Source organism: Candidatus Saccharibacteria bacterium oral taxon 488 (assembly GCA_010202845.1).
Lineage (GTDB): Bacteria > Patescibacteriota > Saccharimonadia > Saccharimonadales > Saccharimonadaceae > Nanosynbacter.
In genome coordinates, this window is record CP047921.1 from 344509 (window position 1) to 801920 (window position 457412).

473 protein-coding genes, 27 tRNA genes, 4 pseudogenes and 1 other annotated feature (2 of these 505 only partly in view) are annotated in these 457412 nt (G+C 50.9%); of the genes and pseudogenes, 128 read left to right on the forward strand and 376 right to left on the reverse strand.

Going from position 1 to position 457412, the window contains the following annotated elements; translation table 11 throughout:
• Positions 1 to 874, forward strand: the 3' portion of a protein-coding gene (locus tag GWK78_01740; GenBank protein QHU93750.1) for a glycosyltransferase. It extends 449 nt beyond the left edge of the window; the window shows 874 of its 1323 coding nt (coding positions 450–1323); its start codon lies off the left edge, out of view; the stop codon is at positions 872 to 874.
• On the opposite strand, the gene smpB is transcribed toward GWK78_01740, so the two are convergent.
• The 5 genes from smpB to GWK78_01765 form a co-directional block, all read right to left on the reverse strand.
• Entirely contained in the window at positions 822 to 1301 is a 480-nt protein-coding gene (gene smpB, locus GWK78_01745; GenBank protein ID QHU93751.1) for an SsrA-binding protein SmpB, read from the reverse strand. The two genes, GWK78_01740 and smpB, sit on opposite strands and share 53 nt — an antisense overlap.
• A 30-nt stretch (positions 1302 to 1331) precedes the next feature.
• Positions 1332 to 1763: a hypothetical protein gene (locus GWK78_01750; protein ID QHU93752.1), complete on the reverse strand. Its 432-nt coding sequence runs from the start codon at positions 1761 to 1763 to the stop codon at positions 1332 to 1334.
• A gap of 7 nt (positions 1764 to 1770) precedes the next feature.
• Entirely contained in the window at positions 1771 to 1962 is a 192-nt protein-coding gene (locus GWK78_01755; GenBank protein QHU93753.1) for a hypothetical protein, read from the reverse strand.
• A gap of 37 nt (positions 1963 to 1999) precedes the next feature.
• Complete coding sequence (locus GWK78_01760; protein QHU93754.1) at positions 2000 to 2569, reverse strand: hypothetical protein; 570 nt, start codon at positions 2567 to 2569, stop codon at positions 2000 to 2002.
• Between the two features lie 131 nt (positions 2570 to 2700).
• Entirely contained in the window at positions 2701 to 3180 is a 480-nt protein-coding gene (locus tag GWK78_01765) for a hypothetical protein (GenBank protein QHU93755.1), read from the reverse strand.
• A 104-nt stretch (positions 3181 to 3284) separates the two neighbouring features.
• Here GWK78_01765 and GWK78_01770 point away from each other — a divergent pair, with 104 nt between their 5' ends.
• Positions 3285 to 5279, forward strand: a complete 1995-nt coding sequence (locus GWK78_01770) for an ATP-binding cassette domain-containing protein (GenBank protein ID QHU93756.1) — start codon at positions 3285 to 3287, stop codon at positions 5277 to 5279.
• 72 nt (positions 5280 to 5351) lie between these two features.
• Here GWK78_01770 and GWK78_01775 read toward each other — a convergent pair whose 3' ends face one another.
• A complete protein-coding gene (locus GWK78_01775; protein ID QHU93757.1) occupies positions 5352 to 5639 on the reverse strand; it encodes an NrdH-redoxin in 288 nt (95 codons plus the stop codon).
• A 63-nt stretch (positions 5640 to 5702) separates the two neighbouring features.
• Complete coding sequence (locus tag GWK78_01780) at positions 5703 to 5939, reverse strand: hypothetical protein (GenBank protein ID QHU93758.1); 237 nt, start codon at positions 5937 to 5939, stop codon at positions 5703 to 5705.
• A 39-nt stretch (positions 5940 to 5978) separates the two neighbouring features.
• On the opposite strand from GWK78_01780, the gene GWK78_01785 reads away from it, so the two are divergent.
• The 10 genes from GWK78_01785 to atpC all read left to right on the forward strand — a co-directional run bounded on the left by GWK78_01785 (position 5979) and on the right by atpC (position 13196).
• A complete protein-coding gene (locus GWK78_01785; GenBank protein ID QHU93759.1) occupies positions 5979 to 6251 on the forward strand; it encodes a hypothetical protein in 273 nt (90 codons plus the stop codon).
• Positions 6252 to 6313: 62 nt separating this feature from the next.
• Positions 6314 to 7081, forward strand: coding sequence for a F0F1 ATP synthase subunit A (locus GWK78_01790; GenBank protein QHU94261.1), 768 nt, complete (start codon positions 6314 to 6316; stop codon positions 7079 to 7081).
• A gap of 32 nt (positions 7082 to 7113) precedes the next feature.
• Positions 7114 to 7326 carry a H(+)-transporting ATPase gene (locus tag GWK78_01795; GenBank protein QHU93760.1) on the forward strand — a complete coding sequence of 71 codons (213 nt, stop codon included), beginning with the start codon at positions 7114 to 7116 and terminating at the stop codon, positions 7324 to 7326.
• A 15-nt stretch (positions 7327 to 7341) separates the two neighbouring features.
• On the forward strand, positions 7342 to 7890 hold the full coding sequence (gene atpF / locus GWK78_01800) for a F0F1 ATP synthase subunit B (protein QHU93761.1): 549 nt from the start codon (positions 7342 to 7344) through the stop codon (positions 7888 to 7890).
• A 2-nt stretch (positions 7891 to 7892) separates the two neighbouring features.
• The gene (locus GWK78_01805; protein ID QHU93762.1) at positions 7893 to 8429 is read left to right on the forward strand and encodes a hypothetical protein; all 537 of its coding nucleotides are present in this window, start codon (positions 7893 to 7895) and stop codon (positions 8427 to 8429) included.
• 8 nt (positions 8430 to 8437) lie between these two features.
• On the forward strand, positions 8438 to 9964 hold the full coding sequence (locus GWK78_01810; protein ID QHU93763.1) for a F0F1 ATP synthase subunit alpha: 1527 nt from the start codon (positions 8438 to 8440) through the stop codon (positions 9962 to 9964).
• A 3-nt stretch (positions 9965 to 9967) separates the two neighbouring features.
• Positions 9968 to 10849, forward strand: coding sequence for an ATP synthase F1 subunit gamma (gene atpG, locus GWK78_01815; protein QHU93764.1), 882 nt, complete (start codon positions 9968 to 9970; stop codon positions 10847 to 10849).
• Complete coding sequence (locus GWK78_01820) at positions 10846 to 11355, forward strand: hypothetical protein (GenBank protein QHU93765.1); 510 nt, start codon at positions 10846 to 10848, stop codon at positions 11353 to 11355. The genes atpG and GWK78_01820 overlap by 4 nt, the downstream gene beginning before the upstream one ends.
• A complete protein-coding gene (gene atpD, locus GWK78_01825) occupies positions 11348 to 12766 on the forward strand; it encodes a F0F1 ATP synthase subunit beta (GenBank protein QHU93766.1) in 1419 nt (472 codons plus the stop codon). The genes GWK78_01820 and atpD overlap by 8 nt, the downstream gene beginning before the upstream one ends.
• Positions 12767 to 12770: 4 nt before the next feature.
• Entirely contained in the window at positions 12771 to 13196 is a 426-nt protein-coding gene (gene atpC / locus GWK78_01830) for an ATP synthase F1 subunit epsilon (GenBank protein ID QHU93767.1), read from the forward strand.
• A gap of 93 nt (positions 13197 to 13289) precedes the next feature.
• Here atpC and GWK78_01835 read toward each other — a convergent pair whose 3' ends face one another.
• From GWK78_01835 to GWK78_01845, 3 genes and pseudogenes are all read right to left on the reverse strand, one after another.
• Positions 13290 to 13700, reverse strand: coding sequence for a hypothetical protein (locus GWK78_01835; GenBank protein ID QHU93768.1), 411 nt, complete (start codon positions 13698 to 13700; stop codon positions 13290 to 13292).
• A gap of 923 nt (positions 13701 to 14623) precedes the next feature.
• Positions 14624 to 15343, reverse strand: a pseudogene (locus GWK78_01840) (tRNA-dihydrouridine synthase).
• A 712-nt stretch (positions 15344 to 16055) separates the two neighbouring features.
• Positions 16056 to 19529 (reverse strand): UvrD-helicase domain-containing protein, encoded by a 3474-nt coding sequence (locus GWK78_01845; protein ID QHU93769.1) that lies wholly within the window; start codon positions 19527 to 19529, stop codon positions 16056 to 16058.
• Positions 19530 to 19584: 55 nt separating this feature from the next.
• Here GWK78_01845 and GWK78_01850 point away from each other — a divergent pair, with 55 nt between their 5' ends.
• Positions 19585 to 20061 carry a hypothetical protein gene (locus GWK78_01850; protein ID QHU93770.1) on the forward strand — a complete coding sequence of 159 codons (477 nt, stop codon included), beginning with the start codon at positions 19585 to 19587 and terminating at the stop codon, positions 20059 to 20061.
• Positions 20061 to 22508, forward strand: a complete 2448-nt coding sequence (locus GWK78_01855) for an HAD-IC family P-type ATPase (GenBank protein ID QHU93771.1) — start codon at positions 20061 to 20063, stop codon at positions 22506 to 22508. The genes GWK78_01850 and GWK78_01855 overlap by 1 nt, the downstream gene beginning before the upstream one ends.
• A gap of 174 nt (positions 22509 to 22682) precedes the next feature.
• Here the strand turns inward: GWK78_01855 and GWK78_01860 are convergent, their stop codons facing one another.
• The 18 genes from GWK78_01860 to GWK78_01945 form a co-directional block, all read right to left on the reverse strand.
• Positions 22683 to 22961, reverse strand: coding sequence for a hypothetical protein (locus tag GWK78_01860; protein QHU93772.1), 279 nt, complete (start codon positions 22959 to 22961; stop codon positions 22683 to 22685).
• Between the two features lie 247 nt (positions 22962 to 23208).
• Positions 23209 to 24120 (reverse strand): hypothetical protein, encoded by a 912-nt coding sequence (locus GWK78_01865; GenBank protein ID QHU93773.1) that lies wholly within the window; start codon positions 24118 to 24120, stop codon positions 23209 to 23211.
• A gap of 69 nt (positions 24121 to 24189) precedes the next feature.
• Positions 24190 to 24429, reverse strand: coding sequence for a hypothetical protein (locus GWK78_01870; protein QHU93774.1), 240 nt, complete (start codon positions 24427 to 24429; stop codon positions 24190 to 24192).
• 225 nt (positions 24430 to 24654) lie between these two features.
• Entirely contained in the window at positions 24655 to 25635 is a 981-nt protein-coding gene (locus GWK78_01875) for a hypothetical protein (GenBank protein ID QHU93775.1), read from the reverse strand.
• A 42-nt stretch (positions 25636 to 25677) separates the two neighbouring features.
• Entirely contained in the window at positions 25678 to 27651 is a 1974-nt protein-coding gene (locus tag GWK78_01880) for an FtsX-like permease family protein (protein QHU93776.1), read from the reverse strand.
• Complete coding sequence (locus tag GWK78_01885) at positions 27644 to 28525, reverse strand: ATP-binding cassette domain-containing protein (GenBank protein ID QHU93777.1); 882 nt, start codon at positions 28523 to 28525, stop codon at positions 27644 to 27646. The genes GWK78_01880 and GWK78_01885 overlap by 8 nt, the downstream gene beginning before the upstream one ends.
• A 37-nt stretch (positions 28526 to 28562) precedes the next feature.
• A complete protein-coding gene (gene recR, locus GWK78_01890; GenBank protein ID QHU93778.1) occupies positions 28563 to 29180 on the reverse strand; it encodes a recombination protein RecR in 618 nt (205 codons plus the stop codon).
• Positions 29180 to 29470 (reverse strand): YbaB/EbfC family nucleoid-associated protein, encoded by a 291-nt coding sequence (locus tag GWK78_01895; protein QHU93779.1) that lies wholly within the window; start codon positions 29468 to 29470, stop codon positions 29180 to 29182. The genes recR and GWK78_01895 overlap by 1 nt, the downstream gene beginning before the upstream one ends.
• A 40-nt stretch (positions 29471 to 29510) precedes the next feature.
• A complete protein-coding gene (locus GWK78_01900; GenBank protein QHU93780.1) occupies positions 29511 to 30971 on the reverse strand; it encodes a hypothetical protein in 1461 nt (486 codons plus the stop codon).
• 22 nt (positions 30972 to 30993) lie between these two features.
• Positions 30994 to 32325, reverse strand: coding sequence for a replicative DNA helicase (gene dnaB / locus GWK78_01905; GenBank protein ID QHU94262.1), 1332 nt, complete (start codon positions 32323 to 32325; stop codon positions 30994 to 30996).
• Positions 32326 to 32348: 23 nt separating this feature from the next.
• On the reverse strand, positions 32349 to 33872 hold the full coding sequence (gene dnaX, locus GWK78_01910; GenBank protein ID QHU93781.1) for a DNA polymerase III subunit gamma/tau: 1524 nt from the start codon (positions 33870 to 33872) through the stop codon (positions 32349 to 32351).
• A 93-nt stretch (positions 33873 to 33965) separates the two neighbouring features.
• Positions 33966 to 34838, reverse strand: a complete 873-nt coding sequence (locus tag GWK78_01915; GenBank protein QHU93782.1) for a DUF2797 domain-containing protein — start codon at positions 34836 to 34838, stop codon at positions 33966 to 33968.
• Between the two features lie 63 nt (positions 34839 to 34901).
• On the reverse strand, positions 34902 to 35417 hold the full coding sequence (locus GWK78_01920) for a hypothetical protein (protein ID QHU93783.1): 516 nt from the start codon (positions 35415 to 35417) through the stop codon (positions 34902 to 34904).
• 237 nt (positions 35418 to 35654) lie between these two features.
• Positions 35655 to 36032 (reverse strand): 50S ribosomal protein L7/L12, encoded by a 378-nt coding sequence (gene rplL / locus GWK78_01925; protein ID QHU93784.1) that lies wholly within the window; start codon positions 36030 to 36032, stop codon positions 35655 to 35657.
• 156 nt (positions 36033 to 36188) lie between these two features.
• The gene (gene rplJ, locus GWK78_01930; GenBank protein ID QHU93785.1) at positions 36189 to 36713 is read right to left on the reverse strand and encodes a 50S ribosomal protein L10; all 525 of its coding nucleotides are present in this window, start codon (positions 36711 to 36713) and stop codon (positions 36189 to 36191) included.
• A 93-nt stretch (positions 36714 to 36806) separates the two neighbouring features.
• Positions 36807 to 36943 (reverse strand) — a sequence feature (ribosomal protein L10 leader region).
• Between the two features lie 42 nt (positions 36944 to 36985).
• A complete protein-coding gene (locus GWK78_01935) occupies positions 36986 to 37291 on the reverse strand; it encodes a WhiB family transcriptional regulator (GenBank protein QHU93786.1) in 306 nt (101 codons plus the stop codon).
• Between the two features lie 85 nt (positions 37292 to 37376).
• Positions 37377 to 38063: a 50S ribosomal protein L1 gene (gene rplA, locus GWK78_01940; protein QHU94263.1), complete on the reverse strand. Its 687-nt coding sequence runs from the start codon at positions 38061 to 38063 to the stop codon at positions 37377 to 37379.
• A 451-nt stretch (positions 38064 to 38514) separates the two neighbouring features.
• Entirely contained in the window at positions 38515 to 39363 is an 849-nt protein-coding gene (locus GWK78_01945; GenBank protein ID QHU93787.1) for a hypothetical protein, read from the reverse strand.
• Between the two features lie 307 nt (positions 39364 to 39670).
• Between GWK78_01945 and GWK78_01950 the strand changes: the two genes are divergently transcribed.
• Positions 39671 to 40960: a phosphopyruvate hydratase gene (locus GWK78_01950; GenBank protein ID QHU93788.1), complete on the forward strand. Its 1290-nt coding sequence runs from the start codon at positions 39671 to 39673 to the stop codon at positions 40958 to 40960.
• Positions 40961 to 41011: 51 nt separating this feature from the next.
• Here the strand turns inward: GWK78_01950 and GWK78_01955 are convergent, their stop codons facing one another.
• Positions 41012 to 41572 (reverse strand): threonylcarbamoyl-AMP synthase, encoded by a 561-nt coding sequence (locus GWK78_01955; protein QHU93789.1) that lies wholly within the window; start codon positions 41570 to 41572, stop codon positions 41012 to 41014.
• 66 nt (positions 41573 to 41638) lie between these two features.
• On the reverse strand, positions 41639 to 42064 hold the full coding sequence (rplK, locus tag GWK78_01960) for a 50S ribosomal protein L11 (GenBank protein ID QHU93790.1): 426 nt from the start codon (positions 42062 to 42064) through the stop codon (positions 41639 to 41641).
• Between the two features lie 65 nt (positions 42065 to 42129).
• Here rplK and GWK78_01965 point away from each other — a divergent pair, with 65 nt between their 5' ends.
• The gene (locus GWK78_01965; GenBank protein QHU93791.1) at positions 42130 to 42699 is read left to right on the forward strand and encodes a hypothetical protein; all 570 of its coding nucleotides are present in this window, start codon (positions 42130 to 42132) and stop codon (positions 42697 to 42699) included.
• 48 nt (positions 42700 to 42747) lie between these two features.
• Here GWK78_01965 and nusG read toward each other — a convergent pair whose 3' ends face one another.
• From nusG to GWK78_01995, 6 genes are all read right to left on the reverse strand, one after another.
• Positions 42748 to 43293, reverse strand: a complete 546-nt coding sequence (gene nusG, locus GWK78_01970; protein QHU93792.1) for a transcription termination/antitermination protein NusG — start codon at positions 43291 to 43293, stop codon at positions 42748 to 42750.
• Between the two features lie 12 nt (positions 43294 to 43305).
• Positions 43306 to 43692, reverse strand: a complete 387-nt coding sequence (gene secE / locus GWK78_01975) for a preprotein translocase subunit SecE (protein ID QHU93793.1) — start codon at positions 43690 to 43692, stop codon at positions 43306 to 43308.
• Between the two features lie 84 nt (positions 43693 to 43776).
• Complete coding sequence (locus GWK78_01980; GenBank protein ID QHU93794.1) at positions 43777 to 44907, reverse strand: hypothetical protein; 1131 nt, start codon at positions 44905 to 44907, stop codon at positions 43777 to 43779.
• Positions 44908 to 44927: 20 nt separating this feature from the next.
• Positions 44928 to 45626: a DUF45 domain-containing protein gene (locus GWK78_01985; GenBank protein ID QHU93795.1), complete on the reverse strand. Its 699-nt coding sequence runs from the start codon at positions 45624 to 45626 to the stop codon at positions 44928 to 44930.
• Positions 45627 to 45635: 9 nt separating this feature from the next.
• Positions 45636 to 46229 (reverse strand): AAA family ATPase, encoded by a 594-nt coding sequence (locus GWK78_01990; GenBank protein ID QHU93796.1) that lies wholly within the window; start codon positions 46227 to 46229, stop codon positions 45636 to 45638.
• Between the two features lie 95 nt (positions 46230 to 46324).
• Positions 46325 to 47860: a DUF11 domain-containing protein gene (locus GWK78_01995; protein ID QHU93797.1), complete on the reverse strand. Its 1536-nt coding sequence runs from the start codon at positions 47858 to 47860 to the stop codon at positions 46325 to 46327.
• A 156-nt stretch (positions 47861 to 48016) separates the two neighbouring features.
• On the opposite strand from GWK78_01995, the gene GWK78_02000 reads away from it, so the two are divergent.
• The 4 genes from GWK78_02000 (at position 48017) to GWK78_02015 (ending at position 52396) form a co-directional block, all read left to right on the forward strand.
• A tRNA-Trp gene (locus GWK78_02000) sits at positions 48017 to 48091 on the forward strand.
• A gap of 164 nt (positions 48092 to 48255) precedes the next feature.
• Complete coding sequence (locus GWK78_02005; GenBank protein ID QHU93798.1) at positions 48256 to 49467, forward strand: glycosyltransferase; 1212 nt, start codon at positions 48256 to 48258, stop codon at positions 49465 to 49467.
• Positions 49458 to 50675 carry an alpha-amylase gene (locus GWK78_02010; GenBank protein ID QHU94264.1) on the forward strand — a complete coding sequence of 406 codons (1218 nt, stop codon included), beginning with the start codon at positions 49458 to 49460 and terminating at the stop codon, positions 50673 to 50675. The genes GWK78_02005 and GWK78_02010 overlap by 10 nt, the downstream gene beginning before the upstream one ends.
• Entirely contained in the window at positions 50675 to 52396 is a 1722-nt protein-coding gene (locus GWK78_02015; GenBank protein ID QHU93799.1) for a hypothetical protein, read from the forward strand. Before GWK78_02010 ends, GWK78_02015 begins: the two co-directional genes overlap by 1 nt.
• Before the next feature lie 98 nt (positions 52397 to 52494).
• Here the strand turns inward: GWK78_02015 and rpmG are convergent, their stop codons facing one another.
• The 3 genes from rpmG to GWK78_02030 all read right to left on the reverse strand — a co-directional run bounded on the left by rpmG (position 52495) and on the right by GWK78_02030 (position 54181).
• Positions 52495 to 52713 (reverse strand): 50S ribosomal protein L33, encoded by a 219-nt coding sequence (gene rpmG, locus GWK78_02020; protein ID QHU93800.1) that lies wholly within the window; start codon positions 52711 to 52713, stop codon positions 52495 to 52497.
• 101 nt (positions 52714 to 52814) lie between these two features.
• Entirely contained in the window at positions 52815 to 53486 is a 672-nt protein-coding gene (locus GWK78_02025; protein QHU93801.1) for an NAD(P)H-dependent oxidoreductase, read from the reverse strand.
• A complete protein-coding gene (locus tag GWK78_02030; GenBank protein ID QHU93802.1) occupies positions 53483 to 54181 on the reverse strand; it encodes a hypothetical protein in 699 nt (232 codons plus the stop codon). Before GWK78_02030 ends, GWK78_02025 begins: the two co-directional genes overlap by 4 nt.
• 389 nt (positions 54182 to 54570) lie before the next feature.
• On the opposite strand from GWK78_02030, the gene GWK78_02035 reads away from it, so the two are divergent.
• The 3 genes from GWK78_02035 to GWK78_02045 are packed head-to-tail and all read left to right on the forward strand — an operon-like array spanning position 54571 to position 57392.
• The gene (locus GWK78_02035) at positions 54571 to 55371 is read left to right on the forward strand and encodes a site-specific DNA-methyltransferase (protein QHU94265.1); all 801 of its coding nucleotides are present in this window, start codon (positions 54571 to 54573) and stop codon (positions 55369 to 55371) included.
• Positions 55358 to 56140 (forward strand): site-specific DNA-methyltransferase, encoded by a 783-nt coding sequence (locus GWK78_02040; protein ID QHU93803.1) that lies wholly within the window; start codon positions 55358 to 55360, stop codon positions 56138 to 56140. Before GWK78_02035 ends, GWK78_02040 begins: the two co-directional genes overlap by 14 nt.
• Complete coding sequence (locus GWK78_02045) at positions 56133 to 57392, forward strand: hypothetical protein (protein ID QHU93804.1); 1260 nt, start codon at positions 56133 to 56135, stop codon at positions 57390 to 57392. The genes GWK78_02040 and GWK78_02045 overlap by 8 nt, the downstream gene beginning before the upstream one ends.
• A gap of 98 nt (positions 57393 to 57490) precedes the next feature.
• Here GWK78_02045 and GWK78_02050 read toward each other — a convergent pair.
• From GWK78_02050 to secY, 24 genes are all read right to left on the reverse strand, one after another.
• Positions 57491 to 57566, reverse strand: a tRNA-Thr gene (locus GWK78_02050).
• Between the two features lie 152 nt (positions 57567 to 57718).
• Complete coding sequence (locus tag GWK78_02055; protein QHU93805.1) at positions 57719 to 58315, reverse strand: hypothetical protein; 597 nt, start codon at positions 58313 to 58315, stop codon at positions 57719 to 57721.
• Between the two features lie 36 nt (positions 58316 to 58351).
• On the reverse strand, positions 58352 to 58651 hold the full coding sequence (locus tag GWK78_02060) for a hypothetical protein (GenBank protein ID QHU93806.1): 300 nt from the start codon (positions 58649 to 58651) through the stop codon (positions 58352 to 58354).
• Between the two features lie 62 nt (positions 58652 to 58713).
• Positions 58714 to 61734, reverse strand: coding sequence for a UvrD-helicase domain-containing protein (locus GWK78_02065; GenBank protein QHU93807.1), 3021 nt, complete (start codon positions 61732 to 61734; stop codon positions 58714 to 58716).
• Positions 61735 to 61855: 121 nt separating this feature from the next.
• Positions 61856 to 61940 (reverse strand) — tRNA-Tyr (locus tag GWK78_02070).
• A 7-nt stretch (positions 61941 to 61947) separates the two neighbouring features.
• Positions 61948 to 62024: transfer RNA gene (locus tag GWK78_02075), tRNA-Thr, on the reverse strand.
• A gap of 41 nt (positions 62025 to 62065) precedes the next feature.
• Positions 62066 to 62764 carry a tetratricopeptide repeat protein gene (locus GWK78_02080; GenBank protein QHU93808.1) on the reverse strand — a complete coding sequence of 233 codons (699 nt, stop codon included), beginning with the start codon at positions 62762 to 62764 and terminating at the stop codon, positions 62066 to 62068.
• Between the two features lie 9 nt (positions 62765 to 62773).
• Positions 62774 to 63604 carry a hypothetical protein gene (locus GWK78_02085; protein QHU93809.1) on the reverse strand — a complete coding sequence of 277 codons (831 nt, stop codon included), beginning with the start codon at positions 63602 to 63604 and terminating at the stop codon, positions 62774 to 62776.
• Positions 63597 to 64778 (reverse strand): RluA family pseudouridine synthase, encoded by a 1182-nt coding sequence (locus tag GWK78_02090; protein QHU93810.1) that lies wholly within the window; start codon positions 64776 to 64778, stop codon positions 63597 to 63599. Before GWK78_02090 ends, GWK78_02085 begins: the two co-directional genes overlap by 8 nt.
• Positions 64779 to 64871: 93 nt before the next feature.
• The gene (gene trpS, locus GWK78_02095) at positions 64872 to 66053 is read right to left on the reverse strand and encodes a tryptophan--tRNA ligase (GenBank protein QHU93811.1); all 1182 of its coding nucleotides are present in this window, start codon (positions 66051 to 66053) and stop codon (positions 64872 to 64874) included.
• Positions 66053 to 66739 (reverse strand): amino acid racemase, encoded by a 687-nt coding sequence (locus tag GWK78_02100; GenBank protein ID QHU93812.1) that lies wholly within the window; start codon positions 66737 to 66739, stop codon positions 66053 to 66055. Before GWK78_02100 ends, trpS begins: the two co-directional genes overlap by 1 nt.
• A gap of 189 nt (positions 66740 to 66928) precedes the next feature.
• Positions 66929 to 67399, reverse strand: a complete 471-nt coding sequence (locus GWK78_02105) for a hypothetical protein (GenBank protein ID QHU93813.1) — start codon at positions 67397 to 67399, stop codon at positions 66929 to 66931.
• A gap of 49 nt (positions 67400 to 67448) precedes the next feature.
• Positions 67449 to 68105 (reverse strand): hypothetical protein, encoded by a 657-nt coding sequence (locus tag GWK78_02110; GenBank protein QHU93814.1) that lies wholly within the window; start codon positions 68103 to 68105, stop codon positions 67449 to 67451.
• Positions 68106 to 68220: 115 nt separating this feature from the next.
• Positions 68221 to 69075 (reverse strand): alpha/beta fold hydrolase, encoded by an 855-nt coding sequence (locus GWK78_02115; GenBank protein QHU93815.1) that lies wholly within the window; start codon positions 69073 to 69075, stop codon positions 68221 to 68223.
• Between the two features lie 75 nt (positions 69076 to 69150).
• The gene (gene rpsI / locus GWK78_02120) at positions 69151 to 69549 is read right to left on the reverse strand and encodes a 30S ribosomal protein S9 (protein ID QHU93816.1); all 399 of its coding nucleotides are present in this window, start codon (positions 69547 to 69549) and stop codon (positions 69151 to 69153) included.
• 1 nt (position 69550) lies between these two features.
• Positions 69551 to 69982, reverse strand: coding sequence for a 50S ribosomal protein L13 (rplM, locus tag GWK78_02125; protein ID QHU93817.1), 432 nt, complete (start codon positions 69980 to 69982; stop codon positions 69551 to 69553).
• A gap of 1 nt (position 69983) precedes the next feature.
• Positions 69984 to 70370, reverse strand: a complete 387-nt coding sequence (gene rplQ / locus GWK78_02130; protein ID QHU93818.1) for a 50S ribosomal protein L17 — start codon at positions 70368 to 70370, stop codon at positions 69984 to 69986.
• Positions 70371 to 70372: 2 nt separating this feature from the next.
• Positions 70373 to 71290, reverse strand: a complete 918-nt coding sequence (locus GWK78_02135; protein ID QHU93819.1) for a DNA-directed RNA polymerase subunit alpha — start codon at positions 71288 to 71290, stop codon at positions 70373 to 70375.
• Positions 71291 to 71311: 21 nt separating this feature from the next.
• Positions 71312 to 71932, reverse strand: coding sequence for a 30S ribosomal protein S4 (gene rpsD, locus GWK78_02140; GenBank protein QHU93820.1), 621 nt, complete (start codon positions 71930 to 71932; stop codon positions 71312 to 71314).
• A 2-nt stretch (positions 71933 to 71934) separates the two neighbouring features.
• Entirely contained in the window at positions 71935 to 72324 is a 390-nt protein-coding gene (rpsK, locus tag GWK78_02145) for a 30S ribosomal protein S11 (GenBank protein QHU93821.1), read from the reverse strand.
• 15 nt (positions 72325 to 72339) lie between these two features.
• Positions 72340 to 72726 carry a 30S ribosomal protein S13 gene (gene rpsM, locus GWK78_02150; GenBank protein QHU93822.1) on the reverse strand — a complete coding sequence of 129 codons (387 nt, stop codon included), beginning with the start codon at positions 72724 to 72726 and terminating at the stop codon, positions 72340 to 72342.
• Positions 72727 to 72728: 2 nt separating this feature from the next.
• Entirely contained in the window at positions 72729 to 72857 is a 129-nt protein-coding gene (gene rpmJ / locus GWK78_02155; GenBank protein QHU93823.1) for a 50S ribosomal protein L36, read from the reverse strand.
• Positions 72858 to 72908: 51 nt separating this feature from the next.
• On the reverse strand, positions 72909 to 73175 hold the full coding sequence (infA, locus tag GWK78_02160; GenBank protein ID QHU93824.1) for a translation initiation factor IF-1: 267 nt from the start codon (positions 73173 to 73175) through the stop codon (positions 72909 to 72911).
• Positions 73176 to 73213: 38 nt separating this feature from the next.
• On the reverse strand, positions 73214 to 74677 hold the full coding sequence (gene secY / locus GWK78_02165; protein ID QHU93825.1) for a preprotein translocase subunit SecY: 1464 nt from the start codon (positions 74675 to 74677) through the stop codon (positions 73214 to 73216).
• 138 nt (positions 74678 to 74815) lie between these two features.
• Between secY and GWK78_02170 the strand changes: the two genes are divergently transcribed.
• Positions 74816 to 75520: a hypothetical protein gene (locus GWK78_02170; GenBank protein QHU93826.1), complete on the forward strand. Its 705-nt coding sequence runs from the start codon at positions 74816 to 74818 to the stop codon at positions 75518 to 75520.
• 69 nt (positions 75521 to 75589) lie between these two features.
• On the opposite strand, the gene rplO is transcribed toward GWK78_02170, so the two are convergent.
• From rplO to GWK78_02200, 6 genes are all read right to left on the reverse strand, one after another.
• Entirely contained in the window at positions 75590 to 76063 is a 474-nt protein-coding gene (rplO, locus tag GWK78_02175) for a 50S ribosomal protein L15 (GenBank protein ID QHU93827.1), read from the reverse strand.
• Positions 76063 to 76653 (reverse strand): 30S ribosomal protein S5, encoded by a 591-nt coding sequence (rpsE, locus tag GWK78_02180; protein QHU93828.1) that lies wholly within the window; start codon positions 76651 to 76653, stop codon positions 76063 to 76065. The genes rplO and rpsE overlap by 1 nt, the downstream gene beginning before the upstream one ends.
• Position 76654: 1 nt before the next feature.
• A complete protein-coding gene (locus GWK78_02185; GenBank protein ID QHU93829.1) occupies positions 76655 to 76873 on the reverse strand; it encodes a hypothetical protein in 219 nt (72 codons plus the stop codon).
• Between the two features lies 1 nt (position 76874).
• Positions 76875 to 77225: a 50S ribosomal protein L18 gene (locus GWK78_02190; protein ID QHU93830.1), complete on the reverse strand. Its 351-nt coding sequence runs from the start codon at positions 77223 to 77225 to the stop codon at positions 76875 to 76877.
• A 2-nt stretch (positions 77226 to 77227) separates the two neighbouring features.
• Positions 77228 to 77761, reverse strand: a complete 534-nt coding sequence (gene rplF / locus GWK78_02195) for a 50S ribosomal protein L6 (GenBank protein ID QHU94266.1) — start codon at positions 77759 to 77761, stop codon at positions 77228 to 77230.
• A gap of 117 nt (positions 77762 to 77878) precedes the next feature.
• Positions 77879 to 78844: a hypothetical protein gene (locus GWK78_02200; protein ID QHU93831.1), complete on the reverse strand. Its 966-nt coding sequence runs from the start codon at positions 78842 to 78844 to the stop codon at positions 77879 to 77881.
• A 197-nt stretch (positions 78845 to 79041) separates the two neighbouring features.
• Here GWK78_02200 and GWK78_02205 point away from each other — a divergent pair, with 197 nt between their 5' ends.
• Positions 79042 to 79587, forward strand: a complete 546-nt coding sequence (locus GWK78_02205; protein ID QHU93832.1) for a hypothetical protein — start codon at positions 79042 to 79044, stop codon at positions 79585 to 79587.
• Here the strand turns inward: GWK78_02205 and GWK78_02210 are convergent.
• The 3 genes from GWK78_02210 to GWK78_02220 form a co-directional block, all read right to left on the reverse strand.
• Positions 79559 to 80107, reverse strand: a complete 549-nt coding sequence (locus tag GWK78_02210; GenBank protein QHU93833.1) for a hypothetical protein — start codon at positions 80105 to 80107, stop codon at positions 79559 to 79561. The two genes, GWK78_02205 and GWK78_02210, sit on opposite strands and share 29 nt — an antisense overlap.
• Before the next feature lie 106 nt (positions 80108 to 80213).
• Positions 80214 to 80819, reverse strand: coding sequence for a hypothetical protein (locus GWK78_02215; GenBank protein ID QHU93834.1), 606 nt, complete (start codon positions 80817 to 80819; stop codon positions 80214 to 80216).
• Between the two features lie 244 nt (positions 80820 to 81063).
• Positions 81064 to 81309, reverse strand: coding sequence for a hypothetical protein (locus GWK78_02220; protein QHU93835.1), 246 nt, complete (start codon positions 81307 to 81309; stop codon positions 81064 to 81066).
• Between the two features lie 138 nt (positions 81310 to 81447).
• Here GWK78_02220 and GWK78_02225 point away from each other — a divergent pair, with 138 nt between their 5' ends.
• Positions 81448 to 81906, forward strand: a complete 459-nt coding sequence (locus GWK78_02225) for a hypothetical protein (GenBank protein ID QHU93836.1) — start codon at positions 81448 to 81450, stop codon at positions 81904 to 81906.
• Positions 81907 to 81993: 87 nt separating this feature from the next.
• Here GWK78_02225 and rpsH read toward each other — a convergent pair whose 3' ends face one another.
• The 16 genes from rpsH to rplC are packed head-to-tail and all read right to left on the reverse strand — an operon-like array spanning position 81994 to position 88799.
• Complete coding sequence (rpsH, locus tag GWK78_02230; GenBank protein QHU93837.1) at positions 81994 to 82395, reverse strand: 30S ribosomal protein S8; 402 nt, start codon at positions 82393 to 82395, stop codon at positions 81994 to 81996.
• Positions 82396 to 82415: 20 nt separating this feature from the next.
• Positions 82416 to 82685 (reverse strand): 30S ribosomal protein S14, encoded by a 270-nt coding sequence (rpsN, locus tag GWK78_02235; GenBank protein ID QHU93838.1) that lies wholly within the window; start codon positions 82683 to 82685, stop codon positions 82416 to 82418.
• Entirely contained in the window at positions 82685 to 82849 is a 165-nt protein-coding gene (locus GWK78_02240; GenBank protein ID QHU93839.1) for a hypothetical protein, read from the reverse strand. Before GWK78_02240 ends, rpsN begins: the two co-directional genes overlap by 1 nt.
• A complete protein-coding gene (rplE, locus tag GWK78_02245) occupies positions 82849 to 83433 on the reverse strand; it encodes a 50S ribosomal protein L5 (protein ID QHU93840.1) in 585 nt (194 codons plus the stop codon). The genes GWK78_02240 and rplE overlap by 1 nt, the downstream gene beginning before the upstream one ends.
• Complete coding sequence (gene rplX / locus GWK78_02250) at positions 83433 to 83753, reverse strand: 50S ribosomal protein L24 (GenBank protein QHU93841.1); 321 nt, start codon at positions 83751 to 83753, stop codon at positions 83433 to 83435. Before rplX ends, rplE begins: the two co-directional genes overlap by 1 nt.
• Complete coding sequence (rplN, locus tag GWK78_02255) at positions 83753 to 84121, reverse strand: 50S ribosomal protein L14 (protein ID QHU93842.1); 369 nt, start codon at positions 84119 to 84121, stop codon at positions 83753 to 83755. Before rplN ends, rplX begins: the two co-directional genes overlap by 1 nt.
• Positions 84118 to 84429 (reverse strand): 30S ribosomal protein S17, encoded by a 312-nt coding sequence (gene rpsQ, locus GWK78_02260; protein ID QHU93843.1) that lies wholly within the window; start codon positions 84427 to 84429, stop codon positions 84118 to 84120. The genes rplN and rpsQ overlap by 4 nt, the downstream gene beginning before the upstream one ends.
• On the reverse strand, positions 84429 to 84635 hold the full coding sequence (gene rpmC, locus GWK78_02265; protein ID QHU93844.1) for a 50S ribosomal protein L29: 207 nt from the start codon (positions 84633 to 84635) through the stop codon (positions 84429 to 84431). Before rpmC ends, rpsQ begins: the two co-directional genes overlap by 1 nt.
• Positions 84635 to 85048, reverse strand: coding sequence for a 50S ribosomal protein L16 (gene rplP, locus GWK78_02270; GenBank protein ID QHU93845.1), 414 nt, complete (start codon positions 85046 to 85048; stop codon positions 84635 to 84637). The genes rpmC and rplP overlap by 1 nt, the downstream gene beginning before the upstream one ends.
• Positions 85049 to 85684 carry a 30S ribosomal protein S3 gene (gene rpsC / locus GWK78_02275; protein ID QHU93846.1) on the reverse strand — a complete coding sequence of 212 codons (636 nt, stop codon included), beginning with the start codon at positions 85682 to 85684 and terminating at the stop codon, positions 85049 to 85051.
• Entirely contained in the window at positions 85685 to 86149 is a 465-nt protein-coding gene (gene rplV, locus GWK78_02280; protein ID QHU93847.1) for a 50S ribosomal protein L22, read from the reverse strand.
• A gap of 2 nt (positions 86150 to 86151) precedes the next feature.
• Positions 86152 to 86418: a 30S ribosomal protein S19 gene (gene rpsS / locus GWK78_02285; GenBank protein QHU93848.1), complete on the reverse strand. Its 267-nt coding sequence runs from the start codon at positions 86416 to 86418 to the stop codon at positions 86152 to 86154.
• A 6-nt stretch (positions 86419 to 86424) separates the two neighbouring features.
• Positions 86425 to 87264 carry a 50S ribosomal protein L2 gene (rplB, locus tag GWK78_02290; GenBank protein QHU93849.1) on the reverse strand — a complete coding sequence of 280 codons (840 nt, stop codon included), beginning with the start codon at positions 87262 to 87264 and terminating at the stop codon, positions 86425 to 86427.
• A complete protein-coding gene (gene rplW / locus GWK78_02295; GenBank protein QHU93850.1) occupies positions 87264 to 87584 on the reverse strand; it encodes a 50S ribosomal protein L23 in 321 nt (106 codons plus the stop codon). The genes rplB and rplW overlap by 1 nt, the downstream gene beginning before the upstream one ends.
• Position 87585: 1 nt before the next feature.
• Positions 87586 to 88185 (reverse strand): 50S ribosomal protein L4, encoded by a 600-nt coding sequence (gene rplD / locus GWK78_02300; protein QHU93851.1) that lies wholly within the window; start codon positions 88183 to 88185, stop codon positions 87586 to 87588.
• Positions 88185 to 88799: a 50S ribosomal protein L3 gene (gene rplC, locus GWK78_02305; protein QHU93852.1), complete on the reverse strand. Its 615-nt coding sequence runs from the start codon at positions 88797 to 88799 to the stop codon at positions 88185 to 88187. Before rplC ends, rplD begins: the two co-directional genes overlap by 1 nt.
• Positions 88800 to 89065: 266 nt before the next feature.
• On the opposite strand from rplC, the gene GWK78_02310 reads away from it, so the two are divergent.
• Positions 89066 to 89791: a hypothetical protein gene (locus tag GWK78_02310; GenBank protein ID QHU93853.1), complete on the forward strand. Its 726-nt coding sequence runs from the start codon at positions 89066 to 89068 to the stop codon at positions 89789 to 89791.
• 107 nt (positions 89792 to 89898) lie between these two features.
• On the opposite strand, the gene fusA is transcribed toward GWK78_02310, so the two are convergent.
• From fusA to dcd, 11 genes are all read right to left on the reverse strand, one after another.
• Entirely contained in the window at positions 89899 to 91986 is a 2088-nt protein-coding gene (gene fusA / locus GWK78_02315; protein QHU93854.1) for an elongation factor G, read from the reverse strand.
• A 129-nt stretch (positions 91987 to 92115) separates the two neighbouring features.
• The gene (locus GWK78_02320) at positions 92116 to 93027 is read right to left on the reverse strand and encodes a hypothetical protein (GenBank protein ID QHU93855.1); all 912 of its coding nucleotides are present in this window, start codon (positions 93025 to 93027) and stop codon (positions 92116 to 92118) included.
• A gap of 53 nt (positions 93028 to 93080) precedes the next feature.
• Positions 93081 to 93575, reverse strand: a complete 495-nt coding sequence (locus tag GWK78_02325; GenBank protein QHU93856.1) for a YajQ family cyclic di-GMP-binding protein — start codon at positions 93573 to 93575, stop codon at positions 93081 to 93083.
• Positions 93576 to 93655: 80 nt separating this feature from the next.
• Positions 93656 to 94135: a 30S ribosomal protein S7 gene (rpsG, locus tag GWK78_02330; GenBank protein QHU93857.1), complete on the reverse strand. Its 480-nt coding sequence runs from the start codon at positions 94133 to 94135 to the stop codon at positions 93656 to 93658.
• 2 nt (positions 94136 to 94137) lie between these two features.
• The gene (rpsL, locus tag GWK78_02335) at positions 94138 to 94551 is read right to left on the reverse strand and encodes a 30S ribosomal protein S12 (GenBank protein ID QHU93858.1); all 414 of its coding nucleotides are present in this window, start codon (positions 94549 to 94551) and stop codon (positions 94138 to 94140) included.
• A gap of 308 nt (positions 94552 to 94859) precedes the next feature.
• Positions 94860 to 96308, reverse strand: coding sequence for a hypothetical protein (locus GWK78_02340; protein QHU93859.1), 1449 nt, complete (start codon positions 96306 to 96308; stop codon positions 94860 to 94862).
• A gap of 176 nt (positions 96309 to 96484) precedes the next feature.
• Positions 96485 to 100333 (reverse strand): DNA-directed RNA polymerase subunit beta', encoded by a 3849-nt coding sequence (rpoC, locus tag GWK78_02345; GenBank protein ID QHU93860.1) that lies wholly within the window; start codon positions 100331 to 100333, stop codon positions 96485 to 96487.
• A 1-nt stretch (position 100334) separates the two neighbouring features.
• Positions 100335 to 103706: a DNA-directed RNA polymerase subunit beta gene (locus GWK78_02350; protein ID QHU93861.1), complete on the reverse strand. Its 3372-nt coding sequence runs from the start codon at positions 103704 to 103706 to the stop codon at positions 100335 to 100337.
• 170 nt (positions 103707 to 103876) lie between these two features.
• The gene (locus tag GWK78_02355) at positions 103877 to 104539 is read right to left on the reverse strand and encodes a hypothetical protein (GenBank protein ID QHU93862.1); all 663 of its coding nucleotides are present in this window, start codon (positions 104537 to 104539) and stop codon (positions 103877 to 103879) included.
• A 25-nt stretch (positions 104540 to 104564) separates the two neighbouring features.
• Positions 104565 to 105212 (reverse strand): dTMP kinase, encoded by a 648-nt coding sequence (gene tmk, locus GWK78_02360; GenBank protein QHU93863.1) that lies wholly within the window; start codon positions 105210 to 105212, stop codon positions 104565 to 104567.
• Positions 105209 to 105928 (reverse strand): dCTP deaminase, encoded by a 720-nt coding sequence (gene dcd / locus GWK78_02365; GenBank protein ID QHU93864.1) that lies wholly within the window; start codon positions 105926 to 105928, stop codon positions 105209 to 105211. The genes tmk and dcd overlap by 4 nt, the downstream gene beginning before the upstream one ends.
• A gap of 113 nt (positions 105929 to 106041) precedes the next feature.
• Between dcd and GWK78_02370 the strand changes: the two genes are divergently transcribed.
• On the forward strand, positions 106042 to 106539 hold the full coding sequence (locus tag GWK78_02370; protein ID QHU93865.1) for a dihydrofolate reductase: 498 nt from the start codon (positions 106042 to 106044) through the stop codon (positions 106537 to 106539).
• Between the two features lie 60 nt (positions 106540 to 106599).
• On the opposite strand, the gene GWK78_02375 is transcribed toward GWK78_02370, so the two are convergent.
• The 6 genes from GWK78_02375 to GWK78_02400 all read right to left on the reverse strand — a co-directional run bounded on the left by GWK78_02375 (position 106600) and on the right by GWK78_02400 (position 113036).
• On the reverse strand, positions 106600 to 107538 hold the full coding sequence (locus tag GWK78_02375; protein ID QHU93866.1) for a thymidylate synthase: 939 nt from the start codon (positions 107536 to 107538) through the stop codon (positions 106600 to 106602).
• Between the two features lie 121 nt (positions 107539 to 107659).
• Positions 107660 to 108259 (reverse strand): ATP-dependent Clp protease proteolytic subunit, encoded by a 600-nt coding sequence (locus GWK78_02380; protein ID QHU93867.1) that lies wholly within the window; start codon positions 108257 to 108259, stop codon positions 107660 to 107662.
• A 51-nt stretch (positions 108260 to 108310) separates the two neighbouring features.
• Positions 108311 to 109690, reverse strand: coding sequence for a twin-arginine translocation signal domain-containing protein (locus GWK78_02385; protein QHU93868.1), 1380 nt, complete (start codon positions 109688 to 109690; stop codon positions 108311 to 108313).
• Positions 109691 to 109788: 98 nt separating this feature from the next.
• On the reverse strand, positions 109789 to 111075 hold the full coding sequence (gene tig, locus GWK78_02390) for a trigger factor (GenBank protein ID QHU93869.1): 1287 nt from the start codon (positions 111073 to 111075) through the stop codon (positions 109789 to 109791).
• 26 nt (positions 111076 to 111101) lie between these two features.
• Positions 111102 to 112439: a histidine--tRNA ligase gene (locus GWK78_02395; protein QHU93870.1), complete on the reverse strand. Its 1338-nt coding sequence runs from the start codon at positions 112437 to 112439 to the stop codon at positions 111102 to 111104.
• Between the two features lie 69 nt (positions 112440 to 112508).
• Positions 112509 to 113036: a TrmH family RNA methyltransferase gene (locus tag GWK78_02400; GenBank protein QHU93871.1), complete on the reverse strand. Its 528-nt coding sequence runs from the start codon at positions 113034 to 113036 to the stop codon at positions 112509 to 112511.
• A gap of 277 nt (positions 113037 to 113313) precedes the next feature.
• On the opposite strand from GWK78_02400, the gene GWK78_02405 reads away from it, so the two are divergent.
• Positions 113314 to 113631: a hypothetical protein gene (locus GWK78_02405; GenBank protein ID QHU93872.1), complete on the forward strand. Its 318-nt coding sequence runs from the start codon at positions 113314 to 113316 to the stop codon at positions 113629 to 113631.
• 175 nt (positions 113632 to 113806) lie between these two features.
• On the opposite strand, the gene GWK78_02410 is transcribed toward GWK78_02405, so the two are convergent.
• Both GWK78_02410 and GWK78_02415 read right to left on the reverse strand, forming a co-directional pair.
• Positions 113807 to 113893 (reverse strand) — tRNA-Leu (locus GWK78_02410).
• Between the two features lie 60 nt (positions 113894 to 113953).
• Entirely contained in the window at positions 113954 to 115558 is a 1605-nt protein-coding gene (locus GWK78_02415) for an FAD-binding protein (protein ID QHU93873.1), read from the reverse strand.
• Between the two features lie 139 nt (positions 115559 to 115697).
• On the opposite strand from GWK78_02415, the gene GWK78_02420 reads away from it, so the two are divergent.
• The 5 genes from GWK78_02420 to treF all read left to right on the forward strand — a co-directional run bounded on the left by GWK78_02420 (position 115698) and on the right by treF (position 119949).
• Positions 115698 to 115782 (forward strand) — tRNA-Leu (locus GWK78_02420).
• Positions 115783 to 115796: 14 nt separating this feature from the next.
• A tRNA-Val gene (locus tag GWK78_02425) sits at positions 115797 to 115873 on the forward strand.
• Positions 115874 to 115941: 68 nt separating this feature from the next.
• On the forward strand, positions 115942 to 116376 hold the full coding sequence (locus GWK78_02430) for a hypothetical protein (protein QHU93874.1): 435 nt from the start codon (positions 115942 to 115944) through the stop codon (positions 116374 to 116376).
• Between the two features lie 58 nt (positions 116377 to 116434).
• A complete protein-coding gene (typA, locus tag GWK78_02435; protein QHU93875.1) occupies positions 116435 to 118258 on the forward strand; it encodes a translational GTPase TypA in 1824 nt (607 codons plus the stop codon).
• Between the two features lie 92 nt (positions 118259 to 118350).
• Positions 118351 to 119949: an alpha,alpha-trehalase TreF gene (gene treF / locus GWK78_02440; GenBank protein ID QHU93876.1), complete on the forward strand. Its 1599-nt coding sequence runs from the start codon at positions 118351 to 118353 to the stop codon at positions 119947 to 119949.
• A gap of 1 nt (position 119950) precedes the next feature.
• Here treF and GWK78_02445 read toward each other — a convergent pair whose 3' ends face one another.
• Together GWK78_02445 and GWK78_02450 are read right to left on the reverse strand one after the other, a co-directional pair.
• Positions 119951 to 121126, reverse strand: coding sequence for an AAA family ATPase (locus GWK78_02445; GenBank protein ID QHU93877.1), 1176 nt, complete (start codon positions 121124 to 121126; stop codon positions 119951 to 119953).
• The gene (locus GWK78_02450) at positions 121126 to 121896 is read right to left on the reverse strand and encodes a hypothetical protein (protein QHU93878.1); all 771 of its coding nucleotides are present in this window, start codon (positions 121894 to 121896) and stop codon (positions 121126 to 121128) included. The genes GWK78_02445 and GWK78_02450 overlap by 1 nt, the downstream gene beginning before the upstream one ends.
• A gap of 134 nt (positions 121897 to 122030) precedes the next feature.
• On the opposite strand from GWK78_02450, the gene GWK78_02455 reads away from it, so the two are divergent.
• From GWK78_02455 to GWK78_02470, 4 genes are all read left to right on the forward strand, one after another.
• Positions 122031 to 123065, forward strand: a complete 1035-nt coding sequence (locus GWK78_02455; protein QHU93879.1) for a D-alanine--D-alanine ligase — start codon at positions 122031 to 122033, stop codon at positions 123063 to 123065.
• A 24-nt stretch (positions 123066 to 123089) separates the two neighbouring features.
• The gene (locus tag GWK78_02460) at positions 123090 to 123833 is read left to right on the forward strand and encodes a slipin family protein (protein QHU93880.1); all 744 of its coding nucleotides are present in this window, start codon (positions 123090 to 123092) and stop codon (positions 123831 to 123833) included.
• A 78-nt stretch (positions 123834 to 123911) separates the two neighbouring features.
• Positions 123912 to 124778 carry a hypothetical protein gene (locus tag GWK78_02465; protein ID QHU93881.1) on the forward strand — a complete coding sequence of 289 codons (867 nt, stop codon included), beginning with the start codon at positions 123912 to 123914 and terminating at the stop codon, positions 124776 to 124778.
• 49 nt (positions 124779 to 124827) lie between these two features.
• Positions 124828 to 125076 carry a DUF4342 domain-containing protein gene (locus GWK78_02470; protein QHU93882.1) on the forward strand — a complete coding sequence of 83 codons (249 nt, stop codon included), beginning with the start codon at positions 124828 to 124830 and terminating at the stop codon, positions 125074 to 125076.
• A gap of 18 nt (positions 125077 to 125094) precedes the next feature.
• Here GWK78_02470 and GWK78_02475 read toward each other — a convergent pair.
• A tRNA-Gly gene (locus tag GWK78_02475) sits at positions 125095 to 125169 on the reverse strand.
• 398 nt (positions 125170 to 125567) lie between these two features.
• On the opposite strand from GWK78_02475, the gene GWK78_02480 reads away from it, so the two are divergent.
• The 6 genes from GWK78_02480 (at position 125568) to GWK78_02505 (ending at position 130421) form a co-directional block, all read left to right on the forward strand.
• The gene (locus tag GWK78_02480) at positions 125568 to 126455 is read left to right on the forward strand and encodes a family 16 glycosylhydrolase (GenBank protein QHU94267.1); all 888 of its coding nucleotides are present in this window, start codon (positions 125568 to 125570) and stop codon (positions 126453 to 126455) included.
• Positions 126456 to 126504: 49 nt separating this feature from the next.
• Positions 126505 to 126580: transfer RNA gene (locus GWK78_02485), tRNA-Phe, on the forward strand.
• Between the two features lie 49 nt (positions 126581 to 126629).
• Positions 126630 to 126705: transfer RNA gene (locus GWK78_02490), tRNA-Gly, on the forward strand.
• 158 nt (positions 126706 to 126863) lie between these two features.
• The gene (locus tag GWK78_02495; protein ID QHU93883.1) at positions 126864 to 128009 is read left to right on the forward strand and encodes a hypothetical protein; all 1146 of its coding nucleotides are present in this window, start codon (positions 126864 to 126866) and stop codon (positions 128007 to 128009) included.
• An 86-nt stretch (positions 128010 to 128095) separates the two neighbouring features.
• Positions 128096 to 129688 (forward strand): alpha-amylase, encoded by a 1593-nt coding sequence (locus GWK78_02500; protein ID QHU93884.1) that lies wholly within the window; start codon positions 128096 to 128098, stop codon positions 129686 to 129688.
• Positions 129689 to 129764: 76 nt separating this feature from the next.
• Positions 129765 to 130421, forward strand: coding sequence for a hypothetical protein (locus tag GWK78_02505; GenBank protein QHU93885.1), 657 nt, complete (start codon positions 129765 to 129767; stop codon positions 130419 to 130421).
• Between the two features lie 51 nt (positions 130422 to 130472).
• On the opposite strand, the gene GWK78_02510 is transcribed toward GWK78_02505, so the two are convergent.
• From GWK78_02510 to GWK78_02540, 7 genes are read right to left on the reverse strand one after another with little or no spacing between them, the layout of a single operon-like run.
• Positions 130473 to 131018, reverse strand: coding sequence for a hypothetical protein (locus tag GWK78_02510; GenBank protein QHU93886.1), 546 nt, complete (start codon positions 131016 to 131018; stop codon positions 130473 to 130475).
• 13 nt (positions 131019 to 131031) lie between these two features.
• Positions 131032 to 131592: a hypothetical protein gene (locus GWK78_02515; protein QHU93887.1), complete on the reverse strand. Its 561-nt coding sequence runs from the start codon at positions 131590 to 131592 to the stop codon at positions 131032 to 131034.
• Complete coding sequence (gene rsmD / locus GWK78_02520; protein QHU93888.1) at positions 131585 to 132136, reverse strand: 16S rRNA (guanine(966)-N(2))-methyltransferase RsmD; 552 nt, start codon at positions 132134 to 132136, stop codon at positions 131585 to 131587. The genes GWK78_02515 and rsmD overlap by 8 nt, the downstream gene beginning before the upstream one ends.
• Positions 132126 to 132944 (reverse strand): hypothetical protein, encoded by an 819-nt coding sequence (locus GWK78_02525; protein QHU93889.1) that lies wholly within the window; start codon positions 132942 to 132944, stop codon positions 132126 to 132128. Before GWK78_02525 ends, rsmD begins: the two co-directional genes overlap by 11 nt.
• Positions 132945 to 132954: 10 nt before the next feature.
• Complete coding sequence (recG, locus tag GWK78_02530) at positions 132955 to 134997, reverse strand: ATP-dependent DNA helicase RecG (protein ID QHU93890.1); 2043 nt, start codon at positions 134995 to 134997, stop codon at positions 132955 to 132957.
• Positions 134998 to 135753: an HAD-IIB family hydrolase gene (locus tag GWK78_02535; protein ID QHU93891.1), complete on the reverse strand. Its 756-nt coding sequence runs from the start codon at positions 135751 to 135753 to the stop codon at positions 134998 to 135000.
• Positions 135753 to 136982, reverse strand: a complete 1230-nt coding sequence (locus GWK78_02540) for a tyrosine--tRNA ligase (protein QHU93892.1) — start codon at positions 136980 to 136982, stop codon at positions 135753 to 135755. The genes GWK78_02535 and GWK78_02540 overlap by 1 nt, the downstream gene beginning before the upstream one ends.
• A 73-nt stretch (positions 136983 to 137055) precedes the next feature.
• Here GWK78_02540 and GWK78_02545 point away from each other — a divergent pair, with 73 nt between their 5' ends.
• Complete coding sequence (locus tag GWK78_02545; GenBank protein ID QHU93893.1) at positions 137056 to 139764, forward strand: hypothetical protein; 2709 nt, start codon at positions 137056 to 137058, stop codon at positions 139762 to 139764.
• 78 nt (positions 139765 to 139842) lie between these two features.
• Here GWK78_02545 and GWK78_02550 read toward each other — a convergent pair whose 3' ends face one another.
• Genes GWK78_02550 through nusA form a run of 5 tightly spaced genes read right to left on the reverse strand, consistent with a single transcriptional unit; the run spans position 139843 to position 146714 of the window.
• Entirely contained in the window at positions 139843 to 140748 is a 906-nt protein-coding gene (locus tag GWK78_02550; protein QHU93894.1) for a hypothetical protein, read from the reverse strand.
• Positions 140749 to 140773: 25 nt separating this feature from the next.
• Positions 140774 to 142123, reverse strand: a complete 1350-nt coding sequence (gene radA, locus GWK78_02555) for a DNA repair protein RadA (protein QHU93895.1) — start codon at positions 142121 to 142123, stop codon at positions 140774 to 140776.
• Positions 142123 to 143100, reverse strand: coding sequence for a hypothetical protein (locus GWK78_02560; GenBank protein ID QHU93896.1), 978 nt, complete (start codon positions 143098 to 143100; stop codon positions 142123 to 142125). The genes radA and GWK78_02560 overlap by 1 nt, the downstream gene beginning before the upstream one ends.
• Positions 143084 to 145552 carry an AAA domain-containing protein gene (locus GWK78_02565; protein QHU93897.1) on the reverse strand — a complete coding sequence of 823 codons (2469 nt, stop codon included), beginning with the start codon at positions 145550 to 145552 and terminating at the stop codon, positions 143084 to 143086. The genes GWK78_02560 and GWK78_02565 overlap by 17 nt, the downstream gene beginning before the upstream one ends.
• A 40-nt stretch (positions 145553 to 145592) precedes the next feature.
• Complete coding sequence (gene nusA, locus GWK78_02570; protein QHU93898.1) at positions 145593 to 146714, reverse strand: transcription termination/antitermination protein NusA; 1122 nt, start codon at positions 146712 to 146714, stop codon at positions 145593 to 145595.
• A gap of 368 nt (positions 146715 to 147082) precedes the next feature.
• Here nusA and GWK78_02575 point away from each other — a divergent pair, with 368 nt between their 5' ends.
• Entirely contained in the window at positions 147083 to 147409 is a 327-nt protein-coding gene (locus GWK78_02575; protein ID QHU93899.1) for a hypothetical protein, read from the forward strand.
• 81 nt (positions 147410 to 147490) lie between these two features.
• Here GWK78_02575 and gap read toward each other — a convergent pair whose 3' ends face one another.
• The gene (gap, locus tag GWK78_02580) at positions 147491 to 148516 is read right to left on the reverse strand and encodes a type I glyceraldehyde-3-phosphate dehydrogenase (protein ID QHU93900.1); all 1026 of its coding nucleotides are present in this window, start codon (positions 148514 to 148516) and stop codon (positions 147491 to 147493) included.
• 66 nt (positions 148517 to 148582) lie between these two features.
• Between gap and GWK78_02585 the strand changes: the two genes are divergently transcribed.
• Positions 148583 to 150106 (forward strand): RelA/SpoT family protein, encoded by a 1524-nt coding sequence (locus GWK78_02585; protein QHU93901.1) that lies wholly within the window; start codon positions 148583 to 148585, stop codon positions 150104 to 150106.
• A 331-nt stretch (positions 150107 to 150437) separates the two neighbouring features.
• Here the strand turns inward: GWK78_02585 and GWK78_02590 are convergent, their stop codons facing one another.
• From GWK78_02590 to GWK78_02620, 7 genes are read right to left on the reverse strand one after another with little or no spacing between them, the layout of a single operon-like run.
• Positions 150438 to 150971 (reverse strand): inorganic pyrophosphatase, encoded by a 534-nt coding sequence (locus GWK78_02590; protein ID QHU93902.1) that lies wholly within the window; start codon positions 150969 to 150971, stop codon positions 150438 to 150440.
• 3 nt (positions 150972 to 150974) lie between these two features.
• On the reverse strand, positions 150975 to 151907 hold the full coding sequence (locus GWK78_02595) for an FAD-dependent oxidoreductase (protein QHU93903.1): 933 nt from the start codon (positions 151905 to 151907) through the stop codon (positions 150975 to 150977).
• A complete protein-coding gene (locus GWK78_02600) occupies positions 151900 to 152574 on the reverse strand; it encodes a hypothetical protein (protein QHU93904.1) in 675 nt (224 codons plus the stop codon). The genes GWK78_02595 and GWK78_02600 overlap by 8 nt, the downstream gene beginning before the upstream one ends.
• 30 nt (positions 152575 to 152604) lie before the next feature.
• On the reverse strand, positions 152605 to 154404 hold the full coding sequence (locus tag GWK78_02605; GenBank protein ID QHU93905.1) for an ATP-binding cassette domain-containing protein: 1800 nt from the start codon (positions 154402 to 154404) through the stop codon (positions 152605 to 152607).
• Positions 154404 to 156902 (reverse strand): phenylalanine--tRNA ligase subunit beta, encoded by a 2499-nt coding sequence (gene pheT / locus GWK78_02610; GenBank protein ID QHU93906.1) that lies wholly within the window; start codon positions 156900 to 156902, stop codon positions 154404 to 154406. The genes GWK78_02605 and pheT overlap by 1 nt, the downstream gene beginning before the upstream one ends.
• Before the next feature lie 18 nt (positions 156903 to 156920).
• On the reverse strand, positions 156921 to 157427 hold the full coding sequence (locus GWK78_02615) for a hypothetical protein (GenBank protein QHU93907.1): 507 nt from the start codon (positions 157425 to 157427) through the stop codon (positions 156921 to 156923).
• 29 nt (positions 157428 to 157456) lie between these two features.
• Positions 157457 to 157912: an HIT domain-containing protein gene (locus GWK78_02620; protein QHU93908.1), complete on the reverse strand. Its 456-nt coding sequence runs from the start codon at positions 157910 to 157912 to the stop codon at positions 157457 to 157459.
• A 310-nt stretch (positions 157913 to 158222) separates the two neighbouring features.
• Between GWK78_02620 and GWK78_02625 the strand changes: the two genes are divergently transcribed.
• From GWK78_02625 to cyaB, 3 genes are all read left to right on the forward strand, one after another.
• Positions 158223 to 158438, forward strand: a complete 216-nt coding sequence (locus GWK78_02625) for a hypothetical protein (protein QHU93909.1) — start codon at positions 158223 to 158225, stop codon at positions 158436 to 158438.
• Between the two features lie 83 nt (positions 158439 to 158521).
• Positions 158522 to 158956 carry a hypothetical protein gene (locus tag GWK78_02630; protein ID QHU93910.1) on the forward strand — a complete coding sequence of 145 codons (435 nt, stop codon included), beginning with the start codon at positions 158522 to 158524 and terminating at the stop codon, positions 158954 to 158956.
• 30 nt (positions 158957 to 158986) lie between these two features.
• Complete coding sequence (gene cyaB, locus GWK78_02635; protein ID QHU93911.1) at positions 158987 to 159565, forward strand: class IV adenylate cyclase; 579 nt, start codon at positions 158987 to 158989, stop codon at positions 159563 to 159565.
• On the opposite strand, the gene GWK78_02640 is transcribed toward cyaB, so the two are convergent.
• Genes GWK78_02640 through GWK78_02655 form a run of 4 tightly spaced genes read right to left on the reverse strand, consistent with a single transcriptional unit; the run spans position 159566 to position 162264 of the window.
• Positions 159566 to 160036 (reverse strand): hypothetical protein, encoded by a 471-nt coding sequence (locus GWK78_02640; GenBank protein QHU93912.1) that lies wholly within the window; start codon positions 160034 to 160036, stop codon positions 159566 to 159568.
• Positions 160026 to 160952: a hypothetical protein gene (locus tag GWK78_02645; protein QHU93913.1), complete on the reverse strand. Its 927-nt coding sequence runs from the start codon at positions 160950 to 160952 to the stop codon at positions 160026 to 160028. Before GWK78_02645 ends, GWK78_02640 begins: the two co-directional genes overlap by 11 nt.
• Positions 160953 to 160982: 30 nt before the next feature.
• Entirely contained in the window at positions 160983 to 162026 is a 1044-nt protein-coding gene (pheS, locus tag GWK78_02650) for a phenylalanine--tRNA ligase subunit alpha (GenBank protein ID QHU93914.1), read from the reverse strand.
• 1 nt (position 162027) lies between these two features.
• On the reverse strand, positions 162028 to 162264 hold the full coding sequence (locus GWK78_02655) for a hypothetical protein (GenBank protein ID QHU93915.1): 237 nt from the start codon (positions 162262 to 162264) through the stop codon (positions 162028 to 162030).
• A 56-nt stretch (positions 162265 to 162320) separates the two neighbouring features.
• On the opposite strand from GWK78_02655, the gene GWK78_02660 reads away from it, so the two are divergent.
• Positions 162321 to 163316 carry a hypothetical protein gene (locus GWK78_02660; protein QHU93916.1) on the forward strand — a complete coding sequence of 332 codons (996 nt, stop codon included), beginning with the start codon at positions 162321 to 162323 and terminating at the stop codon, positions 163314 to 163316.
• 57 nt (positions 163317 to 163373) lie between these two features.
• Here GWK78_02660 and rmuC read toward each other — a convergent pair whose 3' ends face one another.
• Genes rmuC through GWK78_02675 form a run of 3 tightly spaced genes read right to left on the reverse strand, consistent with a single transcriptional unit; the run spans position 163374 to position 165481 of the window.
• The gene (gene rmuC, locus GWK78_02665; protein ID QHU93917.1) at positions 163374 to 164444 is read right to left on the reverse strand and encodes a DNA recombination protein RmuC; all 1071 of its coding nucleotides are present in this window, start codon (positions 164442 to 164444) and stop codon (positions 163374 to 163376) included.
• An 18-nt stretch (positions 164445 to 164462) separates the two neighbouring features.
• A complete protein-coding gene (locus GWK78_02670) occupies positions 164463 to 164957 on the reverse strand; it encodes a hypothetical protein (protein ID QHU93918.1) in 495 nt (164 codons plus the stop codon).
• Between the two features lie 41 nt (positions 164958 to 164998).
• The gene (locus GWK78_02675; GenBank protein QHU93919.1) at positions 164999 to 165481 is read right to left on the reverse strand and encodes a phosphatase PAP2 family protein; all 483 of its coding nucleotides are present in this window, start codon (positions 165479 to 165481) and stop codon (positions 164999 to 165001) included.
• 98 nt (positions 165482 to 165579) lie between these two features.
• Here GWK78_02675 and GWK78_02680 point away from each other — a divergent pair.
• Positions 165580 to 165654, forward strand: a tRNA-Gln gene (locus GWK78_02680).
• 21 nt (positions 165655 to 165675) lie between these two features.
• Here GWK78_02680 and GWK78_02685 read toward each other — a convergent pair.
• Positions 165676 to 166179: a hypothetical protein gene (locus tag GWK78_02685; protein ID QHU93920.1), complete on the reverse strand. Its 504-nt coding sequence runs from the start codon at positions 166177 to 166179 to the stop codon at positions 165676 to 165678.
• A 247-nt stretch (positions 166180 to 166426) separates the two neighbouring features.
• On the opposite strand from GWK78_02685, the gene GWK78_02690 reads away from it, so the two are divergent.
• Positions 166427 to 167551, forward strand: a complete 1125-nt coding sequence (locus GWK78_02690; protein ID QHU93921.1) for a hypothetical protein — start codon at positions 166427 to 166429, stop codon at positions 167549 to 167551.
• On the opposite strand, the gene trmD is transcribed toward GWK78_02690, so the two are convergent.
• From trmD to rpsP, 9 genes are all read right to left on the reverse strand, one after another.
• Positions 167548 to 168219 carry a tRNA (guanosine(37)-N1)-methyltransferase TrmD gene (gene trmD, locus GWK78_02695; protein ID QHU94268.1) on the reverse strand — a complete coding sequence of 224 codons (672 nt, stop codon included), beginning with the start codon at positions 168217 to 168219 and terminating at the stop codon, positions 167548 to 167550. The genes GWK78_02690 and trmD overlap by 4 nt on opposite strands.
• Before the next feature lie 136 nt (positions 168220 to 168355).
• Entirely contained in the window at positions 168356 to 168748 is a 393-nt protein-coding gene (locus GWK78_02700) for a KH domain-containing protein (protein ID QHU93922.1), read from the reverse strand.
• Positions 168749 to 168809: 61 nt separating this feature from the next.
• Complete coding sequence (mltG, locus tag GWK78_02705; GenBank protein ID QHU93923.1) at positions 168810 to 169898, reverse strand: endolytic transglycosylase MltG; 1089 nt, start codon at positions 169896 to 169898, stop codon at positions 168810 to 168812.
• A complete protein-coding gene (ruvX, locus tag GWK78_02710; GenBank protein QHU93924.1) occupies positions 169895 to 170299 on the reverse strand; it encodes a Holliday junction resolvase RuvX in 405 nt (134 codons plus the stop codon). Before ruvX ends, mltG begins: the two co-directional genes overlap by 4 nt.
• Positions 170289 to 171902, reverse strand: a complete 1614-nt coding sequence (locus tag GWK78_02715; protein ID QHU93925.1) for a hypothetical protein — start codon at positions 171900 to 171902, stop codon at positions 170289 to 170291. Before GWK78_02715 ends, ruvX begins: the two co-directional genes overlap by 11 nt.
• On the reverse strand, positions 171903 to 173165 hold the full coding sequence (locus GWK78_02720; GenBank protein ID QHU93926.1) for a hypothetical protein: 1263 nt from the start codon (positions 173163 to 173165) through the stop codon (positions 171903 to 171905). It lies immediately after the preceding gene.
• A gap of 67 nt (positions 173166 to 173232) precedes the next feature.
• On the reverse strand, positions 173233 to 175116 hold the full coding sequence (locus tag GWK78_02725) for an alanine--tRNA ligase (GenBank protein ID QHU93927.1): 1884 nt from the start codon (positions 175114 to 175116) through the stop codon (positions 173233 to 173235).
• 42 nt (positions 175117 to 175158) lie between these two features.
• Positions 175159 to 176688 carry a BspA family leucine-rich repeat surface protein gene (locus GWK78_02730; protein QHU93928.1) on the reverse strand — a complete coding sequence of 510 codons (1530 nt, stop codon included), beginning with the start codon at positions 176686 to 176688 and terminating at the stop codon, positions 175159 to 175161.
• Between the two features lie 128 nt (positions 176689 to 176816).
• The gene (gene rpsP, locus GWK78_02735) at positions 176817 to 177179 is read right to left on the reverse strand and encodes a 30S ribosomal protein S16 (GenBank protein QHU93929.1); all 363 of its coding nucleotides are present in this window, start codon (positions 177177 to 177179) and stop codon (positions 176817 to 176819) included.
• A 137-nt stretch (positions 177180 to 177316) separates the two neighbouring features.
• On the opposite strand from rpsP, the gene GWK78_02740 reads away from it, so the two are divergent.
• A complete protein-coding gene (locus tag GWK78_02740) occupies positions 177317 to 178006 on the forward strand; it encodes a hypothetical protein (protein ID QHU93930.1) in 690 nt (229 codons plus the stop codon).
• A gap of 313 nt (positions 178007 to 178319) precedes the next feature.
• Here the strand turns inward: GWK78_02740 and mnmA are convergent, their stop codons facing one another.
• From mnmA to GWK78_02840, 20 genes are read right to left on the reverse strand one after another with little or no spacing between them, the layout of a single operon-like run.
• Positions 178320 to 179543: a tRNA 2-thiouridine(34) synthase MnmA gene (mnmA, locus tag GWK78_02745; GenBank protein QHU93931.1), complete on the reverse strand. Its 1224-nt coding sequence runs from the start codon at positions 179541 to 179543 to the stop codon at positions 178320 to 178322.
• Positions 179543 to 180139: a YdcF family protein gene (locus GWK78_02750; protein QHU93932.1), complete on the reverse strand. Its 597-nt coding sequence runs from the start codon at positions 180137 to 180139 to the stop codon at positions 179543 to 179545. The genes mnmA and GWK78_02750 overlap by 1 nt, the downstream gene beginning before the upstream one ends.
• Positions 180136 to 181278, reverse strand: a complete 1143-nt coding sequence (locus GWK78_02755; protein QHU94269.1) for an aminotransferase class V-fold PLP-dependent enzyme — start codon at positions 181276 to 181278, stop codon at positions 180136 to 180138. The genes GWK78_02750 and GWK78_02755 overlap by 4 nt, the downstream gene beginning before the upstream one ends.
• Before the next feature lie 45 nt (positions 181279 to 181323).
• Positions 181324 to 181827, reverse strand: a complete 504-nt coding sequence (locus GWK78_02760) for a hypothetical protein (GenBank protein ID QHU93933.1) — start codon at positions 181825 to 181827, stop codon at positions 181324 to 181326.
• A 13-nt stretch (positions 181828 to 181840) separates the two neighbouring features.
• Positions 181841 to 182203, reverse strand: a complete 363-nt coding sequence (locus GWK78_02765; protein QHU93934.1) for a hypothetical protein — start codon at positions 182201 to 182203, stop codon at positions 181841 to 181843.
• 13 nt (positions 182204 to 182216) lie between these two features.
• Positions 182217 to 183011 carry a preprotein translocase gene (locus tag GWK78_02770; protein QHU94270.1) on the reverse strand — a complete coding sequence of 265 codons (795 nt, stop codon included), beginning with the start codon at positions 183009 to 183011 and terminating at the stop codon, positions 182217 to 182219.
• A gap of 26 nt (positions 183012 to 183037) precedes the next feature.
• Positions 183038 to 184549 (reverse strand): methionine--tRNA ligase, encoded by a 1512-nt coding sequence (locus GWK78_02775; protein ID QHU93935.1) that lies wholly within the window; start codon positions 184547 to 184549, stop codon positions 183038 to 183040.
• A 57-nt stretch (positions 184550 to 184606) separates the two neighbouring features.
• The gene (locus GWK78_02780; GenBank protein ID QHU93936.1) at positions 184607 to 185356 is read right to left on the reverse strand and encodes a hypothetical protein; all 750 of its coding nucleotides are present in this window, start codon (positions 185354 to 185356) and stop codon (positions 184607 to 184609) included.
• Positions 185341 to 186129 carry a ribosomal RNA small subunit methyltransferase A gene (gene rsmA / locus GWK78_02785; protein QHU93937.1) on the reverse strand — a complete coding sequence of 263 codons (789 nt, stop codon included), beginning with the start codon at positions 186127 to 186129 and terminating at the stop codon, positions 185341 to 185343. Before rsmA ends, GWK78_02780 begins: the two co-directional genes overlap by 16 nt.
• Positions 186130 to 187188 (reverse strand): DUF348 domain-containing protein, encoded by a 1059-nt coding sequence (locus tag GWK78_02790; protein ID QHU93938.1) that lies wholly within the window; start codon positions 187186 to 187188, stop codon positions 186130 to 186132.
• Positions 187189 to 187245: 57 nt separating this feature from the next.
• Positions 187246 to 188445 (reverse strand): DUF348 domain-containing protein, encoded by a 1200-nt coding sequence (locus tag GWK78_02795; protein ID QHU93939.1) that lies wholly within the window; start codon positions 188443 to 188445, stop codon positions 187246 to 187248.
• Between the two features lie 42 nt (positions 188446 to 188487).
• On the reverse strand, positions 188488 to 190581 hold the full coding sequence (locus tag GWK78_02800) for a UvrD-helicase domain-containing protein (GenBank protein QHU94271.1): 2094 nt from the start codon (positions 190579 to 190581) through the stop codon (positions 188488 to 188490).
• 5 nt (positions 190582 to 190586) lie between these two features.
• Positions 190587 to 192719, reverse strand: a complete 2133-nt coding sequence (locus tag GWK78_02805) for a hypothetical protein (GenBank protein ID QHU93940.1) — start codon at positions 192717 to 192719, stop codon at positions 190587 to 190589.
• Positions 192720 to 192728: 9 nt separating this feature from the next.
• A complete protein-coding gene (locus GWK78_02810) occupies positions 192729 to 193490 on the reverse strand; it encodes a triose-phosphate isomerase (GenBank protein ID QHU93941.1) in 762 nt (253 codons plus the stop codon).
• Between the two features lie 19 nt (positions 193491 to 193509).
• Positions 193510 to 194745 carry a phosphoglycerate kinase gene (gene pgk, locus GWK78_02815; protein QHU93942.1) on the reverse strand — a complete coding sequence of 412 codons (1236 nt, stop codon included), beginning with the start codon at positions 194743 to 194745 and terminating at the stop codon, positions 193510 to 193512.
• Between the two features lie 12 nt (positions 194746 to 194757).
• On the reverse strand, positions 194758 to 196182 hold the full coding sequence (pyk, locus tag GWK78_02820) for a pyruvate kinase (protein QHU93943.1): 1425 nt from the start codon (positions 196180 to 196182) through the stop codon (positions 194758 to 194760).
• 46 nt (positions 196183 to 196228) lie between these two features.
• Positions 196229 to 196945, reverse strand: a complete 717-nt coding sequence (gene rnc, locus GWK78_02825; GenBank protein QHU93944.1) for a ribonuclease III — start codon at positions 196943 to 196945, stop codon at positions 196229 to 196231.
• Entirely contained in the window at positions 196946 to 197449 is a 504-nt protein-coding gene (locus GWK78_02830; GenBank protein ID QHU93945.1) for an NUDIX domain-containing protein, read from the reverse strand.
• Positions 197424 to 197879 carry a transcription antitermination factor NusB gene (gene nusB, locus GWK78_02835; protein QHU93946.1) on the reverse strand — a complete coding sequence of 152 codons (456 nt, stop codon included), beginning with the start codon at positions 197877 to 197879 and terminating at the stop codon, positions 197424 to 197426. The genes GWK78_02830 and nusB overlap by 26 nt, the downstream gene beginning before the upstream one ends.
• Before the next feature lie 27 nt (positions 197880 to 197906).
• Positions 197907 to 198056, reverse strand: a complete 150-nt coding sequence (locus GWK78_02840) for a hypothetical protein (GenBank protein ID QHU93947.1) — start codon at positions 198054 to 198056, stop codon at positions 197907 to 197909.
• 184 nt (positions 198057 to 198240) lie between these two features.
• Between GWK78_02840 and GWK78_02845 the strand changes: the two genes are divergently transcribed.
• A complete protein-coding gene (locus GWK78_02845; protein ID QHU93948.1) occupies positions 198241 to 198636 on the forward strand; it encodes a hypothetical protein in 396 nt (131 codons plus the stop codon).
• A gap of 1 nt (position 198637) precedes the next feature.
• Here GWK78_02845 and GWK78_02850 read toward each other — a convergent pair whose 3' ends face one another.
• The 4 genes from GWK78_02850 to GWK78_02865 all read right to left on the reverse strand — a co-directional run bounded on the left by GWK78_02850 (position 198638) and on the right by GWK78_02865 (position 204533).
• The gene (locus tag GWK78_02850) at positions 198638 to 201232 is read right to left on the reverse strand and encodes a leucine--tRNA ligase (protein ID QHU93949.1); all 2595 of its coding nucleotides are present in this window, start codon (positions 201230 to 201232) and stop codon (positions 198638 to 198640) included.
• A gap of 13 nt (positions 201233 to 201245) precedes the next feature.
• A complete protein-coding gene (locus GWK78_02855) occupies positions 201246 to 202571 on the reverse strand; it encodes a hypothetical protein (GenBank protein ID QHU93950.1) in 1326 nt (441 codons plus the stop codon).
• A 30-nt stretch (positions 202572 to 202601) separates the two neighbouring features.
• Positions 202602 to 203903 (reverse strand): hypothetical protein, encoded by a 1302-nt coding sequence (locus GWK78_02860; GenBank protein QHU93951.1) that lies wholly within the window; start codon positions 203901 to 203903, stop codon positions 202602 to 202604.
• 192 nt (positions 203904 to 204095) lie between these two features.
• Positions 204096 to 204533 (reverse strand): GNAT family N-acetyltransferase, encoded by a 438-nt coding sequence (locus GWK78_02865; GenBank protein QHU93952.1) that lies wholly within the window; start codon positions 204531 to 204533, stop codon positions 204096 to 204098.
• A gap of 20 nt (positions 204534 to 204553) precedes the next feature.
• Here GWK78_02865 and GWK78_02870 point away from each other — a divergent pair, with 20 nt between their 5' ends.
• Positions 204554 to 205393 carry a phosphate acetyltransferase gene (locus GWK78_02870; protein ID QHU93953.1) on the forward strand — a complete coding sequence of 280 codons (840 nt, stop codon included), beginning with the start codon at positions 204554 to 204556 and terminating at the stop codon, positions 205391 to 205393.
• A gap of 7 nt (positions 205394 to 205400) precedes the next feature.
• Here the strand turns inward: GWK78_02870 and GWK78_02875 are convergent, their stop codons facing one another.
• The 9 genes from GWK78_02875 to GWK78_02915 form a co-directional block, all read right to left on the reverse strand.
• Positions 205401 to 205970 (reverse strand): hypothetical protein, encoded by a 570-nt coding sequence (locus tag GWK78_02875; protein ID QHU93954.1) that lies wholly within the window; start codon positions 205968 to 205970, stop codon positions 205401 to 205403.
• A gap of 68 nt (positions 205971 to 206038) precedes the next feature.
• Positions 206039 to 206389: a hypothetical protein gene (locus GWK78_02880; GenBank protein ID QHU93955.1), complete on the reverse strand. Its 351-nt coding sequence runs from the start codon at positions 206387 to 206389 to the stop codon at positions 206039 to 206041.
• A 20-nt stretch (positions 206390 to 206409) separates the two neighbouring features.
• The gene (locus GWK78_02885) at positions 206410 to 206967 is read right to left on the reverse strand and encodes a non-canonical purine NTP pyrophosphatase (protein QHU93956.1); all 558 of its coding nucleotides are present in this window, start codon (positions 206965 to 206967) and stop codon (positions 206410 to 206412) included.
• 2 nt (positions 206968 to 206969) lie between these two features.
• Positions 206970 to 207194: a DUF1653 domain-containing protein gene (locus GWK78_02890; GenBank protein ID QHU94272.1), complete on the reverse strand. Its 225-nt coding sequence runs from the start codon at positions 207192 to 207194 to the stop codon at positions 206970 to 206972.
• A 436-nt stretch (positions 207195 to 207630) separates the two neighbouring features.
• Complete coding sequence (locus tag GWK78_02895; protein ID QHU93957.1) at positions 207631 to 208035, reverse strand: hypothetical protein; 405 nt, start codon at positions 208033 to 208035, stop codon at positions 207631 to 207633.
• A gap of 14 nt (positions 208036 to 208049) precedes the next feature.
• Complete coding sequence (gene ligA / locus GWK78_02900; protein ID QHU93958.1) at positions 208050 to 210080, reverse strand: NAD-dependent DNA ligase LigA; 2031 nt, start codon at positions 210078 to 210080, stop codon at positions 208050 to 208052.
• Positions 210061 to 211176: a hypothetical protein gene (locus GWK78_02905; GenBank protein QHU93959.1), complete on the reverse strand. Its 1116-nt coding sequence runs from the start codon at positions 211174 to 211176 to the stop codon at positions 210061 to 210063. The genes ligA and GWK78_02905 overlap by 20 nt, the downstream gene beginning before the upstream one ends.
• 2 nt (positions 211177 to 211178) lie before the next feature.
• Positions 211179 to 212054, reverse strand: coding sequence for a M48 family metalloprotease (locus GWK78_02910; GenBank protein ID QHU93960.1), 876 nt, complete (start codon positions 212052 to 212054; stop codon positions 211179 to 211181).
• A gap of 71 nt (positions 212055 to 212125) precedes the next feature.
• Positions 212126 to 212695, reverse strand: coding sequence for a LemA family protein (locus GWK78_02915; GenBank protein QHU93961.1), 570 nt, complete (start codon positions 212693 to 212695; stop codon positions 212126 to 212128).
• Positions 212696 to 212853: 158 nt separating this feature from the next.
• Here GWK78_02915 and GWK78_02920 point away from each other — a divergent pair, with 158 nt between their 5' ends.
• From GWK78_02920 to GWK78_02930, 3 genes are read left to right on the forward strand one after another with little or no spacing between them, the layout of a single operon-like run.
• On the forward strand, positions 212854 to 213069 hold the full coding sequence (locus GWK78_02920) for an AbrB/MazE/SpoVT family DNA-binding domain-containing protein (GenBank protein ID QHU94273.1): 216 nt from the start codon (positions 212854 to 212856) through the stop codon (positions 213067 to 213069).
• Positions 213066 to 213791, forward strand: a complete 726-nt coding sequence (locus tag GWK78_02925; GenBank protein QHU93962.1) for an ATP-binding cassette domain-containing protein — start codon at positions 213066 to 213068, stop codon at positions 213789 to 213791. Before GWK78_02920 ends, GWK78_02925 begins: the two co-directional genes overlap by 4 nt.
• Positions 213788 to 214537 carry an ABC transporter permease gene (locus GWK78_02930; protein QHU93963.1) on the forward strand — a complete coding sequence of 250 codons (750 nt, stop codon included), beginning with the start codon at positions 213788 to 213790 and terminating at the stop codon, positions 214535 to 214537. Before GWK78_02925 ends, GWK78_02930 begins: the two co-directional genes overlap by 4 nt.
• A gap of 78 nt (positions 214538 to 214615) precedes the next feature.
• Here the strand turns inward: GWK78_02930 and GWK78_02935 are convergent.
• The 12 genes from GWK78_02935 to GWK78_02990 all read right to left on the reverse strand — a co-directional run bounded on the left by GWK78_02935 (position 214616) and on the right by GWK78_02990 (position 222346).
• A tRNA-Leu gene (locus GWK78_02935) sits at positions 214616 to 214701 on the reverse strand.
• Between the two features lie 81 nt (positions 214702 to 214782).
• The gene (locus GWK78_02940) at positions 214783 to 215409 is read right to left on the reverse strand and encodes an HD domain-containing protein (protein ID QHU93964.1); all 627 of its coding nucleotides are present in this window, start codon (positions 215407 to 215409) and stop codon (positions 214783 to 214785) included.
• 262 nt (positions 215410 to 215671) lie between these two features.
• Positions 215672 to 216040 carry a hypothetical protein gene (locus GWK78_02945; protein QHU93965.1) on the reverse strand — a complete coding sequence of 123 codons (369 nt, stop codon included), beginning with the start codon at positions 216038 to 216040 and terminating at the stop codon, positions 215672 to 215674.
• Between the two features lie 114 nt (positions 216041 to 216154).
• Positions 216155 to 216228, reverse strand: a tRNA-Cys gene (locus tag GWK78_02950).
• Between the two features lie 13 nt (positions 216229 to 216241).
• Positions 216242 to 216328: transfer RNA gene (locus tag GWK78_02955), tRNA-Leu, on the reverse strand.
• A gap of 24 nt (positions 216329 to 216352) precedes the next feature.
• On the reverse strand, positions 216353 to 218146 hold the full coding sequence (locus tag GWK78_02960; protein ID QHU93966.1) for a hypothetical protein: 1794 nt from the start codon (positions 218144 to 218146) through the stop codon (positions 216353 to 216355).
• A 9-nt stretch (positions 218147 to 218155) separates the two neighbouring features.
• Entirely contained in the window at positions 218156 to 218392 is a 237-nt protein-coding gene (gene secG, locus GWK78_02965; GenBank protein ID QHU93967.1) for a preprotein translocase subunit SecG, read from the reverse strand.
• A 9-nt stretch (positions 218393 to 218401) separates the two neighbouring features.
• On the reverse strand, positions 218402 to 218773 hold the full coding sequence (locus tag GWK78_02970) for a phage holin family protein (protein ID QHU93968.1): 372 nt from the start codon (positions 218771 to 218773) through the stop codon (positions 218402 to 218404).
• Between the two features lie 25 nt (positions 218774 to 218798).
• On the reverse strand, positions 218799 to 219167 hold the full coding sequence (locus GWK78_02975; protein ID QHU93969.1) for a prepilin-type N-terminal cleavage/methylation domain-containing protein: 369 nt from the start codon (positions 219165 to 219167) through the stop codon (positions 218799 to 218801).
• A gap of 2 nt (positions 219168 to 219169) precedes the next feature.
• Positions 219170 to 220753: a GIY-YIG nuclease family protein gene (locus GWK78_02980; GenBank protein ID QHU93970.1), complete on the reverse strand. Its 1584-nt coding sequence runs from the start codon at positions 220751 to 220753 to the stop codon at positions 219170 to 219172.
• Between the two features lie 21 nt (positions 220754 to 220774).
• A complete protein-coding gene (locus GWK78_02985; GenBank protein QHU93971.1) occupies positions 220775 to 221590 on the reverse strand; it encodes a hypothetical protein in 816 nt (271 codons plus the stop codon).
• Between the two features lie 18 nt (positions 221591 to 221608).
• Positions 221609 to 222346: a phosphohydrolase gene (locus tag GWK78_02990; GenBank protein ID QHU93972.1), complete on the reverse strand. Its 738-nt coding sequence runs from the start codon at positions 222344 to 222346 to the stop codon at positions 221609 to 221611.
• A 78-nt stretch (positions 222347 to 222424) separates the two neighbouring features.
• Between GWK78_02990 and GWK78_02995 the strand changes: the two genes are divergently transcribed.
• Positions 222425 to 223843 carry a threonine/serine exporter family protein gene (locus GWK78_02995; protein ID QHU93973.1) on the forward strand — a complete coding sequence of 473 codons (1419 nt, stop codon included), beginning with the start codon at positions 222425 to 222427 and terminating at the stop codon, positions 223841 to 223843.
• 15 nt (positions 223844 to 223858) lie between these two features.
• On the opposite strand, the gene GWK78_03000 is transcribed toward GWK78_02995, so the two are convergent.
• The 11 genes from GWK78_03000 to uvrB are packed head-to-tail and all read right to left on the reverse strand — an operon-like array spanning position 223859 to position 237788.
• Complete coding sequence (locus tag GWK78_03000) at positions 223859 to 227626, reverse strand: DNA polymerase III subunit alpha (protein ID QHU93974.1); 3768 nt, start codon at positions 227624 to 227626, stop codon at positions 223859 to 223861.
• Between the two features lie 58 nt (positions 227627 to 227684).
• Positions 227685 to 228029 (reverse strand): hypothetical protein, encoded by a 345-nt coding sequence (locus GWK78_03005; GenBank protein QHU93975.1) that lies wholly within the window; start codon positions 228027 to 228029, stop codon positions 227685 to 227687.
• Entirely contained in the window at positions 228016 to 228924 is a 909-nt protein-coding gene (locus GWK78_03010; GenBank protein QHU93976.1) for an NTP transferase domain-containing protein, read from the reverse strand. Before GWK78_03010 ends, GWK78_03005 begins: the two co-directional genes overlap by 14 nt.
• Positions 228921 to 229493, reverse strand: a complete 573-nt coding sequence (locus GWK78_03015; protein ID QHU93977.1) for an NUDIX domain-containing protein — start codon at positions 229491 to 229493, stop codon at positions 228921 to 228923. Before GWK78_03015 ends, GWK78_03010 begins: the two co-directional genes overlap by 4 nt.
• Complete coding sequence (gatB, locus tag GWK78_03020) at positions 229493 to 230995, reverse strand: Asp-tRNA(Asn)/Glu-tRNA(Gln) amidotransferase subunit GatB (GenBank protein ID QHU93978.1); 1503 nt, start codon at positions 230993 to 230995, stop codon at positions 229493 to 229495. Before gatB ends, GWK78_03015 begins: the two co-directional genes overlap by 1 nt.
• A complete protein-coding gene (locus tag GWK78_03025; GenBank protein ID QHU93979.1) occupies positions 230992 to 231411 on the reverse strand; it encodes a hypothetical protein in 420 nt (139 codons plus the stop codon). The genes gatB and GWK78_03025 overlap by 4 nt, the downstream gene beginning before the upstream one ends.
• A complete protein-coding gene (gatA, locus tag GWK78_03030) occupies positions 231411 to 232781 on the reverse strand; it encodes an Asp-tRNA(Asn)/Glu-tRNA(Gln) amidotransferase subunit GatA (GenBank protein QHU93980.1) in 1371 nt (456 codons plus the stop codon). The genes GWK78_03025 and gatA overlap by 1 nt, the downstream gene beginning before the upstream one ends.
• Positions 232781 to 233068: an Asp-tRNA(Asn)/Glu-tRNA(Gln) amidotransferase subunit GatC gene (gene gatC / locus GWK78_03035; GenBank protein QHU93981.1), complete on the reverse strand. Its 288-nt coding sequence runs from the start codon at positions 233066 to 233068 to the stop codon at positions 232781 to 232783. Before gatC ends, gatA begins: the two co-directional genes overlap by 1 nt.
• 32 nt (positions 233069 to 233100) lie before the next feature.
• On the reverse strand, positions 233101 to 234948 hold the full coding sequence (locus GWK78_03040; GenBank protein ID QHU93982.1) for a hypothetical protein: 1848 nt from the start codon (positions 234946 to 234948) through the stop codon (positions 233101 to 233103).
• Positions 234941 to 235786, reverse strand: a complete 846-nt coding sequence (locus GWK78_03045) for a hypothetical protein (protein QHU93983.1) — start codon at positions 235784 to 235786, stop codon at positions 234941 to 234943. The genes GWK78_03040 and GWK78_03045 overlap by 8 nt, the downstream gene beginning before the upstream one ends.
• Positions 235787 to 235817: 31 nt before the next feature.
• Positions 235818 to 237788, reverse strand: a complete 1971-nt coding sequence (gene uvrB, locus GWK78_03050) for an excinuclease ABC subunit UvrB (protein ID QHU93984.1) — start codon at positions 237786 to 237788, stop codon at positions 235818 to 235820.
• 87 nt (positions 237789 to 237875) lie between these two features.
• Between uvrB and GWK78_03055 the strand changes: the two genes are divergently transcribed.
• The gene (locus GWK78_03055; protein QHU93985.1) at positions 237876 to 238562 is read left to right on the forward strand and encodes a TIGR00730 family Rossman fold protein; all 687 of its coding nucleotides are present in this window, start codon (positions 237876 to 237878) and stop codon (positions 238560 to 238562) included.
• A gap of 17 nt (positions 238563 to 238579) precedes the next feature.
• Here GWK78_03055 and GWK78_03060 read toward each other — a convergent pair whose 3' ends face one another.
• From GWK78_03060 to GWK78_03095, 8 genes are all read right to left on the reverse strand, one after another.
• A complete protein-coding gene (locus GWK78_03060) occupies positions 238580 to 239221 on the reverse strand; it encodes a hypothetical protein (GenBank protein QHU93986.1) in 642 nt (213 codons plus the stop codon).
• Positions 239221 to 240183 carry a hypothetical protein gene (locus tag GWK78_03065; GenBank protein ID QHU93987.1) on the reverse strand — a complete coding sequence of 321 codons (963 nt, stop codon included), beginning with the start codon at positions 240181 to 240183 and terminating at the stop codon, positions 239221 to 239223. The genes GWK78_03060 and GWK78_03065 overlap by 1 nt, the downstream gene beginning before the upstream one ends.
• Positions 240183 to 241094, reverse strand: a complete 912-nt coding sequence (locus GWK78_03070; protein ID QHU93988.1) for a class II fructose-bisphosphate aldolase — start codon at positions 241092 to 241094, stop codon at positions 240183 to 240185. Before GWK78_03070 ends, GWK78_03065 begins: the two co-directional genes overlap by 1 nt.
• Positions 241095 to 241354: 260 nt before the next feature.
• Entirely contained in the window at positions 241355 to 242317 is a 963-nt protein-coding gene (locus tag GWK78_03075) for a transketolase family protein (GenBank protein QHU93989.1), read from the reverse strand.
• Positions 242314 to 243174: a transketolase gene (locus GWK78_03080; GenBank protein ID QHU93990.1), complete on the reverse strand. Its 861-nt coding sequence runs from the start codon at positions 243172 to 243174 to the stop codon at positions 242314 to 242316. The genes GWK78_03075 and GWK78_03080 overlap by 4 nt, the downstream gene beginning before the upstream one ends.
• Positions 243175 to 243180: 6 nt before the next feature.
• Complete coding sequence (locus GWK78_03085) at positions 243181 to 243831, reverse strand: hypothetical protein (protein QHU93991.1); 651 nt, start codon at positions 243829 to 243831, stop codon at positions 243181 to 243183.
• Entirely contained in the window at positions 243828 to 244280 is a 453-nt protein-coding gene (locus tag GWK78_03090; protein ID QHU93992.1) for an RpiB/LacA/LacB family sugar-phosphate isomerase, read from the reverse strand. The genes GWK78_03085 and GWK78_03090 overlap by 4 nt, the downstream gene beginning before the upstream one ends.
• Positions 244281 to 244343: 63 nt before the next feature.
• Entirely contained in the window at positions 244344 to 245033 is a 690-nt protein-coding gene (locus GWK78_03095) for a DUF1524 domain-containing protein (protein QHU93993.1), read from the reverse strand.
• Positions 245034 to 245053: 20 nt separating this feature from the next.
• Between GWK78_03095 and GWK78_03100 the strand changes: the two genes are divergently transcribed.
• A complete protein-coding gene (locus GWK78_03100) occupies positions 245054 to 247570 on the forward strand; it encodes an aminopeptidase (protein ID QHU93994.1) in 2517 nt (838 codons plus the stop codon).
• 36 nt (positions 247571 to 247606) lie between these two features.
• Here the strand turns inward: GWK78_03100 and GWK78_03105 are convergent, their stop codons facing one another.
• The 3 genes from GWK78_03105 to rplS form a co-directional block, all read right to left on the reverse strand.
• Positions 247607 to 248680 carry a ribonuclease HII gene (locus GWK78_03105; GenBank protein ID QHU93995.1) on the reverse strand — a complete coding sequence of 358 codons (1074 nt, stop codon included), beginning with the start codon at positions 248678 to 248680 and terminating at the stop codon, positions 247607 to 247609.
• On the reverse strand, positions 248664 to 249173 hold the full coding sequence (locus GWK78_03110; GenBank protein QHU93996.1) for a hypothetical protein: 510 nt from the start codon (positions 249171 to 249173) through the stop codon (positions 248664 to 248666). The genes GWK78_03105 and GWK78_03110 overlap by 17 nt, the downstream gene beginning before the upstream one ends.
• Before the next feature lie 62 nt (positions 249174 to 249235).
• The gene (gene rplS, locus GWK78_03115) at positions 249236 to 249757 is read right to left on the reverse strand and encodes a 50S ribosomal protein L19 (protein QHU93997.1); all 522 of its coding nucleotides are present in this window, start codon (positions 249755 to 249757) and stop codon (positions 249236 to 249238) included.
• Positions 249758 to 249933: 176 nt separating this feature from the next.
• Between rplS and GWK78_03120 the strand changes: the two genes are divergently transcribed.
• Positions 249934 to 251067, forward strand: a complete 1134-nt coding sequence (locus GWK78_03120; protein QHU93998.1) for an NAD-dependent malic enzyme — start codon at positions 249934 to 249936, stop codon at positions 251065 to 251067.
• A gap of 75 nt (positions 251068 to 251142) precedes the next feature.
• Here the strand turns inward: GWK78_03120 and GWK78_03125 are convergent, their stop codons facing one another.
• Positions 251143 to 252765, reverse strand: a complete 1623-nt coding sequence (locus GWK78_03125) for a hypothetical protein (GenBank protein ID QHU93999.1) — start codon at positions 252763 to 252765, stop codon at positions 251143 to 251145.
• A 52-nt stretch (positions 252766 to 252817) separates the two neighbouring features.
• On the opposite strand from GWK78_03125, the gene GWK78_03130 reads away from it, so the two are divergent.
• Entirely contained in the window at positions 252818 to 253333 is a 516-nt protein-coding gene (locus GWK78_03130; GenBank protein QHU94000.1) for a TrmH family RNA methyltransferase, read from the forward strand.
• A 13-nt stretch (positions 253334 to 253346) separates the two neighbouring features.
• Here GWK78_03130 and GWK78_03135 read toward each other — a convergent pair whose 3' ends face one another.
• The 6 genes from GWK78_03135 to tuf all read right to left on the reverse strand — a co-directional run bounded on the left by GWK78_03135 (position 253347) and on the right by tuf (position 258153).
• Positions 253347 to 253679, reverse strand: coding sequence for a hypothetical protein (locus GWK78_03135; GenBank protein QHU94001.1), 333 nt, complete (start codon positions 253677 to 253679; stop codon positions 253347 to 253349).
• Positions 253680 to 253771: 92 nt separating this feature from the next.
• Positions 253772 to 254668 (reverse strand): hypothetical protein, encoded by an 897-nt coding sequence (locus tag GWK78_03140; GenBank protein QHU94002.1) that lies wholly within the window; start codon positions 254666 to 254668, stop codon positions 253772 to 253774.
• 132 nt (positions 254669 to 254800) lie between these two features.
• On the reverse strand, positions 254801 to 255118 hold the full coding sequence (gene rpsJ / locus GWK78_03145; protein QHU94003.1) for a 30S ribosomal protein S10: 318 nt from the start codon (positions 255116 to 255118) through the stop codon (positions 254801 to 254803).
• Between the two features lie 118 nt (positions 255119 to 255236).
• The gene (locus GWK78_03150) at positions 255237 to 255851 is read right to left on the reverse strand and encodes a hypothetical protein (GenBank protein QHU94004.1); all 615 of its coding nucleotides are present in this window, start codon (positions 255849 to 255851) and stop codon (positions 255237 to 255239) included.
• A gap of 41 nt (positions 255852 to 255892) precedes the next feature.
• The gene (locus tag GWK78_03155) at positions 255893 to 256819 is read right to left on the reverse strand and encodes an L-lactate dehydrogenase (GenBank protein ID QHU94005.1); all 927 of its coding nucleotides are present in this window, start codon (positions 256817 to 256819) and stop codon (positions 255893 to 255895) included.
• Between the two features lie 149 nt (positions 256820 to 256968).
• The gene (gene tuf, locus GWK78_03160) at positions 256969 to 258153 is read right to left on the reverse strand and encodes an elongation factor Tu (protein ID QHU94006.1); all 1185 of its coding nucleotides are present in this window, start codon (positions 258151 to 258153) and stop codon (positions 256969 to 256971) included.
• A gap of 127 nt (positions 258154 to 258280) precedes the next feature.
• Here tuf and GWK78_03165 point away from each other — a divergent pair, with 127 nt between their 5' ends.
• Both GWK78_03165 and glmS read left to right on the forward strand, forming a co-directional pair.
• The gene (locus GWK78_03165) at positions 258281 to 258799 is read left to right on the forward strand and encodes a hypothetical protein (protein ID QHU94007.1); all 519 of its coding nucleotides are present in this window, start codon (positions 258281 to 258283) and stop codon (positions 258797 to 258799) included.
• Positions 258800 to 258934: 135 nt separating this feature from the next.
• The gene (gene glmS / locus GWK78_03170) at positions 258935 to 260761 is read left to right on the forward strand and encodes a glutamine--fructose-6-phosphate transaminase (isomerizing) (protein QHU94008.1); all 1827 of its coding nucleotides are present in this window, start codon (positions 258935 to 258937) and stop codon (positions 260759 to 260761) included.
• Positions 260762 to 260771: 10 nt separating this feature from the next.
• On the opposite strand, the gene tgt is transcribed toward glmS, so the two are convergent.
• A complete protein-coding gene (tgt, locus tag GWK78_03175) occupies positions 260772 to 262061 on the reverse strand; it encodes a tRNA guanosine(34) transglycosylase Tgt (GenBank protein ID QHU94009.1) in 1290 nt (429 codons plus the stop codon).
• Between tgt and GWK78_03180 the strand changes: the two genes are divergently transcribed.
• Positions 262014 to 263978, forward strand: coding sequence for a 1,4-alpha-glucan-branching enzyme (locus GWK78_03180; GenBank protein QHU94010.1), 1965 nt, complete (start codon positions 262014 to 262016; stop codon positions 263976 to 263978). The genes tgt and GWK78_03180 overlap by 48 nt on opposite strands.
• Positions 263979 to 264020: 42 nt before the next feature.
• Here GWK78_03180 and GWK78_03185 read toward each other — a convergent pair whose 3' ends face one another.
• The gene (locus GWK78_03185; GenBank protein QHU94011.1) at positions 264021 to 264599 is read right to left on the reverse strand and encodes a uracil-DNA glycosylase family protein; all 579 of its coding nucleotides are present in this window, start codon (positions 264597 to 264599) and stop codon (positions 264021 to 264023) included.
• An 80-nt stretch (positions 264600 to 264679) separates the two neighbouring features.
• Between GWK78_03185 and GWK78_03190 the strand changes: the two genes are divergently transcribed.
• A complete protein-coding gene (locus GWK78_03190) occupies positions 264680 to 265132 on the forward strand; it encodes a hypothetical protein (protein ID QHU94012.1) in 453 nt (150 codons plus the stop codon).
• On the opposite strand, the gene GWK78_03195 is transcribed toward GWK78_03190, so the two are convergent.
• The 4 genes from GWK78_03195 to def form a co-directional block, all read right to left on the reverse strand.
• Positions 265113 to 265826 (reverse strand): hypothetical protein, encoded by a 714-nt coding sequence (locus GWK78_03195; protein QHU94013.1) that lies wholly within the window; start codon positions 265824 to 265826, stop codon positions 265113 to 265115. The two genes, GWK78_03190 and GWK78_03195, sit on opposite strands and share 20 nt — an antisense overlap.
• Before the next feature lie 48 nt (positions 265827 to 265874).
• Positions 265875 to 266297 carry a hypothetical protein gene (locus tag GWK78_03200; protein ID QHU94014.1) on the reverse strand — a complete coding sequence of 141 codons (423 nt, stop codon included), beginning with the start codon at positions 266295 to 266297 and terminating at the stop codon, positions 265875 to 265877.
• Positions 266278 to 266988 carry an NUDIX domain-containing protein gene (locus tag GWK78_03205; GenBank protein ID QHU94015.1) on the reverse strand — a complete coding sequence of 237 codons (711 nt, stop codon included), beginning with the start codon at positions 266986 to 266988 and terminating at the stop codon, positions 266278 to 266280. The genes GWK78_03200 and GWK78_03205 overlap by 20 nt, the downstream gene beginning before the upstream one ends.
• 133 nt (positions 266989 to 267121) lie before the next feature.
• Entirely contained in the window at positions 267122 to 267724 is a 603-nt protein-coding gene (def, locus tag GWK78_03210; GenBank protein QHU94016.1) for a peptide deformylase, read from the reverse strand.
• 202 nt (positions 267725 to 267926) lie between these two features.
• Here def and GWK78_03215 point away from each other — a divergent pair, with 202 nt between their 5' ends.
• Together GWK78_03215 and GWK78_03220 are read left to right on the forward strand one after the other, a co-directional pair.
• Positions 267927 to 269687 carry an ATP-binding cassette domain-containing protein gene (locus GWK78_03215; GenBank protein QHU94017.1) on the forward strand — a complete coding sequence of 587 codons (1761 nt, stop codon included), beginning with the start codon at positions 267927 to 267929 and terminating at the stop codon, positions 269685 to 269687.
• A gap of 44 nt (positions 269688 to 269731) precedes the next feature.
• Positions 269732 to 270385: a DedA family protein gene (locus GWK78_03220; GenBank protein ID QHU94274.1), complete on the forward strand. Its 654-nt coding sequence runs from the start codon at positions 269732 to 269734 to the stop codon at positions 270383 to 270385.
• A gap of 42 nt (positions 270386 to 270427) precedes the next feature.
• Here GWK78_03220 and uvrA read toward each other — a convergent pair whose 3' ends face one another.
• The gene (gene uvrA, locus GWK78_03225) at positions 270428 to 273262 is read right to left on the reverse strand and encodes an excinuclease ABC subunit UvrA (GenBank protein ID QHU94018.1); all 2835 of its coding nucleotides are present in this window, start codon (positions 273260 to 273262) and stop codon (positions 270428 to 270430) included.
• 147 nt (positions 273263 to 273409) lie between these two features.
• On the opposite strand from uvrA, the gene GWK78_03230 reads away from it, so the two are divergent.
• Entirely contained in the window at positions 273410 to 273829 is a 420-nt protein-coding gene (locus GWK78_03230) for a hypothetical protein (GenBank protein ID QHU94019.1), read from the forward strand.
• A gap of 52 nt (positions 273830 to 273881) precedes the next feature.
• On the opposite strand, the gene sbcB is transcribed toward GWK78_03230, so the two are convergent.
• The 4 genes from sbcB to GWK78_03250 all read right to left on the reverse strand — a co-directional run bounded on the left by sbcB (position 273882) and on the right by GWK78_03250 (position 278879).
• Positions 273882 to 275297: an exodeoxyribonuclease I gene (gene sbcB / locus GWK78_03235; protein ID QHU94020.1), complete on the reverse strand. Its 1416-nt coding sequence runs from the start codon at positions 275295 to 275297 to the stop codon at positions 273882 to 273884.
• A 38-nt stretch (positions 275298 to 275335) separates the two neighbouring features.
• Positions 275336 to 276655 (reverse strand): GTPase ObgE, encoded by a 1320-nt coding sequence (gene obgE, locus GWK78_03240; protein ID QHU94021.1) that lies wholly within the window; start codon positions 276653 to 276655, stop codon positions 275336 to 275338.
• Between the two features lie 64 nt (positions 276656 to 276719).
• On the reverse strand, positions 276720 to 277760 hold the full coding sequence (locus tag GWK78_03245) for a LysM peptidoglycan-binding domain-containing protein (GenBank protein QHU94022.1): 1041 nt from the start codon (positions 277758 to 277760) through the stop codon (positions 276720 to 276722).
• 324 nt (positions 277761 to 278084) lie between these two features.
• Positions 278085 to 278879 carry a hypothetical protein gene (locus GWK78_03250; GenBank protein QHU94023.1) on the reverse strand — a complete coding sequence of 265 codons (795 nt, stop codon included), beginning with the start codon at positions 278877 to 278879 and terminating at the stop codon, positions 278085 to 278087.
• 159 nt (positions 278880 to 279038) lie between these two features.
• Here GWK78_03250 and GWK78_03255 point away from each other — a divergent pair, with 159 nt between their 5' ends.
• Together GWK78_03255 and GWK78_03260 are read left to right on the forward strand one after the other, a co-directional pair.
• Positions 279039 to 279500, forward strand: a complete 462-nt coding sequence (locus GWK78_03255; GenBank protein ID QHU94024.1) for a hypothetical protein — start codon at positions 279039 to 279041, stop codon at positions 279498 to 279500.
• Between the two features lie 2 nt (positions 279501 to 279502).
• Positions 279503 to 279730, forward strand: coding sequence for a hypothetical protein (locus GWK78_03260; protein QHU94025.1), 228 nt, complete (start codon positions 279503 to 279505; stop codon positions 279728 to 279730).
• A gap of 20 nt (positions 279731 to 279750) precedes the next feature.
• On the opposite strand, the gene GWK78_03265 is transcribed toward GWK78_03260, so the two are convergent.
• The 10 genes from GWK78_03265 to GWK78_03310 are packed head-to-tail and all read right to left on the reverse strand — an operon-like array spanning position 279751 to position 290368.
• On the reverse strand, positions 279751 to 281457 hold the full coding sequence (locus tag GWK78_03265; protein ID QHU94026.1) for a DUF2326 domain-containing protein: 1707 nt from the start codon (positions 281455 to 281457) through the stop codon (positions 279751 to 279753).
• A complete protein-coding gene (locus GWK78_03270; GenBank protein QHU94275.1) occupies positions 281444 to 281683 on the reverse strand; it encodes a hypothetical protein in 240 nt (79 codons plus the stop codon). The genes GWK78_03265 and GWK78_03270 overlap by 14 nt, the downstream gene beginning before the upstream one ends.
• Positions 281683 to 282417 carry a hypothetical protein gene (locus GWK78_03275; GenBank protein ID QHU94027.1) on the reverse strand — a complete coding sequence of 245 codons (735 nt, stop codon included), beginning with the start codon at positions 282415 to 282417 and terminating at the stop codon, positions 281683 to 281685. The genes GWK78_03270 and GWK78_03275 overlap by 1 nt, the downstream gene beginning before the upstream one ends.
• Before the next feature lie 47 nt (positions 282418 to 282464).
• Positions 282465 to 285068, reverse strand: a complete 2604-nt coding sequence (locus GWK78_03280) for a type IV secretion system DNA-binding domain-containing protein (protein ID QHU94028.1) — start codon at positions 285066 to 285068, stop codon at positions 282465 to 282467.
• The gene (locus tag GWK78_03285) at positions 285017 to 285619 is read right to left on the reverse strand and encodes a CHAP domain-containing protein (protein QHU94029.1); all 603 of its coding nucleotides are present in this window, start codon (positions 285617 to 285619) and stop codon (positions 285017 to 285019) included. Before GWK78_03285 ends, GWK78_03280 begins: the two co-directional genes overlap by 52 nt.
• Positions 285616 to 287394 carry a DUF87 domain-containing protein gene (locus tag GWK78_03290; GenBank protein ID QHU94030.1) on the reverse strand — a complete coding sequence of 593 codons (1779 nt, stop codon included), beginning with the start codon at positions 287392 to 287394 and terminating at the stop codon, positions 285616 to 285618. The genes GWK78_03285 and GWK78_03290 overlap by 4 nt, the downstream gene beginning before the upstream one ends.
• Positions 287387 to 288028, reverse strand: a complete 642-nt coding sequence (locus GWK78_03295; GenBank protein ID QHU94031.1) for a hypothetical protein — start codon at positions 288026 to 288028, stop codon at positions 287387 to 287389. The genes GWK78_03290 and GWK78_03295 overlap by 8 nt, the downstream gene beginning before the upstream one ends.
• A complete protein-coding gene (locus tag GWK78_03300) occupies positions 288000 to 288506 on the reverse strand; it encodes a hypothetical protein (protein ID QHU94032.1) in 507 nt (168 codons plus the stop codon). Before GWK78_03300 ends, GWK78_03295 begins: the two co-directional genes overlap by 29 nt.
• Positions 288503 to 290020, reverse strand: a complete 1518-nt coding sequence (locus GWK78_03305) for a hypothetical protein (protein QHU94033.1) — start codon at positions 290018 to 290020, stop codon at positions 288503 to 288505. The genes GWK78_03300 and GWK78_03305 overlap by 4 nt, the downstream gene beginning before the upstream one ends.
• A 6-nt stretch (positions 290021 to 290026) precedes the next feature.
• Entirely contained in the window at positions 290027 to 290368 is a 342-nt protein-coding gene (locus GWK78_03310; GenBank protein ID QHU94034.1) for a hypothetical protein, read from the reverse strand.
• Positions 290369 to 290625: 257 nt separating this feature from the next.
• Between GWK78_03310 and GWK78_03315 the strand changes: the two genes are divergently transcribed.
• Positions 290626 to 290934: a hypothetical protein gene (locus GWK78_03315; protein ID QHU94035.1), complete on the forward strand. Its 309-nt coding sequence runs from the start codon at positions 290626 to 290628 to the stop codon at positions 290932 to 290934.
• Here GWK78_03315 and GWK78_03320 read toward each other — a convergent pair.
• A complete protein-coding gene (locus GWK78_03320) occupies positions 290929 to 291315 on the reverse strand; it encodes a transcriptional regulator (GenBank protein QHU94036.1) in 387 nt (128 codons plus the stop codon). The genes GWK78_03315 and GWK78_03320 overlap by 6 nt on opposite strands.
• A gap of 227 nt (positions 291316 to 291542) precedes the next feature.
• Between GWK78_03320 and GWK78_03325 the strand changes: the two genes are divergently transcribed.
• Positions 291543 to 292766, forward strand: a complete 1224-nt coding sequence (locus GWK78_03325) for a tyrosine--tRNA ligase (GenBank protein ID QHU94037.1) — start codon at positions 291543 to 291545, stop codon at positions 292764 to 292766.
• A 10-nt stretch (positions 292767 to 292776) separates the two neighbouring features.
• Positions 292777 to 293334: a hypothetical protein gene (locus GWK78_03330; protein QHU94038.1), complete on the forward strand. Its 558-nt coding sequence runs from the start codon at positions 292777 to 292779 to the stop codon at positions 293332 to 293334.
• On the opposite strand, the gene GWK78_03335 is transcribed toward GWK78_03330, so the two are convergent.
• Positions 293327 to 295027 carry a hypothetical protein gene (locus tag GWK78_03335; protein ID QHU94039.1) on the reverse strand — a complete coding sequence of 567 codons (1701 nt, stop codon included), beginning with the start codon at positions 295025 to 295027 and terminating at the stop codon, positions 293327 to 293329. The genes GWK78_03330 and GWK78_03335 overlap by 8 nt on opposite strands.
• A gap of 58 nt (positions 295028 to 295085) precedes the next feature.
• Between GWK78_03335 and GWK78_03340 the strand changes: the two genes are divergently transcribed.
• The 3 genes from GWK78_03340 to GWK78_03350 are packed head-to-tail and all read left to right on the forward strand — an operon-like array spanning position 295086 to position 297993.
• A complete protein-coding gene (locus GWK78_03340; GenBank protein QHU94040.1) occupies positions 295086 to 295826 on the forward strand; it encodes a hypothetical protein in 741 nt (246 codons plus the stop codon).
• Between the two features lie 31 nt (positions 295827 to 295857).
• The gene (gene tyrS / locus GWK78_03345; GenBank protein ID QHU94041.1) at positions 295858 to 297108 is read left to right on the forward strand and encodes a tyrosine--tRNA ligase; all 1251 of its coding nucleotides are present in this window, start codon (positions 295858 to 295860) and stop codon (positions 297106 to 297108) included.
• Positions 297109 to 297111: 3 nt separating this feature from the next.
• The gene (locus GWK78_03350; protein QHU94042.1) at positions 297112 to 297993 is read left to right on the forward strand and encodes a radical SAM protein; all 882 of its coding nucleotides are present in this window, start codon (positions 297112 to 297114) and stop codon (positions 297991 to 297993) included.
• On the opposite strand, the gene GWK78_03355 is transcribed toward GWK78_03350, so the two are convergent.
• The 3 genes from GWK78_03355 to GWK78_03365 all read right to left on the reverse strand — a co-directional run bounded on the left by GWK78_03355 (position 297975) and on the right by GWK78_03365 (position 301507).
• On the reverse strand, positions 297975 to 298961 hold the full coding sequence (locus tag GWK78_03355) for an HIT domain-containing protein (protein ID QHU94043.1): 987 nt from the start codon (positions 298959 to 298961) through the stop codon (positions 297975 to 297977). The two genes, GWK78_03350 and GWK78_03355, sit on opposite strands and share 19 nt — an antisense overlap.
• A 61-nt stretch (positions 298962 to 299022) precedes the next feature.
• Entirely contained in the window at positions 299023 to 300291 is a 1269-nt protein-coding gene (locus GWK78_03360; protein ID QHU94044.1) for a hypothetical protein, read from the reverse strand.
• 409 nt (positions 300292 to 300700) lie between these two features.
• Positions 300701 to 301507: a hypothetical protein gene (locus tag GWK78_03365; protein QHU94045.1), complete on the reverse strand. Its 807-nt coding sequence runs from the start codon at positions 301505 to 301507 to the stop codon at positions 300701 to 300703.
• A gap of 275 nt (positions 301508 to 301782) precedes the next feature.
• On the opposite strand from GWK78_03365, the gene GWK78_03370 reads away from it, so the two are divergent.
• The 3 genes and pseudogenes from GWK78_03370 to GWK78_03380 all read left to right on the forward strand — a co-directional run bounded on the left by GWK78_03370 (position 301783) and on the right by GWK78_03380 (position 302526).
• A complete protein-coding gene (locus GWK78_03370; GenBank protein ID QHU94046.1) occupies positions 301783 to 301995 on the forward strand; it encodes a hypothetical protein in 213 nt (70 codons plus the stop codon).
• A 29-nt stretch (positions 301996 to 302024) separates the two neighbouring features.
• A complete protein-coding gene (locus tag GWK78_03375; protein ID QHU94047.1) occupies positions 302025 to 302207 on the forward strand; it encodes a hypothetical protein in 183 nt (60 codons plus the stop codon).
• Positions 302185 to 302526: pseudogene (locus GWK78_03380) on the forward strand (recombinase family protein). Before GWK78_03375 ends, GWK78_03380 begins: the two are co-directional and overlap by 23 nt.
• Before the next feature lie 351 nt (positions 302527 to 302877).
• Here GWK78_03380 and GWK78_03385 read toward each other — a convergent pair.
• Together GWK78_03385 and GWK78_03390 are read right to left on the reverse strand one after the other, a co-directional pair.
• Positions 302878 to 303450: a hypothetical protein gene (locus GWK78_03385; GenBank protein QHU94048.1), complete on the reverse strand. Its 573-nt coding sequence runs from the start codon at positions 303448 to 303450 to the stop codon at positions 302878 to 302880.
• A 416-nt stretch (positions 303451 to 303866) separates the two neighbouring features.
• Positions 303867 to 303941: transfer RNA gene (locus GWK78_03390), tRNA-Glu, on the reverse strand.
• A gap of 136 nt (positions 303942 to 304077) precedes the next feature.
• On the opposite strand from GWK78_03390, the gene GWK78_03395 reads away from it, so the two are divergent.
• Positions 304078 to 305310, forward strand: coding sequence for a DUF11 domain-containing protein (locus GWK78_03395; GenBank protein ID QHU94049.1), 1233 nt, complete (start codon positions 304078 to 304080; stop codon positions 305308 to 305310).
• Positions 305311 to 305375: 65 nt separating this feature from the next.
• Positions 305376 to 305591, forward strand: coding sequence for a hypothetical protein (locus GWK78_03400; GenBank protein ID QHU94050.1), 216 nt, complete (start codon positions 305376 to 305378; stop codon positions 305589 to 305591).
• A 10-nt stretch (positions 305592 to 305601) separates the two neighbouring features.
• On the opposite strand, the gene GWK78_03405 is transcribed toward GWK78_03400, so the two are convergent.
• Both GWK78_03405 and GWK78_03410 read right to left on the reverse strand, forming a co-directional pair.
• Positions 305602 to 307773: a hypothetical protein gene (locus tag GWK78_03405; protein QHU94051.1), complete on the reverse strand. Its 2172-nt coding sequence runs from the start codon at positions 307771 to 307773 to the stop codon at positions 305602 to 305604.
• 13 nt (positions 307774 to 307786) lie between these two features.
• Positions 307787 to 308941: a hypothetical protein gene (locus GWK78_03410; protein ID QHU94052.1), complete on the reverse strand. Its 1155-nt coding sequence runs from the start codon at positions 308939 to 308941 to the stop codon at positions 307787 to 307789.
• A gap of 57 nt (positions 308942 to 308998) precedes the next feature.
• Here GWK78_03410 and GWK78_03415 point away from each other — a divergent pair, with 57 nt between their 5' ends.
• Entirely contained in the window at positions 308999 to 309370 is a 372-nt protein-coding gene (locus GWK78_03415; GenBank protein QHU94053.1) for a response regulator, read from the forward strand.
• A gap of 4 nt (positions 309371 to 309374) precedes the next feature.
• Here the strand turns inward: GWK78_03415 and GWK78_03420 are convergent, their stop codons facing one another.
• Positions 309375 to 310184, reverse strand: a complete 810-nt coding sequence (locus GWK78_03420) for a hypothetical protein (GenBank protein ID QHU94054.1) — start codon at positions 310182 to 310184, stop codon at positions 309375 to 309377.
• Positions 310185 to 310264: 80 nt separating this feature from the next.
• Between GWK78_03420 and GWK78_03425 the strand changes: the two genes are divergently transcribed.
• Together GWK78_03425 and GWK78_03430 are read left to right on the forward strand one after the other, a co-directional pair.
• Positions 310265 to 310341, forward strand: a tRNA-His gene (locus GWK78_03425).
• A 73-nt stretch (positions 310342 to 310414) separates the two neighbouring features.
• Positions 310415 to 310491: transfer RNA gene (locus GWK78_03430), tRNA-Lys, on the forward strand.
• Between the two features lie 59 nt (positions 310492 to 310550).
• On the opposite strand, the gene GWK78_03435 is transcribed toward GWK78_03430, so the two are convergent.
• Both GWK78_03435 and GWK78_03440 read right to left on the reverse strand, forming a co-directional pair.
• Positions 310551 to 310961, reverse strand: coding sequence for a hypothetical protein (locus GWK78_03435; GenBank protein ID QHU94055.1), 411 nt, complete (start codon positions 310959 to 310961; stop codon positions 310551 to 310553).
• A 22-nt stretch (positions 310962 to 310983) separates the two neighbouring features.
• A tRNA-Arg gene (locus tag GWK78_03440) sits at positions 310984 to 311060 on the reverse strand.
• A gap of 43 nt (positions 311061 to 311103) precedes the next feature.
• On the opposite strand from GWK78_03440, the gene GWK78_03445 reads away from it, so the two are divergent.
• Both GWK78_03445 and glgP read left to right on the forward strand, forming a co-directional pair.
• Positions 311104 to 311178 (forward strand) — tRNA-Gly (locus GWK78_03445).
• 35 nt (positions 311179 to 311213) lie between these two features.
• On the forward strand, positions 311214 to 312983 hold the full coding sequence (glgP, locus tag GWK78_03450) for an alpha-glucan family phosphorylase (protein QHU94056.1): 1770 nt from the start codon (positions 311214 to 311216) through the stop codon (positions 312981 to 312983).
• Positions 312984 to 313007: 24 nt separating this feature from the next.
• On the opposite strand, the gene GWK78_03455 is transcribed toward glgP, so the two are convergent.
• The gene (locus tag GWK78_03455; GenBank protein ID QHU94276.1) at positions 313008 to 314531 is read right to left on the reverse strand and encodes a UDP-N-acetylglucosamine 1-carboxyvinyltransferase; all 1524 of its coding nucleotides are present in this window, start codon (positions 314529 to 314531) and stop codon (positions 313008 to 313010) included.
• Positions 314532 to 314598: 67 nt separating this feature from the next.
• On the opposite strand from GWK78_03455, the gene GWK78_03460 reads away from it, so the two are divergent.
• A complete protein-coding gene (locus GWK78_03460) occupies positions 314599 to 315870 on the forward strand; it encodes an aminotransferase class I/II-fold pyridoxal phosphate-dependent enzyme (GenBank protein QHU94057.1) in 1272 nt (423 codons plus the stop codon).
• A 29-nt stretch (positions 315871 to 315899) separates the two neighbouring features.
• Positions 315900 to 316322 (forward strand): prepilin-type N-terminal cleavage/methylation domain-containing protein, encoded by a 423-nt coding sequence (locus GWK78_03465; protein ID QHU94058.1) that lies wholly within the window; start codon positions 315900 to 315902, stop codon positions 316320 to 316322.
• A gap of 79 nt (positions 316323 to 316401) precedes the next feature.
• Here the strand turns inward: GWK78_03465 and GWK78_03470 are convergent, their stop codons facing one another.
• The 5 genes from GWK78_03470 to murB all read right to left on the reverse strand — a co-directional run bounded on the left by GWK78_03470 (position 316402) and on the right by murB (position 319719).
• The gene (locus GWK78_03470) at positions 316402 to 316842 is read right to left on the reverse strand and encodes a prepilin-type N-terminal cleavage/methylation domain-containing protein (protein QHU94059.1); all 441 of its coding nucleotides are present in this window, start codon (positions 316840 to 316842) and stop codon (positions 316402 to 316404) included.
• A 187-nt stretch (positions 316843 to 317029) separates the two neighbouring features.
• Complete coding sequence (locus GWK78_03475) at positions 317030 to 317695, reverse strand: hypothetical protein (protein QHU94060.1); 666 nt, start codon at positions 317693 to 317695, stop codon at positions 317030 to 317032.
• Complete coding sequence (locus GWK78_03480) at positions 317673 to 318086, reverse strand: prepilin-type N-terminal cleavage/methylation domain-containing protein (protein ID QHU94061.1); 414 nt, start codon at positions 318084 to 318086, stop codon at positions 317673 to 317675. Before GWK78_03480 ends, GWK78_03475 begins: the two co-directional genes overlap by 23 nt.
• Entirely contained in the window at positions 318056 to 318643 is a 588-nt protein-coding gene (locus GWK78_03485; protein ID QHU94062.1) for a prepilin-type N-terminal cleavage/methylation domain-containing protein, read from the reverse strand. The genes GWK78_03480 and GWK78_03485 overlap by 31 nt, the downstream gene beginning before the upstream one ends.
• A gap of 47 nt (positions 318644 to 318690) precedes the next feature.
• Positions 318691 to 319719 (reverse strand): UDP-N-acetylmuramate dehydrogenase, encoded by a 1029-nt coding sequence (gene murB, locus GWK78_03490; protein QHU94063.1) that lies wholly within the window; start codon positions 319717 to 319719, stop codon positions 318691 to 318693.
• Between the two features lie 47 nt (positions 319720 to 319766).
• Here murB and GWK78_03495 point away from each other — a divergent pair.
• Both GWK78_03495 and GWK78_03500 read left to right on the forward strand, forming a co-directional pair.
• Positions 319767 to 319843, forward strand: a tRNA-Arg gene (locus tag GWK78_03495).
• A 49-nt stretch (positions 319844 to 319892) separates the two neighbouring features.
• Positions 319893 to 319969, forward strand: a tRNA-Arg gene (locus GWK78_03500).
• Positions 319970 to 319974: 5 nt separating this feature from the next.
• On the opposite strand, the gene GWK78_03505 is transcribed toward GWK78_03500, so the two are convergent.
• Genes GWK78_03505 through GWK78_03515 form a run of 3 tightly spaced genes read right to left on the reverse strand, consistent with a single transcriptional unit; the run spans position 319975 to position 324245 of the window.
• Positions 319975 to 321363: a hypothetical protein gene (locus GWK78_03505; GenBank protein ID QHU94064.1), complete on the reverse strand. Its 1389-nt coding sequence runs from the start codon at positions 321361 to 321363 to the stop codon at positions 319975 to 319977.
• 36 nt (positions 321364 to 321399) lie between these two features.
• On the reverse strand, positions 321400 to 323889 hold the full coding sequence (locus tag GWK78_03510) for an AAA domain-containing protein (GenBank protein QHU94065.1): 2490 nt from the start codon (positions 323887 to 323889) through the stop codon (positions 321400 to 321402).
• Positions 323865 to 324245, reverse strand: coding sequence for a hypothetical protein (locus GWK78_03515; protein ID QHU94066.1), 381 nt, complete (start codon positions 324243 to 324245; stop codon positions 323865 to 323867). The genes GWK78_03510 and GWK78_03515 overlap by 25 nt, the downstream gene beginning before the upstream one ends.
• Positions 324246 to 324289: 44 nt before the next feature.
• Here GWK78_03515 and GWK78_03520 point away from each other — a divergent pair, with 44 nt between their 5' ends.
• On the forward strand, positions 324290 to 325555 hold the full coding sequence (locus GWK78_03520) for a DUF1727 domain-containing protein (GenBank protein QHU94067.1): 1266 nt from the start codon (positions 324290 to 324292) through the stop codon (positions 325553 to 325555).
• Positions 325552 to 326271 carry a glutamine amidotransferase gene (locus GWK78_03525; GenBank protein QHU94068.1) on the forward strand — a complete coding sequence of 240 codons (720 nt, stop codon included), beginning with the start codon at positions 325552 to 325554 and terminating at the stop codon, positions 326269 to 326271. The genes GWK78_03520 and GWK78_03525 overlap by 4 nt, the downstream gene beginning before the upstream one ends.
• Before the next feature lie 90 nt (positions 326272 to 326361).
• Here GWK78_03525 and GWK78_03530 read toward each other — a convergent pair.
• Positions 326362 to 326438 (reverse strand) — tRNA-Pro (locus tag GWK78_03530).
• 108 nt (positions 326439 to 326546) lie between these two features.
• Here GWK78_03530 and GWK78_03535 point away from each other — a divergent pair.
• Both GWK78_03535 and GWK78_03540 read left to right on the forward strand, forming a co-directional pair.
• Positions 326547 to 327173, forward strand: a complete 627-nt coding sequence (locus tag GWK78_03535; protein QHU94069.1) for a CPBP family intramembrane metalloprotease — start codon at positions 326547 to 326549, stop codon at positions 327171 to 327173.
• Between the two features lie 154 nt (positions 327174 to 327327).
• The gene (locus tag GWK78_03540; protein QHU94070.1) at positions 327328 to 327600 is read left to right on the forward strand and encodes a hypothetical protein; all 273 of its coding nucleotides are present in this window, start codon (positions 327328 to 327330) and stop codon (positions 327598 to 327600) included.
• On the opposite strand, the gene GWK78_03545 is transcribed toward GWK78_03540, so the two are convergent.
• A complete protein-coding gene (locus GWK78_03545; protein QHU94071.1) occupies positions 327570 to 327758 on the reverse strand; it encodes a hypothetical protein in 189 nt (62 codons plus the stop codon). The genes GWK78_03540 and GWK78_03545 overlap by 31 nt on opposite strands.
• A 390-nt stretch (positions 327759 to 328148) precedes the next feature.
• Here GWK78_03545 and GWK78_03550 point away from each other — a divergent pair, with 390 nt between their 5' ends.
• The 4 genes from GWK78_03550 to GWK78_03565 all read left to right on the forward strand — a co-directional run bounded on the left by GWK78_03550 (position 328149) and on the right by GWK78_03565 (position 332047).
• Positions 328149 to 328826: an NUDIX domain-containing protein gene (locus tag GWK78_03550; GenBank protein QHU94072.1), complete on the forward strand. Its 678-nt coding sequence runs from the start codon at positions 328149 to 328151 to the stop codon at positions 328824 to 328826.
• 127 nt (positions 328827 to 328953) lie between these two features.
• On the forward strand, positions 328954 to 329478 hold the full coding sequence (locus GWK78_03555; protein ID QHU94073.1) for an isochorismatase family protein: 525 nt from the start codon (positions 328954 to 328956) through the stop codon (positions 329476 to 329478).
• Positions 329475 to 330713, forward strand: a complete 1239-nt coding sequence (gene pncB, locus GWK78_03560) for a nicotinate phosphoribosyltransferase (protein QHU94074.1) — start codon at positions 329475 to 329477, stop codon at positions 330711 to 330713. Before GWK78_03555 ends, pncB begins: the two co-directional genes overlap by 4 nt.
• Positions 330710 to 332047: an NUDIX domain-containing protein gene (locus GWK78_03565; GenBank protein ID QHU94075.1), complete on the forward strand. Its 1338-nt coding sequence runs from the start codon at positions 330710 to 330712 to the stop codon at positions 332045 to 332047. Before pncB ends, GWK78_03565 begins: the two co-directional genes overlap by 4 nt.
• On the opposite strand, the gene GWK78_03570 is transcribed toward GWK78_03565, so the two are convergent.
• From GWK78_03570 to GWK78_03625, 12 genes are all read right to left on the reverse strand, one after another.
• Positions 332048 to 332686, reverse strand: coding sequence for a 2,3-bisphosphoglycerate-dependent phosphoglycerate mutase (locus GWK78_03570; protein QHU94076.1), 639 nt, complete (start codon positions 332684 to 332686; stop codon positions 332048 to 332050). It abuts the gene before it with no gap.
• A gap of 20 nt (positions 332687 to 332706) precedes the next feature.
• Positions 332707 to 333234, reverse strand: a complete 528-nt coding sequence (locus GWK78_03575) for an NUDIX domain-containing protein (GenBank protein QHU94077.1) — start codon at positions 333232 to 333234, stop codon at positions 332707 to 332709.
• Entirely contained in the window at positions 333231 to 334721 is a 1491-nt protein-coding gene (gene rny / locus GWK78_03580) for a ribonuclease Y (GenBank protein ID QHU94078.1), read from the reverse strand. The genes GWK78_03575 and rny overlap by 4 nt, the downstream gene beginning before the upstream one ends.
• Before the next feature lie 155 nt (positions 334722 to 334876).
• On the reverse strand, positions 334877 to 335251 hold the full coding sequence (locus GWK78_03585) for a hypothetical protein (GenBank protein ID QHU94079.1): 375 nt from the start codon (positions 335249 to 335251) through the stop codon (positions 334877 to 334879).
• Positions 335248 to 335724: a tRNA (adenosine(37)-N6)-threonylcarbamoyltransferase complex ATPase subunit type 1 TsaE gene (tsaE, locus tag GWK78_03590; GenBank protein QHU94080.1), complete on the reverse strand. Its 477-nt coding sequence runs from the start codon at positions 335722 to 335724 to the stop codon at positions 335248 to 335250. The genes GWK78_03585 and tsaE overlap by 4 nt, the downstream gene beginning before the upstream one ends.
• Positions 335721 to 336305 carry a hypothetical protein gene (locus GWK78_03595; protein QHU94081.1) on the reverse strand — a complete coding sequence of 195 codons (585 nt, stop codon included), beginning with the start codon at positions 336303 to 336305 and terminating at the stop codon, positions 335721 to 335723. Before GWK78_03595 ends, tsaE begins: the two co-directional genes overlap by 4 nt.
• Positions 336306 to 336332: 27 nt before the next feature.
• Positions 336333 to 336620, reverse strand: a complete 288-nt coding sequence (locus GWK78_03600; protein ID QHU94082.1) for a hypothetical protein — start codon at positions 336618 to 336620, stop codon at positions 336333 to 336335.
• A complete protein-coding gene (locus GWK78_03605) occupies positions 336617 to 337246 on the reverse strand; it encodes a hypothetical protein (protein ID QHU94083.1) in 630 nt (209 codons plus the stop codon). The genes GWK78_03600 and GWK78_03605 overlap by 4 nt, the downstream gene beginning before the upstream one ends.
• The gene (locus tag GWK78_03610) at positions 337243 to 337803 is read right to left on the reverse strand and encodes a hypothetical protein (protein ID QHU94084.1); all 561 of its coding nucleotides are present in this window, start codon (positions 337801 to 337803) and stop codon (positions 337243 to 337245) included. The genes GWK78_03605 and GWK78_03610 overlap by 4 nt, the downstream gene beginning before the upstream one ends.
• Positions 337796 to 338845 carry a pilus assembly protein PilM gene (locus GWK78_03615; protein ID QHU94085.1) on the reverse strand — a complete coding sequence of 350 codons (1050 nt, stop codon included), beginning with the start codon at positions 338843 to 338845 and terminating at the stop codon, positions 337796 to 337798. Before GWK78_03615 ends, GWK78_03610 begins: the two co-directional genes overlap by 8 nt.
• A 60-nt stretch (positions 338846 to 338905) precedes the next feature.
• Positions 338906 to 340132 carry a type II secretion system F family protein gene (locus GWK78_03620; GenBank protein QHU94086.1) on the reverse strand — a complete coding sequence of 409 codons (1227 nt, stop codon included), beginning with the start codon at positions 340130 to 340132 and terminating at the stop codon, positions 338906 to 338908.
• Positions 340133 to 341914: a type II/IV secretion system protein gene (locus GWK78_03625; protein ID QHU94087.1), complete on the reverse strand. Its 1782-nt coding sequence runs from the start codon at positions 341912 to 341914 to the stop codon at positions 340133 to 340135.
• 84 nt (positions 341915 to 341998) lie between these two features.
• Here GWK78_03625 and GWK78_03630 point away from each other — a divergent pair, with 84 nt between their 5' ends.
• Positions 341999 to 342637, forward strand: coding sequence for an HAD-IA family hydrolase (locus tag GWK78_03630; GenBank protein ID QHU94088.1), 639 nt, complete (start codon positions 341999 to 342001; stop codon positions 342635 to 342637).
• On the opposite strand, the gene GWK78_03635 is transcribed toward GWK78_03630, so the two are convergent.
• Both GWK78_03635 and GWK78_03640 read right to left on the reverse strand, forming a co-directional pair.
• The gene (locus tag GWK78_03635) at positions 342638 to 342979 is read right to left on the reverse strand and encodes a hypothetical protein (GenBank protein QHU94089.1); all 342 of its coding nucleotides are present in this window, start codon (positions 342977 to 342979) and stop codon (positions 342638 to 342640) included. It abuts the gene before it with no gap.
• On the reverse strand, positions 342969 to 343673 hold the full coding sequence (locus GWK78_03640) for an NUDIX domain-containing protein (protein ID QHU94090.1): 705 nt from the start codon (positions 343671 to 343673) through the stop codon (positions 342969 to 342971). The genes GWK78_03635 and GWK78_03640 overlap by 11 nt, the downstream gene beginning before the upstream one ends.
• Before the next feature lie 88 nt (positions 343674 to 343761).
• On the opposite strand from GWK78_03640, the gene GWK78_03645 reads away from it, so the two are divergent.
• Positions 343762 to 344913 (forward strand): hypothetical protein, encoded by a 1152-nt coding sequence (locus GWK78_03645; protein ID QHU94091.1) that lies wholly within the window; start codon positions 343762 to 343764, stop codon positions 344911 to 344913.
• Here GWK78_03645 and trmB read toward each other — a convergent pair.
• Positions 344889 to 345599: a tRNA (guanosine(46)-N7)-methyltransferase TrmB gene (trmB, locus tag GWK78_03650; protein ID QHU94092.1), complete on the reverse strand. Its 711-nt coding sequence runs from the start codon at positions 345597 to 345599 to the stop codon at positions 344889 to 344891. The genes GWK78_03645 and trmB overlap by 25 nt on opposite strands.
• 21 nt (positions 345600 to 345620) lie before the next feature.
• Between trmB and GWK78_03655 the strand changes: the two genes are divergently transcribed.
• Complete coding sequence (locus GWK78_03655; GenBank protein ID QHU94093.1) at positions 345621 to 346523, forward strand: mechanosensitive ion channel; 903 nt, start codon at positions 345621 to 345623, stop codon at positions 346521 to 346523.
• Between the two features lie 7 nt (positions 346524 to 346530).
• Here GWK78_03655 and GWK78_03660 read toward each other — a convergent pair whose 3' ends face one another.
• The 5 genes from GWK78_03660 to GWK78_03680 all read right to left on the reverse strand — a co-directional run bounded on the left by GWK78_03660 (position 346531) and on the right by GWK78_03680 (position 348930).
• Positions 346531 to 346947: a hypothetical protein gene (locus GWK78_03660; GenBank protein ID QHU94094.1), complete on the reverse strand. Its 417-nt coding sequence runs from the start codon at positions 346945 to 346947 to the stop codon at positions 346531 to 346533.
• Positions 346940 to 347482: a hypothetical protein gene (locus GWK78_03665; protein ID QHU94095.1), complete on the reverse strand. Its 543-nt coding sequence runs from the start codon at positions 347480 to 347482 to the stop codon at positions 346940 to 346942. The genes GWK78_03660 and GWK78_03665 overlap by 8 nt, the downstream gene beginning before the upstream one ends.
• A 43-nt stretch (positions 347483 to 347525) precedes the next feature.
• On the reverse strand, positions 347526 to 347801 hold the full coding sequence (locus GWK78_03670; protein QHU94096.1) for a hypothetical protein: 276 nt from the start codon (positions 347799 to 347801) through the stop codon (positions 347526 to 347528).
• A gap of 48 nt (positions 347802 to 347849) precedes the next feature.
• Positions 347850 to 348071 (reverse strand): hypothetical protein, encoded by a 222-nt coding sequence (locus GWK78_03675; protein QHU94097.1) that lies wholly within the window; start codon positions 348069 to 348071, stop codon positions 347850 to 347852.
• Between the two features lie 94 nt (positions 348072 to 348165).
• Positions 348166 to 348930: an A/G-specific adenine glycosylase gene (locus tag GWK78_03680; protein ID QHU94098.1), complete on the reverse strand. Its 765-nt coding sequence runs from the start codon at positions 348928 to 348930 to the stop codon at positions 348166 to 348168.
• Positions 348931 to 348988: 58 nt separating this feature from the next.
• On the opposite strand from GWK78_03680, the gene GWK78_03685 reads away from it, so the two are divergent.
• Complete coding sequence (locus GWK78_03685; GenBank protein ID QHU94099.1) at positions 348989 to 349522, forward strand: hypothetical protein; 534 nt, start codon at positions 348989 to 348991, stop codon at positions 349520 to 349522.
• A gap of 11 nt (positions 349523 to 349533) precedes the next feature.
• Here GWK78_03685 and GWK78_03690 read toward each other — a convergent pair whose 3' ends face one another.
• The 3 genes from GWK78_03690 to GWK78_03700 are packed head-to-tail and all read right to left on the reverse strand — an operon-like array spanning position 349534 to position 351401.
• Entirely contained in the window at positions 349534 to 350055 is a 522-nt protein-coding gene (locus GWK78_03690) for a hypothetical protein (protein QHU94100.1), read from the reverse strand.
• Between the two features lie 54 nt (positions 350056 to 350109).
• The gene (locus GWK78_03695) at positions 350110 to 350523 is read right to left on the reverse strand and encodes an NUDIX domain-containing protein (GenBank protein ID QHU94101.1); all 414 of its coding nucleotides are present in this window, start codon (positions 350521 to 350523) and stop codon (positions 350110 to 350112) included.
• A gap of 47 nt (positions 350524 to 350570) precedes the next feature.
• Entirely contained in the window at positions 350571 to 351401 is an 831-nt protein-coding gene (locus GWK78_03700; protein ID QHU94102.1) for an SDR family NAD(P)-dependent oxidoreductase, read from the reverse strand.
• A gap of 64 nt (positions 351402 to 351465) precedes the next feature.
• On the opposite strand from GWK78_03700, the gene GWK78_03705 reads away from it, so the two are divergent.
• Positions 351466 to 351816: a MerR family transcriptional regulator gene (locus tag GWK78_03705; GenBank protein QHU94103.1), complete on the forward strand. Its 351-nt coding sequence runs from the start codon at positions 351466 to 351468 to the stop codon at positions 351814 to 351816.
• Between the two features lie 45 nt (positions 351817 to 351861).
• On the opposite strand, the gene aspS is transcribed toward GWK78_03705, so the two are convergent.
• Genes aspS through GWK78_03720 form a run of 3 tightly spaced genes read right to left on the reverse strand, consistent with a single transcriptional unit; the run spans position 351862 to position 355227 of the window.
• Positions 351862 to 353703, reverse strand: coding sequence for an aspartate--tRNA ligase (gene aspS / locus GWK78_03710; protein QHU94104.1), 1842 nt, complete (start codon positions 353701 to 353703; stop codon positions 351862 to 351864).
• A gap of 8 nt (positions 353704 to 353711) precedes the next feature.
• Positions 353712 to 354710, reverse strand: a complete 999-nt coding sequence (gene ruvB / locus GWK78_03715) for a Holliday junction branch migration DNA helicase RuvB (GenBank protein ID QHU94105.1) — start codon at positions 354708 to 354710, stop codon at positions 353712 to 353714.
• A gap of 31 nt (positions 354711 to 354741) precedes the next feature.
• Positions 354742 to 355227, reverse strand: coding sequence for an HIT domain-containing protein (locus tag GWK78_03720; GenBank protein QHU94106.1), 486 nt, complete (start codon positions 355225 to 355227; stop codon positions 354742 to 354744).
• A gap of 104 nt (positions 355228 to 355331) precedes the next feature.
• Between GWK78_03720 and GWK78_03725 the strand changes: the two genes are divergently transcribed.
• Complete coding sequence (locus GWK78_03725) at positions 355332 to 356669, forward strand: hypothetical protein (GenBank protein ID QHU94107.1); 1338 nt, start codon at positions 355332 to 355334, stop codon at positions 356667 to 356669.
• A gap of 5 nt (positions 356670 to 356674) precedes the next feature.
• Here the strand turns inward: GWK78_03725 and ruvA are convergent, their stop codons facing one another.
• The 16 genes from ruvA to dnaJ all read right to left on the reverse strand — a co-directional run bounded on the left by ruvA (position 356675) and on the right by dnaJ (position 374987).
• The gene (ruvA, locus tag GWK78_03730) at positions 356675 to 357253 is read right to left on the reverse strand and encodes a Holliday junction branch migration protein RuvA (GenBank protein ID QHU94108.1); all 579 of its coding nucleotides are present in this window, start codon (positions 357251 to 357253) and stop codon (positions 356675 to 356677) included.
• On the reverse strand, positions 357250 to 359676 hold the full coding sequence (locus GWK78_03735; GenBank protein QHU94109.1) for a PBP1A family penicillin-binding protein: 2427 nt from the start codon (positions 359674 to 359676) through the stop codon (positions 357250 to 357252). The genes ruvA and GWK78_03735 overlap by 4 nt, the downstream gene beginning before the upstream one ends.
• A 7-nt stretch (positions 359677 to 359683) precedes the next feature.
• Positions 359684 to 360166: a crossover junction endodeoxyribonuclease RuvC gene (gene ruvC, locus GWK78_03740; GenBank protein ID QHU94110.1), complete on the reverse strand. Its 483-nt coding sequence runs from the start codon at positions 360164 to 360166 to the stop codon at positions 359684 to 359686.
• A 70-nt stretch (positions 360167 to 360236) separates the two neighbouring features.
• Positions 360237 to 362066 carry a hypothetical protein gene (locus GWK78_03745; protein ID QHU94111.1) on the reverse strand — a complete coding sequence of 610 codons (1830 nt, stop codon included), beginning with the start codon at positions 362064 to 362066 and terminating at the stop codon, positions 360237 to 360239.
• 119 nt (positions 362067 to 362185) lie between these two features.
• Positions 362186 to 362902 carry a YebC/PmpR family DNA-binding transcriptional regulator gene (locus GWK78_03750; GenBank protein QHU94112.1) on the reverse strand — a complete coding sequence of 239 codons (717 nt, stop codon included), beginning with the start codon at positions 362900 to 362902 and terminating at the stop codon, positions 362186 to 362188.
• Between the two features lie 57 nt (positions 362903 to 362959).
• Positions 362960 to 363958, reverse strand: a complete 999-nt coding sequence (locus tag GWK78_03755) for a hypothetical protein (GenBank protein ID QHU94113.1) — start codon at positions 363956 to 363958, stop codon at positions 362960 to 362962.
• A 176-nt stretch (positions 363959 to 364134) separates the two neighbouring features.
• A complete protein-coding gene (locus GWK78_03760) occupies positions 364135 to 365589 on the reverse strand; it encodes a hypothetical protein (protein QHU94114.1) in 1455 nt (484 codons plus the stop codon).
• 102 nt (positions 365590 to 365691) lie between these two features.
• Positions 365692 to 365768, reverse strand: a tRNA-Lys gene (locus GWK78_03765).
• Positions 365769 to 365837: 69 nt separating this feature from the next.
• Positions 365838 to 366329: a hypothetical protein gene (locus GWK78_03770; protein ID QHU94115.1), complete on the reverse strand. Its 492-nt coding sequence runs from the start codon at positions 366327 to 366329 to the stop codon at positions 365838 to 365840.
• A complete protein-coding gene (locus tag GWK78_03775; GenBank protein QHU94116.1) occupies positions 366326 to 366814 on the reverse strand; it encodes a DUF192 domain-containing protein in 489 nt (162 codons plus the stop codon). Before GWK78_03775 ends, GWK78_03770 begins: the two co-directional genes overlap by 4 nt.
• Positions 366815 to 366838: 24 nt before the next feature.
• Entirely contained in the window at positions 366839 to 367756 is a 918-nt protein-coding gene (locus tag GWK78_03780) for a RimK family alpha-L-glutamate ligase (GenBank protein ID QHU94117.1), read from the reverse strand.
• A gap of 2 nt (positions 367757 to 367758) precedes the next feature.
• Positions 367759 to 368268 (reverse strand): clan AA aspartic protease, encoded by a 510-nt coding sequence (locus GWK78_03785; protein QHU94118.1) that lies wholly within the window; start codon positions 368266 to 368268, stop codon positions 367759 to 367761.
• On the reverse strand, positions 368258 to 369175 hold the full coding sequence (locus GWK78_03790) for a hypothetical protein (GenBank protein ID QHU94119.1): 918 nt from the start codon (positions 369173 to 369175) through the stop codon (positions 368258 to 368260). The genes GWK78_03785 and GWK78_03790 overlap by 11 nt, the downstream gene beginning before the upstream one ends.
• Positions 369176 to 369217: 42 nt before the next feature.
• On the reverse strand, positions 369218 to 370534 hold the full coding sequence (locus GWK78_03795) for a hypothetical protein (GenBank protein QHU94120.1): 1317 nt from the start codon (positions 370532 to 370534) through the stop codon (positions 369218 to 369220).
• Between the two features lie 162 nt (positions 370535 to 370696).
• A complete protein-coding gene (locus GWK78_03800) occupies positions 370697 to 373810 on the reverse strand; it encodes a hypothetical protein (GenBank protein QHU94121.1) in 3114 nt (1037 codons plus the stop codon).
• 61 nt (positions 373811 to 373871) lie between these two features.
• Positions 373872 to 374987, reverse strand: a complete 1116-nt coding sequence (gene dnaJ / locus GWK78_03805) for a molecular chaperone DnaJ (GenBank protein QHU94122.1) — start codon at positions 374985 to 374987, stop codon at positions 373872 to 373874.
• An 82-nt stretch (positions 374988 to 375069) separates the two neighbouring features.
• On the opposite strand from dnaJ, the gene GWK78_03810 reads away from it, so the two are divergent.
• Entirely contained in the window at positions 375070 to 375621 is a 552-nt protein-coding gene (locus GWK78_03810) for a CYTH domain-containing protein (protein QHU94123.1), read from the forward strand.
• 89 nt (positions 375622 to 375710) lie between these two features.
• Here the strand turns inward: GWK78_03810 and dnaK are convergent, their stop codons facing one another.
• The 7 genes from dnaK to GWK78_03845 all read right to left on the reverse strand — a co-directional run bounded on the left by dnaK (position 375711) and on the right by GWK78_03845 (position 381934).
• On the reverse strand, positions 375711 to 377603 hold the full coding sequence (gene dnaK, locus GWK78_03815) for a molecular chaperone DnaK (protein ID QHU94124.1): 1893 nt from the start codon (positions 377601 to 377603) through the stop codon (positions 375711 to 375713).
• 143 nt (positions 377604 to 377746) lie between these two features.
• Positions 377747 to 378271: a nucleotide exchange factor GrpE gene (grpE, locus tag GWK78_03820; protein ID QHU94125.1), complete on the reverse strand. Its 525-nt coding sequence runs from the start codon at positions 378269 to 378271 to the stop codon at positions 377747 to 377749.
• On the reverse strand, positions 378268 to 378417 hold the full coding sequence (locus tag GWK78_03825) for a hypothetical protein (GenBank protein ID QHU94126.1): 150 nt from the start codon (positions 378415 to 378417) through the stop codon (positions 378268 to 378270). The genes grpE and GWK78_03825 overlap by 4 nt, the downstream gene beginning before the upstream one ends.
• Positions 378417 to 379127 carry a transcriptional regulator gene (locus GWK78_03830; protein QHU94127.1) on the reverse strand — a complete coding sequence of 237 codons (711 nt, stop codon included), beginning with the start codon at positions 379125 to 379127 and terminating at the stop codon, positions 378417 to 378419. The genes GWK78_03825 and GWK78_03830 overlap by 1 nt, the downstream gene beginning before the upstream one ends.
• A gap of 43 nt (positions 379128 to 379170) precedes the next feature.
• On the reverse strand, positions 379171 to 380571 hold the full coding sequence (locus GWK78_03835) for a hypothetical protein (protein ID QHU94128.1): 1401 nt from the start codon (positions 380569 to 380571) through the stop codon (positions 379171 to 379173).
• Entirely contained in the window at positions 380572 to 381291 is a 720-nt protein-coding gene (locus GWK78_03840; GenBank protein ID QHU94129.1) for a hypothetical protein, read from the reverse strand.
• Positions 381292 to 381343: 52 nt separating this feature from the next.
• Complete coding sequence (locus GWK78_03845) at positions 381344 to 381934, reverse strand: hypothetical protein (GenBank protein QHU94130.1); 591 nt, start codon at positions 381932 to 381934, stop codon at positions 381344 to 381346.
• A gap of 110 nt (positions 381935 to 382044) precedes the next feature.
• Between GWK78_03845 and GWK78_03850 the strand changes: the two genes are divergently transcribed.
• Positions 382045 to 382272 carry a hypothetical protein gene (locus tag GWK78_03850; protein QHU94131.1) on the forward strand — a complete coding sequence of 76 codons (228 nt, stop codon included), beginning with the start codon at positions 382045 to 382047 and terminating at the stop codon, positions 382270 to 382272.
• A 162-nt stretch (positions 382273 to 382434) separates the two neighbouring features.
• Here the strand turns inward: GWK78_03850 and GWK78_03855 are convergent, their stop codons facing one another.
• From GWK78_03855 to tilS, 16 genes and pseudogenes are all read right to left on the reverse strand, one after another.
• Positions 382435 to 382893 carry a hypothetical protein gene (locus GWK78_03855; protein QHU94132.1) on the reverse strand — a complete coding sequence of 153 codons (459 nt, stop codon included), beginning with the start codon at positions 382891 to 382893 and terminating at the stop codon, positions 382435 to 382437.
• Positions 382894 to 382895: 2 nt separating this feature from the next.
• On the reverse strand, positions 382896 to 383858 hold the full coding sequence (locus GWK78_03860; protein ID QHU94133.1) for a GTP-binding protein LepA: 963 nt from the start codon (positions 383856 to 383858) through the stop codon (positions 382896 to 382898).
• A gap of 50 nt (positions 383859 to 383908) precedes the next feature.
• Complete coding sequence (locus GWK78_03865; GenBank protein QHU94134.1) at positions 383909 to 386320, reverse strand: hypothetical protein; 2412 nt, start codon at positions 386318 to 386320, stop codon at positions 383909 to 383911.
• Positions 386321 to 386366: 46 nt separating this feature from the next.
• On the reverse strand, positions 386367 to 388070 hold the full coding sequence (locus GWK78_03870) for a hypothetical protein (protein QHU94135.1): 1704 nt from the start codon (positions 388068 to 388070) through the stop codon (positions 386367 to 386369).
• 197 nt (positions 388071 to 388267) lie between these two features.
• Positions 388268 to 389227 carry a nitroreductase gene (locus tag GWK78_03875; GenBank protein QHU94277.1) on the reverse strand — a complete coding sequence of 320 codons (960 nt, stop codon included), beginning with the start codon at positions 389225 to 389227 and terminating at the stop codon, positions 388268 to 388270.
• A 296-nt stretch (positions 389228 to 389523) separates the two neighbouring features.
• The gene (locus GWK78_03880) at positions 389524 to 392139 is read right to left on the reverse strand and encodes a hypothetical protein (GenBank protein ID QHU94136.1); all 2616 of its coding nucleotides are present in this window, start codon (positions 392137 to 392139) and stop codon (positions 389524 to 389526) included.
• 234 nt (positions 392140 to 392373) lie between these two features.
• The gene (locus tag GWK78_03885; protein ID QHU94137.1) at positions 392374 to 392688 is read right to left on the reverse strand and encodes an RS21-C6 protein; all 315 of its coding nucleotides are present in this window, start codon (positions 392686 to 392688) and stop codon (positions 392374 to 392376) included.
• Positions 392689 to 392732: 44 nt separating this feature from the next.
• Entirely contained in the window at positions 392733 to 393341 is a 609-nt protein-coding gene (locus GWK78_03890) for a hypothetical protein (GenBank protein QHU94138.1), read from the reverse strand.
• Positions 393342 to 393684: 343 nt separating this feature from the next.
• On the reverse strand, positions 393685 to 394362 hold the full coding sequence (locus tag GWK78_03895) for a hypothetical protein (GenBank protein QHU94139.1): 678 nt from the start codon (positions 394360 to 394362) through the stop codon (positions 393685 to 393687).
• Positions 394352 to 394588 carry a hypothetical protein gene (locus GWK78_03900; protein QHU94140.1) on the reverse strand — a complete coding sequence of 79 codons (237 nt, stop codon included), beginning with the start codon at positions 394586 to 394588 and terminating at the stop codon, positions 394352 to 394354. The genes GWK78_03895 and GWK78_03900 overlap by 11 nt, the downstream gene beginning before the upstream one ends.
• A gap of 49 nt (positions 394589 to 394637) precedes the next feature.
• Positions 394638 to 395273: a hypothetical protein gene (locus tag GWK78_03905; protein QHU94141.1), complete on the reverse strand. Its 636-nt coding sequence runs from the start codon at positions 395271 to 395273 to the stop codon at positions 394638 to 394640.
• Between the two features lie 7 nt (positions 395274 to 395280).
• Positions 395281 to 395916: pseudogene (locus GWK78_03910) on the reverse strand (GTP-binding protein).
• 240 nt (positions 395917 to 396156) lie between these two features.
• Positions 396157 to 396357 (reverse strand): annotated as a pseudogene (locus GWK78_03915) (GTP-binding protein LepA).
• Positions 396357 to 397988: a murein biosynthesis integral membrane protein MurJ gene (murJ, locus tag GWK78_03920; GenBank protein ID QHU94278.1), complete on the reverse strand. Its 1632-nt coding sequence runs from the start codon at positions 397986 to 397988 to the stop codon at positions 396357 to 396359. The pseudogene GWK78_03915 and the gene murJ overlap by 1 nt, the downstream one beginning before the upstream one ends.
• Before the next feature lie 36 nt (positions 397989 to 398024).
• Complete coding sequence (hflB, locus tag GWK78_03925) at positions 398025 to 399893, reverse strand: ATP-dependent zinc metalloprotease FtsH (GenBank protein QHU94142.1); 1869 nt, start codon at positions 399891 to 399893, stop codon at positions 398025 to 398027.
• Positions 399894 to 399920: 27 nt separating this feature from the next.
• The gene (gene tilS / locus GWK78_03930) at positions 399921 to 400766 is read right to left on the reverse strand and encodes a tRNA lysidine(34) synthetase TilS (protein ID QHU94143.1); all 846 of its coding nucleotides are present in this window, start codon (positions 400764 to 400766) and stop codon (positions 399921 to 399923) included.
• A 48-nt stretch (positions 400767 to 400814) separates the two neighbouring features.
• Here tilS and GWK78_03935 point away from each other — a divergent pair, with 48 nt between their 5' ends.
• A complete protein-coding gene (locus GWK78_03935; GenBank protein ID QHU94144.1) occupies positions 400815 to 401459 on the forward strand; it encodes a hypothetical protein in 645 nt (214 codons plus the stop codon).
• 5 nt (positions 401460 to 401464) lie between these two features.
• On the opposite strand, the gene GWK78_03940 is transcribed toward GWK78_03935, so the two are convergent.
• From GWK78_03940 to GWK78_03950, 3 genes are all read right to left on the reverse strand, one after another.
• Positions 401465 to 401782 (reverse strand): hypothetical protein, encoded by a 318-nt coding sequence (locus tag GWK78_03940; GenBank protein ID QHU94145.1) that lies wholly within the window; start codon positions 401780 to 401782, stop codon positions 401465 to 401467.
• Between the two features lie 135 nt (positions 401783 to 401917).
• Positions 401918 to 401994, reverse strand: a tRNA-Met gene (locus GWK78_03945).
• A gap of 117 nt (positions 401995 to 402111) precedes the next feature.
• Entirely contained in the window at positions 402112 to 402270 is a 159-nt protein-coding gene (locus GWK78_03950) for a hypothetical protein (GenBank protein ID QHU94146.1), read from the reverse strand.
• A 163-nt stretch (positions 402271 to 402433) separates the two neighbouring features.
• On the opposite strand from GWK78_03950, the gene GWK78_03955 reads away from it, so the two are divergent.
• From GWK78_03955 to GWK78_03970, 4 genes are read left to right on the forward strand one after another with little or no spacing between them, the layout of a single operon-like run.
• On the forward strand, positions 402434 to 403165 hold the full coding sequence (locus GWK78_03955) for a hypothetical protein (GenBank protein ID QHU94147.1): 732 nt from the start codon (positions 402434 to 402436) through the stop codon (positions 403163 to 403165).
• Complete coding sequence (locus GWK78_03960; protein QHU94148.1) at positions 403165 to 403464, forward strand: hypothetical protein; 300 nt, start codon at positions 403165 to 403167, stop codon at positions 403462 to 403464. The genes GWK78_03955 and GWK78_03960 overlap by 1 nt, the downstream gene beginning before the upstream one ends.
• 7 nt (positions 403465 to 403471) lie before the next feature.
• Positions 403472 to 404848: an FAD-dependent oxidoreductase gene (locus tag GWK78_03965; GenBank protein ID QHU94149.1), complete on the forward strand. Its 1377-nt coding sequence runs from the start codon at positions 403472 to 403474 to the stop codon at positions 404846 to 404848.
• Positions 404848 to 405168: a divalent cation tolerance protein CutA gene (locus GWK78_03970; GenBank protein QHU94150.1), complete on the forward strand. Its 321-nt coding sequence runs from the start codon at positions 404848 to 404850 to the stop codon at positions 405166 to 405168. Before GWK78_03965 ends, GWK78_03970 begins: the two co-directional genes overlap by 1 nt.
• A 3-nt stretch (positions 405169 to 405171) precedes the next feature.
• On the opposite strand, the gene GWK78_03975 is transcribed toward GWK78_03970, so the two are convergent.
• The 10 genes from GWK78_03975 to GWK78_04020 all read right to left on the reverse strand — a co-directional run bounded on the left by GWK78_03975 (position 405172) and on the right by GWK78_04020 (position 410150).
• Entirely contained in the window at positions 405172 to 405726 is a 555-nt protein-coding gene (locus GWK78_03975) for a hypothetical protein (protein ID QHU94151.1), read from the reverse strand.
• 129 nt (positions 405727 to 405855) lie between these two features.
• Positions 405856 to 405932, reverse strand: a tRNA-Met gene (locus GWK78_03980).
• Between the two features lie 28 nt (positions 405933 to 405960).
• Positions 405961 to 406401, reverse strand: a complete 441-nt coding sequence (locus GWK78_03985) for a hypothetical protein (GenBank protein ID QHU94152.1) — start codon at positions 406399 to 406401, stop codon at positions 405961 to 405963.
• 189 nt (positions 406402 to 406590) lie between these two features.
• Positions 406591 to 407364, reverse strand: a complete 774-nt coding sequence (locus GWK78_03990; GenBank protein QHU94153.1) for a hypothetical protein — start codon at positions 407362 to 407364, stop codon at positions 406591 to 406593.
• 168 nt (positions 407365 to 407532) lie between these two features.
• Positions 407533 to 408183 (reverse strand): hypothetical protein, encoded by a 651-nt coding sequence (locus GWK78_03995; protein ID QHU94154.1) that lies wholly within the window; start codon positions 408181 to 408183, stop codon positions 407533 to 407535.
• A 59-nt stretch (positions 408184 to 408242) separates the two neighbouring features.
• Positions 408243 to 408530, reverse strand: coding sequence for a hypothetical protein (locus GWK78_04000; GenBank protein ID QHU94155.1), 288 nt, complete (start codon positions 408528 to 408530; stop codon positions 408243 to 408245).
• Between the two features lie 36 nt (positions 408531 to 408566).
• Positions 408567 to 408642: transfer RNA gene (locus GWK78_04005), tRNA-Ile, on the reverse strand.
• Between the two features lie 48 nt (positions 408643 to 408690).
• The gene (locus GWK78_04010; GenBank protein ID QHU94156.1) at positions 408691 to 409065 is read right to left on the reverse strand and encodes a hypothetical protein; all 375 of its coding nucleotides are present in this window, start codon (positions 409063 to 409065) and stop codon (positions 408691 to 408693) included.
• 152 nt (positions 409066 to 409217) lie between these two features.
• Positions 409218 to 409424: a hypothetical protein gene (locus GWK78_04015; protein QHU94157.1), complete on the reverse strand. Its 207-nt coding sequence runs from the start codon at positions 409422 to 409424 to the stop codon at positions 409218 to 409220.
• 63 nt (positions 409425 to 409487) lie between these two features.
• Positions 409488 to 410150, reverse strand: a complete 663-nt coding sequence (locus GWK78_04020; protein QHU94158.1) for a hypothetical protein — start codon at positions 410148 to 410150, stop codon at positions 409488 to 409490.
• 81 nt (positions 410151 to 410231) lie between these two features.
• Between GWK78_04020 and GWK78_04025 the strand changes: the two genes are divergently transcribed.
• Positions 410232 to 411497: a hypothetical protein gene (locus tag GWK78_04025; protein QHU94159.1), complete on the forward strand. Its 1266-nt coding sequence runs from the start codon at positions 410232 to 410234 to the stop codon at positions 411495 to 411497.
• An 11-nt stretch (positions 411498 to 411508) separates the two neighbouring features.
• Here GWK78_04025 and GWK78_04030 read toward each other — a convergent pair whose 3' ends face one another.
• The 3 genes from GWK78_04030 to recA are packed head-to-tail and all read right to left on the reverse strand — an operon-like array spanning position 411509 to position 413808.
• A complete protein-coding gene (locus GWK78_04030) occupies positions 411509 to 412168 on the reverse strand; it encodes a hypothetical protein (GenBank protein QHU94160.1) in 660 nt (219 codons plus the stop codon).
• Between the two features lie 45 nt (positions 412169 to 412213).
• Complete coding sequence (locus GWK78_04035) at positions 412214 to 412738, reverse strand: hypothetical protein (protein ID QHU94161.1); 525 nt, start codon at positions 412736 to 412738, stop codon at positions 412214 to 412216.
• Positions 412738 to 413808, reverse strand: coding sequence for a recombinase RecA (recA, locus tag GWK78_04040; GenBank protein ID QHU94162.1), 1071 nt, complete (start codon positions 413806 to 413808; stop codon positions 412738 to 412740). Before recA ends, GWK78_04035 begins: the two co-directional genes overlap by 1 nt.
• An 86-nt stretch (positions 413809 to 413894) precedes the next feature.
• On the opposite strand from recA, the gene GWK78_04045 reads away from it, so the two are divergent.
• Positions 413895 to 414287 carry a hypothetical protein gene (locus GWK78_04045; GenBank protein ID QHU94163.1) on the forward strand — a complete coding sequence of 131 codons (393 nt, stop codon included), beginning with the start codon at positions 413895 to 413897 and terminating at the stop codon, positions 414285 to 414287.
• Positions 414288 to 414303: 16 nt separating this feature from the next.
• Here the strand turns inward: GWK78_04045 and GWK78_04050 are convergent, their stop codons facing one another.
• Both GWK78_04050 and GWK78_04055 read right to left on the reverse strand, forming a co-directional pair.
• Positions 414304 to 415161, reverse strand: a complete 858-nt coding sequence (locus GWK78_04050; protein ID QHU94164.1) for a hypothetical protein — start codon at positions 415159 to 415161, stop codon at positions 414304 to 414306.
• Between the two features lie 27 nt (positions 415162 to 415188).
• Positions 415189 to 416214: a CBS domain-containing protein gene (locus GWK78_04055; GenBank protein QHU94165.1), complete on the reverse strand. Its 1026-nt coding sequence runs from the start codon at positions 416212 to 416214 to the stop codon at positions 415189 to 415191.
• 55 nt (positions 416215 to 416269) lie between these two features.
• On the opposite strand from GWK78_04055, the gene GWK78_04060 reads away from it, so the two are divergent.
• Positions 416270 to 416971, forward strand: a complete 702-nt coding sequence (locus GWK78_04060) for a thioredoxin domain-containing protein (GenBank protein ID QHU94166.1) — start codon at positions 416270 to 416272, stop codon at positions 416969 to 416971.
• A gap of 363 nt (positions 416972 to 417334) precedes the next feature.
• Here the strand turns inward: GWK78_04060 and GWK78_04065 are convergent, their stop codons facing one another.
• From GWK78_04065 to lysS, 4 genes are all read right to left on the reverse strand, one after another.
• A complete protein-coding gene (locus tag GWK78_04065) occupies positions 417335 to 418255 on the reverse strand; it encodes a hypothetical protein (GenBank protein ID QHU94167.1) in 921 nt (306 codons plus the stop codon).
• A 36-nt stretch (positions 418256 to 418291) separates the two neighbouring features.
• Positions 418292 to 419944, reverse strand: a complete 1653-nt coding sequence (locus GWK78_04070) for a DHA2 family efflux MFS transporter permease subunit (protein QHU94168.1) — start codon at positions 419942 to 419944, stop codon at positions 418292 to 418294.
• A gap of 235 nt (positions 419945 to 420179) precedes the next feature.
• Positions 420180 to 420551 carry a nucleotide pyrophosphohydrolase gene (locus GWK78_04075; protein QHU94169.1) on the reverse strand — a complete coding sequence of 124 codons (372 nt, stop codon included), beginning with the start codon at positions 420549 to 420551 and terminating at the stop codon, positions 420180 to 420182.
• A 75-nt stretch (positions 420552 to 420626) separates the two neighbouring features.
• Positions 420627 to 422153 carry a lysine--tRNA ligase gene (lysS, locus tag GWK78_04080; GenBank protein QHU94170.1) on the reverse strand — a complete coding sequence of 509 codons (1527 nt, stop codon included), beginning with the start codon at positions 422151 to 422153 and terminating at the stop codon, positions 420627 to 420629.
• A gap of 351 nt (positions 422154 to 422504) precedes the next feature.
• On the opposite strand from lysS, the gene GWK78_04085 reads away from it, so the two are divergent.
• Positions 422505 to 423404, forward strand: a complete 900-nt coding sequence (locus GWK78_04085) for a phosphotransferase (GenBank protein ID QHU94171.1) — start codon at positions 422505 to 422507, stop codon at positions 423402 to 423404.
• Between the two features lie 3 nt (positions 423405 to 423407).
• Positions 423408 to 424181 (forward strand): hypothetical protein, encoded by a 774-nt coding sequence (locus tag GWK78_04090; GenBank protein QHU94172.1) that lies wholly within the window; start codon positions 423408 to 423410, stop codon positions 424179 to 424181.
• Between the two features lie 518 nt (positions 424182 to 424699).
• Here the strand turns inward: GWK78_04090 and GWK78_04095 are convergent.
• From GWK78_04095 to GWK78_04105, 3 genes are read right to left on the reverse strand one after another with little or no spacing between them, the layout of a single operon-like run.
• Positions 424700 to 425392 (reverse strand): hypothetical protein, encoded by a 693-nt coding sequence (locus tag GWK78_04095; GenBank protein QHU94173.1) that lies wholly within the window; start codon positions 425390 to 425392, stop codon positions 424700 to 424702.
• A gap of 46 nt (positions 425393 to 425438) precedes the next feature.
• Positions 425439 to 426557 (reverse strand): ABC transporter permease, encoded by a 1119-nt coding sequence (locus tag GWK78_04100; GenBank protein ID QHU94174.1) that lies wholly within the window; start codon positions 426555 to 426557, stop codon positions 425439 to 425441.
• Between the two features lies 1 nt (position 426558).
• On the reverse strand, positions 426559 to 427323 hold the full coding sequence (locus GWK78_04105) for an ATP-binding cassette domain-containing protein (protein ID QHU94175.1): 765 nt from the start codon (positions 427321 to 427323) through the stop codon (positions 426559 to 426561).
• A 156-nt stretch (positions 427324 to 427479) separates the two neighbouring features.
• On the opposite strand from GWK78_04105, the gene GWK78_04110 reads away from it, so the two are divergent.
• Positions 427480 to 428136: a CHAP domain-containing protein gene (locus GWK78_04110; protein QHU94176.1), complete on the forward strand. Its 657-nt coding sequence runs from the start codon at positions 427480 to 427482 to the stop codon at positions 428134 to 428136.
• Between the two features lie 49 nt (positions 428137 to 428185).
• Here the strand turns inward: GWK78_04110 and GWK78_04115 are convergent, their stop codons facing one another.
• From GWK78_04115 to GWK78_04145, 7 genes are all read right to left on the reverse strand, one after another.
• The gene (locus GWK78_04115; protein QHU94177.1) at positions 428186 to 428758 is read right to left on the reverse strand and encodes a hypothetical protein; all 573 of its coding nucleotides are present in this window, start codon (positions 428756 to 428758) and stop codon (positions 428186 to 428188) included.
• Between the two features lie 57 nt (positions 428759 to 428815).
• Positions 428816 to 429724, reverse strand: coding sequence for a hypothetical protein (locus GWK78_04120; GenBank protein ID QHU94178.1), 909 nt, complete (start codon positions 429722 to 429724; stop codon positions 428816 to 428818).
• 128 nt (positions 429725 to 429852) lie between these two features.
• The gene (arcC, locus tag GWK78_04125; GenBank protein ID QHU94179.1) at positions 429853 to 430806 is read right to left on the reverse strand and encodes a carbamate kinase; all 954 of its coding nucleotides are present in this window, start codon (positions 430804 to 430806) and stop codon (positions 429853 to 429855) included.
• A complete protein-coding gene (locus tag GWK78_04130) occupies positions 430806 to 432359 on the reverse strand; it encodes a YfcC family protein (protein QHU94180.1) in 1554 nt (517 codons plus the stop codon). Before GWK78_04130 ends, arcC begins: the two co-directional genes overlap by 1 nt.
• Before the next feature lie 33 nt (positions 432360 to 432392).
• Complete coding sequence (gene argF, locus GWK78_04135) at positions 432393 to 433382, reverse strand: ornithine carbamoyltransferase (protein QHU94181.1); 990 nt, start codon at positions 433380 to 433382, stop codon at positions 432393 to 432395.
• Positions 433383 to 434618, reverse strand: coding sequence for an arginine deiminase (gene arcA, locus GWK78_04140; GenBank protein QHU94182.1), 1236 nt, complete (start codon positions 434616 to 434618; stop codon positions 433383 to 433385).
• Positions 434619 to 434700: 82 nt separating this feature from the next.
• Complete coding sequence (locus tag GWK78_04145) at positions 434701 to 435315, reverse strand: hypothetical protein (GenBank protein ID QHU94183.1); 615 nt, start codon at positions 435313 to 435315, stop codon at positions 434701 to 434703.
• 45 nt (positions 435316 to 435360) lie between these two features.
• Between GWK78_04145 and GWK78_04150 the strand changes: the two genes are divergently transcribed.
• From GWK78_04150 to GWK78_04160, 3 genes are all read left to right on the forward strand, one after another.
• Complete coding sequence (locus GWK78_04150; protein QHU94184.1) at positions 435361 to 435822, forward strand: YbhB/YbcL family Raf kinase inhibitor-like protein; 462 nt, start codon at positions 435361 to 435363, stop codon at positions 435820 to 435822.
• A gap of 93 nt (positions 435823 to 435915) precedes the next feature.
• Positions 435916 to 435992, forward strand: a tRNA-Pro gene (locus GWK78_04155).
• A 67-nt stretch (positions 435993 to 436059) separates the two neighbouring features.
• A complete protein-coding gene (locus GWK78_04160; protein QHU94185.1) occupies positions 436060 to 436527 on the forward strand; it encodes an NUDIX domain-containing protein in 468 nt (155 codons plus the stop codon).
• Between the two features lie 101 nt (positions 436528 to 436628).
• Here GWK78_04160 and GWK78_04165 read toward each other — a convergent pair whose 3' ends face one another.
• From GWK78_04165 to GWK78_04190, 6 genes are all read right to left on the reverse strand, one after another.
• Complete coding sequence (locus tag GWK78_04165) at positions 436629 to 436985, reverse strand: hypothetical protein (GenBank protein QHU94186.1); 357 nt, start codon at positions 436983 to 436985, stop codon at positions 436629 to 436631.
• Positions 436986 to 437074: 89 nt separating this feature from the next.
• Positions 437075 to 437548, reverse strand: coding sequence for a hypothetical protein (locus tag GWK78_04170; GenBank protein ID QHU94187.1), 474 nt, complete (start codon positions 437546 to 437548; stop codon positions 437075 to 437077).
• Between the two features lie 48 nt (positions 437549 to 437596).
• A complete protein-coding gene (locus tag GWK78_04175; GenBank protein QHU94188.1) occupies positions 437597 to 438208 on the reverse strand; it encodes a hypothetical protein in 612 nt (203 codons plus the stop codon).
• A 12-nt stretch (positions 438209 to 438220) separates the two neighbouring features.
• Complete coding sequence (locus GWK78_04180; protein QHU94279.1) at positions 438221 to 438946, reverse strand: ATP-binding cassette domain-containing protein; 726 nt, start codon at positions 438944 to 438946, stop codon at positions 438221 to 438223.
• Positions 438947 to 438986: 40 nt separating this feature from the next.
• A complete protein-coding gene (locus GWK78_04185; protein ID QHU94280.1) occupies positions 438987 to 439706 on the reverse strand; it encodes an ABC transporter permease subunit in 720 nt (239 codons plus the stop codon).
• Positions 439700 to 440524 (reverse strand): transporter substrate-binding domain-containing protein, encoded by an 825-nt coding sequence (locus GWK78_04190; protein QHU94189.1) that lies wholly within the window; start codon positions 440522 to 440524, stop codon positions 439700 to 439702. The genes GWK78_04185 and GWK78_04190 overlap by 7 nt, the downstream gene beginning before the upstream one ends.
• An 84-nt stretch (positions 440525 to 440608) precedes the next feature.
• On the opposite strand from GWK78_04190, the gene GWK78_04195 reads away from it, so the two are divergent.
• Positions 440609 to 442129, forward strand: a complete 1521-nt coding sequence (locus tag GWK78_04195) for a sulfatase-like hydrolase/transferase (protein QHU94190.1) — start codon at positions 440609 to 440611, stop codon at positions 442127 to 442129.
• A 69-nt stretch (positions 442130 to 442198) separates the two neighbouring features.
• Here GWK78_04195 and galE read toward each other — a convergent pair whose 3' ends face one another.
• Positions 442199 to 443212 (reverse strand): UDP-glucose 4-epimerase GalE, encoded by a 1014-nt coding sequence (galE, locus tag GWK78_04200; protein QHU94191.1) that lies wholly within the window; start codon positions 443210 to 443212, stop codon positions 442199 to 442201.
• Between the two features lie 133 nt (positions 443213 to 443345).
• On the opposite strand from galE, the gene GWK78_04205 reads away from it, so the two are divergent.
• Positions 443346 to 445580 carry an AAA domain-containing protein gene (locus GWK78_04205; protein QHU94192.1) on the forward strand — a complete coding sequence of 745 codons (2235 nt, stop codon included), beginning with the start codon at positions 443346 to 443348 and terminating at the stop codon, positions 445578 to 445580.
• 170 nt (positions 445581 to 445750) lie between these two features.
• Here the strand turns inward: GWK78_04205 and GWK78_04210 are convergent, their stop codons facing one another.
• From GWK78_04210 to GWK78_04220, 3 genes are read right to left on the reverse strand one after another with little or no spacing between them, the layout of a single operon-like run.
• Positions 445751 to 447976 (reverse strand): FtsX-like permease family protein, encoded by a 2226-nt coding sequence (locus tag GWK78_04210; GenBank protein ID QHU94193.1) that lies wholly within the window; start codon positions 447974 to 447976, stop codon positions 445751 to 445753.
• Positions 447976 to 448701, reverse strand: coding sequence for an ATP-binding cassette domain-containing protein (locus GWK78_04215; protein QHU94194.1), 726 nt, complete (start codon positions 448699 to 448701; stop codon positions 447976 to 447978). The genes GWK78_04210 and GWK78_04215 overlap by 1 nt, the downstream gene beginning before the upstream one ends.
• Positions 448682 to 449224, reverse strand: coding sequence for a PadR family transcriptional regulator (locus GWK78_04220; protein ID QHU94195.1), 543 nt, complete (start codon positions 449222 to 449224; stop codon positions 448682 to 448684). Before GWK78_04220 ends, GWK78_04215 begins: the two co-directional genes overlap by 20 nt.
• A gap of 198 nt (positions 449225 to 449422) precedes the next feature.
• Between GWK78_04220 and GWK78_04225 the strand changes: the two genes are divergently transcribed.
• The 3 genes from GWK78_04225 to GWK78_04235 all read left to right on the forward strand — a co-directional run bounded on the left by GWK78_04225 (position 449423) and on the right by GWK78_04235 (position 452237).
• Positions 449423 to 450031 (forward strand): hypothetical protein, encoded by a 609-nt coding sequence (locus GWK78_04225; protein ID QHU94196.1) that lies wholly within the window; start codon positions 449423 to 449425, stop codon positions 450029 to 450031.
• Positions 450028 to 450744 carry a thioredoxin domain-containing protein gene (locus GWK78_04230; GenBank protein ID QHU94197.1) on the forward strand — a complete coding sequence of 239 codons (717 nt, stop codon included), beginning with the start codon at positions 450028 to 450030 and terminating at the stop codon, positions 450742 to 450744. The genes GWK78_04225 and GWK78_04230 overlap by 4 nt, the downstream gene beginning before the upstream one ends.
• A gap of 146 nt (positions 450745 to 450890) precedes the next feature.
• A complete protein-coding gene (locus GWK78_04235) occupies positions 450891 to 452237 on the forward strand; it encodes a polysaccharide deacetylase family protein (protein ID QHU94198.1) in 1347 nt (448 codons plus the stop codon).
• Here the strand turns inward: GWK78_04235 and GWK78_04240 are convergent.
• The 4 genes from GWK78_04240 to GWK78_04255 form a co-directional block, all read right to left on the reverse strand.
• Complete coding sequence (locus GWK78_04240) at positions 452234 to 452464, reverse strand: DUF167 domain-containing protein (protein ID QHU94199.1); 231 nt, start codon at positions 452462 to 452464, stop codon at positions 452234 to 452236. The two genes, GWK78_04235 and GWK78_04240, sit on opposite strands and share 4 nt — an antisense overlap.
• 2 nt (positions 452465 to 452466) lie before the next feature.
• Entirely contained in the window at positions 452467 to 455598 is a 3132-nt protein-coding gene (locus tag GWK78_04245; GenBank protein ID QHU94200.1) for an HsdR family type I site-specific deoxyribonuclease, read from the reverse strand.
• A 189-nt stretch (positions 455599 to 455787) separates the two neighbouring features.
• Complete coding sequence (locus tag GWK78_04250) at positions 455788 to 456654, reverse strand: DUF3800 domain-containing protein (protein ID QHU94201.1); 867 nt, start codon at positions 456652 to 456654, stop codon at positions 455788 to 455790.
• 43 nt (positions 456655 to 456697) lie between these two features.
• Positions 456698 to 457412, reverse strand: partial view of a hypothetical protein gene (locus tag GWK78_04255; GenBank protein QHU94202.1) — the 3' portion only. Its footprint extends 110 nt past the window's final position; the window shows 715 of its 825 coding nt (coding positions 111–825); its start codon lies off the right edge, out of view; it ends in the stop codon at positions 456698 to 456700.

A 457412-nucleotide genomic window follows, 5' to 3' on the forward strand; every position in this document is an offset into this window, starting at 1 on the left:
ACCACTGTCGATTAAACTGAGGGGCCGTGATTTATTTGAACTGGTCAAGCTATATCGGCCGCGTGGTATCACCAAATGGAACCGGGCCATCATCGAGCGCGTCATCACTATTCTCTACAGTAAAGCCGACGCCGTCATCGCCCTCAGCCGTAAAAGCGTGGCTCAGCTCAGCGGTTGGCAGGATGACGAGCATCTGTATGATTTGACATTGCTGCCAAATGGTGTCAATGCTCTGCCGCGGCCGTCAGCGGCTCAGCTCAAGGCCTTTCGGGCGCAGTGGGGTCTCAGGGCATCTGATGAAGTATTTGGTTTCATCGGGCGGCTGGGCGAAGAGAAAAACTTGCCGATTTTGATCCAGGCCTTTGACAAGTACGTCGCCAAGGCTCGCCCCAAATCCAAGCTGCTGTTCGTTGGCGATTTCGAGTACCGCAAAAAGCTTGAGGCGATGGCGGCCGAGAGTAAGTACGCTGATCGGATCATCTTTACCGGCGCTCTGCCGCGCGAGGAATTAGGCGTAGCCTATCAGGCGCTGGATGTGTTTTGCTTCCCGTCACTCAAGGATACGCAGGGCTGGGTACTACACGAAGCGGCGCACGCCCGCAAGCCGATTGTCATCATTGACACGCAAGTATCAGAGGTGGTGCGTGACGGCGTGAATGGTATATTCGTGAAAAATCGGCCCAAGAACATGGCGGATGCTATCATTACACTGCTGCGTTCGCCAGCGCGCCGAGCAAAGTTTGGCGCCGAGAGCAAAAAATTAGCGGCCACATTCACCGAGCGCCGCCAAGTTCGCAAATTAGAGAAATTATACCGTCGGGTTATCGCCCAGAAAGCTGCCGCCGCGTCTCGCGCTCTTGATCGCGGCGCTTGATGGTTTCGCGCTTGTCGTAGGTTTTTTTGCCTCTGGCGAGGGCGATGACTACCTTGATAAATTTGCCGCTGGTCAGTAATTTGGTCGGCACGATGGTCATGCCTTGCTGTTTGGCCTCAGAAAAGCGCGTTAATTGGCGCTTGCTGACTAATAATTTCCGCGCTGAGGTATCAATGCTACGGGCGTTGGCTTGACCGCGAACATTAAGTCGCAGCGAAAAACTAGCATTGTTCAGCCACAACTCACCGCCGCGCAGGCTAACGAATGCACCTTTGAGCTGGACATGCCCTTCCCTGGCCGCGCGCACCTCCATGCCCGTCAGTACCAGCCCGGCCACAATCTCCTCGCCCAACTCATAGTCAAATCGCGCTCGGCGATTCACGACGGCTTGAGTGGACGGTTTTTTGGTCTTGGTGGGCTTGGTCACGTGAATTATTGTAGCATGTAGGATGGAGCCTTAGCTAGAAGAGGATTGGTCTGTCTGGGCTGCGTCCCGTTGCATCTGATCTAGAAGCGAGAGAAGTCTTTCATTGGGATCTTCCGGTGTGGTAATTTCCTCTTTTGCTAGAATCATCATACTAACCTGTAGCTTATTCATGACATCTGCGATTTCTCCCAGGGCTGCTTGCTTTTGCGACACATCTAATTCATCATCATGATATATGCTATCAACACGATCCAGAGACTCGTAATATAATTGGCGAAGTAACCCTGACTTGTCTGATGTAAAAATAAGCGGAAGGGGGCCTGGAAGTCCTGCTTCATTTAACAACACTTGACGCGCTAAGCGATTCTTTCCTTCTGTATTGTCTAGTAGTCCAGCTAGCTCACTTTCGAGGATGTTTTGGATAGCTTCAATAACAATCTCTGCGTAAACGAGGCATAGCATTGCCTGCTCAGGGTTTGGAGGGCTTAGAATTTTGCTGTCCGATCACATCAAGTTTGTCTGGGGCGTCGACTATGTAAATTTCGTTTGGATTAACTATATCAAGTTCGTGCTCAGACGGTGCACCAACGCTAGTGCCGCTGGCTGGGTATCTTTTATCTGTTGGCTCTTGTGATGCTCGTGGTGCCGTCTCTATATTCATACTTTTATACCAATAAATTTCGATTTGATTATTAGCGCTAGCCTGCTAGTTTAGTTAATTCGTCCTCAACGTCGTTTACTTTTGCTAACAGCTTAGTCCTTTCTGTGAGTAACCTCGTTAGCTTACTACGGCGTTTTTCCATTTCTGCTTCTACCGCAGAAAATTCTTTAAATTGTTTTATAACGCTGTCATTATATTCGAGTTTCTTGGAGTAGTCATCCAGTGTTGTTAGTAGATACTCAAGGTTGCTGTCCAGTTTCTCTTTGGGGAGTCGTTCTCTAACTACAGCAATATAGGCAAATACAGATGTGGCCGTATCTTGGATATCATTGTACAACTCTTCGCTGTATTTACCGGTAGCTACATTGAACTCTATAAGAGCGTTTTGTGCCGCCTCACGGTCGCCAGTTGCTGCCACTTTGGCAACGTAGCCAATAACATTGAGACTATCGGCAAAACTCAAGACGTAATTAGGGTCGTCTCTCTTGTCGACCTCTTTACACTTATCTCGTATGGCGTTAATTGTTGGGTGTGTTTGCCCCATGTCGTCAGTGAGACGAGGGATCTCCTGCATGCGTGCTGGGCGGTTTTTACTCATGGTTTCCATAGTTTTTAACTATAACATAAAATAATTTAAAAAGCAATAACAACGTATGTATCGAAGCATGCCGTATGCTGCACTTTGTAGCTGAAAGCATCGGGTATTATGTAATTGGCGTACACGTGTCTACCGAATATTTAGTGATCATCAACCGTCAAAGGTGGTTCATCCGTCAGAGCGCTGACTCGCACGGCGGCTACTATTCCTAGTTGTTTGATACCACTTGACCACTGATCTTTCCAAGCACGATTCTTTCTATTGGTCCTGTCTTTGGCCTTATGTATATCAACAATCAGCTGCAGCATCGTGTTGTTGAGCGTACCTTCAATTAGCTCGCCGTCAGCATCACGATCACAAACGAAGCCCTCAATCGCCTCGTTCATATTCTTGGTAATTTCATCCGTTGGGATACGGTGTCTGGCGTACAGGATGAGGGCTGTCATGCGCTTTAGGTTGTTTATCGTAATTTTTCGGGATTCATGTATTTCTGGATCACCTAACGCGTCTTTGGCTTGAGCAAAGATATCATCGAGGCGCGACTCATATCCTTTCATGATGGTCTCTATCGCTTCCGGCGTTTTTGCCGTGTTTGTTGGCGGTTTGTCGTGTATACCCATAACAGTATCATATCATATTTGCGTTTGTACCAGATGCGACTCTATCAATTCAAGAACGGTCCATCACCTCGGTCATAGGGGTAATATGCTACAATATCCCAAGCATGATAGCCGACATTCACATCACCGAGAAGAGTTTTGGCGACAAGACGTTGATGCGTGACGTCAAGTTTAGCGTGGACGACGGCGAGAAAATTGGCGTGGTCGGTCGCAATGGCGTTGGTAAGTCGACGCTGTTTGGGGTTTTGGCGGGCACGGATACCGACTACACCGGTGAGGTGATTTTCCGGCGCGGCATCACCGTGGCCAGTACGGCGCAGGAGCATCATGGTCTGGGCGATCAGACGGTGCTGAGCTACATTTTGGCGGGGCTACCGGAATATGCGAGCTTAAAGAAAATTATTGATGAATATCCCGAGACCATGGGCGATAATATGCGCAAAATCGAGGAGTATACTCAGGCGCTGGAGCGATTTGACCAGAAAGGGTTTTATCAGATTGAGGAGAAGATTGGGCGGGAGCTTGATAATTTTCAGCTGAGCGGGTGTGGCGAGCGGCCGCTTGGTTCCCTGTCGGGTGGTCAGAAGCGGCTGGTGGAGATCGTGAAGATTATGCATGCGGAGGCGCATTTGGCGCTGATTGACGAGCCGACCAATCACATGGATTATGTGGCCAAGCAGCAGTTCATCGACTGGATGAGTTCGCAGCCGCGCCAGGCCATGCTGATCATCACCCACGACCGCGATGTGCTGGGTCGGGTGGATCGAATTGTCGAACTCAAAGACGGCCGAGCGGTCAGCTACCGCGGTAATTATGACGCTTACCTCAAGCAAAACGCTCAGGCGACGGCGGCGGGCATGAATAATTTTGAGCAGGTCGAGAAGCGGATAACCAACCTCAAACAAAAGGTGCTGGATTATCAGCGGCTGAAGGAAAAGTCGCGCAACCCCGGTACCATCCAGAAGTTTAAGCGGCTGGAAAATGAAGCACGGGCGGAGCTGGCGGAATTATCAGAGATGGACAAGCCGACATTTTGGATCGATAAGGAGTCGGCTGGCCAGCTTGATTATAAATCGGCTGAGCGCTACGGCAAGTTCAAGGCGCGTAATATTCGCCTATCGATGAAAGACGCGGCCAGTCGCAGCCAGCATGTGTTGGTGCGGGTTGAGGATGCGGCAGTTGGCGTTGGCGAGCGGATATTGTTTGAAGGGGTAAATATTGATCTGCGTGAGGGCGAAGCGGTGGAGCTGCGCGGCCGCAATGGCGCTGGCAAGACGACGCTGATTCGGATGTTGCTGGGGCAGCGGCGAGGTTCGTACTCCAGCCTCTCTGATTCGCGGCAGAATTCGGCTCGCCCGTCTCGCAAACATCTTTCTCTTCAGGCCGGCGCGCCGCCAACTGATTCAGCTGGCGCTCTTGGCACGCCTTTGCCGGAAAGGCAAAGCCTTCAGAAAAAGAGTTTGACGAGCCAGCTCGAATGCACTCAGAAGAAATCTGAGATGCCACTCGCATCCAACGCGTCGACTGCGGCACCTCCTGCGCTGGAGGCTGTGGAGCATTCGCGAATAGCGAGTGCTCCAGCCGAACGCTCGCGTAGTATCTCCAGTGGAGATGCAAGCGAAAAGAGTACTCCAGCGCAGGAGCGTGGCGCTGGCGTCACCCCTATCCTCTACTCCGGCAACCTCTTCCTCGACCCGCAGGTGCGGGTGGGCGTGTACGAGCAAGAAATTGATGAGCGGTATTTGGCGGATCCATTGGAGGCAGCGATCGAGAAATTGTACCTCAGCCGCGACCTGCCGATTTCTGATACCAAAATTCGCCAATTACTAGCTGATTATCTGTTCACCGAAGCGGATCGGATGACGCCACTGGCGCGCCTGTCGGGTGGTCAGAAGGCACGCTTTCAGATCATTGCCATGCTGGCGAATGACCCGCAGCTATTGATTTTGGACGAGCCGACCAACCACCTTGACTTACCGAGCATCGAGGAGTTAGAGACGGCACTGGCGAAATATTCTGGCGCCATTTTGTATGTCAGCCACGATAACTATTTCCGCCAAGCAATCGGTGGCGAAGTCGTACAAATCGGTGCAGTATAAGGAGTGTGCTAATGAAAAACCTGCTGCCAGTAAGGTTACAAGCAGCAGGCATTGATACGTAAATAGCGATATCTACTCGCTTATCAAACCATTCTTCTTCAGCGCATCCTGAAGCTTCGGCCGGTCGAATCCCAGGATAATCTCGCCGCAGATATCGGTTACCGGCACGCCTTGAAAATTGCCGCCGTTCTTGCTGAGCAATTCTTCTTTGGCGCTTGGATCAGCCTCAATGTCCTTGGCGACAAAATCAATGCCGAGTTTTTTCAACCACTCCATCTCGGTGTGGCAGAATGCGCACCAGCTGGTGCTGTAGACAGTGACTTTAGCGTCTTGATGATTGGCCGTGTTATCTTCGCTCATAACTTCCCTCCTTATGGCTTTTCTCTATTGTAGCATAAGTACCGACATTCCGGCAATGCTAACCTAGTCTCGGGACGCGCGACTCGTTAAGTGCCAGCCGTCACACCCCCGGCAATAATACACGTCTAATTCTAGCTTTGGTGACACTAGCTCCTGCGTATCAGCCGCTCGCCTGGCGATCTGCTCGGTGGCAAAGCGGCGCTTGCGCCGGCAGGTGTCGTGATCGGTAGTTGTCAGCGTCGGCTTGACGAGCGTTCGGGCCGATTTTGGTTGGTTTTTCGGGTAATTTCGGCGTGGCATCTTGTCAAGAGTATAGCATGTTGCTATAGTGACAGAGTAATGGCTGAGAGACCAAGTGTTGAGAATGGTGTAACGACAGCGACGGAAGTGGCGGCGGCTCGGGTTATTCTCGGGACGATTGGCGACACAACGTGGCGGATGTTTGTACCGAGCATCGGCTGTACGCTACTAGGTGTATGGCTGGATAGCGTATTTGGCTTGAAGCCGTGGCTGATGTTTGCTGGCGTGGTACTTGGCTTTTTGGGCGCGTACCTGCTGGTGAATAAGCAGTTGGGACGCGTGAAACGAAAAAAGGAGCGTAAAAATATATGATGCAATTATTTGCCAGTGCCGGTCCGCACATTTCAGTCAAGGCTGATGAAGTAGCGAATGTTATGGGCGTGTCGATTACTAATTCGCACATGCTTGGCGCGCTGGGGCTGATCGTTTTAGTGTGGCTGATGTTTCGGACACGGGCGGCAGTGCTGGGCAAGAAAAAGCATAATTTTGCGACGCGGCTGGTACACTGGACATTTGATGGGCTGTACAATACGGTTTGCCAAGTCATCCCGGACCAGACATGGGCGCGTCGAGTGGCGCCGCTGTGCATCACTATATTCTTTTTCGTGGTGGCGCAGTATTGGCTGGGGCTGCTACCGATTGTCGGGCCGATTACTGTGGGTAGTCATGGTACGCCGCTGTTTCGCGGTGGTGTGGCCGACCTGAATATGACGTTTGGCCTGGCTATCGTGACCATTGTCGCTGCACAAGTGTACGCCTTCAAATACCTTGGCTTTAAGGGTAATATGGGCCGTTACTTTGTCAATCCGCTGCGCGATCCGATCATGGCGTTTGTCGGCATTTTGGAGTTGGTGGCGGAGTTTTCGCGCCTGCTGGGGCTGAGCTTCCGTTTGTTTGGTAATGTGTTGGCCGGCGAAGTGCTGCTGATCATGATCGCCTTTTTGACGCAGTTTATTTCCCCGGCGGCGCTCCAGCCGTTCTATCTATTTGAGTTGTTTATCGGCGGTATTCAAGCGTATATTTTCTTTATGCTGTCAACGGTATTTATTTCGCTGGGGCTGGCTCACCACGACACGCACGAGCCGACTGATCATGCTCATTCACCTGCTGATACGACGAAACTCGCGGCGGCGAATGATTAGAAAAGTAAAGTATTAAATAAAGGAGAAATTATATGAAAGAATTAGCATTTGCACTCACCTACGCCATTCCGGCTGCGCTGGCAGCGATCGGCGCTGGTATCGTCGGCGCGGCAGCGATGAACGCGGCTGGCCGCAATCCAGAGAAAATTAACGATTTACGCACCATGATGATCCTCGGTATTTCGTTCATCGACGCCCTGGCGATTATCGGTTTCGTGGCGGCTATCGTCGGCAAAGTTATGTAATTTGAGGGGTAAATTGTGGAGAGAATTTTGACACAATTTGCGAGTGCCGAAGCGCACGCGGCCGAAAAGGCTGACCTGTTCAGTTCACTGGGCATTGACTGGAAGCTGCTGATTTTACAAACGGTAGCGTTTCTGATCTTGCTGGTGATTCTACGCAAGTGGGTGTATCCGCCACTGGCAGCGATGCTCGACAAGCGCGAAAAAGACATGCGCACAGCCGAAAAGGCGGCGCAGTCGGCGCGTGATAACGCTGATAAGGCTGAAAAAATGACCAATGAGCTGATGCGAAAAGCCCGGGCGGAGGCCAGCGATATTGTGGCGGCAGCGCGCGAGGAGGCAGTCTCGGTCGTTGAGCAAGCCGCAGCCAAGGCGACTGCCAAGTCCGAGACCATCGTCAGTGCGGCACAGGCGGAAATTGCTAAGGAAGTTGAGCAGGCCAAGAAAGCGCTGCACAATGAAACGCTGGAATTGGTGGCTGAGGCAACGGGCAAGGTTTTGCACGAGAAAGTTGATGCTAAGACAGACGCCAAGCTGATCGCGACTGCGGTCAAGGAGGTCGCCTAGTCATGGCGCGGACGCTTCGGCGAAAGTTGGCACGACACGCGGCCGAGCGGCTGCTGGCGGGTGACGCAGCAGTGATTGATGAATTAGCGGCGCTGATCGTCCACGAGCGGCGCGAGCGAGAGGTTGATCTGTTGGTGCAGGATATTGAGGCGAAATTGGCCGAGCACGGGACGGTTGTGGCGACGGTGGAAAGCGCAACACCGCTGGACGAGGCGACGAAGGATGCAATTAAACGGCTACTATCATCTAACTCGGGTATGGAGTCGCTGACATCTGTGGAGGGTCGCTCTGCAGCCCGAGCATCCAGAAAGGACGCCCGGAGCGAAGCCCGCGTACCCGAAACAGATGGTAGCGACCGTGCCACTCAGCATGTCGAACTTCCTGATACGGAAGTCCCGAGCGATCGCATCGCTCAGGTGCGCCTGCGCGAAATCATCCGCTCCGAGTTGATTGGTGGGGTGAAAATTACCACGCCGACTCAAGTGATAGACGCGACGATTGCCAAGAAATTAAACGACTTGCGGGCGAAGAAAATCTAGGAGGAAAAATGAGCAAGATTGATGTGACAGAACTAGCCAAAAGCCTGCGGGAAAAAATCGCGCAGCTGGAGGCGACGGAAGGACTAGAGGACGCTGGTGTCGTCATCCGCGTTGGTGACGGCGTGGCGTGGGTGCACGGCCTCAGTAAAGCTGGCTACAGCGAAGTGCTAGAAATTGAGACTGATGGCGGCACAGTAGAAGCCTTTGCACTGAACTTGATGGAAGATGAAATCGGTGCGGTGATCCTCGGCGGCGAAGAAAAAGTCAAGGCTGGTGCCAGCGTCCGCCGCAAGGGTGCGGTGCTGGATGTGCCAGTTGGCGAGGAGTTGCTCGGCCGCGTGGTTGACCCACTGGGTCGGCCGCTTGATGGCGGACCAGCTATCAAGACCAAGCAGCGTGGGCTGATTGAACGCCCAGCCATCGGCGTGATGGGTCGCAAGTCGGTGCATGAACCATTGATGACCGGTATTATGTCGATTGACGCCATGTTCCCGATTGGTCGCGGCCAGCGCGAGCTGATCATCGGCGATCGCCAGACCGGCAAGACCGCCATTGCTATCGACACCATGATCAACCAGGCGCGGCAAAAGACCGGCGTGGTCAACGTCTACGTAGCGATTGGCCAGAAATTATCAAAGATTGCCCGGCTAGTTGACCGCCTGAAAGAAGAAGGCGTGATGGAGCAAACCATCGTGGTGGCGACCAGCCCGTCGGACGCGGCTTCCCTGCTGTACCTGGCGCCATATGCTGGTACGGCCATGGGTGAATATTTCCGCGACAACGGCGGCCATGCGCTGATGATTTATGACGATTTGACCAAGCACGCCGTGGCCTACCGTCAGATGTCGCTGCTGCTCCGTCGTCCACCGGGACGCGAGGCGTATCCTGGTGATGTGTTTTACCTGCACTCTCGCCTGCTGGAGCGTTCAGCCAAGTTGTCAGACGAATTGGGCGCTGGTTCACTGACTGCCCTGCCGATCATCGAGACTCAGGCTGGCGACATCTCGGCCTACATTCCAACCAACGTGATTTCCATTACCGACGGTCAGATTTTCCTCGAGACCGATCTGTTCTACCAAGGTATTCGCCCAGCCATCTCCGCTGGTCTATCAGTCTCCCGCGTTGGTGGCGCCGCTCAGACTAAGGCGGTTAAGTCGGTCGGCGGTAACTTGAAGCTCGGTCTTTCGCAGTTCCGTGAATTGGCTAGTTTCGCGCAATTTGGCTCGGATCTGGATGATGCGACCAAGGCGCAGATTGACCGCGGTCAGCGCCTGACTGAGCTACTGAAGCAGCCACAGTACCAGCCGATGAGCGTCTGGGAACAATTTGTCAGCATCCATGCAGTGACCAGCGGTGCCTTTGATAGTGTGCCGGTCGCTAAAATTAAGGAAGCGCAGGCTGGTCTGCTAACGTACCTCTGGAACAATGCCAAGGACGCTATGCGCGAGCTAAACAAGGGCGCCAAGCCAACTGACGAACAGCTCCGGGTCATCGACGAGGCAACCCAAGTGGCAGCGAAAGGCTTTGAGGAGTAATCCATGCCGAGTACTCGTGCGCTGAAAAATCGCATTCGCTCGGTGGATTCGACCAAGCAAATCACCAAGGCGATGCAGCTCGTAGCCGCTAGCAAGATGCGTCGTTCGCAAGAAGCGGACAAGGCCTCGGCTCCCTACACTATGGCAGCCGAGGAGCTGCTGAGCTACTTGGCCAGCCAGGGTGCAACTGATAATCACCCACTGTTTAAGCGCCGCAAAATTACCAAGCGTCTAATTATCGTCATTGCCAGCGACAAAGGCCTAGCCGGCGCATATAACACCAATGTCCTGAAGAAATATCTGGAGTTACTGAAGCGTGATGATGAGCGCGGCATCGAGAACTTGACCTTGACCATCGGCCGTCGGGCTTCGCAATTTGCCTCGCGTCTGAAGGATACGAAGATTATCGGTACGTACGAAGATTTGCCAGATCAGCCGTCGGGACTGACCTTTCATACGATTTTGAACACCGCCATCAGTATGTTTGAAAATGGCGAGGTTGATGCGGTGACGCTGGTGTACACGCGGTTTGTCAATAGCATGGTGCAGACAGCGGAGCTGTCGCGCTTGCTGCCGGCGGGCACCAAGGCACTGATTGATCCGAGCGAGGTCTCGAACACGGTTTCTGATGCCAAGTACGAGCCGAGCATCCCGGAAGTGCTGGACGCCGTGGCGAATCGTTTGACGGGCGCGCGATTGCTGCAGGCGTTGCTGGACGCTCGCGCCAGTGAGCACTCTATGCGGATGATGGCTATGAAGAATGCGACGGACAATGCGTCTGATCTGGTGGATGACTTGACGCTAGCGATGAACAAAGCCCGCCAAGGTGCGATCACCCAGGAATTGGCAGAAATTTCTGGCGGCGTGGAGGCGATGGAACAATGAGTGTGTATTTTGCTTGCTACGATGAAGATCAGCTCTCAGGAAAAGTATCCTTGCGCACTGAAGCTATCCAGCGAACTAAACGGGGTATTTTGGATAAAAATTTAACAATTGATAGAATCATTACTTCACCGCTTCTTGTTGCAAGGGCTGCCGCTAAGGAAATAGCTCAAACGGCTGGATCCGATGATGTACAAATTAGTTTTGATGAGCGATGGCTGGATTTTGATATCGACGCACTAATGTACTGGTTGAGAAATGGGTGGCACGGTAAATCCCCGAGACCAGAGCGTGAGCTCAGGCCGCTAGATAAGATATTAACAACTATCACATCTGCCTATGAGGATGTAGTTCGTTTTCCCGGAGTTACTCTCATCATTAGCAATAGCGAGGTGTATAAATTTTTGCAAGCATATATACAGAGATTATCTATTGATGAAGTGGCATCGCTAAAAGGTATTAAGAATGGCGAGATAATCGAGATAGTAAAAGGAGGAATTGATGAGTAAAATACTAGGAAAAATTATTCAAATCGTTGGCGTGGTGGTCGATGTGGAGTTTCCGCGCGACGTTAAATTACCGGCAATTTATGACGCGTTGCATGTCAAGAATGGTAAAGAGACGTTGGTTTTGGAGGTAGCGCAGCACCTTGATGAGCACACGGTGCGAACGATTGCCTTGTCGTCGACTGACGGCTTGGCTCGCGGTGCGGAAGTGGTGGCGACCGGTGCGCCGATTTCTGTGCCGGTGGGCGCCGAGACTCAGGGGCGCATGTTCAACGTGGTTGGTGAAGCGATTGACGAAAAGCCACAACCAAAGGGCAAAACCGCGCCGATTCACCGCCCTGCTCCGGATCTGAGCGAGCAATCGAACAAGACGGAGATTTTGGAAACTGGTATCAAGGTTGTTGACCTGATCGCGCCGCTGGCCAAAGGTGGTAAAGCCGGCCTGTTCGCCGGTGCTGGTGTCGGTAAAACCGTCCTGATCACCGAGTTGATCAACAACATTGCCAAGTTCCATTCTGGTAACTCGGTATTTGCTGGTGTTGGTGAGCGTACCCGCGAAGGAAATGACCTCTACTATGAGATGGAAGAAGCTGGCGTGCTGGACAAAACGTCGCTGGTGTTTGGTCAGATGAATGAGCCGCCTGGAGCACGTCTACGCGTGGCATTGTCGGGTTTGGCGATGGCTGAAGCCTTCCGTGACGAAGGTAAGGACGTGCTGCTGTTTATCGATAATATTTACCGCTACACCCAGGCTGGTGCTGAGGTGTCGGCACTGCTTGGTCGTCTGCCAAGCGCCGTGGGATATCAGCCAAACTTGCAGCAGGAAATGGGTGCTCTCCAGGAGCGCATCACCTCGACGAAAAAGGGTTCGATTACCTCTGTTCAGGCGGTGTATGTGCCAGCCGATGACTTGACCGACCCAGCGCCGGCCACGACCTTCGCCCACCTGGACGCGACCATCGTGATGAACCGTGCCTTGACGGAAATTGGTATCTATCCGGCTGTGGATGTGCTAGATTCGAGCTCTAATTCACTGGATCCAGAAATCGTTGGTGAGGAGCACTACCGCGTGGCGCGCGAAGTGCAGCGAGTATTGCAGCAGTACAAGGAACTACAGGATATCATCGCCATCCTCGGTATGGAAGAATTGTCAGACGACCAGAAGCAAATCGTCGCTCGGGCTCGCCGTATCCAGCGCTTCCTGGCGCAGCCGTTCCACGTGGCCGAGAAATTTACCGGCAACCCTGGCGTGTACGTCAAGTTGGAAGACACCATTCGCGACGCGGCCGACATCTTGGCTGGTAAATACGATGACAAGCCAGAAAGCTGGTTCTACATGGTGCAAGGCACGTTGAGCGACCAAGTAGCTCGCGACGCCGAAAGTGCAAAGCAACCAGAGGTGAAGAAGGACTAGCCTGATGAATTTGAAGCTGGTAACGCTCGGTGGTGTCAAACTGGAAGAAGCGATCTATTCGGTGACCATTCCGACGATTGATGGCGAAATTTCGGTGCTGCCGAGTCACGAGCCGCTGGTGACGGTGGCCAAGGACGGCGTGATTACCGTGCGCCGGCGCCAAGAAGACCCCGACAATCAGTTGGAGTATTTCGCGATCTCCGGCGGCGTGGTGAAAATTGATTATTCATCGGTGCAGATCCTGGTGGACGAGGCTGACCATGGCGACGACATCATCGAGGCGGAAACTCAGGCGGCCCTAGAGCGCGCCATCAAAGCCCGCGACGAAGCCGGTGACCAAGTCGAGCGCGAGAAAGCCAAACAGCTCATCGACCGGCACATGGTGCGGCTCAAGGTTGCAGATTTGCATCGGCGTAAGCGACGACGCTAGGTTTGAAATGTAAGAAAATAAGATCTCCCGATGATAGGAGATCTTATTCTTATATCGAGCCAGGTGAGGATCGGAAGGTATTATTCTAATCGTTTACAGACCTGCCAACAAATCATTGGTGATATGGTATATATTATTTTGTTGCTTTTTTGATAATGCGCCAGCAACTAGCGATAAGTATGGGTCAAAAAAATATGTCTTAATACACTCACTACTTGGCATTGAAGTAATATAATCAGGTAATGTTCCCATATACCAATCCATATCATCAATAATGCCGCGACAGCTTTTGTCGAAATAAGAGGAAGTAAGGTCTATTGCTCGCACGTCCCCTGTCTTTGTATGAAATGCGGTATTTTTAATTTGTGCGTCACCGTGGGCAACTCCTGATTTATGTAGTTTCGCGAGTGTTGTTGCTCCTATGAGTAGGACGCGTTGTATTTTTTCAGGATCATCTGTACGATCCGTAATTGTGTCACAACTTACGACATCACCCTCAAACATTGATATTGTATGTATAGAATTCCTGTCTGGTAGAAATCCCAGCGGCTGATATGGCCTAATGTACCCTTCACTAGTAAGCCGCTGTGTAATACAGAATTCCGAGAGCGCAGAGGCGGCATTGCAGTGAGGCTTAAGAGCTACAGGTATGTCCGTATTACCTGTTGATATCTTTCCGAATCTGACACCACTCGTGGTGTCATGTCGTCCTATAGAATACTCTTCAATGGGAGTAAATGTCAATTTTTGACCACAGCTGACATTACTTAGCGGTGTATCATATGCTACAAGGAGTTGTCCGTTAGGCGTATTCTCTATCGCTGTACGCAGTTTTCGCTTTGGTTGACTTTGAGGGAGTGTGTCGTATACGCGTATCTCTGAAGGTAACATTATCACATTATATCATAATATTTGTATTTTTCAAGTATCTGGCGGACGTCGTCGGTGCTGGTGGTGTGCATCAACTGTTCGCGCAGTTCCTTGGCGCCATCAAAGTCGCGGATGTAGATTTTGAAGAAGCGTTTGAGGGTTTCGAAGGGGCGGCCGAGAGTTGGTTGATAGCGGTCAAAGAGATCGAGGTGGTAGTGTAATAAGGCGATTAGTTCAGTTTTACGGGTGGTAATGGATAGTTCTGCTCCCTCGGAGTGTTCTTTACGGATGGCTTCGCTCGCCTCTCGGACATCGTCAGAAAAGCCGGGGTCACCAGCGCCACGCTCCTGCGCTGGAGTACTCTTTTCGCTTGCATCTCCACTGGAGATACTACGCGAGCGTTCGGCTGAAACGTCCGCTCCTCGCGAACGTTTCACAGCCTCCAGCGCAGAAGGTGTCGCTGGCGCTGGTGTATCTGACGTGAGTGGCGTCTCAGAAAAAATCTGGGATTGTCTCGGGTCCCGGATTGTTTTATGAGATACCGCTCGAGATGCTCGAAAACAAAACGGATCGCTGAAAATGCCCCGCCCGATCATGACGCCGTTGATGCCGGGATGTTGACGGACTAGCTCTAGACCATGGGTTCGGTTGCGGATATCGCCGTTGATAGTTAGTAAAGTTTGTGGGGCGATTTCATCGCGTAGTTTGATGATGTCGTTGATGAGCTCGTAATGCGCTGGGACTTTACTCATTTCTTTTTTGGTGCGTAGGTGGATGGTTAGGTTGGCGAGGTTTTGCGTGAGTAAGGTGCTAAGCCATTCGCGCCATTCGTCGATATAAGTATAGCCCAGCCTGGTTTTAACGCTGACTGGCAATCCAGCAGTTTTAGCAGCGGCAATGGCGGCGACCGCTACGTCGGGCTGGCGGATCAGTGCCGCTCCCCCGCTTTTGATGGCGGATTTGGCGGGACAACCCATGTTGATGTCAATGCCGTCAAAGCCGAGCTCCATGCAGTGAGCGGCAAATTGTTCCATGTCGCCCGGCTCACCGCCCCAGATTTGGGCGACCAGCGGATGCTCATCGTCGGTCTTGACGAGCCGCCCAGCGATGGCCTTGTCGCCAGCGTGCACCCAGCCAGTTGCATTGGCAAACTCGGTGAAAAACACGTCGGGCGCGCCCGCCTGTTTCACGACATGGCGAAACACCACGTCCGTGACGGCTTCCATGGGTGCCAAGATGAAAAATGGCTGCGGTAGATTGTCCCAAAATGATGTCATCTCTGTTATTTTACCACAAAAAGGAAAATCCCCTCACTCTCGCCATTGAGAATGAGGGGTGTTGGCGGGTTCAAGCGGTTCTGCTCGGAGTTAATCTCAACGTTGAGAAAAGCTACCACGAGTGAATCTCGCGAGCCCGGGAGGGAGAGATGACACGCCATTGTGCCATCTCAGTGGATGTGACGGGACTTGAACCCGCAAGGCGCATCGGTTTTTAAGACCTTGCCTTCTTACCTAGCACACCCTGTGATTCTTTTCCGGATTACCGGTCGGCGAATCAAGCCGGGGGCGGACGGACGCCCTTTTGCTGACGCGGGGTCAGCGGGTTTCGGGGTCGCACAAACCCCGACCGTCACAATATAATAGCTAGTTCATCTTACCACACGCGTGGCAAGCCCACGAGTTTCCCCGTGGGACCGAGCTAATGTTATTTTTCTGGGAGCAGTGCTTACACCGCACCCAGATTGGGTTCGTCCAGCCTGACGCACTAGACGAGCCTTCGTAGTTGCCGAACAAGGGTTTTCACCCCCTCCCCGCCGCGGTTGCGGCGATAGAAAAGAGCTAATCCTCTTATCAGACCATGCCTTTGTGCGAAGCATAGTCAGGGCTTGGTATTATTCGCAATACCTCGCCAGTATTAGCTCCGTGAACAAAAGCAAGTATATATATATCAATAATAGCAAGCCATGTCAATAGTTTTTGTCAAGATTACCTACGCTACCTCTGTTAATAAATCCTCCTCAAACTGCAGCATCCCCTTATAATCCGCTGAATACCCAGAGATATCCGGTAGTTCCAGCATGGTGATTTTCCGCCAGACGACATTGATTAGCCGGGCAAATTCAGCCAATTCCTCCTTAGAGAACGTGTCCTCCAGGCTGAGGATGCCGCCAGTTTTCATGTCCGGCTCGACGAATTGCAGGCGGGCGCCGGTGAAGGTGAAATTGCCATAATCGCGTGATGACGTGACTAAGAGTTGATAAAACATCAGCTGCTGGCGGTATTTGTGGAGCTTGATTCTTTCGTAATCAGACGCGCCCTTCCAGGAGTGCGATGGCTTGCCGGTCTTGTAATCGGTCACGAATATGGTTTTATTATTCTTATCAATATCAGCGACGTCCAGCTTGCCGGTCAGGCGCGCGCCGCTAACGACGACGCCTTGATGAGCGAAATCGAGTTCCGCGAGCTCCGTGTCACGAAAATCAGACGATTTGGCGTCCAGAAACGCCGTCAGCGCCGCCGTGCCTTTGTCTAGATATAGCTCGAAATCGTCGGGCAGCAGGTGCTGGGTCTCGAGCGATGTGCGGAAATGTTGGAGGATGCGCTCGGCAGGCGGCAGGCGGTGGTCAGCGCCTAGCAGATTGTGCAGCTGCTGGAGACTGGCGTGAATGGCGGTGCCGTAGCTGGCGGCGGGATTTTTGGCGGACGGAAAGCGCAGCAGATTATTCAACAAAAAGTTCTGCGGGCCGCCGCGCGAGACGTCGAGGAAGTTATTCAGATGCGTAATGGAAAGTTTGTAGGTTTCTAAGGTCGGCGCTAGTACATCCTTGAGCTCCGCGGTAATCGGCGCGCTCAGCCGCGTGCTCCAGTCGGTTTGCGCCATAGTGATTTGCGCCGCGGGCGTGTCGGCGGCGGGGATAATCGTCGGTGTGTGGGCGGTCAGGAAGCTGGCGATCATGGTGTCGCTACCGGCGTCGTTGGTCTGGGAATAGGTCATGGTCAGGGTGGTCTTGGCGCGGGTCATCGCTACGAAAAATAGCCGCAGCCGCTCGTCGTAGCTGGCGCCGGCGGGCTGGAGCTGGAGGTTGGCGGGATAGCGAATCAGCCGCGAGCGCGAGCGGACTTTCTCGCCCCACGCGCTGTCGATTGCCCCAATGACGAAAACGTGCGGGAACTCCAGGCCTTTGGATTTGTGGGCGGTCATCAGGTTGATGGCGCCACCGAGGGTGCTGGCCTGGGGACGGATGTATGTCAGGCGGGTTTTGGTCGAGCGGTGCAGGTCGATGAACTCTAAAAAGTCCGCCAGCGTCGGTATTGCGTCGGTGACGCGGTCGCGTAATTTTTGGCGCAGTGTGCGCAGGCTCTCGAGCGTGGTTAGATAGGCGTCGGGGTTTTGGGCGAGGTTATCGGGCGAGAAGTAGTGGGCGGCGAGAGAGGCGGGCGAGGAGCTTTCCTCAAAGCTCCGTACAGCGATTGCAGCCCGAGCGTCCCTGGACGCCCGGCGCGTAAAGAGGAGCTTTGAGGAAAGTTCCTCGCCGGTTGATTGCAATCGCTGTACGGAGTCGATTGGAGTAATTCCGGCGTCTATCTCCAATCCCAACAACTTGTCCAACTGCTCCTCCAGCGGCAGATTTGGTACGTCCTTTGCCCGCTCCAGCAGCCACTCGCCAAACGGCCGAAAGGTGCTGTTCGCCAGCATACTCTCCAGCCACAGCTGCCGATTTTTATAGGCATGGAGGCTGAGCTGCCAGATATCCAGCGCCGAAAAGCCGAACGCCGGATGAGCGATGAACTCTGGCAGCAGGCTGTTAGCGACATCGAGATTATTCTGATGAATCGCCACGACGACCCGCGCCAGCTTGTCCAGCGCCTGAATGATATCTTGCTCTAAAATATCGTCGTGCCGCTCGTAATTGACAGCCAGATTCTGGCGGTACAGATATGGCAGCAGCTCGATCAGCTCCTTGTGATGGCGGGCGATGACGGTGATGTGCGCTGGGTCTTCGCCGCGTTTGATCAGTTCGGCAATTTGCCGGGCCACCCCTGCCCGTTCCTCGCTTACCGAGGCAAATTCCTGGATTTCAACCCGCGCGCCGCTACCAGACGCGTGCGCGGTCAATTGCTTTGACAAGCCGTCAATGGTGTTTTCTAAGCGATCCATCCCTTGGGTGATCACTCCGCGCGCCGCCGTCAAGATGTCAGCCGCCGAGCGGTAATTATCCGCCAGCACGATGATTTTCGGATCGTGGTACTGCTGGCGGAAGCGCTGGATATTGCCAACATCGGCGCCTTGAAAACTGAAAATCGCCTGATCATCGTCGCCGACAGCCATGATGTTGGGATTGTCCTCATCGCCAGTCAGGTCAAATAACAGACGCAGCTGCGCCAGGTTGGTGTCCTGAAATTCGTCGACCATGATGAATTGATATTGCTCCTGGAGGTTGGCGCGCAGTTCGGGGTGGGACTCGCAGGCTTGAATGACGGACAAAATCATGTCGTCGTAATCAAACAGCGAGCGCTCGGCCAGCACGTCACCATATGCTTCGTAGACGTCAATGGCGGCGGATAGTTTCTCGCTGGCGGCAAAATCTTTCAGGATGAACTCGCCGGCGGCGTTCTTTTCGCACCACTTGTTTTTCCAAGCGGTCAGCGGCTTGGTGGAGTTGGCGTCGATGGCCTCTTGGGCCGCGTGAGCGATGCTGAGCGCCAGAACTTGGGCGTACGGGGTGATGGAGGACGGCAAATTGGCAGAGGTTTGGGCGGTGATCGCAGTGTTATTTGGCGCTGAGCTGGCGGTATCTCCAGAGGGTTCTGTGATGCCTCCCTCGCCGATTCTCTCGGCAATCTTCTCTGCCAGCGGCGCAAATAACTCAACGGTTTTTTTAGAAATCTTGGCCGCAAATACCTGCTGAATGTCGGAGGCAATGCCAGCGATGACACGCTGATTATCCGCCGTAATCGCCCGCAGTTCCGCCGGCGTGAGGCCGCTCTGCTTGAACTCAGAAATAACTCGGATTAGCTCGCTAGTGTAGACGAACTCGCCGTTGTTTTTAACGCTCAGCGGATTACGCCAATCAAGTCCCTCGAGAATTTCCGTCACAATTTGGTGCTGCGTCAGCTCATCCGCCGGCTGAGCGTCAGCGCCGTGAAAAAAATACTGCCGGTGCTGATTGATAATCTCCGTGCCGAAGCTGTGAAAGGTGTGAATGGCGATTTTATAAGCGTCCTCGCCGATGATCTGGCGCAGGCGCAGGCGCATGTTGGCGGCGCCGCTCTCGGTAAATGTCAGGCACAAAATACTGTCCGGCAGCGTGTCAGTCTGGCGCAAAATCTGGGCGGTGCGCATGCTCAGCAGCTCGGTCTTGCCCGTACCCGGCCCGGCGATCACCAGGAGCGAGCCGTGAATATAGTCAACTGCCTGGCGCTGATTGGCGTTCAGCTTGGCGTAGCGAGTTTGAAAATCCATGAGTCAATTGTAGCACGCTGGCACAGGCGCTGGTAACAATGGTAAAATAGTAGGTATGCACGATGAACGGGCACTCGCGGCGCTGATTGATGATCAGTTTGGACTGACGGTCGAGATCCAGTCGGTTGTGCTGCCGATGAGCGATGTCAGCCGTACGGCGCAGGCGACGGTGGTGCTTGATAGGACGGGTGAATTGTTGGCTTACATCACAGCGCGGGCCATCATGACGCTGGGCGATGTCAAGCGGTTGGTACGGCGAATGGGCTTGCGGCCAGAGCGATTCGTACCGCCAAAGCACCAGCCGAATTACTTTGACGATGTGGCGACCGAGAAGTTTCAGGCGGTTTTTCCGGGGATGAATGTGACTTCGCCGGATGACTTGATATATTATCGGACGCTGGTGTCGTATAATCCAGCCCTGGTCGTCATATCAGAGGTCAAGCGCGGCGAAATATATCAATTTGACCCGGACGCTCGCGGCGGCTATCGTGTCGGCGCGCGATTACATTACAAAAGGAGCGAGGCAATATAATGCGAGATTATCTGGATATTATCAAGAGAAATTTACTGTCGCCGATTGTGCTGGCGATTTTCTTGCTGGCCGGGGCGCTGATTTATGTGCGTGAGTACCGGGACGCTTGGTTTATCTCGGTGGTGATCGTGGTCAATTCGCTGATCGGCATCGTTCAGGAAATTCGTGCCAAGCGGGTGCTGCATCGGCTGGAGCTGATGAGCGCGCCTCGGGCGCGGGTGCTGCGTGATAGCCAGGCGGTGGAGGTGCCGTATGATTCGCTGGCGGTTGGCGATGAGATTATCCTACAGGCTGGCGATGAGCTGCCGGCGGACGCGGCAGTGACGGTGTCGAAGGGCTTGGAACTGAATGAAAGCATGCTAACTGGCGAGTCGGCGGCGGTTGAGAAAGCGGTTGGCGATACGGTGCTGGCGGCGACCACGGTACTGGCGGGCGAAGGTACGGCGCGGGTCACGGCGGTCGGCGACCAGACGAAGGCCGGCGCCATCAGCCAAGTCCTCAAGCGCTACAAACCGGAATTGACACCGCTGCAGGTGGCGATTTGGCGAGCAATCACCTTCTTGACATACGGCGCAATTGTGTTAGCGATATTGATTTTTACCGTGTATTATTTCTCGGGCGATGACGTGGTGATTATCCTCAAGACGATTACTTCGGCGGCGGTAACGGTGGTGCCAGAGGGGCTGCTGCTGGCTAGTTCCCTGCTGCTGGCGTTCGGCTCGCTGCGGCTGGCGCAGGCCAAGGTGCTGCCGCAGAAATTGGCTGCGATTGAGGCAATGGCGCTGCTGAATTTGCTAGCGGTGGACAAGACCGGCACGCTGACCAGCGACGAGGTGACGCTGGAGCGGGTGGTGGCGTTTGATGAGATGATGCCGGCAAATTCGATCACGGATACCTCAGAAAAATCCGCATCCCAAGCGACCGCAGACAGCCCAGCGTGTAGATTTTCGGAGATAAAACTATCTGAAGCTGCTTCGGACGTTGCCGAGCTAGCTGCCCTCGTTGCCCATGAAACCAGCGGCGGCAATATCACCGGGCAAGCGATCCTCGCAGAAATCACGCCGCCCAAGCACGCGGAAATCATCAAGGTAATGGCTTTTTCTTCGGCGCGCAAGATGGCGGGCGTTCGGGCCAAGGTCGACGGCACGGTGCGGACACTGATGATGGGGGCGCCGGAGTTTGTAGCTAAATTAGCGCCGGTTGACGCTATGACGCAGCGCCAGCTGGACGAGTGGGCGGACAGCGGACTCAGGGTGCTGATGCTGGCGGAATTTGATGATGAAACGACGAAATTAAAGGATTTGCCAGATAGTTCTGGGCGGGCGATTGGCGCGGTGATTTTGCGTAATTCCCTGCGCGACGGCGTGATTGATACGGTCAAGTTCCTCCAGGAGCAAGGCGTGGTCATTCGCGTGATTTCCGGCGATAATCCGCGCACTGTTCGGCACATCGCGCGCCAGGTGGGTATCGCCAACCCAGATAAGGCCATCCTCGGCTCGGCGCTGGCGGGTCTCAGCGACAAGGCTTTTAACAAGGCGGCTGATGAACACACAATTTTTGCCCGCGTGCTGCCAGAGCAAAAGGAGCGGCTGATCGCTCATTTCAAGCAGTCCGGCAAGTTCACCGGCATGGTCGGCGACGGCGTCAACGATGCGCTGGCGCTGAAAAAATCCGACCTCGGCGTGGCGATGTATGCGGGTGCTCCGGCGTCGCGGCGGGTGGCGGACATAATTTTACTCAACAATTCGTTCACGTCCCTGCCGATCGGTATGAAGCTGGGTAATCGGATTATGCAAGCGATTGAAGTGATTGCTACCCTGTTCTTTCACAAGATTATTTACGGCGTGGTGTTGCTACTCAGTACCATGCTGGTCGGGCTGAATTATCCGTACGCGCCGCGACACATCACCTTTCTCAATATTTTCCTGGTGACCATGCCGACGATTATGTGGACGCTGTTTCCGCCGCGTCCGCGCCATCGGGTCAATCCGGCGTATTTCTGGCGAGACACCCTGCAGGCGGTGGCGCCAATCGCGCTACTAACGGGCCTGACGGTGGCCTTTACCTATTGGTCGGGTGTGACGCTGCATCCACATCAAGCGGCCGAGGCAGCGACGATGACGGTTCTGACAGCCACGTTCTTTGGGATTTATCTGGTGTTTTTGGTCGGGCCGATGCTCGGCGTAGTCCTCGACAAGCGGGCGCACCTGGCGCGGACGCTGTATATGGCGGGGGTGCTGTTCGTGACCTTGGTGAGCTTTGGTATCGAGCCACTCAGGCAGTTCTTTGACTTTACTATGCCAAATATCACCCTGCTCTGGCCGGGCATCGCCGTAGTCGTTCCCGTCGCCCTGGCCCAGTGGTGGCTGGCTCGCCGTGCTGGTCGGAAGTTCGCTGATATGGTAGAGGCGGCCGACGAGCGGACGAAGACGAACCGCCCAGAATGAGCGGGCGAATAGGTCTCTAATTAGTAACACAACTATCTCCAATGAAAATAGCCCACCGAATGAGCTCAAGCTGTATGCGGGTTTATTCAACCCGAGAGATAGAAATCCTACCTCAATCAGATTGAGCGCATACGGCGGGCTATTTTCGGTGGGCGTTTAGCCCATTGGTTTAGTTTAAGAGATCTTCCTCCTCCCATATTCAATTCTCCCAAAGAGAGACCACACGAGCAGGACCACGACGGCCACCTCCCCCGCTACGAGGAATGCCAGGGTCTCTTGGCCCCATCGATACTTGCCCTCGACACCGATCACCCATCCCGTAACATGGGTGACGATGGTGGCCACGTACAGCAGCGCCCCGGCCCAGAATGGGCCGGCCTGCATCACCACCGCGGCGACGACGGGAAGAATGATGACAAAAGAGATGAGAGCGATGATCTGCCAGCTGTTCACGGTAGATCCTTTCCGAGAAAAAGCTCAAAGCTAAAGGGCGACTTCCGCCCTTAAGACTATAGCCTTGAGCTAGAAGCTGATATATATATCACTAATAGAATAAAATGTCAATGGGTTTTGTCAAAAATGTGATATAATATCTTCTCTCACCCCTGTTATGATCATGGACAACTTTTTATAGAAAATAGTAACCGGTGTTTTCTGTGAGTGGCCGCCCCGCTCTCCCCGCGCTATGCTGGGTCGCTAATTATGATTCGCCTAGATCTTTCGCAGCGGAGATAGTCACCGTTATCGCTCTCAAAATCGTCCGCAAATTTGCAGCGGTGATGGCCTTCGTTAGCTCATGCTTTGTCAGCGGCGCGGCGGTTTTCTGGTAAAAATAAATTGGCGCGGGGTTGTAGAACGGGTCAGTTTTAAAGGCTTTGGCGAGGTTGTTCAGGCGGCTGGCATGCGGCGTAATGTCAAATGTTCGTAAATAGCTTTGTGCTGCTTTGCCCGCGCTTTGCCAATCGAAAGATTTTTTCACGGTGTAGGTTTGGCTGACCGAATTGCCGTCATGGTAGGCGGTGAATTCGCTATGGCTGGACGGATAGACTGGCGCTCTGTCAAAGCACACGCTGCGCACCAAGTCGAGTAGTATCGGGTACATGCAGAAAAGGGCGGCGGTTGCTTGCTCGCTGGCATCAGGGATTTCAATCGTCAGTGTAATATCTATAAAATCCTCCGGCTGGTAATCAATTTCTAGCGGTGGGTTTTTGGTTGATTTGATAGCTTTTTTAGGCTTGATGGAGCGGCGATCTGCGAAATCTTTTTGACAACGAGCCAGCTGTCTAAACAATTCCGCTTCATCCCAGATGACGACGCTTGCTTTCATCTCCGCCTCGATATGGGCGACGGATTCGCGAATCATGGATAGATCAAACGGCTTTACGTCAGCGATGACTTTTTCAAATAGCGTAATTGATTCGCCAGTAAAGAACGCGACGTCAAAAAACACGCTTGATTCAGACGTCGTGCCGTGCAATTCGCCAACAAAGGCGCGTTCGCCGTCGGACTTTTCTACCATCCGTAAGAACCGCCGAATAACCAAGTGCTCAAACAAATGACAGACATCATGGTCGACTGGCAGGTTGTAAGCGGAATATAGTTTGTGGATCATGGGTTTATTGTAGCAGATGAGTACCCCACCTCGGCAGTTTGGCACTACCGGGGCGGGTTTTTCTCGAACTCAGAAGCTCTTGAACGGAGCCTTGCTGTTCGAGGTTCCCGAGTCGCTACGGTTGGTCAGCGACCTGGGAGCGTCGGCCTTCGGGGTCGACGACTTGGAGGTGAGCATGCTGCTGATAGTGGTCTTCGGCAACGTGCTGGGAGAACCACCGAAGCCGAACCGCTGGCTACCGCTCTGGCTCAGGCTGTCGTGATGGTTCTTGTTGCTGTTCAATCCCTTTTGGGGACGTCCAGTTGCCATAGTAAACTCCTTTTGGAGTCGGGCGAGAATGGACCTTCTCGCAAACGGCACATTTGACACATGGCACGAGTCAAATGCGAACCCAGTGCGAAATTGCACGAAAGGCTGATATATATCAATACGAGAACAAAACGTCAAGGGTTTTTGTCAACAATGTGGTGTAATATTTCTATCACCCCCATTACGATCGCGGCGTGTTATATAGTAACCGTATAAGTTTTAGTCCTACTCTACTTCTCGCAAAGCTTTATCCGTCGCCGCCACCAATTCCCGCACGACTTCGTCATAATCCTCATACACGCGGAATCCTGCCGCGTACGGATGGCCGCCGCCGCCGAAGTAGCCAGCCACGATGTTGGCGATCGGTAGGTTACCGCGCAGGCGGGCGGTTAGTTTGCCGTCGGGGTAGGTTTTGATGACGCAGCTGAGCGCCACGCCCTCGACCAACCGCAGCTCGTCGCCGATCAGCGCGCCGGGGTTGTAGGCGTCGCTGTAGGCTTGAATTTCCTCGAACGGTACGTGCACCAGCGCCAATTGTCCGTCCAGTAAATATTCGATTCGCTCAATTAACTTACCTTTGTATGCCAGAATTTCCGGCGACTTTTTCATAAATTCGCGCCGCCGTTCTTCGATTTCGGCATTGGATGCGCCCAGCTCGGTCAATTCACCCGCCACGTGGAAGGTCGCCGCGGTGGTGTTTGGCGTGGTGAGGCCCAGGCTGTCAGACATGATGGCGATCAACAAATTCTCCGCCGCTTGCTGGTTGATAGCCCAGCCAGCGTGGGTGAATAATTGGTAGAGCAATTCCCCGGTCGCTACCACGGTTTCTGATAGCATGGTGTGTTCAAAACTCAGCGTCGGCTCGGCGGTGTGATGGTCGATAACTAGCACCGGATGCGTTTCCAAAAAATGCCGCACCCCCGGCGTCTCTAAGACCTTACTGAGCAAAATATCAGCGCTGGTATCCACGATAATAGCCAGGTCGGCGCGGGCTGGAAAATCACCAACTACCCGGTCCCAGCCGCGGATGTAGCGTAGGTATTTGGGGATATCGACCGGACAATACAGCGTCACGGTCTTGCCCAAATCACTCAGCACTTCCTCCAGTGCCAAGCTAGAACCCAGGCTGTCGCCATCGGGGTTTTCGGCCTGGATGATGACAAGGCTGTTGGCGGATTGGATGAGTTGCTGGGCGGTATTAAACATAGTCTTATTATAGCAGATGGGATTTTTGGTGGGGTGGCGGGGCTATTCGTCACGCATATCTTTAATCGGGTTGCGGCGGGTGTTGCGGATGAGCGGTATCAGGCACGCCAGCACAGCAGCAGCGATGATACTGAGGGCGACCGCGCCGATGATCATCCAGTCAATCGTCCAGAAATGGAAGGTTGTCGCCAAATCTTTCGGCGTCATGGCGATGCGCAGCGTCGCGGTGATTTGACTAGCCAGCAAATTGTCGGCGATATATACGACGATTAGTCCGGCGGCGATACTGAACAGCGCGGTGAGCAGCGCCACGATCATGGTGTAGACGAAATAAATTTGGCTAATATCAAGTCGCGTTGCTCCAAGCGCTCGAAAAACTGCGGATTCTTTGCGGCTGTCGGCGATGGTGCGGGAAATGATAATCAGCAAGATAAAGGCGGCGATGATCGTCACGCCGATGAATGTCCACATGATGATTGGCTTGAGGCGCTCCATGGCGTCGTAATTGACGAGCGAGTTGCTGCCGGTGGGCGATGCGAATACTACATAGTGCGGCAGGCAGATTGACTTATTAGACCTTTGGGTTTTGGAAGCTTCAACAGGTTCGGGCTGGGCGAATAAATCGGTGCCTCCTGTGCCGCCAGAAGCTCCTTCGCCGCAAGAAGCGGCTGCCAGGTAGCTGCGAGCTTTATTGGGGTCGCTGAATTCATAGATAGCCAGCGTCTCTTCCCTGTTGGCATTACCTTGATCATTGTTGGCGGTTTGAATAGTTGATTCAAGAGCTGTTTGCGCCGCGGTGGTCATTGAGCCGCGCGGCATGATCCAGGTGTATGACAGGCGGGCGCTTAAAAATTGCTGTAAGAAGCTGCCGATGTCGCTTTGGGCGGCTTCAATACCGTCCGGCATCAGGCCGACGACGCGGAAAGTAAATTTAGCCTGGGCAGGTTCGGGCTGGGCTGAGCCGAAAGTCTGATCAAAATAGCGCTGGTTGGCCTCGGTACGCTTGGCTTCGGCTGAACGATTATCCTTAACGACGGCCGGCGCAGCACAGGAATCGGCGGACGGCATGGCGTATTCGCGGTCTGGCTTGACATAATCGGCGGATGGTTTCTTAGCTTGATCGGCGGCAGCTTGGATTTGCCGTTTGGCGGTTTGTAGTAATTCTTGCGAAGCTGGGTTGCGATAACAGGCGCTGAATGTCAGCTGCCCGGCTTTTTGGCGCAATTCTTTGAGTCGTGCTAGTTGCGTATCATTGCTGGCATTTTTATCTAGCGGCTTGAGGCCAAGCAGCACTTCGGCGTCCTGGTAACGGATGATCAGCGGGATCTCATTGGGTTTGGCGCTGGCGCCAGCCAGCAAATATCCGCCTAGCAACGATTGGTCGATGGCGGTTATACTGCCGAATTGCTGTTTAAATTCTTCCAGCGGTGTCGGCTGGTTGTTCTGCTGGCGCTTGTCGTCAAACGACTCAATTCCCCGCTCCATATAATTTAGCATGCCATTGGCGGCGATTGACTGAATACTAAACTGCCGCACGGCGCCGCGGGTGCGGGCAAATTGCCACTGCGCGTCCGCTGTGAGGCGCGGTAATTTGGCGGTCTCCTGGCGAATAAGCCGCTGGACAATGACGCTCTGGTTGTTCGGGTACGGCGGGCTATCAGGAAACGATTGCATGATCGGCGGTTCGGATTTGGGGTCGTATGGCAGGCCGAGGCGGGCAGCCAGCGCTTGCTTGTCCTTGATCATTTGCGTGCGTTCGGCTTCGGCGCGGGCAGTTAGATTTGAGGTAAATTCAATATTATTTGGCCGAATGGCGGTTTGCGCTACTAAATAGCGGCTATTCAGGCTGCCTCGATCGAATTCCTCAATGCTCCGCTGAGCGCCCATTAGCATAGTCAGCCCCGCCAGCAGCGCTGCGAAAAGCAGCCCGGACACGACCACGGTGATGGACAAGCGAATACGCCGCACTCGGAGTTTGGTGCCAGCCAGCCGTAGCGAATCGGTGATTCTAAGCATCGGCTATCCTTCCGTCTTTCAGGCGGATTTCACGATCGGCTGCTGCGGCGATGTCTGGATTATGCGTAACGATAACGACCGTGGTGCCGAGTTCACGGCGGATTTGGTGAAATAGGTCGATGATGCGGTCGGAATTGGCGCTGTCCAGATTGCCTGTCGGTTCATCGGCGAGTAAAATATTCGGGCGATTGAATAAAGCGCGGGCGATGGCAGCGCGCTGAATTTGACCGCCGGAAAGTTCGCGCGGTAAATGGTGCATTCGGTCTGCTAGTCCGACCAATTTGGCGAGTTCCTGGGCGCGGGCGCGGCGCTGCTTGGGCTTGATGCGGGCAAACATGGCGGGGATTTCCAGATTGGCGGACAGAGTTAGGAATGGCTGCAGATAAAATGATTGGAAGACAAAGCCGATTTCACGCGATCGGAACCGCGACAGTTGCCGGTCGGACAAGTGGCTGAGCGGCTGGTCGTTAATGAGGATTTGACCAGCGGACGGCTTGTCGAGCCCGCCGATGAGCTGCAGTAAAGTACTTTTGCCCGAGCCGCTAGCGCCAGTGATGGCCACGAATTCGCCAGCGAAAATATCAAGGCTAACGCCGTCGAGCGCTGGAATGGTTTGGTGGCCGACGCGGTAAGATTTGGCGAGGTCGGTTACGGCGATATGGCAACGGTTGGAGCGTTTTGGCGCGGCAGCGGGCGGTGTCATAACCTTAGCGGCTGGGCTAGATTTGGCGGCTGGAGGTAAGTCAACTAAACCAGCTGACACCGCTGGCTGGGCAAAGTTACGGATCGCGTCAATCGCTTCCTCGACATCATCAAACTTTGCTATAAATGCCGCGATATCCTCGTCGCGCACCTTCCCCACCTCTGGTTTCATGGTTGTATTGTAGCAAAAGCAGGATGGCCTTAGCAAGCTATAATGTCCGCCGTCCCTCCAGCGCATGCGTCAGCGTGATTTGATCGGCGTATTCGAGGTCGACGCCGACGGGGATGCCGCGGGCAAGGCGCGAGATGGTGATGGTGAGGCCGGCCTCCTGGAGGTAGCGCTGCAAAAAGAGCGCGGTTGACTCGCCTTCGACCGACGCGTTGGTGGCGATGATTAATTCCTCGGCGTTATCATGCTTGATGCGCTCAATGAGCTCAGGGATGTGCAGCTGCTCCGGGCCGATGCCATCAATTGGCGAAATCGCGCCACCTAGTACGTGATAGGTGCCACTATACTGCCCCGTCCGCTCCAGCGCCACGATGTCCAGCGGCTCTTCAACCACGCAAATCAAGCGGCGATTGCGCGACTCGTCTTGATATAGCGGCGACACCTCTTGATCATGATCAATCAAGGCGAACGTGACCGGACAGGTTTTGACGCGTGTGTGCAGCCGGTTCAGTGCCCGCGCTAGCTGCTCAGCCCGTCTGGCGTCACGTCGGAGCACGGCATAGGCATAGCGTTCGGCGGTTCGCGGCCCGACACCGGGCAGCCCGCCAAACTCATCAATCAGCGTCGTCAGCGCCGCCGGCAAAATCGTCGGTTTCATTAGAACGGCAAGTTGCCCAGCCCGCCCATCAGCGGTTTCATCGTCTCGGCAGCAACTTCCTGCGCTTTGGCTAGACCGTCGCGAATTGCGATTTGGATCCAGTGCTCCAGCTGCTCGATATTATCGAGGTCAACCATCTTTGGATTAATCTTGATCGACTTAATTTTTAGCTCGCCGGTGATCTGAACGACCACCGCACCGTCGCCGGCCTCTACTTCAATGATTTCCTTGCCGAGTTGTTTCTGGGCCTTGCGCAGTTGCTGCAACATCTTGACTTGGTCAAACGCCATAATTATTGATTCCTCCTTGAATTTACTTTTTCATTATACGCTATTTTTTCGCCAATTTGTAGAGGTAAAAGCGGTCAGCCCGCTCGGCGTGGCTATTGGTGACGATGCGCTCCAGTGTCCAGCCGTCAGTGTTGGGGTGAGCCATTTGTTCAGCGCGGGTGATGACGAGTGTAGCGCCCCCCGTGGTTGGTTGATTGACGGCGAGTTTGTGCTTGCTATAGCGAGCGACGGTTTCGTAGAGCGGCGCCTCGTGCGGGTTAGCGACGAGAACGACGTTTTGCCTGCCGGCGATGGCTTTTTGTAGCAGTGGCAAGTCGGTGCTAAATTCATGTACGGCGCCCGAGAAATGGCGATACCCATTGGTAAAGCGGTCGAGACCCGAGAGTACCATCACACCGATGAGCGCCATCAGCATCAATAAGCCAGTGATGCGGGCATAAGGATTGCGTGGGAACAGCGAATACCATTGATTGAGCAGCGCCTCGACGCCAACCGCCAGCAGGATAAATAGCGGCAAGATGATAATGCTGGTCATCGATGGCTGCAGCACCAGTAGCGGCAAACTCAACAGCAGCCAGACGCCGATCATGTACGAACGCGCGGTGTGGTGGTGCTGGATGGTTTTGAACAGACCAAGCGTGATCAGAAATAGTGCCGAGAAGTCGAGTACCGGTGCGATCTGACCGCCAACAACGGTCGGCTTGACCCAGAAATAATGATACAGCAGCAACCGCAAATTATCGACCAGCGCCCAGCTGAGGCTGTGAATACCGACCAGTGATTTGAGTAGATCGTGATGCGTCGCGGCGAGGAAAATTGCCGGCGCGCTAGTGAGCGCGAGAACGACGATCGCTGGCAGCCACTTGAAGCGATTGCGTTTGGCGAGTAGTGCGTAGCGTGTGTGCGGGTGGATCAGCGCTACCAACAGCAGTGTCAGATGAATATACCAAAAATATGGTGTAAACAGGCTTAGGCCGACCGTCGCCGCCAGTAGCAGCCGCCACAGGGCCGAGCCCTTGGCGCGCTGAACGATCAGGCTGGCAAAGAGGAGGATGAGCGCAGCATAGGTGATGTAGAGAATGTGCGGCGTGAAGCTTTGAGCAAAGAAGATTAGCTGGCCAGTGACCGTCATGATGACCAGCGACAGAATGGTGACATTAGGTTTGAACCAGCGCCGCAGCAGGAAAAACACGGCGACGGCGGCGATGAACGACAGGATGAGCGACGGCAGCTTGATGGTATAGATGGTGACGCCAAATACACTGAACAACCCACGCTGCAAGAGGTGAAATGGCAAGTTAGTTTGAGCGAGCGATCCGAGGTGACTCGGCGAAATGGCATTGGTAGTATTAAGCGCCTCAATTTCCGCCTCGGTCACGCCGCCTGGAGCATACAAACTAGCGGCGGTGATGGCCGCACAAAATAGCACAACCAGCGCCATATAGCCTAGCCAATAGCGCCAGCGATAGACAGCCGAGTCGGCGAGTTTGTGCTTTTTCATTGGTATTGATTATATCACAATTCTAGTCATGCTTGCGATCCAGGCTCATAAAACGCAGGCGCTCTGGGTGGAAGTAGAGTTGAATCTTGCCGACCGGGCCGTTACGGTGCTTGGCGATGATGAGGTCGGTGATGTTTTGCACCTCTGGGTTATCCGGTTCGTAGTAGCCGGGGCGGTAAATAAAGCTGACGATGTCGGCGTCCTGCTCAATGGATCCAGATTCGCGCAGGTCGGCCAGCTGCGGAATCGGCGGCGTGCGGGATTCAACCGAACGGCTCAACTGGCTCAGGGCGATCAGCGGCACGTTGAGTTCGCGAGCGATTAGCTTCAGGCCACGGGAAATTTCCGACACTTCCTGAACGCGGTTGCCGTTGTGATTATTAGTGGCCTGCATCAGCTGCAGGTAGTCGACGATGATCAGGCCAATTTCGCCTTCGTGTGCTAGGCGGCGAGCCTTGGTACGCATCTCCAGAATGCTGAGGCCCGGCGTGTCATCAATGTAAATTGGCGCTTCTGCCATCTCGCCCATGGCTTCGGATAATTTCTCAAAATCATCGCCGCTCAGATTACCGGTACGAATATTCCAGCTATCAACGCCGGCCGCATCCGCCAGCATGCGGTCGGTCAGCTGTTCCTTACTCATCTCCAGGCTGAAGAACAGCACCGGCTTTTTCTCGATCGTCGCTACGTTGTACGCCAGGTTAGTCACCAGCGTGGTCTTACCCATGGCCGGTCGCGCCGCCAGGATGATCAAATCCGACTTCTGCAGCCCCGCTGTCATGGTATCCAGATCGCGGTAGCCAGTCCGCATGCCACGCAGGCTGCCCTTGTTGCGGTGAAGCTCCTCGATGCGGTCAAAACTATCGGTCAAAATGCTTTCCAGGCTGACCAAATCTTGTTTCAATGACTGGTCGGAGACGCTGAATAATTCGGCCTCAGCTTTTTCTAACAATTCCTGGGTCGTCGTCGATTCATCGTAGCCAAGCTCGGTGATGCCGCTACTGGCCTTGATCAGGCGCCGCCGCACCGCTGTTTGCGCCACCATTTCGGCGTACGCTGCCGCGTGCGCTGCCGTCGGCACGTAGTTGGTGAGTTCCGTCAAATATGCCGAGCCGCCGATGAGTTCCAGCTCGTCCTTGCGCTTGAGTTCATCGGTCAAGGTCAAGAGGTCAACCGGCTTGTGCTTTTCAAATAGCCGCATCATACCAGCGAAAATCAGACCGTGATTTTTATCGTAAAAGTCGTTAGGTTTGACAATTTCTGAGGCGTCCGCCAGGACTTCCTCGTCGATGAGAATTGCGCCGAGCAGGCTTTTTTCGGCGTCCAGGTTTTGGGGCGGCAGTTTGCCCGCCATAGTCTCGGTTTGGGTTTTTTCGCTCATGATAATTCCTCCAGGTTAACTTCTTCGCCGCCGCCCATTAGCTCGGCAATTTTCGCAAGCTCAGCGTCTTTTGGCGGGGCTTTTTGTCCGATTGTCACAATATCCAGTTCAGTGCCGGTGACTTGTTGCACAATTGTCGCAATAAGCGGGCGATTCTTCGCGTTATCCAGCTTCTTTTTATTAAAGGCATTGCCAACGTACAGAGTCAAGGTGTTGCCGTCTCGTTGCCAACTGCACTTTTGCAACAATGTCGCAATAGCGAACGACTGCTCTTTGGCCAGGGCGATGATTTTATCCCAGTCGATGTCTGCGGCGGTGGAGTCTGGTGGGCTGTCTGGTGCTGGTTGATTGCCTGCCGGGGTGGCGTCTGCTGCCGTTTTATCCGCAGAGTCGTTAGTTTGCTCCTGTTTCGGGAGGGTTTTTGGTGAATTTTCTGCTGGCTGAGCGGCTGGTGCTGGTGCTTCTGAAGTAGCTGCCGGTGACTCTGGCGCCTCTACTGGCGTTTTGGAAATGGTGAGCGGTGGTTTGGCTGTGGCTTTGGGGTTGGCGATCAACGGCGATGTATCAGCCGCCTGTTCCCCGTTGTCCATAAATATTGTCAACAATTTCAAATCTGGATGCGGATGGCGGTCGACCTCGATCAGCTGCTTGACTAATGTAATTAACTCCGGCCGCTGATGCAATCGCGCGCGCAGCAATGATAGTAATTGACGGGACAGGACGACCGGATCGGTGCCGGCTTTTTCCAGCTCGCCAAGCAAGCTCAGTGCTCCAGAAACATCGCGCTGCCGATATAACTCCAGCAGGCTTTCCAGTGTCTCTGTGGCGCTCAGTCCTAGGTACTGGGCTACGTCGGCTGAACTCAATGGTTTGTTAGCGTCCGCCAATGCTGACAATTGATCAAGCATGCTGATGCCGTCGCGAAACCCGCCGCGCGAGCGCTCAGCGATCAGCCGAGCAGCGTCCGCCTCGATGGTAAAGCCCTCCTTCTCGGCGATAGTCATCAGCTGGCGCGCCATGATGTCCGTCGGAATGGGGCGGAAGAAAAATTGCTGGACGCGGCTGAGAATGGTGGCGGGCAGCTTGTCGGCGTCGGTGGTCGCCAGGATAAAAACTACGTGCGCTGGCGGCTCCTCCAACGTCTTTAATAGTGCGTTGAACGCAGGTTTGGACAGCATGTGGACTTCGTCGATGATGTAGATTTTCTTTGGCGCGGAAACGGGCGCGACTTGCGCTTTTTCACGTAATGCCCGAATGTCGTCGACACCGTTGTTGCTGGCGGCATCAATTTCGATGATATCCAGATGTGAGGCTTCCTCGTCGTATGGCAACTGATTGATCTCATGCGCCAAAATGCGCGCCACACTGGTTTTTCCCACGCCGCGCGGACCCGTCAGCAAATACGCATGGGCGATTTTCCCCTGCTCCAGCGCTCGGCGCAAAATGTTGGTCACGTGATCTTGCCCCAACACCTCGTCCAAGCTGCGACTGCGATATTTGCGGTACAGTGCTTGACTCATACTTATGTATTATAGCGCAAAGTGCGGGATTAGTAAGCTGTTTGGCAGTTCAGGCTTTTATGATTTAGGTATAATCCTGCCCGCGGGCATGTATTAAAACAGCGCCAGCTGCGTGTTGGGTATTTCGATGTTAATGGCGCCGTCAACTGCCTGCGCCTGGTAGCCGATGAACTTTTTCACGTTGTATACCAGTAGCTGCCCGTCATAGTCGGTGATGAGGATCGGGCCGATGACGCTGACGACGACGCCAGCCATGGTTTTATGCCCCGTCATATCAATCACACTACTAAGGTCGCGGCCGTTCGTATGAAAATAATCTTCACATGTGATGAGTTCTCGGTTTGGAAAATCCAGCCCCAGTTTTTGCTGAATGCGCATCAGCGTGTCAGCTAGGGCCTGCTCCGCCGCCACAGCATCAAGCGTCCGCCTGATCAGCCCCAGTTTTTTGCTGGCGGCCACTGTTTCCATGATACCACTCAGACTGGCAACTTTTGCCTCATACTGCCGAGCAATCAAGGCCGAAGAAAACGTCTCCAGTTTCAACGCCAGCCGTGCCCCCTGTTCCAACAGTCGTCGAATACCGCGCTTTTCCTGCGAGATACCGACTTTGATAACTCCCGGCGCGAAATATGCCAGATAGACGAAGTGCGGCTGCTGATTGATTTTTTCTTGTTGTACCGACACCGAATCGGCATTATAAAATGCTGGATTAAAGCCAGTTCTGTTACGGCATTTCAAGCAGTTTCCATATTTGCCATCAACCGTGGCGCTGTCAGGACAAACCTGGCTGCAGTGATTGTCGAAATCCACCCAGCCCGTGCAGTATTTAGCAGAAAAATCAAACGCCAGTGACAACTCCTGCCCCACAATATCACTACGCTCAGTCTTGCCGTCAACCTGCCACTCCAGAAATGGCCGGTTTTCGGTATCAAAGCTGGCGTAGCTTAGCAAAAACTCCCCAGACATAGCACCATTATATCAAAAGCCGCCCGGTAACCACCCGGGACGGCCTCAAATGTCAAAAACGGTCTATAGCGGCGCTTCGACAGCTGCCCAGGTGGCGTCCGGATTGTCATCAGGGATGATGATGGTGACTTGGTCGCCGACTTCGATGCGGAAGAAGGTGACGCTGGCGAGCAGGATGCGATATTCGCGGCCGTTGGCTTCGACGTAGTAAACGCCGTCGTGCTGGACGAGCGTGCCGATGACTTGTTTGCGCGAGACCGGGCCAATTTGCTTGTAGATAAAGCTGCCGTCCTCGGCGATGGTTAATTTCAAGATGTCGCCCTCGACGAGCTTGGACTTCGAGGCGTAGTTCGCCGGGATTGGATAATTCTTGCCATCAGGCCCCATCATCATTTGGCCATCAAACACGCCCTCGATTACCTTGCCGGCAACATCGTCCGATGAGGTTTTTGGCGTGACGACTTGCCCATCATCACCAACGATGCTGATCAGCAGCTCCTTGGCCGCCGCTAAGTTGGTTTCTGCTTCTTGGATGAGCGTCCTGAGGCGCTTCACTTGCTTTTCCGGTAAATCAGACATATGGCTCGCATTCCTTGTCTATTTTTGATAGTACGTGAGAGTAATATAGCACTAATTATGTGAGTGTGCAAGTACCGCCGGCCTATTCGCATCGGCTAACGGCTCGTCTTTCCACAAGGATAACAGATAGTCGGGCAAAACTGTGGTAATTTTTACCCTTGCCAATAAAATACCGCCCGTGGTATAAGTCCCGGGCGGCATTTCTCTACGAAAACAATCGGTCGTTTCACGCAAAAATTAGCTTAACTCAACGCTAGCGCCTGCATCCTCGAGCGTCTTCTTGGCAGCTTCAGCTTCGTCCTTTGACACCTTTTCCTTGACTGGTGCTGGTGCGCCGTCAACGATAGCCTTTGACTCGCCGAGGCCTAAGCCGGTGATTTCCTTCACAGCCTTGATGACAGCGACTTTTTGAGCACCCGCGTCCTTTAGGGTGACGGTGAACTCAGTTTTTTCATCTTCTGCGGCAGTATCGCCGCCAGCAGCTGGACCAGCCACCGCAACTGCGGCTGCAGCCGGCTCGATGCCGTATTCTTCTTTCAGGTGATTTTTCAATTCGTTAACTTCTAGAACTGTCAACTTGGTCAGTTCTTCAGCCAATTTCTTAATATCAGCCATGGTATTCTCCTTAGATTATTGATTATTTATCATCTCGAGTCATCCAATCTTCAACGCCTCCTCTTTTCGCGCCGTGCGCCTTGAATGGCGCTCGGGCTGCAACGCTATACCGGAGCTTATGAAGACCGAATAACTCGAGATGATTGATTGCTAAACTTAAGCTGCAGCTTTGGCTTCGATGCCGTCCAGTAAGCCGTGCAAATTGCCGCCCAATGCGCCCACGGTATCGTGAACTGGTGAGAGTAGTTGTGCGACCACTTCGGCGATGAGCTGGTCTTTGCTTGGCAAGCCTGCCAGCGCTTTGATGTCAGCTTCGTTGATGCCGAGGCCTTCGCCTGAGAAACCACCGGCCAACTGTAGTGCTGGATGTGTCTTTGCAAACGTGTCCAAAACTTTGGCTGGCATGACCTCGTCTTCCGCGCTGATGGCGTAGACCAACTGGCCAACCAGGAGGTCAGTGTCGGTTTCTTTGTAGGTGTTGACGCCCTGCAATGCTACGCGTACCAAGCGGTTTTTGACAACCTTGATGACAACGTTTGCTTCGCGGGCAGCCTTGCGCAGCTCTTGCAATTCAGCCACGCTCAGACCCTGGTACCGCGCAAATGCCGTACCTTTGGCGTCTTTCAGAAGCTCGGTTAGTTCAGCAACCAAAGTTTGTTTTTTATCGCGTGAAATTGCCATAAAAATCCTTTCTTTGATTGGTTCTTGTGTGATTCGACCGATTTGTTAACGTGCGGTAATGGAGAATCTGGTTCTTGTTTACCCAAGTTTTAATCGAGCAAATAAAAACGTCTTTGATTCTCGCACTACCAAAGACGTGATTAAAACAGTTTTGTTTCATCCCTCGGCGGCATTTTTACATCTGTTTTTATACAAATCGCCGCTGTCTTTGGTAATGTTCCTTAGAATTGTAGCAGAAATGACAACGGGATGCAAGACGATTATGGGTTAATTTATGAATTTTTATGTATACGATGGCGGGTTTGTGTATTTCTGCTGCGTCGAGATAGCTTCTTCCTTGCCTCTGGTGTCATGCCGCCCCAGATGCCATATTTTTCATCGTTCTCAATCGCGTGATCAAGACAGTCATCCTTGACCTCGCATTTACGGCAAACTGCGAGAGCGTCTTTGGCGTATCGTTTATCTTTAGATTCTGGAAAGAACGTGTCTGGGTCACTTCCGAGACAGTTTGCCTCATTACGCCAGTTAGCGGTGGCAGCTTCGGACTGGTTCTTAGTATTTGGCAATAATTCACTCATTGGGTTATTATATCATACTACACGGTTATTGCAATATAAAACGCGCCTCAGGTGTGAAGCGCGTTTTATATTAAACAGGCCAACTTTACAGTGAAGTTTCAACCTTTACGCTCGGCCCCATGGCGGTGACGACAGCGATAGATTTGATATAAATGCCCTTGAGGCTGGATGGCTTTTGGGCGTTCAGGCTGGCGAGGAAAGCGCGGGTGTTTTCTGCCAGTTTGCCGGCGCCAAATGACACTTTACCGATCGCCAAGTGGACGATGGCCTGCTTGTCGACGCGGTACTCGACCTTGCCGGCCTTGGCTTCAGACACGGCTTTGGCGACGTCGGTAGCGACGGTGCCGGACTTTGGATTTGGCATCAAACCGCGCGGGCCGAGTAGCCGGGCGTACTTGCCAAGCTTTGGCATATATTGCGGCGTGGCGACCAAAATATCAAAGTTCAGCTCTTCCTTGTCCAGCTGCTTCAGGAATTCCTCGTCGCCGATGATGTCTGCGCCAGCTTTCTTAGCAGCGGCATGTTCGGTTTCCGGTGCGAAAACCGCCACGCGAACGTCTTTACCGGTGCCGTGCGGTAGTGCTACGGTCGAGCGGACGTTCTGGTCGGCTTGGCGCGGATCGACACCCAAGCGAACGTGGATTTCAACGCTGGCGTCGAACTTGACCGGGCTGGTCTCAGTCGCCAGTTTCAGTGCTTCGTCGAGGCTGTATAATTTACTTTTCTCAATCTTCTTCGCAGCTTCCTGATATTTCTTGCCGCGGCGCTCCAGGCGCGGGCGCGTAATTGGCTTCGGGCCTTTCTTAATATGTGCTTCGGTGTCGTCGGATTGCGGCGTGGTGTCGCCGGCTTCTTTGCGAGCTTCCTTTTCGGCCTTAGCTTCGGCTTCGTCGAGGGCTTTTTGGCTGCGTTTGCCGGCCTTGGCAACGACAGCCTCGCGCTCGGCGATGACGTCTTTGTCTTTAGTTTCGTGCGGCTTGCTGCTCTCAGGTGTGCCTGATTCAGCTTCGGCAATTGCTGCCTCAATCTCGGCGATGGTATTCTTGTCGCTGACTGCTAATTGTAGTTCTGCTGCTTTTTCCAGCAGCTCGGCTTTCTTGGCCATACTAATCCTTTCTGTGGTACAAGCGGCGACTCGCCACCCCGGGCGAATCTGCCTCCCAGCATTGATTTGATTGATAGTGGAATTATACCTGAAATAATGCAGTAAAGCAACTAGGGGTTTATGCTGCGAAAGTATCTGTGTCGCCGCTGTCATGGCGCATTAACTTCGAGAGGAAACGACGGTCTGGGATAACATGAATAGTGCTATCGCCATCGTCCAGCGAAAGGGCAACCCGCGGAGCTGGCTCATCATTGGCGTGGTCGGTAATTACACTAAAGCCGGTGGATCTCATGTCGTTAAATTTACTATACGGAAGTCTAACCCCCTCACTTGTAAATGTAGACCCTTCACCGGAAAACGACCCACTCTTACAGAAATCTTCGCCCAATTGCTGAGTCAATGTTTGAACACCCCAGGCGATTATCGCAGCACGGTCAGCGGGTGAGCCGGCATATTTGGCGGTATTTTCTATGTCGAGTATTGTCTCGTGTATCTCGGGATTTGTGGCTTGAGCCGAAAAATAATTTGCTAGCAAATCAGCTGGTAGATGAACATCAAATTGGAGAATATTGCCGATTGTCGCTTGGGAGAGTGGAAAATGATGCGTACCTCCACAGGAACGAATGGCCAATGCTGCCAGCGTTCGCGAGTGATCATTGACTGTAAATGTTTTAGCCTCTGGTAACAGGAGCTCTCCTTTTAGTTGGCGGACAGCTAGCTCATCGCTCTCAGTAACATTTGTGATAGTCACTGGCGAGCCGATGTAGTCGTCCGGAAAGTGTGGGGTGATGTGCCGCTTGATTATGTTTTCGGGATCCCTATCCGGCGAGAGGTGCTCTCCTCTCTTCGTTACTTCTGTTTTGGCAGCAAGTGCGTCATTAGCCTCATCAACTCCTCGCTGAAAGCTTGGACTGCTCAGGATAGACAGTCCATCGGCTATTGGTGAATGATGACGTCTTTCTCCCATAATTAACTACAAGTGTAGATGGGAACACGTTATTCTGCAAGTAGTTTGATATATTTGCAATGTAGCGGGCCGTTTTGATGAGATCGATGAGTCTGGAAATTATGTACTGCAGTTGGCCGAGAAGTGTCCCGGTCCAACGACAGCTCGATTTCGGGCAAAGACGGGTCGCTTAGTAGAGGTGACGGTGTGTGATAGCGCTGCACTGCCTTGGCAAAGTAGCGGAGAGGGAAACATAGAGCCTGTACGAGTGAGGCGAAGGTCGTAACCCGCTTGCCCCTGCTCTTTTATCTCTGCTACAATAGCGAGTATGAACAATATCACAATCACAGACATTCACGCACGACAAATTTTAGATTCTCGGGGCAATCCGACGGTGGAGGCCGATGTTCGGCTGAGCGATGGCTCGTTCGGGCGGGCGGCGGTGCCGTCGGGCGCCAGCACTGGTTCGCACGAGGCGGTCGAGCTGCGTGACGGCGACTTGGCGTATGGTGGCAAGGGCGTGCTCAAGGCGGTCGAGCATGTCAACACCGAGATCGCACGGGCGCTGCGCGGTATGGATCCATTTGCGCAACATCGGGTTGATGAGCGGATGCGGCAGCTGGACGGTACGCTGAATAAAGGGCGGCTTGGAGCGAACGCGATCCTAGCGGTCAGCCTAGCAGTTGCCAAAGCGGCGGCTGAGTCTAAGGGTATTGAGCTTTTCGTCTATGTCAATCAGCTGGCCAATGCCGGCACGATGAGCCTGCCGATGCCGATGATCAATGTGATGAACGGCGGGCAGCACGCGCTTGGCGCGACTGATATTCAGGAATACATGATCATCCCAGTTGGTGCGTCGACGTTCGAGGACGCGATGCGGATGAGCGCCGAGGTGTTTCATGCGCTGGCGAAGGTGCTCAAGGCCGAGGGCTACCCGACGACTGTTGGTGACGAAGGCGGCTACGCGCCACATGTGCGCGGCGGCAATATGGAGCCGGTCAAGCTGCTAGCACGGGCGATTCAGCAAGCCGGCTATAAGTTGGAGCAGGACTTTGCCTTTGCTCTTGACGTGGCCTCGAGCGAATTCCATGAGGGCAGTGGCCAGTATCGGCTGGAGACGGAGCATCGCACGCTGGATGTGAATGGCATGATCAAGATGTACAAACAGCTGCGGGCTGAGTATCCGGTGGTGTCAATCGAGGATGGGCTGGATGAGGAAGCCTGGCACGACTGGCAGACGCTGACGACGGAGCTTGGTTCGACGACGCAGCTGGTTGGTGATGATCTGTTGGTGACGAATGTAATGCGACTGGACCGGGCGATCGCTGAAAAGGCTGGCAATGCGATTTTGATCAAGCCAAATCAAATTGGCACACTGAGTGAGACCATTCAGGCGGTGATGATGGCGAAAAAGGCTGGCTGGAATACGGTGATGAGCCACCGCTCGGGTGAGACCGAGGACGTGACAATTGCTCATCTGGCGGTCGGACTCGGTACGGGCCAGATCAAGACCGGCTCGATGTCGCGCTCAGAGCGTATCGCCAAGTACAACGAGCTGATGCGTATCGCCGAGATGCGACCAGAGCTAGAGCTGGTGCGGCCGTTCAAGCAGTCGTAGTTCATAGGTTACGAGACAAGACGTCGGGCGCCTGGTTGGCTGTAGTGGAAATTATTGCCGCAAGGCAACCAGCTGCCCGTCGTCAGTAAATGTGATGATCCGTGAAGGCATTACCCCCTTAATTTCCCCGCTGTCGACATAGACAGCCACCTGATCGCCAAAATACGCGATCGCCTCGTTGATTGTGGCGGCTGGTGGCTGCCCTGCGAGGTTGGCGCTTGGTGCGAGTAGTGGGCCAACCAGTCGAATCAGCTCGGATAATGCTGTCTCTGGCGGCACGACCCGAAAGGCTAAGGTTGCATCAGTACGCACCAGGTGCGGCATAAAGTCGGGGCTGACCCTGGCGGCAATAGTGGTCGGCCGTTCGCAGTACAGCTGGTCATAGATATGTCGCTGCTTGGTGGTGAGTTCGGGAATGTTGTTGGCGCTACTAAGCAGGATGATGCAGGATTTAGTATGATCACGCTGGCGTACGCGGTACAGCTCATCAACTGCCCTCGGGCTATCAGCTCGAGCGAGCAGGCCATAAATGGTGTCAGTCGGTGCCACGACGAGTTTGTCAGCTCGTAGCGCCTCGATAACGGTGGTATCAAGTAAACTTTTGGTAATCACCAAATGATTATACCACAATAAAATTGCTCCCACGGCAGGGAGCAATTTTGGATGAACAGGTGTAAATTAGGCTGCGACCTCTACGCCCATCGAGCGAGCGGAACCAGCAACGACTTTCATCGCGCCTTCGATGTCGATGGCGTTTAGCTGATCCATTTTTGCTTCAGCAATTTCCTGAAGCTGAGCGCGAGTGATTGTGCCGACCTTCTCGGCGTGCGGCTTGCCTGAACCCTTTTGAATGCCGGCTTTTTCGCGGATCATGTCATCGACTGGCTGACCAAGCGACTTCCACGTAAAGGTGCGATCTTCAAACACCTGAATGTGGACGATAACGTCCTTGCCCATCATATCTTTGGTAGCGTCGTTGAATGGATTGATGAAATCCATCATGTTCAGCCCCCACTGACCGAGGGTTGAACCGACTGGTGGTCCGGCGGTTGCTCGTCCGGCAGGGATGCGTAATTTTAGATTACCGATAACTTTCTTTGCCATAGTTTCCTCTTATTTTTCCGTGCGTAACCACTGTATTATAACGAAAATTGTGCTAGAATACAAGCATGAACGCTCGCAGCATCAAGCCAGTTCGTCGCCTTATCAATATGTTTGGGGCGCTCGCTTACAGCCTGTTGATTTTCACGTATGCGGTTATCGTCGGTGCCGGGTTGTTGTGGCTGACGCGTAGTGGCCTACTCATGCAGCTCGGTGTATCGCCAGAGACAGTCCAGCCGGCGCCCGCCCCGCCCACTACGCCGAGCGATACGACGCCTCGTGCGGTACCGTTTCTCCTTCAGGTGGTGCAGCTGGTGTTGATGTCGGTAATGACGGTGGCGGTTTTGGGTGTGGTGGTGATGCTACCGTATTGGCTGGGGCGCTGCGGCTCGTATCTGTTGAAGCGCAGCATTCGATTATGTCACAGCCAAGTGACGCTGGCGACCCTGTTGTTCGGCAAGATATTGGCGTGCGGCATCGGGACGGTGCCAGTGCTGATCATGGCGATGTATGATGCTAGGCAGTGGCCGATCGCGGCGGTGCTACTCGGGATGATTACGGTGGCGCTAGTCCTCTTTGCTACGCAACACTACCTCGCCAAAAGTAGCGAGGTAATTGAAGCCAAAGATGTCTGGTAGCTCGACCGGTGTATCGCTGCGCGGCCAGATGATCAGGTGATCAGGCGGCTAGACTTTCTTGACCTGTAATGCGTCCAGCTCGACCGGCGTATCGCGGCCAAACATGCTGACCATGACCTTGATCTTGCCCTTGACGGCATCAATTTCTGCAATTGACCCATCAAAGCCCTTGAACGGCCCGTCAATGATGGAGACCACTTCGCCGACCGAGAAATCAATCTGATGCTTTGGCTCTTCGACGCCCATACGCTTTTTGATCTTGGTAATTTCTTTGTCGGACACCGGTGTTGGCGTGGTGTCGGCACCAACGAAGCCAGTCACGCCCGGTGTGTTGCGGACAATGTACCACGTCTCGTCGGTCAGCTTCATCTCGACCAGCACATATCCCTGAAAGATCTTGGCATCGACAACCTTGCGTTTGCCGTTTTTGATCTGAATTTGCTTTTCTTTCGGCACCATGACGTCAAAGATTTTGTCGGCCATGTCGACGCCGTTGATGCGCTGGCGGATGGATTCAGCAACCTTTTCCTCGTAGCCCGAGTAGGTGTGAATGGCGTACCACGAGCGAGTTGAATCGTAGCGATTTGATGACATAAATTCCCTTTCCTATTTCAAAATTTGATTAAAGCCCCAGTTAAAGCCGGCGTCAAGCAGCAATATCAGCACCACGAATATCAACGTAAACACCAGCACTGCCGCCGTCATGCTCCAGGTTGCTGAGCGAGTCGGCCAGCGCACCAGCTTGAGTTCCTGCCACGCGCCCTTGAAATAGCCAACGTCACCTGATTTTTTGGTGGATTTTTTGGCCGTGGTTTTTGGCTGTTTGGGTGACGTGCCGGTCGCTGTCACCGTTTTTTTGGTGGTCTTACTGGTGGTTTTTTTGGTGGTTGTGGTTGCTTTTGATGTATGTGGTGACGGCTGCTTCGTCTCGTCATCTTTCGCGGTGATGCGGCGAACCTTCGTCTCTGATCCTGCTGCGTTTTTTTGTGCCATAGTTTCTCCCAATTTAAAAGTCTGCTTCTTAGCAGACTGTCAAGTCTATTGTAGCGTGTTCGGGTCGTGATTGCAAGGGCGGTCTCACGCGGACGTGGGCGGATCAGCCAGCTCAAAGCTAAACGTCGAGCCATGATTGAGTCGGCTTTTAACAGAGATAGTGCAGCCGAGCTTGTGCGCCAATTTGCCCGCAACGTACAGTCCCAGTCCGGTGCCGCTGGTCTCGCGGGTGCGATAATCCTCGGCCCGGTAAAATCGCTGGAAAATCTTTTTTTGGTCAGTCTTGCCGATGCCTATCCCAGTATCAATTACCGCAAATTGTACGACGCCGTTACGCCGGTGCATCCGCAGCGTCACCCCGCCACGAGGCGTGTATTTGATAGCGTTGATGATGAAGTTTTGCAGTAGCTCAGTCAAGTACAGCCGCGAAACCTTGATCACGCCAATCTGCGCACTCACGTCGAGATCAAACCGCAACCCCTTATCGGCCGCTCGCGGCGCAAACTCACTGTGTAACGTGCTGGCCAGCTCCATCAGATTAATCGTCTCCGTCTCATCCGCCGCTCCACGTTCAGCGCGCGATAAGGTGCCAAGGTCATTGATCATTTTAGCGAGGAACATCACTTGATCGTGCGCCGCCACCAGCGCCTCATGCACCTTTTGGGTGTAGCCTTTTTCGGCGAGCAGTCGAGCATTGTCAAGCGCTCCCTCGGCAATGGCCACCGGTGTGCGCAGTTCGTGACTAACAACGCTGATGAACTCATCACGCTCCTCTTCGAGGCTTTTTATCTTGGTGACGTCACGCAGAATTAACACATAGCCGTCGGTACTCGAGCTGCCGCCCAAAATCGGCGCAAAGGTCGCCTCCAGTCGCAAATGATCGCCATCGCTGAGCGGCATGATCAGGTCGTCACGGGTGCGGATTGAGGGTGACTTACTGAGCTCCTCAAACACGTCGATCGGTGTACCGCTAAGCGTCTGCAATTGAAATGTCTCGCTGATGTGATGACCGTGCAGCGTGGCGTTGGTGTCCAGCAGGCCGATCATCGCCGCGTTATAAATCGTAATGATGCCGTGAGCATCAGTGCTTAGTACCGCGTCAGTCAAGCTGTTTACCAACGTCATCATCTGGCTATGCTCTGGCGCGGCTTTCGTCTCATCGCGTCCGCATTGCTGACTGCGCCCCGTGCGCCACCTGCCCATCCCTTGTCTCATATGATTTAGTATAGCACATGCTACACGTGCGGTGTATGGTTTTTCAGTGCCGCTCGGTGCGTTTTGTAGGCTGGGTCGATGGCTGCGACCTCTCGCCAAAAGGCGTCGGAGTGATTCATCTGGCGGGTGTGAGCCAGCTCGTGAATCAGCACATAATCAAGCAGCTCAAACGGCAGGTTCATCAGCGCGATGTTCAGGCTAATCGTGCCGCGCGACGAGCAGCTGCCCCAACGGCTCGAGGCGTGCGTCAGTTTGACGGTTTGATAGGAAAAGCCGTGTTCCTCGGCCAGGAATTTCAGTCGCCGTGGCAGGTAGCTTTTGGCTTCTTTACGTAGCGCCGTGATGACGACTTCACGAATGCGCTGCTGGATGGCTGGAGTAGTAATGTCGGTGTCGGGCGGTAGCTTGACGAGGATGCGGGTGCCAGAGCGCTTGATAATGGGTTCGGTGAGCGCGGGCTGGGTCTCGATGATCAGGTGATGACTTTTACCAATTGATTGGTCGTGCGTGTAGTAGTGACCTTGTTGATGCTCGCCCAGGAGTTCGCGAATACGCGGCCGGGATGACTTGATAAGCATTTTTGCGGCGAGCAGCGGTGCGTACGTCGGTAAGCTAATCCGCAGCTGCCCGTTTGGCGCGACTTTCAGTGACACCTGACGCGCCAAGTGCGAGCGCCTCACCGTGATTTCGCCAAACTCAGCATCAGTAATGGTTGGCATGTATAGCTCCTAGCTGATGCGAACACGGCTGAGTACTGGACGTTGCGGACGGCGTTTGGGAGTATCAGCCTGGGCAGCTTGCGGTTGGGTCGGAGCGGCTGTAGTATTCGGGCGCACGTCGGCTAGCCGCTTGAGCAAGGTGCGCGCTTGGGTGTTATAGGTGTGACGACCACTGATGACGACGCATGGCTCGCTGGGGTGCGGCGATGAGAATTGTTTGATCTTGGCATCAAATGTTGCTTCGTCATTGTCGTTGGCCTTGAGCCAGCGCATCTTGGCAGTCGCCAGGTCAGTCTGTACCCAGACAAAGAGAATCTTATAGCCAGCCGCGCGGGCTGCCTTGGCAAGCTCAACCCGCCAGGCTCGCTTCTCCGTTGCTCCTTCAAATACGATGGTTTGATGGGTCTTCATCAATTCCTTGAGCAGAGTGCCGCTCGCATAATTAACGGCCGCCTCATCATCGGATAATGCCGCTAAGATACCAGAGTCCAAATGCGGCGCATGAAACATCTCAGAAAACTCAGCCGCGAATTGCGACTTGCCCGCCCCCGGCACGCCCACCATGGCAATGATGTGAGGAGAAGAAAGTTGCAAAGGTTTCATATATGTTAGTATACACAAAAAATCCCCCTTATCCAAGGGGGATTCTCGCCTGAAACCTCGCGCTTCAGAATAAGCTTCTCGGAGCGGTCAGTCTCTTACAGTTGGCGTCGGCTGGCGACGTATGCTAGGGCTGAGGTAACCAGTGCGCCGAGGCCCAGACCACCGAGTACCATGTCGGTCATACCAGTTCGTGGTAGTGCGGTTGGTGTTGGTGGGGTCGGTGTGGTTGGCTTTGGATTACACTCTTCGCTGTCAATACCGACGAACCGCTTAGTATCTTCAGCTTCTTTCTTGGTAACTTCGCGGATTGTCTTGGTAGTGACGTCACAGACCTTGATCTTTTCACACTTACTCAGATCAGTGGTGTATGGTGGCGTGTTCTCTTTGCCCTTTTCGACTTTCTCGATGACGCCAGTTTGGACGTTGCAGGCCTCGACTTTTTCTGGTACATCGACCGTTGCGTTGTCGCAGCCGTCTTTGTCGCCAGGGATCTCTGGAGTATCAACGCAGGCGGTGTTGACGACTTTACCGGTAACTTGTTCTTTGATGGTTGCCGTGATAGTAAAGGTCTTTGATGCACCCTGCTTGAGTTCAGCAATCGTTGTCTTCCAGGTGTTATTCTGGAGTGTGCCCTCAGATGCCCTTAGGAAGGTAACGCCCTGTGGAGCATCGTCGGTGACAACAGCGTTCTTTAGATCAACGTTGCCGGTGTTGGTGACGGTTACCTGGTATGGGAATTCGTTGCCAACTTGGACAGTCTTGTGCTTGACGCCATCAACCTTTTTCTCGATTTTAATGCCAGGGTTAGCCTTTGGCGTCTCTGGCTGGATGGTGAACTGCTTGACACAGTCGTTGCTGGTGCGATCACCAAGGCTGGTCGTGACTGTGACGCGAGCGGTGTAAGTGCCCGCTTCCTTGATGGTGGCGCTGGTCTCGCTGGTCAGCGCTGAAGTAGTGTTGTTGCGTGAGAAGACTTCCTTGCCTGAAGCATCGGTGATGCTAAAGGTGTATGACTTGACAGTTGCGCCGTTCTCGACTGTTGCGTGAGCCTTCAGGGCGACCGTGTTAGTCTGGCGATTAATGACTGGCTGGTCAAGTGCTTTACAAGTAGCCACTGGCTGTGGTTTCGGTTTTGGTGGTACAACAACGTTGGTGGCGACAACTGGGTTACCACATGGCGTCATGATGGCGAACTTAAAGCGACCCTGTTCATCAAGCCGAATGAAAGCTTGCTGTGCACTGCTCATGCGGCTGGCTGGAACGACCTTAGCATTGGTGCCTGAGATCGGTGTACCACCGCTAATATTACGGATGGCTGTCCGTGCGTTGGTGGCGACAACGGTGCCGTTATCGAGGCGAACCTCGCCGTTACGGTAGACTGCACCATTAACGTAGTTGCCGCTCAGCATCTCGTAGGAAATACCGAACGCACCGTAAATTGTTGATACGCCTTTGTTGAAATATCGTTCGCGCATCTCTTGTACCGACATGGTACCACAATACACCACGGCGTACTTGTCACAGTCGCGGGTATTGTCAATTGTTTCTGCGTTGGCGTAGTAGACCAGTCCTGCTCCGAAAGCAGCGACCAGCGACAGCGCCACGATCTTAAGCTTTGTACTTAATTTCATAACATCCTCCTCACTGGTTGTTTCCCCAATATTATCACACAAGCATTATTTTGTCAATAACTTATATCATATTTTTTCAAAATGGTTAGTTTGGGTTGGTTTGCAGAATATCTTTTTCTGGTATAATAGATGAGCTAACCCGTTAGCGCGGGGTGTAGGGGCATAGTTCATCGGCTAGAATGGCGGTCTCCAAAACCGCAGAGGTAGGTTCGATTCCTACTGCCCCTGCCACGGTTTATGGTGTGACGACTTGATGAAAGTCGTTTTTTAATGGCTTGCTGTAGAATTGACGGTGCATATCAATTCGCCGCTTGTGAAAATAATGCCTTGATCTCGTGAAAAAATTGCCAGATGCGCTTGAAAAAGCATAAGCGGCGGTCTATACTGGGAATAAGATGAGAATTTTGATGCTAGGGTGGGAGCTTCCTCCGCACAATTGTGGCGGCCTTGGTGTGGCGTGTTACCAGATGTCAAAGGCATTGGCGGCGCACGGTGTTGCTATTGATTTTGTCGTGCCCTACTCGGCCGAGCATCCGAATATTACCCATATGAACATTCACGCGGCCTCGCCGCTACCGCCGGGTTATCATGATCTCGGGGCGTATGATCACGGGGTCGCACCAGAAGTCGAGGATACGGATGGGCACGAACTTGAACCGATGCGTCGGTTGCAGCGTCGCTACGGCAAGTTTGTCAGGCAGTTCGCTCGGATGTATCCACCGGACGCCATTCATGCTCACGACTGGCTGACGATGGAGGCTGGTGTGATCGCCAAGGAGGTGTCGGGCGCACCGCTGATCGTTCATGTGCATGCTACTGAGTTTGATCGCTCGGGTGAACATTCGGGTAACCCGTTAGTGCATGAGATTGAACAGCAGGGGCTGATGATGGCAGATCGAATTATCGCGGTTAGCCGTATCACCAAGGATATGATTGTCAAGAATTATCACATCCCGCCAGATAAAGTTGAGGTAGTATATAATGCGATTGACCTGGCTGATCTGCCGCCGCATGAGTACGACACGGCGACATATAAATACCTCGAGGATCTCAAGACTGATGGCTATACCATTGTTGGTGCGTTGACGCGGCTGACGGTGCAGAAAGGGCTGACCTATTTTGTGCGGGCGGCAGCTAGAGCGCTAGAGCGCTACGACAAGATCGCATTTTTGCTATCGGGCGATGGCGAGCAGCGGGATGAATTGGTAGCCTTAGCCGCGCGGCTGGGTGTGAGCGACCGGGTGATTTTCACTGGTTTTGTTCGTGGCAAGCAGTGGCGCGATGCCTACTACCTGATTGATATATTCATCATGAGTTCGGTGTCAGAACCGTTTGGGCTGACGGCACTGGAGGCAGCGCATCACGATACGGCCCTGCTCATCAGCAAGCAGTCGGGTGTTGGCGAGGTACTCCATAACATCATGCGGTTTGATTACTGGGATGTTGATAAGCTGGCGGACGAGATCGTCAATATTGCGCGCTCGCCAGGCTTGCAGTCGGCCTTAAAGCGCAATGTCAAGGATGAATACGCTCGGCTGTCGTGGCAGGATGCTGCCGAGCGGTGCGTTGCGCTATATCAAGCATCAGCCCAAAGGAGGTGGGCATGAGCCGAGGCATCACCCTCTATCTCCACGTACATCAGCCGTGGCGGGTGCGACGATACAGTATTTTTGACGTGGCGGCGCGGCATGATTATTTCGAGACGAATGATCCAGCGCAAAACAACGAGCTGATTTTTCACAAAGTCGCCGAGAAGTCGTATCTACGGATGAATGCCCTGTTGGAGGAGCTGCTCAGGCGGCATCATGATTTCAAGTTGTCGCTAGGCATCAGCGGTGTGTTCCTCGAGCAAGCAGAGCGCTTTAACCCAGCGGTGATCGAGAGCTTTAAGCGGCTGGTTGCCACTGGCAAGGTCGAGTTGTTATCAAGCCCGTATTATCACAGCCTAGCGTTCTTTTATTCACGACCCGAGTTTGAGGAGCAAATTCGCCGTCACCAGCAGAAACTGCGCCAGCTGTTTGGCGTCGAGACCACGGTGCTCGCAAATACCGAGCTAGCGTACAATGACGACCTCGCCAAGTGGGCGGAGACGGCTGGTTTTAGCGGTGTGCTGGCCGAGGGCTGGGATGACGTGCTGGAGTGGCGCAGTCCGAATTATGTGTATCGGCCGGTCGGTACGGACAGGATTGGACTGCTGCTCAAGAATTATCGACTGAGTGACGATATCGCCTTTCGGTTCAGTAATCGATCATGGGCGGGTTGGCCGCTGACGGCAGAAAAATATCGGACGTGGCTGATGGAGGCGACGGCCGAGGCGCCGCTGGTTAATTTGTTCATGGATTATGAAACCTTTGGTGAGCACCAGTGGTCGGATAGCGGTATTTTTAGCTTTTTTGATCAGTTTGTTGCCTCGTGGCTCGAGGTTAGTGATAATACGTTTTATATGGTGTCTGAAGCGTTGGCGGCGCATCGGCCGGTCGGTGATATCAGTATGCCAGAGACGGTGACTTGGGCAGATAGCGAGCGCGATTTGACAGCGTGGAATGGCAATGATTTACAGAAAGAGGCGCTGCGGTATCTGTACGAGCTGGAGGCCGATGTACTGAGGAGTAGTGACGAGCAGCTGATCGCCGATTGGCGGCGATTGCAGTCGTCTGATCATTTCTATTATATGTGTACCAAGTGGTTTACTGACGGCGATGTCCACGCCTATTTCAGTCCGTATGATTCGCCGTACGAGGCCTTCCTCTATTATGTTAACGCAATTCGCGATGTGCGCTGGCGGCTGAGCGCGCATCGGTACGAGAGGTTTTGATGGTGCTTCTCGCAAATGGCACGTTGGCGATTAGGCTCGATCAGTTTGGTCGAGTGAGTTTACTGTCGTTCCCGCACGTTGGCCGCGAAGTTCAGAATCGACAATCCGTGCATCGGATCGGCGTGTGGGTGGACGGCGAGTTTTCGTGGATTGATGATGGCTCGTGGCGGCTGGCGATGCGGCTGCCGCAGGGGGCGCTGGTGGCGCACACGGTGTTCAAGCATGAGCGGCTGGGGTTGGTGCTGGAGTGCGATGATTTTGTTGATAGCAAGGTCAATGTGTTCGGCCGCAATATTCATGTGGTCAATCTGCGAACTGAGACGCGCCAGGTGAGGTTGTTTTTGCATCAGGCGTTCCGGCTGCACGATGATGGTCAAGCGATTGATACGGCGCAGCATGTCGAGGCTTCGCGGGCGCTGCTACATTATCGTGGGCGGCGGGCGTTTGCTGTTGGCCTACGGACGTTTGATGGGCGTGATTTCGATCGGTGGACGGTCGGGCGATTTGGCGCTGGGCTGGATGGAGCGTGGCGTGATGCGGAGGACGGTGAGCTGGCGGGCTGTCCGCATGAATATGGCATGACTGACTCGGTGCTGGGCTGCTCGCTGCGGCTGGCGGCGCTGGCGTCGGATCGCTGTACCTACTGGTTGGCGGCCGGGACGTCGATCAAGGAGGCGCTGGGGCTGCACGAAAAGACGCGTAGTGTCGGCTTGGTGCGGAGCTTGGCGCGGACAACGGATTTTTGGCACAAGTGGCTGAGCCCCGGTTTTCGCGCAGCCCAGAAATTGCCGCTACCACACCGTAAGGCCTTTATTAATTCCTTGTTGACACTGCGAGCCCACGTGGATGAGCACGGGCTGATACTGACTGATGGTTCAGCCGGCAATTGTCGTCTGCACGACGCAGCGTTCGCGCTGTGGCCGCTGATTCGGCTGGGGTATGGCGATGAGGCGGCGATGTTTTTCGAAGCTTGCCGGCGGATATTTGAGACCGATGGTTACTTTGCACCGGCGTATTATACGGATGGTGAGCCGGTGGCGACTGATACTGCGTGGCGTCAAGACCGGCCGCCAATGCGCTTGAGGGACGCGGCGGCGGTACTATTTATCTTCTGTCAATTTGCAACGTCGCGAGTTGGCGCGGAACGCTCGCGGCAGCTATATCAATCGGTGGCCGCCAAGGTAGCGACATTTTTGACGGATAATTGGGACAATCCAGCGGCAGACGACGACGCGGCGTTCGTTTGGCAGCTGTCGCGTGCGGCACTGGAGCAAGCGAGCGAACTCGCGCAGCAGCATGACGACCCAGCCAATGCGGTACAGTGGCGAACCTGCGCTGACGATATTAGCACGCAGCTGGCGGGACGTGGTGCTGACGAGGTGACGATGGATGCGGTATATGCTGCCTATATGTTCGGTGTTGAGAGTGAGGCCTATCAGACCAAGCAATTGGTTAGTGAGGCGACACGGACATTAGCGGCAGTTGATGGTCTGTTCAAGCGACGGGCGGATGACCCCGACAGCAGTGTGGTTGCTAGCCTGTGGCTGGCGCAATATTATATCGAGACGGGAGAGCTGGCGCGAGCAGAGCGAATTGTTGACTTGATCCGCGAGCGGCGCATTGCCAAAACTGGCGTGGTGAATGAGTATAGCGCGTCGTCGGTGGTAGCTTCGGCTGAATATGTCAATACCTTGCTTGATATGATCGTGGCGCAGCGCTGAGGTCGGCGCATGAAAATTAAACTGGCCTGCTGATTTGGTCGTTTGTCGGAAATAAAAAACCACCCCCGTCTGAGGGAGGTGATTCTCGCTTGATGTCATTAGCCCTTACGCGGCTTGACTTCGTTGCGGCCGAGGTTTTTCTTGGTCTCGGTGTAGGTTGCGTGCTGGCGGGCTACTGGATCGTACTTTCGGAGCGTCAGCTTGCCCTGCCCTTTTGTGGTACGGTTTTGGGTGTTGACCGTGGTGTAGTACGTGCGGTGGCCGCTCAAATTACTGACCAAACCAATCAACTTCCGCTTCGTGTTCTTCTTTGCCATCTCTTTACTCGTTACGTTTATTTACAATCTTGACCGATTATAGCACAGATAATTAGGAAACGCTAGGGGTGCTGACAAGGAAAATTACTCCTGCCCCTAAGCTAATACCAGCGTACCATCTTATCAAGTGGCCGGCGGCTGCGCGGGTGTGGCTGGTCGCTACGACTGGCGTAGCCGAGCGCTAGCATGAGAACCGGCAGATCTTTGGCTGGGTCAATGAGCTGGTGGGCTGTCAGTACCTCTGTCGCTTGATCAATGGCAAATCCCTCAATCGGACACGAGTCAATCCCCCGCTCCGCCGCCACCAGCATCGCAAAACCAAGGGTGATATACGCTTGGTGCGCCGCCCATTGGTGTAGTCCATCGGGCGTGTCCATCAGCTTGAAATCTTTCTTGGCCCACTGCTTCCAGAATGTTTTATAGGCGGTGCGCTCGACCAGATTCATGCGCTTTACATCACGGAGTATGTGATCGATGTGGTCGCTAAGCGCGTCGGCCGTCTTGGCGGTAAAAATGAGGAAATGACTGGCATCAAAGCGCGGCTTGTTAATCGGCGCGCATTTTTTCAGATCCTGGCGCAGCTGTTGATCTTGGGCAACGATGACGTCGAATTGCTCAAAGCCGTACGAGGTTGGCGCGAGGTGAATTGCCTGAAGGATCAGCGCCATATCATCGTCGGTGATCTTTTTATCGGCGTCAAATTCCTTGCAGGCGTGGCGAAAGTCTAGCGCTTTGGTAATTTCTGCCGTCGAAATGGTTGGTTTGCTGGTCATTGGCGTCCTCCTTTTTGTTGCCTAATGATACGTTGCTCTTCGGGTGTGAATCGCCGTGATTCGCGCATTTTTTGGTAAGCTTTGTTGCGCGTCCAGGCGTCGATATGCTCGTTTTCTAATTCAGCCAGCGTCAGCTCAAGGAAGTGCACCGCCGTCGTCGCATACAGCCAAGCTAGCCCCATTTTGACGTAATAGCCATCGTGTTTAACGTTTCGCAGCGCCGCGAAAACTTGATCAATATGTGCTTTGTCCAGGAAATTAGTCATCAAAGAAATTACGCCGTAGCGCACTGTAAATTCAGCTTCGCTTTGTAGGCATTCTAGTGCAAAATACCACCACAGTTCGCCGGCAAAGCGCCGCTTTTTTTCGATGAACACATCAATGTGCGCCCACGAATCAACGCATGGCAAATATTGCTTGGCTAGATTAATCGCCGTTTGATCATCAAGCTGAGCGTGCGTGATCAGCAGCCCGCACAGCAACACGTATTCAAATGATTCGTTCTTGGCCGTTAGTAATTTGCTAATACCCGCTGCGCTCATATTAGGCGCCAATTTCCTCGCCAACCGCCGCAAATCCGGCACGCGTACGCCGACGACTAGCATATTGGTATTGACGATACGCTTATTAAAAGCGGCGTAGGCTTCGTTGCCTTGAGTAAGCGTTTTGAGCTGGCGCGTGAGGTCTTGAAGCATATGTTTATTATAAACTATAAATCAAAACCACACCTAAAATACAAGAATAAGCGCATTTTTCACTTTCAGAAGCAAATAATAGCTCCTTCTTTCTGTAAACTTTTTATTCCTAGCCACCTCCATCCCGACTAAGAATAAGTGGCTTTAGTAGAGCCTAGCAACTAATATGATATAATTATAGGGCTACAACTTTTACAACAAATCAAGTAAAGATACTTGGATTTCAGTGATAAATTGCGATCACATGCGCGGTTTGGATTACTGAAATCCAAGTTGTAAAAAGTTGTAGCGACTCGTATGTGGTCGCTTTTTTATTTGGCGATTACAAAAGAATCGCTATGACAAAACCATACTACTATAATCAAATATATTTTAAGGACGCTCGCAAAATGCGCGAGCTTCCTGATAATTCTGTTCAGCTTATTGTTACCAGTCCGCCGTATTTTAACATCAAAGACTACTCAAAAGATGGATATCAAGATCAGTTGCGCGGCGAACGACAAGCTGGACAAATTGGCGACATTGCAGATTATGAAAAATACATCAGTGAAATGCTAAAAGTCTGGCGAGAATGCGAAAGAGTGTTGAAGCCAAACGGAAAATTGATAATAAATACGCCACTAATGCCAATGCTGAAAAAACATTTCAACACGCATTATAATAGACATATTTTTAACATAGATAGTGATATTCAGCACTCTATCAGAACCAAAACTAATCTATACTTACTAGATTTGTATATTTGGGAACGTGCTACTTCGTCTAAAAAAATAATGTTTGGCAGCTATCCGTATCCAAGAAATTTTTATGCCCAGAATACTTCTGAATTTATCACTGTTTATGTTAAGGACGGTACTCCAGAAAAAGTCAGCAAAGAAATCAAGGAAGCTAGTAGGCTAACCCAGAAAGAATGGGTTAAATATACAAAACAAATATGGCGCATACCAATACCAAATAAAAATGATTTAGCGTTTGGTGAACACTCAGCAATCATGCCCGAAGAAATTGTAAATAGAGCAATCAGGCTATACAGTATGGTCGACGATCTTGTTTTAGATCCATTTGCTGGCTCTGGAACTACCCTAAGGGTAGCAAAACAGCTAAGACGCAATTATGTCGGTTATGAAATATCGACCACTTATAAAGATATTATTAACAAGAAGCTTGGTGTTGAAAATGAAAATAAATAGAATTTATACATCCGATTGTCTTGATTTTTTAAATACAGTAGACCGAAAGAGTATTGACCTGGCTATCATAGACCCTCCGTATAATATGTCGAAAGCGAGTTGGGATATCTTTAGCGATCATCAAAGCTTCCTTAATTTTACCTATAGCTGGATCGATGCATTACTGCCAACATTAAAAGACACTGCAAGCCTTTATATTTTCAACACACCATTTAACTCAGCCTATATAATGCGGTACTTAGTAGACAGAGATATGATTTTCCAAAATTGGATAACCTGGGACAAGAGAGACGGTTTTAACGCTTCCAAATATCGTTATACTCACGGGCAAGAAACTATATTATTCTTCACTAAATCAAAGGAATACGCCTTTAATGCAGATGATATACGTATACCGTACGAGTCAACTGATAGAATCGCCGCCGCCACTAAGAAAGGCATCTTGAAAAACGGTAAACGTTGGTCTCCAAACCCTAACGGTCGAATGTGCGGCGAGGTGTGGCATATAGCAAGTGAACGCCATAGACAAAAAATAAATGGCAAAATTCAAAAGATGCCACATCTAACACCAAAGCCAAAGGAAATGATTGAAAGAATGATTTTAGCAAGCTCAAATAAGGGCGATTTAGTATTGGACTGCTTTGTTGGCAGTGGCACTACTGCTGTATGTGCGAAAGCACTAGGAAGGAATTATATCTGCTCTGACAATAATCCTGACTATGTAGAGCTGGCTATTAAAAATATCGAGGGAGTGCCTAATAATGGATGATTTATTAATGATCAGCCCAGGCAATAAGGCAATAGAGTTCATTGTCCGTCGTATTGTCGACGATAAGTATAGAGGAAATGTATCGATTCAACATACAGTTTACGATATGAATAAAATTATTATTTTACTCAAGACTCTAGATAAGTTTGCACCAAACAAACAGTTGATGAAAATCAGAACCGAAGATTTAAGTAGACGACCGGCAAACACACCGGACGAGACGGTGTATGCAAACTTTGTTAGTGACTTTTCAAGACAGGTAGATAATGACACACAGGATACGATTAGAAAAAACATATTCCCTGACCTACACCGCATGGGTTTAATTGACCGTTATGATAAGAGCAAAATTAGAACAGATCCGTACAGGCAAACCCCCATTGCTTACGTCTCAATAACTGATCAAGGTTTAAAATTGATAAAGGCAAGTCCACTAGATCAAAGGTTTATCTGGTCAAAGGCTTTAGATCTTATTCTTGGTGGGCTTGTTGATATTACACTCGAGATATTACGTGACGACGACTACAGATATGAAAACATTACGAAGTGGGAGTATATGTTTTTTGTATCAGCAGTAAACCTAAGTGATGACTTTTCTTTCAGTATTACAAAAGATGAATGCATAAAGTTAATTAAGGAGTTTCGACGCTTATCAATCTTTCAGATACAGCAAGTCATCGATGTTTTAAGAGAAACCATGAAGCCAGAAAGATACACTGGCAACAAGACGAATCAACGCGATTTTCATAATTGGAGAAACAAGAACGATCGAATTTTTGAACGATTCTCTCAAACCGTATATTTTCAAGTTAGTGGTAAAAACAAAGATCGCGAAGTCTGCTCTCTGTCTACAAAGAAAATCGTTGCTAAAAGCGGCAAAATCGTCGAAATACGCAAGCGGTCACTGTCTGAAAAGATTAAATATTATAAAAATCATGAGATACCAAAAAAGATACCGGGATTTGAATTACATCATGTTGTTGCCCTATCTCTCTCTGAAAGCCCCGAACAATATGACATGTTCGATAAATGGCAAAACATGGTGTATATAGACGCATTCAAACATGCTCAAATTACACAAAATCGAAACCGCAATGTCATAATGCGCACAAAATTTGACGATATCTTGCTAATAGATTATAGTAACAACGTAGTCTATCTTAGAAATAAGAAAAATATAGCTTATAAGCCAGAGCTTCAGTCTGCTATGACTGAATATAATAAATCCCTGCGAGCAACGTTGAGTCGCTAAACCTCATAAGATATCCGTCTAATCAAACAATGGGCGACCAAAGGCGGAACATCTACGAAAAAACCGCCTAATAAGCGGCAATTTTCTAAAAATCTATCTGGAGCCACGATCGGGGCTTGAACCCGAGACCTCATCCTTACCATGGATGCGCTCTACCAACTGAGCTATCGCGGCATTACACCATCGCCTGCGGCATGCGCTCTACGTATGTTTGCGTTTCACGCGTAAGAGCTATCGCGGCACACCGGCTACGCCTGAAAACGGCGCGGCAACATTCGTATTGTACCATATTCACGTGGCCGTGCAAAGACGATGGCGTTCTCAGACTACTTCTCTGCCTCGACCTGATCTGGCTTGTCGGCGGCTTCAGGGGTGGTCGGCGCAGTCGTTTCTTTGGGCTCTTTTTTGTGCGCTGTCGGCTTGTTGGCTTTGGCTGAGTCAAACTCAGATTCGATTTCGCTAAGCACATAGCCCATAGCGGCGACCAGGGCGATAGCAACAACTCCGCTCGTAACGTCGTAGTAATGGGTGAAGAAGCCGAGAATAAAGGTGACAACGGTGGCAAGGAACGTAACGACAATGCCGGCGGTGGCGAAGAGCCAGCCTCGGGTTTGTTTGCGTCGTAGCGGTGAGATAGCCAGCCCAAAGAGGACAATTTCGGTGACGGCAAAGATTAGCGTGATGATCTGCTGCAGGCGAATGAGAACGATGTTAGGTACAAAAATAGAAACGCCAAAGAGTGAGATGCGATCAGCTTGCGACAGAAGTGATAGGGCTGAGGTTAGTGACAAAGCAGCCACCACCGCCAACATTGCAGCGACAATCCAGAGGTTGTCGGCGACCGCTTGGCGCGATTGCTTGGACATGCGCGGTAATGGTTTATAGAGTGTTTTGAGTGTTTTGGCAAATGGAAATCGTTTCATGATTTGATAATAGCATGTCGGGAGGCGGTGAGCAACTTAGCGTGAAGTGCCGGTGGATTTTGTGGTGCGCGCTCGGGTTGGTTTGGCTGGCCGCGGCAAGCGCGGTGCGATGATGGCGTCCAGCACTGTCCAAGCAATGCTATTGACTAAGAAGACTACGCCGACAATACCAGCGATCGAGGCGGCCAGGTGCGCAGCGGAACTGCTGATCAGGACTAACCCGCCACCGACAGTCAGGCTGATGATGGCTAGGGCGACGTAGGCTTGCTGTAACTTAAGGCGCTGATTTTTCTGCTCGTTCCAGGTGATCAGCCCTCGCTTGATAAGTTCTAACATGGTGGAAATTATAGCATTGTTTATGAGTAAAGTCAATAAGAGAATACTGGCTGGCTTGATGCTCAGTATGACTTGCAGAACTCAACGAACCCGTTTTTATTGTATTCTGAACTATTATGCAAAATATACAATTTCTCCTTTGCTCTCGTAATTGCCACGTAAAACAACTTTTTCTGATCGTCTAGAACAATTTGTTCAGTTTCGCCAAAAATCTCAAACAAATGAGTATCCTGGTGATACATAGGAATTATACCGTCGTCCGCCTCTAAAATTATCACGACATCCGCCTCCAGACCTTTCGCTCGATGCATTGTCAGAATTTCAACCTTCTCCTTAAACTCGTCTTCGTGCATAAACTTTTTTTCAACCACTGCTGAACAAAGCCGATTATAAAACGCTAGCAAATCTATAAACCAAAAAGATGTGTCATTATTGCGGTGTAAAAGCAGAATTTTTTGTTTATCTTTGTTACCCTTGATGATTTCTGCTACTGTTTTAATATACTGCACTGCTGCTTTTGACGGATCTCGCTCTTCCGACACCATCATTGCTTTTTTATAAACATTGTCCTTATCATCCCTATAATCAATATATGTTTTAGTTGGGTCAATTAGTACTACTTCGCCATTATATCCGCTATTAGCACTAAAATTACCGTTCTCGCCCAAACTATTTCTCATAAAAGTTCTGGCGTTTTCAACAATCCTTCTATCACATCTATAGTTCGTTGTAATTTCCAACTTGCGGCTATCTTCCGGAAAATAATCGGTAAATCTCTTAAAATACTCCGTATCCGAGCCTGCGAATCGGTTAATCGCCTGCCAATCATCGCCAACCACAAACAGCTTCGACTCGGGGCAAACATCCCTTACCGAAAGAATCATCTTCAAAAATAGCTTGGAAAAATCCTGATACTCGTCTACTAAAATATATTTCTTTAGGCTAAGCAGGCTCTCCACGTCTTCATGCTCGCCTCCATTGACAATATAAATAGCTCTTTTAAGCAGTAAGTTAAAATCTATACCGTACTGCCTAAAGTCTAAAATCCCCTCTTTGTTATTACGGGTAATTTTAGTAATAAGTTTTTCTTTCGGCAGTTTTCCTGCTAAATAATTATGGTAGTCAAAATAACACCGTAGACCAATTTCCAAAAACACCTTTGTTCTGTCATCGCCATTAAAATACTCCACTCTTTGCCTCAATTCTAAGATATCGTCAAAAAACTGCTGCTGCGCCCGATCAATAAATTGCATAATCATTTTGGAAAATCGCTTGACTTGACTATTCCAGACTTTTTTAATTAGTTCTTCTTCTGGTAATTTTGGTTTATTAATGCCGTGCTCTTGCAGGATTTTTTCAATCTTTGCTTCAAATTCCTCTCGATTCTCAAAATTTCTCGTTGTCTCAATCAATGGTCTCATATTTTTTATCTGTAAGGCGTATTTTCCTGCTGGTTTACCATTATCAATCCAGGATTTTTGATAAAACCACCTTTTCCAAATCATTTTTGCTTTATATTCATCGTAGTCGCCAATAATGCCGCATTTATTTATATCAGCAATTTTGCTCAAGGATTCATCGCCGTTTATCGCCCAATGTTCCCACGGAATATCATAATCTTTTAGGTAAAAATCTGGCTTAATCGACTCTTGTTTGAACTTATTTTTCAATTCATATAATCTATTTCGGTTAGCCTTTTGACAGATGCTATATGCGCTGTTTAGATAATATTCATTCTCATAGTAATATGCAACACCATGCTCAAACAGGTAATCGCTAATAATTTTTTCAGCTTCCGACTTTACAACCTTGCCATCAAGCGTTTCATACTTTGAATTGCGCAGTGCCTCAAAATATTCTTGCTCGCTAGCGAATTTATCGCGCTTGATCTGAAAACACTCACTGCGAAATAACTGATAAACTTTACGCTTCGGTATAGTCTTAATAACCGCCTGAATAAAATATGCTTTTTCTTCTGCTAAAATCTTACCGTATTTTTCATTTTCACCGCAAATTGAATAGACGATTCTGCGTGCAAAGGCATGAAATGTCGTTGCAATCTCTGGATTATAAAAAATTTGCTTGCCGTCAACTGTAATTTTTTCTAACCGCTCATTGATCTCGTCGCTAGCTTTCTTGTTAAAGACGAAAACCAACAACTCGTCAGGTTTAATATTATATTTTGCAGCCAAATAAACGACTTTGGCAACCAAGGTACGCGTCTTGCCTGAACCAGCGCGAGCAGTCACGATAGTATTTTTATTATCATTCAGCACCGCAATCACTTGTTGTTCATCAAGCACATAAGACCTGCCATCTTCAGAAACGTGCTTCTCAAACCATTGCTTTACGTATTTTGCTTTTATAGTCTCATAACTTTGTCTATCTAGCGCATTAGATATTTTATCCGCACCGATGAAATCATATTGACATAATTTATCTTCAATCAACACTTTCAATTCGTTGAATTGTTTTTTCTTATAGTATTGTAGTCTTTGTTCAAACCAGGTTACATCAATCAGATCAGACCTCGATAAAATACCCTCTGCTTCAGTAAAATTGTATTGCCGAAGCTTCTTCTCAATCAATGATTTCAACTCAGTAAGATGTTTTTCTCTGTAGTAATGCAGTCTTTTTTTAGACCAGTTCATGTCAGTTAGACCAAGCTTTAGTAGTATATTCTCTGCACTAGCAAAATCATATAGCTGCAACCGCCCCTCAATCGACGGTTTCCATTCATTAAGTAATTCTTCTTTATAATGTTGTAGTCTTTGATCAAACCAAAACGAAGCCCAATGCAACTTACTTACGTTAAGCTCTGATAGTGTCTTTTCTGTACCAGTAAAATCATACTGTCTTAACTTTTGCTCGACCGACCCTCGATACTTCTTCCAAATCTGCATACTGTACCACCTGTCAAAACTGTCGCTATATCCATTACAGGGATAATTTTCCGTAAAGAGTATGCCAGCCTCAGCTATATTATTGGCTTCAAACAATGGTAATAGCTCGACTATCAGCCTCTTTTCGCTGTCAGTCATTCTTCTTATCAATAATTCGCCTAAATTATTGAGTTTAGTCATCGGCCTCTTTTTATTATTAGTCATTGTCTGTAATAACTAATTTATCATATTTATTCGTTTAACCCCACTTAAAACTAAGACCGGTTGCCCCAACGAACGACCGATCCTAAAAAACATATCGTGGTGCCGGAAGTAGGACTCGAACCTACGAAGCCTGACGGCGGGAGATTTACAGTCTCCTGTGATTGCCACTACACGATTCCGGCGTGTATTTGGAGCCGATTCAGGGATTCGAACCCAGGACCTGCTGTTTACAAAACAGCTGCTCTAACCAGCTGAGCTAAATCGGCATCTTGAATGATTGTAGCAAGTTTTGTAGCTCAAGACAAGGCTACATGATCACTTTTCGTGATGGTTGTCGCGGCTGGCGTGGCTGCTGGGGGTGAGCTGGGTGCTGTGAACGGCGCGGGACGGTGGCTGGCTTGTCGGGCGTGAGCATGGCCGTGGCGCGCTCACGAAGTTTGGCGGCCTGTTCGGGCTGCTTGGCGCTGTCGTAGGCTTGAGCAAGCGTGTTCAGCGTGTGCGGCGTCGGTTCGAGCTCAGCGGCCTTTTCTAGCGCCGCCAGCATCTTCTTCGTATTACCTAATTTCTCCTGGACCTTGGCGTAGGCGATGTGCCGGGCGGCATGACTGGCCTCCATATCAAGCGCCTGCTCAAACGCCAGCGCCGCCTTGACATAATCTTGAGTCTCGTAGTAAATGAGGCCGACATTGTGCAGGCTCGAGGCGCTCGGCTCGAGGCTCTGGGCGATTTCAAAGCACTCGATGGCGTCCTTGTAGGCACGCTGCTTGGCATACAAAATCCCCAGGCGATTGTAGGCCGTGGCGTTCTTTTCATCGACGCGCAGGATGGTTAGGAGTGCTTTCTCGGCACGCAGATACTTGTTTTCACGCAGCGACTCTTGAGCGATAGCCCAGAGCTTGTCAAGTTTCTCTGACAATTTAACTGGTAAGTTTTGTGCTTCGCCGACTGACGGCTGATACCAAACTGCCCATACCATAACCAGCAGGATAACTAATAATCCAGACATATGCATCTATTATACCACAATATTGATCAGCGCCAGCCGTACGTTGCCATTGTGCCTCAGCCGGGTTTCGGCGGTGATGATCCGATCAAGGAGGGGCTGGTGTGTAGGACTCGGCTGAGTTTTCATCTGAAACGCTACCATGGTGAGGAGGATGTCGATCAGCTGGAGGGCTTTGGTGCGGTCGGTGAAATAGGATGGCAGCGTGCGCAGTGCTTCGTATGAGCTTGGTGTAGAGAGGATGCATTTGGCGTCAGCGGCGATGGCTTGATATTCGGACAGCAGTTTTGGCGTGCGCGCTAATTGACGGATGAGCAGTGGCCGGCCGGCGGCCAGGAACAGGATTTGGCGACGCTCGCTGGCGGTGAGCGAGGTAGCATCAAGCAGCGTCTCGTCCTGTACTGGCGAGGTGCGGTGCAAGGTTAGCACGTGGCAGCGCGAACGAATGGTGGCTAGGAGCTGCTGTTCGTTCTCGGTCACCAGCAAAAAATGCGTGTTGGCGTTCGGCTCCTCTAGGGATTTGAGAAGCGCGTTCTGGGCAGCCTCGCTCATCTGGTCGGCTGGATTGATAATGATGACGCGGCGAACCGTGGCGTGCGTGCGCAGCATAGCGATCATGGTGCGAATCTGCTCAGTCGTGATCGTGGTTTTTGCCTCCACTGGCTGCAGTCGAATCACCTCTGATGGTGTGAGTGTTGCTAGGTATTCGGCAGTGCCCATGCCGTCCAGCCCACGCTCGGCGGTGATGATCACCGCCTGTGGCAGTCGCTCAGCAAGTTGGCGCAGTGGAGCGCGGTCACGATGTGCTAGCATCGGCATGCGCGGTGGGTGCGGGTTAGTCATGAGTGGCCTCGCTCATCTCGTCCTGGGTTGCGGCAAGCTTCGGGAATGATTGTCGAAATTCTTCTGGAGCGGCCGCCTCAAAGGTTTTTCGTTCGCCCGATGGCAGTGTGATTTCTAGTTTGTGGGCGTGAAGCATCAGGCGGCTGGCATTGAGTTTACCGTAAACGCGGTCGCCGAGAATTGGTGTGGTTAGGTATGCCAGATGGACACGCAGTTGGTGGGTGCGGCCGGTGGTGGGTCTCAGTTCAATGAGTGCCTGGGCGTCAGTCGCCGCCAGTACGCGGTAGGTCGTCTGGGCGGGCTTGCCGTTCGGGTCGACGCGGAAGGTGCTGGGCGCGGACGGATTGCGGCCAATTGGCAGGTCGATTTTTGCAGCGGCTAGTTTCGGTACGCCGTCGGTTACCGCGAGATAGGTTTTTTTGGTGGTGCGCTGGGCGAATTGCCGCTGTAAATGAGCGGCAGCGTCAGCGGTTTTAGCGATGATGAGTACGCCCGAAGTGTCGCGGTCGAGCCGATGGACGATGCCCGGCCGGTCGGTGCCCGAGGCGAATGAGGTTTTAGGACGAATAATCTCCGCTACCGTCGGCTCGGTCGACAGTCCACCTTTGGCGTGTGTCAGGAGACCACTGGGTTTGTTCACCACCATCACGTCATCATCTTCGTACAACACTGGCAGCTCTGCACTGGCCTGCTCCTGCTCTGGCAGCTTGACGGCAATTTCATCAGTCTCGTCAACCTCGAACTTTGGCACCGTCACCACGCGCTGGTTGACTGACACGTAGCCGGCTTTGATGTATTTTTGCCAGAGGCTGCGTGAAATTGACGGGTCAAATGTCGTGGACAAGTGGATGTCCAGGCGCTGCTTGGTCGGCACGATGTGGAGCATCATGACAAATTTGCCCTGAAACGGCGTTTCGGTGCAGCTCGAATCAAGCGGGTTTGGCAAAATATCAGCATTGGCTGGCTTGTCGGGCCACAATTCGTCAATTGATTCTTCGTCGACGATTGAGCCGTAGAGCACGGCGAAATGCTGTTTGTTTAGGATGAATTCTGCCAGCACGTGCGATTCGTCCGTCTGAACCTTCAGATGGCGCAGGGCTTTGACGGGCGTGTTGTCATCTGCCAGTTGGTACAGCCTGGCGATCTTGAGGACGGTGCGCAGAGAGATTTTCACGCGGCGTGTCCTCGGGTACTTAAACGGCTAGAAATGTGCGGCGCTTGATTTGGCGGCGTTCCTAGCTCGGTGAGACAGCTTGCTATCACTACATTATCTCCGCAGCCCCACGGCTGTCTGAACACGGTGCAAGGTTTCGTTGGCGACGATGGTCATGGCGCGCTCGCTGGATTCCAATTTACGTTCAATTGTCGGCTCATCAACTGCGGCCAGACGCGCCTGGAAATTAGTCAGGAATTCGGCGGTTTCGTCAGCAACGATGCGCTTGAAATCACCGTAGCGCTCCATGCCAGTGAACTCGCTAATTGTCTGCTCTAGTGTGACGTCTCGTCCGGCGTCCTGGCGCACCAACGTCAAAATCTCCAGCAAGTTGGAAATGCCGGGTTGGTTTTCCCTATCGTATTGCACCTTGCCCAGCGAATCGGTGGTGGCGCTCATGATTTTTTTGTGGGCGACTCGCGGGTTGTCGCCGAGGAAAATGACGCCCTTGCCAGTGTCGTCGGATTTGCTCATCTTTTTGGTCGGGTTCACCAGGTCTTTGATCCTTAGGCCTTGGTCGTTGCCAAAGAATTGGTGCTGCTGGGCGACTGGTTTGGGTACGACAAACAGATCGCCAAATTTGCGGTTCATCCGCTCGGCGATGTCGCGGGTAAATTCCAGGTGCTGCGTCTGGTCGTCGCCAACTGGCACGTAACTAGCGCCGTAGAGCAAGATGTCGGCGGCCATCAGGACTGGGTAGTTGAAGAGGCCAACAGACGCATTATTGTAAGTGACCTTCTCTAAAGCCATTAGCATAGGAGAGTTTAATAAATGAGCAGAGGTATTGCTTTGGATAATTTCCGATATATTCCGATGATCTACTGTGGTATCCTCAGACATTTTATTGCCTATGAATTTGCGCGATTTATCCTTAAACTGCGTCATCCGGCTCATCTCGCCAAACCCGGTGAAGCAGTCCAAAATCCACGTCAGCTCGCTGTGTGCTGGGATGCGGCTTTGGCGGTACAAATGAATCGCCTCGTTATCCAGCGGCAACCCCGCGGCCGTATAAATCCGGGCGTTATTGAGAATGCTCTCATACAATTTACTGTGGTCAATCGGCGTGGTGAAGCTATGTAGATCGGGGATAAACAGATTGATATCAAAATCAGCCGAGCGGCGCTTCGCCATATCGACAATCGGCAAAATGGCACCAAAATAATTGCCAATGTGAATATCGTTGTTGGCGCGTACGCCGGTGAGGATGACGGGTTTGGATGGTTTCATTGTATTCATTATAACACTCCTTTGGTTGTTAAGTAACGTAATAAAATATTCATTGGGTCAATGGTATTTGGTTTTTCGGCGAAGGCGCAGGATAGCTCGGTGCAGCCTAATAGTGCCGGCGGATAGTTTGTCGCGTTCGCCTGCTCGGATTGGATTGTTATTGGTATTTTATCCAGCGCTGACTGAGATATTGTTTGCCCAGAAATTACTGCGCGAATTATCACTTCCAGCGCTTGTTCTTCGTCCTTATCCGGCGTTAATACGGTTACTCCGGCGGCTTTCAACGGCTTGTCATATAGTCCAGTGCGGATGGTCGTCGGCGACGCTAGCAATCGAATTGTTTTATAATAGCGGCTAACATGATCAATTGCGGCATCCACCATGGAAGTTATGCGGATATTCAGCCGCTGTTCAATATCGGGCTGCAACAAATGCGCGGTATTGCAAGCGATTATGATAATGTCGTCCATCGACGCGTCAATGTTTTTCAGTTCGTTTATGATAATTTCCAAGGCTTCGCTGCGCCGCGATTCGTTGGTGATAAAATCAGGAACTGGTAGCGACAAATGAACTATATGCGGAAAATCCGTGCCATCCTTCGCACCATTTGCCAGCGCCTGCCGAATTATTCGCCGTTGCAGTTCCAGGCTTGCTTGCGGACCCATGCCGCCGATGATAATTATTCTTTGCTTCATAATTCCTCCTTTGGGTTATATAAAAAAGACCGCGCGCGGCCTCTAGTCATGGTTAGTTTTTCAGAAGAAATTTACGAACAATTCAACAAGCCGCGGCGAAAACGCGTGCTTTGCCAGGCGGTGCTGATGAATTGCCGTTTTATGGTCATGGGGTGATTATAGCGCTGGCGGCTAAAATCCGCAAATATTCTATAAAACAGCTCGCTTGGATATGCGCCAAACCCATAAAATGATGTAAATAGATAAACCAATTGAAAATAAGAGCGAGAGGATAGCCATCGGATTTGCTTTCCATAATATTGTCCATGTTGGCGGCGAAATGATAAATTCTACCATTGCTAAGAACCCGATTTTAGTATAAATATGCAGCGATTCAGCCAAACAAACGGCGAAACCGATTACCGTGCCAAGTACAGAGGCTGCGATTAATAAAATGATATCAGGGAGCGGCGGTCTCTCTTCCTGGGTTATGAAACTATATATTAGGTAGACGATGCCCGCGCCGATGGGCCCAGTTAAATACGACACGTAGTTCCACCGCCACAGTAGCAGCCATAGGCCGATTATCATAGGGATACCCAGTAAAAATGCTAATAAAATACCAATCCAGCGCGGACGGTGCTTACGCTGTAGATTGTAATATGGAGGTTCTTGGTTCATGCTATTTAGTATAGCATTTGATAGGAAGTATGTGGTTTGGATTGGAGGATTATTTATCTGGCGGCTGTGCTTGATCTAGGATCTTTGACAGTTCGCTAATAAGGTCACGTAGTTGAGGGTTGCGCAAGATTGCCCGCCGGGTGGCTGGCGTCCAAATAAGCGTGCGGGAACGCAAAGTTTCTGCCAGCGTTTCGCCCGACGGCGTCAGCAAGCCTTCTTTATCCAATTGGAATAATTCAGGCAGCAGCGCGTCGCAAAGCAGTGCTAGCGGCGCTTGCGATCGGGCAATGATTCGATCGTGCTCATCGACCGGCATAGAAATTGGGTTAAATCCTAATTGCTGCAAATGGCTGGCTGCTGTCTCGGCGTTTGGCTGATCGCTGGCGACAACCGCGCGCTGGGCGCTATTCATTAGCAAGTGGACAACGGCGGCTTTCTGGTCAAGCTGATCGTTAAATCGGCGGCTGGTGTCCATAACGCTATCGTGTAAAATTATCAGTCCCCTTACGGGCGGTACGGTAAAATTTTCCAGGGGCGCACACACGTGGATAATTTCGCAATCGGATAGTTCTTCTGTGCTAGTATGGCGGTCGGCTATGTCAAATTCGCGGACTAGAAAGCCGTACTTCTTAGCGCGCCGCACTAATTGCGAACCCAAATCGCCCAGCGAACCGATAACGCCGATAGTTTGTTTTACTGATGTCACACGACCTCCTTTGATTTTATGGGGATGGTTATATTGTTAAGTATACGATATTTGGCGTCGTTATACAGATTCATTGATACGATAGTCTGGGCTTGGACCCGATCTCAATTATAGATCATTTTCTTAATCTTTTTGTGCGACTTGTAGATTTTGACGGATACTCGCCCGCAAAGTGCTGCCTGATTAGTCCGGACAAGCGCTCAGCGTATGTATCCGTTATTTCGTGCCCTTGCATGGTCATCGAGCGATGGGCGATATTCTTATGCTCTTTGGCTAGTTTCTTCAAATTCCGTTCGACGATCAGTGGGTCGAGTTTGCCTGACAGAATAGTGATTGGCAGTTTCAGTTGTGATATATCAGTCATCGTGGTTTGATTGATTATTGCCGTATTTAGAGCGGTCAGGAAGGATTTAGCAGTAATTTTATCGGCCTTAAATCCCGCGTCGGGCCATATATTATGTCGGTCGGCAAACTGTAATAAACGTTTTGAGCTCCTCGGATGCTTGTTGATGAGACCATATAAGGCGCGTAATATTTTTTCTGGATGATGGATTTTCTCGTCAATCTTAGGGTGATATATTGGCGGGCTGCATAGGATTAGTGACTGAGCTAATTTTGGATATTTTTTAGCGAGCTCTACGGCGGCCAGCGATCCCATAGAGTGGCCAATGACGATGTCAAGATGAGTGATTGATTCGTGACGTAGCGTAGCGGCGATGCTGGTGGCCTGGTCGTGAGCGTTGTATGATTTCCAGTCGGGTTTTGGTGAATTGCCAAATCCTAGCATGTCAATGGCGATAACTTGCGTATCTTTGGGCAAATATGGCTCTAGCGGCTTCCAGGTACGCCACGATGTACCCAGCCCATGAATCAAAAGAATCGTCGCTTTCGGTCGAGGTTGGCGACAAAAATAATACACATTCAGGGTGTACGGGACGCGCAGCCAGCGGTGGATTAATCGATCAAACATTATATTAGTATACTATGAAAATACTCCGCCTGCACATGAGATGGAGTATTTTTGATAGTTGGTTTCTCCTCTGTTTTAACGCTTGGAGAATTGTTCGCGCTTGCGGGCGGAACGCAGACCGTATTTCTTGCGCTCTTTCTCGCGTGGGTCGCGCTTGAGCAGCTCAGCCTTCTTCAGGACTGGACGCAGATCAGCGTGAGCGGCCGTCAATGCTTTAGCAATGCCAAGCTTGATGGCGTCAACTTGACCAGCGAGGCCGCCGCCTTTGACCAAGATGGTAACGTCGTATTCCTTTTGCTTGCTGACGATAGCTAGCGGGTCGGTTACTTCTGCCAGCAAAGTTTTGTTGCCATCCAAGTACTCAGCGGCTGCTTTGCCGTTGATGGTGATGGTACCCTTGCCAGGAAGCAAGCGAACACTTGCCGAGGCGCTTTTGCGTCGTCCCAAGCCGTAGAAATAGGTATCAGTAGCCATATTACTTTACCTCAACTTTCTCTGGGGTTTGTGCTGTGTGAGCATGCTCGCTGCCAGCAAATACGCGCAGGCGCTTGAGACGTTCTGCTTGCAGTTTATTCTTTGGCAGCATGCCTTTGACAGCTTCTTCAATAATTCGTTCTGGGTGGCGTTCACGCATTTCTTTGAACTGCGTTTCTTTGATGCCGCCTGGGAAACCACTGTGACGGTAGTAGTACTTGTCGGTTTCCTTGTAGCCAGTAACGACGGTGTTTGCGGCGTTGATAACCACGACGTAGTCACCACCATCAACGTGCGGCGTGTAAGTTGGCTTGTACTTACCGGTCAGGTGTTTAGCAATTTCAGTTGCCAAACGTCCCAGTGGCAATTCGCTCGCGTCAAACAATACCCAGCGGCGAGAAACTTCAGATGGTTTTTGTGAATAAGTCTTCATCTTATTTCTCCTTCTTTGGCATTGGTTTGATGTCGTCGACAAACTCGATGATTGCCATTTGTGCGCCGTCGCCAACACGTAGGCGTGTTCGTTCAACGCGAACGTGTCCGCTGGTGCGACCACTCAGCTGCGGGGCAATTTCATCAACCAGTTTGTAAGCAGCAGCGCGGGTGCTGAGTGCCGCGATCACCTGGCGGCGGCTTGCCAAATCGCCCTTCTTCGCCTTGGTGATGATTTTTTCAATGTGGCGCTTCAGATCTTTGGCTTTCGGTAAGGTGGTCTCGATTTTGCCGTGCTCGACCAGGCTGGTTGCCAGGCCCCTCAGCAAGGCTCGCCGTTGATCACGCTCACGGCCGAACTTGCGCCCTTGATATCCGTGTCTATGCATAGTTAAAACTCCAACTCCGCCATCTTGTCGCGTACTTCATCCAGCGCCTTTGAGCCAAAGCCTTTCAATTCTCGCAAATCTTGCTCGGTCAAAGTCACCAGGTCGCGAATGGTGCGAATTTCATTGTTAATCAGCGCGTTCGTCGTGCGGGCGCTTAGGTTTAATTCTTCAATCGACATGTCAAGTTCCGAATCATCCGACTCGTCATTGCCCAGTGCTGGCGCACCAGTCACTACGGTCGAGCCTGCCAGCGCGCTATATTGACTGACGAGAATCGCTGCTGCCTCCTCAAAGGCTTCGCGCGGTGTCATCGTGCCGTCGGTCTCCACCGTCAGCGCCAGCTTCTCGAGGTTGGTCTCGTCGCCAACACGGGTCGAGTCGACCTTGTAGCGAACGCGCAGCACTGGGGTAAAGATAGCGTCGAGCGCGATCATGTCGGAGTGCAATCGATTGGCACTTGACTCTTCAATCGTCTGATAGCCACGGCCAGCTTCTGCCACCAAATCCATGATGACGGTCTTGTTCGGATCATCGATGGTAGCGATGATGTGGTCTGGGTTAACAACTTCTACTTCGCCGTTTGCTTGGATGTCGCCAGCGGTGATAACACCACCAGTTTTCTCCAGACGCAACTCAACTGGCTCGTCAGTGTGAACGCGGAGTCGCACACCCTTTAGGTTCAGCATGATATCGACGACGTCCTCTTTGACGCCCTCGACGGTGGTGAACTCGTGTGTCGCACCCTCGATACGAAAGGCAACGATCGCGCCACCGCGAATGCTCGAGAGCAGCACCCGGCGCAAGGAGTTGCCAAGCGTATTGCCATAGCCGGCGTGCATCGGCTCGATCAGAAAGGTCGCACTGGTCGCGGAAATATCATCAACGCTCGCGAGTGCTGGATTGTAAATTGCTTTTGCCATAATTCTTCCCTAACCCTTCTTTTATCGTGAGTAATACTCAACAATTAATTGCTCGTTGATGTCAGCTTCTGCTTCCTCGCGCTTCGGCAAACCAGTAACTTCAATCTTCAGCTTCTTGCTATCGCTCTTCAGCCAGCTCAGCGGGCCTTGGATTGAATTATTGATCACATCATCAATCCGCGTGAAGTATTCAGATTTGGTGCTCTTTGGACGAACGGTGATGACGTCACCGGCCTTAACACGAATTGATGGAATATCGACGCGGCGGCCGTTTAGTTCGAAGTGCCCGTGGCTGACCAACTGGCGGGCAGCGCGGCGCGATACGGCAAACCCAGAGCGGTAAACTACGTTGTCCAGCCGGCGCTCCAGCAGCTTCAACAGATTCTCGCCCGCCAAACCTTCCTGGGCGCGGGTTGCCTCGTTCATCAGGCGCGCAAATTGCTTTTCAACCAAACCGTAAAGCCGGCGAACCTTTTGCTTTTCGCGCAGCTGCGTAGCATACAGACTTGGCTTACTTTGGCGGCCGTGCGCGTGCTGGCCTGGGATGCCAGATTTTCGCGCCAAAACCTTATGTGCTTTTGGATGAAGCGCATAACCTTCGCGGCGGCTTTGCTTGACAATCGGTGAATTATCTCGTGCCATAATTATGCCCTCCGTGCCTTTCGTGGACGAACACCGCCGTGAGGTACGCCAGTTACGTCCTTAATGCTTTCTACTGAGATGTCGAACGCGCCAACCGCACGAATAGCGGCGTCACGGCCCAAGCCGACACCTTTGACGAAAACGTCAACTGATTTCAAACCATACTGAGTTTTCGCAGCTTCAGCAGCTTTTTCAGCAGCAACCTGTGAAGCATAGGCGGTGCCTTTTTTGCTACCACGGAAACCACATGCACCAGCTGATGAAGCGGTCAACACGTTACCCTTCTTGTCAGAAAAGGTAACAATAGTGTTGTTAAATGTTGCTTGAATATGCAGCTGACCAGCTGGGACTGATCGGCGCTGCTTCTTCTTGGTAGATTTTGCGTCTGCCATTTCTTAGTCCTTTCTTTAGGTCTTACTTGCTGCTTTTGGTTGTGTACCGCCCACGGCGATGGCGCGACCCTTGCGAGTTCGTGCATTCGTACGAGTCCGCTGTCCGCGTGTTGGCAGTCCTGCTTTATGGCGAAGACCGCGATAGGCGTTGATATCCTTCAAGCGCTTAATATTATTCGTCACCAAGCGCTGGAGATCACCTTCGACGGTGTATTCGCTGTCGATAATTTCGCGAATCTTGTTTTCTTCAGCCTCGGTGAGATCTTTCACCCGAGTGGTCGGCTCAATCTTAGCCGCCGCAAGGATGCTCAAAGCGTGCTTCGGCCCAATCCCATAAATATAGGTGAGCGCAATTTGCACCTGCTTCTCTGTTGGGATAACTACCCCAGCAATTCGAGCCATGCTTAACCCTGCCTTTGCTTGTTCTTAGGTTTTCTTTTGTTGATGACGTACAGGCGGCCTTTGCGGCGGACTAGCTTGTCACCTTTCTTGGGATCTTTGTCGATCTTCTTGACACTTGCACGAACTTTCATAAAGTGCTCTGAAATCTCCCTTCCCGAGTAAACCCGAGATTATCGTTAGTATTATGACGAGCGCCGCGTGTTTCTCGCCACGTGCGCTGGTCGCTCCTCCTTGAGGCGAAAGACGATGCGACCCTTTGTGAGATCGTAAGGAGTCATCTCGACTTCCACCCTATCACCAGGCACCAGGCGGATGTAGTTCTTGCGCATCCGTCCCGAAATGTGCGCGATGATACTATGGCCATTCTCCAGTTCCACCCGAAATTGGGTATTAGGCAGTGCTTCCACCACCTTACCAATCATCTTGATGACTTCCTTTTGACTCGCCATAAGTTACAGTTGTCAATTATACCGTATCGCCTCGGCGATTACAAGAGGGACGAGCGTCGTTTTTTCGACTTTTTCTTGGTCAGTTCGTCTGGGTCAAAGTCGTCATAGGTAACCATCAGAGCGCGCGAGTTGAGCTGGCGTAGTGACTCGAGGCCGACTGAGACTACGATGAGCAGCCCGGTACCGCCGATCGACAGGCGTGAGCCACGGATTGCCGCTAGGTGATACATTAAATATTCAGCGACAAACGGCAAGATGGCGATGATACCGAGGACGATTGAGCCGAACAGAATCAAGCGATTAACCGTCCGCGTTAGATATTTCTCGGTTTGCTCACCGGGCCTGACGCCCTCGATAAAGCCGCCCTGCTTTTGCAGATTCTCAGCGATTTCGTTGGCGTTAAAGACGATCCCGGTGTAGAAGTAGGTAAAGGCAATAACCAAGAGGAAATACAGCGTCGGGTAAATGAACGCCTCCCACGTGCTGCCGGTAAAGGAGCCCGGGTTTGGCGCCTGAAACCACGTGATCAGGGTGTTGGCGGTGTTTTGCAGGTTTGGATTGCCTGAGGCCTTCATGACTTGGCCGATGAATTGCGGCAAGCTGAGGAAGGCGACGGCAAAGATGACCGGGATGACGCCAGCAGCGATTAGCTTGACCGGCAGGATGCTCTTGATACCGCCGTAGCTGGAGTTGCCATGAACGCGCTTGGCATAATTGATAGTGATGACGCGCTGGGCCTCGTTAATTTTTACCAAGAAGTAGAGAACGATGAGCGAGGCGATAGCCATGATCACCACCAGCCAAAAGACGGTTGGATTGACCGGCAAGGTAAACCAGTTAAAGACGTTCAGCCCGCCAGCCGCAGTGTTCCCAAGCGACGAAATGAGTGAGCCGAGCATCTGCGGGATCTGGCTGATGATACCAGCGAAAATCAAGATCGAAATACCATTACCGATACCCTGCTCGGTGATCAACTCACCCAGCCACATGAGCAGGACCGACCCGGCTGTCATCGCCGTCACGCCAACTGTCCACTCGAGCATCGTCGGGTCGCTCAGCGTAGTCGTACCACCGGCCAGCACTGTCTGGCGCAAGAGGAAGATAAAGGCGATCGACTGGACGATAGCCAGCGGAATAGTCAGCCGCCGCGTCCACTGCTGGATCTTGCGCCTGCCTGATTCGCCGTCCTTGTGTAGCTCTTCGAGCTTTGGAATGGCCTTGGTGAGTAGCTGGGTGATAATGCTGGCGGTAATGAATGGACTGAGCCCAACGAGCACGAGTGAAAAGCTCGCCAGCGCGCCACCCGAAAGCAAGTTCAAGAACCCGCCGAGGTCGGTCTGCCCCAGCGCTGCTGCCAGTGCCGTCTTCATCTGTGTCGGATTAGCCAGCGGCACCGGAATATGCGCCAGCATTCGATACACCACAATAATCCCCACCACAATGGCCAGGCGTTTCTGCATATCTTTATTTTTCAGCGACCGGAAAATTATTCTCCAATTCATGTTTTAGCCCCTCATAGTCACTAACAATTCTTAACTCTGTTAATTATACATGACCGCGGCCAATATTTCCATACTAAAAACATAAAAGCACATGCGCTATAATTGAATTAATACAATAATGCAAGATTGAGGTGTCATATGCAACAACGTCCCGAAACTCCAGTAACTCCATCGCCAATGCCGCAGCTAAGCCCAGAATTACCGCCACAGTATCCACCAAAGAAAAGTAAGCTATGGCTGTGGATTACGCTGGCGATTGTCGGCGTGTTGGCGATAGTCGGGATTATCATAACAATTATTATTGTGTCGAATAACTCCACTTCTTCAGCTGATACAACAACTTCACGTCAGCGAGCGACCAAGCCTGATAAGAATAATGACAATGAGGAGGATGAAGACAATCAGCAAGGCTCAACTACGAAGGCCACAAAATGCCTAACGTCTGCAGATTTTCGAAGATCTGGCTATACGCACGTAAAGGATGGCTATTTTGTGTTAGAGAACGGCAAACTTAACTTTCGTAGCATTCTCTTTAAGCCAGATTCAACGCAATACCAACGTGGAACTTCCAACGTTGAAATGGCTAAGCTAGGGGTGCTTTACAAATTTAATACTGACAAGCAATTTTCGATTGAACTGGTCCCTAATGAGACGGGTGAGGGATCAAAGCTGGCTTTGGAGCGTGCCGATAAGATTAAGCACGATTTGGTATCTAATGGAATTCCAGAGCGTAAGATTACTGTTTCTGAGCCAATAGTCGCCACCCATGATACTAGCGATGATACGGCCAACAGGCGTGTAACGATTTATTTCGTTGCACCGCAGAAATGTAGCGAAAAGTAATCCGACTCACCAAGATAAAAGAAAATCCCCTTCTCTAACAAAGGGGATTTTATAGTCACCAAAGGAAGATTATTTTTCTTCGGCTTCTTTCATGCTTCGACGCAGTGGCGTTGCGACTTTCTCAAATGAGCCACCAGCTTTTTCAATCGCTTTGACAACTGAAGCGGAAGCAGCTTGTACTTTCAAGTCAACCTTAGCTTTCAATTCGCCGCGGGCGATCACCTTGACCGTGTGGAACGGCGTGGCGATGTAGCCTTCGGTAAACAGCAATGCGTTGTCGACGGTTTTTCCGTCAAAGGCATTCAAGTGGTCGAGGTAAACTACCTGAGCTGGTGTGCGCAGACTCTTGAAACCGCGAGCTTTTGGTACAGCCTGAGCCAGTGGACGCTGACCGCCCTGGAACATAGCGCGAAGCTTTTTACCAGTGCGGGCGTTCTGACCCTTGGTACCGCGACCAGCAGTTTTACCCTGGCCAGCAGCGATACCGCGGCCAACACGCTTTTTATTCTTGTTTGCTGAAACTTGGAGATCGTTGTATTTCATTACTTAGCCTCCTTCTTAGCAGCTTTTTTGACTGGCTGAGCGTTGAGCCACTGTTCTCGTGGAACCAATGATTTCAATGCTTCAATGGTTGCGTAGGCGATGTTCACCTTGTTGGTTGAACCAAGCGACTTGGTGAGCAGATTACGAACACCGGTCACACCGATGATTTGTCGGACAACACCACCAGCGATGATACCAGTACCAGGAGCAGCCGGCTTGATCAGCACGCGAGCGCCTGAGAACTTGACTTCGCTGTCGTGTGGAATGGTCTCGCCGTTGAGCGGCAAAGTGATCAAGTGCTTCTTGGCAACTGAGGTTGCTTTGGCGACCGCAGCTTGCACGTCGGCGCCTTTGGCTACACCGACACCAACCTTGTCCTTGCGGTTACCGACAACCACCAACGCCTTAAAGCGGAAGCGGCGGCCACCCTTCACCACGCGGCTCACGCGGTCAATGTTGATTACCAATTCTTCAAACTCTTTTGGTGCGTCATCACGCACATTTCGCCGGTCATCGCGGCGACCACCACGCGGACTGCGAGGCCGGCGGCCTTCTGCGCGTGGGGTAGTATTTGCAGCTTGTTCTGCCATACTAATCCTCTTTCTCTCCTTCTTCAATTCTAACCTTCAACTCATGCAAAGCACTTCTAGGATCAATCGCCGCTGCAGCCATGGTGTGCAAGAGACCATCAATCTCACGTTCGACGACCTCACTTGGAGATATGCAGAGGCCTTTAAAGTTCTCTGGGTCCCACTTGCGCGGGCCAGTGTAATAACGACGCTCAGTTTCTTTTGGTACATCCTTTACCATACTAGAACTCCAATCCTTCTTGGCGCGCAGCATCAGCCAATGCTTTCAAGCGACCAGCGTACTGGCGGCCATTGCGGTCAAAGACTACTGCGCTAATTTTACTCTTCTTTGCTTTCTTGGCAATTTCCGTACCGATGGCAGCACATTTTTCGCTCATCGTACCTTTTGCTTTGGTGCCAACGGTGGTTGCGGCAGCCAATGTCTTGCCCGCAGTGTCGTCGATCAGCTGAACACTAACGTGCATATTGCTGATGGTGACTGTCAGGCGTGGGCGCTCCGCAGTACCTGAAACCTTGGCACGAACGCGGTTTTTGCGGAGAGCGCGGTTGAGTAATTTCTTATTTTCTGCCATGATTACTTACCTGTCTTTCCTGCTTTGCGCAAAATTTGCTCGTCAGCGTACTTGATACCCTTGCCCTTGTATGGCTCAGGCTTCTTCAGTGCGCGGATTTCCGCAGCAACTTGGCCAACTTGCTGTTTATTGATACCGCTAACGATGATGGTCATCTTTTCGTTGGTAACGGTGATGCCCTCTGGGGCTTTGTATTTGACTGGGTGTGAAAACCCGAGCGCCATTTCCAGCTCATTGTTACTGGAGCTCACGCGGAAACCGACACCATTGACCTCGAGACGTTTCTCGTAGCCTTTGGTAACGCCGATTACCATGTTGTTGATCAGCGCGCGCATCAGACCGTGCTGGGCGCGAGCAGTTTTGGACTCATCCTTCGGATGAACCGTGACTTGTCCGTCTTCGACTTTCACCTCAACTGCTGGCGTGATGAATTGTGTCAATTCACCTTTCGGGCCCTTTACGACCACATCGCCAGAGTCAACCGTGATTGTCACACCGGCCGGAATAACCACCGGCAGTTTTCCGATTCGACTCAGACTCATTACTCACCTTTCGTGTGATTTGATATTAACCCTGGTATTTTAGCATGGATTAGGGGTGAAATGCAAGGTATAAGCTCAGTGATATAACGATTCAACTCTCGGGGACTTTGCCTACTTTTGAGGATCAGTCCCAGCGGCGTTTTTCAAGAAGTCGAACATACGGATGGCCTTAGTGCTGAGTCTCGAGACGGTTTCAATTTTTCCTCCGGCACCCATCAGTTCATCGCGCCATATCTGCTGACGCTCTTTCATATCTGCCTCTAGCCCGTAAAAGCTTTCCAATACCTTTTCTTCCAAACCGCCAATTTCCTGGATAGATATTGTATCAGTTGTAATCTGGATACCCGCTTCATTCAGCTGATCGGAGAGTTCCTCGTTCACAGATTCTGTTAGACCCGATAATACACGTGCAGCCCTCCTAAGTCCGTCAATTGTTTTGGCGGTAGCGGGCTGTGCGTCATTGTAGCCGACAATTCCATGCTCGTAGCTGCGCCCCATTCCCTTACATTTGAACTGACTGAGAGGCATTCCCTCCAGATAGGTGCCGAAGGTTAAGTCATATGTAGCGCCATCTCTATCGTGACTCACATCTACTGACGAACCTGCTACTAGATTAAATTCGCGCACCTCCTTGAGTTCTTCTTTGAGAAGCCTGTATAGGTCATATTGCTTAGCATCTAAGCCTTTGAATACAAGATCATGCTGACCATCTGCACAATAATGGGCGAAGGTATTCTGAAGTGATAGCATATGCTCCGTCGGATCACCATTGATCACATCCAGCTCACGATAAGCTTCGCCTATGGTTGAAAAATCCTCCGAAAGGCCGTATGGTCGAATTTTCTTGGAGTCAAATACCGTTTGCCATAATTCAGTCCGTTTCTGGAAAAGATCATCATAATAGCCATGAATGGCGTTCATTTGATCTGGCGTCAGCATCTTGATGTTTAATCCTGGACCCAATGTATTCACGATAGCAGCGGCACTGAGACGATTTGTCGTATCAGTATGATCAATTGGTCTTTCATGTATCTCAAGACGGCTGTCTTTGTCGTTTGGTTGTGCTAACTCGTGCATGTGCTATTCTCCCAAAGAGTGAAAACTCCACTTTAATACAAATTATCTAGCCTCTCAATTATACTATATGTGTGCCGTATGTCAATATATACACAGTGCCGGTTTATGCTGAAGCTTTACTGACTAACCGCAAATTATTTTGGCAGTTTACTTACCCATAGGCGCGTATCATGAGGCCATCGGAAGTGTGCTAATATATGCTTGTGATCTCAAAATACCTCATCGTAAAAATAAGCTTCGTCGTCTTTTCTGTATCCACGGTGCTACTGTATATTTTGGCGCGCAATGGAACGATGACTGCGGTTTTTGGGCCGATACTAGCTTATGTTGTATACCTGCTCAATTTTGCGCTGCTTATCGCGTCCACACTTTTCTACATCTGGCAGTGCGCTCACAAAGACACGCCGCAGAGGGATCGCTTGGAGGCACTCGAGACATATGCGCGACTAGATAATGATGGCCTGTTGATTAGTGGCGCGGTAACTATTATCGAGATTGAGGCGGACAGCTTTTGGCGGCTCAAGGAATATGGCAAGACGATCACTATACCTATCAACACCATGAATCCGCTGCGCCTGCCACCGGTGGGCACGCGGGCAACATTCGCGCCGATTGGCAATAAAGACAATCGAGTCATCGGCGTGATTACCGAGATAACGAACGGGAGGATAACGGTCACGCCGGCACCGACAACCAAGCCTAGTAGACCGCAACTCACCGCCAAAACCACGACGTCCAACTGAGCGGTATCAGCATGAGCAAGGACGCTATCGCTAGCGTGATGTACGCCCCCAGTGCCGGCCGCGTCAACTGTGGCGTGTCATAATGATACACCCGCCGCAGCTCATAATAATCCCACAAACGCCATGCACAAATCATTAATAAAACGGCAGAAATGAGCGACAGCATCCCACTAAGCTCAAAATGATACGTTTGATTACTAAAGTTAACAACAAACATGAACTCCGCCACCGCCAAACACGACCACCATCGCTTATCTCGTTTTAATCCCATTACCGCTACACAAAATCCCAACGGAATGATCAATCGCACCACCGGCGTGTAGTCAAAAAATAGCTGCGTGTAATATTCAATCGGATATTTATTATTGCCTGCAGCCGCCACCAACGCACCTACGCCATAAAACAATGTTAATAACACGATGGCAAACACAAACAGCCGCAACATATCATTATACAACACATCTCGCAGTGTGATGACGTCAGTTTTAGAAGTAGCGGGAAGCTTCAGAAACGGGATCATTTTTAGCTACCGTTAGTCCGTGGACAGGTCCTTATGATTTTTCATAAGAATATCGTAGTTTGTGAGGTCGGTACGTGTCAAGGCAACGGGGCGTTTAGCCGAGAGACTACTTCTCTTTTACCTCGCACCAGCCGTTGTTACCGTTAGGATAGCAGGTGATATCAAGATCCTTGCCGGTAAATTTTGTAAAGCCAGAATAGCTTACTGTACCCCAATCCTTCTTCGTTCCACCACAACCAACGGAAACTTTTATTTTTTCGCCGATCACGCCCACCATGTCTTTAGCATCAACGACTGACCGGTCGCTAGTCGGGGTAGTTTTCACCCAACCAGATTCTAGTGTTTCCTCATTCGCTCGTTCCACCCAAGCACCGACGAACTCATTACCGTTGGCACAGGTGATTTTCCCGCCGATAGTGACGATGTCTCCTTCTTTCGGCGTAGTCTTTGTCGGACGCGAGGTTGGTTCTGACGGGGACGGCGTCACGGTTTCAGTGACGCGTACGGTTTGCGTCGCCCGTGGCGTCTCGGTCGTTTGCGGATGCCTGTTCGTCGTGGTCACGGTAACAGTCGCTGGGGCTGGCTTGGCGTCCAATCCCGACAGGCCGCAGCCAGAGGCAAACAATGCCACTACGCCCATAAGGCTAGCTAGCGGCCGGTGTAAAACGTTACCAATTTTTTCGCTGATGGTGTCTGGGGATTTACGAGTCATGATTATTCCTTTCTTGTGGTTGATTATCTAATAAGTCGCCGGATATTATAGCCTCGTAAATATGCGCTGCGAGACCGGCTGCAGCAATTTTATCAACCGTGTCTCCCCTATATTTGCTGCCCTGTTTATTAATCTTGTTAACTTCATTACTTATCATGCAACTGACTCTGTGATCTAGCTTCTTTTGAGTAGCGCGTCTCTCTTTTTGGATGTTAGACCACTTAATTTCTCGAGCTGTTTTGAGTCAATCACGCACAGCGCTTAGTCTGGCTATAGTAGGCCTAATTTTAGCTATTTCACAAGGAGACTTGGGATTTTCAAGTATTTTCTCTAGTTTTACTATACTATCATCAATCTCTGCTATCTTGGTATCAATGCGATGTACCTCTTCTAGCTTATTTTTATCGTCGATAATCTCGCCAAGCAGAGCCTCAATTGAAGACTGGGCCTCAGGGTCACGATTCTTTGTACTGCACATATCTTTTATCACTGCTATAGGATGATGCCATAAAATAACCTTACTGGCAAGTAAAACGCTCTTGTGAAATGGCACGTTACCACGAGACAATGATTAGATTTCACATCAGAGGCACAAGAATCCTCCGCCGTGTGCTATAGTAATATCATCATGGATAAGGATTCTATTGAAACGCCGCCAACACCTCAGGGTGCTACACCACCACAGAGTGAAGTGCCGCAATCTCAAGACGAAGCAACGAAACCACAAGACAGCACCACAAAGCGACGATGGCTGGCTCGGTTTGTCGATCGTTTGACGTGGTGGCAGGCGACAGCAATTATCGCCAGTATCTTCGCATTACCACCAGTGGCTGTTGCTGGTGTGATTGATAAGGGAGTGCCGCTTAATGGTTTTTTCGGTATTTATAATGGTTCATCATTTGATACTATTATTTTCATTCTGTGTTTGCTCGTCACACCACCGTTAAGCCCTCTGTGTGCACTGATGTTTGCTACATACTTTGCCACGAGGCGAAAAGACTTAGCCACCCTGAAGCGCATGATGCCAGTCGCGCTAATCGCCTGTATATTTTTAGTTGCCCTGCTGTCTACACTGCTGGGGTCTTAGCTTGTTGTGCCGATGTATTTGATAGACAACTAAAAGCGCCCGGAGATTATTTTCCCCGAGCGCTTTTTATTGCTGACAAAGCGTAATTTAATACACCTTCAGTAGCAATTCACCGCCAAGTTTCGCCTTGGCTGCTTCGGCACCAGTCATGACACCTTTTGAGGTTGAGATGAGTACTAGACCGCGGCCGCTTTTCACCTTTGGAATCTCGCTAGCGCCGACGTAAACACGACGACCTGGCTTTGAGACGCGGGTGATCTCGTTGATGGTGCTGTTGGTACCCTCTTCGTTGATAGTAACAACCAGCACGCCACGAGGCTTGGCGTCCTCTAGCTTAACATCTGCGAGGTAGCCGTTTTTGACTAATTGTTCAGCGATGACTTTTTTCATTTTGCTGGACGGAACACGAACTTCCGTCTTGCCAACCAGTTTCGCATTGCGAATGCGCGTCAGAAGGTCGGCGATTGGGTCTGTAGTTTGCATAGACATTGTCGAATCTCCTTTCCTTCTTACCAACTACTCTTTGTTATGCCTGGGATTTCACCCTTGGCTGCTTTTTCGCGGAAATTGATGCGGCTCAGACCAAACTGGCGCATATAGCCGCGTGGACGGCCGGAAATGCTGTCGCGGTTCTTGTGCCTGGTTGGGCTCGAGTTGCGAGGCAATTTCTGCAAACCGTCGAGGTCGCCAAGTTCTTTCAATTTAGCGCGTTTGGCTGCAAACTTAGCTATCATCTTCAGGCGCTTTTTGTCGCGAGCGACCATTGATTTCTTAGCCATTAATCATTACCTCCGTCTAACTCAACTGTACGCTCATCATCTGGGATGCCCCAACCTTCTTGCTCGGGTGTCCAGTCCTCTGGATCAATCGCACCCCAACCTTCCTGTTCAGGTGTCCAGTCTGCATAGTGTTCACGATTGAGGCTATTAATAGTTTCGCTCATTACCTGACACCTCCTTTCTTCTCAAACGGCATGCCGAACTTCTCGAGCAAGGCCTTTGATGCTTCCTTGCTGCCGTTCTTGATGACAAATGTTACCTGCAACCCGTGCAGAATCTGCGTTTCTTCGAAGGTCAACTCTGGGAAAATTGACTGTTCGATGATGCCCAGGTTGTAGTTACCACCCTTGTCAAATTTCAGGCCAACGCCGTGGAAGTCGCGCACGCGTGGGAGCGCCACGTTGATCAGGCGATCCATGAACTCGTACATCCTGCCGCCGCGCAGCGTGACGCTCACGCCAATTGGCGCACCCATACCTTTACGGATGCTAAAGCCAGCGATTGACTTCTTTGCCTGGCGGGCAACTGGTGCCTGACCGGTGATCTTTGCAACGGTGTTTTTGACAATTTCAAAGTGACGCTTGTCATCTTTCTTTTTGCCGGTGCCAACGCTCACGATGATCTTTTCCAAAGCCGGCACTTGGTGCACGTTCTTTAGATCTAATTCGGCTTGCAGTTCCTTCAGGTATTTCTCCTGGTACAAGGCTTTCAAGCGAGGAGCTGGCACGACAATTTTCTTCTCTGCCATTATTTAATCTCCTTATTTTTTGCTTGGCGAGCGACGCGAGTTTTGCCGCCGTCAGCGTTCTTTACTAAACCAACCCGGCTGGTTTTGCCTGACTTTTCGTCAACAACCAGCGCGACTTTGCTGATGTCCATCGGTACGTGGATATCTTTCTTGCCGCCTTTTGGATTGTACTGGCTTGGCTTGACGTGGCGGTGTCCGACGCCAACACCTTCGACCAAAACGGTTTGATCTTTAGTATTAACTTTCAGGACTTTACCAGTCGTACCCTTGTTTTTACCAGCAATGATTTTTACGGTGTCATCTTTGTGAATACGAGCCATTAGAGTACCTCCGGAGCCAAGCTGATGATCTTCATGTAGCCCATGTCGCGTAGTTCGCGTGGTACTGGGCCGAAGACGCGGGTGGCCTTTGGCTGCTTGTCATCGTTGATAATCACCACGGCGTTGTCATCAAAGCAAATGGTTGAGCCGTCTTTGCGGTGGATTTGGTCGCGGGTGCGAACCACCACAGCTTTAACGACAGATTTCTTTTTGACGTTGCCGGTTGGGCTGGCGTCTTTGACTGAACAGACGATCACGTCACCAACGCGAGCGTAGCGGCGGCGGGTACCACCGAGGACGCGGATGCACAATACTTCTTTGGCACCCGAGTTGTCAGCTACCTTGAGGCGAGATTCTTGTTGGATCATTTGTCATCCTCCTTAGCCTCTTCCTCAGCTTCGCCGGAAACTTCAGCCTTTAGTTTGATAGAACCGCGAGACTTCTCAATCACCTTGACCAGCGTAAAACTCTTGGTCTTGGAAATTGGGCGGGTCTCTTCGATTTGCACCTTGTCGCCTTCGCCTGCTTGATTGGTCTCATCATGAGCAGTGTATTTGCGAGTCACGGTGTACTGTTTGCCGTAGAGCGGATGCGTTTCGCGGCTGGTGACCGTCACGGTGATGGTCTTGTCGCGCTTGGCACTCGTTACGACGCCAATCAGTGTTCGTCGGGCCATTACTTGCTCTCCTTTTCGTTAAGTTGTGTCAGCAGGCGTGCGATATCCTTGCGGAGTGAACGCAGCGCTTTTGGATTAACTAATTCGCCAGCAGCGTGAGAACGTTTTGCCTGAAGCAGGTCATTTCGCTTTTCGGCGAGTTCCTTCTTCAAATCGTCAACGGTCTTTACGACTGCTGCCTTTGCGGTTTTCTTTGCGTCAGCCATTATGCGTCCTCCCGCTTGATGAACTTACATTTGACTGGTAGTTTGTGGCTCGCTAGGCGCATTGCCTCACGGGCTACTTCCTCGGAAACGCCCTGCATTTCAAACATCACCGTGCCGGCCTTGACCTTGGCAACAAAGAACTCTGGATTACCCTTACCACCACCCATCTTCAAACCAAGTGGCTTGCGTGTAACTGGGGTGTGCGGGAAAATCCGGATCCAAATCTTACCACCACGCTTGATGTAGCGGGTCATTGCCTGACGAGCAGACTCGATTTGGCGGGAGTTGATGCGCTCGTTTGATTGTGACTGCAGTGCAAAGTCGCCGAACGCGATGTAATTACCACGGGTTGCTTGACCACGGTTTTTACCGATGCGCACTTTGCGGTGCTTGGTTTTCTTTGGTAACAGCATTTAGCGACTCCTTTCTCCCTTATAAATCCACACTTTCACGCCGATGATACCAGCTGGTGTCTGGGCGCGAGCACAGTGGAAGTCAATATCAGCGCGAAGGGTGTGCAGTGGCACTGAGCCTTCAATCACCTTCTCGCGGCGTGCCATTTCAGCACCGTTCAAACGACCAGCCACCTCGATGCGGATACCTTTGGCACCAGCACTCATGGTGTTTTGCGCGGTCATTTTGGTTGCGCGGCGGAAGTTGATACGGCGTTCCAACTGGCGGGCGATGTTTTCTGCCACCAATTTGGCTGCTAGTTCTGGTCGGCGCACTTCTTCGATGTTGATGCGAACTGCCTGACCGACGATCTTCTCAACTTGCTTTTTCAATTCATTCACGCCCGCACCGCCACGGCCGATCACCACACCAGCTTTCGCCGTGTGAATGGTTACCGTGATTAAGTTGGCACTTCGCTCAATCTCAATGCGATTGATGGTTGGGCGTGAGGCAAATTTCTTCTCAATCAATTCGCGGATTTCGTGATCCTGGCGAATTGCCTCCGCAAACTCTTTCTTATTGGCCGTAAACCAACGAGAGCTCCAGTTCTTGTGAACTTGTAGGCGGAAGTTGATTGGATTCACTTTTTGACCCATTTACTTCTCCTCCTTTTTTGCCGTGGTTTCGGCGGCTTTTTTCGCTGCAGGCTTGGCAGGTTTGGTTTCTGCTTTGACCTTGGTCTCTGGTTTTTTCGCAGGCGCTTTCTTTGGCTTCTCAGTACCAGTTACTTCAACCAAAATATTTGACGTCTTTTTCTGGAACGGCAAGGCACGACCGCGTGACGCTGGCTTAAAGCGGCGCAGACGCGTACCAGTGGTAACGCTCAACGTGGTAATCACCAAGCTTTTAGCGTCCAAACCGTGGTTGTTGATGGCATTTGCCTTGGCGCTGTCGATTGCCTTTTTGACTGGCATAGCAGCGCGTTTTGGCACGTGTTCCAAGATAACCAATGCATCAGCGACGGTGCGGCCGCGTACTAGTGCAGCCACCAAGCTAACCTTGCGTGGTGTTTGGTCAACACCTTTGGCGTAAGCGCGAACAGTATAAGTTGTATCAGCCATGATTACTTCTTATCCTTTCCGCCGTGCTTACGGAACTTACGAGTTGGGCTAAACTCACCGAGTTTGTGGCCAACCATGTTTTCAGTAATCAGCACAGGCACGTGCATCTTACCGTTGTAGACGGCGATGGTTCGACCGACCATTTCTGGGGTGATGGTCGAAGCGCGCGCCCACGTTTTGATAACGGTTCGATCGTCAAGGCTGAGAGCAGCGACTTTTTTCGCAAGCTTCACATCGACGAATGGACCTTTCTTTAATGAACGACTCATCGTGATTTACCTCTTCCTCTTCGCGTCGTGACGCGTGCGTACGATTAATTTATTTGAGCCTTTGCGGCGGCGAGTTCGATAACCCAGCGTCAATTGACCCCATGGCGTACGTGGTGCTTTACCAGTACCGTGGCGACCACCGTCACCACCACCATGCGGGTGATCTGCAGCGTTCATGACGACACCGCGAACCGTTGGGCGAATACCCTTGCGGCGGCGGCGGCCAGCTGAACCGATCTTCACGTTCTGGTGCTGGATGTTACCGACTGTACCGATGGCAGCGGTAGCTTCCAGGCGAACTTTGCGAACTTCACCAGACGGCAATTTGATAGTTGCGTAATTGCCTTCTTTGGCCATCAACTGAGCTTTGGCACCAGCAGCGCGAACCATTTGCGCACCTTTGCCGGCAGTCAGTTCAATAGCATAAATCATCGTACCAACAGGGATAGCAGACAGCGGCAGGCGGTTTGAGGCCTCAATTGGCGCTTCCTCGCCAGTCTGAATCGTCTTGCCCTTGACCATTGAGGTGTCAGCCAATACATAGTGGTACAAATTGTACTGATCCTTCACCCGAGCGATGCGTGCTGAGCGGTTTGGATCGTACTCAATTTCTTCAACCGTCAACGTCAGACCAGCCGGTAAATTGTGGTTCACCAAACGGTAGTGACGGCGAACGCCACCGCCGCGATGACGCACGGTGATGCGGCCTTGGTTGTTGCGGCCGGCATTTTGCTTTTTGGCTTTGATCAGACTTTTGAGCGGTTTTCTTGTCGTGATGTCCGACAAGTCCTGGCTCGTCATGCCGCGACGAGCAGGAGTGGTTGGATTGTAAGCTTTCACTGGCATTACTTGGTCTCCTCCATCTGCTGCTCTACTGCGTCAAACACATCGAGCTTATCGCCATCTTTCAGCGTCACGTAAGCTTTCTTCCAATCCTTGCGCGTGGTCGTGCCAGGATAGCGGTTCTTGCCTCGTGAGAAACGCACAGCTTTGCCGTCTTGGACCAAGGTTTTTACCTTCAGAACAGTAACGTCAAATTGCGCTTCAACCGCTGCTTTGATCTCGTTTTTATTCAGGTTCAGCGGAACGCGGAACACGTACACGCCATTGGCGCTCACGGCGTAGGCTTTCTCGCTAATGCGTGGGATAATTGTCATCTGTTTCATATTACGCTTCCTCCTTACTCAGCCACTCAGTGATTACTGGCAGAGCTTTCGGGGTCATGACAATGGTATCCGCATTCAGAATGTGGTAGACGCTGAGGTAGCTCGCACGAATTACCAATACGTTCTGGATGTTGTTTGTCGCACGCATTAATTCTGGCGTCTTTTCGTCAACGACGATCAGTACGCGGCGCTCAAACTTGTTGTCAGCCAAGAAGGTTGCGACCTCTTTGGTCTTGCCAGTCGTCTTGATGTCTTTGACGACGATCTTCTTCGCTTCATTGGCTACCGTCAAGGCTTGGCGAATTGCCACTTTCTTGGCGGTTTTAGACAATTTTTTGGTGTAGTTTTCGTTGCCGCGCGGGCCAAAGACTACACCACCACCGTGCCAGATTGGGTTACGGGTTGAACCGAAACGTGCCCGGCCAGTTCCCTTTTGCTTCCATGGTTTTTTACCACCACCGGAAACTTCACCGCGCTGCTTGGTGGTTGCGCTTGCTAGGCGGGCGTTTGCCAGGTAGCTGTCATATGCCAATTTCAACAGTTCGTGGTTTGGCACTTCAACAGCGAAAATGTCTTTAGGAAGTTTGGTTGATTCAGCCATTACTTGTTACCTCCTAAAATGATCAGCCCTTTTCGTGGCCCAGGGACAGCGCCCTTCACCCCGATCAGATTGGTCTCTGGGTCAACATATGCCACTTCCAGGTTCTTGACCGTAACACGCTCGTGACCCATGTGGCCAGCCATCGTCTTACCCTTGAACACTTTTTGTGGATACATTGAGCCAATTGAACCTGGCTTACGAGTATTACCTTTACCACCGTGCGTCTTGCGGTGACGCTTAAAGTTGTGGCGTTTAATGGTTCCAGCGAAACCTTTACCTTTGCTGGTTCCGGTCGCATCGACAGAATCGCCGACTTCGAACGCGGAAACGTTGATTTCATCGCCAACTTTGAGACCTTCAGGGATCTCGTCGACGCGGAATTCCCGAATGTGTTTCGGGGTCACTTGGGCTGGCTTGACGTGTCCAGCCACGGCCTTGCTCAGGTTCTTACCCTCTCCATAAGCGACCTGTACCGCATTGTAACCGTCGGTTTCGACAGTCTTCACCTGAGTCACGGTGACAGGGCCGGCTTGGATCAGCGTTACCGGAATGGCTTTGCCGTCTTCAGCCAAGAGCTGGGTCATACCAAGTTTGGTACCGAGAAGTGTTTTCACTTTTCCTCACTCCCACTTAAATACTCCTGATGACGTGCGGTTTCTGGGTTCTGGGTGAGGCGTTCATGACAAGCGCTTTAATCATAACCAGACCTGCTCATTCATCAAGGAGAACAGTTGATATTACGCGTAATAGAAATTACCTTGTGATTGTAGCATATGTGGCGCTCTAAAGTCAACGCTAGAAACACCTCTGGGGAGATAGCTTGGGCACAGTAGTCATACCCTATTTTATTATTTTATAAATAGTGCTACAATGTTAACCTATGACTGTCAATATCTTGCAACGAGCCGGTGAGTTTGCTCGTTTTGTGGGTCAGAATAATCCAGATAAATTACTCGAGGTAAGAAACCCTGCGCGTAGATTACTTTTACAAGGAGCAATGGCTACAAAGTTACTGCCACTATTGTTTGGACGCTACTATAACCGTAAGGATTATTCTCCCATAGAACGCTTCGGTTTGAGTGTTATTGGTCGGGGCCACCACTCTATCGCCGCCCATGATCCCAAGACAGATACAGTGATAAAATTTCATTATCGTCACTCTAATCACACCGAGGCAGAAATGGAGCAGATGGTGCGAGAGCTTGAAGGCAAACAACAAAAATGCTTATCAGCGCTTGGAGCAATCGCGGTCAGTCAAACGTACGAGATAGACAGTTCTCCGTACAATCCATCGCGGCCAATGATTATCGCCCGCCAGCAATTTATACCGACGAAGCGCGCCATAATGTTAGCCGATATACCAAGACAAGGTATAAGGTCTATCCCCGATATCCGAGAGTTTATGGCTGGTAATACAAAAATGCTCTACGGACATAAGGCAGTGGCCGACATATTTGGACACGGGAATCTAGTAGTTAATGATGATAATAAACTTAAACTTGTCGACCCGATACCACTAGTTGCCGAGGAAGCTTCCCAAGCACGATATCACGAGGCAAAAAACATTGTCAAAGAAATGTCCGACGCGTTAGTATGCAACCATTAATATGGCGCGAGCTACCCGCTCAATCCCGATAGCAAGCACTCTGAGGCCACCTACTAAATACCGCCCCGATAAGGAGCGGCATTTTTTAGCATTGTTATCACTACACCCTAGGCATTGCGCTTCTCGATGATCTCCTGCGCCACGTTTGGCGGTACTTCCTCGTACTGTGCTAGCTCCATGGTGCTGGCGGCGCGACCCTGCGACATCGAGCGGATGTCTGAGGTGTAGCCAAACATATTTGCTAGCGGCACAAAGGCCTTGACCAATTTGGCGCCGCCCATCAGATCTTCCATAGCGTCGATACGGCCGCGGCGTGAATTCAGGTCGCCGATGATGTCGCCCATGAACTCTTCTGGGGTGGTGACTTCGACTTTCATGACTGGCTCAAGCAGAATTGGTGTGGCTTGCTTGATACCTTCACGAGCTGCCAACGAACCTGCTAGAGAGAAAGCTAGTTCTGAGGAGTCGACATCGTGGTACGAACCATCATACAGCGTCGCCTTGACATCAACCACTGGATAGCCAGCGATAACGCCGCCCTCCAACGTCTCTTTGATACCCTTCATCACAGCCGGGCGATATTCCTGAGGAACCACACCGCCTTTAATCTCGTCGATAAATTCAAAGCCTTTGCCAGCTTCGTTTGGCTCAAAGCGTACCCAAACGTCACCGTACTGACCGCGACCACCAGACTGCTTGGCGTGCTTACCCTGGACTTCGGCGCGGCCCTTGATTGACTCGCGGAAGGCCACTTGTGGCTCACCGATGTTTGCTTCAACCTTGAACTCGCGCTTCATGCGGTCGATCAAGATATCGAGGTGTAACTCACCCATGCCGGACATGATGGTCTGACCAGTTTCTTCGTCAGTGTGAATACGGAAGGTTGGGTCTTCCTCGGCCAGGCGCTGCAGGGCGAGTGCCATCTTTTCCTGGTCGGCCTTTGACTTTGGCTCAACGGCGATAGAAACTGGCGGCTCTGGGAACTCGATACTTTCCAGGGCAATTGGGTGTGCCGGGTCAGTCAGGGTGTTACCGGTACCGGTGTTCTTCAAACCAACCACCGCAGCGATGTCACCAGCACCAATCTTGTCAATCTCCTCACGCTTGTCAGCGTGCATGCGCACGATACGGCCGATGCGCTCTTTGTCACCAGTGGTGGTATTCAGGACGTAGCTGCCCGAGCTCAAGACGCCGGAGTAGACGCGGATGAAGATCAACTTACCAACAAATGGGTCAGTGGCGATCTTGAACGCCAGGGCGCTCATTGGCTCTTTCTCGTCTGGCTTGCGGCCCACTTCATCACCAGTCTTTGGATTCTTACCCCAAATTTCGTCAACGTCCAATGGGCTTGGTAAGAAGTCAACCATCAAGTCAAGCAGCTTCTCGACGATGACGCCGCGGCCGTCACCGCCAGTCACTAGGTAAAAGTCGCCAGCCAGCACCCGCTTACGCAACGCAGATTTTAGTTCATCAATAGTAATTGCCTCTTCACCCTGGTCGAGGAACTTCATCATCAATTCATCGTCAGCTTCAACGGCATTCTCCACTAGCAGGGCGCGAGCATTCTTCGCCTTCTCCAGCATGTCGGCTGGGATCTCGCCGACCTTTAGCTCATGATCAGTGTAGTCATCGTAGGTGTAAGCTTTCATGTCGATGAGGTCAACCACGCCGTTGATAGTCTTTTCAAAACCAATTGGGATGTGAATCGGAAAGGCTTGTTTACTCAAGCGATTATGAATCGACTCTAGCGATTTCCAAAAGTCGCCGCCGGTCTGGTTGATCTTGTTAACGAAACAGATGCGTGGCACGCCGTATTTGTTAGCCTGGCGCCACACCGTCTCGGACTGAGCCTCGACACCCATTTTGCCGTCGAATACAGTAACAGCGCCATCGAGCACGCGCAGCGAACGCTCCACCTCAGCGGTAAAGTCGATGTGCCCTGGGGTGTCGATGATGTTAATCTTATGGTCTTTCCAGAAGCAGGTCACCGCCGCCGAAGTGATGGTGATGCCGCGCTCCTTTTCTTGCGCCATCCAGTCGGTGGTAGCACCATCGCCATCACCCTTGACCACGCCAATTTTATGCGTCAAACCAGTGCGGTACAAGATGCCCTCAGTGGTCGTCGTTTTACCGGCGTCAATATGGGCAATAATACCAATATTTCTAAAGTTTTGTAATGGAACGTTTGCTGCCATTCTTCTTTCCTTTGTTAAAAATGGTTATTGTTCGAGATTCTCCGGAGCTATTTTTACGCACCAAAAAACTACGCTTGAGCTGTATTATAGCAGACGATCAGCATTTTGTGAATGTGAATGAGCCCTGTCTTACCGTGGAATTTGACTACGACCTGATTGGATCCATTGTATTCCCTTGGCTACAAGCAGGTAATCTCTATTTTGAGCGTCAGACCGACCAAGGAGCGTTGCACGCACCATCATCACCAAAGAATTGTAGCCTTCGGGATCCGTGATAGCCTCTAGGGAGATAGACTGCACATACATCGCACCTTTCGCCTCTAATCCAACCCACCCCTCGTTGCGAAAGGCGGGGCCCATATACGTAACGTCATACGGCATATATGAATCAAGTGAAGCCAGCACCTTGCAATGAATGTTTATCGCCTTAATCACTCGATTGAGGTCTCTATTTGACAATCGCCCAAAAGGAATTTCATCAATCGGAACATCTGCTAGCTCCCTGATCATCCGAGCTGAGTCGATACAATTATTGTTTGGATCAACTGGTCGTATATTATTCAAATAATCAAGGACTTCAGGCGTGTACAGCTGTAAAATAGCCTTGGCCTGTTCAATATCCATCAGCTGCGGAAATTGAATAAGGACATCTAGCGGAACAACATATTGAGTCGTGGTATCCCCTGGTGTTACGCCAAGACCACCAAGTGCAATTTCTGGATCAGACTTGTTCGCGACAATCAGACAACCGGCGCACTGGAGTTTATGATCTTCAATATATACGTATTCTGCTCCGTTTTTGGTGTATTGTTGCACCCATCCGCTTACCGTCATCAGCTGACCTATAAACCCGGCAAATAGTTCTTGGTTAATCTGCACAGTGGCTTCTGGATACTGATGAGGACTGAGCTTTCGAATGTCGGACGTTCGTTCTCGAGCTAGGCGGAGGACAGTGGCAACTTGCTGATTGAAAACAGCCTTATCAAGTAACGCAAGGTTCTCGGGCAGCGGGGCGGCAGATGGGCTAGGCTCAGTCGTCATCCCTTAATCATACGGCGTAAAAGCCGACTGACGCAACCATAACCGTAAAGCTCTTAGCGATAATTCACGCACTGCAGCGGCGTGTCATAATCATTCTCACGCACTAAACTAATGACTTTTTGCAACTCATCTTTCGAGGCGGAAGTGACGCGGACAAGGTCGCCTTGGATTTGCGGCTTGGCTTTGGGCGCGTTAGTACGAATATCGGCGGCAATGCGCTTGGCGGTCGGCTGGTCGAGGCCCTGTTTGAAGGGAATTTCCCACGTGGTTTTGAGATTTGAGGTGACTTTTTCTTTGGCGAGGTCGAGGACCTTGCTCGACTGACCCCGGGCCGCCAGTTTCTTGCGCACGATATCCAGCACCGCATCAACCTGCCAGTCGTTATCGCCGGTGAGCTTGAATCCTTTTTTATCATCCAGCCAGTCAATCCCAGCATTCGTTCCCTTAAAATCGTACCGCCCTTGGATTTCTTTTTCCGCCTGCATGAAAACATTATTTAGCTCGGCTTTGTCAATTTCTGACACGATGTCAAATGAAAAACTTGTCATTTACCCCTCCTCGTTTTCTCCATTATAACAAAAATCGCCCGTTTTTCAGAGCGATTTCTGAGTTTACATTTTCCCGACAATTAGCCGCGAGCAAAGTGCGCAAAGGCGCGGTTGGCTTCGGCCATCTTGTGGGTGTCTTCTTTCTTCTTGAAGGCAGCACCAGCTTCGTTGTAGGCGTCAACGATTTCCAATGCCAAACGCTGCGAGTACGGCATACCCTGTCGAGCACGAGCCGACTGTACTAGCCAGCTAAACGCATAGTGCAACTGCCGATGTCCCTGAACTGGGAACGGGATCTGGTAGTTCGCACCACCGACGCGGCGACTCTTCACTTCAAAGTTTGGGCTAACGTTTTTCAAGGCTTTTTCAAACACTGCCAATGGATCTTCTGAATCCAATTTCTTGGCAGCCGTTTCCAGCGCGGTGTAAACAGCACGTTCAGCCGCTAACTTCTTGCCGTCCAGCATTGACTTATTGATCAAGCGCTGTACTAACACGCTTTGGTAGCGGCGGTCAGGTTGCAATTGGCGTTGTAATTTCTTGGTAACTTTACGAGGCATGATTACTTATCCCCTTTCTTAGTACCGTACTTTGAACGGCCCCGCTTGCGGTTGTTGACACCCTGAAGGTCCAACGCACCGCGGACGATGTGATAACGCACACCTGGAAGGTCAGGCACGCGGCCGCCGCGTATCAAAACCACAGCATGCTCCTGCAAGTTATGGCCTTCACCGCCGATGTAAGCCCAGACTTCGTAGCCGTTGTTTAGTTTCACACGAGCAACTTTACGCAGCGCTGAGTTTGGTTTCTTTGGCGTCTTGGTCGTCACACGCACACACACACCACGCTTGAGCGGTGCATTTTGGTCGTAGTAACGCGTTTTCAGGGCGTTATGAATGCGACCCAGTGCTGGCGACTTGGACTTTTTCTTAGCCGTTTGGCGCGGTTTGCGCACCAACTGGTTGATTGTTGGCATCCAATTTCTCCTTGGTTGATTTACTAATTATGGCGATTCGCCTGGTGGCGTAGAGTGAACTGGCGGCAGCGTTTGCACGCAAAAACTAGCTTCTCTTAGCGCCTACGGCTTGGATTCAGCAACTCCGCCCCGTGTCTATACCTTTTCTGCCGAGCGTGCAGCCTGTACACATTCAAACCACCGCGCACCCCGAAAAGAGGAAACTCTGGGGGTCATTATAACACAGGTTCAGCCGATACTTCAAGTGGCGGCCCTCTTTAGATCTCTTACACGAGGAATACGCCTGCTACACGCCGCGTTGTATCGTATCAGTTGTCGCTATTATTCTGATATCGCACGCCACGTGCATCCATCAGTTTATCAAAGTCAGTACTTATCTCCTCAGTACGAGGTACACGACGCGACGTGTCGATATCAGCCTTGAAGAACTGGACTGTTACCAATGTGTAGCCGGGCTTATGCTCATGCCTATTACCAATATCAACGATTCTGTATGCATTTGCACCACGAGGTTTTATTCTGCGCACCTGATCAAGTGTATAACGCAGAAAGAATTCCTCATCTACCATAAAAGTCTTACATTCCCCAACTGGAGTACATGATTTCACCAGATACTCCATGTCACTAGAGTCCATGTATGGTTTCTTTAGAGAATCTTTTGGATAACGTGTGAACGTCTTTCCTCCAATGTCACCCAGTCGCACAGGCGTAATCACTGACACATTCTCTCCATCAGTCGACCGCATGAACCGTTCTGGGTCTTCAGATAGTATTTCTTCTGCTGTAGGTAGTTTGCCGATACCGGCTTCTATATCTGCTTCTTTTGGCACAGCCACAAAGTTACTAAAGGATCCTGGATCGGCAAAATATGGACTAATCAGCATCTCGTTTCGCCTAGCATACAGTGCTTGAAAATCTCCAATACCAAGTATATGCGCCGCGGCATTCCTCCCTAAAGCAGCAATTCGTTCCATATGTTCTGTATATGATAGATGACGAGGCATTGGTTCGCTTAAATCATGCCCCCTGGTCTCGAAGACAGGTTCAATAATGTGCACAGGATCTCCATATATCAGTCTCCCGGCTCGTCTCAATACGTCTTCTGCTAGGTTTGCCTGCGTACATAGATATCTACATGCCTGCGAGCCCAAACGCATCCTTGTCAGCGGATCACGCATAGCCTGATGTAGGTCGAGTAGCCTCTCACCATTCGCAGCGAGGCATCTCTTCCTTACAAAATTCTCATAGTCTACTTTATCAAGCACGGTTACTTCTGGAATATTGACATCATCCTTATATACCTGCCCAGCCGAGGGAACAAAAGCATCGACATCAATAACCTTCACCTCCCCGTAGTCACCATTTTCTAGACTACGAAACTGCTCCGTACTAATTACCCCTCCTGGGTTTTCTTGAAGATCATGGTCATAGGCCTCCGTGATTCCATCTAACGTAGACAGCGGACCAACACCATGAGCCACGATGATTTTTTGGCGATGATCAGCACCCGTTCCGACATATTCACCACTTGCACTAGTGTAAGCCTGATTCCATGCCCTCATGAGCGGCACTTCATCCCTCCCCATTTTACCGTGATGATTTCCATAGAAAGACTTATGAGCCGCCTCTCTTGCTTCAATGATCTCCGGGAGTGTCGCGATATGCCCTCCTTCACCAGCATACCGCAGGGCGTATTTCCAAGCAGTTTCTATATCCCGATTTCCTGCTGACATCAATGGACGACCGCGTTCTGACATATCTTCTCCTATATTTTTAATAAAATAGTCTACCTATGATAATGCCCACACATTTTATGATTATACATACTTATTGTATTATCGTCAATCTATATAACTAGTCTATCGCTACTGAATACAGCAAAAACCGCCCCGTACCCATCGGAGCGGTTTTCTGAGAAAGGAAGCTAGTTGGCTTATACGGCTACAGCTAATTCCTCTTCCTGACTGTCTGCGAACTCGTCCTCGCTTGGCTCGTCGGTTTCCGTTTCTTCAACGACACCAGTTCCCACTGGGATCTTGCGGCCGATGATGACGTTTTCCTTGAGGCCATGCAAGTGGTCAGCGCGGCCAGATACGGCAGCGTTGATCAGCACGCGAGTGGTGTCCTGGAAGGACGCAGCAGATAGCCATGAGTCGCTCCAGATGGACACCTTGGTGATACCGAGCAGCAACTGAGTGTAACTGATGAGATTTTTACCCTCAGCAGCCAGTTGCTTGTTGGTGTTCACCACCGCAGCCTTAGAGACGATGTCACCAGTCACAAAGTCGCTATCGCCCGCATCTTCGATCTGGACGCGGCTGAACATCTGGCGAACGATGATCTCCAGGTGCTTGTCGGCCACGTCTTGACCCTGAGCGGCGTAAATGCGCAGGACTTCGTTAATGATGTAGCGCTGCGTAGCTTCGACACCCTTGAGACGCATCAAGTCGTGCAGATTCAATGAACCGGCTGTCAAGCGGTCACCAGCCTCAACGACGTCATTAGCCTTAACAACCAACTGCATGGTGCCTGGGATTTCGTAACGAGCTGGTGCGCCGGCTTCAGCGGCGATGACCAAGGTGTCCTCAGCCGCCTCAACCACACCGTCAAATGGTGCGACCAGCGGACGAGTGTCGCCTTCGCCAGTTGCCAATACGTCGCCAGCCTTGACGCTTGAACCGGCCTTGACCACGATGGTTCGGCCGTCTAGCGGCAAGCGCTCAACCTTACCAGATTCTGGGGTAACTTGGACGATGTACTTTTTGCCATCTTCCCAAACGTCAACTAACCCGGCAATTTCCGTAACAAACGCCTGACCCTTTGGTGTACGCGCCTCAAACAATTCTTCAACACGCGGCAGACCCTGGGTGATGTCACCACCGGCCACACCGGAGTTGTGGAAAGTACGCAAGGTCAGCTGAGTACCTGGCTCACCGACTGACTGAGCAGCGATGACACCGACTGGCTGATGATTACCAACCAATTTACCAGTTGACATGTCAACACCGTAGCTGCGCTGCGGGATGCCGTTGAGGTTGTTGGTTGACAGGACTGATTGAATCTTGACGCTCTGGATGCTTTCATCGTCATCAATTGAGTCAGCAATTTCCCGAGTGATCAATTCGTCCTTGTTGATGTGACCCGGAATCGTCTCAGCAGCATACCGACCAGCCAAGCGGTTCGAGAAGTCGATCATCGTTTCCTCAGTTTCTGAGCGGTAGATCGCGTAACCTTCGTCGTCACCTTCAACGTCCTCAACGGTGAAGACGTCCTGTGCCACATCAACTAAACGTCGCGTCAGGTAGCCTGAGTCGGCAGTCTTCAAAGCGGTGTCGATCAGACCCTTACGCGCACCACGGGTCGCCACGAAGGCCTCCAGGCTGGACAAACCACCGGTGTAGGAACTACGGATTGGCAGCTCGATCTCGCGGTTAGCCGCGTCAACCTGGATACCGATCATGGCGCTGGCCAGCTTGACATTGGAGATATCACCACGAGCACCAGAGTTGACCATCATCGAGATACTGGTGTCCATGTGCGCCAGCTGATCCTGGAGGAAGGCCGTAATCTTATTATCCACATTTCGCCAGGCATTCACCGTCAAGTTGTAACGCTCGTCCTCGGTGATCAAACCTTGGTCGAATTGCTCGGAAATCAAGGCCGCCTTGGCGTCACCCTCAGCCACGAACTCAGCGATCTCGTCAAAGTGCACGTAGTCGGTCATACCAGTTGACACGGCCGCGGTTGTCGCGAAGCGGAAAGCCTGACCCTTCATGCGGTCAGCGATTTTGGCAGTTTCCTCGGCACCGTACTTGTTGAAGATCTGTGCCAATACTTTTTTCAGCTGCTTCTTGGTCTGAACGTTGTTGTCGTATGGGAAGTCCTCTGGCAGAATCTCATTAAAGAAGACCCGGCCCAAGGTTGTCTGGCGCAGCTTGCCCTTGGCATAGATGCGAATTGGCGTTTGCAGTTGAATATCACCCTTGTCGTACGCCAGTTCCGCCTCGTAGACCGAGCTAAATGCCTTGACATTATCAGTTTGCGCCTGCGGCTTGTCATAGGTCAGGTAATAGTTACCCAGCACGATGTCCTGCGAGATATGCAGCACCGGCGCACCGTCGGCAGGCTTCAATAGGTTGTTGGTGGCGCTCATCAACTCGCGCGCCTCGGCCTGCGCTTCCTTGGAAAGCGGCAGGTGGACAGCCATCTGGTCACCGTCAAAGTCGGCGTTAAAGCCGGCACAGACCAGCGGGTGAAGCTGAATCGCCTTACCCTCGACGAGGACTGGCTGGAAGGACTGAATTGACAAGCGGTGCAAGCTCGGTGCGCGGTTGAGCAGCACGTACTTGCCCTTGATCGCCTCGTCAAGCGCGTCCCAAACGACCGCCTCACCCGACTCAATCAGGCGAGTTGCTGAGCGGATGTTGTGGGCAAATTCGCCCTTGATCAGCCAGCTGATGACGAACGGCTTGAATAGTTCCAGCGCCATTTGCTTTGGCAGACCGCACTGATTGATCTTTAGCTTCGGGCCGACGACAATGACCGAGCGACCAGAGTAATCGACGCGCTTACCGAGCAGATTCTGGCGGAAGCGGCCTTGCTTGCCTTTGAGCATGTCGCTGATTGACTTGAGGCGACGACGGCTACCAGTCGAGCTGACTGCCCGACCACCACGCGCCGCTGCATTGTCGATCAAGGCATCGACGGCCTCTTGCAGCATGCGTCGTTCATTGCGCTGAATCACTTCTGGTGCATTGAGCTCGACCAGTTTCTTCAGACGATTGTTACGGTTGATGATGCGGCGGTACAGGTCGTTCAGGTCTGAGGTAGCGAATCGACCACCACTGAGGGCCACCATCGGGCGGAGGTCCGGTGGGATGACCGGCAGCACGGTCAGGCAGAGGCTGGATGGCTTGATGCCAGCAGCCTGCATGCTCTCGAGCATCTTTAGGCGCTTGAGCAGTTTCTTCTCACGCTGACCCTTGGCGTGTTCAGCCTCCTCGCTCAGCTGGGCGATCAGTTCTGACAGATCAATCTCATCCAGCAGTGCCTTGAGCGCACTGGCACCCATGCCGACCTCAATCAGCTCATCGTACTCCTCTGGCAGGTTGCGATAATCCGTCTCTGAGATCAGCGCACCCTTGATGAGGCTCTCGAGCTGTGATTTCTTCGTGGTGTACTTATCGTTAAGTTCCTCAACCTCGCGGCTTTGTTCTTTCGCCAGCTGCTTGATATCAGCGCCGTCAGCCTCGGCGAGCTGCTCGTAGCGCATCTTGATCGCCATTCGGCCAGCCTCGGTCTCGGCCTCCAGATCCGCCAGGTATTGGTCGCGCGTGACTTCATCAACCTTGAGAATGACATAGGTCGCAAAGTAAGCGATCCGCTCGATATTACGCACCGTCATCCCGAGGAGCAAGCTCATGGCGCTTGGTGTGCCGCGCATAAACCAGATGTGCGCGACTGGCGCGGCCAGTTGAATGTGGCCCATGCGCTCGCGGCGAACGATTGATTTGGTAACGAGTTCGCCGTTTTTATCGACGGCAGCCTCGCGTGAACGCACGCCCTTGAGCTTGGAATCATGCGGGTTGATGTCCTTGACCGGGCCAAAGATTCGCTCGCAGAACAAACCGTCGCGCTCTGGCTTTTGGGTGCGATAATTGATCGTCTCTGGCTTGAGAACCTCGCCGTGACTCCACTTTAGGATGTCCTCGGCGCTGGCCACCGCTAGGCGCACCGCATCAAAATCGCTAATTCCGGTCGCGTTAAATGAATATTGCGCCATCTTACGCCTCCTCCTTTATTTCTTCTACTTCGTCAATATCTTGTACGCTCATACCGGCCTCGATGTCACCAATGTCGTCTGATTCGTCCAGGTAAACTTGGTCATCGTCATCATCGTCGTCGCTGGCAGTTTGCGGTACGGTCTTGTCGGCTGGGCCGCTGGAGGCAATGACATGCTCAGCGTCAACTACACCGCCCTCGTCAAGCAGGTCAACCCGAAGGCCCAAGCCCTGCAGTTCCTTGACGAGCACGTTGAAGGACTCTGGGAGTTTTGGACCGACGATTGGCTCGTCCTTGATAATGGATTCGTACGCCTTGGCACGACCATAGACGTCGTCAGACTTGATGGTTAGCATTTCCTGCAAGGTTGCGGCGGCGCCGTAGGCTTCCAGTGCCCAGACCTCCATCTCGCCGAAGCGCTGACCACCGTTCTGCGCTTTACCACCGAGCGGCTGCTGAGTGACCATGGTGTACGGGCCAGTTGAGCGGGCGTGAATCTTGTCAGACACCATGTGGTGTAATTTGATCATATGCATCACACCGACTGTGGTGCGCTCCTCAAAGGCTTCACCAGTCCGGCCGTCAAACAATTGACTCTTGCCATCGCGTGCTAGTCCTGCTTTTTCTAGTTCATCAGAAATTGTGGCTGATGGTACACCGTCAAACGACGGCGTTGCCACGCGGTAGCCCAACGCTCGTGCTGCCATACCGAGGTGCGTTTCAAACAGCTGACCGAGGTTCATACGGCTCGGCACACCCAGCGGGTTCAAGATCACGTCAACTGGCGTACCGTCTTCCATGAATGGCATATCCTCGACCGGCAGTACCCGCGCGACCACGCCCTTGTTACCGAAGCGACCAGCCATCTTGTCACCGACACCGATCTTGCGCATCTGCGCCACAAAGATTTGGATTTGCATCAACACGCCGGCCTTGAGCTCGTGGCCATTCTCGCGGCTAAAGATCTTGACACCGACGACCTTGCCGCCACCAGCGTTATTCATCCGCTGTGAGGTATCGCGCACATCCTTGGCTTTTTCACCAAAGATGGCGCGGAGCAGACGCTCCTCAGAGCTGAGTTCCTGCTCACCCTTTGGTGTAATTTTACCAACCAAGACGTCACCAGCCTTAACCTCAGAACCAATTTGGACGATACCGTTTTCGTCCAAGTGGCGCAGGCTATCCTCCGACACATTCGGAATATCGCGGGTGACGATCTCTGGGCCGAGCTTGGTCTCGCGAACCTCCACGTTATAATCCTTGATGTTGATACTGGTCAAGCGATCGTCCTCCACCAAGCGGCGGCTGAGGATAATCGCGTCCTCCATGTTGTAACCGCCCCACGGCATAAAGGCCACCGTCAGGTTTCGTCCCAGCGCGATCTCGCCCTCGGCAATCGACGCACCCTCGACGAGGATATCGCCCTGCTTGACCGCATCGCCACGGGCTACGCGAACCTTTTGGTTGTAGCAGCGATCGTCATTGTTCTTGACGAAGTGTCGCAACGCGTAGACCTTGACGCCATCGGCGTACTTGACATGAATTTCATCAGCATCAGCCCGCACCACTTCACCGTCAGCCTCGGCCTGGATCAGGTGGCCGCTATTCTCGGCTACCGCCTGCTCGATACCGGTACCGACAACCGCTGGCTCTGGTGCGAGCAGCGGCACTGCTTGGCGCTGCATGTTCGAGCCAGTCAAGGCACGGTCAACACGGGTTTTCTCGATAAATGGCACCAGCGCCGCCGTCGAGCCGAGGATCTGCTTGTGAGCAGCATCCATAAAGGTAACTTCTTCGACGTCGACCTGACCTGGCTGGAGAAACTTGCGAGCGCTGACGCGGCTATCGGTGAACGACTTGTCATCATTCAAGCGCGCCCCAGCATCGGCGATAACTTCGCTGGCCTCCTGAGCGGCGTCCAGATAGACCACTTCATCCGTCACCCGACCATCGGTGACGCGCAGGTACGGCGTCTCGATAAAGCCATACTCATTGACCCGTGCGTAGGTCGCGAGGTTCAGCACCAGACCAACGTTGGCGCCCTCTGGCGTTTCCACCGAGCAGATACGGCCGTAATGCGTTGGGTGAGCGTCGCGCACATCAAAGCCGGCGCGCTCGCGGCTCAAACCACCAGGGCCCATCGAGCTCAATCGGCGCTTGTGGCTGAGCTCGGACAGTGGGTTAACCTCATCGAGGAGCTGACTCAGCTGCGAGCTAGTAAAGAACTCGCGCACTGCTGCCACCACTGGTCGTGCATTGATCAATTGACTCGGCGTGACGTTCTCCATGTCGGCCACACTCATCCGGTCCATGGCGTTGCGCTGCATTCTGAGCATACCGACGCGGAACTGACGGGCAATCAGCTCGCCGACCAGCTTGACGCGGCGATTACTCAGCGCATCGATGTCATCAGCTGGCTCTTGGGTATTGTTGAGGCGAATGATCTCGCGGATAATGGCCACCAAGTCACTCATCTGAAAAATACGGTTTTCGGCGGTATTAGCAACGTCGAGACCCAGGCGCTGGTTCATCTTGTATCGGCCGACCCGAGAATAATCAAATCGCTTGAAATCAAAGAACATTCGCTCAATCATCTGGCGCGCATTGTCAACTGTCGCCAAGTCACCCGGCCGCAGGCGACGATAGACTTCGATCAGCGCTTCATTGGCGCCACGCGCAGTGTCTTTTTCAAGCGTTTCTTGGATGTAGCTGGTCTCGCCCGTGTCAATGTCGGCAAACAGTTCGCGAATTTCTGAAGTCTTTGGATGACCCAAAGCCCGCAGCAACGTCGTCACTGGCAATTTGCGGCGACGGTCAATCTTGACATAAATCGTACCATTTGGCGCGGTCTCAAACTCCAGCCAGGCACCACGGCCCGGAATCATCTTGGCGCCGTAATAGTTACGACCAGCCACGGTGTCGGCCGTAAAGAATACACCGGCTGAGCGGATCAACTGGCTGACTACCACGCGCTCCGTACCGTTGATGATAAAGGTACCGCGCTCGGTCATCCATGGATAATCGCCGAGGTAGATTTCTTGTTCCTTGACTTCGCCCGTGACTTTGTTGGTTAGTTCGACGGTTGCATGCAGCGGCGCTTCAAATGTCAAGTTGTTTTCCTTGGCGAACTGATCGGTGGTCTTTGGTTCGTCAAAATGATACCTGCCGAACCGCAGCGCCAACTTCTGACCAGTGTAGTCGTCAATTGGGTTAATTTCTGAAAAGATTTCGCTCAAACCATCCTCGACGAACCAGCGCCACGAGTCCTCTTGGTGAGCGATGAGATTTGGCATGGCGATCGCACTGTCTGTTCTAGTGAAAAAGACGCGCGCGCCACGAGTGGTCTGTTGAGCCACAGGCGTTACTCCTCGCATTGATTATAATTGGTGATCACGGCCGGAAGATCTCTTAGTCTCAGCACGAGCCCGAGGTTTGCCCGCCCATCAAGCTCGCCCCTCGCTAAAACTACACTACTTCACTGTGACACATTATGACGCATGGGGCGACGAATTGCAAGAGAAAAATAATGAAAAATTGACTGTCGTTAAGCAGCGGCTAGCTCTAAACGAAGGCACACTTCACCCAGTAATCTAGCCGCACGCTCACCGTCAGTGATCGTCGCTAACCACTCCCAGCTTCCATCGGTTTGAAGTTGCGCCGTATGTAGTCGATAATCACCAGCGACACCGCCAACCGAGTCACGTTTGACAATACGGCTAACTTGGTGATTTTGCGGATTAATATCTTTGACGTGACCCGGTAGTAGTAGAGCCCGCTCGTCAATATACATACCAAGATATATTAGCTGATTATTTGGCCCAGTCTCATGATTAAGTACTGCACTTACCAGTCCCCGAAACAGATCCCAGCGTTTCATATTTCTAGCCCCATACCGCTCGAGATATATCAGATTATTATCCTGTACATCCGGAATATCTGAGGCCAAGCCTAAGGTGTCGGTTCGACCTACACTTGCTGCCGCCTTGATTGACGCATCTGCGAGCGCAACATAGATACCACCCTCGGCAAGATCGGCTTGCCTCCGAAGTACTTCGGGCGTAAACTGTTCAGATTGATACAATCGCCTTGTCTCGCAAGCGCTGATATCTGGCTTCACATGTACGAGAGACTCAACCCACAAGTGGCGTAGCTCATCACACAATGAATCGGTAATATCACCACCACTTAATCGAACTGTCTCGATCATGTCCTCTCCTGTTTATGAAAATATACTACAAGTATCGAGTAATGCTGTCAAGAATCCGCGCGTGTACTTCCTTCGGCGTGCCGGTGGCTGACAATAGCGGGATATTTCGCTCGGCGGCGATGGCCTCATAGGCGTGGTTAACCCTGTCCTGAAACGACTGCTCACGCGACTCAAATGTATCAGGATGAGTGATGCGCCCGCGCTTCGCGATGCGCTGCTGGCGCTGGGCGTTGCTGAGTGTCAAGACCACCATCGCGTCCGGCTGCAGGTATCGCTCGTCGGTAAATAGCTTCGTCATCCGCATAATCTCCTCCGTGTCCAGCCCGTCGCCATAGCCCTGATAAGCCAGTGTCGAGATGTAATTACGCGCGCTCAGGACGATCTCGCCGCGCTGCAGAGCTGGCTGAATCTTTTCGCGCCACAACTCGCGCCGTGCCGCCGAGAACAACGCTACGTTAATTTCGCTAGAGCGCACTAGGTTTCCATTCTTGACAATACGCCTCAGTTCATTGGCTACGGGCGTCGACTTTTCTGGATCGTCGCTACCTGGCTCTTCGACCATACACACGACATGGCCGCGCGCCCGAAAATAATCCGCCAGCATGGCTACTTGCGTTGACTTGCCGGTGCCGTCGTTGCCTTCGATGACGATGTATTGACCGGGACGACTCATTTGACACCCTCGCCTAGGCCATTAATAATCGCCGGAGCATGACGCCGATCCTTGAACGCTCGCGGCAGCATCGTTTCCGGCCGCCAGCTATGGATAAGCTCGGCGAGGTCGTCGGTGTGCTGGTACTTGCCACTGATGCCGCCGCGCCCATCGGCGTAGCCACCATCCACCGGCCCGGTATGGTGGAAAATTAATTGCCCGATACGCTCGCCAACTGGCAGTACCACGCTTTCGTGCTTGTTTAAATTGTAAATCTCGAGCGTAATCCGATTGATATAACCTGGGTCGATCCAGCCCGCGTCAAAACACACCGCCACACCGTTACGACCCCACGAGCTGCGGCTCTTCACCTCGGCTGCGCCGCCATGCGCCCGAATACCCACAAACTCGTGCGTGTGTGCCAAGATCCGCTCGCCGGGACGCAGCACAATGATCGGATGCTCGTCCGGAATATTACGAAACCGCCTAAAGCCGTTGTGCTCGCACCACTCGGCGTGCGGTATCGCCATCAGCGGCCCCTTGAAATACCGCGCTACCTCCGCTTCGTCGAATGGATTATAGACGCTTGACTGATCGTCAAATTCCTGTTTATAAAAATAATGCCCCAGTGTAAAATCCAAGCTAGCCTCTGACACATTATCTGGGTCAAACGGTGTACAGACGATCGTTCCCTCCTCGATCGCTGCCAAAATTTCCCGGTTTGAATACACGCTCATGCCGCGCCTCCTCTTGTTTATCTTACCTCACTCCCCCGAGTGATTCTATTATGACAACATTTACCCGCTCGGGCAAGCTTTTCGTAAATTTTACATCATGCTAGACTGGGGTTATGGAGAAAGCCATCATCGTTGCTTATGATAAAAATCGCGCCATCGGTCAGGGTGGCGATTTGCCGTGGGGTCGCAGCCTACCGGCGGATCTAGCGAATTTCAAGCGGCTGACCAAAGGTAGCGACGTCATCATGGGCCGAAAAACTTTCGAGTCGATCAGCTGCCGTCCGCTGCCGGAGCGCGAGAATATTGTCATTTCCTCGCGGCCGACGGGTGTTAAGGGCGTGCTGACTGCGGTAAACTTAGAAAGCGCCCTAGCGCTAGCTCGTTACAAAACCTTCATCATCGGTGGGGCGCGGGTGTATAGCGAGGCGCTGAAGACGCCGGAGACCGACACCATTTACGCCACCGAGGTTGACGCGTCATTCCCGGATGCCGACACCTTTTTCCCAGAGCTTGACATGACCGCTTGGCAGGAGGTGAGCCGCGTCCATCACCCCGCGGACACCGAGAATAAGTACGGCTTTGATTTTGTGACGTATCGTAGAATAATTTAGCTGGGATCAACTCCGAACACCTTTGGATAATTTAGTACGCCAACAAATTGTCCGAACACATTACACCGCAATCGGCGCCTTGATCGGTGGATGGTGTTCATACCCCTCTAGGCGAATATCATCAATGGTAAAATCGTCAATATTCTTGATGTCTGGATTCAGCCACAGTTTCGGCAGCGGCAGCGGACGGCGCGACAGTTGCTCGTCAACCTGCTGGCGGTGATTGTTATAAATATGCGCGCTATTCAGGGTGTGAACGAACTCGCCCGGCTGCTTGTCGGTCACTTGGGCGATCATGCTGAGCAGCAGCGCGTAGCTGGCGATATTAAACGGCACGCCCAGGAACATGTCCGCCGAACGCTGCGTCAGTGCCAAATCCAACTTATCTTTCTCGCCATTTTCACCCGGCCGCACATTGAACTGGAACATGGTGTGGCACGGCGGCAGCCCACCAGCTCGGGCGATATCGTCAATTTCCGCCACGTTCCAGGCGCTGACGATGTTGCGCCGCGATGTCGGATTATTCTGTATCATGTCAATAGCGTTTTGGATTTGGTCAATCGTTCCGCCCTTGCTGTCGGGCCATTTCCGCCACTGCACGCCGTAGACTGGTCCCAAGTTACCCCACGTTTCAGCAAACGTGTGATCAGTCGCGATTTTACCGATAAACTCCTTCATGCCAGCGCGCCACTCCTCACCGTTAATCTCTGGAATGCTCTGGTCAGTTTTCTCCAAATAATTCTTATACGGCCACTCGTCCCAAATATGCACGCCGTTTTGTGCCAAATATTCAATGTTGCCGGTGCCTTTGAGAAACCACAGCAGCTCGTGCGCCACGCTAGTAAAGTACAGTTTCTTGGTAGTCATAGCCGGAAACCCGTTCGCCAAATCATACCGCGTTTGCACGCCAAACACTTCCGTCATGCCCGTGCCGGTGCGATCGCCTTTTTTCACGCCATTATCACGGACATGCCGCAGGGCGTCTAAATATTGCCTCATACTTCCCTCCTTGCCTCTCCTTAATTATGGCAAGATTCCATCGTAACCACAAGGTAGTTTTAACAACGTCACGGCCGTGTTCAATGTATTTACGGCCCGCGAGCACGAGACTTCTTGCGGCCTACGCCAGCTTGCTCAGCACCTTATCCACCAGCCCATACTGCACCGCCTCCTGAGGGCTCATCCAGTAGTCGCGTTCCATGTCGGCCTTGACCTTAGAGAGCTTCTGGCCAGTGTTTTTGGCCATGATTTTGGCAAGCATCTCCTTCACTTCCAGCGTTTCTTTCAGGTCGATTTCCATGTCAGTCACCTTGCCGCGCGTGCCGCTTGACGGCTGATGGATCATCACCTTGGCGTGTGGCAGACAAAACCGCTTGCCTTTGGCACCCGAGCTGAGCAGAAACGCACCCATGCTGGCCTGCAAGCCAATACCATAGGTCGCCACGTCCGGCTTGATAAAATTCATGGTATCGTAGATCGCCATGCCGTCATAGACGCTGCCGCCCGGGCTATTGATATAGAGCGAGATGTCCGCCTGCGGGTCAACGTACGCCAGATGTAGCAGCTGCGCCACCACGCTGTTAGCGGTATGTTCGTTAACCTCCTCGCCGAGGAAAATAATCCGCTCATTGAGCAGCCGCGAATAAATATCAAACGCCCGCTCGCCGTCGGCTGACTTTTCGATGACGGTGGGGATGAGATACGATGTTGTTTTCTGCATACACAACATTATATAAGCCGAGCTTGCTACTGTAAAGGATGGCCCGTTAATCTATATATTGAGACTTTTTATCAACCGCTCTTGCCCCGCACGTATTAGCTCCTGAGCCTCCTCTGTATGGAGCGGCACTAAGCGGACGTAGACCTGGCCCGATTGCTGTCCAGCGGCGACCAATATACCGAGCTGTTCATCAATATACGCAACGTGTTCAAAGCTATTCTCGCTATATTTAATACTCTCATCCCATATACTTGGATTTAATATGGCGCTATCACGCCCTCCTGACCATGTCGCAAAGACGCCCATCCGGTCAATAGGGTTACTCCACTGCTTTGAGCGGACTATTGGGCCAATGAAAAGTGTATCTGTATTCGGAGCTATTTGGCGTAGTATATGATCCTCTGGGATGTCTATCGTAATACCGGCTCGGTCAGGCCCGCCATAGTTAATGGGTATCTGGCCTGTGCCCATCGACGGCATTGTGATATGGCGAATTGACAGCGTTGGATCGAGAAAGGCAAGCTCAGGGGAAGAGAACATTGGTATCGTTGGATCTACCATGGAATCAAATAATGCACTATTTCCCATGACGCTATATCGTGAAGCATAGGGATTTGGTTTTCCACTGTCATCCTTCTCCAGACCATACCCCGCGGCGATAATGTCCTGAATAGGAGCAACATGGGGACTATGGCGCCAATCTTTTACCTCCTTATCACCATCTTGCCTTACCCACGACTGCAGGGCCCAGGCATGACCAAGACCGCGCTTGACACCCTCTGGAGCAAGCATATGTCCTAATTCGTGTGCAATCGTACCAATGGACACGCCACCCACGTCGCGCACAAATGCAACTGGAGGATATTTATCGTCGTACACGGTTAGACCAGCGTAGTAGTCCTTTTCTGTATCAGCAGAATCGACGATAACCAGTGCCATATCACTTTCTTCACGAGCATGAGCCTGGCCAATCAGTTGAAGCAGACGCTGACTATAGGCAGGTTGTTTACCATCCTCAGTTATTCGTGTTGTATCAGGCGAGTGACCATCCCGGGTGAACCGCACATTAAGGTATAGATGGCTAGTCGTTAGCGCGATACGCCCAAGAGCATCTCGTACCCCAGAACTAATTTTTTCAATGCCTTGATGCGGCTCGGCGTTTTCTGGCAATAATTGCACGACGACAACACTTAGCGAGCCCAGCGGCGGAGCTTTTCGCTCGTTATTGTGCTGTATCGGTATATTTTGACCTTGTTCTGATCCTAGATTTTTTATAGCCTCACCGATAAGAGTTCCAGCGCCCAAGCATCCAGCACCAAGCGCCATACCTCCCAAAAAACTGCGACGGCTAACCTTCTTGCCGCTCCCGTCTGTCTCTTGGAAATGCCCAGACTCCAACTCTGGACGCTCAGACTTTGAGGATTCACACATATTTTGCCATTATACCAACTACTTGTAAGTTTGTCAATAAAACAGGGGCGGCCCTTTTGCCATCCCCTGCTTCAGATTATTTTATTGCTTTGCCGTCGCTATTTACTATTCAGCTCAACCAGCTTGTCGATCGTCTTGTCGGTGATCATCCGATTGGCGATGTCACGGTGGACGTTTGGATCATCGAACCGGGCAGCCAGCTTGGCATCCTTGCCGTATTGCTGCTTAAAGGTGGAAATTTGCCTATCAAGCTCCTCGCGGCCAACCTCTACGCCCAGCTCCTTCGATAGCTCAGCCAGCACCAAGCCAGCCTTGACCCGCTTTTCAGCCGCCAGGCGAGCCTCTTTTTTCTGCCAATCGGCTTTATCCTTGAAGCCTTGCGTCTTTAGATACGAGTCCATTGTCAGGCCGCGATATGACAAATTCTGCATCAGATCTTGTTCAATTGACCGCAGCTGATCGTCGATCAATAGCTCTGGCAGCGCCACCTTGGAGCTATCCGCCAATTCCGCCACCAGCTCATCCTTGAGCTTCTCCTTGGCCTCGCGCTCTTTTTGCGCAGTAATCTCGCGCTTGATGTCCGCCTTGAGCTCTTTGATGTCGGTGAACGGGCCGCATTTGGCGGCAAATTCATCATTGAGTTCCGGTAACTTCAGCTCATTTACTTTGTGCAGCGTCACACTAAACACTACCTTGGCACCGGCCAGATTTTCAGCATGGTAATCCTTCGGAAATTCGAGATCAAGCTCAAATGTCTCGCCGGCCTTGTGACCAACCACGCCCTCTTCAAAACCGGGGATAAACTGACCACCGCCCAGCTTCAGGGCAAAATCCTTGGCCGAACCGCCGTCAAACGCCACACCGTCTTTCTTGCCAACAAAGTCAATAATCGCCTCGTCACCTTCTCGAGCTGCACGCTTGACCTCGGTCTTATCGACAAAATTCTGCTGCATCCGTTCGATAATTTCATCAACGTCTTTGGCCTCAACCTTGACGGCCTGAGGCTTGGCCTTGAGCTTTTTGTAATCGCCTAACTTGACCGGCGGCACAACAGTCGCCTCGGCGGTAAACTCAACTTCTTGATTGGGGACAAATTTCTTGACCTCAACGCTCGGCCGCTCCAGCGCCTGTAATTTCTCGTTCATAAAGGCCTCAGCGACCGCTTTGGACAGGGCGTTGTCTAGCACCTGCTCCTGGAGTGCCATTGGATTGACGTGCTTGGCAGCCACGCTGATCGGCACTTTGCCCTTACGAAATCCCGGCACCTTGAGGTCGCGCGCCATCTTGGTCAGCGCCACCTGCTCGGCCGCATTCAGCTCGTCTGCCCCGAGCGTAATTGTCAAACAAACGTTAGTATCTGATAGTTTCTTTACGGTAGTCTTCATAACTACTTATTATAACAGGGGTGGCACTAAATCTCAAACGCCGCGTCGTCATCACCGTCATAGCGCCGATCTTTGACCACGCTGATCATTCGCTCGAGGCTGACTTTTTGCTCGGTTGACTCGATGAGGTTTTTGATCGTGTAGACACCCGAAGCGATCTCTTCCTCGCCGACAAACGCTACGAATGGGATGTTCTTTTTGAGCGCGGTTTTCAGCTGCTTGTCTAACTTGCGCCCGCTGAAATCTAACTCGGCCCGCACCCCCTCGCTCCGCAGCGTCCGCGCCAAAGCATCTGCACCACCTAGCGATGCCGCGTCCACCGCGATGATGTACACATCGGTGTGCGTCGTTAGTTTTGGTAGTAACTCGTGCACCTCAAGGAACTGCTGCATCGTCGTCGCACCGAGCCCCACGCCGACCGTAGCGACCGGCTCGACACCAAACAGCCCGACCAGCCCATCATAGCGCCCGCCGCCGAATAGCGCTCGATTGTTCTCCGGCGAATTATCAAAAAACTCAAACACCGTACCAGTATAATAATCCAGTCCGCGCATCAGCGTCACGTCGAACATCGCATTGCCAATGCCCTTCTGACGCAGCAGGGTCATCACCTGGCGAAGCTGCTGGACATTCGGACTATCCGCTAGCTCCTCCGGCAGATCGTCAACGCTGCGCATACTAATTAGCTGCGCCAACTTTGGCAGGCCCGCCTTGGCCTCTTCTGAGCCAAAAATCTCGATAGCTTGCTCGCGGAAAGCTTCTGGCGAAATCTTATTCTTTCGATCAAGCAGCCGCGTCATCATCTGTGCGCCGATCACATCAAGGCTGAGAAACCCGCTCATCAGCTGATTGATCAACTGGCGATTATTCACCCGCACCGTAAACATGTCTTCGCGCGCGCCAAAGTTCATGATGCTATGGTAGCCAAACTCGATAATCTCCGCATCCGCCCACGGCCCCTCCGCGCCAAACAAATCAGCATTCAGCTGCCAAAACTCGCGCTCTCGACCACGCTGCGGCCGCTCATAGCGCATAAAATTAGCGATAGAATACAGCCGGGCCGGCATGGGTAATTCCTGACGCCGACTGGCCACCATACGGGAAATCGACGGCGTCATCTCTGGGCGAATTGCCACCTGACGACCACCACGATCAGTGAACAAGTACGTCTGCTCGCCCGCTAATTCCTGCCCCGACTTGGCGGTATAAATATCCAGCGGCTCAAGCAAGGGTGCGCTGTATTCCTCGTACCCAAAACTCTGCGCCGTGGCGTGCCACACCTTGAAAATATAGTTTTGTAGGCGCTTGTCCTCCGGGAAATAATCGCGCGCGCCCTTGTAACTCTGAGTTGATAAATTGCTCATGGTTGCTTTTATTGTGGCACAATGGGGCAAATTTTTCAATAATAAAGGCGGGTGAGGGGTTGAAGCATATCAACCGAGCACATGCTGTTGCAGCCAGCAATACATCGCCACAGTCGCTGCCGCGCCAACATTGATGGAGCGGGTCGAGCCGAATTGCTCGATGGCGACAATTTTATCTGCCGCCTGCACCATCTCCTCGGAGATTCCCGGACCCTCTTGGCCAAACACCAGCACCGCGCGCTTTGGTAGGGTCGTCTCCGCCATATTGACGCTGCTCGGGATATTGTCAATCGCGATAATTTCTCTGTTTTCAGCCCGCATTAGCTCGACAAACTCCGCTGTCGAACCGACATAATGCACATGCAAATATTTATCCGTCATCATGGCGCCGCGCTTGTTCCATTGCCGCCTGCCAATCACATAAATCTGCCGCACGCCAAACGCATTAGCGCTCCGGACAATCGTTCCCATATTAAAATCCCGCTCGGTGTTCTCCAGAGCAATCACCAAGCCGTGGTCCTTGGCGTCTAGCTCCTTTACAATCTCCGCCTCGCTGCGACCTTTGAATTTGTCAATCACATTTCGTGTGTCTTGCATCTCTGTTATTTTAGCAAATGGGGATGAAAAAACAGAAAAACTTGACAAAAATCATTGACATTTTTTCATATAAGTGATATATATATCAGCTTTTGTTGACATAAATTTGACTTATTGTCCAAAGGCGTTCATTGACAAGCAGACGACACAAGGTGAGATTTTGCTTCTTTTATGGTAAGAGGCGCGAAACCTCATCTTGTGTGTTATAGGATTGCACACGTCCATTTATTGGATGGCATGTCGCCAAAGATGCGGAGAAAGAGCTACCATGACTCACATGGTTAACATCGAAGGTATTTCACTGGCAGAAGTTCTCGCGAGGCTTTTTAACAATTCCAGGCCCGTTGGTATGGGTATCTTCGCAGCTGCGCATGGCCCTCAAGAATTGAGCGTCGAGATGGCGCAGTCGATCATCGACGAAAAAAAGAGGAGGGGTGGGAATATCTCCTTCGACTACCTCTTCGGGAGACCGTTGAAGGTGCTCCTCTCAACCGACCGAGAGCTGGACCCCCGGCTCTACGATCGGGACAACGGAGGCCCGGGGACGGCGGCGCGGCTCATTAGTGAGTTGCGCAGGGCCAAAGGCCTGACTTAGTACCAGGCCAAGCATGACAAGTGAGCGGCGGAACACACGTTGTCTCACCTAAGACAACCCTATCCCGTCTGCTTGTCATGCTTACCATATATCTGCATAATACCCCGAGGAGACATCCTCAGTTTTTATAGTCAAACAATATAAAACGATGAGCGCTGACTCATCGTATGATTTCTGGTGCGGATGAAAGGACTTGAACCTTCACGTACTTGCGTACACTAGCACCTGAAGCTAGCGCGTCTACCAATTCCGCCACATCCGCGTGACTACCGAGTATTATACACGACCGGCCGCTCCTCCGCAAGGAGATTTCCCAGCCGTTTCAGCCCGCCAGCCGGCACCAAGCATTTAATTCTTCTGCCAGTTGTTTCATCGGCACAGCAGTCTTGATACCCGGCGCGAGGATGCCTTTTGGATCAAAGATATGCTTGATTTTTGCATACAGGTCACGCTCCTCGGGCGTCAGTGTTGGCTGAACAAATGCCGCCTTGAGCCGGCCCTCGCCGCCAAATCCCGCGAACGACCCTTCGTGGCTAGTCACGATCCGCATCATGTCCGAGCAGAGTTTGAGGATACGTTGGCGGTCACTGACCTTTTTGCTCGAGAACACCGGATAACTATTGATCATGCCAGTCGTCGCGTCGATAAACAGCGGCATGGCCACGCTGTATTCTTTTTCAAGCGCGCGCATCGACTTGATAAAGCCGTCCAGCTGCACGCCCGGCAGCCACATCCCAGAGAATACCTGCGGCATGACACCGTGCTCATCCGTTGGATGCTCCGCCAAGGTCAGCACTGAATGTAGCGTAAACGCTTCTTTCATTTCCACGTCGCGTAGCTCAACCTGCACAGCCGTGCCACCGCGAAGCGCACGTAGTAACTTCTTGGCAGCCTTGCTACGCGCGCGGTCCGAAAACGCGTGAAAGAGCGCCACTACCACGCCACCGCGATAGCATTCTTTTGGCGCCCATGCTAGTTTTTTACCCTGGGCTGCCGCCCGCGAGAAGAGCCGCCCGTCGATCAGCTCGACTGTCGAGGCGCCCGCTTGCAGGGCCGTGTCAACCGCCGCCTGCGCTGCATTCATTGAACTATACGCGGCACTTACCACGGCTAGTTCTGGATGGATGAAGTCAGCTTTCATAATTAGCTCGCCGATGATACCGAGGCTGCCTTGAGCGCCGACAAACAGCGGCGTGAGGTCAAACGAGCCGTCGCGCTGCCGCACCTGAGCGATGCTCGAAAAGCCGGCCATCTCTGGCGCACTAGCATCAATCCGAGCGATCAGCGCTTCATTATCGGTTATCAAATTATCCAGCTGACGGTATAATTCGCCCTCAAATGTCGCCAGACCCTTCTTCTTGCTCAGTTCACGCTTCGACAGCCGACCGGTCTGTACAATATCGCCACTTGATAGAACAACTTCCATCTGGTGAATCGACTGGCTCAATAGACCATACGCCGAGGACAGCATGCCAGCCGCTTCAGTACTAATTGCGCCGCCAATCGTCCCGTCCTCACCCGTCAATGAAATCTCCGGCAGACCCAAACCTTTATGCGTTGACAGAACCACTTGCGCCGCTCTGTGAGAAATACCCGACTGGAGGTGAATCAGCTGCTGCTTAGCATCAATTCCGACGACATTATGCATGTGTGCCGCCATGTCAATGGCGATGCCACGCCCAATCGCCGCACCCGTACTGTCCGTGCCGCATCCGCGCGCATACACCGGCAGGACGTGGCCCTTCTCCGCCAGTTGCGAACAAAACCGCAAAATCTTGCGCACATCACTCGTATCTGCTACTCGTGCGATCAACTCCGGCCGGCGCGCAAGCACGCTCCCGTCCCGCTGCGCATCCGCCAGAGCACCGTCATGCGTCACCACTTCACCCGTCAGATGTTCATTCAAATACGTCGCAACCTTATTCATAGTCCCCCTTTTTCTATTAATTTCATGATAGCACGGTCGAGGTGGAGCGTAAAGTGTATTGCCTGGGCGCGGCGGGTCATGTATAATTAAGGGGTGGATGCGCCTGACAACATGACGCACCTCCTTGACAAGTAGTTATGCGGATGTGGTGGAATTGGTAGACACGCATGCCTTAGGAGCATGTGCCTCACGGCGTGAAGGTTCAAGTCCTTTCATCCGCACCAAGGTTTTATTTTATGGGAGATTAGCTCAGTTGGCTAGAGCGCACGATTCACATTCGTGAGGTCACAGGTTCGAGCCCTGTATTTCCCACCATCATTGCATTTTTGTAAAATATATGATATAATAAAAAGCGTAGTATTTAATAATCTACACTTTTTATTATGCCAGAGAAAATTACTGCAGAAATCGGTGTTTTTGATATTCCGCGATCCGAAGAAGAAAACTATAACCAGCCCATAGGCCTGGCAATCTGTGGCGGCACGAAGGACATAGCTAGGGTTACTATTGCTCTTGCCAACCACGGGCATCACAGCGACCTATATTCGCAACTACTAGAAGAGATAACCAACAAAGAGAGAATGCCTGGGCTGTATTTTAATGGAGTGGACGCTTACAGATTTTTGAATAACACAGATAAACTACCGACAGTAAATTATATAGACAGAGGCGATAGTTATCGAAAAATAGCAGCCCAAGCGCTATATACAGCCTTCATGACCCAGTCCCACCTTTATATACCGGCTGACAATTCATTACGCTCTCTGCGGATTAGACGTAACCAGCTAGAAAAGGCAGTTTTTCAGACCTTGACTTAATATGTGGTATAATTAACGAGAATAAGGAGGTCTGTGATTAACATCAGACCATATTTTTATGAAAGACGCTAGCAAGATTCGAAATATTGCCATTATTGCCCACGTCGATCACGGCAAGACGACCATGGTTGACGGGCTGCTCAAACAGTCGCGTACATTCCGCGACAATCAGGCTGAGATGAGCCAAGAATTGATCATGGATTCGGGCGATCAGGAACACGAACGCGGTATCACCATCACCGCCAAACAGACCTCGATTTTTTACGGTGATTATAAAATCAACATCATCGACACGCCGGGACATGCGGACTTTTCGGGCGAGGTCGAGAGGACATTGCAGATGGCGGATGGTGTCTTGCTGATCGTTGATGCGCAGGAAGGGCCGATGCCGCAGACTAAGTTTGTGCTGAGTAAGGCGCTAGAGCTGGGCTTGAAGCCAGTGGTGGTGATTAATAAAATTGATAAGCCAGCCAGGCGAATCGCCGAGGTTGAAGATGAACTGAGCGATCTGTTTCTGGAGCTAGCAACCGATGATAGCCAGCTACACTATCCGATTTATTATGCGATCGGGCGCGATGGCAAAGCGTGGAAGGAGATTCCTACCGACCCGACTGAAGACGCCGACCTCACACCGATTTTTGAAGCGATTATCAACGATATCCCGGCGCCGAGCGTCACGGCTGATGGCGGTTTTCAGATGCTGGTAACCAGCCTGCAGTACGACACCTTCCAGGGTAAATATGCCATCGGGCGGATCGCTCGTGGGTCGGTTAAGCGCGGCCTAGCGGTTAGTTTACTAAAGCACGGCGAGGTGTCAGGCTCAGCGCGAATTGAGAAAGTTTTTGGCTACCGCGGACTGAACCGCGAAGAGCTTGACGAGGCGTTTGCTGGCGACATTGTGGCATTGGTCGGCGTCAGTGAAGCGCACATTGGCGATACGATTGCCGACAAAGAACAGCCCGAAGCCTTACCGGCGATTGCTATTGAAGCGCCGACATTGAGCATGTACCTCGGCCCGAATACCAGCCCGATGAAAGGGCGCGAGGGCGAATTTACCACCTCGCGGCAAATTGGCGACCGATTGCGGCGAGAACTGGAAACCAACGTAGCACTGCGCGTTGAAGAAAACGGGATCGGCTTTACGGTGTCTGGCCGCGGCGAGCTGCACCTCAGCGTCTTGATCGAGACCATGCGGCGCGAAGGCTTTGAGTTCGAAGTTGGCCGCCCGCAAGTGGTCACCATCACCGAGGACGGCGTCGAAAAAGAGCCAATTGAAGAACTGCAAATCGAAATTAGCAGCGAATTTATCGGCGCGATTAGCCAAGAATTGGGTGCACGCCACGCTGAAATGAAATCGCAAGAAACCACCGCCAGCGGCGCTACCCGCATCACCTATGTGCTGCCGACGAGAGCATTGATCGGCCTGCGAAACGTACTCTTGACCGCCACCAAAGGCACGGTGATTATGAATTCCCTGCCGCATGGCTATCAACCGCTGGACGGCAAATTGCCGAAAACCCGCGGCGGCGTGCTCATCGCCTTTGAGGCTGGCACCACCACGCCGTATGCTCTACAGGCGGCCGAAGCTCGTGGCGAACTCTTGGTCGGACCTGGCACGGAAGTGTACGCTGGGATGATCGTCGGTATTTATAATCGCCAAGAAGACATTGAGATTAACGTCTGTAAGGCTAAGCATCTAACCAACATGCGTTCCAAATCGTCCGACGGCACGGTACAGCTGACACCATTTACCCAGTTTAGCCTGGAGCAATGCATCGACTTCATCGAGGACGACGAACTGCTGGAGGTGACGCCAAAATCCTTGCGCCTGCGTAAACGCTACCTTGACGCTAATGAGCGAAAGCGCGCCAACAAGCGGTAGGCCCCGCCCCGATAAACTCCCGACTGACAGAATACATAAGAAACTTAACGTTACTATAGATTATCCCACGGTAACACGCTATACTTAACCATATGCTTCCCAAAAAAACCACAACAATTATCAAGCGCACGTTAGCCCGCACCGCCCAGCGCATCACACCAATCGACCGCAAAGATCCCGACGAAAAGCTCGGGCAGTTGTTTCATGAGGTGCAGTCACACCGCGTGTTTGCCGATGGTAAAACTTTCGTCGATCTCGTGCCGCGAAAGCGCGCCACCCGCATCCTCCAAGAGTATCGCCTGGCCCGACGTGATCCCAACTTTCGGCTGGATGAATTTGTGAAGCTACATTTTTATGAATTTGAATCGCCGATCAAAAAGGTGAGCTTTGTCCAGGCTGACTCCGCCAGGCAGCACGTCACCAACCTTTGGCCGCTGCTCATCCGCCGCGCCCACAAGTCGAAGGGTTCGCTGATCGCCCTGCCGCACGACTACGTGGTGCCGGGCGGTCGATTTGCTGAGCAATTTTACTGGGATACGTATTTTATCATGCTGGGTCTGGCGGCGGACGGCAAGTGGAAGCTGATCGACGGCATGATGAAAAATTATGTGTACATGATTCAGCGCTTTGGTTTCATTCCGACCGCCAACCGGACGTACTTCCTCAGTCGCAGCCAGCCACCGTTTTTTGCGGCGATGGTCAAGCTCCTCGCCAGCAAACCCGGCCGGCGCGCCCCGAGCTTGACGTACCTCGAGTACTTTCCCTCACTACTGGCCGAATATAAATTCTGGATGAAAGGCCAGCGCAAACTTTCGAGCATTGACTTTATGGCCACCAACCGCGTAGTAGCCATGCCCGATGGCCAGGTGCTCAATCGCTACTACGACGACAAGGCCACGCCGCGCCCAGAAAGTCGCCGCGAAGATATCGAAACCGCCAGGAACAGTCGCTCCGCCAACAAGACTAAGGTCTATCTCGACCTGCGGGCCGGGGCTGAGAGTGGTTGGGATTTCAGCTCGCGCTGGTTTAGTGATCCGCACGACATTGAAACGATTCAAACGACTGACCTCGTGCCGATTGACCTGAACTGTTTGTTGTACGAACTAGAGATGACGATCGCCCATTGTTACGGCGTGCTGCGTCAGGCACCGCTCAAGAAACGCTTTATCCGCCTGGCCGAGCGCCGCGCCGAGAGCATCCGCCAGCACTGTTGGAATGAAACCGACGGCTTTTTCTATGATTATAATTTCCGCACCGGTCATCAGACGAGCCACGCCACACTGGCCGGCGTCTTCCCGCTCTACAGCGGTATCGCCACCAAGAAACAAGCCAAGCGCGTGGCCGAGAAATTAGAGCGCGAGTTTTTGCGCGATGGTGGACTGCGGATGACGCTGGTTGACAATGGTCAGCAATGGGACGCGCCGAATGGCTGGGCGCCGCTACAATGGGTGGCGGTTTGCGGCTTGAAGCGGTATGGGCTGGATGAGCTAGCAGAGGAAATTAGAAAGCGCTGGCTGGCTTCAACCGAACGCGTCTTTGCTGACCAGGGTAAGATGATCGAGAAATATGATGTCGATAGTGAATCACGCATCGGCGGTGGCGGTGAGTATCCATTACAAGACGGCTTCGGCTGGACCAATGGCGTGTACGCGGCGCTGTATGATCGGTTTGATGAGCGCTGCCCAAAGTAGGCTAATTCTTGGTCGGACGCGGAATGTCTTCCGGCAAAAACCCCTTTTCGTGCTGGAAGCCAGCTTGCCATTTGTAATCTTTGCCATAGCCCAAATCTTTCATTAATTTAGTGGCTGCATTTCGAAGGTGTAGCGGCACCGGCGAGTTCGGATATTTGTGCGCCAGAGAAAAAGCATCATTCATCAAATCAGTAATTTCGCGCGATTTCTGGCTGCGCGCCAGAGCGATAGCGCAGTGGAATAAATTATATTTGGCCTCAGGCAAGCCAACGCGCTCCACCGCTTCAAAGGTGGCGACTGCCAGACTTAGCGCGCCGTTACCCACCAGCCCAATGTCTTCTGACGCAAAGATAACCATCCGCCGAGCAATGAACTTCGGATCTTCACCAGCCTCAATCATACGCGCCAAATAATATGCCGCAGCCACCGCATCACTACCGCGTAGTGATTTGATGAACGCCGAGATGACGTCATAATGCGCATCGCCCTTTTTATCATAACCCGGCAGTCGCCGCTGGGCCGCTGCCTTGACAACCTCTGGCGTGACTTTCTCGCCAAAACTCAGCGCCAACTCCAAATTACCCAAGGCCACCCGCGCGTCGCCGCCCGCCAATTCCGCCAGATAATCCAAAGCTTTGGGCGACACCCGCTTGGTTTGTCTCAAAACTTTCAGCGCCCGCTTCAACACTAGTATAATTTCATCTTTGGTCAGTTGGTGGAGCACCAGCACCCGCGTTCGGCTGAGCAGCGGCGTGATCACCTCGAAGCTCGGGTTCTCGGTGGTCGCACCAATCAAAGTAATCAGCCCGCTCTCGACGTGCGGCAAAAACGCATCCTGCTGCGCCTTATTAAATCGATGAATTTCGTCAACAAATAGAATTGTCCTGAGGCCCAAATTCCAATTTTGCCTGGCATGTTCGATCACCCGTTCGACATCTTTTTTGCCGCTAGTGACCGCCGACAGCTCGACAAATTCAGCATTAACTTCGTTGGCAATAATCCGCGCCAACGTCGTCTTGCCCGTCCCTGGCGGCCCCCACAAAATCAAGCTAACCGGCTCACCACGCTTAACAATTTGGCGAAGTAACTCGCCCTCGCCCAGCAAATGATTTTGTCCAATCACCTCATCCAAGGTTTGCGGCCGCATCTGCTCCGCCAGGGGTTGTCGCGCGTCCATTACCACCAATTATCCCCTCGCGGACGATACTGCGAAAAGTGTGAAAAACAATCAGCCGGTCGCCGCCCGAGCGGTTTTGTCTGCAGACGTAACCCTCGATCAATCTGCTGAGCGCTTCCGCAGACTGCCGCAAACTCCGGCGACGCCACGTACTCTCGCCACGTCATCCCATCCAGCGGCACATACTGCTCCAACATATCCAGTGTCGTTTGATGCATGCTGTCTGCCCCCGCCTGACCAGCCTCGCGACGAGACCGGCACCGCCCAGGCGCCGTCATTTCCGGCGGCAACGCGCAGCCAGCCCAGTGTAAAACCTGCGCTGCTGCTACATTAACCAGACCAGCGCCGCCAGAACAACAACTGGTCAGTCGCACAAGTGCCGCGTGACGTTCCGCCTCATCAGTGGTGAGCGGTACGACTAGTGTACGACCGGCCTTAATCGCCATCTCATATGTCAATCGCTTTTGGTCAAGCTCACCGAATAGATTATCTAGCTGCCTGCTGCTATCTTTGATACTATCGACCAGTGGCGGCAGATTACCAACTGCCTCCCTAAGAAGCTCAGGCTCGCGCTCACCATACTCACGCAACTGGACAGCCTGAGATATCCGCCACAACCCCCCTATCGCCACCGCTATACCACCAAAAAATGTTACCTGCTGACCAGCTTCTGGTAACACATTATGCCACACTTCACTCGATAGAGCTGTCAACATGCCGGCGACTGCACTAATATTACCGACAACCTCACGCCCACTGCACCCAGTCATTGCGTCACTACTACCGATGACCTCAGGTGACAGTGATCTATTTCTCCTATTTCTTTCACTCTCCGCCATCATCATTTCATTATATCACGCCCAGAAATTCGCCTCGTCAGGGCATAGTGCGTTATACTGGTATAATGGATAGGTTACGCGTTCTCCTCATATTTGGCGGCGAGTCATCCGAGCACGAGGTCTCGATCAATTCCGCCACTAATGTACTAGTGGCGCTAGACACAGCACGCTACGACATCAAACTATGCTACATCGACCGTACTGGTCAGTGGCGGCTCGTCGAGACGATCGAGGCACGCAATCAGCCGAGCCCGCGCCTAACGCCACAGCTCGGCCAGCGGTCACTGCTCATCGACGGCGTTAACCCGCTGCCGATTGACGTGATAATTCCGGTGCTTCACGGCAAAAATGGTGAGGACGGCAGCGTACAGGGTCTGGCGCAGCTACTTCACATCCCCTATGTCGGCCCGAGTCTCCTTTCGGCGGCCGTCACCATGGACAAAGACATGACCAAGCGGCTGGCGCTCGGCGCTCACGTTCCGGTTGTGCCGTGGCGAACGCTAGTAAGTGATGCACCACGACCGACCTTCGCCGAGATAGCTGATGAGCTTGGTACGCCTGTTTTCATCAAGCCATCCCGCGCTGGCTCGTCCGTCGGTGTCAGCAAGGTTTATTCGGCCGAAGCATTCACCACCGCGCTTGACGAAGCCTTTTGCCACGACAACACCGTGTTGATCGAACAAGCGATCACCGCCCGCGAGATTGAGCTGGCCATCCTCAGCCACGGCACATCTGCCCGCGTCAGCGTACCTGGTGAGATTCTTCCTGGCGAAGAGTTTTATAGCTACGACGATAAGTACAGCACTGCTAGCACTTCGCGCGTCGTTATCCCCGCAGACATTGACGAGTCAGTGACGACAGAACTACAGCGCCTCGCACTGGCCGCCTATCACGCGACTAGTGGACACGGTATGGCGCGAGTTGACTTTTTCCTTGACCCAACGGGCCAGATTTTTCTCAACGAAATTAACAGCATCCCCGGCTTCACCAACATCAGCATGTATCCAAAACTATGGGAGGCTTCAGGCCTCAGTCCACGGGCGCTGATTGATGAGCTGATCGAGGAGGCGCTTGCCAGCCGCTCTATACGTGGCGTATAATTTCCTTATAAACAGGAGGTAGATATGGAAATAGTAGCAGTAATTTTAGTCATCGTACTGATGTTTGTGCTGAGCGGCATAAAAGTGGTCAATCAATACCAGCGCGGCGTGGTGCTGACGCTCGGTAAATTTACTGGCGTGCGCGAGCCAGGACTGCGGGTAGTGATACCAATTTTTCAGACGATGATGATGGTGGATGTGCGCTCAACGCCAATTGACGTGCCGAAACAAGAAGTCATCACCAAAGACAACGTCACCGTCGGCGTTGATGCGGTGGTCTATTTCCGAGTGATTAACGCGCCAAAAGCGGTGCTAGAAACGACCAATTACATTTACGCCACCAGCCAATTTGCCCAAGCTGCTCTGCGCGATGTCACTGGTAATGTCGATATGGACGACCTGCTCGCCAAGCGCGAGGAGATTTCGCAGCAAATTAAAGAAATTGTTGACGCCGAGACTGACAAATGGGGTATCGATGTTGAGAATGTCAAAATCCAGAACATTGAACTGCCTGGCGACATGAAGCGCGCTATGGCCAAGCAAGCCGAGGCCGAACGCGAACGCCGCGCCAACATCATCAACGCCGACGGTGAAAAAGCTGCCGCTGAAACACTAGCGCAAGCCGCCGAGATCCTGGCAAAAACCCAAGGCGCGATTAATCTGCGTACGCTAAATACACTGGAGCGTATCTCGACCGAACCATCACAAAAGACGATGATGCTCTTCCCGATTGAACTGATTGATGCCATTCGCGGCGGTAAAAAATAGAAAATTACCTAGTTTAACCTTAGTTTTAAGAACCTGGATTTGAAATATATTCAATAATGTGTTAGTATATTCTAAGTAATGTCTAAACCTCACGAGCTACCTGCAATATCACTGCCTTCAAAGCTGGAATCTGTTATAGATCCTGAAAGAGTATTATCAAATAGATACAATTATCCTGAGCTTAGCTGGAGTCCTGATATCCATGAGCAAAAAGCTTTAGCTCGTATTAAAGAGACATTCCTTAATGTTGAACTGTCACATGCTACTGCTAGCGACCCTAAACTCCTCCAAACAGAGGGTATAATTCCTCCAAGCGATTTGACAGACAGGCAGGATTGGAGATCGCAAACTGGCAAACTCGACGAGTCGCTTGGATTAGATCACTATACTTTTCTTCATTGGGGCGCGCTTCATCCAACTGGAAATGGGCGCTATATATTTCCTGTAGAAGCTCGCGATATACTTTTGTCACCAGAAACAATCGTCACTCCGTATGACATCCACTCTACGATGTGTACTTATATGATGAATACCGACGACATCCGAGCACTAGACGAAGAAGGACAAAGACGTCTTAACGAATATCTAGAAACAATAGTGCCAGGCAAAGATTGGGTTGACATAATTGCCAGACGTGCCCTGCGGCGCATGCAGTACACTGATGATAAATCTGTTTACAAAGTAAGAAGTCACTCTGATTTAGGTGAGATAAAACATCTTGGCGCTATATCACCAACGTCACTACACAAGCCTATAGATATATACGATAAACAGACTATGTATTCAAAGTGGCTATCCTTAGTTGAAAATAATGGTCTGGCGGTCTCATATATTACAAATACGTTAGAATTTGGATCAGCCGACGATAAGGCTGAACTGCAGACCAGCCTTGATAAATCACGAAAGCTGTGGCGCAAGATACTAGATATAGCCCAAAAAAGCTAAGTAATCATAAATAAAGCTACCTAAGAGTAGTAAAGAGTAAGGAGTAAACATGCGTAAACAAAACTATACCGAAGAATTTAGCGTTAACGGCGATCAAGTTGTCGAGAAGGTCAAGCAACTCATCAAAGAAGGTAACGTCCGCCGCGTCATCATCAAGAACGAAAAAGACGAAAGCATCATGGAATTCCCGGTCACTGCTGGCGTGGTAGGCGCATTATTACTACCAACACTTGCAGCACTCGGCGCAGCAGTGGCATTGATGGCGCAGTGCACGATTGCGGTAGAGCGACGAGACTGACTTGATTATTTATCAACTTGGTGCGGATGGGGAGAGTCGAACTCCCGTCTCAACCTTGGGAAGGTCACATAATAGCCGTTATACGACACCCGCGACGAGAATATTATACCTGATTCTCCGCCAAACTACTAGAGTATTGTAGCATTTTCTTGACGCTTACGCTAAAAGTTTGACATATAATTTTAGTGCGCTACAATAGACATATGACGAAGCGAAAACTGGTTACAACTAGCATAGCAACTCTTATCGTCATCGGCGGCTTGTCGCTTGGCGCACTGCACTTCTTGTCGCAGGTAAATAACGCCCCGCCCCAAGCGACAAAATACGCTGACCGAACTACGTCGCCGACTGGCTCATCTGGCTCATTGAGTACCGATAATCGCTCTCGCTCTGATACCAACTCCACGAACGACAATCAGCAATCAAGCAAGCCTAACCAAAACACTGACAATAAACCGACGCCAGCTGAGCACAATTGGGTAACGCAGACGATGCGCCAGAATCAAGCCCAGACCACAAATCAACAGCCCGAACGTCACGACCCTCATGGCTCAACTGAGCAGACTAATCAACTGCCGCACAACAACTCATCAAACAATAACTCTAGCAATAAGAGGCGCAAGCGTAGCGTTCCAAGCCAGCCTCAGCCATCAAAGCCCAGCGGCCCGGCGAACCACGACCGAAACCAGGCGGCAATTGATGGCTGGCAGATTGATTATTTTGAAGGCTTTGACTCGTCGATCAAGCAAACTAAATGGGTGCAGTACGGCTGGGGCGATCCAGCGGTTGGCCACGGCTGTATGGGTGTGATGTCGCAGCGTAATTCGTTCACTCGAGACGGCAAACTGGTAATTCGCACTCAGTACGAGAACGGCCAGTGGAGCACTGGCGGCGCCGGCTCGGGCGATGTATTTACCGCTTCACGTGGTCGCTGGGAAGTTCGCGCCAAGTTCCCGAAAGCCAAAGGTGTCGGCTACGCATTCCTTCTCTGGCCAAAGGACGAAGGCTGGCCACCAGAGATTGATTTCGCTGAGGGGCACGTCAATGGTCCTCGTGTTGAGGCAACGTACCACTGGGATCCGGACAACAAGCAAAAGCAAGCATCCCTTGATAATCATGATATGAGCGGCTGGCACACGTACGGCGTTATCGTCGAGAAGGATCACATAATCTTTACGCTGGATGGTAAAGAATGGGGTCGCATCAAGCATCCGAACGTAACCGACAAGCAGATGTTCCTCGGTGTACAGGCTGGAGCGATGAACCCGAACGGCATTAATAAACATACCGAGACCGTTGACGGCGGCGTACCTAATCCACTCACGCCAGCTGTATCCGATATCGAAATTGACTATGTAGCGCATTACGTGCGGAAATAGCGGCTTGCCAGATAACGGCAACTTTAGTACAATGAAATAGCAAGTTTGTGGCTCTTTAGCTCAGTTGGTAGAGCAGAGGCCTGAAGAGCCTTGTGTCCCCAGTTCGAGTCTGGGAGGAGCCACCAAACATTGCATTTTATTCGCGGCTTTGTTACAATAAACCGTGAACCACATGCGGGTATAGCTCAGTTGTTAGAGCGCTTCCTTGCCATGGAAGAGGCCAGGAGTTAGAGTCTCCTTACCCGCACCACAATGAAACAGGCGTTTTGACGTCTTTTTTATATTGTTCAGACTAACCCAAATGGATAATTAGGGTTCGTTGTATAATTTCTGGCAAGAAACCTATAAAGAAGTTCTTATTTTTAGCTATTAACTAATTATGTTATTTATACTATATTAGTGATTACTATGAATATATTTCGTGAACCCGGATATCAACTACCAACTGATAATCAAGGCCAGAACAACCTTGAGAAAGAGTGCGGTGTCCAGTCGTCGGAAGCAGACGATCAACCACAGGACCCCGCTGTCGTGCGCTCACTGGGAGAGTTCGGACTCAGAGAACCTCTCGCGCCAGAGCCATCAGCTGACGGACAGCGTATGGATGGGCTGCCACCAGTAGATGAGATCCCTGATTTATTATCACGGCTTAGCCCTATTCTAAATCTGGAGCACGATAGTAATGAGCCTTCTGATACTGTGTATCTGCGGGCAAGAGAGGCGGAGAAAACCCCAGAAGGAGAGCGGACTCTAGAACAGCGGCAACTCATTAAAGACATAGAAACTATGGGGTCATTTTCACAAGATCCACTCTATAAGTTTGCTTATACGCCCGAGGAGTTGCACGGCTTAGTGCTCGAGCTTCTTTCATTAAAAGAAATGCGCCGGCCTAATCTAAGCGGTGTTGAGAATAAGATACTGGATATGGCGGCCTTTATTCGGGGCGAGGGCCGCGAGAAACTGGGTGGAGTAAAGGTTGACGGCCTGTTGACACGGTCTACAAATGACAGACGCCAGGGGGTGCGGTGGGATACACTAATTAACTGCGCCCGAGACATTACCAGTACAATTAGATCGGCGATAGACGGTAAGGGCGGCGGCATGTCTAATCTATTAATAGACATTAAAAGCCCCGAGAGTAGAGGTACTAAAGGAAAAAATAATATTGATCTCACGCCGGTGTATCAGTGCGTCGCTGACGTCTATGCTTTCAGGGTTATCGGCCAACGGGACGTCCCTATTTATGACAAGAACTGCGCTACGTTTATAGCTAATTGCGATATAATAAACCAATGGTATGAGGACGTCGAGCAAACGCTAACGGGAGTCCCTCGCGAATATAAAATTCAAGGATATAAGACTGGTGCGGCTTGGACTATTAATAACATGGTCAATATCATGAACGAGCGACTAGCTGGCAATCATAAGAGTGGTATTAAAAAAGACTACAGGTTGGATCCCGCTGGCGCTATTGCCCAGCAACTACACCTTGGACGTGCTGTTGAGGAAATCCGAAATATGCTCAAGATAGCAAACGCCGGCGATAACCAGTAAGGCTGGAGACACCGGCTCTGGCTATTAGTAATGCAGAGCCACTCCACCTATTTGCCCAAATCACCCATCTCACCTATACTTAAACTATGAAAGCTTGGCACAATGTCGCTTCTCTGTATCAGATTTATCCGCGTAGTTTCCGAGACACCAATGGCGACGGAATTGGCGATTTGAATGGCATTACCGAAAAGCTGGACTATTTGGCATGGCTGGGCGTTGACGGAATTTGGATTTCGCCGTTTTTCCTATCGCCGATGACTGATTTTGGCTATGATATTTCCGATTATCGAGCAATTGATCCGACATTTGGCGGACTGGACGATTTTCGGGCGCTATTAGAAAAAGCCCATATCCTAGGCATTAAAGTCATGATCGACCTCGTTCCCTGCCATACATCTGACCAGCATCCATGGTTTCAGGAGGCTCGGTCATCACGCGATAACCCTAGGCGTAATTATTATGTCTGGCGTGACGGGCGGGATGGCAATGAGCCAAATAATTGGCGTAGTCTGTCGGGTGGCAGTTCATGGGAGTTTGATGAGCAGACCAATCAATTTTATCTCCATTCGTTCCTAAAAACACAGCCGGATTTGAATTGGGATAATCCTGCGGTTCGCGATGAGATGAAAAACGTGGTGCGATTTTGGTTTGATATGGGCGTAGACGGCATGCGAGTTGACGCGATTTGGGGCATTTCGAAAGACCCTGAGTTTAGTGACGATTCGCCAAATCCTGATTTTCACGGCGATCCTGAAGCCTACGGCACATTCATTCACGACCACTGTAAAATGGGGCCGCATTTTCAAGAATATCTGCATGAGCTGGCGTCAGTTTGCGATGAGTATGACGACAAGCAGATGGTGTTTGAATTTTATCCGGACGAGGGGTTGGGTGATATCTACCAGCAGTACCACAAGGTTCTGACGGCCCACCCGAAGGCGTCGGCGTTCTTTATGGAATATCGCCAGGACGAGTGGCACGCGGAGCGTACTGGGCAGAAGATTGAGAAATATCTGCAGGCGGCAGGATTGGCCAAGCCGTTTTTCTGCGTTGGTAATCACGATCAGCCGCGCGTCGCCTCGCGGCTCGGGACAGAGCGAGCACGAGCACTGCATTTTCTCAACCTGCTCACGCCGGGCGTTAGCGTGATGTACTATGGTGACGAGATTGGCATGACTAATGGCGAACTGACTACTGAGGATATTCAGGACAATTTCAGTCCCGCCAATTCCACCATTGACAGCCGCGACCTGGAGCGCACGCCGATGCAATGGGACGATACGCGGTTCGCTGGATTCTCAAGCGTACAGCCGTGGCTGCCCGTTCACGCCAACGCGATAAGAACCAACGTCCTGACACAGGCCATGCACCCTGACTCACTTCTACACCTGCACCGACGGCTGCTTCACCTGCGGCGGAGTATGCCAGTGTTGCAGCACGGTACGCTTGAAGTGATTAACACCGGTAATGGATTTATCCTTGGCATCAAACGAGAGCTAGGCAGCGAGTGGGCTTATATTTATATTAATTTCGCTGATGCACCACAGCATTTTTTTATCCCAGAAAATACCGAGATCATCGCCTCAACCCACCCCTACTGCTCCACCATCGATAATAATCAGCAGCTAACAATTCAGAAATATTGTGGGGTTTTATTATTGCCGCAGAATAATGGGTAACTATTGCTTATGTCTTTACAGTTTGAGTATACTGTTCTACAATATCTGCAAGTTTAGTTAATAACGAAGGGTAACTATGGCTACAGACTTCCAGGAAAAAGCTTGTGAAAAGGCTTTGCGTGAGTATCGTAAAAAATATTTAACAAAGAAAGAAAACCTCAATGCTGATGAGTCAACGGCACGCCTGATGGTCAATAGCCTGCTCAGTGTGGTGCTTGGATATACTCTCATTGACGAGATTAAAACAGAACATATGATTCGTGGTACATATGTTGACTACGTTGTGCAGCTAAATAAGAAAATTCATTTTATTGTTGAAGCAAAGGCCACCTCTATTGACCTCAATGAGCGCCACCTCAAACAGGCTGTTGACTATGCCTCAAACGAAGGCGTTGATTGGGTGATCTTAACTAATGGTCGCTGCGTCGAGCTTCACCGCGTTATCTTTGAAAAGCCGATTCGCTCACAGCGTATTTTTGCCTATGACTTAACCAATTTATCAACAATTAGAACTGCAGCAAAGCACCTAGTAAACCTCACCAAGAAATCAGTGCTCAGAGGTGATTTGGATAAATACTGGAAGCGTTTTGATGCGCTAACCGAAGACAACATGAGAAAGGCTATTAAGTCACCCGATGTTATTCGTAGCCTGAGACTGTTCATTAAGAAAAAGTCGACTATCAACTTTACCGATGCCGAGGTTGCCAAGGCGATTGACAAACTAATCAGTTAATTACCGTGCTTTCACTAAGGCTAGACCTGTCACCCCGCCAACAATCCCCCGCTAGTACAGCTGTGCCCACGACGCAACATATCTATTGAGTCCATTTGGGCCGAGCCGCCCTGCACCGATACACTTCAACCTCAACTGCTGACCCAAGCCATTGACCGCAAAGAACGCCGTTGGATCAGGGCCACGCAGCACTCGTACCGCCCCCTGAATCGGCCGATCATTTAACTCAGCCTTACCAGCCACCGACACCCAGCCGATATAGAATAGCAACTGACCAAGCTCGTCACCACTACCCTCAAACTGAGGCTGCAGCACCCCATACTTATTCCAGCCGCCAGCAACTGGCATCTGAAATCGTGGCGTCCGTTTATGATCTGGCATCTGGCCCTCAACTCCTGGCATGATAAGTACTTTCTCCGGGTCAACAGCATCCGGGTCAACTTCGTGACATGACCATGGGCTGGAATGATTAATATCATATGCACGCCCTCCAGCCGTCAGTAGCCGCAGTGGCGATATCGCTACGTCCCCCATTCGTTTTAATAGACCATACGGGAGTGGCCGCAGTGGCGCTTCACTGTCAAATTGTTCTTTCATACTCGCCTCCTCCTTATAATAATCGTACCTTTGGGTACTTGTTATCACCGAGCACACCGGTGTCCACAATCTCCAGTCCGATCTGCCTTCCGTCAGGATGTACCGCAAAAAACTCTGTCTCTAGGTGCGCTGGACCACTCAACATTCGCACGTATTGATCATTGATTGGTAGACGATGGACTATTGACTGCTTTACCTGGCCACTCCCACGTTCACGCACTATCCAGCCAATGTGAAACGGCGGCTTAGCCCGCAGCACGGCATAATGCCGCCAGCCAACGAGCCCTGGCGCATGAAAAAGAAAAGAAAAGCGGCCCGGTAGTAGCTCGTCTGTTTCACCATTCGTCGTCACTGTCAGCGCTGGGTCTATCAGCGACGGATCAATATCACGCCGGCAGTGCCACGGGTGGGTCTCCTGCATACTGTCTCGGCGAAAACCGCCCAACACAAACATCAGCGGCCGCATTGCTACGTCCGCTATTTTTGTCCACATAGGCAGGGGCTCGGGGCGAAGAGCCGAGTGATTATGTTCGTCTCGCCGTTTCTCCATCATCACCTCGCCAGCGTCAGTCACTTATCTCCTTACGGAAGTAAGTGAGGTGCGCACCCCCATAACTACGATTGTCCACCACAACAATTCCGTTCTGAATTGGCACCTCACCTATTCCTGAGTGTGATAATACCATATGTCCACCCGGTTTGAGAAGTCCCATCAGTCGCGAGACTGTGGAAAACTGCGGGTTGTGGTATGGTGGATCGGCAAAAATAAGATCAAACTCCTCTGTTACGCTCATGCTTTCTAGCCAATTTGCTACCGTTGTTTTTATTACAATAGAGTTTTCGCTGGCGCCCACGGTGCTAATATTTTCAGCAATCACCCGCTGGGCGACGCGGTCTCGCTCCACGAAAACCACCGACTCAGCACCGCGACTGAGCGCTTCCAAACCAATCGCACCGGAGCCAGCAAAAGTATCCAGTACCCGCGCGCCACGCACGGTTTCGCCCAGTGAATTGAACATCGCCGAACGGACCCGCTCGCCCATGGGATGCGTCGTCGAGCCGGGCGGCGCCTGGATGAATCGTCCGCCAAATTCACCAGCAATGAGCTTAACGCGCACGCTGTTCCTCGGCTAGCCACACTGCACTCAGCCAGCCCAGCACCACCGCACGAATAATCAGCGGCATCAGTTGACGGTTGGTCTGCCGCGCCAGCTCCGTTGTCCAGCCAGTCTTGGCGAACTTTTCATACATGGCCATATCCGCCACCTCATGAACGCAGCCAAGATAAAACGCCCGAAAGCCCGCCTGGCGTACTTCCTCAATGTCGCGCTGCTGCGGCAGGCCAGCAGCAAACCGTTGGTAGGCCACTACGCTAGCAACACCCGCCTCGAACGCCAGATGCATAGTCATCACGCCCTTTGCGCCCCAAAATTCCCAGTTATTGCGCAGGGTTTTTAACACCGTTTCGCCCGGCATGAGGCTCTTTTTGATCAGCGAATTGCGGGTCTCCATGCCCTCACCACGTAGCTGAGCCAATTTCTCCTCCAGTGGAAAATGATGCGGTGGCGTCAAGCCATCAGTGATCGCGTGAGCCATCCATGCTGCTTCAAACGCTGCTCGCTCACAGTTATCAGCATTAAGCGCTGCTGCGAGATTAGTAATGTGTTGATCAACCATCTCGAGGAGCGCCACGTCATTCGGATCATGCGGGTCAATGAAGTGCCACGGCTCATCAACGGCCGGACTTTTACGCTTAATACCATCGGGGCCATTATTACCCTCGAAATGCAAAATCTGCCTGCTTGACGGAAAGTTGCACCACGACGGCAATAGCTGCACGATATGTCGCCGCGCGACCCGATCAATTTTTTGATGAACACCCATCAGATTGCCTGACTTGGTGTGAAATGTGGTTCCTGAATACATACTTATCTCACTAATTTAGCGTGGTTAATCGCTGATAGCGACTGACGGCACGCGCCAGATGCTTATATTGTAGCAAATCCTGCCCCTCTTTGACAAAGCGCTCAGCCTCTGTCTGCGCACGGGCAATCAGCGGCGTGTCGCTCAACGAGGCAATTTTCAGGTTCAGCGCGCCATGCTGCGCTCGGCCGTAAATCTCGCCAGGGCCGCGCAGTTTCAAATCAACTTCCGCCAGGTAAAAGCCGTCTTGAGACTTCTCAATTTCCCTGAGCCGCTGGCTCGGCTTGTCGTGACTCGACAACATCAAATGACAAAAACTCTGGTGCTGGCCGCGCCCAACCCGCCCGCGCAGCTGATGAAGCTGGCTGAGCCCAAAATGATCAGCATTTTCGATGAGCATGACCGTGGCGTTCGGTACATTGACGCCAACTTCCACCACCGTGGTGCTCACTAGCATATCAATGTCGCCGTCCGCGAATTGCTGCATAACCGCGGCTTTTTCCTCAGGCGGCAGTTTACCGTGCAACAATCCGACGCGGCGATGACGAAACATCGTTTTTGCCAATTTGTGATATTCCGCCTCGACCGACTTTTTGTCATTGTCAGGATTATCGTCAATCAATGGGCAGATGACATAGGCTTGGCGACCCTGGGCTAGCTCATGGTCAATGGTTTCATAAAGCTTCGGCGCCGAGGCCGGTGACCAAATTTTCGTTTGAATCGGCTGACGACCGGCCGGCAACTCGTCCAAAATAGAGATATCCAGCTCGCCATACAAGGTCAACGCCAGACTCCGCGGAATCGGCGTGGCGGTCATGCTGAGCAGATGCGGCATGTAGTCTGACTTTTGTAGCAACGCCTGCCGCTGCTTGACGCCGAACCGATGCTGCTCGTCGATCACCACAAACCCCAGCTTATGATACGCCACTTTTTCCTGAATCAGCGCGTGCGTACCAACCACCACGTTAATGGTGCCATTTGCTAAATTGTCCAACAGTTGCCGCCGCACCGCACCCTTGACGTGTCCTGTCAGCAGCGCCACTGACACGCCAAATGGCGATAATAATTCATCCAGCGTTTTGGCGTGCTGAGTCGCCAAAATCTCCGTCGGCGCCATGATGGCTGTCTGAAAACCAGTCTGCGCCACTTCCGCCGCTACCAGCCCGGCGACCACAGTTTTGCCCGAGCCAACATCGCCCTGCAGCAGCCTATTCATCGGATATTTGGACTCCAAATCTTGCAAAATCTGCCATGCAGCGCGGCGCTGCGCGTTGGTCAGGGGAAATGGTAATTGCTCGACAAATTGCTTGACAACCGGCTGATTGAACGGAATGCTCCAGCCAGTCAACTTGGTTTGTTCTTGCTTATTTAGCTGCGCTGCCAAGATCATTTCAAACAATTCTTCAAATGCCAGCCGCTCACGACCGCGGGCAATTTCCTGATGATTTTTCGGCGCATGGAGAAACTTGACAGCTTCCGCGCGGCTGACTAACTTTTGCCGCTGGACGATATGCTCTGGCAGCGTTTCGGGCAAAAACTCCATGACGGGGCGCAGATTCCTCAGCAAATCCTGCACGGTTTTCGGGCGAAGGTTTTTAATGGATTTGTAGACTGGATGAATGCCCGATGTATGCTGGGCGTCGGACGTATCTGTTTGCTTGGCCAGTTCAACAGAGGGATTGCTGATCTGATAGCTGTTATATTGCATGCCAAATTGGCCAGAAAACATGAACTCGGCGTCGGATTTGAGCTGTGACTCACGGTATGGCTGATTAAACCAAACGGCCTTGACCTTGCCAGAATCATCCGCCAGCACCGCCGTGGTAATTCTCAGGCCCCGGCGCACAATCCGCGTCGAAATCGACTCGCAGCGCGCCCGCACCGTCACCTTGCCCGGCTGAAGATCAGCAATGTTAACCGCCGCCGAATAATCATCATACGCCCGCGGCAAAAAATCCAAGGCGTCCGCCACCGTCTCCAGACCCGCCGCCGACAGCGCTTGGGCGGTTTTGGGGCCGACGCCTTTGATGTGCGCGAGAGGGGTGGTTAGTTTCATCTAGGAAACGGCGTTGATGCCTTCCAGCGCGTAGGCGGTGTCTTCCCAACCTCTTACTTCTATTGAGTCAACGCCCATTTGTTTGACTGGAAAATCATTGCCGCCTTCCTGTAATTTATCGCCAAAGAATAGCGCTTCTTCCTTTGACCAGCCGTTCAGCTCAAGCAGTTTACCAATGCCATAGGCTTTATCAATTCCTGGCAGCGTAATGTCAGTACTAGTCGTACCACCAATCCTAACTTCGAGATTTGGCAGTTTCGCCGCCACCTTGTCACGATATACCGGACGGACATCCTTGTACTTTTCCGCCCAGGCATACTTATCTTCTGGCGACGCCTGCTGACCCAGCGCCGACATGGTAATCTGGCTGTGGCGATCCTCAATAATTTCACCCGCAGGATTATCGCACCAAATGCCCATCTCTCGAGCAACCTCCTCCAGCACTGCAGTTATCTGAGTTTTTTGCTCATCAGATAAATCGTTCGCATATTGAATCTTCCATTCATTATCAGCAGTATCAAATCGATAATACCTAGTACCGCAAGTTGGCATCGCGTGAAACCGCTGAAGCAACTCAGGCTGAACATTAAGCCGATCAATCACCTGCTTTTTAATCTGCTGGAATGTGCCGCCCGTAATGACGCACGCGTCATAATTTTCAAGCAACTGGCTAAGAATGCCGGCCATCCGATCGCTAATTGGTGACTTGGTAATAGCTAGCGTGTCATCCAAATCAAACCCGATAATTTTTTTCATTATTCCTCTCCTTCCATATTTTCTGCAACTAGAATAAACGTATTTTTACCTTTTTTCAACAAAGATTGATTGTTGATGGCTCGGTCATTAGCCAGTTTTTCGCCGTTAAGGCTGATGGCGCCAGATTTGAGCAGGCGTCTGGCCTCGCCGTTAGAACTGACCGCACCAGAGACCACCAACGCTTCAATCACGCCGACGCCGACATCAACACGTGGAATTTCTTTGGCCAGGGTGTCCAAATCATCGTCCGACAGTTGCCGAAAATCGCCGCCGCCAAACAATACTTCCGTCACCCGCTCCACTGATTCGCGCCGATTGACGCCGTGGACGATGTCGGTGACTTCACGCGCCAAAACTTTCTGTGCCGAGCGCGCACCTGGATTGACGGCGTGGTTTTCAGCGATGGCCTCAATGGTATCGCGGTCAAGCATAGTAAAGATTTTCATGTATTCGATGGCGCTTTCGTCATCAACGTTCAGCCAGAATTGATAGAACTTGTAGACGCTGGTTTTGTTTTCGTCCAGCCACACGGCGCCACCTTCGGATTTGCCAAATTTACGACCGGTTGATTTGTTGATGAGCAGCGGCGCGGTCATGGCGTAGACTTCGGTGTTTTCTTTTTTGCGGATCAACTCCACGCCCGAGAGCAAATTACCCCATTGATCGGAACCGCCAATTTGCAAATTAACGCCGTAATGCTTGAACAAGTGCCAGAAATCATAGCCCTGCAGCAACGTGTAAGTAAATTCAGCAAAACTCAGGCCCTTGCCATTAGCAATACGCGCCTTAAAAAATTCCCGCGTCGTTAACTCTGCCATGTTGAAATTCTTACCAATGTCGCGGAGAAATGGAATCAGTTCCAGACTGCCCAGCCAATCCGCATTATCCACCAAGGTAAAATCGCGTCCAGCAAAAATTTGCGACACTTGCGCCTTTAGGGCCCGTTTATTATGCTCAATTTCTGCATAAGAAAGTAAGTTCCGCTCCTCAGTGTCGCGCATATCACCAATCATCCCGGTGCCACCACCAACCAGCAAAAACACCCTGTGACCGCGCTCCAAAAAATGCCGCACCATCATATAGACCGCCAGATGCCCGACATGCAAACTGTCCGCCGACGGGTCTGTCCCCAAATAGAGCGTAAAATTTCCCGAATCAATACGCCCATCATCGGTGAATGTCGCTTGATTCCAAAACCCGCGCCACTTTAGCTCCTCTGATAATTGCATATTCCTCCTTTTCTGGTTATTAGTATAGCAATTTTATGATTGAAGCGAAACATAGGCGTGATATAATAATACTGTGAACAAGAAACCCTCAGATAAGCAGTCGGACGCCAGCGCAAAATCGGCGCCGTCGCGTCCGCATCCAAAGCCGGCAAAACGGCTGAGTGTCTATGCAAACTTGGCGAATAAGCGTCGGCTCAAGAAGGATAAGCGCTCCCGCGAAAAAGCAGAGTACCTGGCGAGCCTACCAAAGCACCCCGTCAAGCGGTTCTTTTACCGCCTTCATCCGAAGCGCGTCTTTCGCTACTGGTTCTCCAAGCGCGGCGGCTTAATGGCGCTCAAGATCCTTGGCGTCGCCATTGTTGCGGTGATTATCCTGATCGGCGGCTTGTTCGCCTACTTCCGCAAAGATCTCGACAAGATCCGCCCAGGCGAACTCGCCAAGCGCGTCCAAACGACCGTCACCAAATACTATGACCGCAACGGTGCGCTGCTCTGGGAAGATAAGGGTACGGATAATTACAAGCTAGTGGTTGAGGCTGATAAAATTAGCGATTACCTCAAGAAAGCGACCATCGCCATCGAGGATCGTGATTTTTATAAGCACCACGGCATCAGCATCAGCGGTCTGACCCGCGCTATGTTTAGTACGGCGTCAGGTCGGCAGGTTCAGGGTGGCTCGACACTAACGCAGCAGCTGGTCAAGCAAGTCTTCTTTGCCGATGACGCCGATAAACGTGGCCTTAGTGGTATTCCACGCAAGATCAAGGAAATTATCTTGGCGATCGAGGTTGAGCGGATGTACAACAAAGAGCAGATCCTCACGCTCTATCTCAACCAGGCACCATACGGCGGTCGGCGCAATGGCGCAGAATCAGCCGCTCAAACATACTTTGGCAAGTCTGCCAAGGATCTCACTCTGGCCGAGGCAGCGCTGCTAGCTTCAATTCCGCAAAACCCGAGCACGTTCAATCCGTACAATATCGCTGGCCGCAAGATGCTGTTGTCGCGCCAGCACACGACGCTGGACTACATGCTGGAACAGGGCTACATCACTGAAGCGCAGGCCAAAGAAGCCAAGCAGTATCCGATCCTTGACAAGATCAAGCCCGAGACCGAGCAGCTAGCCGGCATCAAGGCGCCGCATTTCGTGCTCATGGTGCGCAACCAACTGGAGCGTGAACTCGGTAAAGCGGTCGTTGGCCGCGGCGGACTGACTGTCAAGACGACGCTGGATTGGAGGATTCAGGAGAAGCTCGAAACAGAGATGAAAGCCTTCTTTGACTCAGGCCGTCCGGGTCGAGTGCGCATTAGTAACGGCGCGGCAACGGTTGAGGACGCACAGACTGGACAGATTGTCGCCCTCGTCGGTAGTCGTGATTTCAATTATGCCGGCTTTGGGCAGGATAACGCCGCCACCGCCTTTATCCAGCCGGGCTCGACCATCAAGGCTTTCGACTATGCCAAGCTGTTTGAGAATCGCGGCAGTAATCAACAAAATTACGGCTCAGGCTCAATCCTCAGCGACGAGAACATAGACAAGATTTATGGCGCCAAGCTGAACAACTGGGATCGACGATTTATGGGAAGTATTTCTATTCGCCGTTCGCTAGCGCTTTCCCGTAACATCCCAGCGGTCAAGGCAATGTACATCGCAGGTAACGGCTCACCAAAACCAACCGTTGACTATATTCACAACATGGGTAATACCAATTATTGCCAACAAGAGGAAGCGGCCGGCGGCTACGGCTTGTCAGCAGCCATTGGCGCCTGCGGTACGAAGCAGACCGAGTTAGTGAATGCTTATGGCACCTTTGCCCGCATGGGCGTCGCCAAGCCAAGCACCAACGTCCTCGAGGTAACCAACAGCCAGGGTGATACGTTAAAGAAATGGAAAGACGAGAGCAAACAGGCAACCGACCCGCAAGTCGCCTACATCATCAATGACATCTTGGGTGACGCGGACGCGGCGCGCGACCTGCACGGTTATGGCGCAATGAATGTGCCTGGTGTTAGAACCGCCGCCAAGACCGGTACTACCGACAAAAACGGCCACGCCAAGGATGTCTGGATCGTTAACTATAGCCCGGCGCTGGTCATGGGTATGTGGCTCGGTAATTCCGACACCAGTACCATCAACACCCCGAACTCGGCCTTTGGTATGCCGGTGGTGCGTAACGTTATGTCATTTGCTCACAACGAGGTCTATGCCAAACAGGGCAAATGGAAGCCAAATGATTGGTTCAAGCGGCCAAATGGTATCCAGCAGCAAGGCAAAGAGCTCTATCCATCGTGGTGGAATAAAAAACAGGGCGAGACTACTGAAAAGATTAAGTTTGACCGCGTCTCCAAGAAAAAGGCGACAAATTGTACGCCAGCTGACGCCATCGAGGAAATTGAGGTCACCAAGACCATTGACCCGCTCACTAAGAAACCATCATACTCAGCGCCTGAAGGTTACGACGCCAACGCTGATGACGATAAGCACAAATGTGACGACGCCAAGCCAAGTGTCAGCCTATCACTTTCTGGCTCTGGCTCCAACCGCACCATCACCGCCCGCGCCACCAACGGCACATTCCCGCTCACCTCAATTGACATCCTCGTTGATGGTCGCAGCGTCAAAAGCGAGTCGATCTCCGGTAGTGGCGGCAGTGTTTCGGTTGATATCAGGGTCAGTAGCCCAGGTCGGCACACCATTCAGGCGATCGCCCGCGACGAAGGCTACTATACTGCATCAGACAGCGGCAGCTTCTCGGTAGGCAGCAGCTCAAGCTCCGACTAATCCGCCCCTCTTTCCCCTTGTGACACATAAAAACCAGACCGCTTTAGTCTGGTTTTTACTTCTTCTTAGTCTTAGCGACTATTGCTCATTAACCATCCGGATCAAGTCAGCCTCACGCTGCGCCTGGGTCTTGGGGCGAGCCGAACGGTGACCTTGAGCTGCGGCGCGCGAGGCATCAGGTTTCGTCGCCTTGTTGGTTTGCGGCCGACGACCGGTGGAGCGCTGCTTGGATTGTTTGGGGGCAGCTTGAGCTGGTGACTGTTGCGCCGCCTCTTTTGCTTCTTTTGGCTCGGCGCAAACTTTCGCAAACATCATCTTGCCAGCGTCGGTCTGTAGGCTACGAATAATTTCAATGCGTTTTTTCTGGCCCAGGAACTTTTTGGCTTGCTCAACCACCACCATCGTACCGTCATGCAAGTAGCCGACCGCCTGATGAGAATCCTGACCTTTTTGCGTCAATTCCAGCACCAGCTCATCGCCAGGCAAATAGCTCATCCGCAGGCTCTTGGCTAGCTCATTGATATTGAGAATCTGAATGCCTTCGACTTGCGCCACCTTGTTCAGGTTGTAATCCAGTGTCAGAATAGCACCGTTCATTTCCTTGGCAAGCTGCAACAAGCGGTTATCTACCCCCTCGGGAATGCGCGTCGCATCGTCAAGCAACGTGAACGAGCCGCCCAACACATCCTTTAGTTCCTTCATGGCGTCCATACCGAAGCGGGCGCGCTCGCGCTTGGCATGATCAGCACCGTCAGCCAACAATTGCAGTTCGATCAGTACACTGCGCGGCACGATGATCTGCCCCAATAGGAACCCGGTTTTTGCCAAGTCGACTACCCGGCCGTCCATCAACACTGAAGTGTCAACCAGAATCGGCAGCTGCGTGCCACTACCTGCCTGCCGCCGCGGCTTAACCAATAGATATATCTCCGCCATGATAGCCAGCAGCATGATAATGATGAGAAGTTCAATTGTTTTTTCCATAATAATTTCCTTTTATCTAATAATGTTATTGTAAATAGTCAATCAGCGCCTGTCTGAGATCGCCGACACCGCGCACAAATGCGTCTTTGTGAGTTTTTGGCGCGATGGCGTAGGTAAAGCCGAGCTTCTTCGCCTCTTTGACACGGGCGTGCCAGCCTTGAGCCGAGCGCACCTCGCCGCCCAAACCGACCTCGCCAAACACCACGGCTTCGTCGCTGAGTTTGCGGCCAGCTGAGGCTGAGGCAATGGCCATGGCCACTGCCAAGTCTGCCGCTGGGTCGCTCAGTTTCAAGCCGCCAACCACATTGATGTAAATATCTTTGTCGGAGAGATTGAGCTTGGTGCGCTTTTCCAGCACCGCCACCAACAAGTTCAAGCGGTTGAGATCAAAACCGCTGGCCGCGCGTTTGGGATAGCCAAAATTCGTCGGATTGACCAGCGCCTGAATCTCCACCAGTAGCGGCCGTGCCCCTTCCATGGTGGCTAGGACGATTGAGCCGTCGAGGTTTTGCCGCTCCGCCAGTAAACTAGCCGACGGATTAGCTACAATCCGTAAGCCATCCTCGTGCATCTCAAAAATTGCTGCCTCATTGGTCGAGCCATAGCGATTTTTCTGCGCCCGCACCACCCGGAAGCCGCCGTAGCGATCGCCCTCAAAATTCAGCACCACGTCAACCAAATGTTCCAGGACTTTCGGCCCGGCGATTGAACCTTCTTTGGTGACGTGGCCGACCAGAATCACTGCAGTATTCGCGGCCTTGGCGGCGCGAATGATGACGTTGGATGAGTTAGTGATTTGACTAACTGAACCTGGCGCTGAGGCAATTTCTGCGAGCGACAATGTTTGTATGGAATCGACGATCACCAGATCATACTGGCCAGTCTGGATGGAGGCGGCGATATCTTCGGCGCTATTGCTGGACGCCAGCTGCAGGCTGTCTGAGTCAACCGCGCCCAACCGCTCAGCCCGCAGCTTGACCTGTGACACCGACTCTTCGCCACTGACGTAGAGCACTGGTTGCTGCCGGGCAACAAACGCCGCGACTTGCGCCAACAGGGTACTTTTTCCAATCCCCGGCTGCCCCGCCACCAGCACCACACCGCCTGGCAAAAAGCCGCCGCCGAGTACCGCGTCAAGGTCAGCAATGCCGGTTGCTAGCCGTGCTTGTTTGGCCTCGGCAGCTGTTTCGCTGAGCTTGAGCGCAGTCAGCGCCTTGCCTTTGCCGCTACTGCGAGCCACCGCCGAGGCGCCGGTGTCAACTGGCAGTTGCTCAACCAGCGAATTCCACTCGCCGCAATTTTCGCACTTGCCGATCCATTTCGGATAGCTAGCGCCACACTGCTGGCAGATGAACTGTGATTTTGCCCGCGCCATCACTGGACCGCCTTTTGACTGTCGAGGCTCTGATTGAGCTGGTCAATCTTGCGCCCCAATGCGTTCAATTTCTCGACATCAGTGTTGTAAGCATCGACCTTACCCTCGATAGTCTGTCGCTCACGACGAAGCGCCAGGCCGCGCTGGCTCAGCCGTGCTCGCTCAGCCTGAAACTCAGCTTGCGTCTGAAAACCACCGGTCGCCGCCCGTTGATTAAACGCCGCGACATCTTGGTTATAAGCGCTCATACGCGCACTATATGACGCCACCAGTTGCTCAATGTCGTGCTTTCGCTTGGCGAGACTAGCCGTCAATGCGTCAGCCTCGGCCTCGGCATTAGTGAACTTTTCATTATATTGAGCATGCAACTTCACCAGCGCCGCTCGATCGCTGAAATACTCAGCATAATGCGCTTCCAGCTCCGCCCCAAGATCAGTAAATTCCGTGCCCAAAATGGAATGTAGCTCATTGGCACGTGTACCCGGCTGTGCCCGTTCATAATACGCCATCCGCTCCTCCAGCTTTTTAGTCTTGACCTTGGTATAAGCCGCCTCCAGCAGCTCGCCCAGCCGCCGACGCTGCTCCGCCGAATAGCGCGACCAGGCTACGTGCAGCATTTCGTGAGCCGCCGTCACCTCTTTGATACCGTCTAGCTCCGTGTTCTGCACGTTATAAATGTGAATGGTCTCTTTGGCGTGGGCGTAACAGCCGACGATCGGGCTGGCCTGTTCGACACGACGGCAATCCTGATTAAATTGCGTAGCGTTTTCCAGCCGCGGCTGCGCTAGATAAAAGCTAAATTTGGCCTTATCAGTCATCGTTGCCCGCCGTGCCAATGTTGCTATGTCCTGACTCGGTTGATACTGCCAGACCCTGATATGATCCAGCACTAGCTGGCGATTGAGCACTAGCCAGCTACCACCGGCCACCAACCCCACAAACACCACGACACCGAGGAAATTACGCAGCCTGAACATTGATCACTACCTCACGATTTTTTGCAGTCGCTGTCAAGACCGCACCGGGACGGGCCTGACGAGACAATAAGACGTCACTGAGCGGGTCGGCCAACATTGTCTGAATCGTTTGTCTGAGCACCCGCGCACCACGCTGCTCATCGAAACCGTTATCTATGATACAACGCTTAGCGCTTGGCGTAATCACCAGCGTCATCTGCTGCGCCTGCACTGCTTCTTTAAGCTCACTCACGAAATTATCGAAAATCTTGCCCACCACCGGCCGAGTCAAGCTCTTGAAATTCACCACCGCATCAAATCGCCCGATTAGCTCCGGCCGCAGTAACTCCTCCAGCTCGCGTCGCGCCGCCCGAGCGTTGCGCTCATTCACATCGTCCGCCCGTGAGGTACCGTCACTGTGCGAGCCAAAGCCCAGCTCACCGTCGCGCACCATCGCCTCGGCGCCAACATTGCTGGTCAAGATCACGATCGTCTGCTGGAAGCTCACCGACCGACCGCGCGAATCGCTCAGCTTGCCGTCTTCTAAAATCTGCAGTAGCAAGTTCAGTACATCCGGATGCGCCTTTTCAATCTCATCAAACAGCACCACGCTGTACGGCTGCCGGCGAACCTTATCAGTCAATTTACCGCCCTCATCATAGCCGACATAGCCAGCCGGCGCGCCAATCAACTGACTGGCTGTATGCCGCTCTGAAAACTCGCTCATGTCGATCTTGATCAAACTATTGTCACCGCCAAACACTTCCCGTGCCAACACGCGAGCTAACTCCGTCTTGCCCACACCAGTCGGCCCGAGAAAAATGAACGACCCAAGCGGCCCTGACCGCCGACTCAGCCCGGCCCGCGCCCGGCGAATGGTTCGCGCCAATGTCGCCACGGCCTCGTCCTGACCGAGCACCGACCGGCCTAGCCGCTGCTCCAGTGCCGCCAGATCTTTGCGCTCATTCACTGTCACTTTTTCCGCCGGCACACCAGCCATCGCCGCGACCGCTCGCCGTACATCATCCTCGGTTAATTCCGGCAATGCTGGATCGTCAGCCGGTAGCTGCTTAGCCTGCTGCTCCAGCTGCTTGATGCGCACCTTGAGTTCAGCCGCGCGTTGATATTGCTCAGCCTCGACCGCCGCATCGAGCTTGCCCGCTAGTTGTTTAATCCGCCGTGCTAGCTGCTGCTGCTTGGTTGGCTTGGCTGGCCGTTGCGTATTAACCAGTGCCGCTGCCTCATCGAGTACGTCAATCGCTTTGTCCGGTAAATGACGCTCCGTCACGTAGCGCTGACTGAGGGCTACGCTCAGCTTGATCATCTCATCAGAAATCCGCAGTCGATGGTGTGTCGCCAGCCGGCCTGCTAGCGCCCGCACCATGGCCACCGCCGCCTGCTCATCCGGCTCCGCCACCGTCACCGCCTGAAACCGCCGACTGAGGGCCGCGTCTTTTTCGATGTGCTTGCGGTATTCATCAAATGTCGTTGCGCCGATCACCCGTACCTCACCACGCGCCAATGCTGGCTTTAGGACATTCGCCGCATCCATCGACCCCTCGGCCGAGCCAGCCCCGACCAATAAATGCAGCTCATCAATAAACAATATAATCTCCTGATGATTACGCGCTGCCGCCACCACTTTTTGTAAGCGCTCCTCAAACTGACCGCGAAACTTTGTACCAGCGACCATAGCTGTCAGGTCAAGCTGAATCAGCCGCTTACCGACCAAAAACTCCGGCACCGTCCCGGCCGCAATACGCTGCGCCAGTCCTTCGACCACTGCGGTTTTACCGACACCCGGCTCGCCGATCAGCGCTGGATTATTTTTGCCACGCCGCCCGAGTACCGTGATCAGCCGCTCTGTCTCAGCTTCCCGACCGACCACTGGATCGAGCAGTCCGCTCCGCGCTCGCTCGGTCATATCAACTCCGTACTGATCAAGGATCTTGAGATCAGCCGACCGACGAGTATGCGGTGCTACAGCTTCCTTCGACTCATCTTGCATGGCTTCCATCTGCTGCCGATCAAATACGTCCTCCAATGTACCGCGTAGCTCCTCCAGATCCACATTCATATCACTGAGCAACTTCGTCGCCCGAGCCTTGTGCTGCAGCAGCATGCTATAGACGATATGCTCAGTACCGATGCGCTCCTGTCCAAACTCCGTCGCTAGCTGCCAAGCCGTCCGTATCGTTTCCAGCACCTCGGCGTTCATGCCTTTGTGAACAACCACCACCACGAACGACTGCGCGGTTAAGCCTAGCGCCAACTCCGCCCGATCCAACGTCACGCCATTCTCCGCCAAAATCTTCGCACCCAGCGACGAATTTTGCGCCAGCACGCCGAGCAATACATGCTCGGTGCCGACATACGGACTACCACTATTATGCGCCAGCAGCCCGGCACGCTCTAAGCTGGCCTTGGCGGTATCAGTCAGCCGAGATTCTAACTCAGAAAAATCTTCCGGCATATCGCCCTCCTTTCGTTTTTGGCGATTGTCAGAAAGCAGCCTATTCCGCCACCTCCTCAACCACGCTCATCAAGCTGTCCTCAATATTTTTACGAGGTTTTGCTTCAGGCTTGACAGCCGCCTTTGCCTCAATATCCAGTTCATAGCCAGTCAACCGGCTTGCCAAGCGAACATTCTGTCCAGCCCGACCGATGGCCACTGACTGCTGATCCTCGCTAACATAGACCGTTGCTCGCTTTTCATCTTCATTGACCGTCACACTCAGCACTTCTGCTGGACTCATAGCATTAGCGATGAAACCAGCCGCATCTTCCTCAAACGGAATGATGTCAATTTTTTCCTGCTCGCCAATTTCGTTCATCACTGCCTGAACACGCGTACCGTGACCGCCGACAAACGTACCGACTGGGTCAACACCTGGCAGTGCCGATGCTACCGCCAATTTAGTGCGGCGACCAGCCTCGCGGGCAATGGCTTTGATCTCCACGGCGCCTGTTTCCATCTCTGGCACTTCCTGGCTGAACAAGAACCGCACAAATTCTTCATTGCCGCGGCTCAAAATCAACTGCGGACCGCGACCTTCGCGCTCGATGTCCTTGATATAGACCTTGACGCGGCGGCCAACGCCGTAGTACTCGCCAGGAATTTGCTCGGATTGCGGCATGATGCCAACGGCCTTGCCCAGCTCAATTCGCACCACGCGCGGCTCAACCCGCTGAATCGTACCAGTCACCACTGTACCAATTTTATCTTCAAATTCTGCCAGCACCACCTCGCGCTCTGCTTCGCGCAGCCGCTGCAAAATCACTTGCTTGGCAGTCTGGGCTGCCACCCGGCCAAACGTCGTCACGTTGTGGGTCTCGACCGTCACTTCGCTGCCTAGCTCAGCCGCCGGATCAACGGTTTTGGCCTCGTCCAGGCTCATTTGATTGACGTCATTTTCAACCTCTTCAACCACCGTTTTAACAACTGACACCACAGCCGTGCCGCTGTTGATATTCAAGCTGGCACGCACCAATTGCTCGCGCGTGCCGTTATCACGCCGCCACGCTGCCGCGATAGCCTGCTCGATCACCTCCAAAACCGTTTCTTCTGGCAGGTTCTTTTCCTCAGCAATCGTCCGCACCGCCAACGTCAATTGCTTAATATTCAAATCTTCCATTATTAGCTCCTTTACGCTATATTATTATACTACGTTTCCTATCAAACGCCCAAGAGACGAAAAACTCCGACCTGTTGGCCGGATGCTTAGTAGTGTAGCATACCCAGGCGGGCAGCGTCAAGTTCAGCCGCCCTATTCACCCATGTCAGCCTGCGAACGGGTATGCGTATCTAACAGAGGTGGGAGCTCATAGCTATTCACAATCTTGACAAAAAGCATTGACATTTTCTACTAATAGTGATATATATCTCAGCCTTTTGACAACTTATCGTAAGTTTTGTCAACTGCGCTTCGCTGCCGTAGGTCGGATACCTACGGTGGCTTGAGGCGCGGAACGGCCGCACCTCAACAAGTGGAAAGGCGTAAAAATGCTCGAGATTTTGACCGTTCTCCTTGTCGGTATCATTGCAACTGGTGTTATAATGATCGTTTTCTCTGAAGGCGAGCTAGTCATCGCTCTGAATGGAGTGATGATGGCGGTGTTCGGGGCGTCAGCCCTCCTCACCACGGCAAAGATGACAGCAGCCGCACGGCAGCGCAGCCTTGAGTGGCTCTATGAGCCACTCAAGGCTCTGCCCGAATGGATCATACAAGGAGGAATTGTCGTCACGGCGGCTATGTTTGGCCTCTCTGTCATATTTTTGATGGACAGTCTCGCCGACCTCCTCTGCCGGTGGAGAAGAAATCGCCACTGAGGTGCGGGGCGGGATTGATACAACTGTTTGTATCTCCCGCCCCACTCACATCACTGAACTGAACTTATAATTACACAACTATTACATTGCTGGCTGCTGGAGGTAGTGGCCGACGTCCGCTACCAGCTCGACCAGGCGATTAGAGTACCCCCATTCGTTATCGTACCAGACCATGATTTTCACCATGTTGCCACCAACGACCTTGGTCAGCGGCAGGTCAACGATGCCAGAATGTGAATTACCGATAAAGTCGCGACTGACCAGCGGCTCTTCACTGACGCCCAAGATCCCTTGATAGAAACTATCGGCGGCAGCTTTCTTGAACACCTCATTCACCTGCTCGACCGTCACATCACGTCGGAGAAGTGCTGTTACATCACTGAGCGACACCACTGGTGTTGGCACCCGGACACTCAGGCCGTCAAATTTGCCAGCCAGCTGCGGCAGCGTTTTCGTCACAGCAATGGCCGCACCCGTCGTTGTCGGCACCATATTTTCAGCCGCGTTGCGACCTTCGCGGAGATCCTTGGCTGGCGCGTCTTGCAATCTTTGGCTGGCGGTGTAGCTATGCACCGTCGTCAGCATTGACTTTTCCACGCCAAATTCTGCGTCTAGGACAGCCATCACCGCACCTAAGCTATTGGTTGTACAGCTGGCATTAGAGATTATCGGCGTCGCGTCCTTAATCTTACTGTCATTCGTACCCAGGACAATTGTATCGACGCCGTCGGATTTGGTTGGTCCGCTGATAACCACACGCTTGGCACCCGCAGTCAAGTGCTTGCCCGCGCCATCTTTATCAGTAAACAATCCGGTCGACTCGATCACCACATCGATATTCATCTCGCCCCACGGCAAGTTTGCCGGATCTTTTTCCGCCAGTACTTTGACGCTTTTTCCATCAACGACCAGTTCGTTTTCTGTAAAATCAACTTGGCGGCCATATTCCCCATAATTGCTATCGTGTTTGAGTAGGTACGCCAGCGTCTTCGTATCCGTCAAGTCATTGATCGCCACAATTTCTAGATCGCTGCGCTCACGTGCGATCTTAAAGGCACTGCGCCCGATCCGTCCGAAACCGTTAATTGCTATTTTCGTTATCGCCATGTAATTATCCCTCCCAAGTAGCATTAGCTTTTCTCTAATTATACTACAAAGTTGTATAATAAAACTATGACGCGCGAGGAATTATTGGATCTGGCGGCACCGCAGTACGATGAGATACCGGTGCTGGTGTTAGATAGCGCTATTGATTACGCTACCAAAAAGCACGCCGGCCAAAAGCGCAAAAGCGGCGAACCCTACATCACACACCCACTGGCGGTGGCTGGGATTTTAGTGGAATGGGGTATGGATATCGACACAGTGATCGCTGGTGTGCTGCATGATACGGTTGAGGATACCGATGCGACGCTGGATGAGCTAGAAAGTTTGTTTGGTCGCGATATCGCCTTTCTGGTTGACGGCGTAACCAAGGTTTCACAGGCGCGCGCTGGTATGCGCAGCCTTGATAGTTATTTGCCGCACACCAAGGACAACCTCGCCAAACTGATGATCGCGGTTGGCGAGGACATTCGGGTAATTATTATCAAGCTGGCGGATCGGCTGCATAATATGCGCACACTTCAATATATGCCGCGCGACAAGCAGAAGAAAATCGCCCGCGAAACGATTGAAGTGTTTGCGCCGCTGGCGGATCGGCTGAATATGGGGCGCGTCCGCGTGCAGCTGGAAGAGTTAAGCTTTCGGTTTTTAATGCCTAAGGATTTTCAGCGCACTAAGAGCCTGATGGATAGCCGCCTGAAAAAAAGCCAGCGCAAACTCGCCAAAGTCCGCCGCGACGTTACGGCGCGCCTCCAGAACGAGAGTCTGCAGTTTGAGATGGACGGCCGGGTAAAAAGCGTATATAGCTTATTTAAGAAGCTCGACCGCGTTGGCGATATTGATAAGATCTACGACCTGATCGCCCTGCGCATCATCGTTGATGATTTAGCGACTGGCTATCTGGTATTGGGCGTGCTGCATGAGATGTACCAGCCGTTTTACGAGCGTATCAAAGACTATGTTGCCAACCCTAAGCCAAATGGCTATCAAAGCTTACATACGACGATACAAACGCCGACCGGGCAAATTGTTGAGTTCCAGATCCGCACCCGAGACATGCACGAATACGCCGAGCGCGGTTTGGCGGCCAGCTTTCATTATAACGAACAAAAGATGTCTGACGCCTACCGACAGGGGCGAATTGCTGCGCTACCGACGGATTTAGCGTGGATTCGTGATCTACAGGAAACGGCAGCTCGGGCACGCGAGGGTAAATCATTTGATTCAGAGAAATTCCGTATGAAGTTGTTTGAGGATCGAATTTTCGTCTATTCGCCCAAAGGCGATATTTATGACTTGCCGCGCGGCGCCTTCCCTCTGGATTACGCCTATCGCATTCATTCCGACATCGCAGCGCACGCCAGCGGATTTAAGGTCAATGGCGTCATGAAACCATTTACCTATGAATTACAACACGGCGACGTCGTCGAAGTCTTGACCAGCAAATCCGCCAAACCCAAACCAGCCTGGCGCGACATGGTCATCACGCCGCATGCCAAAACCAAACTGCGCATGCAACTGTCAAAAAGTGGCGGCGTGCTAGCACATTTGACGGGATTAACTGACGGCGTTTCGTCGTTGTTTCGACGGTAAGCAAAACACTCATACCTCATCCCAGAGGCTACGGCAAACACGACACCTCCTCTGCCAGAGACTGTGAAACGTTCGCGAGTAGCGGACGTTTCAGCCGAACGCTCACGAGAAATCTCCAGTGGAGATTTGAGCGAAGAGTGTGTTATGGCGGCGGACGGTGGAGCGCCGGGCGCGGCTTGGCTTCCAGCCATCTCCTCCAAGTCGAATGCATCCGGCGGGCGCCGTCCGCAAGAACCGTCGACATATCAGAGAGGCTGGCGGTTGCACTGTGTGGCAAACACGGATCGAATCTTAGATGAGACGTGATACCACCCTGCTTTACACGATAGTATTACGCCTGCTCGTTCCAGCGCTCAATCGCCGCTGCCACAACCTGCTTAGCAGCATCAACGCCAGCAAATTCTTTAACAATGGTCGAACCTGGCTTTTTCAGATCCTTATAGTGATTGAAATGGAATTCAATTTGCTTAATCAGCTGCGCCGGCAAATCCTCCAGCGACTGAATGGCATTGCCATTATGGCGATCGTCGCTTGGCACTGCGATAATCTTATCATCAACCTCATCGTCATCAACAAACTTCATCACGCCGAGGATTCGCGCCTCGACCACCAGCCCAGTCGTCAGCGGCGTGTCTGTCACTAACAGCACATCCAACTCATCGCCGTCCTCATCCAATGTCTGCGGGATAAAACCATAATTAGTCGGCTTGGCAAAGATTGCTGGGTCAACTCGATCCAGCCGCATGACGCCGACGTTCCGATCCCATTCAATTTTATGATTTGACCCGGCCGGAATCTCCACGACAACGGTGATTTCGCCGTCCTGATAGCTTCCCGGGGTTAATACTTGGTTAAAATCTGCCATATACTACTCCTCTCTGGCTTTTTCTTGTAAATATTCACGAATCTGCAATGCCGCCACCGCACCCTCGCCGACCGCCGAAGCGATTTGCATGGTTGCGCCCGAACGTACGTCGCCCGAAGCAAAGACACCGGGGATATTGGTATGTAAATGCTCGTCGGTAACGATGTGTCCGCCCAAGTCCAGCTCAATACCTGAGTCTACCAAAAACTGCGTGTTTGGAATCAAGCCGATGAAAACAAATAAGCCGTCTGCCATAAATTCTTTCTGCTCGCCGTTTTGGGTCGATTTGACACCGTAGAATTTGTCGTCTTTGACGATAATTTCATCAGTCGTCGCACCGATATGGACGGTAATTTTGCCCTCATCGACATACTTTTGCAGCTCTTTTTGCAAGACATCGCTGGCGCGCAATTTGCTGCGTACCAATAGGTCAATGTGACTGGCGTAGCGAGTTAAAAAGATCGCCTCCTGTACCGCCGAGTTGCCGCCGCCAACGACAATCAAGCACTTGTCACGGTAAAATGCGCCGTCGCACGTTGCACAGTAATGCACGCCGCGACCATACAATTCATCTTCGCCCGGCACGCCCAGCTTGCGGTGATTTGAGCCGGTCGCCAGCAGCACGGCTTTAGTTCGCACTGGCTGACCGTCAACTGTCAATTCCAGCTCACCGTCAACCTGCTTCAGCTCCGTCACGTCACCGTACTCGATATCCGCACCAAATCGCTCAGCCTGCTGCTGCAGTTCTGACGCCAATTTCATGCCGGTTACACCCTCGGCAAACCCTGGATAATTATCAATCTGATCAGTGATAGCCGCCATACCACCAACCACGCCGCGTTCATACAATGTCGTTGGCACATCCTCACGCGACAGGTAAATTGCTGCAGTCAGCGCGCTTGGACCGGCGCCAACGATGATAACTTCTTTAGACATTTAGCCCCCTTGATCTGTAATATCGTTTCATAACTTCTGGCATTTCTGGCTGTGGAATCTCCGCTGGTTTTTCGATAGCCATTACCACAAATTTGAGTGGCGAATTAGCAGGAATTTTATCACCCTGACTCTTATTGCCATAAGCCTTGTCCGCTGGAATTGTCAATTCACGCACACCGCCAATTTTCATACCAATCAGCCCCTCTTTCCAGCCCTGAATCACCGACGTATGTGCTGGGCCGTTTACCGCAAACGGCGCTTTCAATTTACCGCTGTTGATTGACTGATCAAAAATCTCACCCTTGGCATTCCAACCGATGTAGTAAACCGCAAATTTGGTATCATCCTTGACCTCCGCGCCGTCACCCACGACCAAATCTTCTTTGCCGAGCTCCTTCACGCCAGCAGCCTCAAAGGCGCTGACTCGCGTACTAAACCCCGAAAACTTGCCGTGATATTTACTGTTCAATTCCGCCGTCTGAGCGTCAACTTTCTTTTGCCACTCCGTGGTTGCTTTTTTATAATCTTCTTGCGCCTGCTTCAGCTCGGCCTGGTCTTTGGCGTCATTGCCTGGCTGCACCATCATGGCGATGAACCCGCCAATTGTCCCAACCGCTAATGTCCCCGTGATGATCCATATACCGAGTCGCTGTCCCCTCGTCGCCATAATCCTCCTTTATCTTACCTTGAAATTATATCAATGTTTCCTCTCGGCCGCAATGTCATAACGTGCCAGCTCATCATCAATCCCCACGCCAGCTGTCCGCTGTAGCTTGAGCAAATTAGCATAAATACCGCCCGATTTTGCCAGCTGTTTCGGCGTACCGATCTCGTCGACCCGGCCATATTTTAGCGTCACAATCCGATCCACCGTGGCGATGGTACTCAGCCGGTGGGCGATAATCAGCGTCGTTCGCCCCTTCATCAGCCGCTCCAGCGCCTGCTGCACTAGATGCTCGCTCTTGCTGTCGAGATTGCTCGTTGCCTCGTCGAGAATGAGAATTGGCGCATCCTTGAGTACCGCCCGCGCGATGGCGATGCGCTGCTTCTGACCGCCGGACAGCTTGAGGCCGCGCTCGCCAATTTGTGTGTCGTACCCTTTGTCAAGCTCGCTGATGAAGTCATGCGCGTTGGCGGCCTTGGCGGCGGCGATTACCTGCTCATCCGTCGGCTCATCGGCGCCATAGGCGATATTTTCACGAATTGTACCGGAAAAGAGCGCTGGCTCCTGAAACACCGTGGCGATATGACGGCGCAAACTCTTTTGCTGCACCGCATCAATTGCCATATCATCAATCATAATCTCACCACCGTCTGGCTGATACAGGCGCATCAGCAAGTTCGTTAAAGTGGTCTTGCCACCGCCCGACTCACTGACGAGAGCGACATGCTCACCGGGACGAAGCGTAAACGAGATGTCGGTCAACACTGGTTTTTGCATGGCAGAGGCGTAGCGAAATGAAACATCGCGAAACTCGACTGCCCCGCGGCTCACAACTAATTCCGGTGCGTGATGGGCATCTTCAATCGCTGGGCGCAGCGTCATTACGCCAACAAAATCCTTACTCCCAGCCAGAGCTTTCTGGAAATTATCAACGATGAAACTCATGTTAAACAGCGGCATCCGCAAATTATTAATCAGCGTGATCAATAGCACCATATCGCCGATCGAAAAGCGCCGCTCGGTCGTCTGCACAAAAATGTACGCAAAAATCATAAAGAAAATGACCGACAACACCACGCCGCGCACGATGTCCATGCTGTGCCAGTAGCGCGATTGCTTGCGCGTAATGGCAATTGTTTTGCGGTAACGCTTGGCAAAATGACGATATTCAAGCGACTCACGGACATAGCTTTTGACGACTTTGATCTGAGCAATGACTTCGGCAAACCGGCCGCTGGCCATATCCGTCTCGTGATTTTTACGGTTCTGAAAGGCCTGCCACTTCTTGCTGGTCAGCGCCGTCAGCCACATAAATAGCGGGTACATAATGACCACCATTACCGCCAACTCCAGGCTGTACACCAGAACGATGCCGATGGTGATACCTGTCGTGAGCAGCATCTGGAAAAAGTTATTGGCAAACATGTTCAGGAAATTCGTCGTTTCGGTAATCGCGCGGTTCAGGCGATTGATAATTGTGCCGGTCAGCTCGCCATCAAAATAACTTTGCGGCAAGCCAAGCAAGTGATGATAGTACCGCGTTGACAGCTGCTGCTTGAGCCGCGTGGCCATCACATCACCCCAGTAACCACCAAGGTTTCGCACCATCGTATTCGTCACGTCAAGCGCCAGCAGCACCAGCGCCAAGAAAATCGCCTGCTCAATTCCCACCGTGCCGCCCTCAACCACTTCGACCATCAAGCTGGTCGCCCGCGAAATCACGAACGGTACTGCGATGCCGGTCAGCGCCACGACAACCGAGCTGACACTAACTCCGACGTAGTATCTGCCCATGCCGCGCGCATATCGGAGCATGTGAATTAGCGGCTTCATCAGACTATTTCAGCGCCCCACTTGTCTTTGGCCGCCCGTTCAATCTGCTGCATTACCGGCGCGATGTCCTTGTCCGCTAACGTCCGCTCATGCGAGGTAAACGTCAGCCGCCATGTCATCGTCTTCTGCTCCGCATCATCCTCAGGCTGATAAATAGTGAGTAGCTCAAGTCGCACCTCCATAGCAACGTCCCGTACAACCTCGTCCAGCGTCTGTAGTAGCTGCTGATACTTGACAGCGGATGGTACTTTGAGCGAGATATCGCGCGTCGTTGATGGATAGCGGCTGAGTGGCTGATAATGACTGTCACGCTTGGCGTAGACAGCCTCTAGGCCAGCTGTGTCCAAGCTCGCCGCTGCCACATACACCGGTAATTTGAAGTTCTTGATGACTGATTGTTTCAATTCACCGACTAGACCGATGAACGTTCCGTCGGTTGTCTCGACCAACGCACTACGCGACTGGTCAAACGGTGCCGTAACTGGGTAGTTGAGCTCCTCTTCAATTGGCTTGAATACCAGCTCAGCACCAAGCTCACGCGCTAATTGCTCAACCAAGCGACGAATCACATAAAATGGTGCGCCCGCCCCTGGCTTTTTGGCGGCGTAGACGATGTCTGTAAACTGACTGGCTACTGGCAAGTTATCTTCGCCTAGGCCATGCATTTTGCTGTGGCCCTTGCCCATCTCAAACAAGGCAAATTCATCATGCCCGGCCTTGATGTTGGCGTGAACCTTGTCGAGTAGACTTGGCAGCACCGCCAAGCGGTAATATTGCAAATCAGGACTGAGGGCGTTTGATAATTTGTATGCCTGAGCAACGTCTTGCTCGGCGTTTTTCAGGATACGTTCATGAACGAAACTGTAGGTCAAGACTTCGTTGGCGCCAGCGCGCGATAGACTTTGGCGAACGGCGTTTTTCAACTCACGACGCAGGTTTTTCGGTGCGGGTTTAATACTACGACGAGGCAGTTGACGCGGTAACTTATCAAAGCCATACAGCCGCCCAACCTCCTCGACGATGTCCTCGGGTAGCTCAATATCGGTGCGCCAAAACGGGCTGTAGACCTCACAACCATGTTCATCAACTTCAACCATAAATTCAGTACGGCGCAAAATATCGGCAATTTCATCGTTAGAAAAATCAGTACCCAGTCGTTCGTTAACAAACTCATTCGAAACACCTTGCGAGTCAACACGGTGAATAGCATCCGGCATAATACATTCATTAGATGAGCTAGCGTCAAACACTTCACTCGCCTGCGCTCCACCCACCATGCTCATCAGCTGTTTCAGCACGGCGGCATTTTGGAGCGGCGATTGACCCTTGTTAAACCGCGTGAGTGCATCGGTAAAAATACCGTGTCGCATGGCCGTACGGCGCAACGCGTACATGTCAAAATTAGCACATTCGAGGATGATGTTTTTCGTGCCATTTGAGACTTCAGTGTCGGCACCGCCCATAATTCCCGCCAGACCAATCACTCCCTCGCCATCAGCGATGACGATGTCATCATTCGTCAACTTATACTCTTTGCCATTAAGCAGGCTGACTTTCTCGCCATCACGAGCCATTCGTGCCTCAAGTTTGTGCCCACGCAATTTGTCATAATCATAGGCGTGCGTTGGCTGCGCCGTCATGAACATCATATAATTCGTGGCATCGACAACGTTATTAATCGGCTTGCCGCCCATCGCCACCAACTGACATTGTAGCCACAATGGGCTTGGCTGCACGGTAACATCGCGAAACGCTACCGCCATGAACCGCGGCACTAATTCTGGCGCATCATTCGCCACGGTGAGCTCCAACCCCTCGCCCGCCGCAAATTGCTGATCTGATTTATACCACTCAGGGCTCGTGAATTGCTGATGAAAAATCCCGGCAATCTCGCGCGCCACGCCGAGCTGCCCGAAACAATCCGGCCGGTGCGTAAACATCTTATTTTCAATGTCCAATACGTAATCATCCAGACCAAACGTTTCCGCGAAATTCGCACCTGCCGTAAGTTCAACGCCCACCGGCACGTCGTGTTCATAAATCTCAACAATTCCCTCGTGATCCGTACCAATCGCCAGCTCGTCCGCCGCCGCCAACATACCTTGGCTAAGCACTCCACGCAGCGGTCGCGCGTCCAGCACGAACGGCTCGTCGTCATTAAAACTCGCCGGCACCGTACTTTTTGGCGGCAACCAAATCGCCCACATGTCGGCGTGAACATTCGGCGCACCGCAGACCACTTGTACCAGACCGTCCTCATCGCGCGGCACATCCGCGACCGCGCCGCCATCATCGATCTTGGTCACGCTCAGCCGATCGGCGTCAGGATGCTTGGCGCATTCAACCACCCGAACGATCCGCGCGCCACCATATTTAGCGCTGAGGTCGATCACTTCTTCGACACCACCAAGTTGCTGATTGACCCGCGCCACCAACTCATCCACCGGCGGTAATTCAAAATTAATCAATTGTTTGATAAGATTTAGGCTGACTTTCATATATATCAGTATAACATTCTAATCAACTGTGTAGTCAAACACCTTGACGGGAATACCTTTTTCCCTGGCTTGATCAATCGTAAACGTCGTGCCAGGACTATCGTTGACCCGAAATGCCACCAGTTCGTCCGCCAGAGCGACAATTTGGCAATTACGCGCATGAAATGAATCAGCGTTAACTTCATTAAAATCAGTAGCATCGCACAGCACTCCAAGTCGATATTTGGCGATGTCTCGCAGAAGATCGACCGTCGCGACCGCATCATCCTGGCGACATTTGCCGCCAGCCGCTCGGCTATACAATGCTTGGCAATATAGCTCCAGATCCACTGGCAAAAATATCTGAAACCGTGCCGCTTCCAAACCACATTCATACGCCAGCCGCGCCGCTTCGTGATCAGCACCAGTAGCGCCACCCGACACAATTCCATTACCATCGGCAATCTTTTGACCAACAAAATGCTCAATGTCACGGCGAATTGTGTCATTTACTTCACGCGTACCGACAACTCCGAGCCACTTCATAGTTCGCCCCGTTGGTTAAAGTTAAAATATTACCCTTGAGCAGCAATGATCTGCGCCTGAATCCGGTTTAGTTCGGCCTCATCCATCTTTGGCCCCTCGGTCGTCGTCAGCCAACCACGATAGCTCTCGTGAAACTCTGCGTTCTCTGCCCAGACATCAGTCCGCCCTGCCAAGTCACCGTGCAGCGGATACAGCTTAGCATGCACATGCGCCACGCCCGTCCCCTCGAATACCAGCGCTACCCGCGGTGTATCAAACGCGCGCTCCAGCAGCCGCGCCACCTGGCGCACTGCTCGCATAAACTCGAGGTACAGCGTCTCGTCAATCGCAAAAATATAATCACCCGGATTATGCTTTGGAATGACCACTGTCACCCCCGGGGTATTTGGAAACGGCGTGAGAAACGCCAGAAATTGCTCGTCCTCCCAAACCTTCCATGATTTTACGGTGCCTGATACAATGTCGTCGAAAATTGTATGGTTCATAGTTACTCCTTTTAAGATAATTATAGCAAATAATTTTAAGCTAAAGCAAAATTACTTAACACTGCGCAAGCACTAATAGTTGTATTATCTCCTAAAACTACTAGCATGCCGCGATCTTCCCCTGAAAGCGCTACAGAACTTTTGGTTCATGGAGCTAATTACGATCACGTCATTTTAATTTTACATATACGGCGCCATGATTTTACTGGAATTTTTGTAAAATCACTTGACTTAGCAATCTGGTATTGATATATATCAGCTTTTTACGTAATTCCGCGTATCAAGCAAGTGCTAGTAGAAAGGGGTAGTCATGGGTGGCTACCAGGACGGTGATCGTTGGGTTGACCCGGATGGAACTTCTCACACGGTCAATTCGACCAACGATCCCAATGTTCCGGGTGGATACTACTACAACCAGCACGGCCCTGACGGCCACGCAACGGCCGTCTACAACTCTGACGGAACGTTCGCCAATGTGGCGGCGAATCGCGACTGGGTCGAAGTGCCGCGCCAAGACCAGGACTAGTCTGAGCTAGTTGGTCCCTCGCAGACCTCAGCATGTCTGCGTGTGCCCTTGGCACAAAACAAAAACTGCTCTATTCTTGTATTATGAGACCTACTGATGAAATCGCCACTGCCATTCGCGCCAATGACCTGCCAACCTATCAGCGCGAACGCTACCCCGCTATCCAGGAAGGCGAGTTTGTTCGTTTTGTAGATGAGGATTTTTCTGGCGTTGATTTTGGCCAGTTTGTCATGGGATTTTTCATGTTTGAGAATTGCAACCTGGATTACGCAAAGCATATTTACGGGCAACCAATTTGTTTTAAGAATTCATCAGTTCAGAGCGTAGATTTTCGCGGCGTCAAAGCTATTATTGAGACAGGGGGCTGTGACTTTCGCGGCATGAAATATGATAAGGAAACACAATTTGTTTATGGCAGTGGCAAGTTGGCAGCGCGATCACGTTTCGTGAACTGCCAGTTGGATGATGAGGCACGTGAGTTTTTGGCAAAACAAGGCGTGGAGATCGCAGATAAATAAACCTCTGAACAAACACGATACTGGATGAGAATGAAAGGCCACCAAATGACCAAAAAGCTACTAGAAATCGAACGCAAACGCCAATTAACCGGCGACGCAAAAGAATTAATCAAGCGATTGCAAGGCCTCGGTTTTGAGTTAGAGAGCAGCCGCCACGAAATCGATACGTACTATTCTCGCCCCGATGTCAATTTCATGCAGACGGTCGAATGTTTGCGGATTCGCCAGCGCGATGGTTTTGCTGAGGTGACATATAAGCCTGCGACGACGATTGCGACACATACGAAAAACGATGTGATCATTAAGCCCGAGACAAACCTACCGATTCAGCCCGGGAACGCGGCAATCGCCAAGCAGCTACTGGCAAATCTCGGTATGGTGCAGCTCGTTGAAGTTAATAAATACCGGCGATCATTCCAATCCCCAGACTTTCCGCAGGCAACGGTGGCTATAGACGAAATCAAAGACGCTGGGACGTTTGTAGAAGTTGAAGTTTTGTCAGATGATGAGACTAGTGCGCTGGCGATGATCAGCGAGATTGAGGTCAAACTCGGCCTTGACTCGGCAGAAGTTGTCACGCGGCCTTATCGGGATATTTGTATGGGATAATTAAGCTACGTTTTTATCAAATCCACGCCTGGCCCTACTATCCAACCGCAGCACCACACTATACAAAAATATGCTAACCCCCCAAAAAATAACGCTCAGATAATTACCCCAATTAAAATCATTCCAAGGATTGCGGGTCGGGCTGTCTGTTGGGTCGTACGCCACAAATCCCACTACGGACATCACGATAATAATCAGAAGTCCGGAGATAATGATTTCACGCACATAGCTGGAGCGCTGAAATAGTGATAGCCTCAGGTTATATCGAGACCCCGACGGCAACAACACCAATAACACAATAACGATATACGATGGGATGGTTATTATGCCCTCAAATACATCCCACGGGTTAACCTTCATGATATCAGGTTTCACTACCTTCACGATCTCTTGCATACCCAGCGACACCCCAAAGAACAGCAGCAGGATGATCAGCACCAGCCCAACAGAACTCCATCGCCTAGTCCACATTCTTCGCTCCTGCTATGACGCTTGTCGCTACTTTGTAGACTTCATGTATTTTACCAAACACCTGCTTGTCATATTCTTCTCGGTCTTCGATGCTGCTGTCTGGTAATTCGATAGTATTCTTGAACTGCGGCTGCATGATATTAACCGATGTTACCTCCATACCTTCTTCAATTTCAACGTCGTAGACCTGCTTTTCGACGCCCGGAAATTCCTTCACATAGTGATCAATGTACGCGCCAGGAGACAGGAACTTACCCCTACTCGGCCGAAAATCAATGACGATAGTACCAAGTGTATCAGTACGATTATCGATCGAGGGTGCAGAGAATAAACTTTTCGCTAGTTGGCTAATTTTATTATTGTGCTCTATGGCTTCACGAGGAACAAATATTTTCGCGGATTTTATACGATGAGCCTGCCTGATTAACTCGATAGCATCTGGATGACAGACCACCGTCCCGATAAATGCTAGCTTTTCAGAAAGCGAGAGCTTTGTTGCGCAATTGTTTATATACGCTAGGATCTTTACGTTTGTGGCGACGTTTCGGTTGTATTCTAACGCCATAATTCCCTTGTCAGCATAGTAGAGGAAATGCACTACCTGCACCGGCAGCTGCCCATCGGGCAGCGGATAACGCCTGATGAGATCGTCATCGTCCCTACCTATGGTAATCACGTTTGATCCGTACACGGCGATGATACCCGCGTAACATTTGGATGATTCACTAGTTTTATGTAGCTTGTCAAACTGCAAGAGCCGCATAAACGACTCATCATCATTTGGATTGTACTGCCAATTCCTATCGTCCTCTTCAAGCTTCATCAGATCACGGAGAACATCCTCAAACGGATAGCTGCCGTATCCCTCATCGTCACGGTTGGTGATGTTGTAGAGAAAGACGTTGCGCTTGATCATCACAGCTCTCCGGTGAACCTAACGGTTGAATTAAAACTGCTCCAAAAAGTCCAACTTACCGCTTTCAAAATGCCGCACGTCTTCAATGCCGTATTTCATCATTACCAGCCGGTCGATGCCGCAGCCAAAGGCAAAGCCAGTGTACTTATTCGGGTCGATATCGGCAGCCTTCAGCACATTCGGATGAATCATGCCGCAGCCCAATAGTTCGATCCAGCCCTCGCCCGAACAAACTTTACAGCCTGCATCCTCATCCTCACAGAATGGGCAGCTCAGTGCAAATTCAAAGCTCGGTTCGGTGAATGGGAAATAAAATGGATTGACGCGCACGTCAAGTTGCTTGCCGTAATATTCTTGCAAAAACTCCTGCAAGGTAGCGATCAGATTGCCGACGTTAACCCCCTTGGCGACATACACGCCCTCAACTTGATAGAATGTGTGCTCGTGCCGCGCGTCCAGGTCTTCGTTACGAAACACCCGGTCGGGCACGATGGCGGCGATCGCCTCGCCGCTCGCCAAATTACCGCGATATTTCTTCAGTACGCGGTTCTGCATGGTCGAGGTGTGCGCCGGTGCAATCAAGCGGTCGCCATTAGCGTCAGTCTCCTCAGTCATGAACGTGTCATAATCATCGCGCGCTGGGTGACCTTTCGGGAAATTCAGGCTCTCAAACATATGAAATTGGTCATCAATCTCACGCGACTCTTCCGTCACGAAACCCATTCGATTGAAAATGTCAGAAATGCGGTCAATTTCTCGCATCAATGGATGAATCGTGCCGTGCTCACTCGGTAGCAAACTAGGCCGTGGGGCATTGACGTCCATCGGCGCTGTCACGTCAATTGGCGGCAAATCAACTTTCGATAGCTCATCTTCGCGAGCCGTAACTGCCCGCTCCAATTCCTGCTTCAATTCATTAACCTTTTTACCAAATACCCCGCGCTCTTCGCTTGGCAACGTCGCGATAACGCCATATAGTTCCCGCAGCTCTGCGCTCCGCAACACGCTACGCGGTTCAGCTGCCTCGGCTACGCGCGATAATAATAGTGATCGAACTTCCTCTAACGTTTCCACGTCATCGCCCCTGCATCAAAAACATACCGACAACCACGGCCGCCATGATCACAATTATAATCCAGGCCGGTGCCAGCATCGTCGTCTGCTTCGTATCTTCCAAATATTTTACATCCTCTACGCCGTCTAGGCTGGCTTTTTCCTGAAGGCCCGACGCCTTGGCCTTCTCGCGCAGCTCCGCCGCAATGCGTTCTTGTAGTTCACTGCGCCGATCTTGTTGATTTACAAATAATCCCATATGTCGATTATACCAGATATGTTATAATGATAGTAATAGTACAGTAAGGAGGGACTATGGCCACGAAGAAGACTACTAAAAAGGCCGCGACTGCAAAATCCAGTTCAAAGAAAACGACTGCTGCAGCTGCTACATCGAAAACAACCGTAACGCGTGTCACCAGCAAGGCTGAGACGAAAAAACCAGAGGTCAAATCAACTGCTGCTAAACCCGTCAGAACTAGCTCACCACGCAAAAAATTAGATACCAAGCTACCGCGCAACCTCGTCAACATCGTACTCGCCGAAGTTGCTGGTACGTTCATCTTGACGCTAGTCGCCTTGTTCTCGGCATATATGATGACACCGTTTTACATTGGTCTAGCACTGGTAGTATTAGTGCTCGGTATTGGTGCAATCTCCGGCGCGCACATTAACCCAGCCGTGACGTTCGGTCTCTGGACGATGCGTAAGCTTCGGGCTATACTCGTGCCGTTCTACTGGGCAGCACAATTCCTTGGCGCAATGGCTGCCGTTGTCTTGATGGGAGCAATTTCATCAGGCAGCTTCGTCATTAACTTTGACCAATTTACCACTTTCTCGTGGGCGATCTTTGCCGTCGAGCTCGTCGGTATGGCGGTCTTTATGTTCGGGGTGAGTGCTGCTCTGTCACGCACTGATCTCAAGAATACCAGTAGAGCCGTAGTCATCGGTATGTCATTGACACTTGGCCTCGTCGTTAGCGGTGCATTGCTACCACTCGCCCAAAATGCTGCTGTCCAAAAGTACCAACAGGAGCAAGCAAATGCGACTCGGCAAACTCAGCAGCTAAAGGATCAGCGTACTTACCCGCGTGAGGTATATATCAGCGGTGCAACCCTGAACCCAGCAGTTGCCTTAGCCGTGACTGAAAAGACTAACTCACAGCTACAAAATGCCTCAGCACCAGCACAAAAAACAGAGAAAATGTATACCCGCCTCAGCCTCGAGGTTATTGCCGCAACCCTCGTTGGCGCAGCGCTCGGCGGTAACTTGTTCCTACTAATCGGCTATCGCAACAAGGTTGAAGAATAATTCACCTCGCTAGTAACCACGTAATCCCCGTCTTATGAGGCGGGGATTTTTAAGTCGTTAGTCCTCTTGCATTGGTCGATCAAGTAGCTCTGGCTGCGTTTGATGATCACCACCAGCGATTCGCACTACGTCTTTATCAATCTTGCCGAGTTCCTTATACGAATTATTATAATGCCCGACAGTCGTGCTGAGGCTCTTGCCCATCTTAGTCATTAACTCATCAAACTTTTTGATATGCACGCCCAGCTGGCCGACACGCACCTGAATGTCCTTGGCCTGTTCTTCAATTTGTAGACTCCTCAGGCCCTGCAGCACCGTCTGCAAATACGCCAAAAAGCTGGTCGGGCTGACGATGATCACGCGCTTGTCACGAAAGGCGTATTCAATCAAATCGCGGCTCGAACCGCCCGCACCAACATTGTTGATCAGCAGGTCATAATACAGCGACTCACTGGGGATAAACATAAAGGCAAAATCCATAGTATTCTCGCGCGGGCGAATGTACTTGCTAGTTTCGTCAATGCGCCCCTTCAAGTCAGCCTTCACCTTATTCAGCCACAGCTCGCGCTCAGCTTTAGTCTCGGCATTGATCATCCGGTTGTAATTTTCCAAGCTAAACTTACTATCCACCGGCAAGATCTGCCCCTTGTCCAGAAAGATAACCGCATCAACAGTCTCGCCGTCCTTGAATCGGTACTGCATCTGAAACTGCTTGGCGGGCAGCACATTGTCCAGCACACTTTCCAGGTAAAACTCGCCGAACACGCCGCGCTGCTTAGGGTTTTGCAAGACGTTCTGCAGAGTTTTTAGGTCAGTCGCCACATCAACCACCCGCTTGTTCGTCTCATCCAATTTTGCCAGTCTCTGCGTCACGTCCGCCACCAACTTAGCGCTTTCTGACAGCTGCTTTTGGACTGAGGTTTGCACCTGGGCGTTACTGCGCTCCAATTTGTCACTGACTGATTCATTCAGCTTGGCGATGGTTCGCCCCAGTTCCACCACGTCAGTTTTGATGAGTTCGACTGATGATTGATTTTTCAGCTCGCTTAACTTTGACTGCAGCACGAACAACGTCGCACCCAAACCTATAACGATAATAACTAAGAGAATAATGATAATGGCTTCCATACTCTTAGTGTACAGGGATTACAGAGACAAGACAACTCGCGCCAACAGGACAAATATAGCCAAAAAGATAATCGCCGCCACGTTGCCGCGGATCCGGTTCAGCCACATCGCGGTTGCGTATACGAAGCCAAACGCCACGGTTGTTACCATCAGCGACAACCACCACACCTCAGCAGCCGAGACACCAATACCCCACAGTGCACCAACCGCCGCGAGTACCACGAGCAGCGGCCGCCTGACTCGATTGAGAGCGACAATCGGTACGAGCATAACGCTGACCAATACCAGCGCAACGTAGGCACCGATTTGCGCACTGTTCGTACACATTGATGGGTCGGCTGTCGGGCCGCAAATAATCTGCTTTAGGATAAAGCGATCAAGCGCCAGGGCGATCAGCCATGTCACGACACCGCCAACCATACCGCTGACGACAACTCGCCAGAACACCGCCGGCGTCACAGGAAACATATAGTCTGATTCTTCCTCGTGAAAAACTTTCTCAAACCACTTCACAATAGATACAACTATAGCAGTAATTTGATAAAACCGCAACCCTATTTTGCAGTGCGTGACACCCGTCGCAACGGCATGTACCAGAATATGCCCACCCAAGCGATGATGAGCCCCCCAGCCACATCAAGCGGCGTATGCACCAGCGCCACCACCCGCCCTATACCAACCAGTAGCGTCATCACCAAACAGGCCACGGCCCACCCTCGACACTTCGCGCCGAACCACACCGCCAACGTGATGGCCATAGTGAACAGGGCGTGATCGGACGGGAAACCCGGATTATCCAAAAACGAGGCGCCGGCGCTCACGCCTGCTAGCTCAAACGGACGGAGGCCTGATGGCTGATATAATAACCCGATAATTTTTGCCGCAACAAACGCCGTCAGCCCCGCCATCAGCACTCGCATATACACCTGATAGCGCTGGCCTCGCGGTACGTGTCGGATGAGCGTATATATCCCGATCAGCACCACTGGGATCACCAGCCCGTCGGCAATAATTTTCACCATCCATGAAATATCCATAAGCCCCATTATACCCTGCTAGGCCCTGGCGTCAAACCCTGAACCTTAGCTCGTCGACTTGCGCCGCTTTATCATCCATAGTATAATCAGACACGCGTTGGGGATTCGCCAAGTGGTAAGGCACCGGGTTCTGGTCCCGGCATTCGGGGGTTCGAATCCCTCATCCCCAGCCAAGAAAAAGGATTGACGTTTTGTCAATCTTTTTTCTTGCGCTTTGGTTTGGTATGAACCTGATGGTCAGTTGATGTTTCTTGAGATTTTACCGTGGTTGTCGCGCCACCCTGGCCGAAACCGCTTGCCCATATCGCCAAAATCCACACGCCGGCCAGGAACAGGAGCGACCAGCTACCGCCCGGTAGGTCAAACGTCGCCCCAAATATCATTGATACTCCGTGACAGAATGCCATGCTTTCTAGCAGCGTCAACAGCAGTAGCGCCACGATGCCCATCATAGCACTTACCTTTCTCAGCCTAGCCGATATATCCATGGCCAGCAGGAACGGCAACGCCCCAATCTCTGCGACAACGAGAACGATGGCGCACACTGCCGCCATCACGCTCGGCAATCCAGCGAGCATTGCTGGAAACTTATCAAACGAAAATAGCTGGCTCAAGACGATGACGAGAATATATCCGGCAACGATTAACCGTACAATGTGTACGACTGATATTGGTCGTTGGGTTGATGTTTTCTTCATAGATACAGTATACCGACCCGCCTTAAAAAGCTCAAGCTTGTTGTATTATTTACCAAAGCGCTTGCTTTTTTTATTAAAAACACGTACAGTAACAACAAGCGAACGATACAAAAACAAACACTACTGACGTTTCTTTCGCTCTACGATATCCACCACAACAAAATACCGTTACGAGTATGTAGCGGTATTTTCCGTTGTTGGATAAATCACAACGCTATATATAGCGTATACGTGCTATAGTAACAATATGAAAGAATATTGTGAGTCGAGAGGGTTTGTTGAGTTTGGTCCAAAAAATACCGCACCTGTACCATTACTTGCCATTAACGAAATTGAGCAGATTCGTAAAACATATGATCCAGGGGCAATCACTGAACTAGCGACTTCAATCGTTCACGAGGAGGACGGTAATACTTGGTTCGATATGTACAATCCTCTCCTAGCCGCCTGCCTCACACCAGAGGAGGCGGAGCAATACCTCAAGGAACACGCTGCGTTTCATAAAGGATCTCAATCAATTGATAGTCTTACGCCAGACCATGACGGTAACTACGTCATCCTGATCTCTGGGCATCGTCGTAAACGCGCTATCGAACAGCTAATCAGCCAACATGGCATTACGCCGGAATGCGTTCGCGTGAATGTCAATCTTCGCCGTGGCATTACCTTTGAGGAAGCACTCGTTGCCCAAGTGCGCGAGAATACACACGAGAAAGTGTCGCCTACTGAAACCGCCAAATATATCGAGCAACTACACGCCTATCTCGAGAATAAAGAAGGGGCACAGCCGACCTACAGGCGACTGTCTATGATGACCGGGATTAGTGAAGGCATTATTAGTACTGCGCTACGATTTCAGCGCCTACCGGAAAGCATCCGACTACTTGCCACCACTCATGGCGATATCCTCCCCTACTCAACCCTTGTAAGACTCGAGCCACTAATGCGCAAACGAGGCGAGCTGTATAAGAAGTTACTCTCGCTCGGGCAAACCATGAACGGGGAAGACTGTGAGACCTATGTCGAGAATCACCTTCATATCGTGGCGAATACCATTGTTGAAGGCCTCCTTGGCGCCAAGAAGCGCAATCACTATATTCGGCAGCAGATTAGCGACCTAGAACTACGAATTATCAATGCCCAGCCCAGCTTTGACCTTATAGCAGAAACCAGCTCTGGAGCTCAGCGAAAGGCATCAGAGACCCGCCTCGGTAAGACAGCCGTATCGGCCATGCGGCATGCCTGTCGAGACGATCCAAGAAATATGCCACCCGAACAGCTAGCTGACCTCGAGGAGTTCGTCGCAAAAGCCAAGGCATTAGCAGCCCCTGCTGTCAATGACTATGAACAAGAGTCGCTGCTATCCATCTAATCAACGGCTGCTTTTTGCGACTGCTGTTTGCGCCACTCGGCGATTTTGCCGTGATGCCCACTCAGTAAGACTGCCGGTACTCGCAAGTCATTAAATACCTCTGGCCGAGTGTACTGCGGGTACTCAAGTGTCTCGCCGTCTGAGAAGCTCTCAATCTCCGCTGACATTGCACCGCCCAGCACACCTGGCAGCAGCCGCACGATCGAGTCAATGATGGTCATTGCCGGCAGCTCACCACCAGTCAGCACAAAATCACCGATGCTCCACTGCTCATCAACGAATTCCATAATGCGCTCGTCAACGCCCTCGTATCGCCCGCAGATAATGATAAGCCCCCGGCCATCATCCGCCGCCACACGCGCCATCGCCTGTCGCCAGCGTCGACCGCGCGGGCTCATCAAGACAACCTTTGCGCTCTCATCTCGCGACCTGGCAAATTCCACCGCCCGCCACAACGGCTTGATCATCAGTAGCATCCCATCGCCACCGCCATATGGCGTATCATCCACCTGGCGGCGCGGGCCCAGACCGAACTCACGCAAGTTCACCGTCTCGAGCGAAACGATACCATCCTTTTGCGCCTTCCACATCATTGAATTTCCAAAGACTTCAGAAAACATCTCGGGGAACAGGGTAATAACTTGAAATTTTCGCATATCCTTCATTATACCGCGCCCACATAAAAACCACCAAAAAACCGCCCTTTAGCTAGGCGGTTTTTTAGCACAAATAAGGCTCTCAATGGTTACCCATTGCTCGCATAGAGCTGTTCTCGCATATCGTCTGTGCTTGAACTAGTTATGATTATATATCAAGATCATCTAGTTCTGCAAGCTCTTTTCGAGCATTTTCTGCATAAGAAGAGTTATTTTCCACAATTTCATCTGTTGAGTTGTCCACAGAATCATCATCTGAAGCGGCAGTCGTAGTTTGTTTAGCACTCGTAAAGCCGTCGTTATTGACAATTTTCAGGTTGTAGCGCGCATCATTTTTCGTCCCCAACGCCCTGAGCAGCGTCCGCAGACTTTGGGCTGTACCGCCACGCTTACCGATAACCCGACCGAGATCCTCTGGGTTGACCGTCAGTGTGAGCAACACTCCTTTTTCGTCAATCAAACGCTCGACGACGACATCTTCTGGATGTCCAACCAGCGCCTTTACTACGTATTCTACAAATTGCTGATCTATCGTTGACATACTGCCCCTCCTTGGAATTAACTGTACTCCTAGTATAGCATAGGCAATTTGCCGAGGGCAACTATGGCAATTGGCACTTTTTGGCGCAGTGGGCGGTAATGTTCGCTTTGTGCTCAGCCTCAGTCTTGGCGAAATAAGTTACGTTATCGTCGCCGCTCAAGAAATAAAGGTAATCCTCCTGAGCCGGATCGGCCACAGCATTCAGTGCCGCGAGACCAGGCGAAGCAATTGGCCCAGGCGGCAGCCCCTTGTGAATGCGCGTATTGTACGGTGAATTGAGCGTATGCGAGCGAGCCACACCAGCCTTGTCGGCGGCATAATGATACGTCACGTCTGACCCGAGCGGCATATCCTTTTTGAGACGGTTATAAAACACACTGGCGATCCGCCGCATGTCCTCGCAGGTCGTTTTACCTGGACAGCCAATCGACTCACGCTGGATAATTGAAGCCAGTGTTAGCCCCTGATACAGCGACAGTCCTCGAGCCGCAAATTTCTTCTCGAGATTATTCTCAGTCACCACCCGGTCTAGCTCACTGATGGCCCGCTGCAAGGCTTGCTGGGCGGTCGCGTCTGACGGCAAAAAATACGTATCACCATAGATATAGCCCTCAAGATCGGCGGTCGCTGGCTTACTTTTTAGCACCGCACCGGTATAAGTGGCAGCAAAGGCGGCTGTAATTTGCTCATCATTGTAGCCAGCCCGCTTGAGAGCGCTGGCAACATCGGTCTTTTGAGTAGCGGGAGTCGAGGTCTTGTCGCGCAGTGTTGCCCCCGGATAAAATAGTACCGAACGCCGATCCGGTTTGCCACCGAGTAAATGCTTAAGCACCGACGCCACATCTTGATCTTGTGTAAAGCTATACACGCCTTTATTGAACGTGCCGGTAACGTTATTTAACTTGAGGTAAATCGTCATAGCAAAGGCACTACGAATAATTTTTTTATCTTCAAGTTTTTTGGCGATAACCTGCGCTGTGTCGCCACTGGCGATTTCGACACTGATTTTTTGCCGCGCCCCGGCATCGACCGGACGAAGCATTTGTTTGTACCAAATGACGCCGCTAAGCAGCACCACACCCGCCACCGCGACAACTGCCGATACGATAATGAGCCACAACCGCCGTTTTTTAATCTTCAACTTCTTCATCCGTGCACCTCCAAATAATCTTGTAGTATAATACTCGCCGCCTCAGCGTCAATCTCACCCTTATCTTTGATCTTACCAGCCAGGCGCTGTTCGGCCTGAACGCTGGTTAGCGACTCATCCTGATAAGCGATCTCGGCATCAATGTCCAGCTGACCCAGCCGCCTGACAAAATCGACCACGAACTCTGTTTGTTGTGTTGGCTCGCCGGACTGATTGCGCGGATAGCCGACCACTACCAGCGAGATATCGTGCCGCAGCATAATCTCTGCCAGTTCCTCCATGACCCGCTCGTCACTAGCCACCCAGCCAAACGGTACCGCAATCCGCACCTGTGAATCGGCCATCGCCAGACCGATCCGCTTCTCGCCCACATCTAGCGCTAGAAAGTTTTTAGCTTTCATTGAGCTTGAATTCGATGCTTATTCGTTTGGTATCATTTGGTACGGTGCGCACCCAGAACGGAGAGAATTTCACATCAACATTTTCGATACCCTTGATGGCTTCAAGCGCTGACTGGATGTCGCCATAACTTTTACCGCGCGACTGCTCCTTGACCTTTTCCTCATCAATGGTTGGGCCGACGACAGCATTGGCGGTGATGTGAGCGATGAAGTTGCTGCCCTGGCCGCTGAACTGCGCAAACTGCGCGCTATCAACACCATCTTTATAGATTTTTTGTGACTGCTTGCCCTCTAGTTCCTTGTTGGCGGTCGCCTTGAGGTAGGTGCTTAACTCTGATTTTTCGATACCGACCATTGAGGCAGTCACCACCGTTTTGAGCGTCACCGCGCCGGTCGCTTCACTGTCAACGGCGACACTTGGAGTCGGCGTACTGCGCTGCTCCTGGTAGCTTTCTTTGATAGTAACTGTTGAACCGCCGAATGATTGCTCGACCTTGCCACGAAGAGAGTCAGCTTTCTTTTCGTTCAATAAATCACCGGCACGCTTAACATCGTCGCTGCTAACCACCGTCACCTCGCGACTACTACCGCCCGAAGTCTCGCCAACGAGTGTCGCATTAACTCCTGATGGCATCCCTGAAACCGAGCCACTCTCACCGTTATATTCCGCCCCGATATTGGCAGCCGTCACCATGACGGTTGAACCCGAAGCGTTAGAGCGGCTAAACGTCACCGCGCTATCAGTCGTAAAGGTCATCCCACCGCTCGTACGAATCGAGGTGCCAGCCGGAACGGTCTTGTCCAGCAGGCTGATCGAGTCGGTCGCGATACGCAACTTACCCTTGGCTCGCTCACCAACTTTCTTCTTGCCAGTTGCCGAGAACTCAACGGATAACTCTGCTTTTTGCTCCTGCCGGCGCGCCTTGATCACGTCAGCAGCCGGATCAGTCGTCCCGTCAGTCCTGAGTGTCACTTTCTTATTTACCGTCACCGTTGTCGTCTTGGCCGTGATAATCACTCGCGCATGCGGTGCGAACCAAATCGCCCATACCAAAAACCCAATGAGTAGCAGCGCGGCGCCGCCGATCAGCAGAAACTTTTTACGAAATAGATTAAAGTTCGGGACTTTTGGTGCTGTCTTGTTCTTGTTAGCGTTATCCGCCGGCTTTGGAGCCTCGTCGTCCTGTTTTCTGGATGAATCAGCGATGGCCGAATCAATCGCTTTATCCGTTTCATCAACAGGTTGCGCGCTCTTTTCTAGCTCGCCAACCGGTAGCTCGCGCCCATCAATAACGTCATTTTCGTCGTCCACCTTTAGCACCGGCACCTCGGCCATTTCTGGCTTGCTCTGGAGTGTCTTGGCCACCGGAATCTTGGCCGCCGCCGCTAGGCCAGACAGAATCGTATCACCGGTGATCAACACCACCCGCTTATCAACCGACGTAGCCGTCCGAGCGATCAGCCGCATATTGACCGCGCTACGCAGCACACCAACTCGCTTGGGCGGCACCAGCGCGATAATCCGTTCCTTCGACGCCTTTATCTTGCCAACAATGGCAGTGATATCATCTTCGACGTCAATGTAAATAACATCTTTATTCATCTATATTTTAAGTAATCGGTTAACTTTATCCATCAAGCCATGAGCGTCTTGATTACTTACCATTGTATCATATCCAACCCGCAGTAGGCCCATCACCGTGATAAACGTGTGATCGGTGATGTCGCCAGTTGTGTCAGTAATACCGATGACATCAGAGGGCTTGATATGCTGAACGGTCGGCTTTTTTGTAAACGGCAGCTCCTTATACCACGGCTGACTAGCCAGTGCATCAACCAGTTGTTGCAAGCTCGCGCCACCACCACACAGCAAAATTCGGTTCGGCAAGTGATCAACACTATCAAAATCACCGAGCGCCAGTTCAACACCCGACAGCCACACCTCAAGCGTCTTATCAATTGCCTCGTCAAGTTTACGCTTGAGGGTCGGTTTGATGTAGCCATTATCAGTATTTACCTTCAGCTTTTCCGCCTCTTTGTAGCCCAGGTCCAGATCCGTCGCAATCATCCGCGTAAAGCTCCGTCCACCGATGCCGAACATCTTGGTGCCCTCAACGCCGCCGTCATTGACGACCGCAATGTCAGTCGTGCCGCCACCGCAGTCGATCAAAATCGCCGTGAAGTTAGAATTCGCATCTGTACCGAGCACACTCCGGCTGACTGCAAACGGCTCGGCCGCCACGGCGATTAGCTCCAGCGCTAACTCATCAGCCACCTTTTCCAGCGCCCCGATATGCACCATCGGCGCAAATGCCGTATAAATCTGTACCGCGACGTCCCGCCCCTGAAAACCGATCGGGTTCGACACCTTGTAGCCGTCAATATGAATGCTGACCAGTGCCGAGTTAACCAGCTTCACCTCGACATCCTCGTTGCCAGTCTCCAGCGCAATCTGCGCCTGCGCCTTGCCCTGCGCCCGTTCCTGTACCTTCTCAATGATGAATTCCATCTCAGCAACGTCCAGCGGCTTATCAGGCTGTGGTCGGCGATAACGAATGGTGTTGGTTACTCCCTTGACCAGCTCACCGGCGATACCGATGATCACCCGCTTGGCCTGAACACCGGCCTTGTCCTCAGCCTCAGTCAGCGCCGCCTCACAATTGGTCACCACACCAGCGATATCAGCAATCGCGCCTTGATGCATGTCGCCCAGATTCTGCTGTGCCCGACCAACTCCGATAATCTCGATATCATCATCCTTGATCTCGGCGATCAGCGCCTTGATATACTCCGTACCAATGTCGAGACCGACCAGGTACTGGTGTTCATCTTTGTCTGTCTTCTTGAAAAGCCTATCTAACACCATAGTCTTTATGATTATATACCATTTGGATGTGGATTGGCTAGTTTTTTACGAGGATAATTAACCAGCCTCAGGCAAGTATCGCCTTAATCCGCCGAATCCCAGCAGCACTCGCCTCTTCTTTGGTGATCGTAAAGCGCTTGCCGCCCTCGGCCAAGATGCCGGTGTGTTCGACGTGTGGGCCACCGCAGACTTCAAAGCTAATGACGTTATCGCCTTCGCCGATGGAATAGACTTTCACCGTGTCGCCGTAGCGCTCGCCAAAGGCGCCGATTGCGCCCATGTTTAGCGCCTCGTCAGTCGGATAGACGGCAAAACTGACTGGTAAATCTGCGTCGATCCAAGCATTGACTTGATCTTCCACCGCCTGTTTTTCCTCTGGTGTCAATTTATCGTGATTAAAATCGAAACGCAGGCGCTGGGCAGTGATATTGCTGCCATGCTGCTGCAAATCCGGCGCCTTCAGAACTTTGCGCAGTGCCGCCCCCAACAAGTGCGTCGCCGTATGATATTTCAGATGAATCGGATCGTGACCCTCTAGGCCGCCGCTAAATTGCCCTTTGCGCGCAGTTTTGGAACGTTGGCGTTGCTCGGCCATTCGCGCATCAAATTCGGCGCGCCAGTTATCAGAAAGCTTGATACCTTGTTTATAGGCCTCTTCGGTACTCAGCTCCACCGGAAAGCCAAACGTATCATATAGCGTAAATAGCTCTTCGCCAGTCAAGCCGTCGTCGATATAATGCTGCATTTGCCTGAGACCTTTGCGCAGCGTTTGGCGGAAGGCTTTTTCTTCCTTAACGAGAACAGCGATGATACTCTCGCGGTTTTCCTTAACTTCTGGGAAATCCGCTTCATATAAATCAGCGATCACCGGCACGACCTCCTCGAGGAAATTCTGCTCGATCCCTAGGTCAAAACTATAGCGAATCGCCCGGCGCAACAGGCGGCGCATCACGTAGCCCTGTTCCTTATTGCTCGGCACGCAGCCGTCAACCGCCATAAAGGTAGCGGCCCTCAGATGATCAGCGATTACCCGCATACTTTCGGTATGTGACGCGTACTTTTTGCCGCTCAAATCCTGCAATTTCTCGACGATTGGCCACAGCAAGCTAATCTTGAAAACGTCGGGGTCATTATTCACGGCCGCCGCAATTCGCTCCAGGCCCGAACCATGATCAATGTTTGGCTTTTCTAGCGGCTCAAACACACCGTCCGCCACCTTTTTATAGGCCATAAAGACATTATTACCAATCTCCATAAAGCGACCACAATCGCAGTTCGGATGACAATGCTCGCCAAACTTCGGATCGTGCTCAATGAAGTCAAACTCATAAAACATCTCGCTATCCGGCCCGCACGGATCACCAATTGGCGTGGTCTCTGGCCCGCCGTTGCGGCTCCACCAGTTCTTACTACCATCATAGTAAAAAATTCGCTCACCCGGGTGAATACCACGCATATAACCGGCTTCTTCCGAACCAATATCGGCCTGACCGCTGCTCAGGCCTGCTGTTTCGTATAGCTCCGCCCAGATTTCCGCTGCCTCAGTATCCTTAGGAATATTGTAGCGTTCATCACCAATGTAGCAGGTGATATAAATCCGGTTCATGTCCAGCCCAACCTCTTCGGACAGGAATTGCCACATCCAATTGATCTGCTCTTTTTTGAAATAATCACCCAAACTCCAGTTACCGAGCATTTCAAAAAACGTCGTGTGGCGGTTATCACCGATATCATCAATGTCTTGGGCCCGCAAGCACGTCTGTGAATCAGCGATTCGCTTACCCTCAGGATGCGGCTCACCCAGCAGGTACGGGATCATTGGCTGCATGCCCGCACCGGTAAATAGTGTTGTCGGATCGTCGGTTAGAATCAGCGGCGCGCGCCTAATGACTGCATGAGCCTGTTTGCTGTAAAAGTCGAGATATTTGAGGCGAATTTCTTGAGCGTTCATAGGAGTAATTATAGCACAAGTCACCTCAGATACTCTGGATCTTTATGAACGTTTTTTCCGCATCAGCAGCACTGCACCGCTGATAATGGCCGCGACCCCAGCCCCGATGGCTACCAGCAAACTCGTACCGGTATCGGCTAGTTGACTGCCCGCTCGGCCTTGCGAAGCGCCCGGCTGCCCTGGTTGACTCGGCTGACCCGGTTGGTTAGGAGCACCTGGATTACCCGGCGCTGTTGGCACAGCGTTCCACTTAGCGTATAGCGTGAAGTTAGAATTTGGCATCGTATGGACGTTAAAGTCCCACTGCATCAGATAAGTTGGATCAGCGTACCACCCAGCAAAGGTATAGCCAGCCCGCGTCGGATCAGCCGGCCGCACCGCCTTGGCAGTGTAGGCGACCGTTTGAGATGGTACCGGTGAGCCTGAGCCGGTATCAAACGTCAGCGTGTAGGTCGGGCACTGCTTGGCATCGCCATTGATCGTCCAGCCGTGACCACCGTCGGCCACTGCCTTTTGCAGTGCTGCATGCGCCGCCTCCGCCGTACAATATTTCAGGCCAGCCGCACCCAGCGTCACTGGTGACTTGAGTACTGCATTATTCCAGGCAGTCAGTGTTGCGTCGTAATTTTGCACCGATAGCGCCGTATTATCAAGCATATTCGCCCCGCCGGCATACGGATTCCCCGTAACATCCTGCAGCGAGGTCAGTTGCCAGCCAGCCAGCGACTGGTTGAATGCCCGCGCATTAGCCAACATCCGCACCATAGCGTGTGCCTTCGTCATATTCCACAGCCCGATCGGCTGATTGAACGAATTTGCCCACTCAAACATGCTATCGGCGTATTCAAGTTTTGCAGTATTCCAGCTGGCAATTGACGAACTGCCGCCGTTATTGAACGCCCCTGCATACGCAAACATATGACCAGCGCTCGTCACATTTCCCATGTTCCACGCACCGATGTTTTGGTTAAACTGTCCGGCGCCATGGAACATATTAGCGGTTGTCGTCACATTTGATGTATTCCATTGCCAGTTGGCACCCTCACCCTTGAGCGAGTGAGCTGTGTCGAACATACCTTGCAGGCTCGTTACGTTCGTGAGATTTGGCACGTCAGTCGCCTTGACATCCATATTCTCAGCGCCCCGAAACGCCGAGTCCATGCTGCGCCACGCACCCGTTCCCCACTGGTCAACTGACATGATTTTCAAACGATCACCGGCATTATTCACATAAATCTGCGGGAATGTACCGCCGATACGAATCGTGTGACGACCCTCGTCGCTGTATGTGCAGGTGTGGCTACCGGTCACGCCCACGGCGTCAGGAATACCGTCATTGTTACAGTCGACCGTATAATTATATCCCCCGCCTGTCACCGGTATAGTAAATTGATCGGTGTTTGATACGCCCGGTTTCGTGGTGTCAATCGTCATGACAAAATCAGTATTGTTAATTGGATCAGCTTTCGCTGGCTGCGTCATCGCAAGTAGCGTCAGGCCACCAACACCAAGCATCATAACCCCTGCTGTTAGCGTCGGCAGCAGGCGCCTGCGTTGTTGTAAATATTTCATAAACCCCCTATTATGTTCATGTTACTTCGTTGTACTATTACCTCAAATAATACGCGACTAAGCCCTCCATTGTCAAGAAAATCCCGCCCTCATCGCGGGCGGGAAATGTCTCAGTTTATCACGTCGTATTATTCAGCGCCTGACTCATCAGTATCTGACTGAACTGGCTCTTCTTTTGGCTGGTTTTTACGAAGCTTCTCTGGATTGCGGATGGCTTTGTGCCTATCAGCAGCTGGCGCTTTAACCCACTTTGGCAAGGTGACGCCAGCTTCTTTCAATAACTTAACAACACGCGGTGTTGGCTGGGCACCATTGTCCAAATATTTCTGTGCTAATTCAGCCTGAATATTTGCTGCTTTAGTGTGTGGATTGTAGCTGCCGACATACGCGACCACGCGACCGCTTGATGGATGGCGCTGCGCCTCTTGTACTGCCAGGCGGTACACCGGATAACCCTTACGACCCAACCGTTGCAAACGAATTGCTAGCATGTGTAATTTCTTCCTTTTCTTACAACTCTTTGATTAATGTATTACTCCTAGAGAGTGTACACTATTTCCCTGCGGTCGTCAATTCTGTCTTGAGACTTCTATTGACTTTTTATTTCTATCTGTTATAATATCCAAGTATGCCACATGAACATATCCAACCAAGAGAAATCAATGATACAGATTTTATTATTTCGGGTCTACTTGGCGAAGGCGGCTCAAAAACAGTGTTTGACACAGTCATTAATGGAAAAAGAAGAGCGCTGGCGATACCGAATAGTATTGACGATCCCGATACACAGGCAGAGAAATGGAACAGTGTATTACAAGAACCCGAAAACGCGAAACTACTGTCTGAATTAGGACTTCTCACTATTCCAGAATACGAAATAATGGTTGCTACTATAAACGGTCGGGAATTACCAGCACTAAGTATGACACCGTTTTCTGATCTTCCTTTTAGGGTCTTTGACAGCAAGGATGGAACACAGACATATACACACGGTCCACTTTCTCACATTGAACATTTTTCAGATATTTCTTCCTATATCACTGGTTTTGGCGCCGATATCGCCACGCTCACACAATCGGGAATCGTCCTGTCGCGAGACAGCATATCATTTGCCGCCTTACCGGACGGATCGATGCGCTTATTTTTCTACGATTTACAGAATATGACAATTAACGATGATTCTGTTAATGAAGATGACCTTAGAGGGGATTATTCAAAACTAGTCGTCTATATGTTAGATAACATATTTGACTACCAGCAGTTGATGCGTTTTGAAGAACAGGGCTACGATTTTCATGAGCGCATGAATCTATCATAGAGACTTCAAGCAATCGCTAAATTAAACTTTAGTATTGCTCGACGCGAAGTGTATGATTTAATTGCTGATGACCCGATAAAAGCCGTGTCTGACAGAGCAGAAAAAGAAAAGCGTCAGCTTGAAGATCCTGACGTTGCGCAATGTCTGAGAGAAAGGATTAATCGCTAAAGCTCGTTTTTCCCAAAGTATCGTCGAACACGAAGAAAATTTTGAACGCCTAAAACAATTGTTTGGTCAAATTCCTAACCGCGGTATGTTTATCGAGGCTATGATGAATGAAGGCCCACAAGTATACTTCTCAGTAGCAGCTAGCTTAGCGAATAATCCCGCCGCCCAAACATTCCTCGCCGTCGTATATCACAGCCGACTGACCCGGAGCGACGGCGCGCTGCGGCTCGGACAAGATAACCGTCACTTTCTCACCAGCATTATCGTTCACACGCGTAATTTCCGCATTAATGAGCGGCGCCCGATGCCGCACCCGAACTTGATAGGCATCACCTTCTGGCGGCTGACTGATCCAGTGAACGTCAGTCAGGGTCAATTCTTGGCGCCAGAGGTTACCATTATCAATCGAACGCGACACATAAACTTCGTTTTTTGCCATATCTTTGCCGACGACGTAATACGGCAAGCCGCCACCAACATTCAGGCCATGCCGCTGCCCCAGGGTATAAAATATCGCCCCGTCATGCCGGCCAACAACCGCGCCCGTTGGCTGATCAATGATATCGCCCGGGCTAGTCTCAACATATTCTGACAAAAACTCGCGAATCCCCACTTGTCCGACAAAGCAAATCCCCATCGACTCCTTTTTACTGGCGGTCCACAAACCCCGCTCCTTAGCCATCTGGCGCACCTCAGCCTTGGTAAAATCACCCAGCGGGAACATGGTTTTCGCCAGCGCCTCGGACGTCACGCGGTACAGGAAATAGGTTTGATCTTTGTTGTCATCATGCGCCCGAAGCAAGCGAGCAGTGTTGGGTAGTGATGGCGCTTTGACGAGCCCAGGTGTAAGCGTTGATTCGTCCTGAATCGCCGAGGACTGTCTGAACGCAGTGAGTTCCGCAGGCGACAGTGACGAATCGGCGTGAGCACCATGGCGTGAGGCAACCGCGCCGGAATTACCCAATGCTGCACCACCTACTGCATGTTTAACTCGTGCATAATGCCCCGTCGCAATATACTCCGCACCCGCCGCCAACGCCGCTTCCAAAAACAACTTAAACTTCACCTCTTGATTACACATCACATCAGGATTCGGCGTCCGACCCGCCTGGTATTCACGAATCATATAGTCAACGACATTTTGCTTGTACTCTTTCTGAAAATCAAACACCTGAAAATCAATTCCCAGCCCCACCGCCACGCGCTTAGCGTCAGCCACATCTTCTGCCCACGGACAATGCATGCCCGGTAAGTCTTCTGACCAGTTTTTCATATACACGCCGGTCACCTCGTGGCCTTGCTCGACCAATAGCGCTGCCGCTACCGACGAATCAACGCCGCCCGACATACCGACGAACACCCGAGCCATCAGCGCGACACTCCCAGCGCGAACAAGCTAATCCGCAACAATTCACCAACCGCCAGCCACCAACCCCACGGCGTCAGCCACCACCATGCACTCCAATGCTTGTCGTGCGTTGTTGGGCGTGCCCGCAGCTCAACATTCGGCAGTTGTACTGAAAACTCAGCCAGCGCCCGCCGCATGTGATAGCCGCTGGTAACCAGAATGACGCGTTTGATACCACGCTGCGCTATGATACCCGCCACTTCCTGGGCATTCTGCTTGGTGGTTTCTGAACGTTCGTCCATCACCAAGGCCGTAGCCGGCACACCCGCCGCTTCGGCTTGTTTTCTCATGGCGGCAGCGTTAGACGGGCCGGATTTATCGGCCGCAGCACCGGACAAGATAATGGTCGGCGCCCAGCCAGCTTGATATAATTTGACCGCCTCAGCCGTACGCGCTTCGGTGTCGCCGCCGCTGATAACGATGATCGCGCCCGCTTTTTGACATTGCCCCGAGTCCGGGCGCGGGCAATCTTTCAAATCATCAGGCGACAAATAATGGCTCAAGCCAACAATGACTGCAACTGCAATTAACACCAAGCCAATTAACCGATAAATCATCGCGTTCGCTCCCGTTCCACGCGTACCGCAGTAATAATCTCGTCCGCTGCCCGCATAACTTGTGCTTCATCGTTCAACCGCCCGAGAGTGAGCCGCAGACTACCATCAATCGCCGCATTACTCAGCCCAATCGCCGCCAAAACGTGTGATTTTGTACCGGCATTAGCCGCACAAGCACTACCCGTCGCCACCAGCACGCCGTGCGCTTCCAGTAAAAACACCAGTCGCTCAGCGTCAACACCAGGAAATGAAATATTGAGGAAATTAACCAGCGATTTTTTCTGATCAGAAGAAATAATCATGTCAGGGAAGGCCGCCAATAGTTTTTTTGCCAACACATCACGCAGACCTCGCAGCCGTTTTACTTCACCGCTGCGACGCTTGGCGGCTAACTCCAGCGCCGTAGCAAAGCCGACCACGCCAGCCACATTTTCCGTACCGCTGCGCAAGCCCGCCTCCTGCCCGCCGCCAACGATATTTGGCCGTAGCTTGACGCCCGGCCGTATCCATAGCAAACCAACCTGCTTCGGCCCGTAAACTTTTGCTGCCGATAGTGTCAACAAATCAACACCCAGCCGCTTAATTTTCACATCGATCAGCACCGCGGTCTGCGAGGCGTCGGTATGAAATATAAGCGGCGTCGACTCGCCATGTTCCTGGCGCCGCACGCGCTCAAGCCTCACAACTTCGGCAATTTCTTCAATGGGCTGAATATATCCGAGTTCATGATTCGCCAGCGCGATGCTCATAAAACTAACGTCTGGCGTCAGCAGTTTTTTAACAGCCTGCAGATCAATGCGTCCGTTTTTCATCGGTGGGATAAGCCTAACGTCCGAGCGCACTTTCGCAGAATTGATAACCGAGCTATGCTCAATCGCCGAGATCAAACTTACGCCAGACGCTGCGGTAAATGCCAGATTAATCGACTCCGTGGCACCAGCCGTCATCACTAATTCATCCACACCCACGCCCAGCACCCGCGCGATGCGCGACTTGGCTTCGCGGTAGTCGCGCTTGACGGTGACCGCCGGTGCATATGGACTGGACGGATTAAAAAACTTCTCGGAAAAATACGGCTGCATCGCTTCAACCACCAACGGATCTATCGGCGTGGCAGCAGCGTGATCAAGATATATCATAGAGGATTCCACACATACTATTATACCAAGCGGCCCAGATGGCGGCTACACCAACTGCCCAGTTTTCGGATCACGATTATATAGCTGGCGCGCTACCCGTTCATGATATTCATTAACTGCCAGCACAAAGTTTTGTAATTCCTGCCCTTCGAGGTAGTTATACTGATAATTAGGCTGAATTTTCAAGATGCCCTTCGGCTGCACCTCGTAGCGCGTCGTCAGCTCATGACGCTTGCCGTCCTTGCTCATCACTTCTTCGTGCCAAATCCACGTCGTTTTATCGAGGTTAAAGAACGTCCGTCGGACGACGTGAGCCGGCTTTTCACCAAAAATCGTTGCACCAATTTCACTCTCCAGTTGAATCAGTTCGCGCTCAGTCAATTTTTTCAGCGGCCGATCTTTACGAGTGAGTCGCAGTAGTGAGCGCGTCGATTTCGGGACTTTTGGCGCCGAGGCGGCGTGAGCAGGCTTTGCCGATTGAGATGAGCGTGAAAGACGCGTGTTATCCGCCAAAACGAGACCAAGGGCTTTTTTGAGAATCGTTGGCATAAATCACCTCCTTTCAGGCTGCTCGTCTATAATTATTTCTATGATCCTTTGGCATGGTGTCAGACGCGCCGAGTGTTCTTGCTGCATCTGTATTATAACCCACTCGATACTCCCCAATGAGCCGACCAATTGCTGTAACAGTTTGCAAACATTCCTCAACCCAGCTCTCCAGTCTTCGTCGCTCCTCTAGCGATATCGTCACCGACTCGGCTGCACTATCAACCACCTCGGCACTACCACGCACTGCCGCTTCGGACAGACGCGGCGCCACTCGCTGTGATCGCTCTGGGTGTGCTTGTGTCGCCAAATCCAGCGCTTCGGCCCGCGCCTTTTGAATCGACATCATTTCTGTGATTGGTCTTGGCTGCTGATTCATTATCTCTCCACTATTACAAGCCAAAAAGTTTTACCGTGTTATCGGTCGCTGCTTTTTCGAGGTCGTGAAGCACTAGCTTGCGCTCCATCGCCCAATACTTTGCCACCAACTCCACATATTCTGGCTTATTCAGCTTACCACGAAATGGCTTCGGTGTCAAGAACGGTGCGTCGGTTTCTAGCAATAATCGCTCCAGCGGAATCGAGGCGAATAATTCCTGTTGCGCCTGGTCTTTGGTGAACGTGCTAATGCCATTCAAGCCAACATACAATCCGCGAGCAAACCCCTTGTCTAAATTAAGGCGCGTATCAGTAAAACTGTGTAGTACGCCGCGCAGCCCATGAAAATTATCAAAAATTGGCCAAAAATCATCCCACACCGACGGCTGGTCGGGCACGCCATCACGAATATGAAAGCTCACTGGCAAATCATAATCTATTGCCAGCTGCAGCTGCGCCTCCAGCGCCTGAATTTGCACCTCGCGCGGGCTGTGATTGTAATAATAATCAAGGCCAATCTCACCAATCGCCACAATCGGTGAATTCTCCGTCCTATTTTTTACCAGCCGCTCTATCTCGCCCCAGCCGTCCTTGCTGTCGTGCGGATGAACGCCAACTGCTGCCCACACACAGTCGTGATTTGCAGCAAATTCCACTGCCTGTTGGCTACTGCGCTGGTCAGTGCCAACGCAAATCATGCCGATGCCCGCTGCGATTGACTGTTGATATAGCTCCTCGCGATTATCCGCGAAAAACTCAGTATCGTGCACATGACAATGCGAGTCAATCAAGCGTAAGTCTGCCGCCATACTATTCTCCGCCGTCAGACTCATTATTATTTACCCTGGTTTTCTACTTTTGACGCACGTGGGTCGGCTGTGTGGAGGTGGAGACGCGGGAACAGTGGGGTCAGCTGTGATGGCACAACGCCGCTGGCAAACATGTCGTGAATTTTCTTGGCAGTTTGCGGCATAAATGGACGAAGCATGTTGGATACTTGGAGTAATGTACCACTGGCATGCGCCAAAATCTCTGCAAGGTGTGCTTCAGCATCGGGGTCTTTATCACGTTTTTTAGCCACCTGCCATGGTTGCACGCGCTCGATGTATTGATTCAATGAACGGATAATCTGCCAAATTTCATCAATTGCTAGGTTAAAATTCAAAGACTCCATGTCGGCACGGTACGGCCCCATATCGTGCTCAGACTGTGGTGCGTCACCGATAACACCGGCCTGATAACTCTGCACCATCTTTGCCACTCGCTGCACCAAATTACCGAGATCATTACCTAGCTCGCCGTTATACGCCGCCTCAAATTTCTCCCAGGTAAAGTCACCGTCATCCTGAGTTGGCACGTGGCGTAGGAAATAATAGCGAAACGCCTCAACGCCATAGTGCGGGATAATATCAGCCGGACCAACACCGTTACCGAGGCTCTTGCTCATTTTGGTGCCACCAACGTTGATAAAGCCATGAACTAATAGCACCTTTGGCAGCGGCAAATCCAGCGCCATCAACATCGCCGGCCAAATCCCGGCATGAAAACGAAGGATATCCTTGCCAATTACCTGCACATCCGCCGGCCAAAATGCCTGCCATTCATCAGCTCGATCAGGATAGCCAATGACCGTGATGTAATTGCTCAGCGCATCCAACCAGACATACATCACCTGCGTGTCATCGCCTGGTACTGGCACACCCCAACTAAGGTTCTTGCGCGGACGCGAAATCGACACGTCTTTCAAGCCGTCTTTCATCAATTCCAAAAACTCTTTTTTACGAAATTCAGGCGCAATTTTCATCTTGTTTGATTCAATGGCCTGGCGAATTTTGTCCGAAAAAGCACTGGTCTTAAAATAATAGTTTTCCTCGCTCAGCCGTTGGTATGGTGACTGGTGATCAGGACAAATACCGTTATTTTCAGCCGCTTCTTTGTCGGTGACGAACGCCTCGCAACCTTGGCAATACCAGCCCTCGTACGTGCTTTTGTAAATGTAACCAGCCGCAGCCAGCTTCTGCCAAATGTACTGTACTGCGCCAACATGATGCGGGTCAGTCGTGCGGATAAAATCCGTCGCCGAAATATTCAACTCGGCAATCATGTTTTGGAAATTGCCATGCATTTGGTCAACGTAGGCCTGCGGCGTTTGGTTTTGGCTGGCAGCCTTGGCAGCAATTTTATTGCCATGCTCATCCACGCCCGTCTGGAAACGTACTTCACGACCATTTTGCCGCTGATAGCGCGTCCAGACATCCGCCAACATATAGTCCATGGCGTGCCCAATGTGCGGCAAACCGTTGACATAAGGAATAGCAGTAGTGATATAGGCGTGTTGTTTAGTCATGCTACTCATTGTATCATCATCTGGAACAATTTTCACCGATATGCGTTCGCCGAGGGCTCACCCGCGCATCATTGTTACCACTGCAGTCCGGCCCGTTGTATCACCCTGAGCATGCGAAAAATAATGCGGATCGGTCATAGTATTAATTGGTGAGATATGAATATTGCTCGGCGGTACGCCTGCTCTTTGGCAAATAGAAGCGTTGTACCCCTGCATATCTAAATAGTAGCCGTCGTGGTGTTTTTTATAAAATGGCTGCCACACCGGATCAGTTGCCTGATCAAAGTATTTCATTACATAGGTTGATTGTTGTGCACTCGGACTCATCCACACGATAATGTCTTCGGGTTTTGATCCTTCGTGGATAAATTTTTCAACCATCCGCTGCATCAAATTTGCCACCGTCGAATGCCGCCCCAAATGAAGTAATGCCAATAGTCCCTTGATCGCATCATACATCACTACAGCGATACAGTCAGCTTCAGTCAGCATTAGCGCCACGCCCGGTGTACGCGTGACCAGTGCATCCGCTACTACATCCGGAGTATGCCGCGCTGTAGCTGCCGCATCTACTTCAACGATACAATCATAGCGCCGACCCGTTAGGTAAAGCACGCCCATGAACACCACATCTTCATATGGCACGGCTAGTTGCTGGCAAAACTTTCGCCGATTAGCAACTACTTGTGGGGCGTGCCTGCTAGCTGAACGATCGAGCATGGTCCCATCTGATCGTGACGACATTGCCACAAGCAGACTATCGTCAAAACATGTCGGCTGATCTGCCGCAATCATTGCGCCCGCCATTCTCTGAGCAGCCGCCGCCAGTCGTCAATCGCCAAATCTTCGGCACGGACATCGGGTGAAATGTCAGCCTTTTTTAGTAACTGTTCGGCGGCACTTTTGCTGATACCCAGTCCACCGCTCAGACTAGAGCGTAGTTTCTTACGCTTGGCTGAAAAACCAGCTTTGACGACACGGAAAAAATCTTTTTGATCTTCAGGGGCGACTAGTGGTTCAGTGCGAGTCCTCAATACCACCACCTGCGAATCAACTTTTGGCAGCGGCGTGAAGAATTGCCGCAGCACTTCAATGTCTAGTTCTGCCTGGGCAAATAGCTGCGTACTAACCGCCAAAATGCTCATTTTACCAGGTTCCGCTGTGATACGCTGGGCAACTTCTTTTTGTACCAGCAGTACCGCCAAACTTGGTTTATTTTCCGCCGTCATCAACTTCTCGACAATTTTGCTAGTGATATAGTACGGCACATTGGCGACTACTTTATAGCCAGTTGGTAATTGATTTAAATCAAATTGCAAGATGTCTTCGTTAATCACTTCCAGGTTTTTGCCAGGAAATTGCCCCGGTAACTTGCACGCCAAATCCCTGTCAAATTCTACCGCCACCACGCGCCCGGCTCGCGCTAATAACCGACTGGTCAACGTGCCAAGTCCCGGCCCAATCTCCAAAACCACATCATCGTTGCTCAGCTCCGCCGCCTCAGCTATCTCCGCCAAGATTTCTGGGTCGCGCAGCCAATGCTGGCCTAATTCTTTTTTCGGCCCGCGAGCTGACGCCATCTAGCGACCATCTCCGTTCGTCCAATCGGTCGCCAGGTCAAATCCATGTGGATGCCGCGTCGCAAACCCACCAGTATCATACACCTTACCAGGACCCATGCTGGTTTCCACCACCGAGCAACGCGGATAATTACCATAATTCGCCGCCACCAAAATATAGCCGTCCTTGTCCACCTTGGCGCCATCTGCCCTTACCGTGTAGCCACCGCCGCCGCACGCATTGATGACAACATTCATTGGCAGGTCATAGTAAGTTTCGCGGTGCGCCACGCCGCGTGAATCAGTAAAGATATGCGCACCCTTCAACTTCGTTAATGGATTTTTCGGCTTGGTGCCGATCACTTCGATTTGCTTTTTAGGCTGTTTGCTGATACTGCTACTTATTTCCTTACGGCTGATCTCAACACCGCGCTCGGCCTGGGCCTGGTAAGTCACGGTACGAATACCCTTTTCACCCAGCTGCTTAATTTCCTTGAAACCAATCGGCTGATTCGCATCCTTGATCTGCTCCACTGGGAAGTCAATGTCAACCTCCTCGGTCACGGTTCGCAGCGGTGCACGAGTAATGTTCATCAGCACGTTTGTCCCATCCAGCAACATATTATCGCTCGTCATAAATTCAACCTTGTCCTCGACATATAGCGTGATCCCCGCCGCTTTGGCAATTCGCTGCGGCGTCTGCTCCGCCGTGGTAATATGTGAGCGCCGCGAACCATCAATGACCGTTACTGGCCGAGCCCGAAAAATCGTCACCGTAAATGTTGTTCCTGTCAGCTCCATATCAATGTCTGGCTTAACAACGTCACGCCGCTCATCAACCGTTACCCGCGCCAGCTGTAACGCCTGGCGTACAGTGCGTGCTCGGGTCATGATTGTCTGCTCGCGGCCGCGGTCGCGAATCGTCACCAGCCGCTCCGCTGACGACTGGGCGTGATTATCTTGCGCCTGGGCAGGTTGAGATAGCAGCAGGCCAACCGCACCGGCCACGAAAGCCATGAAGCAGCCCAGCAAAACAACTGGCCGCCAGCCTTTCTCTATGTGCCATTTCCACCATTTCATCATTCTGCTCTAGTACCTAATTAACGGACGTATTATACCATATTTATCTAATAATTACTAGTACCACCCTCTGGCCTTGCTGTGCGCCACCGCCTTTTCCCACGAGCCATATCGTCTCATCACGTAACCATGCATCCAATTCAGCGAATCAACTGGGTTGAGCGGATTTCCTGGCACCTTGCTACATGGTAACGCCTGCGCGAGGCCACAAGCACCGCTCCGGCTGCGAGCATTCGGATTCCAGCCGCTTTCTTTCTGTACCAGCCACTCAGCATAACCCCATTGATCACGCGGGACGTTTGACGCAGATAGCCACTGATCTTTATTGCCGCCACCAGTATATGGCATAGCGGCATTCTTTGTGCCGATAATTTCAATTTGTTTTTTAGGCTGTTTTGTTACTTGGCTGGCGATCTCCCGACGACTCACTTCCTTGCCATTTTGCACCTCAATCTCATAGGTCACCGTCCGCCGGCCCTTTTCGCCCGCCTCTTTCACCTCCTTGTGGCCCGTCTCGCGATTAGCATCCCGCACTGTCTCAATCGGAAAAGCGACATCTTCATCAGTGGTAATCGTCTGCTTACCGTTGCGCCAAACATCCAGCCGCATGCCACTGGTAATCGGCGCCCCGAGCGGCATTGATACGGTATCGTTACTGGCCAGCTGGACATGCTTTTCCTTGAGCAGTGCGCCAACGGTTTTTGCGTGGGTGCGCACTTCAGCCAGTGACCCGTAGAGATTGAGCTGGAGTGGCGTGGCCCGCTTGATGGTCAAGACCGCATTCGTGCCGCTGGCAACCACGTTTTCGGCGGCATGAATATCGACAAGATCCTCGCTATAGAGTTTGATCCCCGCCGCTTTGGCAATTGCTGCCGGCGTTTGCTCAGCCGTAGTCAGCCGAATACGTGCCCTACCATCGACTACCGTTACCGGTCGAGCCCGAAAGATATTAACATTATACGAGCTAGCGACCAACTGCTCGTTAAGTGCTGGCTCCACTACATCTCGCCGCTCGTCAACCTCAATCCGCGCCGCCTTCAGTGCCTCGCGCACCGTTTTTGCCCGAGTGATAATTGTTTTCTCGACTCCCTTATCATAGACACTCATCAGACGCTGGCCGTCGCTCCGTGATGGACGCTCGGTACCCTGCGCCAGTGCAGCATCCGCCAGCTGGATCAATGTCACTCCAAGCACGAGCAAACCGATCAATAGAAAAATCTTCTTTGAATGGTAGCGAATAGATAAACTCTTTTCCATAATCTCGCTCGTGGACAGCGCCACAAACTGCTATGTATTATATCAAATTTTCTCTAATCTGGCGAATTCTACATTAAGCTTCTTCGTATTACCGTCATCAAATTGCACCGTCACCGCCATCCCGTCAACATCCACCACCTCACCCGCACCAAATTGTGGGCTTCGCACCCGATCACCGACCTCTAGACCTATGTCATCAGTATAAAACGCATCGTCGGATGGCGGCGCGGCAGGTGCATCCAGACCACCGCTCATCAGCCCCATCTCATCGAGAAATCGCGACGGCAGATTATAGCCGATCTGACCAAACTGCGTCCGTGAACTAGCACAGGTCACAAACAGCGCCTCTCGGGCCCGCGTAATCCCCACGTAACAGAGGCGGCGCTCCTCCTCAATGTCGTCCGCCTTGCCGCTATCAAATACCCGTGCGTGCGGCAAGATTCCTTCCTCCAAGCCAGTCATAAACACCACCGGAAACTCCAGACCCTTCGCAGCGTGTAGCGTCATCAAGGTGACCTGCTGATCCGCTTGGCCATCGCTTGATGACATCAATGCCATATCCTCGAGGAATGTCGACACGTCAGCATAGGCGCGCGCCTCAGCTACCAAAACACCGAGGTTCTCCAGCCGCTCTTCGGCCTGCACACTGCCATCGTTCACCGCTTCGCCGTAGCCAGTCTGCTCAATAATTTGTTCGATAACCTCGGCTGGTGCGTCGTTCAGTAATTGTTGTAATTTTTGCAGCAATTGACCAAACGCCCGCAGCGACTGCTTGGCGCGAGCGCTCAACCCTACAGCCTCATCAACCGCCACCAGCCCTTCAATAATATTCCGGCCCGACTGATCATTCCAGTCGAGAAATTTCGCCACACTCACTGCGCCGATACCACGCTTTGGCAGGTTAACGATCCGCGCGAAACTAACGCGGTCACTGGGCTGATATAATAACCTGAGATAAGCTAGCACGTCCTTGACGACTGCTCGATCCAGAAACCGCAGACCACCCACAATCTTATACGGGATGTGCCGTTGACGCAGCGCGCGCTCTATGGCGTAGCTCTGGGCATTGGTGCGGTACAGTACTGCTATGTCACCATAGGATCGGCCCATCCTGGCCTGGCGATGAATTTCGTCAGCCACTGCTTGCGCCTCCTCAGCCTCGCTGTACAGTTGCCATAATTGCGGTGTCATCCCGCCAACCGCTTCTGTCCACAGGTTCTTGTCGGTGCGCTGGGTGTTGTGTTGGATTAAGTTATTTGCCACCGTTAAAATCGCGCCCGTCGAGCGATAGTTTTGCTCTAGTTTAATCACTGCCGCACCCGGAAAGTCACGCTCAAAATGAAGAATATTGGTATAATCTGCGCCGCGAAAACTATAAATTGACTGTGCATCGTCGCCGACCACACAGAGGTTGCGCTCTGGACCGACCAGCAGCTTGATCAACGCATACTGCACCGCATTGGTATCCTGATACTCATCAATGAGAATGTGGCGAAATTGTTGCTGCCATTTGTGGCGAATGTCGGGCGACTGGCGCAGCAGCTCCACCGCCTTAAGCAATAAATCATCAAAATCGAGCGCCCCGACCTGGTGCATAGCGGCCTCGTACGCAGCAAACAATTCGGCAATTTGCTGTTTGACGGGGCCGACCGCCTGCATCATATACTCATCGGGTGAAAGCATGTCATTTTTTGCCGCAGAAATAGCCGCAGCGATACGGCGTGGCTTGATGTCGCGATCAGTCAGCCCGCGCGATTTCATCAACTGCTTGATGAGACCCAGTCGATCATCTTCATCATAAATAATAAAATTACGATTAAGGCCAATTGACACCCCATCCATCCGCAGCAGCCGCACACAAATACTATGAAATGTCCCCATCCACGGCATGAAGCGTCGATCCGAGGCGTCTTCACCCAGCATATCAGCCAAGCGCTGGCGCATCTCTCGAGCAGCTTTGTTGGTGAAGGTCACCGCCAAGATGCGGCTGGGAAAAATCCCTTGCTGGCTGATCAGATAGGCAATGCGATGCGTTAAGGTTTTTGTCTTACCGCTCCCCGCTCCCGCCAAAATAAGCAGCGGCCCGCCATCATGCTGGACGGCTCGCCGCTGTTCAGGATTGAGCTCAGATAGGATGTCCATTACTTATAGTATAGCAGGAAAAAGTACGCTGCCGCGCCGCCGCCAACGCCGATAAGGGCAAAAAGAATGATCAATAGAATCGTCCCGATGCCGGATTTTTTCTTATCAGGCTGAAGTGCTTCCCCACTGGCTGGCTGGCTGGCTGCCGCATCAAACATTGGCTCTGGATCTGGTGCGATCTCATCACCGGCCGTGTATTGCTGAGGAATATCGCCCGGAGTGTGCGGTCGACGTGGCGTCTCATCAACTGTCTCAGCGTCACTTTCGTCCATCGACTCAATCGCCATCAGCTCACTGTCTAGCTCTGACGTATCAGCGGCGGACTGCTTGGACGAAACATCTACCGATGTGGCATCTGCGTCGAGCTGCTCACCGACCTCGCTGGCCTCAATCTCATCAATGGTTGCTTCAAGGCTCGTACGATCAGCAGCAATGTCAGTATCAGCCGCCTCATCACGATGTTCTGCTACCTCGTCTCCAGCCGCCGCATCCGTCACCAGATGATCATCATCGGCCGTCAACTCATCCATGGTCAGCCCCTCACTATCAGCTGCCTTAACCGGAGCGTCCTCTGCCAGCAAGCCCTCCTCGATAAAGGCGCTGTCAGTACTAGCTTCGGCTTCACTGGCCATTGATTCATAATCAGGCACGTCCTTGGTATTGAGCGACACATTGTCTGACGTCAGACCTTCAGCCACGTGCGATGGATCAGGCTGCAGAACGAGGCGTGGTGGTCGACGCTTGATCTCGCGATCAGCTACCGATGAGTGAGCGGTGCTATCATCTGCCATCATATCACTTGACGTGTCCTCAGTAGTTTCAGCCATGTTAACACCCTGCTGGCCGTCATTACCAGTCCGACCGGAGAGATACGAACCAGTCGGCTGAAGCGTCACGCCGGTGCGCGACTGAGAAACGCTATGCCCGCGCATGACAGACGACGGATGTACAACGTCCATGAAACGGCCAGACGGTCGACGCGAAATAGCTGGTGAGGGAGCGACAGTTGACTCGTTACCGCGTTCTGTATCCGAGGAATCGTCAGTTGGTTTTGCTGCTGACGTATCGGCCACTTTATCCTGCGGCGCGTCTGAGGCGGGTTGGTCGTCTGCCTTTTTATCTGGTGTTTTGATATCTGGAAATACCACAGCCGGTTTAGTCTCTGAGGCAGCGTGTGGGAAGCCGTTAACCTCCGCCGACGACGAAGTCGTCTCGGTAGATGATTTTTGTGGCAAAGCCGGTGATTCAGTCCGTGACTTATCTTGTGGCTTATCATTATTAGGCTCCGAGGTTGTTGACTGGGTCGACGGTGCTGGTGTCGAGGCAGGCGACAGCGAGACAGGCGACGAGGTTGTCTTGAACGACGGTATCGGCTCGAGCGTCAGCTTCGAGACAGGCTTTGACGCTGGCTTTGTAACAGAAATCGGGACAGCAGTCGGCGTCGGTGTTGCTGCAGCCGCTGGCGGCGCACTTGGAGTGTCCGATGAGGCGGATAATTGTGTTGCCTCGGCCGAGGCCGGTGGCTTGCTCGTATTGGTACTCGTTGGCTCGGATGCGGGTACGGTTGCTATGGCTGGCGTTGGAGATGGAGATGGAGCTGCAGGTGCAGACACGAGCGTCGACGGCGGTGCTGGCGTCGCTGTTGGTGTAGCAGTCGGCGACGGAGGCGTTAGCGGCTTGATGGTCAATGGCGGAATCGGCGTTGATGGCGTGGTGGCAGGCGACGGTGAGGTTGACGAAGCAGGGGCCACTGGTGTTACCGACGAAGACAGCGACGGCTGCATCGACGTCGGTTCCGGCTTCTCAATCGGTTGTGGGGCGGCAGCCACTGGTGCGCTCGGCGGCGTCGACAATGACACCGTAGGCTGCGGCGCAACTGGCTGGGGTTGAGGGCTTGGCGGCGTGACCGGAGGTGTCGCTACTGGCTTAGGCTGAGAAGCGGAGGCGCTAGGTTGACCAGGTTCAGGCGACGACACGTTCACCGCATCTTCAGTGGCGCTAGTCGCAGATGTTGTCGATGTCGCCACGTCCGCATCAACATCAGCCGCCTGCTGAGCCGCTTCTTTCTCTGCCCGCTTTTGCATCAGTGACGTCACCGCCCGATCAAGTTCGTCAAAATCAATGTCTGACATAAGCCCCCCCTATTCCTTATGCGCCTTTTTTACTATCTCCGTAAATTGATATGCGTCCAGACTCGCTCCGCCGATCAATAATCCATCAAGTCCCGCCACCGCAAGGTAATCACCGGCGTTGTCAACCGAAACACTGCCGCCATACACCACGCGCACCGTCTCGGCTGCTTCTTTACCAAATAAATGCGTAATTTGCTGGCGAATTACCCTAAGCGCCTTCATAAGATCGCTCGGCTGCGCATACTCACCGCTACCGATCGCCCAGACCGGTTCGTAGGCGATCACCACATGGTCTATCTCCTCGGCTGTTATGTTTGCGAGGCCGTTTACAATCTGATCCTGGAGCACCTCGCGCGTTTCGCCTAGCGTCCGCTCGTGCGCTGTTTCACCAATACAGAGGATTGGTTGAAGCCGATTACGCAGTGCCGCCTGCACCTTGAAACGAATATCCTTGTCGCTCTCCATAAATATATGTCGCCGCTCGGAGTGACCGATGATGACATAATCGACCATACCGTGTAGGTGTGACGCTGGCACCTCGCCGGTATACGGACCATGGTCGCGCCAGTAGCAATTCTGGGCGGCGAGCTTGACGATCCGACGCTTGATTTGCAAGCTCAAACTCTGCAGTGTCAACATCGTTGGCGCCACCACCACCTCGACGTCGCGGTGTACCGGCAGCTGCTCCATCAGCTTATGTAAATACAAACTGGCCTCATGCATGGTGAGGTTCATCTTCCAGTTGCCGATAATGAGTGTTTTTCGCGTCATAATGCTTATGTTTAGTGTATCATTTTAGTCCGTGTGCGTCTAGTAAACTTTCCACACCTGGTAATTTTTTACCGCTCATCAGCTCGAGACTAGCCCCGCCACCGGTAGAAATATGCGAAAATTGCTTGCCGTCATGCCCATCCCACCCAAGGACAAACTCCGCCGTATCGCCGCCGCCAATGATTGACGTAACGCCGCGATTTTGTACAATGGCTTCGGCGATCCGAGCCGACCCCCGGGCAAACAACGGATTAGTCGAATACCCCAGCGGCCCGTTCCAGATAACTGTTTTCGCCGAGGCAATCACTGAGGTAAATTGCGCCATCGTCTGAGCACCAATATCTAGCGCCATCTCATCGTCGCCAATCCCATCAACCGACACCTCATGACGATCACCCGATGCTTCTGGCGACAAAGCCACCGCTACATCGCTAGGCAGCCGCAAAAACTGATCGACCCGCTCACTGCCAACTTTCTCGGCAGCGTGGCGGTAGATAGCCGCAAGCACTTGCTCTTGATCCGGCTCAATCGTACTGTGACCCATCCTATGGCCGCGATAGGCGAGGAAGGTGTTGGCCATCGCCCCACCGATGAGGATTGTGTCAGCTTTATCAATCAGCCGCTCAATCAGCGCAATCTTATCAGCAATTTTCACACCGCCAATAATTGCCACCAGGGGGCGTGCTGGACGCGACATCGCTGCGGTTAGCGTGGTGTATTCGTGCACCAATAGATCACCGGCTAGCCCCGGCACATATAATGTAATCGCGTGCGTACTGGCATGAGCTCGATGCACCACCGCAAAGCCATCCTGCACAAAGTAATCTGGTCGCACCGCCCTGGCAATTGCCCTGGCAAACACCATATCATCGCGCGACTCCTCGTTATAAAACCGCAGATTTTCGAGCATCAGTATATCACCAGCCGCCATATGCCGCACTGCTTGACGAAGCTTATCCCCAACACAACCATCAATAAACCGCACTGGCCGCCCAAGCAGCTCAGCCAGTCGACGCGCTACTGGACGCAGACTATATGCCGGATCAGCCCCCTTTGGTCGTCCGAGGTGACTCATCAGGACAATCTTGCAGCGTTGCTCTAGTAGGTAGCGCAGAGTCGATAAACTAGCGCGAATGCGTAAGTCACTGGCGATCCCACCGGTCGCGGTTAGGGGCACATTATAATCAACCCGCACCAGGACGGTCAGCCCGCGGAGATTAACGTCACGAATTGTTTGCTTGAAAAATCTGCCCACCCTTTTCTCGTCCTACTCCATTGTCCGAATCTGGATATTATCGGTCTTGCCCGGCCGGCCCGGTTGATGGCCACTAACCAATACCAACGTCACTGGATCCTCGCCAAAGTAACCTTCGGCCTTCAATTCTTCTGCTAATTTATTGGCCGAACCCAGGCCACTTGGACGAACGTATGAGCGCGTGGCGTAACTGAGTGCTAATTTTTGAGCGGTTTTTTGGCTATCAGTCACGCTAATAATCGGCATATTCGGCCGAAAGGCGCCGACATTCACCGCAGTTACACCCGTACTAGTCTCGGCAATAATTGCCCGCGCCTTAAGCTCTGTGGCTAACCGCGCCGCCGTGTAGCTGAGCAGCGCATCGTGCTTACGACGCTTCTCGCTTGACTCAACCGCCATGACATCACTGTGCTCCTGAGTGTACATAATCGTCCGGCGCATCGCCTGCACTGTCTCGATCGGATATTTACCGTTGGCCGTTTCATCCGACAACATCACCGTGTCAGCACCCTGGATGACCGCATTGGCAACATCGCTCACCTCAGCGCGAGATGGCTCAGGATTGTCAACCATACTGCCCATCATCTGTGTCGCGACGATACTGAGCTTAGAATATTTACGACAAAGAGCGATAATACGCCGTTGGATAACTGGCACGATCTCGGCCCCAGCCTCAACCGCCAGGTCACCGCGCGCCACCATGATGCCGTCACTCGCCTTGACGATTTCCTCCAGATGCTCATCAGAGATCGCTGACTTGGTCTCGATTTTGGCAATAATATACGCATCCGAGCCCAGCGCCGTCAGCCGCGAGCGCAGATCGATAATGTCGTCCTCCGTCTGTACAAAACTAAGCGCCACATAATCAAAATCTTGATTGGCTGCCCACTCAATATCGGCGATATCTTTTGGTGTCAAGATATCACCACCAAAATCGGTATCTGGCAGATTCAACCCTTTACGGCTCATCAAAAATCCGTCATTCTGCACCTCCACCTTGATGGCCGTTGGGCCAGCAATTTCACGAACGATCGACTTGATCTTGCCATCAAACATATACAGCGGCTCGCCAACTTTCATTTTCTCAGCGAGGTTATATTGGACAGGCAGATTGAAGCTTCCATTGTGTTCTGTAATCGACGAATCAAGCGTCAGCACATCACCAGCCCGCACCGTCAGCATGTTGTCTTTGAGAACGCCGAGGCGGATTTTTGGACCTTGAAGGTCTTGGAGAATGGCAACTGGTTTACCCTGCTCATGACTGGCCGTGCGGATCCAGTCGATTTGCTCACGCCGCTCGTCATAACTACCGTGGCTGAAATTCAGACGAAAGCCATTGACACCGGCCTGCATAAGTTGACTAATTTTATCCTGACTCATCGTTGCCGGACCGACAGTCGCTAGGATCTTGGTACGTTTAAAAATTGTGTTACTCATCCTTTTGATTATAACACCGGTTAGGCGCTGAGAAAAGATATAATCACTATTCAGAATCCGCTGCCCGATATCGAGCGATTGCTTGGCGGGCGGCTTGCTGTTGAGCCACCTGCTTGGACGGACCCACGCCGCGCCCCATCAGCGTTTCACCAACGAATACCCCAAGCGTAAATACCTTATCATGATCTGGCCCTTCCTCACTCAAAACTTTATACATCGGCGTCTGACCATCAACACGCTGAGAAATTTCCTGCAAATACGACTTCGGATCGCGCCAGCTGCCTGATTCCAAAATTCCATCTAGCTTAACGATAATATGCTTATGAATAAAATCGCGCGCATCGTCAAAGCCACGCTCCAAATAAATCGCGCCGATCACCGCCTCAAAGGCATTGGCTAAAATCTGCAAGTGCGCCCGATCCGAGCCATTTTTCTCACCCTTCGACATACGAATCAGCCGCCCGTAACCCAAGGCATCACCCGCACTGCCAATACTTTCCGTCCGCACCAGCGCTGCCCGCCAGGCTGTCAAAATCCCTTCCGGTTCAGAAAAATGTGTAAATAAGTACTCCGTTACCGCTAGCTCCAACACCGCATCACCTAAAAATTCCAGCCGCTCATTGTGGCAATGGACTGATTTTCGGTGTTCGTTCACATAACTACGATGAGTTAAAGCCGTAATCAGCAAATCCAAATTTGTAAACTCAAAACCTAATTTTTCGCGCGCAAACTCCTGATACGGCGCCGTATTCATCCCGCTCATCTATAGATTCTCCTGCCTGATTCGCTTCATAGCGAGCAGAATCAGCTTGCCAATATCCTCATACTCGATCTCATCCAGCGCCTCATGAAAGGTAAACCACGCCAGGCCATTCATCCAGTCTTCTTTTTGCAGTTTTTCGTCCGGATCAAGCGCCTTCATCAGGTACACTTGCTGCGAAATCAGCACTAACTTATCAAGTCGGCGATAGCGAAAATTAATTTTGCCCAGCCAACCGCACACCTCGATGTTCTTGAGGCCAGCCTCCTCACCAACTTCACGCTTGGCAGCAGCCTGCGCTGTCTCGCCCGGCTCAACATGACCTTTGGGAATGGTCCAGCGATCCCGCGCGTCTTGGTAGAGCAGAAACTCAACATCACCCTTTTTATTGCGTCGAAACACCACGCCGCCGGCGGTTGGCTCGCGAACTATTTCTTGGATCGACGGTTTTTTGCGACCGCCAAAATATTTCTTGATATGATCAAAGCTGCTTGTCTTCATCGGCATCCTCTTGAAGGGAGCGATACGCTGTGCCGAGCACACCGTTCACAAATTTCCCTGAGTTATCCGAACCAAACGTTTTTGCCAGTTCCACTGCTTCATTGATGGCCACTTTTGGTGGCACCGCCGCCCGAGAAAACAATAATTCATACAGCCCGAGCCGTAGTACCGTCCGGTCAATTCGCGATATCTGCTCAATCGGCCATTCTGGCGCTAGTGGACGAAGTTTAGCATCAAGCTCTGCTTTATGCGCAGTGACGCCATCGATCAGACTTCGTACAAACTCAACATCATCGACTGATGATTTGTATTTCTCAAGATTGCGCGTCAAGATATCGGCGACATCAACCTCGCTGTCACCAACTTCCTGGCGAAACTCAATCTCGTATAACGTCTGCAACGCGACGATTCGTCCTAAATGACGGTTTGAAGCCATGACAAAAACGTTCCTGTTCGTGTTAGTTTATTTTGTACTCTTCTTACCGGTCTCGCGTTTGGTCGTCTTGACTTTCACTGGTGACGTCCCGTTGACGCGGCGTGCTAATTTCAGTACCAAGTGGCTGCGACGCAGACCGGTCTTGCGCGGACTACTCTGCTTTTTTGGTTGTGCCATAGAAAAATCTCCTTTATTTCAGTTTATCGTAACACTTGGGCTTCATTATACCGGTTTTTGATAGATTTCTCAAGGGGATGCAGAGCAGTGGCAATACGCTGTCAGGGGTATTGTTGACTTTATATAATATTTATGGTAATATCATAGGCATCACTTACGATAGAAAGGATACATCCTACTAATTATGGATAAGAACAATTCACTCTCTCAGCCCGGGGAAACACTACGTCCATTAGGTAAACTGAAACTGGCCCTCGGGTCAGGGGCAATGCTAGCAATAATGGGGATAGGTCTCGGCATCGGCATTAAAGGTATCGCCGCCGATAAAGAGCCGGCGGAATCACCCCTAGTTGGCTCTTCTATGATGCATTATAACCCCACGGAAACTGATATCACAAAGGATTCAGATGTATGTGCAGCAGCAGACTCCATTGTAAGGGATGCCAATGCTGCTACCCAAATTGATATAGTGGGCTGTGCTACGGAATCCAAAAAGCTCACTGGTCTTCCACGGGGAACACGCGTACGAGTCGAGGTACACCGGGATGGCTCGGTGACGGCTAAGCCCCTCGGTAACTAACCTAGACAACAATATTCACCAACTTCCCTGGCACATAAATCACCTTTTTCGGTGTCCGGGCGTCGAGATAGGCGCGAACCTTCTCGTCATCCAGCGCTCGTTGCTCAATCGTCTCTTTATCGGTATCAACTGGCAGCTCCAGCCGTGATCGGAGCTTGCCGTTGACCTGTACAATGATGGTTATCACATCGCTCACCAGATATTTTTCATCCCACTTTGGCCAGTGATTAACGTGAATGGTATCAGCATGGCCCAATTCCTGCCACAATTCTTCAGTTATGTGCGGCGCAAATGGTGCCAAAATCTGTAGCAGACTTTCCAAAGTAAACCGCCACGTTTCTAACGCTTGCATGCCGTGCGATTCTTTGAACTTATATAGGCCATTGACCATTTCCATCATCGCCGCCACTGCCGTATTGAACTTTTCATCCTCGATGTCACGAGTGACTTTTTTGATAGTGAGGTGAGTGAGGCGCAACAGTTCCGCGACTACATCACCATCCTCCGCCAGAGTACACTCTTCGCTCAAATCTCCGCTGGAGATTTCTCGCGAGCGTTCGGCTGAAGCGTCCGCTATTCGCGAACACTTCACAGCCTCTGTCAGAGGAGGTAATGTAGCCGCCTCAATAAACTCCTGTACCACATTCCACACTCGGTTTAAGAACCGATACGTCCCCGGCACCCCGCGCGGATCCCACGGTGCATCCATATCATAGGGCGCGATGAACATCTCGTATACGCGCAGTGCGTCAGCGCCATAACCACTGTCCATAATTTCCATCGGATCGATGACATTGCCCTTGGACTTACTCATTTTTTGACCGTCTGGCGCCATGATGTAAGCATTGTACATCATTCGTTTGAACGGCTCCGGTGTCGGCACTAGACCGAGTTTATAGAAAAAGCGCATCCAAAAACGACTATACAATAGGTGTGCTACCGCATGATCGGCGCCATTGTAATAATCGACTGGCGCCCAGTGTTTGATCAGCCCTGGATTCCACGCCTGCTGGTCGTTGTGCGGATCGAGATAGCGTAGGAAGTACCAACTGGAGCAGGCATAGCCGTCCAGCGTATCAGTTTCGCGTCGCCCCTCATGCCAATTGTCGCCCGCTGGCTTTGGCTCGGTGATTGGCACAGTTTTACCCGTCTCAACGTCAACCCACACGCGCACCCAATCATCAACCTGTGCCAATACCGAAGTGTTGCCACCCGTCGGCTTGAAGTTCTCGACCTCTGGTAAAATCACCGGCAAACACTCATCCGCCACAGCGATTGGCCCGAAACCATCAACATGAACCATCGGAATTGGCGCGCCCCAGTACCGCTGGCGAGAAATCAGCCAATCGCGCATTTTATAGGTGGTCTTGCTCCGACCCAGGCCCTGTTGCTCCAGCCAAGCCACCACCTGTTCACGAGCCTCTTCGCTGCGCAGGCCGTCAAAATCGCCCGAATTAATCAATTCGCCTTCACCCGCGTAACAGCCAGCATCCGCCGAGTTTTCTGGCTTTTCAATCACCTGCACTACTGGCAAATCAAATTTTTCGGCAAACTCCAGGTCGCGTTCATCATGCGCCGGCACCGCCATAATCGCGCCAGTGCCGTAACCACCGAGGATGTAGTCCGCCACCCAAATTGGCACTTTCTGACCATTGACTGGATTGATGGCATAGCTGCCAGTAAAGACGCCGGTTTTATCTTTATTTTCCTGGCGTTCAACGTCGGATTTTTTCTGCGCCGCTTGAACGTACGATTCGACTTTAGCACGCGTGTCGGCATTAACCAGCTGAGACACTAGCGGATGCTCTGGTGCCAGTGCCACATACGTCGCACCAAACAGCGTGTCAGGGCGCGTAGTGAAAACAGTGATGACATCGTCGCAGCCTTCAACCGCAAACTCAACCTCCGCACCGACCGACCGACCGATCCAATTTTTCTGCATAGTTTTGACCATTTCCGTCCAATCCAAGTCGTCAGTTGCCTCCAAAATCTCATCGGCATAGGCCGTAATACGGAAAAACCACTGCTTGAGGTTGCGCTTGGTGACAGGATTGCCGCAGCGCCAACATTTGCCGCCCTCAACCTGCTCGTTAGCTAGCACCGTATTGTCGGTATCGCACCACCATTGTAGCTGCTCCTTCTGGTACGCCAAATCGTGCTTGTATAGCTGCGTAAAAATCCACTGAGTCCACTTGTAATACTCAGGGTCGGCAGTAGAAATCTCCTTTGACCAATCATAACTAAAGCCGAGGCGCTTCAACTGAGCAATGAAATGAGCCTTAGCTTCGTCATGTGCTACCCGCGGCGTTTTACCAACCTTGATAGCGTAATTTTCCACTGGCAGTCCGAAGCTGTCCCAACCAATTGGATGGTACACATTGTGACCTTGCTGACGCTTCAGGCGTGCTTTGATGTCGGCAAACTGAAACGTCCGACCGTGACCGATGTGAATGCCAGCCCCGGTGATACCAGGAAGCATACTCAAGCTGTAATACTTTGGGCGCGTTGTATCACTAAGATCAGTGACATAAGTGCCGTCAGCCTCCCATTTATCTTGCCATTTTTTCTCAATTTCCGTCGGATTGTAGCGTTTCATACTCCTTAGTATATCATCTCTCGACGCTAGTGTCGGCGTCTTCATCGTTCTCATCCGTAGAGGCACCACCCCTAGCAAACGGCGGCGGTATTGGTGATGAGCCGGCAAAATCCTGAAGTACTGATTTAAGATTATCGGCGTCTGACGGTATATCAATTTGCTCTGACTTATTGTAGTCGAACGTCATGTCTATAGTGAGATTCCGATCCTTGTCGCCATCTGATCCGCGCGCCTTGATTTCGAGCGCTTTAAGCTGGTGTGACCACGGATCGACCCAGATGCGTATAGTAGGCAATCTCTTTGATGACGTAGTTTTATTTGCTGTATTGAATACTTTGTCGCCATAACACTCTTTAATTTTCTTGCCAAGTTTCGTATCCCCCAGAGAATCGATAAATGCGCGTAGTCTGTCTGACATTTTACCGTCCGAAGCTAAATCAATTTCAAAGCCAGGCACACCATCACGCGGCTCGACCTTAGCGTCCTTTTTGACCGTCACAAAGCTGTTTTTGCGATACGCGTTGATCAGTTCGCTACGCACCTGCTGGTCAGTATTGATCAAATCAAAGATTTCTTGAGAGCACGTGTCTTTGTTTGTACGTGATGCTCCAAGCTCATCAAATGATACCTTAAGCCACTTGCCTTCAATTTTGTTAAGTTTTTCATCAAACTGTTTGAGGATCTGGTCGCGTACCATCGTCGACCGCGTATCTGGTAGCATCCCCCGACTTCGAGCCTTGATGATCGTCTCTACCATCTGGCGCACGATATCTTTTAGATGTTCGCTCTTAATATAAATCGTACCTTTGCCATCAGCCACCATTGTGAGGATGACGTCTTGCTGGATCTCCATGCCGTTGATCGCTAATGTAATGGTGGCCTCGGTTTTTGATTTTGGTGAGTCAGCAACGGCTTTGAGCTTGACATCAATACGATTACCGTTGCCGAGATTCATGACGAGTTTGCCCGAGGAAACCACCCTTTTGGTCTGGAATGAATTAACCACTGCATCAGTTACCATCCTCTGCGGATCTTGCCACCAGAAAAAGTACAATAGTACCGCAGCAATAGCCAGCAGCAATACGACCGAGCCGGTAATAATACCGATGATGAGGCCGGTTTTCTTTTTTGGCGGCATAACCGAATTCATGATCGGCGGTTGCGACGTCGGCGGTGCTGGTTGCGCTGGCGTCGATACAGGCTGATCAGTCTGTGTAGGCGGAGTCGTTGTCGACTGTGATGAGCTTGATGTGACCGTCGACTGCGACGCTGCCAGCGGTGTTGATGCAGTGGCTTTATCCGCTGGTGTTTTCTTGCTATTCGTACCCTTGTCGTCCATATTCCTCCTCGTTATACTTTCATTGTATCACTATCCGCGAAAGCGCGAGAAAAATTCATTTTTTCGCTTAATCCAGTCAGGCGACTGGCGCACCAATTTTTTCTCATCCTCGGTGCTGTGTAGGTTAATTTTAATCGCTTCCTCGAGCCAAACACCGCCACTTGAACCCTTGAAGAGAGCCACGCCGCCCGCATGAAGTTTTTCGCGCACAAATCCGCCGGCCATCAGCGCATCACGACACTCCTTAACCTGACAGCCGCGACGACGTGCTACCGGCGCCAGGTATTGATTAGCCATCTCACCGACGGTCACTACCCAATCCAGCTCGTCTGGCGAACACTGAGCGCCGAGCTTGGCATGACCGGCCTGCGTATCCTTGCGTAGCCCATTCATATTACCAAACACCACGATACGCTGCGGCACCTCGAGACTGTATAGCGTTTGTAGTGCTGATAGCGCCGTCAGCGGCGACGAGCTATAGCTATCGTCAATCAGAATCGTCTGATCCGCGCCGCGAAGCACTTGCATCCGACCCGGCAGCGGAAGTAACTGACTCAAGCCCTTTTCAATCAACTCTTTCGTCATGCCCATCCGCACCCCAGCGAGCATCGCCACGACGGCTGGCCGCAGATTATGTTCACCAAGTAGTGGCAGCGTCACTGCGATACCATCAGGATATTCCGGGCCGATAATCTTGCCGACATAACCGTGCTCCAGCGAGAAATCATGCTGCTCAAAATAATACTCAGCGACCTCGCTGGTGCCATATGTCGTCATCTGGGGATTTGCCAAAAATGCGGCAAATCGACCGTCAATGTCATCGCGGTTAATGGCCGCAAAGCGAGCATTATTCGCCAATGTGAGCATCTCGCCGGCCACCTCTTCGACGGTATGTTCAACCCGCATGCGGCCAGAGGTGACTGACGTCACAACGGCCATATCCGGCAAAATAACCTGCTGAAACCATGCATTAAAACCAGGTTGCATTGGGCTGAACTCCTGAACGATAATCTGGGCTTCGGGATGTTCAGCGCGAGCACGCTTTTTGACAGCTCGCATCATCTTGCGGCGGTGCCAAAATCCCCACTTCTCCTCCGGACGATTCTCGGGGTAGCGCACGCCCATGATCTGCAGAAGGGTTTGTAAGTGCGACGTTGGCTCAGCAGCGTGCATGGCGACAGCAAACTGCTGCGATAGCACAGTAGCGATCGCTGTTTTAGCACTCGTTTTACCGGCGCTCCCGGTCACTGCGATCAACTTGACATCAGCATGGTCGGCAAAAAATTGCCGGACATAGCGTATCATTTTTTTCTCAAACGACTTCTTGAACATCCCTTTTATCATACCATAAGCGCTGTCAAACGCGCCACTTGACGAATAAAAAAGAGCTGTTACGCGCCCACCCGGGGCAATTTCGTGTGTTTGTTTTGGATGGCAGCATAGGAAACGCCCCTATGCGTACCAGCTCTGACGATATTATGCGCTTTTCTGTTAAAAAGCACAAGGGGTTTGATCAATATTTACCTACAATTGTTTGGCGAAGGCATTAGTGCTACGCACGACCGCGCCTTTTTTCAAGTAGAATCGCTGCGCTGCTTCACGTTCTGGGCGCGATGTGAATTCTAATTTCAAGGCACCCTGCTCGCGGCCCCAGTCGATGACAGCGTCCCAGAGTCGAGAACCAACACCCTTACCCTGTACATTCGGGTCGGTCACAAAATCGTCGAGGTAGATTTTGCGCCCAGCAGCCGGCCCGAGTAGCAGTGCTGCCGTTGCCATGCCGACAATCTTGCCCGATAGCCGCGCCAATAGCAGCACATGACTTGGCGAGTCAATGATCTGCTGCAATAACTCAGCATCAGCTGGGTGCGGCTTACTAGTGAGTGCCGCGATGAGGTTAGTGATGTCTGCCACATCAGATTCGGCGATGTGGGATGCGCGTTCAATTGTCAATTCGTCCATGCTTCCATTATACTATACTCATGAATCAGCACATACGAGACTTAGCAAAAATTTTAGCTTCAAATCCGCCGCGCGTGGTATTTCCTGAGGGCGATAATCACATCATCCAGCAGGCAGCGCGCGCACTAGAAGAAAGTGGTGCGGTGCAGCCGGTGCTGCTTGATGGGAAAGAGGACGCTATCAGTCGCGGTGCGACGATGCTAACGAGCGGCGAGGCTGACGTTATGGTGGCTGGGATTGATCATCCAACGAAAGACGTGCTGCGAGCTGGACTCAAAATTGTTGGGCTGGCACCTGATATTCGGTATGCATCCAGCTTTTTCGTGATAGACATTCCACAGTTTCAGGGTGGCGAACAAGGTTTATTGCTCTTTGCCGACTGCGGCATGAACATTCAGCCAAACGCCGAGCAACTGGCGGCAATTGCTGTGGCTTCAGCGGGTAGTGCAGCGTCACTTGGCTGGGAGCCGCGCGTGGCTATGTTGTCATACTCAACGAAAGGCAGCGCTGGTGGCGACAGTGTCGAGCTCGTCACGCAGGCACTACGGCTCGTCAAAACAGAGAGACCCGATATATTAATTGATGGCGAACTGCAATTAGACGCGGCAATCGTCCCGGCTATCGGCCAGAAAAAATCACCGGACAGTCCGGTTGCTGGCAGAGCTAATGTCCTTGTTTTCCCTAATCTTGATTCTGGCAATATCGCTTATAAGCTAGCCGAACACCTGGCTGGCGGCCATGCATACGGGCCGATCTTGCAGGGTTTTGCTCGGCCAATCAGCGACCTATCTCGCGGCTCCAGCGTTGATGATGTGATTGGCGCCACGCTTATTACTGCCAGTATGGCGCGAACTTCATAGAAACCAGCTACTGCGCGATATACCACTGCGCAAATTGATGCCATTGCTGCAGCGTGTCGGTTCTGACCGCCAAGCCTTGGTCGCGCCGATCAAACACCTCGGACATCGTCAGGCCGTTACTACCATCCATCGTAATAATCTTGTTAACCGACGCACCACTCTTGCCACGCGGCGGAGCGACAAACTTCCCCGGCTGATCAAAGATAAACGTCTGTAGAGTATGCCCGTCGTAATAAGCAACAATGTCATGGAGAATAATCTGCCAATCATCTTTGTCGCGTAGCAAAGCTAAAAAATCTTCGGGCATCAACCAGTGCGCGATATCTTTCATGTAGCCACCCGGAAAGCCACCGAGCGCGGGCACTTCCCAATTACTATCGTTGACAACAACCGGCTCGCCAACCTTCTCGTACGCTGCCCGAACCTTAGCCTCGGTAATTTTTAATGGATCACGGTGCTGGATCTCATCAATATCTAGATTAATAATCTCCACCGCTATGTCGTATTGGCTAAGCGTGGCCGTTGCTTCCTCAATTTTACGCGGATTACCAGTGACGAGATTGATATGTTTTGTCATGGGGTTTATTATAGCATTTCTTATTTTAGTGTAGCCGTAGCACTGGTTTTGCCATAGGGAATCCTTCGTCAACCAACCTCACTCAGCGCCTTTATAATATCCTCATCCCGTGAGACCGCACGAACGTTTGGTAGTTGTAAAAACCATTTCGGGTTATCATGAACAACGACCACTGGTTTACCAAGCGCTATCGCCATGCCAACTTCGTAGCGTGCGCTCTCCTGGTCGGATTCCCATAGATACACCAAAACATCGGCAGTGCGAATGGCCTGAACCTCATCTTCTGGGCCGAAATTTGTCTCGTCGTCTTTGTAATTATAATACCAATTGCACGGAATGCTATAGCCGGAGGCCTCTAAAGTTGCCGCCACGCGATTCGCCCTGTCGAGATTTTTGCCAGCTAGGTAGATCACTTTCATATATAAATAATAGCATGTGTTTATTCAAGTGTGGCGAGAAATTGGCGGACGACATCGATTGGCTTGAATAAGCGGTACGTCTCAGCGTCCTCATCTGGCGTTAATTCGGCACGAGTTTTACCCTCGTAGCCATCCGGGCAAAATATTTTATCCCAGCCAAAGCCGCCATCGCCGGCAGGGTGCTTGGCGATGACGCCACCAAGTTCAGCGCGGAATAGTTTGACCTGCTCGCCGTCACAATAGCCAAACACACATGCCGCCACTGCCGATCGATCGCCAAAGCCATCAAGCATCCGGCAAAGATTCTCTAAACCGTTCGGCGCCTCCACAAAAAACTTAATAAACGGACCCGGCAGTCCTCCCAATGCTGTAAACTCAAGCGCCACATCCTCAATCAAAACCGGACATTTGGCGATTTTATACGCCTGACGCACCTTATGCTCAACGACTTCCTCCAAACTAGTTGATTGAATCTCTGCTAAATCAACCGCCCGATGTTTCAGCGGTAGACCTAGCATGCGCGATAAATAATCTGCTTTGTGCTGATTGCCGGTGATAAAAGTGATTGTCTTCATCACGCTTACACCTGAGCTTTGGAGTTTATTTTCTGAAATCGCGGCACAGATTTCCCGTCCAGTACTATTGTTTCCGTAAACATACTGACGGGGCGGGCGAATAGTTCATATTCATTTTCATAGAGAGGTCGATAGATCACCAAAAGATCTTCCGTCTCAGTTTCCAATGCGAGGCCGATCACCTTGTATAGCTTGCCTGATTTGCTGTGCCGGTATACACCCTTGCTAATCCTCGTACAATGGCTCTGCTCTTCGCTATCCACTGTTTCTTCATGATACTTCCCTGGCTGAGCACGCAGTACTTCCACCCATCTACTGTCATCCGTAAAATCATTGTATTCAATATAGTGCCGATTATCAAAACCGCCATTATCCTGCTTTTTATGCACCATCGCCTCCTGGACTTGCTCTATAGAAAAGCCAAAGGCCTGGCGCAGCGCGTCAACGACTTCTTGCAAATCAGCCAGCTCTTTGAGCGATTCATCACGCTGACTATCATCCAGCGGAATCTCATCTACCTCCTCGTGAACCTTGCGGAGCAGCTCGCGGCGAAACGCTTGCTTGTCTAATGTCCGGTACTCCGTATGCAAAAATTCTGGATCATCCAGGCACTTTTTTACCACTTTGTCGCGAACTAACTTTTGTAAGTAAAATCGGATCATCTAGTTACCTCCGTTGGGTTAATGTTTCGACGCCATCTTCATAAACCAATTCGCCAATCTCAACTTCGTAAATATGCTTGTCGTTACGAAACGCAAAAAATCGGACGGCTTTATGTTGCTGCCAGGCTTGAACTATTTCCGCCCGCACACCATCAGCGATGTCGCCAAATACCCACAGCTCATCAGCGCGCGCCACCAGCGTATTATTGGCGCGCCGCACCGTGTCACGCTCCACCGCGTCGAGTAGAAAATAGTCAAAACTGGTAAACGGATTGATTGGCACAACGCCTTGCTCAAGCGCAAATTTCGTTACGAAAAATCTCATGTAAAAATACTTCTTGGACATCGCCGTAAATATAACCGTGTCGGCGGGTTTGATGGTGAGGGCGCGATGTGATTGCTGAGTCATGGTTATTACCTCCGTTATCGTATAAGCTCTAACAATGTTTGTTCATCAATAATTTTGGTGCGGTATTGTTCGGCTTTTTTCAATTTACTGGCGCCAACTTTACCGCCCGCTACCAAATATGTTGTATCTTTTGCAACAGCGGTTTGGAAGGTGCCGCCAAGATTACGGATTTTTTCAGCAGCAGCATCACGACCCATCGACTGCAGGGTGCCGGTGATAACAAAACTTTGGCCAGCCAGGCGGTCAGATTTTTGGCTAAACTGCGGCGTCACGCCCAAGTCAGCAAATTTTTCGAGCAGCGTCACATTGTCTTCATCAGCAAACCATGCCACAATTGACTCGGCAACAATTTCACCCACACCATCCACTTCGCGCAGCTTATCAATGGTCGCGCGAGACATAGCCTCAAGACTCTCAAAGTGGTTTGTCAGATCAATTGCCGTCTGCGCGCCGACATGACGAATGCCGAGGCCGAACAAAAATCGTTCCAACACTGGCTGTTTTTTAGCAGCAATGGCATCAATGAGTTTTTGCGCAGAAATCTCAGCGAAGCGCTCCAGCTGCAGTAAATCATCTTTCGTCAACTTGTAAATATCCGCCAAGTCATTAACCAGCCCAGCCTCGACCAGCGCCTCGACATTTTTCTCGCCCAGCGTATCAATATCCAGCGCGCCTTTGGAGGCAAAGTGCGCCAGAGACCGCTTCAAAATCAGCGGGCCACTCAAACCTTTAACGCGGTACACCGCCTCGCCTGCTGGCCTTACAAATTCTAGCTCTGGATATTGGCGAGCCAATTCTGCCGAGTAATCAATCGGCTTAGAATCTGCCGCCCGCAATTCTTTCAGTACGGCTTGTACTTGAGGGATTATGTCGCCCGCCTTAAAAATAACCACCGTGTCGCCGCGGCGCACATCCAGCCGAGAAATTTCATCAGCATTATGCAGACTAGCGTGCTGCACCGTCGTACCGGCCACCACCACCGGGTCGAACACCGCTACTGGCGTGGCCGCACCGGTTCGACCGATGGAAATGACGATATCGCGGATGATGGTTGTAGCTTCTTCGGCGGCAAATTTATACGCCACTGCCGCTCGCGGTGTTTTGCCGACAATACCCAGCTCGGCAAACTGTCGCCGGTCGTTGAGCTTGATGACCGCTCCGTCGGTGTTAAACTGCAGTGACTGACGCACTTCATCCAGATGATCAACATAGCTCATCACTTCATCCAAGCCATAGACAATTTGTGTCTGCCGACTAGTGGTGATACCCAGCTCGTTCATCATTTGATAGCCAAAGGCAATCGTCGGCGTGTCCTCAAGGTTGTCGCGAATAATGTCATAGCCAACAAAATTGAGCGGACGCTCTGCCACCAGTTTTGGATCAAGCTGGCGAATCGTCCCCGCCGCCAAGTTACGCGGATTAGCAAATTCTGGCTGACCGGCCGCTCGCCGACGCTGGTTTAATGCTGCAAAGTCGGCCTTGTGCATCACAATTTCACCACGAATCTCCGTTCGACCGCGCAAAAAATGAGCAAATCGCTGGTTAGCGCGCAGGATTAGCGGCACATTCTGAATCGTCCGCACATTCATGGTCACATCTTCACCAACTAGTCCGTCGCCACGCGTCACGGCCCGCGCCAGCACACCGTCCTCATAAATTAGCGCGCAGGCCAGGCCATCCATCTTGATATCACACAAAAATTCTTCAGTGATGTCACTACGCACTTTGTGCATACGCTCTATCCACGCCGCAACTTCTGCCCGGTCAAATACGTCCTGCAGCGAAATCATTCGCGTTTGATGCTGAACCTTAGCGAATTTACTGAGCGCTTTTCCGGCCACCCGCTGGGTTGGGCTGTCTGGTGTAACGAGTTCAGGAAACTGCTCTTCTAGTTGCGACAGTTCGTGTTTCAGGCTATCAGCCGCCGCCTCGCTCATGATCGATTCGTCGAGCACATGATAGTGATAGCGATAATCATTGATCAGATCTCGCAGTTTGACAATTCGTTGCTCGGCCGCCTGCCTATCAAGCTGGCGCACTGTCATCAGCGACGACCTTTCGGTAGAATAGATAGATGTAGCACGCCGAGGCAACAATCGAGAACGCCACTAACATCAACGCCACGAGCGGCACCAGCGGCAGCCAGTTCAACGCCGGTATCACCGTTTTGAGTGCACCATCAATCGTAATGACCGGAATAAGCACCGCCGCCCAAACCACGGCGAGCACCAGCAGCAGCCACATTAATCGCAGCAAAATTCGCATCCGCCGCCCCAAGACAACATCCGAGGCCAGTCGCGCCGCTTCTAGTGGATACATCCCCGGTAGGGTAATAATTACCATAGCGAACAACGTACTCGTCAGCCAATATATCGACAAGGTGACGATTAATATGGTGGCGCCGGCCGCCAACATCAACACCACCGTCTGCTGCAACATGCCTGACGTGTCCGCCGCTCCATAAATAATGACCGCTATCGCTGCTGGTAATAATTGAATGAGCGCGATAAACACTAGGACCGACAGGGCGATGACCGGCGCGCCCGCATTATACAGCCCATCGCGAATCTTTGGACGCTTACCGACAATTACGCCGCGAACCAGCCAAATTGTCGTCAGCCATATATACAGCCCGATCAGCGCGCCAATAACCTGCTGCGACGATGCTACGCCACCCGTCGAACCACCGAGCTGATTGGTAACCACGCCAGCAAATAGCATCAACGTCGGCACAATAGTGCCCAGGGCGCCCCCCTGATTCGTTCCATTGATCGTATCCCTTAGCTGCTGATATGTGTCTTGCGAAATCAACCCCGACAGCAACACACCCAGCACCGCGTATATCGCCGTCAACCCAACGAAGATCCGCCAGTGCTTTCGCATCAGTTGCCATGCTTGTTTGGTCAGTGCAAAGTAGCCCGGTAACTTGAGTGAACGACGATAGTCACGCCGCTTGGTCACTCGAAAACTACGGTGCGGCCGACGGCGGAGAAAGGCTTGGCGGCGCTGCGTTAGTCGCTGCCAAGCCTTATTAAGCCCCTCTTTTAACGATACTGTTTTCTTTGTCGCGGCGCGACTATCTGCTTTTGAAGTTGCTCGTTTACGCCGCGTGGTGTGTTGTTTTTTGGTTGACTTCGTCATGATTACATCTTCGTTGCATTACTTCGCAGACGTGCGATTCGATCTTCTAGTGGCGGATGGGTGCTAAATAACTTTGAGAAAAAGCCAGGACGCAGCGGATTATTCATAAACAAGTTCGCTGTTGAAGTACTCTGCCTGCGCATTGGCCGACCATAACTTTGTAATTTCTCCAGTGCCATCGCCAACCCCTCCGAGTCGCGAGTCAAGAGCGCGCCCGAAGCATCCGCGAGATACTCGCGCTGGCGGCTGACTGCCAGTTGCGTAATCGTTGCTAAAATCGGTGCCAAGATTACTACTATAATACCCACGATGTAGACAATCGGGCTGGTATCCCCGTCATCATCATCGCCATATATCATCATCCGGAGTGCGATATCAGCAAGCAACCCAATAGCACTCACCAACCCAAAGGCAATCATACTAACGCGAATATCGTAATTACGCACATGACTCATCTCGTGCGCCATCACCGCCTCGAGTTCGCGCTTGTCCATAATTTCCAACAGCCCAGTAGTCGCACCGACGATAGCGTGCTTTGGATCGCGGCCCGTCGCAAACGCGTTTGGCGCTGGATCGTCAATAATGTAGACTTTTGGCATCGGCATGCCGGAAGCAATCGCGAGGTTTTCTACTACTCGCCACAGCTCCGGCGCATCCTTCTTTTCAATCTGCTGCGCACCGCTCATCGCCATGGCCAATTTACCAGCGATATAATATTGTAACCACGCATAAAGCAGCGCACAACCGACAATGATCAACGACAATGAATAGTTCCGTAGATACATACCGACCAGTACACCGATTACGCCGATAATCGCCACAAACACTGCCATGATCAGCACGGTGTTTCGCTTATTATGAGAAATTGCACTATACATGTAGTTATTATACCAAAAACCGCCCGCCGAAAACAGGCGAGCGGCCTAGTTCAGGCAAAGATTATCCTGCCTTAGAATTTCACCTCGACTGGATTCTCAACACTTGCTCGATCAGCAACCTCAAAGAATTCTTTTGCCTGGAAGCCGAACATGCCGGCAACCATGTTAGCTGGGAACCTTTGAATCCTTGTGTTCAAATCGCGAACGCCGCCATTATAAAAGCGACGCGATGCCTGAATCTTATCCTCAGTGTCAACCAGTTCTTGCTGTAGCTGCAAGAAGTTCTCATTAGCCTTCAGTTCCGGATACGCCTCAGCGACAGCGAACAGGCTCTTTAGGGCACCCTCTAACATATTCTCCGCCTGAGCCGTATCAGCCACGCCTTTGGCACCCATAATAGCCGACCGCGCTTCAGTAACCTTTTCAAATACTTCTTTCTCGTGCGTGGCGTAGCCCTTGACTGAGTTAACCAGGTTTGGAATCAAGTCAGTCCGGCGTTTGAGCTGGACAGTGATATCACTCCATGCTTCCTCGACGCGGTTACGCAGCGTCACCAGTCCGTTGTACGTACCGATCAAAAACGCCACGATCAGAACGATAACGACACCAACGATAATTAAGGTTATTATTACTGCATCCATGTTCTATTCTCCTTATGGTTAGTACCTTATACACATAATTATACCATACACACGAGTCGTATAGTGGCAAAATCATGCCAACTCATTGTTGACACGCAGCGCATCATAGTCGTATACTTATTCATATAAATCATATTTATATGAAAGAAAGGAATTATATGACAAAACCAAAGAGTAGACATGCTTGGACAGTCAAGGTTGGCGAACGCGGGCAAATTGTGATACCCAAAGAGGCACGAGATATTTTTAATATCAAGCCTGGCGATACACTTATCATGCTCGGCGACAAGCAGCAAGGAATTGCTATTCCGACTAAGAATAAAGTCATTGATACAATCACCGCCGTACTCAATGATACGGAGATGAAATCATGAATGCAATCACTGCGACCAACTTAACAAAACGCTACGGTGACTTTGTCGCAGTCGACAGCCTTAATCTATCAATTGAAAAGGGTGAGTTATTTTCACTACTTGGTGTCAATGGTGCGGGTAAGACGACATTGATTAAAATGTTATCTTGCTTAAGCCAACCAACACAAGGTGATGCTATTTTACTCGGCAATAGTATTACCGAAAAACCTCAGGCAGTCAAACAGATGATCAACGTTTCACCACAAGAAACTGCTGTAGCTGGTAATTTATCAGTCCGCGAGAATCTCGAACTGATCGCTGGACTCTACGGACAATCTGCTCATAACGCCAGTGAGAGCGCCTCGCGTATGGCAAGCCAATTCAAGCTCGAAACTGTCGAACATAAAAAAGCTAAGCATTTGTCTGGCGGCATGCAGCGACGCCTGTCGATCGCCATGGCGCTCATCTCAAATCCAAAAATATTATTCATTGACGAACCAACGCTAGGTCTTGATATTTTTTCGCGCCGTGAGTTATGGGGGGCAATTGAGTCACTCAAAGGTACAGTGACGACGCTGCTCACAACCCACTATCTCGAGGAAATTGAAGCATTGTCTGATCGTGTCGGCGTTATGGCGCGCGGCAAGCTCGTGGCGATCGGTACAGTAGCAGAACTGCAAAAACAAACCAATACGCACACTCTCGAGGATGCGTTTGTCGCACTTGTAGGAGGTATTCGATGAGATCATTACTATTTGCTAAACGCTGTACAAAAGAAGTTGTACGCGATCCGATCAATCTATTCTTTGGATTAGTCTTTCCACTCGTTTTGCTTGGACTGCTCTCTATTATAAATGCCAGCATTCCCGCCGAAGCCAATAACACTATGTTTGCCATCAGAAATTTGGCACCAGGTATCGCAATGTTCGGTACGGCATTCCTAGCACTATTCTCAGGCATGCTCCTAGCAAAAGACCGAACCTCGTCATTCCTGATGCGTCTGTTTACCTCGCCTATGACAGCCCGAGATTTTATCATTGGATACACAATTCCGATGATTATCATTGCTACCATGCAGGCAGTGATTACCCTCGTTATCGCCTGCTTTATCGGGCTCGACTTTTCAGTGCATATTATTGGGGCAATCGTTATTACAACGGTAACGTCGCTTCTATTTGTTGGATGTGGGTTATTCTTCGGCAGTCTCATTAACGAGCGAGCAGTTGGCGGTATATGTGGCGCCCTGCTCACCAATGTCGCTGGCTGGCTGTCGGGCGTATTTGTCCCGGTTGATCTCATCGGTGGTGGTTTTAAAATGGTTGCGGAAGCACTGCCATTTTACCACAGTGTTGCCGCCATTAAAGGCAGCATTGAGGGGAATTGGCAAGTCATCACACCACATCTACTGATCGTTTTGTGTTATACCACCGTTATCTTCACACTCGCTATCTATATCTTTCGGCGAAAGATGACCGGACGAAACACCTAATTTATCTGGGTCTGGCACCCTAGAATTCAACTATTCATAACGAAAGCCGCCTTTTATCGGCGGCTTTTGTAACAATTGTGGTGCGCGAGGCGGGAATCGAACCCGCACGACTTTTGGTCAAGGGATTTTAAGTCCCTCGCGTCTACCAATTCCGCCACTCGCGCGTATTTACCATTATTCATGACGTCAAGCCCCCTGCAACATAATTTTAAATATTATGTAGCTAGCACCCGCGTCTACAACAATTATACTACATTTTCTGGATCATAAAAATGATCTAGCTGAGCATCTAGCAGCGCCCGCACCTCATCATAATATCGACCAACAACAGGATGTCTCTGGGCCTTTTCGCGATGCGGTATCATATGATACTGGTACGCTTCACGAGTTGTGCGACAATGATGAGCATACTCACCTCCATCAAGATAGTCATAGGCAACCGGCATAAATTTATCAAGCGCATAGACGAAACATGCTTCTTCGCTAGAAAAAGATTCGTATTCCTTAATCGTTTCAGCGATCCATGGCATATATGAGAAATCTGATTGAATACGCTCCAACGCTGCTGCCTCACGAATTTTTCGCTCAGATGAATTTGCCGCCTGGCTATCCATTGCCGATACATCACCCGAATAGACCTCTACAACATCATGAACAATGGCAAATTGGGCAACTTTACCAATATCTAATTTCGGATTAATCTGCGGAGCGAGCGCACACGCTAACAATGCTAAAGCCCAGGAATGTTCCGCATCATTTTCCCTCAGTGGTGATCGTTTTGGCGGCACGATATCACGATGAATATAATACATCGGCACGATTAATGAACTAATCAGCTGGAGTATATGCTGAACATTTGGAGGTCGTTTCATAGATTTAGTATACTATAAGCCATGAAACAAATAGTACACATCCACGATGGCAATACATTTAATAATCGTACACGATTATCTTAAGACGCTTTAAAATGATACTGTCACGACTCTACACACCGAAATGGCGTAAATGGTTGACCTAAACATAAATGATACTGGTCTTGTTGGCCGACATGCCAAACTCGATTTACTGTTTCAAAAATTATTCTATTCAATTAGACAAACTGTCTGTAGATTATCCTCATTTTACATACTACATCTAAAGTGCCGTTATCCAAAAACATATTCCGGCTATAAGTGAAATTGGAGTCATTACATATTTTTCTTTCTTACTTTTTGAAATGATGTTCATAATAGTATTTAACGATAGATAAGCGGCAAAGAAGAAGCAAATATATTTAGTAACCGTAAAAGACAACCACAAGGAAATAAAACCTCCGGCTTGCAAAATAATTATCATGGCAAAAATTTGGATAACCACTGAAATAACTGCCGCAACCCTCAATTTCTTAGGTAAGATTTTATGTTGTCCGCCCATGGTAAATTCGCCCAAAGGCAAGCCGCAAGCGACAAGAACTGTCATAGTTGCTATAATTCCAAATAATACTGCACCTAATATTGAAAACATAAATCAATATTCTCCCTTCGCAAAATACAAAAATTCAGTTGCAAATTCAACTTTATTTCACTCAATATTTTCACTTATATTATAGCTCCCCAAGAGAGCTTTTATCGACAATCCTGGAGGCACGTACGAGAGTCGAACTCGTCTAAAAGGTTTTGCAGACCTCTGCGTAACCGCTCCGCCAACGCGCCGCTCTGTTACATTTGGTGCGAGCGAGAAGACTTGAACTTCCACGAACTTGCGTTCACTAGCCCCTCAAGCTAGCGCGTCTACCAATTCCGCCACGCCCGCATGACCACTTACCATTATACCTGATTACGGTGTTTTGTAAACGGATTCACGGCGAACCGTCCAGTAGATCACGTCGGCGAACCGATCGGTGGGATATACTAACCGCATCGACTTACCGAGCGCCGACACGGAACGCAAGTGAATGTAATCCAGTTGCACTTGATATAGTGCGAGGGCTGGCACATCAGACTGCCAATGCTTGGTAAACGTTTGGTATTTGCTCACTCGTTGTTTGGCATTTTGTTTGGTGCGACCAGCCGCGAGGGCATCATCGGCCACCGCGCTGTTATAGTTAGCAAAATTGAGACCGCCTTGATTGGCCTGTGACGAATGCCAGTAGGCAAAGACGTCAGCGTCACCGCCCAGCACCAACTCATACAGTAGCACGTCAAAGCCGCGCGGCCGCAGGACGGACTGCAAAACGTTCTGCGAGGCATCATTTGGATCAACCACCCTTAGGTCAACGGTGATATGCAGCGTTTCCTGCCAGACTTTTACGAGTTCACGCGCAATAGTTTCAAAATCAGAGCCCTTGAGCGTCACGAACGACAATTGCAAAACCTGCTCGCCCTTTTTACGCTGATTACCGACTACTTTCCATCCTTCTTCGTCCAGTAATTTTTTCGCTGCTTCTGTGTCATACGGCAAACGACCGGCCAGTTGCCCATCCACTTGGTCGTCAAAAATTGGGCCGTGCAGTGGCTTCTTGGCAAAGGCAAACTTATCACGCAGTGCTTGGGTATTAATCGACTGGACCAGCGCTTGTCGAACTTTGCGCGAACTCACCATTTCGCTCTGGGTGTTAAATAATGCGTAGACACCATCGTTAATAGCGTACGACCGCGAGGCATACATGTGACGGATCTGGTCTGACTGAGCCATGTATGACAACTCCGGTGTGGCCATAATTTCACTCGTCTTGAGACCTTTGGTGATCTCGTCCCGCGTCGGATATACATACAGCTGAAAGCGATCCAGCTTTGGCGCGCCATGATGATACTGTGAGTTCGCCACGAGATGAAGCACTTTTTTCGACCCTTCAGCATTGGCATTCTGTAGAATCCGCATAGCAAACGGCCCAGAGGTTACGGGCGACTTACCATAACCATGCTCGCGTAGCTCAGCTGGATTAACTTCACTGAGGCTGTGCTGAGGCAAAACCGGAAAGGTGAGGGCGTGCATGAATGGTGCGTATGGGGCCGGCAGGATAAATTGCACCGTTCGCTCGTCAACCTGCTTGACGTTGATCGACTGCCAGCCGGTAATCGTTGACTGCGTCCGCGCATCTTTGAGTAAATTAACAGTAAACACCACGTCGCGAGCATCCAGTGGCGCTCCGTCTGACCACCTGAGATTACGGCGCAATTTGACCGTGTACTCAGTCTCGGCCTCATTGACTGTGACCGACTCAGCGAGGTCTCCTTTGATGTGTCCGGTCGTATCATAATTATAGAGACTCGCAAACATCAGTCGGGCCGCTGATTTTTCGGCACTACTACGAGCAAAGATTGGATTAAGCGTCTCTAGTGGCCCCAGCACACCCTCTGAGTACGACCCGCCCTTGGCGGGCGCATTATGAGCGTATAATTCACGAAACGATAGCCACTGCACCATACTGATGGTAATCAATAGAATAACCAGAAAGATCCACCCCAGGACATGGCGCTTGACTCCAGCCAAATGTTCGAGGCGCGAAGAGATAAACATATGCGTGTGACGCAAGGTCGTTTTAGTCAGTTTTTGCGCTTGCCCATCAAGGTCTTTTGTTGCGAAGTCCAGCCGCAGAAATTTTTTCCAAGATGATTTTTTTGTGTCCAAGGCGCGCTCCTAGCCCTTCAGACTCGGCAACACCAAACTCGCCAAGATCGACAGCACGAACACAACAGCAAACACAATAGTCACATCAAACAAGTTCTTGTCAAAACCTCGCCGCGTGGTGAACAGCTCGCCCGACGAGCCAAAGCCTGCGCCCAAGCTAGCACCACGCTGCTGCAACAATATGGCAATGATCATCAAAATGGCTGATCCTAATGTGACATACGGCAAAATAGTATCAAGTGACATACTTTCTCCTTATTCTGGCGCCGGCTTGATAACGAAGGCGCTACTTACTATATAGTTTACCAGACTGAGTATGATTCCGGCAAGAATTGACGAGCCAAAACTCATGGATAATCCCGGCGCCAGTGCCAATGATATGTAAACCATGATGCCATTCACTACCAGCGTAAATAAACCGAGTGTGAGCAAGATCGCCGGTAGTGATAAAATGACAACGATTGGTTTTAAGATAGAGTTGACGATCGAAAAAATTAAACCAGCGAGGACAAACGTTGCCGTCGTCTCGACCACTGGCTCACTCGTCCCGAGAAGCCGCACCGCCACCCAGATGCCAACAGAATTAAGTATCCACCTGACAAAAAATATTGCAAATTGTCGTCTCATGACTACATTTCATTATATCATAACGCTAACAGGCGCCGTCGACTACCTTGCGCTCAGTGCTCTTGATGTGCATCTGGAGTTGCTGGCGACTACTCGTCCCCTCAATGCAGATCGCGGCCGGCGTCGAGCCAGACGGCGGGATTGTTCGTACAGTGATTACGATGTCTGGCGAGCCACTCTTGAACGACTGCGGCAATGTCGTTGGGTATGACCCTTTGAAGTTTTTTTCCTGCTCCGCCGCTGATAGCGCATTCTGTAGATCTGACGTTATAGCCTTACGCACCGTCTCTTTGCGCCACCCGTTATAGCTGACGAGACCGATACCCGCCAAGATGCCGATAACCACAACGACAATTAGTACTTCTATGACGGTAAATCCATGCTTTCGTATCATACTTATGATGATAGCATAAGCATGATCTTTTTCGCTAGCTCTTTATCCACGATTTTTTCCAGGTCGGTGAGTGAGGCATTCCGTATACGGCTGATGCTGCCAAATTTTTTCAGCAATTTCGCGCGGGTTTTTGGCCCCACACCAGGAATTTCTTCCAGCTGGTTTTTCGTTTGCTGCTGACGCTTCAGCGCCGTGTGGTAACTCACCGCAAAGCGGTGCGACTCATCGCGGATGCGCTGGAACAGTTTGATGATGTCGGTTGTCGCGAGACCGCTCTCGTCTGTCGTCGGACGTTCTTTACGATTTTGCTCGGTACTGGCTCGCAAGTTTTTTGAATGCGAACCGGCGTTACGCTGGCCTGGATGTAAATTCACCACATAAACATCGCCGTCTTCGTGAATAGCGACGCCTGCCCGCGACTGCGACTGGAGCTGTTTGATGAACGCCGTATCAATCTGCGAACCAGTTTTATGCACTAGCAGCTCTTCCTCACGCTTGGCGATGCTGATAATCGGCACAGTGACGCCACGCTCATCACGCGCTTTGATAGCCGCCGCCAGCTGACCTTTGCCGCCATCAATGAGCAGCAGACCAGGACGGCCCCAGCTTTTTAGATTACGCTCGCTCAGCCGGCGAAAAATCGTCTGATACATATTGCCAGTATCATCATTTTTCTCGCTGACTTTGAATTTGCGATACTCCGCCCGATCGCTCGCGCCATTGGTAAATACCACCATACTGGCGACCACTTGCCGCCCGCTCATGTGCGAAATATCATAACCCTCGATGCGTGCTGGAATACCTTTTAGACCCAACAATTTTGCCAAATCAGCCAGCGCCTTGTCTTTTGAAATGTCCAAAAATTCTTTATCGCCAAAACAAACCCGCCGCTGCAATTCCTGCATGGCACGCAGTTTATTGCGAAGATCCGCCGCCCGCTCAAAATCGTGCAGTCCAGCCGCCGTTTTCATATCGCGCTCCAGCTCAGCGGCGATGGCTTTACGGTTGCCCTTTATATAGCTGATGAGCTTGCGTAGATTAGCTTTGTATAGCTCCGGCCCATCACTCAGCCGCGGACTCAAACCCAAATCTTCATCCAACTTCGACTGCCCTGGCCGTCGCTGCCTGGTCAAATACGGAAACACTCGCCGCAAATATCGCAAGGCTTTTTTAAAGGCGAAGCCATTATAAAACGGGCCAATATATTCTGCACCGTCATCGGCTGGATTGCGCGTAAAACTGACGGTCGGCCACTCACTTTTCATGTCGATTCGCACATACATCTGCGACTTATCATCACGCAGCAGCACGTTGTAGCGCGGCATATAGCGCTTGACCATCTCGCTCTCCAGAAACAGCGCGTCAACCTCGCTCTCGGTCTCAATCCAATCGGTATCAGCAATTTCCGCCACCAACGCCATGGTTTTATTGTCCCGCCCGCGCGAATCCTGAAAATACTGGCGCACGCGGTTTTTCAGCGCCGCCGCCTTGCCCACATAAATAATCTCGCCGCTGGCCGACTTATGAAAATAGACACCGGGAGTGCGCGGTAGGGTTTTGAGTTTTTGCTGCAACCGTTGATTCACAGCTACCATTATATCAAGTGATCACGTCTTGCCGACGAAACCACTGAGTACGCCATCCAGTTCGCCTTGAGCAAGTCGTACCGCCCACTCTTGACGCTCAAGGAATGATAGCAATCCAGCCTTTAGCCCAAACCAGCCTAACTTTTTTCTAGCTTCGGCAACTTTTTTTGATTGTTCCCTGAACGTATAATACTGATCGCGACAATCTTGCGGAATATCTGAAATTTTACGGTTTGGCATTATAACTTTTATTAACTCCTCGACTTTTTCTTTGTCTTTTGGACGCCAGCCGGTAATTGAACGACATCCGTACGCTCCTAACTGAGCAATTGGATTAAGGACAGCACACACCGTCTCGCCATCTCTCTTCACAAGCCACTGATCAAGACTAGATAAAGGAATTTCCGTCTCAATACCGCCAAGACGCCAGTATAGACGACTTTCTTCTTCTCCTTCAACAGCAACATAACGATCACCAACAAAGTCAAATATACCACGACGATTTTTCTTGTATGGGTTAAGTCCAAAGGTTGAAATTACTAACTTATCACCGATAGTATCGGTCATTTCCTGCTGGCAACCCTTCACAACAGTCTTATCTGTGTTTTGCACTAATGTATCAAGGTCTCGCACCGTACCATTTTCGCGTAAACATGGTAAGTACACGCCGCTAGGCAGATACACAACGTGATTATCCCAATCAATTTTGGCAGCGTTGGTAACTGCATGTAGACCTAGCCCGCCGACAACGTTATACGGAACTTTGTGATATTCCATCCTGTCATGAATGCTGTGTTCTACCAGCAGTGGGTATATATTTTCTGAAACTTCACTCATACTATAGTCCTTGTCCGCCTATTGTAAATCATTTGCCTTAGTTATATCAAGTAAATACCCTTCCAAAAACTCACTCCACTCCGGCACATTCTTCTCGCGGAAATAGGCACGAAGGAAATCAACCATAACGTGCTGACGCTTCCTCGCTTCTATTCGCCCCGGCTCCGTCAGCATCAAGCCCTTCAACTTCAGCAGCTTCTCAAAAAAGTGATTAATAAAGCCGTCGGTATCATGCGTGTTGCCGTTAATGTCGTATTCGTGCGCCGCTAGATCAACATTTGGCCAAACCGCGGGGTCAAAAATCCGCCCACCGTGATGGCAGGCATACATCAACCCTCGCTCAATCCCAACCGCGCCAATAGCATCGCACATGTCAGCGTCAGACACTAGCTGCCCCGCCAGCCGCCGCGGCTGCTGGCCGTTCAGCCGTTTGCTATAACCAATCGTCGCAATATTTTCTAATACCGCCTGACGTAGGCCAGCGGCCACTCCCGCCTCCGCCATACTATTGACCGCGTTCGTCAATTTCTCTGCCTGCGCCTTGCCGACTAGTTTGTAGTCGTCGACGTCATGCAGCCAAGCCGTCAGCAACACTTCTTGCAGATCTACTGATTCGCTGCATTCGCTAGCAAAACGCTCCGCCAGCAGTGCCACCCGCTCAACGTGATCATCAGCATGACCCGATGGGTCGCCGCCTAATGTATCACGCACTTTATTTTTTATTGTCTCAAGTTGAGCTATCTGCCGTTCGTCCATAAGCTTATTGTATCACCCATGCAGGTCTCGACCCACTAAACTATTTTCATTTTAGCCAAGAGGCGCTATAGTAGTGATGTGAAAACAGCTGTGAAAAGAAAAGTACCTGAATTTATCAAGCGATCATTAGGGCGCATACCACGACTGCCAGTGCCAGCACCCGTTTGGCAATTGGATAAAATCGACGAGAGCTTAACGCCAAATATGCGTGCGCTACGGATGACGATGGCAATTGCCGAGGAGCTACTGGCAATGGGAGTGACCGCACGAGACGTCGTGCACATGGCCTTGGGAATTACTGATACCTACTGCAGACGGCGTGTTCATATTGATGTTAGCTCAACACTCATCACCATGTCCCAAGATCGCGGCACCGAACGTGAACCGCTCACCTTAGTGCGAACGATCACCTTAAAATATGTTAATTACCAAACTATCCAAGCCTTGCAAAACCTTGCGCTATTAATTCGTGACACTCATTTGCCATTAGCCGAGGCAGAGCAACGTGTCGAAGAAATCCTCGCTAGCCCACGCGAGTACTCGCGCTGGGTCACCTGTTTGGCGGGCGGTGGTGTATCAATGGGTGTGGTGATTTTATTTAACGGCTCAATTCTGATGAGCGGACTGGCGTTTGTGATGGGCTTCGTGGCGACGGCGACGATGAGGATTCTGGACAAATGGGGCCTCGCAACATTTTACCTCCAAATCATCACCGCACTCTTAATCACCCTGGCGGCGGGCGCTGCCCAGTGGCTGAATGGCTGGCTGGGCTGGCAGGTTGATACGACAATGCTGGTGATCAGCGGTATCGTGCTATTGGTGGCGGGGTTGATGATCGTCGGCGCCTTTCAGGATGCGATTGACGAATACTACGTGACGGCAAATGCCAGACTGCTGCGGGTGATTATGGCGACGATTGGTATCATTGTCGGCGTGATGACCGGGCTATACATCATTCAGCGATTTGGCATCAGTTTTCCAACGACGCCGGATCGGCTGGGGCTAGCGGCAGACATACGGGCGCAATACTTGGGGGCGCTGATTATTGCTGCTGGTTTCGCGGCCGGCAATCACGCGCGTTTGTTCGGAATGCTGATTGCCGGCGGTGTTGGCGTGTTGGGATGGTGGGTGTCAAGTACGCTAATTGGGTCACTCGGAGTTGTCATCGCCAGCGGCGCCGCAGCAACAGTGGTCGGATTGACAGCGGTACTCGCGTCCCGACTATGGCGCTTTCCTTCAGTGGCCATTATTGCTGCTGGCATCGTACCGCTGGTGCCGGGTTTGTCGCTCTATAACGGCTTGATGGGTGTGATAGAGAATCCGCCAACCGACCCTGAATTTTTACTGTCACTGGCCGTCCTCGCACGAGCTATCATGATCGGCGTGGCCATCGCCATCGGTGCATCGCTTGGTAATATGATCGGCCGACCAGTACGGCGCGGTATGATTCGCTGGTATAATAAGCTCCTGCGACGACGAGAGCTTAACATTCAATAAGCCCGGGGAATACTCTTATTTCAAGACTACGCACTCGTCGCCCAGTGTCTGACGCAGCTGACTCATGAGCTGATCGCCAGCCTCAACACGAAACGGCATGCGCATGGCGGATTTATTAGCCTCACCCAGCACTAGCACTACATCAGTCACGCCAGCGTATGCGGAGCAGAGCGACTTGAGTGCTACTAGTTTATCATGGTCGCTCGGGTTTTTGATATGAAGAAATAGCTTTTCTGTCTCGGGCACGGCGTGCGTGACTGCTGGACGCGGTGGCGTGTTTGTCGTGTCGGCCGGTGTTGACTTCATGTTCGTCCCTTTCGCTGTCGATACTCGGGCTGCGCCTGCTCGCTGAGTCGTTTGAGTTCGAAATGCCGTACGCCGCTCTTGCTTGACCTTGCTACTCATCTTTGGCGCTTCCATTTTACGGCCAGTCGACTGATACTGCCGGAGATCATCGTCAGAAATCAGTTCAATTTCATCAGCAATCATCTTGCTCTCTGAGCCCAAATTACCATCCCGATCACGGGCTGAGTTTTTGCCGGTCACCCGAATGACAGCGTCCTGGACAAGTTTGGCGCCGACTTGCTCATACAAATTCGGAAAGACGATAACTTCGCCCTCGCCAAACTTATCTTCGATCCCAACGAATGCCATCTTGCTGCCTGACTTGGTAACGATGGTGCGCACCGTCGTGATAATACCGCCGATCGTCATCAGGCGACCGTCATATTCTGGCACCAGCTGCGTTAATGGCTGCGCTTGCTCACTGAGATATGTTTCATACGCATCGAGCGGGTGCGCCGAAATATACAGCCCCATCAGCTCGCGCTCCCACATCAGCCGCTCTTTGTTGGTGTGTTTGGCCGGCGCTGGCTGTAGCTGTATCGTTGACTGAACATCAGCCGACTCATCACCAAGCATACCAAACAGGTCAGTCTGCCCCGACGCGGCCTCTTTCTGAGTCTTTTGAGCAAAGGCGACAATGGTGTCAAGATTAAACAACAAGTCAGACCGGTCGCCAAAGCTGTCAAAGGCGCCAGTTTTGATCAGCGACTCCCAGGCCTTGCGATTGAACTTGCTGGTCGATACTCGCTTGGCAAAATCTTCGACCGACTTGAACGGGCCATCAGCCTCGCGAGCACGAATAATTTCTTCCACCGCGCCGACACCGACGCCCTTGACCGCCGCCATGCCGAAACGAATCTTCTTTTCACCAGGCACCACCGCGAACTCGACGAATGACTCATTAACATCCGGGTTGAGCACTTCAATGCCCATGTGCTTACACTCGGTCATCTCGATGGCCAGGCGCTCAGTATCATCCTGGTCACTGGTCATCAGCGCCGCCATGAATGCGTCAGGATAATGCGCCTTGAGATACGCCGTCCAGTAGGCGATCAGGCCATAACACGCCGCGTGCGACTTATTGAAACAGTAGTTAGCAAATTCTTCCAATGCATCCCAAAACTGCTCAGCGATTTCCTTAGTCGCACCACCAACCTTGACCGCGCCCTCGACAAACTCTGGCTTGACCTTTTTCATCAGATCAATTTTCTTTTTACCGACCGCCTTACGCAGGGTGTCCGCCTGACCGCCAGTAAAGCCACACCACTCTTTGGAAATCTGCATAAATTGCTCTTGATAGACCAAGATGCCGTAAGTATTCTTCAGCGAGTTTTCCATACCGGGGTGCAAGTAGGTGATTTCTTCTTCGCCGTGTTTGCGCTTGATGAATGAGTCGATAAACTGCATCGGGCCCGGGCGATACAAGGCCACCATGGCGATGATGTCTTCAAAGACACTTGGTTTGAGCTCGCGCAGGTACCGCTTCATGCCAGCCGATTCCAACTGGAACACGCCAGTGGTGTCGCCGCGCTGGAATAATTTGTAGGTTTCTTCATCATCCAGCGGCAGCGTTGATAAATCAATATCCGTTTTGTAGACTTTACGAATAATACGCAGGGCGTTGTTAATGATGGACAGGTTAGACAAGCCCAAAAAGTCCATCTTCAGTAGCCCGAGCTCCTCAACCGGACCCATGGGGTACTGCGTCGCCACCACGCCCTTTTGCGCCATCTCCAGGGGCACGTATTTCACCAAATCATCCGGTGCAATCACCACGCCGGCGGCATGCACACCGTGCGAACGAATCGTTCCCTCCAGCTGCGACGCAAAGTCATAAACTGTTTTGGCAGTCGGGTTGCTTTCATACTCGTTTTTAAGGTCGGGGTCTTCCTCGAGCGACTTTTTGATAGGCACATGACGGCCCTGGACGGGTGGCGGAATGAGCTTGGCCAGCCGGTCCGACTCGCCATATGGTACCTGCAGCACCCGCGCCACGTCACGCACTGACGCCCGCGCTGCCATGGTGCCAAAGGTACAAATGTTGGCTACCCGTTCTGAGCCATATTTCTTGGCACAATATTCGATCACTTCACCGCGGCGGGTATCTTGAATGTCGATATCGATGTCGGGCATGGAAATACGATCCGGGTTGAGGAATCGCTCAAACAGCAAATCATAATGTAGCGGATCAAGGTCGGTGATGTTCAGCGCATAAGCGATGATTGAACCAGCCGCCGAACCACGTCCCGGGCCAAAGATAATTCCTTGGGATTTGCCCCAGTTGATAAAATCCTGGACGATCAAAAAGTAGCCGTTATAGCCCATGTTGTCGAGCACGCCGAATTCCATGTCTAGTCGCTCTAGCTGCGCCTCTGATAACTTGGCGCGCAGCTCGTCGTTTGGCAATTTCTTGGCATCCTCCAGCTTCATACCAGCGTAGCGCGCCGCCATGCCGCTGTACACCAGATGATCCAGATATTCCTTTTCGGACTCACCGTTTGGCGTTGGAAATTTCGGGATGAGAATATCGCCAAGTTTAATTTCTACGTCACACCGATCGGCGATGGCTTTGGTGTTGGCGATTGCCTGGGGATTGGTTTTTTGCCACCGCGAAATGATATCTTCTGGTGTGGTCAAATGGAGCTCAAAATCCTTCAAGCTCATCCGCTTTTCATCACTCAAATACGCACCAGTACCGACGCACAGCAAAATCTCATGCGCCTCCTGGTCTTCGTGATTGAGGTAATGGCCGTCGCTAGTCACTACACACGGAATATCCAGTTCCTCGCTGATGCGCTCAATGTAATCATTGACCTTTTTCTGCTCCGGCCAGTGGCTGCGCGCTTCGGGGTGGCCATGGTCTTGAAGCTCCATGTAGTAGCGATCACCAAACACTGACTTGTACCAGCCAGCAATTTCCTTAGCTTTTTCATAATCATCATTACGCAAATTCTCACCCAGCTCACCACCGATACAACCAGACATACAGATGATGCCTTCGTTGTATTGCTCCAGTAGCTCGTGGTCAATGCGCGGTTTATAGTAGACGCCTTCGAGGTTGGCGATGGTGCTAAGCTGCATCAGGTTTTGATAGCCCTTGTGATTCATCGCCAGCAGCGTCAAGTGATAACGTGCCTTGTCCTTGGCGGGGTCACGGTCGTGGCGAGTGCGGGCTGCTACGTAGGTTTCGATGCCGATGATTGGCTTGATACCAACATTCTTGGCCGCTTTATAAAACTCAATCGCGCCCGACATCGTGCCGTGGTCAGTAATGGCACAGGCCTCCATACCCAGCTCCTTCACCCGTGCCACCATGTCAGGAATTTTAGTCAGCCCATCCAGAAGCGAATGGTGGGTGTGATTGTGCAGGTGTACGTAATCAGACGGCTGCAACGCGGCCGCGGCTTGAGCTGAAGCTGTCGTATGTTTGGTAGCCATTATTTATTGCGCCTCCCTTGTGGGCGCCACCTCCTCTTTCTCCACCCAGTATAGCATGCTAGCGCCGCCGCTGCATGGTATCAATCAGCTGGTTGAGAAAATCCGCCAGCGCCGGAAAGACGTCGGCAAACCGCCCGAGCAGCCAAGCTGACACCATGATCAGTACCGTCACGCCCACAAGGCTACCCATGCCAAAGAAAAAGCCGCGCCAAAAGTTTATCCAATAGATCTGCCGCCGCGATCGATGAAAATCAAAAAACAGATCTTCAATCATTGCCTGCCGGGCGCCATTTTCGTTATCACGCTTGATGCGATCAATGGCTCGGCGGGCTACCGAGGGACGTGGGTCGGCGGCCTTCTTGTCCTCATGGCCACTTTCTCTCGACGATTTAGTTGGCGCCATTTTCCTCAAGCCGCTTGACTAGATATTCGCGAAGACTCGCACCAAGCTTCGGATCACGCATGCCAAAATCAATCACTGTCTTGAGATACTCTAGCTTATCGCCAGTGTCATAGTATGTGCCATTGGTAATTTCTACGCCATAAAAACTATGGCCGTCATCAATCATGCTCTGCATAATCGGCTGCACCGTAAATTCGCCGTGACCATCAAACGCATGCTTGGCTTTCTCGAGATAGCTAAAGAACTCGCCCGGCAGCAAATAGCTACTGACACTCGCGAGATCGGACGGGGCATTGGCTTTGCCTGGCTTTTCAACGATGTTTGTCATCTTGATCACGCCGTCAGTAACCTGCTCGCCATTAACCACACCGTAACGATCAAATTCAGCATCATCAATAATCTTCTTGCACGATAGCACCGCGCCGTCTAATTTTTGCGCCGCAGTGATCATCTGGCGAAATCGGCTAGGGCTAGCAGCGATAAAGTCATCAGCAAAGGTATAAATAACCGGCTCATCACCATTGATCAAATGCGCGGCGCAGGTCAACGGTGTGGCATTACCGTACGGGCCTTTTTGGCGGATATAGACAAAGTTAGCCATCTCTGACAAATTATTTACGATGTCAATCAGTGGCTGCTTCTTGGCGCCGCCCGCCCGTAGATTAACCAGCAGCTCCTCGTTCGGCCTGTCGAAATGATCCTCAATTGCTCGTTTGTTGGCGCTGCCGATGATAATGATATCTTTGATGCCGGCTTCGACTAATTCCTCGACGACGTATTGGATAATCGGCTTGTCGATCAGCGGCATCATTTCTTTTGGCATGGCCTTGGTCTGCGGCAAGAACCGCGTACCGAAGCCAGCGGCAGCGATGATAGCTTTGGTTGGTTTTTTCATGATAGTTCCTCCTGTCGTAGGTTATCTAAATAATCAAACAAAAGCGCGAATGGCCCTGTTACACATAAATCACCCGCCCGAGCGATAGCAAACAACTCTGCCGCTGAAACAAACCGTAGTTCAGCGCCCTGGCTACTTTCAGCTTCATCAAGGTGGATTGCATCCTCATTGTACACGCAGTCAGTCGCCAAGTACACTGCGATCTTGATATTGATGTACGGCCCCTCATAGCATTCACCAATATATTCAAAGTGCCCTGGCGTGCAGCCGGTCTCTTCCACTAGTTCACGCCGCGCTACCATCTCTACTGCTTCACCCGGCTCCCCGTCACCGCCGGGAAAATCATAGAGCCATTTTTCTGGACCAGCTCGAAACTGATAGGTCATAGCGATCTTGCTATCCGTCGTCACTGCCACCACCAACACTGACACTAACTCCTCAGAAAAGAAGGTTGTAAACTCATGCTGCTCACCATCCTCTGCTTGATACCGCTTGATGACGGCCGAGCGCTTGTACGCCTCGCCGACAGTCTGCGTGGTGGTTGGCTGAATACGCGTGAATGTTTTCATTACAGTCGCTCTCGGATTAGTTTCTGGGCGAGGCTCGGGTTGGCCTGGCCCTTAGAGCGCTTCATGACTTGACCGACGAGGTAGCCGATAGCTTTGTCTTTGCCCGAGCGAATATCAGCGATGGATGCCGCTGAGGCTGGGTCGTTCAATACTTCGTCAACGATGGCTGCGATCGCTCCCTCATCAGACACCTGCAACAAATTCTTACTCTCGGCAATCTCGCGCGGCCCCTGCTCGAGATATTGTCGATCAAATAGACTAAGGAAAAGCTCTTTGCCGCCAGTCGAGCTCACGTCGCTATTCTCGACGAGTAGTGACAGCTCCGTCAACCGACGCGGCCCGACATAGCCCTCCCCGATGAGATCCATATCAATCAGCTCCTCCGGCGTCGAAGCAAACCAGTTAAAGATCCGCTTGACCAGCCGCTGATATTTTATCTTGTCAACTCCCAACTCATCAAGAACAGCTTGCTCGTTATGCACCGTCAGCGTCTTGATAGCGTCAAGCAATATCGCGAGCGACTGATGGCCGAGGATCGTCGTAATCACCGAATGATCCAACCCCAGATCAGCCCAACGCTCTCGGCACTGGCTTGGCATCAGCGGCATATACTGCTGCATGTGAGCAATCTCCTCGTCAGTCAAAACAATCGGCGGGATATCCGGATCGGGCATGTAGCGATAATCCTGGGCGTCCTCTTTCGAGCGCTGCGAAGTAGTGATTTGCTTGTCGTCGCTCCAGCCGCGAGTTTCCTGCACCACCGATTCACCACTTTCCAGCAAGTCGACTTGGCGCTTAAATTCGTATTCAGCGGCACGTTCGACGCTGCGGAACGAGTTAAGGTTCTTGACTTCTGCGCGTTTGCCAAGCTCGGTCGCGCCTTTTTTAGCCACCGAAATATTAACATCAAACCGCATGTTGCCGTGGTATAAATCACCGTGCGTAACGCCAGCGTAGACCATCAATTTGTGCAGCTCCGAAGCGTACGCTTTGGCCTCCTCGGCAGAATGCATGTCCGGCTCAGAGACGATTTCAATCAGCGGCGTGCCAGCGCGGTTGAGGTCAACCAGCGAATAACCGTCGTGGTGCGTCAACTTGCCAGCGTCCTCTTCCATGTGCGCATGATGAATCCGCACCCGCTTGAGCGAACCGTCTTCTAGCGGCGCGTCAACATAGCCAGCCAAGATAATCGGCTGATACATCTGCGATGTCTGGTAGCCCTTTGGCAGGTCAGGGTAGAAATAATGTTTGCGATCAAACCGGCTAACGCGGGCGATCGGCGCATTCAACGCCTTGCCAGCACGCACCGCCAGCTCGACAGCATGCTTGTTGAGCACCGGCAGCATGCCTGGCAATCCAAAATCGATTTCATGCGTTTTTTCGTTTGGCTCAGCGTCGCGAGCGTCGTTATCAGCCGGACTAAACAGCTTGGTTTTGGTCGCCAGCTGGACATGGCACTCGATGCCAATGGTCATTTCATATTCATCATATACACTCATCATAACGCTCCCAAATCTTTTAGTGCTTGCTCAAATGCGGCCATTGCCCGCTTGAATGTCTGGGTGGTGATAGTGACCCGACTTTCGTGGGCAATCTGATTACGCAGTTTGTGCGCCGACCAAACTGCGTCCTCATTCGTCCACAAACCACGCCGTGCCTTGAGCCGCTCACCCATCGTCGTACCACTAACGCCATATTCGCGCATCGCCCGGTCCAGCAGCTTGTCAGCTTTGATAATCGCCATCTGCAGACTGTCGGGATTATTTGTATCAGCCACACGCTGCACCGCCTGCCAGACTTTTCGGTATAGTTCCCGGTCGAGCTTCTCCGTTTGTTTTGACGTCAACTGAATGAATAGCATCAATAGGCCACCGATCACCAGCGCCGCCACCACTAGCGCGATCAACAATCCATCCATCAGATGACCTCCACTTCCGCCGCCAGTTTCAGCAGGCTTCCATCCGAACGGTAATTACCAACTAGCTGCACGCCGATCGGCAAGCCCTCGTCGTTACTTCCAGCCGGCACAGAAATTGCCGGCAGTCCAGCTAGACTAGCCGGCACGGTCATGATGTCAGACAGATACATCTTGATCGGATCACCAGTGTTCTCACCAAGTTTGAATGCTGGTGTCGGCGCCGTCGGCATTAACAGCGCGTCGTACTCAGTGAACAACTTTTTGAACTCGTTAATGAGCAGCGTGCGCGCTTTTTGCGCCTGCATGTAGTAAGCGTCAAAGAAACCGCTCGACAACACGAAACTACCGATCATAATCCGCCGCTTGTTCTCCGTCATAAAACCTTCGTTACGGCTGCGGCCGTACAATTCCGCCAGCGTTTTCACCTCGGCCGCTCGGTGACCATAACGCACACCATCATAGCGTGCCAGATTTGACGACAGTTCCGCCGGCACGATGATATAGTACATCGCCAGCGAATATTGCATCATATCTAGATCTACTTCTTCAATTCCATAACCCAGCTGCTTCAGTTTTTCAGCATAGTCAAGCGTTTTCTGGCGCACCGCCGCGTCCACATCGTCAGTCATACATTGCTTAACCAAACCAATCTTTTTCTTGGTAAAGCCTGGCTGGTTCTGCCAAAAGTCCGGCAGCGTCGTCATATCCTTGCCGTCGCGGCCCGCCATAATTTCCATCACCAAATTAGCATCATCAGCATTCGTGGTGAAACAACCAATGGTGTCGGTGCTCGAGGCCATAGCTACTACGCCGTAGCGACTGACTGCACCGTAGGTTGGCTTGACACCGACCACGCCGTTAAAGCTGGCCGGCTGACGAATTGAACCGCCAGTATCTGTGCCCAGTGCAAACGGTACCACGTTAAGCGCCGTCACTACCGCCGAACCGCCCGAAGAACCGCCGGCTACCCGAGTTTTATCCGTAGCGTTTTTGGTCGGACCAAAGGCTGAGTTTTCCGTCGAACCGCCGTGAGCAAAGGCGTCCAAGTTCGCCTTGCCAATGCAAATTGCACCTTCAGCTTCTAATTTTTCAACGGCTGTTGCCTGGAGCGGCGCCTCAAAATTCTCGAGCATTTTTGAAGCAGCAGTTGTCGGCGCCCCAAAGGCCAAGAAATTATCTTTTACCACAAACGGCACGCCAGCCAGCCGGCCAGAAATTTCACCCTTATCCACCAGTTCGGCACGCTCCAGCGCCCGCTCTTCTGTCAAACTCAGCAGCGCATAATATTCTTCAGTGTCGCGCGCTCGCCGCAGTGCTTCTTTAACATTTTCGACCGCGCTTTTTCTGGCAAAATCACTAATCTGGCTCATTACAATACCTGCGGCACTTTCACTTGACTATTCTGTTTTTCAGGCGCCAAGTTAAGCAGTACTTCTCTGGAAACCCCTGACTGAACCTCATCTTCGCGCCAGACATTCTCTAGTCCCGTCACTTGATAAGTTGGCTCCACACCCGCCGTATCAAGCTCACCGAGCTGCTCAATATAGCCAATTATATTTTCCAAATCTTGGCGCAGTCCATCAACTTCATCATCAGCTAATGCCAGACTACTCAAACTCGCCAAGTGCTGAATATCACTGGTAGAAATAGTTGTCATACAGTCTATTATAGCACTGTCTCAAGGAAAATCTAATAACTTAGCAGTCGCGGCGAATGGAGCGTCACCATCTGCGGCAGACCGTACATACTCATTCCTGAACCAAGTGATAACCCACCGCGGTTCCAACCGATAGCCGCCGCCGTTGCCGCATCGGTTGCCGCATTTGGTGCGTCTGGTCGCTCAATGTAGCTAATCTTGTTGGCCCCACGATCCGCTACGTACACTCGACCATCTGGGCCGCGCAAAACTTGTCCACCGCCATCACCGCCAAGTCCTTTCCAGTCAGGGTGATTTGGCGTTGATGAGTTAGGGAGCGAATCAGATATTACACAATCCCTGAAATGCTCGCAGCCGGTAAACCCGATAAACCGCTCACTTGTTTTGATAGCACTACTATTGCGACTAGTAATGTCATACCGGAACAGTTCACCGGTATATATTTTTGACACATAGACATGACTACCATTAGGCGAGAAATCAGCTGCATACCCTAGGCTATTATCAAGTGGATCATTGTTATATACACCGACCGACCAATGAGCAATTGGCGTCATGTTAGTGTCAGCCCCAGATATATCAAATACGTGTAATACTCCAGCGTTACCATTACGATTTGGACAGACACTACCCCCCATAAACACCAGCATTTTGGTGGCCTCGTTGTTAAAGTTAATCGAGCCGAATCCCGTTCGCGAAGGACTTGATGGATTTGGTTGCACGATACACGGCTGAGCCGGACCAGACGGCACATTATACACTGCTGCATTTGGCGTCTGAATAGTCGCTCCGTTGTCGGTCGAGAAAATATTGAAGGCATAGACTTGATTCGGCGAACCCGGCCGATAGGTATATACCACCGCACCATTTCCCGCATTATTCGGCACGGCATTCATCGCCTCGCCAGAATAGTTGCGCGAAAAACTGCCCGCCATGCCAATGGACATGTTCTTTTTCGTCACTCGTCCGAGTGGATCATTGGTAAAATCAACGACGTGGTAGTATAACGTACCGAATTTTGCCCGCTCACGACCATTTGCCGAGTTTGATACTACGAGATATTTAGACTCTTCCTTATTGATCGGGAAAGCAACCACTGCCTGCGTACCAGTACGTGAACCGCACAATCCCTGTGGTGATTCACTATAGTATGCTGTTTGACCATCGTCACATGTTGGATTGCCATCGGGAGCCGAGCTATCAACCTGCATAATATTCCGTGCCGAGTTCCAGATACGAAGTCCGTCAGAGTAGAATTTCAAATTACCATTACGATCGGAAATCGTTGTTAAACCCTCATGGGACGGGCCACTTGAGTGTGTTGGATGAGGGTGTGGAGTCGGTTTATTTGACCCGCCCGCACCGAAATCGAGACAGACTGAGCCACCGATACACCACCAGCGCTTACTGGCGCGCGTCCCCTTAAAATCAACTTCCGGGATAGCTTGCTGGCGTGAATTGTAAATATAGGTCTTATACGGGCGGCCATCAGATTTTCGAATCAACTCAAGGTAGCCCTTGACATCAGCACGCCGCGGGTTAGTTGTTGAGGTGTATTCACCAATAAAATACGAACGTAATTTGTCATTACGAAATACGTCAATCGCTGTACCATTGCCGCGGCAATCAGTACCTGGACGCACGCCCGAGGCAATGGCACTGTCATGGCCACGACTGATACATTCATTCATCCGCACCACGCCGGCCTCAGCCGCTTCGCGCGCCAGCTGATTATAATACTGCTCCATCAAGGCATTAGCTGCTGCCGACGCCAGCTGGAGACCAGCCAACAAAATCAGCAACAGCATAATGCTCGCTACAAGGACGGTCGGCAAGACGAACCCACCGTCCTTATCCCACCCAGACGCTTTGTTAGTCACATCCAACTCCGTACTTATCGCACATTGTCGAACGGATGTTGCGCTGCACATTGGTTCTAGTGTATGTCGACCCAGTATCGTGTACCTGGACGGCTGCCGTGATCGCCCCGGCAACCAGTACCGCTCCGGCTGCACCCAGCAAAATCAGAGACATTGTCTTAGATGTGTTACGGCCAGAAATAATCCCCTTGAGCATCCACAACGTCACGCCGATTACCCCTAATGCCAAGAGATATGGCACAAACTCGGCGAGATATAGCGCACCATACACCCTATCGGCACTGCCCGCACCGATAAATAGTAGTGAACTAATGAGAACTGTTATTATTTTTGCTACAAGCACTATTGCTGGAATTATTAATGCACCAAATGCGCCGTATGTTACTACTTTATACGCTGTCCGGCTAGTGTAGTTGTCGCGGTCCGAGATAGCCCGCGAGACACGACCAAATGTAATAAGCGCAACGACTGCAAATAGTGTCGCCAACACACCCGCCATGACGATACCCGTCCCTGGTGTCACCATATTTATTGACAGTATGTCAGCCAACCAGCCACCAATCGAAGTCGAAGTCGTTGTCGTTGCACCATTAGCCTTCACCCAAGCGCCAAACAACGCCACCAATACCTGCGCAAATAACAACGCCGAAACGACTGTTGATACCATCGCCAGCAGATACTCAAATGTCAGCCACTTTGCCTTGCCGCGATTTGGATCAACTGTAGCCTGAGGGTAGTATGCTGTTGGCTGCGATGCATACTGTGGAGCTGGCGGAACATCTGTGTCCTGTGCCGGCTGCACCATCTCTGGTGTTGATGTTATTTTCTTTTGTGTCATAATTATTACCTCCGCTTATGCTACCCTCATTCTACATGGTCTGGCGAATTTCTGCAATCAAATCACGCAGCTCCGCGGCTTTTTCAAACTCCAGGTTGGCGCTATGCAGCTCCATTTGACCAGTCAACTCCTTGATCAGCGTCGGATATTCGTCCTTTGGAATCTTCTTCAAATCAAGTTTTGGCTTTTTGTCCGATTCTTTTTGCGGGATGATAGAACGCAAGCCATCGTCAATCTTCTTTTGAATAGTTTGCGGCGTGATGCCATGCTCTTCGTCATATTGCTGCTGGATCGCACGCCGACGATTCGTCTCATCAATCGCTCGCCGCATACTGTCAGTCACATTGTCGCCGTACATCAGCACTCGCCCATCCACATGCCGCGCCGCCCGGCCAATCGTCTGAATCAGTGCCTGCTCACTACGAAGGAACCCTTCTTTATCAGCGTCCATAATCGCCACCAAACTGACTTCTGGCAGATCCAGCCCCTCGCGCAGCAAATTGATACCAACCAAGACGTCGTACGTTCCCAGTCGCAGATCCTTCAAAATATCGCCGCGTTCCAGCGTGTCAATTTCACTGTGTAGATACGCCGTTTTCACGCCATTGTCCGTCAAATAAGCGCTCAAATCCTCGGCCATGCGCTTGGTCAAGGTGGTCACCAGTACGCGGTGGCCCTTGGCGATGGTCTGGCGAATCTCCTCCATCAAATCATCAACCTGCCCGTCAGTCGGCCGCACCTCAATCGGCGGATCAAGCAGCCCCGTCGGCCGAATCAACTGTTCAGCCGGCTTTGGCGAGTGAGCCAGTTCATAGTCGCCCGGCGTAGCAGAAACATAAATCGCCTGATGAATATGCTGATCAAATTCATCAAACCTCAGTGGACGATTATCCAGCGCACTCGGCAAACGAAAACCATGTTCCACCAACACTTCCTTGCGCGCCCGGTCGCCGTTATACATGCCGCGGACTTGGGGCAAGGTCATATGCGACTCATCGACCAGTAGCAGCCAATCATCGGGAAAATAATCAATCAACGTTGCCGGCTGCTCGCCTGACTCGCGGTCAGTCAGATAGCGCGAATAATTCTCAATGCCTTTGACAAAGCCAGTTTCTTTCAGCATCTCCAGGTCATATTTAGTGCGCTGAGCTAGGCGCTGTGCCTCCAGTAATTTGTCGTGCGACTCAAACCATTTCAGCCGCTCGTCAAATTCTTTTTCGATGCCAGTGATGGCTTTTTCAATTCGTTCACGCGGCGTCGAATAGTGGCTAGACGGGAAAATCGTCAGGCTAGCTGGCTGATCCAAAATCTCGCCAGTCAGCGGATCGATTCGCGTGAGTCTCTCAACTTCATCGCCAAAAAACTCCACTCGCACCGCCGTGTCCTGCCCAGCCGGGAAAATATCCACCACGTCGCCACGCACCCTGAAAGTACCGCGCACGAAATCAACATCATTGCGCTTATACTGAATATCAGTCAGCAAGCGAATAAACTTATCCTGCACCCGCCGCTCGCCGACCGTCAATTGGATCGCCATATCAGCATACGTCTCCGGCGAGCCAATGCCGTAAATACAAGACACGCTCGCCACGATAATAACGTCGCGCCGCGTCAGCAGCGCCGAGGTCGCCGCATGCCGCAGCCGATCGATTTCATCATTAATTTTTGAGTCTTTCTCAATGTAGGTGTCGCTACTGGCGATGTAGGCTTCTGGCTGATAATAATCAAAATAACTGACAAAATAATGCACTTCATTGTCCGGAAAAAACTCCTTAAACTCAGAAAATAACTGCGCCGCCAAGGTTTTGTTATGTGCCAACACCAGCGTCGGCACATTGGCTCGGGCAATAATATTTGCCATAGTAAAGGTTTTGCCTGACCCCGTCACGCCCAATAGAGTCTGCTCGCGCTCGCCCCGCTCCAAACCATCCACCAACTGAGCAATCGCCGTCGGCTGGTCGCCGGTCGGCTGATACCTGGAAACGAGATTAAATTGATTCACATTTCCTATTGTAGCATCGTTGACAAATACCGATTGTTCATGATATAGTTAACAAGTTATCAGCGATAAAACAAAAAGGGCACTTCAATGACTCCACAACATACATGTATTCCGCGTGATGTACAGCTACAAGCTGCAATGTTCCGCCTCGGCAAGATGGAAGACGAAATCCAGAGCGGCTACGAAATTCTCCGAAAATATCAGAAAACAATAACCATCTTTGGCTCGGCGCGCACCGATCCAAATAGTGCTTATTATCACGCTGCAAAAGAAACAGCTGAACGGCTAGCCAAGCTCGGTTACGCCATCGTTTCCGGCGGCGGACACGGCATTATGGGCGCTGCCAATGAAGGCGCCAACAAGGCCGTCCAGGAGGGCGCGCGGGCTGCTGGCGGCGAGTCAATTGCCTTCAACATCCGGCTGCCGCATGAACAGGAAGTCAATAAGTATACTACCGAGGTGTTTGAGTTTCAGCACTTTGCGCCGCGGAAGATTGTCATGACCATGTTTGCCAATGCCTATATTTACTTCCCGGGCGGCTTCGGTACGTTGGATGAGCTGGCGGAAATATTAACGCTAATCCAGACTGAAAAAGCCAACCGTGCACCGGTGATCTTGTTCGACACAGCGTTTTGGAGCGATTTGGACGCCTTTTTCCGCAACCATATGTTGGCCGAAGGAGCTATCGTCGAGAAAGACCTGGATATTTATACTATCACCGATAGCGTTGACGAGATCATTGATCTGGTACAAGCAAATAAGACTTATTGCTGATCACCTATCGTGTCAATTCAGACTTTTTGGGATTTCTTCAGGGTATTTGCGTTTTGCTGGGACTTTTTATGAGGTTTTTTACTAGCAGATTTTTTAGATTTTACGGGCACGGCAGCTGACTTGCGGCGTTTTGGTTTAGCGTTGGCTACTGGTAACTGGAACGGCGACGCGGACTTGACTGGCTCACTGACGGCCGAGGCAACATAGCAAATCCCGCCCTCGCAGACGACGCGCTCAACAGTCGGCGTATGCGTGCGCGGATGGGCTGAAAAACGACGGGTTATTTCATAGCCAAGCCCGCGCTTACCAGATTCGATACGATGTTGACCGTATGGTAATTGATGATGATAATTTTCGACGATATCCACCGGATGAAATGAGATAACCTGCCCGTCAAAATCCATCATCACCCAGTCGCTAGCTCTCGCCCAGGCTGTCTGATCAATCCGCGGCGCAGCAGCCATTAGCGCCTGATACACTTCTCTGCCCGTCGTGTCCGCCGGATCAAGCCCAAGCGCACGGATAATTGAATGAGCCCGAGCTAAAATCTCAGTAATCAACCTCGCATCGCTATCATCGCCGGCCATTCGTCTGAGCTCACTCACGGCAACTCGTGTCCGCACTGAATCACCCAATAATTTTGTTAAGTTTCTTGACATTAAAACTCCTTTTCGCTTAGTGGCATGGCATGTAGTCGCGCACCTTGATATAAGATACCGGTTTTAGCACCAATATGATTGACGACCGAGCTTGAATTTGCGCTGGCAAATACTACTGCGTCCTTCAGCTGGGCGCCATGAGCCCACTGACTCAAAAAGCCACTGGCAAATGCATCACCTGCGCCAGTCCGATCAATTGCTGGCACATCCTCGTACATCGCTGCTCTGACAATCGTTACGCCATCAGATACCATCGAGCCATTCACGCCGTCTGTCAGCAACACCACCGGCACGAGATCTTTCGCTCGCCGCACCAGCTGTTCCAGATCATCACCCGGCACTAACTGTTGCATCTCTTCTTTATTCAGCGCCAATACCTCCACATCACCTAGCAGTCCCATTAACTTCTCGCGCTGTGCTAGCTCTCGCTTGCCTGGATTAAAGCAAATTTTCATACCAGCTGCTCGCGCCTCACGAAATACCTTATCCAAGACCGTCATCTGACCCGCCAGCGTCGACACATATAGCCAATCAGCCGCAATATCCGCCACGGTAAAATCAGCCGCGTGATAATGCGTTGATGCGCCGCGATACGTCAAAATTGTCCGCTCACCGTTTGGCGCCAATAACAATACCGAGTAGCCCGTATTGTATTTTTGAGAAAATCGAACATACCGCGTATCAACATTCTCGGCGTCCAGATCATCCAACACCGCTTGGCCAGCCGGATCACGGCCGACAACGCCCAAAAACATCACTTCGTGGCCCTGCCTGGCAAAGGTTACCGCGGCATTCGTCGCACCACCACCTGTCGAAAAATGGATCTGGTTGACGTCGGCCTTGGCACCAAGTTCTAACTTAGCAAAACAACGTTCTGGACTATCGCATACCGGAGCCAAGGCGTCTGACTGGCTTAAAAAAACATCCTGCACGCCTGCACCGACAGTAATAATTTTCGCCATTACACCACCGCCTTTCCGGCTGAATCGAAGGCTTGAATTTTCGTCTCAACCACCTCCTGAACGGCCATGTACACTGGTGGCATTAGTTTGACGATGGCGTATTCGTTTGGATTTTCACGTAAGGTTTTTTCCAGCGTCGTGCGGAAAGTGTAGCGCATGTCGGAGTTGATGTTGATTTTGGAGACGCCAATTTTTGCTGCGTCCTCAAAATAATGCAGCGGCGTACCTGATCCGCCATGAAGCGAAATCTGGCAATGAAGCGCCTCGCGGATGCGCGCTAATAATTCCAAATCCAGCACTTTCGGCACCGGATACAACCCGTGCAAATTCCCCACTGCCGCCGCAAAGGTGTCAATTCCCGTCGCTTCAACAAATGCCCGCGCGCCATCCGGCGTGGAAAAGGTTTTCTTAATTTCTTCATAATCAATCGCCTCGGTATGTACGTTTGATGAACCCCAAAAATAATGCGGCTCGGCTTCCACCAACGCGCCGGTGAACTTGGCGTACTCGACAACTTCGCGGGTTTTGGCGATGATTTCCTCATCCGAGGCATCGTGATTTGCCTGGGAAATATCGATATGCACAAACTCATAACCCGCGTCAATCGCCCGCTTGCAGCCCTCCACCGTCGGCCCATGATCTAAGTTCAAATAAATCTCGATGCCGTATTCAGCCTTATAATTATCCACCAAATCGCGCACGTTCTCCAGCCCCATGGCCTTAACCTCGGCGTCTGATACTTCCACCAGCACTGGCGATTGGAGCTTCTGCGCCGCCCGCGCCACTGCGATCAGCGTTTCTTGATTATCAATATTAAACGCCCCGACCGCAAAATGTTGCGCTCGTGTCCGCTGCATCAAATGGCGCGCATGCGTGGTATTGCGCCGAATGTCAGAAATTGTCAGTCCCATATACCCTTTTATCCCTTATGCTACTTATGGTTATTATAGCAGCGGTGACGGAAAATGAAAAGAGGCGAAGGGGTTTTACAATTTATTTTTGTACGGTTTTCGTCAAAATGCTGGTCTTATCTTTTGGCTCATCATGGGGTCAATCCTCATGAGGGAACTCGGTATTTTCACTTATGCAGCAGCATGGGAGATCGCGACACTTGTGACAATTTCCTGTATAGCTGTGGACGCTCGAGAAATTCCCTGGCGTCTGCGCAAGCCTAAATAAATGATAGGTTATCTTTTACGTGCCGGACAACTGCTTCGACATCTAGTCCATGCTTCTGCCATAATTCAGCTACCGAGCCGCTTTCGCCGAACTGGTCGCGGACGCCGATACGCTTTATTTTGACTGGCAATTTCTCGCCGAGTACTTCCGCCACCGCGCTACCAAATCCGCCGGCAATTTGCCCTTCTTCTGCTGTCACCACACGGCCGCATTTTTGGGCGGCGGCAACGACCGCTGCTTCGTCCAGCGGCTTGATAGTGTTAAAATGCACGACTTCTGCCTGAATGCCGGCGTACGCCAATTGTTCTGCCACCATGAGGAGTTGATACGTCATCGTGCCAGTACCGAGTAACGCCACATCAGTGCCTTGGCGCAGTACGGACGCTCGGCCTATGGCCACCTCACCATCCAAAAACAGCGGCATGTCAGCTCGCGGCAACCGCACATAATTTGGCCGTGGATCAGCCGCCATCACTGCTGCCATCATTTCGGCCTCGTAGGCATCACCTGGTGCCAAGACCACCATGTTTGGTAAACTCCGCATCAGTGCGATGTCCTCCAGCATTTGGTGCGTCGCGCCATCCGCACCAACATTCAGCCCGGCATGTGAACCGACCAGCTTGACCAGCTGATTATTCAGACAAATTGTCGTCCGAATTTGCTCCCAATTACGCCCCGGACTAAACGCCGCGTAGCTAGCCGCAAACGAGATATTACCCATCGCTGCTAGTCCTGACGCCACTGTCACCAGATTTTGCTCCGCCACACCAACCTCAATGAACCGCGGCGCACCGATTCGCTCGGCAAATTCGCCAAAGCCAACACTTCCTGCCAAGTCAGCGCTTAGCGCCACAACCTGACTATTGTTCATTGCTGTGTGAACTAGCCCATGGCCAAAACTAAGCCGCATCGACGCGGTATTTCCCGCGCGCCAATCGTCCCGCAACATGCTCATACGCCCACCCCTTCTTCCGGCTGTTTCTTAGCCAGTAAACCCAATTGTGTCAGCGCCGCGGCGGCCTGCTCGGCATTTGGCGCCTTGCCGTGCCATCGATAATCGCCCTCCATAAAATCAACGCCGCGCCCAGGTACCGTATGCGCGATAATCACGCTCGGTTGCTCGCGTACTGCCTGTGCTGCTTCAATTGCCGCGATAATTCGCGCCACGTCATGCCCGTCGATTTCCTGCACCTGCCAACCGAAACTGCGCCACTTCTCACCCAAATCATTCAGCGGCATGACTTTTTCTGTATCGCCGCCAATTTGAATAGTATTACGATCAACGATAGTGATTAGCCGGCCTAATTTATACTTGGCTGCAAACATCGCCGCCTCCCAAATATTGCCTTCATTAAGTTCACCGTCACCTAAACTACAATATATGAAGCGTTCCGAATTCTGTAAATACTGCAAATGATATGCCATGCCAGCAGCCTGACTGAGACCGCAGCCAAGCGGCCCGCTCGTCGTCTCTAGCCCTGGTAATTTTACCCGCTCCGGATGCCCTTGTAGCCGCGAGCCAAACTGCCGCAAACTCATTAACTCTGATTCCGATAAAAATCCGCGCATCGCCATCGCCGCGTATAGCAGTGGTGCATAATGGCCGTTACTCATGACGAACAGATCGCGATCAGGCCAATCCGGCTCTTCTGGCCGCAATCTAAGAATCCGAAAATACAGCACCGCCATCACATCAGCAAACCCCAGCGGTCCCGCCACATGACCACTACCAGCAGCCGTCACTTGGCGAATAATCAGCTGCCGTAACTCTTGCGCCTTCTTTTCTAGCTGGCCAGTCGTGAGTTGGCTCATGGTAAACTACCCGAGCACACCCGTCTTGCTAATTTCCTGCTGGAGTTTAGCGAACATTGCTGGTGGATCAGTTGCTTTTTGGATTGTCCCGCCAACGTTCAGGACGTTCACGCCGCCCTGAACAAGGCTATAAGCATTGTCAACCATCACACCACCATCCCAACCAATTTCAACATTCGGATTAATCATCTTGACGAGCCGAATTTTTTCCAGCTGCATCAGGCTGGCTGTTCCGCCAAACTTACCTAGCTCACCGCTGAAAATCAGGACATGCTCTGCCTCTTTGATAAGCTCTTCGACGGTTTGCGGCACTGTTGGCTTGAGCAGTGCTAGCCCAGCCATAATACCCGAGCGCTTAATTTCTTTGAGTGCCCCCAACACGTCGCCTTCGGCCTCGGCATGAATAATAATCAAATGCGGCCTCAGTGCGATTAACTTCGGTACATACTCATCTAGTTTGTTCACCATGGCGTGAATATCAATCGTCCAACCTTCTGGTGCCCATAATTCTGGGATGCTGACCGTAAAGGTCGGCGCAAATTCACCATCAGTCAAATCGATATGCACCCGCTCAGCAAAGCCGGTAATTCTATCGACTTGCTCTTTGTATTGCTGGGCATTTTCTGCCAAAATTGCCGGGGCGATAACACTACTCATACGATCTCATCCAGTTGCGCATTACGCCGATTATACCGCGGGGCATCCGCGTATGCAGTATTGAGCCACGTTTCAACAATGCCCTTCCAGGCAGCTTCGTTATCCTCGAGGACCCTAGCCGGCAGGCATAATACATTCGAATTATTGTCACGCCGCGTCATCCTCGCCTCATGTGCATCCCAAATAACACTGGCGCGGATCCCCTTAAAACGATTCGCCGCCATACACATACCCTGACCGCCGCCGCAAATTAAAATTGCCCGTGGATCATCCTCGCCATCACCAATCACTCGCAGCGCTGCCGCTGCCGCAAACTGTGGAAAGTCGTCATCAGGATTAAGCTCACGACCACCGACATCCTCGACTGCATAGCCACTTTTCGCCAAATACGCAAATACTTTTTCTTTCAGCGCAAACCCGCGATGATCTGAACCAAGATAAATCTTCATGGGTTTAGTATAAGCGGTTTGGGCGATATTTGCAACCAATCAAGTCCTTGGAAGCTCAACTCATTACGTCGAGCCGCAGCCAGCCAACACCTTACCCATCGCCTCTTTTTCTGCATTTGTTACCCACAGACGATATTTACGCTTGATCGCCACCTGCCGTTCAATGTACTGACAGCGAAACGGTTTGTTAGGAGGCAGCCAGGTTGCCGCGTCGCCATCGCCTTTGGCTTGGTTGGCGGGCCCATCAGCGGCCAATAAATTTAGTGGGTCATTCGCTAATTTTTCTCGTTCCTCACGTGGTAGTTGCTGTGCACCTTTCTGCCACGCATCACTTAACGCCACCACGTGATCAATTTGTACTTTCGACGAAGTCTCTGGCCCGCGCTGAAACTTGATCGTCCGGCCGGTATACGGGTCACGTAGTGTCCCGGCCAACACGCGACATTTATCATCAATTTTTGTTTCCGTTAGATCCCGTGCCAAGATCACTTCACGTACAGAACAACCACCAATTTTGCCCCAACCATCACTAAATTGTTTGCGGCTATAGCCCGTTTTGGGTGCGCGACCTTTAACCTCTAGTTTAGCTAACTCCGCCTGGGCGTTTGAGTCACCAAACAATTTCCGCTGCATGAACGGCGAAGTCGGTGCAACCCGCGGCTGTTGCAGCTGCACCGCCCACACTACTGCACCCACTACCGCCATGACGAGCAACACCATTATCTGCCGCCGTCTAATTTTCCTCGTTGTCATATCTATATTATAATGAAAGTATGAAAACAGTTCCACGCTTACTTGACAGCTTTATACCAAATCATTACACACTAACTCTCAATCTGACGCACGCCGAAGAAAAATCGTTTTCTGGCACGGTGGTTATTTCTGGCGAGTCAACCGGTGGGTCAGTTTCGCTGCACGCCAAAGATTTAACCATTCATACGGCGTTGATTGACGATCAGCCAGCTGAGTTTTCTCACGGTGAATTTGATGAGTTACGCCTATCGTGCCCAGAATTATCCAGTGGCCAGCACACCGTTCGTGTTGAGTTTTCTGGCACTATCACCGATGCTATGCACGGACTATATCCGTGCTACTTTACCCACGACGGCGTGAAAAAGCAATTGTTTGCCACCCAATTTGAATCACACCACGCCCGCGAGGTATTCCCATGCGTTGATGAGCCAGCTGCCAAAGCAACCTATGACGTCACGCTCGTCACTGCTCCGGAGTTAACCGTCCTTGGTAATATGCCCGTCACTGAATCATCCGAAAAGGATGGCACGCTGATAACAACTTTTGCCACCACGCCACGAATGAGCAGCTACCTACTTGCCTTTGTTGTCGGCGAATTACATAAGAAAACCGCTCATACCACCTCCGGCGTTGAAGTTAATATTTGGGCCACGCCAGCCCAGAGCGAGGAGACGCTGGATTTTGCGCTGGACATCGCCACGCGCTCCATTGATTTTTATGATGAATACTTTGGCGTGCCATATCCGCTGCCAAAGTCTGACCACGTGGCGCTGCCAGATTTCTCGTCGGGTGCCATGGAAAACTGGGGACTCATCACCTACCGCGAAAGTTGCTTGCTGGCTGACCCAAAATTAACACCGGAGTCGTCCAAGCGCTTCATCGCCACCGTCATCGCTCACGAACTCAGCCACCAGTGGTTTGGCAATCTAGTGACCATGCAGTGGTGGAACGATTTGTGGCTAAACGAAAGCTTCGCCAACATGATGGAATATGTAGCGGTCGACGCACTACACCCTGAGTGGCGGATGTGGGAGGATTTTGCGACGAGTGAGGTCACCACGGCGCTGCGGCGCGACAGCTTGGATGGTGTGCAACCAGTGCAGGCCGACGTTAATCATCCGGACGAGATCAGCACTTTGTTTGACCCGGCGATTGTCTATGCCAAGGGCGGACGGCTATTAGTGATGGTGCGGCGGCTGATCGGCGAGGAGGCGTTTCGCTCTGGGCTGAAGTCATATTTTGAAAAATTTGCTTACCAAAACACTGTTGGCGATGATTTGTGGCAGGAGCTAGAAACTGCCAGCGGCCAGCCGATTGTTGAATTGATGAACGCCTGGATTTCTCAGCCGGGGTTGCCGATTGTGCAAGTCGAACAAGATAATTCGGCTGAGCAACCTACTGTCACGTTAAACCAGGAACGCTTTTTCATCGGTGATCATCAACCGTCCGACGCCTTGTGGCCAATTCCGCTGTTTGCCAATCAGCCGCTTGATAATATTCTGACCGAGCGCGAGAAAACATTTACGGCAAATGGCGACGTTCGGCTAAACTGCGGACTGAACGGACATTTCGTAACGCACTACGACTCAGCAACGCGAGATCGATTGATTGAAAAGGCGGCAGAATTACCGACGTTAGATAAAATTTGCTTGTTGCAAGACATGACGTTGTTGGCGCGGTCTGGACGAGAAAGTTCGGCGGCGTTACTGCCGCTGGTACGCGTCTTTCAGCACGAAACCAATGAAAGAGTCTTTAATAAAGCTGGGACAAATTTGGTGGAATTACGCAAATTCGTCGATGACAGTGAAGCAGGACGCGCTCGGCTAAAGCAGATTTCTGTTGAATTTGCCCGCGATACATTCATGGAACTTGGCTGGGATGAGCAGGACGGCGAGTCTGATGACGATCGCGAGCGGCGCACGGCAGCGCTAGGTTTGATGTTATACGGCGAGGACTCAGCAGCGCTCACGGAAGCCAAACGACGCTTTGATGAGACTAACCCAGATGATTTACCAGCTGAAATTCGCCCGCTAATCATCAATGCCAATGTCAGATACTTCGAGACGCCAGAAATGATTGACAAGCTTTTTACGATATACCAGAATACGCCGTCAGCCGACCTGCAGGTTGATATCGCGCTAAGCTTGACATCGACGAAAAATCCAGCAACCGCCGAACGAATTTTAACAGCGATCAAGGATGCTGATATTATCCGTCCGCAAGACGCCAGCCGTTGGTTTATTTATCTGATCCGCACGCGGGAAAACCGGCAAATTGCCTGGAATTGGCTGAAAGAAAATTGGTCGTGGGTGAAAGATACCTTTGGCGGCGATAAAAGCTACGATAATTTTATCCGCTACGCCGCCAGCGCTCTGTTGACCCGCGATGAGTTAAACGATTTCACCGAATTTACCGCGCCGCTGCGCGCCGAACCAGCCCTGACGCGTACCATCGACCTGGGTATCCGCGAAATCGCCGGCAGAGTGGCGCTGATTGAGCGGGATAAGGCAGCGGTTATTGACGCACTTGACGACTAGTTAATCCCGTGTACTTTCATATTGCAGGTGACGCAGCTAGTCCATAATCACAGATTGCTTACTATTGCTTTCATCAACAGCCACCGCCAGCAGCTGCATGTCGCATCTTTCGTACTGCGGATGTTTTGCTATGAATAATTCCGCCGCAAAACGCATTTGTCGCTGTTTTTTGACAGTAATCGCCGCCAGCCCATCGCCAAAGTCATCATTCTTACGGTATTTGACCTCGGTGAAGTACAGCACATCATCTTTCATGCTAATAATATCAATTTCGCAGTACCGCGTCCGCCAGTTGCGGACGATGATCTCGTGTCCGTCCGCCACTAGCTGATCTGCTACTGCTTGCTCACCTGCATTACCAATGTCGCGAGTAGTGGATAGGCGAGCAACGGGTTCGCTATCTCCTCCGACAGAGGCCGTGGAACATTCGCGAAGAGCGGACGTTTCAGCCGAACGCTCACGAGACATCTCCGGTGGAGATGTGAGTGAAGAGTGTACTCTGGCGGAGGACGGTAGCAAACCCGCCTCCACATACTTCTGTAGCGGCGCAAAACTCAGTCGATGCAGCGGCGTCACGCCCAACCGCTCAATCGCCGCCTGGTGCTTGGCCACGCCATAGCCAGCATTTGACGCGAAGCCATACCCTGGATAGACCGCATCTTGCTCGGTCATGTACTGATCACGCGCTACTTTGGCGATGATCGACGCCGCCGACACACTGGGAATCAAACCGTCGGCCTTGGCCATCACCGTCACGTATCGCTCCAGCGCTGTATCCGCCAGAAAATTAACCGTCCCGTCAATGATAATTTCATCAAATGCCAAATTTTTCTCTTTACACTGCGCCTGAATTTGCTTGACCGCTCGCCGTGTTGCCAATCTCAGCGCCTGGCTCATGCCAAGATCATCTAGCTCCTTGGCGCTCACCCAGCCCAGCGCCCACGTAGCCGCTTGTTCGCGAATCGCTCCGTCCAGAGCCTCACGACACTTTTTAGCCAACTTTTTACTATCATCCAAGCCCTCAATCTCAGCGCCGCCCAAAATCACCGCGCCCACCACCAGCGGCCCCGCCCACGGCCCACGTCCGACCTCATCAATGCCGAGGATCATGTGCGCGTCGATCCCCGTTCGCGTCCTTTTTCGCACTCAAATTCATCATCACCCAGCCGATCCACACCGCCGCCGCACCCAGCGTATTTGCCAAAATATCCCAACTAGTATCGTCCAGCGTAATACGCGCTAGTCCTACCTTAACCATGAATAATTCCGCCAGCTCATTGATACAGCCCAGCGCCGACACCAGCGCAAACACCGAAAACGCCATTACCAGCCAGTGCGCCCGCCAGCGCATCGCCAACACTAAATATATCCACAACAGTCCCGTAAACAATCCGCCGCCCACGAAATGCGTGGTAAAACTGGTGTCTCGCCCCTCAATCAGCGGCGACGGCAAATACCATGAGATGAAAAACAACACACAGGCACAATATAACAACCAGCGATACTTCTTTTCATCAGTAAAGCCATGATGGCGCAACACATACGGCACCGCAAATGCCAAAGTCACCGGAACGAAAACGGAAATATAATGAAAGATCGACATATTGGCATTATACCATGAAAAACCGCCCCCCCAGAGAGGGCGGTCTGTATGTCTCAAATCAATTACGCTTCTTTATGGCGGGCTGCGACCTCGGCAGCCTTGGCGTCAAGTTCTGCCTGAGCAGCGTCTTTTTCAGCTTGCTTAGCAGCGGCTTCCTTAGCAGCCTCTTCTTTCAGGCGCTCCGCCTCAGCCTCAGCTTTAGCATCGTGCACATTATTGACAGCAGCACGGTCAAAGTTCTTGGCGGTCAAGCGAGCTGATTTACCAGAGCGCTTGCGTAGGAAGCTAAGGAACTTGCGGCGAACCTTGGCGCGGCGAACAATTTCGACCTTCTCAATCAGCGGACTGTGCAGCAAGAATGATTTTTCCACGCCAACACCTGATGCGATCTTACGAACCGTGATGCGCGAGGTGTGTGACTGCTTGTTGTCGGTGCGAATAACCATACCCTCAAACATCTGAATACGCTCTTTGTTACCTTCCTTAATTTTCTGGTACACACGCACGGTGTCACCACTGCGGACATCAACAACTGCTTGTTTTTTCTGCGCTTGATTGACTTTGTTGATTAGATCAAAACTCATACTGTTTTCCTCTGTTTCGGGATCTTAACAGCTGGCCATATAGTTGTATCCCTATAGCTCCACACTGAAAGACTCGATATTTAATATCACCGATACAATCAGTTACCAATTTTAGCACAATTACCCAAAGATGACAACTCCTGAAAACTTCACTAAACTGCGCTATAATTGACCGCATGGATTACAATACACTAGCACTTGAATTACACAAAAAATATAAGGGTAAAATCACCACCAGTTTGCGCGACCGGGAGGAGTTGGATCGCGATAAATTAAGCGCCTATTACAGCCCAGGCGTGGGTGCGGTCAGCCAAGCGATCGCCGAAAATCCAGCAGACCTACCAAAGTACACCTGGACAAATAATTTGGTCGGCGTGGTTTCTGACGGTTCAGCGATTTTAGGATTAGGCGATTTGGGACCAAAAGCCGCCATGCCGGTGATGGAAGGCAAGGCGCTACTGTTCAAGCATTTCGCCAATGTCGACGCCGTGCCGGTTGTCTTGGACGTTCACCAGCCAGAAGAAATTATTGCTGTGATCAAGGCAATCGCACCGAGCTTTGGGGCAATTAATCTCGAAGACATCGCTGCACCAAAATGTTTTGAGATTGAAGAGCACCTGAAAGCTGAGCTGGACATCCCCGTGTTTCATGACGACCAGCACGGTACGGCAGTCGTGGTGTTAGCAGGACTAATCAATGCTGCGAAATTGACCAGACGAAACCTGGCAGCCTGTAAATTCGTGGTCATTGGCGCAGGCGCAGCTGGTACGGCCATCATCAAACTGCTACATCTATACGGCGCAAGGAACATCGTGGCGGTAGATAGCCGCGGCATTGTTGGCTCGTCTCGCACCGATTTGAATGCTGAAAAAACTGCGCTATTAGAATACGTCGACGCTTCGCAAGCTGGCTCAATTGAAGACGCCATCACCGATGCTGACGTGTTCATTGGTGTGTCGCGCGCTGGGCTACTTACGCCTGAATTGGTACAAAAAATGGCCGATAATCCAATCATCTTTGCCCTAGCCAATCCAGTTCCAGAAATCATGCCAGACGTCGCTCGAGAGGCGGGTGTAGCAGTCATTGCCACTGGCCGCAGTGATTTTCCAAACCAAATTAATAATTCCTTGGCCTTCCCAGGCATCTTCCGCGGCGCCCTGGATCACGGTGTGAAAAAAATCACCGACCAACATAAACTGGCGGCCGCCGAAGCGCTAGCTGGACTAGTCGAAAACCCAACTGCTGAGGAAGTCATTCCTTCGCCGTTTGACGAGCGAGTAGCGCCAACCGTCGCTCGTGTTATCACATAACCCTATTCGCCACATGCTAACGATCATAATAGAAGCTGTCGGAGAGCTGGCCTCAGCGCGGCTTTTTGATATCCACTAGATAACTCGATTAACTTCCTCAAGTGTCGTCTCGCCGCGCAAAGCCGCTAGCACGCCTGCCTGTAGCAGCGTCACCATGCCATGTTTCTTGGCTGCAGCCTCAATTGCTTCAGTGTGAACGTCGGCGATATCACCTCGCAGGAATTTCTGAATTTCCTCAGTCACCACCAGCTGTTCCATCACCGGGATACGCCCCTTGTAACCAAACGGCACCTCATCGGTCGCCACGGGTCGCCACAGCTTGAACGTATCAAGATCAGGACAATCAACATGTGGTGGCAGATCCTGCATAACCTCTTTTACCCAATTGCGTGTTGCCTCATCTGGTTCATATTCTTCCTTGCTCTCATCATGTAGCCGTCGCACCAGCCGCTGAGCTATCAATAGCCGCACCGCTGAACTAAAAATTGGATTCTGCCCAATCATATCAATAATTCGACTAAATGCCGCTGACGTCGAGTTAGCATGAAAGCTTGACAGCACCAGATGCCCGGTAATCGACGCCTGAATTGCTGTCTTGGCAGTTTCCTGATCACGAATCTCACCAACCATCACCACGTCTGGGTCAAGACGTAACACGCTACGCAACCCATCATCAAACCGCTGGCCAGCCGTCGTATCAATCGGGATCTGCGTAATGCCAGGAATGGTATTTTCTACTGGGTCTTCCAGTGTAATCACTTTACGATCCGGTGTATTGAGCGCATTGAGAATGCTGTACAAAGTCGTTGACTTACCCGAACCGGTTGGCCCAACTAACAGCACCAGGCCACGCGGATGAGAAATAATCTCATCAATTTGCGCCCGTTCAGCCGCACCGATACTGAGCAAGTCTAGGTTCAGCATCGAGGTGTCAAAATTAAATAAGCGCAGCACTACGTCTTGACCATACATGGTTGGCACCGCTTCGACACGGAGGTTAAGGAGGTGTGATACCCCGTCACGATGGATTTCTTGCTGCATGTGCCCCGACTGCGGCTCATTGGACGCCGTCGAAATATTTGCTCGCGAAGCCAGTGCCGCCATGATAACTCGATAACGATCACGGCCCAGCTCCGCCACCGAGTGCAGCGCGCCATCAACGCGCATCCGCACCCGAATGGTGTCGCGCTGATTCTCAATATGAATATCCGATGCATTCAGCCGATCCGCCTGATCGATCAAATAGTTAAACACGTCGTTTGTACCGACGGTCGCCAATGTCTGGCTGACCTGCTGGAGGGTGTCACTATCGCCCTCTTTGGCGATTTCGATATTATCATAAATCACTTTTTTCGGCGGATCAAATCGCAGCATTAAGGCCCGAAAGCCCGAGGCCGATATCAGGAAGAACTTAGCAATAATACCCTGCTCGCGGTAGTTATTAGTCATCGTCGCTACTAATGATTGTGGTGTCTGTGACGTAATGCCAAATCGATATGACTGCTCGTCAGGGTTTATCGCCAGTGGCACAACGTGTCCGTTATACATCTCTTCAATCGTCAAAATATCACGAATCAGCGGAATTGTTTGTTCAAACTCACGAGCATCCAGATATTGTAGGCCTAAAATCGCCGCTCGTTTCCGGGTTGCGTCTTCATCTTGATCGCGACGTTGTTGTTGAATTCGATCTTCATCCATCAATTTTATTATAGCAAAAAGCTTATCCTTGGGCGAGTGCTATAATGATAGCATGCCAGAAATTACCCTTCTCATGCACAATATTCGCTCGACGTACAATGTCGGTGCAATTATGAGAACAGCCGAAGGCTTTGGCGTCAGGCAAATTATCTTTAGCGGCTATACGCCGTACCCCGATTTACGATTGGCCAACCCCCGGTCTATCGACCCAAGGCTGCCGCACATTACCGAAAGGTTGACCGCCCAGATTCACAAGACTGCATTAGGCGCAGAAACAATGCTGCCTTTTAGCTACGTAGCCGATATTCGTCAGTGGTTGGCGGAGAATGCCAACAGGGAACGTTTACCTGTGATTGCCCTGGAGCAATCAGCGTCGAGTACAGAGCTCAATACGTTTCGGCCACCAGCCCGCTTTGCCCTGCTCCTCGGCGAGGAGGTCCATGGCATTGAGCCGGACATTCTAGCGCGGTGCGATCACATCGTCGAAATCCCCATGCGGGGTGCCAAGGAGTCATTTAATGTCTCAGTCGCGGCCGGTATCGCACTCTACGGCCTCTGTTTTTCCTAAATATAACCCCGGGCTAGATCATAATCCCTACGGGCGTAAATGATGTCACAATTGCCATTAAAATCAGCGTCACGTACCAAATCTTGCGATTAAATTGATACTTCTCAACCGACACAACTAAAAGCAGCCCGACAATCAGTCCAACCGGCAACGCCTGGATTACTACCACGCCCAGCTCAATCGGCTGCTTCAGTCGCAACCACAATGCCGCCAGCACGACACATACCACCAACTTTACGAAAAAGGTGCTGTCATTTTCATACAGCCGCTCCCGACCTTTGCGGTTGGTGATGCTACTTGCCTTTGAGCGATTACGAGCGTACGTTCGCGATTTTTGTTTTGCCATAAGCTTTTTTATCATATCATACCATGCATACCATAGCAAAGCAGCCCCGCATGAAAGCGAGGCTGCCCTAAGTTTAGGTTATGAGAAATAAATTACCACATGTTTGTCAGATGGACCGACTTAAATCCATTCCAACCGTGACCAACTTCTGCTGAACCACTACTAAACGGCCAATTCATATTGCCGCTATTTGTATATTGCAGCAACCGTCCGTCTTTCGTCCGACCGACAATATCCGCCAGGCCATCAGTATTCATATCACCGAGCATAATGGTATCAAACCCGTTCCAGCCATGACCGATTTGACGACCGCTCTCGAACATTGTCGTCTTGTTGTCGCGTCCACGATTGAGATATGCCCACATCGTACCGTCCTGGCGTACTGCGACGATATCATCATAACCATCACCATTCAAATCACCAGCAACGATCGATCGAGCATTATTCCAACCGTGACCGATTTGACGGGCTTCATCTGACACGAAATCATACGTCCCTTCAAGCTTCTTGTAGCGCAGATAGACCTTGCCTGCCATCAAGTTACCGTTAGCATCGACATAAACATGTGAGACTGGGCTATCCTTACCGTTCAATTTAGCAAATACCGCGCCACCACGATGGTCGATGTCGCTCGCAACTGGCTTGTCAGCAAATGGCGTCGTTGCTGAACCATTGTTACGGAATACTTGAGCCTTTTGATTCTTTGAATAGGCAACGATATCAGGACGACCATCACCATCCATGTCAGCAAATGTAATGTTTGTGTATTTGTTAAAGCCCTGCCCGATCTTTGTCGAACCGCCACTAAATGGCCAACCCGGGATAGCATTGTTCTGATACAGCCACAACGAGCCATCTTTGCTCAAGCCAACTGCGTCACTGAAGACAACACCCTCGGTAGCATTCGCAACTGGTGCGCCACTCAGCACCAAGCCAAACACCGTCGCCGACAGCCCAAGCGCCGTTACCGTTTTCTTTAGTATTCCCATACGTCCCTCCACCGTCATAGACGGTATTTATTTAGTACACTCCTACCGTACTACGTTTTCTAAATAAAAGCAATCCCGCTTGTGATTATCAAGCGGGATCGTGGTAAATTCTACTGTAGGATTAGCGACCAATTACATCCGAATCTCAGCGTCAACACCAGCCGGTAAGCTCAGATTCTGCAGACTATCAATCGTTTTTGGCGTGGCATTGGTAATGTCAATGAGGCGCTTATGGGTGCGCATCTCATAGCTCTCGCCGCCCATTTTATAGACGTGCGGGCTTTTTACCACCGTGTAGGTACTGCGACGAGTTGGCAGCGGCACAGGGCCGGCCACGCTCGCGCCGGTGCGAATTGCCGTATCGATAATTTGTTTTGCTGACTGGTCGATGACTTTATGGTCGTACGCTTTCAGGCGAATACGAATCTTGATACCAGTGTCTTGAGCCATAGCTCCTCCTTTATGTGCGACTCCGTAACCTCTGCTCACGTCCGTGCCTCGCGGATGGCCGAGTTCTCGGAGTAAATTAATATTGTTTGGCAATTATATCACAATACCTGAAGTATGGCTAGTCAAGAACTACCGGATTTGCTGCCACCCACTGGCGCCACTGCGCGACATCTTCAATCGGCGGTCGATAACCCATAGCTTCACCCAACCGGCTCGCCGCCAAAATACAGGCTGCAATATAATCGGCATTAGCTTCGTGGTCAGACCGGACATATTCTTGGTATTGCTCACTAGTATAGTCCACCGGCAGAGGTACGATGGTATTATCTATCTCACCAAAAACCCGCATTACCTTTTCGTCAAGCTGGATTATGTGCCCTAACTCATGACAAAACGCTATCAACCCGACGATTTGACGACCTATTTCTGCATCCTCAAGTCGCTCACGCGGCACACCCAGTCGAGACGACATCCGTGCTATAAGATTCGGACTAGACAGCGTCTCCCTTGTACCGATGACAATCATTGGAATTTTCTCACCATTCCGTGTTTCACCCTCACCACCCCTGAAGTCACCACTGTTCTCATCAATAACAATTTGCATCTCCTCTAGTGTCCGAGCCGGAAACAAATTCAAGGCGGTCTCGTAAATATCACCTGCTAGCGAATTAATATACTCACCAAGTGTTTCAACTTTTAATTTTTGCGCTTTTTTGTGCAACAACTCTTCCATAATAATCTAACTGTAACATATAATATTTATTCCGTCAAACATCACTCTAAACTACGAATTGCTTCTGCCACCACTTTGGCCGAATGACGCAGTGCCGCCTGTTCGCGCTCATTGAGCGGATATCCAGTCAAGATCTTCACGCCATCCGCACAAATCGTTGATGGCAGGCCGAGCACTACATCGTGCAGTCCATACTCGCCCTCAACCAGTGAGCAGACTGGATAGACCGAGCGTGACGACGAGCGTAGTGCCGAGACAATCTTGGAGATAACGAAACCAATTGCATAATACGTCGACCGCTTGGTCTCGATCACCCGGTACGCCCGCTGACGAATTTTCTCTTCAATGCCGTCGACCATCGCTGGCTTAAATCCCGGATAGTCAGCGAGCGGCACCTCACCGACTTGCGCCGATTCGATTGTCGCAAATGATGAATCGCCGTGCTCCCCTAAAATGTACGCATCAACCTCCCGACTGTGCACATCTAGCTCGTCTGCAATATATGATTTGAGCCGTGAGGTATCGAGTGCCGTCCCCGTGCCAAACACCCGACTCTTTGGCAAGCCCGATTCTTTCAACGCTACATATGTCAGTGCATCAACTGGATTTGACACCACAAGGATATACGGACGAGCACCGTTTCTCATAATATTTCTCACTGTCCCACGCATAATCTCGGCGTTCACGCCGAGCAGCTCCAGTCGCGTCTGCCCCGGTTGTTGCGGTGCACCAGCGGTGACAACCACGATATCATCAGTCTTGATGTCATCATAACTACCAGGCCGCACCACAACACACCGATCAATTCCCATTCCATCAGTGATATCCGCCGCTTGACCCCACGCCAGATCGGGGTTACGGTCAATCAGCACGATTTCCTCAACCACACTCCGTAGTGCGCAGGCGTATGCCGCTGTCGCACCGACCATACCGCCCGCACCGACGACCACCAACTTCTGTTTATTCATGTCTGTCTCCTGATTTTTTATTGCAATAACCCCTCTACTGTAACGCTATCTCGTTAACTTGTCAAACTGTTCATGATAGTCCATTGACAATGTAGCCCATCAAAAATCCCCCAGTTTCCCAGGGGATTTTTATGCTTAGGTTATGAAGATTATTTGTTAATCTTTGTTACCACACCAGCACCAACGGTACGGCCGCCTTCGCGGATAGCAAAGTTCAAACCTTGCTCCATAGCGATTGGGGCGAGCAATTTAACCTTGAAGGTTACGGTGTCGCCTGGCATGACCATTTCTTTGTCAGCTGGCAGCTCAACTTCACCAGTCACGTCAGTGGTGCGGAAGTAGAACTGTGGCTTGTAACCCTTGGAGAATGGAGTGTGGCGACCGCCCTCTTCCTTCTTCAAGATGTACACTTCAGCCTCAAACTCGGTGTGCGGCGTAATGGTGCCCGGCTTTGCCAAGACCTGGCCACGCTCAATGTCAGTCCGCTCAATACCGCGCAGCAAGACGCCGGCGTTGTCACCCGCTTGACCCTGATCCAGAGACTTCTTAAATGCCTCAATACCGGTCACCACAGACTTCTGGGTTGGGCGGATACCAACGATTTCAACCTCGTCGTTCAGCTTAACAACACCCTGCTCAATACGACCGGTTGCCACAGTACCGCGACCCTTGATTGAGAAGACGTCCTCAATTGGCATAATGAATGGCTTGTCCATGTCGCGTGGTGGCTCTGGGATGTAGTTATCCATCGCGTCAACCAGCTCCATGATAGCGTCTTCGTACTTCTCGTCGCCTTCTAGCGCCTTGAGAGCTGAGCCCTTGATAATTGGAGCATTCTCATCAAAGCCGTTCTTAGCAAGCAGCTCGCGAACTTCTTCTTCGATCAGCTCGACCATATCTGCGTCAGCCATGTCCATCTTGTTAAGGAAGACAACGATCTTTGGCACGCCAACCTGCTTTGCTAGCAGCACGTGCTCGCGGGTTTGCGGCATTGGGCCGTCGGTTGCCGCAATCACTAGGATCGCGCCGTCAACCTGGGCAGCACCAGTGATCATGTTCTTGACGTAGTCAGCGTGGCCTGGCATGTCAACGTGTGCGTAGTGACGGTTCGGTGACTCGTATTCTTGGTGTGAGCTGGCGATAGTAATACCGCGCTGGCGCTCTTCTGGTGCGTTGTCGATCTGATCATACGCAATGGGTTTGTTAACTGCGCTTGGGAGGCGCTTTGCGAGCACTGCCGTAATTGCGGCGGTCAGTGTCGTCTTGCCGTGGTCAACGTGGCCCATAGTACCGACGTTCACGTGCGGCTTGCTTCGGTCAAATGCATCTGCCATTTGTAGAAGTTCTCCTTTATTTAATTATATTTTCACGCGGGTACAGTCCATTAAACAGACCTCACGGCGTATGTTCTTGATTATAACTGGTTTGCAAACTGTTGTAAATAGGGTTTATACTATGAGCATGAGTATCTTTTCTAAGAAAGTGACACCCGAAGCAGCTCGCGCCGGTGTGTACCCAAAACGATTATCGTATGACGAGCGTCAGGAGCTAAATGCCGAGTATGATCGTCGTCATCAAACCAGTCTGCCGAAGCTACCCTCCTTAAGTATCGCCTTCCTTCTAACCATAGCGCTCGCAGCAACCTGGATGTTCATCAAGCTCACCACCTTATTTATCAAGGCCAGCGGACAGTCTGCCGTCTTTCTATTATTCTTTCTATTTATCTTCATCGCGATCTGCTACGGTGTTACATTTTTCTACGTCAAGCGCACCCTTGATAGGCTCAGCGTTAGTGGCACAAAATTTGTTATCGTTTACGTCGCACTCGTTAGTGTCGTACTCGGGTGCTGCCACCAACTCGGTGTCGCTCCCTTTCATACACTTCTGTCACTACCGCTCCCAACTTTGTTAATCTCTGCCGGTGGACACTACGTTGCGACGAGCATACTCGCCAGATGCTGCATCCATTTTGAATGGTGATATCAATAATTGTATTATATACAACACTTTCTTAAAGGGGTAGATTGTTGTAATTATTACTTTTTGTTCATTATTTTTCTGAGATGTCGTATACTGAAGAATGTGTATCAGTTAATGCTAAAGGAGAAATAATGTATGTGTGGAATTGTTGGCTATATCGGTGAGCGCGAGGCGCAGAACATCCTTGTCGCTGAACTAAAGCGGCTCGAGTACCGCGGCTATGACAGCGCCGGAATTGTCACCCTGTCGGGTTCTGCCACACCAACCCTGCTGCGCACCAAAGGCAAGGTGGCAGCGCTGGAAGAGCTCGTCGGACAACATAAGACGAGCGATACGGTCGGCATCGGACACACCCGCTGGGCAACGCATGGTGAACCAAGTAAACGCAACGCCCATCCACACCATGTTGGTGAGATTTATCTGGTACATAACGGTATCATTGAGAACTACCAAGACCTTAAAACGATGCTTTCTGGCCATGAGTACGAGTTTAAGAGCGATACCGATAGCGAGGTGTTGGCAGCCCTGATTGACTATCTACGGCGTGACTCACCGGATCTACTGACAGCAGTCACTGGCGCGTTGAAAATGGTGGTTGGAGCGTATGGCATTGCAGTGCTTGACACCACGAACCCCGAAGAAATTATCGTGGCTCGCCAAGGCAGCCCGCTGATCATTGGCGTCGGAGATAGCGAAACATATATCGCTAGTGACGCTTCGGCGCTGGTTGGCTACACCAATCAAGTGGTGTATCTACACGATGGTGAAATCGGCCGCTGCACTCGCAGCGGGCTAGAACTACAGACAATTGAATCGCAAAAGCTTGACGTCAAGATCGAAATGCTCGACATGGATATGCAGGCGATTCAGAAGCAGGGCTTTGACCATTTCCTCGCCAAAGAAATTTATGAACAGCCAACCAGCCTCACCTCCACCCTGGCTGGCCGCGTACTACCCGACCAAAAATATACGCGCCTGGGCGGTCTCAATATGAGCGATGATGAACTACGCCAAGTCAAACATGTCATCATCGTTGGCTGCGGCACTGCCTATTTTGCCGGTGTGCAAGCCAGCTACTTTATCGAGCAACTGACCGATGACGTGACTATCAGCATCGAGATCGCCAGTGAGCTACGCTACCGCGCATTCAACGTACCTGAACACTCGGTCGCTATGATTGTTAGCCAGAGTGGCGAAACGGCCGACACCCTTGCCTGCCTGAATGAATTGAAGCGACGTGGCGTTAAATGCCTCGGCGTCGTCAATGCCGTCGGCAGCACAATCGCCCGAGCGGTTGATGGCGGCGTGTACTTGCACGTTGGCGCCGAGATTAGTGTCGCCAGCACCAAGGCCTTTACCTCACAAGTCGCTGCTCTGACGATCTTTGGTATTATGCTCGCCAATGCCAAGGGCACCAACCCACAATTTATTGATGAATTTGTACAAGAATTAGCGATACTGCCAAGCGAGATCCAAAAAGTCCTCGATAAACAAGGTGCCGAGATACCTTCCATCGCTAGGGCGTATGCTGATTACAATCACGCACTCTATATCGGCCGCGATACGCTGTATCCGATCGCCATGGAGGGCGCACTAAAGCTTAAAGAAGTAAGCTACATTCATGCCGAAGCGTATGCCGCCGGTGAGCTGAAACACGGTCCGATCGCCCTGATTGATGATCGTTTCTTTGAGGTCTGCTATATCCAAGACAACTGGCTGTACGAGAAGTCGCAGAGCAACTTGATCGAGATGAACACTCGCGGTGCCCACGCTATCGTCATCACTGACACGACGAAAAAGGTGCCGGGCGAAACGGTGATTCGCGTCTCAACCAGATTAACGCACCTTACGCCACTTCTGTTCAATGTCGTGTCGCAACTCCTAGCCTATCACATGGCTGTCAAGCGCGGCCATGACGTCGATCAGCCGCGCAACCTCGCAAAGAGCGTGACAGTCGAATAATTCTCTCGCATTAGCGGCGATAATACGTCGCCAAAAACTCTTCACGAAACTTGTAAAATGTCCCTTTCTCTAGGCTGGCGCGAATATCATCAACTAGTTTGACGATAAATCGTTCATTGTGGATCGACAGCAGCGTGCCAGCCAGAGATTCGCGGGCATGGAGTAAATGACAGAGATAGGCGGCAGTATAATTCCTGCAAGTATAGCAATCGCAATTTTCCATAATCGGTTCAAACAGTTCACGGTATTTCTGGCCGCGAACATTGACCCGCCCAAACGGCGTGTAAGCCGCGCCGTTTCTGGCCACACGCGTCGGACTGACGCAGTCAAAGGTGTCGATTCCCTGTTCAATCGCCGCAAAGATATCGTCCGGCTCGGAAATGCCGAGTAAATGCCTCGGCTTGTTCTCGGGCAAGATTTGATTGACCCACTGAATCGTCTGCTCCATGGTTTCCTTTTCCAGTGCGCCACCGATGCCGTAGCCATCAAAATCCATTGCGCCTAAAAACGCAGCCGTTTGCTTACGTAAATCTTCATAATTCGCGCCCTGCAGCACGCCAAATAATGCTTGATATGGCTTGTCGGGACGAGCTTCGCGCAGGCGCTTAACCTCCGCCAAGCTCCGCTCCGCCCAGGCGTGTGTCCGCGCCAAGGCCTCAACTTGATAGTCATACGGATCAATCAGCGAGGTCAGCTCATCAAAGGCGAAGGTAATATCCGCGCCAATGCCCGCCTGAATCTGCATAGATAATTCCGGCGTAAATTTATGGTATGAGCCGTCCAGATGCGATTTGAACATCACGCCGTTTTCATCCACCCAAGCGTGGCGCGACGATTTTTTAGCGATGGCAATTTCCTCATCGACATCAGTGCTCATCGCCAGTACTTTCTTAAAGCCCGAGCCCAGACTTAGCACCTGAAAGCCGCCGCTATCAGTGAATGTCGGCCCGTCCCAGTGCATAAACTTGCCCAAATAACCAGCCTTTTCAATCAGTTCATGACCCGGCTGCAAATACAGATGATAAGCATTCGCCAGCACCGCCTGCGCGCCAACATCCGCCACCATCTCAGGTACCATCGCTTTGACATTAGCCTTTGTACCGACCACGATAAATGCCGGAGTCTTGATATCACCATGCGGCGTATGAATAACGCCAGTGCGCGCCAGCGTGCCATCAAGCCTAGACATTATTTCAAAAGAAAACGGTTTCATTTGATAGATTATATCAGTTTTTTCCGCTACACTATAACCATGAGCAAGAAAACGCTGGTTGACCTTGACCCGTGGCTGGCACCGCATGAACCCGTCATCAAGGCGCGCGAGGCTTATGTTTCGTCGACGCTGCGGAGGGTTTTGGACGGCAAATCGCCGGCGGATTTTGCGCTAGGATTCCGTCATTTTGGACTGCACCGCACTCAAGACGGTTGGATTTTTAGAGAATGGGCGCCAAACGCTACACGCATAGTGATGGTTGGCGATTTTTCTGACTGGCAAGAGCGCGAGGAGTTTGCCCTGCAGCCTGGTAGGCATGGTGAATGGAGCGTTAATTTGCCGGGGAGCGCGCTGCGCCACGGTCAGAAATTTAAATTGCGCGTCTATTGGCCGAATGGTGACGGTTGGCGTTTGCCATCATACGCCACCTACGTCGTTCAGGATAATGATTCGGTGGATTTTTCGGCCGTCGTGTGGAAGCCTGATGGGCCATATCAGTGGCAGCATGACGTTCCGCCTGCACCAAACGTGCCGCTAATTTACGAAGCACATGTTGGCATGAGCAGCGAGGAGGAAAAGGTCGCCAGTTTCAATGAATTTACCGCAAACGTCCTGCCTCGCATCAAACAGGCAGGCTATAACGCCATCCAACTAATGGCCATCGCCGAGCACCCGTACTATGGCAGTTTTGGCTATCACGTCAGCAACTTTTTCGCGGTGTCGTCACGGTTTGGTACGCCCGATGATTTTAAGCGGCTGGTTGACACGGCACACGGACTGGGGCTGCGCGTTATCATTGACATCGTTCACGCTCATGCCGCCAAAAATGAAGTCGAGGGCCTCGGTAATTTCGCGGGTGATCCAACGCAATATTTCAAAGCTCACGACCATCCAGCGTGGGATTCGCGGCTGTTTGATTATGGCAAACCGGAAGTACTGCACTTTTTGGCCAGCAATTGCCGCTGGTGGTTGGACGAGTACCATATTGACGGCTTTCGGTTTGATGGTGTAACCAGCATGTTGTATCACGACCACGGTTTGGGCAAAAGTTTTACCAGCTATGATGATTATTTTACTGATGATGTCGATAAGGACGCCTTGGTCTATCTTAGACTGGCAAATGACGTCATTCACACCGTTCGCCCCGATGCCACAACCATTGCCGAAGAAATGAGCGGGCTACCGGGGTTGGCGGCACCGGCTGAGCATGGTGGTTTGGGCTTTGATTATCGATTAGCAATGGGCGCGCCCGACCTCTGGATTAAAACACTGAAGGAAAAGCGCGACGAAGATTGGGACTTGGGCGAGCTGGCGCACACCTTACGTTCACACCGCCCAGAGGAAAAAGTCATCACCTACGCCGAAAGTCACGACCAAGCCTTGGTCGGCGACAAGACACTGATTTTCCGGCTGATCGACAAAGCCATGTATTGGCACATGAATAAAGCCGACCCTGACCTGACCGTGGAACGTGGCATAGCCCTACATAAACTGATTCGACTGCTGACAGCCGGACTACATGGTGGCGGCTACCTTAATTTCATGGGCAATGAATTTGGGCATCCCGAGTGGATCGACTTTCCGCGCCAAGGTAATAATTGGTCGTTCAAGCACGCACGGCGCCAGTGGAGTTTACGCGACAATGGTTTTCTCAAATACCAATGGCTAGGTGAATTTGACGCGAGCCTGATGAAGCTCATTAAAACCGTCGACGACCCAGGTATTCACTACCTCACCATTCACCAGCACGATCACGTGGTTAGTTTCATGCGCGACAATCTGCTGTTTATTATGAATTTCTCGCCCAGCCAGTCGTGGACGGGTTACAGCATACCAGCGGCGGCTGGGTCATACCGGGTAGCACTCAGCAGCGACGACCAACAGTTTGGCGGACAGGGCCGGGTTGATCCTAATGGCCGCTACTTTACGACGCCGCATAACGACGAGCACATTATACGTGTATACATACCGGCACGAAGTGGCCTCGTACTACAAAAAGATTGACCGCGAAGCTATGTTAGTATGAATACCCTACCATGATCTTGACTACTGTGCTAATTCTTTGACCATCTTAGACAGAATCGGAATGACGTTCATTTCGAACCACGGATTGCGCACCCGCCAGCGGAAGTTAAGCGGTGATGGATGGACAAGTGGAAAATAATGAGGCAGATACTCCACATAATGCGCGACTGTTTCGGTCAGGTTGCGCTTCGCCTGCTTATTAAGATAGTATTGCTGAGCATGAGCACCAACTAAAATCGTCAGCCTCACATCCGGCATCTGTGCTAGCAGCCGTGGATGCCACTTTTTGGCAAACTCCGATCGCGGCGGTAAATCACCATGCGCAGCCTTACCTGGATAATAAAAATCCATTGGCATTAGAGCAAACAAATCAGGATCATAAAATTGTTCATCGGTAACCCCCAGCCACTGACGCAACGTGCGACCACTGGCATCATTCCATGGCGTGCGTGTTTCCTGCGCTATTCGTCCCGGCGCCTGACCAACCAGCACGATACGTGAGCGGGGTGAAGCGGTATAGACTGGCGGCCAACCACGAGCGTGAAACGAAGCATTCATACTATCTTGATCGATTTCATCATATAGCAACGGCCTAGTCATCACATTAGTATATCACAATCATTCTATACTGTTCACGCTTCAGACTGCCCTTCGTCAATATTATGTGATATATTGTTCACATGGATATAAACTCAAAAAATATCATAGCCACCTTGATCTCGCTCGGCATCCCACCAGCCTCAGCAACGATCATCCATTGCCTCCTTGTCGCCCCACCGTACCACCATAGCCACACGAGCCTGCATGAGCAAACTGGCTTTAGCAAAGCAGCCATTACTGGTGGATTACGCTACCTAGAAACGCTTGACATGATCTCCTACCAAACAGACAGTTCACGGCGGCAGCATATCGCTCTTGCTATCAAGCCGCTCGTCAGCTACATTCAACAACGTATGTTGCTGTTTGATAAACTGGCTGACGAATTACACGCAGCGTCAGCCGAACAAGCAGACGGTGAGTTTTCATCGGATATCGCCAGGGTAGCTGAGCTGTGTAGCGCAATCAACGAAACAATTTGGCAGGCTATAACGACCTGGGAAGAGCAATATACCTCTACTCATCCATCGAAGTAAGATATTCTTCTAGGAAATCGCCCCACTCCGGTGCATTCTTTTCTCGAAAATAGGCACGAAGAAAAGTAACCATAGTTTGCTGACGAATTAACGCTTCGTCTCGGCCCGGGTCGGTCATCATAATCTTTGGTAGCTTCAATAACTTTTCAAAGAAATAATTAATGAAGCTATCGCCATCATGTGTACCGCCGTTGGCGTTATATCGATGCGCATCAATGTTCACATCAGGCCAAACAGTTGGATCAAATATCCGACAACTACCGTGATTCACCGCATAGACAAGCGCCCGCTCAATACCACATGCCCCGATCGCATCACACATATCGGCATCAGACACTATCTGACCGGCCAAACGTTCTGGCCGCACACCATGTAGATAACGACTATAGCCAATCCGAGCAATATTATGACGCACCGCATCCTGCAAATCAGCCGCAATATTAGCCTTCACCATAATTGACGTGGCATTGTTGAGTTCATCCGCTTGCTCTTTGCCAACTAATTTATAGTCATCAACATCGTGTAGCCATGCCGTCAGCAGTACTTCGTCCATCGAAGCCGCTTCTTTATACTCATTCGCGAATCGCTCTGCTAGCCGTGCTACACGCTCAACGTGATCGTCGCTATGGCCTGACGTATCGCCGCCAAGCAGTCGGCAAACTTCCCGTCTTACTATCGTCATTGATTTGTTCATAGACTTTATTATACACCCCCATGCAAGTTATGGGCGTAAATCTATTTATTAGCTACGAAATCCCAAGATGCATAATGCATCATACACGCTCGGAACAACGTAAACTAGTTCGCGCAGCATGATATCAACCGGTGCTATTCGTGAAAAGATTGGTTTCTTTAATGCGAGAGCATAACCGATCTCCATCGCAGCACTTATGCCAACATAGCCTTTGGGGGCATGCAGTAAAATAAAATCAGACTGCTCGATAGCCCGTAAATGCCAGTTTTCTATCTCTCGAGGCGACAGGCCAACTTCTGCAGCGTCAACAACAAATTCACCGTCCATAAAGTCCACTCGTCGCGGTGACAATACCTGACAGCCAGTTACGGCTAGCTCGTCGTAAGCGCGCCGCAGCCCGCCAATATCGCGCCTGTACGACCCGCACAATACCGCACGTGCTGCCCGCGGCCTAGAACTCCGCACTACCATATTCATATATTATTTCAGTCAACTCGCCGCACCCGTTGATACACGCCGTGATTTCTCGCAAAAAACTCTTGTACTTTTTTGGCTCATCACGCATCTCATCGAGTGTACGCCAGGCATTTCTGCCGCCCTCAAACCGTACGGCCAATTTACCCGAAAACACCTTGCAAAACATCAGATGAAAGATCTTGTCCTCGATAATTTCACCTGTTTGTGCATGGCGCACACGTTCATGGTACACCCCGCGATGAACAAACTCACCCCGTAACCCCGTCTCCTCCGTCAATTCACGCGAGGCCGCATCGACGATCGACTCGGCCCACCGCACTTTGCCAGTAGGCGCACCCCAAAACCCATAGTAGGGGTGCTTGAGCCGCTGCTGCAATAAGTACTGTTTTTCTCCTTCATGCTCGCGCTCGATCACGAGCATAACTGCCACCTTTGGCTGCCGCTCAATAACACCGGCATCAGTATCAAGCTTATTCGCATACTCCTTACCCTTGACCGAGAGGCAGTAACCGCCGTCGACTTTCTGCACATAACCTAGCTCAACGAGCCGTTTGATGTGAAATTTGATATGATCGCTTTCCAGACCGCTCGCTTTTTGTAGTGTTGCGAAATTAGCCGCTGGCAAAAATAACAATTCCCGCAAAATTTTCGTTTGTGCCTCATGGATCTTTGCTTCAAAACTCATATCGTCTCCTTTTGGCTCTAGTGTAGCGCGATCAGACGAGAAAAACTAGGGAAGTCGACTTCCCTAGTGTAGAGGCGTAGAGGCGTCACACTCCTCTCATAGAATCAGAGATTAGATAATCTCAACAGCTACATCATTCCTGAGTACCGTCAGCCGACGCGCTGCGGATCGCCAATTCGGCCAGGTCGGCCTCCTCTGTCCGCGGCCCACTTTTTTCTATCCTGTCTGTAAAAAAGATACCGTTCAGATGATCTACCTCGTGCTGGATAACCCAGACAAGCATACCATCAACATCAACATCAAAGGTCTGTTCATGCGTCTTACCCTGCTCGTCTGTCCATTGCAGCGTAATCTCAGGGTAACGCGTCGTAAAGCCCATTGGTGTCGTTTCGGAATCACCCGTCACTCCACTCAGGCAGCCCTCTGGATTCGAGCTCTTCATAGGTTCACCGCTATATTTAACGATCTTGGGGTTAATTGCCACGAGCCGAAATGGCTTGGCTTTGGCATCCTCAGGCGGCCGCACATCAATGACAAAGATTGCGAGATTGCTCCCAATTTGATTAGCGGCGATGCCTACGCCCTCGGGACCCTGTGAATGCAGCGTATCGAGCATATCTGTTATGGTCTGCTGTACATAATCGCTCCCTATGTCCTCACGTTTGACCGGTACGGCTTCTTGCGTTAATATTTCACGGCCATCTTCAGTAAAGATTTTTTTAATTTCGCGTTCCATGTTTTTATTATACCATATTTATGGGTAGTAAACAGTAACTCTGTCGCAATATTGACGATTCTTCCATCAGTTGACAGCCAACCCGCCCCTGTTATACAATGAAATTTGTATTATTATCGTGAGTCTTGGTCGCCCGAGTCCACCATAGCGAGTCGTGGATGACCTATCTTTATGTCAAAATATAAATCTAAGGAGTTTTACCTTGCAACAACACGCAAAAACAACATTACAATTACTATGGCGAGCGTCGCGTCCATACAAATGGCGGCGCAACCTTGCTCTCATCACAGCGACACTAACCTTAGCGGTAGGCACAATTGTCGGGCCGCTGATTATCGCACAGCTCCTGGACATGATTCAACATGGTCAGCTACAGACCGGCTCTGTGTGGACGCTTGTGATTCTCTATGGCCTCAGTCAACTATGGTCAGAGATTATTGGGTGGCGGATAGTACTATATTTGATGTGGACGCTAGAAACCATTATGCAGCGCGACATCGCAAACAAGGTATTCGCCAAGCTAGCTGGCGAGACCATGTTTTTCCACTCCAACAAATTTGGCGGCTCGCTCGTCAGTCAAAACAGCAAGCTCAGTGGCTGTGTTGAACGATTTTGGGATGAACTAGTATGGGCAGTACTGCCGCTGGTCATCTCACTCACCGGATCAATTGTTATCCTGTCAATGTTACTCTGGCAGTACGCGCTCTTTCTATTCATGTTCTCGATCATCTTTGGCGTAGCCGTCTTCTTTGGATCGCGTCCGATGGCCAAATTAAGTAGGCGTGAGGCGGAGGCCAGCAACAAAGTAAGCGGCAACCTCGCTGACATGGTGTCAAATGTGCTTGCTGTTAAGTCATCCAGCGCTGAAAAAATCGAGCAGCAGCGATTTGATAAAACGAATCGTGCATGGCGCAGGGCTAGCCTGGCCACCATGCGAGGATTTCTCACTGTCAGCAGTGTTTACTCAACGATAAACACCAGCATCCGAATCGGTGCCATCGTGTTCGCTATTTATGCAGCACAGCATAATATCGTTTCGGTCGCAGCGGTGTACTTAATCATTACCTACACTGGCAGTGTCGCCCGTGAGCTGTGGAATATGAATAGCATCATGCGCAATTATAACCGTATTATTGGTGACGCCCATGAGATGGTCGAGATATTACACACACCAACATCACTTGTTGATAGAAGTGATAAAAAGCTTCACGTCGATCACGGTGTCATTGATTTTGATGCCGTGACCTTTACACATGACGAGGGTAAAGGCGCAACCTTGTTCCACAATTTTTCACTACATATTACGCCAGGCGAAAAGGTCGGGTTGGTTGGTTCTAGTGGTTCGGGCAAGACGACTCTGACGAAATTGCTGCTGAGATTTGCCGACATCGACTCGGGCACAATCATGATTGACGAGCAGGACATTGCCGAGGTCACACAGGCCAGCCTCCGTTCGCAGATCGCTTACGTGCCGCAGGAGCCGCTGCTGTTTCACCGTTCGGTGCGTGAGAACATTGCCTATGGCAGGGCCGACGCTACTGATGCCGAGATTGAACAAGCAGCCAAAAAGGCGGGGGCCTATGATTTTATTACTCAGCTGCAGGACGGCTTTGACACACTGGTCGGTGAGCGCGGCGTAAAGTTGTCGGGTGGACAGCGCCAGCGCATCGCTATCGCTCGGGCCATCGTGAAAGATGCGCCAATCTTAGTCCTCGACGAGGCGACCTCGGCGCTTGATTCTGAGTCAGAAGTTCTAATCCAAAAATCACTCAAGACACTGATGAAAAACCGTACCTCAATCGTCATTGCTCATCGACTTTCAACAATCGCCAAGCTTGATCGAATCATCGTGATGCATAATGGCAAGATAGTCGAGGATGGCTCGCATGATCAGCTCATTAAGCATGGCGGCCACTACGCAAAACTGTGGCAGCATCAATCTGGCGGCTTTATTGACGCCTAGTCGGTACAGTCTCTAGATAATATGCTATAATGCATAATGATATGATGCAGGCGTTCATTGATTTCATTGTTCACTTTGGCGTTGTCGCGATTTTGCTGGTTGTCTTTGCTGAATCGGGCCTACTCTTTGGTTTCATTTTTCCGGGCGACAGTCTGCTGTTCACGGCTGGCTATATGGTGCAGCAGCATATTTTACCAATTGACGTCCACTTCTTTGCACTCCTGCTCTCATTAATGGCTATTCTCGGCGACAGTGTCGGTTACGCATTTGGACATAAAGTTGGCCGTAAATTATTTGAACGCAAAAACTCTCGCTTCTTTAAGAAAAAATATCTCGTACAGGCTGAGAAATTTTACGAAAAACACGGGTCACTTACCGTAGTATTGGCGCGGTTTGTACCGATTGTGCGTACGTTTGCGCCAATCGTGGCCGGCGCTAGCAAGATGCACTATCGAACTTTTATTATTTTTAATATTATCGGTGGTGTTATTTGGGCCACGCTTTTCACCTACCTTGGATTCTTTGCTGGCAAGGCGCTCACCGACGCTGGTGTTAATATAGAAGTCGCCGCACTGATTATCATCTTCTTGTCAGTGCTGCCAATGATCATTCACGCCCTCAAGCAGGAGCATACTCGCGCGGCGTTGCGCCAACAAGTATCAGTCCTGCTCGGCAAGACTCGCCGCAAAAAGCAATGAGCCTTCATGATGTAAGCTGCTTATTAGTAGCTATATAGCCAACTACAGCAAACTTTTCAGATACGTACCGGTAAATGATTCTGGCACTTTGGCGACTTCTTCTGGCGTACCGCTCGCTACTACCGTACCGCCGCCGAGACCGCCCTCAGGCCCCATATCGACAATCCAGTCGGCTGATTTGATGACATCCAGATTGTGCTCAATAATAATCATACTGTTACCACCATCAACCAGCTGCTGCAAAATCCCCAGCAGCCGCTTGACGTCGGCAGAATGTAGCCCAGTTGTCGGCTCATCCAGAATATACATCGTCTTGCCCGTCGAGCGCTTGGAGAGTTCTGTCGCTAGTTTAATACGCTGTGCCTCGCCGCCTGAAAAGGTGGTCGCTGGCTGGCCGAGCTTGATATAACCAAGACCGACTTCCACCAGCGTCTGTAGTTTCCGAGCGATATTTGGCACGCTATCGAAAAATCCTGCCGCCTGCTCGACCGTCATATCGAGTACATCAGCAATGGTCTTATTTTTATACTTAATCTCTAGCGCCTCACGGTTATAGCGCTGGCCATGACACTCGTCGCACTGGACGTAGACATCCGGCAAGAAATGCATTTCGATCTTGATCATACCGTCGCCTTGGCAATTTTCGCAGCGACCACCCTTAACGTTAAAACTGAACCGCCCCGCTTTATAGCCGCGGACATTAGCCTCAGGGGTACTGGCAAACAGTTCGCGAATTGGCGTAAAAATACCAGTGTAGGTCGCTGGGTTAGAGCGCGGCGTGCGGCCAATTGGCGACTGGTCGATGACGATGGCTTTATCCAGCTGCTTGATACCCTCAATTTTATCGTGTGCCCCCGGCACATCGCTGGCTCGATTAAGCCGTGCCGCTAATTCTTTGGCGACGATATCATTGACTAGCGTCGACTTACCGCTACCTGAAACACCCGACACTACTGTCATCAGACCCAACGGAAATGCCACATCAATTTGTTTCAAATTATTCTCGCGAGCGCCGCGAACGATCAGCTGACGGCTCGCATCGGCCTGGCGGCGATGTTTTGGTACGGCAATTTTTTCTGCACCCGACAGATACCGGCCAGTCACGCTATCTGCACATTTGGCTACCTGTTCAGGAGAACCCAGCGCCACCACCGCGCCGCCATGCACACCAGCGCCTGGGCCCATATCGATCAAAAAGTCACTCTGCCGAATGGTATCCTCGTCGTGTTCGACTACCAGCACCGTATTGCCGAGATTACGTAGGTGCTTCAGCGTAGCAATCAGCCGATCATTATCGCGCTGATGCAAGCCAATCGACGGCTCATCCAGCACATACAGCACACCCTGCAAACCGCTGCCAATCTGTGTCGCCAGCCGAATTCGCTGCGCCTCGCCACCGCTCAGTGTATTGGCGGCGCGCCCTAACTCCAAATAATTCAGCCCGACATTACTCATAAACCCGAGCCGGGCGGTAATCTCCTTCAGAATCAGCCGCGCAATCATCGCTTGCTGCTCATTCAGTGTTAACTTGTGAGTGAACAAATCGAGCGCATCATCAACACTAAGGTCGCAAATATCCATGATATTCAGACCCTGCACGGTTACCGCTAGGACAACTGGTTTCAGCCGCGCGCCGCCGCAAACATAACAGTCCCGCTGGCGCATAAACCGCTCAATGTCCTTGCGCATAAATTCGCTATCGGTTTCTTTCCAGCGCCGCTCCAAATTGGGAATCACTCCTTCATAGGTTGTATCGTAATGCCGCCCATTGCCAAGCTGTACTGGATATTTCTGATCGCCTGTACCGTAGAGTACCTTCTGGCGCGCCTCATCAGACAACTGCCCGACCGGCGTCCGGATACTGAAACCATGCGCCTCGGCTACCGCCGAAATCTTGCGCATGTAAAAGTTATCGACATTGATCCGGTTGTATGGCCGAATCGCCCCCTCGGCAATCGTCAGATTCTCATTCAGCACTAAACTAGGATCGACTTCCAATCGGCTGCCAAGTCCGGTACAGCTCGGACAGGCCCCTTGCGGTGCATTAAAACTAAACAGACGCGGCTCAAGCTCTGGGATCTCCTCATCCGGATGATCAACACAGGCATATCGCTGTGAGAACGTCTTCAGTTCATCCGTATCAGCATCCAGCACCTCAACCACACCCTGACCAAGCTCTAGCGCCTGCTCGACGCTCTGGCTCAACCGGCTAGTCAGGTCATTGTTCATTGCCAGGCGATCAACCACTAACTCAATACTGTGCTTATAGCTTTTCTGTAACTGCGGAAACTCATCCAGTGCATACACCACCCCGTCAACTCGCACCCGAGCATAGCCTAGCCGCCGATACTGCTCTGGAATGTGCGCAAACTCGCCCTTCTTATTTTTGACAATTGGCGCGAGTAGCAGCAACCGCTTGCCATCATATTGCTTAGCAATCTCCTGGATGATCGCCTCGGCTGTGCGGCGCGACACTGGCTTATGGCAGCGCGTACCGTCTGGTTTGAGAGCCGGACAATGCGGCGCGCCAATCCGCGCAAACAAGAGACGTAAGTAATCGTAAATCTCGGTCACCGTCGCCACGGTTGAACGCGGATTACGGCTGGTTGATTTTTGATCAATTGAGATTGCCGGACTCAGACCCTCGATGCTATCAACATCCGGCTTATCCATAATACCTAAAAATTGCCGCGCATAACTCGACAAACTCTCGACGTAGCGGCGCTGCCCCTCGGCGTAAATCGTATCAAACGCTAGCGATGACTTACCGCTACCACTCAGGCCAGTGATCACCACTAATTTATCGCGTGGGATCTCCACGTCGATATTTTTCAGATTGTGTTCACGAGCGCCCTTGACGCGAATTACCTCTGGCATATCTGGTCTATTATACCGAATAGGCGTTTATTTTTCCAGTTGCAGCGGGCGAGATAATTTCCCCTGATACCACACTATAAATATATTTATAAAAATATATTATGCTTATGATTGCAAATATAATAATCGGCTGTTATAGTAAAATACATGAAGAGGTTTGTGATCATCTGTGGAATTGCCGTTACCGTCGCAACCTTGTTTTACCTGACCCGCGAAGAGTGGTTTTCATTCGTGGTTATCGGCAGACTTCCGTTCACCGGTATCATTCTGCCAGCGGCTGTGATGATGGGTTTTTGGATGATCATTGTACCGGCGTGCATTATTTGGGCCAAGTCGATCAGCGTCACGTTCTGGAACAGCATCGAGATACTGGGGCGATTTGATCAGCGTCGTATCAATCGACAGTTCCGCCTCGCAGCGCGGACTCATCACACTGCGGCACAACAGGTCAGTCTAGCAATGGTCGCCACGTGGCTAGCAGTAACACAGCGCTACTTAACACAGACTGATACCACTACGAAAGCGGACGACCAATCAACCACACGATTAGCTGTGGCGACGAATTAGTACGCTCCACCTAACTTACTCAAGTTTAGTTTAGTTTAGTTCTGTTTTCATCCTAGTCCTCAGTCGGCACTATTGCCTCAGCCCACAATTGCAGTTCTTGCAAAATAAACTGCTGCTCGTCAGTCGCTGTCGGCGCTAACCGCTGCAGAGACGCCATAAACCCTGGCAGTTGCGCCTGCAAGTGCTGAGCTCGCCAGACTTCCCATTGCGCCAAATCATCTTCACTGAGTGAGCGCGGAAAATTACGTGCTTTGTAGTGTAGCAATAGCGGCGCTAACCGTTCGTCCTGAAACTCTGGATGAAAATCAGCCAGCTCGCGCTCATTAGCATTGCGAACCGCCTCGACACGGATACGATCACGGTCGTTCAAAAAGCCGTCATATAATTGCGCTTCTGGATCGGGCAGTTTCTTGAAGGCTGGCTTGTTTTCAACAATACTACGCAATTTTTCAGCAAAATCCGGGTGGCTCAACAACATATTTTGGTGTTTCTGCACCGTCTCCAGATCAAGCGAAATCTTCTGCCAACCATCGCCCTGTTCCAGTACACCCAGCGGAGCTACCACCGGACAACGATTGTACTGCAGTTCCTTGACAGGCAATTTGACGAAATCCTCAGCCTGGCGCTCCTCCCACGAAGCAAATATTTTCTTCGCCAACTCCTCTTGGCTCAGCCCAACAAACGGCGTCGGATCATACCGTAGATCATAGACAAATATGCCGCCGTTTCGACTGGTTGTCAGCGGAAATGCCACCGTGGTTTTGGCAAATTCTTTATCGTAGCGCCCGCTGGCGTAAACAAACGGTTTTTTATCGTCGACATTGACCAGCTGCTGGACTACTTTTTTATCGCGCATTTTTAGCAAGTAATCATACAGCTGTGGCTGTTTTTGCTTGATCAATTTCGTCACGGCGATCAATGCCGTCACGTCCGCCAAAGCGTCATGAGCATTTTCGTGGGCTATGCCATTGGCGCTAGTGATTAATTCCAAACGATTGCTCGGCTCGCCCTTGTCATCAAGCGGCCAATTGATTCCTTCCGGCCTGAGCGCCCGCGTCAATCGCACCACGTCTAGCAAATCCCAACGCGAGCGGCCGTCTTTCCAGCTCCATTCGTACGGATCATGAAAATTACGCCACAACAAATGGCGAATAAACTCGTCATCAAACCGAATATTATTAAATCCAACTGCGATGGTATCCGGCGTAAAAATCTCCTCACTCAGCATCCGTGCAAACTGTGCCTCAGTGTAGCCTTCCTCGACCGTTTTTTGCGGCGTGATGCCAGTTACCATCAGTGCATCAGGACTTGGCAAGGTATCATCATTCAGCGTCACCAGCAGATTATAAGGCTCACCAATCGGCTCGAGATTCATGTCTGTCCGCTGCCCAGCAAACTGCATAATGCGGTCTTGCCGCGGATTTAGTCCGCTAGTTTCTAGGTCATAGAAGAAAAATGTTTGCGCCATAGCTATAGTATAGCAAAGCTACGAGATGACACCCAAATCTACTGCTCAACCAGCGTAAACGGCATCGATTCGCCGATCTGCACCACAGTCTCGCCCACTGCACCCTGACGAATTAGTTCGTGGGTGATGCCCATTTTTCTCATGATATCCCGCAGGCGATTGACTGATTCAAACTGATCAAAGTTAGTACGGCGAGCAAACTTTTCAATTTTAGCACCGTGGATAATGAAACTGACCACATCTTCGCCGTCTACATTTTCAGGCTCCACGCCAATAACCCGCTCCACCGTCCAGGCGTCAGACGCTGCCTGTGCATCCAGGGCGATTACCGGTAGATCATCACTCTCTTTCTCAACCATCTCTGCCTCACGTGCCCGATATTCAGTAACTTCACGGCGCAGCAAACGAAGCAGCTCAGTCACGCCAGCATGCGTTTGCGAGGAAATCGCCACCACTGGCGAACCGTTCGCTATGTTTTGTAGCGCCGTTGACTGCATAGCAATAATCTCATCATCCAGCCCTTCACACTTCGTCAAAGCGATGATCTCTGGACGCGTCGCCAATTCCTCGGAATATTTTTCCAGCTCGCGGCGAATGGTCTGGTATTTTTCCGCTGGGTCGTCACTATACGCGTCAATCATGTGCAGCAACACGGCCGTCCGCTCAATATGGCGAAGGAACTGGTCACCCAAGCCTTTGCCTTCCGAGGCGCCTTCAATCAGCCCTGGAATATCAGCAATCAAAATTGACCCATCATCCACATCCGCCACGCCCAGATTTGGCGTCAACGTCGTAAACTCATAATTAGCAATTTCCGGGCGAGCATTAGAAACCACGCTCAAAAATGTCGATTTACCAGCGTTAGGGAAGCCAACCAAACCAACGTCGGCCAATAATTTCAATTCCAACTCAGCCTCAAACTCTTCACCCGCCTCACCAAGTTCAGCCATCTTTGGCGCTTGGCGCGTACTGGAGGTAAAGTGCGCGTTACCGAAACCGCCATCACCACCCCGAGCAACCACTGCTTGTTGCTGGTCTGCTATCAAGTCTGCCACCACCTTGCCGTCACACTTGACCAACGTACCCATTGGTACTTTGACGACCAGTGGCGAACCGCTTTTACCGCGCTTGTTGCGCTTACTACCGTCGCCGCCATTTTCTGCTTTTAGTTCTGGCTTGTAACGAAAGTTCAGAAGAGTATTGAGGCCTTTAGTTGCCAAAAAAATGACGTCACCGCCGCGTCCGCCATCGCCGCCATCAGGGCCACCCTTGTCAACATATTTCTCATGCCGAAAACTGACTGCGCCGTTGCCGCCCTTGCCAGCTCGTACCAACACTTTCGCTGTATCTGCAAACATAATTTCAGTATACCAAAAAGCGCCCCCGAGAGATAGCGGAGGCACTTTGTTGCCTTAGAACATCCTAGTGGATAAAGTTATACCGACCAACTTCAGACATCGGGATTGTTCGATGCGTCACGACGTTATACCCAGCATAATTCATGTCGCTAACGTAGATCGTGCCACCTTCAACCCGCTCGACCATACCGACATGGCCAAGACCACCGCCGCCCCATGTCGTCTGGAAGATTGCCCCTGGTGCTGGTGTATGATTAACAACAAAACCTGCTGCCCGAGCACTTGCCGCCCACGACGTTGCGTTGCCCCAGAAACTACCGATTGGTCGACCAAGTGCTGCTCGCCGCTCGTACACATACCACGTACAGTTGCCAAGAGCGTATCGATTGCCAACTGATGCTCGAGCGTAACCATAGCTGATACCACTGACTGCGCCGCCCGTTGTCCGCCCTGCATAACCCCGACGGCCCGAGCGCGACGCCACGTAACCTGGCTGCTCATTTTCTGGCAACACACCGCCTGGCAAGACAATCCGCGTATCTTTAGCCAGTGCCGCCCCACTTGCCAAGTCGTTATACAATGCCACTCGTTCAGGATTTGCTTTATACTTTTCTGCCAATTTTTCGATGGTGTCGCCGTCCTTAACAGTGTAGACCACACCATCAACCATCGGAATAATCAATGTCTTGCCGGCTTCAACCGCATCAGATGTCGTATTGTTCGCCCAGCGCACCGTCTGTGCTGTCACGTTAAACTTCTTGGCAATAGAATTAATCGTATCACCCTGTTTGGTGACATAAGTCTTGATCCCGCGCTGGGCCGACTTTTCTGGCTGGACGATTTGTGGCTTGGAGATAACTTCAGTATCGCCCTGAGCCAGTTCTTTTTTGATCGACAGTGTTGCCGTCGCTTCGCGCAAGTCACCCGCAGTCGGCAGATTAACTGTCTCAGCTAGATCAGTTACCGCATTAGCAGCCGCTAGCTGGTCTACCGAGACCTTATTGGCCTTATTCGTCTCATGAGCTGGGCCAGTAGACGGTGCGACCGGCTGGGAGGCGGACACCGAGCCCTGCCGGCTGGCAACCCCGCCCGTTTGGTAGCTCAATGCCAAAAATGAAATAACTAACAGAAAAATCCCACCGTACGCCGATACTGCGCTTAACTTGAGTTTTTTGCCCCGACGGGCAGATACTTGATTACGAATAACGCTTCTCCCGTGTCAATGTCTCCATCAACACTGACTACCGTACTAAGTCTTTCTTCTCGCACAAGAACAGGATGCATTGTCGACCTAATAATTAGTTGATATTGCTAAACGATTAGTTTTCCGCATCCGTGCGACCGTTCTGGTAGGCCCGCGCGCTTACACGGCGTATACCCTGTATGAGCGCAAGCTTATTCCCATTATACGCGATCCTCTCATAATTTGTCAATGCTTTATCTTGTAATACACCTCGCCCTTTAGCATATACACCAGCCCAATAACAAAGCTCAAGATGACTGCATATGGCACCACCGCAGACATCGCCATCATCATCGCAAAGAGAATGGTGGCGGGAGTAATATACAAAAGTGTCATGACAAACATGAACGCACATATGAGTGCGAACGGCACTCGCACCATCAAGGTCACGCCAATCTTGCGACAACGTAGTCCCCGCTCCTGCTTGGTTTTCTCCGCCTCAGATAGTTGGTCAGCTGAACGCGGCTGCCAATATGGCGCCTCCTTAGCCATCATGATAATTTTCCACAGCCACAGTGAACCAATAGTCGTACATACCACCATCAGCAAAATAACCGGGAGCGAGCCATTAAAAGCCAGGATAGCGCCGAATGCCGTGTGAGCAGCTTCTCGAAATGCCGAACTAAATGGGCCAACTTGAGAGATATAGAGCAGCGCCAATACAATGAACTGCACCAGCGGATACACTACAGTCATAGCGAGTGCAGCGATGCGCTGCTGGTACTGATCGGTTCGACGAGACTGTTTCAGTAGAATGAGGCCTTGGACGAGGAGCGACGCGATAGCCATGTCAACAATAATCAAAGCTAATGGCATGTGGACGTTTATAAAATATACCGGCAGCCAGCATATAAATACTGCTGCCGAGAGAACAAGCATTGCTGCTTCAATAATAATGACTGCCTCGTACCGAATGTTACGCTCTGGCGAGAGCACGGCCTGCTTCTTTCGTTTCCTCTTGGTGGCTGGCGTCTTTGTCATGTAGTATCCGAACGGAATAATATCCCCTGTATGGTGAGCCAACCAATATAAATGTGGAACTCCTTTTTCGCGATTTGTTTGTGCTGCGGGATCGCTTTAAGGAGCTTGGTATGGTTATCAAAAATGGCGAGGTGTATTTGCCGGATTTGGAGGAGCGCGATGTTTAATTTGCGAAAATCGAGCTCAAAACTCTACGACCAGAACACTTTTGACGACCAGTTTATGCGCGACTTACGAAGAGCTCGAAAAAGCGTTATTATCGAAAGCCCGTTCCTCAGAACTGCCCGAGTTGAAAGATTCATCTCGATATTTCATCGGCTCAAAAAGCGTGGCGTGGCAATATTACTTAACACCAAACCGCTTGAAGAACACTATGAAATATACAAATTGCAAGTCCAAAAATCTCTAAGTTTACTACAATCTGCGGGTGTCGACGTTCTTTTTACAGTCAAACATCACCGTAAATTAGCCATCATTGATAGGCAGGTTATTTACGAAGGCAGCTTAAATATTCTCTCATATCACGATAGTTGTGAGATAATGAGGAGGACGACATCTACACTCGAAGCGGAAATGTTGATAGATTTTATCGGCTTAAATAAATTTATGGAGGTGAAATAATTATGAACAACGAGGACACGATCAAAAATCTTCATCTGTACGAAGACGAAGAAACGATTCAGAAAACGATCCACTACCTGGAGCTTCACGACCCAGACAATGCCAATCGCGAATACGCGGTCGGATTTCTGAAATTCATGCAGCGATTTGCGCATGTCGCTAGCAGGAGTGAAGGGTTTGATCTTGAGGGGCTTTTGAAGAAGTACAAGAAACAGGACAGTGCCTCTTAATAGACTTCAACGCGGCGGTGCTAAAAAGTTACACCCAGTAATGTGCCGTGCTCGTCTTTGTCGTTAAACCTTGCGATAATGTATTTGCTAAGGTTATCGGTAAATTCTTCCGGTAGAGAGTCATACGGCATATACCCAGAATTCATGGAGCAAATATACTGAAAGTCTAACGACTCGGCTTTGCTACTAGAAATTTCTAGAGCTTTTGCTACCTGTCTAGGATCTACGTCTGCAAATATTTTTGAATCGTGGAATAAGGGAAATTCTCTGTGACGTATAGTAGACCAATATTCAGCTAGCATAAGATCGTAGCAGAACACCTTCATACTACTAACGCCGTCGCTGCCAGCTTTTTTAATATCAATTTTAAACTTATAGCCTTCTTTATCTACATCAATAGAGAGTGTCCCGGGCTGTTCGTACAAAAATCGAGAGTTTGAATTAAATAAACGTATAGCTGTTGATATTAGCGGCTGGTCTCCGTTATATTCCTGCCACATCTTTGATATAACATCGCTAATCTCTATTCGTATGTCATCAATCCTTGACTTAATCTCCGTGAGTCGAGAAATTCTGCTCTCTATGTCTGCTATCTTGGTCTTGCTTTTGTTGACTTCATCTTGAAGTTTTGTATATTCATCAAGAGCTCCATGTGTCTTTAGTATATTCAAATAGCCAGCTCTCTCATTTGAGAGTTTTTCCATTTTGTTATCCAAAGCTCTGTTTTTTGTTACATATAGCTCGATCTCGCTTTCTAGATAATTTTTCCTGTTAAGTACTACGTCTCTGTGAAAATTAATCACCTCATCGAGTGTGCGTAGAGAGGATTTTTCAAAGACGGCGCCCGCTGCTTCGTATATTTGCTCTATTTTTATATCATCACCGTTTTCATTTTTTAAACTGTCTTTGTATCTCTCTACTATTTGAGAGTTTATAGTGATTTCATTGATAATATCGTGGATTTCTTTAGTTAAAGTGTCTGCTTTAGCCTGTATATCTCTATAGTCTTCGTGAACTTGAAAATTTTCTAGTCTTTTCATCTTCTCCGCAAGTTGCAACTCAACGTCTATTTTCTCTGAGTTCAAATCGCCCACCGTACCTCCAAACGCATCAAAAGCACCCGTTTCAATAGCTTTGTTTGCACTATCTAATTTTTTAAATTCAGATTTGAGTTGCGAGAATTTGACAGATAGCTGCCAATTTAATCCTAGCAGAAAAGCGGTATTGTTATCTCTAGATAGTGCTTTCTGCCGAGCAAAGCATAAGAAAGGATCAGAGAATGCGCCATCATCAGTTCTCATGAAGTACGACGCCAATGTGCGATACGTAGGGTGATTGCTTTTGTCTTTTACTTCACGTACACTAACACCAAACAATTTCTCTCCTAAGGTTAGACAAACTTCATCTGCGCTAATATCTTCAACTCCTAGCGCCACTATGTATTTTTTGTGATCATTTACTGCTCGCTTGAGAACAACCTCTTCTCCGTCTATCTCGATAGTCAAGCTGAATACCCAATCTTTCATCTCTTCTTTTTTAAGAGTTTTTGACGGCTTACCTCCCAGGCAATAATTTACAATTTCAAGCAATAGCGTTTTACCTAAGCCATTAGTGGAATGCTTGTCGCTGGAGTCTTGGTCGCGGTCGGCTATGATTATATTAAAACCTCTACGAAATTGTATGGTTTTAAAACTGCTTTTGTTTGCGCTTAATTTAACTAATTTCATGTTTTTTATTTTTTTCGATTACTCCATTATTATACAGTATAGCTCCGGAGGAGTACAGTAACACCAGAGCTGCAATAAACTTCTCAAACGTACCTATTTCTTCATATACCTTCACTTTGCTCCATAACGAACTCACTGTTTCAACTGAATCTATGTTTTGAAGAAGTATTGCACCAACTCCAACGACCGAAAACCCCACGCGAATAGTTTTATCTGGAAGTATTATCATTTTTCAAACACCTCACATAGCTGAAAATAGTAGGCCACTATTCCGTAAGCTGCAGCCATATGACGAGGGTCGCTACTGTCGCTAGAGGCTGCTTGCACTAGAGAGTAAAATATAGCATCCCCGTTATCAGTATCTCTTCTTAAATTTTTATACTTTTGTACAAAAAATACCCTTAATTTTTCTGGATAGTCTTCGCTAGCATTTTTGTTTAAAAAATTATCAATCAGCGATACAGAAGCCATGCCCATTTTTAACATCTGCTCTGTCTGCAGACTTAGACTATTTTTGTGCACTTTATCCTTTATAGGTATCAGTCCAAAGTCTTCGCTATCGTATTTCAAAGGAGGGTTATCTATTATGTGCCGAAGAGTTTCCTCGAGTTCTCTAAATGTGATTGTCGGTAAGCTTCTCTTTATGGCTCGCTCAATGCGCTCCTCATGCAAAGATTTGATTTCATGAAGATAGTCAACAGAGTATTGTACTGCACTCTTATCAATAATAGTGTGACATGTTGGACAGAGAAGAATAAGATTATTATAGGAATGACGTTCGATATCACTCTGACTGTCATCGTAGCGTGCAGAATTCGGCCTATGCCCCTTAATATGAGCCATTTCTCCTACAGGAATCAGTGTGTCAGTTTGACGCTCAACTACTAGGTTATTGCACATTGCACAGAGACTGCCACTTTTTGCCCATAGAATTTTCATGCTTGATTGAGGAATACCCATTTGTCTATTATTGTATCACTCGATACTGCTTGTGCCTAGCTGAAGCCTCATATTTCATCTATCATCAACTCCGCCGTAATCTGTGACTTTTTCTTTGTTCGCCCGTTGGTCTTAGCGACTTTTCTTGACGAAGACCTACCAGAACTTTCTTGTCCAGAAACCTCTTCTCGTCTCCTGGCAAATTCCTTTCGTGAATGTTTAACAATTTCATTTCTCACTGCCTCATCGCCATCGCTTTCTAGCAATAAAGTCTGCCCGGATAGCGGCTCTTGCGTGTGCACCGCCGCCAGCCTAGCGTAATAATTATATGCTGGCAGGTTGCTGATTTCGCCCGGTTCAATATACGGGCTAAACATCGGCAGTAAACGCTGTTCATCTTGCGGATTGCCGGTTCGGAAGCAGATAATCGTGCCAGTATTTGCCAAAATTATATTCACTGTTTGCTGGTCGCTTTGCTGCGAAGTAGACTGCTCGGCCATGATCATAAAGACGCGATATTTGCGGCTCTCAGACAGCATTTGCACAAATGATGTTGTGGCGAAATTCTGAAACTCATCGACATACAGATAGAATGTCCGCCGCTCCGCTTGCTTGAGTCGGGCGCGGCGGAGACTTGCGAGCTGGAGCTTCGCAAGTACGGTGATTCCAAATAGCTCAGATGTATCTTCGCCAAGCAAGCCTTTGGACAAATTACAAATCAGTATTTTCCCCGAGTTGATAATATCATCAAAATCAATCGTCGATTTTGGTTGCTCGAGAATTTGCCGAGCTGACGCTGAAAATAAAAACCGCCCAATTTTCGCTGTAATCCCTGCTGACATTTTTACTTTCTGCATATCGCCAGCTTTGCCAAACTCGTTCTTCCAGAAGTTTATCAAGTTTGTGTCGTCAAGATTTTTAACGACACTGCGGCGATATTTTGGGTCGTTTAGCAAATCAAACACAGTAAAAAGCGTGGAATTTTCCTGCATGAGTGCGGTTTGAATGGTGTTGCGCAAAATGTATTCGATACGATGCCCGCCCGAGTCCTCGTCGCTAAAGATTTTCCGAAAAATCGACACGACCGACTCAGTAATAAGATCTTTTTCGCGCATCAACTCGCTGCCGTCTAGCCCAGGCGCTAGCTCCAATAAATTCAAACCAACCGGATAATCCAAATCATCAGGATTGAAATAAATTACATCGCCAAGGCGCTCCGGAGGAACGTGCCGCAAAATCGTCTCCGCCATATCGCCATGCGGGTCAATTACAGCCACGCCTTTGCCGTTACAAATATCTTGCACAATTTGATATTGCAACATCGTAGTTTTGCCGCTACCCGTACCGCCGATGATGTACTGATGGCGCTCGCGCTCAGCTTCCATCAAGCCAATCGGCGTCACCGTATTGTGATGATGATTTTCACCAATAATCACATCGAAACTTTCTGACTGCTTGAGTGAAATCGGCGCGGGTAGCGTGCGGCTGAGCGAAGTTATCAGATTGTCGGTTTTACTATGATAACTTGAAGGAAAATGAAACAAGCTAGCAAGTTCGCTTGAAGCGAGGATTATGGAGCTATTTTTATGCAGCGATGGCAGGCGCTTTATGGATGCAAGAATTAGCAGGTTGTTCAGAATCGGCATACGATACTTTGCTTTGAGTGATTGATATGGCGGTGTACTAAAACCGTCCAGCGCGGATTTAAGCGCGGCGATATGTCTCTTTGTTTCTGGACTACTTACCATGATGCGTAGGTTGACATAAAATAGCGGACGAGTCACTTTTTGGTGCATGGTTTCCATTAGTTCTAATTCAAAAGCACTTAGCATGCGCGCCGGGCGGTCACCTCGCGGCACCCTGATTTGCTGCCGCGGGGATACGGTTTTTGAATGGTAGTAATTACGGTAACTAGTTGTCATGCTAGCATGAACTTCGCTGACGAGGTCGGTTGCGCCAGAAGAAATTTTGCCAAAAAAGCTAGCTAATCTGCCGAGCATTGATAGTTTTTTGCCGCTAACATATTGCAAAATGTTTTCATTGCCGAGAATTTTATGCGACAGAATTTCTGCTTCACGTAAGCGCGCTGGTGTTGCTATAAGCTGCAAAATAATTTCCTCTTCGTCATCTAACCTGGTCATCGCACCAATCACATAACTGAGTGGATCGCGTTGCTCTAGCGTCGAATTTATAGCTAACGGCAAGACGTAATGCCCAGTTTCTCGAAATTCAATAACTTGATAATCATCACCGCTCTTTCGCTCAACTGTGCGAACCTTTGAGTCGGCGATGTAGGAGGTAATCACTTTTTGCATGTTCGCAGCGTGACGCCGTTCGACCTGCACCAAATACCGCACGCCGTGCTCTTTAGTTGATGTAATTTCAAAACTCATAACTGGCGACCGACCGAGCAATTTTTCTTTGAGTGAGCGCGCCGCCCGATGTCCATGAATTACCGAAAATAGTTGCTCGGTTGCTTCAGGTGTTTTGGCGATCGTGGCAGGCGGTGTAATTTCCAGCCAAACCATGCCTCGTGTTCGCAAATATCGACGATTCAAAACAAAACGAATCACCAACCACAAAATGACCGCGCTAATCGTAAGCGTGATTACGATTAAAACTATCGACCCAAGCCATAAGGTGGTGGCGAGGTAATCGGCTGTAGATTCCACGGCTGTGCTCCTGGTTTATTATGAATAAATTTATAAGATTTGGCGACTTCTTTGGAAAAAGTGCGCTGCGACACCACGTTCAAACCGCGCGCGTTCATTTCAGAAATTTTCCAATCACCGCTGATTTGATTAACTTCTATCACATACGCAACATGTCCATAATGGCCTTCATCAGTCTGAAAAACTGCACCAGCCGCTGGTGTATCGTTGACGATGTAGCCATCACGCTTGGCGTTATCATCCCAGGTATTAGCGTTGCCCCAAGTGTTCGGAATCGGACTGTTTGCCCACCGACGCATCGCATACGCCCACCACGTACAGTTGCCCCAGGCGTAAGTGTTTCCGGGCATCACGCCGCCGTTATAAAAACCACGTTCTTCCACCGCTTTGGCGCTCGGTGCATTTGCTAAAAAGCTCATTGCCGGTAAGCCAAGTGATGAAATAGCTAAAATCGGAAACGTCAAAATAAGCAATAATGTAGCGATGATTATAGCTATAATTTTCTTAATGCTGAAACCAAAATTTGTAAACAAAACTACCGCGCCGTTCATGATGAATACAACTCCGCAGGATTAGTCGTGATGAGCGGGTGTTCTTTTTCGGCTGCCACAACTTTAACGGCGACATGGTTTTGGTCGGCGATAAGCAAAGCATCGCCTCGCTCGCACATGAGCAGAAAACTTTGTTCATATTCGCTGAGGTTAAATTCGTTAACCACGCCTTTGATAGTCGTCGTATCCTGGCGCATTAAAATCCGCAGTGCGCTTTGCGAAGCAATAGCGCGACCATACTCACTTTTGAGAAAGTCATTAGCTTGTTGCGATATAATTGACACGCCGAGATAATATTTGCGTGCCCGACGCACCAGTCCTGCTACAAACCGCGCCGACTCCTCGTGTTGCAACAAAATCCAGCCCTCATCGATAATCAGCAGCCGCTTTTCTGGCTTAGCCATGACTTGATTTTTCACAAAATTAGAGATAATTAACATCATAATTTGGCGCAGATTTTCTGGTAAATCTTTGATATCGAAAATAACCAAGCGGTTGTCTAATTTAACATTTGTTTGCGCATTGAATACATCCGCCAGCGAGCCGGAAATATATTTTTCTAACTTTTCACACAATTTTAGCTGACCCAACTTTCGAAGTTCCGCGTATAAATCTTCTAAAAGCGGCGGTTTGGTTTTTGACTTTTTGTAGATTTTCAAAACCGCTTTGTCAATGGCGGCTTTTTCGCGCGCCGTTAAACTTTCAGCCATCAAACCGATTACGTCCATTAGATCTTGTGCATGCTCAGATAAATCACTAATTTCGTGAACAGTCGTCGCTAGGTCAAAAGGGTTAATTTTCTGCTTACTCTTGGCTGATAATTTTATATACGTGCCTTTTACTGATTCGGCGAGGCGCTTGTATTCACGCTCTGGGTCGATGACGATGACACGCGTGCCTTGCATGAGTTGGCGTAAAATCTCGACTTTGGTGGTGTAACTTTTGCCAGCACCCGACTGCGCAAATGTGATTGAGTTAGCATTGTGTAAACTAAACCTGTCCAAAATAACCAGCGAGTTGTTTGATTTGTTGACACCATAAAGGATGCCCGATTCCTGCACCAATTCTGATGACATAAACGGAAAAGTCAGAGCGGCGCTGGAACTATCAAGGTTGCGCTTTTGCGCCAATTGGTCTTCGCCGCGTGGCAAAATTGATTGCAGCGCCTCTAACTGCTGATAGCGCGCTACTTTTGAGTAAAACAACCGCGCCGACAGATTAGCTTCAAGCAACTTGGTGGTTTTATCAAGTTCTTCTTTGGTCTCAGAACGAATGCAAATATAGATCGCCATTTGGAATAATTTTTCCTGACCGCGCTGAATTTTATCGCGCAAATCAATCGCCGACTCAAGCGGGTCGGTAATTTCCGAGCCAACGATTCGTCCCTCGCGCATCATCGCCCGGCGTGTGGATTCAAGCTCGGTAATTTTACGATTTAGTTTTGGCAGCGCCGCTCGGGCGTCTACTTCATGCAGATGATAACTAATGTCGATGTCGTGATTAAAATGAATCAAGCTATCCATCCAGTCCGAACTCGCTACGAACGGATATCCAGAAATAAACAACGTGCGCATGTACACACCGTCGATGCAAAGATAATCAACGTTTTCTTCCAGCCCAGCGTAGGATAAAATATCCAGCGCGTCTTGTTTGCCAAATGTGATATTGAGCTCTTTTTGCTGTTCCTCGCGCTGGCGGTCGCGGCGTCGTTTCGGAGCACTAATTGAGTCACTAATTCTTTTGATAAATACTGGTGTGCGCGGTTTTTTAATCATTAATTTTACTCCCATCTCGCATTAACGCGGTGTGAATTGTCTGCAAAGCGCGTTCAGTTAGCGGCTGAATTTTTGCTTGCGCTGGGCTGTAGAAACTGTAGAACAAATCAAGCACTTCGAGGCTATCTAGCTGATCAGCGCGCATGCCGAGCCGCGCCATACCTTTGGCGATAATATCAATGCGGAGTTTGAGCTGTTCGCGGATTAAATCAAAATCAGCTTTGTTGTCGGTCGGTCGAAAAGGAATAATGATATAAAAATGCCGTGTCAAAATCTTGTTGTCGGTGATGAGCGAACGAATAAATTCATCGTAATTTTTCAGTTGAGTTTTGTAAACGGGAATCGTCTCGCTCTGCAATCGGTAGTTCAAATCCTCTAAATATCCGTCCATATCAATTTCGCGCGTACGTACTAAAATTTGAATCGGCCAACCAATCGAATTGAGAAAACTTTCGTAGGTATCAATGATTGCGTCTTGCTCATCCTCGCTACGCAGCTCAAAATTCAGCGCCGAAACGGACAAGATTGCCCGATAATTATTCTGTGGCAATAACAAAATTCCGTCGCGCACACCCTTTAGCGCAATCTGCCGCCTGGCGCTAGATTTAGCGTTTGACTTTCGTAAACCGAACATGCAAACCCCCTCTCTTATCAGTTTCAAAACGAACATCAGCGGCTGGGTCGTCTATAATTTGGCGGGTTTTGATGGTTGATGCGTCATCCAATTTTTCTAGCTTTTGCGGCTTTTTGGTTGGTTGATTTGTGGCTTCTTCGTCTTCAGGTGGAGCACTTTTATATTCATCACGAAACGCAGTAGTGTTTTTATTGAACAGATAATATTTTGGTCGCAAATTGTAACGCAGTACCGTCACCAGCCAAAGCGCAATGATTTTACCCCTAACACGAACCGACAAAACTCCACAAATCATCAAACTTAACGTCATCAAAACGTATTTATAAAGCGCGCCGTTCATAACCGGCGGCAGCAGCGCGAAAACTCCCGCGCTAAAGAAAACAGGAATCATCAAGAGCACGATTTGTGAAAAACCGAGCTTGCCGATAATCCGATCTTCTACGGTAGTAACCTGCGCAGGAACGACTGTCGTTTTCATGATTTTTTACCTCGCTGTTTAGTCGATTTTATTTTCGATCCGGCACGGTAAGTTGTGCCGGTTTTGAGTGGTTTTGATTCGGGCATATTAACAACGGTTAGATTATTTTTGCTGCGCGGATTTACGGCGTAGGTGATTTCCGCGTCGCCTTTTTTGTTTAGATAACTCACTTTCATCGGCGACTTTGTTTGACGCGCCACCGTTTCGAGAGTCGAGTGAACCCGGGCTTTTTTGGCGGCGTGAGTGGTATTCTTCACGCGCTGGGTCGTTTTGTGCACCACTTTCGAGCCAGTGCCTGTCATGTAGCTGACGCCGTTCATAAACTGACCACCCAGCTTCTTTAGATTGCGCGCACCCATACTAACGAAACTAAATTGTATCATCACGCCTTGAACTTTTAATAAAGTCAGAATAGTTGCTATGCCTGCTACCATCGCCATCAAGGTGTCGGGAAATGCATTGTTACTGCCGCTAGTCGCCATACCAGAAAACAGCGACGACGCTAATTGCAATATAACCACATGGACAAACAAAACGAAAATTGTTGATAAGAACGTCTTCATCGAAGTTTCGGCAAAATCACGAAACCCCGGCACTAACCACAACATACTCACCAGCGGTGACAGGACAGTGCCGATAAATAAAGTGATTAAACGCATAACATAATACACCAACAATATGACCGAGCAAATCAGAAAAGCCACCATGATCAGCAGCGCCGCCACGCCCTGACCAGACGTTTTTTCGACAACTTTGATGAGCGTACTCCAGACGGTCGATGCACCCGAAATTTGGTTGACTGCCGAGATGAGAACGTTGGATAAACTAATGATGCCATCAATCAAAAATATCGAGGTGTTCATCAGCAAAAATATCAGCGCTATGCGTGGCAGTAGGTGCTTGACTTCAACTTCGTCAAAACCAAAACTCGACGCGCTCATGACCTGAAATCCGACTAGCGCCACAACTAAAATTAACAGCACATCAGCGATGCCGACAATCGCTAGCCATAGATTAAACACGACTTTATTGCTCGCCATCAACGGCGTCGATTTGGTGAAAAATTCTAGCGCGCTCAAAAATGGCGAGGCTATGGCGTTAATAATCGACGACAATAGCCCCGTCACAGCTTTGATGATCATCTCGATCAAGCCGTTGTTTTCTGATTTGGGCGTGACTGCCTGTAGGTTCGGTAGGTTTGCGTCATTTGGATTTTGCACCGCTTGATATGAACCGTTCAAAATAGAAACTATTGTCACAGCGGCTAGTACGACGACTAACCCAATCGCTGCTTTTTTAGCGATGTTTTTAGCGTGCTCCATGCGGTCTGGTTTGCCACTGCTGGTCATGTAAATATAGCCAGCATGCGCCAAAAAGAAAGCGCAAGCCAGCGACGCGATGCCCGATAAGATTTTGGCTGTCGGCAAAACATAATCACGCACGGTTTTTATGGCGCCAGCCGTATCAGCAAATAACACTAAATTGCTAGTGAAAATATCGACAAAGTCGAACATTAGCGTTTAACCTCCGAAGGCTTGTCGCGCTAAAGTCGTTACGATGTTCGCTAATACAAACGCCGCAATAACAATCGCTAGACCAATTGCCGACCATGTGATAGTGCGCTTTGCTTTGTCTAGTTGCTCAGGATTTCCCGAGCTAGTGATATAGGTAAAGCCGCCAGCAACAAAAAAGCCGGTTGCTACCAGACCGGCTAGTCCCGCCACCACTTGGATAACGCTTCGTATAAAATTCTCGACATTGCTGACACCAGCGGGTGCAGCTAGGGCTACGTTCGCCAACACAAATGGCGCTCCAACTGAGATAAATATTGCCGCCAAACAATATGTTTTTCTTGACACCATAAACTCCCTTTCACCAGAGCGTAAACTTTGTGTTTACCTCCGTTATTTTTACGTTAGCAGGCATTAATTTACTTGGCAAGACGGCACTTGAAAGTCTACTATGGTGGTATCAGTGTGTTAGTTTCCGGGAGGTTTGTTAAATCTATAGAGGTACAGCTATGTTCTGCTTTGAGCCGAGAATTAAATTAACGAACTTACTAAAAAATATATTTTGTCGCCAACTTTACACTAATAAAAATTACAAGTAAACTAAAAACATGAGCAAACTAAAATCTGAAAAGATCGTCATATCTTCGCCGCTATCGTTTAGCGGCTCGGCAAAGCGCATTTGGAAAATTACGGATGTGGACAATCCAGTGGTGAAAGCGTTGCTTAGTTTGGTGGCTGCCGCGCTCATTATGTTCGCTTGGGTTTTCGTGGCGTTTTGGTACGTGCTGATTTACGTTGTTTTTGGAATTTTGTTCATTCCGTATCGGCTACTGCGGCGAAGTAGCCGCAAGCAAAAGCAAGCAAAATTGCGGCATCGTGAAGTGCTGGAGGCAATAGAGAAAAATCGTAACTTATAACCGCCGCAACACGGTCACGCGTTTCTTATCGTAAGTTTTCTGGGATTTGTGCAGAACTTCAGAATGAGAATCAAACCAAATAGTTATATCATCCGTTAGCTTTGACAACTCGAGACCGGTTTTCGTTAATTTATATTCAACTCGCGGCGGAATCGTCGGATAGAAAAAGCGCCGGACGATGCCGGCGCGTTCTAGCTGCTTGAGGTGCTCGGTGAGCACTTTTTGAGTCACCCCCGGAAGAGAGCGGTGTAGCGCAGAATAGCGCTTAGTCTCAGTGCCAAGCGAAAGAATGATCGCGATAGTCCATTTGCGAAACAGCAGGCTTGTCATGAAATCGCGCGAATCGGCATACTGTTTTTTGGATACAGTAGTTTTTGTCATGGTTACCTCCCGTTGATGTAAATGTATATTTGGCGTAAAAATAGCTGATGAAAAAATATCTCTGGAGGGCCCTCCAGAGATATTATGTGGCCCATCCTTAGTTATGTATTGTAACATCGCGCAACCAAGATGTCAAATAACAACTATTATTACACCTCCTTGTCTATTGTTGGTGTTGTCGCGCACTGGCTTTATATCTGATCTTATTTGTAGTACAATAATCCTATATGAATGATCGTACGCATAAAATCAATACAAACGAAGGTCTTATTGATGAGGCATTATCCCGTTCAGTAGCTGAAATTCTACCAAGCAAGAGAGAACTTAAAAAAGAACTACAAAGCGGCAAGCGATTGACGTTTTATCTAGGCATTGATCCTACCGCCAGCTACGTTCACCTCGGACATTCGACAAACTATTTAATGCTTGAGCGCTTTCACGCCCTAGGTCATCGAATTATTGTATTGATTGGTGATTTTACGGCAATGATCGGTGATCCAAGTGATAAAACTTCAATGCGCGTGCAGCTAACGCGCGAACAGGTACTTGATAACTTAAAAACATTTAAACAACAGATCGGAAAAATCCTAAACTTTAATGATGCCGATAATCCTATAGAATTTAAATTTAACTCAGAATGGCTTTCAAAGCTAACGTTTGAGGACTCTGTCGAGCTGGCCTCAAATTTTACGGTTCAGCAGATGCTTGAACGGGATGCATTCAAAAAAAGGGTTGCTGAGGAGAAGCCCCTTTTCGTGCATGAATTCTTCTATCCATTAATGCAAGGGTATGATTCTGTGGCCCTAGATGTTGACGTGGAAGTGGGCGGCACTGACCAAACTTTCAATATGCTTGCTGGGCGTACACTGCTGAAACGTTACAAACAGAAGGAAAAGTTTGTAATTACGACAACTCTATTAGTTAATCCAGATACGGGCGAGAAGTTGATGAGTAAGAGCCTTGGTACTGGTGTAGGATTGGACCTTGGCGCCAAAGAGATGTTCTTCAAGATCATGCAAATATCAGACGCCGGCATCTATCAGTGTTTCGTGGACTGTACGCGTCTATCAATGGGCGAGATTGCCGAAATAAAAAAGCGGCTTGATAGCAATGAAAATCCCCGTGACATTAAAAAAGAGCTTGCTCGAGAAGTGGTGTCTATGTACCACGGCAGTGAGGCTGCTTTTGATGCCGAAAAGCGATGGGTATCTGAAGTTAGCCATAAGAATTTAGCTCAAGATATTCATACTGTTCAAATTGGTTCTGACGAGTCAATTGTTGATTTGATAGCTCGTCTAGATATAGTTAAAAGTCGCGGCGAAGCCAGGCGTTTAATCAAGCAAAATGCTGTTAAAATTAACAACAATAGAGTAAACAATGAGAACGCAACCCTTATTAATGGCGACATCTTGCATGTTGGGAAAAAGCATGCCTTTAAAGTGTCTGTATAGGTAGCTCATTATGAATGAGACTGACATCATAAATCTGCTTCGCAGAGACAATGAGTTTATGGAGGTGGCTAGAGGTATAAATTCACAAGTACCACCCGATTGTAGTTGGTGTATATTTTCTGGTTTCGTGCGCAATAAAGTGTGGGACTATATCCATGGCAATACCACTCCTACTAGAGCATCGGATATTGATGTCGCCCTCTATATGCCAGGCGACAATACGATGGCGATAAACGTCAAGCAGAAGCTAGAAGAGTTATATCCGACCTATAGTTGGGATGTTTCGAACTTCGCCTATAGCCATACTGAAAACAACGACAGCCCTTACGTGAATTTGATCGACGGGTTGAGTAAAGAGCTCGAGACGATCACAAGTGTTGGTTTAACTCTTCGCTCAGACGGCTCTCTAGTAATAATCGCCCCTCACGACATTGGTGATCTTGTTAAATGTATTATTCGTCCTACGCCTATCATCTATGCAAATCCAGAAAAACGACAGCTGATCGTTGATCGTATATCAAGAAAACGCTTGCTTGAAAAGTGGCCAAAGCTACAGGTTATTATATAGAATTTTCGGTATCAAAAATTTTCTTGGCGTTAATTATGTAATCTATCAAATAGTTAATGGTCTCTACAGAGCAGTTCACTCCAAGTAGAACTATACGAAATGCTACAACTGGTTTACCATTGTGGTTATAAAATGATGCCGAGGATTTGCTGAAGGCTATCTTTGGGTTTTTTCCTTCACGATCAACAAACCATTCGTAAAAGTTGCTGGTGTATTCTGTATTTGCCGCTAATATGCTGTCATCATATAGTTCCTTATGGTGTTCGTTCTGTACGTCGGAACCTGTAACTATGGAACGTAAGAATATGTCTGTGGTCGCGGAGTTTTTATTTTCAATAATCATACCAGCAGCATTAATATCTTTCTCGCGATCAACAAATGCTTCGCGCATCTCAAGTGCATGCCCCAACAGGACCTGATAACCCTCTTTGCCGATAGTTTTTAGCGTTGCCCACGTTGCGACTATATTGGCGACAGATCTTGATGTTTCAATAGTGTATATACCAGGATTGTATTCATTTTCATCATGAAACAGTGGTGTCATAATATCTTTTTGACGCTTCAAAAAATTAAAATCATCTTTATTCTTTAGAATAACCATGCTTGAATTATAGGGCGTGTAGCCTGTCTTGTGAAAATCTACTCCAAGCGAATCAGCAAAGCAGAACTTTCTCGCCATGTTGGCGTTGTGCTGCGCGCCCTTGAGGACTCGTACACTAAAACCGAGAGGGTTCTTATCAAAATCGTAATCTATAAAATTTAGCCACACCCAGCCCAGGACGCTATCAACATGTATGTGCGGCGTGTAGCTTAGGCTATATTCTTTAATTAGTTGTGAACGAAGTTTATATATCTCTTCTACATCATCCATACCCATGCTGGATGTGGTTCCGCCTACAGCCTCAATGCAGGCGATCTTTTTTCCGCTATCAAGCGCTCGTCGACACACTTTTTCAAGATCTGAAAGATCAGTTGTCTGATCAATATTTGTCTTTACTTTCAGATAATTATTCTGACCAATGCCTGTCCAGTTTGCTGAAGTTTGCTGACTATAATGTGATGCTGCGTTACCTATTACTACAGTATCATTGTCAATTACACCCTCCAATGCATGTTTTGGTTTAGCCTTGGCTAGTCCTATCTTTACTGCGTATAGGTTTGTGCCTGTTCCTCCAAAAGTAAATACACCTGATGCTTTTGTAGGGTCCATTCCGGCCATCTTAGCAATAGCTGACGCACAAGCTAATTCATCCTTGAGAGCCTCGCCAGCATCTTCTCCGGTAACCGCATTACCCATATATAACGACGTTGCTACGTAAGCTGCCAAATAAACAAAGTTTGGCTGTGGAATAATATTTTTTACCATTAAGGGACTGTGTGCCTTGACTGAGCGCTGCATCTCATTGGCTACTTGTTCGACAGTAGTGCTGTGAGAAAAGTTATAACGCTCAGGTATTGCAGCTGAGCTCATAACGTCGGTTATGGAAGTGTCTGAATCCGAAGGGTAAATTGGACCGTCACCTTGTCGTGCAATCATTGCCGCTACGGCGTTTTCAACTAGTGTTATAAGCTTACTGCTGTTGTCTCCGTTTTCGCGTAGAAATAAAGACTCTTGCATGTCTGATAAAATGTCCTGGTATCTATTTGTCATGATTTTAACCATTAGTTTCTTAATACTATCTAATAATACCACACTGTTATCGTTCTGATGTAGTCAAGCTAATTGTTTACTTTTATGATATAACTATACCATGGTTTCCTTTTTAAGTTATAATGTTGGCGGTGCACAGCAGTACGACCATGTGCTGGCAATTGCCAGGCTACTCCATACAATAAATACATCTATTGTCTGTTTGCAAGAAGCTAAATGGGCAAATGATGAATCGTTTGTAAACGATTTTGTCAAAAAATCAGGCTATAACAACTGTCGTATATGTCTTTCGTCTCGCACAGACAACCACTCAATCGTTCTTTCTAATCTTCCCGTACTAGGAATGATTCCATTCAACCAAATGGCAAATTCCGGCATTATAGTTGATATAATGGCGAATATGCCAGTACGTGTCGCGGCTCTTCATCTTGCTCCCTCACCCGAGCAACAACGTGTTATCGAGCTAAATTCTATCCTGGGATACCTAAGCAATGATATGAATGTCGTAATGGCGGGCGACTTTAATGCGATCGCACCCAATGAGCATGCCCCAGTTCTAGGTTTGTCTAGCTCTGCTAAGCCAGAGTCTGTAAAACATGACGCAATCCAACTACTTATTAATTCCGGTTTTCATGATATCGGGAGAGAACATACTGTCAGCCCCATAGCCACGGTACCTCTCTCTGCCGATAGGGGTGTTACGTATCAAAACCTTCGACTAGACTATTTTTTCGTTAATACCAAGCTTGCTCCATTAGTTCGTTTATACCGTGTTATTGACACGTCAAAAACTCAAAATCTATCCGACCATCTCCCTGTTTTTATGCAGCTAGGCGATTGACGTAGTGCGGTATTTATATTACAATCGGACTATGAGTTTTAGTGAGAAGTGGTTTAATCGTAGCAATGAATCTCTTGAGGGTATTTCAACTGATGAATTCATCGGTTACGTTCAACCGAAAACACAAGAAGCAATAACAATGGATGGCATACGTGATCAACTTGACTCCGGGCATCCTTTGAATGTTAAGTTTGGCACTGACCCAACTGGGCCAGATTTACACCTAGGTCATGTTGTTCCAATTCGTGTTCTTGATTTGTTTAGTCGTGCGGGTCATAATATTGACCTTGTATTTGGTGACTTTACAGCAAAGGTCGGTGACCCTAGTGGACGATCTAATGAGCGCCCTTTACTTTCTGATTCAACAATCTCTGAAAACGTTTCGACTTTCCGTGATCAAGTAGATAAATATTTCGATACACACACCTCAAATGTAAAAGTTTCCAATAATAGTGCCTGGCTTGATGAAATGTCACTATCTGACGTCTTTGAATACTTACAGGAAACGAATTTAAGTGAGGCTATGCAGCGTCGTGATTTCCGCAAGCGCATACTAGCTGGCAAGGCTATCAGTTTAGCAGAAGCGTTTTATCCAACAATGATGGGTATCGACTCAGTTGAACTCAAAACAGACATTGAGATTGGCGGAATTGACCAGCTATTAAACTTTCAACAAACACGTAAGGTTCAACGTAACCAAGGTCAAGTTCCAGAAGATGTTATTATGACTCCAATTCTTGAAGGAACGTCTGGAGGTGGTGTAAAAATGAGTAAGTCTCTTGGTAACTACGTACCTCTCAACGCTACGCCAGATGAAGTATATGGCAAGATGATGTCTATTCCTGATGATATCGTATTGAACTATATAACAGCTTTTGCGCCCGTGCATACTGACGAGGTTTCCGGGCTGAAGCAAAGCATCGAATCTAGACCACTTGAGATGAAGAAACAACTGGCAACTTATTTAGCCGCCTTGTCAATTTCTAATATGGATGATGGTCTTGCCGCGAGAGAGCGGTTTGAGCGGCGCTTTGCAAGAAAAGAGTTTGCCGAGGATGATATGGAGAAACTTGTGAGCGGATCTGCTTTAATTGATTCACTTACCGCGACTGGTAAATATAAGTCGCGTAATGAAATTCGTCGGTTAGCAAAACAGGGTGGAATTAAGCTCGACGGTACATCTCTTTCAGAAGACGAGGTTATGACGACTACTCCCCCTATCGGATCTATTGTTACTGTTGGCAAGCGAACTATTTTTCGTATTGCCAAGTCCGAGGAATGATTGATGGAGTTTACGCACCTAACGAAGCGACAGAATGAGGAGTCTATTGCCCCAGAAACTATTGACATTAGCTTAACGGGACGTTGCCAACTTGATTGTGCGTGGTGTTGGGGTGAAAAGCATACTATAGGTGTTAATCATGAAGCTGATGATTGGAACAATCTTCTTAACAATTTTTCATCTGAAGGCACCTCCCACGTTGTATTTACCGGAGGTGAACCTCTAATGGTTCCTTTTTTGCCAGATGTAGCGAAACATGCAAAGAATATTGGATTACGCACTACTCTTTCGACCAACGGCATATTGTTGCCTAAACGCCATAAATCTATTATGCCGCACATTGATGACTTAGGATTACCTCTTGACGGTCCAACCAGTGGTGTCAATAAAAATATGCGTAAGGGTCGTATAGATAACTTCCTGAAAGTTATAGAAAGTGCAATGCTGGTCCAGGAAGAATATCCAGACACCTCGCTTACGATTCGTACTGTTATTGCCCGACCAAATATCAATTCTGTACCAGATATCCCTGAAGTTCTTGAACGGGAGGGGGTCGACCTTAGTAGATTGCGCTATAAAATGTATCAAGTGGAACCGATTGGACCTCGCGCTACCGAAACAGCTACTGATTACTGGATGGTTGATGAGGCAGAGTGTTTAGAGGTTGCTAATCAAATCTCTCAACGCTACCCAAATCTGCAACACACCCTTCAGCTTTATCGAAACACATCTGGAAGATACTATCAGATAATGCCTCAAGGTAACGCCTATGGAACATATATTGATAGCAAAGGTACTCCGCATATGGTAGAGTTGGGGAATCCAATGACAGATTTTCGCAATGCTCTCGGCATGATAGCTACTCGCTACGCGTGCCTGTATTGATTCATAGCTTGACGCATATGATCATTGTAATCACGAATCTGCTTATATGTTTCGCTGAATCGTGGGTAAGTATCAAGATACGTCCAAATATCTTTGGAATATATGGAAAGTTGACTCGTTAGTTCAGGATTTCGAGGCAGAGGTAATATCCAAAAATGCACACTCGCTGGCTTAAGATATTTTTCGTCGTGGTAAATATGCGAGGTCTCGACCCCTAATTCAGCAACGTTTTCCTTAACTCGCTTAGCAATAATCATGCAATGATCAAAGTATTCTTGCGGCATCTTATCAATACTGCGATAATGTTTTTTTGGACTAACTATATAGAACCCAGGTATTGCATATTTTGCGTCTTGTCGAACTACTAAATCCTCGTCTTCATACACTGGAGCCAGAACGTCATCTATTTCATTTGTAAATTTATCTAAAAACTCACCCTTTGACATAGTGTCATCACATAAAAAGGCTTGGAAGTTCTTTGCGCCACCAATACAAACATAGTACTTTTTTCCTACCGGTGCCATAGGTAGTTCTAGTTCATCGTCAATTTCAAGGATTTCGTCAATGGTAGTCTCGTGCCATTCCTGGTCATGCTTTTTGTCGCCACTGGGTTGATAAGGAATTGCGTCATAGCCCCTTGTTTGATCCTCAAAACACCGTTCAGTAGCATTGTCATATTTTATCACATCTTGCAAGTCATGGGCGTTATAGCTTTTAATATACGATTCAATGTGCGGCTGATACACTTCTACGTCAAAACGACTTGCCAATCTACCGATATGAAGCGGCAATGTAATACTTGTCACGGGTTGTTCTGTATACTCTTCAACATAAAGTCCACACAATGCTATATCAAGACTTTTTAATCCAATGCGTAATTTACGTTGATAAGACGCTAGCAATCTTACCTCATCGTCAGATAGATCCGTAAATCGCTCTACGCCGCTCACGGGATTAATCGCATACATACCAGGAACATAGCTGTCTTGCGCCTGTTGTATGGTAAAATGCTCACCCAGTTTCCTCGTATTACGCAATTTTGTGGTTTCCTTTCTTTTGCAGCTTTACAATTATTTCCGCTGCTTTTGTTTGCAGATCAGATTCTGACTTTATATTGGTTGCATCGTGTATTATCGTAGCGATATGTTCACGTATATTATTGACATCCAGTTTAGACCTAGTGTATAGAGATATTAAGCTTGAGGGCGATTGTTCTACGATTGTGTTTATTGCCGCCAAAGGAGTCTGCTGGTGTGAGGCGCTCGCTATGGCATTAGTAGATAAGTTATCATCCATAAGCGCAAGTAATCCATTCATTACATAATGGTCTATTTTTTCACGATCACCGCTAGACCAACATTGCCTGACAAGTATTGACTCAAAGCGATTGATCACTCGGTACCTCGCTTCATTACGGCGTCGTACTACACATGCTGAAATGTCATGAAGTATGTCAATTTCGGTTGGATATATATCTGCAATAAGATGTCCTAGATCGTTTGGGCGAATGCAGTGTTTTTGCATTGATCGTACGGGCATCTCTGCGTCGAATACGATCTGTTCAATAATATTTCGTAAATCGCTATTATCAGTAAGATATCCTGTCATATCTTTGAATGTTTGCTCATAACGAACAAGTTGGGGTTCTTCTAACTTATATTCAATTATCTTACTCAATAGTTCTTCAAGGATATGTCTATCAAATAAATAGCTCCAGTTTAGCAAGAAGTTCGTGTACCACAAGCGATTGAGTCGAACTGGCATATTTAGCTTGCTAAGCACAACATCCTCGAGGTCTAGCAAATACATCTCGTTATTAACCTCTATAATATTGCGCGGCAGGAACCCTGAGTGTACAATGCCGCGACCCATTAGGAATTCAATAATTTCAATGTATTGTTTGGCTTCCAGCTTAGGAAAGGCTGCCTCATAGGATAATGTATTTAAGTCCTTACCTATAAATGGCAAAACTAAGTACGCTTGTTTAATATTTCCCACCACATCAATTATATCAGGCACTACTACTCGTAGAGTCATCCCGCAGATATTTGTGCCGTCGATAATCTTACTGGTGCGAGCTGACTTATTTAACTCATCCCTAGCCTTGATTCGATCGCATCGTTTTGCTATATAGCATATACCGTTATATTCGAATTTACGAAAACGATCTTCTACGTCGTAAAACCAAACACCAGGATTATATTGTTCATTATTATTGCTATAGGCTTGTTGTGTACGTTCTTCTAGGGTTAAGGCACGGTTCATGTAAATACGCTTGCTTTTCTTATGGGTGACCATATGGTTTATTATATGGTATTATTTTTTTCTAATATTATCAATAGACAGTAGGGGGCGGTCTCATTCAGCCCTTAACTTCTATACTAAATATAGCAACGTCCATACTTACCCCGCTCACTCGACATACGCCTTGCTGGCGCAGTCAAGATGAGCGGATGTAAGAATGAACGAGCTTATGTTGGAAGCTGGCAAGATTAGTTGATGGATTGTTATCTTATTTCACAAAAAGACAAGCCAGCTAGCGCGTACTGCGCTGGCGCACAAAACGCGCCACCTGTCTATCATTTGCGAAATAAGCCTAGTCCTAGAAGCTACGCGGCGGCTTTCGTGCGACCATTGCAAGCTCGCCGGAGGGCGCGCCTTGCAACCATCGCACGGCCGATTGACATATACGTATCCTTAGATTATTTTACAACTCATCTAATGAAAGAAGCTCACCAGACTCGTCAATATTCGACCAAATAGCAGAACTCTCACGCACCAAGTTCTCAGCCGTCGCTGTATATACCTCAACTTCATCATCCAAGTCAAACCGACTGCGCACGGCATGAGCAGCGCGCCGCAAGCGGTTTTCTGTGGCTGGATTTTCCAGCAAAAATAAGAACCTCGGTAGGTTGCTGTTCGTCGCGTCCCAGCCGCCATCATCGAAAAATTCCATATAATTTACCAGACGGCGATTGATGGCGCTAGGCGGCATGTCTTTAGGTATGACATCAAAGAAAAATCGCCGCAACCCATCGGCTGTTTTGAGCGACAAAAATGCGTCGGGCGGATTAGCCGGAAAATAGCTATAAAGCGCCATTTCGCGCCGCAAAAATACTTTTAGCGGTGGATATTGGTGCTGTAGTTTATTGGTGCACGAATACACATTAACTACATGATTAACGAATGATTGACCAACGACTTTGTCGCGGTAGCTCGCCTTGATGATGGCGTTGGTAACGCGTTCGCTGCCGTAAATCAATTGCAGTTGCTTAAGTCCTTTTGGTGTCAAATAATACGCTGCCGGCACACCCCGCAATTTATAGCTTTTGTCATATCGTCTAGCCACAAAACCATGTTTCATCAGTACATTCAACTTTTCAAACAAATTTGAACCCGACTTAATACCCAGACTATCTGCCAACAATTGACGACTACCGAACCGATATTTGTATAACGTTTCCAGGATGTCTATCTGTCCCTGCTTGAGCGCTGAACGTTTGTCTATTTTCATTATCAGCCTTTCACGATTCCTTTCTAGTATATTTATATAGAAAGAAGAGAAAAATAGCAATATATAACAGTATTTTTATGGATGAATTATACTGTATATCGATATTCGGTATATTTTACATCATAAAATTGCTAAAAACTATTGAATATTTGTAGTACAAATAGTACAATTTAAGTAGAGGTTTAATCATAAAACTGGCTCGTTAATAACACGAAAAACTAGGCTTCAAACAGTAGCGCTTTTTGGTTATCATCCCGTGTAGTATACTGGGGTTAATGAGCCAATCAAGAATTCAGCTACAAATCGATACATCAAAAGAAGTGCGCAACCGAGCCAAAGCCGTTGCCTATAGCCAAGGCATGAGCCTGACCGAATTGGTGCTTAAGGCGCTAGCGACGGTTGGCGACAAGGAGCTGAAACAGCTGATTGAAAAGGATTTGCAGGAGCGCTCTGGACGCGGGCGTCCGCAGCAGTTCAAGTCTAGTTGATGTTATGACGAGTCGCGACAGGAGGGATTATGGCGCGACCAAAAGGAAGTAAAAATAAACCAAAAGCCCCGCTGATGAAGCAATTTTCGTTCACGACCGAGCAGCGGATTAGGCTGGTGGCAAATTTAATCGTCGAGAAAATCACCGAAGATGGCGCGTTTGCCAAAAAGCTAATTACGATACTGGAGGATGATAAAAATGTCTCCAAATAATCAGCCGAGAATTGGTTTGCTGGCGATACGGGTTTCTTCTGACAAGCAAGGTCTTGATGGCGACTCGCCCGAGGCCCAGCGCGAACAAGGCGAAGCTTACGCCAAGGCGCACAATATCATAATTACCGAGACGATTATTTTGCTTGAATCGGCGTCACACGAAACGCAGCCGATGCAAAAAGTAATCGACGTTTGCAAGGACAAAAGCAAAGGTTTTCAAGTTGTGCTGATTAAGTCAATCGACCGTTTTACGCGCGGTGGCGGAGATTATTATTCGCCGTTGAAACGACAGTTGACGCGCCTAGGCATCGCCCTTGAGGATATGTACGGCGTGATTGGCAAGCAGCAAATAAACACGCTGGAGCACACTGGATTTAAGTATTATTGGAGCGAGTTTAACCCGACGCAAAAGTCGGAGTATTTGGAGGCAGAGCGCGCCAAAGACGAGATGCGCGACATCATGAGCCGGATGATTGGCGCGGAAATTCGCTACACTCAGCTAGGCTATTGGATGCGTCGTCCGCACTATGGTTTTCGTAGTGTCAAGGTGGATACAAAAAATGGTCGACGTACGATCTTGAAGCCTGATGAGAACGAGGCGAAGTTTATCATCAAGCTTTTTGAAATGCGCGCCGCTCATATTTATACCAATCAGCAAATCGCCGACGAACTAAATTCTATGGGCTTTCGCTCGCGCGTTACGATTGTGCGCGACAAATACGACCGAACCAAAATTAAGTGGCAAATTGGCGGCAAGCAAATGACCGCCAAAATGATCGACCAGTACGCCAGTAAACTGGTTTATTGCGGCATCATCAAAGAAAAATGGACGCATGACCAGCCAGTCAAGGCGCAGTTTGATGGATTGGTTAGCATCGAGCTTTTTAATGAAGCGAATCGCGGGCGGATTTTTGTGGAGATTGACAGTCGCGACATGATAACCATCAAGCGTAGAGCCGTGCCGGAGCATTTGAAAAATAAACAAATTTACAATCCAGAATATCCGTATAAACAGGTCGTTGCTTGTCCGAAGTGCGGCAAAACTCTTTCTGGCAGCGCTTCGCGTGGCAAGATGGGCGCGTATTATCCGGCGTATCATTGTAGTCGCAACGGGCATTATTTTCGCGTACCCAAGCCCGAATTCGACAAGACGCTCGAGGATTTTGTACGGACTATTACCGTAAAGCCGGAGTACGTTGACGACATTATCGCTGCTATTGCCGAGCTGTGGCGCGAACGCCAAGCAAAGCAGCTAGAAGCCAATCAGCAGCGCCTAGAGCACCGCCAGAGCCTGCAAAACCAAATTCGGGCGACCGTGGACAGAATGCGCGTTGTTACGAGCGAAACGGCACTTGCGTACCTAGAGGAAGACATTATTAGCGCCGAAAACGAATTAGCAAACCTAGACAAAGAAATCGCCAATCAGCCCAACCTACAAGCCGAATTTGACCAAGTCTTGCAATACGCCAAATATATTTTGGAACACCTGCCAGAACTACTGCTTGACCTCTGTAATCCCTTGCGGAAAGCCGCCTTTTTCGCCGCTATCTTCAATAAAGTCCCAACCTATGATGAAATAAAATTTGGAACTCACAAAAACAGCTCGCTACCAGAGGTAAACGAGCTGTTCCGTATCCGAATGGATGATAAATCCTTTATTGGTGACCTCACGGAGAATCGAACTCCGATTGCCAGGATGAAAACCTGGTGTCCTGACCGTTAGACGATGAGGCCATCAAACAGGTTGTATTGTAGCAGATTGGCAATATTTTGTCTAGAGATCAGCCGCGGTTGTTGGCTGTGGTAAAAATTGACTTTTACAACATTTTGGTGTATGCTACATAGAGTTATGAGGATAAAGGAGGAAGCTATGCGAAACTTATCATCACTATTCCGCTCGCTATCGCTGCGTCACTACACTGTTTTAGCGGTAGTCGCAGTTACAGCGGCAGTGCCAACTACATTATGGGCGCTAGATTCTGATCACTCCGCCAACACCAATACTCAAGCGCCAACGAATACAAAACCTACGCCAGTTTACAGCTGTAATGCGCTCAGTATTGATCAGTTTTCAGCTACTAGTTTCAAGTTCTCAGTCAAATATTCCGCTCATGGTGGCGCAACCTATAAGACAACAATTTACAAAGTCTACGACGCCAGCGGCAAAGAAGTATACCGAACTGGTAACGAATTCAAGGGCTTCGCACCAGGCACGTACACGGTTAAAGCCTTTATCGTCGTTGACGTAAACGGCAAAGAAGAGATGGTGACCAGCGATGCCTGCACCAAACAGGCCACAGTCCCTGGCGAAACCCCGGCTCCACAACCAAAGCCTGAGCCAAAACCACAACCAAAACCTGAACCAAAGCCAGATAAACCACCGAAAATTACTCTAGCGCTTGCCGTCAAGACTACCGTCAATGGTGCGCAACACAAGACAGTCGCCGTCAACGAGGCCTTCACTTACCAGGTAACTATCACCAACACGGGGACGGTTACGCTGCGGGATACGTACGCCACCAATGCCGCACCACAAGGTGTAACCTATCTAAAGGCGTCTGGTGGCACAATTCAGAATAATACCTGGCAGACATTGATTAGTGAGCTCAAGCCAAATGAGTCAAAAACATTTACTATTGACGCAGTCGTTAAACAATACGTCGCGGGCACATTGACCAGCACAACCTGCCTCAAGAGCGAGCAGGCTTCGCTTGAGGGTCATAGCAATTGCAGCAGCGCTACTATAGAGGTGACTAAGCCGCAGGTCCCGGCTCCCCAACCGAAACCAGCGCCAACGCCACAGCCAAAGCAACCAAAGCCAGCACCGGCTGACCCAAAACAACCAAACCCAGCCCAACCAGCTCCCCAACCAAAACCTGAGCCAAAAACGCCAGACCAGTCGAAGCAGCCATCGACCAACGATAATCAGCAGTCACCTTCAGCCTCGGGCGGCACACAAACCACCAACCCACCTGCCGCACCGACGACCGTTGGCGAACTGCCACGGACCGGTAACGCCACTGACACGCTCGTTGGTGGGCTGGGCCTTGGCGCCCTACTCACTGCTGGAGTCGCCTACCTCATCAGTCGACGTCACGTATAATCATAAATTTGGTTGACGTGGATACCCCTCGCACCCCGAGGGGTATTTCATGGTACAATATTATTATGGCAAAGCAGAAGAAAAAGCGCTCCAAGAAATACTCTGGTGTTGACGCCGCAACAACTCGGCCCAGTGTCACGCGCATCCAGGCGGTCAGCCGCTCGTCGGCCGGTCAGTGGCTATATGAACGCAAAAAATTATTGCGTGGTGTCGGCATCGGCGTAGTAATAGTCATCATCGTTATCGTGATTATCACGGGTATTATTAGTCTGTTCCGATAATCAATATTTCTCAGCGACTTGTCACCTTTTTCTTGTTCGCGGCCGTCCTATCAAGTGGCAGACGAAAACCAAACGTGCTGCCCTTGTTTTCTTTCGAGGTAAAAATCATCGCCCCGCCGTGCTCCAGCACGACTTTACGCGCCAAAAACAAGCCAACGCCCGTGCCGTCAGGACGACGCTTGCGAGCATTTGAAGCGCGAAAGAATTTACCAAACACGCCAGACTGCTCAGCTTTTGGCACGCCGATACCTTGGTCTTCGACCGTAAACACCACTTCCCGCGTATCACAACAGAGTGACACCTTGACCGTCGTTCGTTCTTTAGAATAAAAGATTGCGTTATCAATCATGTTCATGATGACTTGGCGGAGTTTTTCGGCATCAATCGGCAACGTCGGAATATCATCGTCAATATGCACCGAAATAGTGATGTTATGCTGCTTGGCCACAATCTTCAGCAGAGCCATTTCACTTTGTACAATATCACCGAGGTTAGCCGGCTGACGATTCATAGTGAATGTCCCGGTCTGCAAGCGAGAGATACTGAGAAAATCATTAATTAATTGCACCATGCGCTCACTCGAGGAAAAGGCTTCGCGTAGAACAGCTTTCTGGGTCGGACGAACTGGGCCGAGATCACCCTGGAGTAGCATGTCGAGATAGCCTTTGATGCTGGTTAGCGGTGTCCGCAGCTGATGCGACGCCATAGAAATAAATTCATTCTTCGCCTCGTCTAGTCGCTGTAGCTGCTGATTACTCATCCGCAGTTCCTGCGTCGCCGCCTCGACACGCTGCTGCAGCTCGGCATTCAGCTCATTCACCTCCTCCATCGACTGAGCATTTTTAATCGCAATCGCCAGCTCACCACGCACCGCCCGAAGCATTGAGAGATCGCGCTCGACATAATTATTTTTCTGACTTTCGCCGATCAGCACAAAACCAACGATGTCTTCTTGCAGCGATAATGTCATGACGATAGCCAGTTTTTGTAGTTTCATCGTCCGCCGTAGCTGCTCTGGCAATGATTCGACCACCGCTACGTCATCAAGTTGTTCAATTTGGTGTTGCACTGCTAGTCCCGTTAGGTCCACTTGCGGCGGACGAGTATGTCCACGTGAGCCAAATATCCGAAAGTGCCCGTCATCATAGACCGCAAAGATCACCTGACGAGCCTTGAGGAGCCGCGTCAGGCACGCCGCTAATCGAGTCGTCAGCAGCCGCAGCCCCATTGTGTGCAGCAAAATTTGCCCAATCTCGTTGATAAAACTTTCAATGGTATAATCCTGTCGATAAAACAACTTGTCGGTCAGGCGATCAAAAAACTGCTTGGTCGGTTGAAACAAAAACCCTAAAAACAATGCTGCCAGCACGCCCCAAAAGCCCGGTATCCCACCGATGTCGTGACCGCTGAGCGCACTGACAATCGCCGAGATAATATACGTCGCCGCGTAATATACGATCGCTAACAAGCTCAACAACATCGCATATGCAATCGTTCGCACCGCCGCATCTTTCAGACCAAAGAGACGATGCTTGACAATTGTCAGATACGCCAGCGGTATAAAAATAAAAGTGCTCAGCGGACCGGCCCAAATGAGATCGTAGCGACCGACAGCTGGTAGCAGCAAATTAAATACCATACCCACGCCACCAGCAATCCCGTACGCATGAGAAATAAGCCGTAGCTGAGAGCGCACCAGAAGCGCACTGCGACGACGAGCCTGATACGCGAGAATTACCAGTGCCGCCAAAAACAGCAGTATGAAATATGCCATATAAACGAAATAACCGATCGGATGGATGACGACGGTATGCTCATCCACTACCACTTGTGCTATCAGCCAATCAACTCGCACAACAATCACCGTAGTGACGATACCAAATAACACCCAAGCAGTGGCCGGTAACCATTTCATCGTTCGTCGGGAGCCGATATGAGCCGCCACCGAGATCATGGCTACCGCGATCAGCGCTGCTCCGATGTAATATATCCTCAGGTATATTAGTGCCGCCACCAGCACATTAGTCGCTAAAAACGCCGCAATACCCAGTGCCCACAGCGCAATGCCAACCGTCAGTACAAAAAAGAATCTGGTCGCCGGCTGGCGTGGTTGATGAGCCACAACCATAAGGCCAAATACCAGCGACATCACCCCGGCAATGATCAGCCCCGCTATTTCCACGCCCACTCCCTCGTCATATTTCTAGTGTACCACCAACCTTTGGTCTACGCATAGCATACAGTGCATAGACGCCGTCATCAGGACAATATACATCGACCTGCCAATCACCCAGACACGCCGCCCCCGCGATCCGCTGTATTGTTTCGATTGACCGAGGCTGGATATGTGGCCACTGCACAACATTAAGCGTAAAGCCTAGCTGTGGATGCGTATCACGCATATTACCAACCAGCAGCAACCCGCCGGGTTTCACCAGTTGGACAGCATTAGCTAGAAAAGTTGCGGCATTAACCTGCAACGCCGTCGGACTTTCATCTGAAAGCACCTCGGACACATACTCCAAAATTCCAACGGCATCGACTGCATCATATGTGGCTGCCTCAAGACCAATCTGCCGCCGCAGTGCTCGAGCTGCCACGTTCGTTTGCGCGTCTACTGCGGGCAAGGCTAAACCCTGAGGGTGCAGAATATTCATACAGCGAACATCAATAGACTGCTTGACTTTCATTGCCTGAGCATACGTTTTTGCGGCCCTGAGTGCCGACCGGTCAAGATCAACCAGTGTGACTCGCGGCACAGCATGACCATTCTCTTTGATGTGCCGGAGCGCATGACAAACCGGCTGAGCAGCGCCGCAAGCTAGACTAACCCACTGCTGCTCTGTGGCGCCCAGAGACGCTTGATCAATAACGTGCCTGGCAAGAATAGCCTGAACAATTTCACCGCGACTGCGAATACCGTGCGCATCCAAAATATTACAGGCCCAGTCGCGCACCTCTGGCGAGACTGGCTTGCCATTCGCTAATTGCTCAATGCTCGGATCATATAACAAGTCTAGTGCCGACGCCGTCGGTATCAGTTCCAGCCAATCCTCGACGCCAGGAACCCGAGCGATCAACTCACGTGTCGCTGGATTGGTATCATCAATCCTCGTTCGCTGGCGCCCAATCGCTGCGTTAAGATCACAATCACCATGAAAGCCCATACCAGTCAGCTTTTCTAGCTCCACCACTACCTTCTCGTGGGATTGCGTCTGATATCGGTCATACGTCGGCACTGGATGAATCCGCCACCGATCCATCTCAAGTTCCGCCCTGCGCTCTGACAACTCAACCTGGCCATACCGCTCTGGCTGAATAGTTACGCTTTCACGCTGCTCTATTGTCATCTTGCCCACCTTTTAGTGCTAGTTTTACAATACACCACTGCCTGCTATAATACAATTATGGTTAAAATTGCTATCATTGAAGATGACGCGACGATCAGTCAGATGTACCGAATGAAGTTCGAGGCAGACGGGTTTGACGTACGACTAGCGAGTAATGGCACAATTGGCGTGGCGCTCGTCGAATCGTTTCGTCCAGATGTCATTTTACTTGATATCCAGATGCCAGAGATGGACGGAGCCGAGGCCTTGCGACGTATTCGCTCACACGCGTGGGGCAAGACCATACCGGTTATCGTACTGACTAACCTCGGCGAAGAAGAAGCCCCGCGCGAGATGCGCTCACTCGGCATCCAAGGCTACATTGTCAAGGCCAACCTCACCCCGCGCCAAGTCGTCGCCCAGGTCAAATCAGTCACTACAAAGCCGTGAGTTTCTACCGGATATTAACCCGGCGCAGGCACGCCGTAATCACATTATCAAACAATGCGCTCACCGTCAGCGGGCCGACGCCGCCTTTTTCTGGTGTCAAGTGAATGTCGGTGCGCGTCCGATTCGCCGGTGCCACGTCACCAACAATCTTACCATCCTCCGAGGCGGTTCCTGCGTCAACCACCACCGCACCAGGTCGGATCATATCTGGCTGAATCAGTCCTGCCACGCCGGTTGCCGTGACGATGACGTCATATTCGTGTAGTCGCGATAAATCATCGCCTCTACTAAATACCGTTACGTCCAGTCCCGACGCTCGCCACATCTGCTCCAGCGGCGCACCGACCAGCCGCCCACGCCCGACAATCGCCAGCTTCTTACCAGCCAGCTCCACGCTATAGCCCGCTAACAGCCAATTAATGGCCATCGGTGTCGCCGGGTCAAACAGCGTTCGCTCAGAATTGAGGCCATCGACGTCTTTTTCCGGTGCCACCAACCGCACAATTTGCTCGGTCTGCTCTGGCTCGGCTAGTGGCAGCTGGACGATAATTCCCTGGACGTCATCGCGTTGGTTCAGTGCCGTGATTGTCTCCGGTAGGTGACGAGTCGCCACCCGACAAATTTCTACATCAATTAAAATGTCTGCGCCATAGCGCTGCTTGAGGCGCATGTAGGTAGCAATGACTGGATTGTCCGAATCAGTGACGATGGCGAGGCGCGGCTGGATGTGATGCGCTTGGCGGAGCATGCGCACTTGCTTGGCCTGACGCTGCTTGATAAACGACGCGAGTTCTGCACCATTGAGAGATTTCATTGTTTGATTGTAGCAAATCAGCATGGGCGCGTCGAGCGCCTTGAGGATGGTAGCCGCCTGTGGTATAATCGGGAAGCTTGGCGGATGTAGCTCAGTTGGTTAGAGCGCTGGATTGTGGCTCCGGAGGCCGTGGGTTCGAGCCCCATCATTCGCCCCAAGCATTGTCCGTAGCAAAAGGTGCGACGCTATGTTTACCTTTACCGCTCATTATGCTATAATCTGGACTGATTGGGCCAGTAGCTCAGCTGGTTAGAGCACCTGCCTCTTAAGCAGGGTGTCGAGGGTTCGAGCCCCTCCTGGCCCTCCAAGGAATTATCAAACCCCAGTTTTTCTGGGGTTTTTAGTATGCCTGGTAAATCATACTGTTTATGAAAATGGGTTATAGCCGCGTGAAGGCGGCTCTTGAAATCGAGGCGATGATGGCGACGGACAACCGGTACCGCCCTCGCTAGTGGAGCGAGACGGCGGTGTATTTTGTGCCGATGACGATGGTTCCGCTTGGCGCAGCGAATTGCCCACAAAGGTACGATTAGAGAGCGGAACGTCGCTAGTCGTGTCATAGTCTTCCGCTATATCGTCGGTGCTTGCCGATGGTACATAACCACGCGCGCCCAGCGCTGATGACTGATAATTCCCGATCCGCTGGCGATCGCAGTTACGGTCACTCACTCGACGACTTCGACCGGTATTACCAAACGCTGGCTGCGTCCGTGGCCGATGCGCCATTAACCGCTGAACTAACCGACGCGACATTCGCGGTTTACCACTAGCATCCATATGACCCTCCTTTGATCATTCCTGGCGCCCCGAGTAGGATTCGAACCTACGACCTTAGGCTTAGAAGTCCTCTGCTCTATCCAGCTGAGCTATCAGGGCATGTTCACATTATAGCATCTTTCTGGTACAATAGTGCAAGCTCGCGGGTGTAGTACAGCGGCTAGTATGCAAGTTTTCCAAACTTGAGATGGGAGTTCGATTCTCCCCACCCGCACCAATGTAAGATAATTTCAATCCGCGAAAAAGGGCATCATGGGTTCATATTCATACACAAACACTTCACCATACCAGCCACAGGACATCGAAGACGCCTCCGAATTTTATGACGTGATTGAGCGCAGCAGCCTGACGCATCAACTGTCTGAGTCACGGCCGTACGTTTACTGGACAATGGAAATTTATGACAAAGCCAACGGCATTAAGGGCGGCGGCGGCTTGGGTGTATTGGCGGCAGATACTCGACGGGTGGCCGAAAAGCTAGAAGTGCCATTTGTGGCGGTGACGCCATTTTACCGCAGCGAATCGCACCAAAAAATTACCGACCTCGCACAAACTGAATACGTTGAGAAGGTCTCGCCCCAGGAGTATGGCTTTCATTATATTGATGAGGTTTCGGTTAGCTCCGCCGGCTTTCCCGATGCTAGCCTCAGCGTCTTTCGCAAGACACTCGGCTCAACGCAATTTGTTACCATCTCAGAGCCAAACTTTGGGCAATTGTACGAAGGCGAAGGCTCGGGTGATCACCGGCTGTACCAAGAAGTGGCGCTTGGGTTTGGCGGCTATAAAGCCTTGAAATTACTCGGCATCAAGCCAGCCGTCATCCAGCTCAATGAAACCGCAACAATTTTTGCGGCATTGGCCCGGCTGGACGAGCTATGCGCCAACGGCATGAATTTATATGAAGCAATTGTTTACGTCCGCAAACACACGCTCTACACCAACCACACTCTACTCCAGGCAGCTGAACCGGAGTTCCACCGCTCGCAATTTGAAAAATTGGTACTGCCAAACCTCAAAAGCAATGCTGTGCGCTGCTGGCTGATGGAGCAATTTCGGGGAGACCACTTGCGACCAAACTTGTTGGCAATTGAGCTGACTGAAGCCAAAAATGGCGTCAGCAAACTGCACGCCCGCGTGGCAAATTTCCGCGACCGCAACAACGACAAGGTCAAGTTTCACGCCATCACCAACGGCATCGACCTGGAAACATGGGTACTGCCGGAAATCCTGCAAGCCTATCGTGAGCATACCATTATTGATAAATTCGGCCTACCAACCGAACAGTACCGGGAGGCAATCAGCGGGCTGCCAGCCGCCACTATTCGATCACTTAAGCGTACTGGTCGGCTGGAATTAAATCGAGTTCTCGCAAAGCGCAAGGATCAATACAACAATCCAGTTCACCTGCCTGAGGACGCGCTAGTATTTGACTTCAAACGGCGGTTCGCCAATTACAAGCGACCACACCTGGCATTTGAGCGCCCAGAGACGCTCAAGCAGATTTTGCTCGATAGTAACGCTCACTACATTCTTGCTGGTAAGGTTCATCAGGGAGATCATGACATGTATCAGCAGCTCCTGACCATCCTCAAACTCGTCGATAGCGACCCTGCACTGCGTGAGCGTGTCCACTACATTCAAGATTACGACGAGACCCTGGGACGAGCGCTGGCGATTGGCTCAGACGTTGCTATCAACGTGCCGATCATTGGCCTCGAGGCCTGCGGCACATCATGGGAAAAAGACATTGCCAATCTCAAGCTACTTATCTCCACCAGTGACGGTGGTGTTGCCGATATCAAGCCAATCGCTTGTCTCGAGGTGAGCGGTGTGAGCTCAGAGGACGAGACCACCTCGCTCTATGCTAATATGCGGCGAGCAGCGCAAATCGTCGCTAGTAATGAGCTACTGATGCAGTACATTCATCGCCAGCTCACGGCCTATCTACCGATCATATCGGGCGCACGGATGCTCAAGGATTACCTCAAGTTTCTGTTTCCCGCCCGCCATACAACCAAATAGAGCCGATAGCAGAACACTCCGTAGCTACTCGGTGATAACTTCAATCTCTGCACCCAGCGAATTAAGCCGCTGCGCTAGTTCCTCGTAGCCGCGATTGATTGAATACACATCGCGCAAGATTGACACGCCCGGCGCCGCTAACATGGCGAGTAGTACCACAACCGACGGCCGCAGCGCTGGCGGTGCCACGACATCAGCGGGCTTCCACCTGGTCGGGCCAGTGATATACACCCGATGCGGGTCAACCAGTTCGATCTGTGCGTTCAATTTACTCAGCTCGGTGAAATAAATCGCTCGGTTCTCGTAACTCCAGTCGTGCACCAATGTCCGGCCTTTAGCGACGGTCGCAATCAGCCCCAAGAACGGCAGGTTGTCCATATTAATCCCCGGAAACGGCAGCGCGTGAATCTTGTCCTTTGGCGCAACCAACTTGGAGTGTTTCAGCGTGATATCCACCAAGCGAGTACGACCGTTGTTGGCTGCATATTCCTCACTTAACTCATATTGCAAACCCATCTCAGCCAATGTTGCCAGCTCAATTTCCAGAAACTCAATTGGCGCCCGGCGCACCGTGATTTCTGAATCAGTCACCACGGCCGCCGCGATAAAGCTCATCGCCTCGATCGGGTCTTCAGACGGGTAATAATCGACTGTCGTATTGATGTGCGACCGGCCCGTGATTTTTAGCGTCGTTGTACCAATTCCTTCAATGGTCACGCCCAATTTCTGCAAGAAGAAACACACATCCTGCACCATGTAGTTCGGGCTGGCGTTGCGGATGATGGTGGTGTCTGGCGACAGAGCCGCCGCCATGATAACGTTTTCCGTCACCGTGTCGCCGCGTTCAGTCAATAAAATTATCCGATCGCCCGTTGTCGGCTCGACGCGCGCATGATAGTACCCACCCTCAGCCTCTACCTGCATCCCAAAATGCTTCAGGCCCGACAGGTGTGGCTCCACCGTGCGCTTACCGAGATTACAGCCACCGGCAAATGGCAGCCGAAAATCATGATATTGATGAAGTAGTGGGCCAAGGAACATGATCACGGTACGCGTGCGCTTAGCGGCAGCGATATCCATATCCTCCAGCCTCAGCCGCGCCGGTGGTATAATCTCCAGGTCGTTCTTTCGCAGCCAACGGGTTTTAACGCCAATCGAGTTGAGCACCTCAATGATCCGGTTAACCTCTTCGATACGCGCCACATGACGCAGCGTCGTTTTTCCCTTGTTAAGCAAGCTGGCACAGAGCAGCCCCACGGCCGCATTCTTGCTCGTTTTGACCAATATATCACCAGAAAGTTTTTTACCGCCATGCACCCGAAAGTTCATCTTGCCCGAGTGATTGAGCGTAACGATGTTACAGTTAAGTACATCGCTAATCCTCACTAGCATCTCGACACTAATATTCTGACCGCCGTTCTCAATGCGATTGATGGCACTTTGTGATGTACCAATGGCCTCAGCTAGTTGTGTCTGGGTGAGGCCTTTGCGATTACGATTTTCAGTGATAATAACGCCGATTTTTTGGAGATAGTCATTCATGCTCATAGCGTACAATATATCACACATGATATATGTTGTAAAGTGCTATAATAGAGGAAAAGGAGGGAGTGTCATGCAAGATACGCAGGTCGCCAATTTAATTGCGGCAGAAATAAAACGGCAACAACGGGGTATTGAACTGATCCCAAGCGAAAATTACGTTTCAACTAGTGTACTCAAAGTACTGGGCAGCGTCTTTACCAACAAATATTCTGAGGGTTACCCCGGACGACGCTATTACGGCGGACAAGAAAACACCGACCAAATTGAACAGCTGGCGATTGACCGCGCTAAACAGCTATTCGGCGCTGATCACGCCAATGTCCAGCCGCACTCCGGCGCCCAGGCCAACGAGGCGGTGTATTATGCGTGGTGCGAGCCGGGCGATACCATTCTGGCGATGGATTTGGCGCACGGCGGACACCTGACGCATGGCGCGCCAGTCACCCGCTCAGCCCGTGAGTATACCTTCGTCCGCTACGGCATCAAGGATGTTGAGACTGGCGAAATTGACTATGAAGAAATTCGCCGATTGGCGCTAGAACATCGGCCAAAAATCATCTTGGCGGGCTTCTCGGCCTATCCGCGCGAGCTGGATTACGCCAAGTTTGCCGAGATTGGCAACGAAGTTGGCGCTATGTTGATGGCGGATATGAGCCACATCGCTGGATTAATCGTTGGTGGCGTGGCTAAAAATCCGTTTGACTACGGCTTTCATATTATCACCACTACCACACACAAAACCTTGCGCGGTCCGCGTGGCGGCTTGATTTTGTCAAAAGGTGTGGTCGGCAATCCTTTGAAGCGACCAGAAAAAACTTTGGAAAACTTGCCAACACTGATTGACCGGGCGGTCTTCCCTGGCACTCAAGGTGGCCCGCACATGCACACCATCGCTGCCAAAGCAGTCGCCTTTGGCGAGGCGCTACGCCCAGAGTTCACGGAATACGCCCAGCAAATCGTAAAGAATGCAGCCGTTCTGGCAGATGAATTAAAGCGCGGCGGCCTGAAATTGGTAACAGGTGGCACCAGCAACCATCTAGTGTTGGCAGATATCTATGGCAGCTTCGGCATTGATGGTAAAATTGCTCAGGAGCGGCTAGAGGCCAGCGGCATCACCGCCAACGCCAATGCCATCCCCAACGACACCCTACCGCCATTCCGTCCCAGCGGCCTGCGCCTCGGCACGCCAGCGGTGACGACACGCGGCATGACGGAGGCGGAGGTCAAACAGATTGCCAAGTGGATTATCACAGCGATAACCGCAGAGGACCCGACAGAATACACAAAAATCAGGCAACAAACCACTAGCCTTGCGGCGCGTTTTCCGCTACCATATAACTAATACTAAATAACTTGGGGGGCAAATCAGAAATGATTTCTTCAAACAAAACTAAAGGTTTCACATTGGTTGAGCTCTTGATCGTGATCGTGGTCATCGCTATCTTGGCTGCTATTTCGATAGCAGCATACAATGGTGTATCCAACAAAGCTCGAGACGGTGAAAGACTAGCCAGTGCACGCGACATCATCAACGCCGCCGCCGTGTATAACTCAGAAAAGGGTCATTGGCCGACAATAGCAGAGCTGGGGTCGTTCAATACCATCAAACTATCCGACCAGATAAAGAGTCGCCTCGGAACCACTGCACCAAGCCCAAGCGACAGGAGTAAGTATAAGTACGAGCTATGTGGAACTGCGCCGGGCTTTACTGGCGCAAAAGTTACCTACTGGAAAGAGGTAATTGATGGACACGAGACTCACGAGAAAACAGTAAGTAGTGGTAGCGGCTGTTAAGAAAGTAACATGACACAGAATAAACCCCGGAACTAGCCGGGGTTTATTTATGTCCTTCCTATTTCCTAGTATAGGGATATTATGAACACTTACCGCTTGTTACTTCTTGGACGTGGTTTGTGCCGTAGTCAACATCTTTCCAGTACTTAACCCGAACACCAGTCGCCTCGTTCTGATTGGTCGTAGTACCACCACCATCTTTACAGAATTCATATCCATAATGATTCTTGTCGGTTTCACTTGGAGCGTTAGCATCAGTTGCCGAAATCACAGTACCCGGAACCTTAATGGTGTTAAACGAGCCAACCTCAGAGACAGTTGGCCACTTGTCTTTCTCTGAATTATATGATGCAGCCGCATTCACAAGGTTGCGCGCATTTGATTGACGCTCATCGTCACGTGCTTTTTGTGTCACACCATTGTACGCCACAATCGAAATAGCAGCCAAGATAGCGATGACCACGATCACGATCAAGAGCTCAACCAATGTGAAACCTTTAGTTTTGTTTGAAGAAATCATTTCTGATTTGCCCCCTATTTTTAGTTAGTTATTATTGTAACTTGATTGTAGCAAAGCGATTATAAAAGCGCAAGCATTTTATGAATAATTCCCTGATTCGACTCACGTTGGCCATAAAAACAGAGGTAGTACCTCAAAGCACTTCCTGCTCGGAACAGGCGTTATCCACACGACCCACCCGAACCCGCTATGGACACGAGGCGCCGGCAGTGCCGTTTGCAGGAACATTGATTGACTTGATGAGGCGCTGGCTGGAGTACTGAATGTTTTCACCAGCAACGGTCTTGGTCACCCCGAGGCTGACCTTGAGTGTGCCGTCGTTGATCTTGCAGACCTTGAAATTAAGCACCGTACTCGTGTCGATAATCGTTTCGACTGCGCCGTTCAACTGCCAAATACGATCACTAGCGCTCGGGCATGAGCCGTCATACATTGTCTTGCGCTTGAGTTCCGAGCCGCTCTGGAAATACTCAGTGGTATAGGTCTTGGCATCAGCGATAGCAACCGCTCCCCACGCCACACCGCAATCACTTTTTTGGATCAGACGCCGCGTCGGGCTGTAGGGGTTGTCGCTAGTAGCGAGACTATGCATGCGTACATATGATGAGGTTGTTCCCTCAAGCGTAGTACTGAGCCGCACGTCCGCCTCAATCCGATCAAGTGCCGTTAGCACATCGCTCTGTAGTTGTGACCTGGCACTAGTGATCATTGATGAGCCAGTAAGGTTGATAATTAGGCCGATGATACCCGCCAGCACCAAGATAATGACTGGCGCAATCGCCAAGATCTCGATCAGCGTAAATCCCCGGCTGCGCTGTCGCCGATTAGAATTAGCCCGAAATGTACGTCGCATGCACCACCTCCTGCGCTGGCGTTCCATAAGTAATAATCACTGCGACGCGAATCACTGCGACGCTGTTTGGCACTTTACAATATTCGACTCGAGCACGTACTGGATCCGGCAATGTTGGCGTGGTCGGTGGTGTCACGTGTTCAGTCTTGACCGCACCGCTGCCACAAACTTCAGACACCGTTTTGTACAGGCCGCGTTCACGCAGAATGCTATATCCGATACTGGCGGCCTCCGACGTACGGCGAGCCTCAGTATTGCGCGCCAACACCGCCCCATACAGTTGGTAGCCGCTCATTATAAAGATCCCGGCGATAATCAAGGTGATCATCAGTTCGACAACGGTGAAACCGCCCGCATGCTTTAGAGACGTTTGCTGTTGAGTACTTGCCATTTACCCGGCTCCTTTGTTTCTAAATGATAAAAAATCGTATAGCGCCGACAGGCCGTACCTATCTCGTCACACACGCCACCGTAAACCCCAGCAATGTAGACGTACGCACCGTTCGGATAATTAGTAATCTTGGTGTTTTCGTAATCATCCTTCTTGGCAAACAGCTGACCCACGTTAGCGATCGGATTGACACCGAATGTACCGTTAATCGCCGAAATAAGGCGTTCTCGATCCAGTGGGCCGGTCTTGGCGGCACCACCCAGTTCGTCAAACGCCGCTGCAAACTGCGCCGCAGTCATCTTGCCAGCACCGCTGGCGCCAGAAACATACGCCGGATAGCCGCCAGCAGGCTTGATGACGTTACCGGCACTGTCACGAATTTCCCGTGGATAGACGCTCTCGAGGTAGTTCTGCAAGGCTAGTACATCGGCCTCACGCTCCTTATCGCGTGCCGCTGCCTGATAATTACGAAAACTTAATGTCGCGAGCACCAGCAAAATCGCCATGACGGCAATAGCAATGATCAGCTCGACTAGCGTAAACCCCCGTCCCTTCATACCCCCATCATACTCGGAAATATGCATAAGCGCAAGCGTTTTGGCGCTCAAATTTCCAACGGTTCTTGCTGGATCTGGATGTGGAACTTATCGTAGACTGACTGAATGATAGCGTCACGTGCCGCCGCCAGATCGTGGTAGCTGGTCGCCGACTCATTGATCAATACCAGCGCGTTCTTGTCGTGCACCCGCATGCCGTGAAGCAATGCCCCCTTGAGCCCAGCCTGCTCGATCAACCAGCCCGTTGGCACCTTGTGTCGGCCGTCCGGCATATCATAGGATGGGGCATCTGGATACCGTTCACGAAGTTCATTCAGTTGCCATGATTCGATCAGCGCGTTCTTGAAGAATGAGCCAGCATTAGGTCGCTCGGTCGGATCAGGTAACTTATCAAACCGAATCGCCATCACCGCGTCGCGGATCACCTGCGGCGTAAAGGTCGTGATATTCATGTTGGTCAAATACCGCTGGAGGCCGGCGTAAAATGGCGGTTTTGGCGCTGCGTGATGGAGCTTGATGGTAATTGAGAGAATGCAGTAGCGACCGCTCGCCTCACCGCGAAAAATACTATGCCGATACGAAAACCCGCACTCTGCCGCGCTCAAGGTTACCACCCGGTCAGTCAGTGAGTCGTACGCCTCTAGCTCAGTGAGCACATCAGCAACTTCCTGGCCATACGCACCGACATTTTGCACCGGCGCAGCGCCGGCTGTACCAGGGATGGCCGACATCGCCTCAATGCCGCTCAGTCCCATGGTAACTGTACGCTTAACCACCTCATCCCATATTTCACCCGCACCAACCTTGATCGTTGCCGTCTGACCATCATCAGTCAGCACTGCAAACCCCTTGATTTGATTGAGTAGCACCACCCCCTCAAACCCTTCGTCGCGAGCGATGATATTACTGCCGCCGCCGAGGACAAAGATCGGGATACCTTGCATCTTGGCACTCTTATATAACTCTCTGACTTCATTCACCGACGTCGCCGATGCCATAAAGCGTGCTGTGCCGCCGAGCCGCATCGTCGTATATTGTTGCAACGGAATCTCTGTTCGTATCTCCATGTGATACATTATATCATTTCTATTTCGGCGCGGTGCGTGGTATAATATCCTCGTGTGCACCCGTAGCTCAGTGGATTAGAGTACTTGGCTTCGAACCAAGGGGTCGCAAGTTCGAATCTTGCCGGGTGTACCATGAATTTCGCGCTTTCCCACCGGACCTTTTCCTATCAGCGCGTTAGTGTGCCCCGTTAGCTCAACTGGATAGAGCGTTGGTTTCCGGTACCAAAGGTTGCAGGTTCGATTCCTGTGCGGGGTACCACTATACTAGACGATACCCTGGTCGATGACGGGGTATTTTTGTTGGAATTCCTCAGTTGTTGGCAATGTCAACTTGCCATCCGTCATGTCTTTGATTTCACCTTGAAAATAATCATACGCCTCGTGTATCGACAGACTGGGGGTGATCATCTGCGGTAATTTATGGATGAAGTCCATTGCCCATATTATTGCTGGTGTATAGACGCCTTGTTCGCCTCCACTAAAACCTATCAGCGTTTCTCCGCTCAGAGACCGCATCAACTCATCATGAAATACTTTCGCTGATTGACACTTAATTTCTTCTTCGGTAACGGTCGTGAGGCGCTCTATCGTGGCATCAAACTCGCGCCGCGATTGTCGTTGCTGTTCTTCCCGCTCTAGTCGGTCGTGTGTCTCTTTCACACCATCGAACAGCTGCAAGAAACAGTCCGCCAAATATTCATCAGTATGACTCTCACGCGCGTCCAATTGACCATCGTTAGTTTTTATGCCCATGCTAGTACGAACTTCCAGTGCGGCTCGCTCACGCTGTATTGCGTCATACTCTTGTTGGCACTCTTGGCACTTCTTGGCAAACATAAGGGCGTCCGAGTTATATCGCGGATCTCTAAATATAAACCGAATAATATTATTGATAGTTATTATCTGTGCATCAAATCTAAAGTTAGGGTCGACTCTGCTCGTCTCCCAAAACCACTGCAGACTAGATACCACCGGTGACGGCTTGCTCGCTCGCGCCTTGTCAATAAGGTCGAGGTTAATGGTAATGTTGTCGGGGCGTTCATGTATTACCCGACTAAGTTGTTCTACCTGCCCCTCAAGCCATTTTCTTTCAGTCAGTCGAAAGCCAATCGACCCAACCGCACCACCCACAACAGTCCCAGCTGTCGTCAGAAATGGCTCGCCAGAACCTAGCCATGACATACCTCCACCAGCGACAAAGCCGCCAAATCCGAGAGCACCCATATCCCGTAGTGTTAGCCTAGTATGTCGATCTTCCCGAGCTATATCTTCAAGTTGCTCGACAATATTCACGAGCATAGGATCTTGGCATATGGTAACAAAGCCATGGTTGGAGATGCGGCCGTTATATTCAACCATCTCAGACCCGGGGAGATCAAGAAAACACCCCCCTACAATTACCCCGTCCGCGATAACAAAACAGGAGTCCTGCACCTCTCTTGAAAGCTTCGGGTCAACCAATTCTCCATCCTCTAGCACCTTAATAGGTGTTAATATCTCCACACCCCCTCGCGGTATGGCACGACGTGTCCGCTGGGTTAGTTGCCCACTTTCATCAATAAAACCACCCTCCACAAGCCCCTCGATTGAACGAGGTGACTGCTCTTTCATCTCATTTCCGTGCCCGAAAAAATCCATACCGCTCTTAGCCATATGCCTATTATACAATAATAAATTATATTGGCAACTCTACTGTCCGGGTGATATCGGCGGCACGCCCGGGCCTGGGGACACCATACTACTGCCATCGGCCGCATCGCCGACCACTGCTCGTATCTGCTCCGCCGTGATAATCGTCGTTGAGCCTGGCGCGACAGTGCCAGCGAGCAGCTGCTTGGCGACGGTATTCTCGACGGCTCGTTGCACCACGCGGCGCATCGGACGAGCGCCGAGGCGCGGGTCGTAGCCAGCATCGACCAATAATTTTTTACCCGCCTCCTCGACAGCGACTTGGATTTTTTGTGGCGCCAGCGTTCGATTGATACCAGCCAAAATGAGATCAACGACCTGCAGCAGCTCTTCTTTGCCCAAGGGACGAAATAGCACGATTTCATCAAAGCGGTTGAGAAACTCCGGACGAAACAGATTGGCATTAATCAGCTCGTTGATAAATGTTTGTTCGAACTGCTCCAGTTGGTAGCCACGCTCGATGTATTCGCGAATTCTCTCAGCACCAGCATTTGACGTGGCGATAATAATGGCGTCACGAAAACTAATATCGCGGTTTTTCTCGTCGCGTAAAATTCCCTCGTCCAGTAGCTGCAACAGTGTCGTGAGCACCTGCGGATGGGCCTTTTCAATTTCATCGAGCAACACCACCGAGAATGGTCGCTTTTGCACCTGGGCGGTCAGGCTCATCGGATCATTCGCGCCATCAGCGATCAAGCGCGCCACGTCCTCGGCCCGCACAAATTCGTTGAGATCCAGCCGGATTAGGTTGCCCTCGCCACCAAAGTAGATATCCGCCAGCGCCTTGGACAGCTCAGTTTTACCAACTCCAGTCGGGCCAAGGAACAGAAACGTACCAATCGGCCGATCAGGGTTGCGCACGCCGGCGCGCGCTCGCCGAATCGCATCAGAGATGACACTAACGGCACGCGTTTGATTGATCATCCGTTGATGAATCAGGTCTTCGAGATTCAAGAGCTTCTCTCGTTCATCGTCAGTCGAGGCGGTCGCGATCTTGATGCCCATGGTTTTTTCGACCGCGTCATCAACCGACTGGGCCGTCACCAGACCGGACGACGCATAGTGGGCTGCCGCCTCCAGCACCTTGAGCGCCCGACCTGGCATCGCCACGTCTTGGACGTAGCGCTCGCCGACACGGTAGGCTTCGGCGATGGCTTGATACATGTAGGTCACTTTATGGCGATGTTCGAGGCTGATCAGCTGATCGCGCATAATTCGCACCGTCTCCTCCGGCGATGATGGCTCGATAACGATGGTATTGAGCGCCGTCGCCAGCTGGGCATTACGCTGAGAAATCTGCAAGTAGCGCTGACTATCCATGGTCAAGATAATTCGCAGCCTACCCGCCTCCAAAATCGGCAGTAGTAAATTACTCAGATCAACCGAACCGACACCCTCCTCAAAAAACAGCTGGGCATTATCGAGACACAAAATGACATTCTTTGATAAAAATGCTTCGTTGAGAATTTGCGTCACCAATGCTTCCAGCTCGCCCCGACCAGCCGCCGCCGAAATCAGCGACGAGGCGTCCAGCAGGAAAATCTGCCGATAGAGGAGCGATGACGGTACGGTTTTATGCCCATCGATGAGCATCTCGGCGAATGCCGCTACGACTGTGCTCTTGCCAGCCCCATCGAGCCCGATCAGCGCTGCATTTTGTCGGCCGTTCGAGCCAAAAATTGTCATCAATTGATCCAGCGCCACCTGATGAGCGTCTAGCTGCGCGATCATCGTCCCGCCCGATACCTGTAGGCTGAGGTTCTGGGCGAACCGGCTCAGGAGTGGCGTATAGCCAAACGACCAATCGCGTGCGATGCCGCCAGTGTGAAGCGGCTTTTGCTTGAACTGCTCGATCAACGACTTGAGGCGCTCATACCACATGATACCGCCCAATACATCGCGAAAATCAATTTTCAAATTCGCGAGCAAGGCGTCATGATTCGGAAATTGCTCAACAATCGCCGCCGCCAGCACCGCACCTGTTACTTTCGGGCTATTAGTGTCACGCCAAATCTGCAGCGCTGATTGCCACAAGGCTGACGTATCATTTGGATCATCCGAGGCGATATTCGCTAAAAAGTTCGGCGTGAGACCCAGCCGCACTCCGAGGAATTGCCCGGCCCGTGACTGACCAACCGCCAGCGCGATCTCTTTTGGCGTCGGTCGCTGACTCAGGCGGCCCAGCACATCCGCTGCCATCACATCATCAATCGTCTCCACTCGTGCGCTCACCGCCATCGTCTTGAGATCGCCCTGCCACCACACACTGAGCATCGCCAGTGGCCCCACCAGACCGATCATCAACCAGCCAACCGGCCCGTGCTTGATCAATAGCCAAACGCCACCCGAGCCCAATGCAACAGCGACGAGCACCACCAATACATGCCAGACCGCACCAAACCGCGCCGTGAACCGCGCCTTTTGCGCCCGCAAGCTGTGATAACGAAACTCCGGTCGCACCTCGTTCATGCCAAAACCCTCATCTGCCACAAGATAATTCCTATCACCGGCGTCAACGGTAGCAGCGCCCAGACGACAATACTACCGACCACCCACACTACCCGGAGACCAATGACCACCAGCCCCGCAAACAGTACCAGAAGCCGCACCACTGCACCAACTGCTCGCGAGAACAGTCGGTCAAAAAAGGCCTGCATTTTCACGGTGAGCGGCGCCTGAGCACGAATTTGCCCTGCAGAAATTTGGCGAAATGGATCAAATAATGTCCGCACCAACAAACCAATTGAGAAAAAATCGGCCGTCCGCAGCACACCGAGACCAACGCGCTGCATATGCCGCCGCCAGCCTGCGCCATACCACCACTGGAAAATACCCACCAAAAACATAGTTCTATTGTAGCACACTGCTTGGGCGCGGTATAATACGAAATATGTCACGACAGATTCTCAGTACACTCATCGGCAAAACCATCAAACAAGCTGCTCGACTGCGCGGCGGCGGCTCGGCGCTCCCGGGGCTGGTCATCGAAAAGATTGATCCGGGCTTTATCGCTCGCACTCTGGCGCAAGTACCGCGCGGCGTGGTGGTTATCAGCGGCACGAATGGCAAGACCACTACTACTAAGATTGTCGTTGAACTGCTCGAGGCGGCCGGCCTTAAGGTTTTTACCAATCGCACGGGCAGTAATTTCTCGCGCGGTGTGGCGGCAGCGCTGCTCGGCGAGGTAGATATGCACGGGCGGCTGGATGCCGACATCGCGGTGCTGGAGCTTGACGAGGCCTGGGCAGTCAAGTTTGTTCAATTGGTACCGCCGCGCTACAGCCTGTTGCTCAACGTCATGCGCGATCAGCTGGATCGGTTTGGCGAGATCGACACGGCGGCTGGTTTCTTGGCAAAAATCGCCCAGGCAACCACTGATACCGTGGTGCTCAATCGCGACGACCCACGCATCTATCGCCTGCACCAAAAAACGGCGGCAGACGTAGCGTTTTTTGGCACGACCGACCAGCTGCTGAAACTGATGCCGACTGACGATGCGCTCAAGACTGGTCGCGCTCAGGCCAACCAGACGGCCCCAGCCGACGTGCTGCTCGCGGACATCGACGGGCAAACAGCGACCTTTCACATTGACAATGCCAAGCACGCGGTGCGAATGCGGCTAAATGGCGTGTATAATCTGCTGAACGCGGCGGCGGCACTGAGTTTGGTACGACAAATTATGGGAGAGAAAGCCGAGCTAACGACACTACTGGGCGCCCTATCAGACGTAGCGCCGGCATTTGGCCGAGGCGAGACCATCGTGATTGACGGCACGCCGATTGAGCTAATTCTCGTGAAAAACCCGAGCGGCTTTCGGCTCAGCCTGCTGTCATTTGCCGACGGAACAGCGGATACGATGATTGCTATCAATGATAATTACGCTGACGGACGCGACGTTAGTTGGCTGTGGGACGTGGACGTTTCACGCCTCGAGCAGGTGGCGGTGGTCAGCGGCGTGCGCGCTCATGATATGGCGCTGCGGCTGGAGTATGACGACATTACGCCAGAAATCATTGAGCCAGATTTGGCGGCGGCGCTGGAGAAATTGCTAGCCCATCATCCACGCCAGCCAAAACATATTTACTGTACCTACACAGCGATGATGCGACTGCGCAAATTATTATCAATCAAAACCGATGTGGAGGCCATCCGATGACGATCACGATTATTCAATTGTATCCGCGCGATATGAATCTCTATGGCGACTGGGGCAATACGCTGGCGCTGAAAAAGCGGCTGGAATGGCGCGGCTTTACGGTACGTATTATTGATCATAATCCGGGCGATACGACTGATTTTGCAGCGGGAGATATTTTCATCGGCGGTGGTGGTCAGGATGCTGGGCAAGAAATTATCCAGGACGATTTGCTGGCGCGAGCGGATGAGCTACGGCGCTTAGCAGAGAGCGACGTGCCAATGCTGATGATCTGTGGTATGTATCAATTGTTTGGCCGAGCGTTCACCACACACGAGGGACACGTGATTCGCGGTGCGGGGATTTTACCGCTGGAGACATACGCCAAGGCAGAACGCCTGATCGGCAATATCACGCTCGAGAGCGAGGAGTTTGGACAGATCGTTGGTTATGAAAATCATAGCGGCCAGACGCTGCTTGATGAAGGAGGGTTGCCGCTGGGGCGCGTGGTGCGGGGCGCTGGTAATGACGAGACTGGCCAAATCGAGGGCGCGAGGCTGCACAATATCGTGGCGACGTACCTGCACGGGCCGATCTTGCCAAAGAATCCACGACTCGCTGATTTTTTGATCACCGCGGCACTCACGCGAAAAGGCTATACAGATAAACTCAGCGCACTGCCCATCGACCGCACCGCAGAACATGCCCAGCAGGTGGCGATGGAGCGAGGGCGATAAGCCAACCAGATTAGGTTCACATGCAACCTTCTGCGACAAAAATGCCCCCGGAGCGGAGCTCCGAGGGCGTGTGTTCGAACAAGATGAGTGTGGTCGGGGTGAAAGGACTCGAACCTTCGACCTCACGGTCCCAAACCGCGCGCGCTAGCCAACTGCGCCACACCCCGAGAAGCTAATCTCGATACTCACTCCGCTCCATTCTACCACACTTTACACATTAAATACAGCAATAATTAGTGATTTCAGTTAATATATAACTGTACTCTCTCATAATCATGCCTAATACTAATCACACCGCCCACACAACTCACCGCCGACAAATAATATATCTCTATACCATTGTCTGCGTGTACCTCACGCTGCCCATCCTGATTTGTATCGGCATTATTCCTTGGAATATGAAATTCGTGGCACTCATCGTCGGTGTAGTAGCGATGTACATAGTGATGCGAATACTCGGCAATACGCATAGTGACATCGGTATTACGCGGCAACGTACCATCTATTCACTCAAAACCGTGCTACCGATAACTATAGTTCTCCTTATCGCAGCCGGGCTGTTTCTACTCCTCGAAAAGCCTCGATTCTCACCAACCGAAGGAATAGGATTTTATGTATTTTATATTCTCATCTCGTGCCCGGCGCAAGAACTGTTATTTCGCGGTATCCTCAGCCGTATGCTGCAAGAACTACGGCTGCACCGGGTGTTGGAGCTTGGCGTAGCAGCCGCCCTTTTCGGTTATGTACATATCATCTACGGCGATATGCTCACTGTTGTTGTCATGAGCATCGTCGGCATTGTCTGGTACCGAGCGTACCAGCGCTCATCAAACCTCATCGGCGTAACAATGAGTCACGTGATACTTGGCGTGATGACGATTGCTCTAGGGATTATTGATTGACATTGGCCACCCCTTTTGTTTAATGGTCAATAAGATGGGGATGGATTGGCCAGAGCCACCTCCCGGGAAGGAATTGTGGGATCCCCCAGGAAGGATTGAAGTCTATGTACATTCAGGACTTTCTGAGGCCTATGGGGTTGATGAGACTGTCGGTATGGATAAAGTAGTCTCGGAGGATAATATTCGTAGAGCCAGGGCATGCCGGGAGATTGGTGATCAGATTGAACAGGGGCTCATTGACAAGAAAGAGAGTTACCGAAGGATCGGTGAATTGCTTTTAAGTCGCGACCACTTTTTCACCTCAGAAGAAGAACTCGCCGAGCGAGGAATCAGTCTGGCAGCCCTGATCAAGATCGCAGAGCGCAGAGATGATCCGGTAGATGATGGGTATGGTGGCTATTCTACTGGGAATTCCGCACATGAATAATGCACCAAACCAATCTCATCAACCTCGACCGAAGCAATCCCCGTGTCTGCTAATGAGCGGAGTTCCTCTCTTGTCTTTGCTACGGGGTTGGTAGTAAGGAAGGCTATCCTCCCTACATCACCTGATTCACCAGCCATGAGGGCTTGAAGCGCGTTCACATATCGTCCCCTCATCGGATGCCTTAGAGGTAGTTGACGAACTTGAACGGCTAGCAATGCCGCTGCTGCCAGTAATCTTTGGCCCCTCTCGTGCTGCAGGTAAGGTGACTCTACGGTTTGGCCAGGGATCTGGTCATCAATGTCAAGATTATCAGGGCGCCCCTCACGGCGTGCCTTTCTCTTAAGGCTGCCTCCTTCGACGATGGGCACCCTGAAACACTTACTATTCTCGACAGCTGCGTGACGACGCTCGGACCCATTGGATTCTCTTCGGGGGGTTGTAGTGGTTCTTCCTTTCATTTCCCAGCTATTATTACACAATTCACATCAGTCTTCAAGGCCACAATGTCTGCCTTGGCAAACTAGCTACTTCAGGGTACTATATATTGTATGAAATACACGAAACCATACGTTCCACCGACGCTAACCGTTGACGCCGTGATATTCCAAATTAGTAACGGTGCGCTAGAAGTCCTGCTTCTAAAGCGCCCCAACGAGCCGTTCAAGGGTGAATGGGCGCTACCCGGCGGATACAACGCCAAGGGCGAGACGACGACAGCCGCACTGAGACGTATCGTTGCCCAAAAAACGGGCGTGGATGTTAAGAATGACTTGAGCTACATTGAGCAGCTCTACACCTTTGACACGGTCGACCGTGACCCACGAGGACATGCTGTATCGGTGACATACCTCGGGTGTGGGCGTACTATCCCGCTCGATGAGGCGACGTCGCACGCGACATTTTTTGATGTACATAATCTACCGCCACTGGCTTATGATCACGCCAGCATTATTGAATACGCCAGAGAGCGGCTAATCGCCAAGTTAACATATACGAATGCTGTGTCGGCATTTCTGGAGCGGCGTTTTACCCTGACCCAACTACAGAACGCCTACGAAATTATCTTTGATCGTGAATTTGACAAGCGTAATTTTCGCAAAAAATTCCTCAGCCTCAACCTCATTCATGAAACCAACGAGCTGTGGCGTGACGGCGCACATCGTCCAGCAAAACTATACGAGTTTAATTCCCAAAATCTCGAGACGTTATCACGAAGTTTCGACTAGTGAATAGCAGCCAGGTAGAGTAGGGTAATAATTTCATAGTATTTTACTAATTAGTGTTGACTACACAATAACTAGTTGTTAGACTATATAGTAAGTGTAATTTATACATTAAGTAAGGAGGTAATCCATGGAAACAGTAAAACCAACTCGAAATATACTTGTTGCCGTTGATGTGCAGCATGATTTTATCGATGGTAGCCTGGCAGTTGCCGAGGGCGAGCAGGTCGTTGCCCCGCTCAATACCATCGCCGAGACCGTGCGGCACCATGCTGGGCAGGTCGTTTTTACCCGTGACTGGCACCCCGCAAAAACACCACATTTTGTTAATTGCGGTGGCCAGTGGCCAGTCCACTGTGTCGCTGGCACAACTGGCGCTGCCTTTCATGATAAGCTTGACGTGCAGCCTGATGACATTATTATCAACAAAGGCATAAGTCAAACTGACGGGTATTCTGGTTGGGAGGGTCAAAGTGACACAGGCGAGACGCTGGAGACCATCATCACACCACGAACACCTCGCGAGAAGGTTCAGGTATTTCTCGGCGGGCTGGCAACTGATGAAGAAGAGGCCTTAGCCGCCATGAAAGAGGCCCACGTTCTGGCGGTTTCAACCAGTGAGGCTAAAATGATGATCGAAAGGAGTGTTCAATGAACCGTGAACCTAAATTATCACAAGGACTAGATTATTATAAGGCGACCATGGGGCAGCTGGAGTACGACAAGCATCCTGATGCCGAGGTCACCTTTACCTTGAAAAATCGCGCCCCTACCCTGCTATCAGAATTTGTGAGCGCGGAAGAGTTACGCGCCCAGCTCAGTAACGTAGCAAACGGTTGGCAACCTGATGAGATCGCCTATCTCGCCAGCCTACAAAATCAAGACGGCACAGCACAGTTCACGCCCGACTACCTTGACTTTTTAGGCGACAATCCCCTACCACCTGTTAACATTGGTTATGATAAGCGCGGCGATTTAGCGGTTAGTACTACGGGCAAATGGCCGCTGGTCACGTTCTGGGAAACAGTGGTCATGAGCGAGCTGAACGAATTATATTTCCAGAATAAACTTGCCCATGAAGGTAGTTCGCTCAAAGAACTATACGCCGAAGGAGATCGGCGATTAAGCGAGAAAATTGACATATTACGAAATCGCCCAGACATCAAGTTCTCTGACTTCGGCACGCGACGACGGTTTAGCTACGACTGGCAAAAGCATGTCATTGAGCGCGTCGCACGTGAACTTCCTGATAATTTCGTTGGCACTTCAAATATTTATTTGGCACATGAGCTTGGCTTGCAGCCAATTGGTACATTCGCACATGAATTACCGATGGTTTACGCAGCACTAGCCGACAAGGCCGGCGACAATCCGTTAGATGGCCACTATCAGGTACTCCAAGACTGGCGGCAGCTGTATGGCGAAGGTTTATCAACCGCCCTAACCGACACATTTACGACAGAGTTCTTTTTCGCTGACTTCACACCGGAGCAAATGACTTCATGGCAGGCTCTGCGTCATGACTCTGGCGACCCGATGCAGTTTGGTGATACGGTGATTGCATTTTATGAACAACATGGTATTGATCCGTACGAAAAGACGATCGTCTTTAGCGATGGGCTGGATGTCGAGACAATTATTAAACTGGCTGATTATTTCAAGGATCGTATCAAGGTGACATTTGGCTGGGGCACAACACTGACAAACGACCTCGGAGTTGAGGCGAATAATTTCGTCATGAAAGCCACTGCGGTTGATGGCGTGCCGACAGTTAAACTGAGCGACGTTGAAGGTAAGCACACAGGCCCAGATGATAAAATTGAAGAATATAAAACACATGTAAAAGAAAAAATTGGTCGTCAAGCGTTAAGGCAACTGGTCGCCGCATGAATGAAATGATGTCAATCACGGAGCAGAAACTGTGGTATGATGGACCAAATTATACCGCTGATAGTATCGTTATTCATCCGGAATCACGACAAGTTCTCTTGGTCAAACGGAAAACCGGCGAATGGGCGCTACCTGGCGGTTTTATCGATCCAGGAGAAGAACCACTCACGGCAGCCCATCGTGAAGTAATGGAAGAGACTGGTGCAACTATTGGCGGTGATCCGACCCTTGTGTTCTGTGGACTGGTTAACGACTCGCGTAATACCCAGACTGCCTGGATAGAAACCAGTGCTTATCTATTTACGGTCCCCGACCTAACGGCAATAACTGGGCGTGATGATGCGGTTGACGCCGGCTGGCACTCGCTTGATCACCTACCTGAGCTATATGCCTCACATGACGAGATTGTAGCAAGAGCGCTTGATCATCTGGCGTGCCGACCACTGGCTGAATCGGTGCAGAATCCTGAATGTCTCTACCATGTTGATGGCGGTCATATGCAATACGAAAAAGCAATTGCCACAAAGGATCATCACGCCGCTTTTATCAAACAACTGTCAGCCAAATATGACAGCGTCCAAAAACGGCAGCGATTACAGCAATATTTAGATAAAGAGGCGTTTACTATGGCGCACTTGCGACAGAGTGGTTATGATGGCGTTCCCGCACAGTCTGTCTTGTGTGGTGATGCAATCATCATGGAAGCGCTGCGGCCCGACGATGGCTGGAGATGGCGAGCTGAAGCCGAGACTCTTGATGATTACGTCTGGGCGGCTGCAGAAAAATTTGCCAAACTAGAGACTATTCCACTGCCAGCTGACTCATTCGCCATTGAACCATCATGTATCAGTTTTATCAAAGAGGGCTGGCAGACAATTGACGAACAGGTGGTTGCTCAACTATATCAGATTCTGCCAGATTTTCTGAATCAAATGACACCACACAGCCAAGCCGTCACCCAGGATTTGCTGACAGATCTACCTTCTCTGCAGCGCGCTGGGATTCAGCCGAATCGATTTCATCTACAAGCCTTTTGTCATCACGACATTAGGCAGTCAAATATTGCCTGGCATCCAGAGCATGGCAGCAGGTTAGTCGATTGGAGTTGGTCTGGACCGGGCGAGCCGGGCAGCGATATTACGAGCCTGTTGATTGATTTACATAAAAGCGGCCACGATATTTCACCGTATCGTGATATGATTAATCTAAATCACTGTCTAAAGCTCATCGGCTTTTGGTTAAATCACGCTACCTGGCCATATCACGGTGAGAACACGGTTAGATTTCAACAATTCTTATCAGCACTGAGCGCCTATGAAATTCTACGCGCCTAATTACGCGTTCACCGCCTCAATCTCCACCGACAGCACGTCTTTATTCGTCGGTAGATCAGACGTCGGCTCAAAGGTGTAAACCAGTAACTGACCAAACGGCATTTCCACATGGGCCATATCTGCTTCTGGTACGTGGTCGAGGTGCTTCATTAACGCACGGATAGAATTACCATGCGCCACCAATAGAATGTTCTCACCCGCCTGTAATTTCGGTAGTATCTCCCGCTCAAAATATGGCACGACCCGCGCATAAACATCTTTGAGCGTTTCACCGCCCGGCACCGGATAGTCCCAGCCGCGCCGAATACCGTTGAATGCTTCCTCGCCGATCTCAGCCTTGACTTCCCACTTATTTTTACCGGTCAAATCACCATAATCACGTTCGTTCAGCTCGGCCGCCTGTGTCGTCGGTAAACTGCCCTTACCGCGCCCCTCAAGCAGTGCGTCCAGCGTTTGGTGCGTCCGCTGCAGCGCCGACGTATACGCCTCATCAAACCTGATGTCTTTGAGTAGCGCACCCAGCCGCACTGTGTCGGCCCGCCCCTTTTCCGTGAGCCCCACGTCCGTCCAGCCCGTCCACTTACCGAGCAGATTCCATTCACTCTCGCCGTGTCGACTGATAACCAATGTTCCCATCATTCCTCCTCCGTTTATTTTTCCTACGAACCAAATCCCACGAATTGCGTAACCGCCTCTTGACGTTCGTCATCGCCGTCAACGATTCGCGTCTCGACATAACCGCCTGGCTGATGATGAGCCCAATGTGGTATCGACCACGCGAATCCTTCATTGCTTGCCAGCACTGCGTCGCGACTCATGAACTGATAGGCATCAATTTCCGACTGCTGCAAGACAATTCGTTCCAATCGCTCATCATCCAGCACTGCCCTGAACACATATTGATGCGCCAGTCCTTTGTCGCTGGAGCGTGACGCCACCGCGAAAAACGAAACTTCCTCCTCAGTAACCACCAGCCCGACCTCTTCCTGGGTTTCGCGAAGTGCTGCCTGTAGCGGCGTTTCGCCAGCGTCAACCATACCACCAGGCAGACTCCAATGCGTCTTGTAATATGCCTTGACCGTGAGCAGCTCGCCCGCTGAATTTTCGATCAGCAACGCGGCGCTGGCGATCCGAGTGTCCTGCGCTTTCTGCCATTCCTCATACGGCAACCAACCACTTTTTATCATTTTGCGTACTCGATCGCCCGTGTTTCGCGGATAACGTTAACCTTGATGGTGCCTGGGTACTGCATGGTCGATTCAATCTTGGTGGCGATATCGCGCGATAACTTAAATGCGCTCAGGTCATCGATATCTTCTGGCCGAACAATCACCCGCACCTCACGCCCGGCCGAGATCGCATAGGCCTTGTCAATCCCGTCAAAGCTGGTTGCCACATTTTCTAGATCGCGCATCCGCTCGGCAAAGTTCTCAGCCGAAATATTACGTGCTCCTGGCCGAGCAGCGCTGGCAGCGTCGCACACTCGCACGATCAGTGCCTCTGGTGTCGTCGCCTCGATATCATCGTGATGCGCTTCGATGGCGTGAACGATCCGCTCATCCATGCCGTATTTGCGCGCTAGCTCGGCACCGATGTGGTGATGCTTGCCCTCGATCTTGTGAGTCACCGCCTTGCCAACGTCATGCAGCAGTGTCGCGATTTTCGTGATGCGCACATCAGCACCAATTTCCTCAGCGATCATTCCAGCCATCTGAGCCATCTCGGTCGAATGCTTCAATACGTTCTGCCCGTAACTCGTTCGGAATTTCAGCTCACCTAGCAGTCGCTGCATTTCCTTCGGAATGCCGACAACGCCCGTCTCGCGCATGGCATCCTCACCAGCCTGCTTGACTTCTTTATCAATCTGCTTTTTTGCCTTGGCGACGACTTCTTCGATGCGCGCTGGATGGATACGACCATCTTTCATCAACATCTCGAGACTCAAGCGAGCCACCTGCCGGCGAATCGGATCGAAACTCGACAGCACAATCATACCCGGCGTGTCATCCACCAAAATATCGACACCAGTCTCGCGCTGCAACGCCTGAATGTTGCGGCCTTCTTTGCCGATGATTCGACCTTTCATCTCATCATCAGTCAGCTTGACAGCCGTGACTGTTCGCTCAGCCGTTACCTCGCTGCTCATCCGCTCCATCGCGGTGAGCAAGATCATCTGCGCCCGCTCTTCGGCATCATCCATAGCCTCGTGTTGTAATTTCGACACCAATCCAACCAGGTCGTTCTTGATATCGCGCTCGGTCATTTGCATGAGCTTGTCGGCAGCATCCTTTTTCTTTAGGCCGGCAATCTTCTCGAGCTTCTCCTGCTGGCGCGTGCGAATAGTGCGAATCTCTTCCTTGAGATTGTCAACCTCATCTTCGTGCGTGCGCAGCTTCTCCGCCCGCTTATCTAGTTCGTCCAATTTCCGATCCAGCGTCTGCTCGCGATCCGCCAACCGATTCTCGGTCTTTTGCCACTCGCGGCGGCGCTCATTTTCGATTTTTAAGGCTTCGTCCTTAGCCTTCAGGACAATGTCGCTGGCCTTACTCTTTGCCTCGGCAATGTCACGCTCAATTTGTGACTTGCCGTTAGCTTGCCTCGTCCGCTGATAGGCGTAAAAACCGCCCACGCCAAGTGCCGCGCCAACCAAGCCGCCAATAACTATTCCTACCATATGATTTCCTTTCTTTTCCGACCAATCGCCCCGGGTATACACCCCGAGAAATGTATCAACGACTGACCATATTCAACTGATGCAATAAAACGGCCCAAGCCACTAATCTAAAGCCGCCTTACTTTTATTGTACGATATTGCGGAGGAAAATACCACTATTTGCGCGGAGCCGTGATGTGAGCTTCGCCACCATATTCGGGGAGAATAATCGTGTCGTTTTCGCCGCACTTCAGCCGCTCCAGGCAGTCATCTCGCCAGTGATCGCCACTACTGCCAACGATCGGAACACCGAGTCCCTCCGCCAGCGTGTTTGCCACCGCACAACCAATCCTCAGTCCCGTAAAGCTGCCCGGCCCCCGCATGATACCGATACCACTGATGTGGTGAATGCCGCCGACCTGCTCGTCCAAAAATCGTAGCAGCCCTCGGGCTAAACCACGACCCGCTTCCCACACTACCTCTCGCCGGCTATCGCCCTGAACAATCGTTAAACGGCACGTCATCGTCGATGTATCGAGCAGAATAATCACACCAACTCCTCGTCCGCCGCGCTGATTGCCACGAGGAGTGCCTGGCTCGTCGGCCCGCCAGCACTCAGCGTGACACGCCGCGATTGCTCGTCAATTGCTAGAATCCTCGCTGTCAGTCGATCGGCTGGCAGCACCTGCTCGACGGCACCAGCCCACTCAACCACTGTCACGGTCTGCGGTTGCATGGCTACCTCATGAATCTCCTCCGCCATGATACCCGCCTCGCCCAATCGATAAAAATCGTAATGGGCCAGCGTCAAGCCGCCCGGCGACTGGTACACACGGGAAATAGTAAACGTTGGGCTCTGCACCGGTTCAGTAATGTCGAGCCCCTTGGCAACACCTTTCGTTAGCGTCGTCTTGCCAGCGCCGATGTCCCCGATTAACTCGATAACTTCCCCACCCTTCAGGTTGCGCCCAATCACTTGACCCAGCCGCTGCATCGCTGCGGTACTGGTAATAATTTGGTTCATTTGCTGTCGCTGCCGTCAGCTTCGGCCGCAGGGTGCGCCTTTCGGAATGGATTTTCGAACGTTGCTTGTGGCTGCACGACCGGCTCCTTGTGGCGGATCTCTGGCGTCTTGACAACGATATGTTCGTCGGTCACACGAACAATTTGCGAACGATGAATCAGCAGTTCAGTATCGCCAAAACTCTTGAGCAGCGGTCGCCGCACCCGGAGCTGCTGAATGACAAAATTACCGGCCTCCAACGTATAGCCGATGACCTTACCGACCTTATGCTTTTTTTCATCAATGACCTGCTTACCAACTAGTGCGAACTGAAACTCATACACTTCCTTGATCTTCAGGACGTCACCTGGCATAATCAGCTCGTCCGCCGAATCAATGATCAGACCCAGCGGTCCAATTTCCCGCACATCGGCGATCCGTAGTAAACTCGGCGATTGATCAAGCGTCGGCCCCTCCAGCTCATACGCCACGATCGATAAACTACGCGGGTCGATCACCGCCCGCGATGTCCGTGCCAGTTCCGAGCCAGTCTGCAGGCTCATCACCGGTGCGTTATCAAATCGTTCAGCAGAAATTAGCATACTTCTCACATTATAGCGATATCCACGCTATTCGGCAAACAGGTTCGTCCGCCCTGCCGGCAGACTAAAATTGGCGTTGGCGGTATCGCGCGTACGGAAACTGTTGATCTGGTCAATTGTCTTCTGGTCAAATCGCGTCGTCTGTTGCTGAATGGTATCTTCTTTTGGATTTGACGAGGCGAGCAGACTGTAGAGCAGGAAAATTGCCACCGATACGCCAACCACCACTGTCAACGTATAGAGAATAACGTGGTAGCGATGGAAAAACCGCGATACTAGCGTACCGATTTGTGAAATATCAGGTGAGTTTTTCATCGAACATATACCTCCACTTCCAAGGTTTGTGTATTCACTTGACCTGTCCCCTCGGTCTTGGACATACTGACACTAGCGATCTGCATCCGCGTCAAGTTCTGCTCGATCAAATGCATAAACCGAAGCAGCGCCATATAATCTGTTTTTTCGTTGAGGCGGACCGACACTTTCATGCTTTTTGGCCCGGCAGCGCTGTTTGAACCGGAGCTATTATTCGTACCCGAGGTTCCTGATGAACCCGAGTTTGACTTGGCTCCAGCCGAGCCTGATGTGAAGGTGAACCCAGCGATACCAACACCAGATTTATTGGCGTAGGCCGTGAGGTCATTGATAATTTGGTTCTGGTACTGATACTGCTGCGTTTCTGCCACTAGCTGCTGCGCCTTGGCAACACTATCCTTATATTTCTCCATCTCTTTTTCCAGCCGCGCTAGATTCTGCACTTTAGCATCAACCGCTTTTGCCTCAGTCTGAATTTTAGAAACTTCCTCGGCAGTACCTTGCAGCATGGTGTAGCCAAAATAGACGACCCCTCCCATGCCGACCAAGATCAGTACCAGCGACAGCGCAAAGACGATCCGCATGGTCACCGCCGGTGTCATTTTTTCTCGTTTTCTCTCACTCATTGCTTCGCAACCTCCGGCACCATCGTCACATTAATTGTAATATTGATCGGATAGCCGTCCTTGTTTTCTTTCTCGGCCACCGCCGAGGCGAGATTAACATCCTTAAAGAGGCTTGACTGCTGAAAACTGTCCTTGAGCCGCAGCGCATCGCCATACGTTTTACCGCGCGCGTTGATAGTCATCGGCGTGCCGAGCTTCTTGCTATCTAGCGTCAACGTTTGCAAAATTGTCCCCGACGGCATCGCCTGAGCGATCTTGAGTGCTACCTTTGAATACCGCACATCTTTATCGAGAATCGCCTTGGCAATCTTGAGGTTTGCGCTGAACGATTCATAATCCTGCTGAACTTTTTGATATTGCAGCGCTCGACGATTACCTGTTTCAATCGCCTGTCGAGCAGTTGTCCGAGTATGCGCCATAATAAAGTAGATACCCGCTGTCGCCACGATGAGTAAGAAGCCAAGAATCAACGACACCACGCAGTAACGCCACAGTATCACATTTGACCGGCCAGCGATAATCTCGCGTTTAACTTTCGGCGGTAATAGATTAATCATGCCAAATCTCCTCCGCTCGCACTAGCGACAAACCAGCTGCCGTCATGAACCGCGGTCGTAGCTGTTTGGCCGGTGGTGCTAAATTATTAAAGTTCAGCGACTGCCACGGACTGGCCACTCGTGCTGGCAAGGTCAGCTCGCCCGTAAAGTACTCACCAAGCCCCGGCACGCTACTGCCGCTACCAACGATCAATACCTGCTCAAGGCGTGACTCATCCGGGAAGCGATCGGTGTAGTAGCGAATAACTTTCTGGATTTCACCGATGATCCGCTGCAGGCTCGGCTTTAGTGCCTCGGTAATTTTTTCTTGACGAGGGCCAGTGTTGAGGCCATTAAGCACCTTGAATTGGTGCGCCGTCTCAAGTGGTACGTTCAATTTTTTAGCGATGTCAAGCGTCAATGTATTGCCACCAATGTTTAGACCACCGGTCACACGAATTGCCGCATCAAGAATAGCGATATCGGTCGTCGCCGGGCCGATGTCAACGATGACTGTCGGCAGCGACCCCTCTTTGGTGCGCTCAAGCAGTCGCGCCACCGCATTGATACTCGGCTCAATCATTGCCACCTCAATACCGCACGATTCAACAATTGCCAGCTGCTCGTCAACGATCTTTTGCGGCACCGCGCACATCAAGACTGATAAGTTCTCTTTGCCGCGCTTGATAATCTGATGATCGACGTAGAGCGAATCAAGCGGCATCGGCACATACTGCTCGACCTCGAGATTCACCGCCTCTTCAATCTTATTCTCCTGCTTGATCGGCAGCGCAAAGGTGCGTGCATATGTCTTGGTCGTCGGTAGTCCCAGCACCACGCGGTTACTGCCGAGCCGCCCGACAATATTTTTTTCAAACATTTGATTGATCTTGCCGCAGAGATACTCTGCCCGGTCATCGCTCTCGTCCTTCGCCGGATCCAGCTCAATTGCGCCGTATCCGTGCACCGTCATCCGTGCCATGTCGACTGACATTACCCGAACGCCAGCCTTGTTAATATCAAGCCCGATGATCGGCTTTGACTTGTAGAAAATATTTGCCACTATCGTTTGCCCACATCTCTTCTTTTTGTTAAGTATAGCATAAGCATTTTGAAAAACCAACTATCCTTTAATTTGATTTGCTAATCCAGTAATCGGCATCATCACCGCCGCCGCGATCAAGCCGACCATACCACCCATAAAGACGATCATCACCGGCTCAATCGTCGAACTCAAGCCGCTAATCGCCGCATCGACTTCTTCCTCATAAAAATCCGCCACCTTGACCAGCACCTTATCCGTTTGCCCCGTTTCCTCACCGACCGCCAGCATCTGGCCAACGATTGGTGGATAGAGATCTTCGCGCTCATTGATAATCCGCGACAAAACCTCGCCATTCTTAATGCGCTTGGCAGCATCAAGCAATGAATCTTGATATACCGTATTACCAACTGCCCGGGCTGTTACTTCCAGCGCCTCGAGTACCGACACGCCCGCACCGATCAGCGCTGAGAAGGTACGGGTAAACCGCGCCACCGCCACCTTGCGAATAATCTTGCTGATGATCGGCGCTTTCAGGACGAAATGATGGAACTTGACTTTACCTTTTGGGGACTTGATGTAGCGAAGCAGCGCATACACACCGCCAAATAGCAACGGGAAAATAATATACCAAAAACTCACCATAAACTGGCTGATACTCATCAGTATCTGCGTCAGCGCCGGCAGCTCTGCGTCCTCACCCGCCAGATCCTTAATCGTCTTGCCAATCATCGGCAGCACAAAAATCATCAAGCCAAAGAACGCCCCGATAGTGATGACGATCAGCACCATCGGATAGGTCATGGCGCTCTTGATCTTCTTTTTCATTGATGAGTTCTTTTCCTGCTGCAGAGCCAGCCGCTTCAAAATATCGTCCAAAATACCACCCGTTTCACCAGCCCGCACCATGTTCACATACACATCGCTGAAGGCCTCGGGGTACTTACTCAGTGCATCAGCGAACGAGGCACCGCCTTCAATCTCCTTGGACACCGCGTTCAAAATCTCGCGAAAATGTGGACTCTCGGCGTGCTGCGCCATTGAGTTGAGTGACCTGAGAATTGGCACACCGGCAGACACCATGGTGCTAAGCTGCCTGGTAAAGCCAACCAGCTCCTCGGTCGGCACTGACTTCTTGCCACCCCCAAAGCGAAAACCTTTCTTCTCGTCACCAGCCTCCTTGAGGTCGACCAACCTCATACCCTGAGTTTGAATGAGCTGAATGGCACTGGCGCGGCTACTGGCTTCTAGCTCGCCGTTGATCGGCTGATTATTATTTTTAGTTGCGATATATTTAAATTTTGTCATTTATTGCTCCCTTGTTGCTCTCAAAACTTCCTCTAGCGTTGTCACGCCACGCAGCGACTTGACAAAACCGTCCGTCTGCATTGTCACCATTCCTTCAGTAATCGCCTGCTGCTGAATCTCATTACTAGTGGCATTGGCGGTGATCATTTTTTGGATTGGAATCGAAATACCGAGAACCTCGTAGATACCGACGCGCCCCTTGAAGCCATTATGGCCGCACTCGTCACAGCCCTCGGGATTTGGTCGCCATAAATATTGAATCGTCACGTCAGTCGAGCCGAGCGGTGTATTGCCGCCAATCTTGTCAGCTGCCGCCTGCTGCTCCAGCGCATGCAGTCGCTGCATCGAGCCCTGCTTGAGATTAAACATCTGAACGATGTAGGCCAGCTCTCCGGCGTCCGGCACATATTGCTGACGACAATGCATACACAATCGCCGCACCAAGCGCTGGCCGATCACCGCCTTGACCGTCGAAGCGATCAGGAACGGCTCAATTCCCATATCCAATAGACGCGGCAGACAGGTCGCTGCGTTGTTGGTGTGGAGGGTTGAAAACACCAAGTGCCCAGTCAGCGCTGCCTGCACACCGAGGTTGGCGGTCTCGCCGTCGCGAATCTCACCAACCATGATGATGTTCGGGTCTTGACGGAGCAGTGCGCGCAGTCCTGAGGCGAAGGTCATGCCGGCTTTTGAGTTAGTCTGGGTTTGGTTGACCCCGGGGATTTTGTATTCAACCGGGTCTTCAATGGTTGAGATATTCACATCTGGCGTATTAAGTTCTGATAGCACACTAAACAAGCTAGTCGACTTTCCCGAACCAGTTGGCCCGGTCACCAAGATCATACCATTTGGTTGCGCCATAGCGTCTTTAAGTGTACTCAGCGATAACCCCCAATAGCCGAGGCTATCGAGGGCAACCGCCTGGTTGGACTCGTCCAAAATACGCATGACGATCTTCTCGCCATCAGCGATCGGCAGCGTCGACACACGCAGCGCGTATTGCTTACCAGAAACCTTGATCTTGAAGCGACCATCTTGCGGCACGCGGCGTTCATCAATTTTTAGGTTTGACAAGATCTTGATGCGGCTAACCAGCGCACCTTGGACATTGCGCGGCAATTTATTCACTTCCTTGAGCACGCCGTCGATTCGGTAACGAACTTGGACGAAATCCTCGCGCGGCTCAATGTGAATGTCGGAAGCACCCGACTTGATAGCATACTCGAGCAGCAAATTAACCGTCTGGGCGATCGGCGAATTCTCAGAAATCTCCTCCTCAGAGACGTTTTGTGAATCTGACTCAGCGCCGCTCTGGATTGACACCACCTCATCCAGCTCATCGGTAATATTACCGCGATAATTTTCCAGGCAATCAAGGATATTATTTTTTGTCGCCAGGAACACCTTAATGTTGTAGCCAATCTCTTTCTGGATGAAATTCAGCGCCTGCACATCATCCGGATCTTCCATCGCCAGACTCAAGACGCCATTATCATCGACGGCAAACAATACGACATTGTACTGACGGGCGATGTGCTCGGGGATACGCTTAAGAACATCGTCAGGAATATCCTTTGGCTCAATGGTTACAAACGGCACATTGATGTATGCGCCAATCTTTTGCCCGAGCTGTACCTCGCTCAGGATTTTGTGCTCCAAGATAATCGTCTGTAACGAATGGTGCGTACGTTCCGCCTCCATCTTTAACTCGGCCAGCTGTGACTCAGAAATTACCTCACCCTGGCGCAAAATCTTCTCAATACTACTGTCAGAAATGCGCATAATTACCCTTATGCTTGAGTATAGCGCATATCGTATGGGAGTTCAATAAAAAGAGAAAAAGTAGTACATGTTACAATATCAGACATGAACGATTCAGTAATTTCAGCAATCCTTTTTGATGTTGGTGGTGTACTTGTCAGTGACTACGACATCCAAAGTGACCTGAGAAACGCCCTGTATAACCCCGAGCATTTCGACCAACAATGGCCAAAAGCTTTGCACGACTACGAAAGCGGTTTCATAGACGAGAGCGTATTTCTGCGAAAGCTAGGTTGTGATCATCCATCCCCAGAGCAATACGATCGGCTAACTCGTGGCTTCCGTGATCATCAAGTATACTTCCAAAATGTCATCACATTTGCACGTTCATTGACGACGCATGGACTACAGATCGGTATCCTCAGCAATGCTATGCCGAGCCACTCTGCTATCTTGCAGCAAGCAGGTATCTATGACGGTTTTAGACCATGTCTTTTATCGTGGCAGATTGGTTACCACAAACCTGAACGGGGTGCATTTACATCTGCCCTCTCAGCATTAAACCTATCTGATAATCCAGAGCACGTACTGTTTATTGACAATCATCAAAATAACCTCGACGCAGCAGCGGCTTGTGGCATGCATACCCTCCTCGCAGTGCGCCAAGCAACACAAGCGCAAACTGAGCAAACGATCATTATGGGAATAACCGATAAACTACTGTCCCTTGGCGTCGTGCTATGATCAGCGATTATCACCCCGCCCGTGCAGCTGCTGGCGGGCTTGGCGGCTGGCGAGCTTTTGGTTGTTCATCCGGGCAACTTCCTCGAGGCTAGAACCGAGCAGGTGCGCCACTGCATTAACATACCACAACACGTCGCCTAATTCTTTGAGAATTTCTGTACGGTCATCGTCTGTCAGTATTCCCTGCTTGTCGCGAACCAGCTTTTTGAACTTTTCAGCCACTTCGCCCGATTCGCCGACCAGCCCAAGCACTTGCGCCATTAGTCGCGCATCAATCTCCCCATACTCATGCGTACCAATCAGTGTCGCGATGGCTTTCTTGGCGTACTCATCAATTGTCATAGTTTCTCCTTTCAATTACCTCATTTAATTCTGCCACAAATTCCTCAAAAAAGAACGGGTCGTGAAAGAACGTCCGTGCTACGATTTGCTCAACCGCTGGCGCCAAGTCATAATCCGCCAATCGATGCGGACGGGCCCACACCAATTCTCTGCCCGCCACGACTTCATCAGTCTCACCATAAAACACGTGCGCCAACGTTGATGATAATATTTCCTTCCCCACAAGGACACGAATATAGCAATCACCCGCGTGTGTCAGCGGCAGCTTATCCACCGCTAATTTCTCACGTGCCTCCCGCTGAGCGGCGGCCAAGACCGACTCATCATCAATATGTAGCTTGCCGTACGGCAGTGTCCAGGTATCGATATGCGGCTGTTTGGTGCGCCGCTGGAGCAGCACATCACCATTGGCATTTTGGACAACAATCATAGTAATAATTTTTGGTTGGGTACGAACTTTGAGCGATTTAATACTAACTCTATCGACGTACGACAACCCCTCCCGCCCGAGGCAGTATCCATCATCCGTCTTGATGACGAATCCTCGCTTCTTCAATATATTTAAGTGGTAGGTATAGAGATTGGTATCGACTTTTGGCGGCCGCATATCCCGAAACCGTGCATATTTCATATGCATCAACACACCAAGAATATGCTTCTGAATATGATGTTCGGGGATAAATTGGTCAATCATAGTTGAGTCAAATTATACTTGCTATTCATACAAGTAATTCTACACTACAATCACTAGTGTCATCAACACAACTAAAGGAGCGACGCTTATGTCAATCGAATCACTCATCCACACACCCGAATTTGAAGGGAGATTGCCCGTAGAGACTGAGCGTAAATTCATGGCTATCTTTCCGGAAAAACTCACCGATCTGCGCAAAGAAGCCGAGCCGATTGAACAGTTATATCTATCACACCCGGACGAGCCATTTAGTCTACGCCTCCGCTCAACCTTTAGGCGTGATACCGGCGAGCTACATTACGAAGCAACCCTCAAAGACAATGGCTTCCGGAGTGGCGATGGTCTGCGTCGGCTAGAGGTGACGACTGAGATTAGCCCCGAGTTATATGAATACTACCGTAACGACGAGACACCAATTATCCGCAAACTACGCGCCGAACCGCTACCCGGTGTCGTTATTGATTTTTTCGAAAACGACGGCCTAGTACAAGCTGAATTAGAAGATAATGGATCATGGCAACAATTTACTGACCAGTTTGGTAATATATTCATGGAAGTGACCGGTGAAATAATGGCTACCAGTGAGTGGCAGGCGCACTACGACTTCCGACGACAACACGAGGGGCGGGAGGCGCTGTCAATTCAGCCGGAGCTTGACATTGATACTATTGTTTCTGATATTCTCACCCCTACCGCAAACTCTCCGCGCATCATCCATATCGCTGGCCGTAGTGGCTCTGGTAAATCAACCATCGTCAAACAACTCCGCAAGCGGCTGGATGAGCTCAACATTAATTCAATTACTATGTCAACTGATGACTATCATCGTGGGGCAACCTATCTTTATTATTATAATGATCGTCAGGAATGGCAGCACTGGGATGACCCGTTTGTATATGACACCGAAACGATGGCCATCGACCTACAAAATCTCGTTAATGATAAGGAGATATACCATCGCCACATGAATTGGCAAACTGCGGAGCCCTATATAGCGGGTACACTTAGCCCAGCAGAAGTAATCATCGTTGAGGGAATCTACGCCAAATCACCTGATATTATCACTGACAATAGCCTCGTCTACGAAATACCAACCCCAATCGCCACCTGTATTGGTCGGCGTATCCTGCGCGACCTTAACGAACGCCCGCAATTTTGCAACCCCTCGGAAAATCTACTCTATTTATTGAGTGAGGCCGAGCCAGCATATCGTGCTCAACAGCAACCAACCAATGCTTGAGGGGATGAGGGCTCACTTTGGCTTTCATTAATCCGATGGTCGACTGCTCGCACAAACCCAATCGCCTTCCCCTCGCCAACCCACCGCTGCTCGTAGGTTGTCATGATCCGGGCATCGCTCTCCTCATCAAGTCGCTCCGATTCGTGCAGATCAAACGTTAGCTCCCGAAGCTGCCAGCCAGCCACCACCAGCTGCTCCAAGCTCCAACAGAAAAAGTCGTGATCATCGTGCTTGAGTAGTAGCTCGCCGCCCTCATCAAGCAACTTTGCGTACTGCGTTAAAAAATGTGGGTGCGTCAAACGCCGACCACTGGAGCGCTGGCGTGGAAACGGATCGGGGAAAGTAACCCACAACTGACTGAGTGATCCAGCCTCACATAACTCACCCAGCTGATCCGCTCGTGCCCGCACAAACCAGATGTTCGTGAGGCCGCGTCGCTCGGCCTCACGTGCCCCTTTTTGCAATCGATCGGCCTTGACATCAACCGCCAGAAGCCGCTGCTCGGGACGGCGCGCCGCCAGCTCGACACTAAACAGTCCCGTTCCCGCACCGACCTCCAGTACATCAATCGGCCGCGGCGTCCACTCATCATACTCAAAACAAAGCGGCGAATTGTTAAATAGCGCAAATTTATACTTCTTGCGCCGCCGAGTGATAACGAATTGATTTGGATCGACAAAACTCATACTTTTCATTATACTAAACTCATGACGGATACGCTTATCAAACAACTGTTAAATTCGTCGCGCTTTGATGAATGGATGACTGAGCATGGACTAGGCTGGCTGGTAAGCGAGCGGATGGTTGAAACAGTCAGTATCGTCATTGGCGCGGTTATCGTTTATTATTTTGGCCGCATGTTTATCACCTGGGCGATCCGTTACGCGATCCATTCCACTGCCAAGCACCGCTCGTGGCACCGCAAAGATATCGAAAAGCGCGAAAATACGCTGACGCAGCTGATCCGTAGTTTTTGGCGCATCACTATCATTGCCTACATCGCCGCCATGGTCGCCAGTAAGTTATTCTACTTCGACTTGTCACCACTGTTTGCCAGCGCCGGCATCATTGGCGTAGCGCTCGGATTTGGTGCACAATCACTTGTCAAAGATTTTCTGGCCGGCATCTTTATCATCGCTGAAAATCAATATCGCGTCGGCGATATCGTTGATGTCATGGGTGCGAGCGGCACTGTCGAGCGCGTCGGCACCAGGTCAACCGTGCTCCGCGATGCTGATGGTAATGTGCACTACTTACCAAATGGCACCATCCAGCATGTCATCAACAAAACGATGGGGTATAGCATGTCGCGCTTTACCTTGCAGCTTGATCCAAGTACCGACATCAGCCGCGCCGCTGATATCATCAACGAGACCGGCCAGCAATTGAGCAAGGAAAAATCTTGGGACAAGAAAATTATTGAACCGCCAAAATTTGTCTCCGTCGGCGATATCACCGGCCGCTCGGTCGAATTGATCGTTGCCGGTAAGGTCCAGCCATCAGATCAATGGGCGGTTACCTCAGAGATGCGCCGCCGACTCCTCAAAGAATTTGAAAAACAAGAGATCGAGCTAGCTGTCATCCCAACGGCGATAACGCATAAAAAGTAATCATAACTCACTCTGGCGAACTGTCTTGACCCTGTGTCGTCGTACCGCCCGCGCCATTGCCACTACCACTGACGCCCAGCTGATCATCGCTCAACACATCGCTAGCAAACGCCCGCGCACCATCGGCTTTCTTTTCTTCTTGCTTATATTTTTGCAGAAAATCATCCAGCACTTTGCCCGTCACCTCACCCTGCGCCTCAAACATGTCTCGATTATGATTATTGGAATTATCAATCTGCGCTCGATACGGTACATAGTCCGGCCGACTCAAATCCACTCGGAAAGCATCTGACGAGTAATATAAGTGCATCGAGATACCAACGAGCACGATCGACACCACGATCACGCTAATTACCATCGTCGGTAACTTATGCTGCATAATTAACCTGACCATCCGGCGACCGAGTCGCTTGAACTTATCCACGACTGCCTCCGCTCGATAGCTTTACCTTGAGCTGTTCCACCGCCACGCGATAATCCGCCGCCAGTTTACTCATCGTCGTCACCGACTCACTGACCTGTCGACGTGCGTCGCGCGTCTTGATCAGCTGTGCGTAAAATTCGCCCGGTTTGTCGGTACAATCTGTCTTGACCAACGCCGTCAAATTGGACTCATACTCATTGTACTGCTGAGCAAACGCCTTGCGCGCTTCCTCGTAGTCGCGAGCGATCATCACCATCCGCGAGCTATCAATCTGCGCTAGCGCCAAGCGGCTATTTAGTTTGGCGATGAGATTAGTCGAGATCGTGTTATATGCTTGGCCGGCGTTAACCCGCAGCAAGGCGTCGTTATGCTGAATCCGCTGCAATGTTGAACGAATGGACTGGCACTGACTGCGGATCAGATGGAGCGGCGGTGAACTCGGCGCAGTCTGCGCCACAGCAATACCCGACCGTATCATTACGCCGGCCAGACTAATGCCGCACACAAAAAACGCGAGATTACGAAGATATTTCATCTTTTTTATTATCTCGCGTTTTTGCGTTTAGGTCAAACTGCTACTACGACTTCTTGAAATGCTTCTCGGTATCGGCCTTGACCGTACGAGCGGTTCCAGTAACGACATCGCCAACTTTTTGAGCGCCAGCCTTGACTGCTTCAGCGCTGTCTTTGGCGGCAGCTTGGGCTTTTTTGGCGGTCTTGACGGTAGCCGTTTTCAGCTCGCCAGCTTTTTTCTTGATATCAGCACGAGTTTCCTTGCCACTTTTTGGTGCGGTCAAAATACCAGCCGCGAAACCAGCCGCTGCGGCGCCGAGAACTGTTAATACTTTTTTCATATATATCTCCTTGTTTGTTTCTATTAAATTGATATATGGAACAGATGATTATTTTTTGCGAAAGAGTTGCACGACTTCAGTAAATAATTTTACTGGAGACAGCCACTCAGTTGCTTGAGCGATGTTGGACACCGCCGCTTCGGCTTGGTTGACGAGGCGCTTAAGCTTCGTCAGCAGTGAAATTATTACACCGAACAAGACGATAATCGTCACCGAGTGGATAATGATCACTACGGTCATCAGTATAATAACTGTTTGCATGTCTTCCATACCTTTCCTTTGTTACTGTTTATGTTTGTCGTATTGACTGTGGCTATGATAGCATAGGCAGTTTGAAATGTCAATAGCTTAGCGCTCTATTCTATCACTTTGCAGCAATGAGGCCGTCCCGTCGCAGACCATCTAGTGCCGCCGCAAATCGCGGATCATCCTGTAGCTCGGCGGTGATTTCGGCCAGCGACCGACCGTCAACGTATCGACGCAAGATCTCGCCACGCATCTGACGGAGACTGCCAGTGAATTGTGATTGCTTGGTGTAATGACGACTGGCGGACAATTTACCCTTTCCCTGAGATTTGAGCTCACTACCATAGTCCATCAGTGCCCAAAACCACTGACGCGGATTTGCCTGGTCCATCGTCCGCTCGACAATAGGCAGTATGTCACGATCCGCTACCGCCGTCTGGTCCGCAAAGAAATGATTGAGATAGACGGTGCGAATATTGGTCTCAATGAACGGCGTTGGTACTTGGTAAGTATAGTTCATGATAGCACCAGCAGTATTGACGCCAATGCCCGGCAGCTGGACAAGGTCATGAAGGGTGGCCGCCAGAGCACCACCAGTGATAGCTCGCGCTGTTTGGTGAATGTACCGAGCACGGCGGTTATAGCCCAACCCCTGCCACGCGCGGAGCACCTCGGTCAGCTCGGCCGCTGCCAGCGACTCAATGTCTGGAAACTCTGTGGTAAATTCTGTAAACTTCGCCAAGACGCGAGCAACTTGCGTTTGCTGCAACATCAGCTCACTCACCAGCACATAGTACAGGGTTGGCCGGTCACGCCATGGCATTGGCCGGTACAGTTCGCGGCCCTTTTGGTGGATCAGTCCCTGGAATTCATCAGTCGTCATTGCTTTAGTATACGCGAATAAAACTCACAACACCTAATTGTGCTATAATGGCACGGTTATGAAAATATTTTTTAGACGATACATTTCAGAATTTGTCTACGGTGCGGTGGACGGCACAGTCACGACCTTTGCCGTCGTGGCAGCTTCGGCTGGCGCCGGGATTTCCAGCGCGATCATCCTTATCTTGGGGGTTGCAAATTTGATCGCCGATGGTTTTTCAATGGGCGCTAGTGCTTACCTGGCAGCCAGCGCCGAGCACGAAGAATCAGCCCGCGACACCCAAAAGCGAGCATCCCCTAAGATCATTGGTGCAATAACCTTCCTAGCTTTCGTTGTAGTCGGTAGCGTACCGGTATTGCCGTATTTAGTCGACGTCGTTGCAGTCTCAAAAGTACCAGGCACCACCCTGTTTTACGTCAGCTCCGCACTGACGGCGGTGACGTTCCTAGCAATTGGCTTCACCAAGGGTAAAGTTGGCAAGCAATCACCATGGCGAGAAGCAGTTATCACCCTCCTCCTCGGAGCGGTCGCCGCTGGACTGGCGTACTTTGCCGGTGATGTATTGGCGGCGTGGTTGGGCGTTCAGTTATAATCAATAGCGTGTCAGATGCCACCGAGTAATCTTTCCCGGTACGCCCAGGCCTCATCATACGATAGATACGGTACGCTATCTGTTACATTATTGAGAGATCCCTTTGGTAGTTTTTGCGCTTGCGCCATAAAGTATACGGCGGGCCTGCCAAATTTCCCGTAATCCCAATTACGAGGGGCATATTCATCAAGAAACCGTGTTGCAGCAACTGCCACGAACCCGTACTTAGCGTATTTACGACATAAATCCTCACCAAAACAATCTAATTTTGTCACTCCAAAAGATAACACCGACGGCATCATAATATCTAGCGACTGTTTCACAGGGTTTTGTCTTGAGCTAAAGATATTTGCCAAATTATCCCCCTCAAGAGCAAACCCAGCCTGATCATTATACATAAGAACCGTCACCATCGTTTCGTAATCAACCTGTGAGTAATCAGACAAAAAACACTCCCTGCTATCACCAGCCATAGCTTGTTTTATTGCCACGTAAAATTCTTCGGCAGTAACGCGACGTAATTTCTCGTGCATCGTGTGAATTTTATATCATACTATAAAAATATGGTCAAATTTATACACCACACATCAATCGGGCCACCACTTCAACAAAAAATCCCGATAACCCGGCGCGAGTTTGTCGGTAGCTTCAACTTCTGTCCGCGTCAACCAGACTGGTCGCTCCTCACCGCCATCACACGCTCGGTCCGGTAGTTCAATGTTACCGTCAACCGTGGCCGTGTAGCCAAGAATAATTTTATGGTCTCTTACGGTACCGCCCTGTGGATCGCGCACATAAAAATCAGCTGGGGTCGCATCAATTGTAACGCCCAGCTCCTCGCGCAATTCCCGCCTCAATGCCACGTCAGGCGTTTCACCAGCGTCAATATGCCCGCCCGGCAGGCCAAAACCATCATCGTGCGGATAATACATCACTAGCGCACGCTTGCCATCACTACTATACAACGCTACTTTTACACTAACTTCGTGTCGATCATACATCAATGTCACTATACCAAACCTAGACCCCGACCGACAAGTAACTTCACTTACCTCGTCTGTTTTTTAGCTATTTGCTCAAAGACACCATCGCCCAAGAGATGCCGTGCGTAGAAGAGAACTCTCGCCAATTTACCAACAAGATACCGACGTCGTGGATGCTTACTCTCAATAACTGTTGCTACTGTATACGCGACCACGCTAGGCGGTGACATGGTCCTATATGACTGAGATAAGTTGTGCGATATTGCCTTTGCCACGCCGCTATAGGCCCCATTTGACGAATAACGAGTAAGCGGCTCTTCAGCTAATTTGTAGAAATTTGTAGCGATCAAGCCAGGCTCAACTATCACAAGCTTGATGTTGTATTCCTGCAGCTCTAGCCGCAAGCTATCGGAAAACCCCTCGATAGCGTGCTTTGAAGCATGATACCAGGCACCGAGCGGAAAATACACTCTGCCTCCAACCGATGACATATTAATAATCAAGCCCGAGCCCGCCTCTCTCATGCTAGGCAGCACAAGCTGCGTCAGCCTAGCCAACCCAAATACATTCACCTCAAACTGCCTGCGGGCCTGTTCAATTGGAACGTCCTCTACCGCCCCCAGTAATCCATAGCCAGCATTATTGATAAGTACATCTATTCTTCCCTGCTCGTCACAAATCTTTTTTACCGCAGCCTCAAGTGATTTTTCATCTTTCATATCACCTGGTATTGGCCGAAGGCCTTTAATTTCTTGAAGCACCTCACTATTTCGAGCAAATCCGTACACTATGTGGCCTTTCTGCAAAAGCAGCTCGGCGGTCGCTCTTCCGATACCGCTGGATGCTCCAGTAATTAACACTACTTTATGATTTGAATTATACTTTTTTCTACTCATAATAGTAGTATAATCTATGGAGTATACTCTATAGTCAATAGGTAATAATGAGGGAGGTTTTACCATGCTAATTCATCAACTTTCCAAAAAATCTGGTGTTTCTATTGATACCATTCGTTACTATACAAAACTCGGTATTTTACCGGTAACACAACGTCCTGCTGGAAGCCGCAGTTATTCAGACTACGACGAGAGTGCACTCGAGTACCTCACGGAGATACGCCTCGCTAAATCAGCAGGCTTTACGCTGATGGAGATCAAGCAATACATCAAGGAATGGAATGACGGCCAGATTACACCCGATACGGCTATTGATATATTGCATAAAAAGATTGCGATGGTACGAAAGAAAAAGTCTGAGCTTGATGCAATAGAAGCGATATTAAAAAGCAAAATAACACAGCTCCATTCCTAGCTACATTGCCATAATTGAGCATCTGCTACCTACTTTGGGAGGCTACTACAGTCCCAACTCCTTTATCTGCGCTGAATCAACCGTTGATGGCGAATCCATCATCACGTCAACGCCCGAGCCGTTCTTTGGAAAGGCCAAGGTTTCGCGGACGTTCGTTTCGTTAATGAGCTCCATGAGGATGCGGTCGACGCCAAAGGCACAGCCAGCGTGCGGCGGTGCACCGTATTTGAAGGCGTTGAGCATAGCACCAAACTTTTCCTCGACGTAGCTTTCACTAAAGCCAAGTAGGTCAAATACTTTGTACAGCACCGCCGGGTTGTGGTTGCGCACGCCACCGGAGCAAATTTCGTAGCCGTTCATCACCATGTCGAATTGGTCAGCCACGATGGCCAGTTTTTCGGCATCGGTCGTCGCCGATTCCAGCACCTCTAGTCCGCCCTTTGGCATACCGAATGGGTTATGACCAAAATCAAGTTTCTTGTCATGGTCGTCCCATTCATAGAATGGAAAGTCGATAATCCAAGCCAGGGCTACCTCATCCGATTTTTTCAGGTCGAAGTGAGCAGCAAATTCGTTTCGCAGGCGACCAAGCACAGTGTTAACGACTGGGCGAGTGTCGGCACCGAAGAATATAACATCACCATCCTCAGGATTCATCTTCTCTATAAGTAATCTATGTTCTTCGTCCGACAAGTATTTTGCCACTGGCGAAATCGCATCATAGCCATAAAAGTTACTACCAACAACCGGGATCGTATAACCCTGCGCCTCGTCTGCATTTTTGATTGTCACGTACTTGATGTAAGCCAAACCGCCCGCCCCTTCACTTTTGGCAATGTCAGTAAACTGGTCGATTTGCTTGCGGCTCAAACTAGCGCCGTTTTTCACGCAAATCGCCTTGATGCACTCAGCGTTTTTGAACACGCCAAACTCGGTATTGGCGAACACGTCGGTCAGCTTAATCAGTTCCATGCCAAAACGCAAATCCGGCTTGTCCGAGCCGTAGGTCTCCATGGCGTCGCGGTAAGAAATCCGCGGAATTGGACTACCGTCACCAACCGCGAGACCGCTCAAGTCCAGCAACTTTTTGCCAGCAAACTCAGTCGCTAGCTGCCGCATCAATGGCTCGACTTCCCGGCGAACCACCTCACCGTCTTCAACAAAGCTCATCTCCAGGTCTAGCTGATAAAACTCACCGTACAGTCGATCAGCTCGCGGATCTTCATCGCGGAAACACGCCGCCAGCTGGTAATACCGCGGCACGCCGCCAACCATCAGCAGCTGCTTGAACTGCTGGGGTGCTTGCGGCAAAGCGTAAAACTTATTTTCCTGCAAACGGCTCGGAATGAGGAAATCACGCGCGCCCTCGGGGCTGGAATTTGCCAAAATCGGCGTCTGAATCTCGATGAAGTCGCGGTCGTCCATATACTGATGCATCCGGCGGTACATTTCAGCGCGTTTTTTCAGCATCTCCTGCATCTTCGGCCGGCGCAAGTCGAGATAGCGATATTTGAAACGCAAATCCTCACCCGCCTGGTTTTCTTCGGCAAATGGTTGGATCGGCAAGGTTTCAGCTCGGTTGAGAATTTCCAGATTTTCCACCACAATTTCCACATTACCACTGGCAATATTTGGATTTTTCAAACCTTCGCCACGCTCCGTCACCACGCCGCTAGCACGAACGACAAACTCATCACGCAGGCTTTCCGCCAGACGAAACGCTTCCGCCTGCTCGGGATTAATCACCAACTGTACCAAGCCGGTATGGTCACGCATGTCAATAAAAATCAGCCCGCCGTGATCGCGCCGGGAATGCACCCAGCCAGCCACTGTCATCATTTCCCCAACACTATCAGGGGTATGTATCGCCAAAACTCTCTTTTTCATATCTGTTATTATAGCATATTGATGTGTTTTTTCGCCTTCGGCGTCACCCGCCGACCACGCGGCGTACGCTCAATAAAGCCAATTTGTAGCAAATACGGCTCATAAAAATCCTCAATCGTCGTCGCTTCGTCACCTGTCAGCGCAGCAATGGTCGTCAGCCCCACCGGATTATCACCATAATTTTCCAGAATTGACTGTAGTAAATTGCGGTCGGCTGGGTCCAATCCCAGCTCGTCCACTTCCAACATTTCCAAGGCGCTCGTTGTCGTTTTCACATCAATTATCCCATCACCGTTGACGTCAGCGTAGTCGCGTACGCGCTTGAGTAGGCGGTTAGCGATGCGCGGTGTCAAGCGGGCTCGTGTTGACAACAAGTTCGCCGCTTCATGCCGAATCGACGATTCCAGGATGGCTGCACTCCGCGTCACAATTTTAGCAATGTCCTCTGGCTCGTAAAATTCCAAGCGGTAAATATGTCCAAACCGATCGCGCAGCGGCGCCGCCAGACTGCCTGTCCGCGTCGTCGCACCAATCACCGTAAACCGCGGCAGATCCAACCGAATTGACCGAGCTGCCGGGCCCTTGCCGATGACGATATCCAGCTTGAAATCTTCCATCGCCGAATATAAAATCTCTTCCACCGCCCGGCCGAGCCGATGAATCTCATCAATGAACAAAATATCGCCGTCTGCCAAATTGGTCAAAATTGACGCCAAGTCGCCGGCTTTCTCAATGGCCGGGCCGCTAGTGATGCGTAAGTTTGTCCCCATCTCATTAGCGATCACCGTCGCCATCGTCGTCTTACCCAGCCCTGGCGGACCGTAAAGCAGCACATGATCCAGCGGCTCGCTACGCTTCTTTGCCGCTTCAATTGCCAAGCACAAATTACGCTTCAACCGCTCCTGACCAACATACTCACTAAAACTCTGCGGGCGCAGACTGACTTCAATCCGCTGCTCCTCGGCGTCATCGTGCGGACTAGTATCGACTATTCTTTGAATTGCCATAAACTAATTATATCATCCACAGCGGAGCGCACTAATCTCTCGTAAGCCGACTACGCAGCGCCTGCATAATTTCACAAAACATCTCGTCGCTCACCGTGTGTACTGCATCCTCTAAATGCCGCGGCCATTTTGGATCAGGAAATTCCTCACCAGCAAAGGTGGTTCCACCGAGATAGCGCGGATACAAATGCCAGTGCACGTGCGTTGGCCGACCAGCCTTCACTGCATTATTCATCAGGCATTCCCAGTTACACACATCGGCGCCAAACGCTGCTTTGACTGCCTGCTCAATTTGACGAATCACCTGATGCAGCTCCGTCCAATCTACCTCATCCAGCTCCGACAATGTCTGCTTGTGCTGGCGCAGAGTGATAAATGACTTACCCAAATAGCACTGATTCTTGTCAAGCACCGCCACCCAACGTTCAGTCTGCAATATGACATTGTCGTCAGCCGCCGTCTGACCAACGAGCAGCGGACAGATTCCACATTCTTTCTTTGTCGCGCATGTATTCATGATGCCTCCTAGTATGAATTATACCACTTGGCGAGGAGTGTCTGTCCACAATCCGTACCATATTATTGCATAATTATAAATTATATTTTATAATTGTTATCGTTATGAGCGAAAAGAGCAGCATGTCGACTAGTGATAAACCGAAAGAACTGCCATTACGAGTAAGAGTTCCGTGTGTAATACTAGGCGGGATAATAGGAGGGGTGACGGGTTTTGTGGGTTATAACCATATAGCTCATCGTAGCCCTAAACCTCAACCTGCAACTGCAACCGCAATAATAACCGAAACCGTTCAGCCGGCTGAGCCGCTAGAGACACAGGGGCCATTTAGCCTGCCTGATATTCAACCTGTTATTATCACCGACTCCTCAACAACAGAACAACATGTTGCCGAAGTAAGCAAACGCGCAAGAGCAGAACTTGATAGAGCCGAAGACATCCTAGCTACCACCATGGACGTCTCCAAGAGCACCGTTTATGAAGCAGTAACCATGCCAATGGATGAACAGCCAATTGATCCAGAAACAAAAAAGCCCTGCCCCCCTGTCGAAAAGATACGAGAAGTAGCCAATAAAATCCCCTCCCTCGGCGGTACAGCGATTCGCTATTTTATCCTGCCACCTCATTTATGCAACAACAATCAGTTCGGCGCCTACGCCCAATATCACACACGAGACATCGTCACAAGATCAGACAATATGAATATCATCAACTCTGGCGTTATTATGCACGAAGCCGGACATTTGTTTGGACTGCCACACGTAAGAAGGTTGAGAATTGAACACCCAGACCTAAAAGATGAGGAATGGCATAATATCAAACCAGAAGATTACGATATTACCAATGATTTGCGAAATGGTTACGGTCAATTCCCTATGCAAGCAAATGGCAGCATCGATCCAGCATCCGGGAAAACAAGTGTCATGGGCTATCATTACGAAATTAACAGCTGGTGTCTTACGCATGGAAGTTGTACTCACGTCTATAATGGACCCGAAAGAAACAAGCTCGACGGTGAAAAATTCCCGATCCGTGACGTTGACCCAGCAACATTGCGAGAGACTCCCGTTGACCTCGTAGTGTCTCCTGAGGCGCGCAATATTCAAGGTATCCGCGTTCCTGTGCCAGAAGATCATCCAATCCGCCACATTCGTGGCTGCGAGTCAGTCACCCATATTATCATTGGCGTTGATCACTTATATTATTCGGCCATCAACGGTAGCCCAGGCTTCACAACGTATGTTGTTGCCGTTGATCAGGACGATAACCTCATTGAGATAGACGCACCGAAATTTGAAGAGTTGGCGTACTCGCCAACAGTATCAGATGAATTATTTGGTGAAAAACCGCAATATATCTACAATGATAGTATGCTAGGCATCAGCGTTACCGCACGGCTTGTCAATAAGCAGGCTGTGCTGCGTATGACAGCGTTTAAGTGATAAGATCACTTCTTCAGCGCCTCGGTCACCCGCTGTGCCGTCGGCAGATTGACATCGATATTTTCCAGCGCCTTCGTGGCGTCAGCCAAGGTGTAGCCCAGCGCCATCAGCGCCTCTAACGCTTCGTCGGAAGTATTCAATTCAGTTTGGACTGGCGCGGCCGCTCGGCCGTACTGCGTCGGTAGGCCAACTTTATCGCTCAAATCAACCACCACGCGCTCAGCGGTTTTTTTGCCGACACCAGCAGCTTTTTGCACAAACGCACTGTCAGCGTTGGCAATGGCATTGCGTACGTGCTCTGCATCACCGAGGCTGAGAATTGCCAACGCTGCTTTCGGACCGACACCCTGAACCGTGATGAGCATTTCAAACAGCTTCTTTGCCGCCAGACTCGAAAAACCGAATAGCTCCTCCGCCTGCTCGCGCACATGATGATAGGTGTAAAACTTAGCGTCTTGACTGAGCGCCACCGCCTCGAAATCACCAGCCGACACGCTCACTTCATAACCGACGCCGTGAACGTCAATCACGATGCTGCCCGCGCCAAACTTTTCAGCGATCGTACCAGAGAGATGGGCGATCACGGTCGTCTGTCTCCGCCGCCCGGAGGATTGGTTGGGCCGGGCGAGGTGCCGCCACTGCCACCACCCGAACCGCCACCGCTGCCACCGCCACTGCCATTACCGCCACCTGGATTTTGATCGTCATCACCGGTACTGCCACACGACGCAGTCTTTCGCGAATGTTTCGTCGCATCAAATTTGTCTTCGCTGATGGTGATGAGCCGCTTGGTGGCTAGGTCACAGACAGTGATCTGCTTAGTGGTGGACGTTTGCCGACAATCAGCAGCGTTCTTGGAATATTTAGCGGCATCAAATTGATCTTCAAAAATTGACTCCATTTGCTTGGTGGCGAGGTTACACACCTCAATCTTTGGCTTGGTCTGATCACATTTCTCGGTCGGGAGGGCGTTTGAAAGGAAGTATTCTTTGTAAGCACCGGGGCTGGAATCGTCAGCCAGACCACCGTTGCTACTACACACACTCCGCTGGACAACGCCGTTTGGCACATCAAAACCAGTTTTCGCGCCCGCCAGCAGCTTGGTCATTGTCGCCCGCCAAATTGGTGCTGCCACATCCGAGCCACCGCTGTTCATGACTTTATTGTTGTTATTGCCGACCCACACGCCGACAGCATATTGCGGCGTATAGCCAATCGTCCAGGCATCGCGGTTATCATTGGTGGTACCCGTCTTGACAGCGACCGTTTTACCGCCCACCGTCAGGCTACTACCAAACATCCCTGCCCGCGCGGCATTGTCCGACAGGATGCTAGAGATGAGATAGGCACCGCTCTGGCTGATAGCTTGGCGTGTGTTCGCTGCTTTCCACGAAACGTTTTTGTTGAATTTGTCCTTGACTTCGGTGATAAGATTGAGCGATTCGTACTGCGTACCGCCATTGGCAAAGGCCGCGTAGGCGTTAGTCATCTCGCTCAGGCGCACCTCGGCCGAACCAAGCGCCAGTGACAATCCGTAATTTTTGTTTTCATCAAGGGTGCTAATGCCGAGTTTCTTAGCGGCTTGGATGGAACGATTGATGCCGTACTTTTGCATGATCAGAACGCTCGGTATGTTCAGCGACCAGCTGAGCGACTTGCGCGTCGTCACCTTGCCGTTCCAGCGACGGGTGGCATTGTACGGTACGTAGCCATTAAAGTCGGTTAATTTATCATCAAAAACTGTCGCCGGCGTAATGATGCCGTCAGCCATCGCCTGCGCATAATACAGCGGCTTGAAGCTCGAGCCAGGCTGACGCGGCGTGGTCACCATGTTGACCTTACCCCACTCGGCATTATTGTAATCAGCGCTGCCGACCAGTGCCCGCACCTCGCCGGTTTTTGGATCAATGACGATACCACTGGCGTTAGTGCCACCGAGGCGATTGATTTGCTTCATTTGTTTGGCGATATTTTCTTGGAGGAGATGCTGGGTGTCGAGATTCAGCGAGGTCTTGACGCGGTAGCCCGAGCGCATAACTTTTTCGTAACCGTATTTGTCACTGAGCTGTTTGATGACCATCTCGGCAAAATGCGGTGCTTCGGAATTTGTGTGAGCCGCACCGCCGCCAGTATATGCCAGCTGTGTGGCTTCTGCCTGCCGCTTCTGCTCCTCGGTGATAAAGCCTTCAGTCTGCATTCGACCGAGCACCGTCTTTTGGCGCTGCTTGGCGTATTCGGCATTACCGCTGATCGGCGAATAGCGACTTGGTGCCGGCAGCACGCCAACTAGCATGCTACTCTCAGCCAGTGTCAAATCCTTCGGCGATTTATTGAAATACACCTTGGCCGCCTCCTCAATACCAAAGGCGTTTTCACCAAAGTACACCGAGTTGAGGTACATCATCAAGATCTGCTCTTTGCTATAATTTTGCTCGATGGCGATGGCCATAAATAACTCTTGGTATTTGCGCATAAAGCTGTGTTCATTGCTGAGTAAATTATTCTTAACCAACTGTTGCGTCAAGGTCGACCCACCACCATGCCGAGTAATCGCTGCCCGGAAAATACTGAAGATATTAAAGCCGCTGTGCTTATAAAAATCCTTATCCTCGCTAGCGATCAGCGCCTTTTTCATATTCTCAGAGATATCGTTAAGCTGCACCAAGTTCCGCCGCTCGGCATTGCCAACGCTATAAATCACCTTATCCTTGGCGTCGGTCAGCACGATACCGGTATTGTTGCGGTTCATCAGCCGCTCCTGATCAGCGATGTCGCGCGCATAGTAAAGATAGCTGGCAATCGGCACGATGATCAAAAACAGTAGAATCGGCAGCAGACACACCATAATTTTTTTCGGCCGGCTCAGCCGCCAAAACCACAAAAAGTGTTTGTGTTGACGCGGTAATTTACCGGATTTCGCCTTGACTTGACCGAGATTGGCATACCGACCCATGTGCGGCGGCTGCTTCTTTATCGGAGCTCGTTTTCCCTTGCCTAATTGCACCATGTATCAATTATACCACGCTGGGGCGCGTCATCGCTGCGTGGGTGATGGCCGCCGCCAGCGCATCGGCGCAGTCATCTGGTTTTGGTGCTTGGCTGAGGCCTAAGTTGAGGCGCACCATTTCCTGAATCTGCTTTTTGTCAGCCTTGCCGTAGCCAGTCAGCGTCTGTTTGATCTGTAGCGGTGTGTATTCACTGATCACGAGGCCTGCCTTGTGTCCAGTCAGCATGGCCACGCCACGAGCATGGGCCACAGAAATAGCAGTGGTGACATTACGCGCAAAAAACAACTTTTCAATTGACATCACCTCAGGTCTGGTCTCAGCGATGATCTCCGTCAGGCCATCAAAAATCTCCGCCAGCCGCTCGTCCAGTGGCGTGTGCGCTGGCGTCTTGATCACACCAGCCGTCACCAGCCGGTAGCCGCCCCGCTTCGTGTCAATCACACCAAAGCCCAAGATACCAGTCCCCGGATCAATGCCAATAATTCTCATGCGTTTATTATAGCACCCGGCCGGTGACAATAATTAATGCGAGGGCCACCTCGACGAGCTACTCACCAAATTATCGCTTGCCGCGCGTGATGGCGTGTTTTAGCCAGGCAGCAGCTCGGCCGATTTCCCAGCGCCACTGCCAGCCAGCATAGCCAACCGCCAGCAGGCTGACGCCGCCGAGCACCCACCAGCCCCACATCGCACCCGTCACCTGCTTGACCTGCTCCGGCGCAAAGCCAGTTTTCGGTGCAGTAGCCAGCGCGACCTTGCGGCAGCGGCGGGTCTTTGGATTGCGCTCAAATCCTTCTGGACAATCTTTTAGGATGTCATCGGCGGCAGCGATTTTCTTGCAGCGGCCAGTTGCTGGGTTACGAAATTGACCATCAGGACATGGCTTTAACACTTTGGCGGCGGCTGAGGCGATTGAGCGACAGCGACCCGTCGCCTCGCTGCGATAATACCCTTCTTTACACGGCGTTACAGTCTTTGCTGCTTCGATTTTCCGACAGCGACGCGTTTCAGGATGCCGATATTGACCAATTGGACACGGCGCTAACACATCAGGCACAGCAGGTGGCACCGAAATCTTCACACATTTACCCAGTGCGTTACGCTCATAGCCATTCTGGCAGTCCGCATATTCCTTAAACACATTGGCAGCATTTTCAGTCACCGCAAACGTTTGCTTCCATTCCCCGTTAAATAAACTCCACGACGAGTCTTTGGCTAGACCGGCAAACGACGTCTGGTCAATTTCATTGCCGCTCTCGTCCAGCGCGTACACTTCACCGCCACCAGTTTTTGTTAATTTGAGGTTTGTCTCTGCCAGCCGAATGACATGCAGTGCCCCGGCCGCCAGCTCAATACTCCTGAACGTGTGCGTTGTGTCCTTATTCTTGCCTCGACCTTTCACGAGAATGGTGCAGCCCGTAAGGTCGAGATCGCTGATCCCGGCGTTAATAATCTCGATAAACGGCGCGTCGACATTGGTCGCGATCTCATGTAATTTCAAGCCACTGCAGCGATTGATCGGTGGCGCCGGATCAACTGGCGGACGCGGTTCATCAGGCTCAGTACACGCCGGCAGTTCACGCAGGCGCGGCGCCTCGCCGACCGAAAAATCGCTAGCGTTATTATTCGTATCAGTCACCACGCCATTTATTTGGCAGCGCCAGGCGTGTAGCTTATCGTCCAGATTGATCGGGCTGCCTTCGCGCTCTGACGCCGCGCCCCAACCAACCAGATCCGACACCTGCCCATCACTCATCACCAATTTGACAGAACCGCCGGTTTTTGCCAGTACTTTCTTGCTATCAAACCGCAGGTCAGCCTGCTCATCGGTTAGCCGGCTATCACCGACCACCAACGCCCCGCCCGCCGGCACCATTAGGTCAGTCGATATTGTTTTAAGCACTGTCACATGCCCCTTTTGGTTAACATACTGCAGCGTCCAGCCAGCGATATTGACTGGCCCTGGCGACGGATTGTAGAGTTCGACGTACGCGCCGCGCGCTGTATCGAGGCCAATTTTAGTGATCAAGAGTTTAGCCGATGTACGAGCCGCAGCTGGTGGTGCAGGAGGTTCGGAAGGCGTTGGCTTGGCCGGTGCGGGTGTCGATGGAGTCGTGGTCGGCGTTGACGGAGCGGGCGTAGACGTAGACGTACCGCCAGAAGCTGTGTCCGGCGTGGTCGCTACTGGGGCTAGTGGCTTGGTCGGAGCTGCCGAGCTGGGTACTGGATTGGCTGGACGCGGCGCGGGCGTATCCGTTGGCGCAACCGATGTCGAGCCACCAGCAGGAGGTGCAGCCTCTGGCGGGGAGTCGCTTGCAAACGCCACCACCGGCTGAAACACCAGCGCAATTATCGTTGACATAAGTAGTAGGCGGGTCAAAACCTTCATTGTGAACTCCCTGCTTGGCTTATGTTGACTGATTATATTGTAAAAGAAATTCCTCCGAAACGCAAAAGAGCGCCGTCGGGGGCGCTCAATACATAGTCGATGTATAGCCTGAGCGAAGATTACTCCGCGGTGATGTCGGCATTGGTGTGCACATTCACCACGTCGTCCAGGTCATCCAGTGCATCAACCACCTTCATCAATTTCTGTGCGGTTTCCGTATCAGCAATCTCGACCGGCGTATTGGCGATGTAGCGCAGCTCGGCGTCTTTTACTTTCAATCCCTGCTCTACTAATTTATTCCTGACACTCGCCAAATCTTTCAGCTCCGTGTAAACAATAATCTCACCGTCTTCCTCAACCGCATCTTCAGCGCCAGCATCTAACACTTGCAGGAGCAATTCTTCGCCCGTACCCTCCACGGTGATTACGCCCTTGCGGGTGAATTGAAATGCCACACTGCCAGCGTCAGCGATTCGCCCGCCGTTTTTGACTAGTGCCGTCTTCACTTCTGGCAAAGTACGATTGCGATTGTCAGTTGCTGTTTCGATGATGATGCCGACGCCGCCCGGACCATAGCCCTCATAGGTAATTTCTTCCAGCGCTGCTGCGCTTTTGTCAGCCACGCGGTCAATCGCCCGCTGGATATTAGCGCTTGGCATATTGGCAGCCTTGGCTTTTTCAATGGCCATTGCCAAACTTGCATTTAATGTCGGATCAGTGCCGCCGCGCGCCGCGATTGCAATTTGGTTACCCAACTTCGTGAAAATCGCACCACGCTTCGCATCAACAATCGCTTTCTGCCGGTGCGTCGTCGCCCATTTACTGTGTCCTGCCATGTGTCTATGCCTCCAGAAAATTCGTTTCTTTTAGTATAGCAGAAAACGGGCGAGGGGTTAACTATTGAGCCGGTCAGTAGTGTTTTCTGGAAAGGTAAAGCCGCCGCAATCTGATTCTATGCGCACCTCCCTGATATATACCCCGTCGTAATAGCTTCCTTCATCGACACGTACCCTATATCGAGGAGAGATAATGCCCCCACGAACATACGGCCCCAACGTCCCTCTTATATACCCCTCAATCATGCCCTTGTCTTGCTCCAAAATACCCGGCGGAAACTGTAGAGCAGCACGCCGGCGACTCCCCGACAAAGCTTCACAATCATTTGTGGCATATGCTACAGGAGACGCCTCACTTAATTTCGCTGCCCAGGGAGTCGCCTCCTCACACTCAAGGTCTGCATTGATCCGCAGAATATCTTTTCTCTGTTGAGAATTCCTTTCGGCAATAGCTATCACAAAATCCGATAACTGTATGTCATCAGGCGTCAGCTTGCCTCGCTCCTGCCGCTCGTCAAAGTCACTAATAAATTGGCGTAATGTCTCATCACTAGCCTTATCAGCTGCAACGAGGGGCGCCATCACCTCGCCCATGAGTTTCGAACTGTCTTCTTTAATTAGGGCTAGTTTCTGGGCATATGCCCGGGCATCCTCCGTCGATTCCTTAATTTGCTGCAGCCGCACAGATGTTGCCTCTCTAATTCTCCTGCACCGCTCGTCAAACTCATCCCTGGCTTGTCTGATTTGTTCTGCTTCGTCAGCCAAAATTTCCTCACGTTGCCGTTGAGTACCCGGCTTGGTATTACCTTTCTTGTTGTTGTATTCCCGATATACGTCGTTCATTGCAGTAACTGTTCGGCGAAGATCATCAAATGTCATCGGAGCAGCCACCTCCTGTTCTCTCTGCGCCTCATCACCCTGTGCATCCTCATGAGCTTCAATCTCATCAGACTGTTGCTCACCATCATTAGTCGATGCGGCCGCCAGCCCCTCCCATGGACCCGTCAAGCCCCGGCCTTGATTACTGCTATCTCCACCTACTCTTTCTTTGCCCATTTCATTCCTCCAAACAAAATAACGTTTAGTACTCACCAGCCGCTGCCCGAGCGAGGGCCAAAACCTGAACCCGCGCTCACTCACCCCGAGGGATTAGCTGAATGAACCCATGGTAGTACATCCATCAGGTTTCCTCAAGTATGAGCGGGATCAGTAGCCTGCCATAGTCGTCCACGCTACTCAACCACATTACTCTCGCGCAGCCGCAGCCCGGTCTGTCGCCGCATCCACCACATTGCCCCGATAATGATGAGGTAGGTAATGATTACCCACGGCCAGCTCAAGTTCACCTCCAGCTGCGCCCAGTCCAGCCCTGCCAGCCACGTGGCGACGCCGACCATATACTGGAGCAGCCACGTTGTCGGCGCGGCGATGAGCCCGGCCACCACCGGCACATCTACGCACACGCCAACCACAAAGGTCAGCAGCATTGCCAGCGGCACCAATGGCAGAATGAGCACATTCGCGATCAGCGCCACGTTACTGATCACGCCAAACGACGCCACCAAGAGCGGTAATGTCATGATCTGGGCCGACACCGTCTCGCCGATAATCTGCCGGATCACCCCGGGCGACTTCGTACCAAAAAAGTATCGCTGCAGCAGCGGCGCCAGGATAATCACCCCACTAAACGCCGCGAAGCTCAATTGCCAGCCGAGATCGTTCCAGCCAAACTGCGGATTGATAAGTAGCGTCATCGCCGCAGCGACCGGTAGCAGCACCAGCGGATGAATCGTCCGGCCATAATACCACGCGGCTAGGCTGAGGCCCGCCACCAGCCCGGCCCGCGACATGCTCGGACTGAGGCCGGTCATCGCCATAAAGCCAATGATCATCGCGCCGGCACTTAGCGCTGCCAGATATTTCGACACCCGAACGAACAGCCGCCGTGCCAGCCGCACCAAAATCGTTAAGTTATAGCCGCTGGCCACGATAACGTGCGTCAAACCCGCAACCTGCAGCGCCGTCATCAATTCCAGCGGTAATGCCCGCCGTAAACCCATCAAGAACCCGAGGCCCAGCGCCGCCTCCGACTCCGGCACGTACCGTCGCACCCGCTCCGCAAACCAGTCACGGACGCCCACCGCCACGTCGCCCGGCTGCTCGCGCGTCACTTGCTCGACCGCTGCCCTGGACATCCGCGCCGCAAACGCCCCGAACCCATCAATTAGCGTACCCCGAACGGTGACCACGTCGCTACGTTTCATCGCCTGACTATGCCTCGTCACCACCCAAACACTACCAGGTAGCCGCCGATCATTACTCACGATATCGCCCAGCCGCAACACTGTCTGCCCCTTTTTATCAACATCAGGGTCTTCCAGCACCCGCCCGCTCAGCCGCACCGTTTGGCCGAACAGCGTTTGATAGTGCTCCAGTCCAATCTGCCCCAAACTGCCTCGCCACAGCCCAACCAGCACTCCGCCGACTAGAGCCACTATGACCAGCCAGCGCCGCGCCCCGACGAGCGACGCTAGGGCCAATACCATTCCCGCCACTAACCACATCCAGCCAGCAAACAACCCGTACGGCGCTTGCATCACGCCGATAACGCCGATGACGATGCCGACACCAGCCGCCGCCAACAGCCACGACACATGCAAACGCTGAGTGAGGCCGAGAGACTTCATATAGTTAGTATACGCGAAGTGCGGCCAGACTTACATCAAATCACCTGATAATGAATACGCGAATTAAAAAATCCTAGTTCTGAACTAGGATTATTCTCCACTTGGAGGGCCCACCGGGGCTTGAACCCGGGACACCCTGCTTAAAAGGCAGGTGCTCTAACCAACTGAGCTATGGGCCCGCACATGACGCGCAGCGCAACGAAGCGAGGACGCGACTTCTCACATTTTATCACAGAGAAGCGGCATTTTCAACGCTTTGTTTTCTTGGAGGCGGGCGCCTTGGCCTTGAGTGGCACACTCATATCAAGCAGCCCCGCTACCAGCCCAACGGTCGCCGCATAGCGCCACCAGTCGCTCAGCAATTTGTATGTCTTCATCGCCTCCGCATCCAAGCTCATAAACTTGCCCAGTGGCCGCACCAGCATCGCCGCTGCTAGCACGCCGACTAGCACTGCCGAGATTAGCCGCAGTAACTTGCCAGGCCCCTTTGGCCCAGTAACTAATAATAGCACCAGCGGCCCCACCGTCAAGATAATCGTCGCCACGACACCATTCGGTAGCCCTGCTACGTTACTGACGCCCAGCCCGCCGATCACCCCGGCCAGCCACTCCGCCCACAATTCCGCCAGCAGTGCGCTGGCCGCCAGTGACAGCGCCAACACGCCAAATCGCCGATTCAACACGAACACTAGTGCCGTCACCGCCACGGCCACGCCGCCAAACAACAACACCATGCTCATCGCTGCGCCCCCGCACTAAACCGCGCAGTGACGCCCGGCTTGATACCATGCTCCTTGGCACTACCCGCCGGCAGCTCTAACACGTACCGCGCCGGAACTGGCGTGTGATATACCTCATGCGGCTCATTGTCAGGCCAGACATCACGCTTGACGTGCACGACCTTTTTCTTGGCATCTAGCCAGATAATATCAATCGGGACGCGCATACCCTTCATCCAAATTGGTATATCACCGTCTTTCTCGGCCACGAACAACATCCCCTCGCTCTTACCCAGCTCCTGCCAACCGCCCAAGCCTCGCGCCCGCGTCTCGTCCGTATCAGCGACCTCCACTCGAAATGTACCCTTGCCGATGTCAACAGTCGTGTACGTTTTATTCATCTGGCGCGCCACCGCCCATACGCCGTAGCCGATCCCGGCCAACACGCCGAGCACGATCACCCAAACGATGATCCGCTGCACTATCGACACCGACTTCGCATTCATACTCCCATTATAGCAAGTTTATCTTCAGGCGCCGACTTTATCTTTTTTGTTACCGCGCTTGGCGTTGCGATTAATATAATCAATAATCCGACCAGCCACATTGCGGCCCGTCACCTTTTCGATGCCAAATCCTGGGCTGGCGTTCACTTCCAACACCAACGCGCCACGACTTGAGCGCATAAAATCAACGCCGGCTACCACCAAGCCCATCGCCTTGGCGGCTTTGACGCACATTTTTTGCTCATCAGGCGTCAACTTGATAGCCGTCCCCTCGCCACCTTTGTGTAAATTACTGCGAAAATCATCATCCAAGCTCTGCCGCTTCATACTGGCCACCACTTGACTACCGACCACAAACGCCCGAATATCGGTGCCGGCCGACTCTTTGATAAATTCCTGCAATAGCACGTTTGTGCCGTCAGAATTGCTGAGATAAAACGCCTGCATGACCGACTTGGCGGCCTTGATCGTCTCCGCCAGCACTACACCGTTGCCATGCGTGCCGCGCGCCAACTTGATGATCGCTGGCGTACCGCCAATCTCGTCTAGTAGCACGTCAATATCGGTTTCGTTGCGTGAGAACACTGTCTTTGGAATTGCTACGCCAGCCCGCGCTAGTAACTGCGTCGAGCGCAGTTTATCCCGCGCCCGCGTAATGGCGATTGACCGATTCATAAAAAACGCCTGCGGATTCGCCATCTCCAGCTGTCGCAATACCGCCGTCCCGTAGCGCGTCATATAACTAGCAATCCGCGGGATGAACACATCGAAATTATCAACCTCCTTACCGCGATAAATAACCTTCGGATGCTGCTCGTCAATTGACACGTAGCAGTTTTTATACTTGATAACCTTAATTTGATGACCGCGTTTTTCGGCCTCTTCTCTGAGGCGGAGGGTGGAGTAGTTAATATTACCGTTACTGAGGATTGCAATTTTCATGACTACTTATCCTTTGGCTTATGGTATTTTTTATAAAATTTGTGGGGATTCTTTGCCAGCTCCTTATTCAGTACTTTGTTATCGGTAGCATATTTGTATCGATGCGCCGCATCACCCTCACGCACATCAACCAAGAACTTGCCCGCAACAGTACGACGTCCTATTAGAACTGGGTAGAGATTACCAGAACGATCCGAGAGGTTAAATAGTGCTTTAATTTTACGCCCCTTGATAGTCACGGTAAAATGTGTTCTATAGCGAATTTGCTCATGTCCAGATGAGCTGCGTACCATTGCTACAGTGAAATCCGTTCGCTTGAAAATCTTCCCGTTATAGTAAGGCGAGCCTTTGCCGAATAGGGCAAACTTTAACACACCATCTTTATCAACACGAATATTGCTCGCCCATACCGATGAGCTGTCTGCACCAGTATCAACTTTGGCCGATATGCCAATAGCCCGCCGACCAAAATCAACACGGACATTTCGTCCAATAACCTGCCTAGCCAACATCAATACCTACCATTTCTAGAAGCATCTCACTATATTTTCTCACTTTCTCATCCTGAAACGCACCAGAGGAAACCTGCGGTGCATTATTGACCTCCAGCAAATACGACTTATTGTTGGTACTGTCAAACATCACGTCAACACCCGCAACTTGCAGCCTCGCGATAGATGCAGCTTTAACGCAGACATCAATAACTTCGGGCGAAACCGACTCGATCGGTACGACCTGTGCGACACCACCTTGAGAAGTGTTGTTAAGATGTGAGCCGTCGACACCCTTGCGTTCAATTACTAAAACTGGCTTACTGTTAAAAACCAACACCCGCAAATCGCCAGAGTTTGGAATAAACTCCTGCAAGACAAATCGTTTGTCTGGGTACTGCTTTTGGATATCGCTAATCTCTGCGACCGACTCAACTAAAAAATTTGAACGACCCTTTGAGCCTTCATTGTCTTTCATAATTGCCTTTCCGCCAAACTCTGGAAAGCGTCGGATCATTTCATCTATATTACCATAAAAGGTGTGTGGCCAATTTTTAATACCATTAAACCACAGTAAAAATTGTGTACTTATCTTATTATCCAGCATTAGCCGATTCAAGTACTCGTCTGTATAACGAATGCCAAAATACTCACAATACTGCACAATAGCCTGAGCTTCATTCGCCATCTTACCAATATGACGAATGACAACCAAATCAAAATCACGAAGATCAAACTTCTTCTGAGAGTGATAGATATTAATTGCATATGCACTTAACTCAAAAAATAGCTCAGATATTTCACAGTGTTCAATCTCAACACTCTCCCCGATACTATTTTGTACACGGCTAGCAAAACCTCCAGCCTTGCCCCTTGCTTCTTCGCTCACCGCTCGTGCTATCAGTAAGACTTTCTTTTTACTCTTCATTTACAGGATCCCTTTCTGTGGCTTTTTAATAAATTATATGGGTTATTGTATGTCGTAGGAAATATGGTCTGGATTTGTTGGATCATAACGTACGCTAAGAATATGACGCAATTTTTCTAGCCTTTCTTCTTCTGGAAGTCGGGCAATATCATTCAACCAGCCAGCGGCTTTTTGTGCACCCACAAAATATGCACTATCACGCGTATCAATTGCGCCGCCGCGACGGGTACGATGAACCTGACGTTGAGCATTTGAGCGAGCCTTATCAATATCTACCACACCACCATTTTGCTCCATCAACAACACTTCACGCCGCCAAAGAATTTCGAATGTCTCACGATAATTACGCGGATCACCGCCTCGATCGGCACCTGCCTGCAGACCAATTGATAAATAATACTGCTTGCCGGGAACACGTTTTTGACCCGTAATAACCTGTTCTAGACACGTTGCCAAACCCTCTTCAAAATCTAGCCCACCAGGACCACTTCCCCGACCACCATGAACCACCGCCTCATGAAATGCAACACCTATAGCGGCTAGCTCATTAGGAAAATCTGCCCGGTTCTCACCATAGTATACCGTTTTCTCACGAATACTTGTGTGTGCTGATTTACCCGAATCTAGTTGTACACTCCATTCTTCTGGCAACCCAGCGACCTGTATCACTGCTTTACAAACATCAATAGCCTTATCCACGGGCACCGGCTCTTTAGATGCCTTATCAATCATGGAGCCAATCTCTGGATATATATTTCTTAAGTCATCATGAATAATTTTCATAGTTTCATCATTTAGCCCAAGCACCTCATGGCCACCCTCATCAATAGGCTGTTTTTCAAGAAGACTCAACAGTTCAGTCGCCTCTTTACGCTGCGAATTACTCACCAAATCAATTAACTCGTTTACCATCGCAGCAAAAGCCGGTTTATCAATACCTCCCATAATATCTAGCGACAACTCTGCAGCTAAACGGCGGTGCTCAAGGCAATCTGATGATGCTACCGACCCAAGAGCCAACTGCAACTCCTCGTAACGAAACAGTTCGCCCGTCTTGCGAATGATTTTATCTATTAGTTCTTCATGTGTCTGTGATCGATCCTCAGATGGAGTGCGCATTAGTTCATTAAGGAGGCCCTCATAGAGCTCAATCGTCTCTTTAACCGTCTCTGTGTTGTGTCGTCCGTCCATCATCTGCCGTGGTTCGGTTAAGTCTGGATTATTAAGAAATTCATGAATTCTATTCTGACGTTCAGTAGCACTAGTGTTCAGGTTAAGGTAATGCTCATAGCCAGGTGTCGCTGTAAAAGGATTTTGGTCAAATATCTGTTTTTTAGAATCTATTGTACTAGTTACCATAGCTAATATAATAACATAAATCTTATAATAATACAATATAGTAGTCCTGGCCGAACAACCCCCTCCTCACACCGTCAAACCACCCTAGCAATCGCCCCTACGTTTTGATTAGCTTAGTCGTCATACAACAAACGTCGACGACGTTGTAATAACACTCTTAAGTTATTTCTGTTTACCCCCTTGTCTTCTCGCTACCACAACCACCACTGCCGTGATAATCGATAGTCCGGCCAGAATAGCCAGCGCATAAGCATAGCCTGACAGCAGATAAATTAAAGCCAACGTCACGCCGACAGCGCCCCAGATAGTAATCAGTCGCCTGCCGAGCGCCAAACCGATGATAACCATCAGCGAATGCTCGACTAAGAACAATATCTTCATAACATTGTCCCCCGCTAGCGCCAGGACAAGGGTTGATAAACTAAATACAGCGAGCGCTAGTGCTAAGTGCGCAATGGTAGATATCTGAGTATATCCTAGCCAGCGCCAGGACATCACCGCCCCCGACAAAATTGCCACTGAACAGAGATATGGCATCACGATACTATGAATCGGTACAATTAGCATATGAACCGTAAACAGAATACCACACAGCACCAAAAGAACACCCGAGTCGAAGTATAGAAGACTCTTCTTCGGCAACCCCTCAGCTATTAGGGCGCTGCCATTGACCGCCCACATTAGTGTTACTAGCAGTACCGCCTCCGTTGCGACACTGGCCGGCATAGCCATCAGCAGTAAAGTCATCGACCAGCCGATAGCACTCCAAAATGATGCATAATACCAATAAACTGATAATTTCTTGGTTCGCGCAGTCACGGCGGCGCCATAAAACACCGCAAAGATAATTAGTGAAACGATCGACATAAACTCAAGCTTAACGCCGAGCCATTGTGCAGTTAAGTAGAATAACAATACCAAACTTGGATGCGCCAATATCGCCATCGGCCGCCAATCCTGCTTGGCATACACTACCATATAAAGTGCCGCGACAGCTGCCAACCAGCCCAAGATTTTGAACGGTAATCCATACGTCGTCAATAGATTTATCATCGGTAATATCACCGCTGGTACCGTAGCAGCCAGCAGAGTCATATCGCTAGTGATTGACGCTCGCTTATTCATCGCTAACGACCAATATACTACCCCGAAGCCGACGAGCACCACCCAAGCAGTGATAGTGAAATTGTCGCTTAGCGGCACGCGTAGCCAATGCAAGAACAGCAACACCAAAGCAATTGTCGCCAAGTATGCTCCGCCCAGATAACCATCCTCACGCCGCCGATAAAACGCATAGTACAGCAGCGCTACTAACGGCAGCCAAACCGCCGGATGAATAGACGAAAAGATGATCAAGATAGCCGCTCCAATAGCAGAATATAACAACAATTCGCGGCACTTAACCGCCGCCTCTTTGCGGTAATTATACAGCCACTCTACCAATAGTAGCAACGACAAGCCGTTCAGCCACGCCATCAAAATGGCAATATCTTCGCCAGCAATCTTGAAATACGAAGCTATCAGCAGTGCCATCAGAAGTAGAGAAGCATGAATACCAATCACTAGACCGTAAGCTTTCTCACGCCACGCAGCGATACCCATGATGACAGCAGCAACCGCCACCGAATCTGACAGATACAGCATGCCTTCTCCTGCTGGATAAGCAGTCAAAAAAGCTAAGGCTATAAACACTGTCATTAACCACCAAGCGGCCGCAGCGCCGTACACTAGTATTGCTTGACTTTTAGTAATATTTGGGCGCTTCAAAACCAGTAATCGGCAGACAACCGGCAGGAAAGTCATAAGCATAAAGATAGAGTAATGTGTATGCAAGGTTGTTATGGGATCGAGGCTAAATAGCCTGACGCCAGCCGGCACTAACAAAATTCCAGACATTACTACCATGCCGCCAAAACGGGCGCGGCGCAGCAATGAAAGCGCCATAAAACTCACTACCGAAACCATACTCAACAGGATAAATATGATCATATCTCTTAGCGGACTTTCGACGCCAGCTATAGTCGATACAGCAGCCAGCGACGCAACGAAACTAATCCACAACACTATTTCGTGCTGCTTGTCGGGCTGCTTTTGGGCATACATCGACCTGATAGACCAAATTATATTACCAAGTGCCGCCACACCCAGCGCTATACCTGTGACCAGACCATCATTATTTGACAGATACATAGTAAAACTAGCAGTCGCCGCCATCAGCAGCACGCGCGCCGTCGTTAGTTCATACGTGCGCATATCCTTTGATTTTTCAACAAAAGCAACAGTAAAATAATATATAACGCTGATGAGCAGCAGCATGCTGACGTCAAGCGTTCCCATATGCACCGACGAACCGATAGCGAGAAGCAAAGTGGACGGGACGATAAACGGATTAACCAGCGTCAACGGCTCGGTGAATTGGCGCGGAAAACGATTAGAAAAATACGCAGCCAAGGTCATCAGGCATCCGAACAATAGCACCGCAGCATAATACCACACCAACTGAGCATGCATAACAGCCGGCAAGCTGGTCGTCATCGTAAACATCGACAGCAGCGAAATATAGGCGAGCGGTTGGCTATTGAGCCTGACTGTAGCATCCACGCATAAGAAAGTGCCGATGAAGGAAGTGGCAAGCCAACACAGCGCTGGATCAATCCCCAAAAGCAAGTGCATGCTCCAGCCGCCGATCGGCACAGCAGCCAGCGCCGTACCAATAAACGCCGTTGAGGCCGGCTTTAAGATCGGTAATCTAGCGTATAACACCTGGCCAGTAACATAATAGACAAAAATAAACAGCCAGACCAAACTAAACCTGAGCTGCGCCGAAAGTTCAATCGTTTGTGCCAATAATAATATACCGGCGGTTAGCAATAATGATGCCGTATAGAGCGCCACATTGATGGTAGTTTGACGATTTTTCTCTTTTTCTTTATTGCTGACAGGGGATAGCCGCTCGACAATCTGTGTCTTTTCGTCGGGAATATTAGTCTTTCCTTCAATTGGCGCGGCATCAGTAGGTGGCGCAGCATCAGGCTCTTCCTCTTCGTCGCCAATTAGCACAAGACCAGTAGACTGCGAAGCTGCAGCCTGATTCTCGGTAATAAGCTTGGCTTGACCGTCGCTACCTTCAATTTTCGCACGGCCATTCTGCGCATCGCACACGCCGTCCCAATAACCGCGCTGATAATCCTCAGATTGACGAGACAGCCGATTACCGCCTCCCTGCGCCACCTTAATTATCACGATGATAATCACTAACAGAAAAATTAATTCCATGCTTAATTCCCCTTATGCTAAATTTAGTATAGCACGAGAAAACTTTTTATGGAGGAATTTGCTACGAAAACAACCCCCGCTTCCGTGCGCCATCAAACTGCTCCAGGAGTTCTCGCTGTTTCTTGCTGAGCTTAGTTGGCGTATCGACAATGACACCGACAATGTGCGGGCCGCGTTCATCATTTCTCAGATGTGGCACGCCGTGGCCTGACAACTTAAAATCAGTCCCCGACTGGGTGCCGGCTGGGATTTTCATTCGCACCGTACCGTCCACGGTCTCGACATCAATTTCCGTTCCCAATGCCGCATCAACCATCGAGATATGCTCTTCTGAAAGGATGATATCGCCTTCACGCGTGAACTTCTTATGGGCTTTGACGCGAATGTGAACGTATAGATCGCCGCGCGGGCCACCCTGAACCGCTTCGCCGCGACCATGCAGGCGGATCGTCGCGCCATCATCAATGCCAGCTGGGATCTTGACCGTAATCTCCTGGCGCTGGCGAGTCGTACCCTTGCCGCCACAGACTGAACAGTTTTGCTCTGGGATCTTGCCACGGCCGTGACAGGTCGGGCAGGTGACTGCTTGCTGAATTTGTCCAAAAATCGAGTTCATGACGCGAGTCTGCTGACCGGAGCCCTTGCAATCCTCACAGGTTTTTAAGCTATGACCTGGCTCGACGCCATCGCCATGACAATGCTCACACTCAGCATCGAGCGTTATATTCAACTTCTTTTCTGCGCCAAACACCGCTTCCTCAAAGGTCAGCGTCACATTGGTTTCAACATCACGACCACGCCGCGAGCCACCCCGTGAACCAGCTGCGCTGCCACCAAAAAATTGGCTAAAAATATCGCCAAACATGCCGCCATCGCCACCAAAGTCGAACTGCACGTTTTGCCCACCAAAGCCACCAAAGCCTTCGAACGGATTACCGCCAAAGCCACCACCCGCCGCGCCGCCGACACCAGCATGACCAAACTGGTCGTAGCGCTGGCGCTTTTGCTTGTCTTTTAGGACTTCATATGCCTCATTGACCTCTTTGAATTTGGCTTCATCACCGCCTTCTTTGTCGGGGTGGTACTTCACCGCTGCCTTACGAAAAGCCTTCTTGATCTCATCCTCAGAAGCGGTTTTCGACACACCTAACACTTCATAATAATCGCGCTTACTCATATATGTTCATTATACGCTTTTAGCACTCGACATGCAAGAGTGCTAGCCTCGCCCGTGCTATACTGAGCATAGAGGAGGTGTTATGAAACGAACAGCAATTATCAATTCAGAAATCAAGGCCCGGTGCGCGGATCAAGAGTCGGTGCGCCACTATCTACGTGAGCACGGCGCGGACTTTAAGGGGACCGACCATCAAATTGACACGTATTTTCATGTACCCGAGGGGCGCCTGAAACTACGTCAAGGGCCGATCGAAAATAACCTTATCTTTTATCAGCGGGCCGATACCAATGGGCCAAAACAATCGACTATCAACTTATCACCCGTGGCGCCGGACTCAACTATTGGCGAGGTGCTAACAGCGGCGCTTGGTGTGCGTGTGGTTGTTGATAAGCAGCGCGAGATTTACTTCATCGACAATGTCAAGTTTCATATCGACACCGTTAAGGGTCTCGGGAATTTTGTCGAAATTGAAGCTATCGACACCGACGGTAAACGAAACGCCGAGGAGCTGGAGCAGCAATGCTCACACTACATGCGTGAACTTGGTATCAAGGATACGGATTTAGTGGTTGGCTCGTATAGTGATTTGCTGGAGGGTGCAGCTCTTTCCGAGTTAGCCGCAAACAATTGACTAGTGACAGATAGCGTACACTGAGTTCACAAGAATATAAAACTACCCCCGATAGAGGGGGCAGTTCATGTTACGAGTTGGTGCCGAGACTACTTCTCGTCAACCACCTCGCCCTCGACTGGCTCATCCTTGTCAGACTTTTTATCGTCCTTGGACTCATCAGTCTTGTTGTCCTCAGCAGCTTGCTGATACATCTTGGCGCCGATTGGCATGATGGCATCCTGCAGTGCTTTGGCTGCTGCTTCCAGCTCGTCTTTGTCGTCAGCGTCTTTGTGCTTTTCCGCTTCCTTAACCGCTTCGTCAATCGCCTTCTTGTCGTCGTCAGAAATCTTATCCTTAAACTCGTCTGGCATTTTCTTTGCCTGATAGATGGCGTTTTCTAGCTGGTTTTTGGCGTCAACCGTTTCACGCTTTTTCTTGTCCTCGTCAGCGTGTAGTTCGGCTTCTTTCTGGGCTTTTTCAATATCTTCCTTACTCATGTTACCAGAGTTTTGGATGGTGATTGATTGCTCCTTGCCAGTACCCTTGTCCTTAGCCGTAACATTGAGGATGCCGTTAGCGTCGATATTGAACGTCACTTCAATCTGCGGCACGCCGCGCGGTGCTGGCGCGATGCCGTCAAGCACAAAACGACCCAAACTCTTGTTGTCATTGGCAAATTCGCGCTCACCCTGCAAGACGTGAATCTCCACTTGCGGCTGGTTATCGGCAGCCGTCGAGAATACTTCGCTCTTGCTGGTCGGCACGGTGGTATTGCGCTCGATCAGCTTGGTCGACACACCGCCCATCGTCTCGATACCAAGACTGAGCGGCGTCACGTCCAGCAGCAGCACGTCCTTGACGTCGCCTGCCAACACGCCGCCTTGAATAGCTGCACCGACAGCCACCACTTCGTCTGGATTGACTCCCTGCATCGGGTCTTTGCCAAACAATTTCTTCACCCGCTCGACCACTGCTGGCATACGGGTCATACCGCCAACCATGACGACATTATTGATGTCAGATTTGCTGAGTTTGGCGTCTTTGAGCGCCTTCTCGACCGGACCGTCCAAACGCGCCAACAAATCTTTCACCAAATCTTCCAACTTCGCCCGCGTCAGGCTCAGTTCAAAGTGCTTTGGCCCATCAGCATCAGCGGTGATGAATGGAATGTTAACTTCGTATTCAGTGACTGTCGATAGCTCCTTCTTGGCCTTTTCGGCTTCGTCCTTCAGGCGCTGCATGGCTGCATTGTCTTTGCGTAGGTCGATGCCTTCTTTAGACTTAAAGTCATCCAGGAAATAGTTAACGATGATATTGTCAAAGTCCTCACCGCCCAGGTGAGTGTCGCCATTCGTGGCCTTCACCTCAAACACGCCGTCGCCCAATTCCAACACCGACACGTCGAAGGTACCACCGCCAAGGTCAAACACCACGATAGTTTCGTCATTTTTGCCTTTCTCCAGGCCGTACGCCAAAGCAGCGGCCGTCGGCTCATTAATGATGCGCTTAACTTCCAGGCCGGCGATTTTACCAGCGTCTTTGGTCGCCTGGCGCTGCGAATCGTCAAAGTAGGCTGGCACGGTGATGACTGCTTCGGTGACTTTTTCGCCGAGGAACGCCTCGGCGTCGGCCTTGATTTTGCCGAGAATCATGGCTGAAACTTCTTCTGGCGTGTATTCCTTGCCACCCATTTCCACGGCCACACCCGCACCTTTCTTGACGATCTTAAACGGCATGAGGCCACGGTCTTTTTGGACTTCTTTGTCATCAAACTTACGGCCAATAAAGCGCTTGACACCATAAATTGTATTCTTTGGATTAGTCACACGCTGACGCTGCGCCACTTGTCCGACCAAGCGTTCGCCCTTTTTATTAATCGCTACCACTGATGGCGTGGTACGGTTACCCTCAGCATTAGCGATAACTTCCGGCTTGCCTGCCAGCATATACGCAAAAGCACTGTTGGTTGTACCGAGGTCAATTCCGATAATTTTACCCATATGATTCCCCTTTCTTTGTTATGATCACATCTGGTATTTGCTTATATTCATTTTAGCACTCTTTATTCACGAGTGCCAACTATTTCAGTATAAATAATTAGCACTCCCGTGTCAAGAGTGCTAATTCATTTTGTGACGACTAATTATTTCTCTGATGCGTCAGTATTTTCTTTGACATCCGCCCGCGTTGATTCCGATGACTGGCGCGTCACCTTAACCATCGCATCGCGAATCACCGCGCCGTCTAGCGTATAGCCAGCACGTAGTTCCTCAGCAATCACCTCTTTGTCGCCTTCGGCTTCTTCATCAAATTGAACGGCTTGATGCAGCTCAGGATTAAATAATGTGCCAGGTTTAGCGTTAATTTTCTCGAGGCCGATTTCCTTGAGTTGCTTGTCGAGTTGTTTACCCAGGCCAGCCACGCCTTTCGCCCACGGATTATCTTTCAGCTCCTCCGGCACATTGGCAATCGCCCGCTCAATCGTATCGATCACTGGCAGCAGTTTCATCACCGACTTCGCCTGGCCCATTTGGTGTGCCGATTGCTTCTCCGCCTCCACGCGCTTGCGATAGTTCTCGAAATCCGCCCGCGTCCGCTGCAAATCCAGCGTCAACTCGCCCAATTGCTGCTCTAAATCTTCAGTTTTGTTAGCTTTATTCTTTGTCATTTTTTCCTCCTTCTGAACGGCCAAAACGGCTCGTGGCCATATGTGCAGGGGAAAAGCACGATCATAGCTATGAAAATAATAATCAAAATAATCACTACTAGCCACGTTGGCAAGCCGCTCAGTAGTCCACCAATCCACTCAGCCATTACAATACCTCCTCTAACATCGCACCGGTTCGCCTAACCAGCTCCATCGTTCGACGGTAATTCTGCCGAGTCGGACCGATCACACCGATGTAACTATTATTACTAAACTGTGAACAAAACCTACTAATAATCAACGTTGCTCCAGAACTTTTACCAATCGGATTTTCGCTGCCGATAAACACATTCAGCGGCTGGTTCGGCGCTGCTTCACGTAGCCACGGCTCGATATTATCAATCAACCTGGCAATCGCCTGCACATGATCGCCCTCGACAAACTCCGGCTGACTAAACAGCTGCGTCATGCCATTCATATACAAGTGCGTACCAAACGACGCAAAGCCAAAGTTACCCGTCAACTCCACCAAGCTGTCAACGGCGCTGCGAATTGCCCGGTCGGACGTATCAACGTGCGAATTAACATGCGCTTCGATCGCTCTCGCACTGCGATCGATGCCGCTCGGCAGCTCCGTCATCTGCGCGTCGGTGATGCCATTGACATAAAAGCGATAGCCCTTGTCGGTGGGAATGCGCCCAGCGCTGGTGTGTGGCGCCTCGATAAAACCCATCTCCTCGAGCTTGGCCATTTCGCTGCGAATCGTGGCGCTGGACACGCCAAACAACTTGGCCAGCGTCACGCTGCCAACTGGCGCCGCAATCTCGGCATATTGCTCAATGATGGCAGCTAAAATCGCCTGTTGACGTTCGGTCATAGGCTCATTGTAGCATGAATCTGGCACTCATCGCAAGCGAGTGCTAATGCGACCTTGCCGCGCGCCTGGCCTGGCTACGTGCTCGCGTAAATCGCCTGGCGGCGTCTGACGAAAACATTAGCACCGCTACAATATTCAGCCCGATGAACAGCAGCATACTGGCTGTCGACCAGGTTATCTTGCCGATGGTCAAGGTGAATGAGTTAGCGATAACCGCCAGCCCGGATATCATCATCAATACCAGCCGCAATCGATTACTACCGCTAAATGTCCGACTCACCAGCACGATGGTTGTAATCACCCACACCACGCCAATGATAATCGACGAACCAATCAGCCAATTAGCAATCACCGCCGCGTCATTCACCTGACCATCCACCATCAGCTCAGCCACCATCTGGCTGTGAAATTGGTCAATCGCAAGTAACTCAACAACGGTGTTGATGATACTGACCGCCAGCGCCGCAAACATTGCCACCACGCCAAACGCAATCTGTGGCGGTCGCCGACTCCAAAATTGCTGTATCAATGTATCGTGCGCCACCGGCATTACCTCGTGCGAAGTAGCATCGAGAATCACCTCGTCGCGCTCCTCTATCAAGGACTGGTTGGCGCGCACTCGCCCGACCTCAAGCACTGGCAGATCGCCATCGGTCTGAATGGTGTCGCCGCCACCGTTACGCGAATGATACCCGGTGGAAAAATCTTTCAGAGTGGTCACCCCGATCGAGGCTCGCGCCTTGAGCGCTGACTGGACGATATAATCCCGCTCAATGTCAGTATTCTCATCAATCTTATGGGTAATCTGCAGTGTGAACAGGCTAAAGCCAACACTTCTATCGTACGTTCCCGCCGCCAGCCAATCCACCCGATGACCGCCCGGCAGCAGCCAGCCCTGTGGGCAACGCCAGAAACGCACGTGATGGCGCTTGCCGGGATTACCGTCAACTTCCTGCTGGTAGGTAAAGTCCTGCCACCGACCAAATAAAAACAGTGATGAAACTGGCGCCTGCGGATAGCTACGCCGCGTCAGGGTCGCTACTATCATCCGCCACGATGAACGCACCGTAATCTCTTCTGCCAACGTCCAGCCAGCCGCGGTCATCGCTTGATGGACCTGTGCCTCCGAGCCGCGCAAGGCTAGATTAACTGGATCACCTAGCAGTCCGTCTGCCGTCCGTGTCCGCCCGATGAAATAATTCGGTACGTATAGACTACTCAGGATACGATGCAGCCGCGGCAGTGCCAGGTAAGCCGTAATCAGCCACACCACTATAAACAACCCGACCATCCACCAGCCGCCCGAATGCCAGCCCTCGCGCCACACGAGCCACGCCAGCCAGAACGATGCCGCACCGGCTAATAAGAAAAAGATCTGGTCAAGCAACCCCGACAACGACCAAAACGGTCGCCTGAGCGAAAACGACGACTTCTTCGTCGCCATCTAGGCTGCGTCCTCACCCATCAAATAATCAAGGAGATCCCGCGCTATCAACCGCGCCTCATCATCACGCCGATTAAACACGTCACCGCGCTCAATAATTTCGCCGCAAACCCGCACCGCTCGAGTCAAATCATCATTGATAATCACGTGGTAATACGGTACTTCCAGCGCATGACTGAGCTCGGCGATGGCCGACTGGCGGCGCTTCGGCCAGGCCGTTTGAAATTCTGCTTCCGTCGCGTACCGCTGCTTTAATCGCTCCAGCCATGTCGGATAATCCGGCGGCACGATAAAGATAGCTATACAGCCCGGTGCCAATTGCTCATACTCAGCCACGCCCTGTACGTCAATGTCGGTGATCGCCGTCTGCTGATGATCGTGCGCCAACTGCAGCTCGGCTGTCGAGGTACCATACACCTTGCCGTGAACGAACTTGGCCTCAATGAACTGATGGTGTTCGAGCATGGTTAGTGCGGTTGCTTGATCAATAAAATAATAATCAACGCCGTCGCGCTCTGGCTGACCGTTATTTGCCCGTGGCTCCCGCGTGGTGTGCGACACGATATCGCGAAATGACGGTGATCGCAATAACCGCCTTTTAATCGTATCCTTGCCCGCGCCGGAAATACCGGTTAGCAGTGCAATTTTAGTATCTCGCACCAGCGCTACGGCCGCTTCGGTCGGCCGGTACCCCCTGATGACACGTTCAAGATCTGACATATGAGTATTATACCAGATTATTGACTAAGCTTCCGGGGGCAGCTGCGACTTCTTATCTATGCACCATGTCCATCGCCCGAATATGCGGTGGACGATGCGTTAGCTGAGGGCGGCGAGACGGCACAGCGATGTGAGCACGGGAATGAGCGGTGGCTTGTGGGTGGGTCAGCTCCTTTGGCTGCGGTGGTAATTTTGGCTGGGTTGGCAGCTGATGCGGTTGGGATAGCGGGCGCTTGACAGTCGATTGCGTATCAGCATGCGGCGTACTGGCACGAGGACTAGTATGCGGGCGGCAAGTGGTTGGTTTGGACGCCGCTTGGGGCGCTGTAACTGATGGTTGGTTTGGACGCCGAGATGACGCAGCGGCTACGGGATTAAGCGGACGAGTCGGGCTCGAAGGCTGAGATGAAAGCGGCGGCTTCGTCAGCGGCGGGTGTGGCGGATGTGATGAGAGCGGCTTGACTGGCTGAGCCTTGACGGAAGAAAGTTTGTTGAGCGGGCGCTTGGCCGGAGCTGGCACCAAAGCAGTGGGCTTGATCAGTGAAGCGCGTGACGGTGAGAGGGCATGCTTTGGCGGCTGGGGCTTGACGGACGGCTTGGTAAATGATGCGCTTCGCGAGCGCTGGACGCTACGCGGCGGCATAATGTCATGAAAGACTGCCGGTTTTTTAGGGTGAGGTTTAGCCGGCAGATTGGGAGCGGGAGTCTTTTGAGGAGCGGCAGAACGCGAGCGAGGTAACTGAGTAGAAGGTTGTGGTGGCACAATGCGAGACGCAGCCGAAGAACGAGCTGACTGCGCGGCTACAGTTTGCCGTTGAATACTATGACGCCGAGCCGGAGCAGCCGCAGAGTGAGGAGAGTGTGGCGTGGGCGGCGCAAAAGACGCCTGCGCGGCCGCTGGGCGCTGACGCGACACTGATGCTTCCGCGTCAACATCTGATACCTCGCCCTTACGACGGTTGCCGAGCCGAGCTTTTTTGAATAGCTTCATCAACTTCATCAGCGCCACCTCATCCTTTGGGAGATGTCGATACCGAAAATGATTACGGTCAGCTGGTCGATATGACTCTCCTTCCTCTGATTGATTCTGTCACCATTATACCGGTTATGCTCAGTGATTTCAAGCGGCCAACCGCTCAGCCGCTAGAGCAGCTCATCCAGCACTGATTGCCAGTCAGGAAACTGCGGAGTACCGAAATGGATGTGCCAGCCAACAAACTCAGCAGCACCCCTGGCCGTCCGATCATCAATCAAGATATCACCCCGGCTCAACTGTTTGACCGACGAAAAGATAACCTTACGATAGAAAATATTTTCCTGACCATCGCCGCCAAAATACCGTTTCACCCACGCCAGCTTATCACCCAACGCCGTCGGATTTTCCCATGGTGATGACGACAGGATGTATAGATCATACTTTTCCTTCAGCTTATCAACCGCCTCAAGGGCGCCCGGCATCGGATCCATCAATGCAAAAACACCCGGAATATTGTCATACTCACCCGCAAACTTCTCCAGCATCTCAGGCGGAACCTTCGTCAAAGCCGACGTAAAATCCACGAGTACACCGTCCATATCAAGGTAAATAATTGGTTTCTTCATAATCAATCCCTCTTTAACATCACCATAAACGCTTCTGATGGAATGTCAACCTTGCCAAAGCGTTTCATGCGCTTTTTGCCGCGAGCTTGTTTGGCGAGAAGTTTCTTTTTTCGGCTGACATCGCCGCCGTAGAGGTAGCCGGTGACATCTTTGCGGTAAGCACCGATGTTTTCGCGAGCGATGAATTTGCCGCCAATTGCTGCCTGCAGTGCCACCTCAAAGCTCTGACGCGGCACCACGTCTTTCAGCTTTTTGACGATCTCACGACCCAAACCTGGCGCCTCCGAGCGGTGACACATGACGCTCAGCGCATCAACCATTTCACCCGCCACGTAGAAATCCACCCGCACCAAATCTTCCGGCTGATAGCCCGCCAGTTCATAATTAAACGAGCCGTAGCCGCTGGTTACCGACTTCAATTGATCATAAAAATCCGTCAGCAAATTGGCCAGCGGTGCCGTAAACGAAATCAGTGCCCGCTCGTCGATGTAACTGAGGTTTTTTTGCCGACCGCGCTTGGCGACAATCAGCTGAATCACCGCACCGATATAGTCCTGCGGCACCACAATCTCACCATCAATCCACGGCTCGCGAACCTCGGTGATCTGCACTGGATCGGGCAATTCGCTGGCTGACTTGATGTCCAGCTCCTCGCCGTTGGTGAGGCTAACTTGGTAATCCGTGCTCGGATTGGTGACAATAAGATCCAGATTATACTCACGCTCCAGCCGCTCACGAATAATATCCATGTGTAGCAGCCCCAAAAAGCCAATCCGCACACCATACCCCAACACTGGTGAATTCTCCGGCTCAAACTGCAGCGCCGAATCGCTCAGACTCAGCTTTTCAATAGCCTCCTTCAGATCATTGTAATCTTCGTTGGACACCGGGAAAAAGCCCGCGTAGACGAAGGGCTTGACTTCTTTGTAGCCGGGCAGGGGCTGGACGGTGATTTTTTCAGTCATAACTGCCTACTATTATATCAGTTGAGCGTTTACCTACTCAACTGATCGCGTCAACGAATTGGTCCATGTGGAGGTGTGACTATTCCTGCCCGTATAGCCCTGACATATTTGCCCAAGCTGCCCGGCATGTCACGCCAAAATTCATCGTCATATCGCCCCGACAAGACATCTGCCAAACGCTTGTCCTGATAGTGCTCGATTTGCTCGTATAGCTCACACAATCGCCAGATGATAAGCTGGTCGCTGTAGCTTGTTAAGCCTACATGTTTTAGGTTGTTAAACTGACCAACTAGCTGACGCATAATCTTAATGTTAGTATCTTCTGTAGACAGCAAGTCACTCACGAACTCATTTATATCAAACTTTCCTAACGGCGGTTTAACTAGGCTTATAAACTCAATAAATCTCGGCAGACACTTCTTCTCCTTCGCCTCTTTCGCTAACTCACCAAAATCTGCTTCGACACCCCAATACAATTCTTCTTCCTCTACAGAATCATTAGTAACCAGCCTACCGTCTCCAAACACATCATCAAACTCACCGCCCATCTCCTTGACTAATGGCTCCGCAAAACGCTTGTATTCACGGAATAGTTCGACACCCTTCCCGTCTTTTATTAAACCATTGATGACATCCATGCAGCTACTATCAGCACCGTATCCATAGAGATTACGGTAAATATCTAGCTGGTCTATGCCATAACGCTTTTGATAGCGTTCGTCTCGCGTAAAGAATACGCCCCTATCATAGAAAAATACCTTAAGCTTCTCCGCCTGATCAATATGGCGATCAAGGACCAGTCCACCCAGTTTGTCAATAGCCAAAATACCATGATAAGCTATAGTTTCCACGTCCTCCACAAAATCACGTTCCGCTCGTGCAGATTGCAGCTTAGCGATACCGCCGTTTTTCCAGAAATAGCTTTCGCCAACACTACTATCAGCCCCAAACCACAGCATCATGATGTCCCTTAGGGACAGATCCTCCCCCTTTTGCTGCTTGGTACAAATCTCATCAATCTTTTCGATTGTATGTATGGTGTCCAATTTATCCTGACCATTAGATAATTCACCGATTCTCTCATGCAGTGCATCTGTCATACACGACTCAACTCGACAGTCATCGCCATCAATCCCCAAAATCATTTTTATATCACCACCTTCACCCAGACACATCATGATACGAGGAATATTGTATCTACCGGTTGTGAATACAAGTATCTTAGTGATATTTCTATGGCCAAAGGAATCGTAACTTGATAGTGCAACCTTATACAAAAAGTCATAAATAGAGCCTGAGTCACCAGGGAACCAGCCGGTACATTGACCCTCAAGTAACGCCTGCACCTCCTCGGCTGTACCTTTTTGGGGCGTGGAAGAATCCTTATACTTACAAATTATTTCATGCCACTCCCCTTGAGTCTCTCGACGTCGCTCTTGCCCTAGGCCTGTTCGGATCGCTACCTCCCTGCCATACAGCTCACCAAACTTAGCCGCCTCCAGTTCATCGGGCCTATATTTCCACAAAGTTTCATATACCGCCTCAAGCGCCGCAGGATTTACCTCTGGCAAAAGTCTCTTGCTACCAGTTCGGCGAACATCAAATGTTTTGGTTTGCGGATTAAACTCTCCTAGTTCTGGACAGGCATCGATCACATAGGACAAAAACCAGTCAGGATATCTCCCGGCCTCCAATGCCGCCTTCCACTCGCCCAGACGCCCAAGCTGTGCCTTATGAAAGTTACCAACCAACTTAATCTGCGTATCATGATTGTACCAAGCTTCGTCAAGGCCGAATCGTTCACTCCAACGAGGCGACGAAGATGATAACTGACGCAGCTCCTCTTCACTAGGCAAACTGTTGACAATCTTACTTTCGGCCACCGGTATCGACATAATATATGAACGATACGGATATCTGTCCGGACCAGTATACCAGTTGGGCTTGGTGGTACTTTGCTGAGGCGGCAGTGGCGATTCTTCCTCCTCTAAGTCTGTTGTTTTACCTAGGATATACCGAGTTAGCAACCTCAGCTTCTTTGTATCGTCAGCCGGATTTTTTGAACCGTATACATTCCCCAGGCGGCTATACCTCTTCACCAGTATCTCCAGGTTGCCATCCCGCCATTCACTACCTAGCCTAGTAAAGATATCGCTTGCGAGTAGTCGCTCCAACTCCTCTGGAGTAGCATGCTCAGTCATGACGTCAAATACTGCAAATATTCTCGCGCTTCGTTCCTGAGACTTCCAGCCCTCCTCTGGATCTTTAAACTCATCCAAAGATATACGGAGAGCTTCCGCCATTTGGCCAGCTACATCAAACGTGTCGGGCGCTTCTTTTCGAAGTTGCGCTACAACCTGACCCATCTTGTCAGCGGAAACATAGTCTTTGCGAAGCTCACCTTCTAGGGTCGGATCAAGAGCGGGTCTATCAGGTGTCTCCCGATATTTATCAATCATCATTGATCACGATTATACTACTTTTTAATAATTTGTCAATTATATTATGCTAGCAGGTTGCACCCTGGCGAGTTTTCTTCAGTATCTCAGCAATCTTCTCCTTTTGCTCGGGGCTGTAGAAATAGCCTAACGCTTTACTCATACCACCGCCTTTCCCCTTAGCACGGTATCGTGACGGCTGTCCAAAATTGGGGTCGTTCCTTATTAAACTATCAACTATCCTATCAAATAGAGGGGCACTACAATGTAACTCACGCATGATCTCTTTTTTTACTTGATACCCTTCAGGAGCCAACTCCGTATAGCCTTCACTTCTGAGATACTTACCTATCTTATCAACTTGCTCCGGTGACAAGCCTTCACGAATTCTCACCTGACCACTTTCAGCGACAAATCTATAGATTTCAGGCCGTAGGTTCAGCAAGTCCATGGCATCTCTCACCAATTTCAAACCCACCCCAAGGCGCTTTGTTGCCGTACTTATCATGGCATATCCCTCTGGTGGTGGAGGCGCAAATAACCCATTCTCCTGTGCTTTTCTCATAATCATTGCCTGCTGCTCCGGACTATAAAACTCGTGCACCTGACCAGAACGACACTTTATACCATCAGATAGGACACCAGCTTTTTTAAGTTCTCTTGCTATCCTTATCAGTGCCATCACTGTCACATCTACAGTTTTGGCGAGAGCAGTGATTGTCAAATACCCCTCTGGGGGCGGCTGTGTAAACAACCCTCTCTCCTCAAGCCTTTTTCGTATTACTTCAACCTGCTCTTCAGTAAAAATTGATTGCTCTTCTCCATACCAATCTCGCTTAGCTACACATCCCAACAAACCCTCCTGATTCAATTCAGCAATGTGTCTTACGATGGTGCGATACACTACTCCAAACTTAGCTGCCAATTGATTGGCATTCATCATCCCCTCTTCATTCGCCTGAGGGGGATTTAGATAATTACCCCCGCGCCGGGTATCCACCCCAGCTGATTGCTGAATATCATTCGCTAGCGCCTCCACTAGGTGCGGCACAAACTGCTTGTCGCAGCGTACCGATACACCACAGTCTGGATATTGCTCCATCACCCCCGCAAGCTGCGTTTTCGTACAGGTAGCCAGCTTTGCCCGCTCTTCTTCTGGCAGCCGCGTTGTATCAAATACAAAGGTACCGTTACCGTAGGCGTCACAAATTAGCACCGTCCGCTCGAGCGGTGGGATATTCACCTCATGGTATGGCTCTTGGCGCATCATCGCTGTCTCCACTGACCCACGACGAATCTGTAATGCTTCGCCGCTCGGCTCAATACCAAATTCATTTGCCAACACGAATAGCAGTGTTTTCAGCCGGGGTTGGCGAGTCGCCCTCTCACGGTGGGGCGCCTCGGACACACTGGCGGTAGGCCCGGGCCGCTCATCGGGTGGCACAAAGACATGGTCAGTCGATTCAATCTGGCCAATAACCGTATCAATAGCTATGAGCTGCTCCGCTTTGTCAGCAATATGGCCAAGCAACTCATTGAGCGGCTCTATGCCGTAGTAAGCAAACACCGCATTCTCCCTTTCACCAGAATTGTCTAGCCAAATCGTTGGCTGATGGTTGTATACTTGCACCATATCATTAATTAGCTGGATCAATTTATCCAAGGCAGCCTCAGCGTAGGTATCGACATTTTCAACCGTCAACGGTTGATTAATAATTTCCTCTACACTGCTTGCAAAGTCCTTGCCATGATCAATACTACCGAGTCGCTCCATGTACGATATTATAGCATCTTATACTATTATTGTAAATAGTGGGCCCTCTCAATCACAAATAACCACCTTAACCCAGCCACATATTCTTTACTGAATCCCATAATGGCACACTCATGTCTTTATCAAATTGAAAATTTAGTTCTCATTAGTGGATTATCGGGTCGGCAAGGGCGCTCAATCCTCTATAATAATGTCTTTTAATAGGTCGGTTTAGAATAAGCCTGCTGTTCGCCATAGCCGATGCGTAGCAAAATAGTCGGATATTCTCCGGCCAGACCCAGTGTCTTTGCCATTTCTGCGGCAATTTCTGGCTGCTCATTTGGCTGGTTCAGATAGGCATGAGCGATCCCAAGCTCCGTGGCAGTCAGCAAGAAACGCTGCAGCGTCCGACCCAAACTCACCCATTCGCACCGACTATTTTCTCTCGTCGTAAAAAGAACCAGATGAGAAGCCGATGCTATCTTTTCGCGATCGGCCTTATTCTGCGTCTTAGCATTGATAGCCATCGACATGATCGGCTCAGCCATCCAGCGCGGCACATTAGGCGCGCCAAACACAGCATAACTCAGCCCGTCAAGTGTTTGATCTTGATGCTTCTTGTTAAATCGCATCCAGCTTTTCAATTCAGCCTTAAACGCCTCATTTTGCATTTGACGTACATTTCCTTGAAAGACACATTGTTCAATATCATGAAATTGCTCTGTTTGATGTGCGTAATAATGAACTGAGACACCCTTTTCATTGCTAACGGATTGTAGTTTCTTTAGTGCATCCGGAGCAATTTCCTCACCGGTATAAATGCTACGATTAATCTGCCGTGCATCTATCTGTTCGAACAATGGACTCGGCTTGATACCAGCATCTTCTGTAAGTGAAATCGTGATAACTCCCGTATCACCAATTGAAATGGTAGATTTATAGCCCTTGGTTTGCGCTGCCAAGCAGAGGTTCTCGGCTGCACAGCCCAGACTCACGAATAACTCCCTGTTGTCAGGGTCGACTACTGGTAGCTTTCTGTCAAAATCAGGATAAATTTCTACCGCCGACTCGTTCTGACGAAATTTCCACGGCTGAGTATTATGGCCTGACGGCGCCTTGACAGCTTGCGCAACCAAAAATTCAAAGCTAGCTGATGATATGTTGTTACTGCGAGACATTCTTACCATAATTCTACCCAATACACGAGCCTTCCCATCTCGTTAGCTACTTCTTATAACCAAGTATACTCACCCTATAGGAGCGAGGTCAATCAATATCGCCAAGACTAAGCTTTCAGCCATTCTTCTTGAAATCATTGTAATCCTCGTTAGATGCCAGGAAAAAGCCTGACTATCCTACTTACACCATTCTAACCGCCTGAGTCATGACCTTAGGCGGGCGAGAGTGTTCTATGTATTGCCAGACAGATGTCGCAGGCTAGATTGGTCTATATTACCAACTCGTATGCATGTTCCTATACGAGCCTATCTAGCCCCTGTCCAAGTTTGATACTGTAAGGATAAGCTGGGTCAAAAACTTCTGCGCGTTCAAAATCGATCGGCCGCATTGATGCAATACGGTATTGCCCATTATCATCCCTGCTATACTCAATGATAAAATCTTTCAAACGCCATGGTTTATCAATCCCTGTATCATGCCGTACGGTCTCAGCGATGTCTTGTATGCGCGAAAGGGCGTCAGTCATCAGCTCTCGCTGATTTGACTCCGGCACAGCATTGTCCACAAAGAAATTGCGTACCGTTCGCCCGCTCTCGCCATTTATCTTCTCCATCACAACAAAACCTTGTTGCCCGTTCGTAAAGACCCGAGCAATTGGCTTTGGCGCGTCAACGCCAAGCTTGCGTAGCAACAAAAGCGCCTCGAACTCATCGACTGGCCCCCGACGCTTTGCCTCCACGACATTCTTCACAATCACCTCGGTGTCGCCAGCAAGCGATAGCCCAAAAACTGCCTCACCAGGATACGGATCGTTTGGGTTCGCTATTTTGAGTGATGTCGCCGACTGCAGTAGTTCGGTGCCAATATCAGGACTTGAGAACAGTTCGGATAACTGGCCTTTTACTGCCTCACTATAACTACTGTCGATCCTCATTTCTCGCTGATTTTCCAGGCTTCTCACTTCGTAACCCAAGTTAACCGGCTCCGTGTTTTTTAGCTCGCGAGTATAGTAATGCCGGTGCAGAGCTAGCTGTGTCATACGAAAAGCCAGACGTTCACTGGGGCTAGTCGGTCGACTATACGGTTCCAACCGGCCATCTTCAGTGCGATACAAACCCCCTGCTGACTCTTCGTCCTTGACATTGTATTCTATAGTATCTACTATATTATTTCTTTCCAGCTTGTCACCTTTCAGACCCAGCACCGTTCTTGGTCGGTCTCTTGCACTAAGCAGTCTAATTCGGCTATCATAATCATAGTCTGACCCTGGCACCCCTAGCACGCTCATGATATCGTCAGGAATCGTTCCTGTAAATCCAGTGTCATAGTAATGGGCGGCGTCTGGGTGCTGGATATGAGAACGCAGGTACTCGCCTTTTACTTCGTCGTTAAAGTTATTGCAAAACTTTCGCGGATACACAAGGTAGGTAGGAAACTCTATGAGCGACCCGCCTGTCGCACGGCTACTCATACCGAGTTTGCGGCGGCGGGCGTAGAGTTGAGCACGGCGCCCCACGTACGCATAGACACCGTCACGACCGAGGAATACTTCTTCAAATTCTCTCTCGCCTATCCGCTTAGTGTCCCACTCGGCAAACAATCTATCGTAGTAGCCAGTATCAACTTCAAGTACCTGATTGAATATTTTAGCCGCTCTTTCCAGGGTTTCAGATATATCAATCTCTCCCATCTCGGCTATATAGTCTGCCACCAGCCTGCGGTAGGTCGGCCAGGCATCACCCGTCTTGTCTCCTCGCCCACCGAATAACTCTTGGACATACCGGTCTCCGTACCGCGACGCTATATCCTTCTGCAGTTTATCGTAGGCCTGTTTAATAGTCTCTCTCAATCTCCTATCATCTTCGGTTTTGGGAAGTCGCAAACGTCGATCGGCCTGAACCGCTCTTTTGTGAAATTCCGTCCCCGGTCGAGATGATGTCACATGCTCTATGTCACCCGCCTCGTCTGCGTATGGATGATATTTCACTATACCGCGCAGCTCTGGCTTGAGTTCGGCAATATATGCACGTAACCTAGACGCCTCTTCTGCACCAATAAGCCCCTCCAGGTCAAGCTGAGTAACTTTTTGCGCAGTCGAGTAGTGGTTTGCACATGCCCACAATACAGTACTCCGTGCGACTGTGTCCATACCGTAGTATGATAAATGACCAAGGACGGCATCTGCTAGATCGTCGCTTAATTTTATCTTATCTATACAGCTAAGGACTATTTCTGGGGCAGTTTCACCAAAGACATATACGCATTGCAGTACCTGTAATTCATAGCCGGCATCAATGAGTTCGTAGGCGATACTAGCATCAAGGCCGGTAAAGTTCTTGAGGTAGCCAGCAACTACATCACCGTGGCCGGTATTGATGATTTTGTGGGCAATTTCATTGTGATCGAGACCAGTAAAGTTCTTGAGGTAGTAGGTGACTGTCCCACAATTACCAGCATCGATGAGTTTGTGGGCAATTTCATTGTGATCAAGGCCGGTGAAGTTCTTGAGGTAGTAGGCAACTGTCCCACTCTCACAGGCATCGATGAGTTTGTGGGCAATACTAGCATCAAGGCCGGTGAAGCTATCGAGGTTGCGGGCAACTGCCCGACCATGGCCGGCATTGATGAGTTTGTGGATGTCATGGTTCGTCAATTGATGGTTAGAATTCTCGCTTACCAGAGTCTCAAGCAACTCATCAACAGTGTATGTATCTTCTACCGCCTGCTTAAACCCTCTCTCACCATCTCGCGCAACATGACCAACAAGAGAATTCTCGACACAAGAAAGACCTTCGTGATTCTCTGCCCGACCCGCAGAGTCCCCTGTCAAGTCTTCAGAGTCCAATGAACCTTCGGTTATGTATTCAGAATCATCTACTCTTATAATTTTTCCTGTTTCGTGACCGTTCATTTTTTCCTTTTACCTATTGATGATTATGGTCTATATTGTAATATATAGCCACTGAACGCCGCAAGTATTCTATTCTAAAGTGTCTTACTCGCAGGATTAGGTTTGCAGCTCAGAGAGGACTGTTCCGCCATATTTAGCATGGCGTATCTAACGACTATGGTCATGGTGGATCGGCTGAGGGGATCGGGTCTTGACATGGTTTTTCAATCAGCTTGATTTAGCAAAATACTTGGTTTACTCCCACCGCCGCGTGCTATTGATCTCGTGCTTCTCAAAATACACTTCCGCCAAATTAACATCAAACCGATTCGCCAGCTCCATCAAATAATTCAGTACATCCGCAAATTCCTCGTGCAGATTATCATGGTTATCAGGTCTTTTTTCTCCCTTAAATCCCGTCTCTTTGCGAATCGCTTTCGCCAGCTCGCCAACCTCCTCAGTAAACAATAAGAATACTTCGGTAACAGAATTTTTATCCCATCCTTTTTCTTTACACGTTTGATCGAGGTGTTTTTGTAATTCAGTTAAGCTGATTGTTTGTGGATTCATACTTCTCCTCTATTTATCTCGTTATCGACGCGAATGGCTTGCGTTTATAATTCAACATCCGGCAAGTCCTTCAACTTCTTGCCGTCAAAGCAAAAATACGCTGCACCCTGATAGGCACCGCTATTGTTGGCTTGATTTTTATCTTCGAAGATCTTTCGCACTAGCGGCGACAGTAGCCACCGCTGTCCGCCATACTCAACTTCACGTTCGCCGACAACTTTAGCGACAATCGTCTGGTCTTTGCTAAAGACAATTTTATCGCCGTTTTTGAGGCCTTTTCGATAAAAGCTAAACTTTTGATTACTGTTCTTGGCTTTGGTGATTTTATCAAATTCCGCTTCTTTATTTTTCTGCTCCGGAAAGATCACCTCACCCTCAAACGACAGCAGCAGTTGTCGCACCAAATCATAATCAAGCGCGAAAAGCTCGCTACTACCGACTCGATGCTTGGCAAATATTTCGTGCAGTAATGTTTCCTTTTCGGAGTAGTCAGCCACCTCGATCGCGAACAACCGCTTCAAACCAACCACATTGTAGTAGCCGTTCGCCTCGAGAAAACGCATCCGCTCTGGGTATTGCTTGGTTTGCGCCTTGCCGATTTTGATAAGGCCTGACACTGCGGTGGTCATGACGTAGATGATGCCTTTGCTCATTATAATTCCTCCTTATAACTAATATTCTACACTACTTTCACAGAACCTAGCTTGTTGAAGAATCACTATTTATAACCTGAGAGGCCTCCAGCCGGTCTCTCAGTTGAAAATATTGGCTGGCAGACACTTTGACCGGGTCGTCTGAAGTATCAATCACAGTTTACTCTGCATTTTCTCAACGTAACCGTATCAGCTACCCGCGCCTCACGAGTGGTGTTGAGGTTGGTAATAATGTAGCCGGGTAGCAGTGTTTCCTTTCCGGAATATTCAGTCGCCCCAATCGCTTCATGCATAATGTTGTAGCATTTTATTTTATAAATAATGGCAACTCATTCTTAACTCACTATGCTTTCGGCAAAAAACCGCGCGCCACGAGCGCCTGCCAAGCCGTGTCTGCCGAGAGAGATGACGGCTGAGGCGTTGAAAATCCCTTATCGGGATAGATCTTTATCCGCTCGTAATCACCCAGCATCAACGTCAACATCATGACGGCACTGCCATAGGTTACCTCATATAAGCGATAATATGCCTCTAATGTTGTCGGCTGACTAGTTACATACAGTCGCGGCCGCGGGTGCGGCCACTGAGCCTCGGCGGTTGCCAAAAATCGACGCGTCATATACGGTTTATGAATTAAAATGATATCCTCAGCCTGGATCGCCGCCCCCGCCAGCAGCTGAGCCGAACGGATGATGTTTTCACCGGTATTAGCAGCTTGGTGCTCAAACAGAATCGCCGAGTCGGGCACCGCCAAGCATTGGAGCTGTCGTCCTAGCAGTGTCGCTTCGGTTTCCGTGGCCCTATGATAGGGATTAGCAAATCCTGACACCACAATCCATGAACTAATGCCCGCATGATACAGCTCGGCTGCTCGCTCGGCGCTATCGACCATAGCTCCCGCGCCACCGATCACGATAGCATCCGCCCGCACCGGTAGCCGACTCTCAACACAAAGATATTCCCATAGCACATGAAGATGGTGCCAGTCTTGATCAGTGAGAGCTAGCTGACTACGCGACATGTGTTAGCTCTCGGTGTTTTTTCAATGTCGCTGTATCGCCCACCCGCACTTCACAGTTGATGACGATGTGGCCAATTTCACCGGTGTCCAGCGATGGGCTAGGATCATACCCTGACTGAGATTGATTATGACACCGCTGCCAAAACTCCGGTACCACAAACGTGACCGACGACGCTGCGAAAGCAACTGCCAAATGCGTGTTGTATTCTCTGAAGAAGGATGTCATTCATTCAGTATAGCATCTTACAAAGATGGAGTGACATCCACAGGGTTACTTACGTTTCAACTTCCTTACGAGATATCCACACGACCATCATAATAGACCAGCCAAATAGTGACACTTCCGACACCACTGTCAATGGCACCGAGACTTCGCCCGCATAGTATGTGCCGACGACCTTTAGCAATGCAACACATACGCTTATTAGGATAATCAGCCGAGATTTCGTAATAATTGCTACCGCAATAACACATGCAGACAATGCCAGCGCCATCCAATGTAGTCCCGCAAACAGTTGACTCGCCGATAATACACTTGTTGCTGAGTCAATCGGCAATCCATTCACCGGATAAACGAGTCGGCCAAGCGCCATCATTGCGTAAAATGCGCCAATTGCCACAACAATACCTAGAGCAAGAACTACACCCATGCTAACAGGGTGGCGCCTCCTGAGATTACCGTACAATACCACAACAACGGCTAGCAACATTGACGACCCACATGCTAGCATCTCATCTGCTATCTGAAAAGTAGTCTGGTGCTGTTGCACCCACGCCATCACACCCGAAATGTCTGCTGAAGGTATCGGCAGTGACATTGCAATACTAATGCAGGCCGCGGCAAGCAAACCAAAACCCATCAACCATACGATACTACCAATATACGAAATACGCCGACTGCCTTGCTTCACCACTATCTCACTCCTTTGTCATATACTTTTTCAACGTCACCGTATCACCCACCCGTGCTTCACGCGTAGTCTTCAAGTTGGTGACGATGTAGCCAATTTCACCGGTATCCAGCGATGAGTCAGGGATCATGCCAGGACTAAGATGGCCAACTTCTAGTGCCAGCCCGTTAGCGCCAGTCGCCATCATATGAATTGCTTCACCTTTTTTGATTTGGCCGTCAACCACCCGCACATACAAAATCACCCCGCGGTAATCGTCATAATAACTATCAAAAATCAGTGCCCGCGTCGGGTCGTCCGGCTGGCCAGTTGGCGCTGGAATTCGCTCAACAATCGCCGCTAAAACTTGGTCAACATTCTGCCCAGTTTTGGCAGAAATATGAATAATGTCGCTTTCATCGCAGCCCAGCAAATTAATCACCTGTTTGGACACCCGTGGCACATCAGCGGCCGGCAAATCAACCTTGTTCAGCACCGGAATGATCGTCAAATCCTGCTCCATCGCCAGGTATACATTCGCCAGCGTCTGCGCCTGAATGCCTTGGCTGGCGTCAACCACCAATACCGCGCCCTCGCAGGCCTGCAAACTACGCGACACCTCATAACTAAAGTCAACGTGACCAGGCGTGTCGATGAGATTGAGATCGTAGACAGTTGGCTGAGCCAACCCATTCACACCGACATCTGCACAAACCCGAGAGTCAGACTGCGCTAAGCGGGTGGCAGTCGATGGGGTAGCGCCCGCTTCTGAAGAAATCTCTGATTTTTCAGAAGAAGGGGCGGATCGACTGGCAGGACCCGCGTCTAGCGACCGACGTGAAGACTCTGCAAGAGTCTTCGACGATGGGAGCGGTGATGCGCCGCTCACCTCCACCTCCTGATATTCATATTTCATCCGCACTGGCGCGAGCTTAATGGTGATCCCCTTCTCGCGCTCCAAATCCATACTATCCAGCAGCTGCGACTTCATCTCGCGCTTCTCCACCGTCCCCGTCATCTCCATCATCCGGTCCGCCAGCGTCGATTTACCGTGATCAATGTGAGCGATGATACAAAAATTACGAATACTGGTCAGCGGTTTCATCAGCGCCTCAACTTGCTCATATCAAATCGCGAAAACAGCAGACGTTTAATTCGCACCAAAACCGGGTCGATTTCTGGTAGCCTTAGCCACTTGGACAGCGCACCATACACGACAAAATTGAAAATCGTAATTGCCCCAAACTTGGGTAGCGCCCCCAAAAAACTGTCATCCGACGCCCGGAACGGAATTACCAACACGCTGACGTAGCACGCCACCGCAAGCGGCACCGCGGCTAACGCCATCTTGGCGACCGCTTTGACAAATGTCGCATCAAACAGCTGTGGCATGCGCCGACCTAAAATAACGCATAAAATCACCACCTCGACAAAAGCCACGATCGACTGTGCCCAGGCCAGACCATACGGGCCAAGTTTCGCGTAGTAGCCGAGTATCACCGCCAGCGCCACATTCAACACAATCGCAAAAATCGACACATACATCGGCGTCTTGGTGTCCTGCTGCGCATAAAATCCGCGCGCCACCATGTGATACACCGTCCTGAATAAAATCGCCATCACCAGACAACCGAGAATGTTCGCCATGACCGGATCGCCATTATTATTGATAAAGTGTACTATGTAGCCGCGGGCGAAAAATGTCACCACACAGATCGGGATAATCATCCAGATTACCGTCCTGAGAAATGACCGCAGGTCTCTGCGAAATAGATCCGGCCGCTCTGAGGCGAGGCGTTCAGTTAGCTGCGGAAAGGCAGCATTAGAAATAGCGACGCCGATGAGATTGATCGGCATCATGTGAAGCGTCAATGCTTGGTTATAGCGACGAATGACACCGTCCCCCATCCGCGACGCCAAGTTGACTTCGGCCAGGCTAACCACATAATCCATCCCCTGATCAATTGAGCGGGCTGGTAGCAGCGACAAGACTTTGCGAAAGCCATGGTTACGCCAATAAATCTTGAAATCATAATCAAAACCGAGGCCGATCAATCCAACCGCACTGACGATGAGCTGCAGCACCGACCCGAGCACCACGCCGAGCGCCACGCCCATAATGCCGCCATCAAAGATCTGCCAGCCGAACAGGTTGATGCCATTGGTAAACCACAACGTACCGATGATAATCCCGACATTGTACAGCATCGGCGCCAGCGCATAGAAGGTGAAGCGACCGACCGCTTGCTGGATGCTGGCGATCACCGCCGCCACCGCAAAGATCAGCGGATTTACGGCGATCACCCGCATCATACTGACCGCCAATGCGTGACCAGCCTCGCTCAGCCCCGGCGCGATCAGATATTTCATTAGCGGATCAGCAAAGACGATGATCAGAACGCTCGTTACCAGCGTCACCAATGCCATGAGATTAATCATGCTCGAGCTAATTTGCCAGGCTGATTGCTTATTACCCTTGACCCACCGCTCATTAAATACCGGGATGAAGGTAACGCTCAGTGCCCCCGACACTAGAATCGCAAACATAAAATCCGGCACCATGAACGCCGCCGTATAGGCATCCAGCCCGACTGGATAGCCAGCCAAGTGAGCCTTCTCGTTGGGAAAATATGCCGCATTCAAAAAGCGATCGCGCAGCAGCCCCAGCAAGCTTGACAGCAACATCGAGCTCGCTAAAATCGTGGCAGCTAACTTGACTGTCAGCCGCTGATTGATCTTGTTGACAACATTACGAACGCGCCCCATACCAATTTATGCGTGCAGTTTTGCTTCCTTTGGCAGTTTCGTCCCCGAAAGAATCTCGTCCACCGCCGCTTCTTCTAATGTCTCATCTTTGAGCAGCGCCTCAGCCAATTTATCGAGGAACGGACGATTGGCTTTGAGTACCAGCATTGCCCGCTGCTTAGCCTCGGTGATCAGCTGCGACACTTCCTGATCGATCAGCTTAGCAGTTTCATCCGAGTACGGCCGCTCGCGGGTCATCTTGTCAAACATCAGCCCGCCGTTGTCTTCGTGGAATACTTGATCGCGTAGGCTCTGACCCATACCTTGCTCAATCACCATATCGCGGGCAATCTCAGTGGCTTTACGCAGGTCTGAGCCAGCACCCGTAGTAATGCCGTCATCGCCGTAGATAATCTGCTCGGCAATTCGACCGCCCATCGCCCGAGCCAAAATATCTTTGAACTCGTAGACGTTGGTGTAGCTCTTGTCCTCTGGCGGTAGGAACCAGGTTACACCGCCGGTACCGCCGCGCGGAATAATTGTTACCTTGTGAACTGGATCAGAATCCGGCAAGACATGGCCGACGATGGCGTGGCCTGCCTCGTGGTAAGCTGTCAATTCCTTCTCGTGGTCGTTCATTACCTTGGCCTTGCGCTCCGGTCCGATCGCTACCCGCTCAAATGCCTCGGTCAGTTCATCGTTGGTAATTTTCTTTTTATTGCGACGTGCGGCGATAATTGCTGCTTCATTAGCGATATTGGCGAGATCCGCTCCCGATGAGCCAGCCGTCTTGGCGGCCAATTTATCCAGGTCAACCGTCTCGTCAGTTGGCTTTTTCTTGAAATGAACCTTAAGAATTGCCTCGCGGTCTTTGCGCTCCGGCAGGGTAATCGTCACTCGCCGGTCAAATCGCCCCGGGCGCAGCAACGCAGGATCCAGCACATCCGCCCGGTTCGTCGCCGCCAAAACAATCACATTAGTGTCGCCATCAAACCCGTCCATTTCCACCAGGATCTGGTTCAAGGTCTGCTCGCGCTCGTCGTGACCGCCACCCATGCCCGAGCCACGTTTGCGGCCCACCGCGTCAATCTCGTCGATGAAAATGATACACGGCGCATTTTTCTTGGCCTTTGAAAAGAGATCACGCACCCGGCTGGCCCCAACACCGACAAACATCTCCACAAACTCCGAGCCAGAAATTGAGAAGAACGGCACGCCCGCCTCGCCAGCCACCGCCCGGGCCAGCATGGTTTTACCAGTACCCGGATTACCGACCAGCAAGACACCCTTCGGAATCTTAGCACCCAGCTCCTTGTATTTTTTCGGGTGCTTCAAGAAATCGACGACTTCTTGCAGGTCCTGCTTAGCATTATCATTGCCGGCAATATCCTCAAACAGCACCTTTTCCTTGTCCTCACCATACAGCCGCGCTTTTGACTTACCAAAGCCCATCGCTTGATTGTTCTGTCCCTGAGCCTGACGCATCATGAACATGAAAAAGATCACGATGATCACTACCGGTACGATCATCACCGTCAGATTCCACAGTACCTCACCGGTTTGCGATGGCGGCAGAACGTTAATTTCGACCTTGGCGTCCTTGTTCAAACCTTGCTCATAAATCGTACTACCGGATTCCTTGACTGATTTCTCGGTCGGCTGTTTTTGACCCTTGGGGGTAATTTTCAAATCATTACCCTGGATATCAATCTTGGCAATCTCCCCGGCATTTGCCCGTCGCACTACGTCGGTCAATGCCACATTCTTCAAGTTGCTATTTGGCGACAGCGCCGCATACACTGCCAGCCCAAGAAACACAATGATTGCCCAAAACAGTCCCAGCCGAGCAACCTGCCCGACCCCTTTCTTAGTATTCTTTGGCGTCTTTCCTGCCATACGTCACATAATCCTTTCTCTTTCGTCCTAGCGAGTCACTCGTTTTATTGTAACACTTTTTACGGACAATTTCACCCGCACGCTGGCGGCTGGCTGCCACACCGTTCCTGCTCGACCAGTTTTGATGGCGATCAGTAGTCGATCCAGCTGTGCTGAGAGTAGCGACACGCCAGTCAGTCGCTGCACTTCTCGGTGGAGCAGCTCGCGCGCCGGCTCGATCGGGATATGTGTCCAAAAATAACGGCTACTGAGGCGTGGTGACAACTGCATTATTTCTTGGTCAATCTCTTGGCGCAGCCGCCATTGCTGACGCCATAACCGACCAAGCGCCGCCCGTTGCTGATCAGTCAACCTTGCCTGTAGCTGTCGGCGCAGCTGATTACGCAGATAAGCATTTGACTGATTCGTCGCATCCTCCACCCACTCCAGCCGGTGGCGCAGCGCATAATCATATATGTCTTGCTTTGTCCATTCCAATAGCGGCCGCTCAATCCGCTGATCGCCCATAGCCGCCAAGCCCCGCCAGCGCGTACCGCGCCGCAGGTTGAGCGCTATCGTCTCAATCACGTCATCCTGGTGATGGGCCGTCGTCACGCACCCACCCCACCGTGCCGCCACGTCAAAGAGAAATTGATACCGCCGCTGGCGCGCCGTATCCTCACTGGCTGCCGGCCCCAATTCCTCACGCTTCGCAAAATACGGCACCTTATACCGGCAGGCAAGCCCCGCCACAAACCGCGCATCCGCCGCCGATTCTGCCCGAATGCCATGATCAAAGTGAGCCACCGCCACCTCGTCCTGGCCATGCCGTAATACGCTGTCGAGGAGCACCACGCTGTCCACCCCACCCGATACCGCAATCAGTCGCTTCATGAGGATATTATGACACACACTGCGGGGTTACGTGATACAATACTCACTATGCACGAGACAACCATCCTCTGCTTTGGTGATTCCAACACCTTTGGGCAGCGGCCCGATACGAACGCGCGATATGACAAGTCGGTGCGCTGGCCGCGGCGACTGGGGGCGCTGCTAGCGGACGAGGCGCGCCAATATTATATCATCGAGGAGGGGCTGGGTGGTCGGCGGACTGACCTTGATCATCCCAATCCAGCCAAGCCGTCGAGAAATGGCTGGACGTATTTTCCGCCGTGCCTGGCCAGTCATCAGCCCGACATCGCCATCATCATGCTGGGAACAAATGATGCCCAGATTTGCCACCAGCGACCAGCCGAGGCGATCGTGACGACACTGGCACGTTACGTAACCTGTTGTCATGAGTCGGACGTCACGCCGCTGCTCGTTGCGCCGCTCATTCCAGACCCTGCTGGACTGTTTAACGAGGCAATCGTACCGCGATCGGCGTGGCACTTTGATGATACAGCCGTGGCGACACTAACTGCACTACCTGAAAAAATTCGAACCTATGCTACTAAATATAATGTTGCGTTTTTCGACGCCAACACATATGCCGAGGCCGGTGTAGACGGGCTACACTGGACAGCAGCAGGTCACGAGCGATTTGCCCGAGCAATCGCCCAGATGATACGTGAAATCGCGTAGAATACTCAAACGTCAGTTAGTTTGATGTCTTCGATTTCGCTGGGCCCTACCCAATAGACTCGATCGCCAGCCTCGAAAATAGGCGCCGCTGCTGCCACTAACACTGAGGAAATTCGTTCCTCTGTTAACCCCTTAAAGGCTGGATTTTTGAAAAAATCAGCTCTTTTTATACCAGCATCACCGGCACGACGTAGGATAAACTTCGCCACTTCACTAATATTGGCGTCAGCCGGAGAAGCCTCGGGCTGACGCAGGGTGTCCCACCCCCCATGTTCTTGAGGTAGTAATTTCTTCGTCGGCATAGTTAGCATCATTTCGCTCATAGCTATCTATATCCTCCTCAATATTATTTTCACAAGTATATCATCGTATCGTCAACTCTTGCAATAGCGTGCGCAATATGTCATCCACATATTAAAGCACCGCGGCCCATACAGACCGCGGATAAAAAACAATTCTGGTAGCACCGGGTGGACCCGAACCACCGACCTCAGGCTTATGAGTCCTGCGCTCTAACCAGCTGAGCTACGGTGCCACACGTCACCAATTGTACCAAACGAGTCAGAAAATCTCAACCGCCTCGAGAACCTACTCATCAGGCGGGGCCTAAACTGCTAATCAAATAAGGCCAGGCAAGTTTCGCCCCCGGCGACTAGGCCACCAGCTCCACGCCTTCTTCGTCCAGCAGTTCCAGTCGCCGCATCACCAACGAACGTAGCTCCTCGCACGTCCGCCGGCGCTGCCATGTCCGCAGCTGGTCGTTATTGACCGCGTCTAAAAATTGCCCAAGCTCGTGCTCAGTGATATCCATATTGTCGCCTTTCTGTGTTTGTTAAACCGTGGCTTTACTATAGCACACATTTGACATAAGTGCAATAGTATGACAGCTCGTATAACCACTCGCCCAATACTCCCATCGGCTTCCCTCGGCAAACCGCTTGTGATAAACTGGAGGGAGAGGATTTTACACAAACATGACCCCGGCTATTATTTCATCACTTGCCATCGTCGCCTTCTCGGCACTGATCCACGCTAGTTTTCAGCTCAGCGTCAGCGTCTTGACTTTGCTCAGCGGCCATTCCCTCGGCAAGCAAACCGCCCACCGAAAAGTATTGCGACTGATGAACGGATTCGTGTGCGGAGTGTTGGTACTGACAGTACTGCTGATATCGGCGATCGTCTACTATCTGTCACTGGTTATTCATCACGCCGCTCAGGTCGAGCAGCTGGTGGCGGCCATCGTCTGCGGGCTGATGGTTGGATTGGGCGTGGCGACCTGGGCGGTGTACTACCGACGGGGCGAAGGTACAGCCTTGTGGCTACCGCGCAGCTTCGCGACCTATCTATCAAAGCGCTCAAAAGCGACGCGTCACAGCGCCGAGGCCTTTAGTCTCGGGATGGCGAGCGTGGTGGCCGAATTACTGTTCATCATCGGGCCGATGGCGGCAGCGGGCCTCGCAACCGTCCTACTACCATCAACCGAGTGGCGCCTCATCGCCATCGCCCTCTACGTCGTCATATCACTGCTATCACTGGTCGTCGTCTTAGTGTTGGTCGGTAGCGGCCATTCCCTCGCCCACCTACAACAGTGGCGGATGGCACATAAACGTTTCTTGCAATTTGCAGCTGGCGGCAGCTTGATCATCTTGGGCGGCTTTTTGTTCGTTGATCGAGTACTTGGCATCGTCAGCTATGGAGGTTTTTAATGTCAGAAGGGCACCCAAACCGACCAACCATCGATGTCGTCAAGCGCGGCAAGCGACCGAGCGAAGAGTTTGACCCGACAAAACTCCACCACTCTATCCTGGCGACCTGCCTGAGTATCCGCACACCCGAAGGCCAAGCTGACGACATCGCCAAGTCAGTCACCCTCGGCGTGATGAGTTGGTGCGAGACCCGGCCAGAAATTACCACAAACGACATCCGACACCGCGCGACGCAGCTGCTGCAGAAACTACACACCGACGCAGCATTTGTTTATCAACACCATAAGACGATCATGTAGGGGGCACATGGCACAAAAACCAACTTTTGACTATGATGTAATTGTTATCGGCAGCGGGGCCGGCGGTTCACCAGCCGCAACTGTCTTGGCGCGCGCTGGCAAGAAAGTCGCCATCATTGAGCGCGGTACCTTTGGCGGCGAATCCCCAAACTGGGGCGACATTCCGACGGGCGCCCTACTCTACACTGCCGACGTCTACCACGAGGCCAAAACAGCGGCCAAGTTCGGCCTGCGCACCAGCACGGTCGGCTATAATTATCCTTCGCTACTCGCCTGGAAAGACACCGCCATCAAGCGCACCGGCACCGGCGGCAACCGCAGTTACTACGAGAAACAAGGCATCAGCGTCTTTACCGGTAGCGCCCACTTTCTCAGTCCCAACGAGATTACCGTTAATCGCCGCCACTTATCAGCGCGCAAATTCCTGATCGCCAGCGGCTCAACCTGGCGCGATGATCACATCCCGGGCCTCGACGAAGTGGCTTATCACACGCCGCAAACCATCCTCTCGCTCAAGCGCCCGCCCAAAATACTGTTCGTTGTTGGCTCTGGCACAACGGCGATGGAGCTGGCATATTTATTCTCGACCTTTGGCAGCAAGGTGTATGTCGCCGAGACCGCCGGGCGTATCTTGCCCGAGTTTGACCAAGAAGTTGGCGAACTGATCGCCGCTGATGCCAAGGCACAGCGCGGCATGAACATCCTCACCCAGACAAAGCTGGTCGCCGTCCAGAAAGACGGCATCGCAAAGCGCGTCACCTACGCTCGTGGCGGCCAGCAGCATTCAGTGCGCGTTGATGAAATCCTCATCGCCGACGACCGCCTACCGACGACCGACATTGGCCTAGAAAATGCGGGCGTAGCATATACTGAACATGGCATTCAAGTCAGCGAAGCGATGCAGACTTCGGCGCGGCACATCTTTGCGGCTGGCAGCGTCGTTGACCTTCAGGCACAGACACACACCATTCTCAGCCACAGCCGCACCGCTGCACACAACTTACTACACCGTAATTTCATCGCGCTTGACGATAGGCCGCGTTTGACGATCGCCTTCACCGACCCGCAGATCGCCCGAACGGGACTAGACGAGGACGACTGTCTGCGCCGCGATTTGAAAGTAAGTATTGCCCTTGCGCCACTGACCTTGACCGCTCGCAGCAACATCACCGACCGACGCAGTGGGTTTGTCAAATTGATCAGCGACAAAAAAGGCGTCCTGCTCGGCGCCACCATCGTCGCACCGGGCGCCAGCGACTTGATGACCGGCCTCAGCCTCGCCATCCGTCACGGCCTAACCGCCAAACAATTGATGAGCACACCAAATTGTTTCGTTGCCTGGTCAGAGGCGGTACGCATTGCGGCGGGGAAATTGGCAGCGTGATGGTAAGGAGTAAATACTCCATGACTATGGTATCAGTAGGAGAAGAGAGCGAAGCGAAGAACATCGCCAAAGCTCTCGTCGAGCAAAAACTGGCCGCGTGTGTGCAGCTGCTGCCGATTCAGTCAACCTACATTTGGCAAGGAAATTTTGAATGCGATGCAGAGATCTTGATGCTTATCAAGTCGCGCAAAGATGACTTTGTGGCAATTGAAAGAGTAGTCAGGTCGCTCCATAGCTATGACGTAGCAGAGATAATCTCATTTGATATTACTGCTGGATCACAGCTATACCTTGACTGGATCGATGAGACATGTAGATGAATGCTAAACAAGAGCATTCTCAACAATGTATTGAGAGGCCTCTGCAAATTTCTCTTTCCACAGACAATCCTTTAAGGCCGCACCCCCGAGAAGCTTCCTTCTAACACTGAAAAAAGTTAATAAGTCCCAGGGATCGGGCTTCTCCCCGTCCAAACGTTGCATCTGCACATCATGGAGTAAACCTACCAACGGCGATACTCTATTACTATCAAACTGAAAGGTCGGATAAAGGTGATATCCGTGATCAGGAACTGCAAGAACGCTACCGCGGCGCACCGCAGCAAGTGTAATGCTGGAAGCATACTCCCCACCACCAAGCTCTTTGACTGCCTCTTCTGTCGTCAGGAATTGATTTTCTTTCAAGAGTTGATTTCTCGCCTCATTGGCGCGTGCAATTGCCCCGAGGTACATCTGATACCCTGGCGACCTCGAATTACTCAAACCATCAGGACAGCCCTCTCTAAAATCTCTATCAATCTGATTCCTCCACTGAGCATCGATTTCTGAAGGAAACTGTCTAGCGGGTAGTTGAGGCAATGAACTTAGACGCTCTGTCATGATGTTCTAATATAGCATGACCAGGTCAAAAAGGCTAGACGTAGCCACCCCAGCCAATTTACACCACGACTTCACATGTATCAAAAACAAAAACGACCTCAACTCATGAGGCCGAAAAATCAATAAACATGGTTGCGGGGGTAGGATTTGAACCTACGACCTTTTGGTTATGAGCCAAACGAGCTACCAGGCTGCTCTACCCCGCGGCACATTGTCCATCTTAGCAAACACGAATTATTTTTGCAAGCTCTGACTCGTCCGCCGCGCACCAAAGAGGAAATTGATCCACTGCTGGAAGTTACTGGTCGGTTGCTTTTGCGGCGTGGTTTGGGCGGTCGGTTGCTGCTTGGCCGCGTCGGTTGACGGCACGATCAGCAGCTTTTCGCCGGGCGAGCCACGGCCCAGACGCTGGCGCACCGCGAGATCGAGGTACTCATCGCTTTCATAATATTTTGACTCATATGCCAACAGCTCGGTGCGCAATTTCTCAACCGTCAGCTGGTACTTTTTTTGATCGACCATCTGCTGCAATTCATAATTGCGCTGCATCGATTCGATCGACCCCCACGCCCAACTCAGCGCGATCAGCGCCGCCGCCGCAACCACAACATTATTCAGCGTCAAATAATCGTGACGCACGTGGTACCAAAATCGTTTGAGTTTCAGCATGTTCATGTTGGTTTTATCAGAAGCTATGGCTATATTATGAGGGGTCGGGTGGGGTTAGTCAAGATGAGCGGATCTGCAGATGATTTTACTGGGTGATCATAGCATGAATGGCTAAACATTAGTAAGGGCCAAGCTGTAGGGGGCTAGTAGCAATCTAGTGAAATTACCAGTCCATTTCGGCCGCCCGTAGTAAGCTCAGTACACCAGTTCCATAAACTCGGAAGAGTTCACATATTCAAAATCATGTACCAGATGGTCGCTCAGGAGATTGTTAACATTCAAAGGGCGTGGCACCGCAGCACCGAGATATATAGCTGCAATGAGCGCCGTCGATAAGCTGTGGCGAAGATTGAGTACGGCAAGCTTTTCAAAAATATCCGCTTGATGTGTTTCGAGGTAGGTTTTGTGTAGCTTGGTCATCGAGCCCTTCGCGAGTTCTGGCTGCGTCACGTCAAGCCCCAGATCCTCAGCCACATCGACGAGGCGCCGGCTAGCTATCGGCGTCAGACGATCAACATCGTACCTCGTGTCAATGACCGCTTGATTTTGCCGCCGCTCTCTCCACTTGTTGTACAGCCAATCCACTTGTTCAGTTGCAATTGGCGACGACCGTTTCAGCACTGACAAATCGGCACAGAGTTGGTGGCCTGCAAAGGTCACGCTGGACAATGTCCGCGAGGAAGCGATATCTGACTCGATCATTTCTAGAAGCCGCGGCCCCTCGTCCTCTGATTCTAGATAGACTGACTTGAATCCAAATTCGAGCAGGCTTTGATCCTCCAGTGAATCAAAAGTTGCAAGGTCAATGATGGCCCATGAGTAGCAAAACGGTTTTGATGCTCCCCGAACCCGGAAATTCTTTGTCCACTCAACATCGAGCGCAGCAACGAGACTTCGTTCCTGACTAAACGGGCGCTCTGGGTCACCAAACGAGCGTTCCGCCCACTGCAAGTTTGTTCTCAGGTGCATCGACTTATGTATTCTCCTAGAGACGATTTTAACTCACATAGATGCTTTTACCAAGATACGGTCATAGTCGAAGAACGGCGCCAAGCCGAGGGGCATGACGTAACACTTTTGGTAGCCTAGATCGCTAAATATATGATCCCGTATCGCGTCAGTCAGCTCAGCTGACCATCATCCAGCGAGCGGGGAGATGAAAGTCCATTCTCTTCCTGGGCCGAACCTAGCAAGAAAAAGCTCTCTCTCGATAGCTTTGCGACACTTTTCGTATGACTCCCATGCTTGGTTGGTGACTTCATGCAGCGCTTTGCGTCGTTCTTCCAAGTTACTGCGCTGCTCGGAAGTGAGCAAAGCCTGGAAACGCGGATTAATTATAGCTGCTGAAATGACGTTCAACTGCCTGTAAAGCTCTGCCCAAAGCACCTTTAGTGCTTCACGCTTTTCTTCGCTTGGGGGGCTTTCGATAAATTCAAGAGCGCCGACACATAGCTCATTAGGCACATTGAAGATATGATCTCCCGAAAGTGTGCTGATGTAAGCAGCGTCTTTGTCGCACGCCATTAATGATTCGTACGATACGACTGACTCGCTAGGGGTTTCACGATTGTCTTTAGCTGCGGTTTCTGCAGTCATTTCCCTTACTGTCTCGTTTGCTATCTCCCCAAGCTTTCTCGTATGCTCATATGGCCGTCCGCACTTTTCACACACTTTTTCCTTGCGAGATATTTCCTCCGGGGCTACATCTACGCCAGGTATGGCCTCCGCCTGCTGAGTTACTGGTGGCTCTTGCTCTGGTGGTCGGAATAGTTGCCGTCGTTTTTTCATCCTACTTTTTAATATAGCACAAACTCAGGAACTAGTAGCAAACTCCGGATAACCAGAAGCTATCTCCTCAAAGACTCCTGCGCGTCCTCAGCGGCGAAGCGGATCGGGTACATACTCGCTTTTGGAAATTCTCTTTTGAGTCTGGCAGTCAAATCATTGTAGTGCATACCAGGGTTCTGATCCAACAGCCTAGTTGCAGCCTGAGACAGATTGGCATAAAGCTCGTGTTCCTCGCGCAGCATGTCATTAATATTCTGCACTACAGTTCTTTCCTCTACTTTGTCTGGATCAGCACCAACATCACCAGCACTAACATGATCTGTCTCTGGAAGCTTCAGATCCTCCATATTATCTCCTGTCTCCGTTCGCTTGGGTTATATTCGTGGTGGGGGTGGCTGGGATCGAACCAGCGACCAACAGGTTATGAGCCCGCTGCTCTAACCGCTGAGCTACACCCCCATGAGCGATATTATACCGTAAAAGCAGCCGAGTGAGAAGTACCGTCATTTACCCTACTGCTGGCCGGCAAGCTGCTCGCGCGTTCCTGAGCGCAGCGCGCGCCATTGCAATTCCTTCCCTATTTATCTGTTTTTGTTCCTCGGTTAGCGGACCCTGGCCCCACAAGGCATGAGCCTCCCTGGTACGTGTACCTAAAACCGTAGGGCTATGGTGAGGCCGTAGTTTCTTATCCGCGGGGATATTCTGATCAGATAGTCGCTCATCAACCGCATGGGCGTTCTGATCAGCCGGCGGTTTAAGCCCAAGTGCCCATCGCGCTTTATAATATGGCCAGCCCATTTCATCGACAAGCTCATCAACCTTCTTCCACTCCTCCGCGGTCAATTCACGGCCCCGCTCACCAGTCTGCGATAGTTCACTCATAACTAGTAAATATCATATTTTGCCCATAAAAGCAATACTACCTCAGCGCCACAGCCCCTCACCACAAAAAGACTCCCGCATGAGCGAGAGTCTTTGAGGCACCTGTTTGTTTGATACCATTGTACCGGTAACCAGGTGTATAATGCAAGTGCTTATTTCTTCTTTTTGATTGTCAAAAAGCCGTTGCGTGGATTCTCGGTAACGATCCGATCATCTGGCAAATCGCATGGCTCGCCCTTGGCGTTCTTTTCAACCTTGGCGAAAAAATAAATCGTCTGCGTTTTGCCACCGCGCAGCGTGACTTCGGTTTTATGCAAGTAGTATGTAATGCCTTTTGAGTTTGTGTGCTTATAAGCCATTCGTATACCTCCTGTTAGTATTATACTATTCTAGATTAGCGTCTCTGTTGACCCCTGTCAAGCCTAAAGCGGTTTTTGACGATACCGAAGCAGTAGTTTCAGTACCGCCAAAGCCACCAGTCGAGCAATGATAATCAGCATAATTACCCCTGTTACCACCAATGACCAGCCCGCCAAGTCCGATGACCAGAGCGGCGGTACAAATGTCTGGTAATATGGTGCTGTGGCAGGCGGCATAAATTTGAGGTCAAGCGACGAAGCGGCCGGGTACTTCGCCCATTCATCATTGATACAGCTGACGTAGCGCGGGTCGGCCGTAGCATAAAATCGCCCCCAGCCGCCAGCCTGTGCTCGGGCGTCACACACTTGGCGGACTTTAGCGACTGTATCGTTGCTGGAACGAGAGGCCGACTTTGACTCAAACGCTTTCCAGGCCACCTCGTAGGCCCGCTTGTACGAGTGCTCCAGAGCGATGCGTCCCGGGTCAGCGTTCATGTGCGCAACCACGTAGCGCTGCAAGTCATACACCCGCCGCTCCAGCGCCCCCTCGTCGCCCTCCTTGTCGGCGTTGATGACGGCGTCACGGCGCTCGATCATGCCAATATTATTTAGCCTGAGGAATGTCGCACTGACAAACGACGCCATCACCAGCAAAATGACCAGCTGCCATGTCTTAATTTCTTCTAGTCGCCGGATCGCCCGACGCGTGCCTCGCTTATCTGCCATTCCCCACCTTTCTCAAGTCCATTATACCAAAGATACTGGGCGAATGCGACACGGGGCTAGCGTCAGTGGTATAATGACGCTATGAGGATTTATTTTTCGGGAATTGGTGGTGTGGCGATTGGGCCACTAGCAGAAATGGCCATCGGCGCTGGACACGAGGTCTGTGGCTCTGACCGGGTGGCCGGCTTGATGACGGAGGCGCTCAAGCAGGCCGGCATCACGGTGTCGTTTGATCAGTCGGGCGAGTTTTTGCGCAGCAAGCATCAGCGAGAGCCCTTTGACTGGTTTGTCTATACGGCGGCCCTGCCAGCGGATCATCCAGAGTTGGTACTGGCGAGACAGCTAGGGATTCGCACCAGCAAGCGTGACGAGCTACTCGCTCAGATTATCGCCGACAAGCAGCTTAAGCTCATCGCCGTCACTGGTACGCACGGCAAGACGACGACGACTGGTATGCTGGTGTGGACGTTGCAGCAACTCGGCGTGCCGGTGAGCTACCTAGTTGGCTCGACGCTTAGTTTTGGCCCAAGCGGTCGGTTTGATCCGGCCAGTCAGTTTTTGGTGTATGAATGCGATGAATTTGACCGCAATTTCCTCCACTTTTCGCCGTGGCTAAGCCTCATCACCTCAGTTGATTATGATCATCCCGACACCTTTCCGACGCCAGATGATTACCGAGCGGCGTTTCGGCAATTTGGCGAGCAGTCGACGCAGGTGATCGCTTGGCGAGAGGACGCTGAGGTATTTACTCCGGCCAATGTGACGGTGCTTGAACAGACTGATCCCCAAATAACGCTGGCTGGCGAACACAACCGGCGTAACGGCACGCTGGCAGCACGGGCGGTGATGCTGGTGCGAGAGGCGGCTGCCCTTGAGATTGAGACTGAGGCGATTATCGCGGCGCTCAACACCTTTCCGGGTACCGGCCGGCGCTTCGAGAAGCTAGCTGACAATCTCTACACCGACTACGGCCATCACCCATCGGAGATTGCCGCCACGCTGCAGCTGGCCCATGAGCTGAATGACCGCGTGGTGCTCGTCTACCAGCCACATCAAAATATTCGCCAGCACGAGGTTCGTGAGCGCTACACTGATGAGATTTTTACCCATGCCAGCGAGATATATTGGCTGCCGACGTACTTGACCCGCGAAGACCCAAACCTGCCGGTGCTGACGCCAGAGGAATTAACGCACCAATTGACGACGGACAAGGTGCATATCGCGCAGCTGGATGAGGCGCTATGGCACACGATTGAACAGCAACGAGCGCGCGGCGCGCTGGTACTCGGTATGGGTGCCGGGACAATCGACGGGTGGCTGCGCGAGCAATTAGGTCGCAGCGCCTGATCACGGTTCGCCTACTCGTCAGGCTCACCACCAAGCGCCGCCCGGATATCATCATACGAAAATCCCTGACGGGCCAGATACGCCATAAATTTTTGTTGATCGCCGGCGTATTTGTGGCGTTTTTTAGCGATAATTTTTTGCAGTTCCTCGTCGTCGGAGCGGATATTTTCGCTAACTAACTGTTCTATCGTCTCGCGCTCAATCCCCTTTTGCGCTAGTTCCAATTTGAGCCGCCTGACACTGGTGCCTTTTTGCATAAATCGATGTTCCAGCCAAAAGCGGGCAAACTTTTCATCATCGAGGTACTGTTTCTCGATCAGCCGCGCCAGCACCCGCTCGGTAATTTCCGGTTTCACGCCTGGACGCTCAGTAATTTCACCAGTCTTTGGCGAGCGCTTTTTGGTCGGCCTGGTTTTACGCCACAAATAATCCCGCACTTCTTTAACCGAGCGCGGCCGTGTCAAACAATACTCCATGGCCCGGGCGTACAACTTGCCAAACTGACTCTCGTCCTCTAGCGCTGTCAATTCGTCGTCGGTATATTCGCGCCCAACCTTAATCCCCAGCTCGCCCACCTGAAAGACATCAAGGCTAAAGCGATATTTGCCATCAACGCTAACATTGACGCGGTTTTTATCGCGAGTCTGGAGAGAGATGTCGGTGATTTTCATAAAAATATTATAACGCGAAGACGGTGAGCTCGCTACTGGCAGAGGCTACTCGACTACTTCGACAACCTTACCATGCACGCCGTTGTAGCAAGCAGCAGCACGCGGCTCGGTGATGACCGGTAGTTGCCCTGGAATAGCGCTCATATTAACGTCGTCAAGCGTACCGGCCTCGACGCAACCAAGCGTGATGTGCGGGCGGAACCCATCAACATCCAGCCCTGGGTGAATACCATCCAGTGCCGCGAGTAATTGCTGACGCGCCTCAATCATCCAGGCATTTTTCTGCGTGCGTAGCTCAACCCAAATACAGTTACCGGCCTCGTCTGGCAAGAAACTAACACCATCAAGCACCAACTTACTTAGGATAGGTAGTGCCGCAGCGGCCGACTTGAGGCGTGGCATGTCCTGCTCGGTCACGTTAATCAGTGTCACGTGTGGGATAAACTCACCAAAGTCAAGATTCATTTTTTCTGACAGCTCTCGAAGATACGCATTCTGCTTATCATCAAAGACGAGGCTGACTGATGCCATATGTTTTTCGACTGGATATGCGGTTTCTGCTGCGCGCATTAGTTTTCTCCTTCTTTTACTTTCTCCCGAACCTTCTGGTCAACTTCCGCCAGAACCTCAGGATGTTCTTTCAGATACAACTTAGTTTTATCACGGCCTTGACCAATGGTCTCGCCGTTATATTTGTAAAAGGCGCCAGATTTTTCAACAATGCCGTGCGTGGCTGCCAAATCCAGAATATCGCCAGTTTTAGAGATGCCTTCATTATACATAATGTCAAACTCAGCGATGCGGAATGGCGGCGCAATCTTATTTTTCACCACCTTGATCTTGGTACGGTTACCGAGGATATCATCGCCAACCTTGATCTGCCCAATCCGGCGAATATCTACCCGCTGCGAGGCGTAAAACTTCAGCGCGTTACCACCCGTCGTGGTCTCCGGATTGCCAAACATCACGCCAATCTTCATGCGAATCTGGTTGATGAAAATCACCGTGGCTTTCGACTTGTTGATGATACCAGTCAATTTACGCAGTGCCTGACTCATCAGCCGCGCCTGCAGGCCCATGTGAGAATCACCCATATCGCCGTCAATTTCTGCCTGCGGTGTCAGCGCTGCCACCGAATCCACCACGATGAGATCTACCGCATTTGAGCGCACCAAGGTTTCAGTAATCTCCAGCGCTTGCTCACCGTTGTCCGGCTGCGATACCAACAGATTTTCCGTATCGACACCCAACCGCTTGGCGTAGGCCGGGTCAAGCGCGTGCTCAGCGTCGATGAACGCTGCCGTGCCGCCCTGCTTTTGGATTTCGGCGATAGCGTGTAGTGTCAACGTTGTCTTACCTGAACTTTCCGGGCCGTAAATCTCAATAATGCGGCCTTTCGGGTAACCGCCGCCCAATGCCAAATCGAGGCTTAGCGAGCCCGACGGAATCACCTCAACGTCAACTTTGTGCGCTTCGCCCAGCTTCATAATCGAACCATCACCAAACTGCTTGGTGATCTGATCCATGGCCAGGCCCAATGCCTTTAATTTACCATTATCAATCTTTTTTTCTGGCGCCTGAGCCGTGCCAGTTGCGGCGTCTGTTTGGTGTTTATTATCGGTTTTCGCTGCGCTAGCCATACCTCTCCCTCCGTTATCTTATGTTGTATAGTATACCATAAATCAAGCACCTACCACGAGTGGTGAAACTTTGCTATAATGAACACATGAAACGACAAGCAGGCTTTACGGTCATTGAGGTACTGGCAGCGATTATATTTCTCGGCGTGGCCACGGCGGTGGCGTTCACCCAGCTGGTGACGATCCAACGCGAGCACCAAAACGACCGGAAAAAAACCGCTATTAATGCCATGCATTATAGCCTCGAAGAAGCCTATTACAAGCAGCACGGCTCTTATCCGGAAAAGATTACCGACGAGACGCTACCGACCATGGACAAGGAACTACTCAAAGATCCGAGTGGTAAAAAGCTTGGCGACAATGGCAGCGCCTATCGCTACGAGCCGACTAATTGCCACAGCGGTAAATGTAGATCATATTCGCTCAGAGCCATGCTTGATGGTGAGGCAGATTTCGTCAAAGACAGCCGCCACAAATAACTAAATCGTAGCCAAACTAATCGTAACAGACTGGCCGGCCATTCTTGAAGGCTTCAATGGCGTTATTGAGGATGGCCACTTGGTGCTTGGGATTGGCCACGTAATGAAAAATATAAGTCGTCTCCTCACCCTCAGTACTGAGACGAATTGTGCCGTAGTTAAAGATCGTCTGGGCAATGCCGGCTTGGAAAAAGCTGGCGTCCTCAATGCTGCCGAGACTCACTGTCTGTTCATGACGAACGAAGAGGCTCTGTTGGATTTCCTGGATGACGCTTTCATTAGTCATGAAAAAGTGATTCTGTAGATACACCCACAGGGTGATCGCGCCGCCTAACACCACCAAGGCAACGAGCAGCAGCGCAATACCCAGCACCGCTCCCGGATTCACCGCCGGAAACAGCGGAATATTAGCGGTCAGCGACGAGAACGAGGCCGCAAATACCAGCAGCACGACGACCAACAGGAGAGTGACGGCTGTAGGAATGACCATGCCGATCGGGTGGCGCTTGATGTCGAGGATGACATACTCGCCTTCGCTGAGATTGAGCTGCGGATAATCGCGAACGGACTGGTCGTGACGCGCCTTGGTCTCTGGGCTAACTGCGGGAACGGTCGGCTCAAGCGGCCGCGCAGCATGAACAACATTTGGTTCGTTAGCGTATTGGGCACGAATCTGTGGATTGAAGTTTTGCCCCTCAATCATCTCTGGCTGGATGGTGACGTGCGAGGTTGGCTGTGGCTCGATTGGCGGTGCAGTCGTCACCGGTGGCGGTGTCACGTCAGCCGGCGGATGATGATACAGTGGCCGGCCGTCAGAATCATAAGCAACCGGCTGGGTGTAGTCAGGCTCAGGATTAGTCTGGTTCGGATTCATTAGTTCTAGTATAGCATATCGGCCGGATTATGCGACGTCACGGGCATGTTTTGTCCGATTGTTATGGCGTGGATTACGCTGCGCCACCCGCCGCAGATCCTCGTGCGCATCAAACTCGTCAATGATCTTATGCCCCAGCATCCGCTCAATCACATCCTCCAGGCTGACGATACCAACCGTCTCGCGAAACTCATTCACCACGATGAACAAGTGATGCCGCACTCGCAAAAACGCCGCCAGCGCGTGCTGCAATGTCTGATCCTCGCGGATGTAATACACCTTTTTCTCCATGACGGTTCGCGCCCGCTTACTCGTCGACGAACGGTTAATTGTCAATAAATCCTGAATATATAGCATCCCCACTATATGGTCAATATCGCCCTTGGTCACCGGAAAGCGGCTATGTCCAGTCTTGTGCAGCGCGTCCAGTACTAGTGGGCCTAATACCTCGTCCTGATCCACTGTATCAATCACGCTACGCGGCGTCATCACCTCCTTGACCGGCACCGCATCAAACGACAGCACACCGATGACCATCTTTTTCTCGTCCCGACTGAGCGCCTCGCCCGCCTGTTCGACCATGGCGACGAGCTCTTCTTTTGATTCAATGTCGTAGCCGTCATTGGGCATCGGCGCCACTGAGCGAATCATCGCAAATAGCGTCGGAAACTTCTCGATCAGCGCTAAAATTCGTCCCTCATATCGCTCGTAGAGCCGCTGGGAATATTGTTGCCATAGCGAAATCCGCGCCAGTGCGCCCGCCTCCAATGCGATGGCTAGCGAAATGAGAATGCCCAGTAGCCAATGAAACAGCTCCACACCGATGACACTGAGCGTCACCAACAGCACCGCTGCGATCACCCGCTGCAACGAGAAAATATCCCGCATCAGCGCATGCCGCTTTAACAAATGCTGCGCATCCTGATCACCACGACGCGCTCGCCGCTGCAGCTCAAACTTACTGTGTGACGAGGCCTGCGGATGAACGCCCATGACTATTACGAGCAATATCAGCACTATCACATACAGCATTCCTAGCAAAATATCGCTCATGCTGTTCATTGTATACTTTTTATGCTATAATAGCCAGAGTTAATTTGGAGGAAGTATGAACGGAAAAACCTGGGCTATCTTTGCAATCGTTGTCGCGGCTGTCGTCGGCGGTATGATTTATCTGTCAACACAGAATCGTTTGAACGTTAGTGATATCTCAAATGACGCAGCTATGCGCATCATACCGGCCGAAGCGCGCACTGGTAACATCGGTGAGCACACTATCGGCAACACCAATGGCAAAGTTGTGATGATCGAATACGGCGACTACCAGTGCCCGGGCTGCCGCACCGCTGCACCAGAAGCCAAGCGCGTGGCCGAGAAATACAAGGACCACGTCGCGCTGGTCTTTCGTAATTATCCGATCCCGTCGCTCCATCCAAACGCCCGAGCGGCGGCGGCGGTCGCCGAGGCAGCTGGGCTGCAGGGCAAGTTCTGGGAAATGCACGATCTACTCTACACCAACCAAGGCGCATGGAGTAATGCCCGCGCCAAAGAACGCACCGACGTCTTCAGTGGCTACGCCAAGCAGCTGGGCCTGAAGGTTGATAAATTTAATGCTGACCTAGCCTCCGGTGCTGTCACGAAGAAAATTGACTTTGATGTGGCGGTCGGGCGACAGTTACAAATTGATGGCACACCAACCTTTTTCATCAACGGCAACAAGCTCAACCTCGGTGACGCTAGCTCTATCGAAAATGCTGTCAAAGACGCCCTGAAAAAAGCCGGCGTCGCAGTTGATGAAGCAAAAAAATAATATCAAATTGATCAAAAGCATTAACTAGTGTCCAAGTAAAAATCACCCCGGTGCCTGTGGGGTGATTTTTATGCCGTCCCTTTTTAGGACATGCGCACTTATTGTGCTATGTATGTTTGCCATTTGGCAGGCACCACATCCACTGCGACCTTTTTGCGCCGACTGGTCGACACAACATTGATTGCTATTGGCATGTGTTTCGTACTCCTTTGTACTAGTGCAGCCTCACGCGCTTCGACCTTTATTGCCCACTTTATTTATAAGCAGCGACATGCTTCGGCGCGAGACACATCAGCCATGATAGCAAAGACTGATACGAACGTCAAGCAGAAGCTACCTCTGATCTGACCCCTGATACCAGCCTCAAAACAAGCGCAGCCGCTTGGCGAAGATGTACACAATACCGATGAGCAGCACCGTAAAACCGGTAATCACCGGATACGCCCACGCCTCACCTTGAAACGGCAAGGTAATATTCATGCCGTACATACCATAAAACACATTCGGGATGGCCAGGAGAATAGTGATGGCGGTCAAGACTTTCATCCGCTGGTTGAGGACATTGTTGGCGATGGTTGAATAGGCGTTCTGGATACTGGTGATGGTCTGGCTGTTGGCGGCGACCATGACCAGTAATTGCTTGACGTGCAGCACCAGATCACCCAGCGCCTCGAGGTCGCACACCGTGAACAGGCCACGACGATTGAGCGCTAATTGGCCGAGCACGCTCGCTAGCCCCTCGAGACTCGAATGAAACTCGTTGAGGCTATCTTCGATAGCCACAAACTCAATAAAGTCAGCGTTTTTCACCTCGTGGCGCGACAGCCGGTGTCGGGCGGCAGCGATATTACCAGCAAGGTCATGAATCTGTTGTTCGTACGCAGCCACCGCACAAGCGATGGTCGCTGCGAGGAGCGCACCAGGCTTATCGGTCGTGGTTGTGAGAAACGGCTCGGCAGCTTGTGGCGAGAAATTATTGGCAGGATTAATCGTTACAAACTGGGTTTTCGACACAGCAGCCAGTAGCGGCGCGGTCTTTATGGCATTGTCTCGAACCAGCGGCAGCCGCACAAAGACATACTCAATGCCGCCGCTATATTCCATTCGCGGCAGCTCGCGCACATCGGCCGCGTCACGGACGATATTTTCATCGAGGCCGAACTGCTCGGCGAGTTCGCTTGGGCGCAGCGTGCCGCTGACATGCGCCCAGACGCCACGATGAAACTGATGCGTTCGCCCTAACGAATCACCCATACATCGCCGCTCAAAGTAGCCCACCGTCATGCAAAAATTATACCCCAGAAAACACCACTCTGGCAATTAGCCGCGTAGCCGCTTTTCTCTAACTGGCATCACCGCAATCATCGCGACAACCATCAGCCCTGAACTGATCAAAAATACCTGATGCAGCCCATCGGCAAATGCGTGGAGAATGACATTGGTAAATTCCTCCTGCTGCTGGCTGAACTGCTGTTTTGCCTGAGCTTGAGCTGGTGCTGGTAGCCGCTCAAACCCTTGAGCCGCCACCCGAGCGATCATCTCTTTTTGAGCATTCAGCCGCAGCAACACGTCAGCATTCAGCTCACCAGACAGCATCTGCTGGGCAGCTGGTGAGCGCTGTAGGCTCTGAACATATGGCAGTTGATGTGGATCACCGACATGTGCTAGGATGCCAGCGGTTAATACGCCCGATAATACCGCCGCACCAATTGTCGAGCCCAGCCCACGAAATAGCTGCACGCTGGAGGTCGCCGCACCGAGGTCTTTTTGCGTAAACTCATTCTGCACCGCCAAGGTCAAGATCGGCATCGCTGCGCCGAATCCAAGCCCAACAAATACCGCCACGATAGCTTCGTGCCAATATGGCGATTCTGGCTGTAGAATTGTTAGCACGGCGACACCGACCGCCGTTAGCCCAAAACCGACCACTATCCAGCGTTTATATGCACCAGTTTTAGCAACCAGCCGACCGATAGTTATCGAGCTTGTTATACTGCCTGCTACCATCGGTAGCAGCATCAGCCCAGCCTGCGAGGCAGTGGCGCCAAATACCTGCTGATTAAACTGTGTTAGATATAAAATTGCCCCCATAAAGGCCGCGCCAAACAGGCTAGCCGCCGCCATAATCAAACTATATGTCCGATTGGCAAAGAACCGTAGCGGCAGAATCGGCTGCTTGGCTCGCCGCTCGATCAGCACAAAACTCAGCGCCGCCAGTACTGATATCGTTAGTAGCATGCCCTGAACCAACGCTAGGCTAACACCACGCTCGATTAGTCCCTTAAAGATAATCTCTGTATTGTCTACCGCCAGCACCAGCGTCGCCAGGGCGATAGTGATAAACAGCGCACCGAGATAATCGGGCTTGTGCGTGCGGTCGTGCTTGATCTGCGGGCAGTAGCGAATGATGAGGATGGTGGCGATCACGCCGATCGGCACATTGATCAAGAACGTCCAGCGCCAATCACTGACCATGCCAAATAGCGACACACCATCTGTCAGCCAACCACCGATTAACGGCCCAGCTACTGAACTCATCCCAAAGACCGCACCAAACAGTCCTTGCCATTTACTACGTTCCTTTGGCGGAAAGAGATCACCAACAATGGTAAAGGCATTCGCAGTGATGATGCCGCCGCCGATGCCCTGTAGCGCCCGCCACGCAATCAGCCACTCGACTGTCGGCGCCAGGCCGCTCAGTAGCGAGCCGATGGTAAAGATACTCACCCCGGCGAGCAGTAGCGGTTTGCGGCCATACATGTCGCTCAACTTACCAGCCAGCGGTACGGTCACCGTGGTGGTCAACATGTAAGCAGTCACGATGAAGCCAAGCGACGAAAAGCTATTAAATTCCTTGACAATCGCCACCAGCGCTGTCGAGACAATGGTCTGATCCAGCGCCACCAAAAACAGTGCGCTCATCACCGCACTCATAACGATTAATTTATTTCTGATCGATAATTCGTGTAGCATTGTTTGTTACCTTTCATGTTATTCAAGTATCAGTAGCCCATAAATATAAGAACTCTCCAACTCACCTACCTAGTACGATTACATCCTGCACCCAAGCGTAGTATTTTACGCCGGATGGGCGGTGGGTGTCAAGCCGAGCTGCCGCAAATGACACCGTGCCGTGAAGTCTATCGACCCAAGCTGTCCTGATACTTACAATGCAAAATAGCCGCAATGACATTCTACGGCAGCAGCCTTACAGCGTCGTATCCTTTTTATAATTTTTCTTAGCCTCTAGCAAGCGGCGATTTTGTTCAACTTTATCTTTGATCTCAAAAATTTCAACTGGATACTTTTTATCTAGTTTGGCAATCTTTGCAGCAACCGCTTCAGGAATATTGATATCAAATCGGTCGGCAAATTGAATCGCATAAATAATGATGTCGGCCAGTTCGCTTGCCATGTCGTCTTTGGTACCAATATGCGTATCGCTCCACTGAAAATACTCTAATAATTCATTAGCCTCCAATGATAACGAAATTGCCAAACCACGCGAACTCTTCGTCTTATTCCACTGGCGAGCACAGACGTGGCTCATTACCAACTTTTGTACTTCTTCAAATGTCATGCTGTCTCCTTTATCTATTGTCACGTCTTATGGTGCTACTGATAGCTCAGTCCCAACCCAGCCTCGCCAAAACTCTTACTTGACTAGTCGCAGCCGCTCAATCAACCAATCCCGCGGCAAAATTGACAAGAACCAGCCAGCGCGTGGGCCGGAATCTTTGCCAATGAGCACGCGGTAGATAGTGGTGAAGAGCTCCCGCGGCGGCAGCAAACCACTTTCCTTGTAGACGTAAATTGCTTGATGAAACCAATTGCCGTCAGCTTCGGCTGGCGCCCCGGTGATATCGTCAGCTAATCGCCGCAGGTATTCTTTTTGCTCTGGCGAAAACTCATCGGGACGCACCTCGTCCGCCAGGCGAAACTTCAATGATTCAGGCGCCCACTTTTCCAGCCACCGGCTGACGTAGCCTAGTTCCGTAATAATCACCGTCTCTTCCTCATCGACGATGCGGGCATATTCCGGACTGCGCCGCAAAATTTCTACCGTTTTTGCCGTGTCGCACAGCGCCGCTTGGTACGAAATGACTAGATGCGAGAAGGGAATTGAGCTGACCGCTGGATGATTCAGCCCGTCAGTACACAGGAACAATAGCTGTTCGTCGAGCTCATTTTGCGGATGCTGCTTCATCGCCGCGAAGTCGTCAACCAGCCGCACCAGGCTATCGGTCTCGTCAAAATACAGTCGCTTGGCCGGCGAATATCGAAGGATAAAGTAGCGCACTACCTCAGGCGGCAACATATCGACAACATCATGCGCGTTCACGCCAGTGCCCTTGCTGGCACTCATCTTTTTGGTATCACCGGTGCGATTGATAAAGTCGTACGGCACCGGTACTGGCGCATCAATGTCATAAACCTCGCGGGCAATCCGCTTGCCAGTATCATACGAGCCGCCCTTTGTCGCGTGATCACGACCAAACGGCTCAACATCAACACCGAGCAGCCACCACCGCCCCGGCCAGTCCAGCCGCCAGTCCAGCTTTACCTGCCCGTCGTCGTACCGGATTGTATGCTCTGAGTCATCATGGCTACGATAGGTAATCGTTTTAGCATCGCTATCCATGCTGATAAATCGGCGATTTTTCAGCCGACCATGCTCCATAATCTGAATCGGCGACCACTGATCATTCAGCTGCCGGCCCGATACTTCCTGGATGGCGGATTTGGCCTTGTCGATACGGCTCAGCGAGCGCTCAATGGCCGGTACAAAAAACCCGCTCCGATATTTATCGCTAGCATAGATCACGTCCATGGTGACGCCAATTTTATCAGCACTGTCGAGAAATGGCTTCAGGCAAAAATCCCCCCACGAATCGTACCGATCATCTGGTGATGGCACCGTGCAAAGCGGCATACCCAAGTACTGCTCATAACTAGCTGGCAAATTAACCGGCACCTTACGAAAGGCGTCCAGGTTATCCGAAACATGAACGTGGCGCGCCCGAATGCCTGCTTGCTTCAGCGCCCACACTACGGCGTCAGCGATAACGATTTCGCGCAAATGCCCCACATGATACACCCCCGACGGCGATGCGCCCGAGGAAACGAGCACCTCTTTATCCACATTTCGAAACTGATCTACGATATCATCAAGCCATTTCATATGTGCTATTATACACCATAAAATAATCGTTGCTCTACATCAGATAAGATGTCGGGGATGTGGGCACAAAAATAACCGCCGGCCCGAGCCCAGAACAGACTCCGCCCGGCGGTTACCAGCATCGGATGGAGAGACCCCGCTCTACTCCCACCGAAACAGCTTGATCGCGGCGATGTAGATAACGACAATCCACACAGCAAAGGCACCTATGCGTAGTATTACCCTAAATCCTAAGTCTCACTTATACACTTTCGACACTAATATCCACGACAGTCGTTGATTTCAAAACTATTACAATATAACATAGTTATTAATGTTGATTTATTAACTTTCATTGAGAGGTAGTTATTAATGGAATTTCGTCAGTACAAGACAGATTTAGTAAGAGAGGGCTTAATGCCCGAAGACAGTCAGGTTGTTTCTACAAATAATAAACTGGTTGCGATATCTCCTGAACAGGGTGTTGTTTATAGAGTCAGTAAAGCTGCTGGTTCTAACCTCAGGGACGACCCCCACGACTTGGGGTATTCTCATAGGGTATCTTGGTATGCTGCCCAGGAGGCTCCCGTAGTTTCTCCCCTTGATAGAGAACCACTAACTGCTAAAGGTTATGTCATATCAAGATACCCTTTAATGATAGGTGACGTGCATTTAAGCGAAAACAATGCTGACGAGATATTCACAATGACTCAGCGCATCAGCAGTTCCTTAAGTACGGTTTCAGACAATATGATGTTGCGTTCACTTAATATCCCGGAATATGTAGGGAGTCGCATAGAGGACCTCGAGGGCAAAAAGATATCTCATCCGGGTGATCTTGATTATATTAGAAGAGAGCTAACTGCGCTACAGCACTCTTTCCCCTTCTCTGAATTAACTAAAGATGATACAGGTCTCATACATGGTGATTTTAAAATAGAAAACATTGTCTCAGATGCAAAAGGCAATTTAAGGGCTATAGATCTTGACGCTGCCGCCGTTGGGCCTAGACTATACGACCTATCATCTTGGAGATTGCGACAAGAATTAGGCGATAAAACACCCGTAGAATCTGTTATTGAAATTGCGCGCAAAAAGGAAAAATGGAACGATGATTACTATAAAGCGCTTATAGGCTGGAAAGCCGTTTCTTCAATGAGCTTTACCTTAAGATATGAAGACGAACAGACTAGCCACCGCAAGATCAATGAGATAGCTAGAGCTGCTATAAAATTAGGCGGTTTACTACATCATACGGAACCTGAGGTGTAATTTATGAATGAGATTATCTTACAACAAAAAGAAATTATTCGAATATTTACAGAATCCCGTCAAGAGCTAATGCAGTCTTATGGCAATATAACGTACGATAGTAAACAGGATAAATCGCCAGTAACCGAACTTGATATTAAAGTCGAGAAAACTGTCAAGGAACAAATTATGGCTCAGTTTCCTGATGTAGGTATTCGAGGCGAAGAGACGACAGCTGTTAAACCAAAGAATGGTGTAACTTGGTATCTCGACCCTATAGACAGCACACTAAGTTTCATCCATGGCCTTCCATATTGTTCAAACATGGCTGCTTGTGTTGTCGATGGTGAAGTTGTAGCAAGTGTCATATATCATTTTGCAACGGATGAAATATTCACGGCCATAAGGGGGCACGGCGCTTATAAAAATAACGTTAAAATTTCTATTCATGACATCCCTCTAGCAAGTTCTTGTGTTTTTGCTGATGCCTTTGCTTATAAAAATATCTACGCTTTATATGCCAAAGAGGATGTACGATTCTATGCGCCAGTCGGTGCAACTGGCTACTTCATGGCACTACTAGCCCAAGGTAGTATACAAGGAATTTGCTACGCAACTGCCAACCTAAAGCCACATGACGTAGCGCCAGGTGTGCTGCTTGTTCAAGAGGCGGGCGGTAAATTCGTATCATTCAACGACAGGCCATTCAACTACGAATCGCGACAATTCTTTGCTAGCACACCAACGCTGTGTCAGTTGACGAAGCAAAAATTGCAGAAAATAAAAAAATTAATGTAGTATAGACGCGCAAAGACTAGTGCCCCACTATCTTTTTAACAGCCGATATTTGCCTTCTTAGCATCCTAGTCTACACAATCCACCTAAAATATGGCCTTTTTATTAAAACTAACAGACGACGGTCTTTATGATCAAGTCTTAAGAGGTGTGTGTGATAATGATACACGCTTCGTGTCGTAGACAAAGGAGATCTTGTATAGATATTATATCCCTTGGCTTCATAACCCTCAAGAAGAGCAATATACTCTAGCTTAGCTTCGTCACTAAAGTCCGCGAGCTTTCCAGCATGTCTTTTCGGTATAATCATCAAGTGATCAATTACCCCCTGTCCATCCCATAAGGAATAGGGAAATTTGTTTCTAATAACCCTAAGATTACGAGTCTCGGTAATATTTTGATAGTGACCCTTAGTGATTTTACAAAAATCACAAGTTTGATCGTTTTTGTACTTCTTGTCTTTTGAGAATTTTACATAACTCCTCTCTTGACGAGTTGATCGAGGAGCTGTCATAAATATACTACCCTATTCCCTTTCTAATTTGCGTAGAAGATATGTCGTTATCCATATTCTTTCTACCCGTAACTATCAATCTATTATCATTAAAAGCCGCTGAAGCCCACGACTCTGATCTTATACAGAATTCCGATATATGTTCCCTTCCTGGACGAATAACACATACCGCACGACCGCCATTAGATAGATGCTCTCTCATGCTAGGTAATTGATCCGATCCAACTACGAAGAACAATCTACAGGAGGCAATACCTAAACATTGCTCTATAGTTTTGGGAACATAATCATTTATCTGGTCTATCCCTGCAGCCGGCCCCGATAGATCATCAACATAAGTTGGAGTACAATCTATTGCTGGTAGAGAAAGGATTCTGTGTACTCTCTCATCGTAAGGCCATCCACCCTGCCCACCGCCCAACTTATCTATAACATATTCAGAACTATTAGGCGTAACTACCAGTGCTTCTACGGCCACTCCCTTAGCGATTAGCGCATGTTTTGCTGAAGTAATTGCATCAATATGACCGTCGTGTATTGGAGCAAAAGAACCAACCATAATAACCGCACCAAAGTTAGAAATATCTGTACTTAAATGCGAATCAACACCCGAAATTCTCTCTATCGTATCTATATTCGTCATAACTTTTGTACAATTAAAGTACTTACTTGAAATAAAATCAACTACTTTTTGCCACAACTAACATATATTTATAACAATATCACGAAGCATGATATTCTGCCAATTACTCCCACCGAAACAGCTTAATCGCAGCGACATAGATAACGAGAGTCCAGGCAGCGACAGCGCCGATTTGCGGCAGGGCCTCGATAAAACTGGCATGCTCAGTCATGATCAAACGGAAACCATCAGTAATCGGCGTCATCGGGATAAACTGGGCGGCACCGCGTAACCACTCTGGGAACATGTACAGCGGGAAGAATGCACCAGACAAGAACATCATCGGGAAAGAGAGTAAGTTGCTCAGCGGTGCGGACTGATTTTCATTCTTTGCCCAGCCACCGATCATGAGACCCATACCTACCATCATAAAGGCCGCCAGCACCGCCATAAGGACAAAGAGCCCCCAATCGCCGCGCATATTAAATTGGAACATCAACATGCCAACGACAACCATCATAGTCAGGCTAAGCAGCGAAATAATCGTGTAGTGAATCGCCATAGAAATAATCAGCTGACCCGAGGTAAACGGCGCCGCGCGCAGTCGGCGGTAGGAGCCACGCTGTTTTTCGGCCGGCATCTGGTTGGCCAGACCAAATATGCCCATACTCATCAAACTAAATGCCAACAGTCCAGTGAATGTATAGTCAAATGGCTTCAACCGCTCGTCGCCGACAGCTTTACCAGCAGCCTTGAGCGGCGCCTCTGGCTGACCCAAATGCTTATTTATTTCATTGGCAATCTGATTCATCACCGCAGTTAAGGCGCTACCAGTTTGCTCGGAGCCTTTTGCGTACAAGACATTGATAGTGCCAGTCGGGCGAGCATCCCTGCCCTCACCCTTCACTTTGCCAAAATCGCTTGGTAGTTCAATGATGCCGTTCAGTTCCGAACGCTTCATCTTCTCGCGAGCCTCGTCCATATCCTTGACATCTTTGATTTTAAGAATCGAGTCTTTGGCATTGTCTTTGGCGCCTTTGACGAAATTTTTAGCAAATTCTGTCTGCGAATTATTGATAATCGCGATGTCAAAGCTGGTCGATTGATTATTAAAAATCGAACCGAATACCAACAAAAAGATGAGCGGAAACAGGAAGGTAAAGAATAGCGACATTTTATCGCGGATGAAACGTTTTTGTTGGGCGCGTACTTGCCCGAATACACCAGTCCAATATTTTTTCATACTAATCCCGAATCGCCTTTCCTGTTAAATCAATAAATACGTCCTCCAAATTGGCCTGCTCGACAACTTGCTTTTTCTTAAAACCGCGCGCCAGTAGTTGCTGGATCAGATTATGTGGCGTATCAATGGTGATGATTTTACCGTTGTCCATAATCGCCAAGCGATCGCACAGCAGCTCGGCCTCGTCCATATAATGCGTGGTCAGCACGATAGTAATACCTTCATCGCGAATCTCTTTGATCAAATCCCATAAATTGCGGCGCGCCTGCGGATCCAGCCCAGTGGTCGGCTCGTCAAGGAATAGCACCGTTGGGTTATTAACCAGCGTCGACGCGATGGCGAAGCGCTGCTTTTGCCCGCCCGAGAGCTGCTCGACGTAGCTTTTGGCTTTGTCGGTCAATTGCACCTTGGCCAGCAGCGCGTCAGCGTCGACCGTTTGGCCGTACAGGCTGGCAAACATTTTCAATTGTTCACGCAAGGTTAGTTTGTCGTAAAACGTTGTCGATTGCAGCTGGATACCAATGATGTTTTTAATGTGCTTCGGCTGCTTGGCAACATCAATTCCGTCGATAGTCGCCGTGCCGCCATCAATCGGCCGGAGCGCCTCCAGCATCTCGAGTGTTGTCGTCTTACCAGCGCCGTTGGGGCCGAGAATACCGAAGATCTCGCCTTTCTTGACCTCAAACGACACGCTATCGACGACATTCTTGCCATCGTACGTCTTGACGAGTTGGTCAACTGTTATGATTGGTTTGGGTTGAACCATGTATAGCTCCTTTCCGCGCTCTGTTTCAGCACTGCATACCTTAGCGATAGAATGATTCCCTGTAGTCTATCTTTAGTTAGTCATTATAACACTCTGCGTGAGGTATGCAACTCGAGAGGGCTAGCCAAGCCGACACGATACCGTTATACTAACCATATGCCGAAGAAGCCCCACCTCTCCATCACGCGGCCGCGCAGTCGTCTCAAGAAACGGTATGTATTTGCACTGGTGCTGATACCGTTAATCGCTGTTTGTATCAGTCTCGGCGCGCTGTATTGGCCAAAAATTACTCATAGACTTCACTTGCTGAGGGTGGCCGGTAGCATTGATTCATCACGCGGCGAGGCGACATTCCCGCAGATTGATACTACAAATTTACATCCGACCCGGCAAAAAATTATCAGCCTCACCAAAACCGAATTCGAAGCACAATCCGCCGGCACCAAGTTCAGCCAGGGCGTCCGTGAAGCGTGGTGCGCCGATTTTGTGAGCTGGATCATGCAGCAGGCGGGTGCGCCACTAAAAAATCCGCACACTGGCGGCTGGCGTATTCCGGGAACGTTTACCCTGCGTGAATATTACGAGGCGAATGGTCGCTTCAAGCCTGCTAATTCTGGCTATCAACCGCGTCCTGGCGACGTGGCAATTTACCGCAATTCGCCGGTGTTTGGTGATCACACTAACATTGTCCTAAAAAATGACGACGGCGTTTTGACCACCGTCGGCGGCAATGAAATGAACCGTATCCGCGTGTTTACCAACCGCGATAAGCGCTACGATGGACTGCTGGGATATGGCGTGCTAGCAGAGTAAGCCCAGCCCGTCCGATGCGGGATCGCCGCTGCCTAACCGAGTCGCCGCACTACGCTGCGTGACTTGCCGCCAGTAGGAATGCCACCAATACATCGGGCTGCTGCTCAGCCAGCCACGTTACGGCGTCAACGATAGCATCCTTGTTTGTGCCACCATTTTTGAGCTCCTCGAGGAGGCGCTTGACCGTCCGCTGCGTCTGGCCATCATACCGATCGAGGCGCATCGCCTGAGTGACTTGCTTGACCTGCTCGTCGCTAAGAGCAACGTAAGGCGAGACCACTTCGTGCGCATGCTTGGGACTGCGCTTGGCGGCTTCAGCCTTGCGTTGGAGGTTTTCCAGGCCTTCAATCGTTGCTCGCATCAAGGCCTCCGCTTCGTCCATGCCGCGTTGATAGGCCTGAGCAAATTCCTCAGAATTATCCCCGCCCTCGGAAACGATCGCCGGCAAAAACTCGATCCGCATCACTCGGTGCATATAGGCGTCGCCCATTTCCTCGCCGGTCGCCATCACCTCACTCCACCAGGCGACAAACCGCGAATTTTCAGGATCATGCAGCTCGCGCATGGCCGGCAGCTGCGCTAATTTATCCTTAAAAAAGTGAATTAGTTTCTTGATGTCCATGTTGCTTTATTATACCTAAAAACAATGGTAAGCACAAGCGCCATCCCGCCGAGGATCTCAGCGCCGCTTCAAAAAATAATAGCCAATCGCCAGTGCTGCCAGCGCGCTGCCGCCAATAACCACCCAAAAGGTCACCGGACTCTCCGCGGCCGGCAAGGGCACATTCATGCCATACAGCCCGGCCACCATGGTTGGAATAGTCAGCGCCACCGTGATCACCGTCAGCAGCCGAATCGTCTCATTCAGCCGCGTATCCATCACTGCCCGGTAGCTATCACGCACATTGGTGATGGTTCGCAGCAGCGATTTACAACGGCTAATTACCTGTTCAAGGTCGATGGAAATATCTTCGACGTCATCCTTGTCGTCATCCTTGAGCCGCAAGCTGCGATTGGCGATCAGCCGCTCAATCGCCCAGTTCATCGGCAGCAAGGCATCCAGGTAATCATTTAACTTGCGCTCATATTCGGTCAAGGTGACGATATCACGCGCCCGCAAGGTGTGAATATCGTCAGTCGCCGCCCGCATCTGACGATTGATGGTCGCCACCCGCCGCTGGTACTGACTTGACACCGCCTCAATCATCGCCACCACCAGTTCAATCCGCCGCGATGTCCGCACTCTGGTTTTGTCGATAAACGGCTGCCACAGCCGACCCAGACTATCGCGCGACAATGTCACCACATACTCTTTGTGAATGCCGAACAAAATTGGCGTGGTAAAATCATTAAAATCATCATCCGTATCCGGCAGCCGGGCGATCAAGTACGTCCACTCATCATCAAACTCAATACGCGGTACCTCGTGCGGGTCGAGCGCGTCACTAATCATATCCTCGTCCATCCCCAGCATCAGCAACTCGGACACCTCCTCTTCGGTTGGTCGCTCGCAGCGCAGCCAACTACCGCTACGCAGTGTCTGAATCGGTGCGATCGCCTCGCCTGTTGAATGCAGGTATTCTATCATGTATTCAGTATAGCCTATTTGAAATATTTTGGTACCGGTTAGATGACAATAAGCTTGCGGAGGCCATCATCGAAAACCACCAGCCGAGCTACCCGACTGGTGGTTTTGAGTATTTATTTATATGAGAGCTAACTCTTGATGCGCGTACCAGCGGCACCGTTGATAGCGTCAGCGGTTTTTTCGAGCGAGGTGATGATCGCCGTACGCCCCGAAGCGCCGGCCACAAAACTTAACGCCGCCTGGGTTTTCGGTAGCATTGAGCCAGCCGCAAACTGCCCAGCATCAATATGCTGCTGCAGCTCCTCGACCGATACCTCACCAAGTGACTGCTCTGTCGGCTGACCAAAATTGACCTTAGCTGCATCAACCGACGTCAGGATCAGCAATGTATCCGCCCCGAGTGTGTCCGCCAGCTTGGCCGCACCAAAATCTTTGTCGATCACCGCCGCTACGCCGCTCAATTGACCCGACGCATCACGCAGTACCGGAATACCGCCGCCACCAGTCGAGACCACCAACACGCCGGCATCGACCAGCGCCTTGATGACGGGAGCCTCGACAATTTCCTGAGGCTTTGGTGATGGCACAACGCGCCGCCAACCACGGCCCGAGTCCTCGCGCACGGTATAGCCACGCTCGGCCTGTACCTTCTTGGCCTCTTCTTCTGAATAAAATGGCCCAATTGGCTTGGTCGGATTTTGAAACGCTGGATCAGCCTGATCAACCACCGTCTGGGTAACGATGCTCGCTGCATACTTATCATGCACACCACGAGTTGCCAGCGCATCGTGGATCGCTTGCTGCAACCAAAAACCAATTAGCCCCTGGCTCATCGCACCAGAATCTTCCAGCGGCAAGCTCGGCACCGCCTCGGTGTTAATCGCCTCCTCGTGTAGGACAATGTTGCCGACCTGCGGGCCATTACCGTGGACAATGGCTACGCGGTGGCCGGCTTGAATCAGCGGCAGAAGCTGGGCGATGGTTTCGTCGGCCACTCGCTGCTGCGCCTGGGACGAGGCCTCGCCCTGACGTTGCAGGGCGTTACCTCCAAGCGCGACGACAATAGTTCGCTGCTGATTCATTAAGCAATGGCTCCGTATACCGTGATAGCTACGAGGCTAATTATCGCAAAGACCACCATGATTGGCATCGAGCGCTTCAACCATGCACGGTACGACACGCCGGCTAGGGCCAGACCGCCCATCAATGAAGCAATGGTTGGCGCCATCATATTCAACAGACCCGATGCCGCGGCAAATGCGACAACGATAATCTCCTTGCTAGAGCCGACTAGATCAGCCACCGGCGCAATGACTGGCATAGTTGCCGCCGCTAGACCTGATGATGACGGAATGATAAAGCTCATCGGCAAGTAGAAGATATAGGCGAGAATACCAACAAAGCTACCCGCACCCTTCAGGGCAGATTCGCCCCAGCTGATAATGGTGTCTTGGATGGCACCATTCTGCATCACCACGCCGACACCGGCGGCCACCGCAATGATCAGCGCCACACTCAGTAGATCGGCTGTACCCTTCAGGAAGGTGTCAACAACGAAGATTTCCTCTTTCTTGAATTGGCGATAATAAATCGCTGCGATAACTAAGGTTGACAACAGGAACAGGGTCGAGATCTCGTTGAAGTACCACTCACCAAATGGCAAGACATGATCGAGACCCAAGATAGCACCAACGACCGGTAGCTCTGTAAACCATTTATGGATATCGGCGAACAGCGTGATCCCCCAGTTGCCCCACGGGATAAGCGAGATGATCATCAATAGGAAAGTGATGCCAAAGACCGCCATCACTGCTTTACGCGGACCGGTAAATTCTGGCACGTTGCTCATATCAAGTGCGGTGGTGGCTGGCTTATACCGAACATCATCTTTATACTTACCAGCCTTTACCTTTGACGCGTATCGCATGGTGAACACGATAGCCGCGACCAAACAGAGCAGCAAAATGATTGATTGGAGACCCAATATATTACCGAGCGGCACGTCAGCCGACTTGGCAGCGATACCAGTTGAAAATGGGTTTAACGTTGAACCAAGCACACCAGTACCAGCACCCAGCACGATCACCATCACCGCAGTCATGGCGTTATAGCCAGCCGCCATCATGATCGGCACCACCAGCGCGTAAAACGCCACTGCCTCTTCCTGCATGCCGTAGGTGGTACCACCGATAGCGAAGAACGTCATGAGAATTGGGATGAGCCATTTCTCCTTGCCCTTCATCTTACGCAGCATGGCACCCAGTGTCGCATCCAGTGCGCCAGTCTTCATCGTCACCCCGAGGAAGCCGCCGAGGATTAACACGAAGACGATGACGTCGAGCTTCTCACTCATGCCCTTGATCGGCGCAAGTGCTGCATCCCACAAACCTTGGCGGGAATCAGTGGTCGTCTCGGTGCCGTCATCGGCTTTTTTAGTAGTGATTTTATCAGTCTGTTTGTACGTACCAGCGATGCGCACTGTCTTTTCCGCATCATTTGGATCTGGTTTTGTGTTGTACACACCAGACGGGATAATCCACGTTAGGACCGCCATCAAGGCAATCACCACAAACAGCACAGTAAAGGCTGAGGGCGAGCGCAGCTTTTTCTTAATTTTTTTCATTTTTTCTACCATGTCCGGAGCCTCCTTTACTCCTGTATTAGACATCTACAGCGTCAAAGCGATAACCGCTTTGATGGTATGCATACGATTTTCCGCCTGGTCAAAGACGATCGAATTTGGTGAGCGGAAGACGTCATCCGTCACCTCCATCGCCTCTAGCCCGAAATCGTCCCTGATGTGCTGGCCGGTCGTGGTCAACGCATCATGAAAGGCCGGCAAGCAGTGCATGAACTTGACCTCAGGATTGCCGGTGAGGTTCAGCATGTCGCGATTAACCTGGAAGTGACGCAGCTGGTTGATGCGCTCAGCAAACTTATCCTCTTCGCCCATCGACACCCAGACATCGGTGTAAACGACATCAGCACCGCGCAGGGCTTCCTCAAAATTATCAGTGATAGTAATCCGCCCGTGGTTCTGGTGCGCCAGCTCATGCGCGTGATGGACGAGGCCCTCCTCAGGGAACAATTCACGCGGTGCCAAAATCCGAAAGTCCAGCCCCATAATCGCCGAGCCGAGCAGCAGGCTGTTAGCCATGTTATTGCGGCCATCGCCGACAAACACCAGCTTGACGCCGTGCAGCCGACCGAGGTGCTCCTCGATAGTCATAAAGTCGGCTAGAATCTGCGTTGGATGGAACTTATCAGTCAATCCATTCCATACTGGCACGCCGGCGTGCTTCGCTAGATCTTCTACCGTTTTGTGTGCAAAACCGCGAAACTCAATACCGTCAAACATCCGGCCCAGCACCTTGGCGGTGTCCTCGACCGTCTCTTTCTTGCCAAGCTGAATATCGTCTTTACCGAGATATTCCGGCGCGATACCGAGGTCGTTGGCCGCCACCGTAAAGGCGCAGCGCGTCCGCGTCGAGGTTTTTTCAAACAACAACGCAATGTTCTTGCCCTCATGAATCCGATGCGGCGTACCGGCGTACTTCATCCGCTTATATTCATTCGCCGTCGTTAGTAGCAACCGAATATCACCCGCAGTAAAATCACCCAGTGTTAGGAATGATCGCCCTTTCAAACTTTGTGCCATTTATACATCCTCCCGTACTAGCGGCATGCTCATACAGCGCGGACCACCACGGCCGCGGCCAAGCTCAGCGCCGCTGACTTCGATAACTTCAACGCCGTGCTCGCGCAATTTTTGGTTCGTCACATAGTTGCGGTCATACGTCACCACCACGCCCGGCGCAATTGCCAAGGTGTTCGAGCCGTCGTTCCACTGCTCGCGGGCTGCTGCGATCGGATCGCCGCCGCCACATTCGATCAAGGTAACGCTCGGCAGCCCCAAGGCCACTCGCAAGACATGTTCGAGATCCGTCTCATGCGTAATGCGCGGGAACGGCTGTCCCTCAACCTTTTCCAATACGAAACAATTCATCTTGCCGCCGCGGTCGCGGATTTCCGGATGAATAGTAAACTTGTCCCGATCAATCATGGTAAACACCGTATCCAGGTGCATAAAGGCGTGCGACTTCGGAATCTCCATAGCAACGACTTTCTTAAAGCCAGAGCCAGCAAACAGTTTCGTCGCCATCTTTTCAATTGCCTCAGCCGTGGTGCGCTCCGATACGCCGATGGCCATCACTTCACTGCTCAACACTAGCTCATCGCCACCTTCAATTGAGAATTTTTCATGGCGATCATACCACACCGGCACATTCTTGCCGGCAAACCGTGGATGATGATCAATGATGTAGCGCATGAATAGCGACTCTCGACGACGCGCCGGCCAGTGCATCTTGTTGATCGTCAGACCGTGACCAATGGTTGCAGCCGGGTCACGCGTAAAGTACAAGTTCGGCATCGGATCGAGATAGAATGGATAGTGATTTTTCTCGATCATATTGTGCAGCTGCTGGTGCTGATCTGGCGGCAGCGTAATCTCGTCCTTGCGCACACCGGCCATAATTTTACGCACCATCGCGTTCGTTGGCAGGTCCAGCAGGAACTGGCGCAGCACTCTGGTAACACGGCGCGAGCCTTGCTTCGAATTTGCCAACATTTCATCAACAAACTGCTCACGTAATTGATCAGTATATAGCGCCTCGGTCACCAGCTGATCGAGATACAACACCTCGACACCGTGATCACGCAATACCTGAGCAAACGCATCATGCTCCTTTTGGGCGACCTGCAAATACGGAATGTCGTCAAACAGCAGATCAGTCAAGTAGTCTGGTGTTAAGTTTTCTAATTCTTCGCCCGGACGATGCAATAGCACCGCCTTGAGTCGGCCAATTTCTGATGTAATATGTAATGGATCCATACCCCCATCCCCTTTTTGTTTATGGTTATACTAATAATATAGCATATACTAAACAGAACACAAGTATCATTCAGGGGCTAGCTCACTGCCGAATGATGGCTAACGACGACTCGACTGTCACCTGGGCCGGGTGGCGTCTCAGCCACTCATCGACCGCCCGCGCCGCGCCCGGCAAGGCTTCATTGGCGTAATCATCAACGATGATGGTTGCTTTCTCATGAAATTTACCATCGCACAATCGAAACGAGTCGGCGATTGATTCATAAAAATCACCGTCAAAAAACGCAAAGATGATACTTTCCGGCACGTCCTCAGGAATGAAATCAGCAAACCAACCTTTGTGAATAGTTGGTAGTTTTAATCCGGCCTTTTTAAAGTTTTGGATGAAGGTTTTGCGCGGCGCCAACAATTCGCCAGCTTTGAACTGCTCGCCGGCAGCGCTGTTGTCTGCTTGAGTTTTTTCTGGTAGGCCAGCAAACGAATCGTAAACATGAAACTCACCAGCAAAATTATAGGCGTCCAGTAGCCGCCGAATGAACAAACTCGTCGTGCCGACGTAACAGCCAAACTCGACGATGTTTCCTGCCGCGCCGCTTTGCAGCACCTTTTCCAGTTCCCGCAGCAAAGCGCCGAGTTCTTTGGCGTCAACTTGATCGGAAATGATGGGATATTTGGCGAGGAGTCGGTCGGTGATCATTACTACTATTAGTATACCAGTTTCTCTTCATGCTAAAATCATAGTATGAAAATTGCTAGTCCTGCGTTCACCGAAAACGCTAAAATACCAAAAATTTACTCCAAGTTCGGCGGCAACCAACGCCCACCGCTCGAGATCAGCGACGTGCCAACAGATGCCAAAAGTCTGGTAATCGTCTGCCACGACCCCGATGCGCCTGGACGCGATGGATTCTATCATTGGACGGTTTGGAATTTGCCGGCCAAAACCACTGAAATCACTGGCGAATCACTGCCCCTAGGCGCTGTCGAAGGCGTTACCAGTTGGGGTTGTCCCGGCTGGGGTGGGCCGCAGCCGCCGTTTGGCACGCACCGCTATCAATTTTACGTATACGCGCTGGACACAACGCTGGATCTACCAGACAGCACCAGGCCCAAAGAACTCATCACTGCTCTCACGCCGCACATCATTGACCAGACCGTGTTGACTGGAAAGTTTGGCGTGTTTGATATTTTCCGGCACGGCTAGCCGAGCCCACCAATTAACCAATAGCCAGACCCGTGAATCTTCCAGTCGCCATCTTTCCTCTCGAGTCATTTTTTAGTATACTATCTCCAGCGTCGGGGTGTGGCGCAGCTCGGTAGCGCGCACCGTTCGGGACGGTGAGGTCGTCCGTTCAAATCGGATCACCCCGACCATGAAATTATTTGAAGCGTATGTTCATCACCTAGAACCTCTGGCGATCACAAAAGCAAAGGAGGCTATATGCAGCGACGAGTTAACGTACGCGGAATTATTATCAACGATCAGGGCGAGCTATTTTGCCAAAAATTGACCGCCAATAACGGCGCGGGGCGAGAGTTTTGGTGTGCACCGGGCGGCGGTTTGGAGATGGGCGAAAGTTTGCTGGACGGTTTACGCCGAGAGATGATTGAGGAAACTGGCGTCAAGCCAACCATCGGCAAGCTATTATTTATCCAACAATTTACCGACACCAACCCCTCGTCTAAATACGGCATGACCGAGCAACTTGAGTTTTTCTTTTCCGTCACCAACTGGCAAGATTACCAGCATATCGACCTGGAGCAAACATCGCACGGCGTCGAGGAAGTGGCGGAATGCGGCTTTGTCAATCCGAAAACCACACGGATTTTGCCGAGTTACCTAACAGAGGTTGACCTAAACTGGCTGGTTAATGAGTCGACCGACGTTCAGATGATGAGCGAATTGTAACAATCCCACCGAGACTATTTACCAAAGATTTTACTATAGTCAGTTTTCGGATAATCTATCGTGCTTAACGTACCATTTTTAGCTAACACCCCAATAATTTGCTACATATAGTCACGCCGTAGGGTGGTTATTGCATGAACAGCCGCCTCCTTAAGTGCGGGTGAATTTTCACTCGCAGACACCACTTCTCGGTAACTGCCCAGACATTTTTCTAATAGCTTCCACCTATCGGCTGGAGACTGGTTGAGCTGATTCGCCAAAACTGATATAGCGTCAATAAGTAACGACCGGAGGTCACCCTGAACTGATCTATTGATATATCCTTGCGCGCGAGGAATATCCTCACCGTGATCAACTTGCTCAACATAACCACGAAAACTTCTCGCATATTCAAAGTCAATATAGCGAGTCGCAGAATTATCACCGTCAGAACCCGACAGCCGGACAAGATTACGCATAAAAGCATCCTTGTGAGCAATATGTATTTTATGCAACGCAGATAATGCCAGAAGAGCATCCATTAAATGCTGTTTGATATTCTCTGAGCTCATTTCACGCCATGCAAGACCCTCAAAGTTGACCGCTTTTCATCGAATCGAGTCATGATCCATGCCGAACGGTACTTGGAACTAATGGGCTTCCCTGCTATCATAAGTGCTTGAATTGAGAAGGGGGCCAGTCCCTGCGTACTAACATACTGGGTCATGGCGACCTCGGCAAGAGCAGTTGTCAGTGGAAGCCGCTTAATAGCAAACTCTTCCTTGGAGCCACTAACTGTTTTCACATCTACAGTAAATGCTCCGTTGCGAGACGAGCCTTCACGTGATAAATCTCTGTGTGGCTCAGCTGTAGCGACAGGGGGGAAGTTCGGTGTAACATACAGCAATGGTTTATTGTCTAAATCAAGCTCTGGATAAAACTCCCTGGACATATGATCAACTTGCTCTGACATGTCAGGCAAAGACGGCCTTCTAGTTGTCTCGACCAGAAGGCGACATGCTGCTCCACGCTCGGTATCCATATTTGTGTTATAACATAAAATTATTATTTTGAAAATAGCTATATCATACTACCGCATGGCCCGAATCATCTGCCTCAGCTGCTCAACCGCCCGAGCACGGCGTTCCCTTGTCCAATAAGTATCAGGCGTAGCCTTTTCGCCGTCAGCGGTAGTTTCTTGGAGGAAATGACCGACGACACGGCCGTCTTTTAGTGCCGTCACATCAGGAACATACACTCGCGGTTGTCCGTTCTCGTCGGTGCGAAGATGCGGCTTTAGTTTCTCAACCAATTTTTTGTAGGTAGCATCATTGGTTTCGCGGGCATGGCGAATGTCGAGATAGTAAATCTTGTCCAGCCCCTCGGCTTTGGCAGCTTCATCGACGATTGGCGCCAGCTGCTGACACCACGGACACTGCTGAAAGCCAAGGAAAATCAAGCCACTGCCTGATTCAAACTTCTCCAAAACCTCGCCAGCCGAAGCAAAGACGAAGCGATTGTCATTAGCCACCCGGGAGTAAGCGGTCTTGAAACGAGCAGCGTCTGACGGTTGTGGTGATACGGGCGTCTGCGGGCGCGACCAGATATACCAACCGCATATGACGATGGTAATGATACCAACAACTACCGCAACAAGAAGCATACATTTGGTATAGTTCTTGGCTGTTTTCGCATGTTTCATCTGGACCTCCTGTTAGTTATCCTTGACGCCAAAAAACTTCCGCGCCCGTTCGGTCACTGGATGATCCATCACCTGCTCTGGTGGACCGTTTTCGATGATCTCACCCTTGTCCAGGAAAATCATCCGCGTAGCTACTTCGCGCGCAAATTTCATTTCGTGCGTGACGATAACCATGGTCATACCTTTGGCGGCCACCTCACGAATCACATCCAACACCTCGCCGATCATCTCTGGATCAAGCGCCGAGGTTGGCTCATCAAACAGCATGATATCTGGCTCCATGGCTAGAGCTCTGGCGATGGCGACACGCTGCTTTTGCCCGCCTGAGAGCTGCGAAGGAAAGGCCCCGGCTTTGTCCGCCAGCCCCACGTCTGCGAGCAATTTCTTTGCCAGGCGAGTCGCCGCCCGATCAGACAATTTGCGTAATTTCCGCGGCGCCAGTTTGATGTTATCCAGCACGCTCAAGTTCGGAAACAGATTGAATGATTGAAACACCATGCCAACTTTTTGGCGCAGTGCGTTCAGGTCGACTTTCGGCGCTGTCGTTTCCACACCGTCGATGACAATGCGCCCGCCCGTCGGCGTCTCCAGCAGATTCAAGCAGCGCAAAAAGGTTGATTTACCAGAGCCGCTTGAACCAACAACCACGACCACTTCGCCTTCATGAACTTCAACGTCAATGTCCCTGAGCACACGGTTACTGCCAAACTGTTTCTTGAGGTTAGCCACCGTGATGATTGCTGGGTGCTCAGTGCTCGGCTGCGCTACTTCCTTCACCTTATTCACTGCCATCCTTTAGTCTCCTCTCCACTCGCGTCATCACGCGGGTAAATATGGCGGTCAACGCCAAGTACATCACCGCTGCGGCAAACAATGACTGAAACGCCGTGGCCGTTTGAAACCGAATATTATCGGCGCCGCGCATGATATCATTCAGCCCAATCCAGCCAACCACCGACGTCTCTTTCAGTAGGGCGATGAATTCGCTGATCAGTGCTGGCAACGAATTTTTGAGCGCTTGTGGCAAAATCACCAAACGCATGGCCTGCCAGCGGCTGAATCCCAGCGAACGAGCTGCTTCCATTTGCCCCTTGTCAACACTTTCGATACCACCGCGAATGATCTCGCCAATGTATGCACCGCTATTGATACCAAAGGCAATTGCTGCCACAAAAATCTTCGGCATAAACTGATATGAACCAAAAACGACGTAGTACATAATCAACAGCTGAACCAGAAGCGGCGTGCCCCGAATGATGTCGACATACACTTTCCCAATCCACGCCAGCGGATTCCAGCGACTCAGTCCTTTGGCCCACGAGAAGCGCCCCAGCAGCTTGAATGGCCGTACGTCTGAGGTTCGCAAAAGAGCGATGATGACACCGATGGCCGTACCGAGCAGCAGTGACAGAACAGTCAATACCAAGGTTACTTCTAGGCCGTGCCACAAATACAGCCACCGACCATCGCCGAAGATTACTTCCAGGAAATTCACGATTCAAGCTCCTTTTTCTTCATCAATTCAAGAGCTCTCGGCCCAAAATGTTTGCGGATGAGATTGTCGTACCGACCGTCCTTTTTCATCTCCGCCAACACTCGGTTAACTTTTTTTAGCAAGTCATGGTTATTATTTTTGATGGCAATTGCATAATGCTCGCTTGATAACTCGCCCGGCAAAATCTCTAATCCCGGAAAACCCGCCGTATACTGAGCAGCCGGCGCATCATCCAAAATAACCGCCTCGACGCCACCAGCATTGAGCTCGGTCAGTACACTTGGCGCGGTTGGGAATTGTGATACTTTAGCACCGGTAATTTTTCCGGCCAACGTATCACCCGTCGTGCCCAGCTGCACGCCAATTTTCTTGCCCATCAGTTGATGCCTGTTCCGAATTGGACTACCCTTTTTGACAATAATCCGCTGCGATGCAGAATAATACGGCTCGGAAAATAACGCATTTTTGGCACGCTCCGGCGTCACCGACATGCCAGCCACCGCCATGTCAATTTGCCCTGATTCCAGCGCTGGCAGCAATCCGTCAAACGACATGTCTTCAATCTTTAGCTCTTTATTCACGCTGCGGGCAATTTCCTTTGCCAAATCAACATCAAAGCCAACAATTTCATTGCCCTGCTTGTATTCAAACGGCTTAAAGCCAGCATTGGTGCCCATCACCAACACGTCATCACTCTTACCAAATCCACCTTCGCGCTGCAAAATGTCAAACGCCATAAAGCCAATCAACGCCACAAACAGCCCCAGGCCTATCCACCAACTAACACCAAACCCCCGATGATGCGCTTTCGTTCTGTTCATGCTTATCAGTATACGCGCTTTGAAAAGAAATGATAAGCCCCCAAACCAGCCCACGTACCCAGCCAAACGTTGTATAATATCATTATGAGCACCTCTCCGTCTGGCCACGGCGCCAACAACCGCATTATCATTCGCGTGGCTATCGTCTTGCTATTACTATGTAGCGCTGTTTTCTTTGTCGCTAGCCGCTATAAAATTGTGCAATTTCGTGACGCCAAGATTGACGAGATTTTATTTTATTTCAAGAACGGCCTGGCGGGTGGGCAATCTAGCAGCTTTACCTCAGCCGTCTGGGAAAATATCCCCTACGTCATTGGGCTGCTCATCATTTTGCTACTGCCAATCATCCTCAAACTACGTTGGAAAAAACGACCGCTCCGCTTGCGTCACCAAGCGTATTACGCAGGCGGCCTATTCATGATCAGCCTAGCGCTGTTAGTTCAAAGTTTCAGCATCCCCGCCTACGTCATCGCCCTCGCCCAGTCGTCAAAGATCTATGATCAGCATTATGTCGATCCGCGCGGCGTCAAGTTGACTTTTCCTGGTACCAAACGCAACTTGATTTATATCTACGTCGAGTCGCTGGAAAATACGCCCGCCGCCAAAGCCAGTGGCGGCATGAGCGACAAATCAGTCATTCCGGAGTTAGAAAAATTAGCACTGACTAATACCTCCTTTTCACACCGAGCCTCAGGCCTCGGCGGCGCCCTACCTGCACACGGTACCACTTGGACGGTAGCCGGCATGACCGCTCAATCCGCCGGCGTGCCGCTCAAAGACGGTGGGGTGTTCGGTGACCGCGACCGCAACGGCATGGGTGATTTTAATAAATTCTTGCCGGGCGCTTATACCCTTGGGCAGGTGCTTGAAAAAGCTGGCTACAACCAATCATTCCTCATGGGCTCAAACAAAGCCTTCGGCGGGCGCGATAAACTACTGGAGCAACACGGCGATTACCACATCATTGACCTCACCTATACCCGAAAGCATGGTTTAATCCCACAAAACTACGAGGTGTGGTGGGGCTATGAAGATAAAAAGCTTTTTCAATTTGCCCGCGACGAGGCCACCCGTCTCAGTAAGTCCGACAAGCCATTCAACCTACAAATGCTGACTGTTGACACGCACTTCACCGATGGCTGGATGGATAAAGATGTTTGCAAGGAGCAATTTGAAGCGAAATACGACAATGTTCATGCCTGTGCCTCCAAACAAATCGCGTCCTTCGTCGAGTGGGTCAAGCAACAGCCATTTTACGCCAACACTACTATCATCATCAGTGGTGATCACCTCGGCATGCAAACGCCATATTATGAAGAGAAAATTGCTGGCGCTCCCTACCAACGAACCATTTACAACGCCTTTATCAACCCCGCTGTCCAGCCAATTCGCGCTACTAACCGCCAATTTGCTGCCTTTGACATGTATCCATCGACCCTGGCGGCACTGGGCGTGACGGTAGATGGCAACCGTATGGGACTAGGCACTAATTTATTCTCAAATCGCCAGACACTGGTCGAACAATTTGGCGGCATCGACCAGCTTAACGCCGAGCTCAGCAAACGCTCAACCTACTACGAACGGCGGATCTTGAGCAGTTCATAAATAAGCACGTCTTGCCCATAAAAATCCGACGAGTCACCCCGCCGGATTTAGCATATGTATTCAAGCACCTTATGCGCCGTAGCCGTTCGGGTTATTGCTCTGCCAGTTCCAGGCGTCACGGCAGGCATCCTCAATCGTTAGTTCTGCCTGCCAGCCCAGCTCTGCCTCTGCCAATCCCGGGTCAGCATAACACGCGGCGATATCGCCCGGCCGGCGTGGCGTAATCTGGTATGGAATCTCCCGACCAGACGCCGCTTCAAATGCTTTTACTAATTCCAACACCGACGTGCCGCGGCCAGTGCCGATGTTGTACGTCTTATACTCATCCGGCTCGCCCAAATGTTCCAACGCCGCCACGTGCGCCCGTGCCAAATCAACCACGTGAATATAATCGCGCACGCCCGTGCCGTCCGGCGTGTCATAATCGTCGCCAAACACACTCAAATGGTCGCGCTTGCCGACCGCCACTTGCGATACGAACGGCAGCAAATTATTCGGAATGCCTGACGGGTCTTCGCCGATGCGGCCACTCGGATGAGCGCCAACGGGATTGAAATAGCGCAGCGAGGTAAACTGCCAACCCTGCTTGGTCGCCGCCACATCGCGTAGAATTTGCTCGATCATCAGCTTGGTTTGGCCGTACGGATTGGTCGCCGACAGCGGCATATCCTCGGTAATCGGCAGCCGTGCCGGGTCGCCGTACACCGTTGCCGAGCTAGAAAAGACCAGCTTTTTCACGTCAAATTCCTGCATGACATCCAGTAGTGTCAATGTGCTTTCCAAATTATTCTGATAATAGAGCAGCGCTTTTTCCACCGACTCGCCGACGGCCTTCAGGCCCGCAAAATGAATCGCTGCGTCAATCGTCTCAGATTTGAATAACTCCGCCAGCCGCGCCCGATCACATAGGTCAAACTCATAAAACGGCACCGCTTGACCGGTAATTTCCTCAACCCGCCGCAAACTCTCGGCAGATGAATTTGATAAATTGTCGACCACCACCACGTCGTGACCCGAGGCCAGTAGTTCAATGATGGTGTGGCTGCCGATATACCCAGCACCGCCAGTAACGAGAATGTTCATGAAGTACCCCTTTCGCTATGATTCTAGGATTATTATATCAGATGTAAACTGTAGCCATATCGCTCGTGTAGGACATACGTTTATTAAGTAGTAGTCTGGGCTAGCACTCTTGCACTGAGAGTGCTAATTTGCTATGATAATCATATCAATTATCCCCGCTCTGTCTCTTGCCGCGGCGTATCATAAATACGGACTTAGAAAAGCCCAAAGAATCAAAGGAGGACCTATGCCACCAAATATGCAAGAAGAGCTTGAGCAGCCGCTGGAGAAATTCGGCACCGATATCACGGCGCTCGCCAGGGAACATAAACTTGATCCGGTCATCGGGCGCGACGAGGAAATTCGCCGCACCATGCAAATCTTGAGCCGGCGCACCAAAAATAATCCAGTCCTCATTGGCGAGCCGGGCGTCGGTAAAACCGCCATCGTCGAGGCCCTAGCGCAGCGCATCGTCAAGGGCGACGTACCGGCGTCGCTGAAAGACAAGCGGCTGATTTCCCTGGAAATTTCCAGTTTACTGGCCGGCGCTAGCTTTCGCGGCCAATTTGAAGAGCGCCTCAAAGCAATTTTGAAAGAAGTTGAAGAGGCTGCTGGCGAAATTATTTTGTTCGTTGATGAAATTCACACCATGGTCGGCGCCGGCAAAACCGAAGGCAGCATGGACGCTGGCAATATGCTCAAACCCGCCCTGGCGCGTGGCAAACTACACATGATTGGTGCGACGACATTGGCGGAATATCGCCAGCATGTCGAAAAAGACGCAGCCCTGGAACGGCGCTTTCAGCCAGTCTATGTCGGCGAGCCGAGTTTTGACGACACCGTGGCGATTTTGCGCGGTTTGAAGGAAAAGTATGAAGTCCATCACGGCGTCAAAATTTCTGACGATGCCATCGTGGCGGCGGCGCGGCTGTCCACCCGCTATCTACCTGACCGCTTTTTGCCCGATAAGGCCGTTGATTTACTGGATGAAGCGACCAGCGCTCTGAAGATGCAGCTAGAGAGTGTGCCGATTGCTCTCGATCGGCTGAATAACCGCCGTTTGCAGCTGGAGATTGAAGAAGCAGCGCTGAAAAAAGACAAATCCGACCACGCCAAAGCCCGCACAGAGGAAATCAAGCAGCAAATCACCGACCTTCGGGCTCAGGCCGAGGTGATTGACAGTAAATGGCAGCACGAAAAGGATATCCTCCAGACCGTCAATACCGCTACTGAAAAAATGGATAGCCTGCGCTCGCAACTGGAAATCGCCGAGCGCGACGCCGATCTGGCCACCGCCAGCCGCATCAAATACGGCGATCTGCCAGAGCTGGAGAAAAAGCTAGCGAGCGCTCGCCAGGAACTAGCGGCTATTCCACCGGCCGACCGCCTGCTGCGTGAAGAAGTCACCCCTGATGACATTGCCAGCGTGGTGGCGCGCTGGACGGGCATCCCAGTAGAGCGGCTGATGGAGACTGAGTCGAGCAAATTGACCAAATTAGAGGAACACATCAGCACCCAAGTGATTGGTCAAGACAAGGCCATCGCCGCAGTGGCCAGCGCCATTCGCCGTTCGCGCGCTGGCCTCAGTGATACCAACCGGCCAATCGGCTCTTTCCTCTTCCTCGGCCCCACTGGCGTGGGCAAAACAGAGGTAGCCCGCAGCTTGTGCCGCGAATTATTCGACGATGGGCACGCCATGATTCGTATCGATATGAGCGAATACATGGAGCGGCACGCCGTGGCACGCCTGATTGGCTCGCCGCCAGGCTACGTCGGCTACGACCAAGGCGGACAACTCACCGAAGCAGTGCGCCGCCGCCCCTACAGCGTGGTGTTGTTTGACGAAATCGAGAAGGCCCACCCCGATGTCTTTAATGTGCTCCTCCAGGTGCTCGACGACGGCCGCCTGACCGATGGCCAGGGGCGAACAGTCGATTTTTCTAACACGGTCATTATCATGACCAGCAATGTCGGCTCGCAGGCAATTATGGATTTTTCTGGCGACGATCTGTCGGCACTGGATAATCAAATGATTGATGTCCTCAGACAACATTTCCGCCCGGAATTTCTCAACCGCATCGACGATATCGTTATCTTCGACCGCATTCGGCCAGAGGCGATGCGAGCAATTGTCGATGTCCAGCTGAAACGCGTTGCCCGCCAAGTCAAAGATAGCCGCGACATCACGCTGGAATTTGATGATAGCGTCCGCGGCATGCTGGCTCGAGATGGCTATGACCCGGCCTTTGGCGCCCGCCCGCTGAAGCGCTTGGTACAAAAACGGGTGCTTGACCCGCTGGCGCTGGAGCTGATCGACGGACGAATTCATGACGGCGAGACGGTGAAAGTGAATATAATTAATGACCGCGTGAAGTTCCAAAAACAATAAATTAAGTTTCACCTATTTCCCTGATTAACACCTTCCATCGTCGTACGGCCGCATTTGACCGCAAACATCCGAGCCCCGCCTTGATTGAGTCAATGCAGCGCAAGAAAAAGCGTCCCAGCCATCAACTGGAACGCTTTTTGATAGATTATCCTCGGGCCGATACAAACACACTACTCGGTCTGGTTGGCCTCTGCCCGCGTCAGCTTATCAACCATCGGCAGGATCAAGTAGATACCAATGATAGCTGCCGCCAGACCGATACCAACGATGGCGAAGTAAGTTGGCGTCAGCACCGGCTTCAGCGTCGTCGAGAACGTGCTAGTAAATACTGCACCCGTCCACACGCCAAAACCGCATGACAGAATCGAGGTGGTCAGCAGCGGCGCCACCGATTCAACCATCACCAAGCGTTTCAGTTGAATGAGACGCATACCGCCCAGCCGCAGCGTGTACAGCGAGCGGCGACGTTCCATCAGCCCGCCAATCGTCGAGACGATCAAGCTTGCCACCGCCACGAACAGCGTCACGCCGATACCAACATAGGCCAAGTCAGCAAACTCGCGAATCGTCGGATTGATATGCGGCTTTTTAGAGTCAGTGCCGCTCACTGCATATGTCAGATCATACTGATTAGCCTTCGCTGTCACCAAGGTGCGCAGCTTCTCGATGTCATCGTCTGATTTCAATGTCACCAAATACTCTTTAGCGCCGTTCGTATCAACCCGGTCATTAATCAGCGACACCTTTTTGACCACCGGCTTATCAAAATTCAGCAATGCAAATTGGTCGGGCTGGGCGTTATTCGAGCAAGTGTGCTCAGTATACTTCGCTAAATCCTGACAGCGAATCGCGTCACCATCCTCACGCGGATAGATCGTCGCCACCGACGTGATGTAAGATTTTTGCTGCAGCTGCTCCGCCATGTCGCCTGGCAGCGATCGGCCGATGACAACTGCCGTGCCGCGCTTTAATTGTGAAAAGCCGTTATCTTTGATAGCTTGAGCGTTTAAGCCTTCAATACCGCTAGTTGCCGTCAAGTAAAAGCTGCCCGCAAACAGCGCCAATACCACGCCGCTGACGCTGCGGAAAATTGTCCGCGAATGCACCGCCGTACGCTTACCGGCGATCAGCATCGAAGCGTTATTAGCCCAGCGCGCTGCCAACAGCGACAGCTTATTAGTCAGCCAGCCGCCAGCCAGAATCAAGCCGAACATCACCAGCAGCAGCGCCGCCATCAATAGTACCGACGGCAGAGCTGATTCTTTATTAGCCGCCAGCCAATCCCGCCCCGGCTTCGACGACAGCCAAGCAAAGAACGCGATACCAAGTGCTGGCACCAGCGCCCGCCAAGCACGCAATTTCTTTACCTTTTCAACCGAACGCGACACACCCAGCGGCGAAATTTGCGCCCGGCGCATCCGTCGCCAGTTGACAAACATCGTTAGTCCCAGCGTCAAACCGATAATCAACGCATATTGCGTGCCAGTTAACACCAAATCACCAGGATTAAACCGCATGCCGTCCATCTTGAAATCCTGCAGCGGCGCTTGCAACAGCCAGAACGTGCCTAGCCCGATAATCACGCCAACCACCGACGCCAACAGCGACTCCAGCATCAATATCCGTGCCACCTGCCGCTTAGTCGCACCGATCAGCCGCAAAGCAGCATAACGTTTCTCGCGTTGCGCCGCGCCCAGCTGTGTTGCTACTGATACAAAAATGACGATTGGAAACAACAATATCGTCCCGCCGACGCCAAATACAATAACAGCAACTGGGTCTATTTTAGCATCCGATTTTAATCCGTTAGCGTCCGTCCGATAAACATCAGCAAAGTATGATGGCTGCCCCTGAGATTTGGTAAAAGCATCGCTCTCGGCCACTTCCTCGGCGCTAGCACCGCGCACTATCATCAGCGTATCCGGACTAGCAACATATTCGCTAGGAATTACGCCGAGGTATTTGGTATTTTTACCAAAACGCGCCAAGATATTATCCTCTGGGTATTCAGCAACCGCATCAGCCAACGCTTTTGACAAATAATATTCGCCAGGACGCGGAGTTTTCAGTTTGGCAAACTGCGGCGATTTAGCCGTACCGTACATCGAATAATACTGGATAGATTGACCGCGCCACTTCGATGCATCGCCGCGCTGGGTACCGCCAACTTTTAGCGGCTCGACACCAGCAATCGGTTTTTGTTCGGCTACACCGCGGGTTGCCTGATACGCCGCCGTATTAATTGCTAATCCATTAACACGCCCCATTAGACCGTTGACACCAGCCGTAAAGTAGCACACCAGCACGATTCCCAGTGCCACCGCCACCGTAGTCAAGCCCAGACGCGCGAACGACTGGCGGCCAGACTTTTTTAATAACATCCAACTGACACTCATCAGACAATCCTCGCCTTGGCTTTATTGACCCTCGCCTGCGCCGGATGCACCCCTGCGCCAGCACCGGAAATTTGCCCATCACGGACGATGATTTCCCGATCAGCGTAGGCGGCAATCGTCGGTTCGTGCGTCACCATGATGACTGTTGTGCCGTGCTCTTTGGCGGTTTTGATGAATAGCTCCATAACCCTCTCTGAATTCAAACTGTCCAGCGAACCAGTCGGCTCGTCAGCGAACAGCACCTTTGGCTCAATCACCATGGCCCGGGCAATCGCCACCCGCTGCATTTGTCCGCCCGACAACTCGCCAAGCATACTGTCAGCTTTATTACCCAGCTCAACCTTATTCAGCCATGTTTTCGCCTGTTGATAGGCTTCTTTACGCTTGACACCGTTAAGCAGTAGCGGCAGCGCCACATTATCCAGCGCTGTCAGCTCTGGCACCAACTGTCCAAACTGAAAGACGAAGCCAAAGCTAGTGCGCCGTAAAATACTGCGCTGATCATCGCTCAGTTTGTCAATCCGCCGACCATCAAAATCAATCTCGCCACTATCAACCTTGGTAATCGCCGCCAAGCTATGCAGCAGCGTCGACTTACCAGAGCCCGACGGACCCATAATCGCCAGCACCTCGCCCGCCTCGACGTCCAAGCTGACACCGCGCAGCGCATGCGTTTGCCCGAACGACTTCTTAATATTTTTAGCGCTAATTATTGGTTTGCTCATGCAAAATTTCCTCCTTTAGCCGCGTTAAACGCGAAATAGTTAATTCAATCCAGCGCAAATCCGCCTCCAAATGATACAGTGCATGGTCGATCAGCAGCATGTCCGACAAACTACTATCGCGCCGCTGCACCGTCAGCTCGCGCATTCGTTGGATGTGCGCCTGCCGTTGGTTATCCAGATACGGTGATGCATCGCCGTCTTTCAAAATCGCCAATACCGCCTTGATATACATCGTCGCTTGCAGCTGCGGCGACGGCGCCTCTGGTGATTCCAACCATGCTTGTAAATCCTGCTTACCCTCATCGGTAATTTCATACCGAACCCGATCCGGCCCGCCCGATTCGCTGGTATCGGCAATCTCTTTGACCTTGTTATCGCGTTTGAGCCGCGCCAAAGTTGAATATATCTGACCAGTTAAAATTGGCTTATCTTTGCCAAAATAGCCGTCATATTTTTTCTTCAACTCATAGCCGTAATTTGACTCTTCCGCTAAAAACCCTAACAGTGTATATTGAATGCTCATATTCTTACTATACACCCAGTGTTTAGTTAATGCAAGAGTTTTATACACTCGGTGTATAGTTGCTATTACAACGTCCATTCACTCTATTGACACGGCACCCGCCCCATCACAGATAGCTCACCCCACCAAACCGCCACGACCAGTAGCCCACCTCGCCAGAATACAGACTATTATTCAATTTTAGCGTATAATAGGTTCATGGCACAGTTTTGCCGGGTATACCGTAAACAGCGATCGGTTAAGTCAGTCCTGTTGGGAATTGGCAAAATTCTCAGCTTGCCACAATACTTACTGCTAGCAGTTGTTTTATCGTTGCTGTTTGCACTCATTATTTTCTTTGCCATCAACGCTAATTTTTATGGCCCGCTGATGATGTCGCGACTGCCAATACTGGACAAGGTTGCCCTTTTGGGAACCATGTTTATTGACATATTCAAACAAGCTTTCACCTCGCCAAACGGTGCACTATTGCTCATGGTGTCAATCCTCCAGGGTCTGTCGATTACCGTCGTCATTTTCACTGCCAAGAAAAATAAGCGTAGTGAACAGTCTGTCACTAGACAGGTCGGGCTTAGCGGCTTGGCCTCCGTAGCTACCGCTATCGGTTTGGGCTGCGTTCCCTGCGGCACGTCACTCATCCTGCCGCTCGTTGCCGTGTTCTTCTCAGGCGCCGCCGCAGCCACTGCCGCCACTGTCGCCAGCACCCTCGTTCTGATCTTAGCGCTACTTCTGAGCCTCTTTTCACTCTACAAATCTGGACAAATCGCCTTTATGTATACAGAATTAGCAAAACAGGGGGAAGTATGAATCGACAAAAAACAGCCGGCATAGCGCTCATTTGGGTCATTTTAGGAATTATGATCGCAGGCATTGTAGCGCTATTTATCTATGGCATTATTAATCGCCCGCCAAATCGCCACATTGGTGACGGCAAGCCGTGGAATGAAAAAATGTCGCAAGGCTCTAGCGAAGCCAAGCACGTGTTCGTCGATTACACTGATTATTTTTGTTCGTTTTGTGCCGAAGTCGAAGCGGCCACCAGCACCAATTTTTTCAAGAATGACTATATCAAATCAGGCAAAGTTCGTTATGAACACCGCGTAGTCACGCTGCTCAAGGAGGTCACTAACAACACCGAATCTGGCGCCCACGCTGCGTTCTGTGCCGCCGACCAAGACAAATATTGGCAATATACCCACGACATCGTGCCGCGCATCAAACGTGATTATTTTGATAAGGGAATTGGCGTAAAAAACGTCGCCACACCGCAAAAAATTCCACCACTACCGTTAGAATATTTCCTAACTTCTGCCAAGAGTGTCGGCATGGACGAGGCAAAATTTGCTGATTGTATGACTAAGAAACCGCACCAAAATGAGATTGAGAATAATACCAAGAAAGCCCTCTCGCTTGGCGTGAGCGGCCTGCCATACATGGTAGTCAATGACTATGTCGCCAGTGGATTTATGGGCGGCGAAAATGGGCTGAAGGCAATTTTGAAAGCCGGCGGAGCGGACTGATGCCCACCAAAAAAATACAAAGTAAGCCTCAAAAATCATCGGCAAAACGACAATCAGCTCGGCCCAGTCGTGGGCCAAAAACTAATACAGTTCCTGCGAACCGACCCAAACTGAGCAGTATTTTATTCACTACACTGCTTTTACTGATGGTAACCGCGATAGGTGTATTGTTCTACTTCCACTCCAAGCAACCACCAGCACAGCGCCCAACGGTCTTGGAAGATGAAAAATATTACTTCACCGACTCACGCTATGCTGGCATCCGCTCCAAGTTCGTAACACGCGACACCAAACACGAAAAAGTCTCAATTGAATACCCAATCACCAGCAATTCCAAAATCAACAAACTCATCGCCCGAACAATTGACCGCGCCGACGGCGATTTTCGCCACACCGCCACTAACGCTCCGACATTCGACCGGCCAATGACAGAGACGATTAGTTATCAAGTTACGCATAATAATTCGACCGCTCTGTCGATGATCGTCAATATTAAACAAGACATGCACGGCGCGCATCCGGTGTCACTAACGCATTTTTGGACGTTTGACAAGAAGTCTGGCGAGGTGATTGGCTTGGATAATTTGACTGAAAAATCGGAGGAAGCCATCAAGGCAATCGTGGCAGCTGCCCGGCACGACGTCGCGCAAACCATCAAACAGCGCCACCAACCAGAAGCAAATCTTGATGAGATGATCACCAAGGAGGCGTTGTCGAACTTCACCATCACTGATGATGGTAACACCTTGGCTTGGCCGATTGGACAGGCGTCGCTCTTGCCGTCAGCTTACGGCGAAATGACGATCAAAGTGCCGATCGCCGCCGTTGCCAAATATCTGCAAAATTCGACAGCCCGAAAAGTAGCTAATATCCCCAAGCCGCCCGAGCCAAAACCAGAGCCAAAGCCAGCGCCTACGGCGCCGACACCCACAAACCCAGGTAAAGTGATCGCCTTGACGTTTGACGACGGGCCGGGACCATACACTGCACACCTACTGGACATCTTGGATCAATATGGTGCGAAAGCGACGTTTTTCTTGATTGGTAGCAAGGTCTCCGGGCAAGCCGGTGTCGTACGCAGCATGCACGCGCGCGGCCACCAACTGGGCAATCATTCATGGTCGCACCCAGAACTGCCTAAATTGCCAGTTGGCCAAATTGCTGGCGAAATCGACCGTACCAATGACGCCATCAAGCAAGCCACCGGCGTCAAGCCGACTATCTTGCGCCCACCCTACGGCGCGGTCAACAGCGCTGTCTTGGAGCAACTTCGCCTGCGCGGCATGTCGTCAATCTTGTGGTCGGTCGATACCCGCGATTGGGCCGACCGTAATAGCGAAATCATCTGCTCGCGCGCCGTCGCTGGCGCCCACCCCGGAGCTATCATCTTGATGCACGACATTCATCAAACGTCAGTTGGCGCCGTACCGTGTATCCTCAGCGCGCTGAAGCAGCAAGGATATTCGTTTGTAACGGTGCAAGGATTGAACTAGGCCGCCTCGTCAATCTCAAACACCTTGTATTTCGAAGCAGCGCCGCGCACCAATTTTACCTTTGACGACGCCACACCAAAATGCTTCGCCAGTAATTTTACCGCCGCCAAATTCGCCCGCCCCTCAATAGCTGGCGCCTTAGTATAAACCGTCAGCGAACCGTCATCGTTCGTTACGACTTCTTCACGGTGGCGGGAGTTGGGTTTGAGGTGGATAGAGATTTTCATACTTAATCCAACAAACTCGCTCCGCCAGCGTCATACGACGCGCGCTTATGACTCCACTCGTTACCATAGCGCTTGGCCTGCTCCAATACCATGTCAGTTGCCAACGCCTGCTGGTCTGGCGGGTAGCCATATTTTGCCAAAGTCTTTTTGACGTTAACTTTCAGTTTTGCCTGAACATTCCTGCGCTCCGCCCAGTCAATCGTCGCATCACGACGAACTTGCTCTAGTAACACTTTTGCGATATCACGCAGCTGCGCGTCACCCAATACTTCACGAGCACTACTATTTTCAACCAGCGCATCATAAAAAATAATCTCATCCTCGCTTAGACCATCAACTGTTCCATTCTCAATAGTCTGGCGAATTTTCTGTCCGATGTTGATTAATTCCTCAATCACCTGCGCTGCCTCGATTGTCCCATTTCTATAACGTGTCAAGGCTTGATTAAGCAAGTCAGAGAACTTGGTATCCTTGGCATAATTTCTCGAAAATCGTAGTTTAATTTCATCAGTTAAAAGTTTCTGCAGTGCTTCCACCGCCAAATTCTTGCGCTCCATATGACGAATCTCTGCCAAAAACTCATCGCTCAAGATCGACAGTTCCGGCTTTTCTAATCCCGCCGCCTCAAACACATCAACCACACCCACTGGCGCAATCGCTTTGTCGACAATTTGTTTCAGCGCGCTTCGGTACTCAGCATCAGTCACAACTGTCGAGCTCGACACTTTCTCCAGCCGAGCTTTCACCGCCTGAAATAGCGCCACTTCTTCGCGGATTTCTAGCGCCTCGGGTCTCGGCATAGCCAGCGCAAAGGCCTTACTCAGTTCCAAAACATGCTGCTTCAACCGCTTCTCACCGTCTTCCAACCCCAAAATATATTCCTCGGCATCCAAAATGATTTGTAGCTGCTGGTTGGTCGGTGCGGTAAAATATCGCCGATAGTCAAAGTTGCCAAACAAATCGTGCACTACCTCATAGCGCATCTGCATCTGCGCCACCGCCTCAGCAATATCAAGCTGCGGTGCACCCTGTCCGCCACTTTGCGTATAGTCAGAGATAGCATCGCGCAGCGCCCCCGCCACACCCAGATAGTCAACCACCAAACCACCAGTTTTACCCGGAAACACTCGGTTGACTCGTGCAATTGCCTGCATCAAATTATGGCCCTTCAGTGGTTTATCCAGATACATGGTGTGCATATTCGGCACATCAAATCCCGTCAGCCACATGTCACACACAATCACCAATTCCAGCGGATCATTTGGATCTTTGATACGCTTTTCGATCGCCTTTACCCGTTGTTTATTACGAATATGCGGCTGCAAGTGGTCAGGGTCACTAGCGCTACCGGTGATAATCACCTTGATCGCGCCGTGTGCGTCATCATCACTATGCCAATCTGGTCGATACGCCACAATTTTTTCATACAAATCCGCCGCAATACCGCGGCTCATCGTCACGATCATACCTTTACCACTCAGTACATCTTGCCGAGCCTCAAAGTGCTGAATAATGTCCAAAGCGATAGTATTCAGCCGCTCGCTATTACCGACGATGGCTTCTTTTTGTGCATACTCGGCCTTCAACGCATCCTGACGACTCAGTTCTTCGCCCTCCAGCAAATCATCAACTTCCTTATCCAGCCACTGCCGCGTTACCTCGTCCATATTCAAATCAACCAGCCGACTCTCATAATAAATCGGTACCGTTGCGCCATCTTTCACCGCCTGCTCGACGTCATAAATATCGATATAGTCGCCAAACACTGCTGGCGTTGACTTATCATCCGTTTCAATCGGCGTACCCGTAAAGCCAATATAGCTCGCACCCGGCAAGGCATCACGCATATATTTGGCATAACCATATACTAGCTGGACGTCGCTAGCTCGAACATGCGCCTTCAAACCATATTGGCTACGATGCGCCTCATCTGCCATCACGATAACATTGCGTCGATCGGTCAAAATTGGCAATTTATCCTCGTCATCCTCAGGCGAGAATTTTTGGATTGTTGTAAAGATAATCCCACCTGCTTCGCGCTGCAACAGCTTCCTGAGTTCACTCCGTGAATTAGCTTGCTTCGGATCTTCCCCCAGGAGCTCGCGACAGGCGCTAAACGTACCGAATAATTGACCATCAAGATCATTGCGGTCAGTCACCACCACGATGGTCGGGTTATGCAAATCGCGCGATTTCATCAGCTTGCCAGTATAAAACACCATACTCAAGCTCTTGCCCGACCCTTGCGTATGCCAGACTACGCCAGCCCGCTGGTCGCCACGTTCACCGCTGGCTACTAGCGTCCGATCCAGTGCCTTATTCACTACCCAGTACTGATGATAAGCAGCAACTTTCTTGATCAATTTGTCACCATCACTACGCTCAAATACGATAAAATTCTGCACCATATCCAGCAAGCGCTCAGGCGTGCACGCACCACGCAGCAGCACTTCCAGCATCGGCACATTGCCAACTTCTTTTTCGCCATCAATCGTTTTCCAAGGCATCATTCGCTCCAGCGGGCTAGTGATCGTACCCATCTCCGCCTCTAGCCCATCACTGGTGACACACAGCTCATTGAACCGAAATAGGTCACTAATCTCGCGCTTGTACGTCTGGATTTGCTGATACGCTGTCGCCAAATCGGCCTTCGTATCAGCCGCATTTTTTAGTTCAATCACCACCAGCGGCAGCCCATTTACAAACAGTACAATGTCCGGCCGGCGATTATAATCGCCCTGCAGAACCGTCAGCTGATTGACCGCCGCAAAATCGTTGTTTTTTGGCGAGGTAAAATCAACCACCCGCACAATATCGTGCTTAATCTCGCCGCTCGATGTGCGATATTGCACCGGCACGCCCGCCACTAGCAGTTGATGAAAATCGTGATTATTCTCAACTAAGCTCGGTTTACTAATCTGCGTCAACCGCCGCATCGCCTCCTTCAAGGCTGATTCTGGAATGTGCGGATTGAGCCGCGCCAAAGCACTATATAGACGCCCAAGCAATACCATCTGCCGCAACTCACGCTCAGCCGCAGCACCGTCCGGACCAATGTCCGGTCCGTACAAAATCTGCCAGCCGATATTAGCCAGGATATCAAGCGCGTGTTGTTCGATTTGAGATTCGGTCATAAGTATTTATATTTTATCAAATAAAAGTATATTTTTGCTTAATTTCAAATTACCCATTGACATATCTCATAATATATATTAATTTGGAGATGGTAGGTTGATAGGAATATCTAGCCGTCCACTCAGCGTATGGCGGGACCCGTATGGGAACTTACCTCAAAAGAGCATCTGGTATCAGGTGCTTTTTTGTTATTCTGACTTACACCATTTAATTTTTCCAATCTCTGGTAATTTTATTAATCCATAACCTCTAACCTGCCGTGTTAATTTGTTGCAATACACATTGTCAGATATCTTCTCAAAAAATGGATACATTGGTAAAATTTCCTGATCTGGCTCATCCCATTTATCGCCATAGTCAATGAACTGTCTTAACACATTGTACGCAACCGTATCAGCCAACTGTAAAAAATTAGAGTTTTTTGATTCCTCAAATCGGACAGAAACATGACTGTATTTTTTATGAAACGAGCCAAGGTCAATAGTTTTATCAGCAATCTGCAGTATACTACCCTGATCGCGTTTTTTTGTCTTCACTTGATGATCCATTTGGTCAAATATAATAGTACACTCTCTATTTGGATGCATTTCTATACGATCAAACATCACTTGTGCAGTAATATCAAGAGGACTCTTTGCAGTACGCAAATTTTTATAGTATCTCTTATCTAGCAAAACTGCCTGAATCTGTATAGCCTCTTTATTTTGGTTAAATATCTCATACCAGAAACCCTCGATGAAGTTCTTTAGTTGACACCTAGTAACCCCAAATGGTTGTATATAGTGCTTTTCCTGTTTTTGTGGATTACGGAGATTAACTGAACGAATCTCTACATTCTTTGTACCAAACACTTCTATCTTTTTAGCATTTATGATCGGATTTAACTCTGCCAATAGATCATGTTCAATATATACACCAGCCAACACAAAATAATTAAGTTCCCAGAATTTACGATTTTGCGATGTCCTAGCAGGTGGCGAGTTTACAAGCGAATACTGGTATGGAGTATCCCACTGCTTAGATCCGCTGTCATCAATAAACAAATAGCTACTCATAAGTCATCCTGTCAGAATCTGCGCTTTATACATCTCTTTATATTTAATCTTTATTTTCATCTATAATCATATACTCATCGTGACTGTTTGTACCAGCAGAAGCTTCTTTATTACTATACTCAGAAATTACTTTATCCAACTCCATAAGCTCCTTGCCAAAAATACCAAAAGCAAACGCTGGCGCAAGTTCCTGTGAATAACTTACAACAAGGCCAGATGGCAAAACTACAGAGAGTCTGGCTTCAGTAGCGCTGACATGCGAATGTTGGTCTTTTTTTACTTCATTGGTATTTACTGATAAAGAGTTCAGCGTCTCCCCAATACTACAACTCTCTGCACGTGACTGGTCTATAGTGTCATTGATATTATCAAACATTAAAACGCCGTTTTTTAAAACACCCACAAACTCAGCCGATTTCCTAAAATTAGCCACAGCAGTGCCAGCAGCATTCTCCTGAATTCCATAATTTCGAATTAGAATACTTTCGAGCATTTGTGGTAAAGATTTTCCACCATATTCTGCCATTAGCTTCTGGTATAAAGAGGGTTTATTAAATGCCTCTACAAGAACTTGTGCACGCTCTTCTTCACTTACATAGTGAAAGAATCTTTGTGCTAAATCCGACAGGCTATATACATTACCATTACGATCAAGCATACCAAAGTGGACACACGAAGCAATCTTAGATCCAGAGCTTCCCGTTACTCCCTTATAGCCCAAAGCCACAGCCATATGATCCCTAGCATAAGGTCCATCA

What these genes read in the sequence shown, in the direction of transcription:
- GWK78_01750 (QHU93752.1), bottom strand. Translation starts at nt 1,763, where the DNA reads ATGCTATGCCTCGTTTACGCAGAGATTGTTATTGAAGCTATCCAAAAC.
- GWK78_01755 (QHU93753.1), bottom strand. Translation starts at nt 1,962, where the DNA reads ATGAATATAGAGACGGCACCACGAGCATCACAAGAGCCAACAGATAAA.
- GWK78_01760 (QHU93754.1), bottom strand. Translation starts at nt 2,569, where the DNA reads ATGGAAACCATGAGTAAAAACCGCCCAGCACGCATGCAGGAGATCCCT.
- GWK78_01765 (QHU93755.1), bottom strand. Translation starts at nt 3,180, where the DNA reads ATGGGTATACACGACAAACCGCCAACAAACACGGCAAAAACGCCGGAA.
- GWK78_01770 (QHU93756.1), top strand. Translation starts at nt 3,285, where the DNA reads ATGATAGCCGACATTCACATCACCGAGAAGAGTTTTGGCGACAAGACG.
- GWK78_01775 (QHU93757.1), bottom strand. Translation starts at nt 5,639, where the DNA reads ATGAGCGAAGATAACACGGCCAATCATCAAGACGCTAAAGTCACTGTC.
- GWK78_01780 (QHU93758.1), bottom strand. Translation starts at nt 5,939, where the DNA reads ATGCCACGCCGAAATTACCCGAAAAACCAACCAAAATCGGCCCGAACG.
- GWK78_01785 (QHU93759.1), top strand. Translation starts at nt 5,979, where the DNA reads ATGGCTGAGAGACCAAGTGTTGAGAATGGTGTAACGACAGCGACGGAA.
- GWK78_01790 (QHU94261.1), top strand. Translation starts at nt 6,314, where the DNA reads ATGGGCGTGTCGATTACTAATTCGCACATGCTTGGCGCGCTGGGGCTG.
- GWK78_01795 (QHU93760.1), top strand. Translation starts at nt 7,114, where the DNA reads ATGAAAGAATTAGCATTTGCACTCACCTACGCCATTCCGGCTGCGCTG.
- GWK78_01805 (QHU93762.1), top strand. Translation starts at nt 7,893, where the DNA reads ATGGCGCGGACGCTTCGGCGAAAGTTGGCACGACACGCGGCCGAGCGG.
- GWK78_01810 (QHU93763.1), top strand. Translation starts at nt 8,438, where the DNA reads ATGAGCAAGATTGATGTGACAGAACTAGCCAAAAGCCTGCGGGAAAAA.
- atpG (QHU93764.1), top strand. Translation starts at nt 9,968, where the DNA reads ATGCCGAGTACTCGTGCGCTGAAAAATCGCATTCGCTCGGTGGATTCG.
- GWK78_01820 (QHU93765.1), top strand. Translation starts at nt 10,846, where the DNA reads ATGAGTGTGTATTTTGCTTGCTACGATGAAGATCAGCTCTCAGGAAAA.
- atpD (QHU93766.1), top strand. Translation starts at nt 11,348, where the DNA reads ATGAGTAAAATACTAGGAAAAATTATTCAAATCGTTGGCGTGGTGGTC.
- atpC (QHU93767.1), top strand. Translation starts at nt 12,771, where the DNA reads ATGAATTTGAAGCTGGTAACGCTCGGTGGTGTCAAACTGGAAGAAGCG.
- GWK78_01835 (QHU93768.1), bottom strand. Translation starts at nt 13,700, where the DNA reads ATGTTTGAGGGTGATGTCGTAAGTTGTGACACAATTACGGATCGTACA.
- GWK78_01845 (QHU93769.1), bottom strand. Translation starts at nt 19,529, where the DNA reads ATGGATTTTCAAACTCGCTACGCCAAGCTGAACGCCAATCAGCGCCAG.
- GWK78_01850 (QHU93770.1), top strand. Translation starts at nt 19,585, where the DNA reads ATGCACGATGAACGGGCACTCGCGGCGCTGATTGATGATCAGTTTGGA.
- GWK78_01855 (QHU93771.1), top strand. Translation starts at nt 20,061, where the DNA reads ATGCGAGATTATCTGGATATTATCAAGAGAAATTTACTGTCGCCGATT.
- GWK78_01865 (QHU93773.1), bottom strand. Translation starts at nt 24,120, where the DNA reads ATGATCCACAAACTATATTCCGCTTACAACCTGCCAGTCGACCATGAT.
- GWK78_01870 (QHU93774.1), bottom strand. Translation starts at nt 24,429, where the DNA reads ATGGCAACTGGACGTCCCCAAAAGGGATTGAACAGCAACAAGAACCAT.
- GWK78_01875 (QHU93775.1), bottom strand. Translation starts at nt 25,635, where the DNA reads ATGTTTAATACCGCCCAGCAACTCATCCAATCCGCCAACAGCCTTGTC.
- GWK78_01880 (QHU93776.1), bottom strand. Translation starts at nt 27,651, where the DNA reads ATGCTTAGAATCACCGATTCGCTACGGCTGGCTGGCACCAAACTCCGA.
- GWK78_01885 (QHU93777.1), bottom strand. Translation starts at nt 28,525, where the DNA reads ATGAAACCAGAGGTGGGGAAGGTGCGCGACGAGGATATCGCGGCATTT.
- recR (QHU93778.1), bottom strand. Translation starts at nt 29,180, where the DNA reads ATGAAACCGACGATTTTGCCGGCGGCGCTGACGACGCTGATTGATGAG.
- GWK78_01895 (QHU93779.1), bottom strand. Translation starts at nt 29,470, where the DNA reads ATGGCGTTTGACCAAGTCAAGATGTTGCAGCAACTGCGCAAGGCCCAG.
- GWK78_01900 (QHU93780.1), bottom strand. Translation starts at nt 30,971, where the DNA reads ATGAAAAAGCACAAACTCGCCGACTCGGCTGTCTATCGCTGGCGCTAT.
- dnaB (QHU94262.1), bottom strand. Translation starts at nt 32,325, where the DNA reads ATGGCGGGCAAACTGCCGCCCCAAAACCTGGACGCCGAAAAAAGCCTG.
- dnaX (QHU93781.1), bottom strand. Translation starts at nt 33,872, where the DNA reads ATGAGTCAAGCACTGTACCGCAAATATCGCAGTCGCAGCTTGGACGAG.
- GWK78_01915 (QHU93782.1), bottom strand. Translation starts at nt 34,838, where the DNA reads ATGTCTGGGGAGTTTTTGCTAAGCTACGCCAGCTTTGATACCGAAAAC.
- GWK78_01920 (QHU93783.1), bottom strand. Translation starts at nt 35,417, where the DNA reads ATGTCTGATTTACCGGAAAAGCAAGTGAAGCGCCTCAGGACGCTCATC.
- rplL (QHU93784.1), bottom strand. Translation starts at nt 36,032, where the DNA reads ATGGCTGATATTAAGAAATTGGCTGAAGAACTGACCAAGTTGACAGTT.
- rplJ (QHU93785.1), bottom strand. Translation starts at nt 36,713, where the DNA reads ATGGCAATTTCACGCGATAAAAAACAAACTTTGGTTGCTGAACTAACC.
- GWK78_01935 (QHU93786.1), bottom strand. Translation starts at nt 37,291, where the DNA reads ATGAGTGAATTATTGCCAAATACTAAGAACCAGTCCGAAGCTGCCACC.
- GWK78_01945 (QHU93787.1), bottom strand. Translation starts at nt 39,363, where the DNA reads ATGGGAGAAAGACGTCATCATTCACCAATAGCCGATGGACTGTCTATC.
- GWK78_01950 (QHU93788.1), top strand. Translation starts at nt 39,671, where the DNA reads ATGAACAATATCACAATCACAGACATTCACGCACGACAAATTTTAGAT.
- rplK (QHU93790.1), bottom strand. Translation starts at nt 42,064, where the DNA reads ATGGCAAAGAAAGTTATCGGTAATCTAAAATTACGCATCCCTGCCGGA.
- GWK78_01965 (QHU93791.1), top strand. Translation starts at nt 42,130, where the DNA reads ATGAACGCTCGCAGCATCAAGCCAGTTCGTCGCCTTATCAATATGTTT.
- nusG (QHU93792.1), bottom strand. Translation starts at nt 43,293, where the DNA reads ATGTCATCAAATCGCTACGATTCAACTCGCTCGTGGTACGCCATTCAC.
- secE (QHU93793.1), bottom strand. Translation starts at nt 43,692, where the DNA reads ATGGCACAAAAAAACGCAGCAGGATCAGAGACGAAGGTTCGCCGCATC.
- GWK78_01980 (QHU93794.1), bottom strand. Translation starts at nt 44,907, where the DNA reads ATGAGACAAGGGATGGGCAGGTGGCGCACGGGGCGCAGTCAGCAATGC.
- GWK78_01985 (QHU93795.1), bottom strand. Translation starts at nt 45,626, where the DNA reads ATGCCAACCATTACTGATGCTGAGTTTGGCGAAATCACGGTGAGGCGC.
- GWK78_01990 (QHU93796.1), bottom strand. Translation starts at nt 46,229, where the DNA reads ATGAAACCTTTGCAACTTTCTTCTCCTCACATCATTGCCATGGTGGGC.
- GWK78_01995 (QHU93797.1), bottom strand. Translation starts at nt 47,860, where the DNA reads ATGAAATTAAGTACAAAGCTTAAGATCGTGGCGCTGTCGCTGGTCGCT.
- GWK78_02005 (QHU93798.1), top strand. Translation starts at nt 48,256, where the DNA reads ATGAGAATTTTGATGCTAGGGTGGGAGCTTCCTCCGCACAATTGTGGC.
- GWK78_02015 (QHU93799.1), top strand. Translation starts at nt 50,675, where the DNA reads ATGGTGCTTCTCGCAAATGGCACGTTGGCGATTAGGCTCGATCAGTTT.
- rpmG (QHU93800.1), bottom strand. Translation starts at nt 52,713, where the DNA reads ATGGCAAAGAAGAACACGAAGCGGAAGTTGATTGGTTTGGTCAGTAAT.
- GWK78_02025 (QHU93801.1), bottom strand. Translation starts at nt 53,486, where the DNA reads ATGACCAGCAAACCAACCATTTCGACGGCAGAAATTACCAAAGCGCTA.
- GWK78_02030 (QHU93802.1), bottom strand. Translation starts at nt 54,181, where the DNA reads ATGCTTCAAGACCTCACGCGCCAGCTCAAAACGCTTACTCAAGGCAAC.
- GWK78_02035 (QHU94265.1), top strand. Translation starts at nt 54,571, where the DNA reads ATGCGCGAGCTTCCTGATAATTCTGTTCAGCTTATTGTTACCAGTCCG.
- GWK78_02040 (QHU93803.1), top strand. Translation starts at nt 55,358, where the DNA reads ATGAAAATAAATAGAATTTATACATCCGATTGTCTTGATTTTTTAAAT.
- GWK78_02045 (QHU93804.1), top strand. Translation starts at nt 56,133, where the DNA reads ATGGATGATTTATTAATGATCAGCCCAGGCAATAAGGCAATAGAGTTC.
- GWK78_02055 (QHU93805.1), bottom strand. Translation starts at nt 58,315, where the DNA reads ATGAAACGATTTCCATTTGCCAAAACACTCAAAACACTCTATAAACCA.
- GWK78_02060 (QHU93806.1), bottom strand. Translation starts at nt 58,651, where the DNA reads ATGTTAGAACTTATCAAGCGAGGGCTGATCACCTGGAACGAGCAGAAA.
- GWK78_02065 (QHU93807.1), bottom strand. Translation starts at nt 61,734, where the DNA reads ATGACTAAACTCAATAATTTAGGCGAATTATTGATAAGAAGAATGACT.
- GWK78_02080 (QHU93808.1), bottom strand. Translation starts at nt 62,764, where the DNA reads ATGTCTGGATTATTAGTTATCCTGCTGGTTATGGTATGGGCAGTTTGG.
- GWK78_02085 (QHU93809.1), bottom strand. Translation starts at nt 63,604, where the DNA reads ATGACTAACCCGCACCCACCGCGCATGCCGATGCTAGCACATCGTGAC.
- trpS (QHU93811.1), bottom strand. Translation starts at nt 66,053, where the DNA reads ATGAATACAATGAAACCATCCAAACCCGTCATCCTCACCGGCGTACGC.
- GWK78_02100 (QHU93812.1), bottom strand. Translation starts at nt 66,739, where the DNA reads ATGAAGCAAAGAATAATTATCATCGGCGGCATGGGTCCGCAAGCAAGC.
- GWK78_02105 (QHU93813.1), bottom strand. Translation starts at nt 67,399, where the DNA reads ATGAACCAAGAACCTCCATATTACAATCTACAGCGTAAGCACCGTCCG.
- GWK78_02115 (QHU93815.1), bottom strand. Translation starts at nt 69,075, where the DNA reads ATGTTTGATCGATTAATCCACCGCTGGCTGCGCGTCCCGTACACCCTG.
- rpsI (QHU93816.1), bottom strand. Translation starts at nt 69,549, where the DNA reads ATGGCTACTGATACCTATTTCTACGGCTTGGGACGACGCAAAAGCGCC.
- rplM (QHU93817.1), bottom strand. Translation starts at nt 69,982, where the DNA reads ATGAAGACTTATTCACAAAAACCATCTGAAGTTTCTCGCCGCTGGGTA.
- rplQ (QHU93818.1), bottom strand. Translation starts at nt 70,370, where the DNA reads ATGCATAGACACGGATATCAAGGGCGCAAGTTCGGCCGTGAGCGTGAT.
- GWK78_02135 (QHU93819.1), bottom strand. Translation starts at nt 71,290, where the DNA reads ATGGCAAAAGCAATTTACAATCCAGCACTCGCGAGCGTTGATGATATT.
- rpsD (QHU93820.1), bottom strand. Translation starts at nt 71,932, where the DNA reads ATGGCACGAGATAATTCACCGATTGTCAAGCAAAGCCGCCGCGAAGGT.
- rpsK (QHU93821.1), bottom strand. Translation starts at nt 72,324, where the DNA reads ATGGCAGACGCAAAATCTACCAAGAAGAAGCAGCGCCGATCAGTCCCA.
- rpsM (QHU93822.1), bottom strand. Translation starts at nt 72,726, where the DNA reads ATGGCTCGAATTGCTGGGGTAGTTATCCCAACAGAGAAGCAGGTGCAA.
- rpmJ (QHU93823.1), bottom strand. Translation starts at nt 72,857, where the DNA reads ATGAAAGTTCGTGCAAGTGTCAAGAAGATCGACAAAGATCCCAAGAAA.
- infA (QHU93824.1), bottom strand. Translation starts at nt 73,175, where the DNA reads ATGGCGAGTCAAAAGGAAGTCATCAAGATGATTGGTAAGGTGGTGGAA.
- secY (QHU93825.1), bottom strand. Translation starts at nt 74,677, where the DNA reads ATGAATTGGAGAATAATTTTCCGGTCGCTGAAAAATAAAGATATGCAG.
- GWK78_02170 (QHU93826.1), top strand. Translation starts at nt 74,816, where the DNA reads ATGCAACAACGTCCCGAAACTCCAGTAACTCCATCGCCAATGCCGCAG.
- rplO (QHU93827.1), bottom strand. Translation starts at nt 76,063, where the DNA reads ATGAAATACAACGATCTCCAAGTTTCAGCAAACAAGAATAAAAAGCGT.
- rpsE (QHU93828.1), bottom strand. Translation starts at nt 76,653, where the DNA reads ATGGCAGAACAAGCTGCAAATACTACCCCACGCGCAGAAGGCCGCCGG.
- GWK78_02185 (QHU93829.1), bottom strand. Translation starts at nt 76,873, where the DNA reads ATGGTAAAGGATGTACCAAAAGAAACTGAGCGTCGTTATTACACTGGC.
- GWK78_02190 (QHU93830.1), bottom strand. Translation starts at nt 77,225, where the DNA reads ATGGCAGAAAATAAGAAATTACTCAACCGCGCTCTCCGCAAAAACCGC.
- GWK78_02200 (QHU93831.1), bottom strand. Translation starts at nt 78,844, where the DNA reads ATGCACGAGTTAGCACAACCAAACGACAAAGACAGCCGTCTTGAGATA.
- GWK78_02205 (QHU93832.1), top strand. Translation starts at nt 79,042, where the DNA reads ATGCTTGTGATCTCAAAATACCTCATCGTAAAAATAAGCTTCGTCGTC.
- GWK78_02210 (QHU93833.1), bottom strand. Translation starts at nt 80,107, where the DNA reads ATGATCCCGTTTCTGAAGCTTCCCGCTACTTCTAAAACTGACGTCATC.
- GWK78_02215 (QHU93834.1), bottom strand. Translation starts at nt 80,819, where the DNA reads ATGACTCGTAAATCCCCAGACACCATCAGCGAAAAAATTGGTAACGTT.
- GWK78_02225 (QHU93836.1), top strand. Translation starts at nt 81,448, where the DNA reads ATGGATAAGGATTCTATTGAAACGCCGCCAACACCTCAGGGTGCTACA.
- rpsH (QHU93837.1), bottom strand. Translation starts at nt 82,395, where the DNA reads ATGTCTATGCAAACTACAGACCCAATCGCCGACCTTCTGACGCGCATT.
- rpsN (QHU93838.1), bottom strand. Translation starts at nt 82,685, where the DNA reads ATGGCTAAGAAATCAATGGTCGCTCGCGACAAAAAGCGCCTGAAGATG.
- GWK78_02240 (QHU93839.1), bottom strand. Translation starts at nt 82,849, where the DNA reads ATGAGCGAAACTATTAATAGCCTCAATCGTGAACACTATGCAGACTGG.
- rplE (QHU93840.1), bottom strand. Translation starts at nt 83,433, where the DNA reads ATGGCAGAGAAGAAAATTGTCGTGCCAGCTCCTCGCTTGAAAGCCTTG.
- rplX (QHU93841.1), bottom strand. Translation starts at nt 83,753, where the DNA reads ATGGCTCGTATTCACAAAGATGACACCGTAAAAATCATTGCTGGTAAA.
- rplN (QHU93842.1), bottom strand. Translation starts at nt 84,121, where the DNA reads ATGATCCAACAAGAATCTCGCCTCAAGGTAGCTGACAACTCGGGTGCC.
- rpsQ (QHU93843.1), bottom strand. Translation starts at nt 84,429, where the DNA reads ATGGCCCGACGAACACTGATTGGCGTCGTAACGAGTGCCAAGCGCGAC.
- rpmC (QHU93844.1), bottom strand. Translation starts at nt 84,635, where the DNA reads ATGGCTGACGCAAAGAAAACCGCAAAGGCAGCAGTCGTAAAGACCGTT.
- rplP (QHU93845.1), bottom strand. Translation starts at nt 85,048, where the DNA reads ATGCTGTTACCAAAGAAAACCAAGCACCGCAAAGTGCGCATCGGTAAA.
- rpsC (QHU93846.1), bottom strand. Translation starts at nt 85,684, where the DNA reads ATGGGTCAAAAAGTGAATCCAATCAACTTCCGCCTACAAGTTCACAAG.
- rplV (QHU93847.1), bottom strand. Translation starts at nt 86,149, where the DNA reads ATGGCTGATACAACTTATACTGTTCGCGCTTACGCCAAAGGTGTTGAC.
- rpsS (QHU93848.1), bottom strand. Translation starts at nt 86,418, where the DNA reads ATGAGTCGTTCATTAAAGAAAGGTCCATTCGTCGATGTGAAGCTTGCG.
- rplB (QHU93849.1), bottom strand. Translation starts at nt 87,264, where the DNA reads ATGCCAGTGAAAGCTTACAATCCAACCACTCCTGCTCGTCGCGGCATG.
- rplW (QHU93850.1), bottom strand. Translation starts at nt 87,584, where the DNA reads ATGAAACAGATGACAATTATCCCACGCATTAGCGAGAAAGCCTACGCC.
- rplD (QHU93851.1), bottom strand. Translation starts at nt 88,185, where the DNA reads ATGGCTGAATCAACCAAACTTCCTAAAGACATTTTCGCTGTTGAAGTG.
- GWK78_02310 (QHU93853.1), top strand. Translation starts at nt 89,066, where the DNA reads ATGACTGTCAATATCTTGCAACGAGCCGGTGAGTTTGCTCGTTTTGTG.
- fusA (QHU93854.1), bottom strand. Translation starts at nt 91,986, where the DNA reads ATGGCAGCAAACGTTCCATTACAAAACTTTAGAAATATTGGTATTATT.
- GWK78_02320 (QHU93855.1), bottom strand. Translation starts at nt 93,027, where the DNA reads ATGACGACTGAGCCTAGCCCATCTGCCGCCCCGCTGCCCGAGAACCTT.
- GWK78_02325 (QHU93856.1), bottom strand. Translation starts at nt 93,575, where the DNA reads ATGACAAGTTTTTCATTTGACATCGTGTCAGAAATTGACAAAGCCGAG.
- rpsG (QHU93857.1), bottom strand. Translation starts at nt 94,135, where the DNA reads ATGCCTCGTAAAGTTACCAAGAAATTACAACGCCAATTGCAACCTGAC.
- rpsL (QHU93858.1), bottom strand. Translation starts at nt 94,551, where the DNA reads ATGCCAACAATCAACCAGTTGGTGCGCAAACCGCGCCAAACGGCTAAG.
- GWK78_02340 (QHU93859.1), bottom strand. Translation starts at nt 96,308, where the DNA reads ATGTCAGAACGCGGTCGTCCATTGATGTCAGCAGGAAATCGGGATATA.
- rpoC (QHU93860.1), bottom strand. Translation starts at nt 100,333, where the DNA reads ATGGCGCAATATTCATTTAACGCGACCGGAATTAGCGATTTTGATGCG.
- GWK78_02350 (QHU93861.1), bottom strand. Translation starts at nt 103,706, where the DNA reads ATGCGAGGAGTAACGCCTGTGGCTCAACAGACCACTCGTGGCGCGCGC.
- GWK78_02355 (QHU93862.1), bottom strand. Translation starts at nt 104,539, where the DNA reads ATGATCGAGACAGTTCGATTAAGTGGTGGTGATATTACCGATTCATTG.
- tmk (QHU93863.1), bottom strand. Translation starts at nt 105,212, where the DNA reads ATGAGTCGTCCCGGTCAATACATCGTCATCGAAGGCAACGACGGCACC.
- dcd (QHU93864.1), bottom strand. Translation starts at nt 105,928, where the DNA reads ATGAGCGTGTATTCAAACCGGGAAATTTTGGCAGCGATCGAGGAGGGA.
- GWK78_02370 (QHU93865.1), top strand. Translation starts at nt 106,042, where the DNA reads ATGGAGAAAGCCATCATCGTTGCTTATGATAAAAATCGCGCCATCGGT.
- GWK78_02375 (QHU93866.1), bottom strand. Translation starts at nt 107,538, where the DNA reads ATGAGGCAATATTTAGACGCCCTGCGGCATGTCCGTGATAATGGCGTG.
- GWK78_02380 (QHU93867.1), bottom strand. Translation starts at nt 108,259, where the DNA reads ATGCAGAAAACAACATCGTATCTCATCCCCACCGTCATCGAAAAGTCA.
- GWK78_02385 (QHU93868.1), bottom strand. Translation starts at nt 109,690, where the DNA reads ATGTGTGAATCCTCAAAGTCTGAGCGTCCAGAGTTGGAGTCTGGGCAT.
- tig (QHU93869.1), bottom strand. Translation starts at nt 111,075, where the DNA reads ATGAAGACTACCGTAAAGAAACTATCAGATACTAACGTTTGTTTGACA.
- GWK78_02395 (QHU93870.1), bottom strand. Translation starts at nt 112,439, where the DNA reads ATGAGCAATTTATCAACTCAGAGTTACAAGGGCGCGCGCGATTATTTC.
- GWK78_02400 (QHU93871.1), bottom strand. Translation starts at nt 113,036, where the DNA reads ATGCAAGACACACGAAATGTGATTGACAAATTCAAAGGTCGCAGCGAG.
- GWK78_02405 (QHU93872.1), top strand. Translation starts at nt 113,314, where the DNA reads ATGGTTAACATCGAAGGTATTTCACTGGCAGAAGTTCTCGCGAGGCTT.
- GWK78_02415 (QHU93873.1), bottom strand. Translation starts at nt 115,558, where the DNA reads ATGAATAAGGTTGCGACGTATTTGAATGAACATCTGACGGGTGAAGTG.
- GWK78_02430 (QHU93874.1), top strand. Translation starts at nt 115,942, where the DNA reads ATGCCAGAGAAAATTACTGCAGAAATCGGTGTTTTTGATATTCCGCGA.
- typA (QHU93875.1), top strand. Translation starts at nt 116,435, where the DNA reads ATGAAAGACGCTAGCAAGATTCGAAATATTGCCATTATTGCCCACGTC.
- treF (QHU93876.1), top strand. Translation starts at nt 118,351, where the DNA reads ATGCTTCCCAAAAAAACCACAACAATTATCAAGCGCACGTTAGCCCGC.
- GWK78_02445 (QHU93877.1), bottom strand. Translation starts at nt 121,126, where the DNA reads ATGGACGCGCGACAACCCCTGGCGGAGCAGATGCGGCCGCAAACCTTG.
- GWK78_02450 (QHU93878.1), bottom strand. Translation starts at nt 121,896, where the DNA reads ATGACTGGGTGCAGTGGGCGTGAGGTTGTCGGTAATATTAGTGCAGTC.
- GWK78_02455 (QHU93879.1), top strand. Translation starts at nt 122,031, where the DNA reads ATGGATAGGTTACGCGTTCTCCTCATATTTGGCGGCGAGTCATCCGAG.
- GWK78_02460 (QHU93880.1), top strand. Translation starts at nt 123,090, where the DNA reads ATGGAAATAGTAGCAGTAATTTTAGTCATCGTACTGATGTTTGTGCTG.
- GWK78_02465 (QHU93881.1), top strand. Translation starts at nt 123,912, where the DNA reads ATGTCTAAACCTCACGAGCTACCTGCAATATCACTGCCTTCAAAGCTG.
- GWK78_02470 (QHU93882.1), top strand. Translation starts at nt 124,828, where the DNA reads ATGCGTAAACAAAACTATACCGAAGAATTTAGCGTTAACGGCGATCAA.
- GWK78_02480 (QHU94267.1), top strand. Translation starts at nt 125,568, where the DNA reads ATGCGCCAGAATCAAGCCCAGACCACAAATCAACAGCCCGAACGTCAC.
- GWK78_02495 (QHU93883.1), top strand. Translation starts at nt 126,864, where the DNA reads ATGAATATATTTCGTGAACCCGGATATCAACTACCAACTGATAATCAA.
- GWK78_02500 (QHU93884.1), top strand. Translation starts at nt 128,096, where the DNA reads ATGAAAGCTTGGCACAATGTCGCTTCTCTGTATCAGATTTATCCGCGT.
- GWK78_02505 (QHU93885.1), top strand. Translation starts at nt 129,765, where the DNA reads ATGGCTACAGACTTCCAGGAAAAAGCTTGTGAAAAGGCTTTGCGTGAG.
- GWK78_02510 (QHU93886.1), bottom strand. Translation starts at nt 131,018, where the DNA reads ATGAAAGAACAATTTGACAGTGAAGCGCCACTGCGGCCACTCCCGTAT.
- GWK78_02525 (QHU93889.1), bottom strand. Translation starts at nt 132,944, where the DNA reads ATGTATTCAGGAACCACATTTCACACCAAGTCAGGCAATCTGATGGGT.
- recG (QHU93890.1), bottom strand. Translation starts at nt 134,997, where the DNA reads ATGAAACTAACCACCCCTCTCGCGCACATCAAAGGCGTCGGCCCCAAA.
- GWK78_02535 (QHU93891.1), bottom strand. Translation starts at nt 135,753, where the DNA reads ATGAAAAAAATTATCGGGTTTGATTTGGATGACACGCTAGCTATTACC.
- GWK78_02540 (QHU93892.1), bottom strand. Translation starts at nt 136,982, where the DNA reads ATGCAATTATCAGAGGAGCTAAAGTGGCGCGGGTTTTGGAATCAAGCG.
- GWK78_02550 (QHU93894.1), bottom strand. Translation starts at nt 140,748, where the DNA reads ATGGAAAAAACAATTGAACTTCTCATCATTATCATGCTGCTGGCTATC.
- radA (QHU93895.1), bottom strand. Translation starts at nt 142,123, where the DNA reads ATGGCGCGGGCAAAATCACAGTTCATCTGCCAGCAGTGTGGCGCTAGC.
- GWK78_02560 (QHU93896.1), bottom strand. Translation starts at nt 143,100, where the DNA reads ATGTTCAGGCTGCGTAATTTCCTCGGTGTCGTGGTGTTTGTGGGGTTG.
- GWK78_02565 (QHU93897.1), bottom strand. Translation starts at nt 145,552, where the DNA reads ATGCCGGAAGATTTTTCTGAGTTAGAATCTCGGCTGACTGATACCGCC.
- nusA (QHU93898.1), bottom strand. Translation starts at nt 146,714, where the DNA reads ATGGAAGATTTGAATATTAAGCAATTGACGTTGGCGGTGCGGACGATT.
- GWK78_02575 (QHU93899.1), top strand. Translation starts at nt 147,083, where the DNA reads ATGCTCGAGATTTTGACCGTTCTCCTTGTCGGTATCATTGCAACTGGT.
- gap (QHU93900.1), bottom strand. Translation starts at nt 148,516, where the DNA reads ATGGCGATAACGAAAATAGCAATTAACGGTTTCGGACGGATCGGGCGC.
- GWK78_02585 (QHU93901.1), top strand. Translation starts at nt 148,583, where the DNA reads ATGACGCGCGAGGAATTATTGGATCTGGCGGCACCGCAGTACGATGAG.
- GWK78_02590 (QHU93902.1), bottom strand. Translation starts at nt 150,971, where the DNA reads ATGGCAGATTTTAACCAAGTATTAACCCCGGGAAGCTATCAGGACGGC.
- GWK78_02595 (QHU93903.1), bottom strand. Translation starts at nt 151,907, where the DNA reads ATGTCTAAAGAAGTTATCATCGTTGGCGCCGGTCCAAGCGCGCTGACT.
- GWK78_02600 (QHU93904.1), bottom strand. Translation starts at nt 152,574, where the DNA reads ATGGCGACGAGGGGACAGCGACTCGGTATATGGATCATCACGGGGACA.
- GWK78_02605 (QHU93905.1), bottom strand. Translation starts at nt 154,404, where the DNA reads ATGAAGCCGCTAATTCACATGCTCCGATATGCGCGCGGCATGGGCAGA.
- pheT (QHU93906.1), bottom strand. Translation starts at nt 156,902, where the DNA reads ATGAAAGTCAGCCTAAATCTTATCAAACAATTGATTAATTTTGAATTA.
- GWK78_02615 (QHU93907.1), bottom strand. Translation starts at nt 157,427, where the DNA reads ATGAAGTGGCTCGGAGTTGTCGGTACGCGTGAAGTAAATGACACAATT.
- GWK78_02620 (QHU93908.1), bottom strand. Translation starts at nt 157,912, where the DNA reads ATGAACCATACAATTTTCGACGACATTGTATCAGGCACCGTAAAATCA.
- GWK78_02625 (QHU93909.1), top strand. Translation starts at nt 158,223, where the DNA reads ATGGGTGGCTACCAGGACGGTGATCGTTGGGTTGACCCGGATGGAACT.
- GWK78_02630 (QHU93910.1), top strand. Translation starts at nt 158,522, where the DNA reads ATGAGACCTACTGATGAAATCGCCACTGCCATTCGCGCCAATGACCTG.
- cyaB (QHU93911.1), top strand. Translation starts at nt 158,987, where the DNA reads ATGAAAGGCCACCAAATGACCAAAAAGCTACTAGAAATCGAACGCAAA.
- GWK78_02640 (QHU93912.1), bottom strand. Translation starts at nt 160,036, where the DNA reads ATGTGGACTAGGCGATGGAGTTCTGTTGGGCTGGTGCTGATCATCCTG.
- GWK78_02645 (QHU93913.1), bottom strand. Translation starts at nt 160,952, where the DNA reads ATGATCAAGCGCAACGTCTTTCTCTACAACATCACCAACCGTGACGAT.
- GWK78_02655 (QHU93915.1), bottom strand. Translation starts at nt 162,264, where the DNA reads ATGGGATTATTTGTAAATCAACAAGATCGGCGCAGTGAACTACAAGAA.
- GWK78_02660 (QHU93916.1), top strand. Translation starts at nt 162,321, where the DNA reads ATGGCCACGAAGAAGACTACTAAAAAGGCCGCGACTGCAAAATCCAGT.
- rmuC (QHU93917.1), bottom strand. Translation starts at nt 164,444, where the DNA reads ATGGAAGCCATTATCATTATTCTCTTAGTTATTATCGTTATAGGTTTG.
- GWK78_02675 (QHU93919.1), bottom strand. Translation starts at nt 165,481, where the DNA reads ATGGATATTTCATGGATGGTGAAAATTATTGCCGACGGGCTGGTGATC.
- GWK78_02685 (QHU93920.1), bottom strand. Translation starts at nt 166,179, where the DNA reads ATGAAGAAAACATCAACCCAACGACCAATATCAGTCGTACACATTGTA.
- GWK78_02690 (QHU93921.1), top strand. Translation starts at nt 166,427, where the DNA reads ATGAAAGAATATTGTGAGTCGAGAGGGTTTGTTGAGTTTGGTCCAAAA.
- GWK78_02700 (QHU93922.1), bottom strand. Translation starts at nt 168,748, where the DNA reads ATGTCAACGATAGATCAGCAATTTGTAGAATACGTAGTAAAGGCGCTG.
- mltG (QHU93923.1), bottom strand. Translation starts at nt 169,898, where the DNA reads ATGAAGAAGTTGAAGATTAAAAAACGGCGGTTGTGGCTCATTATCGTA.
- ruvX (QHU93924.1), bottom strand. Translation starts at nt 170,299, where the DNA reads ATGAAAGCTAAAAACTTTCTAGCGCTAGATGTGGGCGAGAAGCGGATC.
- GWK78_02715 (QHU93925.1), bottom strand. Translation starts at nt 171,902, where the DNA reads ATGAATAAAGATGTTATTTACATTGACGTCGAAGATGATATCACTGCC.
- GWK78_02720 (QHU93926.1), bottom strand. Translation starts at nt 173,165, where the DNA reads ATGGTGTTAGATAGGCTTTTCAAGAAGACAGACAAAGATGAACACCAG.
- GWK78_02725 (QHU93927.1), bottom strand. Translation starts at nt 175,116, where the DNA reads ATGAACGCTCAAGAAATTCGCCTCAAATATCTCGACTTTTACAGCAAA.
- GWK78_02730 (QHU93928.1), bottom strand. Translation starts at nt 176,688, where the DNA reads ATGAAATATTTACAACAACGCAGGCGCCTGCTGCCGACGCTAACAGCA.
- rpsP (QHU93929.1), bottom strand. Translation starts at nt 177,179, where the DNA reads ATGCTAGCAATTCGTTTGCAACGGTTGGGTCGTAAGGGTTATCCGGTG.
- GWK78_02740 (QHU93930.1), top strand. Translation starts at nt 177,317, where the DNA reads ATGCCACATGAACATATCCAACCAAGAGAAATCAATGATACAGATTTT.
- mnmA (QHU93931.1), bottom strand. Translation starts at nt 179,543, where the DNA reads ATGGCTCGGGTGTTCGTCGGTATGTCGGGCGGCGTTGATTCGTCGGTA.
- GWK78_02750 (QHU93932.1), bottom strand. Translation starts at nt 180,139, where the DNA reads ATGATTTATCGGTTAATTGGCTTGGTGTTAATTGCAGTTGCAGTCATT.
- GWK78_02755 (QHU94269.1), bottom strand. Translation starts at nt 181,278, where the DNA reads ATGATATATCTTGATCACGCTGCTGCCACGCCGATAGATCCGTTGGTG.
- GWK78_02760 (QHU93933.1), bottom strand. Translation starts at nt 181,827, where the DNA reads ATGCCAACGATTCTCAAAAAAGCCCTTGGTCTCGTTTTGGCGGATAAC.
- GWK78_02765 (QHU93934.1), bottom strand. Translation starts at nt 182,203, where the DNA reads ATGAATCAGCAGCCAAGACCAATCACAGAAATGATGTCGATTCAAAAG.
- GWK78_02770 (QHU94270.1), bottom strand. Translation starts at nt 183,011, where the DNA reads ATGGCGGCAGACTTACGCTTGATTGACTCGCATTGTCATGTGCACGAT.
- GWK78_02775 (QHU93935.1), bottom strand. Translation starts at nt 184,549, where the DNA reads ATGACTAAACAACACGCCTATATCACTACTGCTATTCCTTATGTCAAC.
- GWK78_02780 (QHU93936.1), bottom strand. Translation starts at nt 185,356, where the DNA reads ATGGCGGGCGCAATGATTGCGGCAGATCAGCCGACATGTTTTGACGAT.
- rsmA (QHU93937.1), bottom strand. Translation starts at nt 186,129, where the DNA reads ATGGCGTCAGCTCGCGGGCCGAAAAAAGAATTAGGCCAGCATTGGCTG.
- GWK78_02790 (QHU93938.1), bottom strand. Translation starts at nt 187,188, where the DNA reads ATGAAATGGTGGAAATGGCACATAGAGAAAGGCTGGCGGCCAGTTGTT.
- GWK78_02795 (QHU93939.1), bottom strand. Translation starts at nt 188,445, where the DNA reads ATGGAAAAGAGTTTATCTATTCGCTACCATTCAAAGAAGATTTTTCTA.
- GWK78_02805 (QHU93940.1), bottom strand. Translation starts at nt 192,719, where the DNA reads ATGTCAGACATTGATTTTGACGAACTTGATCGGGCGGTGACGTCACTG.
- GWK78_02810 (QHU93941.1), bottom strand. Translation starts at nt 193,490, where the DNA reads ATGACGCGAAAAACACTCATTATCGGCAACTGGAAGATGAACCTCACC.
- pyk (QHU93943.1), bottom strand. Translation starts at nt 196,182, where the DNA reads ATGAGTAACACAATTTTTAAACGTACCAAGATCCTAGCGACTGTCGGT.
- rnc (QHU93944.1), bottom strand. Translation starts at nt 196,945, where the DNA reads ATGAGCGGGATGAATACGGCGCCGTATCAGGAGTTTGCGCGCGAAAAA.
- GWK78_02830 (QHU93945.1), bottom strand. Translation starts at nt 197,449, where the DNA reads ATGCCGATGAAGACAAGCAGCTTTGATCATATCAAGAAATATTTTGGC.
- nusB (QHU93946.1), bottom strand. Translation starts at nt 197,879, where the DNA reads ATGGCTTCAAACCGTCATTTAGGACGAATCGTCGCGTTGCAGACGTTA.
- GWK78_02840 (QHU93947.1), bottom strand. Translation starts at nt 198,056, where the DNA reads ATGGCACAACCAAAAAAGCAGAGTAGTCCGCGCAAGACCGGTCTGCGT.
- GWK78_02845 (QHU93948.1), top strand. Translation starts at nt 198,241, where the DNA reads ATGGATAAGAACAATTCACTCTCTCAGCCCGGGGAAACACTACGTCCA.
- GWK78_02850 (QHU93949.1), bottom strand. Translation starts at nt 201,232, where the DNA reads ATGAAACGCTACAATCCGACGGAAATTGAGAAAAAATGGCAAGATAAA.
- GWK78_02855 (QHU93950.1), bottom strand. Translation starts at nt 202,571, where the DNA reads ATGGACGACAAGGGTACGAATAGCAAGAAAACACCAGCGGATAAAGCC.
- GWK78_02860 (QHU93951.1), bottom strand. Translation starts at nt 203,903, where the DNA reads ATGTTCAAGAAGTCGTTTGAGAAAAAAATGATACGCTATGTCCGGCAA.
- GWK78_02865 (QHU93952.1), bottom strand. Translation starts at nt 204,533, where the DNA reads ATGGACGAATTGACAATTGAACGCGCATCCCACATCGCCGAATCTGAT.
- GWK78_02870 (QHU93953.1), top strand. Translation starts at nt 204,554, where the DNA reads ATGAATCAGCACATACGAGACTTAGCAAAAATTTTAGCTTCAAATCCG.
- GWK78_02875 (QHU93954.1), bottom strand. Translation starts at nt 205,970, where the DNA reads ATGACAAAACATATCAATCTCGTCACTGGTAATCCGCGTAAAATTGAG.
- GWK78_02880 (QHU93955.1), bottom strand. Translation starts at nt 206,389, where the DNA reads ATGAAAGTGATCTACCTAGCTGGCAAAAATCTCGACAGGGCGAATCGC.
- GWK78_02895 (QHU93957.1), bottom strand. Translation starts at nt 208,035, where the DNA reads ATGACTCAGCAATCACATCGCGCCCTCACCATCAAACCCGCCGACACG.
- ligA (QHU93958.1), bottom strand. Translation starts at nt 210,080, where the DNA reads ATGACAGTGCGCCAGCTTGATAGGCAGGCGGCCGAGCAACGAATTGTC.
- GWK78_02905 (QHU93959.1), bottom strand. Translation starts at nt 211,176, where the DNA reads ATGACGAAGTCAACCAAAAAACAACACACCACGCGGCGTAAACGAGCA.
- GWK78_02910 (QHU93960.1), bottom strand. Translation starts at nt 212,054, where the DNA reads ATGTATAGTGCAATTTCTCATAATAAGCGAAACACCGTGCTGATCATG.
- GWK78_02915 (QHU93961.1), bottom strand. Translation starts at nt 212,695, where the DNA reads ATGGATGCAGTAATAATAACCTTAATTATCGTTGGTGTCGTTATCGTT.
- GWK78_02920 (QHU94273.1), top strand. Translation starts at nt 212,854, where the DNA reads ATGACAAAACCAAAGAGTAGACATGCTTGGACAGTCAAGGTTGGCGAA.
- GWK78_02925 (QHU93962.1), top strand. Translation starts at nt 213,066, where the DNA reads ATGAATGCAATCACTGCGACCAACTTAACAAAACGCTACGGTGACTTT.
- GWK78_02930 (QHU93963.1), top strand. Translation starts at nt 213,788, where the DNA reads ATGAGATCATTACTATTTGCTAAACGCTGTACAAAAGAAGTTGTACGC.
- GWK78_02940 (QHU93964.1), bottom strand. Translation starts at nt 215,409, where the DNA reads ATGAAACGACCTCCAAATGTTCAGCATATACTCCAGCTGATTAGTTCA.
- GWK78_02945 (QHU93965.1), bottom strand. Translation starts at nt 216,040, where the DNA reads ATGTTTTCAATATTAGGTGCAGTATTATTTGGAATTATAGCAACTATG.
- secG (QHU93967.1), bottom strand. Translation starts at nt 218,392, where the DNA reads ATGTCACTTGATACTATTTTGCCGTATGTCACATTAGGATCAGCCATT.
- GWK78_02970 (QHU93968.1), bottom strand. Translation starts at nt 218,773, where the DNA reads ATGAGACGACAATTTGCAATATTTTTTGTCAGGTGGATACTTAATTCT.
- GWK78_02975 (QHU93969.1), bottom strand. Translation starts at nt 219,167, where the DNA reads ATGATACGAAAGCATGGATTTACCGTCATAGAAGTACTAATTGTCGTT.
- GWK78_02985 (QHU93971.1), bottom strand. Translation starts at nt 221,590, where the DNA reads ATGAGTGAAGTTTCAGAAAATATATACCCACTGCTGGTAGAACACAGC.
- GWK78_02990 (QHU93972.1), bottom strand. Translation starts at nt 222,346, where the DNA reads ATGGACGAACGGCAGATAGCTCAACTTGAGACAATAAAAAATAAAGTG.
- GWK78_03000 (QHU93974.1), bottom strand. Translation starts at nt 227,626, where the DNA reads ATGGCTACCAAACATACGACAGCTTCAGCTCAAGCCGCGGCCGCGTTG.
- GWK78_03005 (QHU93975.1), bottom strand. Translation starts at nt 228,029, where the DNA reads ATGGCGCCAACTAAATCGTCGAGAGAAAGTGGCCATGAGGACAAGAAG.
- GWK78_03010 (QHU93976.1), bottom strand. Translation starts at nt 228,924, where the DNA reads ATGAAAAAACCAACCAAAGCTATCATCGCTGCCGCTGGCTTCGGTACG.
- GWK78_03015 (QHU93977.1), bottom strand. Translation starts at nt 229,493, where the DNA reads ATGAAAACATTCACGCGTATTCAGCCAACCACCACGCAGACTGTCGGC.
- gatB (QHU93978.1), bottom strand. Translation starts at nt 230,995, where the DNA reads ATGATGAGTGTATATGATGAATATGAAATGACCATTGGCATCGAGTGC.
- GWK78_03025 (QHU93979.1), bottom strand. Translation starts at nt 231,411, where the DNA reads ATGGATGGATTGTTGATCGCGCTAGTGGTGGCGGCGCTGGTGATCGGT.
- gatA (QHU93980.1), bottom strand. Translation starts at nt 232,781, where the DNA reads ATGAGCCAGATTAGTGATTTTGCCAGAAAAAGCGCGGTCGAAAATGTT.
- gatC (QHU93981.1), bottom strand. Translation starts at nt 233,068, where the DNA reads ATGACAACTATTTCTACCAGTGATATTCAGCACTTGGCGAGTTTGAGT.
- GWK78_03045 (QHU93983.1), bottom strand. Translation starts at nt 235,786, where the DNA reads ATGACACAAAAGAAAATAACATCAACACCAGAGATGGTGCAGCCGGCA.
- GWK78_03055 (QHU93985.1), top strand. Translation starts at nt 237,876, where the DNA reads ATGACTCCACAACATACATGTATTCCGCGTGATGTACAGCTACAAGCT.
- GWK78_03060 (QHU93986.1), bottom strand. Translation starts at nt 239,221, where the DNA reads ATGTCAAGAAACTTAACAAAATTATTGGGTGATTCAGTGCGGACACGA.
- GWK78_03065 (QHU93987.1), bottom strand. Translation starts at nt 240,183, where the DNA reads ATGGCGAAAATTATTACTGTCGGTGCAGGCGTGCAGGATGTTTTTTTA.
- GWK78_03070 (QHU93988.1), bottom strand. Translation starts at nt 241,094, where the DNA reads ATGGGACTGACAATTTCTGACATTCGGCGCAATACCACGCATGCGCGC.
- GWK78_03075 (QHU93989.1), bottom strand. Translation starts at nt 242,317, where the DNA reads ATGAGCATGTTGCGGGACGATTGGCGCGCGGGAAATACCGCGTCGATG.
- GWK78_03080 (QHU93990.1), bottom strand. Translation starts at nt 243,174, where the DNA reads ATGAGCCAACTCACGACTGGCCAGCTAGAAAAGAAGGCGCAAGAGTTA.
- GWK78_03085 (QHU93991.1), bottom strand. Translation starts at nt 243,831, where the DNA reads ATGAGTAGTGTTATCGCCCCGGCAATTTTGGCAGAAAATGCCCAGCAA.
- GWK78_03090 (QHU93992.1), bottom strand. Translation starts at nt 244,280, where the DNA reads ATGAAGATTTATCTTGGTTCAGATCATCGCGGGTTTGCGCTGAAAGAA.
- GWK78_03095 (QHU93993.1), bottom strand. Translation starts at nt 245,033, where the DNA reads ATGACAACGAGGAAAATTAGACGGCGGCAGATAATGGTGTTGCTCGTC.
- GWK78_03100 (QHU93994.1), top strand. Translation starts at nt 245,054, where the DNA reads ATGAAAACAGTTCCACGCTTACTTGACAGCTTTATACCAAATCATTAC.
- GWK78_03105 (QHU93995.1), bottom strand. Translation starts at nt 248,680, where the DNA reads ATGATCCTCGGCATTGATGAGGTCGGACGTGGGCCGTGGGCGGGGCCG.
- GWK78_03110 (QHU93996.1), bottom strand. Translation starts at nt 249,173, where the DNA reads ATGTCGATCTTTCATTATATTTCCGTTTTCGTTCCGGTGACTTTGGCA.
- rplS (QHU93997.1), bottom strand. Translation starts at nt 249,757, where the DNA reads ATGAGTTTTGATCTAATCAACAAAGTCAATCAAGCGCAGAAAAAACAA.
- GWK78_03120 (QHU93998.1), top strand. Translation starts at nt 249,934, where the DNA reads ATGGATTACAATACACTAGCACTTGAATTACACAAAAAATATAAGGGT.
- GWK78_03125 (QHU93999.1), bottom strand. Translation starts at nt 252,765, where the DNA reads ATGGATGAAGATCGAATTCAACAACAACGTCGCGATCAAGATGAAGAC.
- GWK78_03130 (QHU94000.1), top strand. Translation starts at nt 252,818, where the DNA reads ATGCCAGAAATTACCCTTCTCATGCACAATATTCGCTCGACGTACAAT.
- GWK78_03135 (QHU94001.1), bottom strand. Translation starts at nt 253,679, where the DNA reads ATGGCAAAACAAAAATCGCGAACGTACGCTCGTAATCGCTCAAAGGCA.
- GWK78_03140 (QHU94002.1), bottom strand. Translation starts at nt 254,668, where the DNA reads ATGGGAATACTAAAGAAAACGGTAACGGCGCTTGGGCTGTCGGCGACG.
- rpsJ (QHU94003.1), bottom strand. Translation starts at nt 255,118, where the DNA reads ATGGCTCAAGACACTGGTATCAAGATTCGTATTCGCCTGAAAGCGTAC.
- GWK78_03150 (QHU94004.1), bottom strand. Translation starts at nt 255,851, where the DNA reads ATGGAAGAGTTGTTGCACAAAAAAGCGCAAAAATTAAAAGTTGAAACA.
- GWK78_03155 (QHU94005.1), bottom strand. Translation starts at nt 256,819, where the DNA reads ATGAATAAACAGAAGTTGGTGGTCGTCGGTGCGGGCGGTATGGTCGGT.
- tuf (QHU94006.1), bottom strand. Translation starts at nt 258,153, where the DNA reads ATGGCAGATGCATTTGACCGAAGCAAGCCGCACGTGAACGTCGGTACT.
- GWK78_03165 (QHU94007.1), top strand. Translation starts at nt 258,281, where the DNA reads ATGAGTATCTTTTCTAAGAAAGTGACACCCGAAGCAGCTCGCGCCGGT.
- glmS (QHU94008.1), top strand. Translation starts at nt 258,935, where the DNA reads ATGTGTGGAATTGTTGGCTATATCGGTGAGCGCGAGGCGCAGAACATC.
- GWK78_03180 (QHU94010.1), top strand. Translation starts at nt 262,014, where the DNA reads ATGAGCAAGAAAACGCTGGTTGACCTTGACCCGTGGCTGGCACCGCAT.
- tgt (QHU94009.1), bottom strand. Translation starts at nt 262,061, where the DNA reads ATGCGGTGCCAGCCACGGGTCAAGGTCAACCAGCGTTTTCTTGCTCAT.
- GWK78_03185 (QHU94011.1), bottom strand. Translation starts at nt 264,599, where the DNA reads ATGACTAGGCCGTTGCTATATGATGAAATCGATCAAGATAGTATGAAT.
- GWK78_03190 (QHU94012.1), top strand. Translation starts at nt 264,680, where the DNA reads ATGGATATAAACTCAAAAAATATCATAGCCACCTTGATCTCGCTCGGC.
- GWK78_03195 (QHU94013.1), bottom strand. Translation starts at nt 265,826, where the DNA reads ATGAACAAATCAATGACGATAGTAAGACGGGAAGTTTGCCGACTGCTT.
- GWK78_03200 (QHU94014.1), bottom strand. Translation starts at nt 266,297, where the DNA reads ATGGTAGTGCGGAGTTCTAGGCCGCGGGCAGCACGTGCGGTATTGTGC.
- GWK78_03205 (QHU94015.1), bottom strand. Translation starts at nt 266,988, where the DNA reads ATGAGTTTTGAAGCAAAGATCCATGAGGCACAAACGAAAATTTTGCGG.
- def (QHU94016.1), bottom strand. Translation starts at nt 267,724, where the DNA reads ATGGAACGCGAAATTAAAAAAATCTTTACTGAAGATGGCCGTGAAATA.
- GWK78_03220 (QHU94274.1), top strand. Translation starts at nt 269,732, where the DNA reads ATGCAGGCGTTCATTGATTTCATTGTTCACTTTGGCGTTGTCGCGATT.
- uvrA (QHU94018.1), bottom strand. Translation starts at nt 273,262, where the DNA reads ATGCCAGAGGTAATTCGCGTCAAGGGCGCTCGTGAACACAATCTGAAA.
- GWK78_03230 (QHU94019.1), top strand. Translation starts at nt 273,410, where the DNA reads ATGAAGAGGTTTGTGATCATCTGTGGAATTGCCGTTACCGTCGCAACC.
- sbcB (QHU94020.1), bottom strand. Translation starts at nt 275,297, where the DNA reads ATGGCGCAAACATTTTTCTTCTATGACCTAGAAACTAGCGGACTAAAT.
- obgE (QHU94021.1), bottom strand. Translation starts at nt 276,655, where the DNA reads ATGTTTGCAGATACAGCGAAAGTGTTGGTACGAGCTGGCAAGGGCGGC.
- GWK78_03250 (QHU94023.1), bottom strand. Translation starts at nt 278,879, where the DNA reads ATGACAAAGACGCCAGCCACCAAGAGGAAACGAAAGAAGCAGGCCGTG.
- GWK78_03255 (QHU94024.1), top strand. Translation starts at nt 279,039, where the DNA reads ATGTTTAATTTGCGAAAATCGAGCTCAAAACTCTACGACCAGAACACT.
- GWK78_03260 (QHU94025.1), top strand. Translation starts at nt 279,503, where the DNA reads ATGAACAACGAGGACACGATCAAAAATCTTCATCTGTACGAAGACGAA.
- GWK78_03265 (QHU94026.1), bottom strand. Translation starts at nt 281,457, where the DNA reads ATGAAATTAGTTAAATTAAGCGCAAACAAAAGCAGTTTTAAAACCATA.
- GWK78_03275 (QHU94027.1), bottom strand. Translation starts at nt 282,417, where the DNA reads ATGGGTATTCCTCAATCAAGCATGAAAATTCTATGGGCAAAAAGTGGC.
- GWK78_03285 (QHU94029.1), bottom strand. Translation starts at nt 285,619, where the DNA reads ATGAACGGCGCGGTAGTTTTGTTTACAAATTTTGGTTTCAGCATTAAG.
- GWK78_03290 (QHU94030.1), bottom strand. Translation starts at nt 287,394, where the DNA reads ATGATTAAAAAACCGCGCACACCAGTATTTATCAAAAGAATTAGTGAC.
- GWK78_03295 (QHU94031.1), bottom strand. Translation starts at nt 288,028, where the DNA reads ATGTTCGGTTTACGAAAGTCAAACGCTAAATCTAGCGCCAGGCGGCAG.
- GWK78_03300 (QHU94032.1), bottom strand. Translation starts at nt 288,506, where the DNA reads ATGAAAACGACAGTCGTTCCTGCGCAGGTTACTACCGTAGAAGATCGG.
- GWK78_03305 (QHU94033.1), bottom strand. Translation starts at nt 290,020, where the DNA reads ATGTTCGACTTTGTCGATATTTTCACTAGCAATTTAGTGTTATTTGCT.
- GWK78_03310 (QHU94034.1), bottom strand. Translation starts at nt 290,368, where the DNA reads ATGGTGTCAAGAAAAACATATTGTTTGGCGGCAATATTTATCTCAGTT.
- GWK78_03315 (QHU94035.1), top strand. Translation starts at nt 290,626, where the DNA reads ATGAGCAAACTAAAATCTGAAAAGATCGTCATATCTTCGCCGCTATCG.
- GWK78_03320 (QHU94036.1), bottom strand. Translation starts at nt 291,315, where the DNA reads ATGACAAAAACTACTGTATCCAAAAAACAGTATGCCGATTCGCGCGAT.
- GWK78_03325 (QHU94037.1), top strand. Translation starts at nt 291,543, where the DNA reads ATGAATGATCGTACGCATAAAATCAATACAAACGAAGGTCTTATTGAT.
- GWK78_03330 (QHU94038.1), top strand. Translation starts at nt 292,777, where the DNA reads ATGAATGAGACTGACATCATAAATCTGCTTCGCAGAGACAATGAGTTT.
- GWK78_03340 (QHU94040.1), top strand. Translation starts at nt 295,086, where the DNA reads ATGGTTTCCTTTTTAAGTTATAATGTTGGCGGTGCACAGCAGTACGAC.
- tyrS (QHU94041.1), top strand. Translation starts at nt 295,858, where the DNA reads ATGAGTTTTAGTGAGAAGTGGTTTAATCGTAGCAATGAATCTCTTGAG.
- GWK78_03350 (QHU94042.1), top strand. Translation starts at nt 297,112, where the DNA reads ATGGAGTTTACGCACCTAACGAAGCGACAGAATGAGGAGTCTATTGCC.
- GWK78_03355 (QHU94043.1), bottom strand. Translation starts at nt 298,961, where the DNA reads ATGTATGCGATTAATCCCGTGAGCGGCGTAGAGCGATTTACGGATCTA.
- GWK78_03360 (QHU94044.1), bottom strand. Translation starts at nt 300,291, where the DNA reads ATGGTCACCCATAAGAAAAGCAAGCGTATTTACATGAACCGTGCCTTA.
- GWK78_03365 (QHU94045.1), bottom strand. Translation starts at nt 301,507, where the DNA reads ATGAAAATAGACAAACGTTCAGCGCTCAAGCAGGGACAGATAGACATC.
- GWK78_03370 (QHU94046.1), top strand. Translation starts at nt 301,783, where the DNA reads ATGAGCCAATCAAGAATTCAGCTACAAATCGATACATCAAAAGAAGTG.
- GWK78_03375 (QHU94047.1), top strand. Translation starts at nt 302,025, where the DNA reads ATGGCGCGACCAAAAGGAAGTAAAAATAAACCAAAAGCCCCGCTGATG.
- GWK78_03395 (QHU94049.1), top strand. Translation starts at nt 304,078, where the DNA reads ATGCGAAACTTATCATCACTATTCCGCTCGCTATCGCTGCGTCACTAC.
- GWK78_03400 (QHU94050.1), top strand. Translation starts at nt 305,376, where the DNA reads ATGGCAAAGCAGAAGAAAAAGCGCTCCAAGAAATACTCTGGTGTTGAC.
- GWK78_03410 (QHU94052.1), bottom strand. Translation starts at nt 308,941, where the DNA reads ATGACAATAGAGCAGCGTGAAAGCGTAACTATTCAGCCAGAGCGGTAT.
- GWK78_03415 (QHU94053.1), top strand. Translation starts at nt 308,999, where the DNA reads ATGGTTAAAATTGCTATCATTGAAGATGACGCGACGATCAGTCAGATG.
- GWK78_03420 (QHU94054.1), bottom strand. Translation starts at nt 310,184, where the DNA reads ATGAAATCTCTCAATGGTGCAGAACTCGCGTCGTTTATCAAGCAGCGT.
- GWK78_03435 (QHU94055.1), bottom strand. Translation starts at nt 310,961, where the DNA reads ATGGATGCTAGTGGTAAACCGCGAATGTCGCGTCGGTTAGTTCAGCGG.
- glgP (QHU94056.1), top strand. Translation starts at nt 311,214, where the DNA reads ATGGGTTCATATTCATACACAAACACTTCACCATACCAGCCACAGGAC.
- GWK78_03455 (QHU94276.1), bottom strand. Translation starts at nt 314,531, where the DNA reads ATGAGCATGAATGACTATCTCCAAAAAATCGGCGTTATTATCACTGAA.
- GWK78_03460 (QHU94057.1), top strand. Translation starts at nt 314,599, where the DNA reads ATGCAAGATACGCAGGTCGCCAATTTAATTGCGGCAGAAATAAAACGG.
- GWK78_03465 (QHU94058.1), top strand. Translation starts at nt 315,900, where the DNA reads ATGATTTCTTCAAACAAAACTAAAGGTTTCACATTGGTTGAGCTCTTG.
- GWK78_03470 (QHU94059.1), bottom strand. Translation starts at nt 316,842, where the DNA reads ATGATTTCTTCAAACAAAACTAAAGGTTTCACATTGGTTGAGCTCTTG.
- GWK78_03475 (QHU94060.1), bottom strand. Translation starts at nt 317,695, where the DNA reads ATGCGACGTACATTTCGGGCTAATTCTAATCGGCGACAGCGCAGCCGG.
- GWK78_03480 (QHU94061.1), bottom strand. Translation starts at nt 318,086, where the DNA reads ATGGCAAGTACTCAACAGCAAACGTCTCTAAAGCATGCGGGCGGTTTC.
- GWK78_03485 (QHU94062.1), bottom strand. Translation starts at nt 318,643, where the DNA reads ATGAAGGGACGGGGGTTTACGCTAGTCGAGCTGATCATTGCTATTGCC.
- murB (QHU94063.1), bottom strand. Translation starts at nt 319,719, where the DNA reads ATGTATCACATGGAGATACGAACAGAGATTCCGTTGCAACAATATACG.
- GWK78_03505 (QHU94064.1), bottom strand. Translation starts at nt 321,363, where the DNA reads ATGGCTAAGAGCGGTATGGATTTTTTCGGGCACGGAAATGAGATGAAA.
- GWK78_03515 (QHU94066.1), bottom strand. Translation starts at nt 324,245, where the DNA reads ATGTTTTTGGTGGGTATTTTCCAGTGGTGGTATGGCGCAGGCTGGCGG.
- GWK78_03520 (QHU94067.1), top strand. Translation starts at nt 324,290, where the DNA reads ATGTCACGACAGATTCTCAGTACACTCATCGGCAAAACCATCAAACAA.
- GWK78_03525 (QHU94068.1), top strand. Translation starts at nt 325,552, where the DNA reads ATGACGATCACGATTATTCAATTGTATCCGCGCGATATGAATCTCTAT.
- GWK78_03535 (QHU94069.1), top strand. Translation starts at nt 326,547, where the DNA reads ATGCCTAATACTAATCACACCGCCCACACAACTCACCGCCGACAAATA.
- GWK78_03540 (QHU94070.1), top strand. Translation starts at nt 327,328, where the DNA reads ATGGATAAAGTAGTCTCGGAGGATAATATTCGTAGAGCCAGGGCATGC.
- GWK78_03550 (QHU94072.1), top strand. Translation starts at nt 328,149, where the DNA reads ATGAAATACACGAAACCATACGTTCCACCGACGCTAACCGTTGACGCC.
- GWK78_03555 (QHU94073.1), top strand. Translation starts at nt 328,954, where the DNA reads ATGGAAACAGTAAAACCAACTCGAAATATACTTGTTGCCGTTGATGTG.
- pncB (QHU94074.1), top strand. Translation starts at nt 329,475, where the DNA reads ATGAACCGTGAACCTAAATTATCACAAGGACTAGATTATTATAAGGCG.
- GWK78_03565 (QHU94075.1), top strand. Translation starts at nt 330,710, where the DNA reads ATGAATGAAATGATGTCAATCACGGAGCAGAAACTGTGGTATGATGGA.
- GWK78_03570 (QHU94076.1), bottom strand. Translation starts at nt 332,686, where the DNA reads ATGATGGGAACATTGGTTATCAGTCGACACGGCGAGAGTGAATGGAAT.
- GWK78_03575 (QHU94077.1), bottom strand. Translation starts at nt 333,234, where the DNA reads ATGATAAAAAGTGGTTGGTTGCCGTATGAGGAATGGCAGAAAGCGCAG.
- rny (QHU94078.1), bottom strand. Translation starts at nt 334,721, where the DNA reads ATGGTAGGAATAGTTATTGGCGGCTTGGTTGGCGCGGCACTTGGCGTG.
- tsaE (QHU94080.1), bottom strand. Translation starts at nt 335,724, where the DNA reads ATGAACCAAATTATTACCAGTACCGCAGCGATGCAGCGGCTGGGTCAA.
- GWK78_03595 (QHU94081.1), bottom strand. Translation starts at nt 336,305, where the DNA reads ATGCTAATTTCTGCTGAACGATTTGATAACGCACCGGTGATGAGCCTG.
- GWK78_03600 (QHU94082.1), bottom strand. Translation starts at nt 336,620, where the DNA reads ATGAAAAACTCACCTGATATTTCACAAATCGGTACGCTAGTATCGCGG.
- GWK78_03605 (QHU94083.1), bottom strand. Translation starts at nt 337,246, where the DNA reads ATGAGTGAGAGAAAACGAGAAAAAATGACACCGGCGGTGACCATGCGG.
- GWK78_03610 (QHU94084.1), bottom strand. Translation starts at nt 337,803, where the DNA reads ATGATTAATCTATTACCGCCGAAAGTTAAACGCGAGATTATCGCTGGC.
- GWK78_03620 (QHU94086.1), bottom strand. Translation starts at nt 340,132, where the DNA reads ATGACAAAATTTAAATATATCGCAACTAAAAATAATAATCAGCCGATC.
- GWK78_03625 (QHU94087.1), bottom strand. Translation starts at nt 341,914, where the DNA reads ATGCGCATTTCTGACAGTAGTATTGAGAAGATTTTGCGCCAGGGTGAG.
- GWK78_03630 (QHU94088.1), top strand. Translation starts at nt 341,999, where the DNA reads ATGAACGATTCAGTAATTTCAGCAATCCTTTTTGATGTTGGTGGTGTA.
- GWK78_03635 (QHU94089.1), bottom strand. Translation starts at nt 342,979, where the DNA reads ATGACAATTGATGAGTACGCCAAGAAAGCCATCGCGACACTGATTGGT.
- GWK78_03640 (QHU94090.1), bottom strand. Translation starts at nt 343,673, where the DNA reads ATGATTGACCAATTTATCCCCGAACATCATATTCAGAAGCATATTCTT.
- GWK78_03645 (QHU94091.1), top strand. Translation starts at nt 343,762, where the DNA reads ATGTCAATCGAATCACTCATCCACACACCCGAATTTGAAGGGAGATTG.
- trmB (QHU94092.1), bottom strand. Translation starts at nt 345,599, where the DNA reads ATGAGTTTTGTCGATCCAAATCAATTCGTTATCACTCGGCGGCGCAAG.
- GWK78_03655 (QHU94093.1), top strand. Translation starts at nt 345,621, where the DNA reads ATGACGGATACGCTTATCAAACAACTGTTAAATTCGTCGCGCTTTGAT.
- GWK78_03665 (QHU94095.1), bottom strand. Translation starts at nt 347,482, where the DNA reads ATGAAATATCTTCGTAATCTCGCGTTTTTTGTGTGCGGCATTAGTCTG.
- GWK78_03670 (QHU94096.1), bottom strand. Translation starts at nt 347,801, where the DNA reads ATGAAAAAAGTATTAACAGTTCTCGGCGCCGCAGCGGCTGGTTTCGCG.
- GWK78_03675 (QHU94097.1), bottom strand. Translation starts at nt 348,071, where the DNA reads ATGGAAGACATGCAAACAGTTATTATACTGATGACCGTAGTGATCATT.
- GWK78_03680 (QHU94098.1), bottom strand. Translation starts at nt 348,930, where the DNA reads ATGACGACTGATGAATTCCAGGGACTGATCCACCAAAAGGGCCGCGAA.
- GWK78_03685 (QHU94099.1), top strand. Translation starts at nt 348,989, where the DNA reads ATGAAAATATTTTTTAGACGATACATTTCAGAATTTGTCTACGGTGCG.
- GWK78_03690 (QHU94100.1), bottom strand. Translation starts at nt 350,055, where the DNA reads ATGCACGAGAAATTACGTCGCGTTACTGCCGAAGAATTTTACGTGGCA.
- GWK78_03695 (QHU94101.1), bottom strand. Translation starts at nt 350,523, where the DNA reads ATGTATGATCGACACGAAGTTAGTGTAAAAGTAGCGTTGTATAGTAGT.
- GWK78_03700 (QHU94102.1), bottom strand. Translation starts at nt 351,401, where the DNA reads ATGAGTAGAAAAAAGTATAATTCAAATCATAAAGTAGTGTTAATTACT.
- GWK78_03705 (QHU94103.1), top strand. Translation starts at nt 351,466, where the DNA reads ATGCTAATTCATCAACTTTCCAAAAAATCTGGTGTTTCTATTGATACC.
- aspS (QHU94104.1), bottom strand. Translation starts at nt 353,703, where the DNA reads ATGAAAAAGAGAGTTTTGGCGATACATACCCCTGATAGTGTTGGGGAA.
- ruvB (QHU94105.1), bottom strand. Translation starts at nt 354,710, where the DNA reads ATGGCAATTCAAAGAATAGTCGATACTAGTCCGCACGATGACGCCGAG.
- GWK78_03720 (QHU94106.1), bottom strand. Translation starts at nt 355,227, where the DNA reads ATGAATACATGCGCGACAAAGAAAGAATGTGGAATCTGTCCGCTGCTC.
- GWK78_03725 (QHU94107.1), top strand. Translation starts at nt 355,332, where the DNA reads ATGAGCGAAAAGAGCAGCATGTCGACTAGTGATAAACCGAAAGAACTG.
- GWK78_03735 (QHU94109.1), bottom strand. Translation starts at nt 359,676, where the DNA reads ATGGTGCAATTAGGCAAGGGAAAACGAGCTCCGATAAAGAAGCAGCCG.
- ruvC (QHU94110.1), bottom strand. Translation starts at nt 360,166, where the DNA reads ATGAGAATTATTGGCATTGATCCGGGGACTGGTATCTTGGGCTTTGGT.
- GWK78_03745 (QHU94111.1), bottom strand. Translation starts at nt 362,066, where the DNA reads ATGAAGGTTTTGACCCGCCTACTACTTATGTCAACGATAATTGCGCTG.
- GWK78_03750 (QHU94112.1), bottom strand. Translation starts at nt 362,902, where the DNA reads ATGGCAGGACACAGTAAATGGGCGACGACGCACCGGCAGAAAGCGATT.
- GWK78_03755 (QHU94113.1), bottom strand. Translation starts at nt 363,958, where the DNA reads ATGGGCAAAGAAAGAGTAGGTGGAGATAGCAGTAATCAAGGCCGGGGC.
- GWK78_03760 (QHU94114.1), bottom strand. Translation starts at nt 365,589, where the DNA reads ATGAAGTCTCTCGGCCTCACTCAGCGTTTGCATGTGTCGTGGCTGTTG.
- GWK78_03770 (QHU94115.1), bottom strand. Translation starts at nt 366,329, where the DNA reads ATGAGCATGGTGTTGTTGTTTGGCGGCGTGGCCGTGGCGGTGACGGCA.
- GWK78_03775 (QHU94116.1), bottom strand. Translation starts at nt 366,814, where the DNA reads ATGAATGCGAAGTCGGTGTCGATAGTGCAGCGGATCATCGTTTGGGTG.
- GWK78_03780 (QHU94117.1), bottom strand. Translation starts at nt 367,756, where the DNA reads ATGAAAATTGCAATCCTCAGTAACGGTAATATTAACTACTCCACCCTC.
- GWK78_03785 (QHU94118.1), bottom strand. Translation starts at nt 368,268, where the DNA reads ATGTTGGCTAGGCAGGTTATTGGACGAAATGTCCGTGTTGATTTTGGT.
- GWK78_03790 (QHU94119.1), bottom strand. Translation starts at nt 369,175, where the DNA reads ATGAAGAGTAAAAAGAAAGTCTTACTGATAGCACGAGCGGTGAGCGAA.
- GWK78_03795 (QHU94120.1), bottom strand. Translation starts at nt 370,534, where the DNA reads ATGGTAACTAGTACAATAGATTCTAAAAAACAGATATTTGACCAAAAT.
- GWK78_03800 (QHU94121.1), bottom strand. Translation starts at nt 373,810, where the DNA reads ATGGAATTAATTTTTCTGTTAGTGATTATCATCGTGATAATTAAGGTG.
- dnaJ (QHU94122.1), bottom strand. Translation starts at nt 374,987, where the DNA reads ATGAGTAAGCGCGATTATTATGAAGTGTTAGGTGTGTCGAAAACCGCT.
- GWK78_03810 (QHU94123.1), top strand. Translation starts at nt 375,070, where the DNA reads ATGAAACGAACAGCAATTATCAATTCAGAAATCAAGGCCCGGTGCGCG.
- dnaK (QHU94124.1), bottom strand. Translation starts at nt 377,603, where the DNA reads ATGGGTAAAATTATCGGAATTGACCTCGGTACAACCAACAGTGCTTTT.
- grpE (QHU94125.1), bottom strand. Translation starts at nt 378,271, where the DNA reads ATGACAAAGAATAAAGCTAACAAAACTGAAGATTTAGAGCAGCAATTG.
- GWK78_03825 (QHU94126.1), bottom strand. Translation starts at nt 378,417, where the DNA reads ATGGCTGAGTGGATTGGTGGACTACTGAGCGGCTTGCCAACGTGGCTA.
- GWK78_03830 (QHU94127.1), bottom strand. Translation starts at nt 379,127, where the DNA reads ATGACCGAACGTCAACAGGCGATTTTAGCTGCCATCATTGAGCAATAT.
- GWK78_03835 (QHU94128.1), bottom strand. Translation starts at nt 380,571, where the DNA reads ATGGCGACGAAGAAGTCGTCGTTTTCGCTCAGGCGACCGTTTTGGTCG.
- GWK78_03840 (QHU94129.1), bottom strand. Translation starts at nt 381,291, where the DNA reads ATGTCAGATCTTGAACGTGTCATCAGGGGGTACCGGCCGACCGAAGCG.
- GWK78_03845 (QHU94130.1), bottom strand. Translation starts at nt 381,934, where the DNA reads ATGCCGCCGCGTAGCGTCCAGCGCTCGCGAAGCGCATCATTTACCAAG.
- GWK78_03855 (QHU94132.1), bottom strand. Translation starts at nt 382,893, where the DNA reads ATGAAGAAACCAATTATTTACCTTGATATGGACGGTGTACTCGTGGAT.
- GWK78_03860 (QHU94133.1), bottom strand. Translation starts at nt 383,858, where the DNA reads ATGACTGAAAAAATCACCGTCCAGCCCCTGCCCGGCTACAAAGAAGTC.
- GWK78_03865 (QHU94134.1), bottom strand. Translation starts at nt 386,320, where the DNA reads ATGATGATTGATAAATATCGGGAGACACCTGATAGACCCGCTCTTGAT.
- GWK78_03870 (QHU94135.1), bottom strand. Translation starts at nt 388,070, where the DNA reads ATGGAGCGACTCGGTAGTATTGATCATGGCAAGGACTTTGCAAGCAGT.
- GWK78_03875 (QHU94277.1), bottom strand. Translation starts at nt 389,227, where the DNA reads ATGTCTCGCAGTAACAACATATCATCAGCTAGCTTTGAATTTTTGGTT.
- GWK78_03880 (QHU94136.1), bottom strand. Translation starts at nt 392,139, where the DNA reads ATGAACGGTCACGAAACAGGAAAAATTATAAGAGTAGATGATTCTGAA.
- GWK78_03885 (QHU94137.1), bottom strand. Translation starts at nt 392,688, where the DNA reads ATGAATCCACAAACAATCAGCTTAACTGAATTACAAAAACACCTCGAT.
- GWK78_03890 (QHU94138.1), bottom strand. Translation starts at nt 393,341, where the DNA reads ATGAGCAAAGGCATCATCTACGTCATGACCACCGCAGTGTCAGGCCTT.
- GWK78_03895 (QHU94139.1), bottom strand. Translation starts at nt 394,362, where the DNA reads ATGTCGCGTAGTCAGCTAGCTCTCACTGATCAAGACTGGCACCATCTT.
- GWK78_03900 (QHU94140.1), bottom strand. Translation starts at nt 394,588, where the DNA reads ATGACATCCTTCTTCAGAGAATACAACACGCATTTGGCAGTTGCTTTC.
- hflB (QHU94142.1), bottom strand. Translation starts at nt 399,893, where the DNA reads ATGGCAGGAAAGACGCCAAAGAATACTAAGAAAGGGGTCGGGCAGGTT.
- tilS (QHU94143.1), bottom strand. Translation starts at nt 400,766, where the DNA reads ATGAAGCGACTGATTGCGGTATCGGGTGGGGTGGACAGCGTGGTGCTC.
- GWK78_03935 (QHU94144.1), top strand. Translation starts at nt 400,815, where the DNA reads ATGCACGAGACAACCATCCTCTGCTTTGGTGATTCCAACACCTTTGGG.
- GWK78_03940 (QHU94145.1), bottom strand. Translation starts at nt 401,782, where the DNA reads ATGAGCGAAATGATGCTAACTATGCCGACGAAGAAATTACTACCTCAA.
- GWK78_03950 (QHU94146.1), bottom strand. Translation starts at nt 402,270, where the DNA reads ATGGATATCACTGAGCACGAGCTTGGGCAATTTTTAGACGCGGTCAAT.
- GWK78_03955 (QHU94147.1), top strand. Translation starts at nt 402,434, where the DNA reads ATGACCCCGGCTATTATTTCATCACTTGCCATCGTCGCCTTCTCGGCA.
- GWK78_03960 (QHU94148.1), top strand. Translation starts at nt 403,165, where the DNA reads ATGTCAGAAGGGCACCCAAACCGACCAACCATCGATGTCGTCAAGCGC.
- GWK78_03965 (QHU94149.1), top strand. Translation starts at nt 403,472, where the DNA reads ATGGCACAAAAACCAACTTTTGACTATGATGTAATTGTTATCGGCAGC.
- GWK78_03970 (QHU94150.1), top strand. Translation starts at nt 404,848, where the DNA reads ATGGTAAGGAGTAAATACTCCATGACTATGGTATCAGTAGGAGAAGAG.
- GWK78_03975 (QHU94151.1), bottom strand. Translation starts at nt 405,726, where the DNA reads ATGACAGAGCGTCTAAGTTCATTGCCTCAACTACCCGCTAGACAGTTT.
- GWK78_03985 (QHU94152.1), bottom strand. Translation starts at nt 406,401, where the DNA reads ATGAACATGCTGAAACTCAAACGATTTTGGTACCACGTGCGTCACGAT.
- GWK78_03990 (QHU94153.1), bottom strand. Translation starts at nt 407,364, where the DNA reads ATGCACCTGAGAACAAACTTGCAGTGGGCGGAACGCTCGTTTGGTGAC.
- GWK78_03995 (QHU94154.1), bottom strand. Translation starts at nt 408,183, where the DNA reads ATGAAAAAACGACGGCAACTATTCCGACCACCAGAGCAAGAGCCACCA.
- GWK78_04000 (QHU94155.1), bottom strand. Translation starts at nt 408,530, where the DNA reads ATGGAGGATCTGAAGCTTCCAGAGACAGATCATGTTAGTGCTGGTGAT.
- GWK78_04010 (QHU94156.1), bottom strand. Translation starts at nt 409,065, where the DNA reads ATGAGTGAACTATCGCAGACTGGTGAGCGGGGCCGTGAATTGACCGCG.
- GWK78_04015 (QHU94157.1), bottom strand. Translation starts at nt 409,424, where the DNA reads ATGGCTTATAAGCACACAAACTCAAAAGGCATTACATACTACTTGCAT.
- GWK78_04020 (QHU94158.1), bottom strand. Translation starts at nt 410,150, where the DNA reads ATGGCAGATAAGCGAGGCACGCGTCGGGCGATCCGGCGACTAGAAGAA.
- GWK78_04025 (QHU94159.1), top strand. Translation starts at nt 410,232, where the DNA reads ATGAGGATTTATTTTTCGGGAATTGGTGGTGTGGCGATTGGGCCACTA.
- GWK78_04030 (QHU94160.1), bottom strand. Translation starts at nt 412,168, where the DNA reads ATGAAAATCACCGACATCTCTCTCCAGACTCGCGATAAAAACCGCGTC.
- GWK78_04035 (QHU94161.1), bottom strand. Translation starts at nt 412,738, where the DNA reads ATGCGCGCAGCAGAAACCGCATATCCAGTCGAAAAACATATGGCATCA.
- recA (QHU94162.1), bottom strand. Translation starts at nt 413,808, where the DNA reads ATGGCTAGCGCAGCGAAAACCGATAATAAACACCAAACAGACGCCGCA.
- GWK78_04045 (QHU94163.1), top strand. Translation starts at nt 413,895, where the DNA reads ATGAAACGACAAGCAGGCTTTACGGTCATTGAGGTACTGGCAGCGATT.
- GWK78_04050 (QHU94164.1), bottom strand. Translation starts at nt 415,161, where the DNA reads ATGAATCCGAACCAGACTAATCCTGAGCCTGACTACACCCAGCCGGTT.
- GWK78_04055 (QHU94165.1), bottom strand. Translation starts at nt 416,214, where the DNA reads ATGAGCGATATTTTGCTAGGAATGCTGTATGTGATAGTGCTGATATTG.
- GWK78_04060 (QHU94166.1), top strand. Translation starts at nt 416,270, where the DNA reads ATGAACGGAAAAACCTGGGCTATCTTTGCAATCGTTGTCGCGGCTGTC.
- GWK78_04065 (QHU94167.1), bottom strand. Translation starts at nt 418,255, where the DNA reads ATGACGGTGGGCTACTTTGAGCGGCGATGTATGGGTGATTCGTTAGGG.
- GWK78_04070 (QHU94168.1), bottom strand. Translation starts at nt 419,944, where the DNA reads ATGCTACACGAATTATCGATCAGAAATAAATTAATCGTTATGAGTGCG.
- GWK78_04075 (QHU94169.1), bottom strand. Translation starts at nt 420,551, where the DNA reads ATGACATTTGAAGAAGTACAAAAGTTGGTAATGAGCCACGTCTGTGCT.
- lysS (QHU94170.1), bottom strand. Translation starts at nt 422,153, where the DNA reads ATGAAATGGCTTGATGATATCGTAGATCAGTTTCGAAATGTGGATAAA.
- GWK78_04085 (QHU94171.1), top strand. Translation starts at nt 422,505, where the DNA reads ATGGAATTTCGTCAGTACAAGACAGATTTAGTAAGAGAGGGCTTAATG.
- GWK78_04090 (QHU94172.1), top strand. Translation starts at nt 423,408, where the DNA reads ATGAATGAGATTATCTTACAACAAAAAGAAATTATTCGAATATTTACA.
- GWK78_04100 (QHU94174.1), bottom strand. Translation starts at nt 426,557, where the DNA reads ATGAAAAAATATTGGACTGGTGTATTCGGGCAAGTACGCGCCCAACAA.
- GWK78_04105 (QHU94175.1), bottom strand. Translation starts at nt 427,323, where the DNA reads ATGGTTCAACCCAAACCAATCATAACAGTTGACCAACTCGTCAAGACG.
- GWK78_04110 (QHU94176.1), top strand. Translation starts at nt 427,480, where the DNA reads ATGCCGAAGAAGCCCCACCTCTCCATCACGCGGCCGCGCAGTCGTCTC.
- GWK78_04115 (QHU94177.1), bottom strand. Translation starts at nt 428,758, where the DNA reads ATGGACATCAAGAAACTAATTCACTTTTTTAAGGATAAATTAGCGCAG.
- GWK78_04120 (QHU94178.1), bottom strand. Translation starts at nt 429,724, where the DNA reads ATGATAGAATACCTGCATTCAACAGGCGAGGCGATCGCACCGATTCAG.
- arcC (QHU94179.1), bottom strand. Translation starts at nt 430,806, where the DNA reads ATGAATCAGCAGCGAACTATTGTCGTCGCGCTTGGAGGTAACGCCCTG.
- GWK78_04130 (QHU94180.1), bottom strand. Translation starts at nt 432,359, where the DNA reads ATGGTAGAAAAAATGAAAAAAATTAAGAAAAAGCTGCGCTCGCCCTCA.
- argF (QHU94181.1), bottom strand. Translation starts at nt 433,382, where the DNA reads ATGGCACAAAGTTTGAAAGGGCGATCATTCCTAACACTGGGTGATTTT.
- arcA (QHU94182.1), bottom strand. Translation starts at nt 434,618, where the DNA reads ATGGATCCATTACATATTACATCAGAAATTGGCCGACTCAAGGCGGTG.
- GWK78_04145 (QHU94183.1), bottom strand. Translation starts at nt 435,315, where the DNA reads ATGATCACCGACCGACTCCTCGCCAAATATCCCATCATTTCCGATCAA.
- GWK78_04150 (QHU94184.1), top strand. Translation starts at nt 435,361, where the DNA reads ATGAAAATTGCTAGTCCTGCGTTCACCGAAAACGCTAAAATACCAAAA.
- GWK78_04160 (QHU94185.1), top strand. Translation starts at nt 436,060, where the DNA reads ATGCAGCGACGAGTTAACGTACGCGGAATTATTATCAACGATCAGGGC.
- GWK78_04165 (QHU94186.1), bottom strand. Translation starts at nt 436,985, where the DNA reads ATGCGTAATCTTGTCCGGCTGTCGGGTTCTGACGGTGATAATTCTGCG.
- GWK78_04170 (QHU94187.1), bottom strand. Translation starts at nt 437,548, where the DNA reads ATGGATACCGAGCGTGGAGCAGCATGTCGCCTTCTGGTCGAGACAACT.
- GWK78_04175 (QHU94188.1), bottom strand. Translation starts at nt 438,208, where the DNA reads ATGAAACATGCGAAAACAGCCAAGAACTATACCAAATGTATGCTTCTT.
- GWK78_04190 (QHU94189.1), bottom strand. Translation starts at nt 440,524, where the DNA reads ATGAACAGAACGAAAGCGCATCATCGGGGGTTTGGTGTTAGTTGGTGG.
- GWK78_04195 (QHU94190.1), top strand. Translation starts at nt 440,609, where the DNA reads ATGAGCACCTCTCCGTCTGGCCACGGCGCCAACAACCGCATTATCATT.
- galE (QHU94191.1), bottom strand. Translation starts at nt 443,212, where the DNA reads ATGAACATTCTCGTTACTGGCGGTGCTGGGTATATCGGCAGCCACACC.
- GWK78_04205 (QHU94192.1), top strand. Translation starts at nt 443,346, where the DNA reads ATGATAATCATATCAATTATCCCCGCTCTGTCTCTTGCCGCGGCGTAT.
- GWK78_04210 (QHU94193.1), bottom strand. Translation starts at nt 447,976, where the DNA reads ATGAGTGTCAGTTGGATGTTATTAAAAAAGTCTGGCCGCCAGTCGTTC.
- GWK78_04215 (QHU94194.1), bottom strand. Translation starts at nt 448,701, where the DNA reads ATGAGCAAACCAATAATTAGCGCTAAAAATATTAAGAAGTCGTTCGGG.
- GWK78_04220 (QHU94195.1), bottom strand. Translation starts at nt 449,224, where the DNA reads ATGAGCATTCAATATACACTGTTAGGGTTTTTAGCGGAAGAGTCAAAT.
- GWK78_04225 (QHU94196.1), top strand. Translation starts at nt 449,423, where the DNA reads ATGGCACAGTTTTGCCGGGTATACCGTAAACAGCGATCGGTTAAGTCA.
- GWK78_04230 (QHU94197.1), top strand. Translation starts at nt 450,028, where the DNA reads ATGAATCGACAAAAAACAGCCGGCATAGCGCTCATTTGGGTCATTTTA.
- GWK78_04235 (QHU94198.1), top strand. Translation starts at nt 450,891, where the DNA reads ATGGTAACCGCGATAGGTGTATTGTTCTACTTCCACTCCAAGCAACCA.
- GWK78_04240 (QHU94199.1), bottom strand. Translation starts at nt 452,464, where the DNA reads ATGAAAATCTCTATCCACCTCAAACCCAACTCCCGCCACCGTGAAGAA.
- GWK78_04245 (QHU94200.1), bottom strand. Translation starts at nt 455,598, where the DNA reads ATGACCGAATCTCAAATCGAACAACACGCGCTTGATATCCTGGCTAAT.
- GWK78_04250 (QHU94201.1), bottom strand. Translation starts at nt 456,654, where the DNA reads ATGAGTAGCTATTTGTTTATTGATGACAGCGGATCTAAGCAGTGGGAT.